Raw genomic sequence first — 461,373 nt, forward strand, 5'->3', positions numbered from 1 at the left:
CGATGAATCAGCTCGCCGGCGAACCGCTGGTGGCACGCAGCACGGGCGGCCGTGGCGGTGGTGGCACCCGTCTCACCGCACGCGGCGCGAAGCTCGTGGCGGCGTTCCGGGCGGTGGAGGTGGCGCAACGGCAATTCCTCGCGCGCGTGGCGACCGATCTGGAACATTTCGACGAGCAGTGGCCCATCATCGCGCGGCTGGGACTGCAGACCAGTGCACGCAATCAGTTGCACGGCACGGTCACCGCGATTCGGCGCTGCGGCGTGAATGACGAAGTGACGCTCACGTTGCCCGGCGGTGAAGCGATCACAGCATCGCTCACGCACCACAGCACGCAGACGCTGGGGCTGGCGACCGGCAGCGATGCGTTCGCACTCATCAAGGCCCCGTGGATCGAAATCGCGCGCGGCGCCGATCTCGCGGGTTTGGCCACCGCGAACCGCCTTGCAGGCACGGTGGACGCCATCGCCGACGACGCGGGACAGGCCGAAGTCATTCTGGCGTTGCCCGGCGGCAGCCGGCTCGCCGCCGTCATGCCGCATGACACGCTGACCGCTCGCGGGTTGACGGTGGGTGTCGGCGCGACGGCCGCGTTCGCGGCCGCCAGTGTGATTCTGGGCGTCATGGCCTGACGCACTCGCGTCGGGCCCGCGTGTGGATCACAACGCGGGCGTTTCGCAGTTGGGCACGACGGATGGCTTTGCGTCGCGACGATCCAGACGCAGGCTCAGCAGCGCCACGCCCACGCCCGCCAGCGGCGCGAGCGCCGCCACCCAGGGCACGGCCGTCAGCCCGGGACCGTGTTCGATAACGAAGCCGCCGAGCCACGCGCCGATGGCGTTGCCGAGGTTGAACGCGGCGATATTGAAGCTCGACGCCAGGCTTTCCCCCGCCCCCGAGGCCTTTTCCATCACCCACAGTTGCAGCGGCGCGACCGTCGCGAAGGCGGTTGCACCGAGCAGGGCCACGAAGACGATGGCCAGCCAGTGCGAGTGCAACGCGAACGTCATCAGCCCCAGCACCCCAGCGAGCGCCAGCAGGCTGCCCAGCACTGTCGGTACCACGCGACGATCCGCAAACCTGCCGCCCAGCAGGTTGCCAACGACCAGACCGCCACCGAAGATCAACAGAATCGGTGAGACCGCGCCCTCGGCAAAACCGGTCACTTCGGTCAACAGCGGGGCGATGTACGTGAACACGCCGAACACGCCCACCCAGCCGAGCACTGTCGTGAGCAATCCGAGCAGCACGGGACGGCGTGCCAGCGCCCGCAGATCCGCCCGCCAGTCACCCGCATCCTTAGGCGCGGCGATCTTCGGCACGAACCCGGCGATCACGAGAAACGCGAGCGCACCGATCAGCGTCACCGCCCAGAAGCTCGCGCGCCAGCCAAAGTGCTGCCCCAGCCAAGTACCGAAGGGCACGCCGAGAATATTGGCGACGGTCAGCCCCGTAAACATCACGGCGATGGCCGACGCACGGCGCTCGCGCGGCACGAGGCCGGTGGCGACCACCGAACCGACGCCGAAGAACGTGCCGTGCGCGAACGACGTCAGTACGCGGGCTGCCATCAGAGCCGCATAGCTCGGCGCCAGTGCACAGGCGGCATTGCCGATGGTGAAGATCGCCATGAGCACCAGCAGAACGGTCTTGCGCGGCCAGCGCGCAGTGACCGTGGTCATGAGCGGGGCGCCGACCACGACACCCAGGGCATAGCCGGAGATCAGCAGGCCGGCGGCCGCGATCGAGACGCCGAAATCGGCGCCGACGTTGAGCAGCAGACCCATGATGACGAATTCCGTCACGCCAATGCCAAAGGCACCGGCGGTCAGGGCATAGAGAGCGATAGGCACGAAAGACTCCTGTCTCGGGATTAAGGAAGGTCAGGCCACTCAGGGAATGGCGATACACCAATGTGCGGAATATAGACGCCCTAGCATTGGTGAAATAGACTGCGCGAAGGAACATGATTTGTGACTTGATGTCACAATGGCCCGCATCCCCTTTCACAGGAACGCCGGAGGACACCGCCGATGGGTCGACAGGACGTCAATCGCTCCGGCGATATGGAAGTTTTCTCGCGTGTAGTCGAGCTCGGCGGCTTCTCGGCGGCGGCGCGCGCGCTGCATATGACGCCGTCCGCCGTGAGCAAGCTGATTGCGCGGCTCGAGGCGCGTCTGGGTGCCCGCTTGTTCAATCGTTCGACGCGCCGCCTGCAACTCACCCCCGAGGGCACGGCCTTTCACGAGCGGGCGATGCGCGTGCTGGCCGACATCGAAGCCGCAGAGCGCGAAGCGGCGGCGGGTGCGGTGCCGCGCGGGCTGCTGCGGGTGAATTCCAGCGTACCGATCGGCTCGCACTATCTGCTGCCGGTCATTCCGGCATTTCTCGCGCAATACCCCGAGATCCGTCTCGATCTGACACTCACCGACACGGTCGTCGATCTGCTGGAGCAACGCGCCGACGTCGCCGTACGGGCCGGCCCGCTGCGCGATTCCCGGCTGGTCGCTCGCAAGCTCGGCGAGAGTCGTGTGCATGTGGTGGCGTCACCGGACTATCTCGCCCGCAACGGCCCATTGCGCACGCCGGCCGACCTGATTCACCACAACGTCATGGCCTTCAATTTCGACCGTCAGGTGCAGGGTTGGCCATTTCTCGACGGCGCCGGCGGCATCACGCACTACCCGCAGGTCGGCAATATGGTCGTGAGCGACGGCGAGATCATGCGCAAGCTCGCGGTCCAGGGGCTGGGGCTGGCCCGCCATTCGCGCTACCACGTCGACGACGATCTGCGCGCCGGCCGGCTCGTCACCGTGCTCGATGACTACAACCCGGGCGATCTGGAGCCCGTGCATGCGGTGTATGTGGGGCAGGGCGGCCATTTGCCCGCACGCGTGCGGGCGTTCCTCGACTTTCTCGTGGCGAACGTGCGTCTGCCGTAGCGGGGCAAGCGTGTGGCACGCGTCGAGCCCATTTCACGCGCTTCCGCCATTGACAGACGCAATGCGCCCGGGGCCTGGCGCCCAGGGCTGCGCGGACGATCAAGCCCGCGCCAGGCCGCGATGCGACCAGACAAAGAGCGGCCATGCCAGCGCGGCACACACGAGCCCGCCGGCCCACACCAGTCCCCAGCCGCCAATCGACAGCAGCAGCGGAATCGCGAGCGGCGTGAGGAACATCGTCATAAACACACCGGTGTTGCCGATACCTAGCGCCGTTCCCGCACGCGACGCCCCGGCAAGCGTGGCCAACTCAGTGAATGCCACCCCATGCCAGGCCGACGCCACCACACCTCCCGCAATCAGCAGCGCGATCATCCACGGCGTGCCATGCGCCAGCCATTCCGGGCGATGCGTCAGCGCCGTCACGAGCAGCGCCAGCGAGGCGAAGACCGCCCCCACCGCCATCGCGCACAGACGCAGATATTGCGGACGGTTGCGGCGCTTGTCGGTGAAGCGCCCGCTCCACACCCGCGTGATGGCGGCCCCCGCCTGTACGGCGCCAAGCGTGAGCGAGATGGTTGCCACGCTGGCGTGCGCCACATCATGCAGAAACACCGTGCCGAACGTGAGCACCGCGATCTGCGGCATCGCAAGGACCGCCATGCCCAGCGCCGTACTCAGCAGGCGGGCATCGCGCAACGGCGAATAGCTTGCGGCCGCGCGTGCGTCGGCGGCCGTCTCCCCGCGTGCCGACTTGCCGGCGTCCTCCTGCAGTGCCTCCGGCGGTTCGAGCAGCCACCGCCATGCTACGACCGCGGCAGCAAACGACGCCGCAGCCAGCCCGGCATAGACCGCTTCGAAGCCGAAGTGCTGCGCCGCGCCGGGCAACACCAGCGCGCCGACCCCGCCGCCGAGCGGCACGGCGCATTGCCGCACACTCATTGCCAGTCCTCGCTCGCGATCGTGAAACCAGCGCATGATGGCGCGCCCGCTCGAGCCATTGACGCTGCCACCGAGGATGCCGATCGCCAGCATCCCCGCCGCAAGCATCGGCATCGACGGGACGAAATGCGCCGTCGGCACACCCCAGATCGCCAGGCCAACAAGCGCGAACGCCGTCACCATCAATCCGACAAGCAGCACGCGCCGGTCGCCCCAGCGGTCGGTGAGCATGCCCCACGGCAGTTCGGAGACGGCGATGCCCAGCCCGATCATGCCGAGCACGATGCCGAGATCGCTATTGGCCAGGGCGTAGGCGCTGCGCATTTGCACTGCGGTGGCGGGAATGCCACCCATCGCAGCGGCAAAGCTGGCATTGGCGGCCACGCCAACACCCAGCACCTTCCAGCGGTGGTTGCGGCCCAAACCGCGGGGGGCCATCGAGGCATTCGATGCCGGGGCCATCCGACGGGCAGTGGCGGGAGCGGTACACAGACGTTCGTTCATGTGTGACGGTGCGCGGCCCGCAGGCACACGGCTCATAGGGGAAGAGGGGGGAGTCGCGGCGTCCGACGCGTGCCGATGCACAGTTCGGGCCACCATGAACCGCATCCTACGGATAGACATTGCATCGGAAAAGCGGGAAAATTCGATGCCGTATATCGTGTTTTCCGGATCATCATCGCAAGGGCCACCATGAACCCCCGCGCCTTCGACCTCACGCAGTTGCGTACGTTTATCGCCATCCACGACGCCGGCAGCATTTCGGCGGCAGCGGAGCAGATCTTCCTGTCGCAATCGACGGTCAGCGAGCAACTTCAGAAGCTCGAAGCGCGCGCCGGCCAGCCGTTGCTGGTGCGATCGCGCAAAGGCATGCGTCCGACCCCGGCGGGCACGCGGTTGCTCACCTATGCACGGCAGATCTCGGCACTGTCCGAGGCAGCGTTCGAGGATCTGCAGGGCGTGCTGCTCGATGGCGAGTTGCGCATCGCCATCACCGACTATTACCGTCCGCACGACGTCGGCCGCGTGCTCAAGCGATTCACGAGCCTTTACCCGCGCCTGCGGCTGCATGTGAGCGCCATGCAAAGCGCGCAGATCGAGCGCACCGCCCTGACCGGCGAACACTTCGACGTAGGGTTGGTGTTGCGTCTGATGAACGAGGATATCGGCCGTGGCGCGAAGGCGCTGGGCTACCGGACGTCGGGCACGCTGGTGCGCCGCGAGCGTCTCGTGTGGGCGATGTCGTCGACGCTGGGCGAGCCGCTGGGCGAGCCGCTGCCGCTGGTGACAATGCCGCCGTCATGCACGCTGCAAAGCCTCGTACTCACCGTACTGGAGCGGCACAACGTGCCCTATCGCATCTCCCACTCGGCGGCGGGCGTGGCCGGCATGCAGTTGGCGCTCGGCGCGGGGCTGGGGATTTCGTGCCTGAATGAATCGGCACTCACCCCCGATCTCGTCGTATGTCCACCGTCGCTTGGCCTGCCCCCGCTGCCGCGCGCGGAATTCCACCTGCTGCCCGGACGCGCCGACGAGACCGACCTGATCCGTCACGCCCGCAATGCGCTGCTGCGCCTGTTCGCGTGATACCTTTGCCCCCTGATCCCGATTTTGTCCGCTCATTGCGGTTGCCGTCATGCCGGAAGCCACGCCGATTCGTCTGAATTTCAACACCCGCCGCGCGCTGCTGTTCGCGCTGACGGCCGAGCGTCTGTCGGCCTTTTACGAACATGGGCAGTGGATGACGGACAAGCAGGGCGCGACGCTCGCGCAACTGTGGCTGTCGCGCTCGAAGCTTCAGCTACCGCTCGAAGAGCGCCGCCTGCTTTCAACGTTGAGCGACGATTTCGCGCGCGAACTGGCCGGCACGCTCTCGCGCGAAGCCGGCCTGTATACGGCGCATGAAATGACGGAATCGCTCGACGCGGACTATGCGTTTGCGTCGGCGGTAGCGCAGGATCTGTTGGAAGACTGCACGCGGCGCCTCATCGAGGCGGGAATTCCGGAATCATGACGGCGTAGCGAATTCGAGGCGTTGACGGGGTTTATCAGCGCGCGCGTCACGCCATCACGCCATCATGCAACGATGCCACGTTCCTGTACGAGCACCCACGGCGCGACAACCACCGCCCAAAGCTCCGGCGTGCGCGCGGAGAAATCGGCGGCTTGCTCGGCCTGCATGCGCTGCACCAAGGCCGACGATAGCCATTGAGACACGGTGGCCTTATCGTCGTTGGCAACCGCCTCGGCGACCGATACGAGGTCGACGCCGGGCGCCACATACAGCAGCACACCGCGCGCGAAGAACGATTCCAGATCCTTCCAGTCGATCTTGGCGGTTTCACCGAGCAGGCGCAAATAGACGTCGCTGGCACCGGACGCGGCGGCTTGGGAAGCTTGAACTGATTGGGCGGACTTGGGCGAATCCATGACAACGGGCTCCAGAGGGCGCGGGTCGACGACAACGACTGCGCCGGGCAAGCGTAAATAACGAAAACCCGCATTGTAATGTGCCCCGGCATGCGCGACGGTGGTAGCATCGGAACCCCACGTAGCGCGCCGGTGCCGCAGCGACATGGCACGACCGCCGCGGGGTGGCTAACGTTTTACCGAGGAACCGCATGTCCAAACAAAAAACCGATCCCAAGCTGGAACAAGCGCTGACGCGCGGCGATCTCGCCATGCGCCAGATCAACTCTGCCCGTGCGACCGCGCTGCTGCGCGCCCTGGGCGAGATGATCGTGGCAGCGTCGGCAACGATCGGCGTCGAAGCGGTGGTCGACGTGCCCAATGGCGACAAGGTCTACGACCCGGAAGAGGGTGTGTGGCCGCAGGCGCTCATGCTGTCGTTCGACGGCCCCATCGAAGAGGCCGACGAAGAAGAGCTGCGCACCGTACGGTTGAGCGCTGAAAAGTATCCGGAAACCTTCGAAGTGGTGTGGCACCGCGCCGATGGCAAGATGGGTCGCCATGAAGCGCGTCCGCTCGCGATGGTCGCGTTTCTGACCGACGTCGAAGTACCTTGGCTCGACGACGAAGCCTGATCCCGAATCGGTCCTGACACTGTCGCTGTCGCTGACGGTACGAGGGGGCGGCATCGCCGCTGTCGCGTGTGCTGCGTGCCGGTAAACCGCCGCCCGAGGCTCACACCTGGGCGGCGGTTTGGTTTGCGCAGGGGCTACACGTCGTAGCGTGCCGACGTTGCGCCATCCCCCGGTCGATCCCAGACTGCAATCACGAGTCCGATGGCGATGAAGCCTGCGCCGAGCAGGCCTTCCTGACTCAGCCGGTCGCCGAAGAGCGCGAATCCGAAAAGCGTCGCGAACAGGGGATCGCTGGTCTCGATGATCTGCACTTTGCTGGCCTGACCGCTCTCCACCGCCCGAGTGGTGAAATAGAAGCCCCCGATCGTTGGAAGCAGCACGAGCGCGCATAGCGTTATCCAGGCCACGCCGCTGGGCATGGCGAATCCCTCGCGCAGCAGGGGTATCGACAGAAAGGCACTGCCGAACCCGAACAGCCAGACGAGCTGCGGCAGTCCCGACCCGATCCTGAACCACTTGGCGAGGAAGATGAACAGCGCGTAGCCGCATCCACCGGCCAGCGCCAGGGCGATGCCCGCCGTGCTGCCGTCGATGCCGCTTTCGAACAGGCCCATCACACCGACGCCGAGGACGATTGCCAGAAAGGCGGCCGTCTTCCGACGCGTTGTCGTCTCCCCGAGAAACCGACCGGACAACGCGAGCGTCGCGCCGCCCGCCGCATACGTGAGGAACGAGACGAGCGGAATCGATGCGTGCGAGAACGCCGTCGTCTCGAAGTGGTAAAGGCTGAAAATGCCGAGAAACGCGAGACATGCAAACTGAGGCCAGCGACGGGCCAGCCGAACGGTCTGCGTGCCGAGATCGTGACGACAGGCACAGAGCAGCGACACCACGACGAAGGCACCGAAGCACTTCCAGAAGGCGATCATCGCGGGCGTGGCCCCTTGATCCAATCCGGTTCGCGTCAACACGCCGATCGTGCCGTTCAGAACGGCGGCGACCAGCGCGCAGACCTCCGGCCCCAAGCCGGCCGTCATCTGCGCGAAGGCACGATGCCCGCGCGTATCAGATCGACGCCAGCGCAAACGTGCGGCCCGTCGCGAGCTTGTCCACCACACCGCCCTGCTTGAAATGCAACGCGTCGAATTCACCGAGCACGGTGGCGTTCTCGCCCTGCACATGCAGCGCCGTACCCTCTGGAATGGCAACGACGCGTTCGTCCGGATTGATCGCCAGATACTCGGCCAGACGCTCCTCGCGCGATTCACCGTTGTGCCCCGTCGGCTTCCCACTGATGAAATGCGGATTCACCTGGAACGGAATCAGGTTGAGCGCTTTGAGCGTCGGCGGCTCGACGATCGGCATGTCGTTGGTCGTGCGAATGGTCGGGCACACCACGTTCGCCCCGGCGCTCCACCCCACGTAAGGCATCCCCGCGTTCACACGCTCGCGCAGCAGGCCCACGATGCCCGCGTTGTACAGGCGATCGAGCAGCACGAACGTATTGCCCCCGCCCACCACGACGGCCTGCGCCTGCTCGACGGCGGCGCGCGGATCCTTGTGATGATGAATCGACTCGAGGGCATAGCCCAGCCGCTCGAACGTCGGCTTCACGCGCGCTTCATACTCGTCGTAGCTGTACGTGATGCCCCCGGCGTACGGCACGAACAACACGTGTTTCGCGCGATCCCTGAGCACCGCATGCACCTGATCGTCGGCATGCGCCAGAAAGCCCTGGCTGCCCTTGCGGGAACTGCTCATCATCAAGATCTGTTTCACGACTCATGCCTCCAGGGCAGATGTTTTCGGGGGAACGGCCCGGCGCGGGCGCGTCGCGCACCTTCGGCGCAAACGGTGAGTGTACCCGTCACCTCAACACAGGCACGACGCACCTCGAACCGCGTAGCGGTCGCCGCCGCGTACGGCGCCCCCATTTCTCATGAAGTGAAATGCCATATCGAATGCTGCAACCGCACCACCCGCTTTCGGTATCCGACGCAAAGCCCCGTGGCGCCGGCCTCATACGCAAATCCTTATGCCGCCTATAAGTTGCGGGAGTATCACGACGCGAAATCCCGGGTTTCCGAGCGCCCGGAGAAGGATTACACTCAGGGTCTTATATAAGACTGCCCCTTATCGTCAACCACCCGGTCGTCATCCTCACGCCAACCGCGTGGGTGTCTCGGCAAGGTCACTGGACGAAATCGCGTCAACCTGGTTTTCAAACTCGAGTACAGCATCATGACTTCCACTTCCCAGCGTGGCGGCCTGACGGTCGCAGACAATCTGATCGCGTTCATCGAAAAGGAAGCCCTGCCGGGCACCGGTGTCGATGTCGATGCGTTCTGGAAAGGCTTCGACGCCATCGTTCATGACCTCGGCCCGAAGAATCGCGCCTTGCTCGCCGAACGCGACCGCCTGCAAAGCGAACTCGACACCTGGCACCGTGCCAACCCGGGTCCCATCGCCGACGCCGCAGCCTATCGCGCGTTCCTCGAAAAGATCGGTTACCTGTTGCCCGCGCCTGCCAGCGTGCAGGCCACCACGGCCAACGTCGACCATGAAATTGCCGAGCAGGCCGGTCCGCAGCTCGTGGTGCCGCTCTCCAACGCCCGCTACGCCCTGAACGCCGCCAACGCGCGCTGGGGCAGCCTGTACGACGCGCTCTACGGCACCGACGCCATCCCCGAAACGGACGGCGCAGAAAAGGGCACCGGCTACAACCCGAAGCGCGGCGAACGCGTGATCGCCTTCGCACGCGGCTTCCTCGATCAGGCCGCACCGCTGGCCGACGGCTCGCACAAGGACGCCACCGGCTACCGTGTCGAGAACGGCAAACTCATCGTCACGACCAAGACCGGCGAGACGGGCCTGGCCACGCCTGCCCTGTTCGTCGGCTATCAAGGCGACGCCGCGACGCCGACGGCCGTGCTGCTCAAGCACCACGGTCTGCACTTCGAGATCCAGTTCGACGCCAGCCACCCGATCGGCAAGACCGACGCGGCGCATATCAAGGACGTGCTCGTCGAAGCCGCCGTCACGACCATCATCGACTGTGAAGACTCGGTCGCCGCCGTGGACGCCGACGACAAGGTCGACCTCTATCGCAACTGGCTCGGCCTGATGCAAGGCACGCTGACGGAAGCCGTGGAAAAGGGCGGCAAGACGTTCACGCGCCGTCTGAACGCCGACCGCGAATACACCGGCGCCAACGGCCAACCGGTGACGCTGCACGGCCGCTCGCTGCTGTTCATCCGTAACGTCGGTCACCTGATGACCAACCCGGCGATCACCGATCGCGAAGGCCGCGAGATTCCGGAAGGCATTCTCGACGGCGTCGTCACCGTGCTCGCCTCGCTGCATGACCGCAAGCATCGCCTGAACTCGCGCACCGGCTCGATCTACATCGTCAAGCCGAAGATGCACGGCCCCGCCGAAGTGGCCTTCGCCGATGAACTTTTCGGCCGCATCGAAGCGCTGTACGACCTGCCGCACAACACGCTCAAGATGGGCATCATGGACGAAGAGCGTCGCACGAGCGTGAACCTCTCGGCCTGTATCGCCGCTGCCGCGTCGCGCGTTGCATTCATCAACACGGGCTTCCTCGATCGCACGGGCGACGAGATGCACACCGCGATGGAAGCCGGTCCGATGATGCGCAAGGGCGACATGAAGTCGTCGGCATGGATCACGGCCTACGAGAAAAGCAACGTGCTCGTGGGTCTGGCCGCCGGCCTGCGGGGCCGCGCGCAGATCGGCAAGGGTATGTGGGCCATGCCGGATCTGATGCAAGCCATGCTCGAGCAGAAGATCGCGCATCCGAAGGCCGGGGCGAACACCGCCTGGGTGCCGTCGCCGACCGCCGCCACGCTGCACGCCCTGCACTATCACATGGTCGACGTGCAGGCCGTCCAGCAGGAACTCGAGAAGATCGACTACGCGAAGGAACGCGACACGCTGCTTACTGGCCTGCTGACGGTGCCGGTCGTGGCGAAAGCCGAATGGTCCGCCGACGAGATCCGCAAGGAGATCGAGAACAACGCGCAGGGCATTCTGGGCTACGTCGTTCGCTGGATCGATCAGGGCGTGGGCTGCTCGAAGGTGCCGGACATCAACGACATCGGCCTGATGGAAGACCGCGCCACGCTGCGCATTTCGAGCCAGCATCTGGCGAACTGGCTGCGTCACGGCGTCATCACGCGCGCACAGGTCGAAGAGACCTTCAAGCGCATGGCCGCCGTGGTCGACAAGCAGAACGCGGGCGACGCGCACTATCGTCCGATGGCGCCGAACTTCGACGACTCGCTGGCGTTCCAGGCGGCAAGCGCCCTGGTGTTCGAAGGGCTGACTCAGCCCAGCGGCTACACCGAGCCGCTGCTGCACAAGTACCGTCTGGAACTGAAGGCAAAGCAACGCGGGTAATCGCACGACGATAAGTCGATCGGTTCGCGGCTTATCATTGGACGCCCGACGGGGTAACCTGTCGGGCGTCTTTGTATTTTAGGAGCCGGCTGCGCATGGACCCCGCCATCGCCCTGCAACGCGCCGAGCGTCGCGCCCTGTGGTTTCTTGTGGCCGCGCTGGTGATCTTCGTCGCCACGCTCTTCATGCCGGAGCACTTCGTCACGGGCTGGATCCGGGCAGCGGCCGAAGCCGCGATGGTCGGCGGACTGGCGGACTGGTTCGCGGTCGAAGCGCTGTTCCGGCGCATTCCGATCCCAGGGCTCGCGCGGCACACTAATATCCTGATTCGCAAGAAAGACGCCCTCGGCGACGGTCTTGCCCGCTTCGTGCGCGAGAAGTTTCTCGACACCCCCTCGGTCGTTCGGCTCATCCGGCAACAGAACCCGGCGGACGCCGTCGCGCACTGGCTCGGCTCGTACGAGAACACGCGTCAGTTGAGCGCGGTGCTGGTGAAAGTGGCCAGCGGTGTGCTCGACGTGATGGACGAGCGCAACGTGCAGGCCTTTATCCGCCGCGCGCTCGACACGATGATCGACCGGCTCGACCTGTCGCAATCGGCGGCCGCCATGCTCGACACGCTCACGCGCGACGGCCGTCATCAAGCGCTGCTCGACGAGACGCTCGACTACCTCGTCGAGCTCCTCAATGAGCCGCAGACGCGCGAATTCATTTCGGCGCGCATCGTCGACTGGCTCAAGAGTGATCATCCGAAGAAGGAGAAGGTGCTGCCGTCAGAGTGGATCGGCAACAAGGGCTCCGACATGATTTCGGCGGCCGTCACCCGCCTGCTGGCGCAAATGGAAGCGGACGAATCGCATCAATTGCGTCAGGCGTTCGATCGCGCGGTCGCGGGACTGATCGAGCGGCTCAAGCACGACGCCGACTTCCAGGCGAAGCTCGACGCTTTCAAGACCCAACTGAAAGGCGACACCGCGTTGAACGCCTATGTCGGCGGTCTGTGGAACGAGTGGCGAAGCTGGGTGAAGCGCGACCTCGCGCGCGACGACTCGGTGATCGGCGCCAAGATCACCGGCGCGGCCGCGTGGATGGGTCAGGAGCTGGCGCGAAGCGACTCGCTGCGCAAAGCGCTCGACGCGCAATTGCTGGATGCCGCCGAGCGCATGGCACCGGGGTTTGCCGACTTCGTGACCGAGCACATCCGCGCCACAGTGCATGGCTGGAATGCCGAACATCTGTCGCAACAAATCCGCCTGAGCGTCGGACAGGACCTGCAGTACATCCGCATCAACGGCACACTCGTCGGTGGACTGATCGGCGCCGTGCTCTATTTGATTGCCCAGGCACCGGTGCTGCTTTCGCGCGGCCACTGACGAGCATCGGCGTCGGACCGGGTAGCAAACGCGCACCGCTCAACCGGACTGAATCTGCCGCCGCCCCCCTTTTGCTGCGTTGCGCCGACCGTTGCACAAATACCGGCCAACCCTAGGGAAAACCCGTGGTTTTTTCGCAACGCAGCGGCGTTGGCACCGCGCGGATTGCCGAATTCCAAAAAACCAATGAAAATCAATCACTTAATACGAGCAATAGGGGTGGATGCCACCGGTCTGACGCGGATCACAGCACGAATTAGAGGGAAATGTCGCGGCGCGCAACAACTTGTTTGATCTGACGGGGTTTATCGCGAAGTGCGACAGCAGTAGAGTGACAACATGATGAAGTCAGTCGACGTCGTGGCTCGCAGGGTGCACCGCACCGCGGACGACGCCGGCTCGTACAGGAGCATTACCATGGCTGCCCTCGGTTCTTTCCTTCTGCTGGCGAGTGCCTCGCTGCTCACCGCGTCGTATCTGCGCAGCCGTGCCGCGCGTACGCGCCGTCAGCAAGCGCGCGTGACGCGTCGCTGAACGCTTCGACGCCAAGCGATACCGGGCGCATCACTGCGGCGCATAGTGTCTGAGCTCGTTGTCCTGCACAACGAATCAGGCTTTTCGACGTTTGATTGTTTCATTTTCAGCAATACTCCCTTCTCCGGGAGCGCATTTTTCTCCTTGCTGCGTGGGCGTAGATTGGCGCCAATGATGGCGCCCATGGTGGACGTCTCGCCAGACAGGAGAAATGAAAATGAAGTCCATTCTGATCGCTTCGGCCTTCGCTGCCGCGCTGTTGAGCGCAGGTGCCGCGAGCGCCGCCGAGAATGCCCAATCGGCTGCCCAACCGCAGCAACCCCAGACGCAAGCGCAAGTTCAAGTGCGAACGCAGGCCCAGCCGGGTGCCGTGGCAGCCACCACGCAAACGACGACCGTCGCCCCGGCCTATGAAGTCCCGGGCCGCGTGAATCGCGCCGGTTCGATCTACTTCGGTCAGTAAGCTGCGCAATAAAACGGCAAGCCGGGGCGCTGCCCACCGGCCTGCCGAATTCCCGATGCTCGGGCACCCCCACACGCCTCCCCGTCCCGTCGTTCCCCCTCAGTAGGTTCGCTTCATCGCTGCCGCACACGCGGCGGACAAGCATCCCACCGCCAGCACATACACCGCGATCCACCATGGTTTGTGACCGCCGTATTCGAGCAGCGTCGCCGCCACCAACGGTGTGATCGAGCTGGAAACGATTCCCGACACTTGATACACGACCGAGATGCCCGTGTAACGAACCCGCGTGTCGAACAGTTCGCAGAACATCGACGCCTCGGGACCATAGACGAACGCATATACAACGCCCAGCGGCACAATCACCGCGAGCGACACCCACCAGACGCTCGTCGCATAGTGCATCACCGCCAATGCCGGAATCGCCGACACGCCACAGGCCAACGCACCCCAGCCGAACACTCGACGGCGTCCCACGCGGTCCGACAGCTTTGCGGCATACGGAATCGTGACGATCAAGACCATGGCCGCGAGCGTGACCGCCAGCAGGATCGGCGTCTTCGGAAAGTGCAGCGTGCCAACGAGATACGAGATGGCGAACACCGCATAGACATTGAACACCACGCCATCGATGTAACGCGCGCCCCAGCCCAGCAGCACGTTACGCCGGTAATCGCGCGCAATCTCCGAGAGCGGCACATGCGCGACGCGCTGACTGTCCTTGATGCGCGCGAACTCGGGCGTCTCCAGCACGCGCAGCCGGATGAACATACCCACCGCCACGAGCACCACGCTGAGCATGAACGCCAGACGCCAGCCCCATGCCATGAACTGTGCATCGGTCAGTGTCGACGAGAGCAGCGCGACCACACCGGTCGACAGGCACAACCCCACGGCGAGCCCGATCTGCGGATACGCCGCGAACCGCCCGCGCCGGTCGCGCGGCGCGTACTCAAACGCCATGAGCACCGCGCCGCCCCATTCGCCGCCCAATCCAATGCCCTGCAACAGACGCAGGAACAGCAGAATCAGCGGGGCCGCCATGCCAATACTGTCGTAGGTCGGCACCAGTCCGATCAGGAACGTCGACACCCCCATGATGGAGAGCGTGACAATGAGCAATGGCTTGCGTCCCAACCGGTCGCCGAAATGGCCGAACAGGATGCCCCCGATCGGCCGCGTGGCGAATCCCACCGCGTAGACCGTATAGGCGAGCGCGGTGGCAATGAAGGCATCGCCGCTGGGAAAGAAGAGCTTGTTGAAGACGAGGCCTGTCACAGTGCCGTACAGGAAGAAGTCATACCATTCGACGGTCGTGCCGATCAGGCTGGCCAGCGCGACCGTGCGCACCGCTTTTTCGGCGGAGACGGCATCGCTGCCGCCCACGCCCGTGAGAACCTGTTCCATTGCGCCTCCTGTTGATGCGCCGCGCCGTGGCGGCGCGCTGCGACGCACCGGTCTGCGCCGGGCGTCTGTCTCCTGGATGTCTCGGTGCCGCCTTTGGATCACGCGGCTATGTTTTGATGATGCGGATTACGGGGACTGCGGGTAAGACGCGAAAACACGCATGCGCGCGAACGCATACGACCGTAGCGGCCACCTGACGATCAGGCGGTGGCGCCGATGAAATTGCGTCCGCGCGGACCGTCGAGCGCGGCGGCGATCATCGCGCTCGATTCCGGCTCGGACACGCCATAGGCCGAAAACTCGGTCGCCACGCCCAAACCGTTGAGAAACGCGGTGAGCTTGTCCGGGGCGCGGCCAATGTCGCCGTCGAACACCTGCGCCAGCACCGCGTCGCGATCGACACGGCGGCCTATCGCCAGACGCATCACCGCCGGCAAGGTGAACGAGCACGCAATGCCGTGCGGGAGTCCATGTCGAATCGTCATGTCGTACGAAATGGAATGCGCCAACGCGGTCTTCGTGTTGGAGAACGCCATGCCCGCTTGCAGTGCCGCGAGCGCCGCCTGAGCGCGCAACGTCTCGTCGTCCAGTGACACCATCAGCTGCGGCAACACGCGCATCATGTCGCGCGCCGCCGTCACGGCGAAGGTGTCGGAAATCGGATTGGCGTTGACATTCCAGATCGCCTCGAGCGCGTGCGAGAGGGCGTCGAGCCCGCTTTGCAGCGTGATGGCGTGCGGCAGCGAGCGCGTCAGTTGCGGATCGACAATCGCCGCCTCCGGCCACGTCTCGGGTAAATGCAGCGAGTACTTCTTGTGCTTCACATGACGATCCCACAGCGTGGCCCACGGGGTGACTTCGCTGCCGGTGCCGGCCGTCGTCGGAACGGTGATGAGACGCTTGGTCCGCGATGGCCGGAAGTCGCCCCCCGCATCAAGCGCATCGACGAGCGTCGCAAAGCGATCATCCTCGCCCGCGACCATCAACAGCTTGGCCGTGTCGAGCGCGCTGCCGCCGCCCAGCGCCACGATCACCTCGCACTGGCCGTACCGCCGCCAGAAATCGCTGTACATCGGGGCGAGTTCGCGCACATCCGGGTTCGGGCTGACACGATCGATCGTCCCCGCCAGCCGTTGCCCGAGCAGCGCTTCGACGCGTCCCGTCATGCCGAGCGCCCGCGCTTCGGGCATGGTGACGAGCACAACCCGCCGCTCGCCGACCAATTCGGGCAACTGAGCAAGGGCACCCGCACCGAAGCGAACATCGACCGGATTATGGAAACGTGAACATGCAGTCATGGTGAGGAGGTGCCGCTGCACCCGCGGGCGCTGCGATCGATTGACGAAGATTGAGCTGGATTATGGTGAGGACCGTTCTATACTTCCAATTCACAATTTTTCGTTAAAGTATTGATAAAACCTATACCTCGTCACGGGAGCGTCATCGATGCGGATTACCCAACTGCGCTCGTTCCATGCGGTGGCGCACCACGGCAGCGTGACGCGCGCGGCCCAGGCGCTGCATGTGAGCCAGCCCACGATGACCACGCAGATTCGTGCGCTGGAGGAGACCTACGGTGTCGAACTGTTCTACCGGCACGGTCGTGGACTGACGCTCACGCCGACCGGAAAATCGTTGTATGCGGTGAGCCTGCGTATCTTCTCCGACGAAGCCGAAGCGCTTGGTCTGCTCAAGGAGCACGGTGAGCTACGCACCGGCGAACTACGCCTGGGTGCCGTCGGACCGCATCACGCGATGGAGATCGTGGCGGCATTCCAGCCGCGTTACCCCGGCATTCGCATTTCCATGCGGCCGGGCAATTCCGAAGAGATGATCGAGAGCCTGCTGGCCTACCGCACGGACGTGGCGGTGCTCGCGCGCTATCACGACGACGCGCGTCTGCATGCCGTGACCTACCGCACCCATCCGGTCGTGCTGTTGGTGCCGCGCGCGCACCGGTTCGCCAAGCGACGCAGCGTGCCGCTCGCGGCGCTGGCTGACGAGCCGATGCTCATGCGCGAGCCGGGAATTACCACGCGGCACGCGCTCGAAGCGGCGTTGCAAGCGGCGGGGGTGACACCGACCGTGGCGATGGAGATCGGCAGTCGCGAAGCGATTCGCGAGGCGGTGATTCTGGGGCTGGGAATCGCTGCGGTGTCAGCGCGTGAGCATACGCCCGACGCGCGACTTGCCACCGTATCGATCAGCGACGCACGCGTGGAGACGACAACGGTCGTTGTGTGCCTGGCGCAGCGGCGAGCGTCGCGAGCGATTGCGGCGTTTCTGGAGGTCGTGGCGGGACTGGTGTAACGCCCGTGGGTATGGCGTAGGCAGCGCCTGGCACGCCGCCCACGCAAGACGTCACCTGACCGACTACAGATATTGGCTCGCCGCCAGCACGACGCCCGAGGCCACGAGGCAGTAGATGCCGAACAGATACCAGCGGCCGTGTTCGAGCCAGCGCGACAACCAGCGCAGCGCCACCAGACCGGCGAGGAAGCTGAACACCATGCCGACGAGGCTCGGCGTGAGCACCGTCATGTAGTGACCGGAGAACGATTGCGCGCCGCCCGACTTGTACAGGCGGTAAGCTTCCTTGACGATCACCGGTGGCGTGAGCACCACGGCCAGCGCGAAGCTGAATTCCTCGACACGGATTTTATCGAGCCCGCGCATCATCCCCGTCGAGATGGTCGATCCCGAGCGCGAGAAACCGCGGAACGGCAGGCACAAGCCCTGCACCGCGCCGATCCAGGCCGAGTCGGCACCGCGCAACGGGCGATCGCCCATCGGCGGACGCTTGCTGCCCGAAATCAGAATCAGGATGCCCGCCATCGCGAGGCCGCCGGAGATGATGTACAGATTGCCGAACAAGTGCTCGATCTCGGCGTGTTGGGAGCCACGCATCAAGACCTTCTCGATAAACAGCATCAAGGCCAGCCCGATCACGCCCGTGAAGCCCGTCGCGATGACGACTTGCTTCGCGTTATGCATGAAATCGTGCTTCGACGAGAAATAGCGCTCGCGCCACGACTTCCAGAAATAGACGATGACGGCGAGCATCGTGCCGGTGTGCAGCATGACGAGCAACAACGTCATGGCGGGCGCCGACGGGTCAAGACCCATCAGTTTCTCGGCCATGATCACGTGTGCCGAACTCGACACGGGAAGCAACTCCGCCACGCCTTGCACAATCGCGAGCACGAGCACTTGCAGATAATCCATGCGAAATCCTTGTGAAATGGGCAAGGAGCCTACGCCGGATACATGACACTTTCGTGACGATCACATGACGGCGGCGCCGGTTCCCTGCCCACCACCGGCTGCCGCGCATGATACTCCAACAGACGTGTCACGAAGTGAGCAAGTGAGCCGTTTCCGACGGACACCTTGGGTCAATGCGGCGCGACTTGCCCACCGGAAATCCACAGCTTGGTCACAGGTGCGCCACAGCTTACCCACAGGGTTATCGACAGATTTGTCCACAGGGCGCGACGCATCGCAAAGGGGGACGCACAAAACAAAATCGGCCACGCGAAGTGGCCGATTTGTGATCGGAGGCGCCGCCCCGGAGTCCCGACGCGCCGCACAGGCGCTGGCTCACGGGAGGTGCCGCCGGTACTGCGGTGGGTGACGCGAATCAGCTACCGAAGTACGTGCTGCCGGCAAGGGCGAGGTTGATGATCGACCCCGGGGTCGCGGCTACCGCTGCAGCGCCCGAGTTGGCGATCGACTTCGGATAAACCGAATCGTGTTGCTGCAGCAGACCGGCTTGCTGGGCTTGCGCCAGCTCCTGACCGACCTGAGCGCGGGTCAGCATGCTGGTTTGCGGCACCCACGAGAATTCCGTCGGGCCGTCGAAGGCATCGCTGGCAAAGGCCGAACCGGCCGACACGGCCAACATTGCGGAAACCAGGGCTGAGGTAATAAGAGCGCGCTTCATGATGTTTTCTCCTGTCTGTTTGAGTCGCGGCGATGTTCAATTCATCGTCGACAATTGCAGTCTATTGGCATCGACATGCGCAATAAAGACGATATTCGTCCATATTAAATTGCTGAATATGAAATAATCGGGTTGACTTTGGGCGATTCTGCCCATCTCGGTGCGCGCACACTTACGCGCCCAATGAAAACGGGACGCCATCAGGCGTCCCGCGTCCCCCAGTTGGGATTCCGGATCGCGAGCCCGTGATCGGCGCGCGATGTGGGTCGGCTATTTCGACGTGGCGGCGGCTTCCGATATCGCTGTCGAGGCCCCCGGCGCCACCGTTTGCGCAAGCACTGGCTTGAGTGCGATGCCGGTGTGGCTCGCCGCGACCTGCGTCAGCGCATCGGGTGACGTCGCGGCGACGACCGTCCCGCCGTTCTTGCCGCCCTCCGGGCCCATATCGACGATCCAGTCGGCTTCGGCAATCACATCGAGGTTGTGCTCGATGACGACGACGGTATGCCCGCCATTCACCAGCCGATGGAGCACATGGATCAGACGCGCCACGTCCGCCATGTGAAGGCCGACCGTGGGCTCGTCGAGCACATACAGCGTGTGCGGCGTCTTTTGTCCGCGGCGCGTGACGTCGTCGCGCACCTTGGTCAACTCCGTCACGAGCTTGATGCGCTGCGCCTCGCCCCCCGACAACGTCGGCGACGGTTGTCCCAGCGTGAGATAGCCGAGCCCGACGTCCTGCATCAGTTGCAGCGGATGCGCAATGCTCGGCATCGACGCGAAGAACTCGACGGCTTCGTCCACTTCCATCGTCAGCACGTCGCCGATGCTCTTGCCGCGCCACGTGACGGCCAGCGTCTCGGCGTTGAACCGCTGCCCGTGACAGACGTCGCACAGCACCTTCACGTCGGCGAGAAAGCTCATGCCGATGGTACGCACGCCCTGCCCCTCGCACGCCGGGCAGCGGCCTTCGCCGGTATTGAATGAGAAGCGTGACGCCGCATAACCACGGGCGCGGGCTTCGAGCGTATCGGCAAACAAGCGGCGAATCGTGTCCCAGAAGCCGATATACGTGGCCGGGCACGAGCGCGGTGTCTTGCCGATGGGCGTCTGATCGACTTCGAGCACGCGATCGATGGCCTCCCAGCCGGTCACCGACGCGCAACCGTGCCACGCGTGCACCACAGGACCGCGAGGCTGCGCCGGTGCCGCCGACGTCGCACGCGGCTTACCGTCCGCCTTCACCGCGTGACGCACCGTTCCCTTGCGGGCACGTCGCTCGGCGGGTGACGACAGCACCGAACGCCCCACCGCGTCGAGCAGGTTCGTCATCAGCACGTCGCGGGCGAGCGTCGATTTTCCCGACCCCGACACGCCGGTAATGGCCGTAAGTCGCGCCAACGGCAACGACGCCGTCACGTCCTTCAGATTGTGGAGCGTGGCGCCATGCACCGTCAGCCAATTCGGCGGCACCGCCTCGACGCCGGTCGCAGGCGCAATGACTTCACGGCGTGGATGAATCGGGTGTTGCAACGGTTGCGCCAGGAACTTGCCGGTCAGCGACTCGGGGTGCGAGGCCAGATCGGCGACGCTGCCCTGCGCGACCAGCATGCCGCCACGTTTGCCCGCACCGGGACCGATGTCGATGATGTGATCCGCGCGGCGAATCGTGTCTTCGTCGTGCTCGACCACCACCAGCGTATTGCCCTGATCGCCCAACTTGCGCAACGCGCCGAGCAGAATGCCGTTATCGCGCGGGTGCAGGCCGATGGTCGGCTCGTCGAGCACGTAGCAAACACCCTGCAGATTGCTGCCAAGTTGCGCCGCGAGCCGAATGCGCTGCGACTCGCCGCCCGAGAGCGTCGGCGCCGCGCGATCGAGAGTGAGGTAGCCGAGCCCGACTTCCTCGAGAAATGCCAGACGTCCCTGAATCTCGCTGATCAGATCGCGCGCGATGCTCGCTTCGCGACCGTGCAATTCGAGGCCTTCGATCCACTCGCGCACATCGGTCACGGTCCACTGCGCAACGCCGGAGATCGCGTGCTCGTCGAACGTCACCGCGCGCGCGACGGTATTGAGCCGCGCCCCGTGGCAATCCGGACACGGCTGATCGCCCACGCCCTCCGGCTCCTGCTCCTCCGACGGCAACGAATGCTCGCGCCCCCGGTTGTCCTGATTGAGCACGGTGTCGTCGAACGCTTCGCGCTGCTCGCGCGTGAGCGCCAGGCCCGTGCCCACGCACGTTTGACACCAGCCATGCTTGCTGTTGAACGAAAACATGCGCGGATCGAGATCCGGATAGCTCGTGCCGCACACCGGGCAGGCGCGCTTGACCGAGAACACCTCGATCTGGCCCACGCCTTCGCCCGGTTGCTCGTTGCCCATCGCGTCGCCGAGACCGTCGAGCGGCGCGAGCAGATGCATCACGCCCTTGCCTTGCTCGAGCGCCGCCGCCAGCAGCGTGCGCAGCAAGCCTTCGGTCTCGGGCGTGACGATCACGTCGCCCACCGGCAGTTCGATGGTGTGCTCGCGGAATCGATCGAGCTTTGGCCACGGGTCGACCGGCAGGAACACCCCATCGACACGCAGATGCGAATGCCCGCGCGCCTTGGCCCACTTCGCGAGATCGGTGTAGATCCCCTTGCGGCCCACGACCAGCGGCGCGAGCAGCCCCACATGCTGGCCGCGCCGATCGCGCATCAGTTGCGCGACGATGGAATCGGGGCTTTGCGCCGTAACGGGCGAACCGTCGTGAATGCAGTGTTGAATGCCGAGCTTGACGTACAGCAGACGCAGGAAGTGCCAGACTTCGGTCGTGGTCGCCACCGTACTCTTGCGTCCGCCGCGCGAGAGGCGCTGCTCGATGGCGACCGTCGGTGGGATGCCATACACCGCATCCACTTCCGGGCGCCCCGCCGGTTGCACGATGGATCGCGCATAGGCGTTGAGCGATTCGAGATAACGGCGTTGCCCTTCGTTGAAGAGGATGTCGAAGGCCAGCGTCGACTTGCCCGACCCCGAGACACCCGTGATCACACTGAACTTGCCGCGCGGAATGGCGACGTCGAGCGCTTTCAGGTTGTGCTCGCGGGCGTTGACGATACGAATGTCATTGCCGCCGGCCGGCTTGCGCTGCGCGCGTGCCGCACGCAAGGCCGTTTGCAGCGGCATACCCGGATCAGCGACGGCATCGGCCGCCGCCGCTGACCGGCCGGGCGCCACGATATTACGTTCATAGTCGGCCAGGGCGCGCCCGGTGTGCGACCCCTCGCACGCCACCACCTGCGCGAGCGTACCCGCGCACAGCACTTCACCGCCGCCCTCGCCGCCTTCCGGCCCAAGGTCGATGATCCAGTCGGCCGCGCGCACCACATCGAGATTGTGTTCGATGACGAGCAGCGAATTGCCGCCGTCGAGCAGCTTGGCGAACGCGCGCATGAGCTTGGCGATGTCGTCGAAATGCAGCCCTGTTGTCGGTTCGTCGAAAATGAAGAGCCGACCGCGATGCGCTACCTTCTGTCCGCTCGCCGTCTTCTTCTGCGCCGCTTCCGCCAGGAAACCCGCAAGCTTCAGGCGCTGGGCTTCGCCGCCGGAGAGCGTGGGCACCGGCTGACCGAGCTTGACGTATTCGAGACCCACGTCGACGATCGGCTGCAAGACGCGCAACACTTCGCGATCCGACGAGAACAACTTCACCGCCTCGTTGACGGTCAACTCGAGCACGTCCGACACGCTCAGCTCGCGCATCGCTTCACCGGGCACGGCGCGCTGAATCTTCACGTCGAGCACTTCGGCGCGATAGCGCTTGCCATCGCAATCGGGGCAACGCAGATACACGTCGCTCAGGAACTGCATCTCCACGTGTTCGAAGCCCGAGCCGCCGCATGTCGGGCAGCGCCCGTTGCCGGAATTGAAGCTGAAGGTACTGGCGTTGTAGCCCCGTTGCAGCGCCGCTGGCACGGCTGCGAACAGTTTGCGAATCTCGTCGAACGCGCCGACATAGCTCGCCGGGTTCGAGCGTGCCGTCTTGCCGATCGGCGACTGATCGACGAACACCACGCCCGACAATTGTTCGGCGCCGATGAGTTCGTCGTGGGCCCCCGGGGCTTCGGTCGGGTCGCCGAAGTGGCGCGCGAGTGCCGGGTTGAGGACGTCCTGCACCAGCGTCGATTTGCCGGATCCGGACACGCCGGTCACGCACACGAGCCGCCCAAGCGGAATCTCGACACTGACCTGCTTGAGGTTGTGTTCGCGCACGCCGGTGAGCGTGAGGCGCGGCGTCGCGGCGTCGACCGGGCGCGCGCGCCAGTTCGACGCGTTCGCCACGTGCTTGCGTCCGCCCAGGTAGCTGCCGGTCAGCGTATCGGCATGGCGCACTTCCTCTGGCGTGCCGTCGAAGACGATCTGGCCGCCGCGCTCCCCGGGTCCCGGCCCCATGTCGATCACGCGGTCGGCGGCCAGCATCACCGCCGGATCGTGCTCGACCACCACCAGCGTATTGCCCGCGTCACGCAGGCGATGCATGGCGGCGACGATGCGGTCCATGTCGCGCGGATGCAGGCCGATACTCGGCTCGTCGAGCACAAATAGCGTATTGACGAGCGACGTGCCGAGCGCCGTCGTCAGATTGATACGCTGCACTTCGCCGCCCGAGAGCGTGCGGCTCTGACGGTCGAGCGTGAGGTAGCCGATGCCCACGTCGCACAGATACTTCAGCCGCGTGCCGACCTCTTCCTGCAACAGCTTGAGGGCGTCGTCGAGCAGGCTCGACGGCAACGTGAGCGAATCGAAGAACTGACGCACACGCGAAATCGGCATGAGCATCAGGTCGTGCATGGTGAGGCCGGGCAGCGCTTCGAGCGACTCGCGCGACCACGCCACGCCACGCGGCATGACGCGCTGGGCGGGCGGCAAAACCGCGTCGGCGTTCTCCTTCGAGCCGAGCCGCCAGAGCAAACCCTCCGTCTTCAGGCGAGCACCGCCGCAGGTTTCGCACGTGGTGTAGCTGCGGTACTTCGAGAGCAGCACGCGAATGTGCATCTTGTACGCCTTCGACTCCAGATAGCCGAAGAAGCGGCGGATGCCATACCACTGCTTGTTCCACTCGCCTTTCCAGTCGGAATCGCCTTCAATGACCCACTCGCGATGCTCGGGCGAGAGTTTCGACCAGGGCGTGTCGCGCGGAATGCTCGCCTTGCCCGCGTATTCGAGCAGGTCGCCCTGAATTTCTTTCCACGCCGGCGTCTGAATGGTCTTGATCGCGCCGCCGCGCAGCGTCTTGCGCTCGTCCGGGATCACCAGACCGAGGTCGACACCGATCACGCGGCCGAACCCGCGACAGGCTTCGCAGGCGCCATAGGCCGAGTTGAACGAGAAGAGCGCCGGTTGCGGATCGGCGTAGTGCAGGTCGCTGTCGGGGCAGTGCAGATCCTGCGAATAGCGCCAGATGTCGGGCTCACCTTCGTCGGCCAGCACGTAGACATTCACACGGCCGCGCCCGCGCTTGAGCGACGCCTCGATGGCTTCCATCGCGCGCGCCTTCTCGGTGTTCTGCAGGCGGAAGCGGTCCGCGACGACATCGAGCACCTTGCGCGCGCCGTCTGCCGATGCGACTTCGCGTTCGGCCTGCACGCGCGTGTAGCCCGATGCCGAGAGCCATTGTTCGACCTCGTCGGCCGTGACACTGCCCGGCAACTCGACGGGGAACGTAACGACCAGACGCGGATCGCCGGGCGCGGTGCGCGCCATCAGGTCAGCGTAGATCGTCTCGGGGGTGTCGTGTCGCACCGGCTGTGCCGTCTCGCGATCGAACAGCGCCGCCGCGCGGGCGAACAGCAGCTTGAGGTGGTCGTTGAGTTCGGTCATCGTGCCGACCGTCGAGCGCGAGCTGCGCACGGGGTTGGTCTGATCGATGGCGATGGCCGGCGGCACGCCTTCCACGTGATCGACCTGCGGACGATCCATGCGGTCGAGGAACTGGCGGGCGTAGGCACTGAAGGTTTCGACGTAGCGGCGCTGGCCTTCGGCAAACAGCGTGTCGAAGACCAGGCTCGACTTGCCGGAACCGGACGGGCCGGTCACGACGGTCATTTCACCGGTCTGGAGATCGACGTCGAGATTCTTGAGGTTGTGCTGGCGGGCACCACGAATACGAATGGCGTGGTTGGACGACGGGTCGGGTTTCGGGGATGAGGTATCCACTGGATCAGGGCCGCTTGGTTGACAATGAACAGCGTGACGTCTGACAGCGCGCGTGCGCGCCTCGGGGGAACTACTGTATCAGGCCGATGCGACAGTCGCTGACAGCATCCACGCGTCGCTCGGCTTGACGTGATTGTACTGTATATTTGTACAGCATTCACACCACCCCCGAAGGCACGGCAGCGCCTCGTTGCATGCCTCGCCGCGCGCTTCAATTTCACGCCTGTGTCGATGGAGTAGCATGACGACATCCGGACTCTCTTTCGCATAACATGGGTGCCCTCCTTGCGGCGCGCGGCGTGATCGTGCGTGCCACGTCTTCCGTCGCGCATGTCATGCACATCACTCGGCGCAACGCCTCGAACGCCCCGCGGCGCCCCGTTACCCGCCTTGCCGGCCTCACGTCGCTGCTGCCGCTCGTCGTGCTCGCGGCGTGCGCAGGCGCACCGCAACCGCCCACGGCGTCTCAGTCGGCGGCGGCTGGCACGGCAACGCACTACAACGTCGGCCGCTTCCCCATCGAGCATTACGATCAGAACGTCGATCACTGGATCCGGCCCGATGCGCCCGACTACGATCGGCCGCTGCTCTCCGCGCAGGAGCAAACGCGTCGGTTCGAGGCCTTCCGCGCGCGCTACTTCGGCATCTCGCCGCGCGACCCATCGCCGTGGAACGGTACGTGGCTGTCGACATCGCTGCTCAACGCCGCCGGTGCGCAGCAGATCGCGGATTCGCAAGCGCGGCGCGCCAGACGTTTCGATAACGGCGTGCCCGGCGTTGCCAAGACCTATGGCGAGAACTTCCATGCGCACACGTCGGCGTGGATCCGCGCCATCGAAACCAACATGGCGCTGGCGCAACTCGACGCCGATCAGGCCGGTGGGCAATACGATCCGCGCCGTCGCGGCATCACTGTCGATAACGCGCTGGTACGACAGCTCCCCACGCACGACCCGGCCTTCTACGATTTTCATCAGGCGGGCGAAGGCTATCCGTTCGATGCCCTGCAGGACTCCGCGCTGCGTCCCGGCACGCCGGTCTACACGCTCGCCCGCAGCGCCGACGGTGCGTGGCTGCTCGTCTATTCGCCGGATCTGATCGGCTGGGTCGATGCCCGCACCGTGGCCTCGGTCGACGAGCATTTCATCGCCACGTGGCGTGACGCGGCACAGCGCCGCCTTGGCGCCATCGTGCGCGCCGACGTGGCCTTGGCCGATACGCCGCCCGGCGCGACCGCGCCCATCTACCGAACGTTTGCACCGATCGGCACCGTGCTGCCTGTGATGCTGCGCGACGGGCAACAGATCGCGATGTTCCCCGTGGCCGATCTTCGGCGTCAGGCACACATTCGCACGACCGCGCTCGACGCCTCGACGCTGGTGCCGATGCCATGGACAATCACGCCGCGTCATATGGCGCAGGTGATGAAGCAACTGATCGGGCGTCCGTACGGGTGGGGCAACACGCTGTTCTACAACGACTGCTCGGCAGAAACGCGCAGTCTCTTCGCTCCGTTCGGCGTGTGGCTGCCGCGCCATTCGTCGGATCAGTTACGGGCGGGCGTACGCACCGACCTGCGCGCCGCCGATATCGACACAAGGTTGCGCACGCTGGCCGAGCGCGGCCGGCCGCTGATGACGCTCATCCATATCAATGGCCACATCATGCTGTACCTGGGCAATGCGCAGCGCGACGGCGAAAGCGTGCCGATGACCTATCAGAACGTGTGGGGCCTGTCGCCGGCGGATAACAGTCGTCGCAATGTCATCGGTGGCTCGGTGATCCTGCCGTTGCTCAAAACTTACCCGGAAGATCCCGAGGCTCGCTCGCTCGCGGGCAAGTCGCTGTTTGAGATCAGCGTGATCGGCAGCGAGACCTCGGCAAACGGGGACGCCGCACGCGTACCGAGCACGGATACTCCGGAGGAGATGCCACAGTAAAACGCTCGCCGGCGCGGTGCCGCAAAGCCTATAAGACGCTTGCGCACCGCCTGCGCCGGCGGATCACTGCCGAATCAGCGCCATCGCGCAGTCGAGCACGGTGCGCTTGAGATCGGCCATGCCTTCGGGCGGCAGGAACGGTCCCATCATGTGGCGATACGACACTGTCTTGCTGATGGCCGACGTCAGCATGAAAAACATCACGTCGGCGTCCTGCCCCGGGCGCTTCTGCGCTTCGAGCCAGTCGGCCACGAGCGGCACCATCGCGTCGCGATACGGGCGCACCAGTCGCTGCATGATGATGTCGAGCCGCTCGCCTTCCTCGGTCGCGGCCGTCGAGAAGAACATACCGATGTCCGGATTCTCGAATACGACTTCCACGAACCCCCGTACCGCCTGCTCGATACGCTCGGCAGGTTCCAGCGGCGCGTGCCGCAGCGCCAGCGTCTGCTCGATCATCGAGCGCGTGAGCGTCGCGATCTGATCGACGACCGCGATCCACAGGGCCTCCTTCGAGCCGAAGTGGTGCGAGATCAGGGCGGCGTCGACCCCGGACGCCTCCGCGATCTGCCGCACGCTGCTCGCATAGAAACCGCGCTGCGCAAAGATACGCCGCGCGTTAAGCAACAACGCGTCGGCCCCATGCGAGCAGTTGCACGTGGGACGCCCACGTGTGCGTTTGCGGGGCGGTTCAGCTTGCGAGACGGCTTTGTTCGGAGTCATGGAGCAATGGGTGGGTCGAGTTCGCGACAGCAATGCGCCAAGTCTACCCGACCCTAACGCCTCTGCCTGCCCAGGCAATTGCCATTTGACACGCCGGGGCCACGCTCGCTATTATGCGCTTATTCATCACTTGTTGAATTTGGCATTTCCCCCAAATGTCTCGTGCAAACCGAATCGTGATTGTCGGTGGCGGTATCGCCGGCCTGAAGCTGGCAACGCGGCTGGGCCGCACGCTCGGGCTGGCCGGCACGACGCATGTGACGCTGGTCGACAGTCACCCCACCCATCTTTGGAAGCCGATGCTGCATACCGTGGCGGCAGGCACGCGCGATGTCACGCATACACAAGTGACGTATCTCGCCCATGCGTGCGGCAATGGCTTTACGTATCAGGCGGGGCGCATGTGCGGGCTGGATAGAACGCGCCGGGAGGTTGTGCTCGGGGAGATGGACGCGCCCGACGGCTCGCGTTTGTTGGGCGAGCGTCGTGTGCCATACGACGCGCTCGTGCTGGCGCTCGGCTCGCAGGCCGACGATGCGTGTCTGCCCGGTGTGCGCGACGTCTGCCATTTCATCGACAGTCAGCCGCAGGCCGAGGCATTTCAAGCGGCATTGCGATGTGAAGCGCTGCGCAGCGCCGTGAACGACGACGCGCTGCGTGTCGTGATCGCCGGTGGCGGCGCCACGGGCGTGGAACTCGCGGCGGAGCTGAGCCGCACGTTCGCGCTGGCGGCCGGCTATGGCGATCCGCGCATTGGCGAGCGGCTGAAGCTCACGCTCGTCGAGAGCGGCCCGCGTTTGCTTGGGGCGTTTCCGCCGGAGGTGTCCGAGTCGACGCAGGCGGGGCTCGAGCGCCTGGGCTTTCGCGTGCTGACGGACACCCGCATTGTGTGCGCCGACCGCGACGGTTTCTATCGTGACGACGGCCAGTTGATTCCTGGCGACCTGCTCGTGTGGGCGGCGGGCGTGAAAGCGCCGGACGTCTTGCAGGGCATTGGCGGGCTCTTGACCAACGATGCCAACCAGATCGTGGTGCGTCCAACGTTGCAGACGGCACAAGACGAGCGAATCTTTGCGCTGGGCGACTGTGCGTCGCTCGTGCCCGCGAAGGGCGAGTGCCCGTTGCCGCCAACGGCCCAGGTCGCCACGCAGCAGGCGGCGCATCTGGGCCGACATCTTGGCGCGTGGTTTGAGGGACGCGCGATTCCGCCGTTCGTCTATCGCGATCCTGGCGCGTCGGTCTCGCTTTCCGGCTACAACGCGTTTGGTGCCCTTGGGCGATTCGGCTTTTTCAAGGGTGGCATCGTGCGCGGACGCTTCGCGCAATGGAGCCACGCCATGTTGTATCGGCGCCATCAGCATGCGCTGCACGGGTTCGCCCGCGCGACGGTGCTGTTGGGCGCCGAAAAACTCGGCGGCCTTCGCGGGCCGCGCACCCGGCTGGCCTGACCATGCGAAGCGACCGAACTCACTGCCCCAAACGAAGCGGTACCCACCGCGATGCCTGCACATCCCCGACGTCCGCGACGTCACGGACTTCGCGCACGTCGCGCGCCGCGCCGCGCGATCAAGGCGTGTGGCAACACACCGTGGCGATGCTCGATGCCGAACCGGTCGTGTGCCGGCCCGTCATTCCCTACACGCGCCGCGCGCCCATCGTGCGTGTGCTGGAGATCTCCAGCGAACTGACGATCACCGTGTCGTGGAACGACGCCATGGGCGGCAACTACGGTGCACAGATCTGGCGAATTCGCCGGGCGAATCATCCTGGTGTTTGCGCGTTGACGGGCGAGACGATCGACGTGGGCGACTTCGTCTATCGGCCGCTGTTCGGCGATGTGCCGCCGCTCAATGTCGACGCGATGATATTGGCCGAGCCCATTCGTGCCATGCGCGAATCCAGCAGCCGGGAACTCGAACCGGCATAACACCGCGACTGACAACCCCGTATGGATCGGCCGCCGGGGTATTTGGTGCGAAGTCCGCGCGCGCCTCAAACACGGTGCGCGCACACGCCACGAGCCCGACACTCGATCCTTGATTCGTCGCGGTCGACAATCTTCCTGTCCCGTTGAACGACGCTCCGCACTCAGCGGAGCTTCGCCGCCCGGCGAAGCGCACAACGCCGTTCGCCCCCCGTTCCGCGCGTCCTCCCCTCATTCCGCCCTTCGTCAACCGAACGCCGCTACCACCGCCGCCTTTCGGGCGACATTGACGACCGACGCGTTCTGACGTCGCGCCCGACGCATCCAGACTCGAAAATTCCCGACCAGAACAAGAAGTCTGTTTTTGACTTAACCATTAGTCTTGCTAACGTTTTTCGTTGAACCACCGCCGCACTACCGCGGTGAAGTCCAACGTCTCAATGCCCCCTCGTCACGTTCAGTGACATCCCACTCCGGCATCGCCGTTATCTCCCCACGCTGCGTAGATCGATTGCGCGTTGGCGCGAGTGGCTGCCGTTGATGACGATCCACACGTCGACCGTAATTCGCTCAATCCGCACTTTGAAATCGCCGCAAAGCCCTGATGCCGATCACCAAAACGAAAGCCGTGCTGCTGGCCTGTTCGCTGTTCGCGATGGCGGCGCAGGCGCAGCAAACGTCCGCACCCACCCCCGCCGACACGGCGGCCGCCGCCCGAACAGGCGTCGAGCAAGACCAGTTGATCCAACAACAGCGAGAGGCACAACAACGCGAGGCGGCGGTCAGCGCGCCATCGGTACGCTCAACACGTGACGATGCGCCTGCCTGGCCTGCGCTACCCAACGAGACCCCATGCTTTCGGGTCGACACATTCGTCTTTGAAATCCCGACGACATCGCAAGAGACCCTCGGGGCAACCGCTGCCGAGACGCAGTCGCTGGGCCGATTTACGTTCGCCCGGGATTGGGTCGGGCGCTATGCCGGCGCCTGCATAGGCAAGCAGGGATTGGACGCGCTTGTCAAAGGCCTGCAAAAGGTCGTCTTAAGTCGCGGCTACCTCACGACGCGCGTGCTACTGCCTGAACAGGACCTCGCGAGCGGTACGCTCCGATTCGCGTTGATCCCCGGCGTCATCCGTCAAGTGCGCTTTGCCGATCCAGCGCTGCGGGGCACGTGGAAGAGCGCCTTCCCGACGCGTGACGGCGAGTTGCTGGATCTGCGTGATCTCGAGCAGGGTCTCGAGCAGATGAAGCGCGCGTCGAATCAGGACGTCTCGATGCAAATCGTGCCGGCGGATCTGCCGGGCCAGAGCGACGTTGTGCTCGATGTAAGGCGCACCAAACCCTGGACCGTCGTGGCGTCTGTGGACAACGCCGGGTCACGCGCAACGGGTCAACTGCAAGGCAGCCTCTCGGCCGGTGTGTACAACCCGCTCGGCCTGAACGACATCTTCAATGTCGGGGTTTCACAGGATCTGCTGTTCAAAGACCACGATCTGGGCTCGCGTGGCTGGCATGGGAGCTACGCGATTCCGTGGGGCTACTGGAGCGCAACGCTCGCGGCCTACACCAGCCGCTACTACCAGCGAATTGCGGGCGTCAACGAGACGTTCATCGCAAGCGGCAACTCGAAGACGCTCGACGCCACGCTCAGCCGCGTGCTCTCCCGCAGCCAGAACCACGTGTTTGGCACCCAGCTCCGGCTGTCGCGCCAGTTCGGTCAAAGTTTCATTGAAGACATCGAGATCACACAACAGCGACGTAACAACACGCTCGTCGAGTGGGGCCTGACGGATCGGCACTATTTCGGTGCCGCGCAACTCGATGCGGCGCTTGCGTACCGGCAAGGAATCGGCGCGCTCGGTGCGCAGGATGACCTTCTCGCGGCCTCGGGAGGCCCGACTTACCGCTATCGCATGGCCGTGCTCGACGCGAACCTCGCCGTCGGCTTTGCCGTGGCGCAGCAGCCGATTCGCTACGTGACGACCTTCCAAGGCCAATACACCGGCAACACGCTTTACTACATCGACAACCTTTCCATCGGCAGCCGCTACACCGTGCGGGGCTTCGACGGCGAGACGATGCTCTCGGCCGCGCGCGGATTCTATTGGCGCAACGAGCTTCAGGTGCCGCTCGGTCAGACCGGACAGTCCGTGTACGCGGGACTCGATTACGGCCGGGTCTGGGGACCGCAACCCGTCGCGCAAGACGGCACACAGCTCGTCGGCGCCGTCATCGGTCTCAAAGGGAGCGTTGCCACCCGCTTTGGCGGCTACGGCTACGACGTGTTCCTGGGCACACCGATCTACAAGCCATCCGGTTTTCCCACAGCGCAAGTCACGGTCGGATTTCAACTGACCGCCCAACTTTGAGGCTTCCAGCGCATCGGGGTGGCAAGCCGATCCGCATCGCGATGACGGTATCCGCATTCCATGACCGCCTGGCGGATCCTCGCCGCGGCATTTCTCTTCAGGTCGTTCACGAAAATGAATAAGAACCTTTTCCGATTGGTGTACAGCCGGCCACGGGGCATGCTGGTGGCGGTAGCTGAAACGGTCAGCGCGGGCGCTCAGGCGGATGCCCGTCAGACACGACGCCTCGGTTCGGCCCGACAGGTTTCGCGGCGCCTCTCGTGCGTCTCGCTTTTCTCGATGCGATGCGTGGCCTTCGTCACCCTCGTGACATTGGGGGCAGTCCCCGCGCGGGTGCTGGCGCAAGTGACGGGCGCGGGTGAGCGAGCTCCTTCCGTTGTGCAGACCCCGAACGGTCTCCCGCAAATCAACATCAACACGCCCAGCGCGGCGGGCGTGTCGCAGAACACCTATTCCCAGTTCGACGTGCCGCGCGGCGGCGCGATCCTGAACAACGCGTCCGTGATGACGCAGACGCAGCAGGCCGGGATGATCAACGGCAACCCGAACCTTGGCCCGGGCCAATCCGCGAGGATTATTCTGAATCAGGTCAACAGCACCGCACCGAGCCAGTTCAGAGGCTACCTGGAGGTCGCAGGCAGCCGGGCCGAAGTCATCGTGGCAAACGGGTCGGGGATCGTGGTCGATGGCGGCGGCTTCATCAACACCACGCGCGGCATTCTTACGACCGGCACACCGATCCTCGATGCCAACGGCGGGCTGCGCGGCTTTCAGGTGACGGGTGGCAGCATTGCCGTTCAGGGCGCGGGGCTGAACGCGAGCAACGTTGACCAAGTCGATCTGATCGCCCGCGCGGTGCAGGCCAATGCCGCGATCTACGGCAATGCATTGAACGTCATCACCGGCACGAACCAGGTCGATCACGACACGCTTTCGGCGAGCGCCATCAGCAGCACTGGCGCCTCCCCGGGGGTCTCGATCGACGTCAGCGCACTCGGCGGCATGTACGCCAACCGCATCATGCTGGTGGGGACGGAGAAGGGCGTCGGTGTGTCGAACGCGGGCGAGATCGCCGCGCAAGCCGGCGACCTCACGCTTACCAGTGCGGGACAGCTTGTGCAGTCCGGCAAGCTGAACGCGAGCGGCAACGTCGGCATCGACGTGGGCAGCGTTGCCAACAGCGGCACGATCTACGCAAAACAGAGCACGAGCCTCCGCGCGTCGGACATCGTCACGAACGACGGGACGCTGGCGGCGCAACGAGATCTGTCTGTCATGGCGAGCCGCCTGACATCGACCGGTACGCTGGGCGCCGGCGTGAACGGCGACGGTTCGGTCGGCAGCGGCGGCGACCTGTCGGTAGCGGCATCGGCACAGCTCAACGTGAGCGGCCTTGGCGTGGCGGGCGGCAACGCGATGTTCACGGGCGGCGGGCTCAATCTCGCGGGCAGCGAAACGTCCACAAACGGTGACCTGACGTTGATAGCCAGCATAGGCGACCTGAACCTCGCTGGCGCGACCACGCGCGCAGCGGGGCAAGTGACGGCTCAGGTCGCGGGAGCGCTGATCAACGATTACGGCACGCTCGCGGGGGCTCAAGGCGTGACGCTCAACGCGGCCTGGCTCTCCAATGCGGCGGGCAAGATTGCGTCACAAGCCATGCTCATTGCGCGGACCTCGGGGCAATTGACGAACCTGGGCGGCGAAATCGTCTCTGCAGGCACCATGCAATTGCGTGGCGGCGCCATCGCAAACGACCGCGGCACCCTGCAGAGCGGCGCTGCGCTGTCCCTTGTGGGAGATTCGCTGGACAATACGGCGGGCCGCATCACCTCCCTGAATGGCGATGGTCTGACGGTCACGGTCACGGGTGCGCTCACGAACACGATCGGCACGACCGCCACCGGTTCGCAGGGGGGCGTAATCGGCGGCAATGGTGCTGTCACGCTCATGGCGGGAAGCGTTGTGAACCAAGGCAGGGTGAGTGGGCAGACGGACCTGCAAGTCGGCACCGGGTCGCTCGATAACAGCGATGGCACGCTGCAAGCGGCGGGGAATACGACGATCGACGCCGGCACGCAACTGACCAACCACCGCGGCAATATCGTCGCCGGTCAGGCCGCGACGGTGAGTGCCGCGACACTCGACAACAGTGCTGGGACTCTGCAGGCGACACAACTGTCGCTGGGTGCCACCAATCTCGTCAATCACGCGGGCACGATCACGCAGACGGGTACCGGGTCGATGCGCGTCGCCGTCCTGGGCTTGCTTGACAATTCGGCGGGCGGCACGCTGCAGACGAATAGCGTGGATCTCACGTTGGCGCCGTCCATGCTCGATAACCACGGCGGCACGATCACGCACGCGGGCGCCGGCGCGCTCACGGTGAATGCCGGTAACGGAACCGGCACGATCTCGAATGCGGGCGGCAAGATCACCAGCAACGGGCAGGTCGTCGCGCGGGCGAGGAGCCTGGACAACGCAGCGGGTCTGATCATGGGGCAGACCGGGCTCACGGCGACGCTTGGCGGCGCGGTCGATAACGCAAACGGCAAGCTGCTGTCGAACACCGACCTGACGCTCACGAGCGACACGCTGACGAACGATGGCGGCGAGATTGGCGCAGGCACGAACGAGACGATCCGCACCGGTTCACTGACAAACAAGGGCGGCGCCATCGTGGCGCCGAACCTGAGCTTGACGACGAACGCCACGCTGAACAACAGCGGCGGCAACGTGAAGGCGAATCAGTTGGCGTTTTCCGCGACCCACCTTCTGAATCACGGGGGAACGATCACGCATTACGGTGCCTCGCCGATGACCATCGACGTCAGGCATACGCTCGACAACTCGGCGGGCGGCACGATCCAGAGTCACGCCCAGGATCTGACGCTTGCGCCTACCCTTCTCAACAACAGCGGTGGCAAGATCCTTGCGTCCGGCACGGGACGGCTGACGATCGCGCCGGGCAACGGTGCGGGGACGCTGCTGAACGCAGGCGGCGAAATCATTGCGGGTGGGCAACTGGCGCTGAACGTCGGCAGCCTGAACAACTTGGCGGGCATGCTTGCCGCACGGGGCAACGCCACGGCGAAAGTGTCGGGTGACGTGAACAACACGCAAGGGGTCGTGCGCTCGCTCGCCTCCCTGTCCGTCATCGGCGGTAGTGCCCTCGACAATACGAACGGCCGGATCCAGTCGGGAGCCGACGGCGACGACAGCACGCTCGCGGTGCAGGTCGCGTCCATCGACAACACTCGCGGTCTCATCGGCAATCTCGGCACGGGCGACGCGACGATTCAGGGCGGCACGCGGGTCGTCAACGGCGCCGGCGCGATCACGGGCAACGGTCGTGTGGCCCTCGGCGCCTCGACAATCTCGAACACGTTGGGCGGTCAACTGAGCGGCGCGACCGTCTCGATCGACGCCGACACGCTCGATAACACGGGCGGCGGGATCGGCAACTTGTCCGGTTCGCGCGGAGACGTGGCCATCAAGACGGCGGGTGCGCTCACGAATACCAGCGGCCAGATCGGTGCGACGAACGACCTGAACGTGACGGCGGCAACGCTTGCGGGCGGCGGCGCCTATGGTGCGGCCCACGACGTAGCGGTGAACGTCGAGGGCGACTTCGCGATGACGCCGACGTTGAAGCTGGCTGCGGGGCACGAACTTGCGATTACGCTGTCCGGCACGTTCACGAACGACACACGGGTCGAAGCGGTCGAGAACCTGAACATCACGGCGGGGGATATCGCCAACAGCGGCGCGATGATGGCTGGCGGGACACTTACGACGCACTCGAACACGCTGCAAAACACGGGCACCCTGGTGGGCGGCGACGTATCGCTCAATGCGACATCGCGACTATCGAACGTCGGTCCAACGGCGCTCATTGGCGCGACAAACAGCGAAGGGACGCTGGAACTGCTGGCGCCGATCATCGAGAACCGCGACGACATGACGGCCACCGATACGCAGGCGACCGCCGCCATTTATGGTCTTGGCCGCGTTGTCCTCGCCGGGGGCAAGGACGCGAGCGGCAACTATACCCAGGCAAAGCTGATCCGCAATCAATCGGCCCTGATCCAGTCCACACGCGAAATGGCGCTGCACGCCAATCAGGTCACGAATACGCGGCGACAGATGCAGACGTCGGGCTTCACGTCGTCGGTCTCGGCGGATCTTCTCGCCAGTCTTGGCATCAGCCTGAGCGGACGTACCGGGAAAATCAATACGCGAGATCCTAACGCGATTGGCGGCGCGTACCCCGAACCGCCCGGGAGTGGGAGATGGAACAGCGACTATATCTACACCAGCTATACCGGCGTGGCGGAAGCCAACACCGTGACGTCGATCAGCCCGAAGGCGAAGATCATCTCCGGCGCCAACCTGAATGCCTCGTCAGTCGATCTGTTTCAGAACTATTGGAGTGCGGTCTCGGCGGCGGGCGACATCGCCGCCCCCGCGGCGCTGGACCAAAATAGCTGGAAAGGCCAGAACGCCCCGGTCATACGCGTCACCTACTCGGGGCACTATCACTACGACAACTACGACAAGAGCATCCGCGACTGGCAATTGCCGTTCGGGGACGCCAACTACCCGACGTATCGTCCGACAGGTTGGAATCGCTCCCCCGCAGATATCCGTACGTACACCTCGCCCGCCTACGAATCGACCTTTGTCGCAAACGGCACGTTGACCGGCTCGGGGGTGAGCATCGACAACACGGCGGGCAACGCAGGCGTGCCATCGATCGGCCTCGTACCCGGCCAGTCGGTAACGGACGTGACTGTCCGCGTTGCGGGCGGCAACGCTAATGGAACAAGGATCGACGGAGCATCGATTCAGACGAGTGTTGTGCGGGTCGATCCGATCATTGCACGTGCCACGGCCGTCAGCGTCATCGCCAACCTGACGATCCCGCAGGGCGGTCTGTTCCGCCCGGCCACGGCGCCGGACGCGGCGTACCTCATCGAATCGAATCCGGCCTTCACTGACGTCAAGCGCTTCATTTCGAGCGACTACTATTTCCGGCAGATAGGGGTCAATCCACAGACGACGGCAAAGCGTCTGGGGGACGGCATGTACGAGCAGCAGTTGGTGCGGGACCAGATCACGGCGCTCACCGGCAAGGCAGTCCTCGGTCCCTTTACCGACATCGAGTCGATGTATCAGGCGTTGATGACGTCAGGCGCGGCACTCGCGAAGTCGCTGAACCTTTCGCCGGGCATGAGCCTGTCGGCGGCGCAGGTCGCCGCGCTCACCAGCAATGTGGTGATCATGCAGACCCAGATCGTGGACGGACAGACCGTGCTGGTGCCGGTGGTCTATCTGGCGCAAACGAGTCAGCAGCCAATGAACGGCCCGCTGATCGCTGCGGGCGACATCGACCTGAAAGACACGCAGACGCTCACGAACAGCGGCACGGTACAGGCAGATCGCACCCTCACGGTTGACGGCAAGTCCATCGACAACGCATTCGGGTCGCTGCAGAGCGGCGGCCTGATGACGTTGACGACGGCGGGCGACATCGACATGAGTTCCGCCACGGTGAATGCCGGGAGTTTGGCACTCATGGCCGGCGGCGATCTTCTGCTGAACACGACGACGAACACACTCAGGCAGGACGGCGACGCGGGAGCCATACGCGTCACGACGACGCTCGGCCCCGTTGCGAATCTGAACGTGACGGGCAATGCCGCGATTGCTACGGGAGGCAACTTCGCGCAGAACGCGGGCAACTTGAACGTGGGCGGGAATCTCGGTATGGCCATTGGTGGCAACTGGGATCTTGGGGCGGTGCAGACGGGCGAGCGGAAGTCGGTGTCGATCGGCAGCGGCGTCTCGGATACCGATCTGAACTCGAAGGCAGGCAGCACGGTGACGGTGGGAGGCGTCGCCCAGATTGGGGTGGGCGGTGATCTGACCGCGACCGGCGCCAGTCTGAACCTGAAAGGAGGCGGCGTACTAGCGGCGAAGGGCGACGTGACGCTGCAGGCGTCGGTAGCAACCTCCACCTACCACAGCAGCGGTGCGGATGATGCCAGTCGCGGCACCGATGCGGAAGCACTGCGTACGTCGGACGACACGGTGATCGGCACCACGGTGCAGAGCGGCGACAGCCTCACGGTTGTCTCCGGCAAAGATATCAGCGTGCTCGGCAGCGGTATCGCGCTCGAGAAGGGAACGGCGACGCTGGTGGCGGCGGGCGACGTGAATATCGGTGAGGTCACTGAGACGCACGAGTTTCACAGCCGCCGGGAAGACAGTAGCGGTGGATTCTTGAGTAGTACGACAACGGTGAGCACGACCGACACGAAAAACACAGTCGCCAACGGCAGCGTGATCTCGGCAGACAGCGTGGCGGTGGCAGCAGGCAAAGACATGAGCGTGCGGGGGAGCACGATTGTCGGCACCCAAGATGTTGCCCTCCAGGCCGGTCACGATCTCCGCGTCGAATCGACGGAGAACGTGAGCGAGAGCCGCACGCTCCGTGACGAGAAGCGATCGGGGTTTGGTTCGTCCGGAGGGGTGGGTATTTCATACGGGAAGAACGAGCAGCGCGACCGCACCAATGACAGCAGCGTGACGCAGACGGGAAGTCTTGTCGGCACCGTGAACGGTAACGTCAGCATGGTGGCGGGCAACGACCTTCTGGTACGAGGCAGCGATGTTGTCGCCGGAGGGAATGTAGCGGGCATCGGGAAAAACGTCACCGTCGAGTCGGCAGTCAATCGCCAGCATCATGACGAGATACACGAGACCAAGAGTTCGGGCTTCACGTTGGCGGTCAAGGCACCGGTGATCGATGCGGTGCAGAACGTCGCGAATCAGACGCGTGCTGCCGCCGACTCCGGCGGCGATGCGCGCGTTTCGGCCTTGCGAGGTTATGCGGCGGCCAGCGGCGCCGTTGGTGCGTTGGGCCAAACAAAGGGTGCACTCGATGCGCTCGCCAACGGCGGCAAGCCTGAGGCGAAGGTTGAATTGAGTTGGGGATCGTCGAGCAGCAAGTCGACGGCTTCGTCCGACAGCGCGCAGAATATTTCGAGCAACATTAAGGCGGGAGGCACTGCGGCGTTCGTCGCGACCGGTGATGCGGCGTCGGGGAACGGCAACGTCAACATCATCGGATCGAACATCGATGCGAAGGACGTTCTCCTGCAAGCCAACAATCAGGTCAACCTGAGTCACAGCACCGACACCGATTCAACGCGTAGCGATACCGAATCGAAGAGCGGCAGCGTTGGGGTGTCTTACGGCACGAGCGGTTGGGGCGTGTCGGCGTCGCTGTCCCGGGCGAACGGCGATGCCAACTCGGATTCCAAATTCCAGAACAACACCCACATCAACGCGAGCCAGACGGCGGTGATCGCGAGCGGTGGCGACACGAATATCGTCGGCGCAAACGTGAATGCCGACAAGGTCATTGCGCGCGTGAGTGGGGATCTGAACATCGCCAGCGTGCAGGATACGAGCGAGAGTTCCGCACATCAGCAGAGCACGGGCGGTGGGCTGAGCGTCAGTATGGGGGGCGCATCCGGCAGCCTCAGTTTCTCCCGTGGAAATGCGAGCGGCAACTATGCGGGCGTGGAGGAGCAATCCGGAATCCAGGCGGGCGGCGGTGGGTTTGACGTCGGCGTGATGGGTAACACCGATCTGAAGGGCGCCTACATTGCGAGCACCGCGGATCCGTCAAAGAATCAACTGACGACAGCCACGTTGACGTTCTCCGACATTGAGAACCATTCGGAATACAGCGCCAATAGTTTTGGTGTCGGTGGCGGCGCCACCGTTGGGAATGGCGGTGCGAACGAGCGTACGACGGGCAATAGCTCCGGCAAGAACACAGGTGGGATTTCTCCGATGTTGCCGCAAATGGAGAGCGGTAGCGAGCGGGCCACGACGCGCACCGGCGTAAGCGAAGGCACGATCACACTGACCGACGAGGCGAATCAGACGCAGGATCTGGCGAGTTTGAATCGCGATACTGCTGACTTGAATGGGACGGTCACTCGCACACCTGATTTACAGGATTTGCTCAACGACCAGTCGCGTCTGATGCAGGCAGCAACGGCAGCGGGTGAAGCCGTCGCGCGCGACATCGGAACTTATGCGGATAAGAAAGCCGATGAGGCGCGAAAGCTGGCGGAGAAGACCAACGATCCCGCGTTGAAGGCTCAGTACTTACAGGAAGCGAAAGACTGGTCTGAAGGCGGCGACTACCGCGCAACGATGCACGCGGCCGGTGGGGCAATCGTGGCGGGTCTCGGAGGGGGCAATGCGCTGGGTGGTGCGTTCGGTGCGGGGCTGACGTCGAAGCTTGGCGGGGTACTGAATGAGTTGAGTAACGAAATCAAGAATGCTAGTCAAACAGGCAACGCAGATATCGATCAAGCATTGGCCCAGATTGTGGTCACGGGTATAGGTACTGCGGTAGGTGCTGTGGCGGGAGGGACTTCGGGGGCGGTTACTGGGTTCAATACTGATCGGTTTAATAGGCAGTTGCATCCGGATGAGAAGCAATGGATTAACGACCGGGAATCGGCGTATGCGAAGAAATATGGATTGACGCCCGAGCAGGCGCGAGACGAACTGACAATGCAGGCCAATTTGCAGGTGCAGAGCGGTACGCCGGGCAGTTGGAACCAACGAGCGAGCGACTTTCTGAGGCAAGCACATGGCATGTTGCCGGCTGATGGTAACAGCGGGCCGGGGTATATGTTTTTTGCGACGCCAGAGCAGAAGGCGAACGTCGAAATGTATGCGAAGCACTACGCAAACGGCACTGGTATGAATGTGCCGGGAGGACAAGCAATCAAAGATTCAATGAGTCGCGAACAAGCGTATCGAGACGCCTATGCGAAGGGGACGATTGGAGCGGCAGCTGGCGCGGCGACGATAGCAATAGGCGGCCCTTTGGTGGCATTGCCCGGAACGCCGATTTTTAGTACGGGCGGGATGCTTGGCTCTAGCGCGGCGGCTTCGGCAAATGGCACGGGTGTCATTAGCGCGGCCATCAATGCGGGTTCGCAGTACGTTCAAAACGGCGACATCAATCCCGTGGACGTGGCTGGAGCGTATGCGACTGGCGTAGCTGGGGCGTCCGGAGGACTACTTCGAAACATGTTGGCCAACGCAATTGGTGGCGCAACAACCACAGGCATCAACAACTATTTGCGTGGCGAAGAAAACAATGTCGCGGGCGCGGCACTCATAAGCGGCGCTCTTTCGGGGTTAGGTTATGGAGCTGGTAAGTTTGCCGAGAATTGGGTAAATAGTCTTCTAAAGCCAGGACTAGATTCATCAAATTGGGCGTCTACCGGGGCATGGGCAGGACGTGACTGGAATCTGTTTGGTGAAAATTCTGCGGCAGTCGCAGTTGGCACATTCGGCGGAGGCGTGGGACAAGAAATTGTCAAGCCCGCCATACAGAATTTTCCAAAATCTAACGGACATAAAAAATGATGCGATGGTTGTTAGCCATTATTTCGGCATGGATTATTTGTGTCGTCGGATTCTATCTTATTTGGATATCTGGATTAACCATAAAATGCATTATTTCATACGACTGCGTGCGATCGATAAGTCTAGAAAATATTATGCTGGCCGTGAACGGAAAGAGCGTTTTAGTAAAAGGAACGATATCGTCCATCGTTGTTTTGTTCATTGCTGCTATAAAAAACAAATCACGCTAACAATCCTAATAATTTGACGATGCACGCAACAGGCTGCCTGATTTGTCAATAGCTAAAATCTCTTCACACCTAACAACACAGTAGTAGTCGACGGAACCTTTCTGGATGGGATGGGGCAACAGGCAACGGAAACTGTCATTCCATCTATGAACTCCGGAAATAGAAATAAATGATCAGATGGATTATTGGATTTCTACTGGCTTGGAGCGTTTGCCTTCTCAGCGCAGCCGCCGCATGGGTAATCAATGAATATATTCACTGCGCATTCATTCCTGGTTGCTTTGCCCTACTTTATTCACACGCTCTTCTTGAGCGCTTGAACACTAGAGGTATTATTGCAAGAGGAACGCTTTTCGCAATTGCAGTCACATTCATTACCTGGTCAAGACGACGATCCCGATAACACATCCAATTGCCTCGGTTTTCGAGGAGTTAAGTTGGTTTACGTTGAGACGGATAGAATCACACGAGACGAAGGAGCTTCGCGCCCTAAAGCGCTAATGGCGGGAATCCAGGTGTTAGAGGCCCGTTGTGCCAATCGCCGAGGCTTGGTTGAAAAGGGATTCAAGACTTAGGCGGTGGGTTCGACGTCGGCGTGATGAGTAACACCGATCTGAAGGGTGCCTACGCTGCGAGCACAGCGGATCCGCCAAAGAATCAACTGGCGACATCTGCATTTGGCTCCTGGCCTTCGCAATTGCTCGGGTCGGAGGAGACTAGGAGGCATCACTTGAGTGAATTTTCTGACCACATTCTGAGAGATGTTCGTGCCGGCGCTTACGAAGACGCCTACCGTATCGGTAGCGAAGTGTTAAGCAAGTCCAGAGAGGATGCTGATGTAATGGCAACCATGCTAGAGCTTTCCGCGCACCTTAGGTCGGAATGCATGTCGCTGGCGACTAAAAAAATAGATTACGGTCAAGAGTATGTATCGCTCGAAAATTTGTTGCGAAAAGTTAACGAACTTACGGGGCAAGATATGTATGGATCATTCAAAACAAAATAGCTCGAACGGCTGTCGAATCCAATTTCTAGAAAACAAGTTCAGGCGTCAACGAAGAACGCAATGAATTCCCTCATATTCGAGAAGGTCAGTTGGTTTAATTTAAGCACTTGAAACTTTAGACTAAGGAGTGCCATAGGTAAACGCGTGAACCATTGGTACAGAGAAGAATGGGTTGATATCTGAATTTCGAAGCACGTTCCGCCAAGCGCAATCCCTTCGGTTGTCGGAACAACGGCAGGTGCAATCGCATCCGAATCGACGAGCGCTGGAGTAAATACTGGTCCCAATTTAATGCCGAAGAGTAAATGAGCACACGTCTTTCGCGAAGCATCAGAGCCCTTGTCAGCTTTCTGCTCGTGTTTCTTATTACCTATTCGCTCTGCGGATTGGCAATCGAACTCATTTGGGTTCCATTTGTTGCATGGATGCACAATTACGACGGTTACCTTTGGCCGTCGAAGTCGCGCATCTACGCTTGGTGTAAGCTGGTTCCCTTCGCGACCATCGTCTCCGGTGTCGGAGTTTGGCTCTACGATCGCAAGCGTATCGGCTGGTAATTGAAACGCACGATATACCTCGTCCATGAAAATTCGAAAGAGAGTTGCTTCTGGAGAAATTTTTATTTTAAGCAAACGGGCACTCGCCAAGTCCCCGTTGATGTCGTCCTAGTGGCCGACAGACAAGTGTAATGACCCAGCGACACCTGCTTAGGTTAAGCGGATAACGCGAATGCTTCAGTTGGGTTTTTTATCTACCGCGTCCATCTCGTCAACGTTGCCGGCATCGTCGATCGGAATAGCGCTTGACGTCAGAAAGGCGACTTTCCGGCCGACGCACCACTCCCGTCCGCCCAGCTTAGCGAGCCCGCCGCTCCTCACGCGCTCCGGTTGCATCCATTACATCGGTTACGTCCGTTACGTCGCTGTACCGCGGATGCACACCGATTTGCGATTACGCTTCCGGGCATGAATCACCGCGCTTTACCATGAGGTTCAACCGGCCTGCTGTGCCTTTGTGCCTCATGCGTCCCAAGCGCCTGCCCACACGGAGACGACCCTCGATGACAAAGCCCTATCTCGCCGTTTTCGCCGCACTTTCGGCGACCGCCGCCATCACCTGTATGACGTTCAGCGCGCGCAGTTACGCCGCAGAGCCGCAAGCACAGGTCCAGACCAATCCTCGGCAAGACGAAATCAAATCGCTCGTCGACAAGACCATCGCCCCGCTCATGGCCCGACAGCAAATCCCCGGCATGGCCGTCGGCATCGTCTTCGACGGGCATACCTACGTCTTCAATTACGGCGTGGCTGACAAGAAGGCCAACACACCCGTCACGGCCGACACGCTTTTCGAATTGGGTTCGGTCAGCAAGACATTCACCGCGACGCTCGCCGCCTATGCGCAAGGCGTCGGTGCCCTCTCGCTCACCGACAAGACCAGCCGCTTTGTCCCCGAACTTGCAGGCACCCCCTTCGGCGACGTGAAACTCGTCAATCTCGGCACGCACACGACCGGCGGCATGCCGCTTCAAGTGCCGGACAACGTTCATGGCACTCACGACGTCCTGCAATACCTCAAGTCGTGGAAGCCGGCGAAACCCACCGGCACGGTGCGCACCTATTCGAACGTGAGTATCGGTGCCCTCGGCTGGATCACCGCACGCGCAATGCACGGCGACTTCGCAACACTCGTGACCGAGCACGTCTTCAAGCCGCTCGACATGAAGCACACCTACCTCCGCGTACCGAAAGACCAACAGGCCAACTATGCGTGGGGATATGGGAAGAATGGCAAACCGATTCGCGTCTCGTCGGGCGTGTTCGATCAGGAAGCCTATGGCGTGAAGACAACGGCGAGCGACCTGCTGCGGTTCGTGCGCGCCAACCTCGGACAGACGGTGCAGGACGACCGGCTGCGTCAAGCGATCAACGCGACCCACACGGGCTATTTCTTCGACAAGCCGATCACGCAGGACCTGATTTGGGAGCAGTACCCGTATCCGGTCAGCGTCGATGCCCTGCTTGACGGCAACTCGGCCCGAATGGCTTACGAGCCGACCGCCGTTCGTGAACTCGCGCCTCCGATGACCCCCACGCCCGTCGCCTGGATTAACAAGACGGGCTCGACGAATGGGTTCGGCGCTTATGTCGCCTTCGTCCCGTCGAAGCAGATCGGCATCGTACTGCTCGCGAACAAGAACTACGCGATGGACGAGCGCATCCGCGCAGCGCACGACATCCTGACCAGCCTCGACGGTGGTGCACACGCCTCCCCCGCTGGGAAGTGACGACGTGCGCGGCTGCGGGCGTCCTCGCCCGCGCCGTCGTCGTGAATTTGACTCGGCGCTGAAGTCCCTGAGGCTTTAGCGCCCAAACACCTGCTCAAGCGCCGCCGCCATATCCTCGATCAGATCCTGCGGGTCTTCCAGACCGATATGTAGACGCACGATCGGGCCGGCGGACGTCCAGTCCTCGCACGTGCGCGTGCCCGCCACGTTCGACACCGTCGCCAGACTCTCGAAGCCGCCCCACGACGCGCCGATGCCAAACAGCTCGAGCGCATCGACGAATCGGTCCGCTTGCGCCGTCGTGGCGTTGGCGAACTCAAACGAAATCAGGCCGTTCGTGCCCACGCAATCGCGTTGCCACAGCGCATGCCCCGGATGCGTCGGCAGCGCCGGGCAGAACACGCGCGCCACGTCCGGCAGACTGCCGAGCCAATGCGCAACTTCCAACGCATGACGCTCATGCATCTGCAGACGCGCCCCCAACGTGCGCGTGCCGCGCAGCACGAGATACGCGTCGTCTGGACTCACGGCCACGCCCTGCGCATCCGCCATCGTGGAGAGCGTGTGCCAGACGTCCTGCGTCGTGGTCGCTGTTCCCATCATGACGTCGGAATGCCCACTCAGATATTTCGTCGCGGCCATCACCGAGACGTTGGCCCCCAACATCAGCGGACGGCACTGCACGCCCGAGCCCCACGTGTTGTCCGCCACGAGCAGCGCCCCATGACGATGCGCCAGATCGGCCAGCGCCGGGATGTCGCACATCTCGTAGACGAGTGAGCCCGGCGTCTCCACGTAGATCATCTTCGTACGGGCCGTCATATGCTCCGCCGCGTCGCTGCCATCGGCGCGGAAGTAGGTGACGTGCACACCCCACGGCTTGAGAAACGTCTCAACGAAGTGACGCAGCGGCTGATACACGCAGTCCGAAATCAGCACATGGTCGCCCGGACGCACGTAAGCCAGAAATACCATCGAAATCGCCGCCAGTCCCGTCGGGAACAGACGCGTGCGATAGCCGCCTTCCAGCTCGGCGACGACATCCTCCAGCGCGAAGCCCGTCGGATTGCCGCGCGCCCCGTAGGTAAACATGCGCTCGGTGCCGCGACGGCGGCGCGCGTCGTTCAGGTCGTCCATCGTATCGAACAGCACGGTGGACGCGCGCACCACCGGCGGATTGACGGCACGACCGCCAACCACGGCGGTGTGCGTGCCGCCCTTGACCAGACGGGTAGCGAGACGTTTGGGGGTCGATTGTCGGGACATGATCGGACGTTGGGGGGATAAGGTTTTGAACGATTCGAACAAATCAGAAGATAACGCATGGCGTGCGCAACGCTTGCGCACGCCAGCGTCTGCATTTACTTCGCGGCGGCAGGCTCACCGATACGGAACGCACCGCGCTCGCGGTCGTCGAGCTGGGCCAGCAAACCCGTCTCCCACGCCAGATACTGGCGCGCCGCCGCCTTGTTGCCGTCGTGACGATCGTGCACGAAGAACAGATAGTCGATGCATTCGGCGTCCGCCGGCACATCGGTCGTGCTCTGCACCGGCTGGCCGGCCACGGCCCAAGCCTTGAAGCCGCCCGCAAGCAGCGAGACCGTGCGCACGTCGTTGGCATGCGCACGCCGCCAGTCGGCCGCGAACAGTTCCGCGATGCCGCGCTCGTCCGCGATCAGCACGATGTTACGCGACGCAGGCAGGCTCGGCAGCCGCGGACGAATCGCCCACTGCGCACCGGACACATGCTCGCGACGGTAGCTCATGCTCGGCCGCAGGTCGACGACGGTTACACGCTCGTCGGCCAGTGCCGCGGCGAGCGCGGCGACATCGATCTCGGGCAGCGTCGTGTCCACGGCTGGTGCACGGCCCGGCAACGACGCGCCGCTGGCGAGTCCGCCGCGCAACACATAGGCGTCGTGCCCCAACTGACGCAGCCAGCTCGCGACGATCGGTGCGCGCACCCCATCGTTGTCGAACAGCACCACCCGGGCATGACGCACGCCCACGTATTGATCCGTCGCCTGAATCAACTGGCCGCCCGGCGTGTGCTGCGCACCGGGCAGCGACCCGGCAGCGAATTCTTCCGGCGTGCGCACGTCGCACAGGAACAGCGTGCGCGTCGTGTCCGTGGCCCATTGCGCAAACGTCGCGGCATCCACCTCGGGCACAGCGAAGCGCTCGGCCAACGCACCGCTCGCTTCACGCATCTGCGCGAGGCTCGACGGCGCAACCGCGTCCGGATAGCGGCGCGTGCTGCCATGCTCCAGCGGCAAATCTTCCAGATACCAGCCCTGCGTGCCGTTCTCCAGCGCCATCACCGGGTTGGGAATGCCGAGGTTGATGAGCGTCTGCGCGCCGATGATGCTGCGCGTACGGCCGGCGCAGTTCACGACGATGGGCGTGGTGGGGTTCGGCACCAGCTCGCGAATGCGATAGCCGAGTTCGCCGTTCGGGCAGCAAATCGACGACGGAATCGTCATCTTCAGGTATTCGCTCACGGGACGTCCGTCGAGAATCACGACGTCGTCGCCGCGCTCGCGCATGGCGGCCAGCTCGCGCGCCGACACACGGGGCGTGTGATACGCCATCTCCACCAACTCACCGAAGGTCTTTGACGGCACGTTCACGCCAGCGAACAGACGAAAGCCGGCTTGTTGCCAAGCCTGTGTGCCGCCTTCGAGCACGTACACGTCGGAATATCCGAGCGCGGCCAAGCGCTGCGCCCCCTGAACGGCGACACTCCCGTCGGTGTCATAGAGCACCACGCGGGCGTCGCGGCGCGGCGCAAGTCGCACGATGTCGAGTTCCAGGCGGCTGTAGGGCAGCGTCACGCCATAGAAGAGATGTGCTTCGCCGTACTCGCCATGCTCGCGCACGTCGAACACGGCGATTTCGGCGCCGTCGTGCAACCATTCCTTGAGGCGGGCGGGCGGCACGAAGTGAGGAGTAAACGAGGTCATAGCGTTGCGTCGGTTGTCAGGTTCCGCCCGGTCATGTCCAAAGCGTAGGGATGAACGGGCCCGCACCGCCCGGCGGGGCGATGTGAATTGGGGGCACGAGGAACGCTCGCGCCGTCAGGGAGTTCGCCGCCGGATTTCGCCGGCGGTCACGGTAGCTTTAGCGGCGGGTCTTCACGCCGATATCCATGACTTGATACGTGCCCTTAGCGAGATCGAACGTGATGCGCTCGGTCAGCGTCTCGAGCGCGCGGCCATACATGTGCAGGTGGCGAATCGGCGCGTCGCCCTGGATCTCGACGGCATGAATGTCGTCCGACGCCAGCGCAATGCCGTGGCCCGGATCGACCACGACAGTGTCGCTCACTTCCAGCGTGCCGACGCCGGGTGTCTTGCCGTCGTCGGTGCGACGGTAGACGTAGTTGTATTCGACGCCTTCGACCGCCGCGATGCAGGCCCACGTCGTATGGTTGTGCGGCGTGATCTTCTTGCCCGGACGCATAACGTTCAGGTACAGCGCGTAGGTCTTGTCCGCGTCTTCGTGAATCAGGTAACGCGCTTGCAGTTCGCCGTCGGCCGGCGGCGGGAAGTCGGCCTCGTTCCACAGCGCGGTGCGCGCGGCGAGCGATTTGACCTGATCGAGTACGGCGGCCAGCGCGGGGCGCGTCTCGCCCTCAGGGGCCAGCGACGCCTTCATGGCTGCAATGGCGTCGCCGACGGCGGCCTGACGTTGTTCGGCTAGGGTGGGCGTGGACATGTGAAGTCTTCTCCGTAGGATCTTGTTCTGCGACGGGTCCCGGCTGGGGCGCGGTCGCGTGTTCGGGTATGGCGTAAGTGTCGTGTGCGTCGTGCTTGTGGGGTCGTTGTCAGGCGGGCACGGCGTCGCGCGGCACGCCGATCATCGGCGACGGGCGCAGCACGTCCTGCAGGAATCGCTGCGCACGCGCGTGCTTCGGCTGGCTGAAAAATTCCGCCGGCGGCGCGTCTTCGAGCAACTGCCCCTGGTCCATGAACCAGACACGGCTCGACACATCGCGCGCAAAACCCATCTCGTGCGTGACGATCATCATTGTCAGCCCCTCCTCCGCCAGCGAGCGCATGACTTGCAAGACCTCCTGCACCATCTCGGGATCGAGGGCGCTCGTCGGTTCGTCGAACAGCATGAGCGGCGGCTTCATGGCGAGCGCGCGGGCAATGGCCACACGTTGCTGCTGACCGCCCGAGAGGTTCGCCGGCATGGCGTCGATCTTGTGGGCGAGGCCAACCTTGGCGAGCAGCGTCTCGGCCTGGGCCGTGGCTTCGTCACGCGACATGCCGAGCACCTTCGTCGGTCCGAGCATCAGGTTCTGGCGCACCGAGAGGTTCTGAAACAGATTGAAGCTCTGAAACACGAAGCCGATGCGGGCGCGCAATTGGTTGAGCTTGACGTCGCGCGCGGTGACGTCCCGGCCTTCGAAAAGGATGCGGCCTTTCTGAATAGCTTCGAGCCGCGTGACGGTACGAATCAACGTCGACTTGCCGGAGCCCGACGGACCGCACACGACCACGACTTCGCCGCGCCCGATGCTGGCGTCGATCCCCTTGAGGACGTGATGTTCGCCGTAATACTTATCGACTTTCTCGAATGCGAGCATGGTCATGATCGCGTTCTCCTTCTTGAATCCTGCACTTAGGCCAATCCCGCACGCTGACGGGCGATACGACGCTCGAGCCAGCCGGCGAAACGCGAAATGGCGAAACACAACACGAAATAGAAAGCTGCGAGCACGAGGAACGTCTGCAGCGGCTTGGTCAGCACGATCGTATTAACCTGCGCGGCCGAGTACGTCAGCTCGGGCACCCCGATCACATAGGCGAGCGACGTCGCCTTGATGATCGACACGAACTGGTTGACGATCGACGGCAACATGTTCGCGAGCGCCTGCGGCAATTGCACGTAACGCATGCTTTGCAGCCACGACAGCCCGTTCGAGCGCGCCGCTTCCATCTGGCCGCGCGGCAGGCCTTCGAGGCCGGCACGCACGATCTGCGACAGGAAGGCGCTCTCGTAGACGATGATCGCGCACACGGCCGTCGTGAATGCCGATACCTCGGCGCCCACGAGCAGCGGCACAGCAAAGTACGCCCAGAAGATGATCATCAGCAGCGGGATGCCGCGCACCAGTCGCGTCCATACACCGGCCGCACGTCGCAGCCAGCGCAGCGGCGAGACTTGCGCCATGCCGATCACCACCGCGATGGGAAACGACATCACCAGCCCGAGCGCCGAGAGAATGAGCGTGATCGCCACGCCGCCAAGCGGGCCGTTGGGCCAGCTCCCAACGAGGAACAGCGCGAGATAGTCATGCAGGATCTCGTACATCGTCTCAAACTCCCGAGGGCGCCGTACGGCGTTTGGCAACGTGCTCGGAGAGCGCCATCAAGGCCAGCGTGCCGATCAGATACAGGATCGTCGCCACCATGAACACATCGAACGTGCGGAACGTCAGGTTGTCGATCTGACGCGTGCGATACATCAGTTCGTGCACGCCAATCGCCATTGCCAGCGAGCTGTTCTTGAAGAGCAACAGCGCCTGATTGAGCAACGCGGGCGTCGCCACACGAATACCCTGCGGCAGCACGACATAACGGAACGACTGCAAGTACGTGAGACCGATCGACCACGCGGCCTCCTGCTGCGTGTGCGGAATCGCGCGCAGCCCCGAGCGCAGGTCTTCGGAGATGAACGCGCCGGCATTGAGCGCCAGGGCCAGCGTTGCGAAGACAAACTCGGTGTTGCCCGCGTTGATCCAGTCGCGCAGGCCTTCAGGCAGCAGTTGCGGCACGCCGAAGTACCATACAAGAATCTGCACCAGCACCGGCACGTTGCGGTGATATTCCACCACCACGATCACGAAGCCCTTGAAGAGCTTGACCGGCAGGGCGCGCAGCGTGGTGAGCACCACGCCCACCACGATCGCCAGGAGTCCCGAGACCACGAACAGTTGGAGCGTGGTCAGCACCCCGTCGCGAAACAGCTTCAGGTAGCCGTCTTCGAGCAGAAACGAAAGATCGAACATTACGCCGCGTCTCGCTTACTGCACCTTGATCGGCTCGACCTTATAGTCGCGCGTGAACTTGTAGACCGACTTGTTGCCGAGCCACTTGTCGAAGCTGTCCTGCAAACCATTCGACTTGTCGTAGTCGACCAGAATCTTGTTCACGGCGGCGAGCAAAGCGGGTTCGTTCTTGTTGGTCACCACGCCCCAACGTTCTTCGAAGACCGACTTGGTGAGCAGTCGGTATTGCTGTCCGCCCTTGGCGGCAGCTTCATTGGCGAAGCGCGCCAGAATCAGTTGGCCCGCCACCAGCCCCTCGACCTTACCTTGCTGCAGCGCGAGGAACGCCGACGAAATGTCGTGGAAGGTGAGCAGGTTCGAATCGGGCAGACGCGTGACCGACACGGCGGCCGAGCTGGACCCCTCGGACGCGGCAATCTTCTTGCCCGCGAGCTGATCGAGCGTCTGCACCGGCGAGTCGGCGCGCACCAGCACGCGAATCGGGGCAACGAAGTACTGGTCGCTGAAGTCGACCTGAGCGGCACGGGCCGGCATCCAGGCAACGGCGGCAGCCAGCACGTCGACGCGATGCGTCTTGAGTTCGGGGATGCGGGCGTCGGTCGACAGCGCACGGTGTTCGAGCTTCACGCCCAATCCCTTCGCGATCGCGTTGCACACGTCAACGTCGAATCCGACGATCTTGCGCGTGGCCGCGTCGGGAAACGCATACGGCTCGCTGGCGTTCTGCGTGCCGCAAACAAGCGTGCCGCGCGCCTTGATGTCGGCCAGTTGGTCAGCGTGTGCGACGCCCGTGATGGCGAGTGTTGCGAACAGCGCGGCTGCAAAGTGTCGTTGCCACATGATCCTGAGTCTCCTTGAGTTCGACCGAAGGGCGAATCGATGATCAGGGGGGCCGGTCAACGCCAGCTTCCGCCCGATTACATAAATATTGCTTGAGTGTCAGGCAGGTTATCGACCAAAATCCCCGAGAACAATTTAATTTTTATCCCTGAAACATTAGCGCGCCTGAAGCATTGGCGCAGAACCGTCATGCGAAATCTGGATATCGACCTGTTGCGCACTTTCGTGGCGATTGCGCAGCACGAGACGTTTGCGGCAGCCGCCACGCGCGTGGGACGCACCCAGTCTGCCATCACCCAGCAGATGCAGCGGCTCGAACAGGAGATGGGGTGCGCGCTGTTCGAAAAGCAGGGCCGGCAGAAGGCGATGACCGCCGATGGCGTGCGGCTCGTGGCCTATGCGAACAAGATCCTGGCGCTCAACGACCAGGCCGTACAGGTCATGCAAACGCGCGGACCGGTGGAAAAGCTGCGCATTGGATCGCCGCACGACGTGGCCGACTCGATTCTGCCGAGCATGTTGCGACGGTTATCGAAACTCTCGGCGGAATTGCAGTTGGAGATCATCGTCGGCCGCAGCCCGCATTTGATGGACGCCCTGCGCGACAAGGAGCTGGATCTGGCGATCTCGACGCGCTACGACGAAGCCTTCCCCGGCATCAAGCTGCGCACTTCGCCGATGGTGTGGATCTGTGCCGACGACTTCATCTTCAATTCGTCCGCGCCTGTGCCGCTGGTGATGGCCGACGAACTGAGCCTGTTTCGCCGCTTGTCCATCGAGCGGCTCAACGCGGCGGGCATCGCCTGGCGCACGAGCTTCATCTCGCCGACACTGACCGGCATCAGGGCGGCGATCAGCGCGGGCCTCGGGGTGACGGCTCGCACCACCGAGCTTCTCGATGCGAACATGCGCGTGCTCTCTGAAGCCGACGGCCTGCCGCGCTTGCCCGACGTCGCGTTCTATCTATACGTGCAGCCGACGTGTACAAGTCAGGTCCTGCGCGAATTGTTCGAGTCGACGGAGCACATCGCCACGCGCTTCGGTCCACCGTTTCTGATCGGCGAGTAATCGGCGGCGCGCCTCCGATCCGCGGGAAGCCGAATCGGGGATATACTGGCCCCTAGTATGTACGTGCTAACATTTTCGGCCATTTGATCGACACAGACAGGAGCGCGACAGACCGTGCACACGATTCGGGAAAAGCACAAGTTGCTGGCACGCGTACGTCGCATTCAGGGCCAGGCACAGGCGTTGGAGCGGCAACTAAACGAAGAGGGCGACTGTATCGAGATTCTCCAGCAGATCGCGGCGATTCGCGGGGCGGTCAACGGCTTGATGGGCGCGGTCATCGAGGGGCATCTCGTCGATCACCTCGTCAACGAGTCCGAGCAGGCACGTCGCGAGGCCGAACTGGCCCCCGTGCTTCATGTCATCAAGGCCTATCTGAAGTAGCCGTCACACGCCCATGCTTCGTTTCGAGAATCTTGCCAAACGCTTCGGCACTTTCACGCTTTTCCAGCACCTGAGCTTCCGCGCCGAGCGCGGATGCTTTGCTCTGCGCGACGAAGGGGGCGGCGGCAAGACCACGCTGCTCGGCATGCTCGCGGGCACGGTCGTGCCGGACGACGGCCAGGTCTGGATCGACGGACATGCCATGCGCGACGCCCCTGCCGAGGCCAAGGCGTCGCTCGCCGTGGTGCCGTTCGACTGCCTGGGCGAGCCGTCGCAAACCGGACGTGGCTTTCTCGAACAGCGCGCCGCCGACAGGCAAACGCACGTGAGTGCCAGCGTGCTCGATCTGGCCGAGCGGTTCGGGCTGATGCCGCATATGGAAAAGCGCTTCGACCAGATGTCGCTCGGCACACGTCGAAAATACTATTTGACCGCCACGCACTTCGGCAGCCCGCGTGTGATTCTCGCGGACGAACCCAGTGGCGGACTCGATGCCGCCTCGCGCGCCGTGCTGATCGACTGGTTCACGACCCTCGGCAAGGATTGCTGCGTCTTCTTCTCGACCCACGACGATGCGCTGGCTGACGGTTGCCACGCGACAACGCTCGGCTTCCCCGATCTCACGCGCCCCAGCACCCGCTGAATTCCCGCTCGCCCTGCCGTGGGCCGCAAGGCGCACTCATGCGCTCATTGATCCGCACTCATTAAAGTTTCGGCCTCCCCCAGCCGTAAGCGCAGAGAGTAATGCTGCAATGTATCAATGCGACGGCGCAGGTGGCACCGCCTAGCCCGTCGCCCCCCCATTCAACGGTCCGCACGCGGGCCTACCGATGAAAGCTCATGAAAGTCACTTCGTTGCGAACCCGGATTCTGCTCATTTCCTGCCTGACGGTGGTGGGCGCGCTGATTCTCTCTGGCATCACGACTTACGTCATCGTGCGTGACAGCATGATGTCGAGCATCGCCGACACGCTGTCGGCCGTGGCCAATGGGAATGCCGGCACCATCGAGCGCTGGTCCGCCGACAAAGCGCAGGCGGTCGTGGCGACGTCGCAAGTCGTCGAGAAAGGAGATCCGGCCGGGCTCGTGAAGCTCATGGGCAAGACCAACGACTTCCCGATCACGAGCATCGGCTGGTCGGACAAGACATTCTTCTCCACCGCGCCCACGCCGCCGGACTACGACCCGACGGCGCGTCCGTGGTACAAGAGCGCCCTGGCGGCAGGCAAGCTCACCGTCACCAAGCCGTATGGCGATTCGTCGACGGGCATTCCGTATGTCGCCTTCACCGCGCCGATCCTGCGTGACGGCCAGACCACCGGCGTGGTCAGCGGCGCCGTGGCGCTCACTGGTGTGCAGGACATCATCAAGGCGGTGCATCCCACGCCGTCGAGCCTCGCGCTGGTGGTGGCGAGCGACGGTCAGGTGATCGCTCACCCGGATAACAAGTTCTCGCTCAAGCCGTCGACGGACGTGGCGCCCGCGCTCACCGCCGACTCGCTGCCGGGCATGGCTGCCGACGGCGCCGCACCGGTCGCGATGGAACTCTCCGGCGCACCCAAGCTGCTCAAGGCCAAGCGCATTCCGGGCACGGACTGGTATCTGGTGGTGGCGCTCGACCGCACGGAAGCCACAGCGGGCCTGACGCATGTGCTGGACGCAACAGGCATCACGCTCGTGATATTGACGTTAATCGCACTGGTCATTGCCTCCATCTTTACGTCGCGCGCGTTCAAGCGTCTGTCGATCGTGCGCGACGCCATGGACACCATCGGCTCGGGTGACGGCGACCTGACGCAGCGTCTCGATGTCATCGGGCAGGACGAGGTGGCGCAAATCTCGAAGTCGTTCAACGCATTCGTCGACAAGATCAGCTCGGTGATGCTCGACGTGCGCTCGGGCGTGTCGTCGATGACATCGGCCACCAGCGAGATCGAGATGGGCAACCGCGATCTGTCGCAACGTACGGAAGCTTCGGCAGGGTCGTTGCAGGAGACGTCGTCGGCGCTCACGGAGATGACGTCCAGCGTCAAGCAGACGGCCGAGACCGCCGAGCATGCCACGCGCCTGGCCAACGATGCGAGCGCCGCCGCCGCGCGTGGCGGTCAGGTCGTCACCGATGCGGTCGGCACGATGGCGGCGATCACGCAGTCGTCGGAACGCATCACGGAGATCATCAGCGTGATCGACGGTATTGCGTTCCAAACCAACATCCTGGCGCTCAACGCGGCGGTGGAGGCGGCACGTGCGGGCGAGCAGGGACGCGGCTTCGCCGTGGTGGCGGGCGAGGTTCGCACGCTGGCCCAACGCAGTGCGGCGGCCGCTCAGGAAATCAAGACGCTGATCGAGACGTCGGTGCAGAATGTCAAGAGCGGTACGGAACGGGTGCAGGCGGCAGGCACCACGATGAACGAAATCGTTGACGGAATTACGCGCGTGCAGCGTCTGGTGAGCGAGATCAACGGCGCCATGACCGAGCAGAGCACGGGCATCAGCCAGATTGACCGCTCGGTCTCGGAGATGGATCAGGCCACACAGCAGAACGCCGCGCTGGTGGAAGAATCGGCGGCCGCGTCGGCCATGCTGAGCGAGCAGGCTCGTATGCTGGCGGAGACGGTGGCGCGCTTCCGTCTGCGCGATGGGCAGCACGCGGCGCCGCACGCGCCGTCGTTGTCGGTCGTGGGGTCGACGAAGCGTCGGGCGGCCTGAGGGGCTATAACGGCCGTTCACAAAACTCGATTTTCCCGTTACAATCGCCGTCCCCTGCCCAGGTGGCGGAATTGGTAGACGCACTATCTTGAGGGGGTAGCGCCGAGAGGCGTGCGGGTTCGAGTCCCGCCCTGGGCACCAGGCATTCAAAAGGCAGATGAACGCGAGTTCGTCTGCCTTTTTGTTTTACGAGCCTGTTTCACTGACGCCCGGAGGCCGTTAGCTGCGCGTGACGGTTCCGGCGTTCCCACGCGCATGGAGCGTCTTCGAGAGGCGATATTCGTGCCACGTCAGTGCAATGATGGCAATGTCGAGTGCCGAGAGGACCAGCAGCCAAGGCGAATGGGTGAACGTGAATCGGTAGAGTTGGTAGGCGACGAACAGGGCGAACGCGACCATCGAAACGGGGAAATACCAGAGCTTGTCGCGCAGCAAGCCAATGATCAGCCATAACTTGATCACGCCGTGCGCGAGCAGGTAAGCCGCCGCGAACTTCTGTGAGCTGACGGAAAGATGCTGCACCGTATGCAGCAAAAAGCGGGCGACGACATCGTGCGGATCTTCCGCAATTTCGTTCCCCGTCACCCAAAGCACGGTCGACAGCAGGAAATGCCGGGGGATAAAGTACGCCACGACGCCGCCGACGATCTCGGCAAGGGCGAAGAGCGCCTTTATCCACAGGCTCGCCTCGAAGACGAAATGGAGCCGCTTCTCGTAGACGTCGGAGAAGCCCATCACGCCCCGCCCCCCTCATGCACATTGGTCGATGCGCCCGGTACGACGACGGTCACGCTCAGGCCCGTTCGCGCGACCTCATCCGCGTAGGCGAGGCGCACATCGGCGCCGGCCTTCTCTGCAATGGCCTTCACGATCGACAACCCTAAGCCCGACCCCACTTCGCTGGTGCCCAGCCCTCGGTAGAAAGCATCGAAAACACGATCGCGCTCCTTCGGCGCGATCCCCGGACCGGTATCCTTGACGCACAAAACCGTCTGTCCCTTGCCCGACGAGAGCATCATGTCCACGCGCCCCCCGGCCGGCGTATAGCGAATGGCGTTGTCGACCAGGTTCTTGATCAGCATGCTCAGGTCCGCCTCGCTCATCGGTAGCGACGCGTCCTCACTCGCCTCGATGCCGAGGTCGATTCCCTTCGCTTCGGCCAGGGGGTACAGCGTTTCCAGCGTTTGACGGAAGACCCGCAGAACGGAGTCGGTGGTGGCATGCCTGTCGCTCTGCGTCGCCTGCACGCTGGACAACGTCAGCAGGTGCTCGAGCATGTGTCGACCGCGCTCGATGCCTTGGCGCAATTCCACCAGGCGCTCCCTGGCCGTCGCGGACATATCCGCCTCGGCAAGGCGCTCTGCCTGAAGCGAAAGCGCCGTCAACGGCGTGCGCAATTCATGCGCGGCGTCGGCCACGAAGCGGTGCTGCGCGTCGACCGACGTCGACACGCGCGACAACAGGTTGTTGATGGCACGCAGAAACGGACGAATCTCGTTCGGCAGATGTTCGGTCGACACCGGATGCAGCTCGCTGTATTGACGCCTGTCGATCTCGCTCGACAGGCTCGCCACCGGCCGGAATATCCTGCGCACCAGCCAACCGACCACCAGCAGCAACACGGGAACGAATGCCACGAGCGGCATGATGGTCCGGATCGCGCTGGTCCGGGCGATCTGGTCGCGCACGTCCGTCTCTTGCGCCACCGCGATACGCGCGCCGGATTGCAGCGTCTTGACCAGCACCCGATACGGCTCTTTGCCCACGGTGACGGTCGACAGGCCGTCGGCCATCGTCACCGGCAGCGACAGCGGCAGCTTGTCGTCGCCGTCGCCCGCGCCCGGACGCGTTGCCACGCCGAGCGGCTGAACAACCACGCGTGCCTCCTCACCGCTCGCCTGGGGCGCCTGAGGCGCCTGGAGATTGCGAAATTCGCTGGTCTGCAGATGGTTGTTATCGACGAGGGCCGCGACCTGACGCAGCACATCGTCCTGCAGTTCGTGGGCTTCGTCGAACGCTGCGGCGAACGAAATGACCCCGGCGATCACGGCAAAGACGAGGATCGCCACCGAGAGCCACAGGCTCAGGCGCAGGCGAATGGAATCGCTCAATCGCCCTTTAATACCATCCATCCCGCTCCCCTCACGTTTTTAATGATGCTCGAGCCGAGCTTCTTGCGAAGCGAGTGAATGAGAAATTCGATGGCGTTGCTCTCGACCTCGTCTCCCCACCCGTAAATCCGGTCTTCCAGATCGCTTCTGGACAGGATGGCACCGGGCCGCGTCAGCAACGCCTGCAGCAACGCGAACTCCCGATTCGACAATTGCACCGGTGCAACGTCCGACGTATGCGCTTGCCGGGTGCCCGGATCGAGGGTGACGATGCCATTCGACATGACCGGCAGCGCCTGTCCCGCCTGACGTCGCATGACGGCCCGGATGCGGGCGAGCAATTCCGCCATCTCGAAAGGCTTCAGCACGTAGTCGTCAGCGCCAGCGTCAAGGCCCTTCAAGCGTTCCGGCAGCGTATCGCGCGCCGTGACAATGATGATGGGAACCTGATGCCCTCGCGATCTCAGGCTTTGCAGCACCACATGACCATCTTTGCCCGGCAGGCCCAGATCCAGCAGTACCAGGTCGTAATGCTGGCAGTCGGCTGCCGCCAGCGCCGCCTGCCCGTCGGTAACCCAATCCACGGCGAATGTCGCATCCTTGAGCGAATCGCGAACGACACTGCCGATCATTGGATCATCTTCGACGAGCAAGATGCGCATGCCATTTCCTTTCTAGCGACGGATCAATGCGCTTTCGCCGCGGCGCGTTGCCGGAACAAGAGCAGACTCGTCAGAATAAATGCAAGCAGGGCAAACGACGCCGAGTACCGGCTCAGGGCAAGCCCACCGGCGCTGATCGGCTTGTCCAGAAAATCGCCGACAACGGCACCCAGCGGACGCGTCAGGATGAACGCTGCCCAGAACAGGAACGTGCGCGACGTGCGTGTCCACAAATACGCACCGACGAGAATCAACAGGAGCGCGCCGAACACCACGGCCGCGCCCGTATAGCCGAGCCCCGCGGTGTCCGCCGTCCAGTCACCCAATGCGGTGCCCAGCGTCTGGGAAAACATGATCGTAACCCAATAAAACGCTTCGGCCTTGGGCGAGTGGATCGAATGCACGGACACGGAGCCCATCGTTCGGTACCAGAGCCACAGAGAGCCAAGCAGCAAGGCGAGCAGGATCGACGAGCCTCCGGCGTAGCCGATGCCAAGCGACCGATCGGCGAAGTCCGCGAGTGTGGTGCCGACCGTCGTCGTGGCAATGATCGTCACCCAGTACAACGCGGGCGAAAATGCCTTGGCACGAATCTGCGCCGAGACGGCAATGGCGAACACCACCGCGAAGATCGCGGTGCCGACAAGGTAGCCGAGATTCATGGACATCGAGACGGCATCGCCTCCGGTCTCGCCCAGGGTCGTGGCGGCGATCTTGATCACCCAGAACAAGAGGGTGACCTCGGGGACCTTGCTAAGTGTTTTCTGTACGGTTGTATTCACGGTTGGAAGTGTCCTAGAGAATTCAGACTTGCTGACGCGCTGCATTGCGCTCGGCAATGGAGAGATACAGGACCAGCGCTATGATTGCCGTAACGAATACGGCGCTCGTGCCGACAACACCCAGGCCCAGACCACCATTGGAAATGGGTTGCGACAGAAGATCACCACACGAGGCGCCGAACGGGCGAGTCAGGATATAGGCGATCCAGAACGTGGTGACAGCGTTTCGCTGAAACACAAATCTCGCAATGGCAGCCAGGCCGATCAGCGCACCGAACATCAAAGCGGAGTTCGCGTACCCAAGATTCAGACCTTCGGCCACCCAGTCGCCCGCTGCCGTGCCGAGTGCGAAGGTGAGCAAAATTGCGGTCCAATAGAAAAGCTCACGTTTCATCGTGTCGATCGAATGAATCGACAAGGTCCGCTCCTTCGCATACCAAATCCCGAATGTCGTGAGCAACGCGGCCGAAAACGCAAGCGTCGACACGGCAAGCGGTACGCCAAGGTTGTCGCTCAAGTTGTCGGTGACGAGCGTTCCGAAAACACTGACAAATACGACGGTGCTCCAATAGCGCCATGGGATGTATCGGCGCGCATTGATTTGCAGTCCCAGGAAGATCGCCAGAAGCAAGCCCATCACGGCAGACGTACCGGTCAATCCGAACCCGAGATTGACGTTCAAGAAGTCGGCCGCCGTCTCTCCGACCGTCGTTGACATCATCTTGATGAGCCAGAACGTCAAGGTCACTTCAGGCACTTTGTTTAACCATGCCGGGCTAGATGCATTGATACGATTCATGCTTGCCTCCGGGTTCATTAGATAACATGTGAAGTGTCCAACAAGACGCTTAGCTCACCCTTAGTCCGTCACACGGCATGTGGCTCATGCCCGAACCCATCCACGTTCGATCAAACGTGCGAAAAGCTTCCGGTGAATCGCCATGGCCAGACGGTAGGCGGCTGTTCGAAGCCAGCGCATTTGCCGCGTGGCAAGCCAAGCGGAAATGCCTGCAACAACTGCCGATCCCGCCATATCCATCGGGTAATGCACGCCGAGGAAGATGCGTGCCCAGGCCACAGGGAGGCCGAGCAGTGCGACGGCAATGCCCGCCGTTCGGGTTCGATTGTCCAGCAGGAGCGCGCAGGCGACGGACCAGATCAGCGTGAGGTGATCGCTCGGAAATGAACTGTCTGCCGCGTGCGCCAGATAAGTGTGTCCGATGCCAACGATAAACGGGCGCGGATGTTGCCACACCCAGCCAATCGCCTGATTGACAGCGAGGCCGATGGCGCCGGCCATGGCGGCGGCAATCAGCGACCGGCGCTGCGCCTCGTCGGCGCGCAGCCACAACAGCCCCATTGCCACAGGCACCGTCAGAATCAAGTACTGCGCAAAGAAAACCGCCATGCCGAATACCGGGGGCGTGGGTAACGCCGATGCATTGAGCATGAGAAACAACGTGTCATTCAGGCGCTCCATGCGGCGTCTTCCTTGAAATGAGCGTGCTACGAAAATGGCGCGGGAAATTGCGCAAACCGAAGCCTATGCCCCCACTCTTAGCCACGCATTAGAAACTGTCGTTATCTGCGCGGTTTCGGGGCGGTGATGGTGGCGGCGCATGAAGGCCCGCTTGTATCGACAAACGAATTCGCCCGCAACCACCGGGAACGGTGGGCGGGCGAATGTGTTTGCTGCGGAAATTCGTGTCGCGCGACGGCGATCAGACAGCGTCGCGCGACAAACCGGCCGTTAGCGGGTCGTGCTGGGTTCCGGCTGGTTCTGCACGGGAAGCATCTTGTGCAAGGTGCCGTCACGCAGCACCCAGTGATGGTAAAGCGCGGCACAGATATGCATCCCGATCGCGCCAAGCAACACGTAGGCAAGGAACGAGTGCACGTCGCCCATCGAGTGGCCGAAAGACGATCCCTGCGTCGACAACGCGGGCAACGGCACCACGCCCAGCAACTTCAGTCCGTAGCCCCGCGCCGACGCGTTGATCCAGCCCAGGACGGGCACGACCACCAACAGCGCATACAAGCCCTTGTGCGCAACCGACGCGAACATGTGCAAGATCGACTTCTTGTCTTTCGTCGGCGTGCTGCGACAGCGCGACCACACCAGTCGAATCGCGGTGAGTCCCAGAATCGTGACGCCCAGCGAGAGATGCCACGCGACAAGTCCGATGGCGGGCGTGTTGCGCGTGATATCGGGCATCGTCAAGGCGACAACGAATTGCGCAGCCAACAAGGCTGCAGTAAGCCAGTGCAGATAGCGGGATGCCGCATCGTAACGGGTAATGGTTTGTTTCATCGAAGCCTCTTCGCCACTGATTGAAAACGTAATCCGGCTGACACGGTCGCCAAGCGCCGTGCCCCATGGATCAGAATTCTGGGGCGCGACACTTAGCGAAGACTTAGCAAGTGCGCATTTCGTGACCGAATCGTCAATGTCGAACGGTCTGACGGCGCATGGCGATTACGGATGCGCATACTGACGCTCGATCGACGTCTCACTCGCGACCTGCATCTTCGGTGTCCACGCCGTGTGTGTGCGGGCCGTCAGGTGAACCACGGGATAGGCGTTACGTGACTGCGTGAGCAAGCCGTGTTGCTCGGCCCGGCTCAGGCTTTGCTCGACGGCAAGCCGCGTGACGTGCATTTGAGGACGATGGAGCATCGCGGTCTCAGGATAGACGGTGTCGCCTTGCTGCATCAGTCCGTGCTTTTCCGCGCTTACGAGTTGCGCGTACACCTGCGCACGTGTGAGTGACGAGGACGGAGCACCGCTGGACATCACGGATTGGCTTTGTGCCGCTTGCGCGTTGATTTGTACTGCACCAAGCAATCCCGCCACGGCAACGAGCGCAGCAACATATGAGGTCTTCATGATCGAACTCCTAAGGGTGACGATGAGTGTGAAGGGGCGATGACTCGGCCATCGCGCAACCTTCACATTGATCGTAGGCGCGCTGCCTTAGCGAACCCTTAGCGCGATCACGCGTTGCCCCTCGGTCATTCATCACACGCGCGTGAGTGAAGTTCAGTGTACGAAACGACGATTTCGCTACCGCTCGACGAGACGGCTGTGCCTGAACACAACGCCTTTGATCGCATCCAGAACGAATGCGAACACGGTCACAGCGACCAGGAGCATGCCGATGAGCGTTATCGGCACAGCCGCCATCAACGTTCCGCTCGCGGCCATGCCACTGACGATGGACACGGCGCTCACGCTCGCCACCACGAGGACCCGGCTGGGCGCCAACGATCCGATTCGCCCGTCGGTGCGCAGCACATAGACGTTGGCCTGCGTTGTAAAGACCAACAGGAGAAATACCAGCGTCTGCATCTGCGCAGGATCCAATCCGAGCCGGCTGCGCGTCGTCGCATAGAGCGACAGTGAGAACACGAGCGACACCGCCGCCAGAACGGCTGCCGCACTGATGAGTTGTCCTACTTGCCAGCGCTGCGGTCGGCTTGCCGGCAGTGTCCTGTCGGCGGCGATACTCATCGTGACAAAGTCATTCGCAAACAGCAGAAGCACGATCAACGGCGACGAGATCACGAAGCCGTGCGTGAACCACAGACCGAGCGTCAGGAACACGACGATTTCCAGCGTCTTGACGACTTTGTTGAGGATGTACGTCAGCATGCGACGATGCACCTCCCGTCCCGCCGCGACCACCGACAATACGCCCTCGAGACCTGGATCGGTCAGCACGACGCCTGCCGCCGCCTTGGCCACGTCGGTCGCGCTGGCGACGGCGATGCCGAGTTCCGCCTGACGCAACGCGGGGGCATCGTTCACGCCATCCCCGGTCATGCCGGTCACGTGTCCTGCCGTTTGTAGCGCGGCAACGATGGCATGCTTCTCTTCAGGCAACACGCGCGCAAAGATGTCGCATTGCTCGGGGTGACGCAGATCCTCGGCATGCGCGGAGCATACGCGCGCACCAAGGCCAAGCCGTTGTCCGATGGCCTTCGCCGTTTCCAGCGCGTCGCCTGTGGCCATGCACACCCGCACCCCAAGGTTGCCCAGCTTGACGATGAGATCGTGGGCATCTTCTCTGGGCGGGTCCGATAGCGCTACGAGGCCGACCATCCGGATAGCGCCAGCGCCCCCTTGCGCAACAGCCAGCACGCGCGCGCCGGCGCCCTCCAACAGCCGCTCCGCTTCGGCAATCGCATCGGGTTGCGCAGGCGACACGCTGCACTGTGCCAGCACGGCACGGGTCGCGCCCTTCAGCGCATACCATTCGGTGCCATCCACGAGATAGACCCCCTCACTGAAGCGCGTCGCGGGATCGAAAGGGCGGAAGGCTTTGCGCACCGGCAGCGCTTGCGCACCGGGTTGGCCACGATGGGCCGCAAGAATAGCGAGGTCCAGGGGGTCTTGCGAAGCATCGTCGCTCGCCAGCGAGGCCGCGCGCAGCACGGCCATGTCATCGAAACCCTCGAAGGCGGTCACTTTCGCGACCGACAACTCGTTCTTCGTCAGCGTGCCAGTCTTATCGGAGAGCAACGTGTCCATCGCCGCAGCCTCTTCAACCGCCGGCAATCGCGTGACCAGCACGCCTTGCTTGGCCAACGTGGCACTCGCCATCGCGGTGGCCAACGTGTAGGTGGCAGGGAGCGCGACCGGCACGGACGCCACGAGCAGCAGCAGCGCGAAGATCGCCGTCTCCGTCATGGGAAGTCCGTGCGTCACAGCGTAGAGAATCACCAGAACGACCAGCACGGCGTCGAACGCGACGAGGCGTTTGACGATCGCGAAAATGGTGCGCTGCATGTGACTCGGTGCATTCGAGGTGCGCACCAGTTCAGCAGTCCGGCCGAAGTAAGTGCGCGCCCCGGTGGCAGTGACCTCGCCACTGCCTTCCCCCTGACGCACGATCGACCCGGTGTAGGCCGGCTGCCCCGGACCGGCGCCAACGGCCAGCGACTCGCCCGTGAGCGCCGATTGATCGAGCGATACGTCGCCGTCGAACAACTTGAGGTCGGCGGGCACGATGTCGCCGGCGCGCACGTGGACGACATCTCCCGGCACGAGTTGGGTGGCCGATAGCCGCATCCATTGCGCGTCGCGCATCACGCGCGCACTGACTTGCAACTGGCGACGCAGCAGTGCCAGCGCGTCCTTGGCGCGACGTTCCTGGACAAATGCGACTGCCGCATTGAAAGCCAACAGAAACAGGATGACGAGGGCCTCCTGAGGTCTGCCCAGCGCCACTTGAAGCACAACGACCGCTTCCAGCATCCACGGCACCGGCCCCCAGAATTTGCCTGCGAACTGACGCCAGGCGGGGAGTTGCACATCCTCGATGACATTGGCGCCGAACCGTTGCAGCCGATCCCGCGCCGCGTGGGCGGTCAGCCCTTTCGTAGGGTCGGTGGGCGGCAGCGGGTCATCCGCTTCGTGATGGACGGCAGATGACGTGACCTGGGAAGGCGTACCCATAGACGTAGTCCTCTCGGTAACCCATCGCCTGCGCGATGGGCCTGCCCGGTCCCCGTCGGGCGACCGGGACGCAATGGGAATCGTACGCCTGATTGCCAGGCCATCATCGGGGGAGCATCAACGTCAGTGCGACGGCGCTTCCAGACGTTACCGCCCGCAGCGCAGCGAATGGTCGAACACCTGGTGGAACGGGCTCGCACTCAATCGTGACTACGCGACGGTATTTCCGGAGCGTCGCACAGTATTGACCGGTTTGAGCGGTATGGCGCGACGTATGATTTCAGTCATAGCCAGCGTGGCTTGCTGCCGGTAGACTTCGAATGCACTTTCGATTGGAGTGATCCATGAAACGCCCTTCAGTGTTGTTAGTTGGGGCCGCGACCGCCGCCCTGTTCGGTGGCGTCGGTTTCTCATCGGTCGCCTTCGCCGACCTCACCGCGCGCCAGGCGACGGTGGCGCAGCACGGGGCGGAGGTGATGCCGTTCTCCTTGGCCGCGACGACCCATGTCTTTACGAAAACGACCACGGGCGGCGTCCAGCAGGTTGTCACAAAGCATCGCGACCCGAAGCAGGTTTCGCTGATCCGCGAGCATATGACCGTCATCGCGCGACAATTCGCGGCGGGCAACTTCGGGGCGCCCGAGACGATTCACGGCAACGACATGCCAGGTCTACAGGTGTTGCAGAACGCCCCGCCGGGCGAACTGAAGGTCAGCTATCGCGACTTGCCGAATGGCGGTGAGATCGTCTATCGCGCGACCGAGCCGCGCGTGGTCGACGCGCTGCATGCATGGTTCGACGCACAGTTGTCCGATCATGGTCATGACGCCATGGCGGGACACGATCCCGGCATGATGCACCACCATCCGATGAACGCTTCGATGGCGAAGTAAGTCGCGCAAACCCACCGGGACACGCATGGCCGACCTCTCCGACGCCCTCACCCCCGGATCGGTGTCCTGTGCGCAAACGTGGCCGGACACACTGCGCGAATCGGCCCGGTTGTGCCGGTACGAAGCGAACACTTATGTGTTCAAGCGCGGACAGCGCGTCGAGTCGGTGTATCTGATTCAAACGGGGCAGGTGCTGTTGCGACGTGACGAAGCGCACGGCGAATCCATCACGCTGCAAACCGGAGGGCCTGGCGATTTCCTGGCCGAGGCGAGCCTCTTCAGCTCTCACTATCACTGTGACGCGTTTAGCGGCAGTGCGAGCGAATTGCTGGCCTTTCCAGCGAAGACCCTGCTGACGTGTCTGCAGCGCGATACCGGATTTGCCATCGATTGGATCCGGCTGCTGTCGCGGCAACTCGTGCGCAGCCGTGCCCGCGCTGAACGTCTGACACTACGCTCGCCTCGCGAGCGTGTGCTGCATTGCCTGCGCCTGGAGTGCGACGACCAGGGACGGTTCAAACCACCCGGAACGCTCATGCAGTGGGCCGCCACGCTCGGCATCGCCCATGAAACGCTCTATCGAACGTTGGCACAACTGGAACACGACGGAACGATTGTGCGTGACGGGGTCGAGATTCGAGAGGTCTCGCGCCGGGGCGACGGCACGACGACATAAGCGGGCGCAGCGCGCCGTGCACTGTGCTCAGCACCGGCGTCTCGTCGACGCCTCCCGCGGCTGCCACGCGTAGACGGGGCACGCACACGCTCGCCCCGCCCACGCAATGGCGAGGCGACGCGTGCGGAATTAAAACGCTGGTACCTGGCAGCGAATTTCCTATACTCGAACAGATTCCCGGAGCCGTCTGCCCGTCGCCCTGTGGGTATGACCGCCCGTCCTCATCGGCAAGGCCGCTTGCAGCGGTATTTCGCGAAAGGACTTTGGTCATGGACGACATCTCTCCGCAAGCCTTCGTAGATGCCTTACTCGGATATCAGAAGACCGCTGCATTGAAAGCCGCCATCGCGCTCGATCTGTTCACCGCGATCGAGCATGAAAAAGGCGAACTTGAGCCGATAGCGAAACGCGTGCAGGCCTCCGAGCGCGGCGTTCGCATTTTGTGCGATTACCTGACCGTGCTGGGGCTGCTGCAGAAGCAGATGGGGCGGTATCTGTTGACGCCGTCGACTGCAGCGTTCCTTACGACTTCATCGCCGGCTTGGATGGGAAGCGTTACTGATTTTCTCGCGGCCCCCGAAATGACGGCGCTGTGGCTGGAGGATCCGGTTGCGTTCGTTCGAAACGGCGGCTCCGTAGGGCTGGGCAACATGTCCCCTGACAACCCCGTCTGGGTGAAATTCGCGCGCGCAATGGTGCCCTTTGTGGCGCCAACCGCGCGGGCGGTGGCCGAACACGTCGGCACATGGCCGGAAGCACCGAAGCGCGTGCTCGACATTGCCGCCGGGCATGGGGTCTTTGGCATTGCGATCGCTCGCGCCTTTCCCGCGGCGGACGTTGTGGCAACCGACTGGCAGGCGGTATTGGAGGTCGCGAAAGAGAACGCTGTCGCGGCCGGTGTAAGCGCGCGCTATCAGACAATCGAGGGCAGCGCGTTTGACGTCGAATGGGGAACGGACTTCGATCTTGTTCTGATCTCGAATTTCCTGCACCACTTCGATCCGCCCACCTGCGTGGGACTGCTCTCGAAAGTGCGCAAGAGCCTCAGGGCCGGAGGGCGAGTGCTCGCGGTGGAGTTCGTGCCTGACGACGATCGCGTCTCGCCGCCCTTCGCCGCGGCATTCTCCTTCATGATGCTCGGATCGACGCCGCGAGGCGATGCATACACCGCGCGTGAGCTCGAGGAGATGGGCCGCGAAGCCGGCTTTTCAAAGATAAGTGTCGCGCCCCTCCCACCGTCGCCCGAGACCCTCGTCGTATTCGAGTAATCGGCGCATCGGCCGCCTTTTCCGACGTCACCGCTCGCCAGGCGGCGGCGCAGCACGGGGCCGAGGCGAGGCCGTTCTCACTGGCGTCGTCCGGCAGAAGATCCGCGCGACGGTAATCGACCGGCAACGGCCCCTACTCGACCCGCAACGTGCCCTTCATCGTTGGGTGAAATCGACAGAAGTAGGGAAAGTTTCCCTTCTTCGTCGGCTTGAACTGCCATGACTCACCGGGCGCGATGCCCTTAGAGTCGAAGTCCCCGGTTTGCGCGGTCACCGTATGGGGGAAAGGGTCGCGGTTGACCCACACGACCGTCTCGCCCACCTTGACGGTCAGAGTCGGCGGTGAGTATTGCATGCTGTCTATCGTGACCGTGTGGACCGCCGGCTCGGCGCAAACGGTCTGCGCCGAGCCCACCGCCATCCCCAGGCTCAATGCCATCAGCAACGCGATCGATGGTCGTCGCATGGTCTAGTAATAGGACTTGCTGGCCAGTTCGCTTTGGATATGTTTCGCGTGGTCCAAATGCGCGACGAAGGCCGGCCGCACCTTGACCAACAGCGCCTTCAACTCGTCGTTCTTGGCGCTCGGAATGAGGGTTTTGTCCATCACGTCGATCACCGCCTCGTGATAGGCAACTTCGTGGTCGATATACGCGTGATCGAATTTCGCCCCCTTGAGTGCCTTCAGCGACTGGATGTTCGTGTCGCCGCCGGTCTTCAGGCTTTGACTGGTGGGGTTGTCTTCAGGCGTGACTTTCAGCTTCTCGACCAGGGCAACGGCCGACTGGTTCACGCCGGTATGATCGACGACCATCCGCTTGGCGAACGCTTTCACGTCTTTGCTTGCCGCCTTGGACTCGGCGAGTTTGCCGGCGTCGATATCGACCTGATTCGCCGTGACGACGATGGATGCGATCTGGGCGTCGTTCGGTGCGGCCCCCTGCGCCATGGCAGCTTGCGCCGCACAGGCGAGCATGCCGGATAAGAGAATGCTTGCAATCTTCATGATATGGAACCTCCGTGTCCTACTCCCAGAAAAGTCCCCAGCGAACCCGGTCAGTGCGATCGGACCATTCCGCGCAGGCGGAGAGCGCCGAGAACGTGATGAACCACCGCGTCACAATCCGCCCCTGCGAAACTGAAAGTACTTTGCAGGTAGGGTTTCACTTGTTCGGCCAGTGACTGACGCAGCATCGTGCGAGCCCGGAGAAACCGTGTCTTCACGACGTCGACGCTGACATCCAGGCAGTAGGCCGTTTCGGCGACGCTCATGTCCTCGACCGCTCGCAGGATGAACACGCACCGGTAAATCGCGGGCAGATTTTCGACCGCCGCCTGCAGGATGTCGCGCACTTGGCTTCGCTCGGCCATGACGTCGGGCGAGTCCCCGCTGGAGGTGCGCAAAGCCATGCTGTTCTCCTGTGAATCGTCGCCGGGCGGATCGTCGTAGTCGAGCGCCAGTTCCCTCCGAGCCATCCGGCCTTGCTTGCGTTGCGCCGTCAGGGCGACGTTGATCGTGATACGCGCCAACCAGGTGCTCAATGCGGCCTCACCGCGAAACGACTCGAGGCGGGTGAAGGCATGCAAGTAAGCTTCCTGCACGACGTCCCGGGCTTCATCATCGTTCGACACCACGCCACGCGCCGTGCGAAACAACAAGCGGTTGTTGCGCCGCATGATGGCTTCGAAGGCGGTGGCGTCGCCGGCGCGAGCGCTTGCGAGCAGATCGGCGTCCGTTCGGGCATCAATGGCCGGTGGCATAGGCAGACTCCGTTGGGAACGCGGTTGACGATGATGTTCGTGTTCGCCTATTAGACGCGCGCCACGGCGAAAAGGTGACAAAGAAAGCGGCGGGGGCGGGGGAGGTCTTCGCCTGTCCCTCTGCTGCTACTGAAACGCTCGCTTACGCAGCACAGGAACGTCTTATATAAGACATAAGACATAAGACGTTTGATCTTATCCGGCATAAGGACTAAAATCACGGGAAACGCAGTCTTGGATAACACCTCGGAGGGCTGAACCCCTCCCCCCGAAACGAATTGCCAGCAGGTCTTCTCATGCTCGAAAACTATCGTGTTCACGTGGCCGCCCGCGCCGCGCTTGGTATTCCGCCCCTGCCGCTGACGGCACAGCAGACCGCTGAACTGGTCGAGCTGCTGACCAATCCGCCGGCGGGTGAAGCGGAAACGCTGCTCGACCTCATCACGAACCGCGTGCCCGCCGGGGTGGACGAAGCCGCGCGCGTGAAGGCCGGTTTTCTCGCCGCCGTCGCCAAGGGTGAGACCGCCTGCTCGCTCATCTCGCGCGCCCGTGCGACCGAACTGCTCGGCACCATGCTGGGCGGCTACAACATCCAGCCGCTCATCGAGCTGCTGTCCGACGCCGAAGTCGGCACCGTGGCTGCCGACGCCCTCAAGAAAACGCTCCTGATGTTCGATCAGTTCCACGATGTCAAGGAATTGGCCGACAAGGGCAACGCCAACGCCCGCGCGGTGCTGCAAAGCTGGGCCGACGCCGAATGGTTCACGAGCCGTCCGGAAGTGCCGCAGAGCCTGACCATCACCGTATTCAAGGTGACGGGCGAAACCAACACCGACGACCTGTCGCCGGCACCGGACGCCACCACCCGCCCGGATATTCCGATGCACGCGCTGGCGATGCTCAAGAACGCGCGCCCCGGCATCACCCCGGAAGAAGACGGCAAGCGCGGCCCGATCAAGTTCATCGAGTCGCTCAAGGAAAAGGGCCATCTCGTCGCCTATGTGGGTGACGTGGTCGGCACCGGCTCCTCGCGCAAGTCGGCCACCAACTCGGTGCTGTGGTTCACGGGCGAAGACATCCCCTTCATCCCGAACAAGCGCTTCGGCGGCGTGTGTCTGGGCAGCAAGATCGCCCCGATCTTCTACAACACGATGGAAGACGCCGGCGCGCTGCCGATCGAACTCGACGTGTCGAAGATGGAAATGGGCGATGTGGTCGAACTGCGCCCGTACGAAGGCAAGGCCCTCAAGAACGGGGAAGTGATCGCCGAATTCCAGGTCAAGTCCGACGTGCTGTTCGACGAAGTGCGCGCCGGCGGCCGTATTCCGCTGATCATCGGCCGCGGCCTCACGGCCAAGGCGCGCGAAGCGCTGGGCCTGCCCGCGTCGACCCTGTTCCGTCTGCCGCAGCAACCGGTCGACAACGGCCGCGGCTTCTCGCTGGCGCAAAAGATGGTCGGCCGCGCCTGCGGTCTGCCCGAAGGCCAGGGGATCCGCCCGGGCACGTACTGCGAACCGAAGATGACCTCGGTCGGCTCGCAGGACACCACCGGTCCGATGACCCGTGACGAACTCAAGGATCTGGCCTGCCTCGGCTTCTCGGCCGATCTCGTCATGCAATCGTTCTGCCACACCGCCGCCTATCCGAAGCCGGTGGACGTCAAGACGCACCAGACCCTGCCGAACTTCATCAGCACGCGCGGCGGCATTGCGCTGCGTCCGGGCGACGGCGTGATTCACTCGTGGCTCAACCGCATGCTGCTGCCGGACACCGTCGGTACCGGCGGCGACTCGCATACGCGCTTCCCGATCGGCATCAGCTTCCCGGCAGGCTCGGGTTTGGTCGCCTTCGCCGCGGCCACCGGCACGATGCCGCTGGACATGCCGGAATCGGTGCTCGTGCGCTTCAAGGGCAAGATGCAGCCGGGCGTCACGCTGCGCGATCTCGTTAACGCGATTCCGCTGTACGCCATCAAGCAAGGCATGCTGACGGTCGCCAAGCAGGGCAAGAAGAACATCTTCTCCGGCCGCGTGCTCGAAATCGAAGGCCTGCCCGATCTGAAGGTCGAGCAAGCGTTCGAACTCTCGGATGCCTCCGCCGAACGTTCGGCCGCCGGTTGCACGGTGCACCTGAACAAGGAACCGATCATCGAGTACCTCAACAGCAACGTCACGCTGCTGAAGTGGATGATTGCGCAGGGCTACCAGGATCCGCGCAGCCTGCAACGCCGCATCGCGGCCATGGAGCAGTGGCTGGCCGATCCGCAACTGCTGTCGCCGGACGCGGATGCCGAGTACGCCGCGGTCATCGAGATCGATCTGGCCGACATCCACGAACCGATCGTGGCCTGCCCGAATGATCCGGACGACGTGAAGACCCTGTCGGACGTGGCCGGCGCGAAGATCGACGAAGTGTTCATCGGGTCGTGCATGACCAACATCGGTCACTTCCGCGCGGCATCGAAGCTGCTCGAAGGCAAGCGCGACATTCCGGTCAAGCTGTGGGTGGCCCCGCCGACGAAGATGGACCAGAAGCAGTTGACCGAAGAAGGTCACTACGGCGTGTTCGGTACGGCGGGTGCGCGTACGGAAATGCCGGGCTGTTCGCTGTGCATGGGTAACCAGGCACAGGTGCGCGAAGGTGCAACGGTCATGTCGACGTCGACCCGCAACTTCCCGAACCGTCTGGGTAAGAACACGAACGTGTATCTCGGCTCGGCGGAACTGGCGGCGATCTGCTCGCGTCTGGGCAAGATTCCGAGCAGGGAAGAGTACATGGCCGACATGGGCGTGCTCGCCACCGACGGCGACAAGATCTACAAGTACATGAACTTCGACCAAATCGAAGACTTCAAGGAAGTCGCCGACACAGTGCAGATGTAAGTTTGATGGCGCGTTACGGTACGTTGGTTGGGCCGTAATGCGGGAAGCACAGTGAAATGGCGCCGCGAACCTTCAGTTCGCGGCGCCATTTTTTATGCTCATCGGTGCGGATGAACCGGCGGCATTCACCAGCCCGCCGACCGGTTCATGGATGAAGCTGTCAGCGGACTAAGGTACGGGCAAAGGCTAACTCAGTGGATCACCGCCCCCCGCGCATGTCGAACTCGGCCAACTCGTCGGAATCAAGCTGTGCGATGAGTCCGGTTTCCCATTCCAGATAGCGCCGCGCCGCCTCTCGGTTACCTTCGTGCCGGTCGTGCACGAAGAACAGAAAGTCGATGCAGGCCTGATCCGACGGCTGATCCGGTGAGCTTTCGCAAGGCAGCCCGGCGGCCACCCACGCGGCGAAGCCGCCCGTCAGCACCGACACACTCGAGACATCGCGACGCGCCAGCAATTCTGCCGCCGCTAGCGCAGCAACGGCATCATCGTCAGCAACGAGCACGACGTCCGAGCGATCGGACGGTAACGCGAGCGTCGCGAGGCGCGGTCGAATCGACCAGATGGCGCCCGCCATGTGCGCGCGCCTGAACGCCATGCTCGAGCGGACATCAATCACGCAGACCTTCGCATCGTATCGACGCGCCGATAGCTCCCGCGCGTCAATGCCTGGCAGAGCCTGCGCTCGCCACCCGTCCGGGCGCGGCAGCGTCAGCCCGCTACGCAAGCCGGCCGACAGAACGTAGGTGTCATGGCCAAGTTGCCGCAGCCAACTAGCGATGACGGGTGCCCGAACGCCGTCGTCGTCAAATACGATCACCTTCGCGCGGCGCACACCGACGTAGCGGTCCGTTGCGTGCACAAGCTGCCCGCCTGGCACGTGGCGTGCGCCAGAAAGACTGCCAGCGGCGTATTCGTCAGCCGTCCGCACGTCGAAGAGAAACACGGAATGTTCGCCTTCCGCCTGCCATCGCACGACCGCGTCAGCATCGACGCTCGGCACCCCGAAGCGCTCCGCGAGCGCCACGCTTGCAACTTGCGCCGCGGCAAGCGCGGCAGGCGACACAGTGTCCGAATAGCGCCGTTCGTCCCCATGTTCAAGCGCGTGGTCGGCCAAATACCAGCCCTGCGTTCCGTTCTCGAGCGCCAGCACGCGGTCCTTGGGCCAGCCCAGATTGATCAAGGTTTGGGCGCCCACAATGCTGCGCGTACGTCCGGCGCAGTGGACGACGAGGATCGCCTCGTTGCTGCCCGGCAAATCATCGACGCGAAGCGCCAATTCGCCGTTTGGCACACAAATTGAACCGGGCACCGACATTTTTCGGTGTTCGTCAATGGGGCGTCCATCGAGCAGCAATACATTGCGCCCACTAGCACGCCAAGCGACGAGCTCGTCGGCGCCGACGCGCGGCGTGTCGTATGCATGCTCGATCAGTTCCCCAAAGACCTTCGACGGAACGTTCACGCCGCTGAACACGTTCAGCCCGGCGTCTCGCCACGCATGCATGCCGTCGTTGAGAACATGCACTTTCGTATATCCGAGCGCGGCCAGCCTCTGCGAGGCCCGCGCAGCGACCGGCGGCGCGCCGTCATCGCTGCTTTCACTGCCGCCGTCGAATACGACGACCCTGACATCTTTTCGTGGCGCAAGCCGTTCGGCATCGATTTCTAGCCGGCTGTACGGTAGCGACACCGCGAAGAGCGGGTGTCCTTCGCCATATTGACCATGTTCGCGAACGTCGAAGAGTGCGATTTCGTCGCCGTCGTGCAGCCATCGCTTCAGCGTGGGCGCGTCGATCGATCTTCCACCCAACCCGAAAGAATGGCCGTCTGCGGCTACTTGCGCAAGCAGATGCTTCTCCCAATCGAGATACGCGCGCATCGCGTCAGCATTACCTTGGCGACGATCATTCGCCCAATACAGCACATCTACACGCGCGTCTTGCGACAATGCGCTTTCGGGAGACGCCTCGATTGGAAGCCCTTCCTCGCGCCAAGCGCGCAGCCCGCCGGCCACAACGGCGATCGCTACGTCTTCACCAGCGATTTCGGCCAGATCGAGCGCGGCCAGATGGGCAGTAGCCGCATCGCTCGAAAAAAGCACGAGCGACCGGCCATCTCGAACGTGCGCCTTGATCTTCTCCAGGCGCGCTCGATTCGCCCACACCGCGCCGGGCGGATGTGCCGCGAGATAGTCCGCACTCGAATCGAACGAAACGGCGAGTGCGCCGGATCGAATTCGCTCCATCGCATCGGCTGGCGCAATTTCGCAGGCACCCCGAACGCCGGCACTCCATTCGCGCTCGACTCGCGCCGCTCGATCTGCCGCGTCGGCGCCGACGGCGTAGCCGTTAACCTGAGCTGCGTCCGAAGACGGCGCATCTATGCCGAACGCGTCCGTCAGCACGTAGACGTCCCAGCCCATATGCTTAAGCCAGTGCGCGGTCATCGTCGCACGCGCGTTGTCCGAATCGATCAGCACGACACGTGCATTCAAAGTGCCGACCCATTGATCGGTCGCCTGAATCAACTGCCCACCCGGCGCCGACCTCGTACCGGGGAGGTGGCCGCATGCAAATTCCTGGGGTGTACGGACGTCGAACGCGTACGTCGTGCGACGCGCCTGCTGTGCTTCGGACATCCAGTCGTCGAACGTCGAGCGATCAATGCGTGCGATGCCGAAGCGGCGAGCGACTCCCGCCGCGCGCTCGGCTGCGCGTGCACCACCCGCCGCGCTCACCGAAGGAAAGCGGCGGTGCATGCCTACCTCCAGCTCGAAGCCCGCGAGGCGCCAACCGTGGTTGCCATCCGCAAGCGCAACGACACGATTTGGCACGCCGGAATTGATCAGCGTCTGGGCGCCGACGATGCCACGCGTGCGTCCGCCACACGCAACGACAACCAGCGTATCAGGCGACGACACGAGATCGTCGAATCGATAGACCAATTCCCCACCCGGGCAAGATACGGCGGACGGCACATGCCGGGCGGCGTGCTCCGCTTCCGTGCGCGGGTCAAGCACGATCACCTCGGCATTGGCATCCAACAATTCCGCCAACTGACCTGCATCGATCGAAGGCGTGCCGAAAGTATGCTCAACCCACTCGCCAAAGGCCTTGCTCGGGACATAAATGCCTTGAAATACCTCGTTGCCCGCCATACGCCACGCTGGTACGCCCCCCCGTACTACACCTACCTGCGTATAGCCGAGCGCATGCAGCCGTTCACGCGCGCGCGATGCGATGCCGTTTCCATGATCGATCAGCAGGACCGGACAGGTGCGGCGCGGCACAAGCGGCGGCACCAGCAGTTCGAGCCGGCTATACGGCACGTTAATCGCCCGCAGCAAATGGCCGAGTCCGAATTCGCCCTCCTCGCCGACGTCGATGAGCGCGAACTCGTCTCTACCCGCCAACCATTGCTTCAATTGCTCGATCGAGACGTCGTCGAGATGCATCATCTACCTTTCTCCAATGTCGATACGGTGGCGCTACGAAGACGCGCTCATGCGCCCGCGGCCGGCTGCAAAACAGGATGGGAATCGGCCAACGGCTGAGGCCGGACCACGTCTGATAGAAATTGGCGCGCACGCGGGTGGCGCGGCGCCGAAAAGAATTGTTGCGGCGTCGTATCTTCGAGGAGCGTGCCGGCATCCATGAACCAGATCCGGTCGGCCACATCGGCCGCGAAGCCCATCTCGTGCGTGACAACCACCATCGTCATGCCGTCCGCCGCGAGTGCTTTCATGACGCCAAGCACCTCGCACACCATCTCGGGATCCAGCGCACTGGTTGGCTCGTCGAACAGGATCAGCGGGGGTTGCAGCGCCAACGCGCGCGCGATTGCAACGCGCTGCTGCTGCCCTCCCGACAACATGCTCGGCATTGCGTCCGCGCGATGGCCGAGTCCAACCCGTTCCAGCAGCGCCGTTGCGCGCTGCTCGGCGCGCTGCCGCGACGTTCCAGCCACCTTCATCTGCGCAAGCATGACGTTCTGGAGTGCCGACAAGTGCGGAAACAAATTGAACTGCTGAAACACGAAGCCAATTCCGGCGCGCAATGCGTTCAGACTCCGTCCTTTGGCGTGGATGTCATTGCCGTCAACGCGGATCGCGCCGCCGCCGATATCCTCCAAACGATTCACGGTGCGGATCAATGTCGACTTGCCGGAGCCCGACGGCCCGCAGACGACGACCACTTCACCTTTGTTCACGCTCCCGCTGACGCCGTTCAGCGCGTGATACTTGCCATACCATTTCTGTACGTTGTCGAACTCGATCATCGCGTCCATTTCCAATCCTTTGCTCATCACTTGCCGAATGCTCATTGCGCCGCTCGTCGCCGCTGGATACGTCTGTCCAGCATTCGCGCAAGCGCTGAAAGCGATGCACAGGCCAGCAGATAAAACCCGGCCAGCACTAGAAAAACCTGCAGCGCATTCGTCGTTTCCATGCTATTGACCTGCTGCGCCGAGAACGTCACTTCCTGCACGCCGATCACATACACGATCGAGGTTGCCTTGATCGTCGACACGAACTGATTGACGAACGAAGGAATCATGTTCACCAGCGCCTGCGGCAACAGCACGTGCCGTAGCGCTTGCAGGTACGACAAACCTGATGCGCGGGCCGCCTCGATTTGCCCGCGCGGCAATGCGAGTAATCCGGCCCGCACGATCTCGCTGAGAAACGCCGCCTCGTAGGCGACGATTGCTGCGAGCGCCGTGTGGAACGCCGAAATGGTCCGCCCAGTGGCAAGCGGAATCACGTAGTAGGCCCAAAACACAATCATCAGGAGCGGGATACCACGCAGCGTGTAAACCCAGGCGAATGCGGGCCAGCGCAGTACTCGCCAAGGACTCATTCTTGCCAGACCGAGCGCAAGTGCGACTGGAAACGCCAGCCCCAAGCCCAGGACCGCAAGGATCAGTGTCAACGCGAAGCCGCCGATCGGCCCTCTCGGCCAGCCTCCCACCAGAAAGACCAGGAGGTATCGATGCAGAATGTCGAACATCGCGCTCACCCCCTCGGCGCCGGCGCATAGCGCCGGGACAACCACGCGCCCAGGCCCATCAGAAGCCAACAGGACATTAGATAAAACACCGTCGATACCGCGAACACTTCGAACGCGCGAAACGTTTGGTTTTCGATCGCATGCACTTGATACGTCATTTCCGCTACCCCGATCACCATCGAAAGGCTCGTGTCCTTGAAAAGGATCAGCGAGCGGTTGAGCAGCGACGGCAGTCCGATACGCAGCGCCTGCGGCAACAACACGTAACGCATCGATCCGCCGGCGCTCAGGCCGATCGAGCGCGCCGCTTCAATTTGCCCGTACGGAACCGAGCGCAGTCCCGAGCGAATGTCCTCCGAAAAGTACGCGGCGGCGTTGAGAGACAATGCAACGGCAGCCAATAGGAACTCGCTGTCGTGGTGGTTGATCCAGAGCTGGATGACACGAGGCAGCATCTGTGGCACCCCGAAATACCAGACCATGATCTGCACGACGGTCGGCACGTTGCGGTGGTAGATGACGAACGCGCTCATCAACGCGGCGATCGGCTTAGCGGGTACTACCCGCAGCACGACGATCACCAGCGCGACGATGAAGCTGCCGACCCACGCACACGCGAACAGGGACAACGTGGTGCGCGCGCCTGAGGCGAGCAGGTCGGCAAAACCGTTCGTCAGGAGGAACGAAAGATTAAATTGCATCGTTCAATTTGGCCAAATCAGGGCTGATCGACGGGTTCGACCTTGAAGGTGCGAGTCAGCTTGTAGATCGACTGCGACCCGAGCCACTTGTCGTAAATCGCACTGAGCGCACCGCTACGATCCATTTGGGTGACCACTTGGTTAATCGCAGCCAAGAGCGCCGCATTGCCCTTCTTCACGACGATTCCCATATGTTCGGTGAATACGGGTTGCGGCAGCAGCACGGTCGGGTCGTCCCCGCTTTTCGTATTGTTCTGAAAGCGGATCAAACCCAATTCACCGCCCACCACGCCGTCAACCTTCTCGTCCTGCAGCGCGAGATAGCATGCGGCGATGTCGCTAAACGTAATGATTTTTGCCTGCTTGAGCACTTGGCCTGCTATTGCGGCCGAGCCGGAGCCGCTGGTCGCGCACACGCGAGCACCCTTGAGCTGCGAGATGTCGGTGACGCCCGACTTCCTTTTGACCAGAACACGGATCGCGTCCTGCAGGTACTGCAGGCTATAGTCGACTTGTTGCGCGCGCTGCGGCAGATAAGTCATTGAGCCTGCGACCACGTCAACCCGACCCATATCCAATTCCGCGATTCTCGCCTCGGTCGACATCGGCTTGTGCTCGAGCGCAACGCCTAGCCCGGCGGCAAGCGCATGACACATATCGACGTCATAACCAACGAAAGTGCGGGTCTTAGGATCCTGATACGCATACGGAGCAGTCGCGTTCTGGGTACCGCAAATCAACTTGCCGCGCGCTTTGATTTCCGCGAGCGTGGCTGCGTGCGCGCCCGTCGTCAGTAGCGACGACGTCAGTACTGCGAACAACGCCGCGATTTTCCAGAAGATGCCTTTACTCATGTTCGTCTCCTTCTCTTTGTTGAAATTGCATGTCAGCACGCGGTCTGCAGCGCGGGCATTGCCTGTTCCAGATCGCCGATCAGATCCGCCACGTCCTCCAAACCGACGTGAAGTCGGATCACGGCCCCCTCCGGCCGCCACGCGTTCACGGTGCGCACCGCTTCGGCGTGGACGACGTTGACCAGGCTTTCGTAGCCACCCCAGCTGGACCCAATCCCGAATAGCCGAAGTGCGTCAACGAAGGCTCGTACGTTTGCGCATTCCTCGCGAAGCACGATGGCGAACAACGACGCCGCCCCACGAAAATCTCGCTGCCATATTGCGTGGCCCGGATCTTCAGGTAGCGCGGGATAAAGCACGCGACTGACTTCGGGGCGCGCCTGCAACCAGCGCGCGACAGCCAGTGCGTTCTCCATTTGCTGCTTCAATCGCACGCCCATCGTGCGCAGTCCTCGCAACGCGAGGTAGCAGTCGTCGGGGCTCACGCCGTAGCCGAAATCGCTCACCGCATCGCGCACTACGCGCCAATAGCGTTCATTGGTTGTGATCACGCCCATCATCAGATCGGAATGACCACCGATATACTTGGTGGCGGCATGGATCGATACGTCGACGCCATGTTCAAATGGCGAGTAGAAGTAGGGCGTAGCCCATGTGTTGTCGGCGACGATCGCACAGCCCGCGGCCCGCGCCGCCTTGGCGATCGCCGGAATGTCCTGCACCTCGAACGTCATCGATCCGGGCGATTCGCAATACACAACTGCAGTCTCCGGACGAATCAACGCTGCGATGCCGGCGCCGATCTTTGGGTCGTAGAACTGCACATCGATGCCGAGCGGCACTAGTCGCCGCATACAGAATTTACGCGCTGGCGCGTACACCGTATCAGGCACCAATACATGGCTACCCGGCGCGGCCAAGGCGAGAAGCGTTGATGCGATAGCCGCCAGACCATTGGGTAGCGCCACAGACCGGTAGCCGCCTTCCAGCTCAGCGACAGCACGTTCGAAAGCAAATGTCGTGGGCGTGCCATGACGACCATAGCGCACGCCATGGTCACCCAGTTCGTGCCGCTTTTCATAAGATGCCAGCGTCGGAAAGATCACCGTCGATGTTCGATATACCGGCGGGTTGACCATCCCCTCCTGGTCGGCGGGGCTACGGCCGGCATGGGTCAATACCGTATCAGCTCGTTTCATGAAATAGTTTGTCCGTTTGCGTTAAGGTTCATCGACGGGCAATGTGCCGCCTCGACGAGATCGGTGGCGCAAGCGCGAGGCGAGCAATCCAAGCGATGCATACGTTCGTTCCTGGCAATGCTCGGCGCACGCCCGCGCTGACCTTGCTTCAACTCAAGTGATGTGCGCTTCGATGCATTCGCGATAGCCAATGCGCTCCTTCAGCGCCGCGCGATAGCGCTCAACCGCGGGCAGTTCGGCGAGTACATCGTCAACGAGCGACAGCCGATGAATGTGTGGCGCGAGTGCGATGTCGCCCATCGTGAGCCCGGCGCCGGCGATGAATGGCCCCTCGCCAAGGCTCGCATCCAGGATCTTCACCGTCGCGACAACGCTGTTGCGCAGCACACGTCGATGGTCAATCGGCGCCGACTGTTTCTGAGCCTCACGCAGCGCCCGCAGCGCCGGGACGAGATTCAACGATGCCCAATCCATCCATTTGTCGCTGGCCGCGCGTGCGCCCGGATCAACCGGCCACAGCGTGCCGTCACCGTAACGCGCGGCAAGATAACGGACGATCGCGTTCGACTCCCACAACACCAACGAGCCGTCACGCAGCGTCGGAATCCGTCCGTTGGGATTGAGCGACAGGTATTCCTCGGAGCGCAGGGAACCGAAGTTTGCACCCGCAAGGTGAAGTTCGAACGGCACATCGAGCTCCCTCAGCGCCCATACCACCTTCGCGACATTGGATGATGTGTTGCGTCCCCATACATCAATCATTGACGACCCCCGTGTGAATATCTGCGTCGCCCGCATATACCGTCGCGCGAGCGCTCCATCGAAATCGCGTGGGTTACGCGAAATCCTTGCCGACGGTCGGCCGCATGAAATTCTGGTTGTAGTTGAGGACCCGACCGGTCTCCAGATCGAAGCCAATCCGCTCATTCAACGTTTCGAGAGCACGGCCGTACAAGTGCAGATGCCGCACAGTGCTGGCGCCGTCAACGTGGATACTGTGGATATCGTCCGGCATGAACTCGATGGGCGCGCCCGGCCGGACCACGTATTCCCGATCCAGTTCGAGCTGCGCGCGCTCCGGGTCGCTGCCGTCGTCGATGCGCCGGTAGATGCGGTTCAGCTCATCTCCCGCCAAGGCGACGATAACGGCCCAAGTGCCGTGGTTATGCGGCGCAGTGCGCTTGCCCGGCACGATCGAATTCACGTACAGCGCGAAGCCATGATCCGGCTGCTCATTCAGCAGATAACGCAGCGAAGTCTGCGGAGCACCGGCCTCCGGCGCGGGAAAATCTTCTAATGGGAATAAGTCCTGCGCGGCGGTGAGGCGTTGCAGAATCCGGCTCACTTCGCTCAGCAACGCGCGATCGGGGGTGCGCTGCCCAACTCGTTCGATGATCTCCGCCATTGTTTCCTGCACAAGGGCGTGGCGTTTGGTCCGACGATCCATGTCTATTTCTCCTGTTTGATGGAGAAACGTTACCAATTCATTTTTTGCAGAGGAAGTAACTCTCTATAATGTGCTATACGATTTTTTTATACATGCAAGGGAAGGTCCACCATGAACGTTCAGCAACTACGCTGCATTTGCGAGGTGGCCCGCCAGGATCTCAATGTTTCCAAAGCAGCCGAGACGTTGAATACGTCGCAACCTGGTGTAAGCACGCAGATCCGACAGTTGGAAGAGGAACTCGGCTTCGCAATCTTCGTCCGGCAGCGCAGCCGCCTGGTTGCGATCAGTAGTGATGGTGCGCTGGTCATCGAGCGAGCCCAGCGCGCGTTGATGGAGATCGACGACATCCGACAACTTGGGCGGGCGCATCGCACCGATGAGAACGGGACGCTCGCCATTGCAGCGAGTCACACTCAGGCGCGCTTTCGTTTGCCCACGGTATTAAGCACATTCACTCGGGAATACCCGAAGGTGCAAATTACCATCCGGCCCGAGAGCGGCAAAGCAATTCTCGACGCGATCATAACCGGGCGCGCGGACATTGGTGTGCTCAGTACGTTCGACTCGCTGCCCGTGGGTCTCGTGGCGCTTCCCTTCCACACCTACCGGCGGGTGTTGCTGGTTCCGATCGGGCATGCACTCCTCGACGTGGAGCGACCTACCCTCGAAGATATTGCACGCTATCCGATCGTGGTTTTCGAGCCGTCGAACTCGCGCACAACACTGCTGCGCGAGCTTGATCGACTGCAGCTCAGATCACCGACGCTGCTGCAAGGCACCAATGCAGACGTCGTCAAAGCGTACGTTGAACATGGACTCGGCGTTACCGTGTTACCCGACATCGCGTTCGATCCGCAGCGTGATTTCGGCTTGCGCGCAATCAACGTCGATCACCTGTTCCCAGAGAGCACCACCTATCTCGTACTGAACAACAAGCATTACCTGCGGCCATACACTTACGCGTTCATCACGATGCTCGCCCCTCAACTGCGCCGCGATATCGTTCAGAAGGCATGTACGCCGTCAAACGTGTAAGTGTCATCAAGCAAGAAGGACAGCGCTCCTTCGCCATGTGATGGCTGGGATATAGATCCTCGACTGGCCTTCGCGTTGCCACATTGATTCCCCTGGGTCGGATCGACGCCTCGATAGCGTGCTGGCCCTCATCGCCGTTGCATTCCTGCATCACTTCCCCCTCAGAGATAAGTGTCGACATGTCGCGCGCTCACGCGTGAACAATTCATCGCACTTATGCAGCATAAGAAAAAATTAATTTCAAATCTCAAATTGACTTGGTAATTTTCGGCACGAGTTACTCAATACCCATCTGGCCAATGGCGATGAAATAGCGTTTGGCATTCGGCAAATCCGGCATTTATGCGTTTCAACGATGCTTGCGGATTCGCGTCGAATACCCTCACATCTACAGGGAATTGAATCTTGAGAAAAGAACTCCTTTTTGCGGGCATTTTGTCCGCAACGACGTCGCTCGCCCATGCGCAAAGTTCAGTGACGCTTTATGGCCTCATCGACACCGGAATTACCTTCGTCAGCAATCAAGGAGGTTCGCACAATGTGCAGACGTCCGCGGGCAGCCTCAACGGAAACCGCTGGGGCTTGAAAGGCGTCGAGGATCTCGGCGGGGGATTGTCCGCGCTGTTCACAATTGAGAGCGGGTACGGCATTCTCGATGGCAAGCTTAAACAGGGTGGCAGGCAATTCGGACGCCAAGCGTTCGTCGGTCTAGCGAGCACGCAATACGGCACCGTAACGGTAGGGAGGCAGACAAGCAACATCGTCGACTACCTCGGTCCGATGTCGCTTCCCGCCGGCTCCTGGTCCAATCACCCATACGACAACGACAATCTCAACAACTCTTTCCGCGTCAATAATTCTGTGAAGTATCAGAGCCCGACGTATGGCGGATTACGATTCGGCGGCATTTATGGCTTCTCGAACCAAGCAGGAGGTTTCAGCGCGAATCGCACATGGAATCTTGGTGTGGATTATGCGTATGGATCGCTGAGATTTGCTACTTCGTATTTGTTCGTCAATCACGGCGGAACCTCCGTCAATCCCAGCGGCGCTGTCAGCGACGATGCTCCTTTTACTGCGGAACGTCAGCGCACCTATGGTGCCGGGCTCAATTACGCGTTCGGCAAGACAACCGTCGGCCTGGTATTTACGCAAACGCGCCTTGACAACCCAGTCTCCATCAGCGGCTCGGCGTCTGGACGTTCCGGCAATCTCGCACTCGCAGGAAGCAGTGCGCGCTTCACGAACTACGAAGTCAACGTGCGTTACAACATAACACCCGCATGGATGCTGCTTAGTTCGTACACGTTCACTGACGCAAATTTCAATGGTGTGTCGCCGAAGTTCAACCAGGTGAATGTCGAGCTGGATCATCTGCTGTCGAAGCGAACCGACGTCTATCTGCAGACCATCTATCAGCATGTCAGCGGAACGGGACGATCTGGCATTACGGCCGACATCGACGGACTGACGGCGTCGTCCACAAACAATCAGACGGCTGTGACCGTCGGCCTTCGTCACCGGTTTTAACTACATCGAAGCGGGTAACCGACGTCATGTCGGTACTAGCGCGCGAAAACAAGAATGGGCAGCCACATAGCGTCCATTAGAAATGCGCGTGGCGGCGCACGCTCGCAGGTCGCGTGCGCCGTTCGCTCTCCGATGGACCGGGCCGCCGCCGAACCAGGCGTTGGGACCTCCGCGCTTGGTCAGCAGATTATCCGTCTCAAGGCAGCGCTTTCGGTCAGGATGCTGCCGCGGACAACGGCAGACGAGGCACATCTCAGCGCATTCATGCATTCAGCTCAGCAATGATGCGCTCCGCGAGAAAATCGCAGGGTTGTCGGTTGGACGTCACACTTCGCGCAAGCACGATCTCGAGCGTGCCAATCTCCGGCAGACCATGCGCCGCCCCGAGCAACGTGAAATCAGACGGCACGGCACATCGCGCCAGCGGAGTAATGGCGAGGCCGGCTCGGGCCATCGTCAGCAGGCCCAGCAGGCTCGGACTCTCATACGACGTTCGATAGGCGATCTTTGCGCGCTCCAGACTCCGAATCGCCTTCTCGCGTGCCACGCTGCCCGGCAAGAACACCGCGATGGGCAGTGGCCGCTCTCGCCAAATGTCTGTCGCGCCCGGGGCGGCGGCCCACACCATCGGCTCGTGCCGCAAGAAATCACCAGTCAGTCCTTTAACCCGCGTTGCGCATACGAGGTCCACCGTGCCGTCGCGCAGCATCGGCGCCAGCGCAACGCTGGGCAGGCCAATCACCTGGATTTCGACCTTGGGGTAGCTGGCCGAGAATTTCTTGAGAATCGGCGGGAAGAGCGACGACGCGTAATCGTCCGGCACACCGATCACCACGCGGCCCGTCACGTCCGGCCGCACAACCGCTGCCCAGGCCTCGTCGCGAAGTGCAATGATCCGCCGCGCGTACGCCAGGAGCACCTCTCCGTCTTGCGTCGGCACCACGCTGCGCGGCTTGCGCACGAAGAGCGCTTTGCCAAGGGCCGATTCCAGCGCCTTGATCTGCATGCTCACCGCCGATTGCGATCGATGCACGAGATCGGCGGCTCGGCTGATCGTGCCCGTATCGGCAACGGCCACGATCATGGTGAGAACGCCAACGTCGAGGGCTTTCATCTCGGTACTCATGGGCATTGGCTCGCGTAGATTCATCAGAAAAACTGAAAGATTGCATCAATATTATGCGATTTTCTTTTCCATTGCATTGGCGCAAAGTTTGGGAAAACGGAGTCTTGACCATGAATGCCCACACGCCCCTGACGACGCTGGCCCTTGCCGGTGTGCAGCCGCAACCCAATTTTGCGGCCATTGCGTCAGGCGCCTCGGTGCCCTACGTGGAAGCCGGAAGCGGCGAGCCGATGGTCTTTGTGCACGGATCGTTGTGCGATTACCGCTACTGGGATCCTCAGCTTGCCGCGTTGTCGGCGCACTTCCACTGCTTCGCGCCGAGCCTGGGTCACTATTGGCCGGAGACGCACGCGTTCGGGCATGGTGACTTCAGTTGGGAAGCGCACGTGGTGGAGATGGCGGAGTTCATCGAGGCGCTGGGCCTTGGCGCCGTGCATCTGGTTGGCCACTCGCGTGGCGGCTGCGTGGCGTTTCATCTGGCCCGCCAATACCCGCATCTGGTGAAGACACTCACGCTGGCCGACCCCGGCGGTCCGTTGCAGATGACGCCGAACGCGGAGACCGGTAAATTGCCGCCCGCTACGCAATTGCTGAGAGCCACGGCCGCCGAGTTGATCGAGCAAGGCAAATTCGACGCTGGCCTGAACCTGTTTGTGGACTCGGTCACCCTGCCGGGCTTCTGGAGCAAGAGCACCCAGAGCTTCCGCAGGATGGCGCTGGACAATGCGGTAACGCTCCCGAAGCAGTTGCGCGATCCGCTGCCCGCCTATACCCCCGAAGCCGCCCGCGACATCCAGTGCCGGACGCTGTTGATCGATGGGCAGAAGAGCCCGCGCATGTTCCGGAACACCGTCGAGCGACTTCAGGCGTGGATCGGACACGCTGAACGTCAAACCATCGCTGGTGCCTCGCACGGCATGAACATCGCTAACCCTGGCGCATTCAATCGGGCGCTTGTGCAATTGGCTGGGTAGTGATCCCAAGCATAGCTATCAGCGGCATGCACCGCTGATAGGCCGGCTTGCTGGGCACCTGGTGTGCATCGTGGCAGGGCTTCCCCGCGCTTAGCAAAGCGCCTTGGGCTAGAGATCTCTGCACATAGATTGTGTGCGTTAATCCGCCCGGAGAGTTCTTTCGCCGTTCCTCGTTATCCTCGCCTCGCGAATCCTCAATCGCGCCGCGGGCATGTCCCCCATTGGCCAGCGGCGCGCTAAAACATACTGAGCTTGTGCACCGGCAGAGGAATTCTCTGGGTCGCGCAGCGCACTCGCGGAGCAACGCGGTCAAACGCGCCTGCCTGATGAATCAGGCGGCGCGTCAACTGTCACGATGCTTGAGCGACGTCATACTGAGATGACAGGTAACGCCGGATATCGTCAGGCGCATTGATGAAGCGTGTTCCGTTGTAGTCCTGAACGGCGACGCCCCCGTCCTTCGGAGCCCGCCCTTCGCCAAGCACGATCACGGGAGCCGACTGGTTGTCTGCGCCGATCAGTTCGATGATCGCCTTGCGCGGGCGCGGCGCATCGATGTACTCCACATCAACCGAGTCGCGAAGCTGGGGGCAGAAACTCAACAAACCCTCGACAGATACCGAGTCGCCGCAATAGAACGGGCCCTCAGCCTCCTTGAAGAAGCCCGGACGAAGAATGAACAGTTTGTCTTTCATGGTTGTCTCGCTGTAGGTGAATGTGAAAAATTGCAGTCATGGGTGAAGCGATGCGCCCGCATGCCGTGTCACAAACGGAAGAATCGATACGCACATTCCACGGCGCCCTAGCGGTATCGCGACCGTTCAGGCTTCCATTTGTGTCAGGGTGGCGACGCGCAGCCTCTCGAATCCGGCCTCTAGGTCGGCAATCATGTCGTCGGGATTTTCGAGGCCCGCGTGAATCCGCAGCAGTGGACCCTTCCACGGCCACGTTGTCGCCGTGCGATAGCTCGACGGGCTGGAACGGAGGATCAGGCTTTCGAAGCCGCCCCAGCTATAGCCCATACCGAAACAGGTCATGCCATCGAGCATCGACCGAATCGATTCATCGGATTGCGGATGCAGCACGACGCCGAACAGGCCACACGCCCCCGTGAAGTCGCGTCGCCATAGGGCATGCCCAGGCGAGCCCGGTCGGGCGGGATAAAGGATCTCGGCGACTTCCGGTTGCTTTGCAAGCCACTCGGTCACCGCGTGCGCGTTGCGCTGGTGCCGCTCGAGCCGGACGGACAACGTGCGCAGGCCGCGCAACGCGAGATATGCGTCATCGCCGCTCACGGTCATGCCGAGCTGCCGGTAGAGATGGTTGATCTTCGGATACAGCGCTTCGGTTGTGAGAATCGCGCCCATCATCACGTCGGAGTGTCCGCTGATGTACTTGGTCGCTGCATGAATAGAGACGTCAACGCCGTGCTCGAACGAGCGGAAATGCAGCGGCGTGGCCCAAGTGTTGTCCATCATCACGATCGCGTCGTGCCGATGCGCGATCTGGCTGATCGCCGGGATGTCCTGTACCTCGAACGTCAGCGAGCCTGGCGACTCGACGAACACCGCACGCGTGTTCGGACGCATCAAGGCCGCAATGCCCGCGCCAATCGCAGGATCGTAGTACGTCGTTTCGATACCAAGGCGGGCGAGCGTCCCCGCACAGAACGAGCGGGTTGGATCATAGACAGAGTCCGTCATCAGCAGATGATCGCCGGGATTGAGCACGGCGAGCAGCGACGTCGTGATTGCGCTGAGTCCGCTCGGCGTGAGCAGGGCGCGGTGCGCCCCTTCGAGGCGGGCGAGCGTGCGCTCGAGCGAACGCGTAGTCGGGCTGCCACCGCGCCCATAAGCGTTCGGCGTACCGCTTGCCACCTTCAGCGCTTCGATGCTCTCAAAGAGCAACGTCGACTGCCGGTAGACGGGCGGATTCACCGGTACGCCGAGTTGGCTGTGCGAGCGGCCTTCGTGGGCCAGGATTGTGTCGGTTGAGTGCTGGGTGTTCAAGGCGCCATCCTCTGTTCATCTGTTCGGTCGGGGAAAACGGCGTGGTGAAAGCGCATCGCCGCCACCGCTGTTCTTGAAGCCATGTTAATTGCGCGCAGACGAAAATTGTTTTTAAAAAATGTCGTCAATATCGCTATGATTGGAAATTATTTCTAGATAGGAGACAACATGGACAAACGCGATGTTCAAATTCTCACGCTGCTTCAGAAAGACGCGACGATTGGTCTGAATGACTTGGCCAAGGCAGTGAGCCTGTCGCCGACGCCATGCTGGCGTCGGCTGCAAAAGCTTCGCGATGAAGGCGTAATTCAGCAGCAGGTCGTGCTGTGCGATCCGGCAAAGCTGAATCTGGGACTGACCGCGTTTGTGACCGTACGCTCCAACCAGCATGGCGACGCGTGGACGAGGCGTTTCGTCGAAGGCGTGTGCTCGATCCCGGAGATCGTCGAGATCTATCGGATGAGCGGCGATGTCGATTACCTGCTGAAGGTTGTCGTGCCGGATATCGCCGGATATGACAGCGTCTACAAGCGGCTGATCAAGTGCGTCGAGATGATGGACGTGAGCTCGGCGTTCGCGATGGAGGTCATTAAACGGACAACCGCGCTTCCGCTCAGTTACGTTCCGGGGGCCTGACGCGAACGCGCCGTCTGTCGATGTATGTCGACAGACGGCGCAACACTCACGATGGCCGTGAGGCTGCGGGGCATACGTCAAGAATACTGCGCGTCAGCCTGCTCGCAACGCGTCGCGATAGGCGAACAGCGCAGGTGCGCCGCCGGTGTGCAGGAACAGCACCGGATCGCTTCCGTCAAAACGGCCGCGCGCGACTCCGTCGATCAGGCCAGCCATCGCCTTGCCAGTGTAGACGGGATCGAGTAGTAGTCCTTCCGTTTCGGCGAGCAGTCTGACCGCGTCGATGCAGGCGTCGTTCGGTTCTCCGTAGCGCGGCGCGAAGTACTCGTCCCATAGATTGATGCGCGTGCCGGGCGGCATCTCGATGTCGAGCAATTCGCTCGTTCGGTCGACGAGATTTTGCACCTTCGGACGCTGTGCTGCGTCCGTGCGCGACACGGTGACACCGACCACAGGTGTCGCCGGAAGCGCATGCGCGAGCGCAACCACGAGGCCCGCGTGCGTGCCGGCACTGCCCGACGCCAGTACGACGCTCGAGAACGTGAGCCCGGTTGCGGTTATCTGCTGCTCGAGTTCGAGACCTGCGCGCACGTAGCCGAGTGCGCCGAGCGCATTCGACCCTCCGATCGGAATCACGTACGGACGGCGACCTTCATCCCGCAGGCGCTGTGCCGTCGCTTCGAGCAGTCGGTCCGCGTCGTCGAGGCCGTCGACGTCGATGACGCGAACGCGAAACAGATCGAGCAGCAGGCGATTGCCGCTGCGCAAATAGTCGTCGCGATCGGTCCCGATCGGATTCTCCAATAGGGCGACGCATTCGAGGCCGAGCTGTGCGGCAAGCGCCGCGGTCTGCCTGACGTGATTCGATTGGATGGCCCCGGCGGTCACCAACACATCGGCCTTCTGCCGGATCGCATCAGCCGCGAGAAACTCAAGCTTGCGCAGTTTGTTGCCGCCCATGGCGAGCGACGTGAAGTCATCGCGCTTGACGTAGATGTCGCGACCCAAGCGGGCTGAGAGACGCGATAACCGCTGGAGAGGTGTTGCCGTTTCGATCAGGTTCAAGCGGGCAAAAGTCTCGAGTCTGGCGGAAAGATTTGTCGTTTTCATACGGGGAACGGCACGGTGTGGGGGTGACGCGGGCTGGCGGCCGACGGCGTTTGGCGGGTCAATGCAGAATCTTGTCCAGAAAGTCCCGCGCCCGCTCGGCACGTGGCGTATTGAAGAACGCATCGCTCGTCGCATCTTCGACGATTACGCCGCGATCCATGAAGAGCACGCGGTGCGCGACCTTGCGGGCGAAACCCATCTCGTGTGTGACGCATATCATCGTCATCCCTTCGCGTGCAAGCTCGACCATCACGTCGAGCACCTCGTTGATCATTTCCGGATCGAGTGCCGACGTCGGTTCATCGAACAGCATCGCCACCGGATTCATCGACAACGCGCGAGCAATTGCCACGCGCTGTTGTTGGCCACCCGACAGTTGGCCCGGGTACTTCTGCGCGTGTGCCTTAAGTCCGACGCGCTCTAGCAGGGATAGTGCAGTGCTGTGGGCCTCATCTCGCGATCGGCGCAGCACCTTGGTCTGGGCGAGCGTGAGATTGTCGAGCACGGACAGGTGCGGAAACAACTCGAAATGCTGAAACACCATGCCGACCCGCGCTCTCAGGGTCGACAGTTTGACCGCCGGATCGTCGAGACGCACACCGTCGACGGTGATGCAGCCCTTCTGGAAAGGTTCGAGGCCATTGATGGTTTTGATGAGCGTTGACTTGCCCGACCCAGACGGGCCGCAGACGACGACAACTTCGCCTTTCGAGACCTCGGCGCTGCAATCTTCGAGGACCTGATGCTTGCCATACCACTTGGATACGCTGTCGAGAGAAATCATGTTCGGACTCTTAGTCATTGGCTGAAGTTACGGATTCAGTGGCTTGAAGGTAGCGCGCAGCGCGCTTCGACCACTCCTTGCAGCCGGGCAAGCACCGTACTCAGTACCCAGTAAATCGCAGCGGCAGTCAAATAGAGCGGCAGCGGCTGGAACGTCGACGCGATGGCTTCCTGGGTCGAACGCAGCAATTCCGTTACCGTGATGACCGAGACGAGCGACGTATCCTTGATCAGGCTGATGAGCGTATTGCCGAGGCTCGGCACGGCAAGGCGTAGCGCCTGCGGGCACACGACGTGGCGCAGCGTCTGCAGGTGGGTCAGGCCGAGGCTGTGCGACGCGGCCCACTGGCCACGGCCGATGCCAAGGATCGCGCCACGCATGCTCTCGGACAGATAGGCGCCGGTATTGAGCGTTAGCGTGAGAATGCCGGCCGTGGTTGGGTCGAGCGAAATTCCGATATCGGGAAGGCCGTAGTACACGACGAAAATCTGCACGAGCAGCGGCGTGCCGCGCATCAAGCTGACGTAGCCTTGTGCGATGCCGGACAAGGTCCGACTGTTACCGATCCGCATGATGGCGACCACGAGTCCTACGATCAATCCCAGCACCATCGAAGCGACGGCGAACTTCAACGTGAGTACTGCGCCCATCGCCATAACGGGGAGCATATGCACGATCAGATGGAAGGCGTCCATGAATTTGTCTCCTGGCCATTGTTAGACGCATCTGCACGGCACGTGCAGATGCGCGTACATATCTGATGGGTTATTGCGGCGTCGGAGTCGTCGTGTCGGTGCCGAACCACTGCATGGAAAGCTTCTTCAGCGTGCCATCCTGACGCATCGTGCCGATTGCGTCGTTGACCGCTTTCGCAAATTTTGGATTGCCCTTGCGGAACGGAATGCCCATCTCGGTCTCGCCTCCGGGAATGCTTTCGCCTGGGCGCAATGGCAGATGAGAATTCTTGATCAGGTATTTGATCATCAGGCGGTCGTTGAGCGCCGCGTCGATTCGGCCGGCAGCCAGATCGCTGAGATTTTCGGGTGTGCCCGGGTAGACCTGCAGATTGACCGCGCGATTGGTCTTCACGAGGTCGACGTAATTGCTACCCATCGTTACGCCGACTTTGAGACCTTTCAGGTCCTCAAGCGATTTGAACTGGCGCGTATCGTTTCGCCGCTGCAGGAGCGTTGCCGCCGAGTAGATGTACGGCTCACTGAAGTCGAGTACCTGCTTGCGAGCCGGGGTAATCCCGACCTGGTTGACAATCACATCGAACTTACCGGCCTGAAGACCGGCGAGTATCCCGCTCCATTCCGTCGTGATGAATTCGGGCTTGACGCCGAGGCGAGCCGCGACGGCCTTCGCCACCTCGACGTCGAATCCCTCAAGTTGCCCATCGTTGTTGCGGTAGTCGAAAGGCGGGTAGGTGCCTTCCATTGCGATCCGCAAGACGCCAGCATGCTTGACGGTGTCGAGCAGATCGGTTGCATGGGCGGAGGTGGCCACGACGCAGCAGAGAAGTGTGGCGGCAAGTACTGGCTTGAACCGCGACTTGAGTCCCTTCATTTTTGTCTCCGTTGATGTAGTTCGTTTAATTGTTCAGCGAGCGGCATCGCGTCAACGCCGGTGTTCGTGGGGAGCAGGGACACAGTCAAGCCGGCGCGGCGGTCAGTCCATTCGGCAATCGCATATGTCGATCGACTGAAGACAAGCTTAATTCTGTCAAAATGGAAAGTGTTTCCAAAAACATGCGAACTTCGCGCGCTTCGTGAGGAATATTTTCTAGCGCCGAACAATGTTGCAAAACCCCTCTGCTGCGGTTGCAACGGAATGACGTCGGGTGTCACCGTTGAGCAGCGCAGTGCGCCTGGCGCGGGGTTCGAGGTAAAGACGAGCGCAATTCGATGCCGGACACTGATGATCGACGGGCAGAAGAGCCTGCCTATGCCAGCGTGAAACTCGAAACACCTCCGAGCAGCTTTCCGGCCTGATCTCGCACCGTTTCAGTCGCTGCAGCGGATTCTCGCGCGAGGGATGCGCTGTGTTGCGTGACAACATCGCTCTGCGACAACGCACGTGACAGCGCTTCGACGCCGTTGCGTTGCTCCTCAGACTCGGACGCGATCTTTCGTAGCACGCCATCAACTTATCGAACGGTATTGCGTATCTCGTCGACGCGCACGCCTGCCACGCCCGCCTGCGTTACTCCCTGCCGAACGTACGCCGACCAGCGTTTCGATGTCCCGCGTCGCGTTGCCGACAGCGCGACATCGTCGTCTCGGCAATATCTGAAGATTAGATATCTGTTTTTCTTTCCGGTGTCTATCGTCGTTGAATCTCGCTTCCTTATATTTTGGGATCGAATATCTCCGGTCCAGCGACGCTATCCGCCATGCGTACTTTCCCGGATGCGCCAGCAAGTCTCTTGCCAATTTAACTAGATATCTAATATAGTTAGCAAAACCTGCTGATGAAGGCGACCTGTCGCCGGGAGACATGACATGCTGACCCACCAAGAGAACGAATTGCTGTGCCGCGTCGAAGGGGATGCCCCGATGGGCCAACTGATGCGCCGACACTGGACGCCGGTTTGCCTGATCGAAGAAGTCGCCGAGCCGGATGGCGCGCCGGTAAAGGCGCGCGTATTTGGCGAGGATCTCGTCGTATTCCGTGACTCGGAAGGCCGCGTTGGGGTGCTGGACGAGTACTGCCCGCACCGTCGCGCATCGCTCGTCTACGGCCGCAATGAAGACGCCGGCCTGCGCTGCCTGTATCACGGCTGGAAGTTCGATGTCGGGGGCAACGTGCTCGAAATGGTGTCCGAGCCGGCGACGAGCTGCATGGCCAACAAGGTCAAGCACAAGGCCTACCCGGTGCGGGAATGGGGCGGCATGGTGTGGGCGTATATGGGCCCGCAAGACGCCATCCCCGACTTCCAGCCGCCGGCCTGGGCACCGACCGCCGACACCCGCGTAAGCATCGCGAAAGCACTGCTGCCGTGCAACTGGGCGCAGATCCTCGAAGGCGCGATCGACTCCGCACACAGCTCCAGCCTGCATTCGTCCGACTTCGTGCCGGCACGCGTCGGCGGCGCCGAAGCGACCGACAAGAACTGGCTGCGCCCCTCCACCGACAAGGCCCCGCGCCTGCAGGTCGAGCGTACCGACTACGGCTTCCGTTATGCCGCGCTGCGCCGCCCGATCTTCAACGCCGGCACGCACGACTACGTGCGCTCGACGGTGTTCGTGGCGCCGGGCACGGTGCTGATTCCCCCGAACAATCTCTACAACGTTGCGAACATCAACGTGCCGATGGACGACACGAACACGGCGTTCTACTTCATCGCCTGGGGCGATCCGGAGACGACACCTGAAACTGAAACCTGGCGCAAGTTCCTGCGCCAGCAGATCGGCATCGATCTCGACCAGCACTATCGCCCGCTGCGCAATCACGACAACCGCTTCTGGCAGGACCGCCAGGCGATGAAGGCCGGCAATTTCACGGGCATTTCGGGCTTCCCCAACCAGGACATCGCCATGTGGGTCACGATGGGTCCGATCGCTGACCGCTCTGACGAGCGTCTCGGGGCAAGCGATCTCGCGATCGTCGAATTCCGGCGCCGCATGCTCGACGCACTCGCGGAATTCGACAAGGACGGCAACGCCATTGGCACCGGTGCGAAGGCGATTCCCCAGGACACATGCTCGTACCAGGCCGTCGTGCCGAAGGAAATCGACTGGCGCACGTATGCCGTGCGTTACGTCAGCAAGCGGAACCCGGAACTCGCCGACCAGCCGGCCGCGCTCGCAACGGACTATCAGGTCAAGCAATAACGGGAGGCACACGGTTATGGAGCAGCGCCGTTTGCGCATCGGGGTCGCAGGACTGGGACGGGCATTCTCGCTGATGCTGCCGACCTTCCTGCGCGACCCCAGAGTCCAGCTCGTCGCTGCGTGCGATCCGCGTGCGGATGCGCGGCGGCAGTTCGCCGCCGACTTCGCGGCGCCCACCTATGCGGACGTGGCGGAGTTGGCGGACGACGATAACGTCGAGATCATCTACGTTGCGAGCCCGCACCAGTTCCACGCGCAGCACACGGAGATTGCCGCGGCAAAAGGCAAACACGTACTGGTCGAGAAACCCATGGCGCTCGGCGCCGCCGATTGCGACCGCATGATCGCCGCATGCCGTGCCGCGGGCGTGCATCTGATCGTCGGCCATTGCCACAGCTTCGATACGCCGTACCTGCGTACGCGCGAATTGATCCGTCTCGGCGAATTCGGCGCGGTGAAGATGATCCAGGCCATCAACTACACCGACTACCTGTACCGCCCACGCCGGCCCGAGGAGCTGGCGACGGCTGAAGGCGGCGGCGCCGTCTTCAGCCAGGCGGCGCACCAGGTTGACATCGTGCGAATGCTGGCCGGCTCACGCGCAATCCGGCTGCGTGCGAGTGTCGGCCGGTGGGATCCGTCGCGCCCCACCGAGGGAGCCTATTCTGCGCTGATCTGGTTCGAAAACGGCGCCTATGCCTCGCTCTCATACAACGGGTACGGCCACTTCAATACCGACGAGTGGAGCGGCTGGATCGGCGAAATGGGCGATCGTACGAGCCCCGACACGTACGGCAGCGCCCGCCGCCGTCTGAGGACGCTTGCGTCCTCGGATGACGAGGCCGACCTCAAAGCGGCCGGCACCTACGGCGGATCGGCATACAAACCGCCCACCGCCGCCGCGGACGAGCCACAACGATTCCATCAGCATTTCGGCCCGATCATCGTGTCCTGCGAGCATGCGGACCTGCGCCCGCTGCCCGATTCGATCGTCATCTACGGCGACGAGCAGCGCCAAACGCTGCCGCTGCCTGTGCCCGTCGTGCCGCGCGCTGAAGTCATCGACGAGTTGTATGGCGCGGTCGTCGACGGACGCAGACCGCTGCACGATGGCGAATGGGCGAAAGGCACGCTGGAAATCTGCATCGCGATTCTGAAGTCGAGCGAAACGGGCGCAGATGTAACCCTTTGATCGCTTCAGGAAAGCGCAAGATCCCTTGTTACCCTCGTTTTGAACTGAGCCAAGTACAGTTAAAACGAGGGATTTTTTATCGGCGCTTGCGGCATTCCGGACAGTTGGAAAACTGGAACGCTGGCAACGGCCCCGACTTCTGCGGGGCGCGTATACGCGCTCGACTGCGCTATCCGGCGAACGCTGCAAAGCGCAACGAAAAATCGGTCGCCGTGACGTGCTTCGTCAGCTTGCCTAACGAAATGCGGTCCACGCCGGTCTCCGCAATGGCGCGCAGGGTGTCCTCCGTAACGCCACCCGACACTTCCAGCTCAGCGCGCCCTGCGGTGACATCCACGGCCTCACGCATCGCGTCGAGCGAGAAATTGTCGAGCAGAATCGCCTTGGCGCCCGCGGCCAACGCTTCGTTTAACTCAGCGAGCGTTTCCACTTCGACCTGCACCGGTACGCCCGCCTCCAGAGCCTGCGCTGCCCGAACCGTCGAGGCAATGCCGCCCCCGGCCGCGATATGGTTTTCCTTGATCAGGATGCCGTCGTACAGGCCACGACGATGGTTTTCGCCACCGCCGATACGCACCGCGTATTTTTGCGCGAGGCGCAAGCCCGGAAGCGTCTTTCTCGTGTCGAGGATGCGCGCCGCCGTGCCCTCGACGATGCGCACCATCGCACTCGTCTCGGTGGCAACACCCGAAAGCAACTGAAGAAAGTTGAGCGCCGTGCGCTCGGCCACGAGCATGCTGCGGGCTGGACCGGTGATCCGGCAAACGATCTGCCCTTCGTGCATTCCTTCGCCTTCGCCGACAAACCACTCAATCGCAATACGCGGGTCCACCTGCCGGAGGGTTTCGTCAAACCACGGCCTGCCACATAGCTGTGCGGGCTCCCGCACGGTCAGGACGGCCTCGGCTGAGGCGTCTGGGTTGATCAGCAGCGACGTCCAGTCGGCGTTGCCGACATCTTCCGCAAGCGCATCGCGGACGTTGCGCAACATCGCCGCGCGGGTCATTTCATCCATTCCAGTATCCGTATTATTGAGCGGGAAAGCAGCATGCAGTGGCCTGCCATCGTGCGTGGGCACGGCCACCAATATTATTAGATCTATAATAATATAGCCAGCTGGGAATGGTCTGAAGTGTCGCGCTGCGCGTCAATCGTGTTCGGACGCTTCGGCGCGTGCCGCGATGAGATTACCTACCTCGCGCGTCGACGGAATGCGACGCGACGGATCGTTAGACTCGGATTCGTCGCGTGCCATGTTCTCGATGATCGTCAGCAGAACCTTGCGCGCGACGTTAATCTCGGTCGCCTTTAAACCGTCAACACTGATCTCATTGACTTCTTCTGCAAGCGGAACGAGCTTTTTCTTGAGGTTACGGCCGCGTGGCGTGAGGTAGACGTGCGTGTTCTTGCGGTTGCCGGGGGCATAACGACGCTCGACATAACCGAGCTTTTCCATCGCCTGCACCGCGCTGAAGGTGGTGGGCGTCGTGGTTCCGGTCTCGTCGCTGAGCTCCTTTTGCGTGAGCCCGTCGTTGACCCAGAGCACGCGCAGGAAAGCCCAGTGGCCAAATGACACCTCATGTTGCGCGAGGCGCATTTGCAGTCCGCGCACCATCGCGCGGGCTGCATCCTTGATCAGGTGGGCGAGACGATCGTCGGGCACCGCCTCGCGCCAGTGCCGGAGAATGGGATCTGTGCTTTGTGCCCCGGATTTGCCAAGGGAGCGTGCTGTTGCCATACCTTCCTCATCCCGTAATAACCAAACATACGGCAATCATATCGCCGAATCCGGCGCATGAGTCACAGCAGACGGGTACGGCGGGAGTTCGCGCGCGGCGGCGACCGAACCCGCGAGGCGGGACCTCAGATCTTGAAGCTCTCCAGACTTGCCGGGTGAAACAGTTCAGCGGGCTGCACACGGCGGCTCGACAACCCTTCCGCATGGTGCTGGGCAAGGAAGCGGTCGATCACTTTCTCGTTCTCCGCGAAGCCGTACGACCAGAAATCGTGGCCCATCAGTCGTCGCGCGTTGCGCAACTGGTCCTCGATGAATGGCAGCGTCACCTTAGTCGCCGAGGTATCGCTCAGGCGTGCGAGCGCGACCTCCTTCGACTTCTCAAATGCCTTGACGATGGCGCCTGGCAGCCACGGATGCTGCTCCGTGAGCGACTTGCGAATGCCGAGCGTGTGCATGATCGGGAACAGCTTGCGCCGCTCATACCATTCCGCGGCGGCCTGCTGCGGATCTTCGAACAGGTATTTCACCTGCGGATGTCCGCGGTCGAAGCACGACGGTGCGCGCGGTCCGATCACGCCGTCGATTTCTCCCTCGGCCAGCAAGTTCGAAATCGTCCGGCCCTCTGGTGCGTTTTCCAGCACCACGCCCTCGGGAAGCTTGAGTGCGATTTTCTCCACGCGCGTGGGATCTTCGTAGCCGCCGCGCACCCAACGGATGTCCGAGGCTTTCACGCCGTACTCTTCCTCCAGGAACATTCGGACCCACACGTTGGCCGTGAGTTGATACTCCGGCACACCAATGCGCTTGCCCTTGAGATCCTCAGGCCGGTTGATGCCGCGATCGGCGCGCACGTAGATCGAGCTGTGTCGGAACGCGCGCGACGGGAAGACCGGCACGGCGATGTACGGCGACGTGCCTGCCGCCGTCTTCACCGAGTAGCTGCTGAGCGATAGCTCGCAAATGTCATAGTCGGCATGGCGGAACGCACGAAAGAAAATCTCCTCCGGATCCTGCAACATAAACACCGGGTCCACGCCGTCGATCTGGACGTCGCCGTCGATCAGCGGACGCATCCGGTCGTAGTTGCCCACGGCGATGGAAAGTTGAAGCTTGCTCATTCCTATTCCCTTCTCACAATGAAAATTCCTGGTGTCGCACCCTGCGTCGGGCGTTACGGTGCTCGCCGCTCGCGCGGAACCCCCAGAAGCACGGCGATGCCGCCTACAAACGTAAACAATGCGACCAGCAGGATGCCCGCTGAAAAGCTGCCGCTCACGCTCTTCACCCAGCCGAGCACGATAGGCGCGAAGAAGGCGCCGACTTGCCCGAGGCTGCTGATCACACCAATACCGCCGGCGGCGGCCGTGCCTTTGAGGTACGTCGGCGGGATAGTCCAAATAATCGCTGCGGCTGCGAAATAACTGATCGAGACGAGACTCAGGCATCCGATCGCAGCGAGCCAGTTATGCGTGACCAGGGTGAGGAGCACAGCGCCTGCCGCGCCTGCTGTCGTCACACTGACGAAGTGCCAGCGGCGCTCGAGGCGCAGGTCCGAGCTGCGCGCGATGAACAACATGGCAACGGCGCCGACGATGTAAGGCAGGGCCGACATGAAGCCGATCTGCAACAGGTTGGAGACGCCTGCCTGTTTGATGATCGTCGGCGTCCAGTAGTTAAGGATGGTCCCGCAAATGGGCACCGTGGCCCAGCCTGCAGCAATCACGTACACGCGCGGGTCGCGCAGTGCGGCGAGCAGATTGCTCGGCGCGTCGTGCGGCTTGCTGCGGCTTTCTTCCTCCAGTGCGCCAATGACGAGACGCTTTTGCTCATCGGTCAGCCACGCGGCCTCCTGCGGCCTGTCGATCAGATAGAAATACGCAACGACGCCTGCAATCACAGCCGGCAATCCTTCGAGAAAGAACAGCCACTGCCAGTTGCGAAAACCCCAGACGTCCATGAAGTTTTGCAGGATGTAGCCGGAAAGCGGTCCGCCGACGATCCCCGCAACCGCAATCGCCAGCAAGAATCGCGACGTGATGCGAGCACGGCGTTTGGCCGGATACCAGTACGAGAGATAGAGGATGATCCCGGGCCAGAAGCCCGCCTCCGCCGCGCCGAGGAGTGTTCGGGCGAGGTAGAACTGCCAGGGAGCGGTCATGAACGCCATCGCAGTGGAGATGCCCCCCCACAACAGCATGATTCGCGTGACGGTCTTGCGGGCGCCGATGCGACGGAGCAAGAGCGTGCTCGGCACTTCTAGCAGGATGTAGCCAATGAAGAACAGACTCACCCCAAGGCCGTAAGCGGCGTCGCTCATACCGAGATCGTGCTTCAGCTGCAATTGCGCGAAGCTGACGTTGACGCGGTCGAGATAGTTAAGGACCCAACAAAAGAAAAGGAAGGTCATCAACCTCAGCGTGATCTTGCGGTAAGTCGCCTCCTCGGCCGCCGAGTCGGCTACGGCAGGCAGGGGTACGTCCCCAGAGTGCAACGTTGAATGTGCCATGTCTCAATGTCTCCGAATTTCATTTGTGATGCCGGCTGGAACAGGCGTTCCCCCATCACATAATTAGATTTCTAATCTTAAGGTTACGGCGGCTTTTTGTCGCTGGCAAGCACGGGTTTATACCGAGAGTAAGGTCGCAAAGCGTCGCGCGTCTTGACTTGATAAATTAGAGATCTAGTAATAATATACGATTCATGTTGAGGCAACGCAGCGCCGGATCGGCCAGAAGGAGACAGATATGACGACACCCCAGGAAGACGGCTTTCTTCGTCTGAAGATTGCGGGCAAGGAGAAGATCGCCCGTGACATCTGGCGCTTTGATCTGACCGACCCGCAGGGCGCGCCGTTGCCGCCGTTCGAGGCGGGCGCGAACTTGACCGTTGTGGCCCCCAACGGTTTGCGACGCAGCTATTCGCTGTGCAACGACTCGCAGGAGCGCAATCGTTACGTCATCGCGGTGAAGCGTGACAGCAACGGACGCGGCGGCTCGATGAGCTTCGTCGACGACACGGCAGAGGGCGACGACGTGGATGTATCTCTGCCCCGCAATGAATTTCCGCTCGACGAACGGGCAAAGTCGTTCATTCTCGTCGCAGGCGGCATCGGGATCACGCCGATGCTGTCGATGGCGCGACAGTTGCGAGCGGAGGGCCTGCGCTCGTTCAAGCTGTACTACCTCGCCCGCGATCAAGAAGGCACGGCGTTCGTCGATGAACTCAGCAGCGACGAGTGGCGCTCGGACGTGACGATTCACCACGATCACGGCGATCCGTCGAAAGCGTTCGACTTCTGGCCTGTGTTCGAGCGGCCAAAGTCAGCGCATGTGTACTGCTGCGGCCCGCAGGCGCTGATGGACACCGTGCGGGACATGACGGGTCACTGGCCGTCGGGCACCGTTCACTTCGAGAGCTTCGGTGCGAGCAACGCGAATACGCGCGAGAACACGCCGTTCACCGTGCGGCTTGCCCGCACCGGTACGTCGTTCGACATTCCCGCCAACCGCTCGATCCTCGACGTGTTACGCGACGCAAACGTTCGCGTGCCGAGTTCGTGCGAAAGCGGCACCTGTGGTTCATGCAGAACTGGGCTGTGCTCAGGCGAGGCGGATCATCGGGATCTCGTGTTGCGCGACGACGAAGAGGAGACGCAGATCATGGTCTGTGTATCGCGCGCGAAATCAGCGGAGTTGGTGCTTGATCTCTGAGCCGCAAGCGAAACCCGTCTCTTGCGCCTCATCGGGGCCGAGGTGATCTGCTCGGCTGAATCCAGACCAGAATGGAAGTGTTTGAGACTTCTCGTTGCTCTGTTGCAATGACGTGACTGGCTGATGCACAGTGATTACTTCGGCCATCGCCAGGTCGGTTCGCTCAGGTGCTCGGCAAAGTAGTCTGACAACGCGCTCACCTTCGCCGGCCGCGCCCTCGCCGACGGCGTGACGAAGTACAGGCCGCCCTTCGTCAGCGACCAGTCGGTGAGGATCGCCTCGAGCCGCCCGTCGCTCAGATATTCGCCCGCGATGAATTCCGGCAGCTCTGCGATGGCGAGCCCTTCCAGCAGCATCGGCAGGAGCGCATCGGAATTGGTCACCCGCAGCGGGCCGGTCGGCATCACCGGTTCCTCGTCGCCAGCGTCGTTGGTGAAGCGCCAGACATCGCTGCGCGCGCGATACGCATAGGACATGCAGGGCCGGCCCACAAGCTCACGCGGATGCACCGGCCGTCCCTCGCGCGCCAGATAGGCGGGCGACGCGACGACATACTGCGTGACCGCACACAGACGCCGCGCGACCAGCGCCGAATCGGGCAGCGCGGCGATTCGCAGTGCGGCATCGAACCCTTCGGCGACCAGATCGACCGTCGAATCGGCCAGATGCAAATCGACTTGCACGTCTGGATAGCGGCGGAAGAATTCCGGCATCAGCGGCGCAACCCGCCTCAGCCCGAACGACATGGGCACCGCCAGTCGCACGAGCCCGCGAGGCTGCACCGACAACTCTCGGGCGGCGCCTTCTGCAGCCTCGGCCTGCCGATAGATCTCGCCAGCCTTCTCGCACAGCGTCCTGCCGAACTCGGTCAGCGCGAGCTGGCGCGACGTGCGATTGAGCAGCCGTGCGCCCAGGCGGTCCTCCAGACGTGCGACGCCGCGCGAAACGGTGGCGACCGACACCCCCATTTCGCGCGCTGCGGCCGCGAACGAGCCTTCCTCGGCCACCTTGGCAAACATCGCGAGTCCCTCGAAATCAGGCAGCTTCGACATGATTCCCCATCATTTCAAATTTGCAACGTTGGTTTGCAATGCATTCTATTTCGAAAAGGTCGAGCCATCGATATTCTCCTTACATCGCAGCAAACAATCCGCCGCGAACGCCGCATACCGGCGCCACCGATCGACCCAACACACCGAAGGAGCAACACCATGGCACGCAAGCTCGACCACAAGATCGCCCTCGTCACCGGCGCCACCAGCGGCATCGGTCTGGCCACCGCGCAACGCTTTGCCGCCGAAGGCGCGCACGTCTATCTGACCGGTCGCCGTCAGGCCGAACTCGATGCGGCCGTCGCATCGATCCGTGACGCCGGCGGCGCGGCCACCGGCCTGCGCGTCGACTCGACGAAGCTGGACGAGCTGGATTCGCTTTACGCGCAGATCAGCGAGGCGCACGGCCGTCTCGATGTGCTGTTCGCGAACGCTGGCGGCGGCTCGATGCTCCCGCTCGGCGAGATTACCGAGGCGCACTTTGACGAAACATTCGATCGCAACGTGAAGGCCGTGTTGTTCACGGTGCAGAAGGCGCTGCCGCTGCTGGCCGACGGTGCGTCGGTGATCCTGACCGGCTCGACGGCTGGCAGCTCGGGTACCGCGGCGTTCAGCGTGTACTCGGCCTCGAAAGCGGCGGTGCGCGCGTTTGCCCGCAGCTGGATTCTTGACCTGAAGCCGCGCCGGATCCGCGTGAATACGATCAGCCCGGGTGCGACCCGCACGCCCGGTCTTCTCGATCTGGCTGGCGACGACGCCGCGCAACGCCAAGGTCTGGCCGATTACCTTGCCGCGCAGATCCCGCTGGCACGCCTCGGCGAGCCGGAGGAAATCGCAAGCGCTGCACTGTTTCTTGCCTCCGACGATGCAAGCTTCGTAAATGGGGCCGAGCTGTTCGTCGATGGCGGTCAACAGCAGATCTGAACGAAACAGGCGTCGAGGCCGACGGCCCACATCGCGTGGCGCAGTCGGCCTCCTTGGGAGGCTGTATCGTGACTGAACATCGGCCCTTTACTTCATTGGGCACACTCTCGCGCGAGTGGCTGAGCGCTCGGTTGCATTTTCGCATCGGCAATCTTGGACAACTCGCGCATCGACCGCTGGGGCCATTGGTCGTCTGGAACGACGACGAAGTCGCGCCGCACTCTGGCTTCGGGCTTCATCCTCATCGCGATATTGAAATTGTCACGTGGGTACGTTCGGGCGCGATCACGCACGAGGACGATGCGGGCAATCGCGCCCGTCTCGTGGTGGACAGCGTGCAAGCCATGCATGCCGGTACGGGCATTCATCACGCCGAGCGCAACGACGAAGATGCACCGGCGCGGATGTTTCAAATCTGGCTGCAGCCGCGTGCGCGAGGCGGGACGCCGCACTGGGCGATGGGGAGTTGTTCGAAGGCGCAACGCGACGGGCGGTTCGTGACCCTCGCGAGCGGTGATCCGGCCGACGTGCGAGCAGGTGCATTGCCGATCGATACCGATGCGCGCGTAAGGATCGCGACGCTGCGCGAAGGGCTATCGATGCGCGTTGCATTGGATTCACCGCAGGCGGCTTATTTCGTAACCGACCACGGTCGGATCGACATTGCGGGGGCACGGCTTGAACCGCGCGATGGCGCTCTTGTGACGGGCGAGTCCGAGGTTTTGATTAACGCGATCAGCGACGCTGACGTCGTGATGGTCGAGCTGCTGGGCTGAGGTGAGTGATCTGGGTTCGCTCGAGCGATTGAATGCTTTCTCGCGTCGGAATCGCAATTGAGCTGCGAACCCGCGAATGGGCAGGTCACGGTCGGATCACCTCTCAGCTTTCGTCCGGCGTGTCCATGCGCATGGGACGAGTGCCGATCTTCGCCCCGGTGACCTCATCCACGGCGACGGCTCTAATTTCGGTGCCCGTTTCCTTGTCGAAGAAACGGATTAGCTTGCCGCCACCCCGGTGTTGGCGCCCCCACTCACCAATCATGAACAGCACCGGCAGAAAGTCGCGACCGGCAGCGGTCAACAAATACTCCTCGCGTGGCGGGTGCTCCGAGTAGCGCCGCTTCTCCAGCAGCCCCTCCTCCGTCAGTGCCGCCAGCCGGCGGGTCAGCATCGTCGGCGCAATGCCCAGACTTTTCCGGAACTGGTCGAAGCGGGTAAGGCCGGCATGGGCGTCCCGCAGGATCAATATGCTCCACGCGTCTCCCGCGACGGCTAGGCTGCGCGCAATCGGGCAGGGGTTATTGCAACAATTTTGCTTGTCCATACTATTTTGATAGTGACTTAGTCTCAAATTGGTAGTATTGTTACTATCAGTTCGATACTAACACTTTAGGGACTAGCAATCCACCCGGCACGGAGATTTCATTGATGAGCAGGAACAATTCAGGCGCCGCTCCGGTAGCCGGAGCATCTTTTCGCATCGGCGCCACCGTGACGGCGCGGCCGATGGGCAACGTGAAATGGAAAGATGTCCCGACCCGCGCGATTGACGTTGGCGGGGTGGCTTTCGCCTATCGGGAACTCGGCCCCGAATCCGGCGTGCCGATGATCCTCCTGCACCACCTGATGGCCGTACTCGACGACTGGGACCCACGTGTTATCGACGGCATCGCCGCTCAGCGTCGGGTGATCGCCTTCGACAATCGCGGGGTCGGCGCCTCGGGAGGATCGGTGCCACACACCATCGACGAAATGGGCCGCGATGCCATCGCGTTCATCCGTGCCCTGGGACTCGGCAAAGTCGATCTGCTCGGGTTCTCGATGGGTGGTGGCGTGGCGCAGACCGTGGCGCTGCAAGCACCCGATCTCGTTCGACGGGTGGTTCTCGCGGGCACAGGCCCACGGGGCGGCGGTGGCATCGACGAGGTCACCAAAGTCGCTGTGCTTGCTTACATCAAGGCGGCGTTGACATGGAGCGATGCGAGGAACTTCCTGTTTTTCCCCCGCACCCCAGCGGGAAAGCGCGCCGCGAGAGACTACGTCACCGGACTGAAGGCGCGGACCAAGGACCGCGATAAGGCGATCTCGCTTCAGGCTCGTCTTGCTCAACTCAAGGCAATTCGTCACTGGGGCTTGAGCACGCCCGACGATCTATCGGCCATCAAACAGCCTGTGTTCGTGGCAAACGGCGACAACGACCTGATGGTCGGCAGCAGCCTGTCGGCCGACTTGGCCCGGCGGCTGCCGAATGCCCGGCTCACGATTTACCCGGATTCCGGGCACGGAGGCGTTTTCCAGCATCACCTGGCCTTTGTGCCCGCGGTGCTGGACTTCCTCGCCGACTGAACCGAACAGATAAGAACGAAACGCCAAGGATGAAAAATCAAACCATGAAAGCACTCACCTTCAAGCGCTATGGCAAATCGCCCGAGATCGGGCTCGCCGAGGTACCCCGGCCCACGCTAAAGAGCGATGAACTGCTGGTACAGGTTCGCGCCGCCGGTCTGAACCCGATTGACAACATGATTCCGACAGGGACGTTCAAACCGGTTCTGCATTTTCAGTTTCCGGCCACACTGGGTAGCGACTTGGCTGGCGTGGTGACTGAAGTTGGCAGCAATGTGACCCGCTTCAAGCCAGGCGACGCCGTCTTCGCCAGCATCTTCGACATTGGTACAGGGTCGATTGCCGAATTCGCCGTCGTGCCGGAGAGCGCTGCCGCGCCGAAGCCGACCAATCTGGACTTCGTGCAAGCCGCGTCGATCCCGATGGTCGGCCTCACTTCGTGGCAAGCGTTGAAGGAACGCGCCAATCTTCAGACCGGCCAGAAGGTGTTCATTCCTGCGGGATCCGGCGGGATTGGCACATTTGCGATCCAGTTGGCGAAGCACCTTGGCGCCAAGGTGGGCACCACCGTCAGCACGGGCAACGTCGAACTGGTGCGTAGCCTCGGTGCAGACGAGGTGGTCGACTACAAGAAGCAGGAATTCGAGAACGTGCTGCGCGGCTATGACGCGGTGCTTGGCACCGTCAGAGGTGACGCGATTGAAAAATCCATCTCCATCCTCAAACCGGGAAGCAGGATCGTCTCGCTCATCGGCCCGCTGGACGCTGCATTCGCTCGTGCCAAGCGCTTGAACTTCGTTCTACGGTTCGTATTCGGAATGATGAGCCGCAAAATCATGCGTCTCACGAAAAGGCGGGACGTCACCTACTCATTTCTCTTCGTGCACCCCGACGGCGCCCAACTCACAGAAATCGGCAAACTTCTCGAAGCTCAGCGCATCAAGCCGGTGATCGATAAGGTGTTTCCATTCGAGCAGGCCAAGCAGGCGCTTGAGTACCTCGCCCGAGGACGATCCAAGGGCAAGGTCGTGGTCAAGATGTGACGGGCGCTGTGTTTCCCTCCCCCACCACCAGCACAATTAATGCAAAGGAAAAATCCGTGACTACACGTCCGACCGTCCTCATCACCGGCGCCTCCAGCGGCATCGGCGCCACCTACGCCGAGCGCTTCGCCCGCCGTGGCCACGACCTCGTCCTTGTTGCGCGCGACAAGTCGCGCCTGGAAAAGCTGGCAATACGCTTGCATGAGGAAAGCAATGTGGCCGTCGAAGTGCTGCAAGCCGACCTTACAAGCCGCGCGGACTTGTCTGTGCTTGAAACTCGGCTGCGGAATGACGCGCGTATCGGCGTCTTGATCAACAACGCGGGCATGGCTCAATCGGGGGGCTTCCTGGAGCAATCCGCTGAGGCCATCGAACACCAGATCACGCTCAACACTACCGCTTTGACGCGGCTCGCTGCTGCGATCGCACCGCGCCTCGCGCAGTCCGGTACTGGTTCAATCGTCAACATTGGCTCCGTGGTTGGTTTCGCGCCCGAGTTCGGCATGTCAATCTACGGAGCGACCAAAGCCTTCGTTCTATTTTTGTCACAGGGTCTGCACCTGGAGCTGTCCCCGAAGGGCGTTTACGTGCAAGCGGTCCTGCCGGCATCGACGCGCACCGAGATTTGGGAGCGTGCCGGCATTGATGTCAACACCCTCCCCGAGGTGATGGAAGTCGGCGAACTGGTCGATGCTGCACTGGTCGGTTTCGACCGTCGCGAGTTGGTCACGATACCTCCGCTTCATGTCGCCGAGCGCTGGGATGCGCTGGATGGTGCGCGTCAAGGGCTGGTGTCGGATATTCGACAGGCCCATGCGGCTGAACGATATCAGCCACAAGCCTGAGCGCCTCATCCAGATAGACTGAACGTGAACCCCACGCCAAGGAAATTTCAATGAACAACATGTTATTCACGCCTACCCAGCTCGGCAGCCTGCCACTGAAGAACCGAATCGTCATGGCGCCGCTGACGCGCAGCCGGGCAATCGGCAACCTGCCCAATGAACTGATGGCGGAGTACTACCGCCTCCGAGCGGATGCCGGACTGATCATTACCGAAGGCACCTCGCCATCGCCCAACGGTCTGGGTTACCCACGCATCCCCGGACTGTTCAACGAAGCGCAGGTACAGGGCTGGCGACCGGTGACTGATGGCGTCCACCAAGCCGGCGGCAGGATTTTTGTTCAATTGATGCACACCGGGCGTGTCAGCCACCCCGCGAACATGCCGGCCGGCGCCGGCGTTTTGGCTCCGTCGCCAATCGCCGTTCCCGGCGAGATGTGGACCGACACCGACGGAATGCAGCCGCATCCCGTACCCCGCGAAATGAGCGAAGCGGATATTGCACAAAGCATCGCCGAATATGCGTCGTCGGCCAAACTGGCCATACAGGCAGGCTTCGATGGCGTCGAGCTGCATGCAGCCAACGGCTACCTGATTGACCAATTCCTCAATACGGCGTCCAATCAGCGCCACGACCGCTGGGGTGGTTCGGTGGAGAACCGCATCCGCTTCGCGGTCGAAGTCGCCAAGGCGACCGTCGCCGCCATTGGTGCAGAGCGCGTTGGCATACGCATCTCGCCGTACGGCGTCTTCAATGCCCAAACGCCGGATGCCGAGATGGATGACGTGTACCTGCGTCTGATCGACGAGTTGAATGCGCTCGGCCTACTCTATATCCACATCGTGGATCACAGCGCCATGGGGGCGCCTGAAGTCAGCCCTGAGTTAAAAGCCAAGCTCCGTGCCGCGTTCAACGGGCAATACATTCTCTCCGGTGGCTACGATGCTGCCCGAGCAGATACGGATCTCGACGCAGAGCGTGGCGATCTGGTGGCTTTTGGTCGCCCGTTTATCTCGAATCCGGATCTGGTAGCCAAGCTGAAGTTGGGGCAGGAATGGGTTGCACCTGATTTCGCTACCTTCTACACACCGGGAGAAAAGGGTTACACCGACTATTGAAAATCCGATTCTGGATAAGTTGACCGCTCTGGCCAACCTGCCCCCCATGGAAAGGGGCAATGACAGACGATTGGGCTGGACGTGACGGCAGGGCGGCTTTGGCACTGGTGGTTCGATCGCCACACGCGAGAACGGCTGGGCGGGCAACCGTCTATGCAACGCACGTGGCACCTTAACGACCGACCGACTCACGCCAGTCGAGGATCCTAGCCATTCCCACGGCAAATGTAGAAAAAGTGTCCAGCTTGCCGCACGTTTCGAACATCACGGCGACAGAAACGAAAAAGGGTTACAGGAAAATCACCTGTAACCCTTTAATTTTATTGATGGAGTGGATGAGAACCAAACTCACTACCTTCGCATTGCGAACGCGGTGGCACCTAGCAGCATCATTTGGCCATGATTCCACTGCGATTCCGGCCCCAAACTTGTTTCCGGAGCAGGCACATCGAGCGGTACCTCCCCTGCCTCGATAGGCCAATTGCAGAAACTCAGTCGCACAGTCGCAAAACTGTGGCGCCAGTCGCACTTACTCTGGCGCCCTACGCTACCGTAGGGTGCCAAAGTATGTGAGACAGAGAATCCCATGAATCAAAAGCTTACATAGGATCGCGTCACACGCGTCATATTTGCGCGACAAAATTGGTGCGACTGACCTACTGACTCGCCAAAGTAGTACTCCTATGTGCCGCATTGACAATGTTTAAGGCATGCTCCACGTGCTTGAACATCAGCACTTAAGCGACCCGATGCGAGGCGGTACCTAAAGATCACAGCACCCCTGCCGATATCAAATACTGAACACCACAACTCGGCTCGAACAAATGAAACGACCAGAACGCTTCCGCAAGCTATGGACCTGGAAATTCGCTGGACTCGCGACTTTTGCGGGACTGCTCATACCGATAGCATCGGCAACCCTAATTCAGAGTACCGCCGCCTCACCTCTTTTGCCCGGTCTTGCAGTGCTAGCCGCTAAAGTTCCGACGGCGCGATTCTGGGACACCATACTTCCCACCAGCGATCTGGGGAATATGCCAATGCGAATGGTGTTGGTCTTCGTTATCGCAACCGCAATGGCTGGGATGCTGACCATTTCACAAAGACACGCACGGATGTTGCAAAAGGAAGATGAGGCGCGCGACCTGCGGGATATCTGAAAGTGCGAGAAGGCGGTTTGTAGTGGTCTAATCTCCCCGGACACCAATTTAGGCGAAAATACTCGCCACGAAGAGGTGTCTGATGAGCAAGCAACGTCGTACGTTTTCCCCTGAGTTCAAGCGCAGTGCTGCGTCTCTGGTCGTCGACCAGAGCTATAGCCACGTCGATGCCAGCCGGTCGGTCGGGGTCGCGGAGTCGGTTCTGCGCCGTTGGGTTCAACAACTGCACCAGGAACGCCGAGGCATCACGCCTCAGGGTCCTGCAATGACGCCAGAGCAGCAGCGGATCCAGGAGCTGGAAGCGCGGGTTGAACGCCTCGAGAGGGAGAAGACCATTTTAAAAAATGTATGGTCTGCCCCGGATTTGCAAGTCGCTGGTTTACTGTTTCGAAAGAACAACGTTTGCGTCAATGTATCCGGCCTGTTCGCGCAGTACGTAACTGCTGGCCATGATGGAATCCGCGCACACCAAACCCAATAAAGCGTCCAGTCATGAAAGACTGTTTTTTTAGCCGGGCTGTTGGCATGCCGGTCAACGGTTCTGTGTCATCAGCTAATCAGGGCTCGCAAAACAGGACGTCAGTACTTCCAAACGCTCAGGCAACTGCTGGGGCTTCTGCGAATGGTCGATATGGCAGTTGGCTGGTCAATACTTTCCAGCATATTCGGACGATCTTATTGGCCAGCGCAATGAGTGCGACGTGGGGATGACTGCGTTGCTCGATTTCCCGGAGCCACAGGCCAATTCGGGATTGATCGCGCTTCATGTGGATCATCAGCGCACGTGCGCCCTGGATGACCATCATCCGCAAATAGGCGTTTCCGCGCTTGCTGATACCACCCAGGTTTGATTTTCCTCCGGTCGAATGCTGCTTGGGCACAAGCCCCAACCAGGCCGACATATCACGAGCACGTTTAAACGCGGTGGCGTTGCCCACAGCGGCGATGAGCGCAGTCGAGACAATGGGGCCGACGCCCGGGACCGTGCTCACATTGCGGCATAGCTCCGACTCGCGGGCGATCTGCGTGATTTCGGCCGAGGCCAGATCTATCTCTTCATCCAGCAATTGCCAACGTTGGCGGAGCCGGGCGAGGAGCTGCCGTAACCGTGGCGACAAGCCGTTCTCTGCATCGATCAACACCGCCGGCATTCGCCGGGCAAACAGCGCACGCCCTACCGGTATTACGATGCCGTGTTCGAGAAGGAGCGCCCTCATCTGGTTGACGACCGCCGTGCGCTCGACAATGTGTCAACGCCGGTTTAAATCTGACCCACCTTCCGGCATAACGCCGAAGTAAATCTGACCCACCCAGGCTCCGTGTCACGCGGCGGCTCTCGCGCTCGCCCGCGTAGTCTGTCCAGCTTTCCGTTTGTCCTTCAGCCGGTAGCTCTCGCCCGCAATCTGCACGATGTGCGCGTGATGGAGCAGCCGGTCGAGCATTGCCGCCGTCAGCGTCTGGTCGTCGGCAAACGCCGTAGCCCACTGCGTAAATGGCAGGTTGCTCGTCAGCACGATGGCGCCACGCTCGTATCGCTTGGCCACCACGTTAAAAAACAGGTTGGCCTCCTCGCGCCCAAATGGCAGGTAGCCGATTTCGTCGATAACCAGCAGCTTCGGGCCGACCACGGCTCGGTTAAAAAACTCTCGCAGCCGGTTCTGCTGCTTGGCCGTCGCCAACTGCATCATCAGGTCGGCGGCGGTCGTGAAGCGCGTCTTGATACCGGCCTGTGTCGCCCGATACGCCAGGGCGCAGGCGATGTGCGTCTTGCCTACGCCGGACGGACCGAGCAGCACCACATTCTCGGCCCGCTCGATAAACGCCAGCCCGGCCAACTCCTGGATTTGGGCTCGCGGAGCGCCACTGGCAAAGCCAAAGTCGTATTGCTCCAGCGTCTTGATGCCCGGTAGCGACGCCATCTTGGTCAGCGTCTGGCGCTTGCGCTCCTCACGGGCATCTCGCTCAGTCAGCAGCAGTTGCTCCAGGAAGTCGGCGTGGCTTGCATCGGCGTTCGCGGCGTTCTGGGCCAGCGCGCCCCAGTCGTTGCTGATACGGTCCAGTTTCAGTTCGTCGCACAGCCCTGCAATGCGTTCATGCTGGAGATTCATGCCGCCACCTCCAGCAAGGCGTCGTAGACCGACAGCGGATGTTGCAGGCTTTCGTTCGGCAGGACTCGTTTGAGCCGCGTCGGCACCGGGGCTTGCGCCGAGGTCGACACCGGCAACGGCAGAAGCGCCGCTTGCTCTATCGGCAGCCGGACCGACGGTTTCTCTTTCGTCGTGGCATGCACTCGCACATTCGCCACCTCGGCCAGCCAGCGGCCGATATGGCCGTTGGCCGCCTCGACATCCAGCTTCAGGCCGGTCTGCTTAAGCGTTGCCGCCAACGGCACCACGAAGCTCTCCTTCAGATATCGGTTGAAGCGCTCAACCTTGCCTTTGGTCTTCGCCCGGTACGGCCTGCATACCTTTGGTGTAAATCCAAACGTTTGGGCCAGCGTCAGCATTTCCCCATTCCAGCGATGGTGGCCATCCCCGTAAGCATCGCGCTCGACGATGACCGACTTGGCGTTGTCGAACAGCACATGCTCAGGCGTGCCGCCGAAATAGATGAAGGCTTCCCGCAAACACTCGCACAGCGTCTTGGCATCCTCGCCGCTCGTGAAGCGCACATACGTCGCCCGGCTGTAGCCAAGCGTAGCAACCAGCGCGAGCAACGGCGACCGCCCGCGCCGAATGGTCGTGAAGTCGGCTTGCATCTGTCGGCCTGGTGCCGTCTCGAAGCGCACGACAGGTTCCGGCTGCGCATTCTTGTATTGTGCGAGGAACACTTTGAGCTGGCTGATGCCGCCGTCGTAGCCTTCATCTCGCAGCTCGCGCAGCAACACCGTCGCTGGAATCCAATGTGGTCGGGCTGCTTCGATTCGCCCGAGCAGGTACGCCTTGAACGGGGCCAGTTTGGTCGGCCGAGGCTCCCGCTCCTTGTACTGGCTCGCCTCTTCGTCGCGTAGATATCGCCGCACCGTGTTCCGCGAGACGCCCATCTGCCTCGCTATCTCCCGCACCGACGCTCCGCGCCTTGCCAATACCTTGATTTCCACTGCTTGCTCCTGAGTCAGCATCGGCGGCAAAAGCCGCCATCCTCTCCCAGGTGGGTCAGGTTTACTTCGGCGGGTGGGTCAGTTTTACATCGGCGCTAACAACAATGAAGCGCTGACGCACCCTATGTAGCGCCTGAAGTTCGAGCTGATCGGTTGTCTTCAATGGTACGCAGCGCATGCTCCCGCGACTCGCGGCTTCGGCAATTGCCTGAGCATCGTTGAAGTCATTCTTGTTCGATTTCAGATAGGGCTTCACAAACTGCGCCGGGATGATGCGCAACTCATGGCCAGCTTCGTGGAAGCGTCTCCCCCAAAATTGAGATCCCGGGCACGCTTCCATCGCAATCACACACCGCGACGCAGTCACCGAGAACTCGGCGAGTTGTGTGCGGTTGAGTTTCTTGCGAAATAGCTCATTGCCACGCTCATCGATTGCAACCACGTGAAACCAGTTCTTGCCGAGATCAATGCCGATGACGTGGATGTGGTGCTCGTTCATGGTCGCGCTCCTTGAGGTGGACGCGCACAGTATCGCGCAGGAGGTGGGGCAGACCATTCCATTAAGCTACTGCGCTACTGATGTCGGAAGGGATAGAACGTACGAAATAATCGACCAGTTCGGCGACGGCGTTCCGGTAGCCATGTTGTGTGAGTTGTTCGATATACCTCGGTCGTGCTTTTACGCATACAGACATCGTCGAGCGCGAGTTGATGCGGCACGAATGGCACTGCGCAGTCGCGTGCACGAGTTGTTTGTCGAGAGCCGAAGCTCAGCAGGCAGCCGCAGCATCATGGGCATGCTGCGCGAGCAAGGCACGACGATTGGGCGCTTTAAGGTCAGCCGTCTGATGGACGAGCTCGGCTTGATTTGCAAGCAACCTGGCAACCACGCATACAAGCGCGCTACGGTGGAGCGCATCGACATTCCGAACGTCTTGAATCGCGAGTTCGATGTGGCGGCAGCGAATCAAGTCTGGTGCGGCGACATCACGTATTTATGGGCACAGGGGCGCTGGCTTTATTTGGCCGTGGTGTTGGACCTGTTCACTCGCCGCGTTGTCGGCTGGTCATTCTCGACGAGCCCCGATGCCGACCTGGTGGTGAAGGCATTAGACATGGCGTTCGAGCAACGCGGTCGGCCTACGGCTTAATGTTCCACAGTGACCAGGGCGGTCAATATGTCAGCCGGAAATTCCGTCAGAGACTATGGCGCTATCGAATCAAGCAGAGCATGAGTCGGCGTGGAAATTGTTGGGATAACAGCCCGATGGAACGCCTGTTCCGAAGCTTGAAAACGGAATGGGTGCCGAGCACTGGATACATGAGTGCTGGAGAAGCGCATCGGGACATCAGCCATTACCTGATGCAGCGGTACAACTGGATTCGACCACATCAATTCAATAACGGTGTGGCGCCGGCAGTCGCAGAAGAAAAACTTAACGCAGTGTCCGGGATTGGTTGACCACTACAAGTAACGCTGACAGAACGATGAAGAGAGGTCCACGCAGCCCATGGAAGACTCGCTACTTCATCGATACCGAGTTTACTGACGTCAAGGACAGCCAGCTCATCAGCGTGGCGATTGTGGGTGAGGATGGGCGCGAGTTCTACGGCGAGCGCTCGGACTTTGAGCGGGCACTGTGCAGTGACTTCGTCCGCGGCGTCGTCCTGCCTCAACTTGGCCAGTTTCCAGGCCGGTCAATGCCGTTCAAAGAGTTGCGCGACGAGCTGCTGGCTTGGCTACTGGCGGTACCACTCAAGCCCAAGCCGGTGCTATGCTACGACTCCGATTGTGATTACGAACTGGTCACACACTTTCTCGGTGGACCTTTGCCAGGCGCATGGAGGCATGAGAACGTGTTTCTAAAGATCGATGCCGAACGCGTGGCGCAATACATCGCTGTGCATGGCGGCGAACATCACGCGCTGCATGATGCCCGCGCGAACGCCTTCGCATTCATGTGAGGCCGCACGAGGCTGGTAGCACGGCGAGCGTCAAGGTCGTCACGATGTCGACGACTGCAGGAAACACGTTGCCCGGTAACTGTGGTCGGAGCGGTAAAGCGTCCCCTTACCATTCTTCATTTGTAGGTCCACTCGTCGTGTTTGGGAGTCGAACTGGACCACTACACACCGCCTCGCTGATCCGCAGGATCGCCTAACCTCGCGTTGCACGCGGCGTCGGACGACGAGAAAAGCTGATTGATGAGGTCGCATACGATATCGAAAGTGCGTAGTACCGTTGGATGTAGCATCGAGGAACCATGCGCATACTCGTTGCGAATTCTTGGTAGGCCATCGATAAATGCACTAATCCAGTCATGCGTCAGGTCCTCATCCGTCGGCTGCGCTGTGGCGTGGTCAACCGATATGGCGGTGACTCCCAGCTTGGACATTTTTTGTATTTGATTAACCTCAGAACGCACTCGAGCCCGTTCACGGGCCAACTGATCTCCGATTCGCAGCCTACTGTTGGCGATTAGACCAAGCCTCTGAGCCTCTCTTAACCAATCGCGCAGGCCTGTAAATTTCTTACTTCTTCGCGCTATTGGACTGTCACTTTTTGATTCAAGGCGACTCCGAAGTGCAAATTCTAGGGAACTCAACGCCTGTTGCTCGGCCACCGCGTAAAAGCGATAGACGAACCACGCGTAGGCGTAGAGGTTCTTGGCGGTCTCAAAGTGAATCCTGACTGATTCGGATACGGTACTCTCCAGCACGTACGGTTGGATGGCCTCAAGATGATCACTCAATTCCTGCTGCCTGACCTGACCAACGCTATCGACAAGTCCAAAGAAGGTGTTGCGCGGATCGGGATCCGTTATGCCATCCTCATCGCGCAAGGCGTCGCTTGGATCAATCATCTTGGCGGCTCATCGTCAGTAGTCATCTATTGAGGCATATTGTGACAAAACCATCATGCGCGTCATCCAGCGATGCGCCCGGTGCGGCGCGTTGCCCTGCTCTCCTTGGCGCTGCAGCCGAATTGTGCGTGGTACCAGCGCGAGAACGCGCTCGGCGCGGAAAAACCGAGCAGGGTTGCCACCTCTGTCAACGGACGATCGCTCTCGATGACGTGACGCGTGGCGAGTTCCTTGCGGATGTCGTTCATGATCGACGAGAAACTCTTCCCTTCTTCCGCCAAACGGCGTTGGACAGTCCGGCACACCACGCCCAAATGCTCGGCTACCTGCTCGATGCCGCAACGCCCACTGGGTAACAACAGCACGATTGCGCGCCGCACGTCCTCAAGCATGCTTGCCTGCTGCGACATGGCTGAGGCGTCCAGCAATTGTTGTGCGTACCGCACCATCGCCGGATCGGCGGACGGGTTGCGAGCATCAAGGTCGGATTTCGGGAAGATGATGCAGTTGAAGTCGTAGTCGAATTCGACGCAATGGCCGAAAAACCGTTGGTGAATACTGAGGTCGCGCGGCGCCGGATGCTCGAAGCATACGCGTCGCGGTCGCCAGTCTGGCTTGAGGATCTGACGTATCAACCGAACCATCACCCCCAGCGCCAATTCAACACGTTGACGCGTGGGCTGACGAGGGTTACCGGCTATCACCACCTCGCGAATGATGACAAAGTCGTTGCACTCCTCCATGGCCAGCGACAGCGCACCATTGAGCAACATCTGGTAGCGCATCAGCACCTCAAGCGAGCCGCGCAGCGTCGCCTGATCGCGGATCAGCAATCCGACCGCCCCGAGATTGGACAAGAGGCGCGACTCAGCCATGCACAGTCCGAAACTCTCGTTGCCCGACAGCGTCGCGGACGCCTGGAGCAATTGCCCGACGCGTTCGACCGGAATCATGAGGTCCGGCTCGCGCAATATGCTCGGACTTAACCCCGCCTCATACAACATTCGCACAGGGTCCAGTCCGGCGGCACGAGCGACCTCACTGTAGTTGGTCAGACTCGCAGCGCGGACAAGTGGCGACATCGGGAAAGTGAATAGAAGGCTGGCAGCGAATGATAATTCCGTGTCATGTAATGTCAAGCGGGAGAAACCCGTCTCACCCACACTGCGCAGCATCGATTGATCCGAGAGGTTCGCCAACCTATGAAGCTTTCCTTCGTCCAGAAGCTCTGGCTGCCGCTGATCTTGAGCCTGCTGTGTCTCGCCGGGATATCAATCTTCAACGCTTACCAGACAAGAGCGATGCGGCTCGACGAGCGCAAGGCGGACTTGAAACATGCCTCGGATCTCGCTTTGAGTGTCACCAAGGCCTTTGCCGACCAGGCTGCCGCTGGCGCGATATCCGTCGAGCAAGCGCAGCAGCGCGCCATGGACAGCATCCGGCACATGCGATACGGCAAGGATGGATTTTTTCTGATCCTCAATTCGCGCTCGACCATCCTGATGCACCCGACGAAAGTGGAGCTCAACGGCGCGGAAGTCGAGAACTACAAGGATCCGAACGGCGTGTATCTTTTCAAGGATATTGCCGCGGTCATCAAGCGTGACGGCAAGGGCTTTACTTCCTATAGCGCCGCAAAGCCTGGAGCCAGCGGATTCTTTCCGAAAATCTCCTATAACTTGCGCTATCCGCCATGGGACTGGGTTTTCACGACCGGGCTCTATGTCGACGATGTTGATGCGGCATTTCGTGCGTCCCTGTATCAGAGTCTCGGCATTCTGGCGGTATTGGCGGGCTTTTTGTCGGCGGTCGTGGTACTGCTCAACCGCGGGATCCTCCATTCGTTGGGTGGAGAGCCGTCTTATGCTGCCGAGATTGCCAACCAGATTGCCAATAGCGATCTGACGGCCGTTGTGAAGACAGCACCGGGCGACCGCTCAAGCTTGCTGTTTTCGATGAAGCGAATGCAAGCGCAACTTACGCAAACAATCGGCAGCATCAAGACTTCGGCCGACTTGATTGCCACGGCCACTCATCAGATTGCTGCCGGCAACCGGGACCTGTCGCAACGCACCGAAGCGCAGGCCGCGTCGCTTGAGGAAACGGCGTCCAGCATGGAGCAACTGACCTCGACCGTTACCCAGAATGCCGACAACGCGAGCAATGCCAACCAGCTCGCGGCACAAGCCGCCCAAGTGGCGGAGCAGGGCGGCGTCGTGGTGTTTCGCGTAGTGGAAACCATGGAAGACATCAACGCCAGTTCAGACAAGATCGCCAATATTGTCGGCCTCATCGAAGGTATCGCTTTTCAGACCAATATCCTCGCGCTCAATGCAGCGGTCGAAGCGGCGCGTGCGGGCGTGCAAGGTCGGGGGTTTGCGGTGGTAGCCTCCGAAGTTCGTACGCTCGCACAACGTTCGTCTGACGCGGCCAAGGAAATCAAGGACCTGATTCACGAATCCGTGAAGCGCGTGCGAACCGGTGCCGGCCGAGTGCAGGAAGCCGGAACCAAGATGCGTGAGATCACCCATGAAATTCGGCGCGTGACCAGCATCATGGGTGAAATCACCGCCGCGTCGCGGGAGCAGAGCAGGGGCATTAGCCAGGTCAATCAGGCGGTCACCCAGATGGATACTGTCACGCAGCAAAACGCGGCCTTGGTTGAAGAGGCTGCCGCAGCGGCCAGCTCGCTTGAGTCGCAGGCGGGCGATCTGAAGGCCGCCGTTTCCATGTTCAGGCTGGACGTTTCGCGTAACGCCGACGCAGACGCCGAGCGCTATTTTCCTTGCGCGTAAGTCGAAACGGTGTGCCAGTCCATCCAGTCGAAGTGTTCACAACTCACGGTCCAGGCCCAATTGGTTTTTGGCGCGACTGCGGCCGGTTTTTCGGCGTTGCGCGCGGGGCGTTCGCGATCGTTGCCGGCAATCGGCAGGAGACTTGTCTTGCTTGCAGGGCGGGCCGTCGTGTCGCTTCGATGATCGGGTAATTTGATGTTCATCGCAATGCACCTTTAGATAGCTTGTCAAACTAGATGAAATAGACTGAGGAGTCAGTGTCCCGTTCCGTGCCTAGTTTTTCGCCCGCTGGAAATGGACTTCGGCGACGACCTCGCTATCGGTCACCCGCACCGGGAACCTCGTCAGGCACAAGCCTCCAGGCTCGCGCACACAACCCGTCTTCAGATCGAAACGTAAGCCGTGTGCCGGGCACTGCAACAGGTGGCCGTCGAGTTGACCGCTTGCCAGCGACGCACCGTCATGAGGGCAGGCATTGTCGATGGCGTAAACGGTCCCTTCGATATTGAAGAGGACGATGCTGCGACCCTCGACGAACATGATTTTTCGTTTCCCGGGAGGCAGTTCATTGATAGGATCAATCGGGATGCACTGTGACATCGCATTCTCCATTACGCCGCGATCGACGCGAGCATGATCTTCACAATGGCGTCGACTGGATACGCCCCCGAAAGGGCGTACCTGCCGTTGAAACTCAGGTAGGGAACGCCGCCGACAGCATGGTTTTCAAACGCGAGCGACCCTGCGCCCGGTCCGGCGGAATTGCCCGTGGCGGGAAAGTGCTCGCTCATGCCGTCGGCACAGAGCCCGCACGCGAGGCCGAGCCGCGTCAGCACGTCCCGGTCGCCGATATTCTCGCAGCCGACGAAGTAGGCCGTCAGAATCCGGTCCACCAATGCGGCCTGCTTTGTTTCGGTTTCATGCGCGCACGCGTATGCCAACAGTTGATGGGCCGCCGCTGTGTTTGCGAGCAGCGAGATATCCTCGAACGCGAATGCAATACCAGTGGGGCGCCCCACTTGTCGCAACAGCTCCCGTCTCGCCTTGACTGCTTCGGTATTGCCACGGCGCGCGAGATAGAAGGCCTGATAAGACTCGCCGGCGAGAGGTGTGTCGGGCAGAAGCTGGACCGAGCGCCACACCAGGCGTCGCGTGATCTCCGGTCTCAGTTCGGCGAGACGTGCCAGGGCGGCACGGAGATGCCGTGTGCCAATCAGGCACCACGGGCAGATGAAATCCAGGAAAACCTCGATTTCCAGCAACGGCGCCTGGCCGTCTGCGGCACGACGGCTTGCCGTCTGCCGGAGATCAGTGTCCTTGAAGGTGCTCGCCGTCGCTTCGCGCTCGCAAGAGTCGGCGCGAATGTTCTGACTGACCACGTTAGCGCCTCACATGAGTTCGTTGACGAAATCCACAGCGCGCGGCCAGTCGCCAAACCCGGCCGCGGGGTTCAGATGACCGACGGCGCCGACGTCAACCAGACGGCTGCCCCAGGCGCTCGCCAGTTCCGTGACCTTCTCGAAGCGTGCGAGCGGGTCATTGGTGCTTGCTGCCACTATGCTCGGGAACGGTAACCGCGTTCGCGGCGCAGGCAACCAGCCGTTCTCGCCCAAGACATCGATCGTCGGATAGCCTTGCGGCAGCGGCGATTCGAAATCTGGCGGCGCGGCGAGCAGCGCGCCCTGAATTTCGCGCTTGTGATGCTGCGCCCAATGCACAGTGATCATCACCCCGGCACTGTGCGTCACAAGTACCACCGGACCGGTGATGCTGGCGAGTGCCCGATCGAGTGCCTCGACTCTGGCCGCACAACTGAGTTTGTCGTGCTCCAGCGGCGGAATCACGCGCGTGCTGGGTAGTTTGCGTGCAAGAATCGTTTGCCAGTGATCCTCGACATGGTCCCGCAAGCCGGGGACGATCAATATCGTGGGGGGCGAAGTGGATGTCATCGGTGATGGATCCTTGAAATATATCAATGGGGACGATGCAGATTCCGGAGTCGCCGCTGGGAAGTGCGTTGCCGGCAGCGGATCCCTGACAACCTGATCCGCTGTGTTGATTGACTGGGTGACCCATGGCAGGTCACACGAGCTGCATGGCCCGTGTTTCCCAGTCAATTGAATACTTACATCACGAAAACGGACGAGCCCGTGGTTTTTCGAGCCTCAAGATCCCGATGTGCCCGGACCGCGTCGTGCAGTTCATACCGCTGATTGATCTCAATGCTGATGCGGCCTGCAGCCACATGGCCGAACAGTTCATCGACCAGTTCCGCCTTTTCGACGGGGTCGGCAATATAGTCGGCCAGGCCGGGGCGGGTCAGGTACAGCGAACCCTTGCGGGCCAGAATTTGCGGATCGAACGGCGGGATCGTGCCGGAGGCAGTACCGACGCAGACCATCAGGCCGCGGCGCTTGAGGGAGTCCAGCGAGGACATGAAGGTGTCCTTGCCCACGCTGTCAAAGACGACGGACACGCCCACGCCGTTGGTTAGCTCGCGCACACGCTTGGCCACGTCCTCATGACTGTAGTTGATCGTGTGATCGCAGCCGTGAGCACGTGCGACCTCAGCCTTGGCATCTGTCGAAACCGTGCCGATCACCGTCAACCCTTGCAATTTGGCCCACTGGGAAACGATCAAACCGACGCCGCCTGCAGCGGCATGAAGCAGCACCGCGTCCCCCGCCTTGAACGGGTAGATTTTGCGCACCAGGTAGGCAGCGGACAAACCGCGCATCGTCATGGCCGCCGCGGTCTCGCAACTGATGGCTTCCGGCAGCTTGATCAATAGGGCAGCAGAAATCAGCCGCTCGGTGCTGTAGGCACCCAGCGTGTTGGTGAAGCCCGTGTAGGTCACGCGATCGCCGACCACGAGATCGGTCACGCCGGCACCAACGGCCTCGACCACACCGGATGCCTCGTTACCCAGGCCGCTCGGGAGCGGAACCTTATACGTACCCCCACGGAAATAGGTATCGGCAAAGTTCAGGCCCACAGCCACGTGGCGCACGCGCACCTCTCCCGGCCCCGGTTCGCCAACGTCAACGTCCTCAAAACGAAGGACCTCGGGGCCGCCGGTTTCGTAGAATTTAACGACTTTCGCCATGTTGTCTCCTGATATGTGTCAACTGTCACAGTTCGCCGGCGATTCGCCAGCCCTTACGTCCCACCTGAACTCGCCAAAAAGCGAACCAATGGGGGGAGGGCGGCGGGTCCGGCTATAGCGCGTCGTCAAGGAAATGCATATCGATCTCCTCCACGCCATCGATTTCCGAGCGCCCGATGTGATGATCAGATCATCGAGCCAGGTGCCGCTTCCCGCTTTACCTCGCATGCCTTGCGCTTGACCTTCTGCGACATGCTCACGATCTCACGGTGCAATGTCTTGAAGGATTGGCATCACGATGCCCGCCATGCACGCGTAGCAAAGCGCTTCGTGCGTCAAAGACGTGTGTTGCGCCGTTAACACAGGTACAAACACAGAGGCCATCCACGCCGCAATCCGTCGGGCGACGCGCCCCCTCTTCATCAATGTCTTCTCCATCGGCGGTGTCGACAGCATTGGATCCCCTCCATTCATTGACTTCACATCGGCCGCAGCATCAACGAAACCATCGGTTTTTCCAGTGTAGCCGCATATTTAATTAATGTCGACAACAATAAAAATGCGAGAACTTTCCATGATCACGCATGACGGACTCAGTATAAATATTAATGTCGACATCAAAATTTTTCGAGCATGATGGATTTGTCACCGCTTGCGAGGGCAACAAACGGCCGTCGTACGCCGTGGCACACGTGATTCGCCAAGTGGCCCCGGTACTGCTTGTTGGAGCACTGACTGCCATCGCACTGAATACCGATGCATCAAGGCTTCGGGGGGCTACCGGTTTCGTCAGGCTCGACCGTTTTGGGTCAGCAGGGGCGTCGCTGCCTCTTGGTGTAGGGGATTACGAGCATCCTTTAAGCCTTTTAACGATAGGCATTGACTCAGGACTGGAGGAGATAGCATGAAGAAAGCGGGATTGGCGTTGTCACTGGCGGCCACCATCGTGTCTGCGCCGGCACTTGCGCAGAGCAACGTCACTTTGTACGGCATCGTGGATACCGGCATCGAGTTCATGACTCATGCCACACCGACGGGCGGTACCGTTGTACGGATGCCCGTAATCGGCGGCGGGGATGTGCCCTCTCGATGGGGGTTCAAAGGCAGTGAAGACCTGGGCGGAGGTCTGAATGCCATCTTCACTTTGGAAAGTGGCATTTCCGTCTCGAACGGGGCGTCGCAGCAATCCAATCGATTGTTTGGCCGACAGGCCTACGTCGGTCTGAGCAGCAATTCGTGGGGGAAAATCACGTTGGGCCGCCAGTACAGCATGATGACGTGGGGGATGGTAGACGCGAACATCCTTGGAGCGACGGGGATGGGTGGCGTCGGGTCGTTCGACGGTGCACTGCTGGCGGATCGCTTCGACAACGCTGTGGCCTATATGGGAACCTTTTCAGGGCTCACCGTAGGGGCGACTTATTCGTTTGGCCGGGACACCGCGGCCGCCGGGAACTGCGCCGGTGGGAACGGCAACGATTCCATCGCCTGTCGCGGGTTGTCTGCGATGCTGAAGTATGACGGGAATCACTGGGGCGTCGCCACGACGTACGAAGAGTTGCGAGGTGGCGCGGGCGCTGTGCCGGTCCCGATCGTCCCGGGCGGGACGGGGGGCGCGTTTACAAAGTCGGGAGACACCGACCGCCGTTACCAACTCAACGGCTACTTTGTGACTGGTCAGGTAAAGTACGGCGCGGGCTGGATTCACCGGGTCCTTCGCGGCGATGTCCAATCGCTCACGACAGATATCGAATACGTGGGTGCCTCCTGGCGGCCCAGCGTGTGGCAGTTTGATGCTCAGGTGACGCATGTCAGCAATAACAGCATGAGAGCAAATGGCTTGATGGCGGGGCTCAGAGCGAACTATTACCTCAGCAAACGTACGTCGGTGTATGGGGTGGCTGCATACATAAAGAACAGTGGCAAGGGCGGCACATACTCTGTCTCGGCGGGCACCGTTGTTCCCCCGGTGCCGGCAATCGGAGCGAACCAGATCGGCTTCGAGGTGGGGATGCGCCACACGTTCTGATCCGCCATTCCATCGGCCCGTCAACTTTGCGGCACCGGCGCTGTGGACGAGCATGCGAGCAGAATCGCATTTCACCGTGCGTTCCGTCTCGGCAGAAACCGTCGTTTCGCTCCGCCGATATCAGGAGAAGTTACGGCGGTTTCTGCGCATCGCGCCGACCCTCGTCGGCAGCGTGAAATGGGGATTTACGCTGATCGGCAGTTCACCTCGTGAGGAGCCTGTCATGAAGGTCATCTCGCACCTCGACAAGATACGCCGCATGGGTGCGCTTCGAAAGCGTCTGGACCCGTTAGCTGATTTTGAATTGTGGTTCTGGACTACGTTGACAGCCAGCACCAACGTGTTCAACGCAACGCTTCATCTTATGGGCATCACTCGCGACGACCCTGTGTTCTCGACCATTCCCGGCGTGCACGTCGTGAAACAACCCGATGGCACCTATGCGCGCGAGTTGCGCGGGCTCGGCGATGTTAGTCATGTGGGGTGGCCGAAAATCGAGGGAGACGTGCCTGAGATCATTCGGCAAATCGAGCGCGCGGTGTGCGCCATCGAGCATTACCGGGATCCCTGTATTCGAGGGGATCGCGCTCCCACAAAAGCGACCGTCGACGAGTGCGAGCAGGCGTTTGGGCAAATCATGCACAGATTCGAGCAGGCATTGAAGGGGATGGTGTATGAAATCTGAAAATCATCAGTGCAAAGCCGAGAGGATAGAGAAGTCGCTGAAGCGTCTCGGCGACGATGACTGGGAAATGAAAATCGAGGCAGCCATGCTGGCCGGGACGCATTGGGCGAACTACGCGCTGCATCGCCGCGGCGTCACGCCGGACAACGAGGACATCGTTCACAATTCGATGCTGGTCGTGAACATGCTGCGTAAATACTCCCTCGCCGAAGGCGAACTACTGAGTGCGCTAACCGAAATCGAGGAGCTCCGCCCTCTCTACGTCCGGGGGGATGTGCCGGCCGGATCTCGCGCCGCAGCGCGTGCGCTGGAACTGCTTGGCTCGATCGGCGCGCTTGCCAGACGCGGAGCATGACTGCTTGCGCCCGAAGCGCCGCAATCATCAGTCTGGCTTTCAGTGCCATACCCAATACCCTTCATCGAATTTAGCTATCAGTCGAGGTTGCGAATTATTCAATTAATGTCGACATAAATAAATATGCCTGCTATCTTGTTAACACTCACGAAGGGCAACAAAAATCACGGTTTCGTTGGGCTGCGGTGTTTGTCGGTGTTTGGCGGCGATCGCAGTAGATCGATGAATGCCCGCCAAAGACTAGGAGATTTCATTCATGATGAAAGTAGAAAGACTGACCGCCTCCATTGGTGCCGAGGTGTCCGGCGTAAGTCTGGGAGATGCATCCCGGGATGCATCGTTGTTCGCAGAAATCAAGGCGCTGTTGCTTAAGCATCGAGTCCTCTTCTTTCGGGACCAAGAATTCACGCGCGCAGAGCACGTCGCCTTTGCGAAGCGGTTCGGTGAGCTGGAAGACCATCCGGTTGCCGGATGCGACCCGGAACACCCTGGCCTTGTGCAGATCTATCGATCGGAAGTCAAGAACCCGTACGAGAATAACTATCACTCCGACGGGCTCTGGCGCCCGAATCCGTCGATGGGTGCCGTGCTGCGATGCGTCGAGTGCCCGGAAGTTGGGGGCGACACGATTTGGGTCAATATGGTCGAGGCCTATAAGCAACTGCCTGACGATATCAAGCGCCGCATCGATGGCTTGAGGGCGAAAAGCAGCATCGAGCACTCGTTCGGTGCAGCGATGGATCCGGAGGAGCGAGCCAAGCTGGCAGCGCAGAATCCCGAGGTGGAGCACCCGGTGGTCCGGACGCATCCGGAGACTGGCGAAAAGATTCTCTACGTATCCAGCTTCACAACGCATTTCGCGAACTATCACACCGCTGACAATGTGCGTTACGGTTTGGACAAGACGCCGGGCGCGAGCCTCTTGCTGAGCTATCTGCAGAGCCAGGCTTCGATCCCTGAGTATCAGGTGCGATTCAAGTGGAAACCGAATAGTGTTGCCATCTGGGATAACCGGTCAACGCAGCACTACGCGGTGATGGACTATTGGCCTGCGCCGCGCAAGATGGAGCGAGCCGGCATCCAGGGCGACAAGCCGTTCTGACAGTTTGCGCGTCGGTGCAATAGTTTTCTGATGGGGTAGATGTAGGAGCCTCGGTGGCCGCAGGCGAATCGCCCCGGATTTCAAGGAGGCGGTTCGACTTCGGTCAGGTCGGGCGCGGAAATTCTTGCTGGGCAGCGAGCGTCCGGAAGCCCAAGTTCAATCCTAATAAACCGATCCCGCGTTTTTGTCGACACTACAATATCGGTGACTATAATGTCTGCAGGTTAAATTCGACATAAATTGATTCCGCTAACGCCATGGCACGAAATAGGACGCAAAACCTCCCGGATCTTTCCTCTCTACTTGCTCCCAAGAATTCATTGATGCTGGCGGTTGAGCGGGCGGTGTTGCGCGGGCAGGACTGGGCATCTGCCTCGGCGCCGATTGCCGAGCAGATTGCTGCACGACTGGCCGGGGTCATTACGCTTGACTTGGTGAAATCAGGGCAGCGCCTCCTGGAGACGGATATCAGCGAGGTACTGCACGTCAGTCGCTCTCCCGTGCGCGAAGCGATGCGTATATTGGAACGCGACCGTCTGGTCGAATTTCAGGCCAGACGTGGGGCGATCGTAACGTCGCCCGACGAGCATGAGCTTCGCGACATATTTCACGTGCGAAGCGTACTTTACGTCACGATGCTGGAACAGGTGGCGCGTGAAAATCCATCCGAGCTCGAGGCGTTGCTGACCGCGCACATGCCCAAACTGATAAAGGCAGCGGACGAGTCTGCCGATGCCTATGCCGTGGAGAGCTTCCTCCTGAATTTCAGCATGGTCGGTCTGTGCAGCAATCGGCTTTTGGTCGATCTCCTGCACTCAATCTCGTTGCGAACGCTGCGTTATGTCCGGCTGGGTTTCGTCGCTGAGCCCCGAGCGATTCGAGCGTCGCTAAGGGACTGGCGGGCACTGCAGAAGGCCGCGAACCAACGCGACAGCAAACTGCTGCTTTCCCTTGCCATCGGGCGCCTCGACGAAGCCAGGGATACTGCTGTTCGCGCCATCGCTGAAAAGTCGACATCCGGTCGGCGCTCGCGTGCCTCCAAGGCGAGTCCATCGAAAGCAGAGACTATCGCTGCAAAGTAACCGTTTCCCGTGCGCAAGGGACCGTTGAGGCCTGAATGCGCGCGGCATCATCTACCTGACGCTCCCAGCCGAGTTTTCATGACTGTCGGGCCGTCTGCGCGGCCCCGATATCGCCCAAATCGTGCGTGATGCGCCCTACGCAAGCGGGGCATCACGCCGCCCTCCCTTCGTCGCCGACTTCACCTTCCCGCCCGGCAAACCTCTTTTCGTCATCGGGGATTCCCCGCATCTGACGTCGCAAACGGCACCTCGTTCTTGGAAAAATCCAGGCGGGGCGGTAGGAGCAGAGGAGGGGGGCATGTCGTCCCCCAAGCTAACTGCCGTATACGCCGGACGGCGCCTGATCAGGCGGCGCGCCTTCTTGTCATGAAGAGTCAAGTTCAAGACACCCAATGTAAAGCGGGAAGTGGTGCGAGGCCAGATGATTCAATCGTGGTTCCGGACACTTGTTCAACGAAATGCTGGATCGCCTGGGTACTGTCGCCCGGACGATGGTGTTTCAAATGGATGTCCAGGCTTTCTCATCGGTTCGACTATCACACCACTTACGTTTGAAATTGGAGATCCATCCATCATGAACTTCCTTGACGGCCACCTGTATCCCGAAAACCAGCAGCCCCTGATCATCACGGCGGCACCCTACGCGCCGGGTTGGATTCCCTCTGACTTCCCGGAAGATATCCCCATTACGATGGAGGAGCAGATCCAGAAGGCGGTGGATTGTTACGAAGCCGGTGCTACCGTGCTGCACCTGCATGTGCGCGAACTCGACGGCAAGGGCAGCAAGCGCCTATCCATGTTCAATGAGCTGATCGCCGGAGTGCGCGCCCGCGTGCCGGAGATGATCATCCAGGTGGGCGGCTCCATCAGCTTCGCACCGGAGTCCGATGGCCAAGCCGCCAAATGGCTCAGCGATGACACGCGCCATATGCTGGCCGAGCTCGATCCGAAGCCCGACCAAGTGACGGTGACCGTCAACACGACGCAGATGAATGTGACGGAGCATGCGGGTGAGGATGATTTTCGCGGCGTTTCTCGCGGATTCCCGCACCTCTATGCAACCTACAAGGACATGATCGTTCCTTCGAATCCCAGCTGGGTCGAAGAGCACATCCGGCGCCTGACGGCCGCTGGAATCCAAAGCGAGTTTCAGTGCTACAACATCAACAGCTTTGAAACGATCGAGCGCATGATTCGCCGCGGCGTCTACAAGGGGCCGCTGGTGTTGAACTGGGTGGCGATCAGCGGCGGCATGGATCAGGCGAACATCTACAACCTGGCCCACTTCCTGCGTGCCGTGCCGGACGGTGCGGTGGTCACAGTGGAGAGTTCGGTACTCAACGTGCTGCCCGTGAACATGATTGGCATCGCCTTGGGCCTGCATGTGCGTTGCGGCATTGAGGATGTCCTCTGGAACCAGACCCGCACGGGGAAGATGAGCTCGGTCGAGCAGGTCAAGCAATTGGTGCGTATCTCCGGCGAATTCGGTCGCCCCATCGCGACCGCGGCACAGGCACGGGAGATCATGAAGATCGGGATCTTCTACGAGACCGCGGACGAGACGCTCCACGCAAATGGCTTTGCGCCCAATCGCAAGGGCGGCAACCAGGGATTCCTGCGCAAGCCTGACTAAAGCCTCCGGGGGAGGGGCATCGTCGGCGGTATGAGGGCATCCGGCGTTGTTCGGAGACAAACCAAAGCGACGTTGACTCTCCTTCTTCCAAGCCCATACATCGACTGAATGCCTTGAATCAATCAAGGCACCCGGCATACGAACAATACCTCTCGGTGGTTGGCTTATTCTGCCATCAAAATGGAAATGCCCATTGCTCCGGGTTTACGCCAGCGCAGAACACACCGTCGACACACTCGAGCAGGTTTTTTGAGCAATATTTAATTAATGTAGACAAAAATAAATTGAGTGCTATTCTGCAATCAATGTTTGTCGTTTGATCAACGGGGGTGTTGGCCAGATATCCCGCGCTGCAGGAATCACCCGGTGAGTTGGCGATAAGTCGCCCTCCGGCGGGGCAGCAGCAACATCGATTTTCCTGCGAGCATCAGGCGTTGAACAAGAAGGGAATCGAGCTGATGTACCGTCATCAAAAACGTAGTCGAGATGCTTGAAAAATTGTCGAGATCAGAAACCCGTACGGCGCACAAAGAATGCGACCGGCGATTTTTCTGACCATCGGGAAGAACCATTGCCGGTCATGGTGAGGAGCACTTGCGTCACGCGTGCCAGCAACACCAGGCGGCAGGACTCAATATGATTTTCGAGAATCATTCGAGGAGACAGAAGTGAACGTATACACGAACAGCGTGATGCCGGCCGATCCGGCCGCAGCGCCGAGTGGCACCCGCGCCTACGCGTGGGTGGTATTTGCATTGATGTTTTGTCTCTTGCTTTCGGACTACATGTCGCGCCAGGCGATCAATGCGTTGTTCCCCATCTTGAAAGTAGAGTGGCAACTCAACGATACCCACCTCGGCTCGATCAGCGGTATCGTGCCGTTGACGGTCGGCTTGCTGACCCTCCCGTTTTCCATCATCGCGGACCGCTGGGGGCGTGTCAAAAGCATTGCTCTGATGGTAGCCCTGTGGAGTTTTGCCACGCTCGGGTGTGCCTTGGCCGCCAACTACAACGAAATGTTCATCGCACGTTTGTTCGTTGGCGTCGGTGAGGCGGCTTACGGAAGTGTTGGATTCGCGATGCTTGTGGGAATTTTTCCAAAGCACCTGCGCTCTACCATCGCCGGCGGCTTTACGTCCGCCGCCGCCTTTGGGTCCGTGCTCGGCGTTTCGCTTTCCGGCCTCGTCGCGACGCACTATAGCTGGCGCTGGTCGCTGGGGCTGATGGCGATCATTGGTTTCGTGTTGACGATCATCTACTATTTCGTCGTGACGGAGACGCGTCTCGCAAATGTGCGGCCGGCCGACGAGCGCGGAACCCCGGCGCCCACGCGTGTGAAACTGACGCCCGGTATGCTGTTCACGGGCCTGTTTCCGTCCTGGTCTGTTCTTTGCGCATACCTTGGTTCTGCCTCGCAGATTTTCGTTCAAGGGACGCTTTTCGTGTGGCTGCCCAGCTATCTGAATCGCTACTGGGGCATGCCTGTCGGCAAGGCTGCCATGGTGGCCGCCGGTCTTGTCCTTGTCAGCGGAGCAGGCCAACTTCTGTGCGGCGTATTGACGGACCGGCTCAGCGGCGCCTCGTCGCTCAAGCGATGGAACGTGGCCATTGGTTATTGTCTTGTTCTGGCTTTGCTGCTGACGGCTGCGTTCCGCTTGCCGCCTGGCAATCTGCAGCTTGCGTTCCTGATTCCCGCAGTGTTCTTCCTGGCCAGTTCATTCGGCACATGTGGCGCGATCATTGCAGAGGCCACGCCGTCGTCTATCCACGGCTCGGCATTCGCGACGTTGACGTTGTTCAACAATATCCTGGGCCTCGCAGCCGGCCCGTTCGTCACAGGCATGCTCGCGGATGCCTTTAGCCTTCAGGCTGCCTTGCGCCTGCTTCCGATCGCGGCATTGCTGCCTCTCTCGGTGTACATCATTGGTCGGTGGCGTCACGTGGCGGAGACTCGGCGTCGCGGCGGGTGATGCCGATGTGGCATCCCTCATCATTCTTATATTCGGGGGGCCGTATCTCGAGTCGCCCGCTTCGGCACGATCCGCGAAGCGGGCAAATTTTTTAACCTTCGTTGCGCCGTTTAACGCAGGAAAGCAAACATGAAACGTGAAGTGGTAATCGTCAGCGGTGTACGGACGGCGATCGGTGATTTTGGCGGAAGCCTGAAAGACATTGCGCCGACAGTGTTGGGTGCGCAAGTCGTTCGCGAGGTGCTCTCGCGTGGCGCCGTCGACGGGGCCGAGGTCGGTCATGTCGTCTTCGGTAATGTCGTTCACACCGAACCGAAGGATATGTATCTGGCGCGCGTGGCTGCCATGAATGGGGGCATATCCGAACACGCACCGGCCTTCACACTGAACCGCCTCTGCGGTTCTGGATTGCAGGCCGTGATCTCCGCATCGCAGAGCATTCTGCTGGGCGATGCGGACATCGCTGTGGCAGGGGGGCGGAGAACATGAGCCGCGCACCCCATATCGCACCCCAGGCGCGTTTTGGTGTACGCATGGGCGACGCGACGCTGGTCGACATGATGGTCGGTGCGCTGACAGATCCGTTTCACCGCGTCCATATGGGGGTGACTGCGGAAAACGTTGCCCGGCAATTCGGCATCTCGCGCGAACAGCAGGACGCGTTGGCGCTGGAGTCCCATCGTCGTGCCGCACACGCCATTGCACAAGGCTATTTCAAAGATCAAATTCTGCCCGTCACGCTCAATGGTAAGCGAGGGGAGACGGTTTTCGATACGGACGAACACGTGCGCTTGAACGCCACGCTTGATGAATTCACGCGACTCAAGCCCGTGTTCGATCGCGACGCGGGTACGGTGACTGCCGGTAACGCGTCGGGCATCAACGACGCCGCGGCGGCGTTGTTGGTCATGGAGCGCGGGGCCGCCGAGCGACGCGGTGTACGGCCGATGGCTCGTCTGGTGTCGTACGCGCACGCCGGCGTGGACCCCAAGATCATGGGCATAGGCCCCGTGCCGGCGACCCGAGCTGCACTGGCGCGCGCGGGGCTCACTGTTGACGATCTCGACGTGATCGAGGCAAACGAAGCGTTCGCGGCGCAGGCATGTGCGGTGTCAGGCGAGTTAAAGCTCGATCCGGCCAAGGTGAACCCGAACGGTTCCGGCATTTCGCTCGGTCATCCGATCGGTGCGACGGGGGCATTGATGACTGTCAAGGCCATCTATGAGTTGCAACGCGTGGGCGGACGCTATGCGCTGGTCACGATGTGCATTGGGGGTGGGCAGGGCATCGCCGCGGTGTTCGAGCGGTTGTGAGGGCGCACCGGGTTGACGGCGTTGAACCGAACTGGTTTGGCAGCGGCGTCAACCCATCATGACGAGATCGTGACTTGCAAGGGTCACGATCTCCGTCACGTTCGGTAGTGTTTTCCGCAAAGGGCTTACGCGGCCGCCAGATGGGAGGCCTGCATTGTCGCGTTTGCGCCGGCAGGCGCAAGATCGAACCGCTCGCTGAACTGCTTGACGAGATGCGCACCGATCGGCAGTGCGGAGGTGGCCGCCGGCGAAGGCGCGTTGCATACATGCAAGCTGCGTTTCGACGAGCGGATCAGGAAGTCATGCACCATGCTGCCGTCTGCCATGACAGCCTGAGCACGTACGCCGGACGGGTACGGCTCAAGGTCTGACAACTCGAGTTCCGGACAGTATCGGCGGCACAGTTCGAGATAACCCCGCTTCCACAGCGAGTTGCGCATCTCGGCGAGTCCCGATGCGCCGTGCTTGCTGAGCATCTTCCAGAAGCCCGGGAACGTAGTCATACCGGCGAGATCCTTCAGGCTTGCGTCGCGCCAGCGATAGCCCTCGCGCGCCAGCGCCAGCACCGCGTTGGGGCCTACAGTGACATACCCGCCGATCATGCGCGTCAGATGCACGCCGAGAAACGGCAGCGCGGGATCCGGCACCGGATAGATCAGATGGTTCACGATGTCGTTCTTCGATGCCGGCAAGCGATAGTATTCGCCGCGAAACGGCACGATCCGGAAATCGAGATCGACCTTGCACATCTTCGCCAGGCGATCCGCCATCAGTCCTGCGCAGACGATCGCGTGCTTTGCCCGGAAGCGGCCGCTCGAGGTCTCCGCGGTGATGCCGTTATCGTCCTCGTGAAGCGCGTCGACACGCCGGTTCAGCAGAATCTGTGCGCCCTGCGCCTGGGCAAGTCGCGCCATCGTCGCGGTCATGCCGGGATAGTCCGCGATACCGCTGGATGCCACGCGGATCGCTGCACGCCCCGCAATGCGTGGCTCGAGCGCCTTTAGCGCCTTCTCGCCGAGCATCTCCGGATCGAGCCGGTTCTGCTGGCAGCGCGTGTACAGCGCATTCAGGCGTTCGATTTCGACGTCTTCGGTCGCGACGATCAGCTTGCCGCATTGCTCAACGCGTACGTTGTGGCGGCGCGCGAACGCATAAGTCGCGGCCGCGCCTTGCCTGCAGAACTCGGCCTTGAGGCTGCCCGGAGCATAGTACACGCCGGCGTGGATCACCCCGCTGTTGTGCCCGGACTGATGGGCGGCGAGTGATGCCTCCTTTTCCAGCACCAACACGCTCAGGCCTGGGTGGCGCTCGATCAGTTGCATGGCCGTCGATACGCCTACGATGCCACCGCCTATGATCAAGACATCCGCGTCATATCCGCGGTGATTCAGTGCTGTTGTCATTTCGAGAACACTCCACGTTGGCGCATCAACTCACGATGCAGTGCCGGATGCTTCTGGAACGGCGCCCGGCCGTGCAGCCAGAAATAGTTGTTGAGGACCACGAGATCGCCGACGGGCAGCGGGACTTCGCGCGTCGCGGCAGCAGATTCCATCGATGCCGACAAATCGTGTAGATAAGTCGCTTCGGCGGCTGAACGGGGTTGTACGAACTGATCGATGAAGGACATCGACAGCCCGTATTCGCTCTGGAAGAAAACCGGCCGCTCGATTTGCGCGTTGACGTTTTTCGAGCCGGGGGCCTTGTAGAGAAACGGCCGGGTGGCGAACGGATCGTTGAGGAAAGTGTCTCGCTCGCTCCAGTCATCGATATGCATGAAGCGCGACTCGCCGCCGACGGCGTTCTCTTCCGCGAACTTCATCATGAGCAGCCATTCGGTCGGCTCGTCGACGAAGGTGCCGTCCGTGTGGAGCGTAAACAAGCGGTATGCCTGGCGCAGATAGGAGTCGCTGTTGTCGGTGTCTTTGACGAGGAAGCGAGCGTAGTAGGTGCCCGACATGGCATCGTGATTCGCCGGTCCGAGCAGGTAGCCGACGGCTGTGCCGAAGCGCACGAAATCGCGATGATCATCGGTGACGTCGTGAACACCCAGTGTGAAGCCTCCGGTGGAGCGGTCCTCCACGAGCTTGCGAAGCGCGGGGGCAAAACCGTCGCCTACGGCACGCTCGAACGCCTGCGCCAGCATAAAGCGCATGAAGGGAACGTATTCGAGGTTCTGGACGTCGACGTCCTTGACTGAGGCGAAGAATTCCTGCAACGCATCAGGGCGTACGGTGACATGACGCAAGCGCTCATGATGCGGATGGCGTTCGATCGAGAACTTCAGTTGTGATTCGGCCGGCGGGGTCTTCGGTAGTGCTGTGACGGAGCTCATGATCGTGTCCTTGCGAGGTAAGTTACGCTATTTGACTTCGTATCTGTAATTTCTTAAACACGTATAGAATGAATTTTTATGCGTGAATAAAGATTAAAAATGATCGATAGTCGGCAACTTAAGCTATTCGTGGCGTTGGCCGAAGATCTGCACTTCGCTCGTGCAGCGGACCGGCTCGACATCGCACAATCGGTACTCAGCCAGCAGATCAAGCGGCTGGAAACCGATCTCGGTGTTCGACTTCTCAACCGCAACAAACGCGCGGCTATCACGCTAACCAATGCGGGCGACGTTTTTCTGGTCGAAGCCAAGGCCGCACTGCGTCAACTGGAGCGCGCCGAGCGGATTGGGCGTTTGGCGGCAAGAGGAGAAGCCGGTCGGGTTGCGCTCGGCTACATCGGATCGGCCGTAACGACCGGACTGCTGCCCGATACGCTCAAGGCCTTCAGGCTGGCGAGCCCGGACGTCCGTATGCACGTTGTGGTGATGGAAACACCGATGCAGCTGGAGCGCTTGTCGGACGGGAGCATTGATGTTGGTTTCATTCGGCCTCGGGCGAACTATCCCGACGGGGTCACAGCCCATGTGGTTCAGCGCGAACGCTTGTTGATTGCGCTTCCGGCGGACAGCCCGCTCGCGCGAATGAAAGCCGTAAAGGCTGCCCAGTTGCGCGGGGTGTCATTCATCGCGCCGCAGTTCAACGAGGCGGCCGGCTTCGCGGAAGGCCTCGCTAGGCTCGGTCGCGTGGGAGGGTTCGATGCGCAACCGGAGTATCGGGTCAACGATTTCGTTACGGCGGTCAGCATGGCGTCCGCGGGCTACGGAGTCGCCCTTGTGCCGCAATCCATCGGAGGATTCACCCAACCGGGCGTGGTGTTCAAGCCGCTAAGCGACTTCGAGGAGCAAGTCGAACTCGCGGTGGCCTATCGTGTTCGCGAGCATTCACCCTGCGTGCGGAGGTTCATCGATGCAGCGCTGTCATATGGCAGTCCATCTAGGCCCTGTGTTGGGAAACGCTAAGCGCACGGCGGGAATCGTCAAGCCTGGCACGCAAATGCGACCCGAAAGTGTATGCGTCCATCGACGGGTGGCGCAGGAGTGACATTGATTCGAACGCACCCTCTTCATCGGAAGTGCGGCGCTGCGACCAGCACAGCGTGCGTACTTGTTAGACGGCGTGTAGTGATGAGTTCGATGAATAAGCAACCGGTGTCGAATCGACACTGCGACCTGTCCGGTCTGACGGCGGTTGTCACAGGTGACGCATCAAATTTCCAGCGGCGAGCAGCTTGCCGGTAAGCGGGCGTTTCGTTGAAACCAAGATGTCGTCGAGAACACCGAACACAAACGCCGCGACGAACGCTGCTGACCTCGTTTGGACAGATTTTGGACAAAAAACCGGAATCCGGAAAGACAAAGGGGTTAACCGAAGCTAACCCCTTGTTTTATTTAGTGGCGAATCAGGGACTCGAACCCCGGACCTGCGGATTATGATTCCGCGCCTGGAGTCCCCCAGAGATAACATGGTACGGTAGGTCAGTCGTAGGGCGCCAGAGACCATGAAACTGTAGGCCCAGATAAATCAACGAGTTACCGTCGTGATCGCCAATTGGCGCATATGACAACACCGCAGTTCTCGCGACTGACCTATGGCAGCGCCAGAGTAGTTGCACTCGGCCGGCAGACGGCGTGCGCACACGGTAACGGCAAGGCGCGGTCGTCACCCGGTCAGCTGCCACGCACGCAGGTCAATGCGCGCGTACGGCATTCGTGATGGCGCCCGCGCATTCGCGCACCATTGCCCCCAACTTGCCTGTCACGTCCTCACGCGTCCAGCGACTGCTGGGGGCAACGACGTGTACCGCGGCGATAGCTCGGCCGTGCTTGTTGTACACGGGCGCGCCCACGTTCATGTGCCCCAGCATGTACTCCTCGAAGTTCATCGAGAAGCCGCGCGCGCGGCTTTCGACAACATGCGTGAAGATCGTTTCCGGGTCGAGCAGCGTCGCCGGGGTGAGCGCCTTGATTTCCGATTCGCGCAGCAGTGCGCGAGCGTCCTCATCGGGTAAACCGGCGAGATAGGCCCGGCCCGCCGAGGTGCAATACATCGGCATGCGGCTGCCGATCGCCATGTGCGCGACGATGGGCTTGCGACTTGTAAACGACGCGACGTAGACCATGTTCGTACCGCACGGCTCCGTGAGCGCCACGGTTTCGTCGCACGTGCTGTTCATCGCGGAGAGAAACGGATTGGCGCTTTCGATCAGCGGGTTCGCAGCAACGTAATTGCAGCCGATCTCCATCACCTTGTTGGCCAGTTCGTACCGTCGCGTGTACGGATCCTTGGTCACATACCCCAGCGTCTCGAGTGTGAACACGATGCGCTGTGCCGAGCTGCGTGTGATGCCAACCGCCTCCGCGATTTGCGCGAGGCTCATCTGGCGATTGCGCGCGCCAAACGCCGCAAGAATCGCCAATCCCTTGTCCACAGACTGGTTGAACATCGGTGAATCCTTGCCCATTGCATCGCTCCTTTTTGTTACAAATAAATCGACTATCGATTATTGATAGGCGTTTACCGAAACATGATGTGTGAATACACTAAAACAAACCGCTTTATGAAATCATTGTATCGCATATCGATTATCAATGTGTGTTTTAGCGGCCATCGAGTCGGCGTCTTCCCGTATCGATTGACGGGGGCGTTGTTCATCATCGAAAGCCGTCCCGAGGTCGGGACGAAGGGAACGCCAATGAAAGTCGGAGTTGAAGTGGGGGGGACGTTCACGGATCTGGTCGCACATGACAATGGCCGGATTCGCGTCATCAAGGTACCCAGCACGCCGGCCTCGCCGGATATCGGGGTGCTCGACGCCCTTCGGACGGCGGGCATCGATTTCGCCACGATCGAGGACTTCGCGCACGGTTCGACCGTCGCCACCAATGCCGTGCTCGAACGTAAAGGCGGCAAGGTCGCCTTCGTCGCGACGCAGGGGTTTCGCGACATCCTGTTCCTGCAACGTCATGATCGAAAGCATATCTACGACCTGTTCTACAAGAAGCCATCGCCGCCGGTGCAGCGTCGCGCCTGCTTCGAAGCCAAAGAGCGAATCCTGACCGACGGAAGCGTCGACACGGCACTCGACGAAGCGCGCTTTCGCTGCGAAGTGCTGCCGCAACTGGAGCGGGGCGCCTACGACGCCGTCGCCATCTGCCTGCTCAATGCATATCGCAATCCGGCCCACGAGCTGCGTCTGGCCCAACTGATTCGCGCCGCGCTGCCGAATGTGACGGTAACCTGCTCACATCAGGTGGCTTGCGAGTTCCGCGAATACGAGCGTGCCAGCACGGCCACGCTCTCCGCCTTCGTGCAGCCGGTCATTGCCGGCTATCTGGGCCGACTGACGCAGGCGCTGGAGCGCGAGGGTTTTCGCGGCCGCTTCTCCGTGATGCAGTCGAACGGCGGCCGTTTGCCTGCCGACGCCATGCGAGAGAACGCCATCAGCGCACTGTTCTCGGGGCCGGCCGCCGGCGTAGTTGGCGCCGTGCGCCAGGTCGTGCGCTCCGGTTATCGCAACGTCATCACCTTCGACATGGGCGGCACCAGCTCCGATGTATGTCTCGTGCAGGACAGCAAGCCTACGCTCGCGTCCGAAACCGAGATCGACGGCCTGCCTGTGCGTACGCCTGTCCTCGACATCGTCACGGTCGGCGCCGGCGGTGGCAGCCTGATCTGGGTCGACGACGGCGGCATGTTGCGTGTTGGTCCGAAGAGCGCCGGCGCTCAACCGGGGCCGGCCTGTTACGGTCGCGGCGGCACCGAACCGACCATTACGGATGCTCACGTGGTGCTCGGCACGGTGCGGGCAGAAGCGTTTCTCGGCGGTCAGATGGCCCTCGATGTGGCCGCCGCGCATCGCGCCTTCGATCAACTGGCAGCGCACTTTGGCCTGTCGGTCGAGGCTGTTGCCCACAATGCCGTGCGCCTGGCCAACGCCAACATCGTTCGCGCCATCCAGCTTGTGTCGACCGAACGAGGCCGGGACCCACGTGACTACGTACTCGTGCCTTTCGGCGGTGCGGGTCCGATGCAGGCCGCTCAGATTGCCGAAGACCTCGGCATCGGTACGGTAGTGGCGCCACCGAACCCCGGGGTGACGTCGGCCCACGGCCTGCTGGCGTCGGATTTCATCAAGTACGAAACGCAGACATACCGCGTGCAGGTCGCGGACGACACCTGCGACCAGTTGCGCGAGCGCTTCGCCGGGATGAAAGCCGATCTGGAAGCGCAGTTCGTACAGATGGCGTTCGACCAGCCGCTGGAATTCAGCTTCACGCTTGAAATGCGCTACGTAGGGCAAGCCTTCGAAGTGCCGCTCGAACTCGACGCCGCGACGCTTGCCGCACTTGAGCACAAGTCGCTGAGCGAGGGCTTCACCGAGGCACACGAGCGTATCTACTTCCATTCGGACAAGACGGGGCGTCCGATCGAGGTCGTGGCGCTGCGCGTCGGCGCCACGCTCGTCACGCCTCACGTCAGCGCGACGGCAAGCGTCACGGGCAGTCTGGACGCCGCGCCGGGCGAACCCGCGCTGTACGACGGCCGAAACTGGATGCCATGCCGCCGTCGCACGGTCGCAGCGCTGGGTGCGGACGGCGCAGCGTTGAGCGGTCCGGCGGTGCTGGAGGACTACACCACCACCGTACTCGTGCCGGCGGGCTGGCTGGCCAGCGTGGACACGCAATCCAACCTGATTCTCTCCAAGGAGGTTTGACGATGCCTGTCAATCCGTTCGACAACGCCATCATCAGCCAGAGCATGCTGGCCGCCGCCCGCGAGATGGGCGTGAAGCTGATCCGCTCCGCTTACTCGACCATTCTGCGCGAGGCGAGCGACGGCTCGGCCGCCATCAGCAACCTGAAAGGCGATATCGTTGCACAAGCCGAATTGATCCCGATCCAACTCGGCCCGATCGGCATCACGCTGAAGCAGTGTCTGGCGCGTTTTCCCATGGAGACGATTACGCCGGACGATTTCATGATCACCAACGATCCGTACTCCGGCGGCCAACACCTTCCGGATGTCTACATCTTCTGCCCAATTTTCTACGGCGAGCGCCTGATCGGATTTTCGGCGAGCGTCGCCCATCAGATCGACTTCGGCGGCGGTGCGCCGGGCCTCGATCCTGGGGCCACGGACATTTATCAGGAAGGCTTGCGCCTGCCGCCGACCAAGTGGTCGCAGAGCCGCGACTGGAACGGCGGACCGCTCGAACAACTGGTGCGGGCCAATATCCGTGTGCCGGATCTGACCATCGGCGACATGAATGCCATGTTCGCCGCCAACGCGATCGCCGCCGCGCGCGTGGCCCAGCTTTGCGACAAATACGGCGCGGACGCCGTGACCGAAGTGATGGCCGAAATGGTGAACTACTCGGAACGACGATTCCGAGCTGCCATCACGCAACTGCCCGACGGCGTGTACTACGGGGAAGACGTGATCGACGACGACGGTGTGACCGACGAGCCGCTGCTCATCAAGGTCAAGGTCGAAGTGCGCGGAGACGCCATCGACATCGACTTCACCGGCAGCAGCCCGCAGGTGCGGCGCAACCTGAACTCGCCATTCTCCTGCACGGTGTCGGCGGCGGTCACGTGCGTCAAATCGGTGCTGACGTCGCCGGATATTCCCTTCAACGACGGCATTCTGCGCGCGGTACGAATCAGCGCGCCGTACGGCTCGATCCTCAATCCGGCGCCGCCTTCGCCGGTGCGCGCACGGCTGGAGGCCAACTACCGGATCTATAACGCCATCATGCGCGCGCTCGCACCGGTCGCACCGGAGAAGGTGATTGCGACGGGCTTCGATACGCTGACCGCCGCCTGCTTCTCGTTACAGCGTGACGAAAGTTACAGCGTCTATCTGGAAATCTTCGGTGGCGGATACGGCGGCTCCCAACACGGCGATGGCTGCGATGCGGTCGACTCGCCGCTGTCGAACTGCGCCAATACGCCGGTCGAAGCGCTGGATATGGAATACGACTTCTTCCGCCTGGAACGCTACACGCTGGAGCCCGACTCGTTCGGTATCGGGAAATATCGGGGCGGCGCGGGGTTCAGCCGGGAGTACAGCGTGCTCAAGGACGGCGTGGTCTTTGCGATCTATGCCGACCGTCACCGGTACGCGCCGCAGGGACTGTTCGGCGGCGAGGCCGGTGAGCGGGGCTACTGCGAACTCACACGCAACGGCGTGACAGAGCGCATTGCGTCGAAATCAATGGTCACGCTCAATCGCGGCGACCGCGTCAAGGTCTACATGGGCGGCGGCGGCGGCTATGGCGATGCTGCCGAGCGTCCGCGAGCGCTGCGCGAAGCCGATATCGAAGACGGTATGGTCACTCAGTGAGTCCACACACAATGGAGGGCATGACAATGAAAAAGCATTTGACCGGGAGACTTCGCCTGAGCAGCCTGTGCATCGCCAAGGTGACGGCCATGGCGGCAATGATCGCGTCGGGCGCCGCCCATGCCGGAATCGAGGGCAATACCGTCAAGATCGGCCTGCTCACCGACATGAGCGGTGCCTTCTCGCAGTTCTCCGGGCAAGGCTCGGTCGTTGCCGCGCAAATGGCCATCGACGACTGCCTCGCCAAGGAATGCAAGGGCCTGAAGATCCAGCTTCTCACGGCGGATCATCAGAACAAGACCGATATTGCGCTTTCCAAGGCGCGTGAGTGGGCAGACGTCGAACACGTGGACGCCTACGCTGACATGGTCAACTCGGCGGTTGCGCTGGCCATGGAGAATCTGGCGGTGCAAAAGAAGAAGATCGCCCTGTTTGTCGGTGGTCCCCTGAGCATCACCAACGAGAACTGTCAGCCCGAGTACGCGGTGCAGTGGATGTGGGATACCTACTCGCAGACTGCGGCGGCGATCAAGGGGCTGGCCAAGCCCAAGCAGGGCTGGTACTTCGTGACGGTCGATTACGCCTACGGTCTTGCCGCCACGGCAGAGGCGCGCAAGCAGCTCGACGCGATCGGCGCACAGACAGTCGGCGAGTCCAAGCATCCGCTCAACACCAGCGACATGTCTTCGCAGATCATCGCGGCCCAGCAGTCGAAGGCCGATGTCGTAGCGTTCGCGAACTCGGGCGCCGACGCAGCCAATGCGATCAAGACCGCCAGTGAGTTCCAGCTCAGCGCCAAGAAACAACTGGCCGCGTTTTTCCCGACCGTTTACGAAATCAAGGGCATCGGGCTCGCGCAGGCACAGGGTCTCCAGTTCCCGGAGAGCTTCTATTGGGACCTGGATGACGGCACCCGCCGCTTCAGCAAGCGCTTCATGGAGCTGTACAAGAAGGGGCCGCCGTCGCTCACGCACGCTGGCGTGTATTCGTCCGTCTACCACTATCTCAAGGCAGTCGTTGCCGCCGACTCGAAAGACCCGGCGCTCGTCATGCGCAAGATGCATGAGCTTCCGATCCAGGACGACGTGGTGCGCAACGCGACCTTGCGGGCCGATGGCCGCATGATCCACGACTACTACTACTTCAAGGTGAAGTCGCCGAAGGAGTCGAAGGGGCCGTGGGATCTGTACACCCTGCAAAAGGTGCTGCCGGGCGAGCAGGTGTTCCTGCCGGCATCGCAAAGCCAATGCCGGACGCTCAGGAAGAGCACGGCGTCGCGCTGATCGAATCCAGTCCGGTATAAGCCGCTCGCGCACGGCGCGGGCCACCTTGCGCGTTTGGCGTGAGGGGCCCGCGCTCGGCCCGGGCTTTGGCAACCGACTGTCACGCAATCCTTTTTCCGGCGAGCGGTATGTCTCACGAAGACCTGATTCTGCGAACGCACGCGCTGACCAAATCCTTCAAGGGATTTACGGCGGTGACGGACGTCAACCTCAAAGTCCGTCGCGGCTCCATCCACGCGCTTATCGGCCCGAACGGCGCGGGCAAGACGACCTGCTTCAATCTGCTGACCAAGTTCCTGACGCCGAGCGCCGGCAGCATCGTCTTCAACGGCATCGATATCACACGCGAGAAGCCCGCCCAGATTGCGCGCCGGGGCGTGATCCGTTCCTTCCAGATCTCGGCGGTCTTCCCGCATCTCACCGCGCGCCAGAACGTACGTGTCGCGTTGCAACGCCGCTCTGGCATGAGCTGGCACTTCTGGCGCAGTGCACGCGCCCTCGACGCCCTCGACGCGCGTGCGCTGGCCTTGCTGGGTGAAGTCGGCCTGTCCGATTTCGCCGACACCCTGACGCTGAATCTGCCATATGGGCACAAGCGGGCACTCGAAATTGCCACCACGCTCGCGATGGAACCCGAGTTGATGCTGCTCGACGAGCCGACGCAGGGCATGGGGCACGAGGACGTTGCAAGCGTCACGGCGTTGATCCGGCGGGTAAGCGCCGGACGCACGATCCTGATGGTCGAACACAACATGAACGTGATCTCGTCCATTGCCGACCGGGTCACGGTGCTGCAACGCGGGGCGATTCTCGCGCAAGGCACCTATGCCGAGGTTTCGCAGGACTCACGCGTGCTGGAGGCGTACATGGGAACGGCCGACCCGGCAACCGTCAACTGATGGGGACGACAACACGATGACAACCACGCTATCTCCCCCTGCGCTGCGCATCGAAGGCCTGCATGGCTGGTACGGCGAATCGCACATCCTGCACGGCGTCGATCTGAGCGTCGGTCGCGGGGAAGTGGTCACGTTGCTGGGCCGCAACGGGGCAGGGCGCACGACGACGTTGCGCGCCATCATGGGACTGATCGGCACGCGCCGCGGCTCGATCCGCATCGACGGGAGCGAGACGATCGGTTTGCCGACCCACCATATCGCGGGATTCGGCGTTGGCTACTGTCCCGAGGAACGCGCCATCTTCGCAAGCCTGTCATGCGAGGAGAATCTACGCCTTCCACCACAACTCCGCGCCAGACGGGGTGGCAACGCCCTCCCAGGCATGAGCGAAGACGCGATCTACGAACTGTTCCCGAATCTCCGGGAGCGGCGTCACAGCCAGGGCACACGGCTCTCGGGCGGTGAACAGCAGATGCTGGCGATGGCGCGAATTCTGCGCACCGGTGCGAATCTGCTGTTGCTCGACGAGATCTCCGAAGGGCTCGCACCCGTCATCGTGCAAAGCCTTTCGCGCATGATCCGCTCACTTAAGCAAAGGGGTTACACGATCGTCATGGTCGAACAGAACTTCCGCTTCGCCGCGCCGCTGGCCGACCGATTCTATGTGATGGAGCACGGCCGCATCGTCGAGCACTTTGCCGCCAGCGAGTTGTCGCAACGCACTCAGGCCCTCCACCAATTGCTCGGCGTTTGAGGTCTTCCATGCACCTGCTCGAGATTCCCTTGCCCGCGCTCCTGTCCCAGCTATTGCTCGGACTCGTCAACGGTTCGTTCTACGCCATGCTCAGTCTAGGCCTGGCGATCATCTTCGGTTTGCTGGGCGTGATCAATTTCGCGCACGGTGCGCTGTTCATGTTGGGCGCCGTGCTGACGTGGATGGGCATGGAGTACCTGGGACTGGGGTACTGGACCATGCTGCTGCTCGCGCCGCTCATCGTCGCCGGACTCGGTGTCGTGATGGAGCTTGTGCTGCTTCGCTGGATATACAAACTCGATCACCTTTACGGTCTGCTGCTCACGCTCGGCATCACGCTCTTGCTCGAAGGCACTTTGCGCGCAGGGTATGGCGTTTCGGGATTGCCGTACGCGACACCCGACGCACTGGCCGGCGCGACCGACGTCGGCTTCATGGTGTTGCCGAACTATCGCGCCTGGGTGGTCGCGGCGTCGCTTTCCGTCTGTCTGGGGACCTGGCTGCTGATCGAGAAGACGCCGCTCGGTGCACGCCTGCGGGCCGGTACGGAGAACCCGAAGATCGTCGCGTCGTTCGGTGTCAACGTGCCGCTGATGATTACGCTGACCTATGCCTTCGGTGTCGCGCTCGCGGCACTCGGAGGCGTGCTCGCCGCGCCAGTCATCCAGGTGTCACCGCTCATGGGGCAAAACCTGATCATCGTCGTGTTTGCCGTAGTCGTGATCGGCGGAATGGGATCGATTCTCGGAGCCGTCGCCACCGGGCTCGGGCTCGGCGTGATCGAAGGACTGACCAAGGTCGTCTATCCCGAGGCGTCCTCGACGGTCGTCTTCGTGGTCATGGTGCTGGTGCTGCTCGTGCGCCCGGCGGGATTGTTTGGCAAGGAATCGTAGGAGTTCGGTATGGAAAAACGATGGCTACCCTGGCTGGTTCTCCTGGCCCTGCTGGCCGCACCGTTTGCGGGGGCGTATCCGGTGTTCGTCATGAAAGTCCTCTGCTTCGCGCTGTTCGCCTGTGCGTTCGATCTGCTGCTCGGGCATGCGGGGCTGCTGTCGTTCGGGCATGCCGCCCTTTTCGGCGGCGCCGGTTACGTGGCTGGCTATGCGATGAAGGCGTGGGACGTATCGCCGGAAGCTGGCCTGTTGCTCGGCGCACTGACCGGTGCGGGGCTCGGCGCCGTCATGGGCGGACTGGCGATTCGACGCAAGGGCATCTATTTCGCGATGGTCACGCTCGCCCTCGCGCAAATCGTCTATTTCGTGTTGTTGCAGGCGCCGTTCACCGGCGGCGAAGACGGCTTGCAGGCAGTGCCGCGCGGTCGACTGTTCGGGATGTTGCCACTCGATGACGATCACACGTTGTACTACGTCGTACTCGCCATCGTGGCGGCGGCGTTCCTGCTGATCGGCCGCATTGTCGCGTCGCCTTACGGTGCGGTGCTCACGGCCATCAAGGAGAACGAGCCGCGCGCCGTGTCGCTCGGCTACGACGTCGATCGCTTCAAGTGGCTCGCCTTCGTGCTGTCGGCTGCGCTGGCCGGCCTGGCGGGGGCGCTCAAGGTGCTGGTGCTCGGCTTCGAGACGCTGACCGACATGCACTGGTCGATGTCCGGGGCCGTCATCCTGATGACGCTGGTCGGCGGGATGGCAACGCGCTGGGGGCCCGTCGTCGGCGCTGTGGTCATCACGGGGCTGGAGACCAAGCTCGGCGACATCGGCGATGTGCTCGCGGCACTCACCCGTATAGACGCATTCGCTCGTCTGGGCGAATCCGTCACCATCGTGACCGGACTGCTGTTCATCGTCACGGTGCTGTTCCTGCGCGACGGCGTTGTCGGCAGCGTTGCCGCACTCTGGCAGCGCGTGCGCACACGAGTGCTGCCGAACCCGAACCATGAAGCAATGCGACCCGCGGCAGGCACCGCCACTTCACAATCAGGAGAAAGCGAATGACGACACGCGAGCATGCCCGTCTGGCCGCTCATGACGCGATGACTTCCACCACCGGCGTGCGCAGCGATACCGCAGGCAATGGCGCGCGGCGCGGCGACGCCGGTCCGACCGGCGCGTTCCCGTCGCTCTGGTCGGCCACCGCGACGCCTGCGTTGGCGACTCCCGCGCTCCACGCGTCGCAACGCGTGGACGTGGCGGTGATCGGCGGCGGGTTCACGGGGGTTTCCGCTGCGCTGCATTTGGCAGAAGCCGGCGTCGACGTTTGTGTGCTTGACACCGGTGAGCCCGGATGGGGCGCGTCGGGGCGCAATGGCGGTCAAGTGATTCCGGGACTCAAGCACGATCCGGATGCGCTGATGAAGCGCTTTCCTGGGGAGCAGGGCGTCGCGCTCGTCGACATGATTGGCGGGGCGGCCGACGTCGTCTTCGACCTTATTGCGCGCTACGGCATCGACTGCGATGCGCGGCGCGAAGGCTGGATACAGCCGGCGCATTCTGCCGCGATGCTGGCGGCCCAACGCATGCGAGTCGCGCAATGGCGCACGCGAGGGGCACCCGTCGAGATGCTCGATCGCGATGCTGTGACATCACGCATCGGCAGCCCCATTTACCAGGGTGGCTGGATCGACCGGCGTGCGGGCAGCCTGCATCCGCTGAGTTATCTACGAGGCCTGGTGCGGGCAGCGACCGGGCAGGGTGCGAGGATTCACGGCAACACACGGGTGACCGGTCTGCGAGCGGTGCCGGGGCGCTGGCAGGTGAGCACAGCGTCAGGCCATACGATCGACGCGGCGCGTGTGCTGATCGCGACCAACGGCTATACCGACGACCTATGGCCCGGGCTGCGCCGTACCCTCATCGCCGCGAACAGCTTCATCGTCGCTACGGCGCCGTTACCGGAGCACATTGCGGCCACCGTGCTGCCAGGCGGCGAAATCGCCTCGGACGCACGCCGCCTGTTGCTGTACTTTCGCAAGGACGCCGCTGGCCGATTGCTGCTCGGCGGCCGCGGCTCGTTTTCAGACCCGGGCTCGGCGAGCGCATGGCGGCATCTCGAGCGCGCGCTGGTTCGCCTGTTTCCGCAGACGCAGGGCGTACCCATCGAGTATCGCTGGGCGGGGCGCGTGGCGGTGACGCCGGACGCGATGCCGCACGTTCACGCGCCGGCCCCCGGTCTGACGATCTCGCTCGGCTACAACGGTCGCGGTATCGCCATGGCGACGACCCTCGGGCGTGAACTGGCCGGGCACCTCACCGGACACTCGTCATTGCGTTTCCCGGTCACGCCCATCCGGCCGATTCCCTTCCACGGCTTGCAGCGTCTGTATTTCTCGGCTGCGGTGAACTGGTATCGCGTGCTCGATCAGTTGAGTTGAATGACGTTGACGTGACGTTACCGGACGGGCTCCGGTGGCGTTTCTTTTGCTCAACTGTCCGTTGAAGTTGAATCGCCCCGGCTTTCGAGGACGCCGGTTGGTTTAAGTGATGACTGATTCGGCGGCCTCCCAGGCGAGTTGCCGCCAGTAGTTTGACCATGCCTCGAAACGACATGCAATAGATGTCAGATAATCTGTTGAGCGGGAGTATTGACGGGCTAGAAAAACGTACCGAATCGTCGCGCTACTCAAATCGGGGGAGACGTCGTTCGAGCTATCAAAGAAAAAGACCCATAAATTTCTCAACTCATGGGTCCCAGATTCTCAGGTTATGCGTTCAGCTACCGTAGGGCGCCAGAGACGACGCGACTACGAGTTCAATAAAAACAATGAGTTATCGCCGCCAGCGCCAATAGGTATCCAGCAGACGACCCAAACTTTTTGCGACTGGCCTACCGGACCGCCACAGTAGTCGCGCGTCCAGTGCCCAACTATCATCGAGTTTCGCAACGCCCACTTCAGGTCGCACACCCCGCAACGCCTCATAACGTTGGTGTCATCCTGCTCCAGCTTCACAGGTCCGCCGCGGCTGTCCCTATCGCGCAGGCTCTCAATCGCACGGATTACGGGGACACGGCACCGTCTGAGTGAGGCAGGTCGTCAACAACTGGCGGGGGCGGCGCAAACGGCACCCTCCCATCGGTTTCGCTGATGCCGACCGTCATGTCGATCTTGATCTCAGCATCGTCAACGGCGGCTTCGATCGGTGCAGATGAAGTGCTGGAGGCATAGTTGAGCGGAGCAAGATCGATCATCAGTTTGCGCCTAACTTCTTCGATGCCGTCCTCGTCAAATTCGCGAACCAACAGGTTTTCCAGCAACTCCTGCTGGCGAGGCTGCCCAAACGCCAACCGATACAACGAGAGGATCTTCAACATCTCGGTAAGACGCGCTTCCTCGCGGCTCATGGGCATGAACGGCACTAGACGTTCGATGCGAGCCTTGCCTGTAGGCATGTGCCAGAACGGCACGAGGTCGCTCGAGCGTGCATCACCTGCGAGGCTCCGGGCAGACTTCGCTTGTTCGAACCATGCTGCCCACGTGTCCCCGCCATCGGTTAGCGCCCAGGTATCGCCCACGTACTCAGCCACGCGGCGACGTACCAGCAGCGACTTATAGCGATTAACGCGCCCTTCACGCTGCTCCAGATCAATGGGGTTCGAGGGCAAGCTCCAGTGCACAACGCGCGAGCAATACCAGTGGAAGTCCAAGCCTTCCTGCCCTATCGACGTTGAATTAAGCATGAACGGCCAAAAAGGCGAATTGAACGCATCGCGTACATTGCTGATCCGGTCGATGGCATCCTGATCGGAAGTGTTCTGGTTGCTGATCGCAACCGCAAAATGGCAACGCAATCGAAGGGCATTACCATTGCTGCGCTGAACTTGTGCCGTCACGCTCCCCGCTCGCAGCCGAGACGCGTCTTTGATTCGGGCCATAACGTCGTCAATGACGAGGCCCCCAGATTGCAGCATGTGCAGATACTCATCAAACATCGCCTGCAAATTGCCTGCGACGCAGTAATCTAGCGCGGCCTTCCAGTATGGGGCACGTGTCTCACGTCCCGTCACTTTCAGAATGCGCTTACCTTCGGGGTTGTTGAAAAGCTGAATGAAATCGATGGCGCCTTGGCTTGCGCGGCGGGCCAAGGTGCGATCGTTTTTGCCCCACACGCGCTCCAGGCTAGACATCAAACTGGTGCCCGGACCAGCAATGGCGAGTTTGGCGAGAAACTCGGGAAGTTCGTCGGGCATCGGGCCGAGATCGAGATCGACGTTATTCAACTGCTCACGAAGTTCGACGCACCCGCACTCATCCAACCACCTTCGACAGGCGTCGCGAGGCGACAGAGCGTCGCCGCTCCCTCCGTCAGTGGATTGGTCAGTCAGATCGAGAAGCATCGGCGCCAACGCATACCAGAGATCCTTCTGCGTTCGCCCGGACCTGCTGAAACTTTGCAACCGCTTAAGATCGCTGGTAAGCCGCTGCTTCGTTGCAGCCACGAGATCGGCAGAGCTGGCTTCCGCTCCCAGGTTGCGCAACGAAGTCAGTTTTCGCAGCGTCGTCGACGGATAGACGAGTGCCCACGGCGCGAGCCGTTTGAAATCGTCGAAGCGGATTATCGCGGCATCCCGGGCGTCGCCGAAATACGTTGCCTGACTGTCTTTCGCCGCCCGTACGAGACGCCGTTCCACCTCATACGAAATCAGCCCGCTGAGCGCACGCGGCGCCAGCAGGAGGCCCGAAAACAACAGCGTCTTCGAGAACTGTGGATTAAGAGCGAACGGTCCCTCCAGCGCATAGTAAGGTCGGCTCGGCGGAACCCAGAGCAACATTTCGGCACCGTTGCCGAGCACCGTCCGGGTCAGTTCGCGCACCTTGGCGTTCGGCGCCTTCGTGGCCACCATCAGCTTGTATTGCTTCAGTGCGTCGGCCGGGATCCATGCCGCCGTCGCCTTGCTTAGCGCAGCCTTGACGTTGGGCATATCCCGCAAAGCATCGATATGGGCCCGCATCTTGTAGTCACCGAGAAACGACAACGGCCAGGGCGCGGCCTTGTAGAATTCCATGACGGGCATGTGGCTGATCGCAGGTTGTGCGACGCGTAGCGCCTGGCCTACCTTGTCGAACGCGATAAACGCATCGATTTCTGCACGGTTGAAAGTCTGCGTGCACGCCAGATGATTGGCATCCGTGACGTTCTCAACGCCACTGCCGATCGACGCACGCTCCGTTCGGCAGATATAGCGGCGCAGCACCGCTTCGACGTTGTCCTTTGGCTGCGTACTCAGGTCCGCAGGCTGTAGCGATTCATCGCGCAGGCGCAGAATTTCCTTGAGCAAAGTCTCGCGTGCCTGTTCATAAGCGTCGAGGCGAGACTCGTCGCCATTGACGATAAAGCGCAGCAGAAAGCGTAGTTGCTCGGCATGCGCGTTCTCTTCGTCATCGATATGCGTCAGTGCTTTGAACGGCGTGGCCGAAAGCAGCAACACCTTGCCGGCGCCTGGCCTCGCATTCTCGAAAACCTTGTGCGCAATTATGCCTTCCTCACTTTCGCTTTCGCGCCCGAGCAATTCCTTAAAGCGCTGGAATTCGTCGAGGATGAACAGATCGGCTTCCAGATTGCCTGCGCAAGCGCGAACGAAACGGCTACGCAGCTCGGTACGAATCCGGTTGAAGGCCGCCATGCAAGCGTCTTGGTCGCGTGCGTGGAAGGCCGCACTGTCGCGTAACAAATCAATCCAGTTATCGCATCCGATTCGCTGTTGATGCAAGGCGTCTTGCACCACCTGCGGCAACGTCACAGGTTGCTCAAGCGACGCATGAAACGCATCCAGAACGCTCGGTACGATGCCGCCGCGGCCGGGCCAGCCGTCGGCCCCCGGCCACCATCCTTTGACCCTTTTCTGGAAAAACGCCTCCAGTGCGACCAGATCCGTGCCGGCGAGCAGTGGGTGTTCCGCGAGGGCGCGGAAAAGAATGTAGCGCTCATGTGCGTTGCCCTCGCCCCGCCGCTTTCCGCCAAATGACGTTGCCGGTGTCAGCGTGCAGATCTCGATCAGCTTACCGCTCTGCGCCTGGTCGCGCCTCACACCGAGTTCCGCAAGCCGCCAGAAGGTGGGCGCCTGCACGAAGTCATCCGCGGCCCTCCCTGAGAAAATCGCCAACTTGCGCCGGTTTTCTTCTGCCAACGTCTGATTGGAACAGATATAGGTCACGCGTAGCGGCTTGGCTGGCGTATCGCCGTGCGTCGCCAGATACCGCAGTAACATTTGCGCGATCACGCCACGCGCAACGACCGTCTTTCCGAGCCCTACTTCGTCAGCCACGAGCACGCGGGGCTGCTGATCTTCTTCGAAACGTTGCACCACCGCTTTCACGGTCGCTTTCTGAAAATCCGTCAGCCTGTCGAACGACTCGATGATCAATTCCTGTTTGCTGCTCATCGGCTATCCTTAGCGACGTGCTCGAAATGTTTCCAAAGAGCCGAAAAATCCTTTGGCACAACAACGTTCAGCTTATCGAGGCGCCTTACGAGTTGCTCGACCCGCAGCAAATGTCCAGGATTACGCGCCGCTGCCAGCATTAGCTGCTCGAACATCGCCTGGTTGCCGTCAAAGCCAAACAGATCGGAAACCTCGCCGCCATGTCCGTCCCTCCCCAGCAACTTGCGTTTGTCAGGTGTGGGGTCAAGCAGCATACGCACGTAGCCGAGAAATTTTTCCTGCGTGTCGACGAGCTCCCGGATCACCGCGTCGGTGCGATTAACGCCGGACGGCAGGACCAGGTCTGCCTGGACCACAAGCGTTTGCCTCACCTTGCCGGCGTGATCGCTGATCTGCACCGGCAAGAGCGCGCTCAGATCCGTGAGCCGCAGACCGCTCCATTCGATCGCGCCTTGCAGCGCCCGCCACCCTCCCGGCCCGCTTAGCAGGCCGACCTTCACCTCGAACTGGGCAACGCTATCGGGTGCGTTTAGGCCGTCGACGAAGCTCGTCGACAAGACGAGACGGTAACGATCGTCATCTCCTGCGTGCGCAATCAGCTTCCACCTGGCCGCAATCAACCGATGCACAAGAATACGCAACTGCTGACGGTCCGCGTCTTGTTCCCCAGTATCGAGTGGCTCGAACTCGTGCAGCACCGCGAAATGGTTGCTCGCCTCGCCGGTCCATTGCCGCAGCAAGGTCTCGATTCCAACTTTGCTGTGCGCGCCGCTCAGACGTAGCATGAACTCGGTGTTCCGCGGCACGTCGTCGAGCGACTCACCGAGTGCGGCAAGCGTCGCGTTCGCCGAGCCGAGATGCCAATGCGCCGTCTGCCCGCTGCGGCTCACAATCAACTTGGCGTGAAGATCCTGAGTACGCGCGTTGTCCTCCTCCTGCCGCTCCTCTCCACTGACAATCCGCTCGTTCAGCGCATAGCAGTTCCAGCCTGAGAGCGCCCGCGCGCCAAGCGCGTTCAGCGTCTCGCTACGGCTGAACAGATACCGGGGTCCTGTCACGCGCTCACCCAGCCAATTAAGCGCCTTCTTATCCGAAGTATCGAGAAACGGCGACACGACTAGCAGTTCGTCGACAGCGCCACCAAAGTTGAGCGGACTTTTAAAGCGTTCGGCGGCCTTCTTGATATGGGCGCCACCGCCGGGCAGCATGCGCGGATCACGAAACGGCTGCGGCGTTTTCCACTGCACGCGCGGCAGATCACGGATCATCGACTTCATCGGTTGGAAGTCGGGCGCGTGCGATTCTAGCGACGTGATAAAGTCGGCGAGCGCATCGTATTCACGCGCCGGGTCATCCGAGAGCTCGCCATCGAGGGTCGCGGTAATATCCCAACTGCGGTCGAAAGTCAGATTGCGACTCATCACGAGCAGGCGATATTTGCGTACCGAGTCCAGCGTCTTCGCCCCACGCCGATCACGCCTGACGTAACGCAACAGCCACAGCTTGGGATGAAACGACGAGAACGCCGCGCTGCGCTCTCGCTCCCCCTCAGCCGGGACAATAGGCACAAGCATCGGTTCTAGCAGACCGAACAGCCGGTTGAACTGCAACGGCACGTGAATGTTGCCACGCTGATAAAAGACCTTGAGTCGATCGCCCAGTCTCGAGATGGCATCGAGTAGCGGCAACTTCTCTCCCGCCAAATCGCCGTCCAGGGTATTGCCGAGCACCAGCGACACCGGCAGTACAAGCAATGCGTTGAGATCCAACGAATACGTGGTGGCAATCGCAGCATCGAGTTCGAATACTTCACCGCCGGCATCAACGGGTGCGGGCGGACACAGCAATTGACCGTAATCGCAACGGTTAGAGGCGGGGTTCAGCATGCGAGTCCTTCTCTGATATCGATGAGAATCTGCCGCGCCTGCGGCCAGCGGTATTGCAGCATCTTGATGCCGACCCAGTCGGTATCGTGGCGCAGCGAGCGTCGAAGCAGCGAGCGGTTCCCTTTATTGTCGATTGCCTGCTGGCGCACCAGCGAGTCGAGCTTGCTGGTCGGCGCACCAGCACTCATGGCTTCGTGCCAGGCACCGATGAACCGGCGAGTATTGAATGCCGGCCGGATGCCTTGCGCGACACAGGGCGCAAACCATTCATCGATGGCGTCCGGGTGAAAAAGCGCGCTGTCGTTCGCCGCGCCGCGCCATTCTTCAAACTGTTCGCTCAGTTCTTGTGCCCGCTGCGTCTGCTGAAGATTGTTGGCGATCAGATAGTTAAAACGCAGATGCGCACCAAGCATCGCTTTGCTGAAGCGCGCGGCATTGCGCGCCGTCGTTCGACAAACCTCGGAAATCTGCGGCAGATTGCAGAGTGCTTCGCTCAGCATTTCAAATGAATCGATTGTCAGCAGCACCTCATCGTTGAGCAGATCAGCGTTGATCAACTGCGCGGGAATGCTGTGCTTGAGTGACTCGGAAAAGCTGATTTTCTTGTGAAGCAGTTCGGCTTCGGCACGTGACAGATCAATGCGAATGTCCTCGCGCCACGTCGCGCTTAACCGCGACACGGTTGCGACGAGTCGCCTGCGCTTCACAATGTCGTCGTCATCGCTGTCGATCTCAGCGCTTTCCGCCAGCAGGTGACCCGTGGACCGTGACTTGGCTGCGCTGCGGCAGAATTCAGCAAGCGACAACTCGGTGTTGATCAGACCGAACTTGCGCAAGCCGGTCCAGTAGGTCGACGAAGGCCGGCGTGCGGCACCGCCCCTGCCGATACGTTCCCGGCCGATGATGCCGTTCGGATTTGGGGCGCCATGCTCGCGGGTATCCGACTCGTGGTTACGCACCAACAACTCAGCCAAACTGTCCTCGGCATCCTTGAGATACGTCTCCAGTGTGCGGCCCGCGCACGCTCCGGGCGTAAGCGCCCAGTAGTCGGCGAAGAGTTGCGGAACCGTGACGAAATATTTCGCACGCGTCTGAATCGTCGAAAAGCCGGGGAATAGACTATCGGAGAAGGCATCCCGCAATTGCGCAATGCCCAGCTCGTCCAGCGTACCGGCCTCGCTCAACAAGGCGAGCACCCCTGTCACGCGCTCCCGATCAGTCGAAGAAAAATCAATCCACCCAATACTGCTCAACTGGCCTCCTGCAAGCGCCTGCAAGGCGCCTAATTGAATTATTTCGCGATGTAGCGGATCACAACGACGGCCGACAGTGGCTGCCTCGTTTCATCAAACCGCGTCTGCCCGGCCCCGCCGATTCCGTTGGTTATCGCCGCAGCGATGCCCGCGCTCTTCGTCGAAATTCATATGGACTATTATTGAGAAATCATCCCAGAAGCGCTGGTGGCTTTGAAACTCTGTTGGAGCAAATGTTTGACGGATGCGGCGTGCCGGCCGATTTCGATTGCTGCGTCATGTGCTTTCTGAAGACAGCTCGTTTTGTGGTCAACCTCTCTTCCCTCGGCCGTGAGATAAAGGACGTTCTGGACATTTCCCCAGAACATGTTCATCTCTCCGTAGAGCTTTTCACAGACCGCAGACGCATCAGGAGTGTAGAAATCGACAATCATTTGTAGCTCGTCGAATCGTTCGCACAACGCCATGTATTTGATGTTGAAATCATCCACTGACATCGACGCAGTCCATACGATATTGAACCCAGTCACCGAAAACTCTCGCTCGATGTGACTTAGAAGTCGATGAGCGATGGATAACTGTATGGCGGCAGTTTCTCTGGACTTAACCATAAGATCGCTTCTCGTTTTTTCTTGAGCAAGCGTCAACTGAAATTGGTTGCTAAAGTGCTGATTGCGCGTTTGGGTACGAGCAGTTATGGCAACGCAAATGCACGTTGATATCGCGCCCACCAAACCGGCGAACGCAGTCACATAAATGGGATCCATAGATCAAGGAATTGAATATGCCGAAGTCTGCCCTAATATGAGCCCACCCGAAGCTTGATGTCGAAACGCCGTCACTCCAACGTCCATAGGCTCCATCCTTCTTTCGGGTCCACCTGCTCGATCGGAGCAACCAAGCGACCGAGAGTCACCGTTCAGGCAGAAGCCTGTACAGACTGCTTTCGCCAGTTGTCTACGGCCACGGCGTGCGTTTTATGCTCGTCCCCGCCGCCCCAGCGCTCCCAAAAATCAATGGTGCCGCTATTAGGTCGACGTGTCGGCTCGGTGATCCGAATTCGCGTTGGCAACAGGCTGGCGTCGCCGACCACCAACGCCTCGCCTGTATCGAGGATCGGCAGCAGATCCCCGAACCCTCCCAGGCTGTCAGGTAGTAGCCGCCGAACAACGTTCTGATCGTCGCCATTAGTTAAACGCATTGCAACGAGGTTGTTGCACTGACTCAATACGGTGCGATTCACTTCCGAAGGACGTTGGCTTATAACTACTAGACCGACCCCGTACTTTCGTCCCTCCTTCGCGATTCTTTCGAAGATTTCAACCGATATCTCTCCTGCGCCGCCCGAAGACGCCCTCTCAGGAATGTAAAGGTGGGCTTCGTCGCAGAAAAGGGCAATGGGGTGCCGTTGCGAAGTCTCTGTCCACTGTTGTACGGCGAACGCGAGGCGTGCAACTAGGCTCACCATAACCGGAAGAATGTCCGATGGCACCTCGGAGAAATCGATGATCTTGACACCGCCTTTGCCATCAGCTTGATCTTTGGTTCCTGCCGTCAATGCGACTACAAGTCTATCCAACCACTGCAGCTCCAAGGTTTCCGCGCCCCCTTGGAACAAGAACCCAAGGCGTCGATCGCTTGCCTTCGCTGACAAGCGTTGAATCAACCGGCTCAGCTTCCCATGGAACTCGCCCTGCTTCTCTCTAGATGAGCCGGCGACCATCTCAGCATTGAGCTGTTCAAGCCGGGACAACACGAAATTTAGATCAAACGGGATAGGGCTATCAATGGTGAAGTTGGCCAAGATAGCGTCCTGACTTAGTGCTTGCAAATACGCTTGTTTGGCCTCGACAATGGTTCTGGAAATGACCATTGCTTGGTTTGGCGCGTTCTGGTCAGAACGGTCGACGAACATTGCGGTCAATGCTTCGTAGCCGAGCAACCAGTAAGGAAGGAAGATCACCCCCTCAGAGAGAGTCGCTCCGCGCTCAAGATCGCGCGTGCCCGCGATTCGGAAATGTCGCACCCCGTCTCCGGCGATCGGCGTGTATTCACCGTGGACGTCAAAGACGATCGCATTTGCGTTCTGTAAGTCTGCTGTCTGCTCAAGGATACGCGCCGTGGTCCAAGATTTGCCGGATCCAGTGCTTCCGACGATGATTGCGTGCCGTTGGAAGAATTTGTTGCCATTGAGATACGCCTCAGCATTCTTGTCCAAGGTGTAATTCCCAATCGACAACTTCTGCGCGTCCCCAGAAATGTTGGCGATGACGCGCATGAATTCCGTCAATCGCGCGTCCTCCAAAGCGAAACAATTCGCGTCAATTTCGGGCACTGTCTCCAGTGTTCGTAGAAATACGTTCTCCCGATCCCCAATTCTGCTAGCTAAGGTCCCAATAAGAGAGATACGTACGATGTTCTGCTCCGTGGGACTCACTTCTCCCAGCTCATCGCGCTCATGCACGTCATCCAACGCTGTTCGTGTGATCTTTTGAATTATTCCAACCAAGTGCTCTCCCGGGCGGCTGCTTTGCAGTACGGCGAGTCGATTTACCTGAAGCTTCCGCAAGCGTTCGACATCATCCACGGCAACGACCACGGTCGCTGTGTCTACCGCGCGCACTCGTCCAAACGCCTCTTGGTCCTCGTAATCCAGAATTCCCATTTCGCTTCCTCACATGAACAAAGAGAGAAATTCGTCAAACTGCCAAATGTTGTGCCCCGCCAGTTCCAATCCGCCAGGAAACAGATCGGAATATGCTCTCGTTCCCAGAGCCGATTCTTCGAGCGCCAGATACCGTTTACACATTCCGCTCTGAAAAAACTCATGAGCCTTCTCGCTAATTTCCTTGGTTAGCAAAATCATCGGAGCCTCGTGATCCTTGCACCGCTCGACGATTCGAGGCTGGATATGCTCGTCATTGAACCCATACCCGACGAAAAGGAATGACGACGCAGCACCAATTGCCTTATCCGCGTTGGAAATGATGGTCCGGAACGGCTCCTTATGAGTTCGACGGTACTTATCAAACCCTGGGGTGACAATAACCGGCTCCATTCCTACTGGTGGCGGCTCGGATGGAGGAAGTGAAATAACAACCCCGTGCGAATCTTCGAACCAGCTAAATGATCCATGCACCTTCCAGATGTTTACCGTCCTCGCAGGCAATTTTCCGTCCATCAGAACTGGGGCCGCACCGCTAACACGATGCCCAATCATTCCTGAAGTGAATCCAAGATACGTGTTGAATCCGGCTATCTCTGCTGCGTACTCAGCGACCCGGTCATAGTTGGTCGTTACGACGGACAATGTTCGCGCTGTGCTTCGGAACAGATGACGGTATAGCCGCGTTAATGGCAACGCGTCGGGATTGGCCAGCGCCTCGCGAAGGACCGCTACGTCGTGGGTGACGAGATAATGCCAAGTTGACGTGACAACATGTCTAGTTAAATCCTGGCCCAGCGCGACTTTCGTAAGCGCAGACTCGAGGTCGGTGTTGGGTAGGATCGAACAAAAATCGCCCCATCCGGCAAGCTCGTCTGTCGTAGAAGTGGGAGGCGGAGCTGTCTTGGACAAATGATGTCCAAGTGCTCCCATCCCCGGAATTCCGTGCGCCGCTGATGCACCACTGCCAAGCACGATGACGGGGACATTTGCGATAGCCTCCTGCACCATTCGATATATTTCTTTTTCTGGATCCATTCGCGCGACCTTACGAATTGTCTCGGAAATCGTTCAAAATTGGAGTGATGCTAATCGTGTAGACAGCCACGGGCAATAAGGATACCTCACGACAACGCACGAATCGATAGTACGTTGTTCGCTGAATGGCATGGGAGCGGGCTGGATATTTGCGGATAAATGTGGGGACTTAATTGCACCGGCAGTATTCCCCAATGAGGAGAGCCAATTGACAGAGGGAATTCATGCAATCTTGGGTGATCCACTTTCCCGCGCGGAACTGTACGAACTAGTGTGGCGAGAGCCAATGCTTCGAATAGCGGCGAGATTCGAAGTCTCTTCGAGTTACATGGCCCGAGTGTGTACAGAGCTACGTGTGCCACGACCGCCTCGCGGTTATTGGGCGAAGCTGGAGGTGGGAAAGGCTCCTCTGCGACCAGCACTCCCTGAAGCCAGGCCCGGCGATGTCACGGAATGGAAGCCTGGCAGTGGAATTGGCACCACCGAGCGGGCCACCAAGAGAGCAGCTCAAACACCTCATGTGCTCAATGACGCCCAACCAGCAACTGGACCAGTCATACGTCGCAAATCCCGCCGCCCGGTCCCTTCAAAGTCCGTCCACCCGCTGGTCGTCGGCATCAAACCATTCTTCGACAAAACTAGGGACAGCGAAACAGGCATATTGCGGCCATTCGAACGGTTGATGGCCGACCTAATTTCGTCGAGGGAGCTGCTGGATACCAGCATCGATACCGCCGACAAGCTCTTCAACTCACTGACTTCCCGCGGTCACCGAGTGACAATCGCACCGGCCAGCGAGCGCCTTCGGCGCGCTGAGGTCGATTTGCGCGAGGTACCAAGAAATGATCATTACCTGCAAGACCCGTGGTCGCCTGAGCGTCCAACGGTCGTGTACATATATGACGTTCCAATCGGCCTGACGCTCTTCGAGATGAGTGAAGTCGTTGAAATGCAGTACGTCGGCAATAGCCAGTACGTTCCCCTTAGCGGCGTCACGCCGACTCAACGCGAGAGGTACAAGAGGCAAGGGTATTGGACAACGATGAAGGATGTGGCATCGGGTCGCCTTTGCCTGCAAGCATATTGTCCGTCGTGGCTAGTCAAGTGGACCAAGCACTGGCGCGAAGAAAAGCCAGGACAACTCTCATCGATTCTGCCCAATATCGTTTCCGCATTGGAGGCTGCAGGTCCCGCTTTGAGTTCGGAGCTTGACATCGCGAGACTTCAAGCCGAGGAGAAACGCAGGCAGTGGGACGAAGAGATGCAGCGCCAACGGGAGGCGCAAGCACATGCCAGACAAGAGAAATGCCGTCAGGACGCGCGAGCTGACCTGCTGACCGTCATCGCAGGCTGGGACGAAGCCCGACGAATTGAAGCGTTTTTCAGCGAGGTTGAGAACGCAATTGATAGCCTGGACGAGGGCGAACGGCAAAAGCTAATTGACCGCGTTTCACTGGCTAAAGAACTGTTGGGTGAACCCCGTCCTCTCGAAAGGCTACTGAGATGGAAGGCCCCGCATGAGAGAAATTGACTCGCACTTCGCTGAAAGTCACCAAAACACACGGCCGGTATGGAATCGAGGAATGCGGGGCGCGGATCTCCAAAACATCCGATGCTGTACTGGCCTCTGAACGCCTGTAGGCCAAGCTTCAGGTCGGTATTTGACGAACAGGCAAGAACATTGCTGAGAATTATCTTGCCTGGCACCGATCTTCGCGCTTCGTCTGTCCGCGATGTTAGCTAAATAAGCCAGCATCGCCGGAAAGTTACATGCCCCAGTCGCGGACATTGGTCTCGCCCGTCTGGTAAAACTTTCTGACCAGCTTGATGTATTCCACAAAGTCCCGATTCTCTTCCGCGAGCCGATTACACGTGTCCCAATCGACGTTTGGTCGTTCTCTCGCAGGAATTAGCACTTGGCTTGCGGAAACATCTGTCACATCCAACTGAATGACACCGATTCCGTGCGCAGTCGCCAGAAGCCGCAACTCCTTCATGATGTCAGGCCCTTCAATTTCGGCTGCAACCAAGTAACTGAAGTTTGCCCAAGAGGCATTGGAGACTGTTTGGAAGAAGCTCCGGCGAACATTTGACCTGTTGAGCAGCAGCTTTACCTCGAACGCCCAGAGCTTCGTTCTGGTATCCGCATGTTCTCGCACGCAGGCTCGAATCTCGGGAGCCCATTCGGTGGAGAGATCCTCCATTCCAACCACATCCGGATGCAACCATTCATTGGCGCCAGACCCAACTCGGTTACTAGATCGCTTCTCATCGATCCGCATGGAATGTACGTTGTGCTCGGTCCAGAGATACTCTGAGAGAAGGGGATACAGCGAATGCTCGGTCCGCTTTGCCCCCTGCACCGGGCTAACCGCCCCCTCCGCTTCGGCGACCTCCGTTTCGTCGTCTTTGGTCGACCAGAAGAAGCGGCGAGGCCGCCCCTCTGTGGTCTTCAACGAAGGATCTTGCCGTTGCCAGCTTCGCTGTGATCCATAGATCTCTGCGCGAAGCTGCGTCAGAAGCTGATCGTCAGTCTCCATCACGGTGCTGTTCGCAAGCTTTAGGGCGCACTCTTCAGGGTAGTTCGCCATGATCCAGCGGCCAATCTCTGACGCCGTCAGCTTTTCGCCATGAGCGGATTGCAGGCACTCCAAAACACGCTTTCGCAACTCGAGCTTCAAAATTCCCCCGTCGGTCATTGGTTCTGCTTGCCTGATTTTATCTCGACCATCTAGCACGGTGAAAGCCGTGTACGTCTCGTTGCAGTCAATCCCATACGAAAAGTCCTCCGCGCCCCCTTGCAGATCTCCCACTACAACTCGACGATTAAGCCGGGATCGAACTGCGGATTCAGGTGTCGCGGCGAGTACCCTCGCGGATTACAAATGACGCGCGTCCCGCGTGCGGCGGCATCATGCTTTGGAGGCTCGATGTAATCGAAGCTCGTATGCATATGCCCGTGAATCCATAGGTCGACGGCAGGGCCCATCAGATCGGACAGATTCGAAGCGTATGCAGGTGTCAGCGAATCTCCGTCGTACTCAGGATCAACCGACTGAATCGACGGTGCGTGGTGGCTAATGACGACAGTCTTGCCGTCAAACGGTTCGGCTAGTTTATTGCGCAGCCATGCGCGCGAGACCTCATGGCGACGGACAGTGTCTATCGGATAGAGCTTTCGAAACGAGGAGGTCGCTCGAATCAAGCGGAAGTCGCTCATCGAACTTTGAGCGTCTCGCATGCTTACCCCGGGAGACACTTCGCCCTCGTACAGCTTGAAGTCGGTCCACAGCGTGCAACCAAGGAACCTGACGCCATCCAACACCAGTTCGTCATTTTCCATGAACGTCACATTCGTTCCAGCCGCTGCCGCACGTAGTTTTTCTAGGGCACCATCAAAATGCCCTCCATAAAACTCGTGATTCCCAGCCACCAAGAGGACTGGCTTCTGGGAAGCACTGGCCAGTTCACGAGCCCATTCCACGCTTCGAACCTTCGTGTGAATATCGCCAGCCAGAACGACAACATCGGCTCGGGCTAGCGCCTCCGCATCGACTGCAAATGGCTCGAATTCGTTGTGCAAATCAGAAAGTATCAGCAATTTCATGGCTGCATTTCCCAATATTCGGTTCTGTATCGCTAAAAGCCGGAGAAGCATTCGATCGTGTGTGACCAGCTTCGCGCGCTCACGAACTGTTAGTTCGAATCCAGTACTGCCGTCCACCGTCAACCAATGGTCCGGAAACGACATCGATACCGTTCGCGCGAGCCCAACACAACGCGGAGCGCGACGAGACGCCATGCGCTCGAGCGACGTGGACTAGTGGTTGAAAGCGATGTCTGAATCGCGCAAGCTCCGTGAGACTAATCGTGCGCGCGGAACGCGTTCGTAGTCTCCCAGACTGACAGCGCACTAGACCCACATTAACGAGGTGATACATCACCTCCTGTTTTACTCCAATGCGCCGAGCTGCCTCAACAATGGATACCTGATCACATACCGTCACGGTACCAAGAGAACTTTCGAGCACGTCGCTCCGCTCAACAGCGAAGTCGCCCAGAACGGTGCCCGCATCAACGAGCCGAATAGCGCCGGAGGTCAGTTTCGCAAAAAAAACTTCGGACGCATGTGTGGGGACGTATCGTCGAAGCGCTTCTCCCAAACGTACGGGATCGACAAGCTCCTTGTTCTCGGTGCTTACGGATGCGACACGACCCACCATGCGATCTAGTGAGTCCTTGCGTATGCGACCTTCTACGCCATCGATCAGCCCCAACCTCACCAGCTCGCGAATGCGCGTCGAGGAAAGTCCAATGTATCGAGCCGCAGTCTTTGCAGAAAGCAAAGAACGCTGTACTTCCCGCAGCCGTTGAAGGCTGACGTCAGCGACGACAAACTTGCGTCGCCCAGCTTTGGTTCGTCTCACCGGTACCACCTCTCCCGTTTGCCTAATAATTCGGGCAATCGAGGAGCTGCGCGGCATCTCCCCGCAACGCGGGTCCGACGACGATATTCTGTCTTTCCTCTCCCACAGCAATACGTCTCCGTTGGAAACCGCGTATTCGACATAGTCGTTCAGCAACTCCAACAGCCAGCGTCTCGCCCCGACGGCCAATTGCTTACGCAACATTGCGAGCAGGTGGGGAAACGCGTCCGACAAAAGTGGAACGCACATTGAAGCTGCCTGCGGCACTCGTAAGCGATCCATCAGCTCAAAGCAAGCTTTGCGATCTATGACGAGTGGTGCCCCCGCCGTTACGACGTTTTTTTCCATATCCTCAGACCTACGTGACGCTCGCTTTTGCGGTTTCCCCCGCAGCCCGAATAGACACAATGCGCCGAGAAAGCGCGCGAGCTCCCACCGGTCTGCCACGGATAGATCGCGAGCGTCGCCTTCGGATAAGGCATCGATCAGACACCCCACGTCCTGTGAAAACCACTCAAATTTCGCGAGCGTTAGTGACGCGCCGCAAATGCACGTCGATAGTCGCGCCTGCTTCCAGCGCAAGGCACGATGACATCCCGTGCAGATCGACGTTAGCCAACAACGATGCTCAAAGCACGCAGCTGGCCCGGAAATCCAATCCTCCTTCCAGTATCCGTTGGCAGCAGCTAAGCAAAGAGGGCACCATCGTGCAGCGCCGTGCATCTTCGGCAATCTACTTTCGACTGGCAACATCCAACCAGGGTCAGATAGCCCGTTGGACGCCGCCGCTCTCAATCGATAGCCAAGATAGCTCTCGTCCAGACGGGCGCACGGGCGGACCAGGAAGCGGCCGTGAAACAACCGCATCCCCAGCGCTCGCCAGTCGGTAACATAGGTAGAAGATGACTTCATTGCGGTAGCAAGGAAAGCTGGCCATGAGTAATGTGCCGCTTGCGCGCTCGCCCGCCCTCGACTCGCCGCAGTTCGCGCAACCGTCTTACCGCAGTTTCGTCGACGAAGTACGCCGACAATCCGGGGCAATCCAGTTTCCGGTAGACAGGGAGATCCCCGTTGAACACTTCCCTCACGATTTTCAGCGATAACGCCCTGGTACCTCCACGCCACGCCATCCAATCTCCGAACAGGGAGTATGTGGGCTCAGCATCGCCCGGATGCGGACGCGCTATCTCCTCCAAGCGCTGGCAGACGCTGACCAGATCGGCCTTCCGGAAGTACGTGGAGCTCTCCACCACAATAGGTCGCAGGATGTCCATACTTCTAAGCGCCACGTACGCTCGATGGTCGACATTAAGCTCTCGAGGAACCTTGCCTGGCGTGACGAGAGACGCGTACCAACGACGGCACTCTTGTGCCGCGGCCCTTGGCAAATAGGTATACCGTCGAATTCCATTGAGGACGGTGCGCGAACCCTGACAAACGTTATGGTGAATTAGATGCCGCAACATCTCAGATGAGCATCCGATGAGGGCTACAGCGGATTCGAAACTGATATAGCCGTCTGGAATGTCGCGAGCAGGATGGAGTGCGGTACGCGTGGGAGTGCGAGGCGCTAGGTACCCGACCATGAAGAATTCTTGCCGCAACTCTGCGATGGGCAGCGTAGATAGGCAAGTGGGGCGCATAGCTTCGTCAAGAAGCATCCGGCGTAGTCTCGCAAGCACCGCGTTTCGGTGCGAGGGCCGTTCAATATGGATCAAGAATTGCCGAAGACCTTCTTGGTTTGGCTCTATCGGAAGCTGAAAGCGATCCGCGAGCTCCGCGATCTGAGCCGACCGAGGAGCGTGAAACGTCTCCGATCTAGCCTCCTCGCACGTCGTCGCGATCGCATCCAGCATAGCTTCCAAAAACAGGATGTAGACGAGTTCGTCAAACGCTGCGGCGTTATTGCCACCATTGAGCAATTGCTCGAACCCGGACCACAGCCGCTGTGCGTGACGCATTTCGCAGGGCATCGGACACAGCGCCCCCTCCCACAGCTGTTCGTCCGTTACCTCAGTGATGAAGTGCTTGTCCGGCTGCCGGTATCCTTTGGTCATCACCGGTTCGGCCAAGTCATCCTTTAGGCGAACTCCATGCAGGGTGCATACATCGAGTCGGGTCAACCGCCATCGTGCGCGAATGTATCGGGACTCGACCATACATTGCGGGCAATATCGAATCGGATTGACCCGAGTAACCACGCTCCAGCGCGGTAACGTCGTCTCCGTCCAAACCGGGTAGCCGTCTGATCTGCTTGAAGCTGTTGTGCTCAGCGTGGGCCGGAGGCGCTCAATGTCGCTCATGCGAGGACGATAGATGCCGTTCGCGCGCGCTACTCGAAATAGATATGTCTCGGACCATTCATCGTAATGTGGGCTCGGACGGCAAAGCGGTAAGCCGATGTGATTCGCAGCGCTCATATCATCGCTCCACTGGAGAAAAGGGCTCATCAAGCTTCACGAGCGGCATCATGTTGAACGCCTTTAGGAATGGATTTCGATCGTCCGGCGATCCTGGGTAAATGACTGCGCGGAAAGCTTCTGCCAAGACCAAGTCGGTCAATCTAGGACTCTGCTGCTCGTACGCTAGCTCGACAGCACGAACAAGCAATCGACGGATGTCGCGAAGACGACCATCGGTGGCGAAGGCCATGAGTTGCGCAAATGCGCCGCTCGCGATGTCCACCGTCGGGAGTTGCCGGAGATACCCTTTGTAGACTTTCAGTACACTTCGGAACTCACGTTCGGTGAACTGCGTGGCCACGGAAAACCGATCTATCTCTACGACCTCGCGAAATCGGTCTCGCAACTGATCGTTCGTCGCAAGCAGACGCCGAACACGTGGGATGCCTGCGATCACGTACGACACGCGCGTTGCATCAACTAACCGCTTGAGCCAATCAGCTGCGGTGTGGAGGGTCTTCTCGCCGCCTCGGTCAACCAGGTGATTCGCTTCGTCGATGATGACGACTCTCACGCGGCACTGTTTGATGAGAAAGACTAGACGTGCCGTCAGCTCGATCTCGCGCCCCAAATTCCACTTCGGATCCCCCAATCGTTGCAGGATGGTACTGGCCAAGATCCGCGGGGTTGGCGACTGTCCCAGCGGCACATAGAGGACGGGAACTTCCGTGAACTCCTCATGCTGAATAGGAGGGTGCTTCGTCACGTATTTTTCGAGCAGCGTCGACTTGCCCACGCCGGACTCCCCGACCACCATCAGGTGGTCGGCTTCGTCGCTAGAACATTGGTACTCGTACATGCGCTCCAGCCTGGCGAGCAAGTGTTTAACGTGGTGGAAGTAGATGAAGTTCGACCGTATATCCGTGACTGTAGGCTTCAGGGACGTGTTAGCTGTCATTACGGCCTCCTTCGCCGGAGACGTCTACGGCAAATTCGTAAAGCTCGTCGTCGCCCACCAGCGAATTCGGAGTTTGGATCGGTGCCGGTTCCGGCGCGGGAAGTTGAGGACGGTTGATGCTCTTAGACGTGATGTGTGCCTGACGCGCGCCACGCTTGCGAGTCTTCAGCTCCTTGGCCCGCATCGCATCGCCACTCTGCTCACGAATTCGTTCCTCAGCGCTCGCACGCGTGCGTTGGTGCGGGTCCAGGGGCTGCGACTGTTTAGTTAGCGCCTTGGCCTGCTCAATCGTGAGGCCGACGTACCTATCGTCTTTGTTGTGGGCTGCGAAATAGCGCGATTCAATAGGATTCCACACCCAGATCTGCCCCGCATTTTCAAACGGTGCCTTGACATGCACCTTCTGATTGACGGGCAACATCCTGCGAAGCGCGAGCAGCTCGGAAGAACTGTAAACAAACGTGTTGAGATCAATACCGTAATGCTGGACGGCACGTTCCGTGTAACCGCCGAACTCGATGCTGAGATCTTCTGCGTTGCATTTCAACTGAGGAGGGAATACGGCCGCACTCTCCTTCCAGACATCAAGCGGCGTGCGTCCGTTCAGTCCTCTGTGCGGTCTGACGTGATACACGGAAGTAATCCACGTGTGCGCCATTTCGTTGAGCTTTTCCAACGTCAGACTAGCCTCATCCTCAGCTTTGAAGCCAATGCGATCGCCAATCTTTGCCAGTGTTGTACCGGGAAGCGTGTGAATGAAGGAGTAGTTGAACGTCTTGATAAAACGCTCGACGAATGGTTTATCGTTTGGGGATCGAGATGCCGCGTACTCGCAAATTACGCCGAGGTTTGTCAATGCATCAATAACAGCATACGCATGCATTTCCCGACCGTTGTCCATCAGTAGACGCTCCGGCCATCCATAACACGGCCACTCCAGATCCAACTCTGGGAATGCATCGCCCAGGTAACTCTTCGGCAGCATCGCGTGCCGCAACGCCTCGAACACTGCATGAACGCCATGCCCGGCTAGGCTGAAGCAGAAGCCAAGGACACACCGAGAAAAGCGGTCGATAACGACGGTAAACATCGGTCGACCGATGCAAACGCCGTGTTCGTCAGTGACCATCAGATCGACTGGCGTATGATCGAGCTCAACGATTTCCAGGATCCGGGATACACCACGTGCGCGGTATTGATTTGCATACCGGCGCATAGCTTCGCGAACACCATAGCGTGCTATAGCCCGATCGTAGCCGTCGATCGCCTGTATCCGCCGTTCAATGGTTCGAAGACTGGGGACCTCGAACCACTCGGATTCGATACGCGTCGTGTTTTGGCGCTGTATTTCCAGAAAAACTGCGTTATGTACCTCTTCTGGTTTGCCGCGCCTGCTATTGAGGAATGCGGTTTCAATCTTCTCGTGAATAATGCCTTCCACAATTGGATCTAGCCTTGAATTTCCTCTTCCGCCACGATGCTCGGTTTGACCAAGTAAAGCGCGGACATCGCGGTGAGCGAGGCGGTATTTGCGCCGCCAACGATATACTGTGGTTTCATGCGGCGGGGTAGCATCAGCAAGTTCCACCGCGACTGCTCGAATCGCCTTACGAAGTGCTGATCTCGTGCTTTCGAACGCCCCCATTCGATCGAGCATAACCAGGTAATTAACCCTGCGACGAGTCTCAAAATCTCCCCGTACATCATCACCCTCGGCTGCTCGAGCAAGGTCATTTATTGAATTTGGCTTTGGAGCTCGCTGATACTCCTTAGTGTTGACCGTTCTGAGATACCCCTTTACGTACTCCTCTAACAAATCGGCTTCGTCGTGGCTGGAAAATTCCCCCGTCACCGTGTTCTCGATCTGAGCCACATTGTTCTGAATTCGGACGATGCGGAACTTCGCGCCGCCACGGAAAATCGTTTGGTCTTTCGTGAAGTTTGCCATGATGGACACCCCGATCAACGAGCTTGCAGCGGTAGAAGGCCGTCCGGATCGCGCTTCATGATCCGACGGAGCAAAGCGTCACACTCTTGCTTCGCGCTCTCCCACTGTTCATGGATGTCGACCGGCGGAGTTGTCCCGCCTTCCGGGTCCCAGAGACTCGTGTCGATACCCGGCCGATGCCTCCGCCGAATTGGCCTCATTCTGAGTATTCGTGTAAGCCGACGATGAAGGTCGTTTTCGATTAGGTCACTTCTCAGCACGATGAACAGGCGCTCACCGCGTTCCTTCAGATGCGTCAGCGCCGCTCTCAATCTCTCGACATTTCTTGAGCCCTCAACTAGCGAGGCCTCGTCCTTGACCTCCACGTAGAACGCTCCTACCGTGGTATCGAGCGCCAAATCCGGTGTATAGCGGCGCATGCGGTCGCCATTCGAGTATTGGAAAACGCAGGGCTGCGTTGTGATCGCCTTCACTATCGGTGCGACTTCGGCAACGAGCAGCATCATCTCTTCAACGAGGCTTTCGAACTGCGGAGGTTTTTGGGACTTTCGGCTGGGGAATCGCCCTCGAACGCCTCGGCCCGAGACCGTAACGATCCGACGCGGACGGCGTGTTAAAGGAGGGGAAATAGCAGTCTTCGATTTTCTAGGCACGAGCTCTCTCCGTCGCGTCTCTTTCGAGCGCTAGTTACTTGGAATTCCGCCTCGACAGCAATATGCTGTTGAATATTTCGCCGCCAAAAGACGAGCGGCGTCAGAGACTCGACTAAAACTAGTCGAATCTCAACGAGGCGAAAATCACAGGGAAAACGAAGGACTTGACGCTGAGGTCAGAGAGGTAGAGACTCAATCTTGTCTAGAGAGGAATCTTTACCGGTTCTGATCCAAAAGCGCTGCAGGCCTTCTGGTTTGTGGCGCTTTTGCTTTTACATGGTCTCCCCGCTCTCAATGCCGGCGGCTCCTGCCGTGGCGCTTCGAATTTGAACGATCGCAGCATGTACCTTTGCGATCGTCTCCATATCCGACTCCGTCAGTGACGAATCCCTGACTAGAGCCGCGATGACCTGGTACTTGTACAGCGGCAGAGGGTTAGACAAACGAAGCAAGCGCTTTGAGCTTTCCGCGACTGCTTCCAATTCGCTCTGACCACTCGCGTCGAGGTCTAGGGCTCGCCCGAGTTGCTCAATGAATACAACGTCACTAGGTGTGCGCACGCCGCGCTCGATCGCACTGACGTATGCGTCATCAACGCCTAGCCGACGCGCCAACTCCGTTTGAGTGAGCTTGAGCGCCTTACGACGATTACGAGTGAATTTCCCAAAATCCGTCATGTGAAGATCGACATCAATAGTTTCTTTACATTTCGCACAATAAATTCTCAAAGGACTGTGGTCAACAAACTATTTCAAGGATAATTATTAAAATCAAAATAATGTATTTTTTTGATTCGCCAATAATAAAAATTAAAACATGTATTTCTTCAATCCGAATAGTTTTTCCATAAACTCTGATCGTTACGCCGATCAAGTGTGGAATTTCATTGATGCAAAGCAGGCGCTCTGCCTATTACGTCGCGTCGTCGAAAGGAAAAATCCATTGCAGCATCTGCACGACGAGGACGGCTTCCTTGGGCTTTCCGCGAATTGCTCAAGTGGGCGATTGGGAAATGGGGAAGTGCCATCACTCGGCTGCCCGCCAAACCAGACGAGACCGTGTGTTTGAGCGCCCGCCTTATTTCCGCAGCAACCGTCATCCACGGCGCTACGGCAGTCATGTCGGACAAAAGTCTTGAGACAACATCGAGGCGGGGATGACCGGCCCGGGAAATTTCGTGCCAAAGGAACCTGAAGATGATGGCTCCTCAGCTCAGATGAGGAGTTGGTATGAAGAAGAACCGGTACAGTGATAAGTAGATGGAGCGAATTCTGCGCGAAGCAGATCGACATACGATCCCCGAGGTGGCCAAGCGCAATGGCGTGAGCGAAGCGTCGATTTACGTCTGGCGCAAACGGTTCGGCGAGATGGTCAGCGATGACATCAAGCGACTCAAGACGCTTGAGGCCGAGAACGCGCGGTTAAAGAAGATGGTGGCTGAGCGCGATCTTGAGATTGAGATCATGAGGGAGATCGGCGGAAAAAAGGTGGTGAGCGCACAGCCCGGTTCACGTTGACACGGGGTTTGAGTCAAAGACGAGCGTGTGCGCTGATGCAGGTCAGCCGTTCAAGCTGGAGCGATGCATTGAAGATGCCAAGCAAGAATGCGCCGATGATCGAGGCTATGCGGACGTTGTCGCGACATCACCCGCGCTTCGGCTCTCGTCGCGTCCGCGTGCTGCTTCGGCGCAAAGGCGTCGACATCGGCCGCGATCAGTGTACCTGGCTTTGGGCCAAGGCGGGCCTGCAAGTGCCGAAGAAGCGCCGCATCGCCGGCAGTCGACCAAGGCCGTATGCGCCGGCGGCGCGCAACTCGGTGTGGTGCTACGACTTCGTGTTCGATGCCTGTGCGAATGACGGCTCGCCCCCTTTTGTTCAGTGGAACTGTTCGCGCGGTATCGTTTTTGATATCCAGCAACCTGATAACCCGTCGTGCCAGGTCAATCTCCGACCGTCGGATCTCGTCGCATCCGCGTGCTGTTACTAGCAGATGCCATTACTGGGCGCAGCGATGGAAAGACCCGGCGGGTGAACAGCAAGACCGAATTCCTCCGACGCTTGGGACTTCGGCGGCGAGCTACCCTGCGCCATACGGAACCGAGGAAATTCAGACGCGTGCGACCTCTGATTTTCGCTGCGGAACATTGCCGCCGCATCCTCGCAATGCCAGCCCGAGAGCGACGGAAATTGCGGCCACTGCCGCCATGTACAGGCCTGGCGTCGCAGTGTTGTTGGTGAGCTTAATGACGTTAGTGATTAGGAGCGGCGTGATTCCCGCGAACGCAATGTTCGACAGATTCAACGAGAGAGCGACACCGCTGAAACGGACTTTGGTCGGAAAAAGGTCGGCAACCAGATATGCATACGTCCCGTTGAAGGTTCCGGCGACGGCGCCGACGAGTGCGAAGGCCAGCGCTAGGTTTATCTCATGACCTACCAGCTTCAAATACAGGGGATAGCTGATGACGCACATCGCAAGTGTGCCGATGCGATGAATGATAGCGGGCCGCATTGTCTGTCCGAGCCACGCAAATATGATGAGCGACAATGCCATACACGCGATGCCAATATTCTGCCCAACGCTAACCGTATCACCTCGGTATCCCAGAACGCCGGTCAGGTATGACGGAAGTACCACGAAGAGAATCGTGTTCGATGCGTTTGCAATCGATGTTATGCCTACACCTGCCAGAACGTGCTTTGGATAATGCTTGAGCACCTCGCGGAATGGCTGACGCGTAATACTGCCTTTGATGCTTTTATACTCTGCCGACTCCTCGAGGGACTGCCGAAGGAAATAGGAAAGGAATCCGAGCAACCCTCCCAGCACGAACGCGATTCGCCAGCCGAAGGCGCTAATGTTGGCAGGTTGCAGAAACGTATGAATGCCGAGGCTAATCATAGCAGCGACAAGCACGCCCGAAGTCAGACAGAAGATGACCAAGCCGGTCAGTATGCTTGCGCGCTCGGGCACCTCTTCAACAACATACGTAATCGAGCACGCCACCTCTCCACCAAGGAAAAACCCTTGCACAAGACGAAAAATCATCAACATTAGCGGTGCAAGAATGCCGATTGTCGCGTAGCTTGGCAGCAGCCCAATGCACATCGTAGATGTTGACATCGCTAAGATCGAGACGATGAAAATAGCGCGTCGCCCATAGCGGTCCCCAAGGCTGCCCAACAGGATGCCTCCGAGGGGACGCGAAAGGTATCCGATGGCGAAAACTCCGAACGCACTAATCAGTGAAACAAGTGGGTCTGCAGACGGGAAGAACTGAGACGCAATCTCCTTCGCAAAGATGCCGTAGATGATGAAATCGTAGATTTCCAGCGCGCCACCAAGACTCGCAAGAATGACGGTTTTCCATTGCTTCCCTACGCTCCGCTTGCCCTTCTTAGCAATCGGCGGGTTCAGTGTCTGCATTTTTTCGTCTCCGGAGTTCTTTTGTCTTTTGGTCAAGCCGTGCCTGACTGTGGAAGGGGCGGAATCTCGTCTCGTGGGCGCGTGGAAAGCATGGCCTCAAGTTCAACCCTGACCTTCCTTGCGGAAGGGTTGTCAAAAAGATTTACTTGTTCGAACGGGTCTTCCTGAAAGTCGTAGAGTTCGCCAGCGCCGGAGTTTCGCTCCACGGTCATGCGATACCTTCCCGTGCGGACGGTTCGCAGGTTGAGCGCAACACCGCATCGTCCTGCGCGTAAGTCCCACTCGTTGAGCGCGAACTGTCTTGACGCGCTCCCGTCAATAAGCGGCCGCAGACTCCTCCCGTGTGTATGCGGAACATAGGGGGCCCCCGCATAGTCAAGGAAAGTTGCTCCCAGGTCGATTGTCGACACAGGGCTGGCAATCACGTTCCCTGTCGGAATTCCAGGGCCACGCATGATCAGCCCAACGCGCAGAACACCGTCATACATCATCGGTCCCTTGAGAACCAGGCCGTGGTCACCGAGCCACTCTCCATGGTCACTGGTGAAGACCACGATAGTGTTGTCTGCGAGGCCCTGTTGCTGCAGCGTATCGAGTATTCGACCAACGTTGTCGTCGACAAGGGAAATCATTCCATAGTAGTTCGCTATGAGTTCTCGTAGCTGCTGGTCAGACACTTCCCCAATGCGGGAATACTCCTCCCGAATCCGACGGATATGCTCTGGCGCCTGAGGAGTAGACTCGACGCTCGCGCGATGCCACCACGGTCGGTTCTCGAAGTCGCGTTGTCGATGGGGAGGAAGGTCTACGTCGTCGGGATGATGAAGACGGCTGAATGGCAGCGGCGCATCGAAAGGGTGGTGAGGGTCCGGGAACGATACCCAGGCGCAGAAGGGCTGCTCGTCCGACGCGCTTTTAGAGCGCAAATATTCAATCGTTCTGTCACCAACCCAGGTGGAGTTGTGCCACTCCAGCGGAAGCCCTGAATTAAATGTTTGTGGTGCGGTGACTTGCGGCGGCAGCCGCTCGAGGTATTGAGCGTTCCTTAATTCTCCTGCACCGTCGCGGTGGTACCAACGCTCGTAATGCAAACCTCGCGGGGGTGTCTCGGGAAGGAAATAGTTGTGCCCGATTAGCATCAGCTCGACATGCTTAAAGCCCATGTACGGTCCGTTCCAATCATCGGGATAGTCCGCCGAGCTCTCAATGCATTCCGGCGACCCGGTTGGCTTGAAGGTTGAGTAGCTGCTGAAGTGGGCCTTCCCGATGAAACTCGTATGGTAGCCAGAGTTTGATAGCTGCTCGGCAAAGCCTAATGCGGCCGCTTCAGCAGGCAAGTCGATGCCATTGTCCGAGACGCCGTGCGTCAATGGCAGCAATCCTGTAAGTATGGACGCTCGAGCTGGTTGGCACACGACATTCGGGGTGATACATGTCGAGAAGCGCGAGCCCGCGGCGGCAAGTCTGTCGAGATTGGGCGTCTTCACCTTGCGCCCCTCGAACCCAAATGCATCACCACGGTGTTGGTCCGACGTAATCAGAAGAATATTTGGGCGCCGTCCTGCAGAAGTCTCGCCAGCCATTTGCATCTCCTATTTTGTTTCTCCAGTCTACGTATGACATCCATCAACGTAAAATAACAATTTTCGCATTATCCATCACAAAACAATATGACCTCCACCGATGAAAATGCCCTGCCTCGAGATGATTTCGACTGGGCGGCGTTGAGCAGACTGAAGCTGAGACACCTGCTGCTGTATCGCAATCTTTGCGATACAGCAGCAATTAGCCGTGCCGCCGAACTGAGTCACATGACGCAACCAGGCGCCACGAAGCTCGTTCAGGAAATGGAAGAGATGTTCAAAGCCCGTCTTTTCGAGCGGGGCAAGATGGGCACAGAGCCGACCGCGTACGGACAGGCGCTGCTCAGGTATGTACGTCTTGTTCTGGCGGACCTTGCTGAAGCGAAAGCTCACGTGGAGTCGCTGACACGCGGAGAGTCGGGAATGGTACGACTCGGCCACATTCCGTCGGTACCGGCAGAGATTTGCGCCCAAGCCTGCACCGCGTTGCGGGATGTCTACCCGAACGTGTGCATTTCAGTTGTTGAGGCACGCTCGGACGCGCTAATCGACGCGCTGCGACGAGGGGAACTCGACATGGCGCTCGCCCGGGTCACATCTGATGCGGACATCGACGGCCTATCTGCAAAGGCAATCTATAACGAACCATTCTCTGCTGTCGTGCAGGCCGGAGCCAACGTACCGCCTAAGCGCCCGATGCCTTGGGTTGAGCTCGCTCGGCAGCAATGGGTACTGCCGCCACGCGGGTCGCTGTCGCGGCTTGCTGTTGACCTGGCGTTCGTGCGCAACAAGTTGACCGGGCCGCGTGCGGCTGTCGAATGCCAGACACTCGAACAATCGCGGTATTACGTCATTACTGGAGGACTTTTTGGCGTACTTCCGGCAACGGACGCGCTGAGGTTGCAGGAACAGAACGTAATTGAAGTCGTCCGAAGCAACCTAGCTCCTCCGCTCGCACCGGTCAGCCTCCTCTTGCGTCAAGGCCGGGAAAGCGCTCCTTCGATTGAAAAGTTGGCTTCTCTGGTTGAAGAAAGCGCATCCCGACACACAAAACAGGGTGTTCGCTGAACCATTGGAATCCAGCTCAGCGCTGAGGCGCTACTGCATTTTCGAGACGCTCGTCGGGCGATAGCTGAAATCGACTCACGAAATAATATGACCCAATGCTACAACCCCGCGCAGAAATACTTGTCACCGCTCAACGCAACTTCGAAAATTTTGTTGGGCGATAAATAGCGTTTTCCTGCGATAGCAGATATCCGGCCGACGCGGCTGCGCGCAGAAATTCCCGCCAGTGCTCGTCCTTGCCCAACTCGTCCCGTCGAGCCTCGCGGTCCGCAAAGCTGTCGAATCGCCACAGATGCACCACTTCGTTTAGGGGCCCAACGTCGCTGACGAAAAATCCAATAGGCTCGCCAAGGTATTGGACCTGCAGCGGCAGGCCCTCCCGTTCATACGAGTCGAGGAATGCTGCAACCGTGCCAACTTTGCACTTGTAGGTACGAATTTCGAGAATCATCGCGTCGATGCTCTTTCAATTGAGGTTGGGGGAATTACGCCTCACCGACTACTTAGAACGTTTCTCGAACGCCAACCATCATGCCCGTTTGGCCACGACCGGCGATAGGCGCTGCCGGGGTAGGAGAGCTGGAGGACACCGAAAACGTGGACACGCTTCCGTTGAACACATGCGCTGCGACCGCGTATACCGCAGTGCGCTTTGAGAATGAATAGGTAACGCGCGCGATCGCAAGATTTCCGCTCACGCCATTGACGGAGCTGCGGAATGCCACCCATTGACCATCGAGCATGGTCGAGGCTGTTACCGTGTAGCGCGCACCAACGAAAAAGAGGTTCGTTTGAAGCGATTGCCTATCCGCTCGGAGCCGGCGATAGAGCCATCCTGCTCCTAAGCGAAGATCACCAAATTTTGCGAAACCATCGAAAAGCAGGCGAGAATCCTTATCGGAGGCGGACGTGAACGCTATCGCCGATTGGCTCGGAATAAGCGTGACGTTCGACGTCTCCCCGCCTCGTTGTTCGTCGTATGCAACGGATGTCCCCCAGTCCTGGCCGTTGTACTGAAGCATTCCAGACCAGGCATGGCAGGACACACCTTGGCCGGCTGCCTGCCCGCTACAGCCAGCAAGCGCGTCACGTCCAAGACTGAACGTTGCGCCCACCTTGAAATCGCCGATCCTATTGACGTAAGCGATTGAACTGTCTTCCCGTGCCGCAGACAGAAACGGGTCGAATGACACGAGGGAAAAAGCGGCGGCCCCGATATTGTCGGCTTGGAGCAATGCAGTCCATACCATCTCCGGCTGACGTCCGATGGTGAGTGTGCCCAATTGACTACTCAACCCGACATACGCTGCTCGTCCAAACATGCGCCCGCCCTGTCCGAGTTGGCCATTCGTCACGGAAAATCCGTTCTCGAGTCGAAAGACCGCCTTAGTCCCGCCGCCAAGATCCTCACTTCCAGTTAACCCCCACCGGGAAGGCATTTGTCCGGTCAACTGACTTGTTCGGACAAGACTTTTACCAGACACGCCTACGTTAGTCAGATATTCGACGCCTGTATCCACAATGCCGTAGAGCTGAACTGAGCTCTGGGCGAGCGCAATGTGGGATGCACCGCAAAGCGCGGCGGCGAGAGCGAGCTTTTTCATGCTGATGTCTCCGCTTTTTTAATTCTTGCACTGCGCTATTCCCCGTCCACCGAGAGTTCCGAGGTGCGCTTGTGCCGCTAAGTGCGAAAGACTATGATTTTTTTTGCAATAACTGAAAATTGACAAAATTTTGCAGATTCATAACCGGATGGTCATGTCATGAATATCCCCGCTGGTAATGCCTCCCAACCGACTGCGATTGATCGCTTCTTCCGGGCGGGCCTCAAGTTGCAACAACTGCGCATCCTCGTGAGATTGTCGCAAGTGGGACAGGTGCGAAAAGTGGCGGAGGCCTTTCACGTGACTCAGCCTGCCATATCAAAGCAGATCGCCGAGATGGAGGCCGCATTGGAAATGCCGCTCGTGCAAAGGGTTGGCAGACGTCTACGATTCACGGCTGCAGGTGAATCACTGGTCACGCATGGACGGGAGATTCTTCATCATTTGGAACAGGCAAGAACTGAGTTGGATGCCCTGGCTTCGGGTGTCGCGGGCCGGGTGATGGTGGGCGCGGTCGGAACAACGACGGCCGTGCTGGCACCTGCGGCGATCTCATCGTTCCAACGACATGCGCCAAACGCAGAAGTCGCATTAATCGAGAGTACGACGGACCGCATGTTTCCCATGCTGCTCGACGGTGAACTTGATCTGGTAGTGTCCAGGACACCTCCTCCAGATCAACAAGAGTTTGAGCAAGTGCGGATTTGCAAGGACCCCATCGTTGTCGTGGTCAGTCGGGAGCATCCATTGGCATTTCGGCGGAGTTTGGACTGGAAGGACTTGTCGGACATGCCGTGGATACTCGCACCAGCCGGCTCGGCATTGGACAAGGGGCTTGCCCAAACGCTCACTCGGCACAAACTGTCGTTGCCTCAAGGGTGTGTCCGCTCTACGTCCCTGCTTGCGTACACCAGCCTGCTCGAGGGCGGGGCGCTGCTTGGATTGCTTCCGGAGTCCCATGCTCGGAGAAGCGTCGAGGCAGGAAGTCTTGCTGTACTGCCGCTTTTAATGTCGAACCTGCCGTCTCAAGTATTGTTGACCAGGCGGCGAAATCGATTGAGCCCGGTCATTGAACTGATGCAGCGATGCTTTGAGGAAGCGGGAGCGCTTACGCAAGCGAGCCCCCGATAAATAACCATGGAGTTATGGAAATTTAAAAAAACGTAACTTGCACGAATCGCTCTCAAGAACCAACCTGTGCGTGTGGGCCTGTGCCCTTCTCCACAACGAACTAAGTGATCTTGATGAAGCGATCTAACGTGTTGTTCATCCTGTCCGATGAACATCAATTTGGCATGATGGGGTGTGCTGGCCACCCCAATGTCCAGACGCCGAACATAGACAAGCTGGCGCGACGAGGAACGCGTTTCGGCAATGCGTATACCCCGTCGCCGATTTGCGTCCCGGCTCGCGCGAGTTTGGCCACTGGCCGCTCCGTTCACGAAATCCGGTCTTGGGACAATGCGATAGCCTACGACGGTCGCCCCGAGGGGTGGGCGCATCGGCTAACCCAGGCAGGTTTGGTAGCTGACGCTATCGGAAAGCTCCATTACCGCAGCGAAACCAGCCCCGCAGGATTTCGCCGTCAGATCTCCCCTGCACACATCATGGCTGGGATCGGCCAGGTTTGGGGTTCTGTCCGCGATCCGTTGCCTGAATCGATGGGGCGATCGCCGCTATACGATCAAATTGGGGCGGGCTATTCCCCCTACAACGCCTTTGACGAGCGCGTGGCCGAGCATGCTATGCGATGGCTTGGGGAAAATGGTCGCACCGAAGCGCCTTGGGCCCTATTCATTGGGTTCGTTGCACCGCATTTTCCGCTTATCGTCCCGCAACGCTATCTGGACCTGTACCCCACAAACGCCATAGACCTGCCGGCATTACACCCCGACCGCGGATACACGCGGCATCCTTGGGTCGAGCGCCAAGCACGGTACATGGATCACGACCTTGCTTTCGGAACCGATGAGAAACGTCGTTTAGCGATTGCTTCCTACCTGGGGTTGGTGACGTTCCTCGATGATAACGTCGGGAAGGTGCTCGACGCGCTGCAACGGCTTGGTTTAGATGAAACGACAACGGTCATCTACAGTAGTGACCACGGAGAGAACCTAGGCTCACGGGGCATGTGGAACAAGTGCCTCATGTACCGGGAGTCCACCGGTATTCCGATGATCATCTCTGGTCCAGGCATTCCCGAGAATCGAATCTGTGATACGCCCGTGTCACTCATTGACGTTCAGAACACCGTACTCGATCTGGTGGGGCTTCCGAGTGACAGTGAGTCGCGCGGTAAGTCTATTGCAGAGATGGCCAAGGCGCCGGATGAGCCGGATAGGTGTGTACTGAGCGAATACCACGCTGTTGGGTCTGAGTCCGCGGCATATATGTTGGCGACCAGCAAACACAAGTATCACTACTACGTTGGGCACGAGCCCGAACTATTTGACCTGGCGCTTGACCCCGCTGAAGCGAACAACGTGGCAGATCTCCCAGCGTACCTGCCAATCGTAGCGAGCTACGAGGCTCAGCTAAAGGCGCTGGTTGATCCAGAGGCAGTCGATGCAGATGCCAAGCGCGACCAAAATGCGTTGATCGAGAAATTCGGTGGACGAGAAGCCGCATTGAAAACCGGCACCCCGGGCGCAACCCCGGTCCCGCGCCACTAGAAGGTTCCCATGGCGCCGGCGACAACGACGGCGTTGTAGCGCCACAATAAAATTACAGGAGACAGAGTAATGCTTACTACAAGCACCGCTCCACAGCGGGTCGCATTTTCGCTTCGAAAGTGGAAGACCGTACTTTTGGCAAGCCTCGGCAGTTCCCTGGAGATGTATGACTTCATCGTATATGGGGTCTTTGCCCGAGAAATTGCCTCTCAGTTTTTCCCCGCATTCGACCCCGTTGTCGCGTTAATCAGCTCATTTGGCGTTTTTGCAGTCGGGTACCTTTCCCGGCCTGTTGGGGCTATTGTCCTGAGCAGCTTGGGAGATCGGCACGGGCGTAAGCACGTGTTCTTGGTGTCGGTGCTAGCGATGTCCGCGTCGACCATAGGAATTGGCCTGCTACCCAGCTACGCGGCGATTGGTATCGCTGCGCCCATCCTGCTGGTGCTGTTGAGACTTGCGCAGGGATTCTTCCTTGCTGGCGAGCTGCCATGTGCAATCACTTACGTGGTCGAAGAGGCACCGCGACGTGCGGGATTCGTCAGTGGGCTGGTGCTTTTCTTCCTCAACAGCGGAATCTTCGTCGCAACGATGACCAACCTGGCTATTCAATCGTCACTGAGCACCGAAGACGTCTATTCGTACGGATGGCGACTGGCCTTTTGCCTGGGCGGACTAATCGGCTTGCTCAGTTATTTTTTGCGCCGATCGCTCGAGGAAACCAAAGAATTCGCTTGCATGCGCACCCACGTTTCCAAGATGCCATTTCGCGAACTGATTACTGGCCATGGCAAAGCGCTGCTTGTTGGTGTCGGCATCTCGAGTGTGGTGAATGCGTCCAACATCATGCTGTTCGTATTCTTCCCAAACTTTGCAGTTAATACGTTGCATTACGCTCCCAGCGTCGTTGGTGCAGCGCAGAACCTCGGTATTGCCTGTCTTTCCGTGTCGATATTGCTTTCGGGTTGGGCGTGTGACCACGTACCTCGACGAATCGTCCACCGGGTAGGTACAAGTATTCTGGTCGCCGGGAGTTACCCGCTTTATCTGGGCTTGGTCTCGGGTGTCGTCGACATTTGGCTTGCGGTTGTTCTCATGGGACTTTGCGGAGGCATCGCAGTCGGTGCATACGCCTGCATCCTTGCAGATCTGTTTCCGACCCGCGTTCGGTTCAGCGGCATCGCGCTGTCACTCAACCTGAGTACGGTGATCTTTACCGGCCTGACGCCCGTGGCCATCACCGGTCTCATGAAGGCTACGAGTAACGCCGCTGCTCCAGGGCTTTACCTCACGATTATCGCGGTTCTCGCATTCATTTTCGGTCTGCAACTCAAGAACACAGGTGGTCAACTCGACCGTCCAGAACGATAACAGTCCCCCCGCACGTTGACGGTGGTCTGCGAATAGAAAGTGCAGATCACCAGCTCAGCGTAGCCCTGGTTGCAGCCCCCTCGCTCTAGAACTCTCCTGTGGATTCCGAAGCTCGTCGTCTAGGCGTACCGATCCTTCTTTTGTGCGCGGCAGCGGTCGGCGCGGCTGGCGCTTGCGCGACGTATGCCTTTCGCGAGGCAATCGGGTACTTGGAGACGATGCTCGGCGGTCGCAATGTCGATGTGGTCGAGTTGGCTATCGGCATGGCTTGGCCAATGAGAGTCTTAACACCAGCACTGGGTGGACTTATTGCGGGCGTTCTTCTGCTCATTGCCAAACGTCGCGCAAAACAAGTCGCGGTCAGTGACTATATGGAGGTCATCTCGGTCGGAGGCGGAATGGTGCCCGTCGAACAAAGCTTATGGAGGAGTACGTCCTCGCTCGTATCCATCGCGACCGGCAGCTCCATAGGCCGCGAAGGAGCCATGGTGCAACTATCTGCACTTTTTGCCTCAATGTTTGGCCGACTTCTGCGGATCACGTCGACACAGTTGTCGTTGCTTGCCGCCTGTGGTGCGGCCGCAGGCGTTTCGTCGGCATACGGCGCCCCAATTGCAGGCACGTTGTTTGTCACGGAATTGTTGTTTGGAACTTTGGCAATGGAGATTTTGGGCCCGCTTCTCGTGGCGGCGGTCGTCGCAAACATCGTCATGCGGGAACTGCCTGGCTATGAGCCTGCCTACGAAATGCCGATGTTCCCCAATATCTCGGGCCCCGAGCTACTGTGGTTTCTCCTATTGGGGGCGATTTCCGGAGTCCTCTCACCACTATTCTTACGGGCGCTGGAGTTGTCAAAGCGCGGCTTCAAGCGTCTGAACCTTCCGCTGCCGATACGATTGGCTCTCGGCGGCCTTGGGGTTGGGGTGCTTTCTATCTGGGTGCCCCAAGTTTGGGGTAACGGATATAGCGTGGTTAACGGGCTGCTACATAGTCATTGGGCATGCAGCACTGTCCTGATGATTCTCTTGTTCAAGGTAATAGCCACTGCCCTTAGCACGGGATCCGGTGCTGTCGGCGGAGTCTTCACGCCAACATTGTTCATGGGCGCTGCTTTCGGATATCTCTTCAGCTCACTGGCCCATACGATATGGCCGGATGTCATATCGGCGCCCGCCGCATACGTAATGGTAGGCATGGGGGCCTTCCTCGCGGCCTCGACACATGCTCCGCTCATGGCGATCCTGATCATCTTCGAAATGACGCTGAACTATGCGGTGGTCTTGCCGCTCATGCTGGCGTGTGTCGTTGCGTACTTCGTAGCTCGCTCAAGCGCCCAGATGCCGATGTATGAAGTAGTCGCCAAGCGGCGCCTTGATGCCGACCGCCGGCTTCGTCTGCGTTCCGCGCGCATGCTCGAATTGATCCGTCCGACTGAAACAGTTTTAACTCTCGACGCAACGTTCGAAGACACATCGAAAGTGTTTCTCGCGCATCCGGTGAAGTACATCTACGTCTTGGACGAAGCGAAGGCGTATGTTGGAGTCGTGACGTTTCAGGACATCGCTTCCGCGCTAAAGAATGACCCAGAGTCGCACGGACAGGCCGTGGCGACTTTGGTCCGTACTCGGGAGCTTGGCATCATCACGCCGGACATGTCGCTGCCAGATGCACTCCAGCACTTCGCTCAGCATCCAGGCGAGCGGCTTCCCGCCGTTGACCCCACAACGCGAAAGCTCCTTGGTGTGGTGCACAAATCAACACTTCTTGAGGCGTGCATGCAGCTTACGGACCTTGGGGCATTCAAGCCCCCCTCCCCCTTGTAGGTCGGCAAACCGGAAGCTAGCGATATTGACCTTCAACCGATTTCGTAGGCGGGATCGGACCGATGCACGAATGAGCCGGAGTCCGTCTCGCCTTCGATGCGGCGGGCCGATGCCAGTTTTTGACGCCCCACGCCCGGAGCAAGGACGAAAAAAAAGCACCAACGCTTTCGCGTAAGTGCTTGATTTCCAACCACAGGAATCTCTGGTGGGGCGTGAGTGACTCGAACACTCGATCTACGGACTAAGAGTCCATAAACCTGACAATTGACCTCGCAACGACAAACCTAGGGCAGTCGCGACAATTTCGTCGCTTAGTCGCAAAACTGTGGCGCCAGTCGCACATACTCTGGCGCCCTACGGCTACAACACCATCAAACATCAATATTCCCAGCCCGCAACGCATTCGACTCAATAAACGCGCGACGCGGTTCAACATCATCACCCATCAACGTGGTGAAGATCCCATCCGCAGCGATCGCGTCTTCGATCTGCACGCGCAGCAAGCGGCGGACGGTCGGGTCCATCGTGGTGTCCCACAGTTGCGCCGCGTTCATCTCGCCCAGCCCCTTGTAGCGCTGCTTCGAGACGTTGCGCTCCGCATCCGCCATCAGCCACTTCATCGCCGCCTTGAAGTTCGACACCGACTGTGACTTCTCGCCACGTCGAATCGTCGCCCCTTCACCGATCAAGCCCTTGAACGTTTCCGCCGTCTTCTGCAACTGCGCATAGTCCGCCGTTTGCAGGAAGCCCTGGTCGATCACGCTCAGCTTCACGTTGCCATGATGACGACGCTCCACGCGCAATGCCGCCACCGGTTCCGCATTCTCGACGTCTTCCATCACCGCCGTAATCGTGATCTCCGGTGCCAACGGATCGTCGCTCAGCGCCGCCTGCAACGCCGCAGCCGTGCGCTTCGCCGCTTCCTCGTTGTCCAGCTGGATCTCCACGCCTTCCGTCACCGCGGTGAGCACCGACGCCTCGTAAATCCGGCTCAGACGATCGATCACGCCATCGGCCAACTGGTAGCTGCGCGTCAACTCGCCCAGCGCATCGCCAGCAATCGGCGCTGCCCCCGTCGACGGCGTCAGCTCGGCATTGTTCATCGCCAGCTTCAACATGTACTGCGCCAGCTCGCCTTCGTCCTTGATATAACGCTCGTCCTTGTTGTGCTTGACCTTGTACAGCGGCGGTTGCGCGATATACACATACCCACGCTCAATCAGCTCCGGCACCTGACGGTAGAAGAACGTCAGCAACAACGTGCGGATGTGCGCGCCGTCCACGTCAGCATCGGTCATGATGATGATGCGGTGATAACGCAGCTTGTCGATGTTGTAATCGTCCTTGCCGATGCCGCAACCCAACGCGGTAATCAGCGTCACGATCTGCTCGCTCGAAATCAGCTTGTCGAAACGCGCCTTCTCAACGTTCAGCACCTTGCCGCGCAACGGCAAAATCGCCTGGAACTTACGGTCGCGCCCCTGCTTCGCCGATCCGCCCGCCGAGTCGCCCTCGACCACGTAGATCTCGCACAGCGCCGGATCCTTCTCCTGACAGTCCGCCAGCTTGCCAGGCAGACCCACACCGTCGAGTACGCCCTTGCGACGCGTCATCTCGCGTGCCTTGCGCGCCGCATCGCGCGCCCGCGCCGCTTCAACGATCTTCGAGCAAATGATCTTCGCGTCGTTCGGCGTCTCCTGCAGGAATTCGTCGAGCGCCTTCGCCACGTACTCTTCCACCGGCGCACGCACTTCCGACGACACCAGCTTGTCCTTCGTCTGCGACGAGAACTTCGGCTCCGGCACCTTCACCGACAACACGCACGTCAAACCCTCGCGCATGTCGTCGCCAGTCGTCTCGACCTTGGCCTTCTTCGCCAGCTCGTTCTCGTCGATGTACTTGTTGATCACGCGCGTCATCGCCGCACGCAAACCGGTCAAGTGCGCGCCGCCATCTCGCTGCGGAATATTGTTCGTGAAGCACAGCACCGTCTCGTTGTAGCTGTCGTTCCACTGCATCGCAACTTCCACGCCGATACCGTCGCGCTCGCCCGTCACGTGGAAGATCGTCGGATGCAAGACGGTCTTTGTCTTGTTGATGTACTCGACGAAGCCCTTCACGCCACCGCCAAACGCGAAATCGTCTTCCTTGCCCGTGCGCAGATCCGTCAGGCGAATACGCACACCGTTGTTCAGGAAGGACAGCTCGCGCATACGCTTGGCGAGAATGTCGTAATGAAATTCGACCTTGCCGAAGATCGTTTCGTCCGCGAGGAAGTGCACCTCGGTGCCACGCTTGTCGGTGTCGCCCAGCAGCTTCAGCGGCGACGTCTCAACGCCGTCAATCACCTCAAGCTCGCGGTTCTGCGGCACGCCCTGGTGGAACTCCATGAAGTGCTTCTTGCCGTCGCGACGCACGGTGAGCTTCAGGTATGTGGACAATGCGTTCACACACGACACGCCCACACCGTGCAAACCGCCCGACACCTTGTAGCTGTTCTGGTCGAACTTGCCGCCCGCGTGCAGTTCCGTCATCACGATTTCCGCCGCGCTGCGCTTCGGCTCGTGCTTGTCGTCGAACTTGATCCCCGTGGGAATGCCGCGACCGTTGTCCGTCACGGAAATCGAATTGTCCGCGTGAATGATCACGTGGATGTCGTCGCAGTAACCGGCAAGCGCCTCGTCGATCGAGTTGTCCAACACCTCGAATACCAGGTGATGCAGGCCCGTGCCGTCCGACGTGTCGCCAATGTACATGCCGGGACGCTTGCGCACAGCCTCCAGACCTTCAAGGATCTGGATGGAGGCTGCACCATAGCCGCTATCGGCCTGCTTTTGCTGTTCGCTCATGACAATCTTCCGGTTACTGCGTCATTGACTGACGAATTACTGCTTCATGACCTGCCCCCTCCGCGCGCCATCGGCGCCGCAAAGGCGGCTTATCCCGCAAAAGGATAATTCTCTAGAAACGCCAAAGGGGCGCTCGGCCCCTTCGCGCATGTGACGGCGCGTACGGCGGAATATCCGCTCAAATGCGCATCGGCATCACGACATACTTGAATTCGTCGTTGTCCGGCAAGGTGATCAACGCGCTCGAATTGGCGTCGCCCAGACTCACCTTCACCTGTTCGACCTTGAGGTTCGACAACACGTCGAGCAGGTACGTCACGTTAAAGCCGATATCCACCGACTCGCCCGTGAAATCGATCTCGATCTCTTCCTGCGCTTCCTCGTTTTCCGTGTTGTTCGCGCTGATCTTCAACAGGTTGTCGCTGACCAGGAAACGCACACCCTTGAATTTGTCGGACGTGACGATCGCCGCACGCTGCAACGAACGATGCAACTCTTCACGGCTGATGACGAAGCTCTTGTTATACCCCTTCGGGATCACGCGATTGAAATCGGGGAACTTGCCCTCGACCAGCTTCGATACCAATTCGACGTTCGCAAAGCAGAACTTGACCTGGCTCGGCGCCACGTCGATCTTCACCGGATCGTCGATGTCCTCGAGCAAACGCTGCAATTCGAGAATCGTCTTGCGCGGAATGATGACTTCCTGACGCGCGAACTTTTCGCCGGCAATCGTCGTGTTGCAGTACGCCAGACGGTGACCGTCCGTTGCGACCGCTTCGATCTTCTCGCCCTCGACCACGAGCAGCATGCCGTTCAGGTAGTAACGGATGTCCTGCTGCGCCATCGCGAAGTGCACCATGCCCAACAGTTGGCGGAACGCACGCTGCGGCAGCGAGAAGCTCGCGGCGTAGTCCTTGGCCTCGGCCACCGTCGGGAAATCTTCCGCCGCCAACGTCTGCAACTGGAAACGGCTCTTGCCCGCCTGCACCGTCAGACGCTTGTCCGAGAGCGACAGCGCCACTTCGGCGTCGGGCATGTTGCGCAGAATGTCGAGCAGCTTGCGTGCCGCCACGGTCGTCGCCACGTCATCGGCGCCGGCACCGCAGTCGGCGGTGGTCGTGATCTGCAACTCAAGGTCGGTCGACAGGAAGGAAATGTCCTGTCCGTGCTTGCGAATGAGCAAATTGGCCAGGATCGGCAACGTGTGGCGACGCTCGACGATGCCACTCACAATTTGCAGCGGCCGCAGCAGATTGTCTCGTTGAGTTTTGACCAATTGCATATTTATCCTTCGTAGTAACTGTTAACGGGTGCCAGTTTCTGCTGAAAACCCGAAGATTCCCTTATCGATCAAGTGCTTGCAGAAGGGATAACAGGGCGGAAAACGCTGTGGACGAACCGGGGACGCTTTGTGCGCCGACCCGCTATTGTGCCCGAAAACGCCAGTTTCCCCCAAACCGCCCCCCGCTTATCCACAGGGATGCCGGCGACCCCGCCCGCCACCCCGCGCATCCGCCCGGCTTTACCCCTTGAGCGTCTGCTCCAGCACGTGCAACTCATGATTGAGCTGCGCATCCTTGCTGCGCTCTTCTGCGATCTTGCGTACCGCGTGCAGCACCGTCGTATGGTCGCGCCCGCCAAACAGTTCGCCGATTTCCGGCAGACTCTTCTGCGTCAGCTCCTTCGCCAGATACATGGCGATCTGCCGCGGTCGTGCAATATTGGCCGGGCGCTTTTTCGAATACATGTCCGCGACCTTGATATTGTAAAAATCGGCCACGGTCTTTTGGATGTTTTCGACAGAAATCTGACGATTCTGAACCGTCAGCAGATCTTTCAGCGCTTCCTTCGTCAGTTCGATGGTGATCTCGCGACCGTGGAACTTCGAGTAAGCCAGGATCTTGCGCAGCGCGCCTTCCAGCTCACGCACGTTCGAGCGCAGATGCTTGCCGACGAAGAACGCCACGTCCTCCGACAGCCCCACGCCCTCGACCTGCGCCTTCTTGATGAGAATGGCCACACGCATTTCTAGCTCGGGGGGCTCGATGGCCACCGTCAACCCGGAATCGAAGCGCGAAATCAACCGGTCGTCAATGCCGGTGATCTCCTTCGGATACGTGTCGCTCGTGATGATCACCTGCGCACGGTTCGCGATAAGCGCCTCGAAGGCGTAGAAGAATTCTTCCTGCGTACGACTCTTGCCCGAGAAGAACTGAATATCGTCGATCAGCAACAGATCGAGCGAGTGGTAGTAGCGCTTGAATTCGTCGAATGCCTTGCGCTGGTAGGCCTTGACCACGTCGGACACGTACTGCTCGGCATGGATGTACCGGATGCGCGGATTCTGCTTCTCGGCCAGCAACTGGTTGCCGATGGCGTGGATTAAGTGGGTCTTACCCAGGCCGACGCCGCCGTAAAGGAACAACGGGTTGTACGACGTGCCGGGATTGTTCGCGACCTGGATCGCCGCGGCGCGCGCGAGCTGATTCGACTTACCGGTCACGAAATTGTCGAAGGTCAGCACGGGATTGAGCTTCGAGCGCTCGTAGATCGACTCGACTTCTCCCAATTGCACCGGCTCTTGCGGCGTCACCCGCCAATTGCGGCGCACCGCGTCGGCCTCGCTCGCTTCCAGATCGGGGCGCTCACCGTCGAGCGACGCCGAATCGGCGCCACGACCGCCGTTCGCGGGAGCCTGCGACGCGGCCACGGCCGGATTCGCACGCGCGCCGCCAACGGGCGCCGGGGCAGGCGCCGCGCTCGGCGCAGGCGGGGGGGCGGGGGTCGACGAAGGCACGCGCATGCCAGCCTTCGGATCGAGCACAAACGTTACTTCGATCGGCGCATTCCAGAAGTCCGACGCCATGCTCTGGATTCGCCCGGAGAACTGGCTCTTCACCCAATCGAGCTTGAAGCGATTGGGTGCGCCGATCTTGAGCGTGCGCGCCTGTTCATCGAAGTCGAGCGGCGCCAGCGGTTTGATCCAGGTACGGAATTGCTGGGGCGTCAGCTCTTGTTCGAGACGTGTCGCGCAGTGTTGCCAGAAGTCATTCATGCAGGGCGTATCCAGGTGGCGCGGGCGCTCGTCCGACTCGTTCGGCCGACGCTCATGCCACCCACTATCCGATACATCAGACATGGGGGCAGAACGTCGCAAACCAAGCCGGCGATCCCGTTCCAGAGCAACGCTCGGACGGGCACGACCGGCCGGGGTCGAGTCAGACCGGCGGCGCATTGCAGGCACCCGGCAAACCACGAACCATGGCGCTGCGTTCGGGTTTTGCCTCGCGCGTACGGCCGGTGTCGGCGCGCGCAGACGACAAAACCCGGCGCGCTGTCCACATGGCGGCGTCACCGGTACTCTGCTGGGAAAAAAAATGATGGGGGATTTTACCGCCAAAGCGTTGGCAAAGCGAGTTATCCACAGGAATGCCCACAGCGCCGGCGTCTCCGGGCGGGCGGGCCGCGTTAACCCGCCTGACTTCGCGCCATCCCTGCATAAATGCCCAGCAAATACGACGATTTGCCGCGACCGCCGGGATATCTTCGTCGTCAGGTGTTTCCCTATCGGCAGAAATCAGCGATTCAAGCGATTTCAGCCATCATCGACCGCCGGAAGGCCGCTGGCTGGCGGATCTCCGCCGGCGACGGTGCCGGTCGCGTACCGGCGTATCGCGTGTCATGGCTAACCTATTGACACACAACGGAAAAGCCGATTAAATAGCGGGTTCGTTAGAAAGATAACCGGATTCTATCCAACTCCCGACGGCTGGGTCGCGCGTGAAAGTCCTTGAATTTGCAGGTTTTCACGGTGTCCATGTGGCGTTTCACGATGCTGCTGCGCGGGAATTTTTTCACACAGTGAGTGCATCATGAAACGTACATTTCAGCCTTCCGTGACGCGCCGCAAGCGCACCCATGGCTTCCTGGTTCGCATGAAGACCCGTGGCGGCCGCAAGGTCATCGCCGCTCGTCGCGCCAAGGGCCGTAAGCGCCTGGCCGTCTAATCGCGGTTCTCGGTCGTACCGCGGTTTGCGCGTCAAATCCGCAAGGCGCGAAGTCCCGGCAATGGGGTTTCCCAAAGCTGCGCGACTTCTCAAAACGGATGAGTTTTCATCCGTTTTTAGTTTGCGTCCTTTGCGCCGCAGCGCGCACTTCGTGTTGTATATGCGTTGGCGCGAGTCTGCGCCGGACGCCCTTGTCGATATCGATGCCACGCCTCATGAGGGCCGCATCGGTATTGTCGTCGGTAAGAAGCACGCGCCCCGCGCGGTCACTCGCAACCTGATCAAGCGTCAGGCGCGCGAGATGTTTCGCCAGCGCCGCACCGCGCTGGCCGGCTGGGACTTCGTGCTGCGACTGACCCGGCGCTTCGACAAGGGAACGTACACGGCGGCGGCCGCGCCAGTGTTGAATACACTGTGCCAGGCCGAATTCGCGCAGCTCTTCGACGCGGCAGAGAAAGCCGCCCGCAAGCGCCGCACGACCGACGCCAAGACAGAAGGTAGTGAGTCCTACACGGTAGCGCCCGACCCCGGGCATGCGCCGCCCAACCGGCCACTTCGGCCGGACTGACAGGCGGAATCGAGATGCGAAGCGTGCTGTTGTTGCTCCTGCGCGGTTACAAGCTGGTGATCAGTCCCTGGCTGGGAAACCGTTGCCGCTTCCATCCGAGCTGCTCCGACTACGCACGCGAGGCCATCGTCGAACACGGTGCCGGTTACGGCACTTATCTCGCGGCCCGGCGTCTATGTCGCTGTCATCCGTTTCACCCCGGCGGCTTCGATCCTGTACCGCCGGCTCGACACGTCTGTCACGCTCCCGATAACACCGACCAAGGCGCCGCCGATACGGCCGCCGGAAGCGGTACGTCGAGAGCCAGACAGACGGTCTCGTCCGGGCCTGCGGCCGCATCGGCAGTTACGCGCCGCGCGCCGGGCCATTCCTGAGTTTCGTCCACCACGAGTTACCGCATGGACATCAAACGCACCGTTCTCTGGGTCATTTTCGCGCTGTCTGTCGTGATGCTTTTCGACAACTGGCAACGCGCCAATGGCCATTCGTCGCTGTTCTTCCCGACGCCCGAGGTCTCCGCCCCGGCCGCCAAGGGCGGAAGTCCGACGCCGGCCAACGACCTGCCACAAGGTGCCAACGCGGCGCCCGCGGCGGGGAGTGCCCCGGGCAACGCACCGGCCGCTGCCGCTGCGCAGAATGTCCGCATCACGACCGACGTCTATGACGCCGACATCAGCGCGCAAGGCGGCACCGTGTCGTTCCTGGCGCTCAAGCAATGGCCCGACGCCACCGAGGCCGACAAGCACGTGGTGTTGTTCGACAACACGCCGAGCCAGCAGTATTACGCTCGCACGGGTCTGATCGGCGGCGACTTCCCGAACCACAACGACATCTTCACGCAGGTGCCGGGCCCGACCACGATGACGGGCGACACACTGACCGTGAAGTTCGAATCGCCGGTCAAGGGCGGCCTGCAGTTGGTGCGTGCTTACACGTTCCATCGCGGCAGCTACGTGATCGACGTGTCGAACACGATCGTCAACAAGTCCGACGCCGCCATTCAGCCGACGCTGTACATGGAACTGGTGCGCGACGGCCGTGAGATCAGCGGCGCGAAGTTCTCGCACACGTTCACGGGCCCGACGGTCTACAGCAGCGACGAGAAGTTCCAGAAGATCACGTTCAGCGACATCGACAAGGACAAGGCGAAGTACGTCAAGCAGTCGAGCGATGGCTGGATCGGCATGGTGCAGCATTACTTCGCCACGGCCTGGATTCCGAAGGAAGGCGCCAAGCGCGACAACTACATCGGCAAGCTGGACAACGGCCTGTATCGCGTGGGCGTGAAAGAACCGCTCGCGAGCATTCCGGCCGGTGGCAGCGAGACGGTCGATGCGCGCTTGTTCGCCGGTCCGCAGGAAGAGCACATGCTCGAGCAGATTGCGCCCGGCCTGGAGCTGACGAAGGACTACGGTTACTTCACGATCCTCGCCAAGCCGCTGTTCTGGCTGCTCTCGAAGCTGCATGGGCTGATCGGCAACTGGGGTTGGGCGATCATTGCCGTGACCGTGATCATCAAGCTGGTGTTCTTCCCGCTGTCGGCCGCGAGCTACAAGTCGATGGCGCGCATGAAGGAAATCACGCCGCGGATGCAGGCACTGCGCGAACGCTACAAGAGCGATCCGCAGAAGATGAACGCGGCCCTGATGGAGCTGTACAAGACCGAGAAGGTCAATCCGTTCGGCGGCTGTATTCCGATCGTGATCCAGATTCCGGTGTTCATTGCCTTGTACTGGGTGCTGCTCTCGTCGGTGGAAATGCGCGGTGCGCCGTGGTTGGGCTGGATTCATGACCTCTCGACGCAGGATCCGTATTACATCCTGCCGGTGCTGATGGCCGTGTCGATGTTCATCCAGACGCGTTTGAACCCGACGCCGCCGGATCCGATGCAAGCCAAGATGATGATGTTCATGCCGCTCATCTTCTCGTTCATGTTCCTCTTCCTGCCCTCGGGCCTGGTGCTGTACTACGTGGTCAACAACTCGTTGTCCATTGCGCAGCAATGGTCGATCAACCGAATGCTCGGCAACAAGAAGGAAAAGAAGGCGGCCTGACGTATTCCGGTCCGACCGTCTGACTGACACAGCCGCCCGCGAGTCTCTCGCGGGCGGTTTTGTTTGGTACATGTCAAAATTAGCCTCTGATTTTCAAAGAACCGTGCCATGAGCGCCACTGTCTCCGCCGTCCCGATTGCTGCCATTGCCACCGCCCCCGGACGCGGCGGAATCGGCGTGGTGCGGGTGTCCTTCGGCAAGCATCGCGGCGACGCCGTGCAGCGTGTGATCGCGCGTCTGGTCGGGCAGCCGCTCAAGCCGCGTCATGCGTCGTATCTGCCGTTTCTCGATGCCACCGGCGAGGCGCTCGATCGCGGCATCGCGCTGTACTTCCCCGGCCCGAATTCATACACGGGCGAGGACGTGCTGGAGTTGCAGGGTCACGGCGGACCGATCGTGCTGCAGCTGCTGTTGCAGCGGTGTCTCGATGAAGGGGCAGAACTGGGCGTACGCCTGGCGACGCCGGGCGAATTTACGCATCGCGCGTTTCTGAACGACAAGCTCGATCTCGCGCAAGCGGAGGCCGTGGCCGATCTGATCGAAGCGAGCACCGAGGCTGCGGCGCGCTCGGCGAGCCGGTCGCTCGACGGCGCGTTCTCGCGTGAAATTCATTCCCTGGTGGATCTGGTGATTCATCTGCGCATGCTGGTCGAGGCTACGCTCGACTTCCCGGAAGAGGAAATCGACTTTCTGGAGGCAGCCGATGCCTTTGGGCAGCTCGAGCGGATTCGCGCGCAACTGGCGCGGGTGCTGTCGCAAGCGCGGCAGGGCGCGTTGCTGCGCGAGGGGATCAATGTGGTACTGGCGGGGCAGCCGAATGTGGGCAAGTCGTCGTTGCTCAACGCGCTGGCCGGTGCGGAGCTGGCCATCGTCACGCCGATCGCCGGGACCACACGCGACAAGGTGCAGCAAACGATTCAGATCGACGGCATTCCGCTGCACATCATCGACACGGCGGGTTTGCGCGAAACGGAGGATGAAGTCGAGCGCATCGGCATTGCGCGTAGCTGGAGCGAGATCGCGAAGGCGGACGCCGTGCTGCATTTGCTCGACACGCGCACCGGCATGACGCCGGAAGACCAGATCATCGCGAAGCAATTGCCGAAGCATGTGCCCATCGTGCGTGTGTACAACAAGACGGATCTGGCGGGCGAGCCGGCGACGGTGTTGCCGAAAGAGGGCGCGGCGCCGCTCGGCGTGCGGCTATCGGCAAAGGGCGGGCAGGGGATCGATCTGCTGCGCGCGGAGCTGCTCAAGATTGCCGGTTGGCAGGCGGGCAACGAGGGGGTGTTTCTCGCGCGCGAACGACATCTGTCGGCACTGCGCGCGGCCCGCGACCATATCGAGATGGCGGACGCACATGCGCGCCGCAATGCGAGCGCGCTCGATCTCTTCGCCGAGGAGTTGCGCCTCGCGCAGGAGCAACTCAGCACGATCACCGGCGAGTTCACGTCGGACGATCTGCTCGGGGTGATTTTCAGCCGGTTTTGTATTGGGAAGTGATGGGGGCTTTGGGCGAGTTTTGTAAACAGGGCAATCGAATGACACAAACGGGGGAATCGCCAATTCAATACCCCCTTTCATCGGTTCATTGCGGAAAGCTGCGAGGGTTTCGCGGCAATGGATAAACTGACGCCGATATGGATGGAGTGGGGAGAATGACTTCATTCATGACCCTCACCGATGATCTCGTGCTGCAACCGCACCTTAATACGTATCGCTATGTGCCCCTGCCGGGTGGAGGCTTGGCAGCGACCAGCATCGCCACCATCGAGCGTCAGATGGATCCCATCGTTGTGCCGTCCCATAGAAAACGTAATGCTTTGAAACACTTCTCACAGGCGTCGTAATTGCTCCGTCGGGGCGACGGGCCTAGACTGGAAATCATCAACTCCCGGGCGGCGTTGCGTCTCGTCGGGTCACATTCCCCTCGTTGACGACACGCGTACGCGAGGCGGAATCCACCGCGCCCGGCGTTCGTATTTCGAGGTCAGTGTCGTGAAACGTCTTCCTGTTGTCCTCGGCTTTGGCGTCGTCGCCGTGGCCGCTGCCATGGCCAGCAGCAGCGCGCTCGCCTGGCATGGCGGTGGTGTGCGTGTCTGGGTCGGCCCCGGCTACTACCCGTACGGCTATCCCTACTATCCACCTGCGCCGTATTACGCCCCCCCCGTTGTCGTCGTTCCCAGCCAGCCGCAGCAGTACATCGAACAACCGCAACCCGGCGCCCAAGGCGACCCGTCCGGCGCGAACAGCGACACCTGGTACTACTGCGACAAGGCCGGCGCCTACTACCCCTACGTGAAAACGTGTCCGGCCGGATGGCGCGAAGTGCCCGCGCAACCGGCGTCGAACTGATCGGGAGACGCACCATGTCATTCGAATCGTCAGTCTCCCGAGCGCGTCATCGGTCGGTTGCCTCGCCTCAATCGCCCCAAGCAACGCCCGCCACCGGACGCAAGCGGCGCGCGCAACGTCTCACCGCGCCGCTGGCCATCGTCATCTCCGCCGCGACGCTCGCAGGATGCGCCGTGGTGCCCACCGGCCCAAGTCTCATGGCGTTACCCGGCACCGGTAAATCGTTCGACCAGTTCCGTCGCGACGATTTCAACTGCCGTCAATACGCCTCCGGCCAGAACGGCGGACTCGATACCGCCACCGCCGCCAACAACAGCGCCATCGGCAGCGCCGTCCTCGGCACGGCCATCGGCGCGGCCGCCGGCGCAGCCTTCGGCGGCAGCTCTGGCGCCGCCATCGGTGCCGGGGCGGGCCTGCTCACCGGGAGTGCCGTCGGCATGGGCAACGCGCAATCGTCTGCATACGTCACCCAAAGCCGCTATGATCAGGCCTACGTTCAGTGCATGTATGCGGCCGGCAATCGTGTCCCGGTTCGCGGCGACATGATGATGCCGCCCCAACCGGTGCAGCGCTATGCGCCACCGCCGCCACCGCCCCCGGGCTGGAAGCCCCCGCCCGGCAGCTACTGATTCCATAAAAATGACGTGATCCCGACGTCGCCCCGGCATGTGCTGTCGGCGACGTTGCATCGCTCTGCCCGAGACACTTGATGACCCACGATTCCACCGGCCAACGTACGCTCAACACGCCCGTGCTGCAAACCTCCCGCCGGGTGATTCTGCCCGCCATCATCGTCTCCGTCTGCGCCACGTTCATGCTGACGACGCACGCTCACGCACAGAACACCCCCTCAGCAGCCAACCCAGGCAATGCAACGACGTCGGCCGGCGCCAGCGGTGCCACGGGATCGGGCGTCTTCAATCCGAGCGCCGACATCTCGCGCGCCATCTCCCACGACACCGCCGATACCGCCATCCAGAACAACTGGAACAGCATCATGCATCCGCCCGTGCAGGCCAAACCCCAAGAGAAACCGGCGGAGTCGCCCCGCCGCGGCCGTCGCGGCATCACCCCCACCATCTCGACCAATTGACGGAACGAGCACCGCGCCAGCCTCACGCTTTTGCTGCCAACGAGCGCTCGTCGTCAAAGCGTCGGGTGCCGCTCGCCCGCCCCCGGCCCAACTGGCGTTCGACCGGTAGCCCGTCTACTATGAGAATCATCAGCAGGATCCAACCTGTGGTGTTCTCATGCGACTCTTCCTTGCCCTGTGGCCTGGGTCAGGTGTACGTGCGCAGCTTCACGAGTGGGCCGCTTCAGCTCACGCGGAATGCGGCGGACGTGTACTGCGTGCCCAAACGCTGCACCTGACGCTGGCCTTTCTCGACGAAGTCGATCCCACCCGTCTGCCGGTACTGCTCGCGCTCATGCAACGCACGCCGCTCACGCCGTTCACGCTCACCTTCGACCATCTGGGCTATTGGGCCGATCGCAAGGTTGTCTGGGCTGGCGCGACCGGTGTGCCCGAGAGCCTCACCGCCACACGCGATGCACTCCTCTCGCAATGGCGCGCAACCGGCGCGCCCGTCGTCACGCAATCGTTTCGCCCGCATGTGACGCTGCTGCGCCATGCGCGGCGCGCGCCGTCCGATCTGAATCCCCGTCCGATCGTGTGGCATTGCGAGGGATATGCGCTCGTCCACTCGGTGCGCACGCCACGTGGCCCGCACTACCGCGTGCTCGCGCAACACCACGGCGGAGCGTCCGACGGCTTTACCACGACCGCTCCCGAGAAATCGGCGATGCCAATAACGCAATACGGTATAGTCGGATGACGATGCATTGGCCGACCGGTTGGTGCATCGGTTTTTCGTCATTCGCAGGAGGCTCAAGTGCAAGTCGGATCGATCGTCAAATCCAATCACATCGCAGTGCCGCAGGGTGCCATGGGCATCGTCACCCGCGTGCTGGGCGACATGGCAATGGTGTGCTGGTATTCCGGCCAGCCCGGTGCATCGAAACAACTCAACACCGAACCGTTCTTCATCGCCGACCTGATCGAAACAGGCGATGTCATGCCTGTCGGAGGCAGCCCCATCCTGCACTGAACCGTGCGCGGCGCCGAAGGGCGCTCGCCCATCAATACGCCGGCCCGTCTTTTCGACGGGCCGGCGTTTCGCATTTCAGACGCATGCCACTGCGAGGTCAGACAGGTCCCGCGTGCTGACGCATGAGGGCGTCGAGGCGCGCCGCCATGCGCTCGCGCCGACGACGCGACGTACGATACAGCAGCACCGCCATCGCGAGCAGGACCACGCAGGCGATCAGGAACACGCCATACGGCAGCATGTCGCCATGCAGCCGCATGCTGATCTGCGCAGGCGTGGACGACGTGCAGATGATCGTGCCGGCGCGCATGCCCGTGTAGTGCATCCCGCAAACGGCCACCGCCATCACCAGCGACGCCAGCGCTCGTTGCAGACTCGTCTCGAGATGGAACGCCAGCCAGAGCGCCACGCTCGCCGCCACGATCGCAATGACCACCGACAGGGCGACGATGGCCGTATTCCATTCGAAATACGCCTGCGTGCGCACGGCGTTCATCCCCAGGTAGTGCATGCCCGCGACGCCCAAGCCGCCCGCCACGCCACCGATCACGCAGCGCACGGCATTGCGATAGGGCGCGCGCGCAACGTACCAGAGCGCCGCCCCCGAGACCACCACCGCCAACAGCAGACTGCCGAGCGTCGGCCATAGCGAATACGACACGGGAAATGGCATGCGCTGCGCGGCCATACCGATGAAATGCATGCCCCAGATGCCAATGCCCCCCAAGGCCAGGGCCGATACCACGAGATAGCCGACACTGATGCGGCCGTCGTCGTCGCGAATACGGGACGCGGCCACCAACGCCACATAGGCCCCCAGCGCCGAGATCACGAAGGAGAGCAGAACGAGGAATTCACTGTACTGAAGCGGAACGACGCTACCTGGCTGCATGGGCTGATCCTGTGATTTCGCAGTCGCCGGGGTGCCAAAAGCGCGGACGAGCGAACGGTAGTTGAGCCTGCACGACGACGCCCAGGGGGCCGCGACGTGGCTTCGCACACGTCGGACGTCAGCGGCGATTCAATCTCGACGGCCCGGCGACGTCAAGGGGCAAAAACGTCTTGCGTTCGCCAAACGAAGATCATTTGCCGCACGTCGATTACACCCAACGAAACAGTCTCGTCCCAAACCCTTACCGGGCGCGTGATCCGCGCAAACGCCCTCCGGTTGATCGGCCAATCGGCGCACATCCTGACGATTTAGAGCGCGAATTCCAAACCCTCGTCGCACACCATCGCCGTTCTGCGGCACCATCCGGGAATCACATTGGCCCGAGTCGCTGCGACCCGGCCAGCATTCCACGGAGACACTTCACATGGCCGACGCAGCCACCGCAAACGCCACCGCAGCGCCGCAGGGCGCGCCGTTGACCGGTACGCGACTGGCGATTCTCACGGTAGGCCTCGCGCTGGGTACCTTCATGGAGGTGCTCGACACGTCCATCGCGAACGTTGCGGTGCCCACCATTGCAGGCAGCGTCGGGGTATCGAACAGCCAGGGCACATGGGTCATCAGCTCTTACGCGGTGGCGGCGGCCATCGCGGTGCCTCTCACCGGGTGGCTGGCACGTCGCGTTGGGGAGGCGAAGCTGTTCGTGTCGTCGGTCGCGGCGTTCACCGTGGCGTCGATGTTGTGCGGTCTGGCGCCCAATATGGAGACGCTCGTCCTCTTCCGGCTGCTGCAGGGGCTCGTATCCGGCCCGATGGTGCCGCTCTCGCAAACCATCCTACTGCGCAGCTTCCCGGAAAAAAAACGCGGTCTTGCACTCGGCCTGTGGGCCATGACCGTGATCGTCGCGCCGATCTTCGGTCCCGTGGTGGGCGGATGGATCACCGACAACTACACCTGGCCATGGATCTTCTACATCAACGTGCCGGTCGGGATCTTCTCCGCCGTGTCCTGCTTCGTCCTGCTGCGCGGGCATGAGACGAAGACCCAGAAGCTGCCCATCGACCTGATCGGTCTCGCGCTGCTTGCTATCGGCGTGGGTTCGTTGCAGATGATGCTCGACCTCGGCAAGGACCGCGACTGGTTCAACAGCGGCTTGATCGTCACGCTCGCGCTCGCCGCGGCCATCTGCCTGTCGTTCCTGATTATCTGGGAGCTGACGTCCGACAAGCCCATCGTCGACCTCACGCTGTTCAAGGATCGCAACTTCGCGTTGGGCGTCGTGGTGATCTCGTTCGGCTTCATGACATTCTTCGCCTCGGTGGTCATCTTCCCGCTGTGGTTGCAAACGGTGATGGACTACACGGCAGGCAAGGCCGGGTTGGCAACGGCCCCCGTGGGCCTGCTGGCGCTGGTGCTCTCGCCGATCATCGGCCAGAACATGAACCGGCTGAACCTGCGCGCGGTGGCCTCGTTCGCGTTTGTCGTGTTCGCCGGCGTGTCGTTCTGGAATTCGCACTTCGCGTTGAATCTGTCGTTCGCGAAGGTGATCGAGCCCCGGCTCGTCCAGGGCATCGGCATTGCGTGCTTCTTCGTGCCGATGACGACCATCACGCTCTCGAGCATGTCCGACGAACGCCTGGCGGCGGCGGCCGGCCTGTCGAACTTCTTCCGCACGCTCTCGGGCGCTATCGGCACAGCCGTGAGCACCACCCTGTGGGAGGACCGGGCGATCTACCATCACGCCCGGCTCGCCGAGAACCTCACGCCGTATTCCAACGCGACGACGAGCTATCTCGACCAACTGCGCCAAGGGCTGGGACTCGGGAACGGGACCGACTTCGGCGTGCTCAACGATCTCGTGACACGTCAATCGTTCATGCTGGCGACGAACGACATCTTTCATCTGTCGGGATATGTCTTTCTCGCCATGGCGGTGCTCGTCTGGCTGACTCGACCGAAGCGCGGGGCCCAGGCGGCGGTCGGGCACTGACGCGGGCGCCCCGTGACGACCCCGAACCCCACCCGTCGCAACGCGACACCGCAATCGTTCCAGAAAAGCAACACTACGTCTCCGCTTCGCGGCTTCTGGCTGTGACCGCCGGACGCTACCATGCGGTATTGCGACTATTTGCCGACAGGGATCCTGCATGCTGTTCGATCTGATCGCCCGCTACGGGCTCTGGCTGGTCTTTCTGAATATCTTCGGACAGGCATTGGGGCTGCCGTTGCCGGCCTATCCCACACTCATTGTCACGGCGTCGACATCGCTGTTCCCGGCGCCGCTGATCGTCGCGCTGGCGATCGGCGCCGCGCTGCTGGGCGACGCGCTCTGGTTTCTCGCCGGACGCCGCTATGGTCACCATATCTTGCGGCTGATGTGTCGCCTGTCGATCTCGCCCGATACGTGTGTGAGCCGCACGGAGGGTGCGATGGGCCGCCACGGCGTGCGCGTCTTGATGTTTGCCCGCTTCGTGCCGGGACTCTCGGCGCTGTCGGTGCCGATGGCCGGTGCGCTGGGGGTGTCGTGGCGCACGTTCTTGATGTACGACGCAATCGGCGCTTTGGTCTGGTCGGGTGTCGCCGTGGCGCTCGGCGTGGGCTTCGCCTCGCACATCGTCGCCCTGCTCGACACCTTCGACACGCTCGGCCGCGGCGTGCTGTGGCTGATCGTGCTCGTTTTCGCGCTGTATCTGCTCAACCGCTGGCTCAATCGATACCGTCTGCTGCGCTCGCTACGCATGGCGCGCATTGGCGTTCAGACGTTGGAAAGCTGGATGAAAGACGACGTCACGCCCGTTGTGATCGACGTGCGCTCCGCCGCACTTCGGGCGGTCGATCCGTTCACGATCCCCGGAGCGCTGGCCATCGCCCCGAGCGAAATCGAGGAAAAGTTGCGAGATGTACCGCGCGATCGCCGTATCGTGGTGTTTTGCGCGTGTCCGAACGAGGTCTCGGCCGCTCGGCTGGCCCAGCAACTGCGTCGACAGGGCTTCGCGGAAGTTCGTCCGTTGCTGGGTGGACTCGACGCCTGGCGCAATGCCGGCTACACCGTCGACAAGATCGATGGCATTGAATCGCTCGTCCCAGCCAACTGATCTTTCCCCGTTCGCGCGAACCATTGCGCACAATTGAATGACGCGCGCTTACCCAAAGGGAAGCGCGCGTTTCGCTTGAGATCAAGCGTCGTTCAGGGTGTCTTTGAGCTGAAGAAGCAGCGTGCGCAAGGTCTTTTGCGCGGCATCGGACTGGCCCGTAGCCGCCTGTATTTGCGCGGGCACCTGACGCGCGTCACGACGCAGATTCACCCCTCGTGGCGTAAGATCGATGAACACCTGACGTTCATCCACTTCGCCTCGTCGACGCGTCAAAAGCCCCATGGATTCGAGTCGTTTCAGCAGCGGCGTCAGCGTGCCGGAGTCGAGTCCGAGGCGCGCACCAAGCTGATTGACGGCAATGTCGTCCTGCTCCCAAAGCACGAGCATCGCCAGGTATTGCGAATACGTTAGGCCCAGTCTATCGAGCACCGGCTTATAGGCTTTCGTCATGGCAAGCGATGCCGAGTACAGCGCGAAACCCAACTGATCTTCCAGGCGCACGGGTGTTTTTTGTGCGGCTTTTTTGTTCACTGCCATTCGTAGACGACTTTTCAAATCCAATTCAATTGCGCGCCATTCTATTTCACCGCGTGGAATGTGGCCAGGTGCAATGACACGTCGCCTTACGTGCCGCACCAGGCGTTTCGGTGGAACGGCACCGGCCCCACCGTTGCGAGTGAAGGTGCGACGACAGGGTAGGTATATCGAGCGGCGGGCGGCCGCGCCGACCGTTTGTCGCGCGGCGCCGCCTTCGGACGATGTCGTTGTCGGCGGCAACCGTCACGGGAAACGGTCACGCGCATCCGTTCAAATGCGTTTGCAGCCTCGAAATTTACCTTTATCTGAATAACGCTCAGATAATCTCCGCGTCGGTCGCGGCCTCTACTCGCGATCGCTTTGAAAAAGTCGAAATCGGCAAATCGATGCGCGCGACACTGACATTCGATTCGGATGATCAATTCTCCGTCATCAACGCCCAAAACCCCATTTCCTGAGCATTACTCAGTTTTGTTGCGTTAACCCGCCGTCCAGCGGCGCGCTTTCAAAAATGAGCGTCGCTCGATACCATGAGACCCAATTCCGATCTCGACTGTCTTTTATCCGTGTCAGCAGTATCTGCCTGGGCGAAATCGCCCATTGTTGTATGGGTGCGGCGTCAGTTCGCCCCGAATACCCTGCAAATCACGTTGCTGCTTGCCGGCATCGTCGGTCTGCTGGGGGCGTTGGCCACCGTGGCGTTTCGCGAAGCGCTCTCGGGATTGCAATTTCTCCTCGCCGGCCATCGCAGCGGCATGGTCGAGCTGGCGCAAGGCCTGAACTGGTGGCAACGCCTGCTGCTGCCGACCACCGGCGGCCTGATCGCCGGGCTGATCCTGCAGTTCGCCACGTTGTGGGTGCCGAAAAAGGGCTCCGACGACTACATGGAAGCAATTGCCATCGGCACCGGCGTGCTGAGCCTGCGCCAGACCCTGGTCAAAAGCTTGTCGTCGCTGTGCTCGGTGGCCTCGGGCGCGTCGATCGGCCGGGAAGGGCCGATGGTGCAACTCGCCGCAATGTTCGCGTCGCTCGTCGGCCGCATGCTCGCCTTCCCGCCCGAGCGCTTGCGCCTGCTCGTCGCTTGCGGGGCGACGGCCGGTATCACGTCGGCGTATAACGCGCCGATCGCGGGCGCGCTGTTCATCTCCGAAATCGTCTACGGCTCGATTTCAACCGCAACGCTCGGCCCGCTGGTCGTCGCCTCAGTCATCGCGAACATCGTCATCCGTCAGTTTCTCGGCTACGAAGCGGTCTACCGGATGCCGCGCTTCGATTTCGTTTCCGGCTGGGAAGTCTTTTTCTACGTCGGCCTCGGCATTCTCGCCGGCGTACTCGCGCCGCTGTTCCTGCGCCTGCTCGACACCGCCAAGCATCGTTTCAGCGCGCTACCCGTGCCGCTGTTCCTGCGCCTCACACTTGGCGGCTTCATCGTGGGGATACTGTCGCTGAAGGTGCCGCACGTCTGGGGTAACGGCTACAGCGTGGTCAACTCGATCCTGCACACGCATTGGGCATGGCAAGCGCTCGCAATGGTGCTGGTGTTCAAGGTGCTGGCGACCGCATCGTCGGCGGGCTCCGGCGCCGTGGGTGGCGTGTTCACGCCAACGCTCTTCGTCGGTGCCGCGCTCGGCAGCCTCTATGGCATCGCGATGAATGCGCTCGCGCCTGCCGCCGCCTCGGTGGCGAGCAGCTACGCCGTGGTCGGCATGGGAGCGTTCCTTGCGGCAACGACCTATGCGCCGCTGATGTCGATTCTGATGATCTTCGAGATGACGCTGAGTTATCAGGTCGTGCTGCCGCTGATGTTGGCGTGCGTGACGGCCTACATCACAGCTCACACATTACGCGCGGATTCCGTCTACGCAAAATCGCTGCGCCGCAATCAGGTGGCAGGCCGATGGCTGTCGATGACCGGCGAGGGCAGCGAGATGCGCCTGTCGTCGCTGGCGACGGACAACGACGCCGTCGTCAACGACGCCATGACCTCGGAAGCCCTCGGCGAGCGCTTTATCGCCACCGGCTATCGCAACCTCGTCGTCCGCGACCAGGACGGCCGTCTTGTCGGAACACTCGACGCCGCACGCTGGTGGCGGCGGCAGGCCACCGGCGAACCCGCTGTCTGGACGGAGGTGATCGTGCCGTGCAAAGCGCTCGATGGCGAGATGACGCTGGTCGGCGCGCTGCGCGCCGTCGGCAAGCTGCACGTCGACTGGGTACCCGTGGCGAACGAGGCGGGCGAATGGTTGGGCGTGGTGTCGCTACCGGGACTCATCGAGATCGTGACAGAAGAGCGGGGCGGCGAATGAAGCGTCGCGCAGGCGCCAGTCCCATCATGCCGGCAGAACCGGCGACCGGCGCGGACGGCACCCCCTGTTCGGCAGTCTTCGACGAGGCCTATCACCGCACTGACGACGCGCTCGGTCAGGTGCGACATACCTTTCTGGGCGGCAACCGTCTGCCCGAACGCTGGCGCGGTCGCGAGGCTTTCGTGATCGTCGAGACCGGCTTCGGCCTGGGTCTGAATTTCCTGGCAACGTGGGCCGCCTGGCGGGACGATCCGCAACGGCCCGCGCGGCTGCATTTCGTGTCGGTGGAGAAGTTTCCGTTCCGGGTGCAGGATTTACGGCATTGTCTCGAGGCGATGCTCGTTCTGCCCGGCATGACGCAACTCGCGCCTCTGGTACAGAAGCTGTGCGACGTCTGGCCAGGCCCCGTGGCAGGCTGGCACCGGCTGGAGCCGGCGCCCGGCGTGGTCCTGAGCGTCGGTTTCGGCGACTTCTTCGATCTGATGCCGTCGCTGCGAGCCGGCGCGGACGCGTTTTATCTCGACGGTTTCACGCCTGAAAAAAACGCCGATCTGTGGACGCCTAACGTCTTCAAGACGCTTGGCCGTCTGGCACGTGACGGGGCCACGCTGGCGACGCATACCGCCGTCGAAGCGGTACGACGTGATCTCATCGGCGCGGGTTTCCAAGTCGCCCCGCGTGCCGGACACGGCGGCAAGCCGGACGTGCTTGCGGGCGATTACGCGCCGCCTTATCGCATGCGGCGTTACGATCCGCCCACCGTGCCCCCGCAGCGCGCCCGTGAGGCGATTGTGGTCGGCGCGGGAATGGCGGGGGCGGCGATGGTGCGGCGTCTTGTCGCCCGCGGCTGGCGGGTGCGCCTGTTCGAACGGGCACAAGCGCCTGGCACGGCGGCGTCGGGCAACCCGGCGGGGGTCTTTCATCCGCAACTCTCGGTTGACGATAACGTGCTGTCTCGCTTGACGCGGGCGGGCTTTCTGTACTCACTCTCGCAGTGGAGAACGCTGCCGGGTGGACTGCCCGGGCATGCCGACGGCTTGCTCCAGGTTGCCACGGACGACGATCAGGCGCACGCGTTGCAGCAACTCATAGCGGCGCACCGGTATCCGCAGACGTACGCGAAGTGGGTTGATGCGGCGCAAGCATCGGCGCTTGCCGGCGAAACGCTCGCGCGCGGCGGCGTCTGGTTTCCGGAAGGCGGCTGGCTGGCGCCGGCGATGCTCTGCCGGGCCGAATTGGTTGCTGCCGGGCCGTTGCTCGATGCCCGCTACGGCGTGAACGTGGAACGGCTCGAACGCTGCAATGGCCGCTGGACCGCGATCGACGAAGCGGGTCACGTGTTGGCCGAGGCCGACGCCATCGTTGTGACGGCCGCAGACATCTCCCAGAAACTGCTCGCGCCGTACCTCGCGCCCGAGTTTTTGCCCGTCAAACGGGTGCGCGGGCAATTGACGTTCCTGCCCCCCGACATGTTGACCGACCTGCGCGTGCCGGTCTGCGGAGACGGTTACGTAACGCCGTCGTCGCTGGGGGGCACTGGGCCCATCACAGGTGCGACCTACGGCTTCGACGACCCGGCCGAGGCCATACGCGTCACCGATCACCAGGCCAATCTGCGTCGGCTTGCCGCGCTGTTGCCAGCCCATGCGAGCACGCTCGGCGATGGTGGGCTGGCGAGCGAGCACGCCGCCGCCGAATTGGGCGGGCGCACGGCGTTTCGCTCCATGGTGCCCGACCGCCTGCCGATGGCGGGGCAACTGCCTGACATGGCCATTCTCGACACGCAACGTCAACAGCTGGGCGGCGGGCATCTCCGAGATCTGCCGCGCCTTGACGGCCTGTATGCCAGCTTCGCGTTCGGCTCTCGGGGCCTGGTGTTCGCGTCGTTGTGCGCGGAGCTGGTCGCCAGTCAGATCGAGGGCGAACCGTGGCCGGTCGGCAGCGATCTGGCCGACGCCATCGACCCGGCGCGATACCTGATGCACTGGCTGCGCAAAGGCTGACAACGCGCGTGCCCCAACAGGCACGCCGGCTTCGCGCGCCGTCGGGCTTGGCCGGATCCTTCGCTCGCCGCCCCCGCGACCCGCGACCTCGCTATCTCCCATCGACGTTTCCCACGTTCCTTCATGACGCGCGGCCCACGCCCGCCTGCCGTCGTTCTCCGAAAATACACGGGGATTCAATAAATTGAATCTGACCCTATAGCGACGGTAACCCCGCCCCATGCGGGGGCGGCGCCCCTTCGGGGCTTGCCCCCGTAACTCCCGGCTGAAGGGCCATATCCCGCCTCCAAGGTGCGCCGTCCCCACCGTTCGGCATCGGGATGAAATGGGTTTGTGCCAGGTCAAACCTCCTGCCATCGAGACGCCCGTTTGGAAGCGTCGGAAACCGAGTGTGGCAAAATGGGCCCAACCCTTCGGGTTCGTCGTGCATTTGTTCTTAATCTGCAACCCCGCGCGCGACTTTCTTTCCTTTCCACCACTTGATGCGCCGTCAAGCGGCGCAAAGCGAGCATTAATGACGTCGGAACTGTCCCTCTTTCCGGGCTGGCCGCCGACGCCCGATCCCGTTTTCTTCGCTGGGCTGGCATTGGTTTTTGCCGGACTCGCGGGGGAAATCTGTTTCCGGAGACTGCGCCTGCCGCGGATCACCGGTTACGCCGTGGTCGGGCTGGTCGGCGGTACCCTGGGTCTTTCCTCGATGCTGGACGCGCAGACGAGCGCGGCCATCCGGCTGCTGATCGATCTGGCGCTGGGTTTGTTGCTGTTCGAACTGGGCAGCCGCCTCAACCTGAAATGGATGCGGGCCAACCCTTGGATCATCGTTACCAGCGCGCTCGAAGCTTTGCTCACCTTCGTGGCGGTCTATGCCGTGCTGTGGGTGTTCGGGGTGGCGCCGCTGAGCGCAGTGCTCATCGCCGCCATCAGCATGGCGACCTCGCCGGCCGTGGTGATCCAGCTCAAGAACGAGCTGCGTGCCGAGGGGCAGGTCACGGAGCGTTTGCTGGCCCTGGCGGCGCTTAACAGCGTGTACGCGGTCGTCGCGGTGAAGCTTGTCTACGGATGGATGCACCAGGCGTATCACTCGAGCGTGTGGGTCGTCCTGTTTCATCCTTTGTACCTGCTCATTGGCTCGATCGTGCTGGCGTTCGTACTGGCCAAGGCGTGCAATCTGATCTTTCGCAAGTTCGGTAGCCAGGACCAGCATGCTTTCGTGATTCTCATCGGCCTGATCATGCTGATGGTCGCGCTGGTGCATATGCTCAAGTTACCGAACTCGCTCACATTGCTGCTTGCCGGGATCATTTTCCGAAATCTGGATGAGCGTCCGCAGCTTTGGCCCGCGTACTTCGGCACGGCCGGCTGGTTGCTTGCGGTGGTGCTCTTCGTGCTGACGTCGCTGGCGTTCCGGTGGGAATACGTTGTGATCGGCGGTCTGGCCGCGGCAGCCATCATCGTGGTGCGCGGCATCGCCAAGGTGGTGGGCACGGTCGCTGTCGCCCATCAGGCGGGGATCAGTTACAAGCAGGCCGTCGCGCTCGGGTTGTCGTTGTGCCCGATGGCCAGTCTCGCGTTCGTACTCGTTGCCGACACGTACGACATTTACCCGCAGTTCGACCCGACGCTCAAGGCGGTAGTGATGTGCACGGTCGCAGCACTGCAACTGGTCGCGCCGCTGGTGGTTTATTGGGCGTTGGCCCTGGTCGGTGAACGAAAGGATTAAACCATGTCATTAGAAGCATTCATTCCCTCGAAGCCGTGCACTTTCGGTGTGGAGCTGGAGATGCAGATCGTCAATCGCCACGATTACGATCTGACCAAAGCCGCCGCCGATCTGATGCGGCTCGTGGCCAAGGAGACACACCCGGGCGAGATCAAGCCGGAAATGACGGAAAGCATGATCGAGCTGTCGACGGACATCTGCCATCGACATAGCGATGCCGTCGCGCAGCTGGGCCGGGTTCGAGACGTGCTGGTGGCGGCGAGCGAGCAGCTCAACGTCGGCCTGTGCGGCGGCGGCACCCATGCCTTTCAGCGCTGGAGCGAACGTACGATCTACGATTCGCCACGCTTTCACTTCCTGTCCGAGTTATACGGCTACCTGGCCAAGCAGTTCACGGTCTTTGGCCAGCACGTGCACATCGGCTGCCCGGATCCGGACAGTGCCTTGTACCTGCTGCACGCCATGTCGCGCTATATCCCGCACTTCATCGCGCTATCGGCCTCATCGCCCTATGTGCAAGGTGTCGACACGGGCTTCCACTCGGCGCGTCTGAACTCGGTGTTCGCGTTCCCACTCTCGGGCCGCGCGCCATTCGTGCTGAAGTGGGAAGACTTCGAGACGTACTTCGACAAGATGGTGAAAACCGGCGTCGTCGAGAGCATGAAGGACTTCTACTGGGATATTCGGCCGAAACCGGGTTTTGGGACGATCGAAGTGCGAGTCATGGATACCCCCTTATCGGTCGGCCGCGCGGCCGCTATCGCCTGTTACATCCAGTCCCTGGCCCGTTATCTGCTCGAGGAGCGTCCGTTCGTGCTGAGCGAGGACGACTACCTCGTCTACACGTTCAATCGCTTCGAAGCTTGCCGCTTTGGGCTGGAAGGGGCTTACGTCGATCCTCAGACCGGCGAGCGCACCACATTGGGGCATCACATCATGCGGACGCTGGAGATCATCAAGCCGCACGCGGCGGTGCTGGAGGCCGAAGCAGCCTGCGAAGAAGTCCGTCAGCTTGTCGCATCCGGCAAGAACGACGCTGTTTGGCTGCGCGACGTCCACGGGGAAGCCAAGTCACTCAACGAAATGGTTCGCCAACAATGCTTGCGATGGGCCGCATGAACTGAGGCCTTGGCCGACGGGCCGGACTGGGTACCGTCGGTCTCTGGACGCGATCGTTGTTATGCGATCGGTGTGAGGAACCCCGCCTTGGCGGGGTTTTTTCTTGCCCGTACGTTTTGCAACCGTCCAGCACGCGCTACCGGGCAGCAAACGTTTCCGCTTAGTCCCACCCACGACGCGCCGTGTGCCGGCGCCGTTGGCCGAATTGTGCATCGCAAGCGATGCGTTTTCCACGATTCAGGCTGAGCGCGTTTTGCCGATTTTGCGTCGCCCATAGCAAGGTTTTAAGGTTTTAATAGGTTTACTGTATGTATACATAGTAGTAGTTAACAAAGGCGGCCCACTCCTGTGGATAACCACAGTTAACGTTGAGTAAACAGAAAGTTGCCCGAATGAGAACTGGATGGAAAAACAGCGGGTATCCCAAGAACAACTCGGAACAGTTTTTGGCCTTGTGGAAAGATTCGCGAGTTATCCCGAACCCATGCACAACCAGTCCGACAGGTTATCCAGAAAGTTATCCACAGGTGCCTAAATATTGTGCAGAACACCCTCGAAAACGGGGTTTTGTGGATAATTTTGACGTTCCTGCGTTAGCCGAACGGTTCGCGGATACAATCTCGCCACTTTGAAATGTGACTTGGCGTGCGTGGTGCAAGAAGTGAAAGATGCTGGTTTTGCAGAATGTAACGAGCGAGATCGCTGGTACTGTCAAATTCTTCAATTCGCGTGTCCGGAAGGGGCCTCCTGCGGACACGTTGCCCCGCACTTCCCTCCAGTTTCCTGCGCAGCACCTCCCTCGCCGATTGGCGATTTACGGTCGCGTTTCAAATGATTCGCATGTCGTTGGACGTTTGCTACGAAACGCAGGGCATCGGGTACGCTCACGCCGCATGTCGGATGGCGCCGAAATGTCTCGAAAATCGAGTGGATTTTCACAAGATCGTTGTCCGCGATGGTGGCCCGTGGGTGGGATCGCTAAGGTCTGCGAGCCATGTCTGGCGAGGCTTTGCCGATGTGCGCGGAGATCGTGCGGGATGCGAGGCGGTTCCCAACGGCCGCTGCGGGCGACGCCTGTTCGATCTGCCGCGTAATTGGCATGGGATGCGAAATGTTTTTCCCAATTTGATCCTTCGCAAAGCGAGTGCGCAGGACACCAATATTTTGTAAACATCTTGAGTAGGATTTGGGAGATCAGTACAAGAACTGATACGCCAAAATCAAACTCAGAACACACAATGGAATCGTGGTGGGGCGGTGGGTTCAACAGCGACTTGCCGTCGCGTATCGACACGGAAGTGGCTTAGGGTTTCCCCCGGGCGGGGCGCCGACATGGATGCAAGGCAATGACGAGACGTGTGATGCACCGCCCGTAAGTTCATTTGACAAGCTGTTTTACTGACGTATAGTTTTTAGAAATCCTAACGAAAATCATGGCTACTCCGACCCCACTAGATGAAGCGCTGCCCAAGCGCGTGACAGCCGGTTTGTTGCGCATGGGAACCGCGTTACGGAGCCACGCCTGGGAGGGCGCGGCAATGGCTGGATTGACGCCGACGCAGGGCGAGATTCTGACGCTCTTGCTCTCGCGTGGCGTGCCGATGCGATTGGGCGAGATTGCGGAGGATGCCGCACTCACATCGGCCACGGTCAGCGAGGCCGTAAGCACGTTGGAAAACAAGGGTCTGGTCGAGAAGCGTCGCGATGCGAACGACGGTCGTGCCCTGGCGCTGCGTCTGACCGCGCGCGGCAAGACGGCAGCCAAAAAGGCGTCGCAATGGCCGAACTTCCTGACCACGGCGTCGGAATCGCTGGGCGAGAAGGAATGTGCCCAACTCTACCGAACGCTCGTCAAGCTGATCTTCACGATGCAGGAGCGGGGCGACGTACCATCGCAACGCATGTGCCTGACGTGCAGCCACTTCGAAGTCTCGGCGCGCGGCAAAGGCCAATACCACTGCGATCACTTCAATGTGACGTACGACGATTCGCGCCTGCCGCTGGACTGCAACGCGCATGAGGACGCCGACATCGCCATGCAGCGCAAAGTCTGGAAGCTGTATAGCAAAACCTGAGCGGCTGACCGGCATTCGTCACGCGCAGGCGGCGCGAGCCAGGGGGAGAACGTCATTCGGTACCGGGTGACGTTTTTTTTCGTCGACGCTTGTCACGCACATGAGTGTCGCCTGCCTGTACACTGCGCTTTTTTGCATCCACGAAACCTCATCGCACAGAGATGGCAGCCAAGCGCAGAATCGAAGTCAGGAAGTCCGGCGTCCACGGTAAGGGGGTGTACGCGCTCAAGCGTCTCAAGAAAGGGGATCGCGTGATCGAGTACAAGGGCGAGATCATTTCGTGGCGTGAGGCCTTGCGCCGCCATCCTCACGATCCGGCCCACCCGACGCACACCTTCTACTTCAGTCTGGAAGACGGACGGTGCATCGACGGCAAGGTCGACGGCAACAACGCCCGCTGGATCAACCACGCCTGCTCGCCCAACTGCGAAGCGCGTGAAGAGGGCGAACATGTCTATATCTATGCCGTGCGCGACATCGAGCCTGGCGAAGAGTTGTTTTACGACTACGGTCTGGTGATCGACGCGCGCTACACGGCAAAACTGAAACGCGAATACGCTTGCCACTGCGGTACCAAGGCGTGCCGTGGCACGCTGCTCGCACCGAAGCGCTGAACGCGTCGGGCGTTACCCGCGGCAGCAAGCGCGCAGCGGCAGGTCAGTTGGAGGCGCGATCGCCTGCGAACTGGTCGATGGCCACGGCCAGATCGACATCGCGTTGGGTCAGGCCGTCGGCGTCGTGCGTCGAGAGGGTGATGTCTACCCGGTTATAGACGTTGAACCACTCTGGATGGTGGTTCATCTTCTCGGCCTTGAGCGCGACCTGCGCCATGAAGCCGAAGGCCTCATTGAAGTCGTGGAATGTGAAGCTGCGCTGGATGGCGTCGCGTCCGACCACCTGGTGCCACTCTGGCAGCACTTCGGTCAGGCTGGCGCGTGCCTCGGAGGAGAGTCGTGTTGTCATGGCATTCCTTTCAAAGCGTTCAGTGCAAATCGGGCCAACGGGCATGCACCGACGCCGGCATGGCGTCAGTGATGGCTGCGTACGGTTGTCAGGAGGGTTGTCGGCTGGGCCGCACGCAGCGCCCACGAAGCGGCAGGGTTGCCGGTTCATGCGACCTATTGTTTCACAGGCGAGCTGGGCGTGTGCGTGAGCCCTGTCCTATAACGCGAAGGGTCGGGACATAAGACCGGGCGCCAGGAGGCGTCGAACGACAGGCCGCGGCGCGACCCGGGGCCTGCCAGACCGTGCATCATGCCGGCAACAGGATAGGCGTGTCGTCGGGATGACGGGCGTTGGCCTCGAATGCCGGCTGGTCGGCAAACGTCTTGAACAGCGTGGGCAGGTCAGCACGCATGGCGTCGAACAGTTGGGCGAAGTCGTCGATCACGAAGTACGTCTGCTGGAATGTGTCGATGCGGTATTGCGTGCGCAGTACCCGCTCGAGCGAAAATCCGAGCCGATTCGGCGCGCGCGAGGTCAGCGAGAAGTCGGTTTCGCCGCGGCTCGAGACAATTCCGGCGCCATAGATGCGCAGGCCGTCGCCGTCGCGCATCAGGCCGAATTCGACGGTGTACCAGTACAGACGGGCGAGCAACGGGAGTGCCCCCAGCGATTGCGCGACCTTGCCGGCTTTGCCGTAGGCTTGCATGAAATCGGCGAACACCGGATTGGCGAGCAGCGGCACGTGACCGAAGACGTCGTGAAAGCAGTCGGGCTCTTGCAGGTAGTCGAGCTGGTCGGGACGGCGCATCCACCACGTCGCCGGGAAGCGGCGGTTTGCGAGATGCTCGAAAAAGACATCGTCCGGCACGAGTCCGGGTACGGCAACGACCTGCCAGCCGGTCGCCGCCATCAGTTTTTCGTTCAGGTGTTCGAACTCCGGCACGCGACGCGCGTCCATGTCGAGGGCGCGAATGCCGTCCATGAACGCATCGCAGACCCGGCCCGGCAGCATCGCCGTTTGACGTTCGTAGAGTTGCTGCCACACCGCGTGATCGACCGCGCCGTATTGATCGACGGGTTGTTCAATGGTGAAGTCGGGCCGGGTCGTGAGACCGGCATCGAATTGCTCTCGGAGCATGGCAGTAAGGGACATGATGCGAACGACTCAATCAGGCAGTGACAGTGATTGAAAGTGTAGTGCGCATGGCATGCGAAATGGGCGCATAATGCGCCTGTGGTGAAAGTCGTTTGCATAAATTTCGCATAAAAATGTGAATTATTGCGGAGAATCGTCATGCTTGTTCTGGATCACTTCGATTTGGCTCTTCTGGACGCGTTGCAGAAGGAGGGGCGTGCCACGCACCATCAGTTAGCGGAGCACGTGGCGCTTTCCGCGTCGCAGATAGGCCGCCGCCTGCAGCGGCTCGAGGCTGAAGGCGTTATCGAGGGATATCGTGTGGTGCTGCGACCCGAAGCGTTGGGTCTGGCCGTGACGGCATTCACGACGTTGCGTCTGCAACATCATGGCGATCAGGTCATCGAACGTTTTCAGGCGGAAATCGATCTGTTGCCCGAAGTGCTCGAGTGTCACGCGGTGGTTGGCGAGGCGGATTACCTGCTGCGCATCGTGGTGCCGGATCTGAATGCCCTGTCGGCCTTCGTCATGAAGCGGCTGATGCAGGTGCCGGGCGTGGAGAACGTGCGCTCGAACATCGTGCTCAGCGCTTTCAAGCGCAGCAATGCGCTGCCGCTGCACTATCTGGCGAACCGACAATCGTCTCGCTGAGCGGGCGCGGCGCCACGCCGCCTCGCATCGCTATTTTCCCGCCCTTTGCCGGATGTCCCGGCATGTCCCTGCGCGCTTGGGGCAGGCGTTCGCTTGTCCGATCGATGGATCGGACGGCAAGCCGTTTGCGCGGCCTTATGTTCGACGGCTCAGTCAGTGGGCATCAACCAGGGCTTCACGTAGCGCCCATAGATTAGCGACTGAATGAGCGCGACAGTGGAGCCGATCAGCACTTCGATCACGCGCAACATGGCGAGGCTGAGCTCCTGATGCAGCCCTTGCCCCTGTCCGCTCAACGCTGCCGACATCAGAATGACCACGGTGGCCGGGCCCAGACGCCAATTGGCCGGATAGTTCTGCACCAGCATTGCAGCCAGCGTGGCCAGCGTGATGCCCACAAGCATGGCCGCCAGCCCGGGCCCGAAGACGAGTAAGACGATGCAAGCGATGACGGCCCCGGTGATCGTGTTGATCGAGCGCGCCTTGAAGTTGCTGCGCGCCTGCATCGGGTCCGGTTCGGTCACGATGATGAGCGAGATCATTGCCCAATAAGGCTCTGGAAAGCCTGCCGCCCGCAGGCCGAACCAGACGATCAGCGAGCCGCTAAGAATCTTCACCAGATAGACCAGTGCGTTCTTCTTGGGGTGGAGAATGGCTAGAGACATGACGCGCCCACGTTGCGAACATGGAAAGGTGCCAGTGTGACATAGGCGAATCCTGGAACCCAACCCAGAAGATTCCGCCTCGGTCGAGCGGCCGATCCGAAATGCGGTTTCCCGATGTGCATGGGAAGGGAAACGGTTCGAAATGCCAACGACTGCGGGGTAGAATCGCCTGACCAGAACTCGGGAGGAGACCGGCATGCAAAGCCGAACGCAACGCGTCTGGCCGGCCGCGCCGTGGGTGTGGGCGGTGCTGTGTCTTGGTGGGTTCGCCGCGTCGCCCGTGCAGGCGGCGCGCGTCACGAGCGTCAGTCCGCAAGGCGAGGTCGCGAGTGTGGACCAGGTCGTCGTGAAGTTCGACGAAGCCATGGTGCCGGCGGGCGATCCGCGCGCGCAGGCGCCAGCCGCCGTGAAGTGCACCGACACGTCGCTCGCAGGCGAGGGCCATTGGCTCGAACCGAAGATCTGGGTCTACGATTTCAAGTCGTCGCTGCCGCCGGGTGCGAAATGCTCGGTGGAGCTGCGCGGCGGGTTGTCCGCCGTCTCGGGCGCCGCGCTGTCGGGCACCACGCGTTACGCGTTCAACACGGGCGGCCCGGCCGTCACGTCCATCCGTCCGTCGTACGGTCCCATCGACGAAAACCAGATCTTCATCCTTACGCTCAATGGCGCGGCGCAGCCCGCCAGTGTGATTCAACACGCCTGGTGCGAGACGGAAGGGGTTGGGGAACGCATCGGCGTGAAGGGAATCGAGGGCGGCACGCGTTCGGCGTTGCTCAAGCGTTTCAGTCTGGAGAAGCAGGCAGCGCGTGTCGTCATGCTGCAATGCAACCGAACGCTTGCGGCGGGCGCCAAGATGCATCTGGTGTGGGGCGCGGGTATCACCACGCCATCGGGCGTGCCAACGAAGCAGGCGCGACGTTTTGAATACGATGTGCGTGAACCGTTCACGGCCAGTTTCAGTTGCGAGCGCGAGAATGCGAACGCGCCCTGCACGCCGTTGAGGCCACTGCGTCTGACGTTCAACTCGCCCGTTGCGCGCGACATGGCGGCCAAGATTCGTCTGCATGGCGCGGGTGCCGAACGGTCGCCGACGTTCAGCGATTCGGATCGCACGTCCAGTGTGAGCGATGTCACGTTCAACGCGCCGTTCCCCGAGAAGGCCGAGCTGACGATCTCGCTGCCGAAAGGATTTACGGACGACAGTGGCCGAGCGCTCGACAACGCCGGCGAATTCCCGTTGAAGACGAAGACGGCGACGATGCCGCCGCTGGCCAAGTTCGCGGCCGCGCCGTTCGGCATTGTGGAGCGCTTTGCCGAGCCCGGCATGCCGCCGATGCTGCCGGTCACGCTGCGCAAGGTCGAGCCCGCGCTGCAAATCAACGGGCTGGGGGTGGCTGGCGAGGCCGCGAAGCCCGGCGGGGGCGGCGAGAGCGGACGCACCCTGCAACTGCGGGTCGACGACGACGCCGAGGTCATGAACTGGATGTCGCGCGTGCGCCGATTCGACGAAACGACGATGACCCGCAAGCAGATTGCGCAGGCGATGCCGTCGATTCTTACGGCCCCAGCGGCCAATGTGGCGTTCGGGCCGAATGCCGCGGTGATCGTCGAGGACAAGATCACGCGTTATGACACGCGCAGCCTGTCGTTGCTGTCCGGATGGCCTGGCGTCCAGGCGTTGACCCTGCCCGTGCCCAAGGAGAAAGATCCGCGCCCGTTCGAAGTGGTCGGCATTCCATTCCAGAAGCCCGGCTTTTATGTCGTGGAGTTGGCCTCGCCATCGCTCGGGGCGGCCCTGTTGGGCAAGTCGTTGCCGATGTACGTACGCACGACGGTGCTCGTCACCAATCTTGGGGTGCATTTCAAGATGGGCCGCGAGAATGCCATTGCGTGGGTGACGACGCTGGACAAAGGCCAGCCGGTGGCCAATGCGAAGGTGCGAGTGCTCGATTGCGATGGCAGCGAAGTGGCGAGCGCCGTGACCGACAAGACGGGCGTGGCGAAGATCGACAAGTCGCTCGAGCGATACCGGTACTGCGAGAAGACGATGCGCTCGGGGTACTTCGTGGTCGCCCGCACGCAGGGTAACGATCCCGACATGGCGTTCGTGTCTTCCGACTGGGATCGCGGCATCGAGCCCTGGCGGTTTCATGTGCCGACCGACGGTGGCAGCAGTCCCACCGTGCGCGCGCAAACGGTATTCGACCGCGTGCTGTTCCGCGTTGGCGAAACGGTGTCGATGAAGCACTTCATCCGTCAGGAAACGATGCAGGGGCTGGTGTTGCCCGCGAGTCTGCCGTCGCAATTGACGATCACCCATGAGGGTTCCGGACAAACCTACACGCAGCCCATCAAGTGGCGCAACGGACGGCTCGCCGAAAACACTTTCCAGATTCCGCAGGGCGCGAAGCTTGGCGAGTACGCGGTGACGCTCGACTACACGGAGGCGGATTCGCGTCCGAAGTCGTATCCATCATCGCTCGACGCGGGGCATTTCCGCGTGGAGGCTTTCCGTCTGCCGGTGCTGGCCGGATCGATTGGTGTGCGCGATGCCGCGAAGTCACCGCTCATCAACAAGACCGAAGCCCCGGTAAATGTGCAGGTGAACTACGTGGCGGGTGGCCCGGCGGGCAACTTGCCGGTGCGCGTCTCGGCGTTGTTGCGCGTGCGAGACATGACCTTCGACGGGTATGACGATTTCAGCTTCACGCCGTACCGTCCGCCGTCGGCGCAGTCGGAGGCCGATGACGGGGATCAGGGCAATGACGAGAGTGCGGGAGCGAGCGATCAGAAGCTGGTCGCCGACAAGCAACGGCTTGTGCTCGACAGAAACGGTGCAGGTAATCTGACGCTCAAGGACTTGCCCAAGGTCGACCGTCCAAGCGATCTCGTGCTCGAGGCGAGCTTCGCGGATCCGAACGGCGAAATTCAGACGCTTCGGGGCAATGCCACGTTGTGGCCCGCGAATCTCATCACAGGCGTGCGCAGCGAGAGCTGGGTGTCGGTGACCCACAAGCTTCCGGTGAAGGCGCTCGCGCTTGATTTGCAGGGCAAGCCGAAGGCCGGGGTGGCGATGGACGTGCGCGCCGAGGCGCGGATGACCACCAGCAGTCGCAAGCGCATGGTGGGGGGGTTCTATGCGTACGACAACCACACCGAGGTCAAGGATCTCGGCACGGTGTGCAGCGGCAAGACGGACGAGCGCGGTTTGCTGGCGTGCGACGTTTCGCTCTCGCAGCCGGGCGAAATTACGCTCGTGGCACAGGCCAAGGACGACAAGGGCAATCTGAGTACGTCGACAACGAGCGTGTGGGTGACGGGACGCGGCGAGGTCTGGTTCGGCGGTGACAATACCGACCGGATGGATGTGCTGCCGGAGCGCCGGGCTTACGAGCCGGGCGAGACGGCCAAGCTTCAGGTGCGCATGCCGTTCCGCTCGGCAACGGCGCTCGTCGCGATCGAGCGCGAAGGCGTGATCCAGACGCGCACGATGGAGATCTCCGGCAAGGACCCCAGCATTTCGCTCAAGGTCGAACCCACCTGGGGCCCCAACGTTTACGTGTCGGTGCTGGCGGTGCGCGGTCGAATCCATGAAGTGCCCTGGTACTCGTTCTTCCAATGGGGCTGGAAGCAGCCGCTGGAATGGTTCCGGGCGTTTTGGTACGAGGGCCGGGAGTATCAGGCCCCGACGGGGCTGGTGGATCTGGGCAAACCGGCCTATCGCTTCGGCTTGACCGAGTTGCGTGTGGGCACGGCGGGGCAGCGTCTGGGCGTGGAAGTAAAGCCGGACGCGGCGACGTACCCGGTGCGCGGTCATGCCAAGGTGCGCATCAAAGTCACGCAGCCGGACGGCAAGCCGGTCGTGGCCGGCACCGAGGTTGCCGTTGCGGCCGTCGACGAGGCGCTGCTGGAGCTGGCGCCGAATACCAGCTGGAATCTGCTCGATGCCATGTGGCAGCGTCGCAGCTACGGCGTGACGACGGCCACCGCGCAGATGGAGATCATCGGACGCCGCCACTACGGTCGCAAGGCCGTACCGGCGGGCGGCGGCGGCGGCAAGAGTCCGACGCGCGAGCTGTTCGACACGCTGCTGCTCTGGCAACCGCGCGTCGTGCTCGACGACAAGGGCGAGGCGAGTGTGGACGTGCCGCTGGGCGACGCGCTGTCCAGTTTCCGCATCGTGGCCGTGGCCGATGATGGCAGGCCCGGTGCGCAGGCGCTTGGCTGGTTCGGCACCGGGACTGCGACCATTCGCACCACGCAGGACCTGCAATTGATCTCGGGTTTGCCGCCGCTGGTGCGCGAGGGCGACATGTATCGTGCCCAATTCACCGTGCGCAATACCACGCAACATGCAATGCAGGTGCAGTTGATCGCACGCGCCACGCAACTGACCCTGGCACCGCAACGGGTTGACGTGCCGGCCGGCGAATCGCGTGAAGTGACGTGGGACGTGACGGCGCCTGCCGGACTGGCGGACACGCGTGCCCAACGCGTGTTGTGGGAAGTCAGCGCACAGGCACCGGCGACGGGCACGGCGCCCGCCGCGAGCGATGCCATCAAGGTCGGGCAGGACATTCAGCCGTCGTTGCCTGCGAGCGTCCAGCAGTCGGTGCTCACGCAGGTGGAAGGCAGTCTGACGCTGCCCATGGCACCGCCAGCGGGCGCGGTGGCAGACAGCACCGGAAAGTTGCGCGGCGGGGTTCGCATCAGCCTGCAACCGCGTCTGTCGCAGGGATTGCCGGGAGTGAAGCGCTGGTTCGAGGTCTATCCGTACGGTTGCCTGGAGCAACTGGCGTCGAAGGCGATCGGCATGCGCGACACTGCGCAGTGGAAACGGGTGATGGGCACGCTGCCGTCGTATCTCGACGACGACGGGCTGGCGAGCTACTTCCCGCCGCAAGAGGGTTTTGCGAATCAGGGCAGCGATACGCTCACTGCCTATCTGCTGGCCGTAAGCAGCGAAGCGAAGGCGCTCGACCCAGGCTATGCGTTGCCGGACGACGCGCTGGCACGCATGGAGGACGGACTGACGGCGTTCGTCGAAGGGCGTCTCACGCGCCGCTTCTGGGCCCCGCGTGACGACCTGACGTTGCGCAAGCTGAGCGCCATCGAAGCGTTGTCCCGGTACGGTCGGGCAAGCGCACGCATGCTGAGTTCGCTCACCCTCGCGCCGAACGACTGGCCGACGTCTGCGGTCATCGACTGGTACGCGATCCTGCAGCGCCTGCCCGACGCGCCACAGCGTGCCGAGCGCATGGCGCAGGCCGAGCAGATCCTGCGGGCGCGTCTGTCGTATCAGGGAACACGTGTGGGCTTCTCCACGCAGGCAAGCGACGGGCTCTGGTGGCTGATGGTCGGCCCCGAGACCAACGCGGCGCGGCTGGCGTTGCTGATGAACGCGAATCCGGCATGGAAGGACGAGATGCCGCGTCTCGTGATCGGCCTGCTGGGACTGCAGTCGCGCGGGGCCTGGTCGACGACCACGGCGAACGTCTGGGGCGGTTTGGCCGTGGATCGATTCTCGGCACGATTCGAGCGCGACACGCCGACGGGACACACGGCCATTCAGTGGCAGCGCGACAACCAGACGAGCGGCAGCGTGCAAACCGTCGACTGGGACAAGCTCAAGGCAGGCACCGTGCCGCCGGCCGTCTCGTTGCCATGGTTGAGCAACGCGGCAGCCGGAAAGGACAGCGCGCGCGATGTATTGCGCCTGGATCAGACGGGCGCCGGCAAGCCTTGGGCAACGATCCAGAGCCTGGCCGCCGTTCCGCTCAAGGCGCCGTTCTCCGCCGGCTATCGCGTGACGCGCAGTGTTCAAGTGCAGGACGTCGCCGATCGTTCGGGAGATCGCTTCGTGCGTGGTGCGGTATTGCGCGTGCGTCTGGATATCGACGCGCAGGCCGACATGCGCTGGGTCGTGGTGAGCGATCCGCTGCCTGGCGGGGCGACAGTGCTGGGTGGCGGGCTTGGACGCGATTCGGTCATCGCCACGCAAGGCGAGAAGAGCGAAGGCGCCACGCCCGCTTTCGAGGAGCGCGCGCAGGACACCTACCGTGCCTACTACGATTACCTGCCGAAGGGGCAGCATCGGATCGAGTACACGGTGCGTCTGAACAACGTCGGCACGTTCGCGACACCGCCAACGCGGGTCGAGGCGATGTACGAACCGGCGATGTACGGCGAGACGCCTAACGCGCCGGTGCAAGTGGTGCCGGCGAAGTAATGACGAATGGGGGCGCACTGTCATGACGTCGAACTTCTTTGACCCGGCGGCGGCGCTGCCACGAGAGGCGCGCCGCTTCTGGTGGCTGGCCGCGATTGCGGGCGCCGCCTATGCGTTGGCGTTGCGCGGCGCACCTTATGCCGACCAGGGCATTGCAAAGGTGCTGTTGTGTGCATTGTTGTTGTTCGCGGCGCTTTACCACCGGGTGCCGCGCGAGCGGGTGTGGCTTTGCGCGGCGCTGATCCTGTCGGGCGCGGGTGACGTGCTGCTCGCCTCGCCGACCTTGGCGCAAGGTTTCATTCTGGGCCTTGGCGCATTCCTGCTGGCCCATCTCGCGTATTTCGTGTTGTTCTGGCGCTTGCGGCGCCCTTGGGCGAAGGTGCCCGGTTGGCATCGCGTCGCCATCGTGCTGGTGTGGGCGGCGGCGGCGCTGGCGTACGCGATGTACTGGCCGGGAATGGGGGAACTCAAGGCACCAGTGGCGTGCTACGTGATCGTGCTGGCGATGATGGCCTCGGCGGCGCTGCTGGCCGACCTGCCGAGCGAATGGGCCGCCGTCGGCGCGCTGCTTTTCACGGTCTCGGACGCGCTCATCGGCACCACGCGCTTCGTGGGCCCCATCATGGCGCAGGAGTACGCCATCTGGATTCTTTACGCACTCGCGCAACTGATGCTCGCGGCCGGCATCCTGGCAGTGCGTCCCGCGGATTTGTCGCAACCGGGTGAGACGCATGTGCGCCGTGATTGAACATCGGGGCTGGGGCGTTGGCCGTCAGGTCGTGTTGAGCGTTGCGCTGATGCTCGGGGCATTTCTGTCCCCGGCACCCGCGCGCGCCGTCCCGTCGTTTGACGAGGTGCATCGTGACTGGCGCGCGTCGGACTGGATCCTGCTGGATCGTCGCGGCGAACCCTTGCAGCGCCTGCGGGCCGACATGCAGGCGCAACGCGGCGACTGGGTAACGCTCGCCGATGTCTCGCCCGCTTTTCGCGAGGCGTTGATCGTTTCCGAGGACAAGCGCTTTTACGAGCACAGTGGCGTCGATTGGCGCGGCGTGGCCGCCGCCGCGTGGGGCAACCTCTGGCACACGCGCACGCGCGGCGCCTCCACGCTGACGATGCAGTTGGCGGGGCTGCTCGACGACGATCTGCGACCGAGTACCCGCAATCGATCCGTTTCGCAGAAGATCGGTCAGGCGGCAACGGCGTTGTGGCTGGAGCAGCGCTGGCGTAAGGATCAGATTCTCGAGGCCTATCTGAACCTCGTGCCGTTTCGGGGCGAGCTCGTCGGCATCTCGGCCGTCTCGCAAACGCTGTTCGGCAAGTTCCCCAGCGGACTCGACGCGCGCGAATCGGCGTTGGCCGTTGCGCTGCTGCGCGCGCCGAACGCGCCCGCCGCGCGCGTGGCGCAGCGCGCCTGCGGCATTCTGCGTGACATGAGGCAGGCGTCTGACTGCAACGGCCTCGATGGCTACGCGCAACTCGTGTTTTCGCGACCGGCAAGCGTCATGACGACGCGCGATGCCGTTGGCCTTGCACCGCATTTCGCGCGTCGAGTGTTCAGCGCGAGTCGTCCGCCCGCGGGCACGCGAATTGTCAGCACGCTGGACGCAAATCTCCAGCGCATGGCGGTGACCACCTTGCAGCAGACGCTGCGCGAGCTGGGCACGCCGGGACGTTCGCGCAACGTGCAGGACGGGGCCATTGTCGTCATCGATAACGCAAGCGGCGACATTCTCGCGTGGGTTGGTTCCTCCGGGCCATTGTCGTCGGCGGCGCAGGTCGATGGCGTCACGTCGCTGCGACAGGCCGGCTCGACACTCAAGCCATTTCTCTACGCCCAGGCGATTGCGGAGCATCGCCTGACGGCAGCGTCGCTCCTCGACGATTCTCCCATCGATCTGCCCACGGGGGGCGGCCTGTACATTCCGCAGAACTACGATCATCACTTCAAGGGGTGGATCAGCGCGCGCACGGCGCTGGCCTCGTCGCTGAACGTGCCGGCCGTGCGCACGCTCGTGATGGTCACACCGCGCAGGTTCGCCCAGACGCTCGTGTCACTCGGCTTGCCGCTCACGCAAAGCGGCGACTTCTACGGCTACAGTCTCGCGCTTGGCAGCGCCGACGTGACACTGCTCACGCTCGCGAATGCCTATCGCGCGCTCGCCAACGGAGGCACCGCCAGCGGCGTGAACGAGCGCATGCCGGCGTCGGTACGCCCGCGCGCGGGTGACGTCACGAAAGCGCGCGCCAGAGAGGTAACGCCCACGACCGTCTTTTCGCCGCAGGTGAGTTTCATCGTCTCTGACATGATCGCCGACCGGCAGGCGCGCACCCGCACGTTCGGGCTCGACAGCCCGCTCTCGACGCGCTACTGGACCGCCGTGAAGACGGGCACCAGCAAGGACATGCGCGACAACTGGGCCGTCGGGTACTCGCGACACTATACGGTCGGGGTGTGGGTGGGCAATGCCGACGGTGCGCCGATGTGGGACGTCTCCGGGGTGTCGGGAGCCGCACCGATCTGGCATCGCCTCATGGACTATCTGCATCGACGCACGGCGAGCCTGCCGCCCACGCCGCCGCCCGGACTTGAGCATGTTGCGGTGCAGTACGCCGAGCGCGTTGAACCTGCACGCGACGAGTGGTTCCTTCGCGGAACGTCGCAGCGCACAATCGTGCTTTCCTCGCTCGCGACCAAAGCGCCCGGCGGACCGCTCTGGCGAATTGCCGGGCCGCCCGACGGCACGATCGTGGCGCTCGACCCGGATATTCCGCCGGCGAACCAGCGTCTGTGGTTCCAGGTGGCGGCCGCCTGGCCGAAGGGGGCGGCATGGCGGCTCGACGGCAAGCCGCTTGCGGGCCGTGCGCGTGTGGGGTGGCTGCCGTGGCCGGGGCGTCACACGCTCGAACTCGTCGATGCTGCCGGAGCAATGCGTGACCGCGTGCACTTCGAAGTGCGCGGTGCGACGCTCGACGATGGCAAGCGCATGCGCAATGCGAGTCGCTGAGCGCATGTGCGCTGCATCGCGAATAATTTTTGATGCGGCAGACGCGTTCACGCGATGCAGGCTACACTCGAATCAGACCTGCCAATGCGTGACGCAATGTGACGGCGACGAGCGCGCCGCCGCCCGACAATGACGCACGCCCCGGCGCGGAGACCCATCGATGATCACGCTGGACGCGCATCAAACCGCACAGTTGTTGCCGTACCCTCAGTTGGCCGACGGCATCGAGGCCATGCTCATGGAGATGCGCGCGGGCACCGCGCGCGCGCCCGCGCGTCTGCATTTCGCGTTGACCGAACCGGAGCGCGGCCGCCGTGGCGGTGTGCTGCTGGTGATGCCCGCCGCCAATCGCGATGTCGCGATGACCAAGCACATCACCGTGCATCCGGAGAATTGCCGTGCGGGAAAGCCTTCCATCATCGGTGAGGTGATGGTGTTCGATCCGCATACCGGAGAGCGATTAATGTTGCTCGACGGGCCCACCATCACCGGTCGACGCACGGCCGCCGTGACGCTGTTCGCCGCCCGCAAGTTCGCGCCGCGCCCCAAGGGACCGGTGTTGATCGTCGGGGCCGGCGTGCAGGCGAGGGCGCACCTGGAAGCGTTTGCCGCAGGCATGGGCACGCGGCACTTCATGATCTTTTCACGCAGCGCGGAGCGCGCCCACGCGCTCGCGGAACATGCCGCTACGCTTGGTGTGGAAGCGACCGTGGTCGACGCGGTGGAGCCTGTGCTGAACACCGTGAGCATCGTGATTGCCGCGACCACCAGCAGCGAGCCTGTGCTGCCCGATAGCGACGTGCTGCGCTGGCGCGACGACATCTTCGTCGCGGGCGTCGGTGCGTTCCGTCCGGACATGCGCGAGTTGCCGCCGCAGCTGTGTCGCGACGCCGCCGTGCGCGGCACGCTCGTCGTCGATACCTGGGAGGTCAAGCACGAAGCCGGCGATCTGCTGCATGCGGCCATCGACTGGGGACGTGCCGCACCGTTGCTCGACGCCATCATCACCCCTGATCGCTTCCGTTCGAGCGGGCCGGTGATTTTCAAGAGCGTGGGCTACGCCCTGTGGGATCTCGCCGCCGTCTTGTGCGCACGCGCGAATCTCGCAAAGGACGGCGTGCCCGCTGCCTGAGCGGTCTGACGCCGTTGGGATGAACGGGGTTGGGCCCAGGTCGCGCCGACGCGTGAACCGCGTGGCGTGTTCACGCGGGCAATGCGAAGGGCACGCCTGCGGATGCGTCTTTGAGCCTTGGATAGCCGGGCAATGTCTCAGGCGTCATCACGTGCACCGGCAAGCCGAGCGTTGCCTCGATGAGGTCGGCGCGCATCACGTCGCGAGGTATCCCTTCTGCAAGAATGCGTCCGTTGGCAAGCAACGCCATACGGTCCGCGTGACGCGCCGCGAGGTTGACGTCGTGCACGATGGCCATCGCACCGAATCCCCACGTTGCGGCAAGTTCGCGCGTGAGCGAGAGCAGGTGATGCTGATGCGCCAGGTCGAGCGCCGCCGTCGGTTCGTCCAGCAGCAGATAGCGCGGCACCGACGGGGCCGAAGCCTCGTCGTCGGGCCATAGCTGCGCAAGGACTCGTGCAAACTGCACTCGCGCCCATTCCCCGCCAGACAAGGTCATCACGTCACGCTGCCGTAGCGGCAGCGCCCCCGCGCGTTCCAGCGCGAGCGTCGCGATTTCCGTATCGCTCGCGACGGTCTTGCCGGAGGCGTCCCGTCTGTGCGATTTCGGGTAGGGCAGACGCCCCATCGCCACGATATCAAGCGCACTGAACGGAAACGCCAACTGCGCCGTTTGCGGCAGCACGGCACGCAAGCGAGCCAACGCCGCCGGGGCGTATTGCGCGAGCGGCGCACCGTTGAGCGTGATGTCGCCGCGCATGTGCGTGCGCGTGGGCAGCGGATCGCCGGCCATCGCCTTGAGCAGCGTGCTCTTGCCCGCGCCGTTGCGGCCAAGCAGCACCAGCAGTTCGCCGGGACGGATGTCGAGCGACAGGCCGTCGAGCACGGGCGAATCGGTGTGGGCAATCGTGAGGTCGTGTGCACTGAGCATGGCGATGTCCTGTTCTATCAGACCGGATCGATGAGCGTCATAGCCCAAACTGTCCGCGGCGTCGCCACAGCAGCATCAGGAAGAACGGCGCGCCGAGCAGTGCCGTGAGAATGCCCAACGGTAACTCGGCCGGCGAAACCCAGGTGCGCGCGACCAGATCGGCAAGCAACGTCAGGATCGCACCGAAGAGCGCGGCTGCCGGGAGCACGGCGCGCGGGTCGGGCCCGACGACCAGCCGCACGATATGCGGTGCGATCAGGCCGATGAATCCGATCATGCCGCTCGACGCGACCAGCGCACCGATGCACAGCGCGCATGCCACCATCACTCGACGCTTGACCGACTGCACGGCGACGCCCAGATGCAACGCCTCCGCTTCGCCCAGCAACAAGGCGTTCAGCGAGCGGCACTGTGTGGCGAGCGCGACGATCCCCAGCGCGACCGGCCATACGATTACGCCGAGCATCGGCCATTGCGCGCCGCCGAGACTGCCGAGCGTCCAGAAGGTGAGCGTGCGCAACTGCGTATCGTCGGCGAGGTAGGTGAGCAAACCGATGGCCGCCCCCGAGACGGCATTGATCGCAATGCCGGCGAGCAACAGCAACGGCAGGGCGAGGCGACCGCGTCCCGCGGCCAGACGGTAGACGAGCGTGGTGACGCCAAGCGCGCCGACGAACGCCGCCACCGGCAGCAACCACAGGCCGAGCGACGCCGCGAACGCCGCCGGAAGCAGAACACCGCCGAGGACGATCACCCCTGCCGCGCCCAACGCCGCACCGCTGGCCACGCCGATCAGTCCGGGGTCGGCGAGCGGGTTGCGGAAGAGGGCCTGCAACGCGGCGCCGGCGGCGCCGAAGCCCGCGCCGACCAGGATACCGAGCACGATGCGCGGCAGGCGAATCTGCAACATGACGTTGCGTGCCTGGTCCTGCGCGAAGTCCCCTGTGGCGCCCCGGAACAGCACAGCAATCGCTTCTCCGGGCGCGATGCGATAGGCCCCGCCGCATAGCGCAGCGAGCACCGCGACGGCGAGCAAGGCGGCCAGTGCCGTCATGACGCACCATCGTGGCGGGCGGCGTCGCACCGTGCCGGTGTGATGCAGTGTGGCGGCAACGGTCGTGGGCCGTCCCGCTTCAGAGGGGCGTGATGGCAACGACTTTGGTAGCGCAGGCGCGGCTGGCATAGTTTCGTTTACGGGCGAATGGCGGATTTCGGGATAGCCTTGGCGCATGGTCAAACGGTGTGCACGCGCAGCGCGAGATCGGCAACCGCCAGCGGCAGTCGCGGACCGAAGCCGAGCAGATACAGCGCATCGAAGCTCACCACGCGTTTGGCGCGTCCGGCGGGTGTGTTCGCGAGCCCCGGTTGTGCGAGCAGCGTTACCGCGGGATCGGCGGGCGATGGCCCGGTCGTGGTCGTGAGCAGCACGTCGGGCTGGGCCGCGACGGCCGCTTCCGCCGTCAGCGGCCGATAGCCGGTGAAGCCACGCAACGCATTCTCCGCACCGGCGTAGGCGAGCATGGCGTGCGCCGCCGTGTCTTGCCCCGCCACCATCACCTGGTTGCCCATGTGGCCGAGGATGAACAGCACGCGTGGGCGGCGCGCGATGCCATACCGTTGTTCGACGTCGTCGCGAACGCGCAGCCAGTCGGCGGTAAAGCGGTCCGCCACACGTGCGCCGTCCTTGGGCACGCGCAGAGCGGTGGCAACGGCGCGAATGTTGTCGATCACTCGCTCGGCGGTATAGCCGTGTACGAAGCGCTCGACAGGCACGCCCGCCGCCGCGATCTGCGACAGCACGTTGGGCGGACCCGCTTCCGCGCCCGCGAGCAGCAGGTCGGGACGCAGCGAGAGCACGCCTTCCGCCGACAAGGTGCGCAGGTACCCGATCTTGGGCAGCCGGGTGGCCGCTTCCGGATACAGGCTCGTCAGATCGTTGGCGATCACGCGATCCTGCGCACCGAGCGCGTAGACGATTTCGGTGAGTGCGCCGCCTGCGACCACGACGCGCTTCGGCCCGCCTCGCCCAGGCGCCTCAGGCGTCGTTGCGTTGGCCTGCGTCGTCATGACGCGCGCGCCCAGCCACGCGCCGGCTGCCAGCGCAGCGCTGCTGGTCAACAGCGCGCGCCGCGAGGCCCCGCGTGTGTCGATCGGGCGGTTCACGTCGAAGTCTCCGTGACGCCTTGTGCGTCTTCCGCGTGCGACGCATGCCTCACTCGAACGAGCGTCTCGCGCCAGTCGTCGCGCTCGGCCTGCCCGGGCTTGCGCTCACCAAAGAACATGGCGATCACCATGCCCGAGGCATCGAGCAGTTCCAGCGAGGTGACGATGCCATCTGCCGTCGGCTTGCGCACGATCCAGGCCGAGTCGACGAGGTCTTCACGCAGATGCAGGTTGAAGCCCGGATCGAGCACATTGACCCACGGACCCATGACGCGAATCGTCGTGACCGGCCCCGTGTGGATCTGGATCATGCCCGCGTTGCCGACGAACACCATGATCGGCAGGGCGGTGCCGGCGGCATCGTCGAGCAACGCGCGCACCGATGCCGCCCTCACGCGCTGCGCATGACCTTCGGGGGCGAGACGCAAAGCTTGGGCGCGCGACACTCGGTGCCGCTTGAGCAGTTCGAAGAACTGATGGGTGTCGGTCATGGCCAGCCAGTCGCGCTGGAAGGCGGCGGCGTCGATGTCGGCGTCGGGCGTCTCGGCCTTCGGGGCGTCGGCAGCGACGACGTGCTGACCCGGCGTCTGGTCGCTCGCGCGAAAGCGGGCGACGAGGGCGTCATACGCAAGCGCGTCGCTGTGATCGCGCAGGAACATCTTGTGCACGGCAGTGCCGGTCTTGTCGAAGAACTGCAACGAGCGGCGGGGGCCGTTCTCCGTCGGCGTTTCGACGGCATACCCGAACGCCCATTGGTGATAGAAGACGCGCAGGTCGAGGTCTTTGCCGAGCCCCAGGCCAATGGTGCCCGTGTGCGAGAGCTTCTCGTACTGACCGTCCTTTTCGTGAACCGCGGCGTTGTTGCGCGTGAGCGCCATCACGCGCCCCAGCGCGGGCAACGCTTTGACGATCTCGATGAACTCGGGACGCAGCCTCACGACGTGCTCGCCGACGAACGCCGCGACCGTCTCGCCTTCGGAGACGCCCAGGGCGGCGGCGGCGTCGCGATCGCGCAGGTTCCGTTCGGTCTTGACGCGGTGGAAGTCGCTGCGCAGACGGGTGACGTCGGCGAGCGCGGGGAACGCCGGGCGGGCGGCGGGAGTAGCGGTTTGCGTGTTCATCATGGCGATTCCTTGGTGGCGGGGGTTGCGTTCGTTGCGTGATGGCGGGTGCGGCGTTGCGAGTCTCGAGCCGTCGAATCAGTACTGAAGCTTCAGGCTCACGGCCACGCTGCGGCCCGGTGCCGAATACGCGTCCTTGAGCGTTGAGCTATCGGCGAGGCCGCGCACGTCCGACCAGTTCCAGGCCTTGCGGTCGAACACGTTGTAGATGCCGGCGTAGAGCGTCGCGGACTTGTTGAGGCGATAGCCGCCCGACAGGTCGAGTACGACCGACGACGGCGGCGCCCAGCAGGTCTGGTTCTGCTGCGTGCCCGAGGTGCAGGTTTTCGCGATCTGGCTTTGTGCCTTCGCGGCCTGAAAGAGCAGGTCGGCTTGCGCGAACCACGTCGTGTTCGGCTCGTAGCGCACGCCGAGCACCATCGAGAACGGATTGACGGTGTTGAGCGGCTGGGTGGCGGCGCCGTTGTTTTGCGTCGTGCCGTGTGTGTAGGCCATCGCCGTGCGCAGCGTCACGCCGCCCTGGAGCGCCCACGTGGCGCGGCCCTCCCAGCCCTGGATGCGGGCACGGCTGTAGTTCACGTACTGATAGATGAGCGGATCGCTCGGGCGGCCCGAGCCGCTGATGTTCTGCTGCGAGATGAAATTGCGGTAGTTGCCGGCGAAGACGGCGGTGCTGTAGGTGACGGGGCCGAGCGTGGTGGCGAGGCGTCCGCGCAACCCCAGCTCTAACGTGTCGCTCGTCTCGGGCTTGAGGTTCGGGTTCGCGATCGACATGTAACCGAAGATCGGATTCGAGAAGCCGTTGTTGACCTGATCGGGCGTTGGCGTGCGGAAGCCGCGTGCGTACTGCACGTACGGAATCAGCGAAGGGGCGATCTCGTACATGACCGCCAGGCGCGGCGAGAACGCGCCATCGTTCGACGAAGTCGGTTGAACGCGTGCGCCGGAGGCCGTCTGCGATACGTACAGCGGATCGTTCTGCTTCGGCGAGAGCCAGTAGGCGTCGTAGCGAATGCCCGGCGTGACGCTCAGCGCGCCGTAGCGGATCTCGTCCTGCGCGAAGGCGCCGAACAGTGTGTAGTCGGTGTCCGGGAACGCCTTGTTGGGGAACGACTCGCCCATGCCGGGCACGGTGCCGTTGCGATAGCTGGTGATGTACGCGAGGCTCGCGTCGGCGCCGTACACGAACTTGTGCGCGAGCGGGCCGGTCGTGAAGTGGCTTTCCGCCTGCACGGCGCCGCCGACGGTGCGCTCCTTGTACGTGTTGTCGCGCGTGCGATCGCCCGCCGTGCGTTGCTCGTACGCGAACTGGCTGTTTTTCGCGTCCTGGAAGTACAGCAGCGCGTGCGCGTTCTGGACATAGGCCTGCGACGCGTCGTTGAAGTCGTAATCGAGGCTGACGCGGTTGCGTTCTAGACGATCGCTCGTGGTCAGACCCAGCGTCGTGGGCGGATTGATGGACGACAGAACGCTCGCGTCCACCCGACGGCGCACGGTCTCGCCCGTGAGCTTGAACGTCGAGCGGGGCGTGGCCTTGAAGACCAGTTTGCCGAGCACAGAGTCGCCGTTGCTGTCCTGCGGGTTGGCCGTTGTGCGCGACGTGCTGGCCGAGTTGTTGGTGCCCTTGCCGTCGAGTTCGTGGCCCTTGTTGCCGTCGACGATCACCATGCCCTGCCACTGCTCGCCGCCCCACGCGGCCTGGGCGGTCGTGCCGAAACTGCGGTCTATCGAGTTGTAGTAGGGACGCAGAGAGAAGTAGGTCGACTTGCCGAAGACATCAAGCAGGTCTTGCGGATCCTTGGTGAGGAAGTTGACGACGCCGGTGAGCCCGTCGCTGCCGTAGAGCGAAGAGGCGGGGCCGCGCAGGATTTCGATGCGGCGCAGCACGTCCATGCTCATGTAATCACCGCGACCCGCTTCGAGCGGACCGAACGCATAGCCGGACGGCATGCGGATGCCGTCTTCGAAGAGCGCCACGCGGTTGCCTTCGAGGCCACGAATGTTGATGCTCGAATTGCCGTCGCGACCGCCGCCGGCGGCCGCCGATGCGGGACGATACGGCGCGCGGCGCACGGTGACGCCTGGCTCGTAGCGCAGGGCCTCCTTGATGTCTTGCGCTTGTTGTTCTTCGAGATCCTGATCGGTAATGACCGAAATCGACGCCGGGGTTCGATCCGCTTCGGTCGGCGTGCGCGTCGCCGTGACGTTCACCTCCCGCAAATTGGCTTCAGCGAGCTGCAAGGGCGTGTTGGGCGAGGCTTGCGCGAGTTGAAGCGTCTCAACCGACTGGGCCGAGCCCGTGCTCGAGGCCGGTTGCGCGAAGACCGCGGGCGACCAGAACGCAGCAAGCACCGCCCCTGCGAGCGGGCGAAGACGCCATCGACGCGCACGATCGCGTTGCGAATCTTCGGATCGGATCGAGCCGTGGGTGCCGAATTTCCGGCCACCCCGGCGCGTTGACATGACAATAGCGCGGCCCCCGCCGCTTGACGACTGCTTCACTGCTGGCTCCCAGAGCAAGAAAACCCCGTTGCTGGCTGGCAAGCGCTCGTGGCAATCGTCGTGTTCCGCGTGTCGTTATCAAGGCTCGGGAACACGCCGGCAGGCGCGGCTGGCGAAAGATCTCACGTCCTGCGGCCGGATAGGTTCGGCCTTGAGACGAAAATGTTAATAAGAATCATTTGCATTGTTGACGAAGAACGACCGACGCGTCAAGGGGCGAGGTGACGCGATGTCAATGAATGGGAAGGGGATGAAAGCCGCGCGTCAGATCGGCAGGCTCGTATCGAACTTGATTTCACGCAGCACGACGCTGGTCTTGACGTTGGCCACCGCGGGCAGACGGAAGATGTGTTCGTGCAGGAACGCGTCGTAGGCCTTGATGTCGGGCGCCACGATTTTGAGGATGTAGTCGGCTTCGCCCGTGGTGCTGTAGCACTCCGTCACTTCCGGGCAGGTGCGGATTTCGCGCTCGAACTGCTCCGTGCCGCCCTCCGTATGGCGGGTGAGTTGTACGTGGGCCAGGGCGCATACGTGCAGGCCGAGCTTTTCCCGATCGAGCAGCACCGTGTAGCGCTGGATCACGCCGCTTTGCTCCATGTCCTTGATGCGCCGCCAGCACGGAGTTGCCGACAACCCCACGTTATCCGACAGCTCCTGCGCCGAGCGGCGCGAGTCGATCTGCAACAGTCGCAGAATCTGGCGCGCAAAATTATCGAGTAATTCCATTTCTCAAAACCGCCGTTTACGAAATGAACGTTTCTTATTGTGCGCCAAACGGAGTGAAATAGTAAAAATCTTTCTCGTGCCTCCCCATACACTGCTTGCATACCGATGCGTGGCCGCTCGATGCGGTCGGAACGTCGAGACGAACAGAACAATTGCCCCCGAAACACGGCCGATGTCGCCGTCAGATCGATCTGACGCAGGCCGCGGGGGATCAGGAGAGACACAATGAATGCCCCCATGCGCGCCGCCCTCGCGACGCCGACGGCCAATCCCCTGGCCCATCCCGATTACCAGCTCTCCGACGCGCTCGCGGCCAGTCGCGGTCAGATTTTCCTCACCGGCACGCAGGCGCTCGTGCGCATCCTGCTGATGCAGCATCAGCTCGACGCCGCGCGCGGCCTGAACACCGCGGGATTCATCAGCGGCTATCGCGGCTCGCCGCTCGGCGGCGTGGATCAGCAGTTGTGGAAGGCGAAGAAGCTGCTCGATGCGGCCAACGTCAAGTTCCTGCCGGCGATCAACGAAGAGTTGGGCGGTACCGCCGTCATGGGCACGCAACGCGTGGAAGCCGACCCGGAGCGCACCGTCGAGGGTGTGTTTGGCATGTGGTACGGCAAGGGGCCGGGCGTGGATCGCGCGGGCGATGCACTCAAGCACGGTAACGCTTACGGGGCGTCGCGCCACGGTGGCGTGGTTGTGGTGGCGGGCGACGACCACGGTTGCGTGTCGTCGTCGATGCCGCATCAGAGCGACTTTACGATGATGTCGTGGAGCATGCCCGTGCTCAACCCGGCCGACATCGGCGAACTCGTCGAATTCGGTCTCTACGGTTATGCGCTGTCGCGCTTCTCGGGCGCCTGGGCTGGCTTGAAGGCCATCTCCGAGACGGTCGAATCGCGCGGCACCGTCGATCTCGACAAGATCCGCACCGACTGGGTCGAGCCGTCGGACTACGTTGCGCCTGCGGGTGGCCTGCACAACCGCTGGCCCGATCTGCCGAGCCTGGCGCTCGAAGCGCGTCTGGCGGACAAGCTCGACGCCGTGCGCGCCTTTTCGCGCGTGAACAGCATCGACAAGTGGATTGCCCCGTCCCCGGACGCCGACATCGGTATCGTGACGTGCGGCAAGGCACATCTCGACCTGATGGAGACGCTGCGCCGCCTGGACATCACCGTCGACGATCTTGCCGCGGCCGGTGTGCGCATCTACAAGGTCGGCCTGTCGTTCCCGCTCGACATGTCGCGCCTGGACACCTTTGTCGCTGGCCTGAAGGAAATCCTCGTGATCGAGGAGAAGGGCCCAGTCGTTGAACAGCAGATCAAGCAATACCTGTACAACCGCACGACGGGCACGCGCCCGAGCGTGCTCGGCAAGACCGACGCCGAGGGCCGCGTGCTGCTCTCCGCGCTGGGCGAGTTGCGGCCGTCGCGCGTGTTGCCGGTGTTCGCCGAGTGGCTGGCGAAGCATCGTCCGGCGCTGGATCGTCGTGAGCGTGTGGTCGATCTCGTGGCGCACGACATCCTGTCGAATGCGGCCGACGGCGTGCGCCGCGTGCCGTATTTCTGCTCGGGTTGCCCGCACAATACGTCGACGAAGGTGCCCGAAGGCTCCATCGCGCAGGCCGGCATCGGGTGTCACTTCATGGCGTCGTGGATGGATCGCGACACCACGGGGTTGATCCAGATGGGCGGCGAGGGCGTGGACTGGGCCGCGCACTCGCACTTCACCAAGCGTGCGCACGTCTTCCAGAATCTGGGCGACGGCACGTACTTCCACTCCGGTCTGCTCGCGATTCGCCAGGCCGTGGCCTCGAAGGCGAACATCACCTACAAGATTCTCTATAACGACGCCGTGGCGATGACGGGTGGCCAGCCGGTCGACGGTTCGATTTCGGTGCCGCAGATCGCGCGTCAGGTCGAAGCGGAGGGCATTGCGAAACTCGTCGTGGTGAGCGACGAGCCGGAGAAGTACATCGGCCACGAAGGCCAGTTCCCGAAGGGCACGACGTTCCATCACCGCAGCGAACTCGACGCCGTGCAACGCGAGTTGCGCGAGATCGCCGGCACGACCGTGCTCATCTACGATCAGACGTGCGCGGCCGAGAAGCGTCGTCGTCGGAAGAAAAACGAATTCCCGAATCCGGATCGGCGTCTGTTCATCAACGAGGCCGTTTGCGAGGGCTGCGGCGATTGCGGCGTGGCATCGAATTGTCTGTCGGTCGAGCCGGTGGAAACGGCACTGGGGCGCAAGCGTCGCATCGATCAGTCGTCGTGCAACAAGGACTTCTCCTGCGTGAACGGTTTCTGCCCGAGCTTCGTGTCGGTCAAGGGCGCGCAGTTGAAGAAGGCGCTCGCCGCCGCCTTCGATCAGGCGGCCTTCGAAGGGCGTCTGAACGCGCTGCCGCAGCCGAGCGCGCTCGCCGGCGATGCACCGTTCGACATCATGGTCACGGGCGTGGGCGGCACCGGTGTGGTGACGATTGGCGCGCTCATCACGATGGCAGCGCACCTCGAAGGCAAGAGCGCGTCGGTGCTCGACTTCATGGGTTTCGCGCAGAAGGGCGGCGCGGTGCTGTCGTTCGTGCGCTTCGCCAACACGCCGCAAGCACTCAACCAGGTGCGTATCGACACGCAGCAGGCCGACGTGCTGCTCGCGTGCGACATGGTGGTGGGCGCCAGTGCGGATGCGCTGCAAACCGTGCGACGCGACCGCACGCGCGTGGTGGTCAACACGCATGCGATTCCGAACGCGACGTTCGTGCAGAACCCCGACGCGAATCTTCATGCCGACGCGCTGCTCGAGAAGATGCGTCATGCGGCAGGTAGCGACAAGCTCGATGCGTGCGACGCTCAGGCGCTCGCCCAGCGTTTCCTCGGCGACACGATGGGCGCGAACATCATCATGCTCGGCTTTGCGTGGCAACTGGGGCTGGTACCGGTGTCGCTGCATGCACTGCAACGTGCGATCGAACTGAACAACGTGGCGGTGCCGATGAACCAGCTGGCGCTGGCGATCGGTCGGTTGGCGGCGGGGGATCCGACGGCGCTGACGCAGACGACGGCCAAGGCCACGCCGGTGCCGGTGCATGCCCCGGTCGCCGACGACATGACGTTCGACGAGCTCGTTGCGCATCGCGTGACGTTGCTGACGCAGTACCAGAGTGCAGCGTATGCGGCGCAGTTCGCTGCCTTCGTGAAGCAGGTGGCCGATGCGGAAACGCGTGTGGCGGGGGCGCCTGGCCGCTTGTCGCGCGCCGTGGCGCAGCAGCTCTCGCGCCTGATGGCGTACAAGGACGAGTACGAAGTGGCGCGACTGTATGCGCAAACGGCGTTCGCCGACGCGTTGGGCGAGACCTTCGAGGGCAAGCCGGGGCGCGACTTCCGTGTCGAGTTCCATATGGCGCCGCCGCTGATTGCACGCGGCAAGGACGGTGCGGTGCCCAAGAAGGTGACCATCGGGCCGTGGCTGTGGCCAGTGTTGCGCGGCATGGCGAAGCTGCGCGGTTTGCGCGGCGGTGCGCTCGACGTCTTCGGTTACACGCTGGAGCGCCGCATGGAGCGTCAGTTGATCGCGGACTATCGCACGACGTTGGAGCGCGCGTTGGCGGGCCTGTCGGCCGACACGTTGGCTGACGTGATCGCGCTGGCCGAAGCGCCGGCGAAGATTCGCGGCTATGGTCATGTGAAGCTGGCGAACCTGGCGATGGTCAAGCGCGTCGAGGCCACGATTGCGGCACGGCTGAACGTGACGCCCGCCACGAGCGATGCCGTCGAGCAGGCGCTGGCGCATGCTCGCAGCAGCGGCAAGTCGCTCAAGGGCATTCCGGTGGTGACGGCGCGCTAATCGAGACGTACCGGTTTGCACCGACGTTGACGTATCCAAGCGGGGGCTTCGGCCCCCGTTTTTTTCTGGGGGCGGCAAACGTAGTTGCGCCTTGCGGCGGGTGTGTTTCTGTACCGCCATCCCGCCGACGCGCTACCATTCGGGGGTTACGGTTGACGCAACGGGGTGAGCCGGATGCCGGCGGTGGCGTTGCGACGGGAGGCCGTCCATCGCGCACGGAGCATCGGGGCTCGCCATAAGCGCTTGAATACGGAGAGGAAAATGAGTGTTTCGAAGGCACCTGCGGATCGCAAGGTGATCCTCACGGGTGACCGCCCGACGGGGCCGCTGCATCTGGGCCACTATGTCGGCAGTCTGAAGAACCGCGTGGCGTATCAGCACGAATACAAACAGTTCATCCTGGTCGCCGACGCGCAGGCGTTGACGGACAACACCGACGATCGTGGCAAGGTACACCGCAACGTCTCGGAAGTGGCGCTCGACTATTTGGCCGTCGGCATCGACCCCAGCGTGACGACCATCTGCGTGCAGACGTGGCTACCCGAACTGACCGAACTCACGTTCTACTACCTGAACCTCGTGACCGTGGCGCGCCTGGAGCGCAATCCGACCGTCAAGCAGGAGATCGGGCTGCGTAACTTCGAGCGCGATATTCCGGCGGGCTTCCTCACGTATCCGGTGAGTCAGGCGGCCGACATCACGGCGTTTCGGGCAACGCTCGTGCCGGTCGGCGAAGACCAGTTGCCGATGATCGAGCAGACCAACGAAATCGTGCGCCGCCTGAACCGTCTGGCCGATCGCGAGATCCTGGTCGAAGCGAAGGCACTGGTGCCGCCGATCGGGCGTCTGCCGGGCATCGACGGCAAGGCCAAGATGAGCAAGTCGCTGGGCAACGTGATCAACATTTCGTCGACGCCCGACGAGATCCGCGCTGCCGTCAAGAAGTGCTACACGGATCCGCTGCACCTGAAGGTGGAGGATCCGGGGCACCTGGAAGGCAACGTGGCATTCGCCTATCTCGATGCCTTCGACGAAGACAAGGAAGGCTTGCAGGCGCTCAAGGATCACTACGTGCGCGGCGGTCTGGCCGACTCGAAGGTGAAGGCGCGGCTGGAAGAGCGGTTGCAGGAGATGCTGCGCCCGATGCGTGAGCGTCGCGAGGAATTCGCCAGGAACCCGGAGTTCGTGTGGGACATGCTGCGCGCCGGTACGGAGCGTGCGCGTGAGACGGTCTCGCAAACGCTTGAGGATGTGCGCTCGGTGTTCGTCACGCCGGGGTGGAAGAAATAAGGTCGTGCCGAGCGCCGCGTCGGCGTCTTGCTTGAAGAGAAAAGCAGCCCGATGAACTGCACCCCAAAAGTTGGACGTAAATCCAATCTTTGGGGTGTTTTTCATGGGCGCGGCAGCGGGCGAGCCGTTGTAGAGGAGGGCGTCTGTACGGCAGTTCTGGTGACACGGGCGGTCTCGCCGTTGGGGCTCGATCCACACTGTGCCATGTCGTTCCTGAACGACTCTGCGCTGAGCAGGGGTTGCGCCTCGCCGGCGGATGCATCGTGCGCCGCAGCGCCCGCGTTCGCCTGACGGACGAGGCGCTCGACGCGGGCCAGCGCCGCATTCTGCAGGCTCAGCAGTTCCGCGAGGCCGTTTTCCGCGTCCGTCAGGGCGTCCCTGATCTGCCCTTGCGCGGCGAGTGTCCGATAGCGTTGCGCCAAATCGACGGTGGGCGCGGCAGATACGTACTTGATTGGACGCATGGTGATTTTGTCTCCTCGTGTTGAATGAACCCTCGCCGAGCCAATGGCTCGCCGTCAAAGCTTCGTATTCCAAAACGTGTGATCAAGATGCTCGAGATTCTCATTGAGCACGCTTTGATTGCGTGTGGTGCGCGCAATGTCATAACGGAGCTCGTTGAGACGGGCCTGTATCTCGGTAGTCGCGCCCGATTGATGCGCACTGTGTCTCGCTTCCAGCCCGCGATTGACGGCGTCGTTCAGGTTCTTGATGGCCGTGATCTCGTTCGATAGCTTGCCCCAGCCGCGATTGCGGGCATAACCGAAGACGTTGAATATCCCGTTGCAGGCCGTCAACACACCGGCCGCCGTTGAGGCGAGCTTCAACCCCAGCGCGAGACCGACGATTGCGGGCAGCAACCCGGGAAGCACCGCCGACGCGACCCCTAACGAGACCGTGATGACCAGGAACGAGACGAGAATCAGGATTCTTGTCTTCCATCTCCGCTTCTCTCCCGGGATGGCGGCCTGGGCCTCGGTCAGATAGTGGTTGATCAGCGGCTCGGACTTGCTCAACAGATCGCCCGTCACCACGAATGCCGCGTATAGCTCTGCCTTGGCTTGTCGAAGCGCTGCCGGCGTCATCTCCGCGTTCTCCAGGGCTCGCTGCTGGTCCTCCAGAACCCGTCGCGCCGATGTCGTGCCCACCATCGTGTCGAGCGCGGCTTTCAAATGACGGAGCGCGTCGAACGCCGCCTTCGCTTTCGGCGTCAGTTGTGCCGTGTCGGAGATCGATTGTTGCGCGTCGACGCGCTTGGACGACGTGAACGACAGATCGCGTGCCTTGCCGATTTTCACGATGGCCTTCTCGAACTGGTCGATCAGTGCATCGATGCCGAGAATATCGGACGCCGCGTGCGTCGAGATGGTTTCCGACAGTCGCGCGATGGCGTCGTACTCGCCGGACAGTTTTCCCCGGACCGCTGCGGGGCTGACCGTTTGCGCCGCTGCATCCCAGTCGCGCTTGATCGCGGCCAGGTTGGCGACAATGTCGGCCCGGAGCGTTTCGATCGTGGGTAAGGTATCGGCGCCAGCGGTGGCCGACGAGGCCGATCCAGGGGCTGGCGCATGCTGCCGAACCCCGATCTGTTTCCACTCGGACCGGGTCGTTGGCAATGACTGCTTGGCGACGCGGCCGCTAACGGCGGTATCGAAGCCTAATGACAGGTAGGATGGCGGAGCGAGCTTCATGGGTAGACACCTTCTGCGCGACATTGCGAGGAGTCTATGCAGCGGTGCCCGGCCGCGCTTTTCATTCGCGCGTCGAATTGTCGGAAACGGGGTATCGAGGTACCACCGGCAACGACTGCTTACGCAACAAAAAAACGCCGCGATGTGCGAGACATCGCGGCGCTTCGCTTTCCGCTCACCGCGAACGCGCTTGCGCGGGTTGCCGGACGGCGGCTCCGGTGATTGCGGTTATTCCGGCTGCTTGGCGACCTTGCCGTCCTTGAAGACCCAGCGGATGTTTTCGCCCTGGCCGGTCAGCACCTCGATGGATTCGAGCGGATTCCCCTCGACGACCAGCACGTCGGCCAGCGCGCCCGGTGCGATCACACCCAGCTCGCCCGCGCGATTCAGAATCTCCGCACCGATGACCGTCGCCGAGCGAAGCGCTTCGGCGGCCCCCAGCACGTCGGCACGGATCGTCAGCTCGTCGGACTGGTACTTGTGCATGTCGCCGAGCAGGTCGGAGCCGAAGCCCATCTTCACGCCGGCGTCGCGATAGATCGTAAGCGATTCGCGACCGGCGCGCTGCACACTCTCCACCTTGGCCACCGACTCCGGCGGCAGGCCCAGCGACGCGCCGTCCTTGGCCAGCGCGTCGTAGGTGACCAGCGTCGGCACCACATAAGCCCCTTTCTCCGCCATGAGCTTTGCCGTCTCGGCGTCGCACAGATTGCCGTGCTCGATGGTACGCACGCCACAGCGCACAGCGCGGGCAATCGCCCGCGGGGTGTAGGCGTGGGCCATCACATAGGTTTGCGCCGCCTCCGCTTCCGCGACCGCTGCGCGGATCTCGTCTTCCGAGTATTGCGTGTTGGCAATGGGATCGACCGGCGACGCCACGCCCCCCGAGGCCATCAGCTTGATCTGCGTGGCGCCTTTCTGAATCTCCTCGCGCACGGCGAGGCGGATCGGATCGACGCCATCGACGACGCGCCCGATCGCCCCCGCGCGAAACGCGCACGAGCACGGCTCCAGCGTGTCGCTGCGGGGCCGGAAGTCGCCATGCCCGCCCGTCTGCGAGAGCGCCTTGCCCGACGGGAAAATGCGCGGCCCGGGAATCACGCCCTGCTCGATGGCCTGTTGCAACGCCCAATCGGCGCCGCCGGCGTCACGCACGGTTGTGAAGCCGCGATTGAGCATGCCCTGCATGATCGGCAGTGACTTGAGCACGGTGAGCACGTTCGGCTGGCTGGCGTTCGTGCCGAGGTTGGGATGCGACGCGAGCACGTGCACGTGGCAGTCGATCATGCCGGGCATGACGGTCTTGCCGGTGACGTCGATCACCGTCGCGCCGTCGATGTCGAGCGGCGTGGCGCTGAGCGCCGCAATGCGATTGCCCTCGATAACTACGTCGTGACGCTCGAGCAGACGGCCGGCGGCTGCATCGAGCACATTGCCGCCGCGAAGCAGGGTAACGGACATGGGGGGATTCCTTGAAAAAATGCATAAGGCGCGCCGGTGAGGGCGCGCCCGGACGACAGGGGACTCAGGCCTTGGGCAGCGGCTTCACGAAGCACGTGCCGACGAGGCTGATGGCCGCCGCGACGATCACGTAGATGGCCGGCGCCATGTTGCTGCCCGTGCGGGCAATCAGCCACGTGATGATGAGCGCGGCGAAGCCGCCAAAGATCGTCACCGCGAAGTTATAGGCTACCGACAGACCCGTCGAGAGCACCTTCGCGGGGAACATCTCGGAGAACGCCGCGAGAATCGGGCCGGTATAGCAAGCGATGAGCAGGCCGAACACGATCTGGAACATCAGCAGCGAGTGCAGGCCAGGGGCCACGTTCAGGTATGTGAACATCGGCCATGCCAGCAGCAGGATCAGCAGGGCCGATCCCGACAGGAACGGACGGCGTCCGTAGCGATCCGCCAGACGTCCCACCACCGGCGCGAACACGAGAATCATCGCGCCGCCGACCATGCCCGCCGTGAAGCCATCGGAGGCCTGCAGCTTGAGCACGCGCTGGGCATACGTCGGCATGTAGAACAGCAGCACGTAGGTGCAGATCGTCCACAGCACAACCATGGAGAAGCTGGCGAGTGTCTCGCGCGGATACTGCGAGAGCACGTCGCGCAACGGCGTATCGGACTTCTCGGCGTGCTGGAACGTCGGCGTCTCGTCGATCTTGTGACGGATGTAGAAGCCGACCGGGCCGATGAGCATGCCCACGAGGAACGGCACGCGCCAGCCCCAGGACACGAGCGAGGCGTGATCGAGTTCCGTTGTCACGAACGTGCCCACGGCCGCGCCGAGCAGCACGGCGAAGCCAATGCTCGACTGAATCCAGGCCGAGTAATAGGCGCGCTGATTGGCGGGTGCGTACTCGGTCAGGAAGGCCGTTGCGCCGCCCATTTCGCCGCCGGCCGAGAAGCCTTGCAGCAAACGCGCCAGCACGATGATGAGGGGCGCGCCCAGGCCGATCTGATCGTAGGTCGGGGCCAGGCCGATCATCGCGGTGCCGGCGGCCATGAGCAGAATGGTGAGCGACAGGGCCGCCTTGCGGCCCACGCGGTCGGAATAGATGCCGAGCACGATGCCGCCGACCGGGCGCATGAAGAAGCCCACGCCGAACGTGGCCACGGCCAGCAGAAACGACGACAGATCGTCGCCGGTGGGGAAGAATTGCTTCGCGATGATGGCCGCGAAGAAACTGTACACGGTGAAGTCGAACCACTCGAGACCGTTGCCGATCACCGTCGCCACGATCGCGTGACGGCGCTGACGGGCCAGGTTCTGTTGAGGCACTGCCAAAGTCGCCTGCATCTGAGTCTCCCGAAAGATGGGTGGCGTCCGTTGCGTGCCTTGCGACTACGTCATACCGGTAATACGCCTGCTTTTTATGTCGGATCACGTCTGCGCTCCCATCGGGATCGGCACACGTGCGCGGATAAGACACAAAGTAGTGCAGACAAAATGACAGGCCAAACGAAAATTCTGCATGTTGCCATGCGTGTGGCGCATGGCAACGGTCCGAAAGATGGCGTAACCCCTATGATGGGGAACAATATTCCGTGTAGATCCAGTTGCGGAAAATTCGCGCCGCAGCATGCTCGTGGCGCTCGGCAGGCCATACGAGATAGTAGCCGCCGCCCAGGCTGGCGGTCGCATGGCACGCCTGCACGAGCAGGCCTGCGTCGAGGCACGGATCGATCATGTGGCGCCATCCCATGACCAAACCGCCACCCTCGATCGCCATCTGCACGAGTAGCGGGTAGTAGTTCGCGCTCACCATGCGCGGAAACTTCGGGGCGTTCACCCCCTGCAGCTCGAACCAGTCGGTCCATGACATCCACTTGCGCTGGCCGTCTTCGATGAAGAGCAGCGTCTCGCCGACGAGATCGGCCGGCGTGAGCTGGCGCCCGCGCAAATAAGTGGGCGAGCAGACGGGAAACACTTCCTCGTCGAAGAGCCGCCGACCGGCGAAGTCCGGGGGCAGGTCGTTACGCACGTAATAGACGCCCAGATCGAACTCCGACGCGGACAGCGACGTCATGCCGTCTTTCACGATCACGCGAATCTTGATGTCGGGGTGCGCGGCGCGAAATCGCATGAGTTGGGGCGTCATCCACAACACCGCCACGCCCGACGAGCAGGCCACGGTGAGTTCCAGATCGCCGCGCCGCTTCATCAGGTCGGCGGTGGCTTCGGCGCACTCGCCGAGCAGGCGCTGGATCTGTTCGGCGTAGCGTTGCCCGGCCACCGTCAGGCGCAGCGTGCGATGCTCGCGCGTGAACAGCGCGCGCCCGAGGAATTCCTCGAGCTGCGCGATTTGCCGGCTCACGGCGCTTTGCGTGAGATTGAGTTCGACGGCGGCCCGCGTGAAGCTCGCGTGCCGCACGGCTGCATCGAAAGCAATCAGGCAATGCAGCGGCGGCAACGGCGAGATGGGCATGCGTGGTGACGAAGTGACGGGTGAGGGCGCGCGCGAAATCAGCGCTTGCCGACCATTTGCTCGGGGCGAACCCAGGCGTCGAACTGCTCGGCCGTGACGTGGCCCAGCGCGAGGGCGGCCGCCTTGAGCGTGGTGCCTTCCTTGTGCGCCTTCTTGGCGATCTGCGCAGCCTTGTCGTACCCGATGTGCGGGTTGAGCGCGGTCACGAGCATGAGCGACTCTTCGAGCAGCGTGCCGATGCGCGCACGGTTCGGTTCGATGCCGATGGCGCAGTTGTCGTCGAAGCTCACCGCACCGTCGGCCAGCACGCGCACGCTTTGCAGGAAGTTGTGGATGAGCATCGGCTTGAACACATTCAGCTCGAAGTTGCCCATCGAGCCGCCGATGTTGATCGCCACGTCGTTGCCGAGCACCTGGGCGCACAGCATCGTCATCGCTTCGCATTGGGTCGGATTGACCTTGCCCGGCATGATCGAGCTGCCCGGTTCGTTTTCCGGAATCATCAGCTCGCCAATGCCGCAGCGCGGGCCGCTGGCCAGCCAGCGCACGTCGTTGGCGATCTTCATCAGGCTGGCGGCGAGCGTCTTGAGCGTGCCGTGCGCGTTGACGATGGCGTCGTTGGCGGCCAGCGCTTCGAACTTGTTCGGCGCGGTGACGAACGGCAGGCCGGTGTCGCGCGCGAGCGTGGCGGCTACTTGCCTGGCGAATTCCGGATGCGCGTTCAGGCCCGTGCCCACGGCCGTGCCGCCGAGCGCGAGTTCCGCCACGTGGGGCAGGGCGTCGTCGACGTGCTTCAGGCCGTGGTCGATCTGCGCGACCCACCCCGAGATTTCCTGGCCGAGCGTGAGCGGCGTGGCGTCCTGGAGGTGGGTGCGGCCGATCTTGACGATATCGTCATAAGCGCGGGCCTTGGCGGCGAGCGTGTCGCGCAGTTGGCCGACCCCGGGCTTCAGGTGATTGACGAGGGCGTCGAGGGCGGCCACGCTCATGGCCGTCGGGAATACGTCGTTCGACGACTGGCCTTTGTTCACGTCGTCGTTGGGGTGCACGAGACGCGTTTCGCCGCGCACGCCGCCGAGCAGTTCGCTGGCGCGGTTCGCAAGCACTTCGTTCATGTTCATGTTCGACTGCGTGCCCGAGCCGGTTTGCCACACGGCCAGCGGGAATTCGTCGTCATGCTGACCGGCGATGACTTCGTCGGCGGCCTGGATGATGGCGTCGGCTTTCTTCGCGTCGAGCACGCCCAGGCCCTTGTTGACCTCGGCAGCGGCGCGCTTCACGCGAGCGAGCGCGCGCACGAGCTCGCGCGGCATCTTCTCGGTGGAAATCTTGAAGTTCTGCAGCGAGCGCTGCGTTTGCGCACCCCAGAGACGATCGGCGGGTACCGCAATTTCGCCGAAGGTATCGCGTTCCATTCTCACAGACATGATCGACTCCTCGAAGACAGAGTTAAATTCTAGAGCTTTCACCGGGATCCGGCATGGCAGCGTCTTCCGGGATGCACCACGACGTGGGCGTGAATCGCGGGACAGGGGGGCTTTTCGACGGTTTGGAACCCGATGGCCCGAGCCACGAATTATGCGCCCCAACCGGGGGTAGAGGGCGCGGGGCGTCGGGCGTTGGGCGAGGGCGTGCCGTAGCCGTTGCTCGCGCGCTCAGGCCCAGACCGCCGTCACCAATTGCAAGGCGGCGGCGATGGCGGGTTCGTCGCGTCGCGAGGCCAGCGTGACGAACGTGAGTTCCGTCGGCACGCTCACGCCGTCAGCGATCACCAGACCATGGGCGTGCGCCTCGCGCAACGCGATCGAGTCGCGCACGAGCGACAGCCCGACGCCCGACTTCACCAGATCGAGCATCGACGGCTCCTGATCCACTTCCGCCACCTTCGTGGGCGACACGCCCAGAGCGCCGAAGCGTTCAGAGAGCAGGCGGTTGTGGGCCGATTCGGGGGGCGTCCAGATCCACGGCAACGCGGCGAGTTCGCGCCATCCGCGCCGGGCCACGCGCTCGCGCCAGCCGGCGGGTGCCAGCACCTGATACGAGAACGGCGTGAGCGTGATGGCGTGAAAGCGCTCGGGGTCAGGCAGGCCGAGATAGAAGCCGACGTCGAGTTCGCCGCGCCCCAGTTGTTGCAACACCGATCCGGACATCCCCTGACGCAGCGCCGTCTCGATCTGCGGATATGACTCGACCAGCCGTTTGAGAAAGGCGCCCAGCCGGGTGAATTCGGGGTCGAGAATCGTGCCAATGCGCAGCCGTCCGCGCACCGTGTCGCGCATCGCACCGGCCGCCTGCTGCAGATCGGCCAGCGCGGCGAGCATGCGCTCGGCCAGCGGCAACAGGGCCTGTGCGTCGCGCGTGAGCGCCAACCCCTGCGCCGTGCGTGTGAAGAGCGTGAGCCGCAGCGCCTCCTGGAGCGCCTTCGCCTGCAGGCTGACCGCCGGTTGCGTCAGATGCAGGCGTTGCGCGGCGCGCGTGAGGTTGCCCTCGTGGGCGATGGCGACAAACGCGCGAAGATGGGCGAGTTCCATGGAGGACATTCACGGGCGGCGCCCGAGGCGTGGATTATCGAGAAAGGGAGAGCAACATAAGTGAATCTTATATTGCTTTTGATAATTTCTCATTGGATTGTGTCGGTGCGCAGCAGTACGCTTGGGGCTTGATGTGGCGTGAGCCGTGGGGCGAGCGTCTGGCGAAACAGGCGGGGACCGTGTCACGGACCGGGCCGGATTGGGGAAAGACGAACATGAGCAATGCTGATATTCCGACGGTGCAACACTTCATCGGCGGTCGCCGCGTAGCGGGCGATGGCGAGCGTTTTGGCGACGTTTTCGATCCGGCGCAAGGCACCGTGAGTGCGCGCGTGGCGCTGGCGGGTGTCAACGACGTGAACGCCGCGGTGGCGGCGGCCAAGGCTGCGCTGCCATCGTGGGCGGACACGGCGCCGCTCAAGCGCGCCCGGGTGCTCTTCAAGTTCAAGGCGTTGCTCGACGAGCATCAGGACGAACTGGCACGCATTATCACGCGCGAGCACGGCAAGGTGTTCTCCGACGCGCGCGGCGAAGTCACGCGCGGTATCGAAGTCGTGGAATACGCCTGCGGTGCGCCGAGCCTGCTCATGGGCAAGCACAGCGACAATATCGGCGGCGGTATCGACAACTGGCATCTGCGTCAGCCCGTTGGCGTATGTGCGGGCATTACGCCGTTCAACTTCCCCGTGATGGTGCCGATGTGGATGTTCCCGATGGCGCTGGCGTGTGGCAATACGTTCGTGCTCAAGCCGTCCGAGCGCGACCCGTCGGCCAGCTTGCTGATCGCCGAGTTGCTGCGCGAAGCGGGGTTGCCCGATGGCGTTTTCAACGTGGTGCAAGGGGACAAGGTCGCGGTCGACGCGCTGTTGGCGCATCCTGACGTCGACGCCCTGTCGTTCGTCGGTTCGACGCCGATTGCCGAGTACATCTATACCGAAGGCACGCGTCACGGCAAGCGAGTGCAGGCGCTCGGCGGCGCGAAGAATCACCTGGTGGTGATGCCCGACGCGAATCTCGATCAGGCGGTCGACGCGCTGATCGGTGCGGCCTACGGGTCGGCGGGCGAGCGCTGCATGGCGATTTCGGTCGCGGTGGCCGTGGGCCAGGTGGCGGATCGTCTGGTCGATGCGTTGGTGCCTCGTGTGAAGGCGTTGCGCGTGGGGCCGGGGGCGGACGAAGCCTCGGAAATGGGGCCGGTCGTCACGGGGGCTCACAAGGCGAAGATCGAGGGCTATATTGCCGATGGGGTGAGCGCGGGGGCCAAGCTGCTGGTCGACGGCCGCGGATTGCAGGTGCCGGGCCACGCGCAGGGGTTTTTCCTCGGCGGGACGCTGTTCGATCACGTCACGCCCGAAATGACGATCTATCGGGAAGAGATCTTCGGGCCAGTGCTGGCGGTGGTGCGTGTGCCGGATCTTGCGGCGGCCATCGACCTGGTCAATGGGCACGAATATGGCAATGGCGTTTCGTGCTTCACCAGCGACGGTGGCGTGGCGCGTGCGTTCTCGCGTCAGGTGAAGGTCGGCATGGTGGGCATCAATGTGCCGATTCCGGTGCCGATGGCGTGGCAGTCGTTCGGCGGCTGGAAGCGTTCGCTGTTTGGCGATCATCATGCGTATGGCGAGGAGGGCATTCGTTTCTACACGCGCTTCAAGAGTGTGATGCAGCGCTGGCCGGACAGCATCGCCAAGGGGGCGGAATTCACGATGCCGGTGGCGAAATAATCGAGTGCCGTGCGTATCGGCGCGCACCGGGGTGTCGCGCCGGATGTCGGACCTGACGACAAAAATGAACCCGGTGCGGGTGGCGACAGTCCATCCCACTCGGGTGCCGCACCAGTGTTGGCACCGCACCATGGCGAGTGCTGCGCCATCGACGGAGACAGGCGGGAATGAACAAGCAGGCAGCGAAGCCGGATCGCTTCGATTACATCATTGTGGGGGCCGGCTCGGCCGGTTGCGTGCTGGCCAATCGCCTCACGCAGGACCCCGACGTCACCGTGCTGTTGCTCGAAGCGGGCGGCAAGGATGACTATCACTGGATTCACATCCCCGTCGGCTATCTCTACTGCATCGGCAATCCGCGCACCGACTGGCTGTATCGCACGCAGGCCGAGGCAGGGCTGAACGGGCGTTCGCTCGCGTATCCGCGTGGGCGGGTGCTGGGCGGCAGCTCGTCGATCAACGGCATGATCTACATGCGCGGACAGCGTGAGGATTACGACGTGTGGGCCGACGCCACCGGTGACGATGGCTGGCGGTGGGACAACGTGCTGCCGCTCTTCAAGCGCAGCGAGGATCACTACAAGGGCGGTACGGCGTTTCACGGCAGCGGGGGCGAGTGGCGTGTCGAGAAGCAGCGCCTGTCGTGGCGCGTGCTCGATTCGTTTGCGGACGCCGCCGAGCAGGTGGGTATCCCCAAGACGGACGACTTCAATCAGGGCGACAACTTCGGCATTGGCTATTTCGAAGTGAATCAGCGGCGCGGTGTGCGCTGGAGTGCGGCCAAGGGGTTCTTGCGTCCGGCGTCGCAGCGGCCGAACCTGACGATCATCACGGGCGCGAGTGTGAGTCGCTTGCTGTTCGACGGCACACGCTGTACAGGCGTGGCGTATCGCGGCGGCAATGAAGACTTCACGGCGCTGGCGGGTGCCGAAGTGATTCTTGCGGCAGGGGCGGTGAATTCGCCGCATCTGCTGGAGGTTTCGGGCATTGGCGATGGCGAGCGTCTGCGCGGTTTCGGGATCGATGTCGTCTCGGACCTGCCGGGCGTGGGCGAGAACCTGCAAGACCATCTGCAATTGCGCACCGTGTACAAGTTGCGCGGGGTGCCGACCCTCAATCTCACCGCCAACAGTTGGTTCGGCAAGCTGAAGATCGGCATGCAATATGCGTTTGCGCAGCGCGGACCGATGAGCATGGCGCCGTCGCAATTGGGGGCGTTCGCTCGCAGTCGCGAGGATATGGCGCGCCCCGATCTCGAATACCACGTACAGCCGTTGTCGCTGGAACGCTTTGGCGAACCGTTGCACAAGTTCAATGCGTTCACGGCGTCGGTGTGCAATCTGCGGCCGACGTCGCGCGGCCATGTCCATCTGAGCTCACCTGATGCGCGCGTTGCACCGAGCATCGCGCCGAATTATCTGTCGACGGAAGCGGATTTGCGCGTGGCGGCGGATGCCATCAAATTGACGCGCCGCATCGTGGGCGCACCGGCGTTCGCGCGCTATGAACCGCGCGAATATTTGCCGGGGCCATCGGTCCAGACCGACGCGGAGTTGAAGCGCGCGGCGGGCGACATCGGCACGACGATCTTTCATCCGGTGGGGACCTGCCGCATGGGCCGAGCGAACGATCCGGAGGCGGTCGTCGATGCGCAGTTGCGCGTGCGCGGCGTGCAGAACCTGCGCGTGGTCGATGCGTCGGTCATGCCGGTCATCACGTCGGGCAACACGAACTCGCCGACGATCATGATTGCCGAGCGCGCGAGCGACATGATTCGCGCGGCGCGCAAAGCAGGGCGGTGAGCGAGCACGTGATCAGCAGGCTGGCGAGTATCGCGAGTCGCGGCGGATCGACGGCCGTGATGACGAGCGTCAGGGTGCCCGCCATCGTGAAGCGGATGGCCCCTATCATGGCCGCAGCCGTGCCGGCGTGCGTCTCGAAGCGGGCCATCGCAAGCGTTGTGCTGGCGGGACGCACTGCGGACGCGCCGAACGTGACGATCAGCATGGGGATGAGTACGGTGACGACATGTATTCCAATCAGGACTCCCAGCAATGCCATCAGTCCACCCGCCATCGCCAGCAGCATGAATCCCGTGCGGATTTGATCGCGCGCGTCACGCACGCGGGCCATGCGTCCTGCCGCGAAGCCAGCCGCCACGTAGGTCAATCCGTAGATGGCGAGCATCTTCCCATAGGCGCTCGCTGAATACCCGAGGTCGTCGATGAAGATCGCAGGGGAGAGCATGATGAACGAGAAGTGGCAGACGAAGGCCATCGCGGCCTGGCTGGCGTAGATCATGAACTGGCGATGCCGCAGCATTTGTGCGTACAGCCGAACGTATTGCGCGAGGCCGGAATTCGTTTGCGGCATAGATGCCGGGAATCGAACCGCTGTGACAAAGCCCGTCAGGGCGCCCAGTCCTGCGAAGGACCAGAAAATGGCACGCCAGCCGGCGGCCTGCGTCAATGCCACGCCCACAAGTGGGGCGAGCGCGAGGCAGACACCCGCGAACGTGAGGGTGAAAATGCGCGCGCGCCATCCGGTCTCGCTGGGGAAGGCGTCTTGCAGAATAGCCTGGCAAAGCGCGAAGCCCGCGCAGCCTGCGCCCTGAACGATGCGAAAGGCGAAATGGATCTCGTACGTCGTGGCGCATGCGCTTCCGACGGCACCCATGCTCGCAAGCGTCAGGCTGCCGAGCAGCACGCGCTTTCGACCGAAGCGATCGGACATCGGGCCGACGATCAATTGCAGTCCTGAGAGTGTCAGCACCACATGGCCGACGATGGCGGCGATGGCGCGGACGTCGATCCGAAAGTCGAGCGCCATGGCTCCGAACGCGGGCAATGTGGCATCGAGCAGCAGCGCGCTGATCGCCGTGAGTGAACTGGTGAGCCAAAGGACTTCCGCGCTGCGCATATCGAATCGCTTCCGGGGAGAGCGTTCGATGCTGTCACGAAGCGACGCGGCGTAGTTTGGTGAAAATCCGATGATGACGGCGCCAGGCGCACTTTCCGGATTTCCGGATATTTACCTTAAAACTTACGTAGTAATACCTAATGTCGGTTGCGCGACCCATGGCGGGGCATCGTCAAACGGGGCCGGACGCTTTTTTGCGGGCGCGGTAAAAGCCTTATGCCATAAGGGGTTTGGGACGTGTTCGCGCCGTGATCGAAGGGTCTCGAAAGCGTGTGCGCACGCGCGTTTCGGTAGACGCGAAGCCTAGTGCAAATCCCAATGATCGCGTTGCAGCAAACCACACACAATATCGGTTCCCAGTGTGCGACCGGACCAAGAATTCGGCGACACACCCCGGGACGCGGGGCACCTCGCCGACGACGCCACCCACAGCGATGTCCGCCTGCCTCGCGGTTGTCACAGACGATGGTGCCGAGGCGGTCATTTGCCTCGCACCGCCAACCAGGAATGTGGCAGGAGACATGGCGAACAACGATTACATTCTCGAGACCCGCGGACTCACAAAAGAGTTTCGTGGCTTCACCGCCGTGAACGGGGTCGACCTGCGCGTCGCGCGCGGTACCATTCACGCACTCATCGGGCCTAACGGCGCCGGCAAGACGACCTGCTTCAACCTGCTCACCAAGTTTCTCGTGCCCAGCGCCGGCACCATCACGTTCAACGGTGAGGACATCACACGCGAAGCGCCCGCGCAGATCGCGCGACGCGGCATCATCCGGTCGTTCCAGATCTCCGCCGTCTTCCCGCACCTCACCGTGCTCGAGAACGTGCGCATCGGCCTGCAACGCAACCTCGGCACCGCGTTCCACTTCTGGCGCAGCAGCCGTTCGCTGCATCAGCTCGATGCCCGTGCCATGGAATTGCTCGCGGAAGTCAGCCTGACCGAATTCGCCGATACGCTGACCGTGGAGCTGCCCTACGGGCGCAAGCGCGCTCTCGAGATCGCCACGACGCTTGCCATGGAACCCGAACTAATGCTGCTCGACGAGCCGACGCAAGGCATGGGCCACGAAGACGTGGATCGTGTCACCGCGCTCATCAAAAAAGTGTCGGCCGGTCGCACGATCCTGATGGTCGAGCACAACATGAACGTGATCGCCGGCATTTCCGACACCATCACCGTGCTTCAGCGCGGCGAGGTGCTCGCCGAAGGGCCGTATCACGAAGTCTCGAAGAATCCGCAGGTGATGGAAGCCTATATGGGCACCGCGGACGGCGAATTGCAGGGAGCGCACGGGTGAGGACGTCTATGTACGGTAACGGCGGCGGTAATGGTGGCGCGAATGTGCCCGCACTCGAAGTCGAAGGACTGCAGGCCTGGTACGGCGAATCGCACATCCTGCACGGGGTGGATCTGGCGGTCGGCCGCGGCGAGGTCGTGACGCTGCTCGGACGCAACGGCGCCGGGCGCACCACCACGCTGCGCGCCATCATGGGCCTGACTGGCCAGCGTCAGGGCTCGATCCGGATCGGCGGCGAGGAGACCATTCACCTGCCGACCTACAAGGTTGCGCACCATGGCGTGGGCTACTGCCCCGAGGAGCGGGGCATTTTCGCGAGCCTGTCGTGCGAGGAAAACCTGTTGCTGCCCCCTTATATCGGTGTGCGAGGCGATCGTCGCGACGACGGCGGGCGCGGAATGTCGCTCGACGAAATCTATGACATGTTCCCCAACCTGAAGGAGCGTCGCCACAGTCCCGGCACGCGCCTGTCGGGCGGCGAGCAGCAGATGCTGGCGGTGGCGCGCATTCTTCGCACCGGTGCGAATCTGCTGTTGCTCGATGAGATCTCCGAAGGGCTCGCGCCCGTGATCGTGCAGACGTTGGCACGCATGATCACCACGCTCAAGGCGCGGGGCTACACCATCGTGATGGTGGAACAGAATTTCCGTTTTGCGGCTCCGCTGGCCGATCGCTTCTATGTGATGGAGCACGGCAAGATCGTGGAGCGCTTCGGCGCTCCGGAGCTGGAGGCGAAGATGCCGGTGTTGCACGAGTTGTTAGGGGTATGAGGTGACTTGCCCGGCGCGCAGGCGTTCCGGGCGATGAAACCAGGCAATCCAATCCACGAAGGAGACAAAGATGACGATGCGGATGAAGGCGTTGGCGGTTGCGGCTGCGTTCGGTTTTGCGGCGATGGCCTCACAGGCCCATGCCGACGGCAATGCGGTGAAGATCGGTTTCATTACCGATATGTCGGGCCTGTATACCGACATCGACGGGCCGGGCGGGGCGGAAGCCATCAAGATGGCCATCGCCGACTTCGGCGGCAAGGTCCTCGGCAAGCCGATCGAGCTGGTCACCGCCGATCACCAGAACAAGGCGGACGTCGCGGCGTCCAAGGCGCGCGAATGGTTCGACCGTGATGGCGTGGACATGCTGATCGGCGGCACGAACTCGGCGACTGGCCTCGCGATGAACAAGGTCTCGGCCGAGAAGAAGCGCGTCTACATCAACGTGGGCGCCGGCTCGGATGCCCTGACCAACGATCAGTGCCAGCCGTACGGCGTGCACTATGCCTATGACACCGTCGCACTGGCGCGTGGCACCGGCTCGGCCGTCGTGAAGGCCGGCGGCAAGTCGTGGTTCTTCCTGACGGCCGACTATGCGTTCGGCCACGCGCTGGAGAAGGCCACGGCCGATGTGGTCAAGGCCAACGGCGGCACGGTGAAGGGCGAGGTGCGGCATCCGCTCTCGGCCTCGGACTTCTCGTCGTATCTGCTCCAGGCGCAGGCGTCGGGCGCCCAGGTGCTGGGTCTGGCCAATGCCGGCGGCGACACGGTCAACGCCATCAAGGCCGCGAAGGAGTTCGGCATCAAGGGCAAGATGCAGATCGCCGGTCTGCTCGTGTTCATCAACGACATTCACTCGCTGGGGCTGGATAACACCGGCGGCATGTACTTGACCGATAGCTGGTACTGGGACAAGAACGACAAGACGCGTGCCTTCTCCAAGCGTTACTTCGACAAGATGAAGAAGATGCCGTCGAGCCTGCAGGCCGGCGACTATTCGGCCACGATGACCTATCTGAAGGCGGTTCAGGCCGCGGGCTCGACCGACGCCGACAAGGTGATGGACGAACTGCACAAGATCAAGATCGACGACATGTTCAGCAAGGGTTACATCCGCAAGGACGGCTCGATGATCCACGACATGTACCTGATGCAGGTCAAGACCAAGCAGGAATCGAAAGCGCCGTGGGATTACTACAAGATTGTCGCCACGATTCCGGGTGACAAGGCATTCACTACGCCGCAAGAGTCGACCTGTCCGGTCTGGAAGAAGTAAGCGCCGTTAGCACGATGCTCCGAAAGCGGCGGGACGCGTGTCCCGTCGCGACCTTTCTCGCAGAGAATCGATTTCGATGGAATTACTAGGCATCCCCCTGCCGGCGCTGTTGAGCCAACTGCTGCTGGGACTGGTGAACGGCTCGTTCTACGCCATGCTGAGCCTCGGCCTGGCGGTGATTTTCGGCCTGCTCAACGTGATCAACTTCGCTCACGGCGCGTTGTTCATGCTGGGGGCCATGCTCGCCTGGATGGGCGGCAACTATCTCGGCCTCAATTACTGGGTCATGTTGATTCTCGCCCCCGTTGTGGTGGGCATCATCGGTATCGTCATCGAGCGCACCATGCTGCGCTGGATCTACAAGCTCGATCACCTGTACGGCCTGCTGCTGACGTTCGGCATCACGCTTGTGCTCGAGGGTGTCTTCCGTTCGATCTACGGCGTGTCGGGGCAGCCCTTCGACGCCCCCGACATGCTCTCCGGCGCGACCAATCTCGGCTTCATGTTCATGCCGAACTATCGCGCGTGGGTGGTGGTGGCTTCGCTCGTGGTGTGCTTCGCAACGTGGTTCGTGATCGAGAAGACCAAGATCGGTGCGTATCTGCGCGCGGGGACCGAAAACCCGAAGCTGGTGGAAGCGTTTGGTGTGAACGTGCCGCTCATGATTACGCTGACGTATGGCTTCGGGGTGGCGCTCGCCGCGTTTGCGGGCGTGCTCGCCGCGCCCGTTATCCAGATCTCGCCGCTCATGGGGCAGTCGATGATCATCACCGTGTTCGCGGTGGTCGTGATCGGTGGTATGGGCTCCATCATGGGTTCCATCCTGACCGGTCTGATGCTCGGGATCATCGAAGGCTTTACCAAGGTGTTCTACCCGCAAGGGTCTGCGACCGTGGTGTTCGTCATCATGGTGATCGTGTTGCTGCTGCGCCCGGCAGGGTTGTTCGGCAAACAAAAGTAAGGGGCGGAACCATGCAACAAGAGACGCAACAACGGGTGCTTTATTCCCTCTTGCTACTGGCGCTGATCGTCGCGCCGTTCGCCGGTGCGTATCCGGTATTCATCATGAAGGTGCTGTGCTTCACGCTGTTCGCTTGTGCGTTCAACCTGCTGCTCGGCTTTACGGGTCTGCTGTCGTTCGGCCATGCCGCGTTCTTTGGCAGCGCAGGCTACGTCACCGGTTATGTGGTGCGCAATCTGGGGTTCACGCCGGAAGTCGGCATCATTGCGGGCGTGGCGGCCGGGGCGTTGCTTGGCCTCGTCATGGGGGTGCTGGCGATCCGGCGGCAGGGCATCTACTTCGCGATGATTACGCTGGCGTTGGCGCAAATGCTGTACTTCCTCTGCCTGCAAGCGCCGTTCACCGGTGGCGAGGACGGCCTGCAAGGCGTGCCGCGCGGTAGCCTCTTTGGCCTGCTGCCGCTCGATTCCGACCTCACGCTGTATTACGTGGTGCTGGCCATTTGCGCGTTGGGCTTCCTGCTCATCATGCGTGTCGTGCATTCGCCCTTCGGTCAGGTGCTCAAGGCGATCAAGGAGAACGAGCCGCGCGCCATCTCGCTCGGTTACGACGTCGATCGCTTCAAGCTGCTCGCGTTCGTGCTGTCGGCCACGCTTGCCGCGCTGGCCGGTTCGACCAAGACGCTGGTGCTGGGCTTCGCGACGCTGACGGACGTGCATTGGACGATGTCGGGCATGGTGATCCTGATGACGCTGGTGGGTGGGCTGGGTACGATGTTTGGGCCGGTGGTGGGCGCGGTGGTGATCGTCGTGCTGGAGAACAAGCTCGGCGACATCGGCGACTGGCTCGCGACGGCCACGGGCGTGACCTGGTTCCAGACGCTCGGCGAGTCGGTGACGATCGTCATCGGGGCGATCTTCATCATCTGCGTGCTGGCCTTCCGCCGCGGTCTGGTGGGCGAGCTGGTGGCGCGGAGCCGGTTGTTCCGCCCTACGCGCACCACGGCGCAACCTTCTTGACGGAGGCGCGGGCGCACCGGCTTGGGGCGCCCGCTCTTCACCCTGGCGCACGCGTTTCGGAAAAAACCTAATCCGTAGGGGTAAATGCTGACTTGTGGTGCATCGGGTGCTCCTTTATTCTCTCCTTCAGTTCGCGTCACGGCAGGATATAGGGGCGAGGATCGAGGAGACAATAAGCGCGATAACGCGCACCGCCAAAAAGGAAGCGCTGTTGGAGAAAACTCCAACAGCGCTTTTTATATTGGGCTTCGCCGCAGTGCGAAGCCGTCATCCGCAGAAGCCCGATTCTCGTCCCCCGACAGTCCTGGTCGCATGCCCCGCCCCCCTCACGTTCCTCCATCAGCACTTTTGCGCGCCCATGTCCGGCGTGTCCTTGCTGCGATCGGAGCACGTCCCGAAAAACACCTGTTTGCCGATAGGGGGGACGGATGTTGACGAGTGGGGCGCTGACCGATTGGCTGATGCTCGCGGTCGGGGCGTTTGTGGCCGGTCTGGTCGATGCGGTGGTCGGAGGTGGCGGGCTGATCTCCGTACCGACGCTTTTCGCCGTTTTCCCGAACGCGGCGCCGCCGTTGCTGTTCGGTACCAACAAGCTGGCCGGTATCTGGGGCACGGCATCGGCTGCGCTGCGCTACGCGCGCGGCATTCAACTGCGCTGGGCCATTCTGTTGCCGGCCACCGTCGCCGCCTTCTTGTTTTCGTTTTGCGGTGCGTACGCCGTCTCCCATGTGCCGGCCGACGTGCTTCGCAAGCTGCTGCCGTTCGTGCTGACCGGCGTGGCAATCTACACCCTGCGCAAGAAGGATTTCGGGACGGTTCACGCCCCTGTGACAGGTGGGGCGGGGGTGACCCTCATGGCGATCGCCGTGGGCGGCGCCATCGGCTTCTACGACGGTTTCTTCGGCCCCGGCACGGGCAGCTTCCTCGTCTTCCTGTTTGTCCGCCTGTTTGGTCAGGATTTCGTCAACGCCTCGGCGTCGGCGAAGATCGTGAACGTGGCGACCAACCTGGCCGCGCTGTGGCTGTTTGGCATGGGCGGGCACGTTGCGTGGCAGGTTGGCCTCGGCATGGCGGTCATGAACGTGCTGGGCAGTCAGGTGGGCAGCCGGCTCGCGCTCAAGCGCGGCGTGGGTTTCGTGCGACGCATGTTCCTGTGTGTGCTCGCCGTGCTGATCGTGAAGACCGGCTATGACGCATTGCTTCGCGGCTGACGGGAGACCGGACAGCATCGCGCGTGCGCAAGTGCGGCATCGGTGGTGAAGGCGGCGCCCGGCGCCGTTCGGACGTAAGCCTTTGCGGTTGAAGCCACAGGTGGGGAAACCGCACTTTACGAGAAGGCGCCGGTGCCCGTAAGATGAGCGACAATTTGCCGACTGCGCGGTCGGTTAATATCGGGCCGGCGGGTTCAACAATGGTCAGAACAACGAATTCAAAATTTTTGCGAGGAGACCCAAATGAAACTGAAGTTGCTGTGCGTGGCGTCGGCGATGATGCTGGCTACGGGCGTTGCGAGCGCCCAGGTGAAGATTGGCGTGTCGCTGTCGGCGACCGGTCCGGCGGCTTCGCTGGGCATTCCCGAGAAGAACACCATTTCGCTGCTGCCCAAGACGATCGGCGGCCAGTCGGTGCAGTACATCCTGCTCGACGACGCGACCGACACCACGACGGCCGTCAAGAACATGCGCAAGCTGATCAGCGAAGACCACGTTGACGCCGTGCTCGGCTCGACGGTCACGCCGAACTCCCTGGCGATGGTCGACGTGGCGGCAGAGACGCAGACCCCGATGATCTCGATGGCCGCGGGCGCTGCCATTGTCGAACCGGTGGACGCCAAGCGCGCCTGGTCGTTCAAGACCCCGCAGAACGACATTCTGATGGCCACCGCCATTGCCAAGCACATGGCCGACAACGGCGTGAAGACGGTCGCGTTCATCGGCTTCTCCGACGCCTACGGCGAAGGCTGGCACAAGGAGTTCCAGAAGGCTGCCGATCTGAACAAGATCAAGGTCGTGGCCAATGAGCGCTTCAATCGTGCCGACACGTCGGTCACGGGCCAGGTCCTCAAGATCATGGCGGCCAATCCGGATGCCGTGCTGATCGCTGGTTCAGGTACGCCGGCAGCGCTGCCGCAGCGCACGCTCAAGGAGCGCGGCTACAAGGGCAAGCTGTATCAGACCCACGGTGTCGCCAACAACGACTTCCTGCGCGTTTGCGGCAAGGATTGCGACGGCACGTACCTGCCGGCGGGCCCGCTGCTCGTCGTCGACCAACTGCCTGCCGACAATCCGGTGAAGAAGTCGGCCGCTGCCTACAAGGTCGTGTATGAAAAGGCATACGGCGCGGGCTCCATCTCGACCTTCGGCGGTCACGCCTGGGACGCCGGTCTGTTGCTGCAGCGGGCCATTCCCGTTGCGCTGAAGAAGGCCAAGCCGGGCACGGCCGAGTTCCGCGCGGCATTGCGCGAGGCCCTGGAGAACGTCAAGGACATGCCGGGCACCGCGGGCATCTTCAACATGAGCGCGAAGGACCACAACGGCCTGGACCAGCGCTCGCGCGTGATGGTGGAAATCGTCAACGGCAAGTGGAAATTGGCGAACTGATGGGCGCCGGGGCTGCCTATAGCTCACAGGCATGCCCCGCTGTCACCTCCGATGGATCTGCGGTATCGGCGCCCGGTTGGACCGACCGGGCCAGAAGAACGGGCGTTCGCGCCCGTTTTTTTTGAGCGTGGTAGTTTCGCGCTTCGCAAAGAGACGGCAGGACATGCGTTTGCGAGCGGCACCTGAGAGGCCGCATTGTCCCAACCTGATCGCCGCCGCCGGGGGGCTGGCCGGCCGATCCTTTCGAGCGTAAATCCATGACGGGTGAATTCGAACACCGCAACCTATCGTTGGTGTTGTTACAGACACGGGAAGCGGCAATGGGGCTGTTCCGACCCTTGCTCAATCGTTATGACATCACGGAACAACAATGGCGTGTGATAAGGGCCGTCAACGATAGCCAATCCGGGGAAATGGAAATCGGGCAGGTCGCACGGGAGTGCTGCATCCTCAGCCCGAGCCTGTCCGGCATGCTGGAGCGCATGGAGGCGTCGGGCCTCATCATTCGCCGTCGGATGGCAGTCGATCAGCGTCGCGTGATGGTGTCGCTTACGCCATCGAGCCGCGCCCTATGCAAAAAGCTCGGTCCGCTGGTCGAGGCGCGCTATCGCTATCTGGAAGACAAGGTCGGGCGAGACACGCTCGCCGAGATCTACCGGCTGCTCGACGTCGTGCGCGAGGCCCTGCCGCCGGAGGTGCTGGCCGCTGCGCCATCGCTGCCGGACAAGCCGCGTCGCCGCCGGAAGGTGGCGGAATGACCGTTTTCGGGACGCCTGGCATTGCGAGGATGGCCGGTGCATGCCCGGCGCGGGTGGCGAGGACGACATGGCAGGCAGCGACGTCACTCGAAAGACGTCGATGACTCAGTAGTCGCCCGAGTTTTACCAATGCATAATGATTTATACAATACATAATTCTGTGCGCTGTCACACGGGGACCGTGGGGGCGTAGGGATATGAAGGGGAACGGGGTGGCAGCGCGCTGCGCCGTGCATCACACCGGCTGTCTCGCCAGTCGGCTCAAGAAGTACTCAAACGAAGTGAGAGGAGCATGGATCTTTCGATTGCAGCCATCCTGGCGCAGGACGGCATCACCACGGGTGCGATTTATGCCTTGCTGGCATTGGCACTGGTGCTGGTGTTCTCCGTCACTCGCGTCATCTTCATTCCGCAGGGCGAGTTCGTGTCGTATGGCGCGCTTACGCTGGCGGCACTGCAAACCCAGAAGTTTCCGCTGACGAGCTGGATGCTTGTGGCGATGGGCGTATGTACGTTCGTCGTGGAGACGGCGGGCGTCTTGCGTCACAGCGAGCGTCGCAAGCTGGCGGGGCGCTTGGTGCCGACGCTTGCGGGCAAGTACCTGGTGTTTCCGATTGCCGCGTTCTTCGTCGTCAGGGCGTTGGCACCGATGAATCTGCCGATGCTCGTCCAAATCGCGCTCACGATGTTGCTCGTCGTGCCGATGGGGCCGATGCTCTATCGTCTCGCGTACCAGCCGCTGGCGGAGGCGAGCACGCTGTTGCTGCTGATCGTCTCCGTGGGCGTGCACTTCGCGCTGACGGGGCTGGGGCTCGTGATGTTCGGGGCGGAAGGCTCGCGCACGCAGGCGTTCTCCGACGCCAACTTCAACATCGGCTCCGTCATGGTGTCTGGCCAGAGCCTGTGGGTGTTGGGCGTCTCGGTCGTGATGATCCTGGCGTTGTACTTCTACTTCGACCGTTCGCTCTCGGGCAAGGCGTTGCGTGCGACGGCCGTGAACCGGCTGGGCGCGCGGCTCGTGGGCATCGGCACGGTGCAGGCGGGGCGTCTGGCGTTCACGCTGGCGGCCGTGCTGGGCGTGCTGTGCGGCATCCTGATCGCACCGATCACGACGATCTATTACGAGTCGGGCTTCCTGATCGGCCTCAAGGGCTTCGTGGGCGCGATCATCGGCGGTCTGGTGAGTTATCCGGTTGCGGCGCTGGGCGCCATTCTGGTCGGCCTGTTGGAGTCGTACTCGTCGTTCTGGGCGAGTGCGTACAAAGAGGTCATCGTCTTCACGCTGATCCTTCCCGTGCTGCTGTGGCTGTCGCTCACAAGCAAGCATGTGGAAGAAGACGAGGAATAAGCCGGGGCGGACCACAGAATGAAAAACAAATACTTCCTGATTTTCCTGGTGGTGCTGGCCGTGTTGCCGGTGCTGCCTGCACCCGTGCGTTTGCCTGAGTACTGGGTAACGCTGCTCAACTACATCGGTCTATACAGCATTGTGGCCATTGGTCTCGTGCTGTTGACGGGCGTGGCGGGCATGACGTCGTTCGGACAGGCGGCATTCGTCGGTCTGGGCGCCTATGCGACCGCCTACCTGACGACTGCCTATGGCGCGTCGCCGTGGCTCGGCCTGATCGTCGGGGTGATCATCACCGCGGCGGCAGCGCTCGTCATTGGCGCGATCACCATGCGCCTGTCGGGCCACTTCCTGCCGCTGGGCACGATTGCATGGGGCCTGGCGCTGTACTACCTGTTCGGCAACCTGGAGTTCCTGGGCAAGTACGACGGTCTGAACGATATCCCGACGATCAGCCTCTTCGGCAAGGAATTGGCGAGCGGGCGTCAGATGTACTACCTGATCTGGATCGTTGTGGTGCTGGCGGTGGTATCGGTCAAGAACCTGCTTGATTCGCGTCCTGGCCGCGCCATTCGTGCGCTCAAGGGCGGTGGCGTGATGGCCGAGGCGATGGGCGTGAACACTGCGTGGATGAAAGTGGTCGTGTTCGTGTACGCCGCCGTGCTCGCCGCCATCTCGGGCTGGTTGTACGCGCATTTGCAACGCGCCGTGAACCCGACGCCGTTCAACCTGAACCACGGCATCGAATACCTGTTCATGGCCGTGGTGGGGGGCGTCTCGCATGTGTGGGGCGCGGTGCTCGGCGCCGCGATCCTGACCGTGCTCAAGGACTACCTCCAGAACATCCTGCCGATGCTGTTGGGTGCGAACGGCAACTTCGAGACCATCGTCTTTGGTGTGTTGCTGGTGCTGCTGCTGCAATATGCGCGCGACGGCGTGTGGCCCTTCTTCGGCAAGATCTTCCCGGCGCGTCGTGTCGCGAAGGCGCCGGAGCAAGCGGATCCGCTGGGTCATCGTGCCAAGCCGGCGGTCGGCGAAGTGGTGCTGACGCTGGACAAGGCGCGCAAGGAGTTCGGCGGCCTCGTAGCGGTCAACGACGTCTCCTTCCAGGTCAAAGCAGGCGAGATCGTGGGGCTGATCGGGCCGAACGGCGCGGGCAAGTCGACCACGTTCAACCTCGTGACCGGCGTGCTGCAGGCCACCCGCGGCGAGATCTCCTTCCTCGGCGAGCGAATCGACCGGCTGCCGTCGCGCGAGATCGTCAAGCGCGGTATTGGCCGTACATTCCAGCACGTGCGCTTGATGCCGCAGATGAGCGTGCTCGAGAACGTTGCGATTGGCGCCTATCTGCGAGACAAGAACGGGCTGCGTCGACGTCCCCAGGGCGGCGTGTGGTCCAGCGTGCTGCGTCTTGATCGTCAGGAAGAAGCCATGTTGCTGTACGAAGCCAAGCGGCAGATCGAGCGTGTGGGTCTCGGCGCGCACATGTATGACGAGGCGGGCAGTCTCGCGTTGGGCCAGCAGCGTATTCTGGAAATTGCACGCGCATTGGCGTGCGATCCCACATTGCTGTTGCTCGACGAGCCGGCAGCCGGCCTGCGCTACAAAGAGAAGCAGGCGCTGGCCGATTTGCTCAAGAAGCTCAAGGACGAAGGGATGAGCGTGCTGCTGGTCGAGCACGACATGGACTTCGTGATGAACCTGACCGATCACCTCGTCGTGATGGAGTTCGGTACCAAGATCGCCGAAGGCCTGCCCGAAGACGTGCAGAAGAACCCGGCAGTGCTCGAAGCGTACCTGGGAGGAGTGGAGTGATGGCAGACGCGATTCTGGAGGTCAAGGACCTCGCCGTGGCGTACGGCAAAGTCGAAGCGGTGCACGGTGCGCATCTGCGGGTGGGGGCGGGCCAGATCGTCACCGTGATCGGTCCGAACGGAGCGGGCAAGTCGTCCATGCTCAACGCCATCATGGGGGCATTGCCGCACAACGGCTCCAGCCGTGGGAGCGTCGCGTATCTCGGTCACGAGATGTCGGCGCTGGGCATCGAAGCCCGCGTGGCCCGCGGCATGTGCCTGGTTCCGGAAAAGCGGGAGTTGTTCTCGACGATGACCGTCGAGGACAACCTGTTGCTGGGGGCGTACCGTCGCAAGCGGGCGGGGGAGAAGAACTTCCTGGACCAGATGGAAGTCGTCTACGCCCTGTTTCCGCGTCTCAAAGAGCGCCAGAAGCAGCAAGCGGGGACCTTGTCAGGCGGTGAGCGCCAAATGCTCGCGGTGGGCCGTGCATTGATGGCCAAGCCGCAATTGCTGATGCTTGACGAGCCCAGCCTCGGGCTGGCGCCACTGATCGTCAAGGAAATCTTCCACATCATCAGTGACTTGCGTAACACCGGTGTGGCCACGCTGCTGATCGAACAGAACGCTCGCGCGGCGTTGCAGGTGGCCGATTACGGCTACGTCATCGAGACGGGCGAACTCGCGTTGGAAGGCCCGGCGCAAGAACTGGCCAACAATCCTAAAGTCATCGAAACGTATCTGGGGCTGGCGAAGAAGGCTGCCTGAAGGGCGTCGCTTGTCGCGTTGGTACCCCCGGAGAGCCCGCCACTTTGGCGGGCTTTTTCATTTTCGGAGGTTGACCGGCACCCGTCGGTGACTGTTATCTGCCCCTATTTTTTTGAAGAAATGAGGGGCGCCATACACTGCACCGGTGGACTCAGTTATTCACAGTTGCTTGTGGATATTTGCAGCGCTGCAAAATCCATGGCGCACTGCCGCAATAAGGGGTTTGGCGATATTTTCGAGAATCTCAAGGAAATGACATTTGAGGTTATCCACAGAAAAGCAAACTCCCGAAAGCGATTTGCGGGGTAAGAGGGCACCTGTGGATATGCGGGTTTCAAAGTGCAATGCCAGGAGGCGCTTTCGATTTTGTAGCGTCGCTTTTGCTTCCGAGGTTTTCACGTAGAGCGTGAGGGAAAATAAGAAAGCAGAAACGCCGCGTCCCCGCAATCAGGTGACGTGCTCTCATCCGTCCGGGCAGTGGTCATTGATTGTTGGCACACTGATTGTGCTCCACCTCAAAGTTACTCCGTCAGGGCTCCGCCAATCTCACTACTATTGCGTTCGATCTCTCAACCGCGTCCTCCATTGAAGTCCGCTGGCGCCGCCGAGATGAAAAAGGGGGGCGGTGGAATTTGAGAGTGAGGTGGTGGAGTCATGCCTTCACGTCGCGATAACGTCAAAGCAACCGCCGAATCCACCCGACCAGGTTTCACGTGAAACACCGAGTGACGATCCTGCGATGGTTGTCCTGGGGCAATGGATTGGCGGAGATTGCCGGTGCCCTGACGGAGCGACTTTCAAGTGGAGCGCAGTCGGGGTGCCGGCGATCTCCGCTGCCCGGAGGCAGGTGAGGGTGGGGGCGGAATTCAAGGGTGGGGTGTTGCAGTGTTGCGTTCACGTCGCGGTAGCGTCAAAGTAACCGCCGAATCCACCCGACCAGGTTTCACGTGAAACACCGAGTGACGATCCGGTGATGGTTGTCCTGGGGCAATGGATTGGCGGAGATTGCCGGTGCCCTGACGGAGCGACTTTCAAGTGGAGCGCAGTCGGGGCGCCGGTGATCTCCGCTGCCCGGAGGCAGGTGAAGGTTGGGGCGGAATTCAAGGGTGGGGTGTTGCAGTGTTGCGTTCACGTCGCGGTAAAGTTAAAGCAACCGCCGAATCCGCTCAACGACGTTTCACGTGAAACATCGAGTGACGATCTGGCGATGGTTGTCCTGGGGCAATGGATTGGCGGAGATTGCCGGTGCCCTGACGGAGCGACTTTCAAGTGGAGCGCAGTCGGGGTGCCGGTGATCTCCGCTGCCCGGAGGCAGGCGAGAGCGAGGGATGGAATTCAACGGTGGGGTGGTGCAGGAAGGCCCTCGCCACGCTTCATAACCTAAGCGTTCCCCCATCCAACCCAACGATGTTTCACGTGAAACCGTCCCCAATACCGTCGTTTTGCCAACGTTCCACGTGAAACACCTCAGCCGTTACAAATGATGCACCGCAATACCGCTATAATTCCGCCATTACCGAATCCAGAGAGTTTGCCGTCCGCGGCAAGATGACGATGCTTTATCCGACCGAGTTCGACGTGATCGTAGTGGGTGGCGGCCATGCCGGCACAGAGGCTGCGCTCGCCTCGGCCCGCATGGGCTGTAAGACGCTTCTGCTCACCCACAACATCGAGACCCTCGGTCAGATGAGCTGCAATCCCTCCATCGGCGGGATCGGCAAAGGCCATCTCGTCAAAGAGGTCGATGCACTGGGCGGGGCCATGGCCGCCGCGACCGACGAGAGCGGTATCCAGTTTCGCATCCTGAATTCGTCCAAAGGGCCGGCCGTGCGCGCCACCCGTGCCCAAGCTGACCGAATTGTCTACAAGCAGGCTATCCGCCATCGCCTCGAGAATCAGCCTAACCTTTGGCTCTTCCAGCAAGCCGTCGAAGACCTCATCGTCGAAGGCGAACGTGTCGTAGGCGCCATCACCCAAGTGGGGCTGCGTTTCCGCGCCCGCGCCGTGGTTCTCACCGCCGGCACCTTCCTCGACGGCAAAATCCACGTCGGGCTGAACAACTACGTTGGCGGGCGCGCCGGAGACCCGGCCGCCATCAGCCTGTCCGCTCGCCTCAAAGAGTTGAAACTACCGCAAGGTCGGTTGAAAACCGGTACGCCGCCGCGCATCGACGGCCGTTCCATCGACTTCTCCGTTCTCGAAGAACAGCCCGGTGACCTCGATCCCGTTCCCGTGTTCTCGTTTCTCGGCCGCCCCGAACAGCATCCGCGCCAAGTGCCGTGCTGGGTCACCCACACCAACGAACGCACCCACGATATCATCCGCGGCGGACTCGACCGGTCGCCCATGTACACCGGCGTTATCGAAGGCGTCGGTCCGCGCTATTGTCCGTCCATCGAAGACAAGATTCACCGCTTCGCCGACAAGACGTCGCACCAGATCTACCTCGAACCCGAAGGCCTCACGACCAACGAGTTCTACCCCAACGGCATCTCCACCAGCCTGCCGTTCGACGTACAACTCGAACTCGTCCGCTCGATGAAAGGCATGGAGAATGCCTACATCCTGCGCCCAGGCTATGCCATCGAATACGACTACTTCGATCCCCGTGGGCTGCGCAGCTCGCTCGAAACCCGCGTCATCTCCGGGCTCTTCTTCGCGGGGCAGATCAACGGAACGACGGGCTACGAAGAGGCCGCCGCCCAAGGGCTGCTCGCCGGCATCAACGCCGCGTTGCAAGTACAAGGCCGCGATGCCTGGTGCCCGCGCCGCGATCAGGCGTACCTTGGCGTGCTCGTCGACGACCTGATTACGCGTGGCGTCTCCGAACCCTACCGCATGTTCACCAGCCGCGCCGAGTATCGCCTGTCGCTGCGTGAAGACAATGCCGACATGCGTCTGACCGAAGTCGGCCGCGAACTCGGTGTCGTCGACGATACGCGCTGGGAATCGTTCTGCCGCAAACGCGACGCTGTTTCACGTGAAACAGAACGTCTCAAATCGACGTGGGTGACACCGAAAACCTTCCCGGCCGAAGATGCCGTGCCGCTGCTCGGCAAAGCCATCGACCATGAATACTCGCTGGCCGATTTGCTGCGTCGCCCGGAAGTTGGCTACGACGCCCTCATGGCCGTGCAGGGCGGTCGTCTTGCCGCCGAAACACCGCTCTCCGACGATCCACTGCAAGCGAACCAGATTCGTGAGCAGATCGAGATCGCCGCCAAGTATCAGGGCTACATCGACCGTCAGGCCGACGAGATCGTGCGCAAGGAAGCCAACGAAAACACCGTGCTGCCGGCCAACATCGACTACAACGACGTACGCGGACTATCGATCGAAGTGCGCCAGAAGCTGGGGGCACAGCGGCCTGAGACATTGGGCCAGGCATCGCGTATCTCCGGCGTGACGCCCGCCGCGATCTCGCTGCTGATGATCCACCTCAAGAAAGGGCTCGGACGCCGTCGCGCGTCAGGGGAAGCGACCGCTGCCGCCGATGACGGCGACGCACACGCAGCCTGACGCGGAGCCCTCATGACCGATCCGCGACGTTCCGCCGCCAACGGCGGCAATGACCTGGCTGTGCTTTTGGCCGACGGCATCCGGCAACTCGGCCTGTCCATCAGCGAAGAACAACAGCGGTGCCTGCTCGACTACCAGGCGTTGCTGGCGAAATGGAATGCCTCGTTGCAGATGACCTCCATCCGCGAACCCCGCCAAATGGTCGTCAAGCACCTGCTCGATTCGCTCTCCATTCTGCCGCGCCTTGACCGTGAGCCGATTTCACGTGTGCTTGACGTGGGCTCAGGCGGTGGGCTGCCCGGCGTGGTGCTCGCGATTGTGCGTCCCGACTGGCAAGTGACGGTCAACGACATCGTGCACAAAAAAACAGCATTCCTCACCCAGGCCCGCGCGACATTCAAGTTGACCAATCTGACGGTCGTGACCGGCCGGGTCGAGTCACTCGCTGTTGGCAAAGAAGTGAGCGCACCTTTCGACGCCATCGTGTCGCGCGCCTTTGCTGAGCTGACCGATTTCGTCACCCTCGCGGGAGCCTTGCTGGCTCCCGATGGCAGCTTCTGGGCCATGAAAGGCGTGGCGTCAGAAAGCGAACTCGCGCTGCCCACCGGCTACACACTGGTTGAGCGCCTGGCGCTGAACGTCCCATTTCTCGACGCCGAGCGTCATTTGCTTCGCGTGAAGGTAACAGCATGAATAAGATGACCCGCTGGGCAGGGGCCGTCATGGTCAGTTTTTCGGTGGTTGCCGCGGTCGCCTGGGGGCAATCCGGACAAGAATCGCTGACGACACGCGTGCGGCCGGTACAGAAGATCGACAAAGCGCGCTACGTCGGCACCTGGTACGAAATAGCACGCTATCCGAATTTCTTCGAGCGAAAATGTGTGTCGGACGTGACGGCGCAGTATGCCGCGCGACCGGACGGGCGGATCGAAGTCACCAACCGATGCCGCAAGGACGATGGTACGTGGGTCAGCGATACCGGTCTGGCACGCACCGATGGGCAGGGCACCGGCACGGCCCGCTTCAAGGTGACGTTCGCGCCGCAATGGTTGCACTGGATTCCCTGGCTTTGGGCGAACTACTGGGTTATCGTGCTCGACGACGACTATCAGTTTGCCGCTGTCGGAGAGCCCAGTCGCGAGTACCTCTGGGTCCTCTCGCGAACGCCGACGATGGACGACAACGCACTGAATCAAATGCGTGCCCAGTTGCGCAAGCAGGGCTACGACACTGACAAACTGGTGTTGACGCCCCAAAAGGCGAGCGCCTCGGCAGTACCGCCCGCCGGCGCGTCTGACGCCGGTCAGCGAAAGTAATAACTGAGCTTTACTCAGGTAATCGAATTTGCGGGACGGAGCGAATCGCGCACGCCGGGCCTCAGCCAGTCGGCGGTCGCTGGCGGCGCGGCGCATTGGCCCCGGTTTCAGCCCGGCATGATCTGCACCCATCGCATCAACACGGCAGCATTCGGAGGACTACATCGGCATGGCGAAAATTTTCTGCGTGGCCAATCAGAAGGGCGGCGTCGGCAAGACGACCACCACGGTGAACCTCGCTGCCGGACTGGCGTCGCACGGGCAGCGTGTCCTGTTGGTCGACCTCGATCCGCAGGGCAATGCGACGATGGGCAGCGGCATCGACAAAGCCGCTCTCGAATCAAGCGTGTACGAAGTGCTGGTGGACGGTGCCGATGTGGTCGCGAGTTGCCAGCGCTCGGAGTCGGGGAGTTACGATGTGCTGCCCGCGAACCGTGAACTCGCGGGTGCGGACGTGGAACTCGTCTCGCTCGAGAATCGCGACACCCGATTGAAGCTGGCGCTCGCCAAAGTCGACGACGCGTACGATTTCGTCCTCATCGACTGCCCGCCCACGCTCTCGCTGCTTACCCTCAACGGGTTGTGCGCGGCGCACGGCGTGATCATTCCGATGCAGTGCGAATATTTCGCGCTCGAAGGGTTGTCGGATCTCGTCAATACGATCAAGCAAGTGCACGCGAATCTGAACCGCGACCTGCAGGTGATCGGCCTGCTGCGCGTGATGTTCGATCCGCGCATCACGCTGCAGCAACAAGTCTCGGACCAGCTCAAGGAGCACTTCGGAGACAAGGTATTCAACGCGATCATTCCGCGCAATGTGCGACTCGCTGAAGCGCCGAGCTACGGCATGCCAGGCGTCGTTTTCGATCCTGCATCGCGTGGCGCGAAGGCGTATCTGCAATTCGGCGCGGAAATGATCGCGCGTATTCAAACTATGTAAGGCGCATTCGCGCAGGAACGCATTCACATGGCGACCAAGACCACCGCACTGAAGAAAAAGGGCCTGGGCCGCGGCCTCGAAGCCCTGCTCGGCGCCCACGCCGATAATCACAACGGCGCGACCGACGCGCGCGCCGACGGCGCACCGTCGGTCATGGCGCTCGAGCGCCTTCAGGCCGGCAAGTATCAGCCTCGCACTCGCATGGATGAGGGCGCACTGCAGGAACTTGCCGCGAGCATTCGCGCGCAGGGCCTGATGCAGCCGATTCTGGTGCGTCCCGTCGATGGTGAGAAGTACGAAATTATTGCGGGCGAGCGACGTTTTCGTGCCGCACGTATCGCCGGACTGGCCGAAGTGCCGGTGCTCGTGCGCGACGTGCCCGACGAAGCCGCCGCCGCGATGGCGCTCATCGAGAATATTCAGCGCGAAGACTTGAATCCGCTTGAAGAAGCGCAAGGCATTCAGCGGCTGCTCGGTGAGTTCAACTACACGCACGAGCAAGCCGCCGAATCGCTTGGCCGCTCGCGCAGCGCGGTGTCGAACCTGTTGCGCCTGCTCAATCTCGCGCATCCCGTGCAGACGATGCTGCTCGCGGGCGATCTCGACATGGGGCACGCGCGTGCGCTGCTCTCCGTCGACGCCGCCACGCAGATCACGCTCGCCAATCAAGTGGTGAACAAGCGTCTTTCGGTGCGCGACACGGAGCGCATCGTCAATGCATCGCTCAAGCCGCAGGGAGACGGGATTCGTCGTCGCTCGGCGGAAGAGGGCGGTCGCGACGTGACGCGTCTCGAAGAAGAGTTGTCGGATTTGCTCGCGTCGAACGTCAAGATCAAGGTCGGCCGCAAAGGCGCCGGACAACTCACGATTGAATTCGGCAGCCTCGACGCGCTCGACGGCATTCTCGCGCGCATTCGTGCCGAATGACGTCGGTGTGTTGAGCGTCCTCTCGTGAGCGATCCCGCAGGCAAGTCCGTGGAGCCGACGAAGGCGAGCCCGTCGCAGACATCGGCCGTGCCAGCTTCATCGTCATCGGCAGCGTCATCGCCATCGTCACAGCACGGCACCGCAGCGACGCGTGCATTGCGCGCCCTGCGCGCAACCTACGAGCGCGTGCGCGACGATCGCGTGCTGGTCATCCTGCTCGTGGGATTCGTCGCCTTGCAGATAGCCCGGCCGGCGAGCCTTGGGGACCTGTTCGCACGCATCGATCAGCACACGATTCTCACGCTCGCCGGATTGCTGATGCTCACGCGCGCGATCGATCAGAGCGGCTTCCTCGATTGGCTTGCCCAGCGCTTGCTGCGGGCGTTTCGCACCGAGCGACGTCTCGCGCTGTTGATGGTGGCGTTCGCCGCAGCCCTCTCCACGCTGCTCACCAACGACGTCGCCCTCTTTGCCGTCGTGCCGCTCGCGCAGTCGCTCGCACGCATTGCGCCGGTGCGGATTGAACGGCTGATCATCTTCCTCGCGTTGGCGGTCAATGCCGGCTCGAGCCTCACGCCGCTCGGCAATCCGCAGAATCTCTTCCTGTGGCAACACAGTGGCATGGGCTTCGGAGCTTACGTCGTCATGATGACGCCTCTGACGTTGGCGCTTATGGCCGTGTTGCTCGTGACGTGTGCGATGGCGTTCGATTCCCGTGTGCTGCATTTTCAGCGGCGTGGCCCCGCGCATGACGTGCGCTGGCCGTTGCTGTGGGTCGCCCTGGCGCTGTTCGTGGCGTTCGTGGTGCTGGCGGATCACGGCGCTGCCACCTGGGCCTGCGCGGGGGTGGCGGCGGTCCTGCTCGTCGCGCGGCGCAATGCGGTGTTCGGTATCGACTGGTTGCTGCTCGCCATCTTCGTGCTGATGTTCGTGGTGCTGCGCGGTGTGGCCGGGTTACCCGAGGTGCGCGCGACCCTCGGTCAGGTGGATTTGTCCGGATCCGGCATGGCCTATTTGGGGGCCGCGGTGCTGTCGCAGGTCATCAGCAACGTTCCCGCCGCGATCCTGCTCGCGGAGTACAGCCACAACTGGCCGGCGCTTGCGCATGGCGCGGCGGTCGGTGGCTTCGGCCTTGCAATCGGTTCGTTAGCCAACCTGATCGCATTGCGCATGGCGAAATCTGACAAGATCTGGTGGCGCTTTCATTGGCTCTCTCTCCCGTTTTATCTGGTGGCACTGTGTGTCGGATATGTTGCCCTCAAATGGGGATAATCGCGCATCGAATGACGTCAAGTCGCAGCGATTGCGCAGCGTTTGGGGCATTTGCCGCGCTGCACCATGAGGAAAATCGGGCTCCTTGAGAGTTGGCGCCAAATCGGAGCATGCACTGCACAATTTCGGCGAATTTGTTGCGTGTTTCGATTGACTGGGGTTCGTAATTTCCCGTAAAATCTCGCGGATTTATCTGCTTGAAGAGCCCATTCGTTTTGCACGAGTCGGGCGGGGAGGCTACGAGATGACCGACGAAAAACGGTCGAACTTGGAACCGAAACCGCAAGCGCCGGCACGTGCAGCATCAGAGGTCTGGGACGACGAGCAGGCGCAAGAAACCATCGTTCCGCTCACACGTGCGCAGGCTGAGCGCCTGTTCGGTCCCGATGTGGGGCGTGTGTCCCGTGTGACTCCATTCAGGGTGGTGGGAGCCCAGGTACTGCTGTCGCTGGTAGCGGCGCTGGCCTGGTGGTTACTCTCGGCATCGCCACGAGACGCGGCGGTGTCCGCATGGCTGGGTGGAATGGTCGGTTGGTTGCCGGGCGCATTGTTTGCGCTGCGGCTAAGAATGTCAGGTGATCGCCTCTCCGTCGGTTCGTTGATGGTGGGAGAGGCGGTCAAGGTAGCAACGACGATTGCGTTGTTTGTGGCCATAGCCTTCGGCTACCCAGGCGTGCACTGGATAGCGTTGCTGGTCACCTTCGTGCTCACGCTCAAAGTCTATTGGCTTGCGATGGCATTGAAGTAGCGGTGAAAACCCGCTCGCGCGTCGACACGCTACCGTGTGCGGATTTTCATAATTGGGTGTTTGATCGCTATGTCATTAGAAGCCGGCCACGCTCCGAGCCCGTCGGAGTACATTTCGCACCACCTGCAAAACCTTGCGAGTTCGACGCAAACCAAGATCGTCGATTTCTCGATCATCAACTGGGACACGATGTTCTGGTCGATCGCAATGGGCGTTCTGGGCTGTTTCGTGCTTTGGTTGGCTGCCCGTAAAGCGTCCTCGGGCGTGCCGAGCCGTTTCCAGGGGGCGGTTGAAATGCTCGTCGAAATGGTGGAAGACCAGTCGAAGAGCATCGTGCACGGCAATCGTGCGTTCATCGCACCGCTGGCGTTGACCGTGTTCGTCTGGGTCGCCCTCATGAACTCGCTGGACTTGCTGCCCGTCGATCTGCCGTCAAAGGTGATCGGGTGGGTCGGCCTGGGCGACATCATTACCCATCACCGCATCGTGCCGACGGCCGATCTGAACGGTACGCTGGGTATTTCCGTCGGCGTGCTGATCCTGATGCTGTACTACAGCTTCAAGATCAAGGGCGCGGGTGGTTTCATGCACGAGTTGTTCACGGCACCGTTCGGTAACCACTTCCTGCTGTGGATCCCGAACCTGCTGCTCAACCTGATCGAATTCTGTGCCAAGACCGTGTCGCTCGGTATGCGACTGTTCGGCAATATGTACGCCGGCGAACTGTTGTTCCTGCTGATCGCTCTGTTGGGCGGCATCTGGAGCTTTGGCGCGGATGCGTCGGTGCTGGGTTTTGTCGGTCACATCATTGCCGGCACCGCATGGGCGATTTTCCACATCCTGATCGTGTTGCTCCAGGCGTTCATCATGATGATGCTCACGCTGGTGTATATCGGCCAGGCGCACGACCATCATTGATGGGTCGTTGCAGGCAGTGACGTGTTTCCCGGTTTCACAGTTTTTCAAATTTAAAGTTTCGAGTCTCTAACCAAAAGGAGTAATCATGCAAGCTTTCATCGCCAACATCCAGGGTCTGACCGCCATCGCTATCGGCATTATCATCGGTCTGGGTGCTATCGGCGCCTGCCTGGGTATCGCGCTGATGGGCGGTAAGTACATCGAAGCGTGCGCCCGTCAGCCCGAGCTGATGAACCCGCTGCAAACGAAGATGTTCCTGCTGGCCGGCCTGATCGATGCGGCATTCCTGATCGGCGTGGGCGTTGCCATGCTGTTCGCGTTCGCGAACCCGCTGCTGTCGAAGCTCGCTTAAGTTTCTTTCGGCCGGTCGCGCAATGATCCGCGCGGCCAACTGGACATGAACGGCGCGCCCAAGCCAGCTGGCACCATGGGGCGCGCTGTTTTGCCAATCGACTCGCATCACCGAAAGGAAACACCGTGAACATAAACGCAACTCTGTTCGCGCAAACCGTCGTGTTTCTGATCCTGGCATGGTTCACGATGAAGTTCGTGTGGCCGCCGCTGATCAAGGCAATCGACGAACGCGCGAAGAAAATCGCTGACGGTCTGGCTGCCGCCGACAAGGGCAAGGCCGAACTGGACGCCGCCAACAAGCGCTCCACGCAAGCCCTCGCGGAAGCCCGCGACGAAGGCGCGAAGCGTATTGCCGACGCCGAGAAGCGTGCTCAGGCCGTGGCCGACGAAATCAAGGCCCAGGCGCAAGCCGAAGCCGCCCGAATCATCGCCAACGCCAAAGCCGAAGCCGAGAATCAGGCCGTCAAGGTCCGTGAATCGCTGCGCGAAGACGTTGCCGGTCTGGCTGTCAAGGGCGCCGAGCAGATCCTGAAGCGTGAAGTTGACGCCAAGGCCCATGCCGACCTGCTGAACCAACTCAAGGCAGAGCTCTGATCATGGCCGAACTCGCAACCATCGCTCGTCCGTACGCCGAAGCGCTGTTCCGCGTGGCCAAGACCGGCGACCTGAATCGCTGGTCGGGGCTGGTGCGCGAACTGGCGCAAGTGGCAGCGCTGTCCGAAGTGGCCAATCTGGCCGACGATCCGAAAATCACGCCGGCGCAAGTGGTCGATGTGCTGACCGCGGCCGTGAAATCGACCGACGCCGAAGTGCGCAACTTCGTCGCCGCTGTGGTCGAGAACGGCCGTCTGGCCGCCATGCCGGAGATCGCCGAACAGTTTGAAGCGTTGAAGAACGCTGCCTCCGGTTCGGCGGATGCCACGATCGAAAGCGCCTTCCCGCTCGAAGGCGAGCAACTGACCTCTCTGGTCAAGGGCCTCGAGCACAAGTTCGGCTGCAAGCTCAACGCGAGCGTGACGGTAGACCCGTCGCTCATCGGTGGCGTGCGTGTGGTGGTTGGCGACGAGGTGCTGGACACTTCGGTGCGCGCCCGCCTGGCAGCTATGCGGACGTCGCTGACGGCCTGAGGCCGGCGCGATACGACTGCGACGGCAAGAATTGAATATCAGGAGCACATATGCAACTCAATCCCTCTGAAATCAGCGAACTGATCAAGAGCCGGATTCAAGGTCTCGAGAGCGGCGCCGAAGTCCGTAACGAAGGCACCGTGATCTCGGTGACTGACGGTATCTGCCGCATCCATGGCCTGTCGGACGTGATGCAGGGCGAAATGCTGGAATTCCCGGGCAATACGTTCGGTCTGGCACTGAACCTCGAGCGCGACTCCGTCGGCGCCGTGATTTTGGGCGAATACGAGCACATCTCGGAAGGCGACACCGTCAAGTGCACGGGCCGCATTCTGGAAGTGCCGGTCGGCCCGGAACTGAAGGGCCGCGTCGTTGACGCACTGGGCCAGCCGATCGACGGCAAGGGTCCGATCAACGCCAAGCTCACCGACGCCATCGAAAAAATCGCCCCGGGCGTGATCTGGCGTAAGTCGGTGTCGCAACCGGTGCAGACCGGTATCAAGGCAATCGACGCCATGGTGCCGATCGGCCGCGGCCAGCGTGAGCTGATCATTGGTGACCGTCAGACGGGTAAGACCGCTGTGGCCATCGACGCGATCATCTCGCAGAAGGGCAAGGGCATGACCTGCGTGTACGTCGCCATCGGTCAGAAGGCCTCGTCGATCATGAACGTGGTGCGCAAGCTCGAAGAGCACGGCGCGATGGAATACACGATCATCGTGACGGCAACGGCGTCGGACTCGGCTGCCATGCAGTTCATCGCACCGTACGCCGGCTGCACGATGGGCGAGTACTTCCGCGATCGCGGCGAAGACGCGCTGATCATTTATGACGACTTGACCAAGCAAGCCTGGGCCTATCGTCAGATTTCGCTGCTGCTGCGCCGTCCGCCGGGCCGTGAAGCCTACCCGGGCGACGTGTTCTATCTCCACTCGCGTCTGCTCGAGCGTGCGGCGCGTGTCTCGGAAGAGTACGTCGAGAAGTTCACCAACGGCCAAATCAAGGGCCAGAGCGGTTCGCTGACCGCCCTGCCGGTGATTGAAACGCAAGCCGGCGACGTGACCGCCTTCGTTCCGACGAACGTGATTTCGATTACCGACGGCCAGATCTTCCTGGAAACCGACCTCTTCAACGCGGGTATCCGTCCGGCAATCAACGCCGGTATCTCGGTGTCGCGTGTGGGTGGTGCGGCGCAGACCAAGGTCATCAAGAAGCTGTCGGGCGGTATCCGTACCGACCTCGCACAGTACCGTGAGCTGGCTGCGTTCGCGCAGTTCGCCTCCGACCTGGACGAAGCGACCCGCAAGCAGCTCGAGCGCGGCCGCCGCGTGACGGAACTGCTCAAGCAGCCGCAGTACCAGCCGCTGCAGGTCTGGGAACTGGCCACGTCGCTGTTTGCCGCCAACAACGGCTATCTGGACGACCTCGAAGTCTCCCAGGTCCTGTCGTTCGAAAAGGGTCTGCGCGAAGTTCTGAAGACCAGCCACGGCGCGCTCATCGGCCGTATCGAAGAGACCAAAGATCTCTCGAAGGACGACGAAGCCGCCCTGCACGCTGCGATCAAGGACTTCAAGCAGACCGGCGCTTACTAATCCGGTTGAATCGGTAACTATTCAACGGACCCGGGAAGGCGCGATGTTCAGCCAACAGCGAACGTCGCGCCGAGACAAGGAGTAAGCAATGGCTGGAATGAAGGAAATTCGCGGCAAGATCAAAAGCGTGCAAAACACGCGCAAGATCACCAAGGCCATGGAAATGGTGGCCGCGTCGAAGATGCGCCGCGCGCAGGAACGCATGCGTCATGCCCGGCCGTACGCTGACAAGGTGCGCCAGATCGCCGCGCATATGGGCCAGGCGAATCCGGAATACCACCACCCGTTCATGGTGAAGCATGCCGACGCGAAAGCGGCCGGCTTCATCGTGGTGACGACGGACAAGGGTCTGTGCGGCGGCTTGAACACCAACGTGCTGCGTGCCGTGGTGGCCAAGATGAAGGACATCGAAGCGCAAGGCCTGAAGATCGAGGCCACTGCCATCGGCAGCAAGGGCTTCGGTTTCCTGAACCGTATCGGCGCGAAGGTGGTATCGCATGTCGTGCAACTGGGCGACACGCCACATCTGGACAAGTTGATCGGCGCAGTGAAGCTGCAGCTCGATGCGTACGCCGAAGGCAAGCTCGACGCCGTGTATCTGGCCTACAACCGCTTCGTCAACACGATGAAGCAGGAAGCCGTGGTCGAACAACTGCTGCCGCTGCCCGAGAAGTTCGAGGGTGCGTCGGACGACGCGAGCGCAGTGCCGGCACAGCATTCGTGGGACTACATCTACGAACCGGATGCGAAGACGGTCGTCGATGCCCTGTTGGTGCGTTACGTCGAAGCTGTCGTGTACCAGGCTGTCGCAGAGAACATGGCGTCGGAACAGTCCGCCCGTATGGTGGCCATGAAGGCCGCATCGGACAACGCGAAGACCGTGATCGGTGAATTGCAGATGATCTACAACAAGGGTCGTCAAGCCGCGATTACGAAGGAACTGTCCGAAATCGTGGGTGGCGCCGCCGCAGTCTAAGCGGTGGCACGGGCCGATGCGCCGCAAGGCGAAATGAATTTGAGTATCTAAAGGAAAAGCGATGAGTACTGCTTTGATTGAAGGCAAAATCGTACAGTGCATCGGCGCCGTTATCGACGTGGAATTCCCGCGCGAAAGCATGCCGAAGATCTACGACGCGCTCACCATGGAAGGGTCGGAACTGACGCTCGAAGTCCAGCAACAGCTGGGCGACGGCGTGGTTCGTACCATCTGTCTGGGTTCCTCCGAAGGCCTGCGCCGCGGCATGACGGTGCAAAACACCGGTCTGCCGATCACGGTGCCGGTCGGCAAGCCGACGCTGGGTCGCATCATGGACGTGCTGGGCCGTCCGATCGACGAAGCCGGTCCGATCGCCAAGGAACACACCCGTTCGATTCACCAGAAGGCACCGGCGTTCGACGAACTGTCGCCGTCGACCGAACTGCTCGAAACCGGCATCAAGGTGATCGACCTGATCTGCCCGTTCGCCAAGGGCGGTAAGGTGGGTCTGTTCGGTGGCGCCGGTGTGGGCAAGACCGTGAACATGATGGAACTCATCAATAACATCGCCAAGGAACACGGCGGTTATTCGGTGTTTGCCGGCGTGGGCGAGCGTACCCGTGAAGGGAACGACTTCTACCACGAAATGAAGGACTCGAACGTTCTGGACAAGGTCGCACTGGTGTACGGCCAGATGAACGAGCCGCCGGGCAACCGTCTGCGCGTGGCGCTGACCGGTCTGACGATGGCCGAGCACTTCCGTGACGAAGGTCGCGACGTGCTGTTCTTCGTGGACAACATCTACCGTTTCACGCTGGCCGGTACCGAAGTCTCGGCACTGCTCGGTCGTATGCCGTCCGCCGTGGGCTATCAGCCGACGCTGGCGGAAGAAATGGGTAAGCTGCAAGAGCGTATTACGTCGACCAAGACCGGCTCGATCACGTCGGTGCAAGCCGTGTACGTGCCTGCCGATGACTTGACCGACCCGTCGCCGGCCACCACCTTCGGTCACTTGGACGCCACCGTCGTTCTGTCGCGTGACATCGCCTCGCTGGGTATCTACCCGGCCGTCGATCCGCTCGACTCGACCTCGCGTCAGATCGACCCGAACGTGATTGGCGACGAGCACTACACGGTGACCCGTCGCGTGCAATCGACGCTGCAGCGTTACAAGGAACTGCGCGACATTATCGCGATTCTGGGCATGGACGAACTGTCGCCGGACGACAAGCTCGCCGTGGCCCGTGCGCGTAAGATTCAGCGTTTCCTGTCGCAGCCGTTCCACGTGGCCGAAGTGTTCACGGGTTCGCCGGGCAAGTACGTTCCGCTCAAGGAAACGATCCGCGGCTTCAAGATGATCGTCGATGGCGAGTGCGACCACCTGCCGGAACAGGCGTTCTACATGGTTGGCACGATCGACGAAGCGTTCGAAAAAGCCAAGAAGATGCAGTAAACGGTTGAGTGCCGGGCGACGGCGGGGTCTCGCGAGAGACGCCACCGCTCGCCGGCAGGTGACTGTTGCGGGGCGGGGTAGCGAAGCGAGGGCGGCAATGTCCGGACTGGCGCGCCTGCCGCTTCATCACACTCAACGGGAGCGATTATGGCAACCATTCAAGTAGACGTCGTCAGCGCCGAAGCGCAGATCTTCTCCGGTCCGGCGCGCTTTGTGGCGCTGCCTGGCGAAGCCGGCGAACTGGGCATTTTGCCCGGCCACACGCCGCTGATCACGCGCATCAAGCCGGGCGCGGTGCGTATCGAGGACGAGGCAGGGAACGAGGACTTCGTCTTCGTGGCCGGCGGCATTCTCGAAGTGCAACCGGGTACGGTGACCGTGCTCGCGGATACCGCAATTCGCGGCAAGGATTTGGACGAGGCCAAGGCTGCCGAAGCCAAGCGCCGTGCCGAAGAAGCGCTGTCGAACAAGGATTCGAACATCGAGTATGCGACTGCCCAAGCCGAACTGGCCGAAGCCATCGCCCAACTCGCTGCGATCCAGAAGTTCCGCAAGGTGAAGTAACGCCGCATGGCTGCGGCGACGGCCTCATGGTCGGCGCTGTACGCCATGCTCGCCGTAGTGCAACGAAGGTCATCTTTGCAACGACCATCGCCACGCCGCGGCCAAAAGCCCCATGCATGCAAGTGCGTGGGGCTTTTGTTTTGTCCGCGCATGTCCGCCGCCCGGGGGCACCGCGTGCCCACCGCCCCGCGTATTCTTCGCCCAACTCAGGGCCATCCCCACTCGTGCCGTTGCCAGAATTCCGTTAACGTAAACGTCAAGTCAGCATCGCGCGCTATTGTTATGACTAGCGCCCCCGTCGCTCGATGAGACGACAACAGGCGGGCCATTCACGCGGGCGAGCGCCGGACATCAGCATTTCACCCCTTCAGCATTGCTTCAGGAGACAAGCGCATGGAAAGCCGGGAAGATTCGGGCGTTGTACCTCGTAATGGACTGTCGTATGTGAAGGGTGACACCACCATTCCGCTATCGACGTTGACGGTGTTCGGTCTGCTCGCCGAGACAGCGGCGAAGTATCCAGAGCGGCAGGCCGTCGTGTTCCGTGAGCAGGGCGTGGATTGGACGTGGCGGGAATTCATCGCGCATGTGGATACGTTTGCCTCCGGGCTGATGTCGTTGGGCCTGAAGCAGGGCGATCGCGTGGGCATCTGGTCGCCGAACCGTGTGGAGTGGCTGGTCACGCAGTTCGCCACGGCACGGATCGGTTTGATTCTGGTGAACATCAATCCGGCGTACCGGCTGGCCGAACTCGAATACGCGATCAACAAGGTCGGATGTAAAGCGCTCATCGCGGCGGAGTCCTTCAAGACGTCGCGGTATCTCGACATGCTCAACACGCTCGCGCCCGAGCTGGCAGAGAGTTCTCCCGGTCAACTGCACTCGGCGAAGCTGCCGACGCTGCGCACCGTCATTCGCATGGGCTCGGGCGTGACGCCGGGCATGATGAATTACAGCGACGTGGTCACGCTCGGTGCGGATGCCGATCTCGACGCGCTGCGCGAGATCACCGATGGGCTCGATTGCTTCGACGCCATCAATATCCAGTTCACGAGCGGTACCACCGGCAACCCGAAGGGCGCCACGCTCACGCATCACAACATCGTCAACAACGGCCGTTACATCGCCATGGCGATGCGCTTCTCGGAGCATGACAGCCTGTGCATTCCGGTGCCGTTCTACCACTGCTTTGGCATGGTCCTGGCAGTGCTCGCCTGCGTGTCGACCGGGGCGACGATGGTGTTCCCGGGCGAGGCGTTCGACCCGAAGGCGACGATGGCCGCGGTGTCGGAAGAGCGCTGCACCGCGTTGCACGGCGTGCCGACAATGTTCATCGCCCAGCTCGATCATCCGGACTTCGACATCTACCGGTTCGATACCTTGCGCACGGGCATCATGGCTGGCTCGCCGTGCCCGATCGAGACGATGAAGCGCGTGATCAGCCAAATGCACATGCACGAAGTTACGATTGCCTACGGCATGACGGAAACGAGTCCCGTGTCGTTCCAGACCACGACCACCGATCCGCTCGAGAAGCGCGTGACGACCGTCGGGCGCGTGCAGCCGCACCTCGAAGTGAAACTCGTGGATGCTGCCGGGGAGATCGTGCCGGTGGGCGAAAAGGGCGAACTTTGCACGAAGGGCTACTCGGTGATGCAGGGCTATTGGGACGACGAGCCGCGCACGCGTGAGGCGATCCGCGACGGCTGGATGCACACGGGCGATCTGGCCACGATCGACGAGGAAGGCTATTGCAATATCGTCGGCCGCGTAAAGGACATGCTCATTCGCGGGGGAGAGAACATCTACCCGCGCGAGATCGAGGAGTTCCTGTTCCGTCACCCGAAGGTGCAGGCGGTGCAGGTGTTCGGCGTGCCGGATGCGAAGTATGGCGAGGAAGTGTGCGCCTGGATCATTCTCAAACCGGGACAGAGCGCGACGGAAGACGATATCCGCGCCTTCTGCCAGGATCAGATCGCGCATTACAAGATTCCACGCTACATCCGCTTCGTGACCGAGATGCCGATGACGATCACGGGCAAGGTGCAGAAGTTCGTCATGCGCGAGCAGATGGTCGAATCGCTGGGACTGTCGGAAGCGAAGACAGCCTGACCGCCGCCGGGTCGGGGCCCGCGTGAATGGCGGGCCCTTGCTTATTTCTTGAGCGCGCCCGGGGGCAATGCCGTATGATTCGGGATTACCCTAGGTTTCGCGCCATGCCTGCCCACACCTTCCGCACGGTTTTCGTTCTCGGCATTCTGTCGGCCATCGGCTCGCTGTCGATCGACATGTATCTGCCCGCGCTGCCGAGCATTGCACGCGAATTGAATACGACGGACGCGGCAGCGCAATTCTCGCTGGCGTCGTTCTTTATTGGTCTCGGGCTGGGCCAGTTGCTGCACGGGCCGCTGGCCGACCGTTACGGGCGCAAGCGGCCGCTCTACGCCGGTCTGGCGCTCTATACCATCGCGTCGGCCGGTTGTGCGCTCGCCACGAATATCGAGACGCTGATTGTCTGTCGCTTCATTCAGGCGGTGGGCGGCTGCGCATGCTTTGTGATCGCCCGTGCGATGGCGCGCGACCTGTTTGACACGAGCACCGTGGCGCGTGTGCTGTCGCGCATGACGCTCATCATGGGCGCGGCCCCGATCCTCGCACCGCTGATCGGCGGGCAAGTCCTGCTGGTCGTCGGCTGGCGCTGGATCTTCTGGGGCCTGACGGTGTTCGGCGCGCTGTGTTTCGCGATGTCCGTCTATTGGCTGCCGGAGACGCGCGCGGCTGCAAAACAGGCTCGCCATTGGCTCGCTACGGCGTGGCACAACTACGGCGCACTCGTGCGCGACCGCGAATTCATGGGCAATGCGCTTGCGGGGGGCATCTCCCAGGCGGGGATGTTCGCCTACATCACCGGCTCGCCCTTCGTGTTCATCAATCTGTACGGCGTCGACCCTGCGCACTACGGCTGGCTTTTCGGGCTGAACGCGTGCGGCATCATTGCCGGCTCGCAGGTCAACGCCCACCTGTTGCGCAAGCGCCGTCCGGCCGATGTGCTGCGTCGAACCAACAATCTGGTCGCCGTGCTGGGATTGTTGATGCTGGCGGTGGCGGCGCTCAAGCTCGGTGGACTGGTCGGGTTGATGGTGCCGCTGTTCGCCTATGTCACGAGCCTCGGCTTTTCCCAGCCGAATGCGGTGGCCGAAGCGCTGAACCGGCAGCATCAACGCGCCGGGGCCGCATCGGCCCTGCTGGGCGCGCTGCAATTCCTCGCCGCCGCGAGCGCGGGGGCCGCGGTCGGTCTGATGCACGCCCGCTCGGCGGTGCCGATGGCGGCCGTTATGGCCGTGTGCGGTGTGCTGTCTTGGTGTCTCCACACGGTACTGATCCGCCGCGCGGCCCGGGCGTTGCCCCCCGCTGCCGGACCGGCTTGATCCCGCGCTACTTCGCCGCAAGTCGCGAACGCCGCCGCACCCGGCATCATCGAGTGTTGGAATCCCGCCACACTGGGAAGGGCGCGAAAGACACTCGAGCGCCAATGCCGAAGATTTTCGGGGAACCGATGCGCGAAATTGTCTTCCAATCCTGACATTCGATACGCGTCATGCCCACCTGTAACAGTTTGTAATTGGACTGTTCGTGCGCCGGCGCGATAGGCAAAGTGCGATGCATAGCCCTCCTGCAAAGCCCCCGGAAATTTTTTGCAAGAATGGCTAAAGTTCGGCACCCGCTTGCCGAAATACAGTCGAGTAGTAAAGCGCAGCTTCATGACGTCTTCGTGACGCTGACATGATTTCGCCACGATCGCTATCCCCAGGCGTATCGAAGGGGCCGCTTGCGCCCCGTCTGTAGGAAAAATTCCTACAAATAACTTCCGCTTTTCTCACCGCCCCACGTAGTTTTTCTCCGATTTCTTTATCTTTCGCCCTTGTCCACAATGCGAGGGACTAGGCAGTCGTACGCCAGATCCATCCATTGCGCCGGGGGGCCGCATGCGAAACAGCGAAACACTCAATGAGATTCGTGAATTGAATCTCTCTTATCTCGTCCTGGCTCAGCGCCTGATCCGTGAGGATCGTGCCGCGGCAATGTTCCGCATGGGGATCAGCGACCAACTGGCCGACGTGCTCGGCCGTCTCACATTGGCTCAACTCGTCAAATTCGCGGGGTCGAACCAGCTTCTGTGTCGATTTCGCTTCGACGACCACGTAATGCTGTCGAGTCTTACGCACAGTGCGAAAGACGTGGGTATGCAGCAGTCGCACGCTTCGATTCTGTTGGCGGGGCAACCCGTCGAGCAGATCGGCTAAGCACGCCACGCACGCTACGCCGCCCGGTGGGCGGCGCTTCGCGTGACTTGCCAGGAAGTTTGCCCATGCGTACCAAAAGCGTCGTTCTCGAGGCCCGTGAAATTCAGTTGGCCATCGAGCTGATTGAACTCGGCGCCCGCCTCCAGTTGTTGGAAGCTGAAACGAGCCTGAGCCGTGACCGGCTCATCAAACTCTACAAAGAACTCAAGGGGGCATCGCCGCCCAAGGGCATGCTGCCGTTCTCGACCGATTGGTTCGTGACGTGGTTGCCGAACATCCATTCGTCGCTTTTCCACAATATCTATCGCCACCTCGTGCAGCACGGCGGGTGCCAGGGCATCGAAGCCATCGTCAAGGCGTACCGCCTGTACATGGAGCACGTGGAGATGCATGACTGGGAAGCGGTGCTCGGGTTTACACGCGCGTGGACGCTCGTTCGCTTCTTCGACAGCAAGATGTTGCAAATGACGCCGTGCACGCGCTGCGGCGGACATTTCGTCACGCACGCCCATGAGCCGCATGGCCAGTACGTTTGCGGACTTTGCCAGCCCCCGTCGCGCGCCGGCAAGACCCGCAAGGCGAAGCATGCGCCCGCGGCCGATCTGGCGCCGGTCACTGAAACTTCTCCATTGGCCGCCTAGGCAAGCCTACGTCACGAGGTCGCACCCCCTACAGTTTCCCTGCGTGTCTGCCGTTAAGCCCTCTGAACAGGACGGACAATTTTCCGTAGACGTATTTTTGCGAGAGGTATCCGGCAGTGCTTGTCGTCATTGGTTACATCATCGTTCTGGCATCGGTCTTTGGCGGTTTCGTCATGGGCGGAGGCCACTTGGGCGCGCTGTTTCAGCCGACCGAGCTGCTGATCATCGGTGGCGCGGGCATCGGCTCGTTCGTGGTGGGCAACAACAGCAAGGCGATCAAGGCGACGATGAAGGCGCTGCCGATGCTGTTCAAGGGCTCGAAATACACCAAGGATCTGTACATGGAGCTGATGGCGCTCCTGTACGTGCTGCTCGCGAAAGCGCGCAAGGACGGCATGCTCGCCATCGAAGGCGACGTGGAAGACCCGGCATCGAGCCCGGTGTTCTCGCAATATCCGCGCATTCTCGGCGAGCCGCGCATCATGGAATTCCTCACCGACTACCTGCGCCTGATGGTCAGCGGCAACATGAACGCGTTCGAGATCGAGAACCTGATGGATCACGAAATCGAAACGTACCGTCATGAAGGCGAAGTCCCCGCGCACTGTCTGCAGAAGACGGGCGACGCCATGCCCGCTTTCGGTATCGTGGCGGCCGTGATGGGCGTGGTGCACACGATGGCGTCGGCCGACCAGCCGCCGGCGGTGTTGGGCGCGCTGATCGCCCAGGCCCTCGTGGGCACGTTCCTCGGCATTTTGCTCGCCTACGGCTTCATCTCGCCGCTGGCGCAGCTCATCGAACACCGCATCAACGAATCCGTGAAGCTCTACGAGTGCATCAAGGTCACGCTGCTCGCCAGCCTGAACGGTTACGCGCCGGCACTCTCGGTCGAGTTCGGCCGCAAGGTGCTGTATTCCACCGTCCGTCCGTCGTTCGCCGAGCTCGAAGAGCACGTGCGACAGGTCAAGGCACGCTGACGGGCCGCAGCAATGAGCGAGAAAGAAGAGCGGCCCATCATCGTCAAGCGCCGCGCGCGCAGCGCGCACGGCCATCACGGCGGCGCGTGGAAGATTGCGTACGCCGACTTCATGACGGCGATGATGGCGTTCTTCTTGCTGATGTGGCTGCTCAGTTCGGCGACGAGCAAGGAGCTGACGGGGATTGCCGAATACTTCCGCACGCCGCTCATGGTCGCGCTCTCCGGCGGACATAACGCGGCCGACAATAGCGGTGTCATTCCCGGTGGCGGCCCCGACACGACCCGCACCGACGGCCAGAAATCGCGCGGCGATCAAGCCAGATCGCGTCAGGCGATGTCGGCCGAGCTGGCCGAGCGGGCCGAAGCGCAGCGTTTGCGCGAACTCAAGGCGCGCATCGAGAAGGCAATCGAGAACAATCCTACGCTCAAGCAGTTCCGCAAGCAGTTGCTCATCGACGTGACGACCGAGGGCTTGCGCATTCAGATCGTGGACGACCAGAACCGGCCGATGTTCGCCAACGCGAGCGCGCAGGTGCAGCCGTATATGCGTGACATCCTGCGCGAGATCGGCAAGTCGCTCAACGACATGCCGAACCGCATCAGCCTGTCGGGCCACACCGATGCCACCGCCTACGCACAGGGCGACAAGAGCTACAGCAACTGGGAGTTGTCGGCCGATCGCGCGAACGCGTCGCGTCGCGAACTGATTGCCGGCGGTCTCGACGGCGAAAAGGTGCTGCGCGTGGTGGGCCTGGCGTCCACCGTGCCGCTCGATCGCGACAACGCGTACAACCCGATCAATCGCCGCATCAGCATCATCGTGCTCAATCGACGCGCAGAGCAGTCGGTCAAGCGCGAGGCCGACCAACCGACGATCGACGCAGCGAACGCCCGCGGCGCCGGCAGCGATGCCGTGAACGCCCTCATCAACGGCGAGCTGCCGGCACCGCCTGCTCCCCCGGCGGCACCCGACGCCGCTCTGCGATAACGGACAAGAGGAGACGCATGCAGGCCCTTCGCAACACGATTCTCGCCGTCGACGATTCTGCGTCGATGCGTCAGATACTGGCGGCCACGCTTGACGAGGCCGGCTACGCCGTGACGACTGCCCGCGACGGGCAGGAGGCCCTGGCGCTGGCGTCGAACGCGGCGTTCGATCTGGTGCTGACCGACCAGCACATGCCTGGCATGGACGGCCTGTCGCTCATTCGCGCGCTGCGCGAACTCGACACGTTTGCGCAAACGCCGATTCTGGTGCTCACCACCGAAGTCGACGGCGCGTACAAAGCCGCGGCGCGCGAAGCGGGCGCCAGCGGCTGGCTGATCAAACCGGTCGACCCCGAGGCATTGGTCGACGTAGTGGGCTCGCTCGTCGGCGAAGGCGCATGACGATGTCGTCGATGGCACAACCAAGTTAGGACGAGGAAATCGGTGGATATCACCCAGTTCTACCAGACCTTTTTCGATGAAGCGGAAGAGTTGCTCGCCGAGATGGAGCATCTTCTGCTCGCGCTCGATATCAATGCACCCGATAACGAGCAGCTCAATGCGATCTTCCGTGCGGCCCACTCGATCAAGGGCGGCGCCGCGACGTTCGGCTTCACCGCGCTCACCGAGACCACTCACCTGCTGGAAAACCTGCTGGACCGCGCGCGCCGCGGCGAATTGCAGTTGCGCACCGAGATGGTCGACACCTTCCTGGAAACCAAAGACGTGTTGCATCAACAGTTGAATGCCTACCGCGCCTCCAGTGAGCCCGATGCCGAGGCGATGAAGCGCATCTGCGCAGTGCTCCAGCAGCTCGCCGCGGAGGAAAGCGGCGCGCCTGCCCCTGCGGCCGCACCGGCTGCGCCGGTAGCCTCCGCAGCGCCAGCCGCGCCAGCCGCCCCCGAAGCCGCTGCCGGGCCGGCGACGGACGCGAGCGGCGCGCCCGCAAGCGCTGTCCCGCCGGGCCAGACGCGTCTGAAGGTCACGCTCACCGGCGTGGGCGAGAAGGACCAGACGTTGCTCGCGGAAGAACTGGGCAACCTGGGCGACGTGGCTGGCCGCCAGTCGAGCGGCGACACGCTGCACCTGTGGCTCGATACCACGTGCGGCGCCGACGACATTCTCGCGGTGTGCTGCTTCGTGATCGAGCCGTCGCAGATCGACGTGCAGGACGCGGCGACGGCGGCCGCGGCGATGGCCGCCGCGGCACCGGTCGAGCCGACGGTGGCCGCCCCGGTCCAGACCTCGGAAATCTTTGCTCCGGCGCCGGTCGTCGCGACACCGATCGAAGTGCCGGTCGCCGCCCCGGTGGCGGCGGCGGCCCAGGAGGCACCGGTGCCGCCGCCTGCGGCCGAGCCGATCATCGTGCCGCCTGAGGCGCCCGCCGCGCATGCCGGCGCTGGCGGTGGTGGCAATGGGGCGCATCCTCCGGCAGAGAAGCGCGTGGCCGCACCGGCAGGCGGCGCGGCCGGACACGAGAACAGTTCGATTCGCGTGGGCGTGGAGAAGGTCGATCAGCTCATCAACCTGGTGGGCGAGCTGGTGATTACGCAGGCGATGCTCGCGCAAACGGCGAGCAGCCTCGATCCGATGCTTCACGATCGCCTGTTCAACGGCATGGGCCAGCTCGAGCGCAATGCGCGCGACCTGCAAGAGGCCGTGATGTCCATCCGCATGATGCCGATGGATTACGTGTTCTCGCGCTTCCCGCGCCTGGTGCGCGACCTCGCGACCAAGCTGGGCAAGCAGATCGAACTCGTCACGTTCGGTCAGGCGACCGAACTCGACAAGAGCCTGATCGAGCGCATCATCGATCCGCTCACGCACCTCGTGCGCAACAGCCTCGATCACGGCATCGAGACGACGGAGCTGCGCCTGGCCTCGGGCAAGGACCCGGTCGGTCAGCTCGTGCTGTCCGCGGCGCATCAGGGCGGCAACATCGTGATCGAAGTGAGCGACGACGGCGCGGGCCTGCGTCGCGAAAAGATCCTTGCCAAGGCCCAGCAGCAGGGGCTGCCGGTCTCGGACTCGATGTCCGACGAAGACGTGTGGCAACTGATCTTCATGCCGGGCTTCTCCACCGCCGAGGCGATCACCGACGTGTCGGGCCGCGGCGTGGGCATGGACGTCGTCAAGCGCAACATCCAGCAGATGGGCGGGCACGTGGAGATTCTGTCCACGCGCGGCAAGGGCACCACGATCCGCATCGTGCTGCCGCTCACGCTCGCGATTCTCGACGGCATGTCCGTCAAGGTCGGACCGGAGATCTTCATTCTGCCGCTGAACTTCGTGATGGAGTCGCTGCAGCCGCGTCGCGACGACATTCGCGCCGTGACCGGCGAAGGTCAGGTCGTGCTGGTGCGCGGCGAGTACCTGCCGCTCGTCGAGCTTTACCGCGCGTTCGACGTGCCGGAGGCGCGCGCCGATCCCACGCAGGGCATCATCGTGATCCTTCAGGCCGAAGGCCGCCGCTTTGCGCTGCTCGTCGACGAACTGGTCGGTCAGCAGCAAGTCGTGGTGAAGAATCTCGAAACCAATTACCGCCGTATTCACGGTATTTCCGCCGCCACCATCATGGGTGACGGCAGTGTGGCATTGATCGTCGACGTGGCGGCGCTTCAGCGCGGCCAGCGCTCGGCGGCCGCCACCATCTTCAACTGAAGTCGGAGACGCGTCAGATGGACAACCTTTCGCAAGAACATGCCGTGTCGCGCCAGGGCGGCGCCATGCAGACCGATGGCGACGGTCAGGAGTTTCTGGTCTTCACGCTCGGTGACGAGGAATACGGCATCGACATTCTGAAGGTGCAGGAGATTCGCGGCTACGACGCGGTCACGCGCATCGCCAATGCGCCGGACTTCATCAAGGGCGTGATCAATCTGCGCGGCATCATCGTGCCGATCGTGGACATGCGGATCAAATTCCGTCTGGGCCGCGTCGAGTACAACACGCAAACGGTCGTGATCATTCTGAACGTGGCGGGCCGCGTGGTCGGCATGGTGGTCGACGGGGTCTCCGACGTGCTCACGCTCGCCCGTGGCGAAATCAAGCCGGCGCCGGAATTCGGCGCGCAACTGGCCACCGAGTACATCACCGGACTGGGCACCGTCGAAGGCCGCATGCTGATCCTGATGGACATCGAGAAGCTCATGACCAGCAGCGACATGGCGCTCATCGAGCGCCTGGCGAGCTGAGACCCGGCGCGCCACCCGACACGCCTGACACACCCGAGCCCCCCCGACCTGTCATTCACGGAGACCGAGCACGTGCGCAATAACCAGCCCGTCACCCAAAACGAATTCGTCATCGGCGAGCATCAGTACCTGATCTCACGGACGGATCTGAAGGGGCGGATCACGTATGCCAATCCCGCCTTCGTGGAGGTGAGCGGCTATTCGCGTGAAGAACTGCTGGGCGCACCGCACAACATCGTTCGCCATCCGGACATGCCGCCGGAAGCTTTCGGCGATCTGTGGGAGACGGTCAAGCGCGGCGATACGTGGACCGGGTTGGTCAAGAACCGCCGCAAGAACGGCGATTTCTACTGGGTGCTCGCAACGGTAACGCCGACGCTGGAAAACGGTGCCGTGGTGGGCTTCACGTCGGTGCGCGTGCGGCCGGCGGCAGGCACGACAGCGCAGGCCGAGACGGTCTACGCGCGCTTTCGCAGCGGGCAGGCCGGCAACTTGCGCATTCGCGGCGGTCAGGTCGAGCGCGGCGGATTCGCGGCGGTGGCGCGCAAGATCCGTCTGGACACGCTGCGCGCGCGGCTGACCGGGATCATCGTGCTCGGTGCGACGCTGTTGGCCGTGGTCGGCGGTCTGGGCCTCTGGGGGATGTCGAGCAGCAACGGAAAACTGCTGCGCGTCTATCAGCACGGCATGGTGCCGGTAAGTACACTGGCCGTCATCGGCCAGAAGCTCGACCGCGACGTCTTGCTCGTGGCCGAAGCGGTGGGCAGCCCCAACCTCGACGCGATGAAACGCGCGGGCGATGAGATCACGAGCAGCCTCGACGACATCAATCGCGAGTGGACCGAATACATGGCGTCGGTCGACCCGGACACGCGCGCACAAGCCGAGCGCTTCAACACGATTCGCCAGCGCTTTACGACCGACGGCCTGCAACAGACGGTCGAGATGCTCAAGGCCGGTTCGGCCGAAGGCGCCCAGCAGACGTATCTCGAAAAGGTGAAGCCGGCCTATGGCCCGATGCGTGACGAGCTCAATGTGCTCACGCGCCTTGAACTCACCCAGGCGACCGACCTGTATCAGCAATCGCAGAAAGCCCACACCTTCGTGCGTGCGGCCACCGTGATCGCGGTGATCGGCGGCATCATCCTCTTGTTCGTTCTCGGCAGCGTGCTACGTCGCGCGATCAATCACCCATTGCGCGTGGCGCTCTCGATGTCGAAGCAGATCGCGGCGGGCGACTTGACCGTCAAGGCGGAAGGCACGGGGCGCGACGAGATCGGCCAGTTGCTTTTCGGCCTCACCGTCATGAAGAACAGCCTGCTGTCCATCGTGTCGGACGTGCGCGAAGGCATCGAATCGATCAACGTGGCCTCGCACGAAATCGCGGCGGGCAACACCGATCTGTCGGCGCGTACGGAGCAGCAGGCGGCCTCGCTGGAAGAGACGGCGTCGTCGATGGAGCAGCTCACGGCCACGGTCAAACAGAACGCCGACAACGCCAAGCAGGCGAGCGTGCTGGCCGTGAACGCCTCTGAGATTGCCGCCCGCGGCGGCCGCGTGGTCGGCAACGTGGTCGACACGATGCACGGGATTTCGTCGAGTTCGCACAAGATTGTCGACATCATCAGCGTGATCGAAGGCATCGCGTTCCAGACCAACATCCTTGCGTTGAACGCGGCGGTGGAAGCGGCACGCGCGGGCGAACAGGGCCGCGGCTTTGCCGTGGTGGCCGGCGAAGTGCGCACGCTGGCGCAGCGCAGCGCGGCGGCGGCCAAGGAAATCAAGGTGCTGATCGAAGACTCGGTCGGGCGCGTGGAGAGCGGCTCGACGCTGGTGGCGCAGGCCGGTCAGACGATGGAGGAAATCGTGCAGGCGGTGCAGCGCGTGACCGACATCATGGGCGAGATCTCGGCGGCATCGAGCGAACAGTCGAGCGGCATCGAGCAGGTCAATCGCGCCGTGACGCAGATGGACGAAGTCACGCAGCAGAACGCGGCGCTCGTGGAAGAAGCGGCGGCGGCCGCCGGCTCGCTCGAAGATCAGGCGGGTCGCTTGCGCGACGCCGTGGCTGTATTCCGTGTCGGCGACGCCTTCAAGGCGGCAGCGGCGCACAGTACCACCGTGCATCACAGCGCCTCCGTGCAAGGCCAGCCGGAGGCCGCTACGTCGGTGGCCCCGGCGGTCTCGGCGGCCCGCGCGGCACCGGCACGGGCCAGCGCAGGCGGTGCTACGCGCACCGTCACGCGACGCCCGCAGTCACCGGCGCCGACGGCGCCCGCCGCCGCCGGCACGCCGGAGGACGCGCAGGTGCTGCAAATGGCCGCGCGTCGAGGCAAGGCGCCGGCGGGCGGATCGACCGGATCGACGTCGAGCGCAAACGCGAGCGATTCGGGCGAGTGGGAAGAATTCTGACGGGTCGGTAATTCGGATAGTTGAGATGGATACACCGGCCGCAGGCCGGTCTTCACGAGGTAGAGATCGTTATGTTTAAGAATGTCACCATCCGGGCACGGCTGACGCTGGCGCTGGGACTCTTCATGGTGCTGCTGGTCGTCGGCGCCGCGGCGGGTCTCCTCTCGCTGCAACAAAGCAATGCGTCGCTGCGCGATATCTACAGGAACGACATGGCGTCGTCGCGCTCCCTCGCACAGACGACGATTTCCACCCTGTCGGCTCGCGTGACGCTCTCGCGCATCGAGTTCATTGCCGATCCGACCGAGATCAAGACGGCAATCGAGCGCGTCCGTCAGAACCTCAAGGCGGCAGACGACGCGTGGGGCGCTTACGCGGCGAAGCCCATGTCCGACAGCGAAAAGCCGTTGGCCGATGCAGTGATCTCCGCCCGTGGCAAGGTGGTCAACGAGGGCATCGTGCCCGCACTCAAGGCCATTGAGTCGGGCGATATCCCGGACTTCCACGCCAAGACGGTCATGGACGTGCCGCGCCTCTTCTCCGATTACACCAAGGCGATGGTGGCGTTGGCCGACTTGCAGAACAAGACTGCCGAGAACCGCTACCTGGCCGCCCAGGCGCGTTACACGCTGGTGATGTGGCTGGTCGGCATCGGCCTGGTCATCGGCCTGCTCGTGGGCATCATCACGCAGATCACGCTCACGCGCGCCGTCGTCGGCCCCATCGACGACGCCATCAAGCATTTCGAGAGGATCGCGGGCGGCGACCTGACGCAGCGCATCGAAGTGTGGAACGACACCGAAACCGGGCGTCTATTCAAGGGCGTGAAGCATATGCAGGACAGCCTCGTGCGCACGGTGACGGAGGTCCGCTCGGGCACCGAGTCGATCACCTCGGCCGCGCAGCAGATTGCCGCGGGCAACACCGATCTGTCGGCACGCACCGAACAGCAGGCCGCGTCGCTCGAAGAGACGGCGTCGTCGATGGAGCAGCTCACCGCGACCGTCAAGCAGAACGCGGACAACGCGCGCCAGGCGAGCCAGCTTGCCGTGAACGCGTCGGACATCGCCGCACGCGGCGGCGAAGTGGTGGGCCGCGTGGTCGGCACGATGCAGGGCATCTCGACCAGCTCGAGCAAGATCGTCGACATCATCAGCGTAATCGACGGGATTGCCTTTCAGACCAACATTCTGGCGCTGAATGCGGCGGTGGAAGCCGCGCGCGCCGGTGAACAGGGCCGTGGTTTCGCGGTGGTGGCGGGCGAAGTGCGCACGCTGGCGCAGCGCAGTGCGGCGGCGGCCAAGGAAATCAAGGAACTGATCGAAGACTCCTCCCACAAGGTCCAGGACGGCTCCTCGCTCGTCGAACAAGCCGGTCAGACGATGGAAGAGATCGTGCAGGCGGTCAAGCGCGTGACCGACATCATGGGCGAGATCTCGGCGGCATCGAGCGAGCAATCGGGCGGCATCGAACAGGTCAATCGCGCCGTCACGCAGATGGACGAAGTCACGCAGCAGAACGCGGCGCTTGTGGAAGAAGCCGCGGCCGCGGCCGGCTCGCTCGAAGAGCAGGCCAATCGTCTGAAGACGGTCGTCTCGGTGTTCCGTCTGGACGCCAGTCAGGCGGCGTCCAGCCACACGGCGCCGACGCTCGCGGCCGCACCGGTGGTCCGCCCCGTTGCAAAGAAGGTGAAGGCGACGGCGCCCGCTGCGTCCGCACCGACGTCAGCGGTGGCCCCGAAGGCCGCGCCCGCCGCGCCGCGCAGACCGGCACCGGCGGCGGCTGCCCCTGCGGCAAGCGCCCGCACCGGCACGGATGACGCCAGCGGCGACTGGGAGACCTTCTGATCGCGCGTCGCGCGCGCTCTGGCAGCAATCGGCAAGACGAAAACCGTCGCGCGCATCGCGCACGCGACGTGCAGGCAGTGGAGGGTCACATCATGAAGCAATTGAGTCTCAAGGCAAAACTCTGGTCCGCGCTTGCGCTGATGTGGCTGGGTCTTTTGATTTTCGGCGGCTGGGCCGCCTGGCATGAACGCAGCACGATGGTGTCGGAGCGGCGTGCGGCGGTGCAAAGCGTCGTCACGAGTGCCGACGGTATCGTGCGCGACTACGCGGCACAAGCGGCGGCGGGCAAGATCAGCGTCGACGAAGCGAAGCAACAGGCCATGGCTCGCCTGAAGACGATGCGCTATGGCGACAGCGGCTACCTGGTCGTGTTCGACTCGAAGCCGGTCGTGCTCATGCATCCGACGCTGGCCGATCTGGTGAACAAGGACGTCTCGAACTATAAGGATTCGAACGGCAAGCTGCTGTTCGTCGAGATGGCTCGTGTCGCCAAGGAGAAGGGCTCGGGCTTCGTCGAATACCACGGTCGTGTCGCGGGCAGCGACAAGCGCCTGGAAAAGCTCTCGTTCGTGAAGTACTTCGCGCCGTGGGACTGGAGTGTGATGAGCGGCATGTACATGCAGGACGTCGACGAAGCGTTCTACAGTGCGTTGATTCGCTACGGCATTGCCCTGTTGCTCATCGGCGCCATCGTGACGGCCGCGATGATCGCGATCATTCGCAACGTGCAGCGCAGCCTCGGCGGCGAGCCGGAATACGCGGCCGACATCGCCCATCGCATCGCGAGTGGCGATCTGCAAAGCCACGTGATGCTGGCGCCAGGCGACAACAGCAGCCTGCTCTACGCGATGCAACGCATGCAGCGCACGTTGGCCGAGACCATCGGGCAGATCCGCGAGGGCACCGAATCGATCACGACGGCGGCGCAGGAAATTGCGGCGGGCAACACCGATCTGTCGGCACGCACCGAACAGCAGGCCGCGTCGCTCGAAGAAACGGCGTCGTCGATGGAGCAACTCACCGCCACCGTCAAGCAGAACGCGGACAACGCGCGCCAGGCGAGCCAGCTTGCCGTGAACGCGTCGGAGATCGCGACCCGTGGCGGTCAGGTCTCCGGAAAGGTGGGCGAGACGATGGACGGCATCTCGACCAGCTCGAGCAAGATCGTCGACATCATCGGTGTGATCGACGGGATCGCATTCCAGACCAACATTCTGGCGCTGAACGCCGCCGTGGAAGCCGCCCGTGCGGGCGAGCAGGGCCGTGGCTTTGCCGTGGTGGCGGGCGAAGTGCGCACGCTGGCGCAGCGCAGTGCGGCAGCGGCGAAGGAAATCAAGGCGCTGATCGAAGAGTCGGCGCGCCGCGTGCAGGACGGTACGGCGCTCGTCGCTCAGCAGCGGCAGACCATGGGTGAGATCGTGCAGGCGGTCAAGCGCGTGACGGACATCATGGGGGAGATCTCGGCGGCATCGAACGAGCAGTCGAGCGGTATCGAGCAGGTCAACCGCGCCGTGACGCAGATGGATGAGGTGACGCAGCAGAACGCGGCGCTCGTGGAAGAAGCGGCCGCCGCTGCGGGATCGCTGGAATCGCAGGCGCACGATCTGCGCGCGGCGGTGGCGGTGTTCCAGACGAGCGGTGCCGGCGGGGCCGTTCACGCGATGGGCGCGCCGCGTCGCGGGCCGGCGCCGCAACCCCTGGCTCGCGCGGCATAGCGCGAACAATTGCCGCGGTGGCAAAGTGAGACGACATGACTGATTCGCGCACGATATCACCTACGACACGTCGAGGCGCCGCGGGCATCGACGGCGACGTCGGCTCGCGCAGCGCGGATTTTGCGCGCGCCAGCGGTGCTGCCCTCTCCGGCGAGCGCGACTTCACCTTCTCGCTGACCGATTTCGGCCGCATCCGTCATCTGATCTATCAGCGCGCCGGGATCGCCCTGGCGGAGCACAAGCGCGAAATGGTGTACAGCCGCATCGCGCGGCGTCTGCGCGCGCTCGGGATGACGAGCTTCACCGAATACCTCGACATGCTCGAGGCTGACACCGGCGAGACCGAATGGGAGTCGTTCACCAACGCGTTGACGACCAACCTGACGTCGTTCTTCCGCGAGTCGCATCATTTCCCGCTGCTCGCCGACTTCGTGCGTCAGCGGGCCAAACCGATCTCGATCTGGTGCTGCGCGGCGTCGACCGGCGAAGAGCCGTATTCGATTGCGATGACGCTCGTCGACACGCTCGGCACGCGGCCCAGCGCGAGCGTGCTCGCCACCGATCTCGACACGCAGGTGCTCGCGCGGGCATCGAGCGCGGTCTACAGCGGAGAGCAGACCGGCAAGCTCTCGCAAGAGCAGTTGCGCCGCCACTTCCTGCGGGGCACGGGCGCCAACGAGGGCAAGATCAAGGTGCGTCCGGAGCTGCAGCAGCTCGTGACGTTCGCGCCGCTCAACCTGCTCGCGCCGTCGTGGCAGATCGGCGGTCCGTTCGACGTCATTTTCTGCCGCAACGTGATGATCTATTTCGACAAGGCCACGCAAGCGCGCATTCTCGAGCGCTTCGTGCCCTTGCTCAAGCCGGATGGTTTGCTTTTCGCCGGGCACTCCGAGAACTTCACCTACGTGAGCCAGGCGTTCCGGCTGCGCGGGCAGACGGTGTACGAGCTGGCCGGCTCGACCGCGCGAGGGGCCTGACATGACGCAGCCACTGGCCGAGGCGCTCGCCACCAACCACTACTTCGACAATGCGTTCGACACGCAGGCGGTGAAGCTGCTGCCGTCCGAGTACTACGTCACGACCGAGGACATCATGCTCGTGACGGTGCTCGGGTCGTGCGTGGCCGCGTGTGTGCGCGATACCGTCACGGGTATCGGCGGCATGAATCATTTCATGCTGCCCGACGATGGCGAGAGCGAGCGCAACCGTATACTCTCGGCGTCGATGCGCTACGGCGCTTACGCCATGGAAATGCTTATCAACGAGCTGATCAAGCTCGGCGCACGGCGCGAACGGCTCGAGGCGAAGGTCTTCGGCGGCGGCGCGGTGCTCGCGGGCATGACCACGCTGAACATCGGCGATCGCAATGCGAACTTCGTGTTGCGCTATCTGGAGATGGAGCAGATTCGCGTCACGGCGCAGGATCTTCTCGGACCGCATCCGCGCAAGGTATGCTTTTTGCCGCGCACCGGGCGGGTGATGGTCAGAAAGCTGGGCGACCGGGGCGACCCGGCCATTGCCCAGCGCGAACAGGCGTACGCGCAGCGACTGCGTGCACGCGAAGTCCGGGGTTCCGTAGAACTCTTTGCGCCACCGGCCAGAAACGCCAAGCCTCGGCCGGGGCCTGACAACCGACAAATGGAGGAGGCTTGAGCGAACCTATCAAAGTCCTGTGCGTGGACGATTCCGCACTCGTGCGCAGCCTGATGACCGAGATCATCAATGCGCAACCGGACATGACCGTTGTGGCGACCGCCCCCGATCCGCTCGTGGCGCGCGACCTGATCAAGCAGCACAACCCGGACGTGCTCACGCTCGACGTCGAAATGCCGCGCATGGACGGGCTCGACTTCCTTGAGAAGCTCATGCGTTTGCGTCCGATGCCGGTGCTCATGGTGTCGTCGCTGACCGAGCGCGGCTCGGAAGTCACGCTGCGCGCACTAGAACTCGGCGCCGTGGATTTCGTGACCAAGCCTCGCCTGGGCATTCGCGACGGCATGCTCGAGTACGGCGAGATGATTGCCGACAAGATTCGTGGCGCCGCGCGCGCCCGCGTGCGCAGCGCCCCGCCCAAGAGCGCGACGCCCGTGCCGGTCGAAGCGGCGCCGCTGCTGCGTAACCCGCTGGTGTCGACGGAGAAGCTGATCATCATCGGCGCGTCGACGGGCGGCACGGAGGCGATCCGTGAGGTGCTCGTGCCGATGCCGCCGGACGCCCCGGCGATTTTGATTACCCAGCATATGCCGGCGGGCTTCACCAAGTCGTTCGCGCAGCGCCTGAACGGCCTGTGCCGCATTACGGTGAAGGAAGCCGAGCATGGCGAGCGGGTGCTGCCGGGCCACGCGTACATCGCGCCGGGCGGCGACACCCACCTGCAGCTCTCGCGCAGCGGCGCGAACTATGTGGCTTTGCTCGATGCGGCGCCGCCGGTGAATCGACATCGTCCGTCGGTCGATGTATTGTTCCGCTCCGCGGCGGTTCACGCCGGACGCAATGCGATCGGCGTGATTCTCACGGGCATGGGCCGCGACGGCGCGGCCGGACTCGTGGAAATGCGCCGGGCCGGCGCGCACACCTTCGCGCAGGACGAGGCGAGTTGCATCGTGTTCGGCATGCCGCGCGAGGCCATTGCGATGGGCGGGGCGGAAGAAGTGGTGCCGTTGCACGAAATGGCCCGCAAAGTGCTGCATCAGGTTGCGAAATTTGGCGATCGCACCCAGCGGGTATAGTAGGGCGCTTTTTTGGCGTTTTTTCGCCGTATGCGTCGCGTCGATTTGCGGACACACTTGGGGCACCAAGTGGTGGCGAAATCTGCCCATGAATATCGCCGGCCCCCGCGGGGCGCCGGCTGAATTGGAGTAATGATGGTAGACAAGAACTTGAAATTCCTGGTCGTCGACGATTTTCCGACGATGCGCCGGATTGTGAGAAACCTGCTCAAGGAGCTGGGCTTCTCCAATGTCGACGAAGCGGAAGACGGTGCGGCGGCGCTGGCCAAGCTGCGTGGCGGCAGCTTCGAATTCGTGGTCTCGGATTGGAACATGCCGAACATGGATGGCCTGACGATGCTTCAGCAGATCCGAGCCGATCCGAACCTCGCAAAGCTGCCGGTGCTTATGGTCACGGCCGAAGCGAAGAAGGAAAACATTATCGCGGCTGCCCAGGCCGGGGCGAGCGGGTATGTGGTCAAGCCGTTTACGGCCGCGACGCTCGATGAAAAGCTGGGCAAGATCTTCGAGAAAATGGTTAAGACAGGGGCGTGAGCGTGACCCACGAGGCGAGCACTGAATGGCCGGGTGAGCCCAACGGCGCTTACGTGACCGGCGAAGCGGACCCGTCCGCGCGCATGCTCATGCGCGTTGGGCAGCTGACGCGCATGCTGCGTGACAACCTGCGCGAACTCGGGCTGGACAAGCAACTCGAGCAGGCGGCCGAAGCGATTCCCGACGCGCGCGACCGCCTGAACTATGTCGCCACCCTGACCGAGCAGGCGGCGGTGCGGGCGCTCACGGCCATCGAACTGGCCAAGCCCCTTCAGGATCGTCTCGAAGCGGACGCCAACGCACTCGACGAACGCTGGGCCAAGTGGTTCGACGAGCCGCTCGAACTCGACGATGCCCGCAAGCTGGTCGTGGAGACGCGCACGTATCTGCGTCGCGTGCCGGACGACACGCGCGCGACCAACCACCATCTGATGGAAATCATGATGGCGCAGGACTTCCAGGATCTGACCGGACAGGTCATCAAGAAGATCATGGATGTCGTGCAGGAGATCGAGAAGCACCTGTTGCAGACGCTGCTCGAAAACATGCCGCCCGAGAAGCGCAAGGAAGCCGAAGATTCGCTGCTCAACGGGCCGCAGGTCAAGACCGATGGCCGCACCGACATCGTGTCCGATCAAGGGCAGGTCGACGATCTGCTCGCCAGCCTCGGCTTCTGAGGATTCGCCCCGCCGGCCCGTCGACGGGCTGCCGGGGCGCCGCTTTTTGACGGCGTTTCCGACCTTTGCCGCACGCCGGCGCGAAATACCGCCCAATCCCGCCTCTATTCCCCCCTTTGTGACTTGACGGTTACGGCCATAATCGGTCGCGATAGGGTGGCTTCGTCCACCCGCAGTGGATAAGGCATGGCTGAGGATAGCGATCTCGAAAAGACGGAACCTGCGTCTCCCCGGCGCCTTGAAAAGGCGCGCGAGGAAGGACAGGTTGCGCGTTCGCGGGAACTGTCCACGTTCGCCTTGCTGGCGGCCGGAGTGGCCGGCTTGTGGATGACGGCTGACCGCATTTCGCAAGGCTTCGCCCAACTGATGCGCCACGGGATGCAGTTCGAGCCGGGCACCGCCCTCGACACCCACCGCATGCTCTCCTATGCCGCACGCTCGGGCGCCGACGCGCTCATCGCCATTGCCCCGCTGCTCGGTGTGCTGGTGCTCGCGGCGATTGTCGCCCCGATGGCGCTGGGCGGTTGGCTCTTCACCACCCAGTCGCTCGCGCCCAACTTCGGCCGCCTGAACCCACTCAAGGGGCTGGGCCGCATGTTTTCCGTGCAGGGGCTGGTCGAACTCGTCAAGGCGGTGGCCAAGACGCTGCTCGTCGGCGCCGTGGCCTACTGGGCGATTGCGCGCGACCGCGACGCGGTCATGGGGCTGATGACGCAGTCGCCCCGCGCGGCCTTGCCGTATGTGGGCGAGTTGATCGCGGTGTGCTGTGCGTTCATCGTGGCATCGCTGATGCTGGTGGCGGCCATCGACGTCCCCTTCCAGCTCTGGCAGCACTACAAGAAGCTGCGCATGACCAAAGAGGAAGTGCGGCAGGAAAACAAGGAAAGCGAAGGCGATCCGCATCTCAAGGCGCACATCCGCCAGTTGCAGCGCCAGACGGCGCGCCGTCGCATGATGCAGGACGTGCCCAAGGCCGACGTGATCGTGACCAACCCGACGCACTTTGCCGTTGCGCTCGAATACAAGGAAAACATGACGGCACCGCGCGTGCTGGCCAAGGGCACGGATCTCGTTGCGCTGCGCATCCGCGAGATGGGCGCCGAGCACCACATTCCGATTCTCGAAGCCCCGCCGCTGGCACGGGCACTGCACGCGCACGTGGACATCGGTCACGAAATTCCGGCCACGCTCTACACGGCCGTGGCCGAAGTGCTGGCGTGGGTCTTCCAGCTTCGCCGCTGGCGCACCGAGGGGGGCGCCGCGCCCGTTACCCCGTCGGATCTGCCGGTGCCGGCCGAACTCGACGCGCCGCGGCGCGCCGGGTCGAAACGAGTGTAACGAATGAACCTCAACCCTCGCGCGAACCAGCTACTGCGCTCGTCGCAACTGCTCCTCGGCGGCAATCTGAAGTCGCTCGCCGCGCCGGTGCTGATCATCATGATTCTGGGCATGATGATCCTGCCGTTGCCGCCGTTCATCCTGGATCTGCTCTTCACCTTCAACATCGCATTGGCGGTGATGGTGCTGCTCGTGAGCATGTACACGCAAAAGCCGCTAGACTTCGCGGCGTTCCCGAGCGTGCTGCTGTTCTCCACCTTGTTGCGCCTGTCGCTGAACGTGGCATCCACCCGCGTGGTGCTGCTCGAAGGCCATACCGGCCCGGACGCCGCCGGCAAGGTGATCGAGGCGTTCGGCCACTTCCTGGTGGGCGGCAACTACGCCGTCGGTATCGTGGTGTTCATCATCCTCGTGGTCATCAACTTCATGGTGATCACGAAGGGCGCCGGGCGCATCGCCGAAGTCGGCGCGCGCTTCACCCTCGACGCGATGCCGGGCAAGCAAATGGCCATCGACGCCGACCTGAACGCCGGACTGATCGGCGAAGAGGAGGCGCGCAAGCGTCGCTCGGTGATCGCCCAGGAAGCCGACTTCTACGGCTCGATGGACGGCGCATCGAAGTTCGTGCGCGGCGATGCGGTCGCCGGTCTGCTCATCATGATCATCAACATCGTCGGCGGGCTGATCGTCGGCGTGGCCCAGCACGGCCTGGATATCGGCATGGCGGCGAAGAACTACACGCTGCTGACCATTGGCGACGGTCTCGTCGCGCAGATCCCCGCGCTAGTGATCTCCACGGCCGCCGGTGTGGTCGTCTCGCGCGTGGCGACCGATGAAGACATTGGCCAGCAGGTCGTCTCGCAACTGTTCAGTAATCCGCGCGTGCTGGGGATCACGGCGGCGATCCTCGGTCTGATGGGCTTGATTCCGGGCATGCCGCACTTCGCCTTTCTGCTGCTGGCCTTGGGGCTGGGGGCGCTCGCTCGTTATCAGTTCCGGCGCGCCGAGGCCGAGAAGCAACAGGCCGCGCGCCCGACCCCCGTGGCGTCCAGCGCGCCGGCCGAAGTGGCCGAAGCGTCGTGGGACGACGTGGCGCTTGTCGACCCGCTCGGACTGGAGGTCGGCTATCGGCTGATTCCGCTCGTCGACCGCAATCAGGACGGCGAATTGCTCAAGCGCATCAAGGGCATCCGCAAGAAATTCGCCCAGGAAATCGGTTTTCTCGCACCGGTGGTGCACATTCGCGACAACCTGGAGCTGCGTCCGAACCAGTACCGCATCACGCTCAAGGGCGTGGTCATCGGCGAAGGCGAAGCGTATCCGGGACAACTGCTCGCCATCGATCCGGGGCAGGTCAGCGCACCGCTGCAGGGCACGCCCACGCGCGATCCGGCCTTCGGCTTGCCGGCGACGTGGATCGATGTCGGTCAGCGCGATCAGGCGCAGGCGTATGGCTACACGGTGGTCGATGCCGGGACGGTGGTCGCCACCCATCTGAACCACCTGATCAACGCCCACGCGCACGAGTTGCTGGGCCGTCAGGAAGTGCAGCAGCTCATCGAGCGCATCGGCAAGGACGCGCCCAAGCTCATCGAAGATCTGGTGCCGAAGACGATCGCGCTCACCACGTTGCAGAAAGTCTTGCAGAACCTGCTCGAGGAGCAGGTGCCGATTCGCGACATGCGCACGATCATCGATACGCTCGCCGAACACGGTACGCGCGTACAGGACGCCCACGACCTCACGGCGCTGGTGCGCCTGGCGCTCGGCCGCGCGATCACGCAAAGCGTGTTCCCGGGAAGTGGCGATCTCGAGGTGGTGGGGCTCGATGCCAATCTCGAAAGAATTCTCACGCAGGCGTTGTCGGCAGGCGGTGGCACGGGGCTGGAGCCGGGTCTCGCGGACACGCTGCTGCGCGAGACGCAGGCCGCGGTGGCGCGCCAGGAGCGTCAGGGCTTGCCGTCGGTACTGCTGGTCCAACATCCGCTGCGTTCGCTGCTCTCGCGCTTCTTGCGCCGCAGCTTGCCGCAGCTCAAGGTTTTGTCGTATGCGGAAGTGCCTGACACACGGAATGTGAAAATGACGGCACTCATCGGAGGTCAAGGGTGAAGATTCGGAAATTCTTTGCGGGCACGTGCCGCGATGCACTGCGCCAGATTCGCGAGGAAATCGGACCCGATGCGGTCGTGTTGTCCAATCGCTCGGTCGCCAATGGCGTGGAAATCGTCGCATTGGCGGAAGAGGATCTTGACGCGCTCGCGGGCGGCGACATGCCGACCCACCGGCCGCGTCCACGCCCGGCGGTGCCTGTCGCCCCGGTCGCTGCCGTCACTGGCGCGCCGATCGCGGCGGCCCATGATGCCGGGGCAACGAGCGCGTTTGCCCAAACCATGATGGATGAACTTCAGAGCATGCGCGGCTTGCTCGAAGAGCAGGTCGCCGGGCTGGTCTGGAACGACAAGCAACGTCGTTCCCCGGCGCAGGGCGAGATTCTGCGCACGCTGCTCGCCGCAGGGTTCTCGGCGCAACTGGGTCGGGCGCTGCTCGAACATCTGCCGGAGGGCGGCGATCTGGAGAGTGGGTTGGCATGGGTGAAGCGCGCGCTGACGCGCAATCTGCCCGTCATGCCGAACGAAGACGAACTGATGGACCGCGGCGGCGTGTATGCGCTGATGGGGCCGACCGGGGTGGGCAAGACCACCACGACGGCCAAGCTCGCGGCGCGCTGCGTGATGCGGCACGGCGCGGAGAAGCTCGCGCTGCTCACCACCGACAGCTATCGTATCGGCGGGCACGAGCAACTGCGCATTTACGGCAAGATTCTCGGCGTGACGGTGCATGCGGTAAAAGATGCCACGGACCTGCGTCTGGCGCTGACCGAATTGCGCAACAAGCACATGGTGCTGATCGACACGGTGGGCATGAGCCAGCGAGACCGTACGGTGCCGGAGCAGGTCGCGATGTTGTGCGGCGCCGAGACGCCGGTGCAGCGTCTGTTGCTGCTCAACGCCACGAGTCATGGCGATACGCTCAACGAGGTGGTACACGCCTACCGCAGCGCGAGCGCGCAAGGCGGCGGCGATCTGGCGGGGTGCATTCTCACGAAACTCGACGAATCGACCAATCTCGGGTCGGTGCTCGATACGGTGATTCGTCATCGCTTGCCGGTGCATTATGTGTCCACGGGACAGCGTGTGCCGGAGAACCTGCACGTGGCCGACAAACCATTCCTGATCGACACCGCACTTTCCGCGCCGGTCACGGGCTCGCCATTCGTGCCGGCCGAGGAAGACCTGCCGGCTGTGGTGCGCGGCGTCGACCCCCAATACAGCGGGCTGTTCGCGCCCGCACAACCCTCAGGCGAGGCTTGCTTTGGTTAAGCTCGTACTCGATCAAGCGGAAGGTCTGCGCCGGCTCGTGGCGCGTCACACCACGCGAATCGTCGCGGTGGTAGGGAGTGCGCCTGAAGCGGGTCAGACGAGTACCGCGCTGAATCTGGCCAGCGCCCTGGCGCATCACGGTCAGGATGTCGTGCTGGCCGACGAGAGCGGCCATGCGGCACCGGCGCTCGGTCTGCCGCTGCGCGGCGACATTCACGACGTGCTGGCCGGACGCGTGTCGCCCGAGGCGATTCGCGTGCACACGCGCGACAACGTGGTGGTGGTGCCCGTGGCGCATCGGCATCCCGAACGCATTGACCCGTTGCGCGCGCTGCCGCTGTTGACGACCAGCGAGCCCGACGTCGTGGTGATCGATTGCACGCACGCGGGGGCGGTGCTCAGCCCGCTCGCGGCGCACGCGCACGACGTGCTGGTGGTGCTGGGGTGCGAGCCGGCGTCGATCACGGGGGCGTATTCGTGGATTAAGCAGGCGCATTTCGAGTATGCGTTGGCGCAGTTCCGGGTGTTGGTGAATCGGTCGGAGGACGTGGAGGCGCGCGTGGTGTGCCGCAATCTGGCCACGACGGCGAGCCGTTATCTGGCGGTGTCGCTGGAGCTGGCGGGCCATGTGCCGATGGATCGGCAGGTTGTGCGTGCGCGGCAATTGACGCGCACCGTGGTCGATGCGTTCCCGATGGCGCCGGCGGCGGTGGCGTATCGGCAACTGGCGGCGCAGGTGATGCATTGGCCATTGGCCGTGCGAGAGACGGGGCTGGCCGCGTTGGGCGCCGGGGTGGGTGACATCGGTGGCGAGCGCGGCAACGACATAACGCTTGGCGTGGGCGCGGTGAGCGCGCACACGGCTTGAGCGACACGGCACGCGTCGAGAGGAAGCGGAGGGAAACATGTATACCGCGAGCGGGAAGGTCGACACGAACGACACGCTGACGCAATACGCGCCGTTGGTGCGTCGTCTGGCGCTGCAACTGATGGCGAAGCTGCCGGCGAGCGTGGAATTGGAAGATCTGATTCAGGCGGGCATGCTCGGGCTGCTCGATGCGGCGAACCGCTATCAGGAGACGCAGGGCGCGCAGTTTGAAACGTACGCGAGCCAGCGCATTCGCGGCGCGATGCTCGACGAGTTGCGCGAGCTGGATTGGGCGTCGCGCGGCATTCGCAAGACGGCGCGTCAGATCGAGAAGGCGGTGCAGCGCCTGGAGCAACGGTTGGGCCGGGGGCCGTCGGAGAGCGAGATCGCGGGCGAGCTGTCGATCGGTCTGGCCGAATATCAGCAGATGCTGCAGGACGTGCACGGTTGCCAACTGGTCTATTACGAGGATTTCGATTCGGCGGACGAAGAGCCGTTTATTGACCGGATCTGTGCGAATCCGGGCGCCGATCCGCTGACGATGTTGCTCGACGAAGGCTTGCGCGGCGGCGTGATCGATGCGATCGATCGGCTGCCGGAGCGCGAGAAGTTGCTCATGAGCCTGTATTACGACCAGGGCCTGAATCTGCGCGAGATCGGCGCGGTGCTGGAAGTGAGCGAATCGCGCGTCTGCCAGTTGCATAGCCAGGCGATCTCGCGCCTGCGCACAACGTTGCGTGAGAAGGCTTGGACCTCGGCGAGTTAAGGTGTCCGAGCGGGTGACTGATGGACGGAAGGGGTGCGCTCGACGGACTCGGCTGTGGCTCAATGGCTTCTCGCTTAGCTATTGCGGTGGGCTCGAAGGGCTCGTCGGCGTGCTTTCAATGACTTGAGCAAGCCATAAAGGCTGATCGAGACCCAGAAGGCCTCGATGAGCAGCGAGGCCGGATTCGGGTTATACGCGAGCGAGTAGACGATCATCGCCGATCCGCACAGATTCAAGACGGAATAGCGATAATCGTTGGTGGTGAGCGTTCCGCGAAGATTCAGGAAATAGGCGACGACGACTAGGAGCGCGCCTGCGACCCCGACCACATCCGCCATGGCTGCTGTCGTCATGTCAGGTCGGCACCGCGATTTTGTTCCTGCTGAATTTGTTGCCCACGTTCATTGAAACTCCCCGTCGGACGTCATGCATTGCCAAGACGGGGAAGTGTGCCCCGATGCGTCCCGACGTATGGGGCGGCGACGATGCTGTTTTCCGCACCGATGAGTGCGAAAGCGTTTGGCGCGAGGCTTTTCGCGCTGTGTGAGGCGATCGGATAGCGCGCCGTCTTTCGGATGAGGCCCAGGAAACCTTACCGTTGCGTGAGACGACGCAGACGTCGGCAAGTTAAGTCTCACGCCTATTGAACCAAGCCCTCGGACGTTCGTCTCCGAGGGCTTTTTGCATCTGGGTGCGGCAATCCCCCAACTTTTCGGACAAATCGGCCTTGAACAAATGGCGCCACTATTGGCACCATTTCGGCATGCCGTCTTCCCCAAAATCGCACGCTAGGATAGCTCTCGAACCGGATCTGGAATGCCATTTGAAAATTCGAGGGCCGAGAGCATGAACATTGATCATTACATCTACCGTCTGACCTGGTCGCCGGAAGATGGCGAGCACGTCGGGCTTTGTGCCGAATTCCCATCGCTGTCCTGGCTGGATGTGACGCCGGAAGGAGCGTTGGACGGTATTCGGAAGGTGGTGACGGACGTGGTCGCCGATATGCAGGCGAACGGGGAAATGGTGCCGGAACCGCTGGCCGAGCATCGTTACAGCGGTGAATTTCGCGTGCGGATTCCCCCAACGCTATATCGCGCGTTGGTCATCGAAGCGGCGGAACTGGGAGTCAGTCTGAATCGACTGGCGAGCCTCAAGCTTGCGGCGAACTAAGCCGCGTCAAGCCGTAGTCAAGCCGTAATGCTGCCGCCGCTCGATCGCGGGGCGGTGCGGCCATCGGGGCCGTAGAGCGGGGCGTTCTGCTGCGGGCCGTACAACACGTTCAGCGCCTGCTGCGTGTAGGTCAGACGCGTGCGAATCAGTACGCCATTCGTTTCATTGGCACGCTTGGCTTCGATCGCCGCGTCCAGCAGCGCCTTCCACGCGGCGTCGATGCCGGTGTCGGCGGCGGCCGCCGCCGTTGCGCCCGACTCGTCCGGACGATAGCCCAGGGCTTCCAGCTGGGTGTCGCGTTCGCGCCCAAGGGCTGCGAGGTCGGTCACGGCTTGCGTCTTGCGCTCGGTCAGCTCCGGCAATGCGTCGAGCATGCCATTGACCAACGCCTGCTGTTCCTCGAGAAGCAGCGCCGAAAACGCGCGAATGGCGTTCGTTTCGGCGGCGAGAGTTTTCAGCAGGGCGTCAGTGGTCATGACTTCGATTGCGTGGAGAGCAGATCGCGCGCGGTCGCAATGAGACCGTCCGCAATCTTGCTGGGATCAATGACGAGCTTTCCTTCGGAGATGGCCTGCTTGATCGCGGCCACCTTGGCCACGTCAATATCGGCAGATCCCGTCTTCGCCAGCGCTGCCTGCAAGGCGCGCATCTCCGACGACAGCGCGCTCGCGCTCACATTCGCGCCGCTGCCCGTGCTGGCGACAGACGCGTTCGTGCCTTCGGCGCTCGCCGTGGCGGCAGTCGTCCGGTCGGTCGGCGCCTTGCCCGGACCGACACCAGTCAACGGATTGGCGGGTGGTTCGATTTTCATATGCTTTCCCCTGAAACCTGCCTGTGTAACGGCATCGTCGGGCGCAACTTTAGGTAAGTTACATCCTGTTACCCGATCCCGCGACCGACCGATTTCAGTGAATTCTAACCCGTAGTGAGTGTTTGCTTACAGGGCAACTTCCACTTCAACGCTCCCATTCTTACCGGTCTTGACGGTCCCACTGACGAGCTGACCGGCGCGGGTGCGCACCTGAACGGGATCGCCGGCGCTGGCACGCGACAGCACCTGTCCTTCGGTACTCACCTCGAAGCCCGAGCCGCGCGAGACGACGCGCACGGTTTGTCCCTGCTGGACGGCAATCGCGCTGCGCAGCAGATCGGAACGGATCGGCAGGCCAGACGTGATCCGGTTCACCGCCACTGTGCCGATGATCTGACCGGCATCGGTCGCCACCGTGCGCGGCAACAAGGTGAGATCGCCCTGGCGCGGTGACAGATCGTTCGGCCCGATGGCTTCGCCCGGGTTGATCTGACGCGCGGCAACGAAATACGTGGCGGTGATGCTCACTCGGGCCTGAAGGTAGAGCGTCCAGGGACGCTCGCCCGCGCAGCGCACGCCGACGGTCGTCGACCCCCACAGGCGCGCGCCCGGCGGCAGAAAGGGTTCGAGGGCGGCGCAGGCCGGCATCCGATCGGAGACCGCGTCGCCCACCGTCAAGCTCACACGTCCCGGCAACCCGGTCGTCTGCTCGCGCAGGAAACGTTCGGCCGTCTGACGGATGACTTCGGTGTTCTGGAACTGGGACTGAACGGCGGCGCCGGCGGCCTGGGGGGCTTGCACCGCGGCCGCCACCCCGACATTCGAATTGGCATTCGCCGTGGTGACCGTCGCCGCCACATTCCGCGCCGCGCTCGACACGTTCGACACGTTCGAGGCGATACCGCCGGCTGCGGCATTGTTGCCGGGAATGACAACGGCGCCGGGGCCGAGCGTGCTCCCCAGATGCTGCGCGGCCGGGTCGGTGGCAACACCCGCGGCAGGCGAGGCGGCCCGCGCAAGACCCGGTAAAGCGAGACTCGTCAGGCTCAGGACGACGGCAAGCAGACTGGATCGCACGCATGTGCGAACGCCCTGCCGCAGCGCGCTGCGCGCGCGGGGGGCACTGGCGAGAACGCCGCCGAATTTGCCTGCCATGCTCACTCTCCTTCGTACACGGCACCCGAGCGGTGTGCCGGGTGGCTGGCGCACGCCCTGCGCCGCGCCGTGAAGCCGACGGCACCGGGCAGCGTTCCGATGCCTGGGGGGCGAACCCCGCCCGATGCCGTCAGGAAGCCATTCTAGAGATGTCGCCAACCGGGGCATGGCCCGAAATGGCGGTCAATCTCGTGCCTATTCCCCCGATTGAATCCCGAGGGGTACGCATACGATGCAAAGCATGCCAAAAGGTCCGTACTTTTCCCGGGCCCTGGCAGGACATGCCGTCTGCGTGCCGCTGTGAGACCCGCCTTCAGTGCTGAGCGGACGTCCCCGGTGCCGAGACGGTCAGGCTTCTTGTGCACTACCCGCATCAAGGCAAGCATCGGGCGAGACGAGATCATGGACAAACTGGACGCGGCATTGCGATTTTCTCAGCAGGCGCTGGCCATGCGCGCCTACCGCCAGGAGGTGATCTCGTCGAACATCGCCAACGCGGATACGCCGGGATACAAGGCGCGTGATGTCGATTTCAACAATGCGTTGAGCCAGGCGGTCGAGCGCGGCGCGCAGCAACAGCTTGCTACCGAATCGAGTGTTTCGCTCTCGCGCACCTCGTCGCGCCACATCGCCGGGCGCGGCGTGAGCATGGCGCCGCCGATGGGCGGTCCCGAGCTGCTGTATCGCGTGCCGTACCAACAAAGTATCGACGGCAACACCGTCGAACTCGATGCCGAGCGTGTGAACTTCGCCGACAACGCCGTGCATTACCAAACGGGCCTCACGGTCCTGTCCAGCCAGATCAAGACGATGCTGGCCGCCATTACAAGTCAAGGGTAAGCGCCATGCCGCTGATGAGCATCTTCGATGTCGCCGGATCGGCCATGACTGCGCAGTCGCAGCGCATGAACGTGACGGCGAGCAACCTCGCCAACGCCGAGTCGGTAACGGGACCGGACGGTCAGCCGTATCGCGCCAAGCAGGTCGTGTTCCAGGTCAACCCGGTCGAGGGCAGCAACGTCGGCGGCGTGAAGGTGGCCGGCGTGGTCGAGGATTCGTCGCCGCTCAAGACGGTGTACGACCCGAAGAACCCAGCGGCCAATGCCCAGGGCTACGTCACCATGCCCAACGTGAATCCGGTGGAGGAGATGGTCAACATGATCTCCGCTTCCCGCTCTTATCAGGCCAACGTCGAGGCGCTCAACACCGCCAAGACGCTGATGCTCAAAACCCTCACGGTCGGCCAGTAAGGGGCCGCGCGGAGACCAGAAGATGGCAAGTATCAATACGTCGAACGCCGCGAACTTATCCCAGACGTTCCTCGACTCGGTCAACGGCACCGCAAGCAGCAGCTCCAGTTCGTCTGCCGGCAGCGCAAACGACCTGCAAGGCAGTTTCCTGAAGCTGCTCGTCGCGCAGATGAACAATCAGGATCCGCTCAATCCGATGGACAACTCGCAGGTGACCTCGCAGCTCGCGCAGATCAGCACGGTCTCGGGCATCACCCAGTTGAACACGACGCTCTCGTCGGTGACCTCGCAGCTCAATTCGACGCAAAGCCTGCAAGCCTCGGCGCTCGTGGGCAAGGGCGTGCTGATTCCGGGCAGCAGCGTCGGGGTAGGCAGCACCACGGCCACGGACGGCACGGTCACGAAGACCGCCACCCCGTTCGGCTTCGAACTGCCGAGCGACGCCGACACGGTGACGATCCAGATCAAGGACAGCACGGGCAAGGTCGTACGCACGGTCAACGCGGGCGCGCTCGACGCTGGCGTGCAGGCCCTTACGTGGGATGCCAAAGATGACGCGGGCACCGCCGTGGCCGATGGCAAGTACACGGTCGCGGTGACTGCCGCGGCTAACGGCAAGGCCGTGACGCCGACGCTGCTCTCGTACGCGCAGGTGCAAAGCGTGGTGGCCAGCACGACCGGCGCGCCGCTGCTCAACGTGGGGACGGGCTCGAACGTCAAGCTCTCCGATGTGCGCGAAATCCTGTAACCGGCCCTATCGACCCCGCACGGCGTAAGCCCTTAACCCTTTCCATTGCGACAGACGTCGTCGACCACCGAATTTCAGGAGTATCCACATGGCCTTTTCGACCGGACTGAGCGGCCTGAACGCCGCCTCCAAAGACCTGGACGTCATCGGCAACAACGTTGCCAACGCGGCCACCGTCGGTTTCAAGCAAGGTGAGGCACAGTTTGCCGACATCTACGCCAACTCGCTGTACGGCGCGGGCAACAACACGGTGGGCATCGGCACGCGCGTGGCGGGCATTGCCCAGCAGTTCACGCAGGGCGACATCACCGTCACGAATCGTCAGCTCGATCTGGCGGTGTCGGGTAACGGCTTCTTCCGCATGTCGAACAATGGCGCCATTGCCTACACGCGCAACGGTCAGTTTTCGCTCGACAAGAACGGCTACATCGTCGACACCAACGGCGACCGCTTGACCGGCTATCTGGCGGGCCCGACCGGCATCATCAACAGCGTCTCGCCGGTCGATCTGCGCATCCCGACGGGCGACCTGTCGCCGACGGCCACATCCAAGATCACCGCTCAGTTCAACCTCGACTCGCGCAGCGCGGTCAATACGACGGCATTCTCGATTACCGATCCGAACTCGTACACGAACGCCACGTCGCTCAAGGTCTACGACTCGCTGGGCAATTCGCACGACGTGAACCTGTACTTCGTGAAGTCGAGCGTCAACGCCGTGACCAACAACGCCACCTGGTCGGTGTACGCCTCGACCGACGGCACGACCCAGGTGGGCGCCGGTCCGATCGGCACGCTGACGTTCAACTCGGCCGGCAGCCTCGTGTCGCAGACCGACTCGACCGGCGCCGCCGTGACGGGCCCGATCACGCTGCCGACGATCAACTACGGTAACGGTGCGTCGAGCGCCAGCTTGACGCTCGACATGTCGGGCACCACGCAATACGGAAACACCTACTCGCCGAACAACCTGACGCAGAACGGCTACACGTCGGGCCGACTGACCGGGTTCACGTTCAGTGCCGACGGCACGATCGTCGGCACGTACTCGAATACCCAATCGATGGCGCTGGGCCAGGTGGCGTTGGCGAACTTCAACAACGTGCAGGGCCTGATCCCGCAGGGCAACAACCTCTGGCAAGAGTCGGCCGCGTCGGGCATTCCGATCGTCGGCGTGCCGGGCGGCACGAACCTCGGCAAGCTGCAGTCGGGCGCCGTCGAAGCCTCGAACGTCGACCTGACGGCGGAACTGGTTCACATGATCACCGCGCAGCGCAACTACCAGGCCAGCGCGCAGACGATCAAGACGGAAGACCAGTTGATGCAGACCATGGTCAACCTGTAAGGCGGATCCGAGGACATGCATAACTTGCACGGGGGCCGTCGATGGATCGTCTGATCTATATCGCCATGACTGGCGCGAAGCAGGCGATGGAGCAGCAGTCGACCACCGCCAACAATCTCGCGAACGTCTCGACGCCGGGCTTTCGCGCCCAGCTCGCGGCGTTCCGTCAGGCGCCGGTGCGCGCGCCAGACGGCACGACCGGCACGCGGACCTTTGTCGCCACGTCCACGCCGGGTACCGACTTCACCCCCGGCGCGATGCAGCAGACGGGCCGCCCGCTCGACGTGGCCATCCAGGGTCAGGGCTGGCTTGCCGTGCGCGATGCGCAGGGCCGCGAAGCCTACACGCGCGGCGGCAACCTCGAGATGACGGCCGACGGGCAACTCACGCTGCACGGGCTGCCGGTCATGACCGATGCCGGGCCGGCCGCCGTGCCGCCGGGCGCGGCCGTGAGCATCGGCACCGACGGCACGATCTCGGCGCTGGGGCAGGGCGATCCGCCCAACTCCATTGCCGTGATGGGCCAACTGAAGTTGGTCAATCCGCCCGAGACCAATTTGGTGCGAGGCGACGACGGGCTGTTCCGCACGGCGAACAATGCGCCGGCGCAGGTTGACCCGAACGTCGTCGTCGTGGCGGGGGCGATCGAGAACAGCAACGTCAATCCGGTCACTGGCCTGGTGAACATGATCTCGCAGTCGCGGGCCTTCGAGATGCAGATGAAGATGCTGCAGACGGCCGACACCAACGAACAATCCGCCAACCAGTTGCTGAACTTCAGCTAACGGGCGTGTGGCGCGTCGGATCCGAGGGGACCCGCGCGCCGCGACCGTACACGGGGAGAAACACCACATGATCCGTTCGCTCTACATCGCTGCTACCGGCATGAACGCCCAGCAGACGAACATGGACGTGATTTCGAACAACCTCGCCAACACCAGCACGAACGGCTTCAAGAAGGGTCGTGCGGTGTTCGAGGATCTGCTGTACCAGACGCTGCGCCAGCCCGGCGCCCAGTCGTCGCAGCAGACGTTGCTGCCTTCGGGCCTGCAATTGGGCACGGGTGTGCGCCCGGCGGCGACCGAGCGCATCTTCACGCAGGGCAACCTGACGCAGACGAGCAACGCCAAGGACGTCGCGATCAACGGCGACGGTTTCTTCCAGGTGCTCATGCCGGACGGCACGACCGCTTACACGCGCGACGGCTCGTTCCAGGTCGACAACAACGGCCAGCTCGTGACGGCGTCGGGCTATCCGGTCCAGCCGGCCATCACGATTCCGGCGAACGCGCTCTCCCTGACCATCGCGCGCGACGGTACGGTCTCGGTCACGCAGCCGGGCAACACGGCCAACGTGCAGATCGGTACGTTCCAGCTCGCCACGTTCATCAACAACGCCGGTTTGCAAAGCCTGGGCGAGAACCTGTACGCCGAGACGGCCGCCTCGGGAGCGCCGAACGTCGCACAGCCGGGTACCAACGGCGCGGGCGTGCTCAACCAGAACTACGTCGAAACGTCGAACGTGAATGTGGTCGAAGAGCTGGTGAACATGATTCAGGCGCAGCGCGCCTACGAAATCAATTCGAAGGCGGTCACGGCATCCGACCAGATGCTGCAGCGCCTGACGCAGATGTAAGCGGTGCGCCGCGGAAAGCCCCAAAGAATGAACGTCGAAATGTCAGCTCAAACGACCGTAAAGCATCGCGGCGCAGGCCTCGCGCGGTTCCTGGCGCTGGCGGCCGTCGCCGCGTTGAGCGGTCTGGCGGGCTGCGCTTACATCCCACAGGAACCGGTGGTGAACGGGCCGACGACCACGCGCCCGCCGCCCCCGCCGATGTCGGCCGATCCGGAAGGCTCGATCTACCGCCCGCTTTACTCGAACCGTCCGCTGTTCGAAGACCGCCGTCCGCGCAACGTTGGCGACATTCTCACGATCGTCATCAACGAAAACACGGCGGCGAGCAAGAACTCGGCGGCCAACACCACGCGTGCGGGCAGCGGCACGCTGAAGCTGAATCAGACCCCGGGCGTGATCGGCGGCGTGCTCAACAATCAGGGCCTGGACGTGAGCGGCGGCAACAAGTTCGACGCCAAGGGCGCGGCGAATGCGAACAACGTGTTCTCGGGCCAGATCACCGTGACCGTGATGGAAGTGCTCTCGAACGGCAACTTGGCGGTGGCCGGCGAGAAGCAGATCGCGATCAACCAGGGCACGGAATACATCAAGTTCTCGGGCGTGGTCAGCCCACAGACGATCTCGGGCGCGAATACCGTGCCTTCGACGCAGGTGGCCGATGCGCGCATCGAATACCGTGGCAAGGGCTATATCAACGAAGCCGAAACCATGGGCTGGCTGCAGCGCTTCTTCCTTAATATTTCGCCATTCTGATGTCGATCATGCCGTTCCCGTCGCGCCTTGCGCCGTCCTTGCATCACCTTCGCCAGGGCCTTCACCGCTTTGTCACCACGCTGGCCGTGGCGGGCGCGGCCGCGATGCTGCTGTGTCCGGGCGTGGCTCGCGCCGAACGTCTCAAGGAGCTGGCGTCGATTCAAGGGGTGCGCGACAACCAGTTGATCGGCTACGGCCTGGTGGCGGGCCTCGACAACTCGGGCGACCAGACCACGCAGACGCCGTTTACCGTGCAGAGCATGACCAACATGCTCTCGCAGCTGGGCATTACCGTCGCGCCCGGCACCAACATGCAGTTGAAGAACGTGGCCGCTGTGATGGTGACGGCGACACTGCCGGCGTTCACGCGCCCCGGTCAGGCCATCGACGTGGTGGTCTCCTCGATGGGCAATGCCAAGAGCCTGCGGGGCGGCACGTTGCTTATGACCCCCCTCAAGGGGCCGGACGGGCAGGTCTACGCGCTGGCGCAGGGCAACCTGCTCGTGGGCGGCGCTGGCGCGTCGGCCAATGGGTCGAGCGTGACCGTCAACCAGTTGGCCTCGGGCCGTATTCCGAGCGGCGCCATCGTCGAGCGTGCCGTGCCGACCGCGATGGGCGGTCAACAGGGCACGGTGCAGATGGAACTGAACGTGACCGATTTCTCGACCGCGCAGCGTGTGGTCGATGCCGTGAACCGCCGCTTCGGCTACGGCACCGCGCAGGCGCTGGACGGCCGCGTGATCCTGTTGCGCACGCCGAGCGATCCGTCGGGCCGTGTGCAGTTCCTCGCCCAGCTCGAAAGTGTGGACGTGCACCCCGACAACACGGCCGCGCGCGTGATCATCAACGCGCGCACCGGTTCCGTCGTGATGAACCAGAACGTGACGATCCAGCAGTGCGCGGTCGCCCACGGCAATCTGTCGGTCGTCATCGACACGCAAAACAACGTGAGCCAGCCCGCGCCATTCTCGGGCGGTCAGACGGTGGTGGCGCCGAATTCGCAAATCTCCGTTCAACAGGAGAACAACGCGCTCAGGATGATCAAGGCGGGCGCGAACCTGGCCGACGTCGTCAAGGCGCTCAACTCGCTCGGTGCCAGCCCGGCCGATCTGATGTCGATTCTGCAGGCCATGAAGGCCTCGGGCGCGCTGCGCGCCGATCTGGAGATCATCTGATATGGCCGACGGCTCCCGACTGAGCGGTGCGGGCAAGTCCTTGCCCGACCTGACGCAACGCGCTACCTACGACATGCAGGGCCTCACAGCCTTGCGCGCGGCGGCCCACCAGCAAACGCCGCAGGCCACGCAGCAGGCGGCCAAGCAGTTCGAGGCCGTTTTCACGCAGATGATGATGAAGAGCATGCGCGACGCCACGATGTCTGGCGGCCTGCTCGGCAGCGATCAGGAAAAGATGTTCAACGGCATGCTCGACGACCAGCTCGCGCAGCAGCTCGCGTCGAACAAGGGCATCGGTCTGGCCGACATGATGCTCAAGCAGCTCGCCCAGACCGGCACCACCCTGCCGCCGGCGGCGATGGGGCGCCAGCAACCGTTGCAGGGCCGCGCCTACAACGCGGCGGATGCCATCGGCGTGGCCGAGGGCGCCCCGGCCGCCGCAGGCGATTTCGTCGAGCGCATGGCCACGGCGGCCCAGAACGCCAGCGCCAACAGCGGCATTCCGGCGCGCTTCATGCTCAGTCAGGCGGCGCTTGAATCCGGCTGGGGCAAGCACGAAATCCGTCGGCGCGATGGCAGCACGAGCTTCAACGTCTTCGGCATCAAGGCGGGCAAGCACTGGACCGGTCCGACGGTGGAGGTCGCCACGACCGAGTACGTGAACGGCCAGCCGCACAAGGTGATGGCCAAGTTCCGCGCCTATCGCTCGTATGACGAGGCGTTCGCCGATTATGCGAACCTGATTTCGAGCAATCCGCGCTACGCGTCGGTCGTGGCGAGCGCCAACGACGCCGCGAGCTTCGCCACCAATCTCCAGCGCGCCGGGTATGCGACCGATCCGCAGTACGCCAGCAAGCTGATGAAGATCATGAAGCACTTCGCCTGACCGGCACGGGCGTCGACAGGGCATCCTCCGGCGCGTCGGCCTCAATTTTGCCGGCGGGCTGCCGTAAACACATGGGTAACGGTGCGCGAACGGGCTTTCCGCTGTGGGGCGCACCCTCCATTCAAGCCGCGAGATCATGAGCCTAATCAATATTGGCATGAGCGGGCTGAACGCCTCCCAGTTCGCCCTGAACACCACCGGCAACAACATCTCCAACTCGGGGACGGCCGGATACAACCGCCAGGTTGTCGACTACACCCAGGCGGACAGCCAGTTCGCCGGTGTGGGCTACGTCGGCCAGGGCGTGCTGGTGAGCGATGTGTCGCGCGTGTACGACCAGTTCCTGTCGAACCAGGTCAACCAGGCGCAGACACAGTACAGCCAGCTCAACACCTACTACCAGCAGATCTCGCAGATCAACAATGCGCTGGGTAGCTCCACGACCGGCCTGTCGGCCTCGATGTCCACGTTCTTCACGAACCTGCAGACGATCGTGACCGCGCCGAACAACTCGGCCACGCGGGCGACGGTGATTTCGTCGGCGCAGACCCTCACGAGCATGTTCCAGTCGCTCTCGGGCACGCTGTCGTCGCTGCGCACCAGCGTGAACGGCAACATTACCCAGGCGACCACGCAGATCAACACGTACGCGAAGCAGATCGCCAGCCTTAACGACGCGATTCTGCAGGCGCAGGGCAACGGCACCCATACCATGCCGAACGACCTGCTCGACCAGCGCGATCAGGCCGTCGCAAGCCTGAACGCCATCGTACAGACGAACATCGTCAAGGACACCAACGGGTCGTACAACGTCTTCGTCGGCAATGGCCAGTCGCTGGTATCGGGCAACTCGGCCTATCAGATGACGACGGTGCCTTCGACCAGCGATCCGTCGCAAATGACCGTGGCCTACGTCACCGGCAACGGCACGAAGGTCGCGATCCCGGAGTCGTCGATCACCGGCGGCTCGCTCGCCGGCCTGTTGTCGTTCCGCAGCGGCGCGCTCACGCAGGCGCAGAACTCGCTCGGCCAGATCGCCATGTCGCTGGCCGGCACGTTCAACGCGCAGAACCAGTTGGGGATGGACCTCTACGGTCAGATGGGCGGTAACTTCTTCACGGTGCCCAATCCGACGATCATCGCGAATACCGGCAATTCGAACGCGGCCACGCTCAACGCCAGCATCACCGACGCCTCGAAGGTGACCGCAAGCGACTACTCGGTGAGCTTCGACGGAACCACCTACACACTCACGCGCCAGAGCGACGGCGCCAAGTGGACGGCGGGGGCGCCCGCCACGCCGAGCACCCCGCTGAACTTCCAGGACACCAGCGGCGCGGCATTCGGCGACGGCTTCTCGGTGACCACCACCGGCATGGTCGCCGGCGACAGCTTCGCGATCCAGCCCACGCGCAACGCCGCGCAGAACATCGGTGTGGCCATCACCGATCCGGGCAAGATCGCCCTGGCCGCGCCGATCCTCGCCTCGACCCCCAGCACCAATAGCGGCTCGCTCAAAGTCGATCAGGGCAGCGTGGACGCCAACTATCTGTCGAACGTACTGAGCGCACCGGTCAACTTCACGTTCACCAAGGACCCTGTGACCGGCGCACTGACGCTCGTCGCCCCGTCGCCGATGACGGTCTCGGTCAATGGCGTGACGACCTCGTATGCCGCCGGCGCCACCGTGCCGTACAACGCCGCAACGGGGGCGAAGATCACGATGAGCGGCATGACGGTCAACCTGAGCGGCACGCCGTCCAATGGCGACACGTTCACCATTTCGCCGAATACGTCTGGCGCGGTGACCGACAACCGCAACGGTCTGGCGTTGTCGGCTCTGCAGAACGACACGACCAAGGTGGGGGGCGCGCAGAGCTATGCGACCGCCTACGCGAGCCTGGTCTCGTTTGTCGGTTCGACCACGAATACGTACAAGTCGACCAGCGCGGCGCAGCAGACCCTGTTGCAACAGACGCAAACGGCACAGCAGTCCAATTCTGGCGTGAACCTCGACGAAGAGGCGGCGAACCTGATCAAGTACCAACAGCTCTATCAGGCCAATTCGAAGGTAATTCAGACCGCGTCGACGTTGTTCAGCACCATCCTCCAGATCGTCAATTAAGCGCAGGGGCATCGCGATGCGGATCAGCACCAACATGATTTACGATCAGGGGATGCGCTCGATGAGCCAGAACACCTCCGATCTGCTCAACGTTCAGGCGCAACTCTCGTCGGGCAAGCGCGTGACCACGCCGAGCGACGACCCGATTGCGTCAGCCCAGGCGGTGGCCGTGTCGCAGGACAACGCCATGAACACGCAGTACGCGGCGAACCGGCAGTCCGCGACCACCCAGTTGCAGCTCGAGGACTCGACCTTCGGCAGCGTCATCAACGCGTTGCAGCACGTGATGTCGCAAGTCGTGTCGGCGGGCGACGCCTCGCTCAACGACAAGGACCGATCGACCATCGCGAGCGACCTGCAATCGAGCTTTCAGCAATTGCTTTCGCTGGCGAACACCACCGATGCCAACGGCCAGTATCTGTTCTCGGGCTTCAAGGGCAACACCGCGGCGTATATGACATCGGCCACGGGGGCGTCATACACGGGCGACTCGGGCGTGCGTTACGTGCAGGTGAGTCCGAACCGTCAGATCGCAATCAACGACGTTGGATCGAGCGTCTTCGAAAGCGTGCAGAGCGGCACGTCGGGCACGCTGATCAGCGGAAACGCCGCCAATCAGGGCACCGCCACGTATTCCACTGTCTCCACGACCAACGTGGCGGCGGCGGGCGCAAACCATCAGTACCAGATCAGCTTCGCGATCGACAACACGACCACGCCGCCCACGACCAACTACACGGTCAAGGATCAGACGGATACGACCGTGCCGGACGTGACGGGCGTCTACACCGCCGGCCAGCCGATCTCGTTCGGCGGCAAGGCGGTCACGTTCTCCGGCGCGCCGGCCACGGGCGACACCTACACCGTGCAACCGGCCACCATGGGCAGCACGAACATGTTCGACAACCTGCAGGCGCTGATCAACACGCTCAAGACGCCGGTCAGCAGCACGAACGGCACGGGCCAGGCCAACCTGGACAACGCGCTGACCACGTTCGGCCAGATGTTCAGCAACACCTACGACAACGTCACGACGATTCGCACGACCACGGGCTCCCGCATGAACGAACTCTCGGCGCTCAACAACATCGGCGACACCAATTCGCTGAATTATCAGTCGCAGTTGGGCGATCTGCTCGACGTGGACTGGAACTCGTCGGTGACCAAGTTCTCGCAGTTGCAGGCCGCGTTGCAGGCATCGCAGCAGAGCTTCCTGCAGACGCAGAAGCTGTCGCTGTTCAGTCTGCTCTGACCGGTTGCGCGGGACATTGCCCGCGCCGGACAAGGCAGGACCGCAGCAAAGACATTGGGCCGCCCGGGATTGCCGGGCGGCCCAATGTCATTTGTGGGGGCATTGCGACATCGCTCGCGCCCGGTGTTCAGGGTTTTGGGACGAAGGCCGCGGTCGTGCGGATCATCATGTCGATGCCGATCGCGATGAAGTGGTCCATCACCGGCGCAATACGCGGCATCATCAGCTCGATCACCACCAGCCCCACGCCCAGCGTGAGCGGAAAGCCGACGGCGAAGATGTTGAGTTGCGGCGCCGCGCGATTCAGAATGCCCAGCGCCAGGTTGCAGATGAGCAGCGCGGCCACGAGCGGCAGCGACAGCATGAGCGCGAGCATGAAGAGCTGGCCGCCCAGCATGGCGAGATAGTGCCAGCCCACGCTGGAGAGCGGTACGGCGGAGACTGGCAATACCGTGAAGCTTTGCACCAGCGTGGCGAACATCACCAGATGTCCATTGGTGGCGAGGAACACGAGCATGGCCACGACATTGAGCAGCATGCCGAGCACGGCGGTGCTGCCGTCGCTGTTCGGCGTGAGCAGCGTGGCGAACGACAGCCCCATCTGCAAGCCGACGAAGTCGCCCGCCATGCTGATGGCGGAGAACACGATCTGCATGCACCACCCCAGCGCCGCGCCGATCATCACCTGCTGCACGAGAATCCAGAGTCCCTCCCACGAAAACGGCGAGGCGGCGGGCATGGGGCCGAGCACCGGGGCGAGCGCCAGCGCGACAATGCCCGCGAGGCCGATCTTGACCGTGCCGGGCACGGCGGCGTCGCCGAACAGGGGGGCGCTCATCGAGAGCGCCAGCAGGCGCACGAATGGAAACAGGAACGCCGCAATGACGCCCGAGAGTTGTTCGTAAGTGAAGCTGATCAACGCGGGCGCGGCTTACCCGACGAGGCCGGGAATGCCCGTGAGCAACTGGCGCATGTAGTCGACCATCAGGTTGAGCATCCAGGGGCCGGCGATCACCAGGGTGGCGAACACGGCCAGCAGCTTCGGGATGAACGACAGCGTCATTTCATTGATCTGGGTGGCGGCCTGAAACAGGCTCACGAGCAGACCCGAGACGAGCGCGACGAGCAGCAGCGGCGCGGCGAGCAGCAGGGTGACCTGCATTGCCTGATGGGCCAGCGCCATGACGGTTTCCGGAGTCATCTCGCGTTCCTGCGCTACATGGTGAAGCTCTGGGCGAGCGAGCCCAGCAGCAGTTGCCAGCCATCGACCACCACGAACAGCATCAGCTTGAACGGCAGCGATACCGTGGAGGGCGACACCATCATCATGCCCATCGACATCAACACGCTCGCAACCACCAGATCGATGATCAGGAACGGAATGAAGATCGTGAAGCCGATCTGAAACGCTGTCTTCAGTTCGCTCGTGGCGAAGGCGGGAACGAGAATGCGCATCGGCACGTCTTCGGGGCCGTTCATCGGCGGGGTCTTGGCGAGCTTGGCGAAGAGTGCGAGGTCGGCTTCACGCGTCTGCTTGAGCATGAACGCGTGGAACGGCTTGGCGCCGGTGTCGATGGCCTGCTCGAAGCTGATCTTGTTCGCGGCGAACGGCTGGTAGGCGTCGGTGTAAGCCTTGTCGAACACCGGCGACATGACGAAGAAGGTCAGAAACAGCGCCAGGCCGATCAGAATCTGGTTCGGCGGCGACGTGGTGACGCCGATGGCATGGCGCAGCAGCGAGAGCACGATGATGATGCGTGTGAAGGCGGTCATCATCAGCAGCATCGCGGGCAGGAAGCCCAGCGATGTGAGCAGCAACATCGTCTGCACGGACAGCGAATAGGTCTGTCCGCCGCCGGGCGCCGGGGTCGTGGTGAACGCGGGCAGCGTGGCCTGCGCCAGGGCGGTGCCCGGCAGGGCGAGGCAGGCGAGCGCCAGTCCCAGCGTGATACCGAGTGCCCAACCCGCTTGGCGAGGCGATGGCCCGGTCAACCGCAAACCGCGCGCCATCAGGAATCCTTTTTCATCGTTTCGCGCAATTTCTGCGCAAACGCTTGTGCGGCGCGGTTGGCCTGCGCGCCCGGATGGGCAACGGTGGGCGCGGCGGGCATATCGGCGACACGATCCGCATCGATCACATGCAGGCTGCGCACCTGACCGGGCGCAACCCCCAGCACGATCCAGTCGCCCGCGACCTCGACCACGACCACGCGTTCACGTTGGCCCACGGCGGCGCTGCCGACCACGCGCACGTTGCCGCCCCCCAACGGGCGTTGCAGCCCGAAACGCTTGGCCAGCCACGCCAACCCGAAGAGCAGCGCCAGCACCAGCACGAGGCCCAGCCCCGTCTGCACGATGCCCGCGCCGCCAAGGCTCGGTACGGCCGCAGCCTGCGAGGCCGTGCCCTGGGCGTGCGCGGTGGCGATCGTCAGGCAGGCCAACAGGGCGGCCGCTGCCGCGGCACGCCCCACGGGGGCGCCGCGGACTTTTGTTGCATTCATCGGTTGAGCTTTCGGATGCGTTCGGATGGCGTGATGATATCAGTCAGGCGAATGCCGAACTTGTCGTTCACAACCACGACTTCGCCCTGGGCGATGAGGCAACCGTTGACCAGCACGTCCATCGGCTCACCGGCCATGCCGTCGAGTTCCACCACGGAGCCCTGCGCCAGTTGCAGCAGGTTCTTGATGGCGATCTTCGTGCGGCCCAGCTCCACGGTCATCTGGACCGGGATGTCGAGAATCAGGTCGATGTCGTTGTGCGTCGCGTTCGGCGGATTGCCGGCCGTGGCCGCCAGGGGCTGAAACACGGGGGCGGCGGCCGGTGGCGCCGCGGCTTCGGTCGCCGTCTGCTCCGCCATGGCACTGGCCCACTCGTCCGCCATGGCCTGGGCGTCGTCACCAAGCGTTTGAGGGGTATCGCTCATCACTCGTTGTCCTTCGTGTAATCGCTGTGCGAATGGTTGATCATCTGGTTCACGCGCAGCGCATATTGACCGTTGAACACGCCGTAATTGCATTGCATCACGGGCACGCCGTCGACCTTGGCCTCGAGCACCTCGGGCACGTCGAGCGGAATCACGTCGCCCACGCGCATGTTGAGCAACTGCGAGAGCGTCATGTCGAACTGCGCGAGGTTGGTCACGATTTCGACGTCGGCCGCTTGCACCTGTTGCGAGAGCAGACGCACCCAGCGCTTGTCGACTTCGAGCGTCTCGCCTTGCAGGGGGCTCGAGAGCTGGTCGCGCATCGGCTCGATCATCGAGTACGGCATGCAGATATGGAATTCGCCGCCGACCGAGCCGAACTCGATGTCGAACGTGGTCGTGACCACGACCTCGTTAGGCGTGGCGACGTTGGCGAACTGAGTGTGCATTTCGGCGCGCACGTACTCGAACTCGACCGGATACACCGGTTTCCACGACGCCCCGTAGTTCTCGAACACCAGGTCGAGCAGGCGCGCGATGATGCGCTGCTCGGTCTGCGTGAAGTCGCGCCCTTCGACGCGCGTGTGGAACCGGCCGTCGCCGCCGAACAGGTTGTCCACCACGAGGAACACGAGGTTCGGGTCGAACACGAACAGCGCCGTGCCGCGCAGCGGCTTGATGTGGACCAGATTGAGGTTGGTCGGGACAGGCAGGTTGCGAATGAACTCGCTGTACTTCTGCACGCGTACCGGGCTGACCGAGATTTCGGCGCTGCGGCGCATGAAATTGAACAGGGCAATGCGGAACAAGCGCGAGAAGCGGTCGTTGATGATCTCGAGTGTAGGCATGCGCCCACGCACGATACGCTCTTGCGTCGCGATGTTGTATGGCCGGATGCCGGAATGCTCTTCCGACTCCGACCGGTCATCCTGTTCGCCGGTGACACCCTTCAGAAGGGCATCGACCTCTTCCTGCGACAGGAACTCCTCATGCGCCATGTATCACTCACTGAATTACAAACGCGGTGAACAGCACTTCGCCCACGGCCTGCTGCGGCATGTTGGCCGCGAACGGCTGCGCGACCAGTGTGCGGATCTCGCTCGCCAGACGGCGCTTGCCGTCGATCGTGGCGAGATCCTGCGGCTGCTTGGACGACAACAGCAGCAACACACGGCTGCGCACTTCGGGCATGTGCTGCGTGATGCGGGCTTGCGTCTCGGCGTCTGCCACCTTGAGCGAGAGGCCGATATGCAGATAGCGCTCGCCGTCTTCGCCCGTCAGGTTCACCGTGAACGGGTCCATGCTGACGAACACGGGGGGCGGCGGGGGCGGTGGCGCTTTCGCGGCTTCCTGGCGTCCGGTCAGCAAATACACGGCCGTTGCCGCGCCGGCAGCGGCCATAAGGGCTACCGCAACGATCAACAGAATCCATTTGCGCATGCTCCCTCCGGAGGGAGCCGCGGCTTGCGTCGATGCGGGATTTGCCATGTGTTCGCCTGCTATTGGGTAATGATTGTCGGCCAACCCGCCAACGGGTGATCGGCCGAAAAGAAGGGACAATCGCGTCTAACTCGCGTCTTTGTCTTAACGGCAGAAAAACCGGCTGGCTTTAGGGCGGTGCGACGCCCGGTCGCGCCGCTCGTGCGGATCCCGGGGGGAGATCAGGCGAACGTGTCGACGAGACCGTTGCTCACGCGTACCGGAACGCTCACGGTCGTGGCGAGCGTCGCGTCGTCGCTCTGGCCGAAGCCCGGGGTGCCGCGTGCGTTGCCGTTGCCGCTTCCATTACCGCTTCCGTTGCCATTCGCCCCTTGCTGGGCAAAGGCCTGTTGCTGCGAACTGTCGCTGCTCACGGTAGCGTTACCCAGCGCAATGCCATTGTTGGCCAGGCTTTCGCGCAGTTGCGGCAAGGCCGCCTGCACGGCGTCGCGCACGGCGGCGTGTTGCGAGACGAACATCGCCTGCGCCGAGTCGTTCGCCACGTTCAGCACCACGTGCAGCGGACCGAGATCGGGCGGATTCAGGCTCAATTGCGCCGTTTGTGCATGGGCGGACGAGAGCCAGACCACTTGCTGCGAGAGCTGGTTGTTCCAGTCCTGCGTCCCCACGCGCGCGTTCAGGGCGAGCGCGGCGGGCAGATTGGCCTGGACCGGCAACTGCGGTTGGGCGTCCAGCGCTGGCGTGGCCGTTTGCGCGATCTGTGCGGCCGCCTGCGTGGCGGTGGCTGTCGCCGCTTGCGCGGCGGTGTCGCGATGTCCCTGCGCTTGCGCCAGCGCGTCGGCCATGCGTTGGGCCTGGGCGTCCGCACTGACCGGTGTCGCTGCGGTCTTGGCATCCGCCGCCGCTGGTTGTGCGGACGTATTGGTCTGCGTTGTCGTACCGTTCCTGGCCAGGGCGTCGAGCGGGAGGCCGCCAGTCTTGTCGGCGTTCGATGCCGCTGCGCCATTGACCGGTGCGCCCGCGTTGGTGGTCGTGGTCGCGGCCTTGGCGTCGGCCGGCGCCTGGCCGGTCAGTTGCGCGGCGCCGGTGGCCTGCAGCGCGCCGTTCACTGCGGCGGCGATGGCTGCGCCGGTGCCGGACTTTGCGTCGGCCGAACCCGCGTCGGCCGGGGTGGCCGGGGCAGGGGTCTGGGGCGGCAGCGGCGCGTTGTTCATGGCGGCAAGGGCGACGGCAAGAGCGGCTGCCGGATCGCCGGGCGCCGCTGTGGCCGCCGCGTCGTCGGCGGTAGCGTCATTCTTGTCGCTGTCGGCCGTCGTCGATTTCGAGGATTTCGTCGAAGCGTTCGTTTGGTTTGCCTGGCCCGCCTGCCCGGTCTGGTTCGCCTGATCGGCTCGCGAGCTGTTGTCGGCGGTGTTCTGCGTCGGCGTTGCGCTGCCGCCCGAGGCGTTCCCGGACGACGCATTCGTCTGACTCGCTTGCGCGGCCGTATTGTTCGCGCTGCTCGCGGCGGGCTGAACCGTCTGGCGGGTCTGCTGCGAGAGCACGGCGGAGAAGGGCAGCGCGTTGCTGTCGTCGGTGTTCGACGATCCGGCGCGGTGGCCCGTCACGGCTTGCAGGGCCGCGCCTGCGGAATCGGTCAGGAAGCTAAGAATCGACATAGTGGGCGCCTTGGGTCCTTCAAATCGGGGAGTCGGCACGACGGCGCAGGCTGCGCGCGGCGTACTCGTCGTTTTCTTTCTGCTCGCGGCGCGCGACACGCAGCGCCGTGCGGGCTTGCTCACGCGAAGCGAGCGTACCGAAGGAATTCAGGCGGCGCTGCTGCGCTTGCCATTCGCGGCGTGCGGCCGCGAGACGCTCGTCGGCTTGCTCGAGCAGCATGGCTTGCTGTCCGATGGCCGTGTCGAGCGTATCGATGAATTGCTGGAAGTTGCGCCAGTCGCAGCCGGCCATGCCCTGAATCGTCGCCGTCTGCATGCGCGTGCGGTATTCGTGGCGATACTGGCGCAGTGCTTCGAGCTGACGCTCGACCTCGGCGCGCTGCGTCTGGCGTTCGCCGAGCAGGCGCGCGGCTTCGTCCACGTCCTTCTGGGCGAGTTCGATGAGCAGCTTGAGGGGCAGGGTGGAATTCATGGCCGCCGCCGGTTAGTGGAACAGACCGTGCATCTGGTGCACGGCGTCCGGATAACTGGCCCGCTCGCGCATTCCCTGTTGCAGGAAGTTTTCGAGTCGGGGATACAGCTCGATCGCCTGATCGAGCATCGGATCGCTGCCCGGCGCGTACGCGCCCACATTGATGAGGTCGCGGTTGCGCTGATAGCGCGAGAGCATCTGCTTGAAGCGCCGTACCTTGTCGAACTGCCCATCGTCGATGAGCGCGGTCATCGCACGGCTGATCGACTGTTCGATGTCGATCGCCGGATAGTGCCCCGACTCCGCCAATTGACGCGAGAGCACGATATGGCCATCGAGAATGGCGCGGGCCGAATCGGCGATCGGATCCTGCTGGTCGTCGCCCTCGGTGAGCACGGTATAGAACGCGGTGATCGAGCCGCCACCGTCCGGACCGTTACCGGCACGCTCGACCAGCGCCGGAAGCTTGGCGAACACGGAAGGCGGATAGCCCTTCGTGGCCGGCGGCTCGCCGATCGCCAGTGCGATTTCGCGCTGGGCCATGGCGTACCGGGTGAGCGAGTCCATGATCAGCAGCACATCCTTGCCCTGATCGCGGAAGTACTCGGCCAGCGTGGTGGCGTACGCCGCGCCTTGCAGGCGCAGCAGCGGCGAGACGTCGGCGGGCGCCGCCACGACGACGGAGCGCGCCAGGCCGTCCGGCCCGAGAATGTTTTCGATGAAGTCCTTCACTTCGCGGCCGCGCTCGCCGATCAGGCCCACGACGATGACTTCGGCCTGCGTGAAGCGGGCCATCATCCCCAGCAGCACGCTCTTGCCGACGCCCGACCCGGCGAAGAGGCCCATGCGTTGGCCGCGCCCGACGGTGAGCAACGCATTGATGGCGCGCACCCCCACGTCGAGCACCGAGTCGATGGGTGCGCGACCCAGCGGATTGACCGGCACCGACGCGAGCGAGGCGCTGTCGGTCATGCCCAGCGGGCCGAAATCGTCGAGCGGACGGCCGGCGGCGTCGACCACCCGGCCGAGCAGCGCTTCGCCCACGGGCAGACGCTTGCCGTTGTGACGTTGATTCGGCAGCGGACCGTCGGCGGCGGGCTCCATCGGGTACACGCGAGCGCCCGGCAGCAGGCCGGCGACCTCCGTCTGCGGCATGAGAAACAGACGGTCGCCACCGAAGCCGACGACTTCCGCTTCGGCCGTGGCCGGTTCGCGCGAGGCGTCGTGCACCGGCAGCTCGATCAGGCAGCCCGCGCCGACCGGCAGGCGCAGACCGACGGCTTCGAGCACGAGACCGGCGGCGCGGGTGAGGCGGCCGCAGCGGCGCGTCGGTTCGACGGCGTGAACGTGCGCGATGCGCTCGCGCAGCGTGTTCTGCCAGCGGCGAAGATGCGAGTCGCGGGCGATCTCGCGAGCGTCCAGGACGTGCGTGGCGGCTTTCGGCGCGGCGGATTCGATGGCAGCGCTCGGATCGGGACTGCCGGGTTCGGCGTCGGCGCTTGGCCATTGAGCCGGACGGTCGCTGTGATCGGCGTGATCGTTTGGGTCGTCGGGTTGCAGCGCGCCGGCCTGCGCGGTCGGTGGGGTCGTATCGAAGCCCGAGCCGACGCCCGTATCGATTTCATCCCACAGGCGCACCGAGGGCTTCGTGCCGTCGTTCGCCGGGGCGGGCGCGGAGGGCGTGGAGGGCGCGGAGGGCGTGGCGGCATCGTGCGTGTTCTCGGTGCTGGGCAGCACCGGCGCATGCGCGGTAAGTGGGGTGAGGTCGGCGTTCACCACGGCAGATCCTTGCCCAGCGCGGCCATCACACGCTGCCAGCGCGTGGCGACGGTGGCATCGACTTCGCCACTCGCGGCTTCGGCCTTGCAGCCGCCGCGTTCGATGGTGGAATCGGCGCGCACGGTCCAGCCCGCAGCGCGCAGTTCCGCGCCCACATGCGCGTCGACGAGCGCGACGTCTTCCGGATGCAGGAGCAGACGCGGCGAGCCGGTCAGCGGATCGTTGGAGAGCAGGTCGCGCACGAGCGGCAGCAGCGTTTCGGGGCGAATCGTGAGGGTCTGGCCCAGTGCCTGGCGTGCGATGTCGAGCGCCAGTCCGAGCAGCGGCTCGGCCACTTCGCGATCGATGGCGTTCACCGCGTTGCCGAACCCATGCGCGATATCGGCGAGTTGTGCGGCACGCGTGTCGACTTCCTGTTGTCCGGCAGCCTGCCCGGCGGCGTAGCCCTCGGCGTGACCGGTGGCGTAGCCTTGCGCATGGCCCTCGGCGCGCGCCGCCTCACGCCACGCAGCGATCTGTTCCGCGAGCGCGGGATCGTCGAGCGGGTTGGGCGGCAACGGTTGCGGCGGGGACGGCGGCGGCGGCGGGTCGAACGACGCCATCTCCCAGCGCTGCCAGGCGGAAAGGCGTTCTTTCGGAATGATGGTCGACATGCGCGCGCGGTCCCTGGTCGGTTACACGTAAGCGTCTTCGCCGCGGCCGCCCACCATGATGGCGCCCTGATCGGCGAGGCGCCGCACCACTTGCAGCACCTTCTTCTGTTCGGCTTCGACTTCCGAAACGCGCACCGGACCGCGAGATTCGAGATCTTCGCGCAGCAGCTCGGCCGCGCGCGCGGACATGTTCTTGAAGAACTTCTCGCGCAGCTCGACCGGCGCGCCCTTGAGCGCGATGATGAGCGACTCCGACTCGATCTCCTTGAGCAGCACCTGGATGCTGCGGTCTTCCACGTCGAGCAGGTTCTCGAACACGAACATCTCTTCGACGATCTTCGCCGCGAGGTCCGAGTCGTAGTTGCGCACGGCTTCGATGACCGACTCTTCGTGCACCCCGCCCAGGTAATTGAGAATTTCCGCTGCGGTGCGTACACCGCCCATCGGGCTGCGCTTGATGTTCTCGCTGCCCGAAAGCAGTTTCGTCAACACGTCGTTCAGCTCACGTAGCGCGGCAGGCTGAATGCCGTCGAGCGTGGCAATGCGCAAGACGACGTCGTTGCGCAGACGCTCTGTGAACAGCGCGAGCACTTCCGAGGCCTGGTCGCGGTCGAGGTGTACGAGGATCGTGGCGATGATCTGCGGATGCTCATGGCGGATCAGCTCGGCGACGGCCGTCGAGTCCATCCACTTCAGACCCTCGATGCCGCTGGTGTCGCCGCCTTGAAGAATGCGCTCGATCAGGCCCGCGGCCTTGTCGTTGCCCAGCGCCTTGTTGAGCACCGAGCGGATGTATTCGGAAGAATCGAGCGAAAGCGCCGAGTGCTGTTCGGCTTCGAGCACGAAGTCCTGCAACACGTCGGCGATCTGGTCGCGCGTGACCTGCCGCAGCGAGGCCATGGCCGCGCCGAGCTTTTGCACTTCGCGCGGCGCGAGGTACTTGAAGACCTCCGCCGCTTCGTCTTCACCCAGCGACATCAGGAGGATGGCACTGCGTTCGAGTCCCTCAGCCGCGCTCATCGCCACCACCCACCCATGATTTGACTACCGTTGCCACGATCTTCGGATCCTGTCGCGCGACTTGGCGCGCGTACTGCAAATTGCGCTCGTAGGCGCTGACTTCGGCCCGCTTGCCGGCCTCGCCGTCGGCATTCTCGCCCTCGACGCCTTCTCCCCCGGCGGCACCGGCCGCACCGGCCAGCGTGGGCTCGGCCGGCGGCGGCGGGGTCAGATGCTTGCGAATGGCCGGACGAATGACGCCGAACCACAGATAGAGGCCGACCAGGCCGATCAAGACCCACTTGCCGACTTGCTTGGCCAATTCGATGTTCTGGCGCTGACGCCACCACGGCAGGTTGGCTTCCGGATCGGCCTCGACCGTGAACGGGCTGTTGACGATGTTGAGCGTGTCGCCGCGCTGGGTCGAGTAGCCGATGGCTTCCTTCGCCAGGTTCTGTATCTGGTCGAGCTGCGCTTGCGTGAGCGCCACCATCGCGGCCTTGCCCTTCGCGTCGGTGCCCGGGTGATAGTTCACCACCACGGCGGCCGACAGACGCTTCAGACCGCCCGTCGCTTGCTGAACATGGCGAATCGTGCGGTCGACTTCGTAGTTGACCGTGGCGTCCTTGCGGTCGCTGCGCGGGCCCTGCGGCGCGCTGGCGGCGCTTGCCGCGTTTGCGGCGTTTTGCTGGGCGAACTGCTGCTGCGTTTGCGTGATGGGCGCGGTGGCTTGACCCGGCGGCTGGTTCGACAACGCGCCGGGCACCCCGCCGGCGGGCGTGATGCCGATTTGCGAGGCTTCGCTGTTCTGCTGACTGCGCACCGCCTGCTCGCCCGAATTCGGCTTGTAATTCTCCGACGTCTGCTCGACCTGGTTGAAGTCGACGTCCGCCGTCACCTGAGCGTGCACGTTGCCCGGCCCGACGATCGGGTTCAGGATGGCCTCGATACGGCGCGCATACGATTGTTCGAGTTCGCGAACGTACTTGAGCTGGCTGGCGTCCAGACCCAGCGCATTGGCGCTCTGCGCGGAGAGCAGATTGCCGTTCTGATCGAGCACCGTCACGTTCTTGACCGGCAGCTCGGGCACACCCGATGCGACCATGTGGACAATGGCGCTGACCTGGCCGTCGTCGAGCACGCGGCCCGGATACAGCGTGACGAGCACCGAGGCGCTGGGCTTTTGCTGCTCACGCACGAAGACCGACGGCTTGGGGATCGCGAGATGCACGCGCGCGGCCTGCACCGCCGACAGCGATTCGATCGAGCGGGCGAGTTCGCCTTCGAGGGCGCGTTGGTAATTGACCTGCTCGGCAAACTGGCTGATGCCGAACTTCTGGTTGTCCATCAATTCGAAGCCGACCAGACCGCCCTTGGGCAGCCCTTGCGAGGCCAGACGCAGCCGCACCTCGTGCACCTGCTCGGCCGGCACCAGAATGGCACCGCCGCCCTCGGCGAACTTGTACGGCACGTTCATCTGCTGCAGCGAGGTGATGATGGCGCCCCCGTCGCGATCGCCCAGGTTGCTGTACAACACCTTGTAGTCGGGGGCACGGCTCCACAGGAAAACGGCGATCAGCAAGGCGATGAGGGCCGCGCCACCGATGAGCAGCGGCAGGCGCTCGCGCGAGCGCAACTGCGCCAGCAGGGGCGACTTGGCGGCGACGTCCGCCGACTGGGTGGCGGCGTTCATGCGCGGCTCCACGCCAGCGGCGTTAACACGACGTTCTTCGCGGTGGAAGTGCTCACTAACATGCGACAGAATTCTCCGGGGGTACGCTTGGCATCGCGCTCACGTGCGACGGGCGCTAAGGATTGGAAAGGTCCGTTACCCGGTGCGCACGATGCCGATGGTCCTGATTATTCGTTGCCGAATGTGGAATCGTTTCAAGGATTAGGCGGGTGTTTTGCCGCCAATTAGGGTCTTGGGGGCTTGCCAGGCGGTGGTAAGCTCCGACGTAACTGATAAAAGGCAAACCGGTGAGCGCGACGCGGTGTCGCGGCGCTGCCGGTGCCAATCGAAGACAAGCGAGGACGAGCATCATGGCCATTCCGGGGATCGAGTCGGTATTGCAGAAGCTGGGCAGTGTGGCGTCGCAGGCGGCGGGCTCGATCCTGGGCACCTCGACCGCTGGCACCGGCGCGGCCTCGGCGACGGGTGGTTTCGCGTCCGAACTGGAAAACTCGCTCAAGCGCGTTTCGTCGGCGCAGAACGGCGCGGAGTCACAGGCTCGCGCGTTCGAAATGGGGCAGCCGGGCGTGGCGCTCAACGACGTCATGGTCGATCTGCAGAAAGCCAACATCGGCTTCCAGATGAGCTTGCAAGTGCGCAACAAACTCGTGTCGGCCTATACGACCGTGATGAACATGCAGGTGTAATGCCCACGTAGGGCATGGGAGGGCGCGCCGAAGCACGTCGTCCGCACCGAAAAGGCCTCGTCGACCTTGGACGGGGCTTTTTTATTGTCGGCGGGCGCGTGCTCGCGAGAGGGGCGATGCGCTGCCGGCCGATGACGTGCCCGGGCCGGCAGGCCGCGCACCGGTCATGCCGCACCCGCGCATGCGGGTTGCGGCGGCATGATGCGCTTCAGAAATGCGTGAAAGCGCGGCACGGTGAATGCCGCATCGTCCAGCGGGGTGCTGTAGAGCATGCCCTTGTTGACGAGTGCCTGTCGAACCGGTTCAAGCGCTTCGGCAGGTTTGCCAAATTCCGCGGCGACGGCGTGCAGATCGTGCGGACCTTCTCCCAACTCTGCCATCGCCCGCAGGTAGTGCTTTTCCGTCGGGGTCAGCCGCTCGAAGCGGAGGCGGTAAAAGTTGTTATCCAGCGCATCGATGGCCGCCCTCGACGCAAGTCTGACGTGTTCCGAAGTGATGGGACTTTCGTGCGCCACCTTCCAGACGAGCTTCCCCCATTGTTGGAGAAAATATGGGTAGGCGCCCGTGCGCTCGACGATCTCGTCAAGCGCATCCGGCGTGATGGCGACGCCGGCTTGTGCGGCGGGGACGGCGATCGCATCGCGTGCCCCGGCATTCGAGAGCGGTCCGATCGTGGCGATTTCGAACATTCGCTCCGCATAGGACTTGGCGTCACCCACCTGCCGGATCAGTGGCGGCAAGCCTGCGCCGATCAGAATGACGGGCAGCTGGTATTGCGCGCATCGGTGAAGGGCGTAAAGCAACGCGGACAACTCCCGCTTCGGCATGCCCTGAAGTTCGTCGATAAAAATGGCGAGCACGGTGTGCGCCGATCGGGCCGCGCGCCCCACCTCAACGAGCAGTGCACAAAGATCCAGGTCGAGAATGCCGCAATCCGCCAGACCTGGCTCGGGCGCGTAATCCAGACCGACTTCGATGCCGTCATAGGTGACTTTCAATCCGGAGACGAAGCCGGCGAGCGCGCGCAATCCTCGAACGACGGTGTCCTTCGCCGACTGTGTTCGACTCATGCGCAATAACGCGACACGCAACGCCGGGGCGATCGAGGCCGGCAGCGACTTCACTTCCGGGGCTTCGAGATGCACGGTGATCGCGCCTTGCTGTTCGGTGTCGTAAAGGAGACGTTCGAGCAGCACCGTCTTGCCGACACCACGCAGGCCGATCAGCAGTTGACCATTGGCGTGGCGTCCGATGCGAAGGCGTTCGATGCAGACACGCACTTCCTCGCGAATATCATCGCGTCCGGACAAGGCGGGCGGCGGTGTTCCCGCGCCGGGATTGAAAGGATTCTGAATGGCTTCCATGGCAGACACGCAAGGTTGGGTTGGCGAGCAAATGCCCATGCCCGGCACGCGGTGCCGCGACATACGGAGAGAATCCTAGTGAGATCGCTTGTGCTGCGCGGATGGCAAAACGTCTGCCCATCGCGAGGAAGCCGGGGAAGCCTTTGCCCGCAGCGGTGCGCCGCTCGTCAGCGGTTACGGGGCAGGGCAGGAATTCAGACACTTCACCGCACGCTCGCCCGATGTGCGAACGGCATGACTTAGCGCGTGCGGTGGTCGGCGGATGGATTGTCGAATGCGTTGGACGGTGACGTGGCTGCGGCGGCCGGCAAGTCGGCCGAGGACGCCGGGGCGGCGACGCCCGGCGGCAGCGGCGGCGGGTGGCCACCCCGTCCCGCTTCGAGTTTGTAGAGCCACGCCAGCAACTCCGCGACCGCCTGATAGAGCTGCGCCGGAATCCGCTGATCGAGGTCGACCTGCATGAGCAGGCTTACCAGCTCCGGCGATTCATGCACATACAGGCCATGCTCGTGCGCGGTGCGCACGATCGTTTCGGCGAGCAGGCCGTAGCCCTTCGCCACCACGCGAGGTGCCGTGTCGTTCGCCCCGTAGGCGAGCGCGATCGCCGTGCGACGCTCCGGTGGCAGCGTCATGCCGCACCTCCGGTCTCTGCGTCTGGCGGCACATCGCCCGCCGAGGGCCCTCGCTGCCCGGTGGCATTGGTCGGGGCGGCAGCGTGCACTGGGCGCGCAGGGTCGGCCGGGTTGGCACCTGCCGATGACCCGCCGACGCTTGCCCCCGCGTCCGTCAGCGCGCCGAACGACAATTGGCTCGCGATGAGTCCGACGGCCGCGAGTCGCTGGCGCAATACCTCACCCTCTTGCGACAGTACATCGGCCGACACGGACGAATCGGTCAGCAGGCGCGCCTGTAACTGCTGCCCGGACAACCCGAGCGTGACGTCGACCGTGCCCAGCAACGGCAGCGTGAGACGCAGATGGGTATGCCATGTCGAGGGCGTGGCCGCCTCGCCGGGCATCGGTTGCCCGGCCCGTTCCTCGACCTGCCATGTCATCGGCGCTCCCGGCCACGCCATGCCGTTCCATTGGAATTGCGGATTCACCAGCATGTCCAGCTGCTGACGCACCAGCGTGACACTTTCCGCGGGCGCATTCGCCACGGCGGCCATCACCCCGGCCGGGCCGTGCGGCGCAGCATTGGGCGGTGAGCCGTTGCTCAGCGCAGCGAGGGTGGCGTCGGCCCCCTGCGCGCCTGGCAATACGCTGCTCGTTGTGTGCGCCACGCTTGCGGCATGCGCCAACGCGTTGGCCGTGTTGGGCAGATTGGCGCTCGCATGCAGACCGCTATCGGCTGCCTCGCCCGTTGCCGGTGGCGCAACGACGCCGGGCGACGCGGCACCGGAGGCGGCCGCCACGGGCGGGGTCGACGGGCTGAGCGTCGGCCAACCGGTGGCCAGCACGGCGTCGGCGCCCGCAGGGCCGAGCAACCGGGTGAGGGGGCCGGGACCGGGCAGCGTGGCGTCGGCACCGGCCGCGCGCAACTGCGCGGCCAGATTCGCCGAAGCGGGCCAGCGCAATTGCGGCTCGGCCTGTAGTTGCTCGAACGAGCGGCTGCCCGAGGCCCACTGCGACAGATGCGATTCGTAAAAGAGCCCGCTCGCGGACAACGCCTCCTTCAACGCCGCCGCGAGCAGTGGCGCGAGCGCGGGCGCGCCGGTGCCGGGGGCGGCCGGCCATACGGGCGTGCTCGCCTGCACGGGGCCAGGCGAGTCGGGCGCCAGCCGCAGAATCGTGTCGATGGTGCGCGCGGCGGCCGAGAGCGTCGCCTGTTGAACGGGGGAGGCAAGCCGGGCACCGGCTTGCGGCGGCGCGTTACCGAGTCCGACGGCCGTCGTCGACGGGCGGGTGGCGAGGTCGACGAGGGCGGACGTGGCGTCGCCGGTGGGCTGCAGGCCCGATACGGCACCTGGCGCAGTCGTCGAGGCCGCGCCTTGCCCGGCACCCAGCAATGTGTCGAGCCGTCGTGCGAGCGTTGTGGCCAGCACCGAATCGAGACCGGCCATACCTGACTGACTCCGAAGAATGGGCGACGCGACGCGCTGGCGCGTCAGGCGCCCAGGTTCAAGCCGTAGACTTCGTGCAGGGCACGTTGACGGCGTGTGCTGTTGATCATGGCATCCAGATGCGCCAGGCGCGGTACCACGAGATCGCGGATCGCGGCGTCGTCGGCCAGAATGCGACGGATGACGGCGTGCTTTCGCGCCCGCTCGTCCTCGCTGAGCGGTAGCGACGCGTCGAGCTGCTTGATCGAATCGACCTGCGCACGATACTGCATCTCGAGGTCGATGAGGGCATCCCAATCGCCATCGCGCGCCACGCCGAGCATGCGCTCCGTGAGGCCGGCAATGCTCTCGTAGCAGTTCAGCAACGACTTGGCTTCATTCATAGCGCACTCCGGTGCCCGCCTGTGCGGCGGGGGCCCCCGTGCCGGCCGCCGGCGTGATCGCTCGCCAGGCCGATGCAATCGTATCGAGCAGGGTGTCGACTTCCTGCACCTTGACCACGTCGTTCTCGAGATTCGCCTCGAGCAGGCGTTGGCCCATGTAGTCGTAAAGATCGCGCAGGTTGCGAGACAGTTCTCCGCCGGCGTCCATGTCCAGGCCGTCGCGCAGACCGCCAATAATGCCGATGGCTTTCGAGAGCGCGAGTCCGCGATCCGCGATGCGGCCGTCTTCGAAATGGACGCGGGCCTTCGTGAGGGCTGCCTTGGCGCCGTCGAACAGCATCATGATGAGCTGGTGCGGACTCGCGGCGATGACGCCCGTCTCGAGTCCGACTTTGCGATAAGCGTTGGCGGCGTTTTGACCGTACATGACTTTCTCCGAAGCGCGCGGCGTGAGTGCGTCGCGCGCTTACTTCGAGGACGACGACGAAGACGACGACCCGCCAAGCACCTGCTTGAGGTAGTCGCTCGTGTTCTGCAACTTGGCCATCGTCGCGTCCAGCGCCGTGAACTGGGCGAGGTAGCGGTTCTGCATCTGCGTCATCTGGTCTTGCCAGTCGCTTTCCTGTTGCTGCACGTGCTTGATGCTGGCATTCAGGTTCGACGTGGCCGTGCTGATGGCGCCCTTGGCACTCAGGAAGTTGCTGACCTGGTTCGACAGCAGCGACGCATAGCCTTGCGAGAAATTGATGGTGCCGCGATTGCCGAGGTTGGTGCCGGTGACCTGGATCTTGAGGCCGTCGGTCAGCGAACCCGCGGCGCCGGTCAGCGACTGGCCGCTGCCCGTGGCGATCACGCCGCCGATCGAGCCGCCGACATCCACGCCATCGGTGCTGGGCGACACCCCCGTGCCGAACAGCGTGGTCTGGGCATTGCCCGACGTCACGCGGATGTTCGAGGCGGAGCCGTAACGGTTCGACGTAATCGACAGCACCCCGGCCGTCTGCTTGACGGTCACTGTCGAGCCGTTGGCGACGAATTGCGAGTTGCCATTGATCGCGGCCTGCAAGGCGGCGGCCATCTTGTCGGGCGTGTAGGTGCCGTTCGGGATGGTGATGGTCGTGCTCGTGCCGTCGACCTGCACCGTCAGCGTATTGTTGGTGCCGTTGATGACGGTGTTCGCGCCAAGCGTGGCGTTCGACGTGAGCGTGCCTTGCGTCGCCAGTCGCGTGACGACGACGTCGTACTGGCCCGGCTGGGTATTGGTGGTCGAGCTCTGGTAGTTGATCAGGCTGTCGCTGGTCGTGCCGTTGGTGGCAAGCAACGACGCGAGTTGGGCGAAGCCGCCCGAGGCGATGGCCTTCTGCAGCTTGGTCGAATCGACCGCCAGCTGGCCCGATGTATCGGTGGCACTGCCGGAGCCGTCGCCGGCCTGGAACGTCACGCCGATGTCCGCGAGCGAGGTCAGCACCGATCCCGAGACCCCTGGCAGCTTGCCGTTCAGGATCTGCTGGATCTGCGTTGTGATCATCTGCGTGGTCGTGTCGCCGATCAGCGGACCGTTGTTGTTCGAGGTGCTGCCGGGCGAGGCGCTCGACTTGTCGAAGTACGTCAGTTGGCCGATCGCGGAGTGCAGCGTGTTGTACGCGGTGACGAAATCGCTGACGGACTTGGTGACGCCGTCGCTGTTGTTGCTGACGCTGACGGTGGTCGAGCCGGTCTTGAGCAGGGTCATCGACAGACCCTGCACGGCGCTCTTGACCGTGTTGGTCTGGCTCGACACGGCCAGGCCATTGATGGTCAGGTTCGCGTTCTGGCCCGCGGCCGTCTGCGTCAGGTTCTGGGTGGCGGTGGGGTCGTACGCCAGCATGTTGGTGAGCGTGGCGTCGCCGCCGGCGGCGACGTCCACCTTCATGCTCATCGCCTGGCCGGTCTGCGTCGAGGTCAGCACCAGGCGGTTCGGCGTGGCGCTGCCGTCGTTGACGATCGTGGCCGTCACCCCGCCCTTGGCGGCGTTGATGGCGTCGCGAATGCCTTGCAGCGAGTTGTTGCTGTTCGTGATCGTGATGCTGAACGGTGCCTGCTGCGCATTCGGCGAGAAGCTGGCGCCGGTGTACGTGCCGTTCGCGAGCGTGCCGCCCGATATCGTGCCGAAGCTGAACGTCAACTGGGTGGACGCGCCCGTGCCGATCGAGGCGGCAGGATCGGACACGCCGGACGTCGACAGGCTTTGCGCCTGCGCCAGTTGCGTCGTGTTGATCGTATAACTGCCCGCCTTCGCCGTGGTGTCCGCCGACGTCGTCAGGAAGGTCGCGTCGCCCGGTGTGGCGGTCATCTGCAGGAACGACGACGCCGACGACAGGGCCGACAGCGACGACTGGAACGAACTCAGCGCCGATTGCAGGCTGCCGAGTGCGGAGACCTTGGTCTGATAGCTGGCTTCTTGTGATTTGAGCAAGCTGAGCTTTTGCGTGGCCGGCTGCATCAGACTGGTCACGAGCGCGTTCACGTCCAGCCCGGAGCCGATGCCCGGTGACGAAATGGAGCCCGTAGTGCTACTGCCGGTAGTCGCCATAAATTGCTCGCTCTCTAAAATGGTTGCTCAACTCACAAAACGCCGGCACAAAAAGTCTGCCTTTGTAATGTTTGCGGCGGCACCCCCCGTGAAGGTGGCGCCGCCGGCGGCCCGACCACGTTGCCGCCGGGCGTCAAACCCAACCCAACAGGCGCTTACTGGAGAAGCTTCAGCACTTGTTGCGGCAGTTGGTTGGCCTGGGCCAGCATCGAGATACCGGCTTGTTGCAGGATCTGCGATTTGGTCAGGTTGGCCGTTTCCGAAGCGTAGTCGGTGTCTTGCACGCCCGAACGCGCCGTGGTCAAGTTCTGCGTCGTGGTCGACAGGCTCGAAATCGTCGACTGGAAGCGGTTTTGAATAGCGCCCAGGGTCGATTGCAGCGTGTCGACGGTGCCGATGGCCGAGTCGATCTGCGACAGCATCAGCGTGGCGTTGTTGACCGACTTCACGTCGGCTTGTGCCAGGCTACCGCTCGTGGCGTAGGTCGTGGCTGCCGTCGGCAGGCCCAGCTTGGTCAGGATGGCCGGCGTGCCGCCGCTGATCTGGAATGCCTGACCCGAGCTGAGGTGCATTGCGCCGTTGTTGTCCACGTACGCGTTCACACCGCTGTTCGACGAGTTGATCGCGTTGGCCAAATCGGAGGCGCTGTTCATCTTGCCAGTGATGTTGGTCGCCTTGCCGTTGACGGTCAGCACCAAGTCGCCCGCCGCCAGGGTCTGCGAATACGTTGCGGCAACGTTGCTCGACGTGATGGTGGCACCAGCTGCGACGGCCGTCGTGGGGATGTTCAGGTTCGCCGCGATGGTGTCGACAGCGCCGCTGAACGTCATCGTCTTGGCAGCGTCCGTGTTGGTCAGGGCGAGTTCTCCGGCCGCGTTGACCGAAGCGACGTTACCCGTGAAACCGGCTTGCTGTGCGGCGGCGTTGATCGCCGTGGCCAGATCCGCTGCGCTGTTGTACGTACCGGCCTTGACGGCCTTGGTAACGTTGGCGCCGGCAGCGTCGAACGTGACCGCCAAGTCCGAAACCGTGTAGCTCAGCGGATTCTTTACCGTCGTCGTTTGCGCAACCGAACCGATGTCGGCAATTTTCATGCTTTGTTGCAGGTTGACCGAGATGGTCTGACCTGCGTTGGCGCCGACCTGGAAGTTCGCCGTGCCCATCGAGCCGTCGAGCACGTTCAGGCCGTTGAACGACGTTTGCGTGGCCAGACGGTTCACTTCCGCCAGACGCTGTTGAACTTCCTGATCGAGCGCGGCACGGTCCGAAGCCGAGTTCGTCGAGTTGGTCGACTGAACGGCCAGCGTGCGGATGCGTTGCAGGTTGTCGGTGATCGCCGACAGGGCGCCCGCGGCGGTTTGCACCAGCGAGATACCGTCGTTGGCGTTGCGCTGCGCTTGCTGCGTGCCGTTGATCTGGGCCGACATGCGGTCCGTGATCGCCAGACCGGCGGCATCGTCGGCGGCGCTGTTGATGCGCATACCCGAGGACAGGCGCGTGATCGAGGTTTGCAGGCCCGACTGCGACGTGCTCAGGTTACGTTGTGCAACCAGCGAGAAGATATTGGTATTGATGACAGATGACATTTAGCCACTCCTTTCCCAAAATTTTTGGCTCCGGCTTAAGCGCCGTAACTTCGGCTCTACAGCCATTCGCCGAAAGCCGCCGTTGTAGGGGATATCGGACGGCCATTGGGAAAATTTAGGGTGATTTCACAAAATGATGTGTCACCCCCCATCGACGGGCCCTGTCGATGTAGGAAAAACGCTAGCGGACCAGTCTACAAAATTCTTCCCCGATCGATCCCGCAAGGAAAGGGGCAATCTGCCGCTTATTCAATCCCTGTAAGGCTTGGAGAGGCGCAGGCGACTGCCTGGCCCCTGTCGCGCGACCGCCAATTCTCGGCAGGTGGCAACGCTTTGAAGGTGCACGAGAAAATTTCTCGCCCGGGTGAGAAAGCGTTGCCGGACGCAACGCTGTCGACGACCGAGGTCGGTTCGGCGGTCCGAAATGCACGTGGCCCGCGTTCTCGGGCCACATAGTGATCGCTTACTTCTGATTGGGTGGTGCCGGAGCGCTCAGGCGCAGAGCGGTCCCATCTCGGCGCTGACCAGGCCGTGTTGCATCACGTAATAGGTGAGTTCGGCGTTGTTGTTCAGGCGCATCTTTTCCAGCAGGCGCGTGCGATACACGCTCACCGTCTTGACCGAGAGCGAAAGCGCATTGGCGATGTCGGTCAGGCGCTTGCCCGAGCCGATCATGCAAAGCGTCTGATATTCCCGGTCGGACAGGCGCTCGTGCGGCGGTTGGTCGGCGTCCGGGCCGAGGTAGTCGGCGAGCGTCTCGGCGACCATCGGGCTGACATACTTGCGGCCCGCGGCGACCTGCCGCACGGCGGAGACCAACTGCTGGGCGTTCGAGCGCTTGCTCAGATAACCGGCCGCGCCGGCCTTGAGCGCCCGAAGCGCGAACTGGCCTTCACCGTACATGCTGAAGATCATGATCGGCAGACGCGGATGTTTGCGTCGCAGGGTCTTGAGAATTTCGAGCCCGTTCGTGTCGGGCAGCGAAATGTCGAGCAGGACGATGTCCCACTGGGCGGCGTCGGTCATCTCCAGCGCTTCCGCGCCGCAGTCGGCTTCGCCGACGACCGAGATGCTCCCGCTGTCGGAGAGCAACTGTCGCACGCCCTGACGCACGATGGCGTGGTCGTCGACGATGAGCACTCTGAGCGTCATGATGCGTATCCGTGAAGAGCAAGCGATTCCGGGGCATGATGGCCGGTCGCGGGTGCCGCGGCCGGGGACGACAGAATCTGGTGCCAGGGAAGACGCGCGCTCACGAGCGTCCCCGATCCTTGCGCACTGCCAATACGTATCGTGCCGCCAAGCGCCGTGCAGCGCTCGCGCATCCCAACCAATCCGAAATGTCCCTGCTTGCGACGCGCGCCGCGGACCAAGCCGCAACCGTCGTCGGAAATCGTGAGTTTGAGTGAACGATGACCGCCGTCGAGCGCCACCACTACGCGAGAGGCGTGTGCGTGTCGGGCAACGTTGGTCAAGGCTTCCTGCGCAATTCGATATAACGCCAGCACCGCGTCGGGCGTGAGCTTGGCGACGCGCTCACGCGTCACGTCGTCGCAGCGCCAAATGCAGGTGAGACCGCTTTGTTCGCCAAAGCGACGCAGCCAGGCGCGCAACGACGCGACGAGACCGGCGTCGAGCGCGGGGGGGCGTTGGCGGCAGACGAGGTCATCCGCCGCGTCTTGCGCCGCGTTTGCTGCCTGCTGAATCTGGGTGCAGAGGGACTGCCACTCGGCGGCGTCGGCCGGGGCGCGCGTGGCAAGACGCGCTACCACCAATTGCAATGCCGTGAGGTGCGCCCCAAGTCCGTCGTGTATCTCCCTGGCCAGGCGCGTGCGCTCGGCTTCGCGAGCGGCGTCAATTGCGTGTGCCTCGGACTGTGCCGGCGCGCGCGAGGCGGACTCGGCGGGCAACGCCGTGTCGCACGCGGCCGCCAGACCCGATGTCGGCGTCACGGCGCGCGTGTGCAACGCGTCGTCAAGTGACACGCGACGTCTCGCAGCCTGTGCGGCACGATCGACGAGAAACGGCATGGAGGCAAATTCCTGAGAGAAAAAGTCCCGTGCCGCAACTTGCGCGCCGAGACCCCACCGAATTTAACAAACTTTACATTTCGTCACAATTACACGTGGCAAACAAGCACGTGACGGACGTCGAAGCATAACTCTTTGATTTGGATCAAAAAGTATTGGCTTGCTTAAGGGGAATTCTGCGAAGACCCCAAAATATATCAGGGTTTGTCCTAGCGCATGGAGTCGAGCCAGTGTTTCAAACGATTTTTTCAATCTAACCAACGGTAAAGCCTGAGTTTTTCTTGCGACTTCATACGGCTGCGAGTTTCTATCAGGCGGCGGTGCAGGCTTGCGGTGTGCGGTATCGGAGACGTGACGCCGGCAACGTCTTCTAAAGGGCGTTGCGTTCAGCCTCTATCGCGAGCGGTAGCGTCACGGTCACCATCAGACCGCGACCGTCGTCGCCCGACGCCAGCGTCACGGTGCCGTAACTGGCCGCCACGATTTCCTTGACGATGGCCAGCCCCAGCCCGGTGCCGGGCTGACCCGGCGGCGCATTGCGATAGAAGCGCTCGAACACACGCTGCCGCGCCTCGGCCTGGATGCCCGGCCCATCGTCGATCACGCGCAGGCGGGCCATGTCCTGAGGACTGTCGATGGCGACGGTCACGCGACCACCCTCGTGGATATAGCGGATCGCATTGTCGACAAGATTCATGACCATGGCGTGAAACAGCTCGCCATTGCCCTCGACCCACACGTGCGCTTCGGTCGTCTCCAATCCCAGATCGATATGGCGTCGTTGCGCAAGGGCGACGAGTTCCTCGAGCACGGCGGCGGCCACGGCCACCAGATCGACACGCGAGCGCGAGAACGCCGGCGTGTCGGCCGCCTCCGCCTGCGAGAGCAGCAACAGCTTGTTGGTGAGATCGGCCAGCCCTCGACTGCTCGTCTGCATGGCGGCTAGTACGTCGGCCAGCGCAGCGCGATCATCGAGCTGCGCCGCGAACTGCAACTGGGTATCGAGCAGCGTGAGCGGGGTGCGTAGCTGGTGCGCGGCGTCGGCCACGAAGCGCCGCTGTTGCTGCGCCTGTGCCGAGAGCCGCTGGATGCACAGGTTGATGGCGTCGACGATAGGTCGCAGTTCGGTTTGGAGTTGTCCGGCGCGAATGGGCACCAGTTCCTGCGGCGCGCGCCCGGCGACCTCGTCCTTAAGGCGAATGAGCGGATGCAGCTCGACCGTCAGCCCGATGAGCACCAGCAAGGCGGCCAGCGCGGCCATGGCGATCTGGCGGTGCAGCGACGGTTCCCACAACTGCGAGAGCATCGCGTCGTGCGCGTGCATCGTCTCGGCCACCACGACCGCGACCTGATAGGGTGTGCCGGCGTTGTACATCGTGCGCACATAATTGACGGCCCGAAGCGGTTCGCCATTCACGGTGACGCTGAAGTACGCCGGGGTCGTGCCGGAAAAGAGCGGCGGGCGCGGGAAATCCGGCGGGCCGGCGAGCAATTGGCCGTCTTCGGTGACGACCTGATAGAGCACCCGGTCCCGCGCCGGCGACGCGAACAGTTCGAGTGCGGAGGGCGGCACGCTCGCGCGCAGGGCCCCATCGACCCAGGTGAGTTCCCCGGCGATCACTTGCGCCGACGTGAGCAAGGCCCGGTCCTGCACGAGCGCGGCGGTGTCGCGCGCACTGCGATAGGCCTGCCACCCACTCGCGCCGATGTAGAGCGTGAGAGGCAGCATCAGCCACATCAGCAGCCGTACGCGAAGGCTAAGCATCTTTGGCGCGCAGCAGATAGCCCAGGCCGCGCAGCGTCATGATGGCTGCGTGGCTCGTCTCGAGTTTCTTGCGCAGACGATGGATATAGATCTCGATGGCATCGGCGCTCGGTTCGTCGTCGAGACCGAAGACGCCGTCGACGAGGGCGCTTTTGGCAACGGTCTTTCCCTGCTTGCGCATGAGGATTTCGAGCACGGCATGCTCGCGCGACGGCAGCGCGAGCGGCGCACCCGCGATCGTAAACTGTCGCGTGCCCGCGTGATAGGCCAGATCGGCACACACCAGATCCGCGCTCTGCTCGGGCGCATGCCGGCGGGCGAGCGCCTTGACGCGCGCGATTAGCTCGCGCACTTCGAAGGGTTTGACCAGATAGTCGTCGGCCCCCGCGCCGAGACAGTCGACCTTCTCGTCGACGGAACCGCTGGCCGTGAGAATGATCACCGGCACATTATTGCGACGCTCACGCAGCCGTCGCAGCACATGCTTGCCGCCGAGCTTTGGCAGCATGAGATCGAGCAGCACCACGTCGTACGTCTCGGTTTGCAGTAGACGGTCGGCGGCGTCGCCGTCGCGCGCGGCGTCGACCGTGAAGTTGTCGTCGCGCAGCATGCGGGCGAGCCAGTGGGCGAGGGTGTCGTTGTCTTCGATCAGCAGCAGTTTCATGACGGCAAAGGCGTAGGGCGACGCAGACAGCGGCGCAGACAGCGACGGCGAGTGTGCCCGCCGAACCGGCGCAAGCCAACAGCGGGTAAACACCCATCGGTTGCGCAAGAAAACCTGCATGGGACGAAAGCTCGATGAAAGCTTCGGTTTTCTACAATTCGCATCAAGGCAAAGGAAACGATTCAGAGGACCGCTGCCTGGGCCCTGTGGCAAACCACAGCGGTCGGCCGGCGCCGCAACGCGACGCTTGAGCCATTATCCCTAAAAACGATGGAGACACCATAATGCGAGCAAGCCATGGCGTGCGTACGCCGAAAGCCTTCGTGAAACCCGTTCTGGCCGCCGTGTTCGGCGCATCGCTGGCGCTGGCCGCCGTGCCGAGTTTCGCCGCCGACAGCGGCAAGATCACGATCATGGTGGGCGGCATCACCAAGATGATCTACCTGCCGGCCAAACTCGCCGAGCAACTCGGATACTTCAAGGACGAAGGGCTGAACGTCGAGCTGCTCTCGCAGCCGGCCGGTGTCGACGCCGAAAACGAATTGCTCGCCGGTGCCGTGCAGGCCGTGGTTGGCTTCTACGATCACTCCATCGACCTGCAAAGCAAGGGCAAGGAAATCGAGGCCATCACGGTCTTCGGTCAGGTGCCCGGCGAAGTCGAACTGGTCAATGCCAAGAGCCGCGACACCATCAAGAGCATGGCCGACGTCAAGGGCAAGACCCTGGGTGTGACGGGCCTGGGTGCGTCGACCAACTTCCTCACGCAGTACCTCGCGGCCAAGCACGGCATCACGTCGTCGCAATTCTCGGTGCTGCCCGTCGGCGCGGACAACACGTTCATCGCCGCCATCAAGCAGAACCGGATCGACGCCGGCATGACGACCGAGCCGACCGCCTCGCGTCTGATCAACACGGGCGACGCGGCAGTGCTCGTCGACATGCGCACGATGAAGGGCACGGTCGACGCGTTGGGCGGCGCTTACCCGGCGTCGAGCCTGTACGTGCAGCGCGCGTGGGCCGACACGCACAAGGAAGAGGCGACCAAGCTGGCCCGCGCGTTCGTGAAGACACTCAAGTACATCAACACCCACTCGGCCGCAGAGATCACCGAGAAGATGCCGAAGGACTACTACGCCAACAACAAGGCGCTGTACCTGCAGGCGCTGCAGAACTCGCTGCCGATGTACTCGCCGGACGGCCGCATGCCGAAGGATGGTCCGGAGACGGTGCTCAAGGTGCTCGCCGCGTTCAACCCGAACGTCAAGGGCAAGCACATCGACCTTTCGAAGACCTACACCAACGCGTTTGTCGACGCCGCGAACGTGCCGAAGTAAGCGTTCGATCTCGCGTCACCCTTTGATCCTGTAGTTCCGGCGCGCGCGTCGCTCGACGCGCCGCCACCCGAGCCGCCCGCACCCGACGACCGTCCGGTGTGTGGGCAGACTCACCCCTGAAAAACCGCAACGACACCGTTTGCCCTTCGACGTCACTGAGGAACCGGGCATGACCCAGACCATCACCCCCACTGCGCCGGCGCGCGCTGCGAGCCCTGTCTCGCGCGATACCCCGGCCATCGAATTCGACAACGTGTCGTGCCGCTTCATCTCGGCGGACGGCCACGCCACCATCGCGCTGCGCAACTTCAGCATGTCGGTCGCCCGCGGCGAGTTCGTCGCCATTGTCGGGCCGACCGGCTGCGGCAAATCGACCACGCTGTCGATGATCACCGGCCTGCTGCGCCCGACTGCCGGCAGCGTGCGCGTGATGGGGCAGCCGGTCAACGGCATCGACCCGCGCATTGGCTTCGTGTTCCAGAACGACGCGGTATTCCCGTGGCGCAGCGTGCGCGAGAACGTGGCCGCCGGCCCGCTGTTTCGCGGTCAGTCCAAAGACGCCGCTTACGCACTGGCCGACCAATGGATCAAGCGCGTGGGCCTGGACAAGTTCGGCGACCACTACCCGCACCAGCTCTCGGGCGGCATGCGCAAGCGCGTGGCGCTGGCACAGACCTTCATCAACAACCCCGAAATCCTGTTGATGGACGAGCCGTTCTCCGCGCTGGACATGCAAACGCGCACGCTCATGCAGGACGAGTTGCTGCAACTGTGGTCGTCAACCTCCGGCTCGGTGGTGTTCGTCACCCACGATCTGGAAGAGGCGATTGCGCTGGCCGATCGCGTGTTCGTGCTCACGGCGCGTCCGGCCACGCTGAAGAATGTGTACACGATCGATTTGCCGCGTCCGCGCGTGATGTCGGAAGTTCGCTACGAGCAGCGCTTCATCGACATTTCGCGCGAGATCTGGGCGGATCTGCGTGAGGAAGTGAAGATCGGTTGAAGACGACGCCCCCGCCGGGGCATCGACAATGCATTTGCGGGCCGCGCATCGACGCGCGTGCCCACGCCGTCTGGAGGAGGGCATGAACATGAGTGAACAGGCCATGGTGGCAGGATTCAGTGACGCCGATCTCGCGCGCGAGGAAGCCAGCGCGCAGCGTCGCATCAAACAGCGTCGCGCGCTGGTGATTTTTCTGCGCGTGGCCATTCTGGTGATCGGATTGGGCGGCTGGGAAGTGGGCGCGCGCGTGGGGTGGATCGACCCGTTCTTCTTCTCGCAACCGACTCAAATCGTTGCGCAGATCTATGAATGGTGTGTGGAAGGCACCTCGCAGGGCCCGCTCTGGACGCAGGTGTTCGTCACGCTCGAAGAGACCGTGCTGGGCTTTCTGATCGGCGGCGTGGCGGGTGTGATCTGCGGCATCGTGCTCGGCCGCAACAAGCTGCTCTCGGATGTCTTTAGTCTCTACATTCAGATCGCCAACTCGATTCCGCGCGTCGTGCTCGGGTCGATCTTCGTGATCTCGCTGGGTCTGGGCATGGCCTCGAAGGTGGCGCTTGCCGTGGTGATGGTGTTCTTCGTCGTGTTCGCCAATGCCTTCCAGGGCGTGCGTGAAGCCGACCGCTACATGATCGCGAATGCGCAGATCCTGGGCGCGTCGCGCCGTCAGGTGACGATGTCGGTGGTGATTCCGTCGGCGTTGTCGTGGATTCTCGCCAGCCTGCACGTCAGCTTCGGCTTTGCCCTGGTGGGTGCGGTGGTCGGTGAGTTCCTCGGCTCGAAGCAGGGCATCGGCCTGCTCATCTCGACCGCGCAGGGCGCGTTCAATGCGAGTGGCGTGTTTGCCGCGATGATCGTGCTTGCCGTGGTGGCGCTGGCGGCGGATTACCTGCTGACGTCGCTCGAGAAACGTTTGCTGAAGTGGCGTCCGGCGGCGTTCAGCACCGAGTAATGCCGACGGTCATCGTCTGCGCATAAAACAACGGCGCCATCCATTGCGGATGGCGCCGTTGTCGTTTGGCGTGGGACGTGGGACGCGAGGTCGCCAGATTCCTGAATGCCTCGCGGTCTCCGGGCGTCGTCAGATGTTGAGCTTGCTGACCTTTGTGCCTTCGACGTTCAGGTTGGCCATGAGACCGGCGTTGGTCATCACGATCACTTCGACCGGCGAAGTCGCGGTGTTCAGATCGACCGCGCCGTTCGCGCCGATCTTGACCAGGGCCACGGAGGCGTCGGCCCCCGCCGTCCAGCCGTCGGTGCGCTGGAATTTGTCGAGGGCGTCCTGCGTCATGAACAGGAAGATAATGGCCTTCGACTGCGCACCGATCTGCAGACCGAACGACGCCGTCACCGTGTTGTAGTAGCCCTTCGTGGCGCCGCCCACGCGCAGCGCGCCTTCGCCGTATTGGCCGCCCACGACGAAACCGGCTTGCAGCACCGACGGGAACACGAGCATGCCGCGCGACTTGTTCACCAGTTCGCGCGAGCCCGGTACGGACGCATACATCTTGTCGAGCGCGCCATTCACGGAAGCATCGATCTCACGGCGCTTGTTCGCGTTGGCGCCGGGTGAGCTGTCGCTCTTGCTGGCCTGCGACGGGGTGGTCGTGGTGCAGCCCGACAGCGCGAATGCAGCGGCGGCAACAGCGACGGAAGTCTTCATCAGGAATTCGCGTTTTTGCATTTTCTCCCTCCAGGTAGCGTGTGCCCCGTGCTGAGCACGGCGGCATGGATCCGGATAAAACGTCGGGCCGATGACGCATTCCACGCGGCACGCGTCGTGTCGGCCATGAAGCGGATGATGAGAACGATAATTCGGCATCCGACGGATGTGTCTGCGTGAAATCGTGGCAGACAACCCATCGGCGTGACGACGATTATGCGGTCTCTGACGTTATTGTCAAGGAAATGGGGCAACAAGTTCCGTTAACTTGCAGACATCTCTCGTCAACTTGTAGGTGTCCGCCTACGTGCACTTGCGCATGTACTCTTCCTTGAGCGCTTTGCGCGGGCGGGTGCGTGTAGGAATGTCGACGCGATCGCCGGCGGGCGACTCGACCCGGCGTCCGCGCTGGTAGACCGGCTTGTCCGGCGTGTTGGCGATCTTGTCGGCGAGCGCGCGACACTCGTCGCGCAGTGAGGGCGATCTCGCGCCGGACGCAGTCGCCTGCGATGCGGCCTGATCGCGCGCGGCTTGCGAGCATTGCTCTGGCGGCAGGGCGTGGCCGACGCTATCGAAACACACGGGCGTCTGCGCCCACGCGCCGCCGCTCACACCGAGCAGTGCGACGACGGTGGAAGCTTGCAGAAAACGTTTGATCGGCGCGTAAGACCGCGCAAGATCGGCAATGCCAAGCATCGACGCTGCGACGCCGTTTGGCGTGAATGACGCGGATGAGGTGAAGGCTGTGAGGGCAGTGGACATCGGGGACAACGTAGCGGCGCGGCGTGGCATCGTCGATCTCCTCAAGGGAACCGCGCTGCGGCGCGGGTGCGCCTATTCTGGCATCGCCCCGGCGGGATTGTCGATACCCGCGACGCCATGCCGCGCGGCGCCCATGCCCGGGCGGTCCGTGCGCAATTCGAGCCGATAGCCGACGCCATAGATCGAGCGCACGATTTCCTCGTCGGGCCGGATCGCCTGCAACTTGCGACGCAGGTTCTTGATATGGCTATCGACCGTGCGATCGGCCACCACGCGGTGATCGTCGTACATGCGATCGAGCAGGTGGGCACGAGGGAAGGTCTTGTCGGGATGGCTGGCGAGCGTCGCCAGCAACCGCAACTCCACCGGCGTGAGCGGCAGTTCGTGTCCGTCGAGCCGTGCGTGATGACGCATCGCGTCGATGACGAGCGCGCGCGGCGGTGCCGCGTTTGCAAGACTGGCGGTTCCCTGGGGGCCGAAGGTGGTACTGGCGGTACTGGCGCCTCTCACCCGGCGCAGAATCGCCTTGACGCGTGCCACGACTTCGCGCGGACTGAAGGGCTTGCAGATGTAGTCGTCGGCGCCGAGTTCGAGGCCCAGCAGCCGGTCCGTCTCTGCCGCGCGCGCCGTCAGCATGACGACCGGCACCTCGGAGAACTCGCGCACGGCGCGGCAGACTTCGAGGCCGTCCATGCCCGGGAGCATGAGATCGAGCAGCACCAGGCGCGGTTGTGTCGCGCGCACGGCCGGCACCACGTCGCGGCCGTCCGAGAGAATGCGGCAAGGCATGCCCGCCACCCGCAGGTATTCCGCGAGCAACGCGGCGAGCTTGGGCTCGTCTTCGACGATCAGAATCGGGGCGGTGTTGGAGAGGGTCATCGCGTCGGTCGGTGAACGTGGGGCGGAAAGCGGCGCCGGGGTCAATGCGTGCGAAGCGCCCGGCGACGGGTTCGGCGAGGTCGAAGGCATGGGCGAAGGGTTCATCACGAGCTCGCAAGGGCGGGGTCATCGAGCCGCGCGGGCCCGGGGCGGCTCGTCCCGCCGGGTGACCGGTCGCATCCGCCGCCGCACGCCCCCCCTGCGGCCGCAGGCGCAGGGCGGTGACGCGGCAGAGTGATCGTGAGTCCGAGACCCCCCAGTGGGGAATGCCGCGCGGCGATCTGACCGCCGTGCGCTTCGACGATATGTTTGCAAAGCGTCAGCCCCAGACCGGCGCCACCGCTTCGCCGGCTGCGGGATGCCTCCACGCGGAACAGGCGCTCGAACAGACGCGGCAGCGCGTCGTCCGGCACGCCCGGCGCAGAATCCTCGATCTCCAGACGCAATTGCGTGGCCGTGGCCGACAGGTACACGCGCACGGCGCCGCCGCCGTCGGTGTAGCGCAGCGAGTTTTCGAGCAGATTGCCCAGCAGTTGCGTCACGCGGTGGAGATCGCCGTTGATGATGAGCGTGTCGTCGGGCAGGTGCACGTTCAGCGCGATGCCCTTGGCGTCGAACCAGTCGCCGAACGCGGCCACGGACGTGGCGACGCGCTCGGTCATGTCGACGGGGGCGAACGTGTAGGTGAGTGCGCCGACGTCCGAGAGCGAGAGTTCGTACAGATCGTCGATCAGTTTGGAGAGCTGCGAGATTTCAACGCGCAGCGAGGCGAGGGCGTCTTGCGTGAGCGGGCGTACGCCGTCTTCCAACGCTTCGATTTCCCCGCGCAGGATCGACAGCGGCGTGCGCAGCTCGTGGGAAATGTCCGCGAGCAGGTCGCGGCGCGAGCGGTCGTTGCGGGCGAGCGTGTCGGCCAGGCGGTTCAGATCGACGGCGAGACGGGCGAGCTCGTCGGCACCGGCTGTCGGCGCGCGTACGCTGTAATCGCCCATCGCCATGCGGTGGGTGGCCTCCAGCAACGGGGTGACGGGCACGAGCAGACGCCGGGCGAGATGCAGCGCCACGACACCGAGCAGCGCGACGCCGAGGACCGTCAGATACATCAGGTTGTCGCCGCACAGCCAGCGATGCCCGCCGAGCGCGGCGCGCACGGCGAGTGCCGTGGCCGTCATGGTGATCAGGCCTGTCGCGAAGAGCGCGAGGAAAAGCTTGCGGGTGATGCCGGAGTTCATGCGCTGCGTGGTTGGGCGAACGGTGATGGCGGGAAAGCGCGCCTGACGGGGCGAACCCATGGAGCTCTGCCGACGTTGGCGCGCCATTTTCTCAGCATCGGTGTGGCGCGCGGCGGGCCTCCACAAATTTTCCTCTATTTGTGCTTAGTGCCTGCACCTGCACTCCTTACTATTCCTCTCGACGCTGGCCGCCGTGTCGGCTGCGCCATCGATCAACCGTTCACACTATTCCAAGACGACCGGATCCGGCATCCGGGATCGGCGCGGGGGCGCCTCACCATGTCGAAGCTGTCGATGCTACCGCGCGTTGCGGCGCGCGGTGTTCTCCGGACGCTTGCGCTGCTGGCCGCCACGGGCGCCATGTTGGGGGCCTGCTCCAGCTCGTCGCCGGCGCCCACGCCGATGGGCATGATGCCCATGCCGCGCGTGGCGAACGTGCAGACGGGCGGATCCATCTACCAATCGACCACCGCCACGAACTGGTTCGAGACACCGGTCGCGCATCGCATCGGTGATCTGCTTACGATTGCGGTGTCCGAAAACTCGTCCGGTGGAAACAAGTCGCAGAGCGACATCTCGCGCAACGCGAGCGTGACGGCCAAGAGCGCCAAGGCCAATGGGGCCGATTCCGTGCTGGAGCGCTGGTTCAACATCGGTCAATCGGCCAGTGCCTTCAAGGGCAACGGCAACAACAGTTCGAGCACGGCGCTGGCCGGCACGATTGCGGTGGCGATCGTGGACGTATTGCCGAACGGCGCATATGTCGTGGGCGGGGAAAAGCAGGTCCTGCAAGGGCGCAATATGGAGACGTTCCGCTTTACCGGCGTCGTCAACAAATTCGACATCTCACCGGGCAATGTGGTCGCGTCGAGCAAGGTGGGGCACGTCAAGGTGGCGCGCGTGGAGGAGGGGCAGGTCGCCGACGGGAGCAGTGGTGGCTGGCTGCAGGGCATTCTGCTCGGCGTGTCGCCGTTCTGATGAAACGACTGGCGATCGTGCTGATGCTGGCGGCGGCCGCCAGCGCCACCCTGGGCGGGTGCCTCTTCACGACACCGGTGCCGGTGCTCGCCGCGCAGGTGGCCTCCAGCATGGTGTCGACGGGCGTGATGCTGTCGGATCAACTGCCGTCCATCGTGCCGCCGACGACGCCCGCCGCGCCGGAGCTGCTCTCGCACAATGTGTGTATCGAGCTGGCGCCCGACGGCATTTCCGATCTGCTGCCGGCGATACAGGGTCGCCTACGCGCTTATGGCATCGTGAGCACGATCTACAGCCCGGGCACCTGGCCGACGGGCTGCGTGGTGCTCAATTACTCGGTGCGCCGCGCCTGGCGCGATGCTCTGTGGGGCAACACGCCGAGCGAATACCTGGCCTATGCAACGCTGACGCTCAGCCGCAACGGATCAGTGATCAATACCGTGTACTTCGACGGTCGATCGCGTACGGTCGAATCGTGGTCGGCGTCAAACTCGCGCATCGCGCAACTGGTTGATCGGCTGGTGGTGTTTTGAGCGAACAAGGGGCGGCGACAAGCGTCATCCGCGCAAGGGCGTTCAGAACCGGTAACTCACCTTCAGACTCCCCGCCTGCGACGATGCGCGTGCCGTATTGACGAGCGCATCGTAGGCGAGCGAGATATCCAGGTGCTTGGCCAGTGTCACGCCGACGCTGGCGCCGAGCGTCAGGAAGCCGCGCGGCAAATCCGCACCCGATGCGACGAAGGCCGTACCGTCCTGCGAGGCCACGGTGATCACCCGGGCGACATCGAGCAGTTCGTGCGCGTACGCCACGCGGAACTGGACGTTCACGGGGCGCGTTGCGTCGCCGAACGCCTTGTCGAGCGTCACACCGACAAACGGTTGCAGGCTCCGCGTGTTGTCCGTGCCAACGCGCAGATTCTGTCCGCCCGCACCGCTTTCGTCGAAGCCGTTCGCGTGGAAGTAGGCGTAGCGCAGGCCGGCTCGAGGCGTCACGACAATGCCCGCGATCGCCATCGGTGCACTCGCCTGTGCCGCCGCCGTCAATTCCTGCCCGATATGATCGCCCTCGGCCGTGCCGATGCCCGCGAACGGGCGTTTCTGCGACAGGAAGTGAAGGCCGTACCCGACAGTGGCGGCAACATCGACCGCGCCCATCTCACGGCTTGCATACGCGGCAAGGCGCAGCGTGTCCCGTGTGCCTGAGCTCGCCGTGCCCTGTTCCGAAAGATCGGCATGGGAATAGCCGCCCGCCAGCCCAAACATGACGCGTTCTTCGTGCCGTTCCGCGCCAGCAAGGAAGCCGTATTGATTCTCCTGAAAGCCAGACTGAGCGCCCGAGCCATTCACACGTGCGTGCAATCCGGTGGCCGTGGCCCAGACGGGCGAGGTACGCGGCGCCGCGTCGCCGGTGGCAAGCCCTGTATCCACGGCGCGTCGCGTAGCTTGATCGAGAAGCGCCGCGGCCGTCGACTGCGCATTCGCCAGCGCCGCCGTGCCCAGCGCGGTGTAGACGCTCGTGTTTTTCGGCGCAATCACGATTGCGCCCGAGCTCCCGGGATCGCTGACGGACGGATCGACCAGCGACAGGATGACATCGTTCGCACCATAGGCGACCGACGATTGCAGGCTGCCAAGATTGGCGCCTGCCGCCTGCGCGCCGGTGACCGAAGAGAAGCGACCGTTGACGCCATTCGCCGCGGTCACCACCGTATAGCGTGTTGCCTGGTACGTGCCTGGATCGTACGTAATCGCCAGCACCCCGTTCAGCGTCGCGCTTCCCGATACCTTGAGCTGCGACGCCGCCGTCGGACTCACCTCGATCGCCAACGTTGCATTGGACGCCTGTGTGTAGTTTCCACTGATGCGCAACGTGCCGATGGAGCCTCCCGGCGCCACGATGCCGCCGTTGGTCACGCTGCCGATAATCGTGCCGTGCCCGCGCAACGTCCCTTGTGCGCCGACGGCCACGTCGCCGCCCAGTGAGGCGGTGTCGTGGTTGGCGTCGCCGACTTCGAGCGTGCCCGCCGCAACGCTCGTCGTCCCCGTGAAGGCCGTGCTCGCGCCATTGAGAACGAGCATGCCGCTGCCGAGCTTGGTGAAGGTCCCGCTGCCCGCAAGGTCGCCGGCATACGTACTGTTGCCTGAGGCATCGACGCTCAGCGAATTCGCCCCCATGAGCACACGCGTGCCTGCCACGCCGCTTAATCCGGAGACCGCTTGCGTACCCGCAGCAGACATATCGAACGTCGCGCCGCTGCCCAGCATCGCAAGGCTCGTCACCGAAGACAATTGGCCGGCGCCTGTCAATGCCAGTGTGCCTCCATTGATCGTGGTCGCGCCGGTGTAGACGTTCGCGGCCGAGAGCGTCTGTGTGCCGCCATTCAATGTCAGCCCACCGGAGCCGCCGATGCTGCCGGAGAAGACGCCCGAGGCGTTCGTGAGCGTAAGGGTGCGGGCCCCGAGCGCGACCGACCCACTGCCGGCGATGCCCGTGAGCGACGCGCCGTTTGTCGTTGCCGAAATGTCGAGCGCGCCGTTACTGGTCACGCCACTCGATGCTGCGACACTGCCGCCGCCGCTGAGCTTGAGCGTGGCCCCGCTGTCGACCACGGTCGCGCCGGTGTAGGTGCTGGTGCCTGTCAGCGTCTGGGTGCCGGCGGCCACCCGAACGCCGCCCGTGCCGTCGATGACGCCGTCGAACGTGCCGGCCGCGTTGGTGAGCGACAGTGACTGTGCGCCAAGCCGCACCGTACCCGCGCCTGAAAGCGCCTTGATCGACGTCCCCGACGTGACGGCGGATATATCGAGCACCGAATTCAGCACGACGCCGGACGAAGCCGCGATGCTGCCGCTTCCCGCCAGGGCGAGTGTGCCATTGCTGATCGTGGTCGCCCCCGTATACGTGTTGATGCCCGAAATCGTCAACGTGTTGCCGCCCACGACACTGAGCGAGCCAGCCCCGGAAATCACGCCCGACATCGTCAAGCCGGTCGACGCCGTGGAGACGGTCGCGCGCGACGCCGCGTCGCTCAGAATGACATCGTTGTTCAGTGTCAGCCCTGTGTTGCTTGCGGCAATGGTGGCCGTCGCCCCCGCGTCGAAGAGCAGCGTTCCGAGGATCGAGGAGCCCGTCAGCAGATTCAGCGAATTGTCCGTGCCGCCAAACTCGATCGCCGCCGCTCGGGTCCCACCTGCGCCGGTCAACGCACCCATGATGAGACCTGCGTTCGTGATCGAATCCATGCCACGCGTCACCACGCCGACACCGCCTCCGATGCCCATACCGCCCGAGATCGTTCCGATATTGGCGAGGGAATTGTGGGTTTGGGCAAGATCGACCCCAGTGCCCCCGGCGCCGCCTGCCGCGGACCCCGAGGCGCCCGCGCCCGCGGCCCCGCCTGCGCCGCCCGTGATCGTGCCGGTGTTTACGATGGACGCACTGCCGCCGAGCGAGAGCAGGCCGTCGCCGCCAGCGCCGCCGCCGCCGCTGAACCCACCGGAACCCCCGGTGCCGCCGACGCCCCCGGTAATCGTCCCGTTGTTGGTGATCGTCGCTGCGACCCCGGCCGAGGTGAGTCCGCTACCCCCGCCGCCCCCGCCCCCGCCGTTGCCGCTCACGCCGTTGGTGGTATTTCCCCCGTTGCCCCCAGCCCCGCCCGTGACCGCTGCCGCGCCTGCGACGGTGATGTTGCTGCCAAGGTAATAAAGGCCGGTGTTGCCGCCGTTCCCGCCGCTTCCGAAGTTGGTTCCGTCCGGTCCCGTGTTGCCGGCGTCGCCCGTCACGGGGGCGTTGATAACGATGTTGCTGGAGGCGATCACTTGCGCGGGACCGTTGGCTGTCGCGGCAGCGACGTCTCCGGTTGCGCCCGCGCCGCCGGTACCGAGGGCCCCCCAGCTTCCCGGGTCCTGTACGGTCACGGTGCTGGCGTCGAGGTGGCTGGAGCCGCCGCCCTGGCCATTTCCGGCGCCGCCCGCGCCGCTTCGACCCGGGAAACCGTCGCCGCCCGGTGCACCGCAGCCGCTGGTGTCGCTGGGCGTGCAGGCCGCGGCCCAGACAGGGGCTGCAGCCCCGGCGAGGGCCAGCGCAATGGCCGTGCTCCCGACCGTTCGAATGAACCCCTGACCCGTCGGTCCTCGGGCTGGACGTCGCGCCGGCACAAAGCCGAAATGTGGAGCCGAAGACGTCACCGACGTCGTAGCGGCGAGCTGCGCCTGACGGGCTGCGCGCCCGAGTTTGCCTTGGACCACGAATAATCTCTCGTATCGCGCCGTGCATGGCGACCGGTGACCGAGAAGCTACGGCCTTTCCCCCGCACTACGGCAGACATGGGACGCCAATGCTCAGGAAGACCGCGCCTATTTCGATGGATGAGCATCGGTGCGTGCGCTATTTGAGTGCGCATAGGACACCGAATGTAATACAAAGGAAGGTAACTCGCTATAAGGGTGACGTTTCCCTGCGACGGTGTCCCGCGGTGAAGTGGGCGGTGAGGCTTCAGGCGGCCAGATGGCGGTTCGCGCCTATTTTGGCCATCATTGTTTGAACATGAAGCTTCCAATGCCTTCCATTCTGATGCCGGACGGCATTTCTGATCGGTTGCCGGCGATACAGGGACGCTTGGGCGCCTATGGCATCGCGAGACGGGTCTACCGCCCGGGCACTTGGCCGACGGGCTGCATGGCGCTCAATGACTCGGTGCCACGCGCCTGGCGCAACGGGTAGACCGGCGGGTGGTGTTTTGAACGCGGTGGGGCGAAGGCCGACAGTTCCTAGCAGAAACCCTGATCAGCAAGTGGCTTGACAGCGAAAATTTGTTCATCGATGGTATACAGAATACTGAAACGGCTTTTCCATCATGACGAATCCAACAGTCGAATGCCCGGACGACCAGACCGCATCACGACACTCGCCCGGCGCTCCCCAATGGCATTGGGTAACGGCGACAGCGGTGCAGGAGGCATTGCGGCGTCGCGACGTTACGTCGGAGGCGCTCGTCGCCGCGTGTGAAGCGGCCGTGCGCCGTTCGAATCCGACGCTCAACGCGGTGGTGGTCAGCGACTTCGAGCGAGCGTACGCGGTCGCAAGTCAGCGGGATAAGGAGTTGAGCGCTGGTCTGGTCCGGGGGCCTTTGCACGGCGTCCCGTTCACGATCAAGGAGTCGTTTGACGTCAAGGGGTGGCCGACCACTGTCGGCGATCCGGCATTCACGAATAATATTGCGGCGCAACATGCGAGCGTCGTTCAACGGCTGACGGATGCCGGTGCGATCTTGCTGGGCAAGACCAATGTGCCGATCTTCCTGCGCGATTGGCAGAGCTACAACGACGTCTACGGTACCACGCGCAATCCTCACGATTTACGACGCACGCCGGGCGGTTCGTCGGGCGGCAGCGCCGCCGCGGTCTCTACGGGCATGTCTTTCTTCGATGTCGGCTCCGACATCGGCTCGTCGATTCGCAACCCTGCCCACTACTGCGGCATCTTCTCGCACAAGAGCACGCACGGTCTCGTGCCCCTCGACGGGCATGGCTTGCCGGGTGGTGTGGCGTTCCCGGATATTAACGTGGCAGGCCCGCTGGCACGCAGCGCGGACGACCTTGAAGTGGTGCTGTCAGCCATCGCCGGGCCGCCGGCAGAGGCGGCCTGCGCCGTACGCTTCGAACTACCCCGCTGTCACGCCACCGACCTGCGCCAGATTCGCTTCGGTGTTCTGTCGAATCACCCGATTGCCGACGTCGACGCCGAGGTGGAGCAGGCCATTGTGCGCCTCGGACAAGATCTTGAGCACCGTGGCGCGCAGGTGCTGTGGAATGCCCGCCCATCGTTGGATGCGGCCGAACTGATGCGTGTGTATACATTGATGCTGCGGGCATCGACGTGCGGCTATCTGGGCGACGAGGCATTCGAAGCCGCCGTGACGGCGGCCGGTCAGGCTCCGGCGGACGACATGGGTTATGCGTCTCTTCAGTACGTGGGGGCGGCCATGCGGCATCGCGACTGGCTCAGATTGCAGCCGCTACGCGAGCGTTTCGCGGCCGCGTGGCGCGAATTGTTCGAGCGTGTGGACGTGCTGCTGTGCCCCGTGGCGGCCACGCCCGCGTTCGTGCTGAACGAGGAGGGCGCGCCTTGGCAACGCACGCTGGACGTCAACGGGCGCGCGCAGCCGCTCACGACGCAACTTTTCTGGGCCGGGTATTCCGGCTTGTGCGGCTTGCCCTCGACCGTGGCGCCCGCAGGGCGCACGGCACAAGGGCTGCCTGTGGGCGTACAGATCGTGGCGCCGCTGTATCACGACCTGCGCTCGATCCATGTAGCCAGATTGCTTGAGGCCGCCGGCTACGCCTTCGTACCACCTGCCTGACCTTCCCTACGAAACCCACGACCCTCCAAGGAGGACACCTTCATGTCCTGGCTCAGTTCACTATCGAGAAACGAGAAGCGCGCCCTTGCGGGCACGTTCATCGGCCATACGGTCGATGTCTACGACTTCATGATCTATTCCTTCCTCATCCCCGTGCTGCTCACAACGTGGGGCATGAGCAAGGCAACGGCAGGCAGCATCGTCACCTATACGTTGATCGCCTCGCTCGTGGGCGCAATCGGTGCGGGCCTACTGGCGGATCGCTATGGTCGCGTGCGTATCCTGCGCTGGACCATCGCGATTTTCGCGCTGGCGTGCTTTGGCTGCGGTCTGACCCACTCGCCGACGCAACTGACCATCATGCGCGTCGTCCAGGGCCTGGGTTTCGGCGGCGAATCGTCGCTGTGCATGGTGCTGGTCATGGAGACGATCCGCAATCCGGCCCATCGCGGCAAGTTCTCGGGCTTCACGGCGAGCAGCTATTCGTTCGGCTGGGCCTTGGCGGCACTCGCTTACAGCGCGATCTTCAACTGGCTCCCGCCAGAGACCGCCTGGCGTGTGTGCCTGTTCATCGGCGTGGCACCGGCCGTGATGGTGTTTTGGCTGCGCCGGAATCTGGAAGAGCCGGAGGCCTTTACCCGCTCGATGGCCGAGCGCCGTCAGACCAGCCCGCTCAAGACGATCCGCGGCGTGTTCAGCGGCGGCCTTGCGGCTCGCACGCTCTGGTGCAGTCTGCTCTCGGGCGGCATGCTCGGCTCGTACTACGCGATCGCCACCTGGATGCCGACCTGGCTCAAGACTGAACGCGGACTGTCGGTGACGGGCACGGGCTTGTGGCTGGCCATCACCATCGGCGGCTCCATCGTGGGCTATGCCGTGGGCGCCTGGGCGACCGACAGGCTGGGGCGTCGCCCGACCTACATCCTGTTCGCCGTCGGTGCGTTCGTGATGAGCATCGCTTACATGCTGATTCCGGCGCCGGTGCCCGTGATGATGGTGCTGGGCTTCCTGATGGGTGTGTTGATGCAAGGAACGTTCGCCGGGGTAGCGGCAACGATCTCGGAGACATATCCCCATGAGATTCGCGCCACCGGCTATGGCGTGGCATACAACGCAGGGCGCGTCATCGGCTCGGTATTCCCGTTCATCGCCGGTTGGCTCGCCAGCGGTCACACGACGCTCACGCTCGCCATCCCCATTGTGGCCGCTGTCGGCTATGGACTCGTCATCATTGCGGCCATCATGCTGCCCGAGACCAACGGCATCAAGCTCGACGCCATCGAACCGGTGAACGCAAGCAACGACGATTCGCGCACCATTCACGCCGCCGTATCGGGCGCCATCGGCCGCGCAGCCGACTGACCGCTTTCCTGTTTCTGCGGTCGTCCCGCACATGCAATTTGTTGTATTGGCATTTCCGTTGAAACGGTATACAGTGTACCGAAATTACAAATCGCCCTCGCTTCTTCCCATCACAAAATCGGGGGGCGGGGGATCCACCTGGAACCAAGGAGTCAGACATGGCCGAACTGATGGACCGCGAAACCTTCCGCGCGGCACTCGAAGAAGCAATCAAGGGCAAGAGCGCGAACAAGGCACCGTTCAGCATCGCGTGGGCAAGCGGCAAACTATCGCGGGCGCACCTTGCTCGCTGGGCGGAGAACCACTATCACTATGTCGGGCCGTTCGCCGATTACCTCGGCTATCTGTACGCCCGTACGCCAGATCACATGACCGAGGCGAAGGACTTCCTGCTCGCGAACATGTACGAAGAGGAGATTGGCGGTGATCGCCACACCGACCTGTTGATCCGCTTCGCCGAAGCGTGCGGCACGACGCGCGAGCGCGTCGTCGACCCGGACAACATGTCGCCGACGACGCGCGGACTGCAAAGCTGGTGTTACGCGGTCGCCATGCGTGAAGATCCGGTGGTGGCGGTGGCCGGGCTGGTCGTCGGTCTGGAGTCACAAGTGCCGTCGATTTATCGCAAACAGACGCCCACGCTGCGCGATACGTACAAGTTCACGGACGAGGAAGTCGAGTTCTTCGATTTGCACATCGTCTCCGACGAGATTCATGGCGAGCGTGGTTACCAGATCGTGCTGGAGAACGCGAACACGCCCGAATTGCAGCAGCGCTGCCTGAAGATCTGCGAGATCGGTGCGCAGATGCGCCTGCTGTATACGACCGCGCTGTACTACGACTACGTCGAGAAGGAAGTGTCGCTGCCTGAGCTGGGATTGGCCGCCTGAACGACGTTCTGCCGCGCCGCCGCCCTCGACAGCAAGTCGCCAAACGGATCTTGCGGTGGCGCGGGTGTTGAAGACCTCTTGCAGGACGCAGCTTTCATGACGACCGTTCCGACTTTTCTGAACTATATCGACGGCGAATGGTGCGCGAGCCGCTCGGGCGCCACGTTCCAGAACCTGAACCCGGCCGACACGCGCGACGTCGTCGGCCATTTCCAGGCGTCGGGCGAAGCCGATGCGCAAGCCGCCGTGCGCGCCGCCGCCTCGGCATTCCCTTCCTGGAAGCGTCTGTCGGCGGGCGCTCGCGCCAGGATACTGCTCGACGCCGCCGGCTATCTCGAACGCCACGCCGAGCGCTTCGGCGAAGAACTCACGCGCGAGGAGGGCAAGCAGAAGGCGCTTGCCAAGGACGAGTTTCTGCGCGCGGCGCAGACGCTGCGCTACTACGCCATCGAGGCGCAATCCTACGGCGGCGAAACGTTTCCCAACGACGACAATGACATGACGGTATACACGGTGCGCGAACCGCTGGGTGTCGTTACTGTGATCTCGCCCTGGAATTTCCCTGTCTCGATCCCCGCACGAAAGATCGCCCCGGCGCTGGTGTGCGGCAACACGGTGGTGTTCAAGCCGGCATCCGATGCACCGTTAAGCGGATTGCGTCTGGCCGAAGCGTTTGTGGAAGCCGGCATCCCGAAGGGCGTGTTGAATTTCGTGACGGGCAGCGCTTCGGCCGTCGGTCCGACGCTGGTCGGCGCGCGCGAAGTACGAGCCATTTCCTTCACCGGCTCGACATCGGCCGGCGAGCAGATTCACCGAGCCGCGTCGCTGTCCACCCGCACCCAGATGGAGCTTGGGGGGAAGAACCCGCTGATCGTGCTCGACGTCGGCGATATCGATCGTGCCGTCGATCTGACCATCAAGGGCGGCTTCTCCCTCACGGGGCAAGCATGTACCGGCACCAGCCGGGTACTCGTCGCCCGCGCGATTCGCGCGATGTTCGTCGAGCGGCTCGCCGCCAGGACGGCGACACTCAAGATTGGCAACGGCATGCAACCGGGTATCGATATCGGACCGCTTGCCACAAAGAAGCAGTTGAGCACGGTGCTCGACTACATTGCGATCGGCAAACAGGAGGCCACGCTGGTGTGCGGCGGCGAGCCACTCACGCATGACGCCTATGCCCACGGATATTTCATCACCCCGGCGATCTTCGCAGACGTGCCGCGCGACGCGCGAATTGCACGAGAAGAGATTTTCGGCCCGGTCATTGCGGTGATCGACGTCGATGGTTATGAAGACGCCATCGCTGTGGCCAACGACAGCGACTACGGATTGGCTGCGTCGCTCGTGACGCAGAACGCCCGACTGATGCATCGGTTCGCCAGCGACATCGAAGCCGGCACCGTCAAGATCAACCGCACGACCACGGGCAATCTCATCAACGCGCCGTTCGGCGGTCTCAAGCAGTCGAGTACCGCGACGTTCCGGGAGTCCGGGCGCGATGGCCTCGAGTTCTATCTCCAGATCAAGACCGTGTATCGCGGTGCTTAATGCAAGCCGCGCACGTGTTCTCGTCAACTTATTCCCTCTGACATGAAACCCTTCTTCAAACTTGAACTTGCCGAAGCCCGCCACATGATCGCCGCGGCCATCGGGCGCTCGCAGGAAATCGGTGTCCTCGAATCCGTCTGCGTGGTCGACGAAGGCGGCTTCCCGCTCGCGCTCGAACGCATGGACGGCGGGCGCATCACCGGACCGCAAATTGCCTGGAACAAGGCATTCACGGCGGCCGGGCACAAGCGCTCAACGCATCTGTTCACCACGCCGCCGAATGGCCCGGCACTGCCCGGCAATGAAGCTTTCGGTATTCAGTGGAGCTTCGAGGGGCGCTTCGCGGCGTTTGTCGGGGGCTTTCCCATCGTGGTCGACAAGCAAGTGGTCGGTGGCATCGGCTTGTCGGGCGGCAACGGCGAACAAGATACGCAGGCCGGGCTGGCCGGGCTCGCGGCACTGCAGGCGCTGCTGCGCGAGAGCGGTAGAGAAGTGCTCGTGCAACCCGACATCAAGCTTTGACGGAGACGCGCGCCGTGAGCTATCGAATCACATGGATAGAGGCTCAGTGCAGCTTCGAGGCGACGTCCGACGAAACTGTCCTCGAGGCAGCCCGGCGCGCGGGTGTCGTGCTGCCGTCCGAGTGTGAGTTCGGGGGGTGCGGGACCTGCCGGGTCAAGCTCGCGCAGGGGCGGGTGGAATATGACGAGATGCCGGACGCCCTTTCGCAGGACGAGGCCGACGCGGGCTACGCACTGCTGTGTCAGGCCCGCGCGTGCGCCGATCTGACGATCAGCACCGAGAGATTGCTTGATGCGCCTGCACCGGCGCAGCGGCGTCAGGTGAGCGTCGTGCGCACGGAGCCGCTCGGGCCGGACGTTACGCGGCTGGTGCTGGCGTCGCGCGAGCGGGCGCCTTGGGTGTTCCGTCCCGGTCAGTATCTGAACGTGTTGCTCGGCGACACAGGGCCGCGCAGCTTCTCCATGGCGTGTGCGCCCGAAGCGGGTGACAGGCCAGGGGAAGTCGAGTTCCACATCCGCAGCATCGAGGGCGGATATTTCACCCAGACGCGTTTGAGCAAACTCCGTCCCGGCGACACGCTCGACGTGGAAGTGCCGCTAGGCGGGTTCGGTTATCACAAAGACGACTATCGGCCCATCGTGATGGTCGCCACGGGTACGGGCATCGCGCCGCTGCGCAGCATGCTGGCACAGATGCTAGCAAGTGGTGCGCCACCCATCGACCTGTATTGGGGTGGACGTACGCAAGCGGCGCTCTACCTCCACGACGAGCTGACCGCGCTCGAGAATCAGCACGACGACTTCCGCTACGTCCCGGTGTTGTCGCGTGCGGATGATAACTGGGCGGGGGCGCGAGGTTATGTGCAGGACGCCGTGCTCGCCGATCATCCCGACCTTTCCGAGCACTCGGTGTATCTGTGCGGCTCACCGGTGATGATTGCCGAGGCGAAAACGGCGTTCGTTGCCAACGGGGCCAGCGTACGCTACGTGTATGCAGACAGCTTCACGTTCCAGCATCCCGCGCGGGAAGACGTGGCCGCCTGAGTCGATTGGAGCGATTGGAGAGGGCGCGACGGGGCGGGGGGGCCGTCTGCCCTCCTGTCATTTGATGCGTCAGGCGCCGCGCTCGATGAATGTCTTGTAGGCGAGGGCAGCGAGTGCCACGTCCTGCAGACCGAAGCCAACGGCCTTGTAGACGACGATCTCGTCATCACGTTGGCGTCCAGGCGTCAGGCCTTCAAGAACATCACCCAGCTCGACCACACCGTTCCAGTCCACCAGTCCCGGAGCAGCCAGCATCAGGTCACCGGCTTCTTCTCGCGCCTGTTCTCGCAGTTCCACAACGATTCGGGCTGCGCGGGCGAGCGTGTTGTCATCGGTCTCGCGCGTGTGCGGCAGACTCGAACCGATGGCGGCGACGAACGCACCGGGGCAGAGCGCGTGGCCGTCGAAGAGCGGTGTGCTCGAGCGGGTGGCCGTGATGACGACGTCGGCACCGTCGAGCGCTTCGTCGGTCGTCACGGCGCTGGCCGTCACACCTTGCGCACCATAGGTCGCATCAAGCGATGCCGCAAGCGCCGCATCGCCCTCGATCCCGACGATGCGCAACGTCTTGATATCGGTGAACTGTGCCAATGCGTGCGCGTGTGCCGCGCCCTGAACGCCGGTCCCGAAAATGGCCGCAGTGTGTGCACCGCGACGCGCCAGCGCACGTACGGCGAGCATCGTGGTCGCGGCGGTGCGCAGTCGGGTGATGGCATTGGCGTCCAGCGTGGCAAGACACGCGCCGTCAGAGGCGCGGAACAATACGATCACGAAATTGAACTGCCCGCGAAGGGTAGTGTAGACCTTGGCCCCGGCAACGTCGGCGCCGGGAAGCACCGCGCCGAGTATGGAGAGTTTGGTGCCACGGACTTCGGTGCGCACACGGCGTTGCACTGCCGCGGCCCCGCGAGCCAGCTCACGAAAAGCGCTCTCCAGTGCGGGAATGGCTTGTGCGAAGCCGATCAGCTTGTCGATCTGTGCGTCGGTCAAATGGATCATCAGGCGAGGTCCAGAGGGTTGATAAACATTTACGGTATACGGTATACTATTTGCAAGGAATGCTCAAACATCTTCGCCGAGCATTCCGTGGAAGCCGCCAATCAACGATCGATCGACAACATCGGGATTGGTTTTATTTTGATGTCGGTATACAGTATCCATTAATGCGCCGCACGACGGTGAATCCCGCCGGTACAAGGTGCGCGGCAGGGGGGAGGAGGATGCATGCCAGTCGTCGTATTTCGTAGGAACGGGCAGACGTACCAGGACGAGGTAAAAGCCAATACCAACTTGGTGGTCCGGGCGGGCATCAAGCAGTTCCCGTTCCCCCATTTGCGTTATGAGTGCGGTATGGGCAAGTGCGCGCGCTGCGCCTGCCGGGTGCTGTCGGGCAGCGAACATTTGCCTGCACCGAACTGGAAAGAGAAGAAGCAACTGGGCAATCGGCTCGACGAGGGCTTCCGTCTCGCCTGTCAGTTGTGGATAGCGCAGGACATCGAACTGGCGCAGGACGATGAGCCGCCGGCGGCGCTCTGATCGCCGCGCATTGCCAAGCAGCGCGTAACGAGGAAAGCGAATGTACATCGTACTTACCAGCCGTCCGGGCCAATACCGCAGCGAGCCGACCCCCGGCATCACGCCGGTCGAGACTCACGATTACTTCTATGGTGCACGGCACGTCGCGGCATTTGTCATCGCCAGACTTGACGGACAGTCGCGCGTGAAGATCGTTGACGAGACGGACTCGAGCGGCACAAACCTGGTGCCCACGAAGTTCTTCGACAAGTACGAGAGCGCACACGAGGCGGTAGCTTCACTCGAATCGCTGGTCCGGCACGATCACGCTAAGTCGCGGCTCAGCCGCCGAGATCCAGAGACACCGGCAAACGATAGGGTTCAGATCACGTTCATCACGAATGGCGGGAAGACAGTCGAGGCGCCGCCCAACAGCAATCTGCTGCGTGTCTCGCTTCGGGAAAAGGGCGGGATTCCGTTCAAATGCGGCGGTGGCCTGTGCGGCACTTGCCGTTGTCGTGTGGAGGCGGGGCGTGAGCATACCGATGACGTCAAGCAAAAGGAGCGGCGGCATTTGAGTCCCGAGGAGCTTGCCAACGGTTACCGCATGGCCTGTCAGACGTTCATCAACGGCAACGTGAGCGTCTCATGGTAATCGCGCTCAACCACGCCGATCCCATGATCGAGCCCTTCTCCGCCCTGCCGGCCGGGCAGCGGCGGCTAATGCTCGATCTCGGTCCACGCTGGAACGATGACATCGTGGCGCATCGACAGGCGGTGATCGACTGCTACACGCCGATTCTGGCCACGGCGCCCAAGAGTCCGCACGTCGAGCGGAACGTGGCGTACGGCGAGCATTCGCGTCAGGTGATGGACATTTTTGCGCCCGTGGCGGCGCCCGGGGAAAGCGGGTCGGCGCTGCGTGAGGCGGTGCTGTTCATTCATGGTGGCGCCTTCGTGCGGGGCAACAAGAGCGTGAATGGCGAGGTGTACGACAATGTCTGCCATTGGTTCGCCCGGCAGGGCAAGGTCGCGATCAACGTCGAGTACCGGCTGGCCGACGAGGCGCCTTGGCCGGGCGGCGCGCAGGATGTCGCGCAAGCCATCGCTTGGGTGCATGCCAAAGCGGCGCAGTTGAGAATCGACCCGTCGCGCATCTTCCTGATCGGTCACTCTGCGGGTGGCACGCATGCCGCAAGTTGCCTTTTCGATCCGGCACTGACCGGATCGACCCCCGGGCTGAACGAGAAGGTCGCGGGGCTGGTATTGGTCAGCGCGCGACTGTTCGCTGATGCCAACCCGCGCAATCCGAACGCGGGTCCCGTGCGGGCGTACTTCGGCGCCGATGAAAGCCTTTATGCCGAACGGTCACCGCTGACTCACGGTGCGCGCAATACCGTACCGACGATGATTGCCATCGCCGAATACGAAAACAGGTTTCTCGACGACTACGGCGCGGCGTTTTTCCAGACACTGCTGCGTGCGCGAGGCGTGGCACCGCGATTTGTTCAGATGCGCTGCCACAATCACACATCGATCGTCGCGCATTTCAACTCGGGCGAGGACTGGCTCGGGCGGGAGATGCTCGCGTTCATCGCATCTGTGCCCAATGCGCCGCATAGCGCTTGAGCGGGGCAGGCCGTTGACCCTGCGCAACGATAACGTCTCCGGGTTCGTGTACAGTCTACAAAAAGCCGTCGCTGCTATAGAATGCGGCGGTCATTGAGGCGTCGTGGAACGGGGAAATGCTTGTCCACTGGCGCGGAACGGTCGCTTAGTGGAGATTGGAATTATGGTGCGAGGAGCCACAGGGGCAAACGGTCGCGAGCCGATCATGCACCAGCAGTTGTCGGATCTGGTGATTGCCCGTTTGCGCGAGTCCATCACTTCGGGCGCCTACAGGCCCGGCGACCGCCTCGTCGAAGGCCGGATCGCACAGGAGCTCGATGTGTCGCGGGTACCGGTACGCGAAGCGCTGCGGGCGCTGGCGGTTGAGGGACTGGTGGAAGTTCGCCCTCGTCATGGTGCTGTCGTCGCATCGTTCGATCCGGCTGCGGCGCGCGAACTGGTACAGATTCGGGCCACGCTCGAAGGGCTGAATGCGCGTCTTGCGGCGGAGCACTGTACGCCCGAGCTCGTCAAGCGCATCGAGAAAGTGCTTCAGGCGGGCAACGCCAAGGTTGCCGCTGGCGAAACATCAGGCTTGCTCGAACTGAACGCGCAATTCCATGACTTGCTATATTCCGCGGGTGCCAACGCCATGCTCGCCGAGTTGATGCGCTCGATGCGCGACCGCTCGCGCATGCTGTTCGTGAATGCCAGTGACGAAGAAGTGCGCGTCACATGGGAAGAGCACGCCGCCATTCTGCGCGCCGTGCAGGCCGGCGATGCGGCATTTGCCGCGCTGCTCGCCGAGCGTCACGTCACACGCGCGGCTCAGTATTATCTCGATAACATCGCTCGCTGATCTGCGAGCGCGCGCCTGCACCAGTAACGCCGCCTCGCGCTCAGCCTACTGGCAACGTCGGCAATCACCCGGGCGCATTGTTCAGTTTGGCGATGTCCACTCTGCACATGCGCAGAATCCGGCGCCGTGTGGAGCGTCGTCGGAAAACGCTCGTATGTGCGTGTGCTTATTGGCCCGGCTGGGATCGAAAAAATTGGGGGAGGTCAGCGCTTGGCGCCGCTCGGCGTAGAGATGACTGCGGTGGCGGTCTAGCAATGCGAGAAGGGGCGAAAGCCCCCTCGAAGTCAGTTGCATCGAATCAACGGAACTTCATCGCAAGCGGAAGCTAGTCATGGTCGTCGTCTGAGCAGAGTTTTTTAACAGAATCGGCCGATAAGCGACGCTGGCGGCTGATCGCATTCGGCCCGCAAACTACATTCACGTCCTCGACTCACAACCGTCTGCTTTCAGCTGGGGAGCAGACAGCCGGCAAAGCCGCGCCGAGGACTGCAGCTCGGCCTTTGCAGACACCGGGGGAAGGTCTGTGGGCAGCGCCAGTTGGATACGGAGCGGACATTGCCGAACGGCCCGCGCGTATCGCACCGGGTACACGGTGCGTTAGGTATCACCTTGTTGGTCTTCCACCGCTTACAGTGCGGTCGCTCCGCCAAATCCTTTCAACGGCTTGGCCCAGCTGTGCTTACCCTCCGCCTGTGCCAAGTGCAGTGCATAGCTGAAGGTGTCTTGCACGTCCTCTGCAGGCACCGAGACGATGGCTGCCGAAGCCCCCCACTCTGATAGACTTGACGCGATTTCAGATGACTCTGATTCTTTACGCTTGAGCGCCAATACGATGAATATCGAACCTTGGGTCACCGCTAGCGAAGTCGCCTAGCATTTGGGCGTCGCGGAAGACACCATCTACCGTTGGCGTGAGCGTAAAGGCCTACCGGCGCACGAAATCGGGCGGCTGTGGAAATTCCAGCTGTCCGAGGTCGATGAATAGGTGCGTGTGGGTGGCGCGGATGAGGAAACGGAAAATAAACGCGCTGAATGCGAGGAGCGCCACACATGACGCCAGAAACCAAAGCACGCCTGCAGATTGATCAAAAGCTCGAACAGGCCGGCTGGGTCATTCAGGACGTGAAGCAGCTCAACTTATCTGCTGGTGTGGGCGTGGCCGTGCGCGAATACCCCACCGACACCGGCCCGGCTGACTATGTGCTGTTCGTAAACCGCAATGCGGTGGGCCTCATCGAAGCAAAAAAGGACAGTGCGGGCGAAAATCTCACCGTTACCGAAAGCCAAACCGAGCGCTACGCCACCGCAAACCTCAAATGGCGCAAAGACGACACCCCGCTGCGTTTTCTATTTGAAGCCACCGGCCAGATCATTCGCTTCACCGATAACGCCGACACGGCACCGCGTTCGCGCGAAATCTTCCACTTCTTCAAACCCGAAACGCTGGCGCAATGGCAAGTGCAACCCGACACGTTGCGCTGCCGCTTGGCCGAACAGATGCCCGCCTTGCCCGGAAGAAATCTGCGCGACTGCCAGATCAGCGCCGTCACCGGCCTGGAAAAATCGTTGGCACTGAACAAGCCCCGCGCCCTGGTGCACATGGCCACCGGCGCGGGTAAAACCTTTACTGCCATCACTTCGGTCTATCGCCTGCTCAAGTTCGGCGGTGCCGAACGCATTCTTTTTTTGGTCGATACGCGCAACCTCGGCAAACAAGCCCATCAGGAATTCATGGCCTACACGCCGCCGGACGATGGCCGTAAGTTCACCGAGCTTTACAACGTGCAGCGGCTGGCTTCGCCCAACATCGACCCACATTCCCAGGTGTGTATCAGCACCATTCAGCGCATGTATTCCATCCTGAGCGGCGAGCCGATTGATGAGTCGGCTGAAGACGTCTCGCTCAACGAAGTCCAGCAAACGGCCAAGCAGGAAAAATTCGTCCGCTACAACCCGTCTGTGCCGGTGGAAAGCTTCGATTTCATCATCATCGACGAGTGCCACCGTAGCATCTACAACCTGTGGAAGCAGGTGCTCGACTACTTCGACGCAAGCCTGATTGGCCTCACCGCCACGCCCGACAAGCGCACCTTCGGCTTCTTCAACGAAAACATCGTGGCCGAATACACCTACGAGGAATCGGTGGCCGATGGCGTGAACGTCGGCTACGACGTGTACGAAATCGAAACCGAAATAACCCAGAAGGGCGCTGAGCTCAAGGCCAAGGAATGGGTGGACCATCGCGACCGGCAAACCCGCAAAAAGCGCTGGAGCGAGACTGAGGAAGACACCGCCTACACCGGCAAAGAGCTCGACCGCTCTGTGGTAAATAGCAGCCAGATCCGCCAAGTGATCCAGGCCATGAAAACCGCCGTGGAAACGCAGATTTTCCCAGCCCGCAAGGAAACGCCAAAAACGCTGATCTTCGCCAAGACCGACAGCCACGCTGACGACATCATCAACATCGTTCGCGAGGTCTACGGGCAAGGCAACGCCTTCTGCAAAAAGGTCACCTACCGCGTCGAAGAAGATGCCGACAGCATCCTCAGTAGCTTTCGTAACGACTACAACCCGCGAATTGCCGTCACCGTGGACATGATCGCCACCGGCACCGACGTGAAGCCGCTTGAAGTGCTGCTGTTCATGCGCGATGTACGCAGCAAGGGCTATTATGAACAAATGAAAGGCCGTGGCGTGCGTTCGCTGGATGGCGACGGCCTCAGGCGCGTCAGCAACAGCGCTGACGGCGCCAAAACCCGCTTTGTGCTCATCGACGCCGTGGGCGTGGAAAAGTCACTGAAAACCGAAAGCCGTCCGCTGGAAAAGAAGCCTGGCGTGGCATTGAAAGACTTGCTGCAAGGCGTAGCCACGGGTAGCCGTGACGACGACACCGTGCTCTCGCTGGCCAACCGCCTGGTGCGCCTTGGCAAACAGCTAGACGAAAAAGCCCAGGCGCGTATCGAAAAAATCAGCGGCGGTATCCCGGTGGCGGAGCTCGGCAAAGGCCTGATCGCCGCACTGGACCGTGACGCCATCGTGCAAACCGCGCTTGGCACAGCCAAGGCCAAGGGCATCACCCGCTCCGAGGACACCCTGCTGCCTGAAGAGATTGAAGCCGCCCGCACCGAGCGCGTGGCCGCTGCCTGTGCACCATTTGATAAACCTGACCTGCGCGACGAAATCGAAAACGCCCGCCGTGAACGCGAGCAACTCATCGACCACATCAATCTGGATCAGGTCACCTTCTCGGGCTTTTCCGAACAGGCCGAAACGCAGGCCAAGGCTGTGATTCAGTCCTTTGCCGACTACCTGCGCCAGCACAAAGCCGAAATCGCCGCTCTGGACTTTTTCTACCAGCAGCCATACCAGCGCCGGCAGCTCACCTTCGACATGATCGAAGAGCTGCACGAACACTTGAGCAAACCGCCACTCATGCTTACCACCGAGCGCTTGTGGAGCGCCTATGCACGTGTGCAAGCCACCCGAGTAAAGGGCAGCGACCGCAAACGCCGCCTCACCGATCTGGTCTCACTGGTGCGTTTCGCCCTCGGAATGGATTCGGAACTCAAGCCTTTCAGCGAACAGGTGGACAAACGCTTTCAGGAATGGATCTTTCGCCATAACGCCCAGCGCGGCACCGCGTTTACGCAAGAACAGACCGAATGGCTGCGCCTGATGAAAGACCATATCGCCACCAGTTGCAGCATCAGCCGCGACGACTTCGATTACGCCGAGCTGGCCGACAAGGGCGGCTTGCAGAAAGTGTGGCAACTGTTCGGCAGGGAACTAGATACACTGATGGGTGAGATGAATGAGGAGTTGGTGGCGTAATGAGTGAATTTAGCGACGAAGCAATGCAGAGCTACCCATTTGCGGAAATGCCGATTCCGGCAAACTGGGAGCGGGTAGCGCTAGCGGATATTTCGGTGAATGTAAGCCCTGGCTTTGCCAGCGGAAAACACAACTCCGATGGCTCTGGCGTACCTCATCTTCGTCCTATGAACGTAGACCGTGATGGGCAAATTGACCTCAGTGTTGTCAAGTCGGTCGCATCTAGCGGTGGTATTGAGCTCAAGGAAGGTGACGTCCTCTTTAATAATACAAATTCGGCCGAGCTCGTTGGAAAGACTGCGGTTGTGTCCCACCGCGAGTCCGGCTTTGCGTTCTCCAATCACATGACTCGTGTACGCCCCGAAAATGGGGTGACCTCTGCCTTTGTCGCAAGACAACTGCACGTTCTCTGGATGTCTGGGTACATGAAGCACCGGTGTACCAACCACGTAAATCAGGCAAGCATTTCGTCCAAGACTTTGGCGAATACGATTCCGATTCTCTTGCCACCGCCTGTCGAACAAAGCCGCATCGTCGAAAAGCTCGAAGAACTGCTCGCTGACCTCTATGCCGGTGTGGCGGAACTCAAGCTCGCGCAGAAAAAACTCGCCCAATACCGCCAATCGCTGCTGAAAGCCGCTGTTGAAGGCGCGCTTACTGCCGAATGGAGAACGCAGAACACTCCCGTAGAAACCGGCGCGCAACTGCTGGAGCGCATCCTCACCGAACGTCAGGCCCGCTGGGAAACCAAGCAACTGGCCAAGTTTGCCGAGCAAGGCAAGGCCCCGCCCAAAGACTGGCAAAACAAATACCCCGAGCCGCTACAGCCGGATACTACCGATCTGCCGGCACTGCCGGAGGGGTGGGTGTGGGCGACGATAGATCAGCTTACCCTGGAGCAACGGTATGGCTCGTCCGCAAAGGCGAATGAGGACAGTTCAGGGGTTCCAGTGCTGCGAATGGGCAACATTCAGGACGGGCAATTGGACTTCGCAAGCCTGAAATATTTGCCCCGGAATCACGAGGAATTTCCAGCTCTATTCCTAGAGGACGGAGATCTTCTTTTTAATCGCACGAATAGCCCTGAACTTGTAGGCAAGACCGCCGTATATCGGTCTGAGATAGCCCCATGTTCATACGCTTCATACCTGATTGCAGTCAGGTTTACGGAAGGCTTGGTTCCAGAGCTTGCCTCGGCCTATATCAACTCCGCTTATGGCCGTCATTGGGTCAAGTCAGTAGCCGTCCAGCAGGTGGGACAAGCAAACGTCAATGGGAGCAAACTCGCGGCTTTGGCCGTACCGGTCCCCCCGTTGGCTGAACAAGAGCAACTTGTCAGACTAATTGTGGAGCAGATTGCGATCATATTTGAGCAAGAAAAAAACGTTGAGCACTCACTCAAACAGTCGAACGCACAACGCCAAAACATCCTGCGCGCAGCCTTCGCCGGCCAACTGGTGCCGCAAGACCTGACCGCCGAACCGGCAAGCCAACTGCTAGAACGCATCCGCACCGAGCGGGCAGTACGCGCGAAACAGCCCAAGGTGCGCAAAACTAAACAGCAGAAGGAGATCGCCGTCGTGGTGAGCAAACTGATCGATGTGCTCGCCGAGGCGGGCGACTGGGTGTCGGCGCAAGAGGCCTTCCGCCGCTCTGGCGTGGCCGATGGTGCGCAGACAGAGCAAATTGAAGCGCTCTACGCCGAGCTGCGCGTGCTGGACAAGGCTGGTCGCTTGGCGGTAGAGGCTGTGAGCGACACACAGGGCCGCAAGCTGTACGACCGCCTGAAACTCTTGGCAACCTGACCGTGCGCCTCGACAAACTCACCATCGGCAGCGCCAAGAACAGCCCGACACACCAATTTAAGAACCTGAAGAACGTCACCATCGACTTCGATCAGGACCATTGGGTGACGGTGGTGATCGGCTGGAACGGCACCGGCAAATCCAATGTGCTGGAAGCGCTGGCCATCATCTTTCGCGATCTGATCGCCAAGAAGCGTACGCCTGCGTACGCCTTTCAGCTTAGTTATCGCATGGGGGTAGGCGATTCCCTTCGCCACATTCACATCGATGCCGACCCGGACCGCGAGAAGGATGCCTTTCTCATTCGCGTCGCTCACGCTCGGCAGATCAAGCAAAACGACCTGATTCATAATATATTGGACTTCGGGGAAGATGCTGACACATCGCCTCAGGGTGAACCGATCAAGCTCACCGCGTTCTTGAGCGCGGATACCGAGTATCTGCCTCGTTACGTATTCAGCTACTACTCGGGCGAGAGCCCGCGAATGCACGAGGTGTTTCGCCCCTATCTGGAAAGCTACGACAGCAAGTTGCGCAACGGCGAAGACCCCGGCTTGAAGCGGCTGTTCTATGCCATGCCGGTGCACAGCCAATTCGTGTTGCTGGCCTTCCTGATCCAACAGTCCGAGGTGGTGCGATCGTTTCTTGACGACCACTTGGGGCTTGATCCCGATGAGGGAATTGAGTCGGTGCTGTTCGTTCTGCGACAACCGCCATGGAAGTCGAAGGCCGTCGATGGTGACCCGCGCTTTTGGAATGCGCGCGGGGTGGTACGCGATTTCTTGTCGCGCCTTTATGACATCGCCTTGGCGCCTATCGAGATCAGCCGCCAGGTATCCACATCAATCTGGAACAAGACAACGCTCCAGTTCAAATACCTGTACGTGAAGGACATTGCTGCGCTGCGGCGCTTGGTCGGCAAGCAAGCACCAGCGCAGTTCTTCCGCGACTTGGAGAGCACCTACGTCTCTGAACTGATAGAAGAGGTGCGCATCCGCGTGCGCCTTAAGAAGAACGACGGCAGCGTGACATTCAGGGAGTTGAGCGAGGGCGAACAGCAGCTGCTAACGGTTCTGGGCCTGTTGCGCTTTACCGCAGAGGACGAAAGCTTGTTCTTGCTGGATGAGCCGGACACGCACCTGAACCCACGCTGGTGTGTGGACTACCTGAACTACCTGAAATCATTTGTGGGGCAAAACAGCGATGGCCAGGACAACAGCCATATCGTGCTAACGACCCACAACCCCTTGGCCATAGCAGAGTTGGTCAAGGAGCAGGTACAGATCATGTACCGTCATCCCGGCACGCGCACGGTACGCGCTGAGAACCCGGCTGTAGATCCGAGAGGCATGGGCTTCGCTGGCATCGTGACCAGCGATATGTTTGGCTTGGGCTCAAGTCTGGATAAGGCCACGAATGAAGACTTACTGGCGTTGCACCAGCTCTCCACACAGCAGGAACCTCTGAGCGACGCTGATCGCGAAAGGTTAGTGAAAATCCGTCAACGCCTCGAAAGCTTGGACTTCAATTTCGCGTCACGAGATAGGCTGGAGCAGGAATACCTGCGTGCCAGATTTGATCTGGCTGCAGATGCGTCCATCGATGGGGCCGTCGTCACCCCGGAGAATAAACGAAAGGCTCTCGACGCCCTGGTGCAAAGCCTGCTCCGCAGCTTGCCGGAGGGACAGGCTTGAGATTCGTCCTAATTCCATTACCGCCTCATTTGCCCCCTCGCTGGCCCAAGATTTACACCGGCAGGATCACGAAGATTGGCGCGTTAGCGACGTACGACCTTCGGTCCGCTTACATCAAGAAGAACGGTAGTTGGGGATTGCTCAAAAAGTGGCTCGCAGATGCCAGTGCGCACAAATGCTGGTACTGCGAAGCGAAGAGTACCCGAGCCCCTTTTGACGTTGACCACTTTCGGCCCAAACTGAGTGTCACCGTAGATGGCGTCAAGCTGGTCGGTCATACCGGGTACTACTGGTTGGCGTATGAATGGTGGAACTTTCGTCTTTCGTGCCAGCGGTGCAATCGTCCAGAAAAAGACAATAGCGACACCTTACACGGCAAGGCCAGTGAGTTTCCGATTCAGTATGAGGCACAGCGTTGCCAGCTGCCTGCAGGTTCATTGACCGCTGAGTTGCCTAGGCTCTTGGACCCTTGCGTACAGGCCGATTGCGGATTGCTGGCCCACGGTATTGATGGGGAGGTCAAATCGGCAGCTCCGGCTGGTACTTGGGAACACCAGCGGGCGCGTTACACGATTGATCGGCTTGGGTTCAACGAATGGAACACGCCGGAAACCAAGAAAAATTCTTGGCGACTGTTGGACGATCTGATTCGCCTCGCCGGCAATCAGCCCGCTGTCGTCACGCATCTGCAAGAACACTTATCTAACGATCACGAATATTCGAGCTTTTTCCGATCCGCCATTGGCACGCATCGCGACAAGGCTTGGGTGGAGGCACTTTTATGAACGCAAGCACCCTGGTCCAGAAGGTCTGGAATTTCTGCAACACCCTGCGCGATGACGGCGTGGGCTACGGCGACTACTTGGAACAACTCACCTACCTGCTGTTCCTGAAGCTGGCCCACGAATACGCGCAGGAGCCGTACAACCGCGACACCCACATCCCCAAGGGTTTTGACTGGGCCAGCCTGACCTCCAAGGTGGGCGAGCCGCTGGAGTCGCATTACCTGGCCACCTTGCACAAGCTGGGGCAAGAGTCGGGCATGTTGGGAGCCATCTTCTTCAAGGCCCAGAACAAGATCCAGGACCCTGCGAAGCTCTCGCGCCTGGTGCAGCTGATCGACGCGGAGAGTTGGATCAGCCTCGATGCCGACACCAAAGGTGACTTGTATGAAGGCCTGCTGCAGAAGAACGCTGAGGACACCAAGAGCGGCGCGGGTCAATACTTCACACCGCGTGCACTGATCGAAGCGATGGTGACCTGCGTGCAGCCCGAGCCGATGAAGACCATTGCAGACCCGGCCTGCGGCACGGGTGGCTTTTTCCTGGGCGCTTACAACTGGTTGACTCGGCCCGGCGCCAAGCTGAACAAGCGCCAGAAAGAGTTCCTGCGAGACAAGACCTTTCACGGCAACGAGATCGTGCCGAACACGCGCCGCATGTGCTTGATGAACCTGTTCTTGCACAACATCGGTGAGCTGGATGGCGAGCCCTCGGTCGATCGCTCTGATGCCTTGATCACCGAGCCCAAGCACAAGGTGGATTACGTGCTGGCCAATCCGCCCTTCGGCAAGAAGAGCAGCATGACCATCACCAATGAAGAGGGTGAGGAAGACAAAGAGGCGCTGACCTACGAGCGACAGGACTTTTGGGAAACCACGTCGAACAAGCAGCTCAACTTCTTGCAGCACATCGTCAGCATGTTGAAGGTTGACGGCAAAGCCGCGGTGGTGCTGCCGGATAACGTGTTGTTTGAAGGGGGCGCCGGCGAGAAGATTCGCCGCAAGCTGCTTGAGAACTGCGATGTGCACACAGTGCTGCGGCTGCCGACGGGCATCTTCTACGCGCAAGGCGTGAAAGCCAATGCAGTGTTCTTCGACGCCAAGCCCAAGGACGGACAGACCCACACCAAGGGCGTGTGGTTTTATGACCTGCGCACCAACAAGCATTTCACGTTGAAGACTCGCACACTAAAGCTGGAAGATTTGCAGGACTTCGTTACCTGCTACAACGCGGAGAACCGCCACAAGCGCGTCGCCACCGAACGTTTCAAGTTCTTCAGCTACGAAGACTTGATGGCCCGTGACAAAGCCAGTCTCGACATCTTCTGGCTGAAAGACGATAGTTTGGACAACCTGGACGACCTGCCGCCGCCGGATGTGCTTCAGCAGGAGATCATCGAGCATCTTGAAGCGGCCTTGGCGTCATTTCGGGACGTGGCGGCTAGTCTGGCGCAGCGAGCCTGACTCGATAGCGACGGCCAAAAGCGGATCCGCAACAGCGCCACCGGATTTTTGATCTTCACTGGTCAGGGACTCGGTGTGTCCAAGGTGGCGGTTTGAGAGATTTAGGTAGGCGGAAAAAATTGAAGTCCAACGCTCTGATAAAGCACGCCGGCAAGCTACCTCAGGAGCTTTACAGATCATTGACATGCGATCGCGGAAAGGAGATGCCGATCCGAAATCCACCGTCGTCGTGGCGGTGCGACAATGACTCGTACCAAAGGGGCGCGGACTTTTGCGCGGAAGTCATCGGTCAGGGGAAACGGATATCCGATCCCTTACCGCGACGCAGCGCCGCATCGGTGTCGTTTGACTAACTGACTCTCTACGATGACCATTCCTGATTTTCAGACGTTGATGCTGCCCGTCCTGCGCTCGTCCGAAATGGGCGAGGTGAAAATTTCTGATGTCGTTCAGTCATTGGCTGACAAACTGCAACTGACAGGGGACGAACGGTCCGAACTATTGCCATCCGGAAAGCAGACTACCTTCGCCAACCGTGTGCATTGGGCCAAAAGCTATCTGGGCAAGGCAGGACTAGTCGAGTTGACCAAACGAGCACACTTTCAGATATCTGACCGAGGGCGTGAGGTATTGGCCAATCCGCCTGAAAAAATCGACATTCCCTTTCTGGAACAATTTCCGGAATTCGTACTATTCCGGGAGGTCAGCAACGGTACCGACAACTCCGGGAAGGCCTCCCCGGCGGTCGAAGCAGTCCAGGCGAGCGGCATGACGCCGGACGAAGTCATTCGAAAAGCTCATGCAGAGCTGGACGGTGAACTCAGTCTTGATCTGCTCGCACGTGTTATTGCGGCCTCGCCGGAATTTTTTGAGCGCCTCGTAGTCCAGTTGCTGCTGGCCATGGGTTACGGGGGATCTACAAGCGATGCCGGCCGAGCACTCGGCAAGAGCGGCGATGGCGGTGTTGATGGCGTTGTCGACCAAGACGCCTTGGGCTTGGATCGTATCTACGTGCAGGCCAAGCGCTACTCGGACGGCAATAATGTCGGCTCGGGCGCGATCCGTGATTTTTTCGGATCACTGGATCGCTTCAAGGCGGCGAAGGGACTTTTTGTTACCACCTCGGCCTTTTCGCCTTCCGCCAGAGAGACGGCTGATTTCCTCAGCAAGCGTATCGTCCTAATTGACGGTCGCCAACTGGCCAAGCTGATGATCCGGTACAACGTTGGCTGTCGTGTTGAAGAAACCATTCAGCTAAAGAAGGTCGACGAAGAATTCTTCGAGTAATCGTCGAAGGGCCGCTTTACGGAGCGAAAGCGACGCCTGAACGTCCGTGCAATGGCGGACGCGAACGACGGTTCATGGCTGCGGATTCCCGATGCTGCTTCGGATGCGAGGCAGGTTACCTAGTGCCAATTGTAACTATTGGCTTTTTTGAGGAAGAATCTATACAACCCAGTGCAAGGCGCCCCGTACCCCTGACTCGGATGGTCCCCTTGGGGTGGTCCTCTGGGGAAAAGAATTCTTTCGATATCGGGGGGGGGGGCGACGGTGACGATGGGCGCTCGCATTAGCATCACTTTGCCAAAAGGCGAACAGTCGGGGAGGCCGGGTGGAGCGGAAAATTGCGTGTGCTGTTGCGCTTGATGCCGGTTTGACGAAAGGGTAGCGGTCCTGCGGAGGCATCCCGTTGATGGAGAAAACCTACACAGCACCTACATGCCGACCGATTGGATGAATGGTTTAACCGGGTGGGTGTACTAACCCATTGATTTGATTGGCGCGCCCGACTGGAATCGAACCAGTGACCCTCGGCTTCGGAGGCCGATACTCTATCCCCTGAGCTACGGGCGCTATGCTGACCACCGGGGGAGAAGGCGCGAACGCGCGACCGGTAGGCAAAGAGGTAGAAGCATAGCGGTTTTGCCGCGCGCCGTCCATGCCCCGTGCATCGTCTCGCCACACAATGCGGCAATTCGTTGCCAAGCGCCGCGTGCGCGCGGATTTACTGTGCATGCAATGCCTCCGCACTTCGCGCACGAAGCACGCGGAACACCGCTTTGGCTTTCGCGTAAGCTAGGGAAAACACGGGACTTTTGCGGCGTCTGCGCACCGCCTTGGCGTGTCATCGGTCAAGGGTTTGTTGCTACAATGGCTCGATATTTTGACCGGATGGCGCCAGCCGCCCGGGGTGATGCACTCGGTTTCCACAAAAATACTATTGAGAGATCCCGCATGAGTGAAGCACATAACGAGCATGAGTCTCTGATCAAAACACCCAAGCAGCTCATCGCCGCCGTCGTTGCGGGTTTCCTGGTTCCGATCGTCATCATCGTCCTGCTGGTCAATTACGTCGGCAATAACGCCCTGACCGGCGCCGGCAGTTCCGCCATGACCGAACAGGCCATCGCCGAGCGCATCGCGCCTGTCGCCAAGGTCGATATCAAGGACGCCAACGCACCACGCGTCTATCAGACTGGCGAACAACTCTACAAAGCCGTCTGCGCCGCCTGCCACGCCTCGGGTGCGGCTGGGGCGCCGAAGGTCGGCACCGCCGACTGGGCACCGCGCATTGCGCAAGGCTACGACGGCATGCTCAAGATCGCCCTCGCCGGCAAGGGCGCCATGCCGGCGCGCGGCGGCACCAGCCCCGACGACGTGACGGACTACGAAATCGGCCGGGCGATCGTCTACATGGCCAACGCCTCCGGCGGCAAGCTGCAGGAACCGGCGGCCCCGGCACAGCCCGCGTCGGGCGCCGCAGCTGCCCCGGCATCGGGCGCTCCCGCCGCGGCCTCGGGGGCCGACGCCAGTGCCGCCGCCGCCGCTGCTGCAGCGATGGCCTCGCTCAAGACCGCCGCCCCGGCCGCTGCCAGCACGGGCAGCAATCTCGAAGCCGGCAAAAAGCTCTACAACACGGTTTGCATGGCCTGCCACGCGAGCGGCGTGATGAACGCCCCGAAGTTCGGCGACAAGGCCGCATGGGCCCCGCGCATCGCCACCGGCATCGATACGCTGCACAACGCGGCCCTCCATGGCCTGAACGCCATGCCGCCGAAGGGCGGTGCGGCCAACGCGTCGGACGACGACGTCAAGGCCGCCGTTGATTACATGGTGAGCGCGGCCAAATAAATCGCCAAGTCAGCGGCCAGGTAAGCGCTCAAGCGCCAAGTCTGGCGTGAATCGCTCGGCACCCACAAGAATCCCCGCTTCGGCGGGGATTCTTGTTTCTCGCGTCCAACGAGCAGCGTCCATCGACCAATGGCGAGGGAGGGTGGATTACACCCGCACCGTTAGCGTCGGATCGAACGCCGTGTTCTCGACGCGTCCCTCGAAGCAATAGCCGCGCGGATTGCACAGCACCCGGGTCGCGCCGACGCGGTAGTCAAACGAATCGTGCGTATGGCCGTGAATCCACAACGCCGCATCGGAGGCTTCGACGAATGAGGTCAAATCCGAAATAAACGCCGGATTGACGAGCGACCCTGCGAAACGGGGATGGATGCTCTGCGGCGTTGGCGCATGATGTGTGACCACGACGGTCGGGCCGTCGTGCGGTGCGGCGAGCACGCGCGCAAGCCAGGCGACGTTTTCACGGCACAGCGCCGCGCAGTCGTCCGGCGAGAAGAACGGCAGATCCGCCCACGGCACCGCCGGATCGCCCACGCGAATGCGTGTGAAGTCGCGTACGAATTTGCGTGACTCCTCTACGACGTCGTCGTGCTTGCCGTCGGCATCGTACAACGCGAAGTCCGTCCATAACGTCGTGCCGACAAAGCGCACGCCGCCAATCACCTCCGATCGTCGCTCAAGCAGATGCACGTTCGTGCCCGCGCTCAGGTGCCGCAAGTCGGCCAGCGTGCCCGCCAGTGTCGCGCCGTAGAACTCGTGATTTCCGGGAACGTAGATGACGGGGCGCCCCAACGCTTTCGCCCACTCGATGGCTTGCGCCGGTCGGCCGATGTCGCCGGCGAGAATCGTGACGTCGGCGTCCACCTCGGGAATGGCCAACGGCGCCACGGACAAATGCAGGTCGGACAGGATATGCAGTTTCACGCACCAGCTCCACAAAGTCTTGGGATCGGTGCCGCACACGCGCCGCCGCCGTGTGCGCCGAGCGCATCACGTGAGCGCGGGCGGTGTGGGCATTGGGTCGAAATCAAGGCAATTCACGTTTTGTTTCGCCCGTTTTCTACCGACTATCGCCCGCGTCACGCCGATGGTCAAGATGTCTTTGTCATCGGCAGGATGCGCTTCTATAGTGAAACTTCACCTGACGAGTGGAGGCGAGCCTATGCGGAAACTGTTGGTTGCTGTTCTGCTTTGTTTGACCGGTCTGGTCGGGATGGTCGTGGCGTCGAGCCCGGCAGCCGCTTGCGATCAGACGTCTTCGGGTAGTGGCAAATAGCAGCAAGCATTGACTTTACGGTACGCCGTGCCGCCGCCGACAGCCCCGGTACGATGTCGCCGTTCCTCAAGCCAGCCCCCGCTCGCGGGGGCTATTCATAGGTAGGGCGTGGTCGGCGCGCGTCGAGTCAGGCGCCCGAGGAGGATGGGGTCTTGTTCGCCCCGCCCGCGAGCATGGCCTTGAGGCTGGCGAGCCGGTCCTTCGGCGACATGGGCGCGTCTTCGGGGGGCGGGGGCGGCGCTTCGTCGAGTTGCATCTCGGGCACGAAGCGCGAGACCTCGCACGAATAGGTTTCGCGTGCCCGCTTGCGCTTCTTGCACCATGACAGTTGCAGCGAGCGCTGCGCACGCGTGATGCCGACATACATCAACCGGCGCTCTTCCTCGATCTTTTCGGCGGTAACTTCTTCGTCCTCGCGAAGGTGCGGCAGGATGCCCTCTTCCACGCCGACGAGAAACACGTGGGGATACTCCAGCCCCTTCGAGGCGTGCAGCGTCGACAGGCGCACGGCGTCGGGATCGTCGCCGTCGCGGCCTTCGAGCATCGACATCAGCGCAATGGTCTGCGTGAGTTCCATCAGGCTCTTGCCGTCGTCGTCGAGGCCGTCGGCCTTGTCGAAGCCGGTGGGCTGCGCCTCGTCGCCCCGCGTGCCCTTGCGCTTCATCCATTCGAGGAATTCGAGCACGGTGGTCCAGCGCGATTGCGCCTGACGCTCGTCGAATGTGTCGTACAGATAGGCCTCGTAGTGAATCCCTTCCATCAGGTCGTCGATGACTTCATTGGCCGGGTCGCGCGCCGCGCGCGCTGCAATGCGCTGGATGAAGTCGCAAAACGCACGCAGCGGTTCGAGCTGGCGCGGCGGCAGCCGCGCCTCGACCGCCCCCATGTAGACGGCCTCGAACAGCGACACCTTGGCCTGTCCCGCGAAGCTGCCGAGCACTTCGAGCGTGGTGCTGCCGACCCCCCGGCGCGGCGTGGTCACGGCGCGAATGAAGGCGGGATCGTCGTCGGGGTTTGCCAACAGCCGCAAGTACGCGCACAGATCCTTGATTTCCGCCTTGTCGAAAAACGACTGGCCGCCGGAGAGCACGTACGGAATGCGTTCGCGCCGCAGCACCTGCTCGAAGATACGCGCCTGATGGTTGCCGCGATAGAGAATGGCGTAGTCGCGAAACTCGGCGCGCCGCTCGAACTTGTGTGCCGACAAGCGAAATACGACCGACTCGGCTTCATGCTCTTCGTCGTTCATCGCCGTGACCGTGATCGGATCGCCCAGGCCGTGCTCACTCCACAGCTTCTTCTCGAAGAGTTTCGGATTCTTCGCGATGACGTTGTTCGCCGCCGTCAGAATGCGCGACGTCGAACGGTAATTCTGTTCCAGCTTGACGACCTTGAGCGTCGGGAAGTCGACCTGCAACTGCTTGAGGTTCTCCAGCGTGGCGCCGCGCCAGCCGTAGATCGCCTGATCGTCGTCGCCCACGGCGGTGAACGCCGCGCGTGGACCCGCGAGCAGCTTGAGCAGCAGGTATTGGCAGGTGTTGGTGTCCTGGTACTCGTCGATGAGCAGGTAGCGCAGCTTGTTCTGCCAACGCTCGCGCACTTCCTCGTCGCGTTCAAAGAGTTGGGCGGGTAGCCGGATCAGGTCGTCGAAGTCGACGGCCTGATAGGCCTGCAACGTGGCCATGTAATTGCGATAGACGAGGGCGGCCTGATGTTCGTCGGCGGTTTCGGCGGCGGCCAGCGCTGTCTCGGGGGTGACCAGTCCGTTCTTCCAGAGCGAGATGGCGGTCTGAACGCCGCGAATCATCGCCTTGTCGGTCGTGCCCAACTGCTCCTGAATCAGCCCGAAGCAGTCGTCGGCGTCGAGAATCGAGAACTGCGGCTTCAACCCGACGTTCGCCGCCTCGCGCCGCAGGATTTGCACGCCCAGCGAGTGGAACGTACAAATGGTGAGCTGGTTGACAGGCACCTTACGGCCTTCCTTGCCCGGCGTGGTCAGCAGCTTGCCTTCGAGCTGCTTGGCCACGCGCTCGCGCATTTCGGCGGCGGCCTTGTTCGTGAAGGTCACGGCGGCGATGTGCTTCGGCTCGAACCCCTTCGTCTCGATCAGCCAGGCGATCTTTTGCGTGATGACGCGCGTCTTGCCGCTGCCCGCCCCGGCCAGCACGAGACATGGGCCGTCGAAATAGCGCGTGGCTTCGTTCTGAGCGGGATTGAGCGGGAAGGAGGACATGGTGTGACGCGAAGGAGATGAAGACGGCGGCCGGCAAGGGTGCGCGCACGGCGAGGGCTGTGACGGCGATGCGCGGCCGCCCGCCGGGGCGATGCATCGGCAAGCGCCGGGCGGTGGGCAAGTCTATCATGCGAGCGCCACTCGGCTGTGCGCGCCCGACAGGCGTTGTGCGAACGCCAACTGTGGGGCGGGCGCGACGCCGGAGGCTGGCGTCGACGCAGACCGGATGCCTATAATGGGCAACGTTGCCATCGTGGTGAGGTCGCCGTGCAATGTCCAACCTGTGGGACGAACAATGCGCCGCGTGCGCGGCACTGTGCGCAGTGTGGCGCAAGACTCGCGCACGCCGAATCTTCCGGCTGGGTCACCGGCGCGCTCGTGTTCGGCACAGCGGTTTTCGCTGCCATCGCGCTGCTCGGCATCTGGTGGAATCTGCGCGCCCCCTACGTCGACCCGGTGCCCAAGTCATCCGACGCAATGACCGTCACCCCTTTCAACTCCGGTAACGAAGCACCGCCAGCCGTCGCGTCGGCCGCGCTGGCGGCTGCGGGTGCCGACCCTGCGTCAGGCGAGGCATCTGCCGCGTTGGCCCGGGCGCAGGCGTTGGCGGCGGTCGATGCGGCCGCGTCCGGTGCGGCGGCCGACGTCGCTTCGGCCAACCAGCCCGCGCCGCTCACCGCCTCGGCGGCCACCGCAGCGTTGACTGCCGCTGTCACGGCGCCCACATCGCCCCCGACCCGCAACAACGCGCCGGACGACATGATGCAACTGCTCAGCCGCCGCGCAGGGGCAGGTGCGGTCGGCAATACGGCGCGTCCGCCGGCCAATGTCGATCTTCCCGCGCATTTCGACAACAACGATATTGGCTCGATCGCCGCCGAAGCCCAGCCGGGCGCGGCACCGGTGGCATCACCGGCAGTGGCGCCGTCGACGGCCAGTGCCGTGGCCGCAGCGCTTGCGCAGTGCGACCGCTATCGCTGGTATGAGGTAATACCGAAGCAGCGCTGTGTGTGGACGGTGTGTAACGGACGCTGGGGCAAGAATGGCTGTCCGGCGGGCACGAATCCAGGCGAGTCACGCTGACCGGCGCACGCGCCCGGCGCGATCAAAAAAGCGCCCATTTCCCCGTGCGCGACGAAGGACTGGGAAAGCCCGTCCGACGGTGTTCAACGCCGATTGGCGCTCAGGTAATCCGCATCAAATTGACAGCCTTCGTCTTTCGCCGTAAAGTGCGCGAGCGTGGTCGGGAGAGCGCACCGGGAAGCACATGCCGGGGCCGCCGAAGGGGTAATACCCACAAACTCTCAGGCATCAAGGACCGTCCGCGCCGAAGGCATCGCCTTCGATCTCTGGAGAGCGGTTGCAGCGTGCGTGGCACGCGGACAACCCACCGAAGGGGCCGGCACGAGCGGCATGGCGCACAGCGCGCCGCACGCACCGGGCAATCTCTCAGGTACCAAGGACAGAGGGGTCATCTCGCCAACTGGCATTGCGCCGGGCTCGTGCACATGCACGCGCCGGACGCGGAAAGTGCCGGTCGTCGAGATGACCCCTTTTTGCATTGTCGGACGCCGTATTCCGACATGCCTGACCCTTGATGCCTTGATGCCCCGATGACCGAACTCAAACGCACTCCGCTCAACGATACGCACCGCGCCGCAGGCGCCCGCATGGTCGACTTCGGCGGCTGGGACATGCCCGTGAACTACGGCTCCCAGATCGAAGAGCACAACGCCGTGCGCACCGATGCCGGCATGTTCGACGTCTCGCACATGTGCGTGGTCGATCTGCATGGCCCGAGCTGCCGCGAATTCCTGCGCTACGCTGTCGCCAACAACGTCGACAAGCTGCAAACCCCGGGCAAGGCGCTCTACACCTGCATGCTCAACCCGAGCGGCGGCGTGATCGACGACCTCATCATCTATTTCATCGCCGAAGACTGGTTCCGCGTGGTGGTCAACGCCGGCACCGCCGACAAGGATCTCGCCTGGATCGGTCAGCTCAACGCGCACGGCGATTACAGCCTGACGATCATTCCGCGCCGCGATCTGTCGATCGTGGCGGTCCAGGGCCCGAACGCCCGCGCCAAGGTGTGGCAAGCGGTACCGGGCAGCCAGGCCGCGAGCGAAGCGCTCAAGCCGTTCAATGCCGCTTTCGCCAAGGACACGGCGTTCGGCGAGTTGATGATCGCGCGCACCGGCTATACCGGCGAAGACGGCTTCGAAGTGATCGTGAACGCCGATCACGTGGCCGCGCTGTGGAACGCGCTGGTCGCGGCGGGCGTGCGTCCGGCCGGGCTGGGCGCGCGCGACACGTTGCGTCTCGAAGCCGGCATGAACCTGTACGGCCAGGACATGGACGACGACGTGTCGCCGCTGGACGCCGGCCTGGGCTGGACCGTCGAGAAGGAAAGCGATCGCACGTTCGTCGGCAAGGACTCCCTGCTCTCGCGCGGCCAGACGTGGCGCTTCGCGGGCCTCGTGCTCGACGGCAAGGGCGGTGTGCTGCGCGCGCACCAGGTCGTGGTGACCGAGGCGGGCGACGGCGAAATCACCAGCGGCACGTTCAGTCCGAGCCTGCAGCAATCGATCGCGTTCGCCCGTTTGCCGAAGGGCGTGCCGGACGGCGCGACGGTCCAAGTGCAAATTCGTGACAAGCAATTGCCCGCACGTGTGGTCAAATTACCGTTCGTGCGTCACGGCAAGGCCGTGGTGGCCTGAGCAACACGGCGCCACGGTGCGGCGACACGAATTACCGATAACCGAATACCCCAAACACTGAATCCCGGAGCGTCAACATGGCGAATATCCCCGATAACCTGAAGTACACCGAGTCCGACGAATGGGCCCGCCTCGAAGCCGACGGCACCGTGACCGTGGGCATTACCGATTTCGCGCAGGAATCCCTGGGCGACATCGTGTTCGTCGAACTGCCTGACACCGGCCGCACCGTGGCGGCGGACGAAGCCTCGGCCGTGATCGAATCGGTCAAGGCAGCGGCCGACGTGCACTCGCCGGTCAGCGGCGAGATCCTCGAGACCAACACCGAAGTGTCCGGCTCGCCCGATCTGGTCAACACCGACGCTTACGGCAACTGGCTGTTCCGTCTGAAGCCGTCGAACACGGCCGAGCTGGACAAGCTGCTGGGCGCTGAACAATACGCCAAGAAAATCGGCGGCTGATGCCCCGGGCGGTGCCGCGAGACCTTCGGTTCGCGCGGCACCGTCCCGGCTGCCGCCCCCGCCGTCACTTGCCGTGATCGAACGAGAGATCTGACCCATGAATGCTTTGACTGACCTGCAAGCGCCGCGCCGCTCGCTCTCCGAGCTGGAGCAGCGCGACAACTTCTCCGCGCGCCACATCGGCCCGGACACCCCCGAACAACAGGCGATGCTCGCCGAGCTGGGCTACGCGTCGCGTGCCGCATTGATCGACGCCGTGGTCCCCGCGTCGATCCGTCGCGACGGCGCGCGCTTCGCCCAGTCGCTCGGCCCGTTCGCCGCCGCGCAAACCGAATCGCAGGCGCTGGCGCAACTGCGCGCGCTGGCCAGCCAGAACCAGGTGTTCAGGTCGTTCATCGGTCAGGGCTACGCCAACACGTTCACGCCGGGCGTGATCCTGCGCAACGTGCTGGAAAATCCGGCCTGGTACACGGCCTATACGCCGTATCAGCCGGAAATCTCGCAAGGCCGTCTCGAAGCGCTGCTCAACTATCAGCAGATGATCATCGACATGACGGGGCTGGCGATCGCCAACGCGTCGATGCTCGACGAAGCGACTGCCGCCGCCGAGGCGATGACGCTGGTCAAGCGTACCGGCAAGTCGAAGTCGAACACGTTCTTCGTCGCCGATGACGTGTTGCCGCAAACCATCGAAGTCGTGCAAACGCGCGCCAAGCCGCTGGGCTTCGAAGTGCAGGTCGGCCCGGTGGCCGCCGCGGCCGATGTCGATGCGTTCGGCGTGCTCGTGCAATACCCCGGCGTGGGCGGCGACGTGCGCGACTATCGCGCGCTGGCCGACGCGATCCACGCCAAGGGCGGCATGCTGATCGCCGCCGCCGATCTGCTCTCGCTCACGCTGCTCACGCCGCCGGGCGAGTGGGGCGCTGACGTCGCCGTTGGCAACAGCCAGCGCTTTGGCGTGCCGATGGGCTTTGGTGGCCCGCACGCCGCCTACCTGGCCACGCGCGACGAACTCAAGCGCTCGATGCCGGGCCGTCTGGTCGGCGTGTCGGTCGATTCGCAAGGCAAGCCGGCGCTGCGTCTGGCGCTGCAAACGCGCGAACAACACATCCGCCGCGAGAAGGCGACATCGAATATCTGTACTGCGCAGGCGCTGCTCGCCATCATGGCCAGCATGTACGCGGCGTACCACGGCCCGCAGGGGCTGCGCATCATCGCCGAGCGCACGCATCGTCTGACGGCCGTGCTGGCCGCCGGCCTCGCCGCACTGGGCGCCGCGCCGCGCAACGCCACGTTCTTCGACACGCTGACCGTGCCCGTGGCCGGCCGTGCCGATGCCGTGCACACGGTGGCCGCTGCACGCCGCTTCAATCTGCGTCGCGAAGACGCCGACACTGTCGGTATCTCGCTCGACGAGACGAGCACGCGCGACGACGTGATCGCCCTGTGGGAAGTGGTGGCCGAGGGCCTCGGCAAGAGCGCCGTCTCGCTGGACTTCGACGCCATCGAGGCCACCGTCTCGAACGGCTACCCGGTGGCACTGGCGCGCCAAAGCGCGTATCTCACGCACCCAGTGTTCAACCGCTACCACTCCGAACATGAAATGCTGCGCTATCTGCGCAGCCTGTCCGACAAGGATCTGGCGCTCGACCGCACGATGATCCCGCTGGGCTCGTGCACGATGAAGCTCAACGCCACCTCGGAAATGCTGCCGGTGACGTGGCCCGAATTCGGTCAGATTCACCCGTTCGCGCCGACGGAACAAACGGTCGGCTACCGCGCGATGATCGACCAGCTCGAACAGATGTTGGTGGCCGCGACTGGCTACGCCGCCGTCTCGCTGCAGCCGAACGCTGGCTCGCAGGGCGAGTACGCCGGTTTGCTCATCATTCAGGCGTATCACGCATCGCGCGGTGAAGCGCATCGCGACATCTGCCTGATTCCCGCGTCGGCGCACGGCACGAACCCGGCGTCGGCCCAGATGGCCGGCATGCAGGTCGTGGTGGTCGCTTGCGACGCCAACGGCAACGTCGATCTGGCCGATCTGCAGGCGAAGGCCGAGCAGCATCGCGACCGTCTTGCCGCGATCATGATGACGTACCCGTCCACGCACGGCGTGTTCGAAGCCGGCGCGCGCCAGATCTGCGAGATCGTGCATGCGAACGGCGGTCAGGTGTATGTCGACGGCGCGAACATGAACGCCATGGTCGGCCTGTGCGCACCGGGCGAATTTGGCGGCGACGTTTCGCACTTGAACCTGCACAAGACGTTCTGCATTCCGCACGGCGGCGGCGGCCCGGGCGTGGGTCCGGTCGCGGTGGGCGCGCATCTGGCGCAGTTCCTGCCGAACCAGCACTCGACGGGCTACTCGCGCGACGCCAACGGCATCGGTGCCGTGTCGGCCGCGCCGTATGGTTCCGCCTCGATTCTGCCGATCTCGTGGATGTACGTTGCCATGATGGGCGCGCAGGGCCTGACGGCCGCCACCGAGACGGCTATCCTGAACGCGAACTACGTCGCGAAGAAGCTCGCGCCGCACTACCCGGTGCTGTACAGCGGCCCGGCCGGGCTGATCGCGCACGAGTGCATTCTGGATCTGCGTCCGCTCAAGGACACCAGCGGCATCACGGTTGACGACGTGGCGAAGCGCCTGATGGACTTCGGCTTCCACGCCCCGACGATGAGCTTCCCGGTGCCGGGTACGCTGATGGTCGAGCCGACGGAATCGGAATCGAAGCACGAACTCGACCGCTTCATCGAGGCGATGATCGCGATTCGCGAGGAAATCCGTGCCGTGGAAGAGGGCCGTGCCGATCGCGAGGACAACCCGCTCAAGCACGCGCCGCACACGGCGGACGTGGTGACGGCGGACGAATGGCCGCACGCCTACGCCCGCAGTCAGGCGGCGTACCCGGTGAAGTCGCTGCGCGAGCGCAAGTACTGGCCGCCGGTCGGACGTGCTGATAACGTCTACGGCGACCGGAATCTGTTCTGCGCCTGCGTGCCGATGAGCGACTACGAATAAGCGTCGCGAAAGCTTGGCAATCAGGGGCTGGCAGACACGTTGCCGGCCCCTTTTTTGTCTTTATGGATGTCACGCGAATGCGCCGGATGGGTGGCATTCGTCGCGTCTCCGCTACGTTTCAGAACTTCAGGAAAGCCCCATGGCCGTTTCAGTTTTCGATTTGTTCAAGATCGGTATCGGACCGTCGAGTTCGCATACCGTGGGGCCGATGCGCGCGGCGCTGATGTTCGTGCAAGGTCTGGAGCGCGACGGCCTGCTGCCGCAGGTGGCGACGCTGCGTGCCGAGCTGTATGGTTCGCTCGGCGCCACGGGCAAGGGCCACGGCACCGACAAGGGGGTGCTGCTCGGCTTCATGGGCGAGGCGCCCGACACGGTCGATCCGGCGACGATTGCGGGGCGTTTGACCACGCTGCGTCAGGCGAAGGTGCTGTCGATTCTTGGCAAGCACGAGGTGCCGTTCGTCGAGAAGGAACACATGGTGTTCTACCGTCGCGAGGCGATGGCCGAGCATCCGAACGGCATGAAATTCCACGCGTTCGATGCCGAGGGCAACAAACTGCGCGAAGGGCGTTATCTGTCGGTCGGCGGCGGGTTCGTCGTGACGGCCGGCGCGTCGAACGCGCAGGTGCTCGCCGCGCACGACCAACTGCCGTATCCGTTCCGCACGGGCAAGGAACTGCTCGAGATGTGCCGCGCAAGCGGCAAGACCATCGCGGAACTGATGTGGGAGAACGAGAAGGTCTGGCACCACGGCGACGCGGCAACGGCGGAAGCAGATATTCGTCGCGGGTTGCTCAACATCTGGGATGTGATGCAGTCGTGCGTGACGCGCGGTTGCGGCATTGGGAACGACGATGCCGACGGCGAACTGCCGGGGCCGTTGCATGTGCGACGTCGCGCGCCGGAGTTGTATCGTCAGCTCACACAACGCGCCGAGCGTACGCTGTCCGATCCGCTGTCGGTGATGGACTGGGTGAACCTCTACGCAATTGCCGTCAATGAAGAGAACGCTGCGGGCGGCCGCGTGGTGACAGCGCCGACGAACGGCGCGGCGGGCATCATTCCGTCGGTGCTGCATTACTACGACCGCTTTGTGCACGGCGCGAACGAGCAGGGCGTGATCGACTTCCTGCTCACTGCCGGGGCCATCGGCATTCTGTACAAGCTCAACGCGTCGATTTCCGGGGCGGAAGTGGGATGCCAAGGTGAAGTCGGGGTGGCGTGTTCGATGGCTGCGGGGGCACTGGCTGCGGTACAGGGCGGCACGGTCGAGCAAGTGGAGAACGCGGCCGAGATCGGCATGGAGCACAACCTCGGCCTGACGTGCGACCCGGTCGGCGGGCTGGTGCAGATTCCGTGCATCGAGCGCAATGCGATGGCGTCCGTGAAGGCGGTGAATGCGGCGCGCATGGCGTTGCGCGGCGACGGTGCGCACTACGTGTCGCTCGACTCCGTCATCAAGACGATGCGCGAGACCGGTGCCGACATGAAGACCAAGTACAAGGAAACGGCACGCGGTGGTTTGGCGGTGAATATCGTGGAGTGCTGACACTTCTCTAAACGGTGCAGCGGATGGTCAACGAGCCGGGTTCAATGGGTAGGCATGAAGAAGGCAATGAGCCACGCGGCTTTTCTATTCCTGGTCGGCCCTTCCGGATTCGCACCTTCTGCCGGAATTTAACGGAAGAATCCCAAACACACTGCGAGTGACGTCGCAGACAATGCTCCATCTCAACGATCCCGCAATCGCTGACACGCGATGTCGCGCCTTTGCCGGACGATTCGAAAGGGGCATATCAATGCGAAGAAATCAGTCGGGGATCTTTCTCGTCTCCGCAGCGATCGCGATCACCATCGTGGGGATGCTGATTACGTTTTGGGGCGTGAATCAGATGCGGCAGATGCGGATCGAGCGGGCAGAGCGCGCCGGGCACGGGCTGAGGATCATTGGCAACGCGGCAGATACCATCGTCGCAAAGTACTACAAGGACATTGAATCGCTGCTGTCGACGCCTGGTAAAACTTTTGCGATCAAGGGCCATACGTTCACCCATGAGCCTGCTTCGTCGTCGTTCGATTATTCGTACATAGGTCGGCTGGACGCGGCAGCGCTGTTGGCGGTGTTGGATATTTCCGGGGTGGGAAGCAAGCCGCCGCATGGCCTGGGCGATTACGGTATCCGGATTTATCGGAAGTGCGATCGCGAGAAGCCACCGAACTGCCAGATCAATTCGCTGACGTATCTCACTGAACCGGCAAAGCGTGCTTATTCGTCGGAGCCGGATTACGCTTTCGCGGCGATTGTCGCGAAGACGGTCGGTGTCTTCGGTGGGACATCCACGATGGATAAGCCGCAGGAATTCCGATTTGTCGACGAGAGTATGAAGCCCATTCCCGATACTGTTCCGAATCCATTGGGAAAGCCGGGATTGGTCGCCATGCGGGGCGGTTACCTGACGCACAGTCTGGACGTCAATGTTCGACGCGACGGATCGCGCAACATTACGGGTGATCTGGACTTCGAGAACGGCAATTCGCATCAAAGCATCAAAGGGATCAAGAACATCGTCGGCGTGGGAAAGCTCAGCATGATGGAGCTTGAGATCGCGGGCCAGGCCACGATGAAAGGTCCACTGCATCTGAGTGACAAAGGCAAGAACCGGCAGGACATCGTCGGGGCGCGAAATATCGAAGGCGACGGCATGCTGACGATGAAAGGCCTTGAGGTGCAGGGCGCAACGGTGAAGGGTGACGCGACCATTCTCGGCAGCCTGGACGCGAAACGCGGGGCCACCGTCGGCGGTACGCTGAAAATGGAACGCCACAATATCGAGCGCGCGGGGCGGGTGACCGCACAGAGTCTTCAATCCGACTCGGGCGTCATCCGCCTGGATCGATCCAACCGACAAAATGCGTCGTGCCAGGCTGGCGAAATTGGGAGAGACGCCGACGGCAAAATGCTCTCGTGCCAGAGCTCTGGTGGCAGTTGGACGTGGCAACTCGCTCGTACCACCGAGTACGTCACCAGGATCGTGCATAAAGAGGTCGAGCGAATCGTCGAGAAGGACAGGCCTATCGTCATGGCGACTTGGGATTACTACTACAACAGGTGCAACGATTATCGAATGTCGGGCGGATGGAAGACGGGATACTACGGAAAAATAGAGGGCGCGCTTTTTTGCAGCATTGTCGCGAAAGGTTGGTGTGACAGGAGTGCGTTCGGTTCAAACGAAAGGGCGACCGTCTATAACGCGGACAACAACGGGCGGCAAGTGACAACTGGCGGCACGCCATACGTCTTTTTTGGCAACACCTACGGCGTTATTGCCTGCGGGTTTTCCTCGGAACGTGATGCCAAGGCAGCTGGGTTCACCGTTTGCGATAGCCGGACCAATAACTGCCGTATGGCAAAGGACTTGTGAGCGCGAAAGTCACCGCGGCTTCGTACCCACTTTCGTGCCCGCTTTCGTGACTGTCACGCAACCGACACAAGCGCTTGTTAACCTACTTTTCGATGTCTCCTTGCCTTGTCTTTGAGCCGCGCGGCGTTTGCCGGGCGGCTTTTTTCTTGTCGCGCTGTTGCGTATAGGAATTGGCGGAAAGATTTGCCGGTTTCTATCGCGCAGGGTCAAACCTTGAGATTCTTCGTCGCTTGCCCCCTGGCATTGCGGGGCCAACAAGTGGTTGCGACAGGAGACACGTGACATGGAGAGCTGGCTCAAGCCGTTGGTCGATACCCTCGGCGGGGTGCTGTCGGGATACCCGCTTGTGATCACCTTGTTGGGGGCGGGGCTTTACTTCACCGTCCGATTCGGTGGAATCCAGGTCCGGGCGCTCTGGCACAGCATCTGTTTGCTGCGTACCTCCGGGAGTACCTCCGGCATCTCACCCTTTCAAGCGTTTGCCACCGGGCTGGCGAGCCGTGTCGGCACCGGCAATATCGCGGGTGTCGCCGTCGCGCTCACGATCGGCGGGCCGGGTGCCATCTTCTGGATGTGGATGACCGCTCTGCTCGGCATGGCGTCCGCCTTCGTCGAATCCACGCTGGCGCAAATCTTCAAGGTGCCGCGCCACGACAACACCTTTCGCGGCGGCCCGGCGTATTACATACAGATCGGCCTTGGGTCGCGCAAATTCGGTGTCCTGTTTGCGCTGGCGCTACTGTTCACCTTCGGGTTCGCGCTCAACTCCGTGCAGTCGCACTCGATTGCCGAGGCGCTGGAAGCGTCGTTCGGCTGGGAGCGGATCTGGATCGGCGTTGCGCTGGTGCTGATGACGGCACCGATCATCTACGGCGGCGTGCGACGCGTCGCACGCTTTGCGCAATGGATCGTGCCGGTCATGGCGCTCGCCTATGTCGGGCTGGCCATCTATGTTTGTGTCGTCAACCTCGATCAGATCCCCGGCATGATCGCGATGATCCTGCGGCACGCGTTCGGGCTTGAGCCGGCCGCCGGCGGTATCGCCGGACATGCCGTCAGCCAGGCCGTCATGATGGGCGTGAAGCGTGGCCTCTTCTCCAACGAAGCGGGCATGGGCAGCGCGCCCAATGCCGCCGCCGTGGCCACGACCAAACACCCGGTACAGCAAGGCCTGATGCAGATGCTCGGCGTGTTCTTCGACACCATCGTCGTGTGTTCGGCCACGGCATTCATGATCCTGCTCTCGGGCGAGTTCATGCCGGGTGCCGCACCCGAAGGGGCCGTGCTCACCCAGCGCGCCCTGGCCGCTCACGTGGGAAATTGGGCGGTGATCTTCACCGGCATCACGGTGTTCTTCCTCGCTTACTCAAGCGTGCTCGGCAATTACGCCTATGCCGAGGTCAACATGGACTACCTGACGCAGCGTCTGTGGTTGCTCAACATTTTCCGCGCGTTGGTGCTGCTGGCCGTCATGCTGGGGTCGGTCGCCAGCCTGCCGTTGGTGTGGAGCTTCGCGGATGTCGGTACCGCGTTGATGGCGTTCATCAATCTGGTCGCCATCGGCTTGTTGATGAAGTACGCGTTGCTCGCGTGGCGCGACTATCAGGCCCAGCGCCGTGCGGGTGTCGCCGAGCCGGTTTTCACGCGCGACGCATTGCCGCCGGAGATGCGTGAGCGTTTGCCCAAGGATGTCTGGTGACGGGGGCGTGCCGTCGGTCATGGCGAAACGCCGTTGCGCGCTAACGCGGTGAAGCGGTATGGCGGGAAAGCCCTAACGCCCCAACGCCCCAACGCTGTATCGCTGTAACGGCGTCATGCCACGGCGGCACACATCAAGCACGAGGGCCGGTGAGTCATCCTCACCGGCCCTCGTCGTTACCGCTATCGGCCCATCGCCAGGCGCTTACTTGCCGCCGATGGTCTCCAGCACGGTCCACTTGCCACCGACCACCTTGTAGAGCGTGATCGAACCGTACTTCAGATCGCCCGATTTGTCGTACGCCAGCTCACGCGTGGTCACGCCGGGCATGCTGGTCTTCGCGAGCGTCGGCAGGTACTTCGCCGGATCGGTCGAGTTGGCCTTCTTCATGGCCGACATCATGGCCATGGCACCATCGTAGGCGTACGGCGAGTACGTCTCCGGCGCGCTGCCGAACTTGGCCTTGTAGCGCGACTCGTACGCGGCGCCGCCGGGCATCTTGTCGAGCGGCAGGCCGGCGAGCGACACCACCGAGCCGTTGGCGGCGTCGCCAGCGATCTTCAGGAACGCGTCGGACTTGACCATTTCACCGGCCATCAGCGTGCTCTTCATGCCCAGTTCGCGCAATTGCTTGGCGAGCGGGCCAGCTTGTGCGTCGGCACCGCCATAGAAGATCATGTCCGGATTGGCGCGCTTGAGGTTAGTCAGGATGGCGCGGAAGTCCACGGCCTTGTCGTTGGCGAACTCGCGACGCACGATCTTGCCGCCGGCGGCCTTCACCGCCTTCTCGAACTCGTCGGCCAAGCCCTGACCGTAAGCCGTGCGATCGTCAACGATGGCGATGTTCTTGAAGCCCAGCTTCTTGACGGCGAACGTACCGACGACCGACCCTTGCTGAATGTCTGAGGTCATCATGCGGAACGTCGTCTTGAAGCCCTGCTTCGTGTATTCCGGGGCCGTCGCCATGGCGATTTCCGGAATGCCTGCCTGCGCATAGATGCGCGAAGCGGGAATCGTCGTGCCGGAGTTGAAGTGGCCGAGCATGCCCTTGATGCCCGAATCGACCAGCTTCTGCGCGACCAGCGAACCCTGACGCGGGTCGGCCTGATCGTCTTCCGACTGCAACACGAACTTCACCGGCTTGCCTTCGATAGTCGGCTTCGTGGCGTTGTACTCGTCAATGGCGAGCTGGATGCCGTTCTGCATGTCTTTGCCGTAGTGCGCCTGGGCGCCCGTGAGCGGTGCGGCAAAACCCAGCTTCACTTCCTGCGCCTGTTGCGCGTTGGCCGTACCGAACGCGAGCAGTCCCGCGACGGCGACCGCGCTGAGCGTAAGCTTCGATTGCATCAACCCTCTCCTTGCATGTGTATGTCGTTGAGTGGCATGCCTGCGGGATCGCCGCGGCACGCCTTTCTTGGATCGCCGTCTGCACAAGGCCGGTCGGCCCGGGACGGCTTCAATCGCAATCAAACGCAATATGCGTCCGACGCGGCAGTATTGGATGGCTGCGCGCGCCGGTCAAGAGGGAGAAGTTCCGATGGAAGGTGCTACCCGCTTATGGCGAGGGTTGCGCCGTCGGAGCGCCGGTGCTACCCGAATCGCCCTTTGCGCCTTGCTGGATCGCGCGCAGCGTCGCTTCGGCGCTGGCGTAGCGGGCGAGCACGTCGGCGCTTGGGGCCTTGTCAAAGCGACTCACCACGATGAGCGCCAGGCCGCCCAGCACAAAGCCCGGCAGGATTTCGTACAGGTCGAACCAGCCGAACTGCTTCCAGATCAGGACCGTGGCCGCCCCCACGACAATGCCCGCGAGCGCCCCGTTACGGGTGACGCGCGGCCATAGCAGCGTGGCCAGCACCAGCGGACCGAAGGCCGCCCCGAAACCCGCCCAGGCGTAACTCACCATGCCGAGCACGCGGCTCTGCGGATCGAGGGCCAACACCACGGCGATCACTGCCACGCTCAACACCATCGCCCGGCCGATCCACACGAGGCGGCCCTGGCTGACCGGCCCGCGCGCAAACGTTTTGTAGAGGTCTTCCGTCAGTGCACTGGCGCACACGAGCAGCTGGCACGACAAGGTGCTCATCACGGCTGCGAGAATCGCCGCCAGCAGCACGCCCGTGAGCCACGGGGTGAAGAGTTGGGTCGTGAGCGCCATGAAGATGGTCTCCGGGTTTGCCGCCACACCGGCACCGAGATCGGGCCGCGCGCTATAGAACGCCAGTCCGAAGAAGCCCACGGCGACCGCACCGGTCAGGCACAGCACCATCCAGGTCATGCAGATGCGACGCGCCTGCGGAATCGCCGCCGCTGAGCGCGCGGCCATGAACCGCACGAGAATATGCGGCTGGCCGAAATAGCCCAGACCCCAGGCGAGCATCGAGATGACGCCGATAGGCGCGAGATCGCCGAACCAATCGGTATGGGCGGGGTGCACGGCGGTGACCGCGTCCACGGCCGCCGCAGGGCTGCCGTCGAGCGCAATCACGGCGATCGGGGTGACGACCAGTGCGGCGAACATCAGCGAGGCCTGGACCGTATCGGTCCAGCTCACCGCAAGGAATCCGCCGATGAAGACGTAGGCAATGGTCGCCACAGCGCCGATCCACAGCGCCGTGCGGTATTCCAGGCCGAACATCGTTTCGAACAGCCGGGCGCCGGCAACGACCCCCGACGCGCAATAAATCGTGAAGAAGATGAGGATCACGAGCGCCGTGACGATGCGCAGCACGTGGCTGCGGTCACCGAAGCGCTGTGTGAGGTACTCGGGCAGGGTCAGCGCGTTGCCGCACACCTCCGTATGCACACGCAAGCGCGCGGCCACGAGATGCCAGTTGGCCCACGCGCCGATCGCCAGGCCGATGGCGATCCAGACACCCGACAGGCCGCCCATGTAGATCGCCCCAGGCAGGCCGAGCAAGAGCCAGCCGCTCATGTCGGAAGCCCCGGCGGAAAGCGCGGTGACGAAGCTGCCGAGGCGACGTCCGCCGAGAATGTAGTCGGAAAGATCGTGGGTGGCGCGATAGCCGAGCCATCCGATCACCAGCATCAATAGCAAATACACGGTGAATGACACCGCAGTGGGATTCCAAAGGGACATGTAGCCTCCTCGAGCGTCGGTGTCACGTGCGTTGCGCGCCTCTGCCGGCATGACGAAAGAGGCGGCGACGCGGGACGACGAACGCTATGGCCAGCGATACGTGTCGCTGGCACGGGTTGACCGCGCAATGGCGGTGAGACGCGTGATATGTCGGGGGCGGGCGCGAAGATACCGCGAATGCGCGCGGCGTGCGTGAGTACGGGAGGTGCGGCGGGGCGTGATAAGCGTTGGGCTGATCGGGGAGATGGGCGGGGAGGCGCGAGAAAAGCGCAGGAAGGCGCTGGAATGAGGCGGGCGGTTGACCCGTTAACCCATCGCGGCCGCCATTGTCCCGGAAGGCAGGACGCTGGCAGCCGCTGAGGACAACGCGATCGGGACGACGGCGCGTCCGGGGAGGGGGGCGAAATCGGCAGTCGGAACCTGCGAATCCTGCGGATTCAGCCATCAGATTTCGGACGAATCCGACGGGATTCGTCGCGAAACCTGACGGTCCGCCGCGATCAGCCGATGGTCATGAGGTTGGCATTGCCACCTGCGGCAGCCGTGTTGACCGACACCGAGCGTTCGCACAGCAGTCGCTCCAGTGCGTAGTCGTCACCGGCGGCCAGCGCCTCGGGCGCGAGGCCCTGCATCGACAGGATCGGACCGTTGCGGGTTGCGATGCGACGGTTCAGGGCGCGCAACTCGTCGCTGTCGCCTTCGAACAGCACCGCGGCGAGCGATGGCTCGGCGGCGGCGTCCGCCCCTGCCGCCAACACTGACGCGCGTCCCTTGAGGGCGGCCGGCAGGGCGCTCACCAGTTCGCGGGCGGCAATGCTCTCCGTGAAGACGGCGTCGTTGCCCGTCGCCAGCGCGGCAGCCAGTTGCGTGCGCGCGCCGAGCGGCGTGGCAGCCACGCACAGGACCGGGCCGCGTGGCTCCAGACCATAGGTGTTGCGCTCACCGGTCGGTCCCGGCAGCACGGCGGTGGCGTCGAGTGCCGACGTGGCCAGATAACGGTCGACGCGATGAATCGCGGCGGCGCTATCGGCCGAGTTGTCCTGCGCGCGCAGCCAGTCGCGGTAGCTCACCAACGGCGAGAGCGCGGCTTCGTTGCGGTTCAGCTCGGCGGGCAGCGAAGCCGGACGCGTCGCCAGCAGACGCGGCAGATACATCGGACCGCCGGCTTTCGGACCCGTCCCAGACAAGCCTTCGCCGCCGAACGGCTGCACGCCGACCACGGCGCCAATCACGTTCCGGTTCACGTAGACGTTGCCGACATGGGCGCGCTCGGTCACATAGGCAATGGTTTCGTCGATACGCGTATGCACGCCGAACGTCAGGCCGTAGCCAGTGCCGTTGATCTGATCGAGCAGCTTGTCGAGTTGCGCGCGCTTGAAGCGGATCACGTGCAGCACCGGGCCGAAGACTTCGCGTTGCAGCGCCGTGAGATCGGTCAGCTCGATGAGTGTCGGCGGCACGAACGTGCCGTGGCGGGCGGCGTCGGGCAGCGGCAGTTGTTCGACCGGGAAGCCCTTGTCGCGCATCTGCTCGATGTGGCGGTTGATGCCGTTTTGCGCTTCGGCGTCGATCACCGGACCGACGTCGATGGACAGGCGATCCGGATTGCCGATGGCCAGTTCCTGCATCGCGCCCTTGAGCATATGCAACGTCTTGTCGGCGATGTCGTCCTGCAGGCACAGCACACGCAGCGCCGAGCAGCGCTGACCGGCCGAATCGAAAGCCGATGCGAGTACGTCGTACACGACCTGTTCGGGCAGCGCCGACGAATCGACGATCATCGCGTTCTGACCGCCGGTCTCGGCGATCAGTGGGATCGGACGGCCATTGGCGTCGAGGCGCTCGGCCAGCGTGCGCGCGATGATGCGCGCCACTTCGGTCGAGCCGGTGAACATGACGGCCTTCGTGCGGGCGTCGGCCACGAGCGCGGCGCCGACTGTTTCCCCTGTGCCCGGCAGCAATTGCAGCGCGCCGGCCGGAACGCCGGCGGCGTGCATCAGGCGAACCGCTTCGGCGGCGATGAGTGGCGTCTGCTCGGCCGGCTTGGCGATGACCGGGTTACCGGCGGCCAGCGCGGCGGCGACCTGACCAACGAAGATCGCGAGCGGGAAGTTCCACGGGCTGATGCACAGCACCGGGCCCAACGGGCGGTGCGTGTCGTTGGAGAAGCCCTGACGGATCTGCGCGGCGTAGTAGCGCAGGAAGTCGACGGCCTCACGCACTTCGGCCACGGCGTTGGGCAGCGACTTCCCCGCTTCGCGCACGCACAGGCCCATGAGCGTGGGCATGTGGGCCTCAAGCAGATCGGCCGAGCGCATCAGGCTGTCGGCGCGTTCCTCGACCGGCGTGGCTTGCCAGATCGGGGCAGCGGCTACGGCGTTGACGAGCGCGGCATCCACATCGGCCGAGGTGGCCTCGATGACCTGACCCACGGTGTCGCGCAGATCGGCCGGATTGCGCACAGCACGTGGCGTGCCCGTGGTGCGCTCACCGTCGGCCAGCATTGGCGCGGCGCGCCACGGCGTGCCCGCGCTGGCGAGCAGGGCCGACGACAGCGACGCGAGACGGTGCTCGTTCGACAGGTCGAAGCCCGAGGAGTTGGCGCGCGCTACACCATACAGTTCACGCGGCAGCGGAATCTTGGCATGCGGTGCGCCGAGCGGTTGCACCTTCTCCGATTCCGAGATCGGATCGGCGATCAGTTCGTCGACGCTGACGGTCTCATCCGCAATCCGGTTCACGAACGAGGTGTTCGCGCCATTTTCGAGCAGACGGCGCACGAGGTAGGCGAGCAGCGTTTCGTGCGTACCGACCGGCGCATACACGCGGCAGGGCCGCGCGAGCTTGCCCGAGGCGATCGGGCCGACGACCTCTTCGTAGAGCGGCTCGCCCATGCCGTGCAGGCACTGGAATTCGTACTGGCCGGGGTAGTAGTTATTGCCCGCCAGGTGATAGATGGCAGAAAGCGTGTAGGCGTTGTGCGTGGCGAACTGCGGGTAGATGGCGTCCGGCACGGCGAGCAGCTTCTTCGCGCAGGCAAGGTACGACACGTCCGTGTAGATCTTGCGGGTATAGACCGGATAGCCTTCGAGCCCGTCGACCTGCGCGCGCTTGATTTCCGTATCCCAGTACGCACCCTTGACCAGGCGCACCATGATGCGGTGACGGCTGCGACGCGCCAGATCGATGATGAAGTCGATCACGAACGGGCAACGCTTCTGATAGGCCTGCACCACGAAACCGATGCCGTTCCAGCCGGCCAGCTCGGGATCGAAGCACAGCGCTTCGAGCAGGTCGAGCGAGATTTCGAGGCGATCGGCTTCTTCGGCATCGATATTCAGGCCGATGTCATAAGAGCGTGCCAACTTGGCGAGCGCCTGCACGCGCGGCAGCAGTTCCGCGACCGTACGCTCATGTTGGCTGCGCGAGTAGCGCGGATGCAGGGCCGATAGTTTGATCGAGATGCCAGGGCCTTCATAGATGCCGCGGCCGGCCGAAGCCTTGCCGATGGCCTGAATGGCTTGCTCGTAACTCGCGTAGTAGCGCTGGGCATCCTCTTCGGTCGTCGCGGCTTCGCCGAGCATGTCGTACGAATAGCGGAAGCCCTGGGCTTCGTATTTGCGGCTGTTGGCGAGTGCTTCGGAGATGGTTTCCCCGGTCACGAACTGCTCGCCCATCAGGCGCATGGCCATGTCCACGCCCTTGCGGATGAGCGGCTCGCCGCCGCGGCCGATCAGGCGCGTGAGGGCCTTGGTGAGACCGGCTTCGCTGGTGGTGGTCACAAGCTTGCCGGTGATCATCAGGCCCCAGGTGGCGGCGTTGACGAACATCGACGGCGAATTGCCCATGTGGGCGTGCCAGTCGCCCTTGCTGATCTTGTCGCGGATGAGCGCGTCGCGCGTGGCCTTGTCGGGAATGCGCAGCAGGGCTTCGGCCAGGCACATCAGCGCCACGCCTTCCTGGCTGGACAACGAGAATTCGTGGATCAGACCTTCCACGCCGCCGCCGGTGCTCTTGCCGCGCAGCGCGACGACGAGCTTGCGGGCGAGGTCGGAGGCCGACGTCGCGGTCGCCGGGGCCAGTTTGGCCTGACCGACGAGCACGGGCACGCATTCCGGCTCGGGGCGGCGGTAGGCCGCCGTGATTGCCGCCCGCAGCACCGATTGCGGTTGCACGTTCTGGGCGAATTCGAGGAACGGATGCGGCACGGTATCGTCGCCTGCGTGGCCGTCGATCACCTCGGTGCCCGATTGGGTCGCGCCGCTTAATTCGGGCGGCAGCGCGCCGCTCTCAATGCGCTCCAGGTAAGCGAAGATGGCCTGTTTGATGAGCCAGTGCGGGGTGCGCTCGATTTGCTGGGCGGCGCTTTTGAGCCGGGTACGCAGTACGTCGTCGACCTTGACGCCGAGGGTGGTGTTAGCCATGGAAGGGTTACCTGATGACGCGAAAACGTGACACCCATAGCGGGTGAATTTCGGCATCGTAACCGGGTTTCAAAAGAGGTGCAACCTGAGTCGATATTAGGGTTGCACCTAGGTGTGAGGCCGACACGCGAAACGTCGTGTGGCGCCCCGGCCCGCGGGCCGGGGCGAGAGGCGTTACTTCTGGTCGGTGCCGTACGTTTTTCCCAAATACTCCGAAATCAGCTTGACCTGATCTTCCGGGATGGGCGCGCCATACACTTTCACCATCTTGGTGACTTCCGCGCTCCAGAAGGCCGCCGACATAGGCGGTTGGGTGTTGACGTAGTCGAGCGAGTGGCACATGACGCACCACGAGTTCGCCGATTGATAACCGGCCAGCGTCGAGGCCTTCAACTGCGATGTCTCCTGCGGCAGCTTGATCTCGAGTGCATGGACGGGGGCGGCGAAGACGCCGAACAGACCCAACAGGCCGGACAGCAGGGCCGCGCGGCGCGCAATCTTCGAAAGGTTCATGATCGTCCCCCGTCTCAAGCCGCGATCACACGCACGGTTTCCACCCCGTTGCGCAGATAGCCGGCCGGATTCCACAGCGATTGCAGCGGTTGCGACACCCCTGCACGATTCGTCGCCCGCACTTGGAGCGCGTACTCGCCGGGCTTGGGGGGCGTGAACGACGCCGTCCATTCGCGGAACGAGTACTTCGACAGTTCGTGGCCGAGCTGAGCCGCCTGCCAGGTCTGGCCGCCGTCGGCCGAGAACTGTACGTCGCGAATCCCTTCGCCGCCGTCGAACGCGATGCCGCGCACGCGCACCGCCTTGCCCGCCGCCACGTGCTCGCCGTCGGCAAGACTCGTGACGAACGAGCGCACGGTGAAGCGTTCGATCGGTTTTGTCTTCTCGGGCGCCTTGCCGGGCGTGACGCAATTGCAGTCGTTATCGGGAATGCGATACGCCGTGGCCATCCAGAAGCCGTCGAACACCTTGTCGATAACGTTGATGTCCGCCAGATGCTTCACCCAATACGTGCCGTAGTAGCCCGGCACGACCAGCCGCACCGGAAAGCCGTTGAGCATCGGCAGATCCTTGCCGTTCATGGCGAACGCGATCATCACTTCGCCATCCATCGCGTGATCGAGGTCGAGCGCCTTCACGAACTCGGGCGTCGTGGGGACGATCGGCCGGTCAAGCCCTTCGAACGTCACTTGCTTTGCGCTGGCCGACACGCCCGCCCGTTCGAGAATCCGCTTGAGCGGAATGCCGCGCCAGCGCGCGTTGCCCATCGCACCATTGGCAATCTGTCCGCCGGCGACGCGCGGCTCGAAAAAGCCACGGCTATTGCCCGAGCATTGGTGGACGGCCACGATCTCGACTGGGGCGCCGTAGTCCTTCTTGAGCGACGCGAGCGAGATATCGAGCGGTTTGGCGACGCTGCCGCGCACGTGAATCCGATGCTTCGCCGGATCGATGTCGGTCGGAATGCCCGCGAGGTGGTAGCGCACGAAGAACGCATCGTTCGGCGTGATGAGCCCGTCGTTGAAAATCGCGAACGGCGTTTCCAGTTGCGGGGGGCGCGCCGTCAAGCGGATCAGCGGGCGCTTCTGCGGATACGCGACGAGTTCGCGTTCCCCATTGGCAAACGGCAGCGTCACCATCTGCGGTGCGGTGGTGGCGGCGAGGACGTCAAGTGCGCGCCCCGCGAGGCTGGCGCCAACGCCCAGTGCACCCGCGCGTCGCAAGAAGCGGCGCCGGGAAGCCTCGGCCAAAGGCGATTCGGTGGGCGGGAGGGGCGGTGTGGCGATGTGCGGCGCCGTAGGGGCGGCGCGCCGGTCGTGCGATTTCATCGGGATGTCTCCTGTAGGACTTCTTATCGTGCAGATGACGTGAACCGTTCGGCGTGCGGTGATCGACTACTGTCTGCATCGTCGGGGATTCGGGCGATGTTGTCAAATTTCCGGAACGCTATATACCGATTTATATTTCGAGAGGATCGACTTCGAGGTGCCAACGCACGGGCGCCTTGAGTGCGCGCAGCTCGCTCATCCAGTGCGTGAGGAAGCGTTGGAGCGCGCCGCGATGCGGGCTCTCGACCACGAGCTGGGCGCGTTCGGTGCCCGCGATCCGGACCATCGTCATCGGCACCGGATCCCACAGGGAGATGCGCGCGTCGTGCAGCGCGGGCGTGGCGGCGATCTCGCGGGCCTGTTTGAGAAACGTCATGGCGTCGTCCAGGCGCCGGGCTTCGGCGCGCAGGAGCGCTTGATGCGTGAACGGCGGCAGCAGGGCGACGCGCCGCTCCTCCAGTTGCTGCGCCGCGAAGCCCGCGTAGTCGTGACGCATGAGCGACGCGAACAACGGGTGCGACGCGTAGCGCGTCTGAATCAGCACGTCGCCGGGGCCGTCGGCGCGGGCGGCGCGCCCGGCGCGCCCGGCCACCTGCATCAGTTGTGCAAACAGACGCTCGGCCGCTCGGAAGTCGTGGGAGAAGAGGGCGCTGTCGGCGTTGACCACGCCCACGAGCGTGACGTTACGGAAGTCGTGGCCCTTGGCGACCATCTGCGTGCCGATCAGGATGTCGACTTCGCCCGCATGGACCTGCGCGAACAGCGCCTGCGCGCTGCCTTTGCGGCGTGTGCTGTCAGCATCGATGCGCGCGAGCCGGGCGTCCGGGAACTGTTCAGCCAGCGCCTCCTCGATGCGCTGCGTGCCGCGCCCCAGCGGCGCGAGATCGAGATTGCCGCAATCGGGGCAGGCATGCGGAATGCGCGACTCGGCGCCGCAGTGATGGCAGCGCAGCCGCCGCTCGGGCTTGTGCAACACCATGTGGGCGCTGCACCGGCGGCAGTCGCTGATCCAGCCGCAGGCATCGCAGTTGAGCACCGGGGCGTAACCGCGGCGGTTCAGGAACAGCAGGCTTTGCTCGCCCGCTTCGAGCCGGGCGCGAATGGCGGCGAGCAGCGATTGCGACAAGCCCTCGTGCACCGTGCGCTGAAGTTTGCGCTCGATGTCCATGTCGATGAGCGAGACGCGCGGCAACACGGCATCGGGCGTGGCGCGCTCGGGCATCGCGAGGCGCACGTAGCGGCCCTGCTCGGCGCGCCGCCAGCTATCGAGCGACGGCGTCGCCGAGCCGAGGACGACGGGGATGCGCAACCGGTTCGCCCGCCAGATGGCGAGGTCGCGCGCCGAGTAGCGCAACCCTTCCTGTTGCTTGTAGGACGGATCGTGCTCTTCGTCGACGACGATGAGGCGCAGGTGCGGCAGCGACGCCATCACCGCGAGTCGGGTGCCGAGCACGATGCGCGCCTCGCCGCGATGGGCGGCCAGCCAGTGCCGGGCTCGCTCGCCTTCGGCCAGTCCGCTGTGCAGTGTGACGAGCGTCTCGCCGGGGAATCGCGCACGGAAGACGCCTTCGAGTTGGGGCGTCAGATTGATTTCCGGCACGAGCACGAGGACCTGGGCGTCGCGCTCGCGAAGCGCCTCGGCCACGGCGCGCAAATAGACTTCTGTCTTGCCGCTGCCGGTCACGCCATAGAGCAGGAAGGGGGGGCAGGCGGGGAGGTCCCCCGTGTCGCCCGCATTGCCGGCGTCGAGCTTGCCCAATGGCGCTGTGGCGTCGAGGCGTTGGGCGCCGGCGACTTCGAGCGCGTCGTGAATGGCCGCGACGGCGTCGGCTTGCCCGACAGTCAACGTTCTGGTGGCGCGCGGCGTGTCCTGCGTGCCGAGGTCGATATTGGCCAAAGCGTCGGCGAGTGCGCAATCGGTGGGAGCGTTGGCGTCAGCGGCGCTCGATTCGCCATCCTCATCGTCAGCTTCATCGGCATGGCGTACCGCTTCGTGGAACGGCACGGTGTCGACGACGACCCAGCCGGCGGCGGCCCACTGTTTGAGCACGTCGGCGGCCTTTGCGCACAGGGCGCGCGCCTCGTCCGCATCGAGCGTGCCGGCTTGCGCCAGACCCTCGGCCAAACGGCGCTGGGCGCGCAGCCGGGCGGGCACGTTCTCCAGGAGCGCGGCCAGGGCGCCGTCGGCCAGCCGGTAACGTTGCACGCCACGCTGGGCGAGTAGCCGCGGCCAGCGCATCGGCGTGCGCAGATGCGCCGGGACGCCCGGCAGGGCCACCTCACCGATACCGCGTTGGTAATAGCGCGAGGCGAACTGCATCAGCTCACGCCAATCCTCGCCGAGCGGCGGTAATTCATGCCAGACGGCGGTGACGTCACGCAGCTTGCCCGGTGCGATTTCGCTGCGGTGCGTCAATTCCCAGACGACGCCTACGACCTGTCGGCGTCCGAACGGTACCTGCACCAGTTGCCCAGGGCTCGCGGCCTGGTCGAGCCGATAGTCGAACAGCGTGAGCAGGGGCGTATCGAGCGCCACGCGGGCGATAGCGGGCGCACCGAGGCGCGGCTGGGCGACCGGGGGCAGGGCATCCGCAGTCGATGCAAGAGACGGGGCGGGCAGGTCGTCGGCGCAGGTCAAACTTAAAGTGAATCCTGAGAAGTGTCGGTAAACCCCGGATTTAAGTCGGGTTTCCGGTGGACTTGAAGTGCTTGTGGATAACTATGTTGAGAACTGTGGGGATTATCTCTCGTCAGCCTCACCAGGCGGCCCTCACGCGGTGCCGTGCTTAGACTTTGCCTGAATCAAAAATGCTTTTTGATCAATGGCTTATGAGCGGCGTCGAAGCTTACCCCCCGTTACCTCTCACTTGCGGCGGCGCAGCGAGAATTTGTGCATAAGTCTTCGGGACAACTCCGTAAATTGGAGGGGTTACTCGACAGGTTTACGCTTGACATTCGGTGCTTGAAACGGCGGTTGGGTCTGCAAGGCAAATGGCCTCGCGAGCCGCACCGCCGCTGGTGCGTGTCGCCAATTACGCCGTTTGGCGCAGCTTTCGGCTGTAGCGGTGGACTTCGTCAACGAGTGCCGCAACGTGATCGGGTTGCGTGAACTGCGAAATACCATGCCCCAGGTTGAATACGTGGCCTGGTGCGTTGCCATAAGCGTCGAGCAGGCGGCGAACCTCGGCGCGAATGGCCTCGGGCGCTGCAAAGAGGGCGGTGGGATCGAAGTTGCCTTGCAGCGCACAACGATCGCCGACGCGACGGCGCGCGGCCGCGAGATCCACGGTCCAATCGAGTCCGATGGCGTCGGGTCCGGTGTCGGCGATGGCTTCGAGCCACTGACCGCCGCCCTTGGTGAAGACGATGTGGGGAATGCGTGCGCCATTCCACTCGCGATGCACGCCCGCGAGCGCCTTTTGCATGTAGGCGAGCGAGAACCGTTGGTAGAGACCGTCGGCCAACGCCCCGCCCCACGTGTCGAACACCATGACCGCCTGCGCGCCCGCTTCGATCTGGGCGTTCAGGTAGGCCGAAACGGCGCGCGCATTGGTCTCCAGAATATGCGTCATCAAGTCGGGACGCTCGTACATCATCGTCTTGACGGTGCGGAAGTCGGCCGACCCGGCCCCTTCGACCATGTAGCAAGCGAGCGTCCACGGGCTGCCGGAGAAGCCGATGAGCGGTACGCGTCCGTTCAGGGCGCGACGGATCTCGGCGACGGCGTCGAAGACGTAGCGCAGACTGTCGAGGTCCGGCGCCCGCAGGCGGCGCACATCGTCCTCGGTGCGCAGCGGGTGGGCGAAACGCGGCCCTTCACCCGCCTCAAACGACAGGCCGAGGCCCATGGCGTCGGGAATGGTGAGGATGTCCGAGAACAGGATGGCGGCATCGAGCGGGAAGCGCTCGAGCGGCTGCAGCGTGACCTCGGTGGCGTAGGCGGGGTTCTTGGCGAGCGCCAGAAAGCTACCGGCTTTGGCGCGTGTGGCGTTGTATTCGGGCAGGTACCGGCCCGCCTGGCGCATCAGCCAGATCGGCGTGTACTCGGTCGGCTGGCGCAGCAGTGCGCGCAGGAAAGTATCGTTTTGCAGAGCTTGGGACACGTCGCGGCGGTGGGTAGGAGGGTTGGGGCAAGCGATCATTTTACTCGCGTATCCTCGGCCCGGACGCATGGCGGGCTGTTATGCCGCACATCAGCCATCGGCGACGCGTCGGCGTGGCGCGCGCGGAACAGTGGCGTCATTCCGATTGGCGTGGGCCGGGAGTGTCTTTAGTATTGAGCCCCACGCGCTGCGTCAGACAGTTCGGGAGCGCAGTGCGCCAACACGTCAAACCTCAGGAGACAAGCATGAAAGTCATGTTGACGGCCGCCAGCGCGGCCTTCGTGGCCGGGGCGGTGCTCGCCGGCGCTGCGGCCCACGCGCAATCGGCCGCTGTCGTGAGCCCTTCCGCGACCCCCGCCATCCACTCCCGGCTCGACGACATCGTCAAATCGGGCACGCTGCGCGCCTGCGCGACGGGTGACTACAAGCCTTACTCGTATCGACGCCCGGATGGCCAGGTCGAGGGCATCGACGTGGATCTGGTCGCCTCGCTGGCGAAGTCGCTCGGCGTGAAGCCGGTGATCGTTCCGACGACCTGGAAGGGGCTGATGGACGACTTCACCGCCGGCAAATGCGATATCGCCGTCGGCGGTGTGTCGGTTACGCTGGATCGGGCGGCGCGCGCCTATTACAGCAACGTGGTCATGGTCGACGGCAAATCGCCGATCGTGCGCTGCGCCGACGTGGCGAAGTACCAGACGCTCGCCGATCTGAACAAACCGAGTACGCGCGTCATCGCCAACCCGGGCGGCACGAACGAACGTTTCGCCCGCCAGTACCTGCCGAACGCCACGCTCACGATCTATCCGGACAATGTCACGATCTTCAAGCAGATCGTCGACGGCAAAGCCGACGTGATGGTCACGGACGCCTCGGAAACGCTGTTGCAGCACAAGCTCAATCCGTCACTGTGCCCGGTCAACCCCGACAAGCCGTTGCAGTTCGGTGAGAAGGCCTACCTGCTGCCGCGCGGCGACGACATCTTCAAGCAATACGTCGACCAGTGGCTGAATCTTGCGCAGAAGACCGGGGAATATCAGAAGGTCGTCGACAAGTGGCTGAAGTGACGGCGTGAGTCCCGCGCGGGTCATCCCAGCCAGTCACGCAGACGCTGCGCCGCGTCGTGCATGACCAGCCTCGCCTGCGGCACGAACGGTTGTAACCTCGCGAAACTATGCGTCAGGCCGGGCGCCTCGATGACCTCCGCCCGGCCACCTGAACTCGCCACGAATTGGGCGTACGACACCGCTTCGTCGTGCAACGGATCGTATTCCGCCGCAATCACCAAGGCGTGCGGCAAGGCGTGACGCGGCGCTTGCGCGGTGAGATTGACCCGCACGTCGTCTGCCGACGGTGCCACGTTGCCCAGAAATTCCTTCCAGTACCAGCGCATTTCGTCGCGTGTCAGGCCCACGCCGTTCGCCAGACGCTCGTAACTCGGCGTATCGAACCGGTACTGCACCACCGGATAGATCAGCAACTGCGCCCCCACAATCCCCGGATGTCGATCGTTGAACCACGCCGCCGCCTGCGCCGCCAAGTGGCCGCCGGCGCTGTCGCCCGCCACGGCCAGACGGTCGACGCGCACGCCGAGCCGCGCGCGCTGCTCGGCCGCCCAGGCCAAGGCGTCGCGCGCGTCGTCGATCGGCGCCGGGAACGGATGCTCGGGCGCCAACCGGTAATCGACGCTCAACACCGCCACGTCGCCGTCCTGCGCCAGGAAGGCAGCCAACGTCCCATGGGTGTCGACATCTCCCACGACCCAGCCGCCGCCGTGGAAGAACACCACCAGCGGCACTTCGCGTTCGACCGGGCGATAGAGCCTTGCGCGCAGGGTGCGGCCCGGCAGCGCAATGTCGAAGGTCTCGCTGCGCAATCCCGCCGGCAACGGGCGCAAGGCCTCGTTGGCGACGGCGGCGAACCGGGCACGCACGTCTTGCGCGCTTGGCGCGCCGTTGTCGGCAGTGGCGGGGTACTTGCGCGCCATTTGGTCGTAATAGGCGAGTAGATCGGCGTCAATGGTCATGTCAGCGGGTCTTTGGCGGCGTTGGAGGTCGGCGGTTCAGCGTTTCGGAAGCGGCTGTCCCGGCGGGCGGGCGTCCGCGCCGGCGGGGTGGCCCGCTTGCATCTGCCAGCGCTGGTGTTCGATCTTGACGCATCGGTCCATCACGACGTCCAGCCCTGCCGCCAGCGCGACGGCTGCGGCGTCGTCGTTTTCGATGCCCAACTGCATCCATAGGCTGGTCGCGCCAATGGCGACGGCTTCATCCGCGATGGGCGGAATGTCGCCGCTGCGACGGAAACAGTCGACCATCTGGATCCGCAGGCCCTCGGCGCGCAAGGCGTCGGCCGCCTCGGCCAGGCTCGCATAAACGGGCTCGCCCAGAATCGTCGCGCCGGCCGCTTGCGGGTTGATGGGGACGATCCGGTATCCGTGCTGTTGCATGTAGCGCGATGTGGTGTAGCTCGGCCGGTCCGGCCGCGGCGACAGGCCCACCACCCCGATGACGCGGTCGCGCGCCAGTATCTGCCCCAAACGTTCCATGGTTTGCATGCGAATGCGGCCCGACGGGGCCGGTGCGGTCGTTGACGGAATTGCTGCTCTCGGTGCGCTGCCGATCCGCGGCGTTGACGTGTCTTCGGATGTCAGATGCCCACTTTGTTGCCACGCACAAGGAATGAACTTAGCACATTGACGGCGCGCACGTGAAACGCGGCGGCGGCGCCGATGCTGCGACCGATGTGATGGGCCGGCTCGGGCGGGCATCGTCCGTGTCGATGCTTCGCCGGGCGAGTTACTCAGGATCACGAACCAAATGGAGCATCCGTCAATACGCCGGAAACCCATGCCGGAGAAGGCGAAGCGGCAGCATGAAGGGTCGCGCGAAGGTCTCAGGTGTTACAACCTGAAACACTTTGTTACCCCTCCCCCCATACGTTTCCACCAAAATGCTTTTCAACGCTGATGTGCTTATCCCCCGGTAACACCGCAGCGCGACTGTATCGGCGGAACGCGTCCCCCGGCGCGATCTGCAGGGTGGTTCGATGCAGTGCTCTGAATCTGGTCTCCTCGCGCTAACCCCGTAGCGTGTGGTTTTGGCGGGCCTACGTGTCCCGCCATTTTTTTTGCCTGCGCACACCTACATCTTTCCTACGCCTTTCGTCGTCATCCCAACGATTATTTCGCTCTCCGATTTACTTTTCGGAAATCGATTTATCCCTGCGTAAATGGGTAAGCGACATGCCGACCGGTGGTCGGCATGGTCGTCGCGGCGACTCAACAGCTTATCGGGTGGCCCTGAGCCACGGTTTGAGCCAGCCGAGTCCGGCGCGCGTCGCACCCTGCGGGCGATATTCGCACCCGACCCATCCCGCGTAGCCGAGTTCGTCAAGCAGACGGAAGAGAAACGGATAGTTGACTTCCCCGGTGTCGGGTTCGTGACGCGCAGGCACGCCTGCCACCTGCACGTGGCCGATATTGTCGATGTGCTGGCGTAGCTTGACCGCCAGGTCACCCTCGACGATCTGACAGTGATATACGTCGAACTGCACCTTGAGATGGCTCGCGCCGACCGCCTGGCGAATGGCCTGAGCCTGATCCTGTCGTGTCAGGAAATAGCGCGGAAAGTCACGCGGATTGATCGGTTCGATGAGAATCGTGACGCCATGCGCGGCAGCCTGTCCGGCCGCGTAGGCGAGATTGTCGAGATAAACGTCGCGGCAGCGCTCAAGCGACGCGGCGGGGTCGGGGCATCCGGCCATCACGTGCAGTTGGCGGCAGCCCAGCGTATCGGCGTAGTCGAGCGCGCGTTCGAGGCCGTCCCGAAACTGCGCTTCGCGCCCTGGCAGCGCTGCCAGCCCGCGCTCGCCGTTGGCCCAGTCACCGGCGGGGGTGTTGAACAGCACCTGCGTGAGCCCCGCGTCGTCCAGACGCGCCCGCACCTCTTGTGCGGGATGATCGTAAGGGAACAGGCATTCCACGCCCCGGAAGCCGTCGCTTGCGGCCTCGCGGAAACGCTCCAGAAACGGCACTTCCTGATAGAGCAGGGTCAGGTTCGCGGCAAATCGCGGCATGAGCATCTCCGTCGCCCGGCGCGGGCCGGGCAGGGTGGATCGATGCCTGTCACGATATCACTGCCCGTCGATCTGAGGCGCGGCCACGCTGCGCAACTGAAAGCGCCCGTCATCGTTGAAGAGCCAGGTTTCGACGGCGCGTACGCGGCCGCTGCTGTCGACCAGCGCACGGCTCGGCATCGGCAGCGGGCTGGCCCGTCGCAGGCTCGCCACCGCGATGCGCTCCGCTTCCTGGTCGCCATTGCTGCGATACAGCGCCACGCTCGTGATGTTCCCGCTGCGGTCTACCCAGTACTCGAGCGACACCACCGAGCGCAGCATCGGCTGGGGATTGCCCGGCGTGATCTGGCGGGCGTTGACCGCCGTCACGCGTTGCGCCGCGGCGATCTTGTACTGATCGAGCGCCGTGTATGGGACCCGGGCGGGCGTCATGTTGAGGATGAGCGGCTGTTTGGGCTCGAAATCCGGATTGGCGCAGCCCGACACCGCCAGAACACAGGCGATGACGGTGAAGCCTCCGGCGGCATGCGGCGTCCGCCGGCATTGAGAAGGTTGCGCATACATACATCGTCTCCCGCAACATTCGCGACACGGGTCTTCTTGTTCATCTACCGGGCGGGAGCGGTCTCGCAGATCGCGAATTCGTCCGCGCGAAGCGCCTCTCGACACAACGCGAAGCCCTCATTGCCTATGTTAGATGGCCCACGCGCGCCGCGCAGCGCGGTTAACACGTAGGTGTCGATGTGGACCCGGATGTCGGCGAGTGGCGGTATCCGGCGATACCATGCATACTCGCCAGCGCCTGTTTCAGGCGCGCACGACGCCGTCGCGACTGACGCCTTTTGAACGTATTGGAGGGATCATGATTACCGTGTATCACAACCCGCGCTGCTCGAAGTCGCGCGAAGCGCTGGCTCTGGTGGAGGGGTCGCCGGCGGTGGGCGGGGGCGATCTGCAGGTCATCGAGTATCTGAAGACCCCGCCGACGCTCGCCGATCTCAAGCGTTTGCACAACCTACTCGGCGTGCCGGTGCGCGAGATGATCCGAAGCAACGAAACCGAGTACACCGAGCTGGGCTTGGCCGACGCGGCGATGACCGACGACGCGTTGCTCGCCGCCGTGGCGGCGCATCCGAAGTTGTTGCAGCGACCCATCGTGGTCAACGGCGACAAGGCCGTGATTGCGCGTCCGCCCGACTTGGCGAGCCAGGTGCTGTAATCGACCGACGGCGGAAGCGGTCCCCGCGCCATGCGCGTCGAGCCCCTCGCGCATGGCACCGCGAGGTCCTGGCTCAGCCGTGCGCCGCGCTGTCCTTGCCGGGGCCGGTGTCTGGCGATTCGGCGTGCGCTACCGCCTCGGCCGCCGCTTGTGCTGCGGGCGACCTGAACACCGGCGCGTCGGCATTCGCCGTGAGTCCGGCGCCGCGCCAACCGGGGAGTTCGGTCAACGTCTTCTGCTGCTCGCGCAGCTCGGCGAGCATGTTGCAAAAGAGCGCACCTTGTTCGAGCGCGTCGTCGAGTGCCACGTGCGTGTGCGGCAGCGGGTCGAGCCAGACGGACGGCAGCCGCGGCTTGATGCACTTGCGGTAGGGCATGCCGGTCATGGCGAACGCGAGCGTCTTGATGTCGAGCGCCGACCATGAAAACGGACAACGACCGACGAAGCGCATCATGTACCAGAACATGAACGTGAAATCGAACCCTGCCGGATAGGCGACGAACACCGGCTTGCCCGGCAGCTTCTCCACCCACTTCACATACGCCTTGAGCGCCTTGGTCGGGTCTTCCTGATCGACGCGGCAGGCCGCCCACGCGTCTGGCTCGGTCTTCCACCATTTCATCGTCAGCGGATGCCCCTTCGCGTCGGGCAGGCACTCGAGATTGGCGCTGAACGTGCCGATCAGCTCCTTGTCGGCCGTGTAGGCCGCCGACGCGAAACTGAGCATCGAATGCGGGCCGGGGATCGGGCCGTCGGCCTCGACGTCGGTGCTGACGAAAATTTCCTCGTCGGCGGGGATGATGCGCGAGGGGGTACGCGACACGGCCTCGCTCATGCGGCGCTCCCGGCGAGCACGGTATCGGCCACGTACGGATTGGTCTGACGTTCCTGACCGAAGGTGGAGACAGGGCCGTGTCCGGGAATGAAGGTCACGTCGTTGCCGAGCGGCCAGAGTTTGTTGCGGATCGACGCGATCAGGTCGGCGTGGTTGCCGCGCGGAAAATCGGTGCGGCCAATGGAGCCGGCGAAGAGCACGTCGCCCACGCTGGCCAGACGCTCGTCCGCCGAGAAGAACACGACATGACCCGGCGTATGCCCCGGGCAATGCAGCACGTCGAGGGTGACCTCGCCGAACGTGACCGTGTCGCCGTCACCCAGCCAGCGGTCGGGCGTGAACGGCTGTGGTTCGGGAAAGCCGAAGCGCGCGCTTTGTGTCTGAAGCTGGTCGATCCAGAACGCGTCGTCGGGATGCGGGCCTTCGATGGGGACGTCGTATTTTTCGGCAAGTGCGCCCGCGCCGCCGCAATGGTCAAGGTGGCCGTGCGTCAGGAAGATTTTCTCGAGCGTCACGCCCTGGCGTTCGATCTCGCCGACGATCCGGTCGATGTCGCCACCGGGGTCGACCACGGCGGCGCGCTTCGTCGCATCGCAGACGAGCAGGGTGCAGTTTTGCTGGAAAGGCGTGACAGGAATCAGAGTGACGTTCATGGGATATCGGGGACGCAGTTTTCGCCTATTGTAATTCGGACGCGAGGGGACCCGCCGGGCGCGTCGCAATCGACGACACGCCTGAGCGCTGCTCGCCAAGCGGGTCGGAGCGCTTGAGCGAGCCGTGTCCGATGAGACTGACCAAGCCTGTGCGATGCTGATTAAGCGAGTCTCGGCGCGTAAGTGAACGCTCGCTGATAGGTTGCATTTTGCGTCGTGTTAAACTTGCGCGCTATGCGAACACGCGAGATCCTCACACGGTTCGCGGTCGGCTGCGCCCTCGCCCTGACGTTGACAGCCTGCACAACGCCGCTCGAACCCCTCAGCCCCACGGCTGCCGCCGCTTCGGCGACAGGCGCGCGCGCCCGTGCGCGCGAAGCCAACGCGCCCGTCGGGTCGAACTTCGATCTGCAGTGGCCCGGCAAGTCGTATCGTACCGAAGGTCTCAGTCCGGGCGATCCCGAAGCGCCGGATCGCGACGGCGAAGCGCATCTGCGCGCCGACGCCGGCACGTTTTACCAGACTGGCATGGCATCCTGGTATGGCAAGAAGTTTCATGGACGTCGCACGGCCACCGGCGAAACGTTCGACATGAACGAACCGACCGCCGCGCATCCGACCTTGCCGCTGGGCAGCTTTGCGCTCGTGCGCAATATCGCCAACAACAAGACTGTCGTCGTCAAAATCAACGATCGCGGCCCCTACGCGCACAATCGCATCATCGACCTTTCCTACGGGGCGGCCAAGCAGCTCGGCTTTATTCGCGCCGGCCACGCCAAGGTCGAAATCCGCCGCCTCTCCCGCACCGAAGTCGCTGCCCTCGGCCTGGACGACAGCAAGAACGCGCCCTGACGCCACGCGGCGTACGCGCGTCGTCGCGGCGCCTCGTTTCCCGACGGCCAATTCTGAAATCGCGTTGATGGCTTCCCAAGCCGGGGGATGCTCGCCGCACATTTGTTGTGCAAAATCCATCTATTCTGTGTAAAAAATCGCGCATTATTCCGATTTTTGCTGCATCTGATAGGGCGAATGCCACGCACGAATGTGCGCACATCGGAAATTTGACGACCAAATCGACTAATTTTTTTCCGATTGCCGCATCAATCTGCCAGCGATTCGGCGCAGCCCGATATTCCACGGGCCTTTCAGGCGGTTGCGTTGGCAACCGTTGTTCGCTCAGGGGGATGTGGGTAGACTGTGCCCCACGCGCCGGTGCACGTTTTGTGTGCATCCGAATGAGACCCGGCGAGACACGGGCTCAGCGCACCTATCAAAGAGCATTCCTGGAGGAGTTTTGATGTCGACGATGGGCAAATTCGCCAAGCGCACCCTGCTGTGCGCCGTGGCCGCAACGTTGTTGGGCACGACCGGCGCGGCCTTCGCGCAGGGGACAAAATCGGTGGCCGTGTTGGCGATCGTGGAGCACCCGGCGCTGGACGCCATCCGCGATGGCGCACGCGACGAACTCAAGGCGGAAGGGTACGAGGTCGGCAAGAACCTCAAGTGGGAATACCAGAGCGCACAGGGCAACGTCGGTACGGCCGCGCAGATCGCCCGCAAGTTCGTGGGCGACCAGCCGGACGTGATTATCGGCATTGCCACGCCCACGGCGCAGGCCGTGGCGGCCGCGACCAAGTCGGTGCCGCTGGTCTACTCGGCCGTGACCGATCCCGTCGCGGCGCAATTGGTCAAGAATTGGGCGCCGTCGGGCACCAATGTGACCGGCGTGTCCGACAAGCTGCCGCTGGACAAGCAGGTCGCCCTGATCAAGCGTGTCGTGCCGAACGCCAAGCGTGTCGGCATGGTGTACAACCCGGGTGAAGCGAACTCGGTCGTGGTCGTCAACGAGCTGAAGAAGTTGCTGCCCGCTGCCGGACTGACGCTGGTCGAAGCGGCCGCGCCCCGCACCGTCGACATCAGTTCGGCGGCCAACAGCCTGGTCGGCAAGGTCGACGTGATCTACACGAACACGGACAACAACGTCGTGTCGGCGTATGAATCGCTGGTGAAGGTGGCCAACGACCGCAAGATCCCGTTGGTCGCGTCGGATACCGATAGCGTGAAGCGCGGCGCCATTGCGGCACTGGGCGTGAACTATTACGACCTGGGCCGTCAGACCGGGAAGGTGGTCGGGCGCATCTTGAAGGGAGAGAAGCCGGGGGCGATTGCCTCGCAGACCAGCTCGAATCTGGAACTGTTCGTCAACACGGCGGCGGCCGCCAAGCAAGGCGTGACGCTGTCGGACGATCTGGTGAAGGAAGCCAAGACGGTCATCAGGCAGTAAAGCGTGCGTGAGCGCGGTAAGGCGGGGTGTACCTCCCCGGCTCACCGCAGCGCGACAGGGCGGCGCCCGGACACCCTCTGTCCCCGCCGCTCTTTTCCTATCGAATGGGTGGGACGGCTCCCCCCGACAGCGGTCGCACAACGACCGGCGATGCCCCGAACTGGCCGACGTCGGCCGTGTGAGCGCTGATGCCGAGACCCGGCATGGGCCGTCTTGCGCAGTGGAATTACGACAATGTCTCTTTTTTCTATGATGGGCGCCCTGGAGATCGGTCTGATCTTCAGTCTCGTGGCGCTCGGGGTGCTGATTTCCTTCCGCATCCTCAATTTCCCTGATTTGACCGTCGACGGCAGCTTCGCCCTGGGCGGCGCGGTCGCGGCTACGCTGATCGCCGGCGGCACCAATCCCTTCGCCGCGACCGTGGCGGCGATGGCGGCGGGCGCGCTGGCGGGCTTCATCACCGGCTGGCTCAATGTGCGCCTGAAGATCATGGATCTGCTCGCCAGTATCCTGATGATGATCGCGCTCTATTCCGTGAACCTGCGGGTGATGGGGGCACCGAACGTGCCGCTGATTACCTCGCCGACCGTCTTTACGATGCTCCTGCCGGACAACGTGTCCTGGTTGCCGGACTATGTGACGCGTCCGTTGTTGCTGCTGGGCGTGGTCATCGTGGTGAAGCTTGGGCTGGATTACTTCTTCCTTTCGCAACAGGGCTTGGCGATGCGCTCGACAGGCGCGAATTCGCGCATGGCGCGGGCGCAAGGCGTGAATACCGGTCACGAGATTCTGGCGGGCATGGCGCTCTCGAATGCGCTGGTGGCGCTTGCGGGCGCGTTGTTCGCGCAATCGCAGGGCGGCGCGGACATCTCGATGGGGATCGGTACCATCGTGATCGGCTTGGCGGCGGTCATCATTGGCGAGACGATTCTGCCGGCCCGACGCCTCATTCTCACAACGTTGGCAGTGGTCGTCGGTGCGGTGCTTTACCGCTTCTTCATCGCGCTCGCGCTCAACAGCGATTTCATCGGTCTGAAGGCGCAGGATCTGAATTTGGTGACGGCATTGCTCGTGGCGGTGGCATTGGTGCTGCCGGCAACGCGCCGCAAGCTGTTCCCCCGCAAGAACGGAGGTGCCTGATCATGTTGAGCGCAAAAGACCTCAAGATCACTTTCAATCCGGGCACGCCCATCGAGAACCGTGCGCTGCGCGGCATGTCGCTGGACATCCCGACGGGCCAGTTCGTCACCGTGATCGGTTCGAACGGTGCGGGCAAGTCCACGTTCCTGAATGCCATCAGCGGCGACTTGCGGGTCGATTCGGGCACGATTTCGATCGACGGTAACGACGTCACGAAGAAGACGGCGTGGCAGCGGGCGAGTCAGGTGGCGCGCGTGTTCCAGGATCCGATGGCCGGCACCTGCGAGGCGCTGACCATCGAGGAAAACATGGCATTGGCGGTCAAGCGGGGCGAACGCCGGAGCTTCGGGTTCGCGCTGAATCGGGAGCTGCGTGAGCGGTTCCGCGAGAAGCTGAGCCTGCTCAACCTTGGGCTGGAGAACCGGCTCTCGGACCGTATCGGGCTGCTCTCCGGCGGTCAGCGTCAGGCGGTGAGCCTGTTGATGGCGTCGTTGCAGCCGTCGCGGATCTTGCTGCTCGACGAGCATACGGCCGCGCTGGACCCCAAGACGGCGGCGTTTGTGCTGGAACTGACGGCACGCATCGTGCAAGAGAGCAAGCTGACGGCGATGATGGTCACGCACAGCATGCGTCAGGCACTGGACTACGGCGACCGCACCGTGATGCTGCATCAGGGCAAGGTCGTGCTGGACGTGTCGGGTGAGGAACGCAAGGGCCTGGACGTTCCCGATCTGCTGCAGATGTTCGAACGCACCCGCGGCGAACAGCTCGATGATGACGCGCTGCTGCTGAGCTAACGCGTTGGAATGTCAGGACACAAGCCCGCTTCGGCGGGCTTGTTCTTTTTGAAGTGCGCATGGGAGGAAGGAGCCCCATTTGTCGGACGCGTCCGATTTCTCAACCTCCAGGAAGTGCCTGTCGCACAGCGCGATCAAGTGTTCTTGAGGGCCAGTGCCCGCTCGTAGAGCGCGTTCTTGGGTGCGCCGGTAATCGCGGCGGCGAGCTTCGCGGCGCTTTTCGTCGGCAGTTCGGCCACCAGCAACGCGAGCACGCGCTGCGCTTTGGCGTCGACACCATCTTCGCTAGCGCTTGCTGCCGCGCCCGATACCGCCAGCACGAATTCGCCACGTTGACGGTTCGCGTCCGCCTTCAGCCAGGCCACGCCTTCGCTCAGCGCACATTCGTGAATCTCCTCGAAGCGCTTGGTCAACTCACGTCCGATCAACAGTCGGCGCGCACCGCCCAATCCATCGGCGAGTGCCGCGACCGTCTCTACGATCCGATGCGGCGCTTCGTAGAAGACCTGCGCCGAGGTCGCCCCTGCAAGCGCAGCAATCGCCTGGGCCCGTTGCTGCGCCTTCGATGGCAGGAAACCCACGAACGTGAACGTCTCCACCCAGGCGCCGGCCGCCGAGAGCAGCGTAATCACCGCGCTCGCGCCTGGTACCGGCACCACGCCGAGCCCGGTCGCACGCACCGCATCGACCAGTCGCGCGCCTGGATCCGAGATGCCCGGGGTGCCTGCGTCTGAAATGTAGGCGATGCGCTCGCCACCCCGCAGACGCTCGACCAACCGCGTCGCCACTTCGTTTTCGTTGTGCTGGTGGGCCGCAATCAACGGCTTGTCGATGCCATACCGCTGGAGCAACTGCGCGCTATTGCGCGTATCTTCACAGGCGATAGCGTCAACCATCCCGAGGATGTACAGCGCTCGCACCGTGATGTCGGCGGTATTGCCCAACGGCGTGGCGACGACGTACAGCGTGCCCACCGGGTAATGCTGGCCCTCGGCCAGGGACATCAGGCGCTCATCCATGGCGTCGCACTCCCGCAAACGGCGTCGTTGCCGTGCGGGGCACACAGGCGTTGGTAACACCGGCAGCGCCGGCAACGGTAAACATCGGAACAACCATGTCGAATCAGTTAGGAGAATCGTTCGAGGACCACGCTCAGACGTTGCTGGAGCGACGCGGCTGGCGGCTCGTCGCGCGCAATTATCGGTGTCGCGGCGGCGAAATCGACCTCATTATGCGGGATTGCGCGGGTGTACTGGTATTCGTCGAGGTGCGCGCCCGCGCGCGCAGCGACTTCGGCGGGGCCGCCGAGAGCATTACGCGCGCCAAACGCCGCCGCCTGGCCTTGGCCGCGCGTCACTATCTGCTGCGGCGTCCCGCGGGGCGTTGTCGTTTCGACGTGGTGACGTTCGACGGACGTCCGCCGGTGGTGCGCTGGCTGCCCGACGCTTTCCGAGCCGACGATCTCTGACGAAACCCGTGTCCGCCGGCCTGTTACACTTGCGAACGCGCCGTTTTCAAGATTTTCAAGACTGATACGGCCTTTGAACGCCGGCCGATGCAGGCGAGTGCCCTCGGGCACCCATGCAAGGCCGGCCGCTTTTGCGACACCCTGGCAAACGACCATGTCGATCGAACGAATTCAGCAACACTTCACGGATAGCGTCGAGACCAAGCTGGCGGCGCGCGACGCACTGCCCGAATATATCGCCGCCGCCGCGGACGTCATGTTCGAAGCGCTGTCCAACGGCAACAAGATTCTCGCTTGCGGTAACGGCGGCTCGGCCGCCGACTGCCAGCACTTCGCGGCCGAACTCGTCGGCCGCTTCGAGCGCGAGCGCCCCGAATTGCCGGCCATCGCGCTGACCACGGACTCGTCGATCCTGACGGCCATCGGCAACGACTACAACTTCGACGCCATCTTCTCGAAGCAGGTGCGTGCGCTCGGGCACGAGGGCGATGTCCTGCTCGCCATCACCACGTCGGGTAATTCCGGCAACGTGCTCGCCGCCATTGAAGCGGCGCACGAACGCGGCATGCACGTGATCGCGCTGACCGGCAAGGGCGGGGGCAAGGTCAATGCGGCGCTGGGTGAGCTGGACGTGCACATCTGCGTCCCGGCTGATCGTACCGCGCGCATTCAGGAAGTTCACCTGCTCACGATTCACTGCCTGTGCGACCTGGTCGACGCGATGCTGTTCGGCGAAGCGTGAACCTATTGCCGTCATTCGGCGTCAAGAGCATGACAGGTACTGCGCCGCGGGGGCGGGCGGTGCCGGCTGGGCGCGGCGGGGGCCGTCCCGTTCGATCATCCAACAAGGAGAATGCCCGATGAATTTCCAACGCGTGGTCAAGCCGCTCGCCGCGGCGGCGTTGATTGCTGCAACCCTGGCCGGTTGTGCCCCCATCATTCTCGGCGGTGCCGCGACCGGCGCACTCGTCGCCACCGACCGCCGTTCCGTCGGCGCGCAGACGGAAGACCGTGAAATTCAGATCAAGGCCGAAGCCAATACCGCGAATAACTTGCCAGACGCCGCCCACGTCAACGTAACGGTCTTCAACCGTCGCGTGTTGCTCACCGGCGAAGTTCCGAACGACGCCAGCAAGCAGCGCGCCGTCGAAATCGTCAAGCAGATCAGCAACGTGCGCGGCATCGTCGACGAACTTGCCATCGGACCGGCCAGCTCCTTTGGTTCGCGCTCGAACGACGCGTGGATCACCAGCAAGGTCAAGGCCAACCTGATCAACACGAAGGAAATCTCGGCCAACGTCTTCAAAGTGGTCACCGAGCGTGGCGACGTGTATCTGCTGGGCCTCGTGTCGGAAGAGGAGGGCCGCATCGCCGCCAACGTGACCAGCCGTATCGACGGGGTGCAGAAGGTCATCAAGCTGTACGAATACATCAAGCCGGAAGAGGCGCAGCGCCTCTCGACCGAGGCCTCGAAGAACCCGGCCCCGGTGACTGACGATTCGAGCGCCGCGGCGGTCACGACCACGCCGATCGACACCGAAACGGTCACGGCCAAGCCGCTGTCCTCGCCTGCGCCGATCAGCGACGCACCGATCAAGCCCGGTCCGTCGAACAAGACCGGTAACTGACGCGCGCTACCCGAGCGCCTCGGACACTGCGCGTGCGCACCCGTGCCGTTACCGGCTCAGCCGCCGACTGCCGCGATCGTCTGCCTCGTCCATCTGCGCGATGGGTGACGCCGGCCATCGCGGCGGCGCTCGTTCTGACGATCGGAACCGGGGTTGTCGCCACCGCGACGGCATGGGCGGCACCGGTATCCGGCGTGCGCGCCGCCTCCCCGGTCTACGTCGAGCCGGCGGCGCCGCAGGCGCCCCAGCCCGACTGGCAAGCCCGCGACTGGGCGATGGCGTGCATGACATGTCATAACGCGTCGGCGCCAGTGAGCACGGGCAAGGCAACGCTGCCCGCGCTGGACGGGCGCCCGGCGACGGAACTCATGTCGGCGTTGCAAGCCATGCGCGATGGGCAGCGTACCGCCACGCTGATGCCCCAACTGCTCAAAGGCTATCGCGACGACGAGTTGCGTCGCATCGCCGCGTACTTCGCCTCGCAGCCGGCGGGCAAGGGCGCGTCAGCGTCGCCGCGCACGCCTCAAACGTCTCAAACGCCTCGATAGGGCCGACACGATGCGCCGCCGCAACTTTCTTCTTGGCATGGGCTCGACGGTCGCACTGGCCGGTGTCACCCGCGCATGGGCGGCGCCGCTCTGGCCGACACCGCTCAAGACGCGTGCCCGTGTCGTTGTGATCGGCGGCGGATTCGGTGGCGCGACGGCGGCCAAGGCGTTGCGCATGCTCTCGGGCAACACGATAGACGTCACCTTGGTCGAACCGAATCCCGCCTTTGTCTCGGCCCCGTTGTCGAACCTCGTAGTGGGCGGCCACTTGCGGGTAAGCGACCTGACAGTGCCCTACGACAGGCTCGTCGAACGGCACGGCGTGGTCTGGCGACGCACACGCGCCCAGGCCATCGACGCCGCCAACCAACAGGTGCGGCTCGCCGATGGCGGTCGCCTTTCCTACGACAAGCTCATCGTCGCCCCAGGGGTGTCGCTGCGTAGGGAGGCCATTGCCGGACTCTCCGATCCCGCGGTGCGCGACGCCTTGCCGGTGGGATGGACCGACGCCCGCGAAAGCGCCGCGTTGCACGCGCGTTTGCGGGCGATGCCCGACGGTGGGGTCGTCGCCATCACGATCCCCGAGGCGCCGTTTCGCTGTCCGCCCGCGCCGTATGAGCGCGCGTGTCAGGTCGCCGCCTGGCTCAAACGTCACAAGCCGCGTGCCAAAGTGCTCGTCTTTGACACCAACGATCAGGTGCTCGCGGAAGCCGAGCAGTTTCAGGCGATTTGGGGCACCCAATATGCCGGAATCGTTGAGTATCACCCGCAGTTCAATTGCACGGAAGTCGCGGCCGATGGTGCGAAGTGGCTGGCGCGCTTCGAGCTGGGTGAGGAAATCAAGTCCGACGTGCTCAATGTCATCCCGCCGATGCGGGCGGGCGATATCGCGGTGGACAGTGGGCTGGCGACGGCCAACGGCCGTTGGTGCGACGTCGACTTTCTGACGTTTGCGTCGACCGCGCAACCCGACATCCATGTGCTGGGGGACGCCATTCAGATCGCCCCGCAGATGCCCAAGTCCGGCCATATGGCCAACCAGCACGGCAAGGTTTGCGCCGCAGCCATCGTGGCGGCCCTGTCAGGGCGCGCGGTCAACCCGGAGCCGCTTTACAGCAACACCTGTTACACGTTCGTCTCGGCGACCGAAGCGATGCACGTGGCCAGCGTTCACCGATACGACGCCGCGCAGCGCACCATGCTCCCGGTGCCGGGCACAGGTGGCGCGTCGTCGCGCGCCACACCGGACGAATTCGCCCTGGGACTCGCATGGGCACAGGGCATCTGGGCCGACACGCTGGCGTGAGTTTGTTGGAAATCAGCCTGACGTCGTCTCTTGAGACTTTTCGCGATCAGGCGCTGTGACGATCGCCGCCAGAATTGCCACGATGACGACGTAGGTAGACACGGTCGATTTCAGGTTGAATGTCTCTACCGTCAATCCGAAAATCCAGAATGCCACCACGAAGCACAATCCCAACAATGCGGCGCGTCGTCTTACCGATGAGGCACTGCGCATGGCGCAATGGAAGAGGCCGATCGGGCCAAGATAGACCAGCATTAGGGAAACCCACCCGAAAACGCCGTAATCGACCGCATACGCGATCATCTGGTTGTGCATTTCTCCTTCCCCGGCCTGTGCAGCACGGGACGACAGTTCTCCCGCTGCCTGCAAACGCGGCATGGCGAGCTTATAGCCGTTGGCACCCAGGCCCGTCCACGGCTTGCGGGCGAATTCCCGAAGACCTGTTTCCCACAATTGGAGGCGGATGCCGATCGACGTGTCCCGGTTTCCCATCTCGTAATTACGAATGTCGAACTGGGCCTGAACAATGCGCTCCTGCACGAGCGAGGACGTAAAGTACGACGCAGTGGCCGCCGCTGCGAGCAGGACGAACGCGCCGACCTTCCACTTCAGGGGGGCTGACTTGAATCTGTAGCCTAGCACGATGAGAAGCATTACCGGCAGGGCGATCCAGCCGCCGCGCGAACCCGTGAGTAACGACGCAAAAAGTCCGGCCCCCGTGCCGAGCAGCTTGAGCGCGACGATGGCGAGGGAGTCGCGGCGATGCCAGTGAAGCGACATTAAGGACATGACGCCGAAGATGAGCGCAATGTCGCCGAAATGGATGGGGTTCAGAAAGTAGCTGCCGAAACGGTCAGTGCCCCATTCGCTCGCATAGGGAAGGGTAACGAGGGTCGCAGCTAGTCCACCCAAGGCAAACGATAGATCGCTCCAGCGGAGCTTGTCACTCTGCGAGCTACGCAACGCTAGGAAGATGGGAATGGCTGCGACGAATCGCGAAGGCGAGTCGAGCGTGTCCCACGCGACTTGCCCATGAATGAGTTCGATAAGTAATGCGCAAAGTAGCGGTGCGGCCATCGACAGACATAGCACGATCTCCATTCTGGAGAGCTGGCCCACCGAAGCTAGCAGGAGCCGACGCCCCTCTTTGAACGACAGCGAGATCAGCGACAGTGCTGTGGCAAGAATCAACAGCGTGCTCGCACCACCGCGAGCGCTCAGGGAGAATGCGGGAAAAGCCAGGACGAGGCCTGCGACGGCGAGTGTGTAGATCACGGCGCCGTACGACTTGGGCCAAGGGCCAACTGGGGTACTTTTCATATGGGGGCAAAGCATGAGGCGCAACAAACACGTTGACTCGCCGGTTCTGCGGCGGCAACACCAACCCTTGCATCGCCCGTGACATTTCGTGCGCAGCGAGGTGTTGCCGGGTCCCAGAGCCATTGCGTCGCAGTTGTGCCTGTTGGCGCACAGAAGCGGTAAAGCGCAGCGGATTATATCCCATGGCGCGCAGCAGGACCTCGTCCGGCGCCTCGTGCCCCCTTACGATGCCTACCCATGCGTTTGCGGCGCGTTGATACCTCGTACGTTTGGAGTGGTTCTTCTCTAAGCGGTCCAGACCCTGTCTGGTAGTGTTCTGGTCCGAATGTTGTATAACCGCCGCATTTCACCCTGTTTCCCCTGTTGACGGGGCCTCACGCCTCTCGGTTACACTGGCCGCACGAAAAAATAAGCATTCAAGGGGCATAGGGATGGCGCATCGCCAGGGAGGAGCCCGTCTTGCGCTACGCGTTGTGCGTGGTAATTCGGTCAAGACGGCGCAAAGCCGCAGGGTCGTTCGAGTCGTCGCCGTATCGTTGTACTCCATTGGCCTGCTAAGCGTGCACAACGCCTTGGCCGACGGCAGCCCCGTGCGTGGCGACCCGCTGCAAAGCATTCCAAAAATCGAGGTGCCCAAGGCGCCCGCCGCCACCTTTCGCATTCAGCCACCGACGCAGGAAGACGCGCTCAAATCGCTGCTCGCGCGCAAGATGACCCCACAGCGTTTCGGTATCGAAGGCGTCAAGTCGTTGCCGTTCGCCGACGTGGCCGGGGTCTTCGCGCCGCTGGCGGGCAAGGAAGTGACCATTGGCGATCTGGTCGAAAAGGCCAATCAGGTCACGAAGATGTACCAGGACGCGGGCTATCTGCTGTCCTTCGCCTTCGTCCCCGCGCAAGACTTCAAAGACGGCTTCGTGCGCGTGACGATCGTTGAAGGCTACATCTCGAGCACGAAAATCACGGGCAAGCCGGGGCCGTCGGAACAGCGGTTGCGCGACATCGCTGCGCACATCGAGGCGGAACGTCCGCTCAAGCGCGCCACGTTCGAGCGCTATCTGAACCTGCTCACGCTCGTGCCCGGCATGAAGATCAAGGCCGACGTGCAACCGCCCACGCAGACCGACGGCGCGACCGAACTCTCGCTCGACGTTACGCGTCAACCCGTAGCGCTGGGCACGTCGCTCACCTATAACAACCCCGGTATTCGCGGTGTGTTCACGGTGACAAGCAACGCGCTCACCCCGCTCGGCGAACAGATTCAGCTCACGGCCATCGCCCCGAAGGGGCATAACGACGAAGAGTTCTATGCGGGGTCGTACATCCAGCCGCTCGGGTCGAACGGATTGCAGGCGCGCGTGGACGCGTCGCACTATCGCGGACAGCCAGACGATCAGGCGCTGGCCGGTCTGACGCGACACCTCGACACCAAGCGTGTCGCCGTGACCGTGTCGTACCCGATCCTGCTCAACAATCAGCGCAACCTGACGGTCAGCGGCGGCATGTACGGCGTGAATTCGCGCGATCGCTACGAAGTACCGAATTCGCCGAACAACATCAATTCGCAGACGAACGTGCGGGCCGCGCAGGTTCAGCTCTCGTACAACGAGGTCACCGAGAAGCAGACCCGCAGCGCCACGCTCGGCGTGTTCAAGGGCTTTACCGGGATGGGGGCGAGCCAGTCGTACACGACGCAGCCGGCGGGCGTCGCGCAAATACTCGGCCCCTACGATCTCGGCTTCTGGCGCTTCACGCTCGACGGCAAACAGGGGCTCGTGCTGCCGTGGGAATTCGGTGTCGTCGTCGCGGCGGGCGCGCAGTACAGTGCCAACACGTTGCCGACGTCCGAGCAGGCGACGTTCGGCGGTCAGCGCTTCGGCCTCGGCTATCCGGCCGGCGAAATCGCCGGGGACAGGGGGTGGGGGGCGTCGATCGAACTCAATCGGATGTTCCGCACCGACTTCCGCTTCCTCAAGACGATTCAGCCGTACCTGATGCTCGATACGGCGCGCGTCTATCTGAGTTCGGGGCCGTTGTTCCACAACCAGCTCGCCTCCGTGGGCCTGGGCGTGCGGGTCTCCGACAGCAAGTACTACTCGCTCGACCTGTCGGTCGCCAAGCCGATGGCCGACGCGCCGACCAACTCGCAGAGCCGTCCGCTGCGGTTCAATGCGAACTGGTCATATCAATTCGAGTAAGACGGGATGGCGATTCGTCGCCATTCCGCCATCGCTCACGGACGACGTCCGCAAAATGTCGTGCTCTGGCACGCTGTCTCCCGCCACTTTCTTATCGGGTTTTTCCCTGATGCGCCAATCCGTCGGGTCGTCGCGCATGCGGCTGCACCTGACGGTAGGCTCGGCGTTGCATGTCGCGCAAACGCATATGAGGTGGAGCGCTATATCCCTGGATATACACGGCAGCGCGTCTGACCGACGCCCAATGCGCGCCCTCCGCAACGAGACATCGGTCGCCAACGTGTTGCAGTGCAGCTTGCGTCCGACGCGCATTGTTTTGATTATCCGTATATGCGTCATTAGGCATATACGAAATTCCTTGTGCCAGCATACGAACTCAAAGACTGACCGTCATGGAAGAACTCGATCGCGTATTCGAAAAGGTGTCGCACTACTTCAGCCTGCTCTCCGAGCCAACGCGGTTGCGGATTCTGCATGCGCTGTGCGGTGGCGAACGCTCGGTGAGCGAGGTGGTGACGCAGGTGGGATCGTCGCAGACGAATGTATCGCGGCATCTCGGGGCAATGTATCAGGCGGGCGTGTTGGCACGGCGTCGCGACGGGAATCAGGTGTATTACACGATCGCGGATACCGGGGTGGTCGAGATCTGCCGCGCGGTGTGCGTGCAGGTCGCCGGCCGACTCGAGGAGGAGGCGCTGCCGGAGCGTGCCGTCGATGGCTTCATGCCACGCGCCAACTGAAGCACGCAGCAGACCGTGGCAATACCGTAGTACTGCGGCACGGCAATACCCGTAGGTCAGTGCGGCAACCAGACCGCACATATCGATTCGAACGCAAGCGGTAAGCCGTCCGTGTCCTCGCGACGCTGGCGGACGCCACAAAACGCGAGGAGACAGGGTGAGCAAGACCAGCGATAGCGCATCGCGAGCCGGCCGTTTGCGCCGGGCTCCGGAGAACTTCGTCGACAGCACGCTTGCCGACGACATTGCCCGCGACGGGTTGAATCCCACCCGGCGCAATTTCCTGCAGCGCAGCTTCCTGGCCGCCGGTGCCGCGCTCGCGGGCGGTGCGGCCTTTGCCGCCGACGCGCCCAAGACCGCCGGGGATCCGATGATTCTCGAACCGCGTCCGTGGGCCACGTCGCTCGGCCAGCCGGTCGCGGCACGTCCGTACGGCATGCCGTCGAAATTCGAAGCGAACCTGCAACGCCGTCAGTCGCCGGGACTGACGCAAACGGCGCAGGCGTCGGTGGCCTTCACGCCGCTGCAAGGTCTGTTCGGCATCATCACGCCCAGCGGGCTGCACTTCGAGCGCCATCATCAGGGCTGGCAGGAGATCGATCCAACGCAGCATCGCCTGATGGTGCATGGCCTCGTGCGCGAAGCGAAGGTGTACACGATGGACGACATCATGCGCCTGCCGTCCGTGTCGCGTATGCACTTCATCGAATGCGGCGCGAACACCGGCATGGAGTGGGGCAATGCCGCCGTGCCGACCGTCCAGTACACGCACGGCATGCTGTCGTGCTGCGAATTCACGGGCGTGCCGCTGTCGGTTCTGCTCGACGAGGTGGGCGCCGATACCAAGCGCGGCCAATACGTGCTCGCCGAAGGCGGCGACGGCTCCGGTATGACCCGAACGATCTCGATGGAGGCGGCGCTCTCCGACGTGCTCGTCGCCTGGGGTATGAACGGCGAAATGCTGCGTCCCGAAAACGGTTATCCGCTGCGGCTGGTCGTGCCCGGCGTGCAGGGTGTGTCGTGGGTGAAATGGCTGCGTCGCATCAAGGTCGGCGACGCGCCGTGGAACACCAAGGATGAAACGAGCCATTACGTCGACTTGATGCCGGACGGCCAGCATCGCCAGTACACGTCGATCCAGGAGTGCAAGTCGGTCATCACGTCGCCCTCCGGGGGACAGGCGTTGCTCGATCGCGGCTATTTCAACGTGACGGGTCTTGCGTGGTCGGGGCGGGGCCGCATCAAACGGGTCGACGTGTCGACCGATGGCGGCAAGACCTGGCGCGCGGCGCGGCTCGAATCGCCTGTGCTGCCGAAGTGCCTCACGCGCTTCAATTTCGATTGGCAATGGGATGGCTCGCCGGCGCTCCTGCAAAGCCGGGCCATGGACGAGACGGGCTTCGTGCAACCGCGTTATCGGCAACTGCGGGAAGTGCGCGGCACGAAGTCGATCTATCACAACAACGCAATCCAGACGTGGCAAGTGGCGACGAACGGGGAGGTGACCAATGTCCACGTCGATTGAACTTAAGTTGCAGCGCCCCATGCGTCGGCGCGCGCAGTCGGTGGTCCTGGCCGTGCTCTGGGTGGCCGCATTGACGCTCGCGGGCCTGACCGTCGCGGCCTGGTTCTCGGCCCCGGCGCAGGCGGCGCCGGTCCAGCCCGCCATCAAGGCGCCACCTGGGATCGGACGCGATGCCACGCCGGCGGAATTGAGCGCGTGGGACATCGACGTGCGCCCCGACTTCAAAGGGTTGCCCAAAGGACAGGGATCTGTCGCCGACGGCCAGAAGGTGTACGACGCGCGCTGCGCATCGTGTCACGGCACGTTTGGCGAGAGCAACGAGGTGTTCAATCCGCTGGTGGGGGGCACCACCGCCGACGACATCAAGACGGGGCACGTGGCATCGCTGCGCGCGAACAATCAGCCGGTGCGCACCACCTTCATGAAGGTCGATACGATCTCGACGATCTGGGATTACATCCGTCGCGCCATGCCGTGGAACGCGCCGCGTTCGCTCAAGCCCGACGAGGTATACGCGGTCACCGCCTATCTCCTGAATCTTGCGGAGATCGTGCCGTCGGACTTCGTGCTGTCGGACAAGACCATTGGCGACGTGCAGAAACTGATGCCCAATCGCAACGGGATGACGCGCGCGCATGGCATGTGGCGCGTGGGCGACAAACCGGATACTCATAACAAGGCGTGTATGCAGGATTGTCCTGAGGCTGGTATCGTGACGTCCGCACTCCCTGCGTACGCCCGCGACGCGCATGGGGATCTGGCCGCGCAAAACCGGATCATCGGTCCGGTGCGCGGAGTCGATACGAAGCTGCCGCCGCTGTCGGGCACTGCCGCGCAAAACGCGTCGGTGCGCAAGACGGCGGCCCTCGCCACGCTCGGCATGGCGAGTTCGGACGCGCCGGCCCATTCCGCCGCTGCGACGTCATCGGCAGCAACGCTTGCGGACAAGAACGGTTGTCTGGCGTGTCACGGCGTGACCGACAAAAAGATCGGACCCGCCTTCTCGGAGGTCGCCACCAAGTACCATGGGCAGCCGGATGCGGCTGAAAAACTGGTGGCGAAGATACGTGCCGGAGGCGCCGGCAATTGGGGCAGCATGCCAATGCCGCCGCAATCGCAGGTCGCCGAAACCGATATCCGTACGATGGTCGACTGGATTCTCCGTGGTGCACATTGAGCGGGCAGGAGGTTCGACGGACGCGCCGAGGGTTTCGGGCCGCCGCAGGACCCCCGTCCCCTACACAAATCGAAGGAGATACGATGAAAAAGATGCTGATCGCCGCGGCCATGCTGGCCGGCACCTCGCTGGCCCATGCCGGTGTCGATGTCGCAGCGGCGACCAAGCTCGCGGGTGCCAACGCCTGTATGGGTTGCCACGCCGTCGACAAGAAGCTGGTGGGCCCGGCCTATCAGGAAGTGGCTGCCAAGTACAAGGGTGACAAGGACGCGGTGGCCAAGCTGGTCAAGAAAGTGAAGGGCGGTGGCTCGGGGGTCTGGGGTCCGATCCCGATGCCGGCGCACCCGAACCTGTCGGATGCCGACGCCAAGATCCTCGTTGAGTGGGTTCTGGCCGGCGCCCCGGCGAAGTAACACCGGGGCAGGGGGCTCGCCGGCAGGCTGCCCGGCAGGATCGGGCGGCGGGTCAGGCGAGCGAACGGCGGCCGGTACGTGGCGGATCGATGGTCCACTTCGTATCGGCGGCCCTCAGAGAAGGAAACACACAGAGATGAACCAACAGCGACGCGACATGCTGCGGTTTTCCGCGGTAATGGGACTGGCGGTAGCCGCCGGGCTGATCAAGCCCGAAGAGGCGCGCGCGGCAGAGGCGCATTGGAACAAGGCGGCGTTCTCGACCCGGAGCGTGGCCGACACGGTCAAGGCCCTGGGTGGCACGGGCACCAGCCCGAGCGATTTGGTGGTGCTGACCGCGCCCGACATCGCCGAGAACGGAGCGGTTGTGCCGGTGGCGGTGGCGAGCAAGGCGCCGAATACGCAGATGATCGCGATTCTGATCGAGAAGAATCCGAATACGCTTGCGGCGTCGTTCGAGATTCCCGACGGTACCGAGCCGGCGGTGACCACGCGTGTGAAGATGGGCCAGACCTCGAAGGTCTATGCGCTCGTCAAGGCGGACAACAAGTACCTCGTGGCCGAGAAGGAAATCAAGGTCACGCTGGGCGGCTGCGGCGGTTAAGCGACGCATCGTAGAACAGAGGAGCCACAACATGGGTAATCCGATGCGCATTCGCGCAACCGAGGCCGGCGGTGTCGTCGAGGTCAAGGTGCTGATGAGTCACATCATGGAAACCGGCCAGCGCAAGGACGCTTCCGGTAATATCGTCCCGGCACACTTCATCCAGAACGTCACGGTGACTTGCAACGGGAAGACGGTGCTGTCGGCCGAATGGGGCCCGGCGGTGTCGAAAGATCCGTTCATGGCGTTCAAGTTCAAGGGCGCCAAGAAGGGCGACAAGGTCACGGTCATGTGGGTCGACAACAAGGGCGACTCGCGGACCGACGAGACGGCCATCGCCTGACGGGCGAACGTCGGCAGACGTGCGGCGGCGCGTCATAGGCGCTGCCACGCGAATCCGGCCGGGTGGGACGGCGTGAAGCGAAATCCGCGCCGTGCAGTGTGCAAGCACGAGCGCTCTCGGGAGATTCCCCGTTGCGCGGACCAACCCCACGAAGAGGAGATCGAGATGAACGAGGCGCAACATAGCGCACGGGCGAGCCAACGAAAGAGCACGGCAGGAGACGCAGCGTGGCTGCGACGGACTGTGCTCGGCGGCGTGCTCGTCATCGCGGGCGTCAGTGCCCCCGCATTCGCTGCAGAAAGTTCGACGGCCGACGCCATCGCGCAATATCGCGAGATGCTCGCCGACGGCAATCCAGCAGAACTCGTCGAGATGCGCGGCGAGGAACTCTGGAAGACACCACGCGGCCCGAACAACGTATCGATGGCGCAGTGCGACCTGGGGCTTGGCGCGGGTGTCGTCAAGAACGCCTACGCGCAACTGCCGCGCTACTTCCCCGACACGAAACGCGTGCTCGATGCCGAGTCGCGCATCGTCGAGTGCATGGTGCATCTGCAGGGCTTCAAGCGCGCGGACGTCATCAAGCAACCGTTCTCCAAGGAAGGGCAGGATCCGACCGATCTCGAAGCGCTCACCGCCTATGTGGCGGGTCAGTCGCGCGGCGCCGTCATTCACGTGTCGCAGGCGCACAAGGAAGAGAAGGACGCCTACGCGCGCGGTCAGAAGATCTTCTACTACCGTTCCGGTCCGTACGATTTCTCATGCGCGTCGTGCCACGGGGCGGATGACAAGCGTATCCGTCTTCAGGATCTGCCGAACCTGACCAAGCCCGCGGCGGCGCGACAGGCGTTTGCGACGTGGCCGGGCTATCGTGTCTCGCAGGGTGCGCTGCGCACGATGCAGTGGCGGATGAACGATTGCTTCCGCCAGCAGCGCATGCCGGTGCTGAATTACGGCTCGCAGGCGTCCATTGACCTGATTACCTTCCTCGGCGTGATGGCCAATGGCGGCAAGATGGACGCCCCTGGCCTGAAGCGCTGACCGATTGCGAGGCACACCCATGAAATCATTCGCATTGCGCGCGACGGGCGTCGCGCTGGCAGCGGCCGGGGCACTCGTCGTCGGCACGGCCTTCGCGCAGGACGAGAGTCCGAAGCTGGTGAGCGGCACGACCGATGCGGCCGTTGTGCAGGAATTGCGCGATTCGTTCCGCGCCTCGGGCATCGCGCAGCTTGACCGCATCGATCAGAGCGAGCTGCAGAAGCTGTGCACGCAGTACGCGACCAAGCCGATGCCGGCGAAGGTGGCTGAACGGCTGCAAAAAGCCGAGCTGGCGAAGGTCAAGGCACCGGCCGACGGTCAATATCTTGGTGACTGGAAGGAAGGCGAGAAGGTTGCCCAGAACGGTCGAGGCCTGCAGTTCACCGACAAGGCCGATACCGTCAATGGCGGCAACTGTTACGCGTGCCACCAGTTGACCAAGAGTGAGATCTCGTTCGGCAACATCGGTCCGTCGTTGTATCACTACGGCAAGCTGCGCGGCGATTCGCCCGAAGTGGTCAAGTACACGTGGGCGAAGGTCTACGACTCGCATAGCTACGCGGCTTGCTCGAACATGCCGAGGTTTGGCGCGGCGGGCATTCTGACCGAGAAACAGTTGAAGGACGTCATGGCGTTGCTGCTCGACCCCGCGTCTCCCGTCAATCAATAAGCCACCGTCGTTCCGGCGGGCGACCCGAGATCGTTGATCGACGGTCGCCGCCGGTTTCCGGAGCGCTGCATGACATCCCTGGAATATACGAATCAAGTCGCTGATCGTCGCCGACCGTCGCGATGGCCGCGCTCGCGTGCGGACTGGCGAGGTGGGTGTGGGTTTGCGTCTGTTTCGGATTCACGTCTTGCGCGAATGACCGTCTGGCAGATGGGGGCGCACTCGATGCTGGGTTGGGTGGGTGCTGTTTTTGGGGCCTGCGGGGTACGTCGACCGAGCTACGTTGCACGACGAAGTGGCATGGGCGTGTTCGGGCGTTTGAAAGCGACGATCATTGCGGCGTTCGTCGTGGGAGCGATGACCCTTGGCGCACCGGCGCACGCGCTGGAGGTCGGCGACACGGTCACGCTGCCGTCGCTCACGCTGCTCGATGGCAAGACGCTGCCCGCGAGCGCGTTCAAGGACCGGACAGTCATCGTCGAGTACTGGGCGTCGTGGTGTCCGTTCTGTGCGCAGCAGAATCCGCATGTGCAGAAGCTTTACGAGGCCACCCGCGGCAAGCCGATCCAGATCGTCACGCTATCGATCGACAAGAAACCGCAGGAAGCCATCGACTACCTCAAGACGCATGGCTACACGTTTCCTGCGGGTATGGAAACGGACGCCTGGCGGGCGGTGCTGGGCAAGCGTCGCGGGCTGCCGGAGTTGTATGTGATTGGACGTAACGGCAAAGTGCTGCGCAAGGAAGTCGGCGAGATGTTCGGCGAGGACGTGGCGGCGCTGGCGGACTACGCGGGGAAGTGACCAGATGACCAAGTGACACGGTGACACGGTGACCAAGTGCCATCGGTGTTTCGGTGATTTGGCAACCCGATGAATCAGGGTTTGAATCAGAGATCCGGTGATTCGGTGAATCGACAACTCAGTGATTTGAAGACTCAGTGAATTGGCGGGACGAGACGGAAGATGATCGTTGCCGTATCACTGCGGGACGTTCGCTGCGGCATCGCGTCGATGGTGTACTGGCGCGGTACGAGCTGACGGGTACGGATGCATTAGCTAACGACAAAGCAGGCGCGCCGCACGACGTGTGCGTTACGGAGACGAAATGAATCGACGCGAGTTCATGCAGGTGTTGGCGGTGGCGGCGGCGGGCGGGATGGCGTTGTCGCACCAGGAGATGGCAGCGGCCAAGGCGGCAGACGTGTTCTACGATCTGCCGACGTTCGGCAATGTGCATCTGCTGCATTTCACCGACTGCCATGCGCAGTTGCTGCCGATGTATTTCCGGGAGCCGAGCGTCAATCTGGGGATTGGCGAGCAGGCGAACAAGCCGCCGCATCTGGTGGGCGAGGCGTTCTTGAAGGCATATGGCCTGCGTCCCGGCACGCCTGACGCGTATGCGTTCACGTACCTCGACTTTGCCGCGGCGGCGCGCACGTACGGCAAGGTCGGCGGGTTTGCGCACCTTGCGACGCTGGTCAAGCGCATGAAGGCGTCGCGCCCCGGCGCGCTGCTGCTGGACGGCGGCGACACATGGCAAGGGTCCGGCACGTCGATGTGGACGAAGGGCCAGGACATGGTCGACGCCACGCTGGCGCTTGGCGTCGACGTGATGACGGCGCACTGGGAATTTACGTACGGGGCGGATCGCGTGAAGTCCGTCGTCGAGGAGCAGCTCAAGGGCAAGATCGACTTCGTCGCCCAGAATGTACAGACGAACGATTTCGGCGACCCGGTCTTCGCGCCATACACGATCAAGACGATGAACGGGGTGCCGGTGGCGATCATCGGGCAGGCGTTCCCCTACACGCCGATTGCGAACCCGCGTTACTTCGTGCCGGACTGGACATTCGGCATTCAGGAGGAGCGTCTGCAGTCGATGGTCGACGAGGTGCGCGGCAAGGGGGCGCAGGTCGTGGTCTTGTTGTCGCACAACGGGATGGACGTCGATCTGAAGCTGGCGTCGCGCGTGCGGGGTATCGATGCGATTCTGGGCGGTCATACGCACGACGGGGTGCCGAAGCCTGTCACCGTGGAAAACGCTGGCGGCAAGACGCTTGTGACGAATGCCGGGTCGAACGGCAAGTTTCTGGCGGTGCTGGACTTCGACGTGAAGGGCGGCAAGCCGGCGGACTTCCGTTACAAGCTGCTGCCGGTGTTCTCCAATCTGCTCCCGGCCGACGCGCCGATGCAGGCGCTCATCGAGCGCGTGCGCGCACCATTTGCGTCGAAGCTGGCGGAACCGCTGGCGGTGACGGAAGGCGTGCTGTATCGGCGGGGGAACTTCAACGGGACGTTCGATCAGCTGCTGCTTGATGCGGTCATGGCGGAGAAAGATGCCGAGATTGGGTTTTCGCCGGGATTCCGTTGGGGGACGTCGCTGCTGCCGGGGCAAACGATCACGATGGAGCAGTTGCTTGATCAGACGGCGATCACGTATCCCTACACGACGCTGACACCGATGACCGGCGAGACGATCAAGACGGTGCTCGAGGATGTGGCCGACAACCTGTTCAACCCCGATCCGTACTACCAGCAGGGCGGAGACATGGTGCGCGTGGGCGGGATGGACTACACGATCGACCCGAAGGCACCGATGGGGCAGCGCATCACCGAAATGCGTCTGAACGGCAAATTGATCGAAGCGAGCAAGACGTACAAGGTCGCCGGATGGGCGCCGGTGGCGGAAGGGGTCCAGGGCGAGCCGGTATGGGATGTGGTGGCGCGGTATCTGCGCGCACAGAAGACGGTGGTGGCGAAAGCGCCGAAAGTGCCGTCCATCAAGGGGATGAAGGGGAATTTGGGGGCGAATTAAGGGGGCAGGGCGCTGCTGTAGAAGCGCGTATTCCGATGGAAATGTGGAAAATTTTCCAATTCCCGAGCAATTTGGTCGGTTCCTCGCCGCGCAGAGAAAAATCGCTATAATTGTGGCTTCGTGTGGGGCGGTAGCTCAGCTGGGAGAGCGTCGCGTTCGCAATGCGAAGGTCGGGAGTTCGATCCTCCTCCGCTCCACCAACGATTCTCTTTCTTGTCGGCGCCCGCCGGAATTCTCATGAGTACGTCTGAATCGCTCACCATTCGTCCGATGCGTTCGGCGGATCTCGGTGCCGTGCTCGCCTGGCGAAATCGTCCGGAAGTGCGCCACTGCATGTTCACCGATCACGAGATCAGCCTCGAAGAACACACGAAATGGTTCTCGAAAATGTCGAACGATGCGTCGCGCCGTCTACTGATAGTGGAGGACGGGGAGGTACCGCTAGGCTTCGTGAATTATTCGAACGTTACGCCCGGTGCGATTTCCGATTGGGGCTTCTATGCAGCAGCCGACGCGCCGCGCGGCTCCGGCAAGCGTTTAGGTGCGGTCGCGATTGCATTCGCTTTCGAGTCGCTCAAGTTGCACAAAATTTGTGGCCAGGCGCTTGACTTCAATGAAAAGTCCATTCGCATGCACTTGAGTCTGGGTTTCACCCGCGAAGGTGTGCTGCGCGACCAGCATCTCAAGAACGGGTTTTACCATGATCTGATTTGCTTCGGCCTGTTACGTAGCGAGTATCACATAGCCAATACCCCGCCTTATCGCTACGAAGCCTGAAGTCGGGGCGACCTGAGCGAAGCGTGCCTGGCGGCGGCTACCCGTAGTGCTTCCGCACGCCGCCAGCCACCTGCGAATTACTTGTCGTTGACGCGATGGACGGAAATTACCTTCGCCTGTCTCAGTTCAGTTGCTGTAGCCGCAGCCGCAGCCGTTGCGGCGGAAGGCGTAGTGAAGAGCAGGTCGCGAATTTCGCTGTCCGGACGGAAACCCGACACACATTGGCGCAGTACGTTGAGAATCGTCTGGTGATCACCACGCTCACATGCCGAACGGAGTCGACCGAGCGCAGCTTCGAGCTCGGGCAATGGCAGGAGGTGCTCGTTGGCCATCATGATCTTCGGATGCACCGTGCTCAGCACGTCGCCGCCGATCAGCAGCTCTTCATAGAGCTTTTCACCGGGACGCAGCCCCGAGAACGAAATCTCGATGTCGCCGTCGGGATTTTGTGCGTCGCGAACCGAGAAGCCGCTCAGGTGAACCATCCGGCGGGCGAGATCCACGATCTTGACCGGCTGCCCCATATCCAGGACGAACACTTCGCCATTTCCGCCCAATGCACCAGCGGAAATCACGAGCTGTGCAGCTTCGGGAATTGTCATGAAGTAGCGAATGATATCCGGGTGCGTCACCGTGACCGGGCCGCCGACATCGATCTGACGCCGGAACAGCGGTACGACCGAACCTGACGAGCCCAGCACATTACCGAACCGCACCATGCAGAATCGCGTACAACTCGTCTTGCTGTGCGCGAGTCCCTGTAACACCAACTCTGCAAAACGCTTGCTGGCGCCCATGACATTGGTCGGCCGCACAGCCTTGTCGGTTGAGATCAGAACGAAGGTTTCGACACCGGATGCAATGGCGGCTTTCGCCGTCTCCCAAGTGCCAAAGGTGTTGTTGAGCACTCCTTCAACGACATTCAGTTCAACCAGAGGCACATGCTTGTATGCCGCCGCATGGTAGACCGTCTGCACCTGATAGCGCGTCATGACTTCTCGTACCCGCTCGCCGTCACGTACGGAGCCGAGCGCAGGCAGGATCGGCACGTCAAGCCGGTGACGGCGCGCCATCTGCGAGAGTTCCTGCTCGATGGAGTACAGCGCGAATTCGGAGATCTCGTAAAGAATCAGGGACTTCGGCTTTTGCAGCAATATTTGACGGCATAGCTCCGAGCCGATCGACCCGCCGGCGCCACTGACCATCACGCTCTTGCCGCGGATGTTGGCACTGAGCAGTTGCTCACTGGGCGGAACGGTTTCGCGGCCGAGCAGTTCGTCGATGTCGATTTCGCGAATATCGGCCACATCGACCTCACCATTGACCAGATTGGCCATGCCGGGAATTGCGCGGACTTCGACTCGCAGCGATTCCAGCCCGTTGATGATTTCGAGGCGACGGCTACGGCTGGCCGAGGGCAAGGCGAGAAGCACCTGACGGACGTTGAATCGCGAAATAACGCGAGGCAGTTCTTTGGGAGAGTATACGTGCAGGCCCATCATGACGAGCCCCTGAAGCTCGCGGTTGTCGTCGACGAACGCGACTGGACGATACTCTCGGCCGGTACGTAGTGCGCCGGCTAACTGACACCCGGCGCTACCAGCGCCGTAAATAATGACCCCGCGACGGGGGAAGATGTCTTCCTGTAGCAAGCGACGCAATGCCGCGCGGGCGAGGAAGCGGCTGCACCCGATGTAAAGAATGGCGATTAGCCAATAGATGAGCAATGCGCCGCGTGGTACCGGTGGTTGCGAGAGCAGCGATAACAACCCGGCCAACAACCACACCGAGATGGTGACGCCGAGCCCGATGGTGAGCATGGCTCGGCCTTCCATGTACCGAACGACGGCACGATACAATCCAAGACGAATGAAAATCGGGATCGCGGTTGCCGGAGGCAGCAGATAGACCCACCAAGCGTGGATTTGCGGCAGCGACCAGACATCGAGGCGCAAACCGATGGCCGTCCAGAAGGACAGCGGAAGAAGAATGGCATCTGCCGATAGCACTACGGCGCTCTTCGTCGAGCGCGGCCATTGGGTGATACGTCGCATCGTTACACTCTCTTGAACCCGGTGGTTTTGTGGTTATTGTAGCCGGGGCAAATGCGCAACCGGACGCTGTTGCCTTTCACCCGAAAACGGCAGCGAAAGTCCGGAAAATAATGCGTAAGTCCAGCATAAAAGAGCGATTTCGCACATATTTGACGCAAAACGCCAGTTTCGCGGGCATGACTTCTTCGATGTAGGTTCGCTCGGCATCGTCACTCTTCCCCAAGAGTGCGTTTTCGTCTCGATACTCGATCGACGCGAGATCCGTGATGCCCGGTCGAACACTCAGCACAATACGTTTGATGTCCTCCGGATAAAGTGCCACGTACTTAGGCACTTCCGGACGCGGCCCCACGAGACTCATGGTGCCGCGAAACACGTCGATCAATTGCGCCAGTTCGTCGAGCTTCAGCCGCCGCAGCAAAGCACCGCTGCGCGTGATGCGACGGTCGGCACCGATCGTAATCAGCGGGCCGTCGCTGGACAGGCGCATCGTCCGGAACTTGTGAATCAGAAACGGGCAGCCGTGAAGGCCCACGCGTTCCTGGCGGAAAAACACCGGTCCCGGCGACTCTCTCTTGATGGCGATGGCAATCACGAGGAACACGGGGGATAGCACGATCAGCCCCACCGCACTCGCGAGCACATCGAAGACGCGTTTAGCAAACATCAGCTCAGCGCGCCTCGTACAACGCTCACCACGCGCTCGACGTCTTCATCGGTCATCTTCGTGTACAGCGGCAGTGTGAGGGTGCGCGTATAGATGTCATGACTGACAGGGAACATTTCAGGCGAGAGACGGTACCGGTCACGCCAGTATGGTTGGAGGTGCAGCGGGATATAGTGCACGCTGCACCCGATGCCTTGCTTGAACAGATGCTCGATGAGCGCGTCGCGGTTCAACGGCGAAGCATCCGTCAGACGGACGACATAAAGGTGCCACGAGTGAACATCGCCCTTGGCCGCAAGCGGAGGAAGCACCATCGGCAGATCGGCGAATGCCTCGTTGTAACGGGTCGCGATCGCTTCGCGGCGTTCGTGGAACGCATGCGCTTTCTTCAATTGATGCAGGCCGATGGCTGAGGCCACGTCCGTCATGTTGTACTTGAAGCCCGGGGCCACGATCTCGTAGTACCAGCTCGGTGCGGTCGACGTGAAGCGGTCGAAAGCGTCTCGGCTAATGCCGTGCAAACGCATTATCTTCGCACGCTTGGCCACTTCCGGATGACGCGTAACGACCATGCCGCCTTCGCCGGTGGTAATGGTCTTGTTCGCGTAGAAACTGAACACGGTTGCGTCGGTATCCATCGCGCCGATCAGTTCGCCGTTGCTCGTGGCGGGCAGCGCATGAGCGGCATCGTCGACAACGCGCAGGTTGTGGTGCTTGGCAATCGCAATAATACGTTGCATGTCGGCGGCACGGCCACCGAAGTGCACGGGCAGGATTGCTTTGGTCGCCGGCGTGATCGCGCGCTCCATGCCATCGATATCAATGCAGAGCGTGTTCGGGTCGACGTCAACGAAGACGGGATCGGCGCCCAGGTAACGGATGACTTCCGCGGTCGCCGTAAACGTGTGCGTCGTGGTAATGACCTGATCGCCGGGACCGACGCCAACCGCCTCGAGCGCCAGATGCAGTCCGGCCGTTGCCGAGTTCACCGCAATGGCTTCCACGCCGCCGCCCAGGAAGGCAGCAAAATCCGCTTCGAATTGCTTGGTCTTGGGGCCGGTAGTGACCCAGCCGGAACGCAGCGTGTCCACGACTTCGGCGATTTCCGCCTCTCCGATTTCCGGCTGGGCGAAGGGAAGGAATTTGGCCGTCATGAGCGAAGTCCTTGTTTTGCGAGAAGGTGTCTGAGTGCCCGGATGACCGGGGGTCTTGTCTTAGTGACTTTGCGTGGGTGCTGCGTTGGCCGTATCGGTCGTACCAGCCTTCAACTCTGCCAATCGCGCCGAATCGAAGAATGTGGCGTCGACGGCGCCGCTGCGCACGAATTCAGCGTCGTATTTGTCCGTCGTGCCGATGATGCGGCCAGGATTGCCGACGACAACCGAATGATCCGGAATATGTCCACGGATCAGGCTGCCGGCGCCGATGACACAACCCTTGCCAATCTGCGTTCCGGGCAAGATGATCGCGCCGCTCCCGACGAATGTAAAGTCGCCGATCACTACAGGCGATTTGATGAATCCCAGCCGTTGCGGCGTCGGCGTCGTGATGAATTGCTTGCCCAGAAGGCGCACCGACACGTGACTGCTGTGCGAGAGCACGGCGTTGAGCGAACTGATCTGTACGCCTTCGCCGATCTCCACCCCACCGCTCGCGTCGATCAGGCAGTGCGGGCCGACCCAGCAGTGATCGCCGATCTTGAGATTTGCGGCGTCCAGAATCTTGGCATTCGAGCTCACGCGCGTGAAACGCAGAAATCGCCCATCTTTGCGCGATACATAGCCGTAGACCATGAACGGCCGAGAAACCGCGCCGAGCACGTTCAGCACCAGCGAGATCAGATAGCCGAGCGGTGAGAGGTAGAGTTTGCGGAACATGGTTGGAACCTATTTCAGACCTTCGGCGAAGCGTACGAACGCGTCGTGCTGGAGGTACTGGTCGAAGCGCGGGCCGAGTCTAGCGGCATTCGCTTTGCAGCGCGCCAGACGCTCGGAGTCCGAGGCCAGTGTGGCGATTGCCTTTGCGAGCGAATCGCCGTCGCCGGGCGTGTACTGCATGCCGAGTTCGTGATCCGCAATCAGACGTTTGATTTCGCGGTCGAGCGAGTTTATTGTGGCGACGCCGGCGGCCAGGTAGTCGTAGAACTTGATTGGCATAGAGACCGTCGAGTGCGCCAGATACGTGCTCAGGCCGATGTCGCAATACTTGTACAAAAGGTTGAGATCGTTGGGGTCAAGACGTCCCAGATAGACGACATTGGTGCCTGTCTTGGCACCCGCGGCTTCGAGCAGCGGGCGTTGCGGGCCGTCACCCGCGAACAGGAACTTGACGGGCTTGCCCGCCAGTCGCGGCGATTCGGCCGCGGCCAGAATCGACGCCATATCGTACCCGGCACCCAGCGTGCCCGCGTAGATCACCCAGACTTCGCCCGGTGCTTTCGGCGGCAGTCCGAGTTTCTCGTGGACTTCACCGTTTTCGCGCTGCATCGCTTCGCGCATCATCGCGACATCGACACCCCAGTATGAAACGTCAGACGGCATCGATGGCGCTGCACGATGACCGACGAGGCGGTAGTCCTCGGAAACGCCGACGATCCCGTCGCATGCCTTTAGGATCGATGCGCGCCGACGGTAGAGCGGTGCTAGCAGGAGGCGCTCGAGCGGTCGCACGGCCTTCGGCAGAATCATCGCGAAGACTTCCGGCCAGATGTCGATGATGTCGGCGACGAGCTTGGCACCGAACTGCTTTGCCATCTTGACGATGGGCTTGCCATAAAAGACCGACGGCTCGGCGAGCACTACGATGTCGGGCTTGTTTTCCGGAGTTTGTGCGGCGATCTTGGCGACGTTGCATGCGAACGTGCGCTCGCTGCGAATTCTGTCGACAGACACATGGCTGCGGTAGGTGGTCGTCGGCACAATGCGGACTTTTACACCGGAGTCGAGCGCTCGCTCGCTATAACCTTCGCAGCGGAACTTCTTGGAGCGGTGTTCGAAGTTCGAAATCCACCAAGTGACTTCGTGCCCTGCACGGGCAAACGCGTCCGCCAGCATTGCGCTGCGATACTCGCGCCATGCTTCTCCGGGAAGGCTACCGTAGGGATTGACGATCCAGACTTTCATGTTGCTTCTGCTGAGTTGACTTCGGCGAGCGATGGGCTGCGGGCGAGACCGATCACGATCATCAGAAAGATGAACATCATCGGGAAATAATCCAGGATTCGGTTCACGAAGAAGTTGATCATGAAGATGACCAACGCGTTACGCAAGAACTGGAGTTGGGGTGTTTGCAGTACTCGGGCGGAGCCCGCACGCAGATAGATCCGCAAATTCACGAAGACGAACAATACGCTCAGCGGAATACCGAACGACGCCAGGTAGCTGACGTATTGACTGTCCGCGGGCAGATATGCCGTGGAGTCGATGTGACCCCAGAGCATCGTCCTGGGATTATCGATGTAGCCCAGCACGAGATTGATGTGATCGGCAATCCGGCCGCCCGTGATGCCAGCGGTCACCTCATAATCGACCAGTCCGACGAAATTGAGCACGGCGAGGATCTTGTGTACCAGGAACGATGGCGCCCCCGACGCCTCTGCGCGCATTATCAGCCATGAGGCAACGACGATTGTCGGGATAAAGGCGAGCAGGATGAAGAACAGCCGGCGGTTGCGTGCCTCGACCAGAAGCACGATGGCGCCAATCGTGAGCAGCGAAAACACTGAGTTCGTCGCCACGGCGCCAAGTGCCAGAATGGCCTTCTGCGGCAACTCGAAACGCGCCTGGGTGCTGAACGTATCCACATACAGATAGGACACGCAGCACAGCAGCCCGAACGAACTCGGGTTGCCCACGCCGCCGGAGACGGCTCCCCCCGTCCAGAGATCGATGCCGACTGCGCGCAGCGCAAACCCCAGCACACACTGCACGAGAATGATGTTCTTGACGAGACGGAACGTATCATTAAGCCCCGTTTCCGTCATGCGCGCCGAGAATAAGACCGGCAGGAAAATGAGTGTATTGAGGAACAGCGCGGTCGGATTCTCCAATCCCATCGCGATTGCCCCAATGTAGCTCAGACCGCACATCGCGAAGAGAGGGACGTACAGAATGTCATCGCGGTAGCGCGTTGAAATCCGGAACGGCAGCAGGCTGACCAGAAACACGGCGAAGACCGCATACTTGGCCAGCGCGATGTATGGCGGTAACTGCGTCACTTCGCCATCTTTGAAGTCGGTCAGGTAATAAAGGTAGTAAATCGAGAAAATCCCGGTGACCGCACCGGTGCGAATCAGGTCAGCCAGCCGTCTGAGCAATGCTGTGTTCATGCGCCCCTCTTTGCCTTGACAACGGCCGGCGAACCGACCGCGATGGAATACGGGGGCAGCGACTTCGTGACGACCGAGTTGGCACCGATGACACAGCCGGTGCCGATGGTGACGCCGGGCATGATGGCGACGTTCACGCCGATCCAGCAATCGTCGCCGATCGTGACAGGCTTGTCCTCGAAGCCGGCGGGACGCTGGTCGGGGGCTAGGGCTGCGTAACGAGCTTCCTGTTCGCGAATGGGCAACTCGGGCCAGGCAGAAAATATGTGCGAGCCGGAGGAAATGAAGACGTTCGGCGCGAAGAGGCACCCGCGTCCGATCGAGACGGTGCCGTTGAACGAACCGCGGCGTTGAATGGTCGTGCCTTCGCCAATGTCGACACGCGTCGTCGATTCGATTTCGATGCCATGGGACAACCATACGCCGACCCCGGCCGAGAATTGCCCACCGTCCGGCAGGTTGATCAGCACTTCGCGGGCGATCCGAGTGCCGCGCGCAAATCGTACTTGCGACAGGCTGGCGCGTACGAATGCCCGCGGATGGATGCGCACCCCGAGTGGCAAATGACGAAGGGTGACCCACCATCGCCAAAGGAACGTCAGTTTGAATAATCTCGACATAAGTTATTTTTGTGCGAGCCGTGTGGCACCGAATCCGAACACGAAGGAAAGGCCGGATAGCGAGAGCGGCAAAATCGAAAGCCGCATCAGCATCGGAATGCCGGGGAGCAACCACGCGGTCACCGAGATTAGCGCCGTAATGGCAAGCACCGCTGCCTGGCACAGGAACAGTACACGGGTCTTGCCCGCGATCACGAAAAAGTTACTCCAAAAATCCGAGGATCTGAACGCGGCGGCAGCGAGGAACAATGGCAGATAAGCGGTAACGCTCGCGTACCGGGAGAAGTAGGTCGAAATGCCCCACTTGAGAATCCAGTAGCCGGGGATGGCGAGCACTGCCAGCACCGCGAAAAACGCGACGGAAATTTGGCGCGTTCGACGCGCCACGGCTTGAGGGCCGTCATGATACAGCTGAGCCGCGAGACTGGGGAACAGATTGGCGTTGATCGTCGTTTGCAGCGTCGAAGCCATAGCCAGGAGCGTCCATATGAATGCGAACGCCGCAAAGTCATGCTTGTCGAGCAGCGAGGACGCTGTCCAGCGATCGGCATTCTGGACAAGGAACGCCAGTAAAGTCGTGGTGAACAGCGCGGCTGCCGTGCGCCATTCCACTTTCGGCAGATGCCGAATTGCCAGCCGGCAAAGTCCGAGCACCGGCCGGCCATATCGGGTACTGGCACGCACGGCCGCTACCACGACCATCAACAGCGTCGCACAGATCTCCGCCATCAGAATGGCTTCCGCCCGGTCGGTCCACCAGGCCGCCAGAATACCCGCCACCGAGACGGCGATGCTTCGCAGAAACAGGGTGCCGGAGAATTCCGTCTGCAACAGGCGGCTCTTGCTTTCCGTCGAGACGATGCCGAACAATTGATTGCTCAACCCGTGGATCGTGGCCAGCGCCAGCAACCCGCCGCCTGCGCTTGCGAGCGTGATGCCGGTCATGCCCATCAACAACATCGGTATCGCGCAGGCGACGGTCGCGATCGTGACCTCGATCATCATTATCATGCCGCGCGTGACGCGTCCGGACGCGAACAACTGCGGCAGGTCGCGTTGCATGAGCAGGAAGAAGCCAAACGCGCTGATCATCGTCAGCGATGCGGAAATCAGGATGCCGACGCTCAGCGTACCGAACTCACCGATCGGCAGGGTTTTCGCATACGCAAGCATGCGCGCCATCATCACGACGGCGGCACACCCGTTCAGGAAAATGGTGCCAAAGTTGCGTTTGTAGCTCATCAGGCACCATGACCGACGAAAATGCGGACGCCTGTGATGCACCCGCAGAGATAAAACGTTGATACGAACATCATCACGTTAGACGATCAGATGCAGATCACTTTCGTCACGGTTGTCATGCATGACACCGTAGTCGAATAACGCAAATTGCAGTTGAAGTAGCAGGCGAGCCTGACGCACTGGCGTGCGACCCTTGTGGATGCATAGCGTATTTTCAGCGAAGCCGGTGCCGGCCGGGCCACAGATTTCCCGGATATCGTCCGGGGCATAGGCGCTATCGATTTCTTCGTCGGCGTAACGGCGAACCTTGATCGCATCAAAACGCTGCAAGGTTGGCGGACGATGATGGGAGCCCGCGACGGCCACGTGAGCGCCGTCACCCGGCAGGACATCGGTCAGGTAGAAGAAGAACTTGAAGAACCGGAAGCAATCGACGTCGCGATGGTAGAGGTGGGCGTGCTTGAAACGATCCTCTTCGCGCGCCTTTACGGCATACGTCCACCACAGGTTGGCGCCGACGAACGACGGCACCGAACCGATGTAGCGAGCGGCGATCCATTCGATCAACGGATCGTGTCGAAGCTTGTCGATGGTTGGACAGTTGCGTTGCGTATTGAAGTACTGTGCCAGCAAAATCGGCTTGCCGAGCACCTTTTCTGCAGCCTCGCGTTGATCAGGGCGAAATCCGTACGCCGGCTCGCGATCGGCATAGCAATTGGCCTGAGCGGCGTACGCCTTGATTTCCTCGACCATGTGAACGGGAATCTTGAGACCGAAGGCCAGTCCGTCGGTCTCAAGCGTCTGGACGAATTCCGGACCGCTCACACCGGCGAAGACGCTCTTGTGCATGCGTGCTTCGCATTCTGCGAGAAACTGCTGGAGGCGGGCGTTCTGCAACAGGCTGCGTGAACGGCTGACAGCATTACGCGCGAGACGGAACCGGGCCGGCACGCGCATGAGCGTGTAGCCAGGTTGCGTCATCAGACTGCGCGTCAAATTTCGAACACGGCTCATGTTGGCAAACTCCCCAGAGATAACTTGAATGAACGTAACGGGCTGACACGTTCTAACGGTCGCCGATCGGCATGCGATCGCGAACCTCGTCGATCCAGCGAAATACGCCACGACGATTGACGGGATGATAATTTGTCGGGATCGGACGCTGAGCTTCGCGGAGTTCGGCCCAGTTGCGCGCGGTCAACAACGCGAGCACACGATCTTCACCGACAGTGTCGTTGGCGACAACGTCGTCGTCAGCGCTCACGCGACGATTTTGAATGAGGCGTTCGAGCCGTTCACCGTCGACGTTCGGATCGTAAAGGTAATGCGTGGTCGTTTTCGCGCGAACGGCGGAGACGTACTGGTTAAAACGAAAGTTGAACGCATACGCAAAGCGCAGTACTTTACGGGCGATTTCGTCTGGCGACTGCTTTCCGATTTGCGCCAGATTCGGAGCGTCGTCCGGACCGTAGTACTGAATCTGGAACCCGGCGCGCTGATAGATCGAGGTGCCGAGCGCGATGATCTGTTTGCCTAGGGCGCCGCCTTCGAAGGCGGCGCTACCGCCATTCACGACGATGGCATCGGTTTGCGCGATCAATCCAAGCGTGCTGGTGCGGTCTTTGCTGCCGATGACGTGCACGCCGCGTCTCTGCGCCCATTCTGTGTACATGCGCTCAGCCAGTCCGCCGTCGCGCAGGCCGATAGTCTCCCCCCAGTTCGGGTGGCAGCGCAGGATACAACTGGCCGGGTTCACCTCGAGTTGCGTTAGCAGGCTGTCGAGCGCCGCAATCTGATTCGGCCACTGTGTCTTCCAGTCAGGATGGCCGTCAAACTCGTTCAGGCTGCTGGGCGTGATCAACAGTCGCATGCCATTGCTGGCGGCGGGCCATTCCCGATCTTCTGCGTTGCGGTTGTAGGCGCGCCATTCGAGCGTATTGTCTCGCAGGAATCGGCCGGCCAGCAGACTGGCCACGACGCGCGCCTGCTGCTCGGTGAGTGGCTTGTTGCTGTACTCCGCGACGACTTTGCCCACGGCATCGAGACCCAGGCAGTTCTGGTCGGGAATCAGGAGGAGTCCGTCGCCGAACCATGTTCGTTCGACGGAAATGAACGGAATGCCCTTGGCGCGCGCAGCTTCCATCAGGCCACGCGGACCTTCCATACGGCCATTGAAGCAGACGATTGCGTCGAGATTGCGCGATTCGATCCAACGTGTGGCCGCTGCGAATGCCTCCGCCGCGCCGATGGTCAGGCGTGCGTGCAACTGCTTGAACGTGTCGGTCAGCTTATCTTCAGGACTTTCCGTGCGCAGGATGGTGCAAGCGCCGGAGAAACCCCAGCGCTTTGCGCCCTCGGCGACGGCGGCTGCGCCGACGGGATTTCGGAGGTTGCGCATCGAGTCGACCGACTTGCCCGTAAACGAGCGAATACCGCCCAGCGTGCATTTGAAGCACTCTCGCAAGCCCTGGTCCTGATCGCGCAGCGCTCGCGTGTAGCAGTGCGTGAGCGCGCCGTCGCAGCTCAGGTAGGAGACGTCGTGCCCGCGCCCACGCATCATTTCACCTAACCAGTAGATGTGTTCGACATGGGGCCTATAGGCGTAAATACTTGCGAAACCGATGCGCATAACTTCCAGATGTGAAGGTAGGCTTGCTGCTCAGGCCAGCAAATCCCAGGACAGCGGCGTACCGCGTGGAATGTCCTGCTTGACGGTGCGGCCCAAGATGTCGTGCAGGTGGCGCGGTGCCAGACCGAATCCCGGTCGAATCGCACGCACGCTTGTGCCGTCGAGCGTTTCGCCGGCACGCAGATCGCGCGTGATGTATAAGGAACGACGGAACACCAGCGACTTCTTCTCGGCGGCTGTCGGGCCGTAAGCGACCTTGCCCAGGCCTTGCCAGGCGCGCTTGGTTTCAACGACCAGCGACGCGAGCTCATGTGGCTCGAGCGAGAAAGTGGAGTCGACCCCCCCATCGGCGCGGTCGAGCGTGAAATGTTTTTCGATGACGGTCGCACCCAGCGCTACGCTCGCGACGGAAACACCCACCCCCATCGTGTGATCAGAGAGGCCGACTTCGCAATCGAACAGATCCCGCATGTGCGGAATGGTGCGGATGTTCGTGTTCTCAGGCGTGGCAGGATAGGTGCTGGTGCACTTGAGCAGAATCAGATCGCGGCAGCCGGCTTCACGCGCGGCGCGCACCGACAGGTCCAGTTCGGCCACCGTTGCCATCCCGATCGATATAATCATCGGCTTGCCGGTGCGTGCGACCTTCTGAATCAGCGGAATGTCCGTGTTCTCGAACGACGCGATCTTGTAAAGCGCGACATCCAGTTTCTCCAGAAAGTCCACTGCCGTGTCGTCGAACGGCGTGCTGAACGGAATCATGCCGTGGCTGCGCGCGCGCTCGAAGATCGCCATGTGCCATTCCCATGGGGTATGGGCCTCGTGGTACAGCTCGTAGAGCGATTTGCCGTGCCAGAGACTCTTCGGATCCGAGATGAAGAACTCGCGCTCGCGGATATCGAGCGTCATTGTGTCGGCGGTATACGTCTGGATCTTCAGCGCGTGGGCCCCCGATGAAGCCGCTGCATCGACAATTTCCAACGCGCGATCGAGCGACTGGTTATGGTTCCCGGACATCTCCGCGATAATGAACGGCTCGTGTTCCTGACCGACGAGGCGGCCACCGATATTGATCGTCATAGTGCTACTCCGTGCAACGAACCGGCGGGCACAGGCCGCGCCGTCTTGCCGCAATGAGGCAAGTTGTGGTGTTTGGCAGCGCAGGTATCTTCTGCGTGCATTCGGGCGACATTCCGATCACTGATGCCAAAATCGTGAGTTGTGTCAGTGCTGAGCATGCCCGGACCATTCAAAAATCAGCGATGCGGGGTCTTGCCGGTCGTCATGCATCAGCGCCATTGACGCGCGCGAGAGCTTGTCCCGGCGCGTGCTGTCGTGTGCGAGTGCCACGACTTCGCGTGCGATGACGTCCGGCGCGAGATCGGTAGCGTCTCCCAGATTGCAGACGAACCCGGCGGTAGCCAGATCGTTGGCAGAGGGGCGTTGATTGTCCGCGAGCACGATGACCACCGTCGGCAGGCCTAGTGCGCATCGTTCCCAGGTCGCGGATCCGCAAGCGCCGATCGCCAGATCGGCGCCCGCCATGAGTTCCGCCATATTGTCGATCTGGACATGCAGGCGGATCTGCGGCATCGCAGCACAATGTTCGCGCACGTTTGCCAGATGCGGAGCGTTCGCGCCGAGCACCACGTCAGTCGGGACGTCGCGTAGCGGCGAGAGCTCGAGTGCGTCGAGCACCTTGCCCGTCACGTTGTCGGCATCCACGCCACCCATGAACACGAGCAGTCGCCGTATTTTATCCGGGATCGTGCGTGGCGGGTGGGGTCCGAGAAACGCCGGCCGCAGCAACGCGTTGGCAGGCCCCAGAAGCTTGACGCAGTCGACCGGCACGCGTCCTTCGTATCGACGGCGCGGATCCAAATGAAAATTCTGGTCGAGCAGGATGTCGCAGTCGTGACCGCGATCGGCGAGATCGTCGATCACCATGATGCGCGGTGCCGACGTCCGGGCAAGGCGTTCCCAGCGCTCGTCGAGGGCATAGTGGTCGACGACGAGCCAGTCGGGCTTCACTAGCGCAAGCACCTGCTGCGTCTCGATCAGGTCGGTTTGCCAGGGCACACCCAGCCAGCGAGCATGGGCGAGCGGCGTGTCCGGCGAGTCTTGCACGACGGGGGCTGCTGTCGTCGCGGACGATGCCGTTAACGCAAGCCAAGCATATCCGCGCGCGGCAATCACATCGCCGGCGTGCCCCGGGTGAGGGCGGCCGACGAAGGTCACATCCGCGCCACGCGTGCGCAAACGATCCGCCAGCGTCAGGCATCGCATGACGTGGCCGGAGCCGATTTGGATCGACGCGTCCGCGCGAATGACGACCTTCATCGACTTACCGGACTTTGAACAGCGGTTCGAGCGGCTTGCACTTGAGCATGGACTCGATGCCGCCCTCGCGCACCGCCCTCACCAGCATCGGCAGAGTGTGATCGTACGCCCGGAAGAGCGCATCAATGTCGGCGTCTGAGTGGCTGTAGCTCAGGTTGTGTGTGCCGAACGTGAGAATGCCATTCTCAAGCATTTCCTGCATGAACAGGGTCTTCAGATACCACGTCGAATAACGGTCCGTATCCTTGATCAGCAGGAAGCTCCACGTCGGGTGGCCCGAGACCGACAGGAAGTCCTCGGCACCGAGCGCTGCAATGCGGCTGCGCAGACCGTCGATGATCTTCAGGCCTTGCGATGTGAGCGTTGCCGTAACCGGCTCGCGCTCGAGCTTGCGCATGGTCGCAAGTGCGGCAGCCAGCGAGAGCGTTTCGCCACCGAACGTGAAGGAGAAGAAGACTTCTTCCATCAGTTGCATGACGTCGGCACGACCAGCGACGGCCGAGACCGGGTATCCGTTTGCAAGGCCTTTGCCGAAGGTCGCCAGATCGGGTGTGACATCGAACAATTCCTGCGCGCCGCCGTTGGCGTAGCGGAAGCCCGTGATCGTTTCATCGAACACGAGCAGTGCACCGTGCTTGTGCGCCAGGGCCTTGACCGCAGCGAGGAAGCCGGGCATCGGCTCGACGACATTCATCGGCTCCATGATGACGGCGGCGACCTGATCCGGATGCGCTTTGAAAATCGCTTCGAGGCTATCGATGTCGTTGTACGCCCACGAGTGCGAAAGGGCGCGTGTCGCTTCGGGTACGCCGCGATTACGCAGCGTGGTGCCGATGTACCAGTCCTGCCAGCCGTGGTAGCCGCACACGGCGACATGATCGCGTCCCGTGAAAGCGCGCGCAACGCGAACCGCGCCGGCCGTTGCGTCGGAGCCGTTCTTGCCGAAGCGCACGCGTTCCGCGCACGGGACCATCTTCACAATCTGCTCGGCCACTTCCATCTCGAGACGGTGAGGTAGCGAGAAAATCACACCGCTGTCTAGCTGCGCGCGCACGGCAGCATCCACATCGGGGTCGCGATGTCCGAGCGTGACGGCAGCGAGGCTACCGATCATGTCGACGTATTCGTTACCGTCCACATCCCACAGGTGCGAGCCCTGACCGCGCTCGATGAAGTATGGGGAGACGCCGAACGGATACTGCGTGCGACTCTTGCTGAAGGTTTGCGAGCCGAGTGGAATCGTGTTCAAGGCTCGCTCAAGCAGCGTTTCGGACTGTTGATAGCGTTGGGACATAGATCACCCCTTGGGGGTAGTGAGCGCGTCTTGGGAAAGGGACGCCAAATAGCCCGCGTTCCGGGCCTGTTCGGTATTGAGCAACTGCAATTCAGGGCTACGGGCGAGCAGCGCCAGCACGTCGGCATAATCGAACGCCGGATTCTCGGCGTATAGCGCTTCGTACACCGCCTCGGCGAAAAGGAAATCTGCGGGGGTATCCACGGTCCAGCGCAGCGAGGACAGGTCGCGATCGTTGGTCAGATTGCCGAGTCGGAAGCGTTCCGGGTGCTTGTAGATGAACGAGGTGACGTGCTCGCGCTCAGACGGCTGCGACGCTTCGCGCCAGATCGTGCGCAGCACTTCGGCCTGGAAAATCTCGGCGTCCAGACCATCGGGATACGTCGGCGGTAGCGTGTTGCTGGCGTAATCGAATCCGCCCTTGAGATAGAGATCGATGACGGCGTCGACAGTTGCCGGGTCGGTCAACGGGCAATCGGCGGTTAGGCGGACCACGTGGTCGACCGTCTTCGATTCGATCGCGCGATAGAAGCGATCGAGCACATCGTTCAGACTGCCGCGAAACACAGGCACACCGGCGTTGTGGCAAACCCCGGCAAGTTCGTCGTCGGACGATTCTTCGCTGGTCACCACCACCAGTTCATCGATACGGCGCACCCGACGCAGCCGCTCGATCTGCCTCAGGATCATCGGTTGACCGAGCAAAGGCTTTAGCACTTTTCCCGGCAGACGGCTCGAACTGCAACGTGCTTGAAGCAACGCGATGATGGTCATGTCGACTCCTTGAGCATTCGCGCCCAGTTCGCCGGATTGACGGCAGGCGAGGTTGCCATGTTGCAGGCGGCAAAGCCATCGACATTCAGTGTCTGGACTCGCTGCCAGGCGGCAACGATTTCGTCGAGTTGCGCCACGTTCTGCACGCCCGTGACGATGTGGTCGATCGGCAAGGTGCGCAGGAAAGACAGTGCGCCTTCCAGCGGGCTCAGGCCTGCTTCCCGGCAGATGTCCCGAAAGCGTTCGAACCCTGGCGTCAGCGATTTGAGGAAGGATGGCAGTACGTCGGCCATCAACAATCCTTGCAGGAATGCCGATCGTGTGTGGACTTCGATATTGCGTTCGCGCAGCCACGCCAACGTTCCCGATGTGGCAAACGATTGATCGAGCACGTTGATCGGCACCTGAATCAGGTCGATCGCGAAGTCCTGCGCAATCGCGCGGGCTTCTTCCGGTGTGTAAACCGACGTGCCGAGCTGGGCAATTGCGCCGTTGCCGCGCAGCCTTTGAAGGGCACTGTACAGTGCCTTGCCGTGCGAACCGAGAAGGTCGCTCGCGTGATGGACGAGGAGCCCGTCGAGCTGCGTAACGCGCAGGCGCGCGAGCGATTCGCCGACACGTGCGACGACCTGACCCACCGGATCGCTTTCGCCGGCGGATGCCAGCGGGAGCGTCTTGCTGATAATGCGAAAGCCGCGCGTTTCGCTGTGCGCGCGGCCGAGTACTATTTCACTTTCACCGTAGGCTGCGGCGGTGTCGAGGACCTCGACACCGGCGTCCTTTGCGCGTAGAAGAATGTCGCGCGCCGTGCTTTCGGAGACCTGACCGCTGGCGTTGGTGATGCCGTAAGCCAGTCCGAACTGGACCGTTCCCAGCGCCAGTTTCATTGCAGCGACTCTCCGAGGGTCTTTGCGACGTAGTCCTGCTGCGCTTCCGTGAGCGTCGGGAACATCGGCAGACTGATCGCGCGGGCGTAATAGCCTTCCGCCGTCGGGAAGTCGCCTGCCTTGAAGCCCATCTGTGCGTAGTACGGCTGGAGGTGCACCGGAATATAGTGCACGTTGACATGCACACCGGCCGCACGCATCCGGTCGAACGTCTCGCGGCGACGGCTCGCATCGTCGACCATGATCGGATACAGGTGGAGTCCGGAATAGCCGTCGGGCGACTGGAATGGCGTGGTCAGCGGCAGGTCGGCCAACAACGCGTCGTAGCGCTTGGCCAGCGCGTGACGGCGCGCGACAAACGAATCGATGCGCGTCATCTGACTCACGCCCAACGCAGCCTGCATCTCGGTCATCCGATAGTTGTAGCCCAGATCAAGTTGCTGGTAATACCAGTCACCTTCGGACTTCGCTGTCATCTGCGCCGGATCTCGCGTGATGCCGTGCGAGCGCGCACGGCGCATCGCGTCGGCCAGTGCGGCCGAGTGCGTAATACAAAGGCCGCCTTCGGCTGTCGTGACAATCTTGACAGGGTGGAAGCTGAAAACGGTGATGTCCGCAAATTCGCTGCCGCCGATCGGGTGATCAAGATAAAGTCCGCCGATCGCATGCGATGCGTCTTCGATGATCGCGAAGCCATATTCGTTCGCCAACTCGCGCATACGACGCATGTCACTGGACTGACCGGCGAAGGCGACGGGAATGACGACCTTGGGCAGCTTGCCGCAAGTCGACGCTTCCTTGAGCTTGCGCTCCAGTTGCTCGGCGCACATCGAATACGTGCGCACATCGATGTCGACGAAATCGACATCGGCACCGCAGTATCGCGCGCAGTTCGCTGAAGCGACGAACGTGTTCGGGCTGGTCCAGACGGTGTCACCCGGACCCACGCCAAGCGCCATGCACGCGATGTGAAGGGCAGACGTCGCGCTGTTGACCGCCACACCGTGAGGTGCGCCGACATAGGTGGCGACGGCTTGCTCGAAGGCTGGCACGGCCGGACCCTGCGTCAGAAAATCCGACTGGAGTACCGCGGTGACGGCGTCAATGTCTTCCTGAGAAATATCCTGCCGGCCGTACGGAATCATGCCATCGCCTTCACATTGAATTCGCGGATTTCGGCTGGCGAAAGGAAGTGCGGGTTGTTGCCCGAGTTGTATTCGAAGCCTTGCTTGACCGGCGTACTTTGCTCGCTGAGCATGTTCGTCGTGTAGTCGAAGTCGGCATGATTGAACTTGATCGTCGGGCGCAGCACGTAGTGATCGCCGAATTCGAGCGTCAGGTGCGAGTCGTCGGCCGGGCACATGATTTCATGAAGCTTCTCGCCCGGGCGGATACCAACTTCGTCCATGTCGATGCCGGGGGCCATGGCTTCCACGAGATCCGTAATACGGATCGAAGGAATCTTCGGCACGAAAATTTCGCCGCCGTGCATGCGCTCGAAATTCTTCAGCACGAAATCCACGCCGTCTTGCAAGCTGATCCAGAAGCGCGTCATTTCGCGATGCGTGACCGGCAGCTTCTTGTTGCCTTCGTCGAGCAGCTTCTGGAAGAACGGAACCACCGAGCCACGCGAGCCGACCACGTTGCCATAGCGCACAACGGCGAACGACGTTTGATTCGCGCCGACCATGTTGTTGGCTGCGACGAACAGCTTGTCCGAAGCGAGCTTGGTTGCGCCGTAAAGGTTGATCGGATTGGCGGCCTTGTCCGTCGACAGCGCGATGACCTTGTGGACGTTATTCGCGATGGAGGCGTTGATGACGTTTTCCGCGCCGTGAATATTCGTCTTGATGCATTCGAGCGGATTGTATTCTGCCGCAGGCACTTGCTTGAGCGCAGCTGCGTGAATGACGTAGTCAACGCCGCGCATGGCTTGCGATAGTCGTTCGCCATCGCGAACGTCGCCGATGAAGTAGCGCATGCACGGATCGTTGAACTCCTGCGCCATTTCGAACTGCTTGAGTTCGTCGCGCGAGTAAATCACCAAGCGCTTTGGCTTGTAGCGAGCGAGGATGGTGCGGACGTATTTTTTGCCGAACGACCCGGTGCCGCCCGTGATCAAAATCGATTTATCGTTGAACATTGCGAATCTATTCCGAACTGCGAGAAGTGCACTAAGTGCGATTACTGGGCGTTAGACGAATGCGCGAAAGTACTGAACGGTCTGCTGCAGACCTTCACGCAATGCCACGGTCGGTTTCCACCCGATAACCGACTCGGCAAGTCGCGTATCCGGTTGGCGTTGCGTCGGGTCATCGGCGGGTAACGGCTTGAATGCGATTTCGGACTTTGATCCCGTGAGTTCGATGATGGTCGATGCCAACTCAAGCATGGTTATCTCATGGGGATTGCCGAGATTCATCGGTCCGGTGAAGCCCTTTGGGGTCTCCATCAGCGCGATGATACCGCTGATCAGATCGTCAACGTAGCAGAATGACCGGGTCTGACGGCCTTCGCCGAAGATGGTGATCGGCTCGCCGCACAGCGCTTGCATGATGAAGTTCGACACGACACGTCCGTCGTTCTGATGCATGCGCGGGCCGTACGTGTTGAAAATGCGCGCGACCTTGATATCCAACGCGTGCTGACGGTGGTAGTCGAAGAACAGGGTTTCGGCGCAGCGCTTGCCTTCGTCGTAGCACGAGCGGATACCGATCGGGTTCACATTGCCCCAGTAGCTCTCCGGCTGCGGATGCACCACCGGGTCGCCATAGACTTCGCTGGTCGATGCCTGGAAGATGCGGGCGCCGACGCGCTTGGCCAGACCAAGCATATTGATCGCACCATGCACGGACGTCTTGGTCGTCTGCACCGGATCGTGCTGGTAGTGCACCGGCGATGCCGGGCACGCCATGTTGTAAATCTGATCGACTTCGAGGTAGAGCGGGAACGTCACGTCATGACGAATGAACTCGAACCGGGGGTTAGCGAGCAGATGTTCGATGTTTTGCTTAGCGCCGGTAAACAGATTGTCGACGCACAGGACTTCATGCCCCTGACCGAGCAGTCGTTCACAGAGATGCGAGCCGAGAAAGCCGGCGCCGCCGGTCACCAAGATACGCTGGCGAGAGTTGTAGTTGCGCATAACCAGTTGCTTCAGGAGCGGCCGATGCCGTAATACTCAAACCCCCGCACCGTAATACCCGCGGGGGACGAAAACGTCTTGTCCGTCCGGGACAGCCCCCGGACATTTTTCGGAATTCGGCACGATGCGAGCCGATCCCGATCGCTCGGGCCTGACACCCGGTCCGTCGATCCTGGTAGATGCCGGGCGGCACATGTTCTATCTGTGCCCTTAAAGGGCCGGAGCATTTCGACAGGGAAATCCACGCGATTAACATCGCGTCGGTAGCGCATCAAGCCTATGGCAGGGCACGCTGCCCGATCGCCCAGTCTTGCGAGATGAATGCGGGTCATGAGACCGACATCGCTCGTGTCGGCAGTAATGATTCTTATTTGCATTAAACGGGTGCGCTACAAATACCAATTGTGGCAGAGCCCCCACCCGTCGGGCTACAACGCTTACGTTTTGATGCAACGAGTGTTGTTCTCATCTAACAATGAAACGAACCTTCGCCGGCCTTGACCGATCTGGCCCGAGGGGCGTGGATCTGCTGATTTGTTATCTTGGTGCCACGAGAACCGCGGCGTCAGGTAACTCCGAGTGCGTGCCCGAAACCGCGCGGCCTGCATTGTACCGGAATACACACCTTTCTCCGCCTTTCGAGCCGTTGCATTCTCGAAAAGAATCCACGATGTCAGACTTCATGGTCATTTTCAGAGGAATTTAGGCAGAGGCCATGGGGTCGCAACGGGAAGATGCACGAATCGAGATTTCGTTGTGGTAGACAAAACCGAAACTTGTGATTTTGATGAATCTTGGGAAGATTCACTCCTATATAATTGCGCGCTAGTTATTCGATTTCCCCTCTGATATCACAATCTTATGCCCACGGTAAAGGTTTCATCGAGTGACGAAATGTCGCTCGCGCAGTTCTTCAGGTCCTATTTGTGGCTCATTGTTGGAAGTTGCATGGCCGGTGCTGTGATTGGCCTCGTGGTTTCCCTGATCGTTCAGCCGAACTGGACTGCGCGAATGACGATCCAGGTGGGTCAGATTCAGGCGGCAGAAGGAAAGGGGCCGGCAATCCCGATTGGAACGGCGCTGTCGGGGGTGGAGCGTCTGAGCGAGCCGAGCTTCAAGCTGGCTGTGCTCAAGCGTCTGGGGATTAAACTCGCGGAAGACGCCCGACCGGAATCGCAACTTGCATTCTCTTCGTTGCGCGCATCGCCGGCGAAGGCGCTCGACATGATCAATGTGCAGGTTTCGCGGCGCTCGCCGGAAGAGGCCGAGAAAACCCTCAATGCGGTGTGGCAAGAGTATTCGATGCGCGATCAGGCGTTGTTCGATACGACGATGGCGCGTCTCAAGACAGCGCTTGCGGACACGCAGTCGGACATTGCGGCGATCAAGAAGCGTCTCGCCGAAGGCAATCAGGCGCTCGATACTGGAGCGGCGCAGGGTGACATGAGCACCCGTGGCTTGCTGCTTGGCAATATTGCCTCGTTGTCGACGGGACAGCTTGTGGCGTTGCAAGAGCGCGAGCTTGGCCTTGAGAGTGCGCTGGACCCACTGCGCTCTTATCCGACGCGTCTTGTTGGGGAAGTCTACACGCCGCTCAAACCAAGTTCACCCGTCAAGTCGCTTTATGTGGCGGGTGGTTTCGCTCTGGGCCTGTTGTTGAGCCTGTTGGTCGCGTTGGCTCGTGCCACGTTCTCCGGCGGCAACGTTGGCGCGCAACGCCAATAAGTCTTGCTTGACACACAACCGTCCATCCACCTAAATCTATCAAATCTCCGGGATGGATCAGATCTTGGTCCGATCCATCTTCGCTCTGCAGCCCGCGCCATCCTACGGGCCTTGACTCCTCACATCGACCAACTAGCCTAAGAAAGGTGGAGCCATCAGGCCTTCGTGCGCACAGGTGTCCCGGCAGGCTGCCAAGCGGTGTTCAGCATTCGATCCAGCTGCCGGGTCAAAGGCTGCACCTGCAGACGTGATACGAGCGGTCGGCAGAAAATCGGATGGGGAGGACGGCAACGTGCAGATAATCTTGTACGGCGATTGTGGCGCGAGCGCGCATCCGGGCGCTCGCACAGCCCGGTAGCACGGCGCGCCATGGCCCTCCCCGTCCTCCTAACCGCCTTGGTCGCCGCCGCCCTGGCCTTCCATTTCTGGAGCCCGTGGTGGCAGACGCCGCTGGCGTCTAACTGGCGCCAGATGGACGACACCCTCACGATCACGCTGGTGATCACCGGCGTGGCCTTTGCCGCCGTCAATCTCTTCGTTGCCTGGGCGATCTACCGTTACCGCCATCGCGACGGGCACCGCGCGGCCTACGAGCCCCACAACCGGCGTCTCGAAGCTTGGCTCATCGGTATCACAACCGTTGGCATAGCCGCCATGCTCGCACCGGGCCTATTCGTCTATGCCAAACTCATCAATCCCCCCGCCAATGCTCATGTCGTCGAAGTCGTCGGCCAGCAGTGGCAATGGCGTTTCCGCCTGCCGGGCCCCGACGGGCGGCTCGGCAGTTCCGACCCGAGCTATGTCACCGCGGACAACCCGCTCGGCCTGAATCCCAAGGATCCCGCGAATCAGGACAACCGTATCGTCGACGCCCCCGAACTGCATTTGCTCGTCGGCCAGCCAGTGAAATTGCTGCTGCGCGCCAAAGATGTCCTTCATGACTTCTACGTCCCGCCCTTCCGCACGCGCATGAACATGGTGCCGGGCATGGTCACGCAGATGTGGCTCACTCCCACGCGAATCGGGCGCTTCGACATCCTCTGCGCACAGCTTTGTGGCGTCGGCCACGCCAACATGCGCGGCGTTGTTGTGGTCGACGACAAGCCCGCCTACGACGCCTGGGTGGCCACACTCCCCACCTTTGCTGCACTGCAAGCGCAACATGCCGGGGCGGCGACGTCTGACCCGCTCGCGGCGAAAGGCAAATTGCTGGCGCAGGCGAAGGGCTGTGCCGCGTGCCACACGGTCGACGGCTCGCCCGGCGTCGGGCCGACCTGGAAAGGTCTGTACGGCACGACGCAGACGTTTCAGGATGGCAGTTCGGCGCACGTCGACGACGCGTACCTGGCGACCTTCATCCGCAATCCGACCGCACGAGTGCCCAAGGGCTTCGCGCCAATCATGCCCAAGCTCGATCTCACTGACGACGAGCTAAAGGCGCTCATCACGTACATCCGGACGCTGGGTTCCGCGCCGCCCCCGGAGGCCGCCCCTTCACAGCCGGCAACGCCTGCGCCCGCCGCTGCCATGCACGCGCCTCTCCAACCGGTAGCGTTGGGCCTGACGACCCAATCGGCTCGCGCTCAGCCCGCCGTACAACTCGCCCAAAACTCACTGCTGACACCGCGTCCGCCCGCACAGTACGCGCCGCTGACGCCATCCGGTCCGTCAAGCTCAAGCTCGCAGCCGCCGTCTCAGCCGGCACGCCGGCCGGGGCAAGCGCCGGGGCTACCGTTGCAGAACGACCCGAACACGACGTTGCCGCCACTGGCTATCCCGCCGGCACAGCCCGTCAATCCGCCGTCGGGGCCCGCGCAGCCGCGCGTGCCGATGATTCGCCCCGCGCCTTAGCGCGACCTCGGATTTTGTAGACGCATCCTCGCAGACGCATCACCACGGAAACATCGGAAGAATGCACCGCAAGGTCAGCGCCGCGACGCAAGACGGGACAGCAGGGGACAACACGACACGAGACAGCACGAGATCGCACGAGACAGCACGAGACGACACGACATACCTAGACATGGTGCGGCACCGTGCGACATAGCACCACGCAGAACGACATAGCGCGAGACGCCACAAGACAACACAACACGAGACAACACAACTCGAATCAGCGACAGATCCCACAGGGAGACAAGTCATGACCGGCGACTCCGACAGTTCCGACAGTGCAGCCCACGCCGGTGGGTACCACGGCGCTCCGCACAGCTTCTGGACGAAATATGTCTGGAGCCAGGACCACAAGGTGATTGCAGTGCAATACGCGTGCACGGCCATCGCCGTGGGACTCGTCGGGCTCGTCCTCTCGAACCTCATGCGCATGCAACTGGGGTTCCCGGGCAAGTTCTCCTTCATCGACGCCAACCACTACTACCAGTACGTCACCATGCACGGCATGATCATGGTGATCTACCTGCTCACGGCACTGTTCCTCGGCGGCTTCGGTAACTACCTCATCCCGCTGATGGTCGGGGCGCGCGACATGGTCTTCCCGTTCCTGAACATGCTCAGTTACTGGGTCTACCTGCTCGCCGTCATCGTGCTGATGGTGAGCTTCTTCGTGCCCGGCGGCCCGACCGGCGCGGGCTGGACACTCTACCCCCCGCAAGCGATTCTCCCCGGCACGCCGGGCACCGAGTGGGGCATCGTGCTGATGCTCGTCTCGCTGGCCATCTTCATCGTGGCCGCCACGATGGGCGGCCTCAATTACGTCACCACCGTGCTGCAAGCACGCGCCGAAGGCATGACATTGCTGCGCATGCCGCTCACGGTCTGGGGCATCGTGATGGCCACGGTGCTCGCGTTGCTGGCCTTCCCGGCATTGTTTGTCTCCGCCGTCATGATGCTGCTCGACAAGACCCTGCACACGAGCTTCTTCATGCCGGCCATCGTGTCGATGGGCCAACCGCTCGACTATCGCGGCGGCAGCCCGCTGCTGTTTCAGCACCTGTTCTGGTTCTTCGGCCACCCCGAGGTGTACATCGTCGCGCTGCCCGCCTTCGGCATCGTCTCGGATCTCATCAGCGTGCACGCAC

General features: G+C 62.4%; 384 protein-coding genes, 4 tRNA genes, 7 pseudogenes and 2 riboswitches (2 of these 397 running past the window's edge). Of the genes and pseudogenes, 215 read left to right on the plus strand and 180 right to left on the minus strand.

Translation table 11 applies throughout. From position 1 onward, the window contains the following. Positions 1-632, plus strand: partial view of a TOBE domain-containing protein gene (locus tag PanNE5_RS06355; protein WP_261939434.1) — the 3' portion only. 220 nt of this gene lie to the left of the window's left edge; 632 of the gene's 852 nt are visible here — the last part of the coding sequence; its start codon lies off the left edge, out of view; the stop codon is at positions 630-632. A 27-nt stretch (positions 633-659) separates the two neighbouring features. Here the strand turns inward: PanNE5_RS06355 and PanNE5_RS06360 are convergent, their stop codons facing one another. Beyond that, positions 660-1,853, minus strand: coding sequence for an MFS transporter (locus PanNE5_RS06360; protein WP_150561975.1), 1,194 nt, complete (start codon positions 1,851-1,853; stop codon positions 660-662). A 180-nt stretch (positions 1,854-2,033) separates the two neighbouring features. Between PanNE5_RS06360 and PanNE5_RS06365 the strand changes: the two genes are divergently transcribed. Beyond that, positions 2,034-2,942 carry a LysR family transcriptional regulator gene (locus tag PanNE5_RS06365; protein WP_017233695.1) on the plus strand — a complete coding sequence of 303 codons (909 nt, stop codon included), beginning with the start codon at positions 2,034-2,036 and terminating at the stop codon, positions 2,940-2,942. Positions 2,943-3,041: 99 nt separating this feature from the next. On the opposite strand, the gene PanNE5_RS06370 is transcribed toward PanNE5_RS06365, so the two are convergent. Then, positions 3,042-4,322: an MFS transporter gene (locus tag PanNE5_RS06370; protein ID WP_017233696.1), complete on the minus strand. Its 1,281-nt coding sequence runs from the start codon at positions 4,320-4,322 to the stop codon at positions 3,042-3,044. A 255-nt stretch (positions 4,323-4,577) separates the two neighbouring features. Between PanNE5_RS06370 and PanNE5_RS06375 the strand changes: the two genes are divergently transcribed. Beyond that, positions 4,578-5,471: a LysR family transcriptional regulator gene (locus PanNE5_RS06375; RefSeq protein WP_017233697.1), complete on the plus strand. Its 894-nt coding sequence runs from the start codon at positions 4,578-4,580 to the stop codon at positions 5,469-5,471. Between the two features lie 49 nt (positions 5,472-5,520). After that, positions 5,521-5,898, plus strand: coding sequence for a hypothetical protein (locus tag PanNE5_RS06380; RefSeq protein WP_017233698.1), 378 nt, complete (start codon positions 5,521-5,523; stop codon positions 5,896-5,898). A 62-nt stretch (positions 5,899-5,960) separates the two neighbouring features. On the opposite strand, the gene PanNE5_RS06385 is transcribed toward PanNE5_RS06380, so the two are convergent. After that, a complete protein-coding gene (locus tag PanNE5_RS06385) occupies positions 5,961-6,314 on the minus strand; it encodes a DUF2288 domain-containing protein (protein WP_017233699.1) in 354 nt (117 codons plus the stop codon). A gap of 191 nt (positions 6,315-6,505) precedes the next feature. Between PanNE5_RS06385 and PanNE5_RS06390 the strand changes: the two genes are divergently transcribed. Next, on the plus strand, positions 6,506-6,928 hold the full coding sequence (locus PanNE5_RS06390) for a hypothetical protein (RefSeq protein ID WP_017233700.1): 423 nt from the start codon (positions 6,506-6,508) through the stop codon (positions 6,926-6,928). Positions 6,929-7,062: 134 nt separating this feature from the next. On the opposite strand, the gene PanNE5_RS06395 is transcribed toward PanNE5_RS06390, so the two are convergent. Both PanNE5_RS06395 and pepE read right to left on the minus strand, forming a co-directional pair. Further along, a complete protein-coding gene (locus PanNE5_RS06395; protein WP_261939435.1) occupies positions 7,063-7,965 on the minus strand; it encodes a DMT family transporter in 903 nt (300 codons plus the stop codon). 28 nt (positions 7,966-7,993) lie between these two features. Beyond that, positions 7,994-8,707, minus strand: coding sequence for a dipeptidase PepE (gene pepE / locus PanNE5_RS06400; RefSeq protein ID WP_261939436.1), 714 nt, complete (start codon positions 8,705-8,707; stop codon positions 7,994-7,996). Positions 8,708-9,169: 462 nt separating this feature from the next. Between pepE and PanNE5_RS06405 the strand changes: the two genes are divergently transcribed. From PanNE5_RS06405 to PanNE5_RS06415, 3 genes are all read left to right on the plus strand, one after another. Next, entirely contained in the window at positions 9,170-11,350 is a 2,181-nt protein-coding gene (locus PanNE5_RS06405) for a malate synthase G (protein ID WP_261939437.1), read from the plus strand. A 95-nt stretch (positions 11,351-11,445) separates the two neighbouring features. Then, positions 11,446-12,723: a DUF445 domain-containing protein gene (locus tag PanNE5_RS06410; protein WP_017233705.1), complete on the plus strand. Its 1,278-nt coding sequence runs from the start codon at positions 11,446-11,448 to the stop codon at positions 12,721-12,723. A 751-nt stretch (positions 12,724-13,474) separates the two neighbouring features. Further along, on the plus strand, positions 13,475-13,720 hold the full coding sequence (locus tag PanNE5_RS06415) for a hypothetical protein (protein WP_017233708.1): 246 nt from the start codon (positions 13,475-13,477) through the stop codon (positions 13,718-13,720). Between the two features lie 99 nt (positions 13,721-13,819). On the opposite strand, the gene PanNE5_RS06420 is transcribed toward PanNE5_RS06415, so the two are convergent. Beyond that, the gene (locus tag PanNE5_RS06420) at positions 13,820-15,127 is read right to left on the minus strand and encodes an MFS transporter (protein WP_150551197.1); all 1,308 of its coding nucleotides are present in this window, start codon (positions 15,125-15,127) and stop codon (positions 13,820-13,822) included. 200 nt (positions 15,128-15,327) lie between these two features. Next, positions 15,328-16,425, minus strand: a complete 1,098-nt coding sequence (gene psrA / locus PanNE5_RS06425) for an iron-containing alcohol dehydrogenase PsrA (protein WP_026131907.1) — start codon at positions 16,423-16,425, stop codon at positions 15,328-15,330. Between the two features lie 148 nt (positions 16,426-16,573). On the opposite strand from psrA, the gene PanNE5_RS06430 reads away from it, so the two are divergent. Then, the gene (locus tag PanNE5_RS06430) at positions 16,574-17,437 is read left to right on the plus strand and encodes a LysR substrate-binding domain-containing protein (protein WP_261939438.1); all 864 of its coding nucleotides are present in this window, start codon (positions 16,574-16,576) and stop codon (positions 17,435-17,437) included. A gap of 63 nt (positions 17,438-17,500) precedes the next feature. Here PanNE5_RS06430 and PanNE5_RS06435 read toward each other — a convergent pair whose 3' ends face one another. The 3 genes from PanNE5_RS06435 to uvrA form a co-directional block, all read right to left on the minus strand. Then, positions 17,501-18,352, minus strand: a complete 852-nt coding sequence (locus PanNE5_RS06435) for an undecaprenyl-diphosphate phosphatase (protein ID WP_261939439.1) — start codon at positions 18,350-18,352, stop codon at positions 17,501-17,503. 415 nt (positions 18,353-18,767) lie between these two features. Then, entirely contained in the window at positions 18,768-19,070 is a 303-nt protein-coding gene (locus PanNE5_RS06440; RefSeq protein WP_017233713.1) for a DUF4148 domain-containing protein, read from the minus strand. 270 nt (positions 19,071-19,340) lie between these two features. Further along, on the minus strand, positions 19,341-25,271 hold the full coding sequence (uvrA, locus tag PanNE5_RS06445) for an excinuclease ABC subunit UvrA (protein WP_261939440.1): 5,931 nt from the start codon (positions 25,269-25,271) through the stop codon (positions 19,341-19,343). A gap of 272 nt (positions 25,272-25,543) precedes the next feature. On the opposite strand from uvrA, the gene PanNE5_RS06450 reads away from it, so the two are divergent. Continuing rightward, positions 25,544-27,211: an SH3 domain-containing C40 family peptidase gene (locus PanNE5_RS06450; protein ID WP_261939441.1), complete on the plus strand. Its 1,668-nt coding sequence runs from the start codon at positions 25,544-25,546 to the stop codon at positions 27,209-27,211. 63 nt (positions 27,212-27,274) lie between these two features. Here the strand turns inward: PanNE5_RS06450 and PanNE5_RS06455 are convergent, their stop codons facing one another. After that, positions 27,275-27,934 (minus strand): TetR/AcrR family transcriptional regulator, encoded by a 660-nt coding sequence (locus PanNE5_RS06455; RefSeq protein ID WP_017233716.1) that lies wholly within the window; start codon positions 27,932-27,934, stop codon positions 27,275-27,277. Between the two features lie 155 nt (positions 27,935-28,089). On the opposite strand from PanNE5_RS06455, the gene PanNE5_RS06460 reads away from it, so the two are divergent. The 5 genes from PanNE5_RS06460 to PanNE5_RS06480 all read left to right on the plus strand — a co-directional run bounded on the left by PanNE5_RS06460 (position 28,090) and on the right by PanNE5_RS06480 (position 42,933). Then, positions 28,090-29,382, plus strand: coding sequence for an NAD(P)/FAD-dependent oxidoreductase (locus tag PanNE5_RS06460; RefSeq protein ID WP_261939442.1), 1,293 nt, complete (start codon positions 28,090-28,092; stop codon positions 29,380-29,382). Between the two features lie 125 nt (positions 29,383-29,507). Further along, positions 29,508-29,861 carry a DUF3331 domain-containing protein gene (locus PanNE5_RS06465; protein ID WP_174974907.1) on the plus strand — a complete coding sequence of 118 codons (354 nt, stop codon included), beginning with the start codon at positions 29,508-29,510 and terminating at the stop codon, positions 29,859-29,861. A 601-nt stretch (positions 29,862-30,462) separates the two neighbouring features. After that, a complete protein-coding gene (locus tag PanNE5_RS06470; RefSeq protein WP_410007562.1) occupies positions 30,463-32,229 on the plus strand; it encodes a ShlB/FhaC/HecB family hemolysin secretion/activation protein in 1,767 nt (588 codons plus the stop codon). A 114-nt stretch (positions 32,230-32,343) separates the two neighbouring features. Next, positions 32,344-41,697: a hemagglutinin repeat-containing protein gene (locus PanNE5_RS06475; protein ID WP_261939443.1), complete on the plus strand. Its 9,354-nt coding sequence runs from the start codon at positions 32,344-32,346 to the stop codon at positions 41,695-41,697. A gap of 960 nt (positions 41,698-42,657) precedes the next feature. Then, complete coding sequence (locus PanNE5_RS06480; protein ID WP_261939444.1) at positions 42,658-42,933, plus strand: hypothetical protein; 276 nt, start codon at positions 42,658-42,660, stop codon at positions 42,931-42,933. A 38-nt stretch (positions 42,934-42,971) separates the two neighbouring features. Here PanNE5_RS06480 and PanNE5_RS06485 read toward each other — a convergent pair whose 3' ends face one another. After that, positions 42,972-43,517: a hypothetical protein gene (locus PanNE5_RS06485; RefSeq protein ID WP_261939445.1), complete on the minus strand. Its 546-nt coding sequence runs from the start codon at positions 43,515-43,517 to the stop codon at positions 42,972-42,974. A gap of 476 nt (positions 43,518-43,993) precedes the next feature. On the opposite strand from PanNE5_RS06485, the gene blaPNC reads away from it, so the two are divergent. After that, complete coding sequence (gene blaPNC, locus PanNE5_RS06490; RefSeq protein ID WP_261939446.1) at positions 43,994-45,220, plus strand: PNC family class C beta-lactamase; 1,227 nt, start codon at positions 43,994-43,996, stop codon at positions 45,218-45,220. Between the two features lie 75 nt (positions 45,221-45,295). Here the strand turns inward: blaPNC and metC (PanNE5_RS06495) are convergent, their stop codons facing one another. The 7 genes from metC (PanNE5_RS06495) to PanNE5_RS06525 form a co-directional block, all read right to left on the minus strand. Beyond that, positions 45,296-46,486: a cystathionine beta-lyase gene (gene metC / locus PanNE5_RS06495; RefSeq protein ID WP_261939447.1), complete on the minus strand. Its 1,191-nt coding sequence runs from the start codon at positions 46,484-46,486 to the stop codon at positions 45,296-45,298. 95 nt (positions 46,487-46,581) lie between these two features. Then, positions 46,582-48,183 carry a rhodanese-like domain-containing protein gene (locus PanNE5_RS06500; protein WP_261939448.1) on the minus strand — a complete coding sequence of 534 codons (1,602 nt, stop codon included), beginning with the start codon at positions 48,181-48,183 and terminating at the stop codon, positions 46,582-46,584. A gap of 157 nt (positions 48,184-48,340) precedes the next feature. Next, positions 48,341-48,937 carry a cysteine dioxygenase family protein gene (locus PanNE5_RS06505; RefSeq protein ID WP_017231485.1) on the minus strand — a complete coding sequence of 199 codons (597 nt, stop codon included), beginning with the start codon at positions 48,935-48,937 and terminating at the stop codon, positions 48,341-48,343. 109 nt (positions 48,938-49,046) lie between these two features. Continuing rightward, positions 49,047-49,814 (minus strand): amino acid ABC transporter ATP-binding protein, encoded by a 768-nt coding sequence (locus PanNE5_RS06510; protein WP_261939815.1) that lies wholly within the window; start codon positions 49,812-49,814, stop codon positions 49,047-49,049. 35 nt (positions 49,815-49,849) lie between these two features. After that, entirely contained in the window at positions 49,850-50,542 is a 693-nt protein-coding gene (locus tag PanNE5_RS06515) for an amino acid ABC transporter permease (protein ID WP_017231483.1), read from the minus strand. A 4-nt stretch (positions 50,543-50,546) separates the two neighbouring features. Continuing rightward, on the minus strand, positions 50,547-51,239 hold the full coding sequence (locus tag PanNE5_RS06520) for an amino acid ABC transporter permease (RefSeq protein WP_017231482.1): 693 nt from the start codon (positions 51,237-51,239) through the stop codon (positions 50,547-50,549). Positions 51,240-51,254: 15 nt separating this feature from the next. Continuing rightward, on the minus strand, positions 51,255-52,079 hold the full coding sequence (locus PanNE5_RS06525) for a transporter substrate-binding domain-containing protein (protein WP_017231481.1): 825 nt from the start codon (positions 52,077-52,079) through the stop codon (positions 51,255-51,257). 189 nt (positions 52,080-52,268) lie between these two features. Between PanNE5_RS06525 and PanNE5_RS06530 the strand changes: the two genes are divergently transcribed. From PanNE5_RS06530 to PanNE5_RS06550, 5 genes are all read left to right on the plus strand, one after another. Next, entirely contained in the window at positions 52,269-53,147 is an 879-nt protein-coding gene (locus PanNE5_RS06530) for a LysR substrate-binding domain-containing protein (protein ID WP_017231480.1), read from the plus strand. 114 nt (positions 53,148-53,261) lie between these two features. Next, positions 53,262-53,531 carry a metal/formaldehyde-sensitive transcriptional repressor gene (locus tag PanNE5_RS06535; RefSeq protein WP_261939449.1) on the plus strand — a complete coding sequence of 90 codons (270 nt, stop codon included), beginning with the start codon at positions 53,262-53,264 and terminating at the stop codon, positions 53,529-53,531. A 13-nt stretch (positions 53,532-53,544) separates the two neighbouring features. Then, on the plus strand, positions 53,545-54,174 hold the full coding sequence (locus tag PanNE5_RS06540) for an ATP-binding cassette domain-containing protein (RefSeq protein ID WP_017231478.1): 630 nt from the start codon (positions 53,545-53,547) through the stop codon (positions 54,172-54,174). A gap of 197 nt (positions 54,175-54,371) precedes the next feature. Next, positions 54,372-56,240, plus strand: coding sequence for a methyl-accepting chemotaxis protein (locus tag PanNE5_RS06545; RefSeq protein ID WP_017231477.1), 1,869 nt, complete (start codon positions 54,372-54,374; stop codon positions 56,238-56,240). Positions 56,241-56,296: 56 nt separating this feature from the next. Then, positions 56,297-56,381, plus strand: a tRNA-Leu gene (locus PanNE5_RS06550). Positions 56,382-56,459: 78 nt separating this feature from the next. Here PanNE5_RS06550 and PanNE5_RS06555 read toward each other — a convergent pair. The 9 genes from PanNE5_RS06555 to PanNE5_RS06595 all read right to left on the minus strand — a co-directional run bounded on the left by PanNE5_RS06555 (position 56,460) and on the right by PanNE5_RS06595 (position 65,253). Beyond that, positions 56,460-56,975, minus strand: a complete 516-nt coding sequence (locus tag PanNE5_RS06555) for a DUF2127 domain-containing protein (protein ID WP_017231476.1) — start codon at positions 56,973-56,975, stop codon at positions 56,460-56,462. Beyond that, positions 56,975-58,372 carry an ATP-binding protein gene (locus PanNE5_RS06560; RefSeq protein WP_261939450.1) on the minus strand — a complete coding sequence of 466 codons (1,398 nt, stop codon included), beginning with the start codon at positions 58,370-58,372 and terminating at the stop codon, positions 56,975-56,977. Before PanNE5_RS06560 ends, PanNE5_RS06555 begins: the two co-directional genes overlap by 1 nt. After that, positions 58,348-59,013, minus strand: coding sequence for a response regulator transcription factor (locus PanNE5_RS06565; RefSeq protein WP_261939451.1), 666 nt, complete (start codon positions 59,011-59,013; stop codon positions 58,348-58,350). The genes PanNE5_RS06560 and PanNE5_RS06565 overlap by 25 nt, the downstream gene beginning before the upstream one ends. A 23-nt stretch (positions 59,014-59,036) precedes the next feature. Then, the gene (locus PanNE5_RS06570) at positions 59,037-59,795 is read right to left on the minus strand and encodes a hypothetical protein (RefSeq protein WP_261939452.1); all 759 of its coding nucleotides are present in this window, start codon (positions 59,793-59,795) and stop codon (positions 59,037-59,039) included. A 22-nt stretch (positions 59,796-59,817) separates the two neighbouring features. Continuing rightward, a complete protein-coding gene (locus PanNE5_RS06575; protein WP_026131501.1) occupies positions 59,818-60,612 on the minus strand; it encodes a membrane protein in 795 nt (264 codons plus the stop codon). Positions 60,613-60,678: 66 nt separating this feature from the next. After that, complete coding sequence (locus PanNE5_RS06580) at positions 60,679-61,275, minus strand: undecaprenyl-diphosphatase (protein WP_261939453.1); 597 nt, start codon at positions 61,273-61,275, stop codon at positions 60,679-60,681. A gap of 270 nt (positions 61,276-61,545) precedes the next feature. Continuing rightward, complete coding sequence (locus PanNE5_RS06585; RefSeq protein WP_150553183.1) at positions 61,546-62,106, minus strand: cytochrome b; 561 nt, start codon at positions 62,104-62,106, stop codon at positions 61,546-61,548. Between the two features lie 165 nt (positions 62,107-62,271). Further along, entirely contained in the window at positions 62,272-62,682 is a 411-nt protein-coding gene (locus tag PanNE5_RS06590; RefSeq protein WP_261939454.1) for a DUF4148 domain-containing protein, read from the minus strand. Positions 62,683-62,859: 177 nt separating this feature from the next. Continuing rightward, positions 62,860-65,253 carry a plasma-membrane proton-efflux P-type ATPase gene (locus PanNE5_RS06595; protein ID WP_261939455.1) on the minus strand — a complete coding sequence of 798 codons (2,394 nt, stop codon included), beginning with the start codon at positions 65,251-65,253 and terminating at the stop codon, positions 62,860-62,862. 344 nt (positions 65,254-65,597) lie between these two features. Here PanNE5_RS06595 and PanNE5_RS06600 point away from each other — a divergent pair, with 344 nt between their 5' ends. The 3 genes from PanNE5_RS06600 to PanNE5_RS06610 all read left to right on the plus strand — a co-directional run bounded on the left by PanNE5_RS06600 (position 65,598) and on the right by PanNE5_RS06610 (position 68,090). Next, positions 65,598-66,146, plus strand: coding sequence for an aspartate carbamoyltransferase (locus PanNE5_RS06600; RefSeq protein WP_261939456.1), 549 nt, complete (start codon positions 65,598-65,600; stop codon positions 66,144-66,146). 25 nt (positions 66,147-66,171) lie between these two features. Beyond that, the gene (locus PanNE5_RS06605; RefSeq protein ID WP_261939457.1) at positions 66,172-66,822 is read left to right on the plus strand and encodes a Crp/Fnr family transcriptional regulator; all 651 of its coding nucleotides are present in this window, start codon (positions 66,172-66,174) and stop codon (positions 66,820-66,822) included. 269 nt (positions 66,823-67,091) lie between these two features. After that, a complete protein-coding gene (locus PanNE5_RS06610; RefSeq protein WP_261939458.1) occupies positions 67,092-68,090 on the plus strand; it encodes a methyltransferase in 999 nt (332 codons plus the stop codon). A 133-nt stretch (positions 68,091-68,223) separates the two neighbouring features. Here the strand turns inward: PanNE5_RS06610 and PanNE5_RS06615 are convergent, their stop codons facing one another. From PanNE5_RS06615 to PanNE5_RS06625, 3 genes are read right to left on the minus strand one after another with little or no spacing between them, the layout of a single operon-like run. Then, positions 68,224-68,529, minus strand: coding sequence for a cupredoxin family copper-binding protein (locus PanNE5_RS06615; protein WP_017231460.1), 306 nt, complete (start codon positions 68,527-68,529; stop codon positions 68,224-68,226). A 30-nt stretch (positions 68,530-68,559) separates the two neighbouring features. Then, positions 68,560-69,096, minus strand: a complete 537-nt coding sequence (locus PanNE5_RS06620) for a DUF4142 domain-containing protein (protein ID WP_017231459.1) — start codon at positions 69,094-69,096, stop codon at positions 68,560-68,562. 50 nt (positions 69,097-69,146) lie between these two features. Continuing rightward, the gene (locus PanNE5_RS06625; protein WP_017231458.1) at positions 69,147-69,851 is read right to left on the minus strand and encodes an RNA polymerase sigma factor; all 705 of its coding nucleotides are present in this window, start codon (positions 69,849-69,851) and stop codon (positions 69,147-69,149) included. 296 nt (positions 69,852-70,147) lie between these two features. On the opposite strand from PanNE5_RS06625, the gene acnB reads away from it, so the two are divergent. Further along, positions 70,148-72,733, plus strand: coding sequence for a bifunctional aconitate hydratase 2/2-methylisocitrate dehydratase (acnB, locus tag PanNE5_RS06630; protein ID WP_261939459.1), 2,586 nt, complete (start codon positions 70,148-70,150; stop codon positions 72,731-72,733). 199 nt (positions 72,734-72,932) lie between these two features. On the opposite strand, the gene PanNE5_RS23015 is transcribed toward acnB, so the two are convergent. The 9 genes and pseudogenes from PanNE5_RS23015 to PanNE5_RS06670 form a co-directional block, all read right to left on the minus strand. Next, positions 72,933-74,615, minus strand: coding sequence for a rhodanese-like domain-containing protein (locus tag PanNE5_RS23015; RefSeq protein WP_410007582.1), 1,683 nt, complete (start codon positions 74,613-74,615; stop codon positions 72,933-72,935). A 576-nt stretch (positions 74,616-75,191) separates the two neighbouring features. Continuing rightward, positions 75,192-76,193, minus strand: a pseudogene (locus tag PanNE5_RS23020) (rhodanese-like domain-containing protein); the annotation flags it as partial. Between the two features lie 44 nt (positions 76,194-76,237). Next, on the minus strand, positions 76,238-77,014 hold the full coding sequence (locus PanNE5_RS06640) for an amino acid ABC transporter ATP-binding protein (RefSeq protein ID WP_261939816.1): 777 nt from the start codon (positions 77,012-77,014) through the stop codon (positions 76,238-76,240). Between the two features lie 41 nt (positions 77,015-77,055). After that, positions 77,056-77,745 (minus strand): amino acid ABC transporter permease, encoded by a 690-nt coding sequence (locus PanNE5_RS06645; protein ID WP_150563943.1) that lies wholly within the window; start codon positions 77,743-77,745, stop codon positions 77,056-77,058. A 5-nt stretch (positions 77,746-77,750) separates the two neighbouring features. Next, positions 77,751-78,446 (minus strand): amino acid ABC transporter permease, encoded by a 696-nt coding sequence (locus tag PanNE5_RS06650; RefSeq protein ID WP_261939461.1) that lies wholly within the window; start codon positions 78,444-78,446, stop codon positions 77,751-77,753. Between the two features lie 17 nt (positions 78,447-78,463). After that, complete coding sequence (locus PanNE5_RS06655) at positions 78,464-79,300, minus strand: transporter substrate-binding domain-containing protein (protein WP_261939462.1); 837 nt, start codon at positions 79,298-79,300, stop codon at positions 78,464-78,466. Between the two features lie 32 nt (positions 79,301-79,332). Then, complete coding sequence (gene metC / locus PanNE5_RS06660; protein WP_261939463.1) at positions 79,333-80,439, minus strand: cystathionine beta-lyase; 1,107 nt, start codon at positions 80,437-80,439, stop codon at positions 79,333-79,335. Between the two features lie 213 nt (positions 80,440-80,652). Continuing rightward, positions 80,653-81,297 (minus strand): glutathione S-transferase family protein, encoded by a 645-nt coding sequence (locus PanNE5_RS06665; protein WP_261939464.1) that lies wholly within the window; start codon positions 81,295-81,297, stop codon positions 80,653-80,655. A 37-nt stretch (positions 81,298-81,334) separates the two neighbouring features. After that, the gene (locus PanNE5_RS06670; protein ID WP_150563948.1) at positions 81,335-81,946 is read right to left on the minus strand and encodes a cysteine dioxygenase family protein; all 612 of its coding nucleotides are present in this window, start codon (positions 81,944-81,946) and stop codon (positions 81,335-81,337) included. Between the two features lie 111 nt (positions 81,947-82,057). Here PanNE5_RS06670 and PanNE5_RS06675 point away from each other — a divergent pair, with 111 nt between their 5' ends. Both PanNE5_RS06675 and PanNE5_RS06680 read left to right on the plus strand, forming a co-directional pair. Next, positions 82,058-82,984 carry a LysR substrate-binding domain-containing protein gene (locus PanNE5_RS06675; RefSeq protein ID WP_150563949.1) on the plus strand — a complete coding sequence of 309 codons (927 nt, stop codon included), beginning with the start codon at positions 82,058-82,060 and terminating at the stop codon, positions 82,982-82,984. A 405-nt stretch (positions 82,985-83,389) separates the two neighbouring features. Continuing rightward, positions 83,390-84,514 carry a porin gene (locus PanNE5_RS06680; RefSeq protein ID WP_261939465.1) on the plus strand — a complete coding sequence of 375 codons (1,125 nt, stop codon included), beginning with the start codon at positions 83,390-83,392 and terminating at the stop codon, positions 84,512-84,514. 262 nt (positions 84,515-84,776) lie between these two features. On the opposite strand, the gene PanNE5_RS06685 is transcribed toward PanNE5_RS06680, so the two are convergent. Continuing rightward, positions 84,777-85,628, minus strand: a complete 852-nt coding sequence (locus PanNE5_RS06685; protein WP_017231454.1) for a LysR substrate-binding domain-containing protein — start codon at positions 85,626-85,628, stop codon at positions 84,777-84,779. 122 nt (positions 85,629-85,750) lie between these two features. On the opposite strand from PanNE5_RS06685, the gene PanNE5_RS06690 reads away from it, so the two are divergent. Further along, positions 85,751-86,614, plus strand: a complete 864-nt coding sequence (locus PanNE5_RS06690; RefSeq protein ID WP_017231453.1) for an alpha/beta fold hydrolase — start codon at positions 85,751-85,753, stop codon at positions 86,612-86,614. A 350-nt stretch (positions 86,615-86,964) separates the two neighbouring features. Here PanNE5_RS06690 and PanNE5_RS06695 read toward each other — a convergent pair whose 3' ends face one another. Next, positions 86,965-87,309 (minus strand): DUF3088 domain-containing protein, encoded by a 345-nt coding sequence (locus PanNE5_RS06695; RefSeq protein ID WP_017231452.1) that lies wholly within the window; start codon positions 87,307-87,309, stop codon positions 86,965-86,967. Positions 87,310-87,435: 126 nt separating this feature from the next. Continuing rightward, complete coding sequence (gene metC / locus PanNE5_RS06700) at positions 87,436-88,623, minus strand: cystathionine beta-lyase (protein ID WP_261939466.1); 1,188 nt, start codon at positions 88,621-88,623, stop codon at positions 87,436-87,438. A 168-nt stretch (positions 88,624-88,791) separates the two neighbouring features. Here metC (PanNE5_RS06700) and PanNE5_RS06705 point away from each other — a divergent pair, with 168 nt between their 5' ends. After that, positions 88,792-89,259, plus strand: a complete 468-nt coding sequence (locus tag PanNE5_RS06705) for an Lrp/AsnC family transcriptional regulator (protein ID WP_017231450.1) — start codon at positions 88,792-88,794, stop codon at positions 89,257-89,259. 93 nt (positions 89,260-89,352) lie between these two features. Here the strand turns inward: PanNE5_RS06705 and PanNE5_RS06710 are convergent, their stop codons facing one another. The 4 genes from PanNE5_RS06710 to PanNE5_RS06725 form a co-directional block, all read right to left on the minus strand. Then, on the minus strand, positions 89,353-90,369 hold the full coding sequence (locus PanNE5_RS06710) for a D-cysteine desulfhydrase (protein ID WP_026131496.1): 1,017 nt from the start codon (positions 90,367-90,369) through the stop codon (positions 89,353-89,355). A 58-nt stretch (positions 90,370-90,427) separates the two neighbouring features. Next, positions 90,428-91,153, minus strand: a complete 726-nt coding sequence (locus tag PanNE5_RS06715; protein ID WP_261939467.1) for an amino acid ABC transporter ATP-binding protein — start codon at positions 91,151-91,153, stop codon at positions 90,428-90,430. Positions 91,154-91,188: 35 nt separating this feature from the next. Further along, positions 91,189-91,848, minus strand: a complete 660-nt coding sequence (locus tag PanNE5_RS06720) for an amino acid ABC transporter permease (protein WP_017231447.1) — start codon at positions 91,846-91,848, stop codon at positions 91,189-91,191. 70 nt (positions 91,849-91,918) lie between these two features. Further along, positions 91,919-92,722, minus strand: a complete 804-nt coding sequence (locus PanNE5_RS06725) for a transporter substrate-binding domain-containing protein (protein ID WP_017231446.1) — start codon at positions 92,720-92,722, stop codon at positions 91,919-91,921. 935 nt (positions 92,723-93,657) lie between these two features. On the opposite strand from PanNE5_RS06725, the gene PanNE5_RS06730 reads away from it, so the two are divergent. After that, a complete protein-coding gene (locus tag PanNE5_RS06730) occupies positions 93,658-94,989 on the plus strand; it encodes a Rieske 2Fe-2S domain-containing protein (RefSeq protein ID WP_261939468.1) in 1,332 nt (443 codons plus the stop codon). Positions 94,990-95,005: 16 nt separating this feature from the next. Beyond that, on the plus strand, positions 95,006-96,181 hold the full coding sequence (locus PanNE5_RS06735) for a Gfo/Idh/MocA family protein (RefSeq protein WP_261939469.1): 1,176 nt from the start codon (positions 95,006-95,008) through the stop codon (positions 96,179-96,181). 169 nt (positions 96,182-96,350) lie between these two features. Here the strand turns inward: PanNE5_RS06735 and nadC are convergent, their stop codons facing one another. The 4 genes from nadC to PanNE5_RS06755 all read right to left on the minus strand — a co-directional run bounded on the left by nadC (position 96,351) and on the right by PanNE5_RS06755 (position 100,425). Beyond that, positions 96,351-97,196 (minus strand): carboxylating nicotinate-nucleotide diphosphorylase, encoded by an 846-nt coding sequence (gene nadC / locus PanNE5_RS06740; RefSeq protein WP_261939817.1) that lies wholly within the window; start codon positions 97,194-97,196, stop codon positions 96,351-96,353. 132 nt (positions 97,197-97,328) lie between these two features. Continuing rightward, on the minus strand, positions 97,329-97,919 hold the full coding sequence (locus PanNE5_RS06745) for a MarR family winged helix-turn-helix transcriptional regulator (protein WP_026131495.1): 591 nt from the start codon (positions 97,917-97,919) through the stop codon (positions 97,329-97,331). A gap of 125 nt (positions 97,920-98,044) precedes the next feature. After that, positions 98,045-99,037, minus strand: a complete 993-nt coding sequence (locus PanNE5_RS06750; protein ID WP_261939470.1) for a PhnD/SsuA/transferrin family substrate-binding protein — start codon at positions 99,035-99,037, stop codon at positions 98,045-98,047. Between the two features lie 53 nt (positions 99,038-99,090). Beyond that, positions 99,091-100,425, minus strand: coding sequence for an MFS transporter (locus tag PanNE5_RS06755; RefSeq protein WP_017231440.1), 1,335 nt, complete (start codon positions 100,423-100,425; stop codon positions 99,091-99,093). A 238-nt stretch (positions 100,426-100,663) separates the two neighbouring features. Here PanNE5_RS06755 and PanNE5_RS06760 point away from each other — a divergent pair, with 238 nt between their 5' ends. Continuing rightward, positions 100,664-101,629, plus strand: coding sequence for a PDR/VanB family oxidoreductase (locus tag PanNE5_RS06760; RefSeq protein WP_017231439.1), 966 nt, complete (start codon positions 100,664-100,666; stop codon positions 101,627-101,629). Positions 101,630-101,763: 134 nt separating this feature from the next. Here PanNE5_RS06760 and PanNE5_RS06765 read toward each other — a convergent pair whose 3' ends face one another. Continuing rightward, positions 101,764-102,681, minus strand: a complete 918-nt coding sequence (locus tag PanNE5_RS06765) for a LysR family transcriptional regulator (protein WP_261939471.1) — start codon at positions 102,679-102,681, stop codon at positions 101,764-101,766. A 159-nt stretch (positions 102,682-102,840) separates the two neighbouring features. Between PanNE5_RS06765 and PanNE5_RS06770 the strand changes: the two genes are divergently transcribed. Both PanNE5_RS06770 and PanNE5_RS06775 read left to right on the plus strand, forming a co-directional pair. After that, positions 102,841-103,605: an SDR family NAD(P)-dependent oxidoreductase gene (locus PanNE5_RS06770; RefSeq protein WP_261939472.1), complete on the plus strand. Its 765-nt coding sequence runs from the start codon at positions 102,841-102,843 to the stop codon at positions 103,603-103,605. Between the two features lie 68 nt (positions 103,606-103,673). Continuing rightward, positions 103,674-104,381 carry a pirin family protein gene (locus PanNE5_RS06775; RefSeq protein WP_261939473.1) on the plus strand — a complete coding sequence of 236 codons (708 nt, stop codon included), beginning with the start codon at positions 103,674-103,676 and terminating at the stop codon, positions 104,379-104,381. A gap of 103 nt (positions 104,382-104,484) precedes the next feature. Here PanNE5_RS06775 and PanNE5_RS06780 read toward each other — a convergent pair whose 3' ends face one another. Further along, positions 104,485-104,928, minus strand: a complete 444-nt coding sequence (locus PanNE5_RS06780) for a winged helix-turn-helix transcriptional regulator (RefSeq protein WP_261939474.1) — start codon at positions 104,926-104,928, stop codon at positions 104,485-104,487. A 104-nt stretch (positions 104,929-105,032) separates the two neighbouring features. On the opposite strand from PanNE5_RS06780, the gene PanNE5_RS06785 reads away from it, so the two are divergent. The 6 genes and pseudogenes from PanNE5_RS06785 to PanNE5_RS06810 all read left to right on the plus strand — a co-directional run. Beyond that, positions 105,033-105,950: an alpha/beta fold hydrolase gene (locus PanNE5_RS06785; protein ID WP_315973468.1), complete on the plus strand. Its 918-nt coding sequence runs from the start codon at positions 105,033-105,035 to the stop codon at positions 105,948-105,950. Between the two features lie 44 nt (positions 105,951-105,994). Beyond that, on the plus strand, positions 105,995-106,993 hold the full coding sequence (locus PanNE5_RS06790; protein WP_261939475.1) for an NADP-dependent oxidoreductase: 999 nt from the start codon (positions 105,995-105,997) through the stop codon (positions 106,991-106,993). A gap of 56 nt (positions 106,994-107,049) precedes the next feature. Then, on the plus strand, positions 107,050-107,838 hold the full coding sequence (locus PanNE5_RS06795) for an SDR family NAD(P)-dependent oxidoreductase (protein ID WP_017231432.1): 789 nt from the start codon (positions 107,050-107,052) through the stop codon (positions 107,836-107,838). A gap of 59 nt (positions 107,839-107,897) precedes the next feature. Further along, the gene (locus PanNE5_RS06800) at positions 107,898-108,956 is read left to right on the plus strand and encodes an alkene reductase (RefSeq protein ID WP_198288630.1); all 1,059 of its coding nucleotides are present in this window, start codon (positions 107,898-107,900) and stop codon (positions 108,954-108,956) included. Positions 108,957-109,780: 824 nt separating this feature from the next. Continuing rightward, on the plus strand, positions 109,781-110,116 hold the full coding sequence (locus tag PanNE5_RS06805; RefSeq protein ID WP_261939476.1) for a hypothetical protein: 336 nt from the start codon (positions 109,781-109,783) through the stop codon (positions 110,114-110,116). 82 nt (positions 110,117-110,198) lie between these two features. Next, positions 110,199-110,480, plus strand: a pseudogene (locus tag PanNE5_RS06810) (transposase); the annotation flags it as partial. 232 nt (positions 110,481-110,712) lie between these two features. On the opposite strand, the gene PanNE5_RS06815 reads toward PanNE5_RS06810, so the two are convergent. The 4 genes from PanNE5_RS06815 to PanNE5_RS06830 all read right to left on the minus strand — a co-directional run bounded on the left by PanNE5_RS06815 (position 110,713) and on the right by PanNE5_RS06830 (position 113,715). Then, positions 110,713-111,333: an IS110 family transposase gene (locus PanNE5_RS06815; protein WP_261939477.1), complete on the minus strand. Its 621-nt coding sequence runs from the start codon at positions 111,331-111,333 to the stop codon at positions 110,713-110,715. Between the two features lie 105 nt (positions 111,334-111,438). Next, entirely contained in the window at positions 111,439-112,224 is a 786-nt protein-coding gene (istB, locus tag PanNE5_RS06820) for an IS21-like element helper ATPase IstB (RefSeq protein WP_261939478.1), read from the minus strand. After that, positions 112,221-113,237, minus strand: a complete 1,017-nt coding sequence (gene istA / locus PanNE5_RS06825) for an IS21 family transposase (protein WP_261939479.1) — start codon at positions 113,235-113,237, stop codon at positions 112,221-112,223. Before istA ends, istB begins: the two co-directional genes overlap by 4 nt. A 40-nt stretch (positions 113,238-113,277) precedes the next feature. Then, on the minus strand, positions 113,278-113,715 hold the full coding sequence (locus tag PanNE5_RS06830) for an IS110 family transposase (protein ID WP_261939480.1): 438 nt from the start codon (positions 113,713-113,715) through the stop codon (positions 113,278-113,280). Positions 113,716-113,782: 67 nt separating this feature from the next. On the opposite strand from PanNE5_RS06830, the pseudogene PanNE5_RS06835 reads away from it, so the two are divergent. After that, a pseudogene (locus PanNE5_RS06835) lies at positions 113,783-114,678 on the plus strand (IS3 family transposase); the annotation flags it as partial. 26 nt (positions 114,679-114,704) lie between these two features. Continuing rightward, positions 114,705-115,181, plus strand: coding sequence for a 3'-5' exoribonuclease (locus PanNE5_RS06840; protein ID WP_261939481.1), 477 nt, complete (start codon positions 114,705-114,707; stop codon positions 115,179-115,181). Between the two features lie 161 nt (positions 115,182-115,342). On the opposite strand, the gene PanNE5_RS06845 is transcribed toward PanNE5_RS06840, so the two are convergent. Then, positions 115,343-116,080: a hypothetical protein gene (locus PanNE5_RS06845; RefSeq protein ID WP_261939482.1), complete on the minus strand. Its 738-nt coding sequence runs from the start codon at positions 116,078-116,080 to the stop codon at positions 115,343-115,345. A gap of 62 nt (positions 116,081-116,142) precedes the next feature. After that, the gene (locus tag PanNE5_RS06850) at positions 116,143-117,162 is read right to left on the minus strand and encodes an AraC family transcriptional regulator (RefSeq protein ID WP_261939819.1); all 1,020 of its coding nucleotides are present in this window, start codon (positions 117,160-117,162) and stop codon (positions 116,143-116,145) included. A 120-nt stretch (positions 117,163-117,282) separates the two neighbouring features. Here PanNE5_RS06850 and PanNE5_RS06855 point away from each other — a divergent pair, with 120 nt between their 5' ends. After that, complete coding sequence (locus PanNE5_RS06855; RefSeq protein ID WP_261939483.1) at positions 117,283-118,875, plus strand: methyl-accepting chemotaxis protein; 1,593 nt, start codon at positions 117,283-117,285, stop codon at positions 118,873-118,875. Here PanNE5_RS06855 and PanNE5_RS06860 read toward each other — a convergent pair. The 5 genes from PanNE5_RS06860 to PanNE5_RS06880 form a co-directional block, all read right to left on the minus strand. Next, entirely contained in the window at positions 118,857-119,078 is a 222-nt protein-coding gene (locus PanNE5_RS06860) for a hypothetical protein (protein WP_261939484.1), read from the minus strand. The two genes, PanNE5_RS06855 and PanNE5_RS06860, sit on opposite strands and share 19 nt — an antisense overlap. A gap of 70 nt (positions 119,079-119,148) precedes the next feature. Continuing rightward, a complete protein-coding gene (locus PanNE5_RS06865) occupies positions 119,149-119,475 on the minus strand; it encodes a Rieske (2Fe-2S) protein (RefSeq protein WP_261939485.1) in 327 nt (108 codons plus the stop codon). A gap of 11 nt (positions 119,476-119,486) precedes the next feature. Beyond that, positions 119,487-120,137 carry a DsbA family protein gene (locus PanNE5_RS06870; protein ID WP_261939486.1) on the minus strand — a complete coding sequence of 217 codons (651 nt, stop codon included), beginning with the start codon at positions 120,135-120,137 and terminating at the stop codon, positions 119,487-119,489. Positions 120,138-120,263: 126 nt separating this feature from the next. Next, positions 120,264-120,824 carry an RBBP9/YdeN family alpha/beta hydrolase gene (locus PanNE5_RS06875; RefSeq protein ID WP_261939487.1) on the minus strand — a complete coding sequence of 187 codons (561 nt, stop codon included), beginning with the start codon at positions 120,822-120,824 and terminating at the stop codon, positions 120,264-120,266. A gap of 176 nt (positions 120,825-121,000) precedes the next feature. Next, on the minus strand, positions 121,001-121,981 hold the full coding sequence (locus PanNE5_RS06880) for a quinone oxidoreductase family protein (protein WP_261939488.1): 981 nt from the start codon (positions 121,979-121,981) through the stop codon (positions 121,001-121,003). Between the two features lie 904 nt (positions 121,982-122,885). On the opposite strand from PanNE5_RS06880, the gene PanNE5_RS06885 reads away from it, so the two are divergent. From PanNE5_RS06885 to bktB, 8 genes and pseudogenes are all read left to right on the plus strand, one after another. Beyond that, entirely contained in the window at positions 122,886-124,010 is a 1,125-nt protein-coding gene (locus tag PanNE5_RS06885; RefSeq protein WP_261939489.1) for a porin, read from the plus strand. Between the two features lie 52 nt (positions 124,011-124,062). After that, entirely contained in the window at positions 124,063-124,695 is a 633-nt protein-coding gene (locus PanNE5_RS06890; RefSeq protein WP_261939490.1) for a hypothetical protein, read from the plus strand. Beyond that, positions 124,685-125,050, plus strand: coding sequence for a hypothetical protein (locus PanNE5_RS06895; RefSeq protein ID WP_261939491.1), 366 nt, complete (start codon positions 124,685-124,687; stop codon positions 125,048-125,050). Before PanNE5_RS06890 ends, PanNE5_RS06895 begins: the two co-directional genes overlap by 11 nt. Positions 125,051-125,309: 259 nt before the next feature. Then, on the plus strand, positions 125,310-126,152 hold the full coding sequence (locus PanNE5_RS06900) for a TauD/TfdA dioxygenase family protein (protein ID WP_261939820.1): 843 nt from the start codon (positions 125,310-125,312) through the stop codon (positions 126,150-126,152). A gap of 323 nt (positions 126,153-126,475) precedes the next feature. Continuing rightward, a complete protein-coding gene (locus PanNE5_RS06905; protein WP_261939492.1) occupies positions 126,476-127,234 on the plus strand; it encodes a GntR family transcriptional regulator in 759 nt (252 codons plus the stop codon). 574 nt (positions 127,235-127,808) lie between these two features. Then, a complete protein-coding gene (locus PanNE5_RS06910; protein WP_261939493.1) occupies positions 127,809-128,867 on the plus strand; it encodes a 3-keto-5-aminohexanoate cleavage protein in 1,059 nt (352 codons plus the stop codon). A gap of 692 nt (positions 128,868-129,559) precedes the next feature. Beyond that, complete coding sequence (locus PanNE5_RS06915; protein WP_315973490.1) at positions 129,560-130,837, plus strand: MFS transporter; 1,278 nt, start codon at positions 129,560-129,562, stop codon at positions 130,835-130,837. 129 nt (positions 130,838-130,966) lie between these two features. Then, positions 130,967-132,150 (plus strand): annotated as a pseudogene (bktB, locus tag PanNE5_RS06920) (beta-ketothiolase BktB). A gap of 125 nt (positions 132,151-132,275) precedes the next feature. Here the strand turns inward: bktB and lhgO are convergent. Together lhgO and glaH are read right to left on the minus strand one after the other, a co-directional pair. Further along, a complete protein-coding gene (gene lhgO / locus PanNE5_RS06925; protein ID WP_261939495.1) occupies positions 132,276-133,553 on the minus strand; it encodes an L-2-hydroxyglutarate oxidase in 1,278 nt (425 codons plus the stop codon). Then, positions 133,550-134,485 (minus strand): glutarate dioxygenase GlaH, encoded by a 936-nt coding sequence (gene glaH, locus PanNE5_RS06930; RefSeq protein WP_261939496.1) that lies wholly within the window; start codon positions 134,483-134,485, stop codon positions 133,550-133,552. Before glaH ends, lhgO begins: the two co-directional genes overlap by 4 nt. A 99-nt stretch (positions 134,486-134,584) precedes the next feature. Here glaH and PanNE5_RS06935 point away from each other — a divergent pair, with 99 nt between their 5' ends. Next, complete coding sequence (locus tag PanNE5_RS06935; RefSeq protein WP_261939497.1) at positions 134,585-135,505, plus strand: LysR substrate-binding domain-containing protein; 921 nt, start codon at positions 134,585-134,587, stop codon at positions 135,503-135,505. A gap of 433 nt (positions 135,506-135,938) precedes the next feature. Here the strand turns inward: PanNE5_RS06935 and PanNE5_RS06940 are convergent. Further along, positions 135,939-136,007 (minus strand) — tRNA-Met (locus tag PanNE5_RS06940). A gap of 226 nt (positions 136,008-136,233) precedes the next feature. Next, positions 136,234-137,007: an IclR family transcriptional regulator gene (locus PanNE5_RS06945; protein ID WP_261939498.1), complete on the minus strand. Its 774-nt coding sequence runs from the start codon at positions 137,005-137,007 to the stop codon at positions 136,234-136,236. A gap of 231 nt (positions 137,008-137,238) precedes the next feature. Between PanNE5_RS06945 and PanNE5_RS06950 the strand changes: the two genes are divergently transcribed. The 8 genes from PanNE5_RS06950 (at position 137,239) to PanNE5_RS06985 (ending at position 147,155) form a co-directional block, all read left to right on the plus strand. Further along, positions 137,239-139,260, plus strand: coding sequence for a hydantoinase/oxoprolinase family protein (locus tag PanNE5_RS06950; RefSeq protein ID WP_261939499.1), 2,022 nt, complete (start codon positions 137,239-137,241; stop codon positions 139,258-139,260). A 2-nt stretch (positions 139,261-139,262) separates the two neighbouring features. Next, the gene (locus PanNE5_RS06955) at positions 139,263-140,891 is read left to right on the plus strand and encodes a hydantoinase B/oxoprolinase family protein (RefSeq protein ID WP_261939500.1); all 1,629 of its coding nucleotides are present in this window, start codon (positions 139,263-139,265) and stop codon (positions 140,889-140,891) included. Positions 140,892-140,917: 26 nt separating this feature from the next. Further along, entirely contained in the window at positions 140,918-142,174 is a 1,257-nt protein-coding gene (locus PanNE5_RS06960; RefSeq protein WP_261939501.1) for an ABC transporter substrate-binding protein, read from the plus strand. 128 nt (positions 142,175-142,302) lie between these two features. After that, on the plus strand, positions 142,303-143,073 hold the full coding sequence (locus PanNE5_RS06965) for an ABC transporter ATP-binding protein (protein ID WP_261939502.1): 771 nt from the start codon (positions 142,303-142,305) through the stop codon (positions 143,071-143,073). A gap of 16 nt (positions 143,074-143,089) precedes the next feature. After that, the gene (locus PanNE5_RS06970; protein ID WP_261939503.1) at positions 143,090-143,827 is read left to right on the plus strand and encodes an ABC transporter ATP-binding protein; all 738 of its coding nucleotides are present in this window, start codon (positions 143,090-143,092) and stop codon (positions 143,825-143,827) included. A gap of 8 nt (positions 143,828-143,835) precedes the next feature. Then, positions 143,836-144,720 (plus strand): branched-chain amino acid ABC transporter permease, encoded by an 885-nt coding sequence (locus tag PanNE5_RS06975; RefSeq protein ID WP_261939504.1) that lies wholly within the window; start codon positions 143,836-143,838, stop codon positions 144,718-144,720. 9 nt (positions 144,721-144,729) lie between these two features. After that, complete coding sequence (locus PanNE5_RS06980; RefSeq protein ID WP_261939505.1) at positions 144,730-145,779, plus strand: branched-chain amino acid ABC transporter permease; 1,050 nt, start codon at positions 144,730-144,732, stop codon at positions 145,777-145,779. Then, positions 145,776-147,155 (plus strand): NAD(P)/FAD-dependent oxidoreductase, encoded by a 1,380-nt coding sequence (locus PanNE5_RS06985; protein WP_261939506.1) that lies wholly within the window; start codon positions 145,776-145,778, stop codon positions 147,153-147,155. The genes PanNE5_RS06980 and PanNE5_RS06985 overlap by 4 nt, the downstream gene beginning before the upstream one ends. A gap of 623 nt (positions 147,156-147,778) precedes the next feature. Here the strand turns inward: PanNE5_RS06985 and PanNE5_RS06990 are convergent. The 6 genes from PanNE5_RS06990 to PanNE5_RS07015 form a co-directional block, all read right to left on the minus strand. After that, positions 147,779-151,162 (minus strand): DEAD/DEAH box helicase, encoded by a 3,384-nt coding sequence (locus PanNE5_RS06990; RefSeq protein WP_261939507.1) that lies wholly within the window; start codon positions 151,160-151,162, stop codon positions 147,779-147,781. After that, on the minus strand, positions 151,159-153,048 hold the full coding sequence (locus PanNE5_RS06995) for a phospholipase D family protein (RefSeq protein ID WP_261939508.1): 1,890 nt from the start codon (positions 153,046-153,048) through the stop codon (positions 151,159-151,161). The genes PanNE5_RS06990 and PanNE5_RS06995 overlap by 4 nt, the downstream gene beginning before the upstream one ends. Then, positions 153,042-154,301, minus strand: coding sequence for a DUF6361 family protein (locus PanNE5_RS07000; protein WP_261939509.1), 1,260 nt, complete (start codon positions 154,299-154,301; stop codon positions 153,042-153,044). Before PanNE5_RS07000 ends, PanNE5_RS06995 begins: the two co-directional genes overlap by 7 nt. A 179-nt stretch (positions 154,302-154,480) precedes the next feature. After that, on the minus strand, positions 154,481-155,068 hold the full coding sequence (locus PanNE5_RS07005) for a hypothetical protein (protein ID WP_261939510.1): 588 nt from the start codon (positions 155,066-155,068) through the stop codon (positions 154,481-154,483). Between the two features lie 152 nt (positions 155,069-155,220). Next, positions 155,221-156,966 (minus strand): ATP-binding protein, encoded by a 1,746-nt coding sequence (locus tag PanNE5_RS07010; RefSeq protein WP_261939511.1) that lies wholly within the window; start codon positions 156,964-156,966, stop codon positions 155,221-155,223. A 9-nt stretch (positions 156,967-156,975) separates the two neighbouring features. Then, positions 156,976-158,004: an SIR2 family protein gene (locus PanNE5_RS07015; protein ID WP_261939512.1), complete on the minus strand. Its 1,029-nt coding sequence runs from the start codon at positions 158,002-158,004 to the stop codon at positions 156,976-156,978. 682 nt (positions 158,005-158,686) lie between these two features. Here PanNE5_RS07015 and PanNE5_RS07020 point away from each other — a divergent pair. Next, positions 158,687-159,535 carry a hypothetical protein gene (locus tag PanNE5_RS07020; protein WP_261939513.1) on the plus strand — a complete coding sequence of 283 codons (849 nt, stop codon included), beginning with the start codon at positions 158,687-158,689 and terminating at the stop codon, positions 159,533-159,535. Between the two features lie 235 nt (positions 159,536-159,770). Here the strand turns inward: PanNE5_RS07020 and PanNE5_RS07025 are convergent, their stop codons facing one another. From PanNE5_RS07025 to PanNE5_RS07055, 8 genes and pseudogenes are all read right to left on the minus strand, one after another. Then, positions 159,771-160,685: a COG2958 family protein gene (locus tag PanNE5_RS07025; protein WP_036664681.1), complete on the minus strand. Its 915-nt coding sequence runs from the start codon at positions 160,683-160,685 to the stop codon at positions 159,771-159,773. Between the two features lie 131 nt (positions 160,686-160,816). Then, positions 160,817-161,611, minus strand: a complete 795-nt coding sequence (locus PanNE5_RS07030; protein WP_261939514.1) for a metallophosphoesterase — start codon at positions 161,609-161,611, stop codon at positions 160,817-160,819. 1,728 nt (positions 161,612-163,339) lie between these two features. Continuing rightward, positions 163,340-164,488 carry a hypothetical protein gene (locus PanNE5_RS07035; RefSeq protein ID WP_261939515.1) on the minus strand — a complete coding sequence of 383 codons (1,149 nt, stop codon included), beginning with the start codon at positions 164,486-164,488 and terminating at the stop codon, positions 163,340-163,342. 84 nt (positions 164,489-164,572) lie between these two features. Continuing rightward, positions 164,573-164,881, minus strand: a pseudogene (locus PanNE5_RS23025) (hypothetical protein); the annotation flags it as partial. Then, positions 164,853-165,791, minus strand: a complete 939-nt coding sequence (locus PanNE5_RS07040; protein ID WP_261939516.1) for a TniB family NTP-binding protein — start codon at positions 165,789-165,791, stop codon at positions 164,853-164,855. The pseudogene PanNE5_RS23025 and the gene PanNE5_RS07040, both read right to left, overlap by 29 nt. After that, the gene (locus tag PanNE5_RS07045) at positions 165,781-167,739 is read right to left on the minus strand and encodes a Mu transposase C-terminal domain-containing protein (RefSeq protein WP_261939517.1); all 1,959 of its coding nucleotides are present in this window, start codon (positions 167,737-167,739) and stop codon (positions 165,781-165,783) included. The genes PanNE5_RS07040 and PanNE5_RS07045 overlap by 11 nt, the downstream gene beginning before the upstream one ends. A 14-nt stretch (positions 167,740-167,753) precedes the next feature. Beyond that, a complete protein-coding gene (locus PanNE5_RS07050; RefSeq protein WP_261939518.1) occupies positions 167,754-168,245 on the minus strand; it encodes a Tn7 transposase TnsA N-terminal domain-containing protein in 492 nt (163 codons plus the stop codon). Positions 168,246-168,664: 419 nt separating this feature from the next. Beyond that, positions 168,665-169,069: a helix-turn-helix domain-containing protein gene (locus PanNE5_RS07055; protein WP_261939519.1), complete on the minus strand. Its 405-nt coding sequence runs from the start codon at positions 169,067-169,069 to the stop codon at positions 168,665-168,667. 582 nt (positions 169,070-169,651) lie between these two features. Here PanNE5_RS07055 and PanNE5_RS07060 point away from each other — a divergent pair. Together PanNE5_RS07060 and PanNE5_RS07065 are read left to right on the plus strand one after the other, a co-directional pair. Continuing rightward, positions 169,652-169,909 carry a transposase gene (locus PanNE5_RS07060; RefSeq protein ID WP_261939520.1) on the plus strand — a complete coding sequence of 86 codons (258 nt, stop codon included), beginning with the start codon at positions 169,652-169,654 and terminating at the stop codon, positions 169,907-169,909. 35 nt (positions 169,910-169,944) lie between these two features. After that, positions 169,945-170,379 carry a hypothetical protein gene (locus PanNE5_RS07065; RefSeq protein ID WP_261939521.1) on the plus strand — a complete coding sequence of 145 codons (435 nt, stop codon included), beginning with the start codon at positions 169,945-169,947 and terminating at the stop codon, positions 170,377-170,379. A gap of 120 nt (positions 170,380-170,499) precedes the next feature. Here PanNE5_RS07065 and PanNE5_RS07070 read toward each other — a convergent pair whose 3' ends face one another. Next, positions 170,500-171,819: an MFS transporter gene (locus PanNE5_RS07070; RefSeq protein WP_261939522.1), complete on the minus strand. Its 1,320-nt coding sequence runs from the start codon at positions 171,817-171,819 to the stop codon at positions 170,500-170,502. Between the two features lie 32 nt (positions 171,820-171,851). Then, on the minus strand, positions 171,852-173,402 hold the full coding sequence (locus tag PanNE5_RS07075; protein ID WP_261939523.1) for a sulfatase: 1,551 nt from the start codon (positions 173,400-173,402) through the stop codon (positions 171,852-171,854). Between the two features lie 87 nt (positions 173,403-173,489). Between PanNE5_RS07075 and PanNE5_RS07080 the strand changes: the two genes are divergently transcribed. Next, entirely contained in the window at positions 173,490-174,470 is a 981-nt protein-coding gene (locus PanNE5_RS07080) for a LysR substrate-binding domain-containing protein (RefSeq protein WP_261939524.1), read from the plus strand. Between the two features lie 130 nt (positions 174,471-174,600). Here PanNE5_RS07080 and PanNE5_RS07085 read toward each other — a convergent pair whose 3' ends face one another. Then, complete coding sequence (locus PanNE5_RS07085) at positions 174,601-174,921, minus strand: NIPSNAP family protein (protein ID WP_261939525.1); 321 nt, start codon at positions 174,919-174,921, stop codon at positions 174,601-174,603. A gap of 52 nt (positions 174,922-174,973) precedes the next feature. Beyond that, on the minus strand, positions 174,974-176,074 hold the full coding sequence (locus PanNE5_RS07090) for a porin (protein WP_261939526.1): 1,101 nt from the start codon (positions 176,072-176,074) through the stop codon (positions 174,974-174,976). A gap of 159 nt (positions 176,075-176,233) precedes the next feature. Here PanNE5_RS07090 and PanNE5_RS07095 point away from each other — a divergent pair, with 159 nt between their 5' ends. The 4 genes from PanNE5_RS07095 to PanNE5_RS07110 all read left to right on the plus strand — a co-directional run bounded on the left by PanNE5_RS07095 (position 176,234) and on the right by PanNE5_RS07110 (position 181,937). Beyond that, complete coding sequence (locus tag PanNE5_RS07095) at positions 176,234-177,205, plus strand: LysR family transcriptional regulator (RefSeq protein ID WP_261939527.1); 972 nt, start codon at positions 176,234-176,236, stop codon at positions 177,203-177,205. A 128-nt stretch (positions 177,206-177,333) separates the two neighbouring features. Next, the gene (locus PanNE5_RS07100; RefSeq protein WP_261939528.1) at positions 177,334-178,746 is read left to right on the plus strand and encodes a sulfatase-like hydrolase/transferase; all 1,413 of its coding nucleotides are present in this window, start codon (positions 177,334-177,336) and stop codon (positions 178,744-178,746) included. 69 nt (positions 178,747-178,815) lie between these two features. Continuing rightward, entirely contained in the window at positions 178,816-180,114 is a 1,299-nt protein-coding gene (locus PanNE5_RS07105; protein WP_261939529.1) for an MFS transporter, read from the plus strand. A gap of 98 nt (positions 180,115-180,212) precedes the next feature. After that, the gene (locus PanNE5_RS07110) at positions 180,213-181,937 is read left to right on the plus strand and encodes a ClcB-like voltage-gated chloride channel protein (RefSeq protein ID WP_410007563.1); all 1,725 of its coding nucleotides are present in this window, start codon (positions 180,213-180,215) and stop codon (positions 181,935-181,937) included. Positions 181,938-182,308: 371 nt separating this feature from the next. Here the strand turns inward: PanNE5_RS07110 and gyrB are convergent, their stop codons facing one another. The 3 genes from gyrB to dnaA all read right to left on the minus strand — a co-directional run bounded on the left by gyrB (position 182,309) and on the right by dnaA (position 187,844). Then, on the minus strand, positions 182,309-184,786 hold the full coding sequence (gene gyrB, locus PanNE5_RS07115) for a DNA topoisomerase (ATP-hydrolyzing) subunit B (protein WP_017232946.1): 2,478 nt from the start codon (positions 184,784-184,786) through the stop codon (positions 182,309-182,311). A 178-nt stretch (positions 184,787-184,964) separates the two neighbouring features. Continuing rightward, entirely contained in the window at positions 184,965-186,071 is a 1,107-nt protein-coding gene (gene dnaN / locus PanNE5_RS07120; protein ID WP_017232945.1) for a DNA polymerase III subunit beta, read from the minus strand. Between the two features lie 240 nt (positions 186,072-186,311). After that, on the minus strand, positions 186,312-187,844 hold the full coding sequence (dnaA, locus tag PanNE5_RS07125; protein WP_261939530.1) for a chromosomal replication initiator protein DnaA: 1,533 nt from the start codon (positions 187,842-187,844) through the stop codon (positions 186,312-186,314). Between the two features lie 817 nt (positions 187,845-188,661). Here dnaA and rpmH point away from each other — a divergent pair. The 11 genes and pseudogenes from rpmH (at position 188,662) to PanNE5_RS07180 (ending at position 195,881) form a co-directional block, all read left to right on the plus strand. Next, the gene (rpmH, locus tag PanNE5_RS07130) at positions 188,662-188,796 is read left to right on the plus strand and encodes a 50S ribosomal protein L34 (protein ID WP_010806664.1); all 135 of its coding nucleotides are present in this window, start codon (positions 188,662-188,664) and stop codon (positions 188,794-188,796) included. A 61-nt stretch (positions 188,797-188,857) separates the two neighbouring features. Next, a complete protein-coding gene (gene rnpA, locus PanNE5_RS07135) occupies positions 188,858-189,364 on the plus strand; it encodes a ribonuclease P protein component (RefSeq protein WP_083902298.1) in 507 nt (168 codons plus the stop codon). Positions 189,365-189,378: 14 nt separating this feature from the next. Next, positions 189,379-189,588, plus strand: a pseudogene (gene yidD / locus PanNE5_RS22930) (membrane protein insertion efficiency factor YidD); the annotation flags it as partial. Between the two features lie 174 nt (positions 189,589-189,762). After that, positions 189,763-191,418, plus strand: a complete 1,656-nt coding sequence (gene yidC / locus PanNE5_RS07145) for a membrane protein insertase YidC (RefSeq protein WP_017233885.1) — start codon at positions 189,763-189,765, stop codon at positions 191,416-191,418. Between the two features lie 108 nt (positions 191,419-191,526). Next, the gene (gene mnmE / locus PanNE5_RS07150) at positions 191,527-192,921 is read left to right on the plus strand and encodes a tRNA uridine-5-carboxymethylaminomethyl(34) synthesis GTPase MnmE (protein WP_261939531.1); all 1,395 of its coding nucleotides are present in this window, start codon (positions 191,527-191,529) and stop codon (positions 192,919-192,921) included. Between the two features lie 167 nt (positions 192,922-193,088). Beyond that, positions 193,089-193,268 (plus strand): hypothetical protein, encoded by a 180-nt coding sequence (locus tag PanNE5_RS07155; protein WP_026131941.1) that lies wholly within the window; start codon positions 193,089-193,091, stop codon positions 193,266-193,268. Between the two features lie 148 nt (positions 193,269-193,416). After that, positions 193,417-193,773 (plus strand): hypothetical protein, encoded by a 357-nt coding sequence (locus PanNE5_RS07160; protein ID WP_017233882.1) that lies wholly within the window; start codon positions 193,417-193,419, stop codon positions 193,771-193,773. A gap of 14 nt (positions 193,774-193,787) precedes the next feature. Further along, complete coding sequence (locus tag PanNE5_RS07165) at positions 193,788-194,402, plus strand: YMGG-like glycine zipper-containing protein (protein ID WP_261939532.1); 615 nt, start codon at positions 193,788-193,790, stop codon at positions 194,400-194,402. Between the two features lie 80 nt (positions 194,403-194,482). Then, positions 194,483-194,866 (plus strand): hypothetical protein, encoded by a 384-nt coding sequence (locus tag PanNE5_RS07170; protein WP_261939533.1) that lies wholly within the window; start codon positions 194,483-194,485, stop codon positions 194,864-194,866. Between the two features lie 157 nt (positions 194,867-195,023). Next, positions 195,024-195,608 carry an RNA 2',3'-cyclic phosphodiesterase gene (gene thpR / locus PanNE5_RS07175; protein ID WP_261939534.1) on the plus strand — a complete coding sequence of 195 codons (585 nt, stop codon included), beginning with the start codon at positions 195,024-195,026 and terminating at the stop codon, positions 195,606-195,608. Between the two features lie 57 nt (positions 195,609-195,665). Then, positions 195,666-195,881, plus strand: a complete 216-nt coding sequence (locus tag PanNE5_RS07180) for a hypothetical protein (RefSeq protein WP_017233878.1) — start codon at positions 195,666-195,668, stop codon at positions 195,879-195,881. Positions 195,882-195,978: 97 nt separating this feature from the next. Here PanNE5_RS07180 and PanNE5_RS07185 read toward each other — a convergent pair whose 3' ends face one another. Continuing rightward, a complete protein-coding gene (locus PanNE5_RS07185; protein WP_017233877.1) occupies positions 195,979-196,773 on the minus strand; it encodes an MHYT domain-containing protein in 795 nt (264 codons plus the stop codon). A gap of 424 nt (positions 196,774-197,197) precedes the next feature. On the opposite strand from PanNE5_RS07185, the gene PanNE5_RS07190 reads away from it, so the two are divergent. Then, a complete protein-coding gene (locus tag PanNE5_RS07190; protein WP_261939535.1) occupies positions 197,198-198,763 on the plus strand; it encodes a DHA2 family efflux MFS transporter permease subunit in 1,566 nt (521 codons plus the stop codon). Between the two features lie 157 nt (positions 198,764-198,920). Beyond that, complete coding sequence (locus PanNE5_RS07195; RefSeq protein WP_261939536.1) at positions 198,921-199,868, plus strand: DedA family protein/thiosulfate sulfurtransferase GlpE; 948 nt, start codon at positions 198,921-198,923, stop codon at positions 199,866-199,868. Positions 199,869-199,949: 81 nt separating this feature from the next. Here the strand turns inward: PanNE5_RS07195 and PanNE5_RS07200 are convergent, their stop codons facing one another. Then, positions 199,950-200,405, minus strand: a complete 456-nt coding sequence (locus PanNE5_RS07200; RefSeq protein WP_261939822.1) for a MarR family winged helix-turn-helix transcriptional regulator — start codon at positions 200,403-200,405, stop codon at positions 199,950-199,952. A 530-nt stretch (positions 200,406-200,935) separates the two neighbouring features. Between PanNE5_RS07200 and PanNE5_RS07205 the strand changes: the two genes are divergently transcribed. The 6 genes from PanNE5_RS07205 to PanNE5_RS07230 all read left to right on the plus strand — a co-directional run bounded on the left by PanNE5_RS07205 (position 200,936) and on the right by PanNE5_RS07230 (position 210,242). Continuing rightward, positions 200,936-202,711 (plus strand): ClcB-like voltage-gated chloride channel protein, encoded by a 1,776-nt coding sequence (locus tag PanNE5_RS07205; protein WP_410007564.1) that lies wholly within the window; start codon positions 200,936-200,938, stop codon positions 202,709-202,711. A 26-nt stretch (positions 202,712-202,737) separates the two neighbouring features. After that, positions 202,738-204,714, plus strand: a complete 1,977-nt coding sequence (gene mnmC / locus PanNE5_RS07210) for a bifunctional tRNA (5-methylaminomethyl-2-thiouridine)(34)-methyltransferase MnmD/FAD-dependent 5-carboxymethylaminomethyl-2-thiouridine(34) oxidoreductase MnmC (protein WP_261939537.1) — start codon at positions 202,738-202,740, stop codon at positions 204,712-204,714. 514 nt (positions 204,715-205,228) lie between these two features. After that, positions 205,229-206,434, plus strand: coding sequence for a cation:proton antiporter (locus PanNE5_RS07215; protein ID WP_017233869.1), 1,206 nt, complete (start codon positions 205,229-205,231; stop codon positions 206,432-206,434). Positions 206,435-206,437: 3 nt separating this feature from the next. Further along, positions 206,438-207,553, plus strand: coding sequence for a YbdK family carboxylate-amine ligase (locus PanNE5_RS07220; protein WP_261939538.1), 1,116 nt, complete (start codon positions 206,438-206,440; stop codon positions 207,551-207,553). Positions 207,554-208,986: 1,433 nt separating this feature from the next. Then, positions 208,987-209,628, plus strand: coding sequence for a MarR family winged helix-turn-helix transcriptional regulator (locus PanNE5_RS07225; protein ID WP_261939539.1), 642 nt, complete (start codon positions 208,987-208,989; stop codon positions 209,626-209,628). A gap of 161 nt (positions 209,629-209,789) precedes the next feature. Further along, positions 209,790-210,242 carry an SET domain-containing protein gene (locus PanNE5_RS07230; protein WP_017233866.1) on the plus strand — a complete coding sequence of 151 codons (453 nt, stop codon included), beginning with the start codon at positions 209,790-209,792 and terminating at the stop codon, positions 210,240-210,242. Between the two features lie 43 nt (positions 210,243-210,285). Here the strand turns inward: PanNE5_RS07230 and PanNE5_RS07235 are convergent, their stop codons facing one another. Together PanNE5_RS07235 and phhA are read right to left on the minus strand one after the other, a co-directional pair. Continuing rightward, positions 210,286-210,591 (minus strand): 4a-hydroxytetrahydrobiopterin dehydratase, encoded by a 306-nt coding sequence (locus PanNE5_RS07235; RefSeq protein ID WP_017233865.1) that lies wholly within the window; start codon positions 210,589-210,591, stop codon positions 210,286-210,288. Positions 210,592-210,880: 289 nt separating this feature from the next. Beyond that, positions 210,881-211,726, minus strand: coding sequence for a phenylalanine 4-monooxygenase (phhA, locus tag PanNE5_RS07240; RefSeq protein ID WP_261939540.1), 846 nt, complete (start codon positions 211,724-211,726; stop codon positions 210,881-210,883). Between the two features lie 141 nt (positions 211,727-211,867). Here phhA and PanNE5_RS07245 point away from each other — a divergent pair, with 141 nt between their 5' ends. Next, positions 211,868-212,359: an Lrp/AsnC family transcriptional regulator gene (locus PanNE5_RS07245; RefSeq protein ID WP_017233863.1), complete on the plus strand. Its 492-nt coding sequence runs from the start codon at positions 211,868-211,870 to the stop codon at positions 212,357-212,359. 149 nt (positions 212,360-212,508) lie between these two features. On the opposite strand, the gene PanNE5_RS07250 is transcribed toward PanNE5_RS07245, so the two are convergent. Beyond that, complete coding sequence (locus PanNE5_RS07250; RefSeq protein WP_017233862.1) at positions 212,509-213,024, minus strand: FUSC family protein; 516 nt, start codon at positions 213,022-213,024, stop codon at positions 212,509-212,511. Between the two features lie 196 nt (positions 213,025-213,220). Between PanNE5_RS07250 and PanNE5_RS07255 the strand changes: the two genes are divergently transcribed. The 4 genes from PanNE5_RS07255 (at position 213,221) to PanNE5_RS07270 (ending at position 223,393) form a co-directional block, all read left to right on the plus strand. After that, positions 213,221-219,253, plus strand: coding sequence for an alpha-2-macroglobulin family protein (locus PanNE5_RS07255; RefSeq protein WP_261939541.1), 6,033 nt, complete (start codon positions 213,221-213,223; stop codon positions 219,251-219,253). A 22-nt stretch (positions 219,254-219,275) separates the two neighbouring features. Beyond that, positions 219,276-220,001 carry a lysoplasmalogenase gene (locus PanNE5_RS07260; RefSeq protein ID WP_017233860.1) on the plus strand — a complete coding sequence of 242 codons (726 nt, stop codon included), beginning with the start codon at positions 219,276-219,278 and terminating at the stop codon, positions 219,999-220,001. After that, a complete protein-coding gene (pbpC, locus tag PanNE5_RS07265; protein WP_261939542.1) occupies positions 219,985-222,261 on the plus strand; it encodes a penicillin-binding protein 1C in 2,277 nt (758 codons plus the stop codon). The genes PanNE5_RS07260 and pbpC overlap by 17 nt, the downstream gene beginning before the upstream one ends. A gap of 160 nt (positions 222,262-222,421) precedes the next feature. Then, on the plus strand, positions 222,422-223,393 hold the full coding sequence (locus PanNE5_RS07270) for a delta(1)-pyrroline-2-carboxylate reductase family protein (protein ID WP_150563992.1): 972 nt from the start codon (positions 222,422-222,424) through the stop codon (positions 223,391-223,393). Positions 223,394-223,463: 70 nt separating this feature from the next. Here the strand turns inward: PanNE5_RS07270 and PanNE5_RS07275 are convergent, their stop codons facing one another. From PanNE5_RS07275 to PanNE5_RS07300, 6 genes are all read right to left on the minus strand, one after another. Then, on the minus strand, positions 223,464-224,324 hold the full coding sequence (locus PanNE5_RS07275; RefSeq protein ID WP_261939543.1) for a heme ABC transporter ATP-binding protein: 861 nt from the start codon (positions 224,322-224,324) through the stop codon (positions 223,464-223,466). Between the two features lie 37 nt (positions 224,325-224,361). Beyond that, positions 224,362-225,507: a FecCD family ABC transporter permease gene (locus PanNE5_RS07280; RefSeq protein ID WP_261939544.1), complete on the minus strand. Its 1,146-nt coding sequence runs from the start codon at positions 225,505-225,507 to the stop codon at positions 224,362-224,364. 50 nt (positions 225,508-225,557) lie between these two features. Then, positions 225,558-226,391 carry a hemin ABC transporter substrate-binding protein gene (locus PanNE5_RS07285; RefSeq protein WP_410007583.1) on the minus strand — a complete coding sequence of 278 codons (834 nt, stop codon included), beginning with the start codon at positions 226,389-226,391 and terminating at the stop codon, positions 225,558-225,560. A gap of 92 nt (positions 226,392-226,483) precedes the next feature. After that, positions 226,484-227,611: a hemin-degrading factor gene (locus PanNE5_RS07290; protein ID WP_261939546.1), complete on the minus strand. Its 1,128-nt coding sequence runs from the start codon at positions 227,609-227,611 to the stop codon at positions 226,484-226,486. A 75-nt stretch (positions 227,612-227,686) separates the two neighbouring features. Next, the gene (locus tag PanNE5_RS07295; RefSeq protein WP_261939547.1) at positions 227,687-230,071 is read right to left on the minus strand and encodes a TonB-dependent hemoglobin/transferrin/lactoferrin family receptor; all 2,385 of its coding nucleotides are present in this window, start codon (positions 230,069-230,071) and stop codon (positions 227,687-227,689) included. A 303-nt stretch (positions 230,072-230,374) separates the two neighbouring features. Further along, complete coding sequence (locus PanNE5_RS07300; RefSeq protein WP_130027606.1) at positions 230,375-230,836, minus strand: Lrp/AsnC family transcriptional regulator; 462 nt, start codon at positions 230,834-230,836, stop codon at positions 230,375-230,377. A gap of 225 nt (positions 230,837-231,061) precedes the next feature. Between PanNE5_RS07300 and PanNE5_RS07305 the strand changes: the two genes are divergently transcribed. Next, the gene (locus PanNE5_RS07305) at positions 231,062-234,679 is read left to right on the plus strand and encodes an indolepyruvate ferredoxin oxidoreductase family protein (protein WP_261939548.1); all 3,618 of its coding nucleotides are present in this window, start codon (positions 231,062-231,064) and stop codon (positions 234,677-234,679) included. Between the two features lie 261 nt (positions 234,680-234,940). After that, entirely contained in the window at positions 234,941-235,969 is a 1,029-nt protein-coding gene (trpS, locus tag PanNE5_RS07310) for a tryptophan--tRNA ligase (protein ID WP_150591548.1), read from the plus strand. Positions 235,970-236,070: 101 nt separating this feature from the next. On the opposite strand, the gene PanNE5_RS07315 is transcribed toward trpS, so the two are convergent. From PanNE5_RS07315 to PanNE5_RS07345, 7 genes are all read right to left on the minus strand, one after another. After that, the gene (locus PanNE5_RS07315) at positions 236,071-236,433 is read right to left on the minus strand and encodes a hypothetical protein (protein WP_261939549.1); all 363 of its coding nucleotides are present in this window, start codon (positions 236,431-236,433) and stop codon (positions 236,071-236,073) included. Between the two features lie 54 nt (positions 236,434-236,487). Continuing rightward, entirely contained in the window at positions 236,488-237,660 is a 1,173-nt protein-coding gene (locus tag PanNE5_RS07320) for a hypothetical protein (protein WP_261939550.1), read from the minus strand. Positions 237,661-237,888: 228 nt separating this feature from the next. Beyond that, positions 237,889-239,121 carry a metal-dependent hydrolase family protein gene (locus PanNE5_RS07325; RefSeq protein ID WP_017233847.1) on the minus strand — a complete coding sequence of 411 codons (1,233 nt, stop codon included), beginning with the start codon at positions 239,119-239,121 and terminating at the stop codon, positions 237,889-237,891. Between the two features lie 64 nt (positions 239,122-239,185). Beyond that, complete coding sequence (locus tag PanNE5_RS07330; RefSeq protein ID WP_017233846.1) at positions 239,186-240,466, minus strand: MFS transporter; 1,281 nt, start codon at positions 240,464-240,466, stop codon at positions 239,186-239,188. Between the two features lie 226 nt (positions 240,467-240,692). Beyond that, on the minus strand, positions 240,693-241,595 hold the full coding sequence (locus PanNE5_RS07335; RefSeq protein WP_017233845.1) for a LysR substrate-binding domain-containing protein: 903 nt from the start codon (positions 241,593-241,595) through the stop codon (positions 240,693-240,695). A gap of 38 nt (positions 241,596-241,633) precedes the next feature. Beyond that, positions 241,634-243,022, minus strand: a complete 1,389-nt coding sequence (gene fumC, locus PanNE5_RS07340) for a class II fumarate hydratase (RefSeq protein WP_254441097.1) — start codon at positions 243,020-243,022, stop codon at positions 241,634-241,636. 228 nt (positions 243,023-243,250) lie between these two features. Then, positions 243,251-244,126 (minus strand): LysR family transcriptional regulator, encoded by an 876-nt coding sequence (locus PanNE5_RS07345; RefSeq protein ID WP_017233843.1) that lies wholly within the window; start codon positions 244,124-244,126, stop codon positions 243,251-243,253. Positions 244,127-244,341: 215 nt separating this feature from the next. On the opposite strand from PanNE5_RS07345, the gene PanNE5_RS07350 reads away from it, so the two are divergent. Then, positions 244,342-245,850: a CoA-acylating methylmalonate-semialdehyde dehydrogenase gene (locus tag PanNE5_RS07350; protein WP_017233842.1), complete on the plus strand. Its 1,509-nt coding sequence runs from the start codon at positions 244,342-244,344 to the stop codon at positions 245,848-245,850. Between the two features lie 167 nt (positions 245,851-246,017). Beyond that, complete coding sequence (locus PanNE5_RS07355) at positions 246,018-247,652, plus strand: GMC family oxidoreductase (protein ID WP_017233841.1); 1,635 nt, start codon at positions 246,018-246,020, stop codon at positions 247,650-247,652. On the opposite strand, the gene PanNE5_RS07360 is transcribed toward PanNE5_RS07355, so the two are convergent. Next, positions 247,594-248,769, minus strand: coding sequence for an MFS transporter (locus PanNE5_RS07360; RefSeq protein ID WP_261939551.1), 1,176 nt, complete (start codon positions 248,767-248,769; stop codon positions 247,594-247,596). The two genes, PanNE5_RS07355 and PanNE5_RS07360, sit on opposite strands and share 59 nt — an antisense overlap. 521 nt (positions 248,770-249,290) lie before the next feature. Between PanNE5_RS07360 and PanNE5_RS07365 the strand changes: the two genes are divergently transcribed. The 48 genes from PanNE5_RS07365 to PanNE5_RS07610 all read left to right on the plus strand — a co-directional run bounded on the left by PanNE5_RS07365 (position 249,291) and on the right by PanNE5_RS07610 (position 303,440). Then, complete coding sequence (locus PanNE5_RS07365) at positions 249,291-250,070, plus strand: ABC transporter ATP-binding protein (RefSeq protein ID WP_017233839.1); 780 nt, start codon at positions 249,291-249,293, stop codon at positions 250,068-250,070. 8 nt (positions 250,071-250,078) lie between these two features. Beyond that, the gene (locus PanNE5_RS07370; protein ID WP_017233838.1) at positions 250,079-250,840 is read left to right on the plus strand and encodes an ABC transporter ATP-binding protein; all 762 of its coding nucleotides are present in this window, start codon (positions 250,079-250,081) and stop codon (positions 250,838-250,840) included. Between the two features lie 76 nt (positions 250,841-250,916). Beyond that, complete coding sequence (locus PanNE5_RS07375; protein WP_026131933.1) at positions 250,917-252,116, plus strand: ABC transporter substrate-binding protein; 1,200 nt, start codon at positions 250,917-250,919, stop codon at positions 252,114-252,116. A gap of 76 nt (positions 252,117-252,192) precedes the next feature. Then, positions 252,193-253,077, plus strand: a complete 885-nt coding sequence (locus PanNE5_RS07380) for a branched-chain amino acid ABC transporter permease (RefSeq protein ID WP_017233836.1) — start codon at positions 252,193-252,195, stop codon at positions 253,075-253,077. An 11-nt stretch (positions 253,078-253,088) separates the two neighbouring features. Continuing rightward, positions 253,089-254,096: a branched-chain amino acid ABC transporter permease gene (locus PanNE5_RS07385; protein ID WP_017233835.1), complete on the plus strand. Its 1,008-nt coding sequence runs from the start codon at positions 253,089-253,091 to the stop codon at positions 254,094-254,096. A 428-nt stretch (positions 254,097-254,524) separates the two neighbouring features. After that, a complete protein-coding gene (locus PanNE5_RS07390) occupies positions 254,525-255,307 on the plus strand; it encodes a sulfite exporter TauE/SafE family protein (RefSeq protein WP_261939552.1) in 783 nt (260 codons plus the stop codon). Between the two features lie 243 nt (positions 255,308-255,550). Next, a complete protein-coding gene (locus PanNE5_RS07395; protein ID WP_017233833.1) occupies positions 255,551-256,696 on the plus strand; it encodes an ABC transporter substrate-binding protein in 1,146 nt (381 codons plus the stop codon). Between the two features lie 257 nt (positions 256,697-256,953). Beyond that, on the plus strand, positions 256,954-257,454 hold the full coding sequence (hpaR, locus tag PanNE5_RS07400; protein ID WP_017233832.1) for a homoprotocatechuate degradation operon regulator HpaR: 501 nt from the start codon (positions 256,954-256,956) through the stop codon (positions 257,452-257,454). A gap of 292 nt (positions 257,455-257,746) precedes the next feature. Beyond that, positions 257,747-258,802 (plus strand): branched-chain amino acid ABC transporter permease, encoded by a 1,056-nt coding sequence (locus PanNE5_RS07405; RefSeq protein ID WP_017233831.1) that lies wholly within the window; start codon positions 257,747-257,749, stop codon positions 258,800-258,802. A gap of 18 nt (positions 258,803-258,820) precedes the next feature. After that, positions 258,821-260,617 (plus strand): ABC transporter permease subunit, encoded by a 1,797-nt coding sequence (locus PanNE5_RS07410; protein WP_017233830.1) that lies wholly within the window; start codon positions 258,821-258,823, stop codon positions 260,615-260,617. Then, positions 260,617-261,363, plus strand: a complete 747-nt coding sequence (locus tag PanNE5_RS07415; RefSeq protein ID WP_017233829.1) for an ABC transporter ATP-binding protein — start codon at positions 260,617-260,619, stop codon at positions 261,361-261,363. Before PanNE5_RS07410 ends, PanNE5_RS07415 begins: the two co-directional genes overlap by 1 nt. 1,554 nt (positions 261,364-262,917) lie before the next feature. Continuing rightward, complete coding sequence (mnmG, locus tag PanNE5_RS07420) at positions 262,918-264,882, plus strand: tRNA uridine-5-carboxymethylaminomethyl(34) synthesis enzyme MnmG (RefSeq protein ID WP_261939553.1); 1,965 nt, start codon at positions 262,918-262,920, stop codon at positions 264,880-264,882. A gap of 12 nt (positions 264,883-264,894) precedes the next feature. Continuing rightward, a complete protein-coding gene (rsmG, locus tag PanNE5_RS07425) occupies positions 264,895-265,575 on the plus strand; it encodes a 16S rRNA (guanine(527)-N(7))-methyltransferase RsmG (protein ID WP_017233827.1) in 681 nt (226 codons plus the stop codon). Continuing rightward, entirely contained in the window at positions 265,572-266,198 is a 627-nt protein-coding gene (locus PanNE5_RS07430; protein ID WP_017233826.1) for a lipocalin family protein, read from the plus strand. Before rsmG ends, PanNE5_RS07430 begins: the two co-directional genes overlap by 4 nt. A 169-nt stretch (positions 266,199-266,367) precedes the next feature. Then, the gene (locus PanNE5_RS07435) at positions 266,368-267,138 is read left to right on the plus strand and encodes a ParA family protein (RefSeq protein ID WP_150564373.1); all 771 of its coding nucleotides are present in this window, start codon (positions 266,368-266,370) and stop codon (positions 267,136-267,138) included. 27 nt (positions 267,139-267,165) lie between these two features. After that, positions 267,166-268,065, plus strand: a complete 900-nt coding sequence (locus PanNE5_RS07440) for a ParB/RepB/Spo0J family partition protein (protein WP_017233824.1) — start codon at positions 267,166-267,168, stop codon at positions 268,063-268,065. 156 nt (positions 268,066-268,221) lie between these two features. Next, positions 268,222-269,337 (plus strand): SLC13 family permease, encoded by a 1,116-nt coding sequence (locus PanNE5_RS07445; protein ID WP_315973492.1) that lies wholly within the window; start codon positions 268,222-268,224, stop codon positions 269,335-269,337. Positions 269,338-269,581: 244 nt separating this feature from the next. Then, positions 269,582-270,085 (plus strand): ATP synthase subunit I, encoded by a 504-nt coding sequence (locus PanNE5_RS07450; protein WP_150564374.1) that lies wholly within the window; start codon positions 269,582-269,584, stop codon positions 270,083-270,085. A gap of 69 nt (positions 270,086-270,154) precedes the next feature. Continuing rightward, on the plus strand, positions 270,155-271,003 hold the full coding sequence (gene atpB, locus PanNE5_RS07455; RefSeq protein ID WP_017233821.1) for a F0F1 ATP synthase subunit A: 849 nt from the start codon (positions 270,155-270,157) through the stop codon (positions 271,001-271,003). Positions 271,004-271,088: 85 nt separating this feature from the next. Next, positions 271,089-271,355, plus strand: a complete 267-nt coding sequence (gene atpE, locus PanNE5_RS07460; protein ID WP_017233820.1) for a F0F1 ATP synthase subunit C — start codon at positions 271,089-271,091, stop codon at positions 271,353-271,355. A gap of 125 nt (positions 271,356-271,480) precedes the next feature. After that, positions 271,481-271,951 (plus strand): F0F1 ATP synthase subunit B, encoded by a 471-nt coding sequence (locus tag PanNE5_RS07465; protein WP_017233819.1) that lies wholly within the window; start codon positions 271,481-271,483, stop codon positions 271,949-271,951. Between the two features lie 2 nt (positions 271,952-271,953). After that, positions 271,954-272,484 (plus strand): F0F1 ATP synthase subunit delta, encoded by a 531-nt coding sequence (locus PanNE5_RS07470; RefSeq protein ID WP_017233818.1) that lies wholly within the window; start codon positions 271,954-271,956, stop codon positions 272,482-272,484. A gap of 50 nt (positions 272,485-272,534) precedes the next feature. Further along, entirely contained in the window at positions 272,535-274,076 is a 1,542-nt protein-coding gene (gene atpA, locus PanNE5_RS07475; protein WP_017233817.1) for a F0F1 ATP synthase subunit alpha, read from the plus strand. An 88-nt stretch (positions 274,077-274,164) separates the two neighbouring features. Then, positions 274,165-275,052, plus strand: coding sequence for a F0F1 ATP synthase subunit gamma (gene atpG, locus PanNE5_RS07480; protein ID WP_026131929.1), 888 nt, complete (start codon positions 274,165-274,167; stop codon positions 275,050-275,052). Positions 275,053-275,113: 61 nt separating this feature from the next. Next, positions 275,114-276,505, plus strand: a complete 1,392-nt coding sequence (gene atpD, locus PanNE5_RS07485) for a F0F1 ATP synthase subunit beta (RefSeq protein WP_261939555.1) — start codon at positions 275,114-275,116, stop codon at positions 276,503-276,505. A gap of 147 nt (positions 276,506-276,652) precedes the next feature. Continuing rightward, complete coding sequence (locus PanNE5_RS07490; protein WP_017233814.1) at positions 276,653-277,069, plus strand: F0F1 ATP synthase subunit epsilon; 417 nt, start codon at positions 276,653-276,655, stop codon at positions 277,067-277,069. Positions 277,070-277,462: 393 nt separating this feature from the next. Further along, entirely contained in the window at positions 277,463-279,181 is a 1,719-nt protein-coding gene (locus PanNE5_RS07495) for an AMP-binding protein (protein WP_261939556.1), read from the plus strand. A gap of 104 nt (positions 279,182-279,285) precedes the next feature. Further along, positions 279,286-280,497 carry a Bcr/CflA family multidrug efflux MFS transporter gene (locus tag PanNE5_RS07500; protein ID WP_017233812.1) on the plus strand — a complete coding sequence of 404 codons (1,212 nt, stop codon included), beginning with the start codon at positions 279,286-279,288 and terminating at the stop codon, positions 280,495-280,497. 558 nt (positions 280,498-281,055) lie between these two features. Beyond that, entirely contained in the window at positions 281,056-281,373 is a 318-nt protein-coding gene (gene flhD, locus PanNE5_RS07505) for a flagellar transcriptional regulator FlhD (protein ID WP_017233811.1), read from the plus strand. 65 nt (positions 281,374-281,438) lie between these two features. Then, positions 281,439-282,014, plus strand: a complete 576-nt coding sequence (gene flhC / locus PanNE5_RS07510; protein ID WP_017233810.1) for a flagellar transcriptional regulator FlhC — start codon at positions 281,439-281,441, stop codon at positions 282,012-282,014. Between the two features lie 173 nt (positions 282,015-282,187). Then, positions 282,188-282,991 (plus strand): flagellar motor stator protein MotA, encoded by an 804-nt coding sequence (gene motA / locus PanNE5_RS07515; protein ID WP_370364046.1) that lies wholly within the window; start codon positions 282,188-282,190, stop codon positions 282,989-282,991. 12 nt (positions 282,992-283,003) lie between these two features. Beyond that, positions 283,004-283,981: a flagellar motor protein MotB gene (gene motB, locus PanNE5_RS07520; RefSeq protein WP_017233808.1), complete on the plus strand. Its 978-nt coding sequence runs from the start codon at positions 283,004-283,006 to the stop codon at positions 283,979-283,981. A 17-nt stretch (positions 283,982-283,998) separates the two neighbouring features. Then, positions 283,999-284,382: a response regulator gene (locus PanNE5_RS07525; protein ID WP_017233807.1), complete on the plus strand. Its 384-nt coding sequence runs from the start codon at positions 283,999-284,001 to the stop codon at positions 284,380-284,382. Positions 284,383-284,424: 42 nt separating this feature from the next. After that, on the plus strand, positions 284,425-286,641 hold the full coding sequence (gene cheA, locus PanNE5_RS07530; RefSeq protein ID WP_261939557.1) for a chemotaxis protein CheA: 2,217 nt from the start codon (positions 284,425-284,427) through the stop codon (positions 286,639-286,641). 17 nt (positions 286,642-286,658) lie between these two features. After that, positions 286,659-287,174 carry a chemotaxis protein CheW gene (locus PanNE5_RS07535; RefSeq protein WP_017231684.1) on the plus strand — a complete coding sequence of 172 codons (516 nt, stop codon included), beginning with the start codon at positions 286,659-286,661 and terminating at the stop codon, positions 287,172-287,174. A 72-nt stretch (positions 287,175-287,246) separates the two neighbouring features. Continuing rightward, positions 287,247-289,586 carry a PAS domain-containing methyl-accepting chemotaxis protein gene (locus PanNE5_RS22935; RefSeq protein ID WP_315973469.1) on the plus strand — a complete coding sequence of 780 codons (2,340 nt, stop codon included), beginning with the start codon at positions 287,247-287,249 and terminating at the stop codon, positions 289,584-289,586. Between the two features lie 71 nt (positions 289,587-289,657). Next, positions 289,658-291,433: a methyl-accepting chemotaxis protein gene (locus tag PanNE5_RS22940; protein ID WP_315973470.1), complete on the plus strand. Its 1,776-nt coding sequence runs from the start codon at positions 289,658-289,660 to the stop codon at positions 291,431-291,433. Between the two features lie 92 nt (positions 291,434-291,525). Next, on the plus strand, positions 291,526-293,148 hold the full coding sequence (locus PanNE5_RS07560) for a methyl-accepting chemotaxis protein (RefSeq protein ID WP_039830256.1): 1,623 nt from the start codon (positions 291,526-291,528) through the stop codon (positions 293,146-293,148). A gap of 35 nt (positions 293,149-293,183) precedes the next feature. Further along, the gene (locus tag PanNE5_RS07565) at positions 293,184-294,125 is read left to right on the plus strand and encodes a CheR family methyltransferase (protein WP_261939558.1); all 942 of its coding nucleotides are present in this window, start codon (positions 293,184-293,186) and stop codon (positions 294,123-294,125) included. Between the two features lies 1 nt (position 294,126). Next, positions 294,127-294,801, plus strand: coding sequence for a chemoreceptor glutamine deamidase CheD (cheD, locus tag PanNE5_RS07570; RefSeq protein WP_017233618.1), 675 nt, complete (start codon positions 294,127-294,129; stop codon positions 294,799-294,801). Between the two features lie 53 nt (positions 294,802-294,854). After that, complete coding sequence (locus PanNE5_RS07575) at positions 294,855-295,877, plus strand: chemotaxis response regulator protein-glutamate methylesterase (protein ID WP_051060151.1); 1,023 nt, start codon at positions 294,855-294,857, stop codon at positions 295,875-295,877. Between the two features lie 135 nt (positions 295,878-296,012). Then, positions 296,013-296,411 carry a chemotaxis response regulator CheY gene (gene cheY / locus PanNE5_RS07580; RefSeq protein WP_017233620.1) on the plus strand — a complete coding sequence of 133 codons (399 nt, stop codon included), beginning with the start codon at positions 296,013-296,015 and terminating at the stop codon, positions 296,409-296,411. Positions 296,412-296,494: 83 nt separating this feature from the next. Further along, positions 296,495-297,088, plus strand: a complete 594-nt coding sequence (gene cheZ, locus PanNE5_RS07585) for a protein phosphatase CheZ (RefSeq protein ID WP_051060153.1) — start codon at positions 296,495-296,497, stop codon at positions 297,086-297,088. 186 nt (positions 297,089-297,274) lie between these two features. Continuing rightward, the gene (gene flhB / locus PanNE5_RS07590; RefSeq protein WP_017233622.1) at positions 297,275-298,426 is read left to right on the plus strand and encodes a flagellar biosynthesis protein FlhB; all 1,152 of its coding nucleotides are present in this window, start codon (positions 297,275-297,277) and stop codon (positions 298,424-298,426) included. 3 nt (positions 298,427-298,429) lie between these two features. After that, the gene (flhA, locus tag PanNE5_RS07595; protein ID WP_017233623.1) at positions 298,430-300,535 is read left to right on the plus strand and encodes a flagellar biosynthesis protein FlhA; all 2,106 of its coding nucleotides are present in this window, start codon (positions 298,430-298,432) and stop codon (positions 300,533-300,535) included. Further along, on the plus strand, positions 300,532-301,806 hold the full coding sequence (flhF, locus tag PanNE5_RS07600; protein ID WP_017233624.1) for a flagellar biosynthesis protein FlhF: 1,275 nt from the start codon (positions 300,532-300,534) through the stop codon (positions 301,804-301,806). The genes flhA and flhF overlap by 4 nt, the downstream gene beginning before the upstream one ends. After that, complete coding sequence (locus PanNE5_RS07605) at positions 301,799-302,674, plus strand: MinD/ParA family protein (protein ID WP_017233625.1); 876 nt, start codon at positions 301,799-301,801, stop codon at positions 302,672-302,674. The genes flhF and PanNE5_RS07605 overlap by 8 nt, the downstream gene beginning before the upstream one ends. 37 nt (positions 302,675-302,711) lie before the next feature. Next, positions 302,712-303,440 (plus strand): RNA polymerase sigma factor FliA, encoded by a 729-nt coding sequence (locus PanNE5_RS07610; RefSeq protein WP_017233626.1) that lies wholly within the window; start codon positions 302,712-302,714, stop codon positions 303,438-303,440. Between the two features lie 74 nt (positions 303,441-303,514). Here PanNE5_RS07610 and PanNE5_RS07615 read toward each other — a convergent pair whose 3' ends face one another. Beyond that, the gene (locus PanNE5_RS07615) at positions 303,515-303,793 is read right to left on the minus strand and encodes a CBU_0592 family membrane protein (RefSeq protein WP_261939559.1); all 279 of its coding nucleotides are present in this window, start codon (positions 303,791-303,793) and stop codon (positions 303,515-303,517) included. 493 nt (positions 303,794-304,286) lie between these two features. Here PanNE5_RS07615 and PanNE5_RS07620 point away from each other — a divergent pair, with 493 nt between their 5' ends. Continuing rightward, the gene (locus PanNE5_RS07620; protein ID WP_261939560.1) at positions 304,287-304,613 is read left to right on the plus strand and encodes a type II toxin-antitoxin system HicB family antitoxin; all 327 of its coding nucleotides are present in this window, start codon (positions 304,287-304,289) and stop codon (positions 304,611-304,613) included. A gap of 17 nt (positions 304,614-304,630) precedes the next feature. On the opposite strand, the gene PanNE5_RS07625 is transcribed toward PanNE5_RS07620, so the two are convergent. The 3 genes from PanNE5_RS07625 to flgA all read right to left on the minus strand — a co-directional run bounded on the left by PanNE5_RS07625 (position 304,631) and on the right by flgA (position 306,579). Further along, positions 304,631-305,089 (minus strand): flagella synthesis protein FlgN, encoded by a 459-nt coding sequence (locus PanNE5_RS07625; protein ID WP_261939561.1) that lies wholly within the window; start codon positions 305,087-305,089, stop codon positions 304,631-304,633. Then, positions 305,086-305,424: a flagellar biosynthesis anti-sigma factor FlgM gene (flgM, locus tag PanNE5_RS07630; RefSeq protein WP_017233630.1), complete on the minus strand. Its 339-nt coding sequence runs from the start codon at positions 305,422-305,424 to the stop codon at positions 305,086-305,088. The genes PanNE5_RS07625 and flgM overlap by 4 nt, the downstream gene beginning before the upstream one ends. Positions 305,425-305,550: 126 nt before the next feature. Further along, positions 305,551-306,579, minus strand: coding sequence for a flagellar basal body P-ring formation chaperone FlgA (gene flgA, locus PanNE5_RS07635; protein ID WP_017233631.1), 1,029 nt, complete (start codon positions 306,577-306,579; stop codon positions 305,551-305,553). A gap of 399 nt (positions 306,580-306,978) precedes the next feature. On the opposite strand from flgA, the gene flgB reads away from it, so the two are divergent. From flgB to flgL, 11 genes are all read left to right on the plus strand, one after another. Then, on the plus strand, positions 306,979-307,419 hold the full coding sequence (gene flgB, locus PanNE5_RS07640) for a flagellar basal body rod protein FlgB (RefSeq protein ID WP_026131887.1): 441 nt from the start codon (positions 306,979-306,981) through the stop codon (positions 307,417-307,419). A 5-nt stretch (positions 307,420-307,424) separates the two neighbouring features. Next, complete coding sequence (flgC, locus tag PanNE5_RS07645) at positions 307,425-307,829, plus strand: flagellar basal body rod protein FlgC (protein ID WP_017233633.1); 405 nt, start codon at positions 307,425-307,427, stop codon at positions 307,827-307,829. A gap of 22 nt (positions 307,830-307,851) precedes the next feature. After that, entirely contained in the window at positions 307,852-308,577 is a 726-nt protein-coding gene (gene flgD / locus PanNE5_RS07650) for a flagellar hook assembly protein FlgD (protein WP_017233634.1), read from the plus strand. An 88-nt stretch (positions 308,578-308,665) separates the two neighbouring features. Continuing rightward, positions 308,666-309,922, plus strand: coding sequence for a flagellar hook protein FlgE (flgE, locus tag PanNE5_RS07655; protein WP_017233635.1), 1,257 nt, complete (start codon positions 308,666-308,668; stop codon positions 309,920-309,922). Positions 309,923-309,963: 41 nt separating this feature from the next. Next, complete coding sequence (locus tag PanNE5_RS07660; RefSeq protein ID WP_017233636.1) at positions 309,964-310,707, plus strand: flagellar basal body rod protein FlgF; 744 nt, start codon at positions 309,964-309,966, stop codon at positions 310,705-310,707. Positions 310,708-310,774: 67 nt separating this feature from the next. Next, positions 310,775-311,557 carry a flagellar basal-body rod protein FlgG gene (flgG, locus tag PanNE5_RS07665; RefSeq protein ID WP_017233637.1) on the plus strand — a complete coding sequence of 261 codons (783 nt, stop codon included), beginning with the start codon at positions 310,775-310,777 and terminating at the stop codon, positions 311,555-311,557. 39 nt (positions 311,558-311,596) lie between these two features. After that, complete coding sequence (locus PanNE5_RS07670; RefSeq protein WP_026131889.1) at positions 311,597-312,310, plus strand: flagellar basal body L-ring protein FlgH; 714 nt, start codon at positions 311,597-311,599, stop codon at positions 312,308-312,310. Further along, entirely contained in the window at positions 312,310-313,485 is a 1,176-nt protein-coding gene (locus PanNE5_RS07675; protein WP_017233639.1) for a flagellar basal body P-ring protein FlgI, read from the plus strand. The genes PanNE5_RS07670 and PanNE5_RS07675 overlap by 1 nt, the downstream gene beginning before the upstream one ends. A 1-nt stretch (position 313,486) precedes the next feature. Next, the gene (flgJ, locus tag PanNE5_RS07680) at positions 313,487-314,371 is read left to right on the plus strand and encodes a flagellar assembly peptidoglycan hydrolase FlgJ (protein WP_017233640.1); all 885 of its coding nucleotides are present in this window, start codon (positions 313,487-313,489) and stop codon (positions 314,369-314,371) included. Positions 314,372-314,507: 136 nt separating this feature from the next. Further along, positions 314,508-316,496 (plus strand): flagellar hook-associated protein FlgK, encoded by a 1,989-nt coding sequence (gene flgK / locus PanNE5_RS07685; RefSeq protein WP_039830255.1) that lies wholly within the window; start codon positions 314,508-314,510, stop codon positions 316,494-316,496. Between the two features lie 16 nt (positions 316,497-316,512). Next, the gene (gene flgL, locus PanNE5_RS07690) at positions 316,513-317,748 is read left to right on the plus strand and encodes a flagellar hook-associated protein FlgL (RefSeq protein ID WP_017233642.1); all 1,236 of its coding nucleotides are present in this window, start codon (positions 316,513-316,515) and stop codon (positions 317,746-317,748) included. 127 nt (positions 317,749-317,875) lie between these two features. On the opposite strand, the gene fliR is transcribed toward flgL, so the two are convergent. The 13 genes from fliR to fliF form a co-directional block, all read right to left on the minus strand. Beyond that, positions 317,876-318,667, minus strand: coding sequence for a flagellar biosynthetic protein FliR (gene fliR / locus PanNE5_RS07695; RefSeq protein WP_017233643.1), 792 nt, complete (start codon positions 318,665-318,667; stop codon positions 317,876-317,878). 12 nt (positions 318,668-318,679) lie between these two features. Continuing rightward, a complete protein-coding gene (fliQ, locus tag PanNE5_RS07700) occupies positions 318,680-318,949 on the minus strand; it encodes a flagellar biosynthesis protein FliQ (RefSeq protein ID WP_026131892.1) in 270 nt (89 codons plus the stop codon). Between the two features lie 14 nt (positions 318,950-318,963). Continuing rightward, positions 318,964-319,758 (minus strand): flagellar type III secretion system pore protein FliP, encoded by a 795-nt coding sequence (gene fliP, locus PanNE5_RS07705; protein WP_017233645.1) that lies wholly within the window; start codon positions 319,756-319,758, stop codon positions 318,964-318,966. Further along, on the minus strand, positions 319,758-320,249 hold the full coding sequence (gene fliO / locus PanNE5_RS07710; protein WP_261939562.1) for a flagellar biosynthetic protein FliO: 492 nt from the start codon (positions 320,247-320,249) through the stop codon (positions 319,758-319,760). The genes fliP and fliO overlap by 1 nt, the downstream gene beginning before the upstream one ends. Beyond that, the gene (fliN, locus tag PanNE5_RS07715) at positions 320,246-320,674 is read right to left on the minus strand and encodes a flagellar motor switch protein FliN (protein WP_017233646.1); all 429 of its coding nucleotides are present in this window, start codon (positions 320,672-320,674) and stop codon (positions 320,246-320,248) included. Before fliN ends, fliO begins: the two co-directional genes overlap by 4 nt. Continuing rightward, positions 320,674-321,672, minus strand: a complete 999-nt coding sequence (fliM, locus tag PanNE5_RS07720; protein ID WP_017233647.1) for a flagellar motor switch protein FliM — start codon at positions 321,670-321,672, stop codon at positions 320,674-320,676. Before fliM ends, fliN begins: the two co-directional genes overlap by 1 nt. A 7-nt stretch (positions 321,673-321,679) precedes the next feature. Beyond that, positions 321,680-322,114, minus strand: coding sequence for a flagellar basal body-associated protein FliL (gene fliL / locus PanNE5_RS07725; protein ID WP_017233648.1), 435 nt, complete (start codon positions 322,112-322,114; stop codon positions 321,680-321,682). A 221-nt stretch (positions 322,115-322,335) separates the two neighbouring features. Next, complete coding sequence (locus tag PanNE5_RS07730; RefSeq protein WP_261939563.1) at positions 322,336-323,772, minus strand: flagellar hook-length control protein FliK; 1,437 nt, start codon at positions 323,770-323,772, stop codon at positions 322,336-322,338. A 19-nt stretch (positions 323,773-323,791) separates the two neighbouring features. Beyond that, the gene (fliJ, locus tag PanNE5_RS07735) at positions 323,792-324,244 is read right to left on the minus strand and encodes a flagellar export protein FliJ (protein WP_017231687.1); all 453 of its coding nucleotides are present in this window, start codon (positions 324,242-324,244) and stop codon (positions 323,792-323,794) included. Between the two features lie 12 nt (positions 324,245-324,256). Further along, positions 324,257-325,804 (minus strand): flagellar protein export ATPase FliI, encoded by a 1,548-nt coding sequence (gene fliI / locus PanNE5_RS07740; RefSeq protein WP_410007584.1) that lies wholly within the window; start codon positions 325,802-325,804, stop codon positions 324,257-324,259. A gap of 212 nt (positions 325,805-326,016) precedes the next feature. After that, a complete protein-coding gene (fliH, locus tag PanNE5_RS07745) occupies positions 326,017-326,676 on the minus strand; it encodes a flagellar assembly protein FliH (RefSeq protein ID WP_261939564.1) in 660 nt (219 codons plus the stop codon). Positions 326,677-326,697: 21 nt separating this feature from the next. Continuing rightward, entirely contained in the window at positions 326,698-327,696 is a 999-nt protein-coding gene (gene fliG / locus PanNE5_RS07750; protein ID WP_130027558.1) for a flagellar motor switch protein FliG, read from the minus strand. After that, positions 327,683-329,368 carry a flagellar basal-body MS-ring/collar protein FliF gene (fliF, locus tag PanNE5_RS07755; protein ID WP_017235189.1) on the minus strand — a complete coding sequence of 562 codons (1,686 nt, stop codon included), beginning with the start codon at positions 329,366-329,368 and terminating at the stop codon, positions 327,683-327,685. Before fliF ends, fliG begins: the two co-directional genes overlap by 14 nt. 350 nt (positions 329,369-329,718) lie before the next feature. Between fliF and fliE the strand changes: the two genes are divergently transcribed. After that, positions 329,719-330,054, plus strand: coding sequence for a flagellar hook-basal body complex protein FliE (gene fliE, locus PanNE5_RS07760; RefSeq protein ID WP_017235190.1), 336 nt, complete (start codon positions 329,719-329,721; stop codon positions 330,052-330,054). 164 nt (positions 330,055-330,218) lie between these two features. Here the strand turns inward: fliE and PanNE5_RS07765 are convergent, their stop codons facing one another. The 11 genes from PanNE5_RS07765 to PanNE5_RS07815 all read right to left on the minus strand — a co-directional run bounded on the left by PanNE5_RS07765 (position 330,219) and on the right by PanNE5_RS07815 (position 342,480). Further along, positions 330,219-331,418 (minus strand): ATP-binding protein, encoded by a 1,200-nt coding sequence (locus PanNE5_RS07765; RefSeq protein WP_261939565.1) that lies wholly within the window; start codon positions 331,416-331,418, stop codon positions 330,219-330,221. Between the two features lie 239 nt (positions 331,419-331,657). Further along, positions 331,658-332,050 carry an EscU/YscU/HrcU family type III secretion system export apparatus switch protein gene (locus PanNE5_RS07770; RefSeq protein WP_150564401.1) on the minus strand — a complete coding sequence of 131 codons (393 nt, stop codon included), beginning with the start codon at positions 332,048-332,050 and terminating at the stop codon, positions 331,658-331,660. Next, the gene (locus tag PanNE5_RS07775) at positions 332,047-333,480 is read right to left on the minus strand and encodes a flagellar hook-length control protein FliK (RefSeq protein ID WP_261939566.1); all 1,434 of its coding nucleotides are present in this window, start codon (positions 333,478-333,480) and stop codon (positions 332,047-332,049) included. The genes PanNE5_RS07770 and PanNE5_RS07775 overlap by 4 nt, the downstream gene beginning before the upstream one ends. 44 nt (positions 333,481-333,524) lie before the next feature. Then, positions 333,525-333,863, minus strand: a complete 339-nt coding sequence (locus PanNE5_RS07780) for a flagellar protein FliT (RefSeq protein WP_017231579.1) — start codon at positions 333,861-333,863, stop codon at positions 333,525-333,527. Next, positions 333,856-334,290 (minus strand): flagellar export chaperone FliS, encoded by a 435-nt coding sequence (gene fliS, locus PanNE5_RS07785; RefSeq protein WP_017231580.1) that lies wholly within the window; start codon positions 334,288-334,290, stop codon positions 333,856-333,858. The genes PanNE5_RS07780 and fliS overlap by 8 nt, the downstream gene beginning before the upstream one ends. Positions 334,291-334,329: 39 nt before the next feature. Next, positions 334,330-336,435, minus strand: a complete 2,106-nt coding sequence (gene fliD, locus PanNE5_RS07790) for a flagellar filament capping protein FliD (protein WP_017231581.1) — start codon at positions 336,433-336,435, stop codon at positions 334,330-334,332. Between the two features lie 155 nt (positions 336,436-336,590). Next, the gene (locus tag PanNE5_RS07795) at positions 336,591-338,021 is read right to left on the minus strand and encodes a flagellin (protein WP_017231582.1); all 1,431 of its coding nucleotides are present in this window, start codon (positions 338,019-338,021) and stop codon (positions 336,591-336,593) included. Between the two features lie 492 nt (positions 338,022-338,513). Next, complete coding sequence (locus PanNE5_RS07800) at positions 338,514-339,173, minus strand: response regulator transcription factor (protein WP_017231583.1); 660 nt, start codon at positions 339,171-339,173, stop codon at positions 338,514-338,516. Continuing rightward, on the minus strand, positions 339,170-340,051 hold the full coding sequence (locus tag PanNE5_RS07805) for a sensor histidine kinase (protein ID WP_017231584.1): 882 nt from the start codon (positions 340,049-340,051) through the stop codon (positions 339,170-339,172). Before PanNE5_RS07805 ends, PanNE5_RS07800 begins: the two co-directional genes overlap by 4 nt. 370 nt (positions 340,052-340,421) lie before the next feature. After that, on the minus strand, positions 340,422-341,816 hold the full coding sequence (locus PanNE5_RS07810) for a sensor histidine kinase (protein WP_039829658.1): 1,395 nt from the start codon (positions 341,814-341,816) through the stop codon (positions 340,422-340,424). Then, positions 341,809-342,480, minus strand: coding sequence for a response regulator (locus PanNE5_RS07815; protein WP_026131524.1), 672 nt, complete (start codon positions 342,478-342,480; stop codon positions 341,809-341,811). Before PanNE5_RS07815 ends, PanNE5_RS07810 begins: the two co-directional genes overlap by 8 nt. Before the next feature lie 284 nt (positions 342,481-342,764). On the opposite strand from PanNE5_RS07815, the gene PanNE5_RS07820 reads away from it, so the two are divergent. The 3 genes from PanNE5_RS07820 (at position 342,765) to PanNE5_RS07830 (ending at position 345,769) form a co-directional block, all read left to right on the plus strand. Next, positions 342,765-343,814: an ABC transporter substrate-binding protein gene (locus PanNE5_RS07820; protein WP_017231587.1), complete on the plus strand. Its 1,050-nt coding sequence runs from the start codon at positions 342,765-342,767 to the stop codon at positions 343,812-343,814. Between the two features lie 169 nt (positions 343,815-343,983). Next, positions 343,984-344,817 carry an ABC transporter ATP-binding protein gene (locus PanNE5_RS07825; protein WP_017231588.1) on the plus strand — a complete coding sequence of 278 codons (834 nt, stop codon included), beginning with the start codon at positions 343,984-343,986 and terminating at the stop codon, positions 344,815-344,817. 82 nt (positions 344,818-344,899) lie between these two features. Further along, a complete protein-coding gene (locus PanNE5_RS07830) occupies positions 344,900-345,769 on the plus strand; it encodes an ABC transporter permease (protein ID WP_017231589.1) in 870 nt (289 codons plus the stop codon). A gap of 129 nt (positions 345,770-345,898) precedes the next feature. On the opposite strand, the gene PanNE5_RS07835 is transcribed toward PanNE5_RS07830, so the two are convergent. The 4 genes from PanNE5_RS07835 to PanNE5_RS07850 all read right to left on the minus strand — a co-directional run bounded on the left by PanNE5_RS07835 (position 345,899) and on the right by PanNE5_RS07850 (position 349,413). Beyond that, on the minus strand, positions 345,899-346,501 hold the full coding sequence (locus PanNE5_RS07835; RefSeq protein ID WP_017231590.1) for a YSC84-related protein: 603 nt from the start codon (positions 346,499-346,501) through the stop codon (positions 345,899-345,901). 282 nt (positions 346,502-346,783) lie between these two features. Further along, a complete protein-coding gene (locus tag PanNE5_RS07840; protein WP_017231591.1) occupies positions 346,784-347,272 on the minus strand; it encodes a hypothetical protein in 489 nt (162 codons plus the stop codon). A gap of 42 nt (positions 347,273-347,314) precedes the next feature. After that, positions 347,315-348,121, minus strand: coding sequence for a response regulator (locus PanNE5_RS07845; RefSeq protein ID WP_039829662.1), 807 nt, complete (start codon positions 348,119-348,121; stop codon positions 347,315-347,317). A gap of 104 nt (positions 348,122-348,225) precedes the next feature. Next, a complete protein-coding gene (locus PanNE5_RS07850) occupies positions 348,226-349,413 on the minus strand; it encodes an ATP-binding protein (protein WP_261939567.1) in 1,188 nt (395 codons plus the stop codon). A gap of 219 nt (positions 349,414-349,632) precedes the next feature. Between PanNE5_RS07850 and PanNE5_RS07855 the strand changes: the two genes are divergently transcribed. After that, on the plus strand, positions 349,633-350,331 hold the full coding sequence (locus PanNE5_RS07855) for a flagellar basal body L-ring protein FlgH (protein ID WP_017231594.1): 699 nt from the start codon (positions 349,633-349,635) through the stop codon (positions 350,329-350,331). After that, complete coding sequence (locus PanNE5_RS07860) at positions 350,331-350,864, plus strand: hypothetical protein (RefSeq protein WP_017231595.1); 534 nt, start codon at positions 350,331-350,333, stop codon at positions 350,862-350,864. Before PanNE5_RS07855 ends, PanNE5_RS07860 begins: the two co-directional genes overlap by 1 nt. 42 nt (positions 350,865-350,906) lie before the next feature. On the opposite strand, the gene PanNE5_RS07865 is transcribed toward PanNE5_RS07860, so the two are convergent. Beyond that, positions 350,907-354,581, minus strand: a complete 3,675-nt coding sequence (locus PanNE5_RS07865) for an autotransporter domain-containing protein (protein ID WP_261939568.1) — start codon at positions 354,579-354,581, stop codon at positions 350,907-350,909. A 608-nt stretch (positions 354,582-355,189) separates the two neighbouring features. Between PanNE5_RS07865 and PanNE5_RS07870 the strand changes: the two genes are divergently transcribed. From PanNE5_RS07870 to PanNE5_RS07895, 6 genes are all read left to right on the plus strand, one after another. Beyond that, positions 355,190-356,695, plus strand: a complete 1,506-nt coding sequence (locus PanNE5_RS07870; RefSeq protein WP_261939569.1) for an amidase — start codon at positions 355,190-355,192, stop codon at positions 356,693-356,695. Between the two features lie 42 nt (positions 356,696-356,737). Continuing rightward, the gene (locus PanNE5_RS07875) at positions 356,738-358,057 is read left to right on the plus strand and encodes an MFS transporter (RefSeq protein WP_261939570.1); all 1,320 of its coding nucleotides are present in this window, start codon (positions 356,738-356,740) and stop codon (positions 358,055-358,057) included. A gap of 158 nt (positions 358,058-358,215) precedes the next feature. Then, the gene (locus PanNE5_RS07880) at positions 358,216-358,947 is read left to right on the plus strand and encodes a TenA family transcriptional regulator (RefSeq protein WP_261939571.1); all 732 of its coding nucleotides are present in this window, start codon (positions 358,216-358,218) and stop codon (positions 358,945-358,947) included. A 96-nt stretch (positions 358,948-359,043) separates the two neighbouring features. Then, on the plus strand, positions 359,044-360,498 hold the full coding sequence (locus tag PanNE5_RS07885; RefSeq protein WP_150564415.1) for an aldehyde dehydrogenase family protein: 1,455 nt from the start codon (positions 359,044-359,046) through the stop codon (positions 360,496-360,498). 42 nt (positions 360,499-360,540) lie between these two features. Further along, a complete protein-coding gene (locus PanNE5_RS07890; RefSeq protein WP_150564416.1) occupies positions 360,541-361,020 on the plus strand; it encodes a GlcG/HbpS family heme-binding protein in 480 nt (159 codons plus the stop codon). A 14-nt stretch (positions 361,021-361,034) separates the two neighbouring features. Then, a complete protein-coding gene (locus PanNE5_RS07895) occupies positions 361,035-362,063 on the plus strand; it encodes a 2Fe-2S iron-sulfur cluster-binding protein (protein WP_261939572.1) in 1,029 nt (342 codons plus the stop codon). Positions 362,064-362,132: 69 nt separating this feature from the next. Here the strand turns inward: PanNE5_RS07895 and PanNE5_RS07900 are convergent, their stop codons facing one another. Next, positions 362,133-363,062: an ornithine cyclodeaminase family protein gene (locus tag PanNE5_RS07900; protein WP_261939573.1), complete on the minus strand. Its 930-nt coding sequence runs from the start codon at positions 363,060-363,062 to the stop codon at positions 362,133-362,135. A gap of 225 nt (positions 363,063-363,287) precedes the next feature. On the opposite strand from PanNE5_RS07900, the gene PanNE5_RS07905 reads away from it, so the two are divergent. From PanNE5_RS07905 to PanNE5_RS07920, 4 genes are all read left to right on the plus strand, one after another. Next, a complete protein-coding gene (locus tag PanNE5_RS07905; RefSeq protein WP_261939574.1) occupies positions 363,288-363,599 on the plus strand; it encodes a (2Fe-2S)-binding protein in 312 nt (103 codons plus the stop codon). A gap of 364 nt (positions 363,600-363,963) precedes the next feature. Then, positions 363,964-364,233, plus strand: a complete 270-nt coding sequence (locus PanNE5_RS07910) for a 2Fe-2S iron-sulfur cluster-binding protein (RefSeq protein WP_254441199.1) — start codon at positions 363,964-363,966, stop codon at positions 364,231-364,233. Beyond that, positions 364,227-365,207 carry an alpha/beta hydrolase gene (locus PanNE5_RS07915; RefSeq protein ID WP_261939575.1) on the plus strand — a complete coding sequence of 327 codons (981 nt, stop codon included), beginning with the start codon at positions 364,227-364,229 and terminating at the stop codon, positions 365,205-365,207. Before PanNE5_RS07910 ends, PanNE5_RS07915 begins: the two co-directional genes overlap by 7 nt. Positions 365,208-365,370: 163 nt before the next feature. Continuing rightward, complete coding sequence (locus tag PanNE5_RS07920; protein ID WP_150564420.1) at positions 365,371-366,045, plus strand: GntR family transcriptional regulator; 675 nt, start codon at positions 365,371-365,373, stop codon at positions 366,043-366,045. A 627-nt stretch (positions 366,046-366,672) separates the two neighbouring features. Here the strand turns inward: PanNE5_RS07920 and PanNE5_RS07925 are convergent. Next, positions 366,673-366,900 carry a hypothetical protein gene (locus PanNE5_RS07925; protein ID WP_261939909.1) on the minus strand — a complete coding sequence of 76 codons (228 nt, stop codon included), beginning with the start codon at positions 366,898-366,900 and terminating at the stop codon, positions 366,673-366,675. A gap of 22 nt (positions 366,901-366,922) precedes the next feature. On the opposite strand from PanNE5_RS07925, the gene PanNE5_RS07930 reads away from it, so the two are divergent. The 7 genes from PanNE5_RS07930 to PanNE5_RS07965 all read left to right on the plus strand — a co-directional run bounded on the left by PanNE5_RS07930 (position 366,923) and on the right by PanNE5_RS07965 (position 376,907). Continuing rightward, positions 366,923-367,030, plus strand: a complete 108-nt coding sequence (locus PanNE5_RS07930) for a helix-turn-helix domain-containing protein (protein ID WP_410007565.1) — start codon at positions 366,923-366,925, stop codon at positions 367,028-367,030. A gap of 65 nt (positions 367,031-367,095) precedes the next feature. Next, the gene (locus PanNE5_RS07935) at positions 367,096-369,876 is read left to right on the plus strand and encodes a type I restriction-modification enzyme R subunit C-terminal domain-containing protein (protein ID WP_261939576.1); all 2,781 of its coding nucleotides are present in this window, start codon (positions 367,096-367,098) and stop codon (positions 369,874-369,876) included. Continuing rightward, positions 369,876-371,681 (plus strand): restriction endonuclease subunit S, encoded by a 1,806-nt coding sequence (locus PanNE5_RS07940; protein ID WP_261939577.1) that lies wholly within the window; start codon positions 369,876-369,878, stop codon positions 371,679-371,681. Before PanNE5_RS07935 ends, PanNE5_RS07940 begins: the two co-directional genes overlap by 1 nt. 2 nt (positions 371,682-371,683) lie before the next feature. Next, positions 371,684-373,375 carry an AAA family ATPase gene (locus tag PanNE5_RS07945; RefSeq protein ID WP_261939578.1) on the plus strand — a complete coding sequence of 564 codons (1,692 nt, stop codon included), beginning with the start codon at positions 371,684-371,686 and terminating at the stop codon, positions 373,373-373,375. After that, complete coding sequence (locus PanNE5_RS07950; protein WP_261939579.1) at positions 373,372-374,160, plus strand: HNH endonuclease signature motif containing protein; 789 nt, start codon at positions 373,372-373,374, stop codon at positions 374,158-374,160. Before PanNE5_RS07945 ends, PanNE5_RS07950 begins: the two co-directional genes overlap by 4 nt. Further along, the gene (locus PanNE5_RS07955) at positions 374,157-375,620 is read left to right on the plus strand and encodes a class I SAM-dependent DNA methyltransferase (protein WP_261939580.1); all 1,464 of its coding nucleotides are present in this window, start codon (positions 374,157-374,159) and stop codon (positions 375,618-375,620) included. The genes PanNE5_RS07950 and PanNE5_RS07955 overlap by 4 nt, the downstream gene beginning before the upstream one ends. Before the next feature lie 366 nt (positions 375,621-375,986). Next, positions 375,987-376,907: a restriction endonuclease gene (locus tag PanNE5_RS07965; protein ID WP_261939581.1), complete on the plus strand. Its 921-nt coding sequence runs from the start codon at positions 375,987-375,989 to the stop codon at positions 376,905-376,907. Between the two features lie 491 nt (positions 376,908-377,398). Here the strand turns inward: PanNE5_RS07965 and PanNE5_RS07970 are convergent. Continuing rightward, positions 377,399-377,474 (minus strand) — tRNA-Arg (locus tag PanNE5_RS07970). Positions 377,475-377,855: 381 nt separating this feature from the next. On the opposite strand from PanNE5_RS07970, the gene PanNE5_RS07975 reads away from it, so the two are divergent. Then, positions 377,856-378,752, plus strand: a complete 897-nt coding sequence (locus tag PanNE5_RS07975; RefSeq protein WP_261939582.1) for a c-type cytochrome — start codon at positions 377,856-377,858, stop codon at positions 378,750-378,752. Positions 378,753-378,899: 147 nt separating this feature from the next. Here PanNE5_RS07975 and PanNE5_RS07980 read toward each other — a convergent pair whose 3' ends face one another. Continuing rightward, positions 378,900-379,676 carry a metallophosphoesterase gene (locus PanNE5_RS07980; protein ID WP_261939583.1) on the minus strand — a complete coding sequence of 259 codons (777 nt, stop codon included), beginning with the start codon at positions 379,674-379,676 and terminating at the stop codon, positions 378,900-378,902. Positions 379,677-380,155: 479 nt separating this feature from the next. Continuing rightward, positions 380,156-382,261: a UvrD-helicase domain-containing protein gene (locus PanNE5_RS07985; RefSeq protein WP_017231709.1), complete on the minus strand. Its 2,106-nt coding sequence runs from the start codon at positions 382,259-382,261 to the stop codon at positions 380,156-380,158. A gap of 378 nt (positions 382,262-382,639) precedes the next feature. On the opposite strand from PanNE5_RS07985, the gene PanNE5_RS07990 reads away from it, so the two are divergent. The 7 genes from PanNE5_RS07990 (at position 382,640) to PanNE5_RS08020 (ending at position 393,588) form a co-directional block, all read left to right on the plus strand. Beyond that, entirely contained in the window at positions 382,640-383,344 is a 705-nt protein-coding gene (locus PanNE5_RS07990; RefSeq protein WP_261939584.1) for a hypothetical protein, read from the plus strand. Between the two features lie 151 nt (positions 383,345-383,495). Further along, a riboswitch (glycine riboswitch) is annotated at positions 383,496-383,592 on the plus strand. A gap of 8 nt (positions 383,593-383,600) precedes the next feature. Next, positions 383,601-383,737: riboswitch (glycine riboswitch) on the plus strand. Between the two features lie 137 nt (positions 383,738-383,874). Beyond that, a complete protein-coding gene (gene gcvT, locus PanNE5_RS07995; RefSeq protein WP_017233614.1) occupies positions 383,875-384,981 on the plus strand; it encodes a glycine cleavage system aminomethyltransferase GcvT in 1,107 nt (368 codons plus the stop codon). A 77-nt stretch (positions 384,982-385,058) separates the two neighbouring features. Beyond that, the gene (gene gcvH, locus PanNE5_RS08000) at positions 385,059-385,442 is read left to right on the plus strand and encodes a glycine cleavage system protein GcvH (protein WP_150564425.1); all 384 of its coding nucleotides are present in this window, start codon (positions 385,059-385,061) and stop codon (positions 385,440-385,442) included. 97 nt (positions 385,443-385,539) lie between these two features. Beyond that, entirely contained in the window at positions 385,540-388,467 is a 2,928-nt protein-coding gene (gene gcvP, locus PanNE5_RS08005) for an aminomethyl-transferring glycine dehydrogenase (protein WP_261939585.1), read from the plus strand. Positions 388,468-388,606: 139 nt separating this feature from the next. Continuing rightward, positions 388,607-390,016 (plus strand): L-serine ammonia-lyase, encoded by a 1,410-nt coding sequence (locus PanNE5_RS08010; protein WP_017233612.1) that lies wholly within the window; start codon positions 388,607-388,609, stop codon positions 390,014-390,016. Between the two features lie 250 nt (positions 390,017-390,266). After that, a complete protein-coding gene (locus PanNE5_RS08015) occupies positions 390,267-391,889 on the plus strand; it encodes a shufflon system plasmid conjugative transfer pilus tip adhesin PilV (RefSeq protein ID WP_261939586.1) in 1,623 nt (540 codons plus the stop codon). A 283-nt stretch (positions 391,890-392,172) separates the two neighbouring features. Then, on the plus strand, positions 392,173-393,588 hold the full coding sequence (locus PanNE5_RS08020; RefSeq protein WP_261939587.1) for an alanine/glycine:cation symporter family protein: 1,416 nt from the start codon (positions 392,173-392,175) through the stop codon (positions 393,586-393,588). A 204-nt stretch (positions 393,589-393,792) separates the two neighbouring features. On the opposite strand, the gene PanNE5_RS08025 is transcribed toward PanNE5_RS08020, so the two are convergent. The 7 genes from PanNE5_RS08025 to hemE form a co-directional block, all read right to left on the minus strand. Continuing rightward, complete coding sequence (locus PanNE5_RS08025) at positions 393,793-394,935, minus strand: branched-chain amino acid ABC transporter substrate-binding protein (RefSeq protein WP_017233609.1); 1,143 nt, start codon at positions 394,933-394,935, stop codon at positions 393,793-393,795. Positions 394,936-395,143: 208 nt separating this feature from the next. Further along, positions 395,144-396,688, minus strand: coding sequence for a sodium/proline symporter PutP (gene putP, locus PanNE5_RS08030; protein ID WP_039830227.1), 1,545 nt, complete (start codon positions 396,686-396,688; stop codon positions 395,144-395,146). Positions 396,689-397,188: 500 nt separating this feature from the next. Continuing rightward, positions 397,189-401,169, minus strand: a complete 3,981-nt coding sequence (gene putA, locus PanNE5_RS08035; RefSeq protein ID WP_410007566.1) for a trifunctional transcriptional regulator/proline dehydrogenase/L-glutamate gamma-semialdehyde dehydrogenase — start codon at positions 401,167-401,169, stop codon at positions 397,189-397,191. Positions 401,170-401,286: 117 nt separating this feature from the next. Further along, positions 401,287-401,625 carry a hypothetical protein gene (locus PanNE5_RS08040; protein WP_017233606.1) on the minus strand — a complete coding sequence of 113 codons (339 nt, stop codon included), beginning with the start codon at positions 401,623-401,625 and terminating at the stop codon, positions 401,287-401,289. A 14-nt stretch (positions 401,626-401,639) separates the two neighbouring features. Beyond that, on the minus strand, positions 401,640-402,953 hold the full coding sequence (locus PanNE5_RS08045) for a molybdopterin-dependent oxidoreductase (RefSeq protein WP_017233605.1): 1,314 nt from the start codon (positions 402,951-402,953) through the stop codon (positions 401,640-401,642). 130 nt (positions 402,954-403,083) lie between these two features. Then, on the minus strand, positions 403,084-405,591 hold the full coding sequence (locus PanNE5_RS08050; protein ID WP_261939588.1) for a primosomal protein N': 2,508 nt from the start codon (positions 405,589-405,591) through the stop codon (positions 403,084-403,086). A 394-nt stretch (positions 405,592-405,985) separates the two neighbouring features. After that, a complete protein-coding gene (hemE, locus tag PanNE5_RS08055; protein ID WP_026131880.1) occupies positions 405,986-407,056 on the minus strand; it encodes a uroporphyrinogen decarboxylase in 1,071 nt (356 codons plus the stop codon). Between the two features lie 245 nt (positions 407,057-407,301). Between hemE and PanNE5_RS08060 the strand changes: the two genes are divergently transcribed. Then, a complete protein-coding gene (locus tag PanNE5_RS08060; protein WP_017233602.1) occupies positions 407,302-408,123 on the plus strand; it encodes a transporter substrate-binding domain-containing protein in 822 nt (273 codons plus the stop codon). Positions 408,124-408,143: 20 nt separating this feature from the next. Here PanNE5_RS08060 and PanNE5_RS08065 read toward each other — a convergent pair whose 3' ends face one another. The 4 genes from PanNE5_RS08065 to PanNE5_RS08080 form a co-directional block, all read right to left on the minus strand. Then, entirely contained in the window at positions 408,144-409,082 is a 939-nt protein-coding gene (locus PanNE5_RS08065; RefSeq protein ID WP_261939589.1) for an alpha/beta hydrolase, read from the minus strand. Positions 409,083-409,118: 36 nt separating this feature from the next. Continuing rightward, positions 409,119-409,610, minus strand: a complete 492-nt coding sequence (locus PanNE5_RS08070; protein WP_261939590.1) for a CoA-binding protein — start codon at positions 409,608-409,610, stop codon at positions 409,119-409,121. A 731-nt stretch (positions 409,611-410,341) separates the two neighbouring features. Beyond that, positions 410,342-411,130 carry a 2-oxo-tetronate isomerase gene (otnI, locus tag PanNE5_RS08075; protein ID WP_017233599.1) on the minus strand — a complete coding sequence of 263 codons (789 nt, stop codon included), beginning with the start codon at positions 411,128-411,130 and terminating at the stop codon, positions 410,342-410,344. 57 nt (positions 411,131-411,187) lie between these two features. Beyond that, positions 411,188-411,694, minus strand: coding sequence for an energy transducer TonB (locus tag PanNE5_RS08080; protein WP_017233598.1), 507 nt, complete (start codon positions 411,692-411,694; stop codon positions 411,188-411,190). Between the two features lie 298 nt (positions 411,695-411,992). Here PanNE5_RS08080 and arsC point away from each other — a divergent pair, with 298 nt between their 5' ends. Then, positions 411,993-412,349, plus strand: coding sequence for an arsenate reductase (glutaredoxin) (arsC, locus tag PanNE5_RS08085; RefSeq protein ID WP_261939824.1), 357 nt, complete (start codon positions 411,993-411,995; stop codon positions 412,347-412,349). A 73-nt stretch (positions 412,350-412,422) separates the two neighbouring features. Here the strand turns inward: arsC and PanNE5_RS08090 are convergent, their stop codons facing one another. Next, positions 412,423-413,184: an exonuclease gene (locus PanNE5_RS08090; RefSeq protein ID WP_261939591.1), complete on the minus strand. Its 762-nt coding sequence runs from the start codon at positions 413,182-413,184 to the stop codon at positions 412,423-412,425. After that, positions 413,181-413,837 carry an MBL fold metallo-hydrolase gene (locus tag PanNE5_RS08095; protein WP_017233595.1) on the minus strand — a complete coding sequence of 219 codons (657 nt, stop codon included), beginning with the start codon at positions 413,835-413,837 and terminating at the stop codon, positions 413,181-413,183. Before PanNE5_RS08095 ends, PanNE5_RS08090 begins: the two co-directional genes overlap by 4 nt. A gap of 234 nt (positions 413,838-414,071) precedes the next feature. Between PanNE5_RS08095 and PanNE5_RS08100 the strand changes: the two genes are divergently transcribed. The 4 genes from PanNE5_RS08100 (at position 414,072) to PanNE5_RS08115 (ending at position 418,058) form a co-directional block, all read left to right on the plus strand. Next, positions 414,072-414,689: a septal ring lytic transglycosylase RlpA family protein gene (locus tag PanNE5_RS08100; RefSeq protein WP_017233594.1), complete on the plus strand. Its 618-nt coding sequence runs from the start codon at positions 414,072-414,074 to the stop codon at positions 414,687-414,689. A gap of 445 nt (positions 414,690-415,134) precedes the next feature. Then, the gene (locus PanNE5_RS08105; protein WP_017233593.1) at positions 415,135-416,121 is read left to right on the plus strand and encodes an ABC transporter substrate-binding protein; all 987 of its coding nucleotides are present in this window, start codon (positions 415,135-415,137) and stop codon (positions 416,119-416,121) included. 234 nt (positions 416,122-416,355) lie between these two features. Further along, positions 416,356-417,261 (plus strand): ABC transporter permease, encoded by a 906-nt coding sequence (locus PanNE5_RS08110; RefSeq protein WP_150564763.1) that lies wholly within the window; start codon positions 416,356-416,358, stop codon positions 417,259-417,261. 2 nt (positions 417,262-417,263) lie between these two features. Continuing rightward, positions 417,264-418,058 carry an ABC transporter ATP-binding protein gene (locus tag PanNE5_RS08115; protein ID WP_017233591.1) on the plus strand — a complete coding sequence of 265 codons (795 nt, stop codon included), beginning with the start codon at positions 417,264-417,266 and terminating at the stop codon, positions 418,056-418,058. Between the two features lie 134 nt (positions 418,059-418,192). On the opposite strand, the gene rsmI is transcribed toward PanNE5_RS08115, so the two are convergent. Continuing rightward, positions 418,193-419,077, minus strand: coding sequence for a 16S rRNA (cytidine(1402)-2'-O)-methyltransferase (gene rsmI / locus PanNE5_RS08120; protein WP_261939592.1), 885 nt, complete (start codon positions 419,075-419,077; stop codon positions 418,193-418,195). Between the two features lie 95 nt (positions 419,078-419,172). Between rsmI and PanNE5_RS08125 the strand changes: the two genes are divergently transcribed. The 5 genes from PanNE5_RS08125 (at position 419,173) to PanNE5_RS08145 (ending at position 423,008) form a co-directional block, all read left to right on the plus strand. Continuing rightward, entirely contained in the window at positions 419,173-419,526 is a 354-nt protein-coding gene (locus tag PanNE5_RS08125; protein WP_017233587.1) for a YraN family protein, read from the plus strand. A 154-nt stretch (positions 419,527-419,680) separates the two neighbouring features. After that, positions 419,681-420,268, plus strand: a complete 588-nt coding sequence (locus tag PanNE5_RS08130; protein WP_017233586.1) for a phosphoheptose isomerase — start codon at positions 419,681-419,683, stop codon at positions 420,266-420,268. A 118-nt stretch (positions 420,269-420,386) separates the two neighbouring features. Then, entirely contained in the window at positions 420,387-421,154 is a 768-nt protein-coding gene (locus PanNE5_RS08135; RefSeq protein WP_017233585.1) for a BON domain-containing protein, read from the plus strand. A gap of 32 nt (positions 421,155-421,186) precedes the next feature. Then, positions 421,187-421,702, plus strand: a complete 516-nt coding sequence (locus PanNE5_RS08140) for a c-type cytochrome (protein WP_261939593.1) — start codon at positions 421,187-421,189, stop codon at positions 421,700-421,702. A 10-nt stretch (positions 421,703-421,712) separates the two neighbouring features. After that, positions 421,713-423,008: an NAD(P)/FAD-dependent oxidoreductase gene (locus PanNE5_RS08145; RefSeq protein ID WP_261939594.1), complete on the plus strand. Its 1,296-nt coding sequence runs from the start codon at positions 421,713-421,715 to the stop codon at positions 423,006-423,008. 12 nt (positions 423,009-423,020) lie between these two features. Here PanNE5_RS08145 and PanNE5_RS08150 read toward each other — a convergent pair whose 3' ends face one another. Further along, positions 423,021-424,283: an O-antigen ligase family protein gene (locus PanNE5_RS08150; protein WP_157211435.1), complete on the minus strand. Its 1,263-nt coding sequence runs from the start codon at positions 424,281-424,283 to the stop codon at positions 423,021-423,023. Between the two features lie 605 nt (positions 424,284-424,888). Here PanNE5_RS08150 and PanNE5_RS08155 point away from each other — a divergent pair. From PanNE5_RS08155 to pseH, 13 genes are all read left to right on the plus strand, one after another. Beyond that, positions 424,889-426,523, plus strand: a complete 1,635-nt coding sequence (locus PanNE5_RS08155; RefSeq protein ID WP_261939595.1) for a ShlB/FhaC/HecB family hemolysin secretion/activation protein — start codon at positions 424,889-424,891, stop codon at positions 426,521-426,523. Between the two features lie 392 nt (positions 426,524-426,915). After that, positions 426,916-427,263 (plus strand): ArsR/SmtB family transcription factor, encoded by a 348-nt coding sequence (locus tag PanNE5_RS08160; protein WP_017233580.1) that lies wholly within the window; start codon positions 426,916-426,918, stop codon positions 427,261-427,263. A gap of 157 nt (positions 427,264-427,420) precedes the next feature. Further along, positions 427,421-428,788 carry a sulfite dehydrogenase gene (gene soxC, locus PanNE5_RS08165; RefSeq protein ID WP_017233579.1) on the plus strand — a complete coding sequence of 456 codons (1,368 nt, stop codon included), beginning with the start codon at positions 427,421-427,423 and terminating at the stop codon, positions 428,786-428,788. Next, positions 428,772-429,965 carry a c-type cytochrome gene (locus tag PanNE5_RS08170; RefSeq protein WP_017233578.1) on the plus strand — a complete coding sequence of 398 codons (1,194 nt, stop codon included), beginning with the start codon at positions 428,772-428,774 and terminating at the stop codon, positions 429,963-429,965. Before soxC ends, PanNE5_RS08170 begins: the two co-directional genes overlap by 17 nt. A gap of 83 nt (positions 429,966-430,048) precedes the next feature. After that, positions 430,049-430,378 (plus strand): c-type cytochrome, encoded by a 330-nt coding sequence (locus PanNE5_RS08175; protein ID WP_017233577.1) that lies wholly within the window; start codon positions 430,049-430,051, stop codon positions 430,376-430,378. A 136-nt stretch (positions 430,379-430,514) separates the two neighbouring features. Continuing rightward, a complete protein-coding gene (gene soxY, locus PanNE5_RS08180) occupies positions 430,515-430,982 on the plus strand; it encodes a thiosulfate oxidation carrier protein SoxY (RefSeq protein WP_017233576.1) in 468 nt (155 codons plus the stop codon). A gap of 31 nt (positions 430,983-431,013) precedes the next feature. Continuing rightward, positions 431,014-431,325 carry a thiosulfate oxidation carrier complex protein SoxZ gene (gene soxZ, locus PanNE5_RS08185; protein ID WP_017233575.1) on the plus strand — a complete coding sequence of 104 codons (312 nt, stop codon included), beginning with the start codon at positions 431,014-431,016 and terminating at the stop codon, positions 431,323-431,325. A 165-nt stretch (positions 431,326-431,490) separates the two neighbouring features. After that, positions 431,491-432,366 carry a sulfur oxidation c-type cytochrome SoxA gene (gene soxA / locus PanNE5_RS08190; RefSeq protein WP_083902279.1) on the plus strand — a complete coding sequence of 292 codons (876 nt, stop codon included), beginning with the start codon at positions 431,491-431,493 and terminating at the stop codon, positions 432,364-432,366. A gap of 19 nt (positions 432,367-432,385) precedes the next feature. Then, positions 432,386-433,036: a sulfur oxidation c-type cytochrome SoxX gene (soxX, locus tag PanNE5_RS08195; RefSeq protein WP_017233573.1), complete on the plus strand. Its 651-nt coding sequence runs from the start codon at positions 432,386-432,388 to the stop codon at positions 433,034-433,036. Positions 433,037-433,336: 300 nt separating this feature from the next. After that, on the plus strand, positions 433,337-433,840 hold the full coding sequence (locus PanNE5_RS08200; RefSeq protein ID WP_017233572.1) for a TlpA family protein disulfide reductase: 504 nt from the start codon (positions 433,337-433,339) through the stop codon (positions 433,838-433,840). A 304-nt stretch (positions 433,841-434,144) separates the two neighbouring features. Further along, on the plus strand, positions 434,145-435,854 hold the full coding sequence (gene soxB / locus PanNE5_RS08205) for a thiosulfohydrolase SoxB (RefSeq protein ID WP_261939596.1): 1,710 nt from the start codon (positions 434,145-434,147) through the stop codon (positions 435,852-435,854). A 124-nt stretch (positions 435,855-435,978) separates the two neighbouring features. Next, positions 435,979-436,054, plus strand: a tRNA-Ala gene (locus PanNE5_RS08210). Positions 436,055-436,091: 37 nt separating this feature from the next. After that, on the plus strand, positions 436,092-436,631 hold the full coding sequence (gene pseH, locus PanNE5_RS08215) for a UDP-4-amino-4,6-dideoxy-N-acetyl-beta-L-altrosamine N-acetyltransferase (protein ID WP_261939597.1): 540 nt from the start codon (positions 436,092-436,094) through the stop codon (positions 436,629-436,631). On the opposite strand, the gene PanNE5_RS23030 is transcribed toward pseH, so the two are convergent. The 9 genes from PanNE5_RS23030 to PanNE5_RS08255 all read right to left on the minus strand — a co-directional run bounded on the left by PanNE5_RS23030 (position 436,578) and on the right by PanNE5_RS08255 (position 445,244). Beyond that, positions 436,578-436,709 carry a hypothetical protein gene (locus PanNE5_RS23030; protein ID WP_157211439.1) on the minus strand — a complete coding sequence of 44 codons (132 nt, stop codon included), beginning with the start codon at positions 436,707-436,709 and terminating at the stop codon, positions 436,578-436,580. The genes pseH and PanNE5_RS23030 overlap by 54 nt on opposite strands. Beyond that, the gene (locus PanNE5_RS08220) at positions 436,709-438,586 is read right to left on the minus strand and encodes a polysaccharide biosynthesis protein (RefSeq protein WP_232424601.1); all 1,878 of its coding nucleotides are present in this window, start codon (positions 438,584-438,586) and stop codon (positions 436,709-436,711) included. Before PanNE5_RS08220 ends, PanNE5_RS23030 begins: the two co-directional genes overlap by 1 nt. A 175-nt stretch (positions 438,587-438,761) precedes the next feature. Next, positions 438,762-439,352 (minus strand): sugar transferase, encoded by a 591-nt coding sequence (locus PanNE5_RS08225; protein WP_017233568.1) that lies wholly within the window; start codon positions 439,350-439,352, stop codon positions 438,762-438,764. Then, complete coding sequence (locus PanNE5_RS08230) at positions 439,352-440,506, minus strand: DegT/DnrJ/EryC1/StrS family aminotransferase (protein WP_261939598.1); 1,155 nt, start codon at positions 440,504-440,506, stop codon at positions 439,352-439,354. Before PanNE5_RS08230 ends, PanNE5_RS08225 begins: the two co-directional genes overlap by 1 nt. 60 nt (positions 440,507-440,566) lie before the next feature. Then, on the minus strand, positions 440,567-441,229 hold the full coding sequence (locus PanNE5_RS08235) for an acyltransferase (RefSeq protein WP_017233566.1): 663 nt from the start codon (positions 441,227-441,229) through the stop codon (positions 440,567-440,569). Between the two features lie 9 nt (positions 441,230-441,238). Beyond that, entirely contained in the window at positions 441,239-442,474 is a 1,236-nt protein-coding gene (locus tag PanNE5_RS08240) for a glycosyltransferase family 4 protein (protein WP_261939599.1), read from the minus strand. Next, positions 442,471-443,679, minus strand: coding sequence for a hypothetical protein (locus PanNE5_RS08245; RefSeq protein ID WP_261939600.1), 1,209 nt, complete (start codon positions 443,677-443,679; stop codon positions 442,471-442,473). The genes PanNE5_RS08240 and PanNE5_RS08245 overlap by 4 nt, the downstream gene beginning before the upstream one ends. Further along, the gene (locus tag PanNE5_RS08250; RefSeq protein ID WP_026131873.1) at positions 443,676-444,299 is read right to left on the minus strand and encodes an acyltransferase; all 624 of its coding nucleotides are present in this window, start codon (positions 444,297-444,299) and stop codon (positions 443,676-443,678) included. Before PanNE5_RS08250 ends, PanNE5_RS08245 begins: the two co-directional genes overlap by 4 nt. A gap of 3 nt (positions 444,300-444,302) precedes the next feature. After that, positions 444,303-445,244: a lipopolysaccharide biosynthesis protein gene (locus PanNE5_RS08255; RefSeq protein WP_232424600.1), complete on the minus strand. Its 942-nt coding sequence runs from the start codon at positions 445,242-445,244 to the stop codon at positions 444,303-444,305. Between PanNE5_RS08255 and PanNE5_RS08260 the strand changes: the two genes are divergently transcribed. Further along, positions 445,243-445,536 carry a hypothetical protein gene (locus PanNE5_RS08260; RefSeq protein ID WP_232424599.1) on the plus strand — a complete coding sequence of 98 codons (294 nt, stop codon included), beginning with the start codon at positions 445,243-445,245 and terminating at the stop codon, positions 445,534-445,536. The two genes, PanNE5_RS08255 and PanNE5_RS08260, sit on opposite strands and share 2 nt — an antisense overlap. A gap of 83 nt (positions 445,537-445,619) precedes the next feature. Here the strand turns inward: PanNE5_RS08260 and PanNE5_RS08265 are convergent, their stop codons facing one another. From PanNE5_RS08265 to PanNE5_RS08310, 10 genes are all read right to left on the minus strand, one after another. Continuing rightward, complete coding sequence (locus PanNE5_RS08265; RefSeq protein ID WP_026131872.1) at positions 445,620-446,555, minus strand: hypothetical protein; 936 nt, start codon at positions 446,553-446,555, stop codon at positions 445,620-445,622. A 52-nt stretch (positions 446,556-446,607) separates the two neighbouring features. Next, the gene (locus PanNE5_RS08270) at positions 446,608-448,101 is read right to left on the minus strand and encodes a hypothetical protein (protein ID WP_017233560.1); all 1,494 of its coding nucleotides are present in this window, start codon (positions 448,099-448,101) and stop codon (positions 446,608-446,610) included. Positions 448,102-448,200: 99 nt separating this feature from the next. Further along, positions 448,201-449,250: a pseudaminic acid synthase gene (gene pseI / locus PanNE5_RS08275; protein WP_017233559.1), complete on the minus strand. Its 1,050-nt coding sequence runs from the start codon at positions 449,248-449,250 to the stop codon at positions 448,201-448,203. Positions 449,251-449,394: 144 nt separating this feature from the next. Further along, positions 449,395-450,510: a UDP-2,4-diacetamido-2,4,6-trideoxy-beta-L-altropyranose hydrolase gene (gene pseG, locus PanNE5_RS08280; protein WP_017233558.1), complete on the minus strand. Its 1,116-nt coding sequence runs from the start codon at positions 450,508-450,510 to the stop codon at positions 449,395-449,397. Positions 450,511-450,514: 4 nt separating this feature from the next. Then, positions 450,515-451,804: an aminotransferase class III-fold pyridoxal phosphate-dependent enzyme gene (locus PanNE5_RS08285; protein WP_017233557.1), complete on the minus strand. Its 1,290-nt coding sequence runs from the start codon at positions 451,802-451,804 to the stop codon at positions 450,515-450,517. Positions 451,805-451,807: 3 nt separating this feature from the next. Next, a complete protein-coding gene (locus PanNE5_RS08290; protein WP_017233556.1) occupies positions 451,808-452,578 on the minus strand; it encodes a cytidylyltransferase domain-containing protein in 771 nt (256 codons plus the stop codon). Further along, positions 452,575-453,465: an aldo/keto reductase gene (locus PanNE5_RS08295; protein WP_017233555.1), complete on the minus strand. Its 891-nt coding sequence runs from the start codon at positions 453,463-453,465 to the stop codon at positions 452,575-452,577. The genes PanNE5_RS08290 and PanNE5_RS08295 overlap by 4 nt, the downstream gene beginning before the upstream one ends. Continuing rightward, positions 453,462-454,610: a UDP-4-amino-4,6-dideoxy-N-acetyl-beta-L-altrosamine transaminase gene (gene pseC / locus PanNE5_RS08300; RefSeq protein ID WP_261939601.1), complete on the minus strand. Its 1,149-nt coding sequence runs from the start codon at positions 454,608-454,610 to the stop codon at positions 453,462-453,464. The genes PanNE5_RS08295 and pseC overlap by 4 nt, the downstream gene beginning before the upstream one ends. Further along, a complete protein-coding gene (pseB, locus tag PanNE5_RS08305; RefSeq protein ID WP_261939602.1) occupies positions 454,607-455,608 on the minus strand; it encodes a UDP-N-acetylglucosamine 4,6-dehydratase (inverting) in 1,002 nt (333 codons plus the stop codon). The genes pseC and pseB overlap by 4 nt, the downstream gene beginning before the upstream one ends. 51 nt (positions 455,609-455,659) lie before the next feature. Next, a complete protein-coding gene (locus tag PanNE5_RS08310) occupies positions 455,660-456,610 on the minus strand; it encodes a UDP-glucuronic acid decarboxylase family protein (protein ID WP_017233552.1) in 951 nt (316 codons plus the stop codon). 948 nt (positions 456,611-457,558) lie between these two features. Here PanNE5_RS08310 and PanNE5_RS08315 point away from each other — a divergent pair. The 3 genes and pseudogenes from PanNE5_RS08315 to ctaD all read left to right on the plus strand — a co-directional run. After that, positions 457,559-458,335: a hypothetical protein gene (locus PanNE5_RS08315; protein WP_157211434.1), complete on the plus strand. Its 777-nt coding sequence runs from the start codon at positions 457,559-457,561 to the stop codon at positions 458,333-458,335. Between the two features lie 369 nt (positions 458,336-458,704). After that, positions 458,705-459,826 (plus strand): annotated as a pseudogene (locus PanNE5_RS08320) (c-type cytochrome); the annotation flags it as partial. Positions 459,827-460,478: 652 nt separating this feature from the next. Continuing rightward, positions 460,479-461,373 carry the start of a cytochrome c oxidase subunit I gene (gene ctaD, locus PanNE5_RS08325; RefSeq protein ID WP_261939603.1) on the plus strand. Its footprint extends 953 nt past the window's final position, so the window shows 895 of its 1,848 coding nt (coding positions 1-895); the start codon lies at positions 460,479-460,481; its stop codon lies beyond the right edge, outside the window.

The sequence above is a fragment of the Pandoraea sp. NE5 genome (genome assembly GCF_024363545.1).
GTDB classification, from domain to species: domain Bacteria; phylum Pseudomonadota; class Gammaproteobacteria; order Burkholderiales; family Burkholderiaceae; genus Pandoraea; species Pandoraea cepalis.

What these genes read in the sequence shown, in the direction of transcription:
- PanNE5_RS08265 (WP_026131872.1), bottom strand. Translation starts at nt 446,555, where the DNA reads ATGAGCCGTGTTCGAAATTTGACGCGCAGTCTGATGACGCAACCTGGC.
- PanNE5_RS06690 (WP_017231453.1), top strand. Translation starts at nt 85,751, where the DNA reads ATGAATGCCCACACGCCCCTGACGACGCTGGCCCTTGCCGGTGTGCAG.
- PanNE5_RS06995 (WP_261939508.1), bottom strand. Translation starts at nt 153,048, where the DNA reads ATGCTGAACCCCGCCTCTAACCGTTGCGATTACGGTCAATTGCTGTGT.
- PanNE5_RS07525 (WP_017233807.1), top strand. Translation starts at nt 283,999, where the DNA reads ATGCAGGCCCTTCGCAACACGATTCTCGCCGTCGACGATTCTGCGTCG.
- PanNE5_RS08105 (WP_017233593.1), top strand. Translation starts at nt 415,135, where the DNA reads ATGTCGACGATGGGCAAATTCGCCAAGCGCACCCTGCTGTGCGCCGTG.
- PanNE5_RS07345 (WP_017233843.1), bottom strand. Translation starts at nt 244,126, where the DNA reads ATGGAACTCGCCCATCTTCGCGCGTTTGTCGCCATCGCCCACGAGGGC.
- acnB (WP_261939459.1), top strand. Translation starts at nt 70,148, where the DNA reads ATGCTCGAAAACTATCGTGTTCACGTGGCCGCCCGCGCCGCGCTTGGT.
- PanNE5_RS07220 (WP_261939538.1), top strand. Translation starts at nt 206,438, where the DNA reads ATGTCATTAGAAGCATTCATTCCCTCGAAGCCGTGCACTTTCGGTGTG.
- PanNE5_RS07330 (WP_017233846.1), bottom strand. Translation starts at nt 240,466, where the DNA reads ATGCAGGCGACTTTGGCAGTGCCTCAACAGAACCTGGCCCGTCAGCGC.
- PanNE5_RS06705 (WP_017231450.1), top strand. Translation starts at nt 88,792, where the DNA reads ATGGACAAACGCGATGTTCAAATTCTCACGCTGCTTCAGAAAGACGCG.
- PanNE5_RS07045 (WP_261939517.1), bottom strand. Translation starts at nt 167,739, where the DNA reads ATGGCAAACTTCACGAAAGACCAAACGATTTTCCGTGGCGGCGCGAAG.
- PanNE5_RS08255 (WP_232424600.1), bottom strand. Translation starts at nt 445,244, where the DNA reads ATGACCGGCATCACGCTCGCAAGCGCAGGCGGCGGGTTGCTGGCGCTG.
- PanNE5_RS07800 (WP_017231583.1), bottom strand. Translation starts at nt 339,173, where the DNA reads ATGACGCTCAGAGTGCTCATCGTCGACGACCACGCCATCGTGCGTCAG.
- PanNE5_RS06615 (WP_017231460.1), bottom strand. Translation starts at nt 68,529, where the DNA reads ATGGCATTGAGCCTGGGGATGGCGGTGGGCTCGGCGCAGACCGTTTGC.
- PanNE5_RS07880 (WP_261939571.1), top strand. Translation starts at nt 358,216, where the DNA reads ATGGCCGAACTGATGGACCGCGAAACCTTCCGCGCGGCACTCGAAGAA.
- PanNE5_RS07270 (WP_150563992.1), top strand. Translation starts at nt 222,422, where the DNA reads ATGATCACGCTGGACGCGCATCAAACCGCACAGTTGTTGCCGTACCCT.
- atpA (WP_017233817.1), top strand. Translation starts at nt 272,535, where the DNA reads ATGCAACTCAATCCCTCTGAAATCAGCGAACTGATCAAGAGCCGGATT.
- PanNE5_RS06685 (WP_017231454.1), bottom strand. Translation starts at nt 85,628, where the DNA reads ATGAAAGCCCTCGACGTTGGCGTTCTCACCATGATCGTGGCCGTTGCC.
- PanNE5_RS08160 (WP_017233580.1), top strand. Translation starts at nt 426,916, where the DNA reads ATGGAAGAACTCGATCGCGTATTCGAAAAGGTGTCGCACTACTTCAGC.
- PanNE5_RS06650 (WP_261939461.1), bottom strand. Translation starts at nt 78,446, where the DNA reads ATGCAATTTAATCTTTCGTTCCTCCTGACGAACGGTTTTGCCGACCTG.
- PanNE5_RS06525 (WP_017231481.1), bottom strand. Translation starts at nt 52,079, where the DNA reads ATGTGGCAACGACACTTTGCAGCCGCGCTGTTCGCAACACTCGCCATC.
- PanNE5_RS07335 (WP_017233845.1), bottom strand. Translation starts at nt 241,595, where the DNA reads ATGCCCATCTCGCCGTTGCCGCCGCTGCATTGCCTGATTGCTTTCGAT.
- PanNE5_RS06745 (WP_026131495.1), bottom strand. Translation starts at nt 97,919, where the DNA reads ATGGCAACAGCACGCTCCCTTGGCAAATCCGGGGCACAAAGCACAGAT.
- PanNE5_RS08010 (WP_017233612.1), top strand. Translation starts at nt 388,607, where the DNA reads ATGGCCGTTTCAGTTTTCGATTTGTTCAAGATCGGTATCGGACCGTCG.
- PanNE5_RS08285 (WP_017233557.1), bottom strand. Translation starts at nt 451,804, where the DNA reads ATGTCCCAACGCTATCAACAGTCCGAAACGCTGCTTGAGCGAGCCTTG.
- PanNE5_RS07195 (WP_261939536.1), top strand. Translation starts at nt 198,921, where the DNA reads ATGCTGTTCGATCTGATCGCCCGCTACGGGCTCTGGCTGGTCTTTCTG.
- PanNE5_RS07440 (WP_017233824.1), top strand. Translation starts at nt 267,166, where the DNA reads ATGGCGACCAAGACCACCGCACTGAAGAAAAAGGGCCTGGGCCGCGGC.
- PanNE5_RS06455 (WP_017233716.1), bottom strand. Translation starts at nt 27,934, where the DNA reads ATGACTCCGAACAAAGCCGTCTCGCAAGCTGAACCGCCCCGCAAACGC.
- fliH (WP_261939564.1), bottom strand. Translation starts at nt 326,676, where the DNA reads ATGTCGACCATCATTCCGAAAGAACGCCTTTCCGCCTGGCAGCGCTGG.
- PanNE5_RS07845 (WP_039829662.1), bottom strand. Translation starts at nt 348,121, where the DNA reads ATGACCCTCTCCAACACCGCCCCGATTCTGATCGTCGAAGACGAGCCC.
- PanNE5_RS06510 (WP_261939815.1), bottom strand. Translation starts at nt 49,814, where the DNA reads ATGCTCGCATTCGAGAAAGTCGATAAGTATTACGGCGAACATCACGTC.
- PanNE5_RS07260 (WP_017233860.1), top strand. Translation starts at nt 219,276, where the DNA reads ATGACGTCGAACTTCTTTGACCCGGCGGCGGCGCTGCCACGAGAGGCG.
- PanNE5_RS07030 (WP_261939514.1), bottom strand. Translation starts at nt 161,611, where the DNA reads ATGAAATTGCTGATACTTTCTGATTTGCACAACGAATTCGAGCCATTT.
- PanNE5_RS07375 (WP_026131933.1), top strand. Translation starts at nt 250,917, where the DNA reads ATGCGGATGAAGGCGTTGGCGGTTGCGGCTGCGTTCGGTTTTGCGGCG.
- gcvH (WP_150564425.1), top strand. Translation starts at nt 385,059, where the DNA reads ATGGCGAATATCCCCGATAACCTGAAGTACACCGAGTCCGACGAATGG.
- PanNE5_RS07245 (WP_017233863.1), top strand. Translation starts at nt 211,868, where the DNA reads ATGCTTGTTCTGGATCACTTCGATTTGGCTCTTCTGGACGCGTTGCAG.
- PanNE5_RS07065 (WP_261939521.1), top strand. Translation starts at nt 169,945, where the DNA reads ATGCAGGTCAGCCGTTCAAGCTGGAGCGATGCATTGAAGATGCCAAGC.
- PanNE5_RS07825 (WP_017231588.1), top strand. Translation starts at nt 343,984, where the DNA reads ATGACCCAGACCATCACCCCCACTGCGCCGGCGCGCGCTGCGAGCCCT.
- fliM (WP_017233647.1), bottom strand. Translation starts at nt 321,672, where the DNA reads ATGGCGCATGAGGAGTTCCTGTCGCAGGAAGAGGTCGATGCCCTTCTG.
- PanNE5_RS06970 (WP_261939503.1), top strand. Translation starts at nt 143,090, where the DNA reads ATGACAACCACGCTATCTCCCCCTGCGCTGCGCATCGAAGGCCTGCAT.
- PanNE5_RS08095 (WP_017233595.1), bottom strand. Translation starts at nt 413,837, where the DNA reads ATGAACGTCACTCTGATTCCTGTCACGCCTTTCCAGCAAAACTGCACC.
- PanNE5_RS06405 (WP_261939437.1), top strand. Translation starts at nt 9,170, where the DNA reads ATGACTTCCACTTCCCAGCGTGGCGGCCTGACGGTCGCAGACAATCTG.
- PanNE5_RS06760 (WP_017231439.1), top strand. Translation starts at nt 100,664, where the DNA reads ATGACGACACCCCAGGAAGACGGCTTTCTTCGTCTGAAGATTGCGGGC.
- PanNE5_RS07415 (WP_017233829.1), top strand. Translation starts at nt 260,617, where the DNA reads ATGGCAGACGCGATTCTGGAGGTCAAGGACCTCGCCGTGGCGTACGGC.
- PanNE5_RS06850 (WP_261939819.1), bottom strand. Translation starts at nt 117,162, where the DNA reads ATGTCGCCACTTGTCCGCGCTGCGAGTCTGACCAACTACAGTGAGGTC.
- PanNE5_RS06415 (WP_017233708.1), top strand. Translation starts at nt 13,475, where the DNA reads ATGAAGTCCATTCTGATCGCTTCGGCCTTCGCTGCCGCGCTGTTGAGC.
- PanNE5_RS07625 (WP_261939561.1), bottom strand. Translation starts at nt 305,089, where the DNA reads ATGACCACTGACGCCCTGCTGAAAACTCTCGCCGCCGAAACGAACGCC.
- PanNE5_RS06640 (WP_261939816.1), bottom strand. Translation starts at nt 77,014, where the DNA reads ATGATCGAGTTCGACAACGTACAGAAATGGTATGGCAAGTATCACGCG.
- PanNE5_RS07915 (WP_261939575.1), top strand. Translation starts at nt 364,227, where the DNA reads ATGGTAATCGCGCTCAACCACGCCGATCCCATGATCGAGCCCTTCTCC.
- pseH (WP_261939597.1), top strand. Translation starts at nt 436,092, where the DNA reads ATGAGTACGTCTGAATCGCTCACCATTCGTCCGATGCGTTCGGCGGAT.
- PanNE5_RS07055 (WP_261939519.1), bottom strand. Translation starts at nt 169,069, where the DNA reads ATGACGGATTTTGGGAAATTCACTCGTAATCGTCGTAAGGCGCTCAAG.
- PanNE5_RS06670 (WP_150563948.1), bottom strand. Translation starts at nt 81,946, where the DNA reads ATGGATCGTCGGACCAAACGCCACGCCCTTGTGCAGGAAACAATGGCG.
- fliF (WP_017235189.1), bottom strand. Translation starts at nt 329,368, where the DNA reads ATGAACGCCGCCACCCAGTCGGCGGACGTCGCCGCCAAGTCGCCCCTG.
- PanNE5_RS07885 (WP_150564415.1), top strand. Translation starts at nt 359,044, where the DNA reads ATGACGACCGTTCCGACTTTTCTGAACTATATCGACGGCGAATGGTGC.
- soxA (WP_083902279.1), top strand. Translation starts at nt 431,491, where the DNA reads ATGAACGAGGCGCAACATAGCGCACGGGCGAGCCAACGAAAGAGCACG.
- PanNE5_RS06860 (WP_261939484.1), bottom strand. Translation starts at nt 119,078, where the DNA reads ATGAACATCAAATTACCCGATCATCGAAGCGACACGACGGCCCGCCCT.
- PanNE5_RS06620 (WP_017231459.1), bottom strand. Translation starts at nt 69,096, where the DNA reads ATGAAGATTGCAAGCATTCTCTTATCCGGCATGCTCGCCTGTGCGGCG.
- flgM (WP_017233630.1), bottom strand. Translation starts at nt 305,424, where the DNA reads ATGAAAATCGAACCACCCGCCAATCCGTTGACTGGTGTCGGTCCGGGC.
- PanNE5_RS08125 (WP_017233587.1), top strand. Translation starts at nt 419,173, where the DNA reads ATGTCGAATCAGTTAGGAGAATCGTTCGAGGACCACGCTCAGACGTTG.
- PanNE5_RS06985 (WP_261939506.1), top strand. Translation starts at nt 145,776, where the DNA reads ATGACGACACGCGAGCATGCCCGTCTGGCCGCTCATGACGCGATGACT.
- PanNE5_RS22940 (WP_315973470.1), top strand. Translation starts at nt 289,658, where the DNA reads ATGTTTAAGAATGTCACCATCCGGGCACGGCTGACGCTGGCGCTGGGA.
- putA (WP_410007566.1), bottom strand. Translation starts at nt 401,169, where the DNA reads ATGCCGAAATTCACCCGCTATGGGTGTCACGTTTTCGCGTCATCAGGT.
- PanNE5_RS06500 (WP_261939448.1), bottom strand. Translation starts at nt 48,183, where the DNA reads ATGACCTCGTTTACTCCTCACTTCGTGCCGCCCGCCCGCCTCAAGGAA.
- putP (WP_039830227.1), bottom strand. Translation starts at nt 396,688, where the DNA reads ATGTCCCTTTGGAATCCCACTGCGGTGTCATTCACCGTGTATTTGCTA.
- pseG (WP_017233558.1), bottom strand. Translation starts at nt 450,510, where the DNA reads ATGAAGGTCGTCATTCGCGCGGACGCGTCGATCCAAATCGGCTCCGGC.
- PanNE5_RS06730 (WP_261939468.1), top strand. Translation starts at nt 93,658, where the DNA reads ATGCTGACCCACCAAGAGAACGAATTGCTGTGCCGCGTCGAAGGGGAT.
- PanNE5_RS07255 (WP_261939541.1), top strand. Translation starts at nt 213,221, where the DNA reads ATGCAAAGCCGAACGCAACGCGTCTGGCCGGCCGCGCCGTGGGTGTGG.
- PanNE5_RS06950 (WP_261939499.1), top strand. Translation starts at nt 137,239, where the DNA reads ATGAAAGTCGGAGTTGAAGTGGGGGGGACGTTCACGGATCTGGTCGCA.
- flgC (WP_017233633.1), top strand. Translation starts at nt 307,425, where the DNA reads ATGCCGCTGATGAGCATCTTCGATGTCGCCGGATCGGCCATGACTGCG.
- istB (WP_261939478.1), bottom strand. Translation starts at nt 112,224, where the DNA reads ATGAATCTCCAGCATGAACGCATTGCAGGGCTGTGCGACGAACTGAAA.
- PanNE5_RS07085 (WP_261939525.1), bottom strand. Translation starts at nt 174,921, where the DNA reads ATGATTCTCGAAATTCGTACCTACAAGTGCAAAGTTGGCACGGTTGCA.
- PanNE5_RS07830 (WP_017231589.1), top strand. Translation starts at nt 344,900, where the DNA reads ATGAACATGAGTGAACAGGCCATGGTGGCAGGATTCAGTGACGCCGAT.
- PanNE5_RS07105 (WP_261939529.1), top strand. Translation starts at nt 178,816, where the DNA reads ATGCTTACTACAAGCACCGCTCCACAGCGGGTCGCATTTTCGCTTCGA.
- PanNE5_RS06430 (WP_261939438.1), top strand. Translation starts at nt 16,574, where the DNA reads ATGCGGATTACCCAACTGCGCTCGTTCCATGCGGTGGCGCACCACGGC.
- PanNE5_RS06895 (WP_261939491.1), top strand. Translation starts at nt 124,685, where the DNA reads ATGAAATCTGAAAATCATCAGTGCAAAGCCGAGAGGATAGAGAAGTCG.
- PanNE5_RS06505 (WP_017231485.1), bottom strand. Translation starts at nt 48,937, where the DNA reads ATGTCCACGCCCACCCTAGCCGAACAACGTCAGGCCGCCGTCGGCGAC.
- atpE (WP_017233820.1), top strand. Translation starts at nt 271,089, where the DNA reads ATGCAAGCTTTCATCGCCAACATCCAGGGTCTGACCGCCATCGCTATC.
- fliJ (WP_017231687.1), bottom strand. Translation starts at nt 324,244, where the DNA reads ATGAATTCCACCCTGCCCCTCAAGCTGCTCATCGAACTCGCCCAGAAG.
- PanNE5_RS07365 (WP_017233839.1), top strand. Translation starts at nt 249,291, where the DNA reads ATGGCGAACAACGATTACATTCTCGAGACCCGCGGACTCACAAAAGAG.
- PanNE5_RS07675 (WP_017233639.1), top strand. Translation starts at nt 312,310, where the DNA reads ATGTCGATCATGCCGTTCCCGTCGCGCCTTGCGCCGTCCTTGCATCAC.
- rsmI (WP_261939592.1), bottom strand. Translation starts at nt 419,077, where the DNA reads ATGGATGAGCGCCTGATGTCCCTGGCCGAGGGCCAGCATTACCCGGTG.
- PanNE5_RS06915 (WP_315973490.1), top strand. Translation starts at nt 129,560, where the DNA reads ATGCCGGCCGATCCGGCCGCAGCGCCGAGTGGCACCCGCGCCTACGCG.
- PanNE5_RS07200 (WP_261939822.1), bottom strand. Translation starts at nt 200,405, where the DNA reads ATGGCAGTGAACAAAAAAGCCGCACAAAAAACACCCGTGCGCCTGGAA.
- PanNE5_RS07765 (WP_261939565.1), bottom strand. Translation starts at nt 331,418, where the DNA reads ATGGAAGCCATTCAGAATCCTTTCAATCCCGGCGCGGGAACACCGCCG.
- PanNE5_RS07155 (WP_026131941.1), top strand. Translation starts at nt 193,089, where the DNA reads ATGACCCTCACCGATGATCTCGTGCTGCAACCGCACCTTAATACGTAT.
- PanNE5_RS07470 (WP_017233818.1), top strand. Translation starts at nt 271,954, where the DNA reads ATGGCCGAACTCGCAACCATCGCTCGTCCGTACGCCGAAGCGCTGTTC.
- PanNE5_RS07070 (WP_261939522.1), bottom strand. Translation starts at nt 171,819, where the DNA reads ATGCAGACACTGAACCCGCCGATTGCTAAGAAGGGCAAGCGGAGCGTA.
- PanNE5_RS07350 (WP_017233842.1), top strand. Translation starts at nt 244,342, where the DNA reads ATGAGCAATGCTGATATTCCGACGGTGCAACACTTCATCGGCGGTCGC.
- PanNE5_RS06485 (WP_261939445.1), bottom strand. Translation starts at nt 43,517, where the DNA reads ATGGACGAGGTATATCGTGCGTTTCAATTACCAGCCGATACGCTTGCG.
- PanNE5_RS06710 (WP_026131496.1), bottom strand. Translation starts at nt 90,369, where the DNA reads ATGAAAACGACAAATCTTTCCGCCAGACTCGAGACTTTTGCCCGCTTG.
- PanNE5_RS06385 (WP_017233699.1), bottom strand. Translation starts at nt 6,314, where the DNA reads ATGGATTCGCCCAAGTCCGCCCAATCAGTTCAAGCTTCCCAAGCCGCC.
- fliD (WP_017231581.1), bottom strand. Translation starts at nt 336,435, where the DNA reads ATGGCGACTACCGGCAGTAGCACTACGGGCTCCATTTCGTCACCGGGC.
- PanNE5_RS06720 (WP_017231447.1), bottom strand. Translation starts at nt 91,848, where the DNA reads ATGGACGCCTTCCATCTGATCGTGCATATGCTCCCCGTTATGGCGATG.
- gyrB (WP_017232946.1), bottom strand. Translation starts at nt 184,786, where the DNA reads ATGAGCGAACAGCAAAAGCAGGCCGATAGCGGCTATGGTGCAGCCTCC.
- PanNE5_RS07870 (WP_261939569.1), top strand. Translation starts at nt 355,190, where the DNA reads ATGACGAATCCAACAGTCGAATGCCCGGACGACCAGACCGCATCACGA.
- cheZ (WP_051060153.1), top strand. Translation starts at nt 296,495, where the DNA reads ATGCTCATGCGCGTTGGGCAGCTGACGCGCATGCTGCGTGACAACCTG.
- PanNE5_RS07385 (WP_017233835.1), top strand. Translation starts at nt 253,089, where the DNA reads ATGCAACAAGAGACGCAACAACGGGTGCTTTATTCCCTCTTGCTACTG.
- trpS (WP_150591548.1), top strand. Translation starts at nt 234,941, where the DNA reads ATGAGTGTTTCGAAGGCACCTGCGGATCGCAAGGTGATCCTCACGGGT.
- PanNE5_RS08230 (WP_261939598.1), bottom strand. Translation starts at nt 440,506, where the DNA reads ATGACGGCCAAATTCCTTCCCTTCGCCCAGCCGGAAATCGGAGAGGCG.
- PanNE5_RS06545 (WP_017231477.1), top strand. Translation starts at nt 54,372, where the DNA reads ATGAAAGTCACTTCGTTGCGAACCCGGATTCTGCTCATTTCCTGCCTG.
- PanNE5_RS08065 (WP_261939589.1), bottom strand. Translation starts at nt 409,082, where the DNA reads ATGACCATTGACGCCGATCTACTCGCCTATTACGACCAAATGGCGCGC.
- PanNE5_RS07290 (WP_261939546.1), bottom strand. Translation starts at nt 227,611, where the DNA reads ATGATGAACACGCAAACCGCTACTCCCGCCGCCCGCCCGGCGTTCCCC.
- PanNE5_RS08115 (WP_017233591.1), top strand. Translation starts at nt 417,264, where the DNA reads ATGTTGAGCGCAAAAGACCTCAAGATCACTTTCAATCCGGGCACGCCC.
- PanNE5_RS08025 (WP_017233609.1), bottom strand. Translation starts at nt 394,935, where the DNA reads ATGCAATCGAAGCTTACGCTCAGCGCGGTCGCCGTCGCGGGACTGCTC.
- gcvP (WP_261939585.1), top strand. Translation starts at nt 385,540, where the DNA reads ATGAATGCTTTGACTGACCTGCAAGCGCCGCGCCGCTCGCTCTCCGAG.
- pseB (WP_261939602.1), bottom strand. Translation starts at nt 455,608, where the DNA reads ATGTTCAACGATAAATCGATTTTGATCACGGGCGGCACCGGGTCGTTC.
- PanNE5_RS07770 (WP_150564401.1), bottom strand. Translation starts at nt 332,050, where the DNA reads ATGACGCTGCCACCGGAGCGTCGCACGGCGATCGCGCTCGCCTACGGG.
- PanNE5_RS07370 (WP_017233838.1), top strand. Translation starts at nt 250,079, where the DNA reads ATGTACGGTAACGGCGGCGGTAATGGTGGCGCGAATGTGCCCGCACTC.
- PanNE5_RS06715 (WP_261939467.1), bottom strand. Translation starts at nt 91,153, where the DNA reads ATGATTTCTCTCGACAGCGTATCCAAGTGGTATGGCAAGCATCAGGTC.
- PanNE5_RS08060 (WP_017233602.1), top strand. Translation starts at nt 407,302, where the DNA reads ATGAAAGTCATGTTGACGGCCGCCAGCGCGGCCTTCGTGGCCGGGGCG.
- PanNE5_RS07610 (WP_017233626.1), top strand. Translation starts at nt 302,712, where the DNA reads ATGTATACCGCGAGCGGGAAGGTCGACACGAACGACACGCTGACGCAA.
- PanNE5_RS07040 (WP_261939516.1), bottom strand. Translation starts at nt 165,791, where the DNA reads ATGACAGCTAACACGTCCCTGAAGCCTACAGTCACGGATATACGGTCG.
- motA (WP_370364046.1), top strand. Translation starts at nt 282,188, where the DNA reads ATGGGCGGAGGCCACTTGGGCGCGCTGTTTCAGCCGACCGAGCTGCTG.
- PanNE5_RS08270 (WP_017233560.1), bottom strand. Translation starts at nt 448,101, where the DNA reads ATGATGCGTGGGCGCGGGCACGACGTCTCCTACCTGAGCTGCGACGGC.
- PanNE5_RS07250 (WP_017233862.1), bottom strand. Translation starts at nt 213,024, where the DNA reads ATGTCTCTAGCCATTCTCCACCCCAAGAAGAACGCACTGGTCTATCTG.
- PanNE5_RS07905 (WP_261939574.1), top strand. Translation starts at nt 363,288, where the DNA reads ATGCCAGTCGTCGTATTTCGTAGGAACGGGCAGACGTACCAGGACGAG.
- PanNE5_RS08315 (WP_157211434.1), top strand. Translation starts at nt 457,559, where the DNA reads ATGGCCGGTGCTGTGATTGGCCTCGTGGTTTCCCTGATCGTTCAGCCG.
- PanNE5_RS07075 (WP_261939523.1), bottom strand. Translation starts at nt 173,402, where the DNA reads ATGGCTGGCGAGACTTCTGCAGGACGGCGCCCAAATATTCTTCTGATT.
- PanNE5_RS06790 (WP_261939475.1), top strand. Translation starts at nt 105,995, where the DNA reads ATGAAAGCACTCACCTTCAAGCGCTATGGCAAATCGCCCGAGATCGGG.
- PanNE5_RS08080 (WP_017233598.1), bottom strand. Translation starts at nt 411,694, where the DNA reads ATGTATGCGCAACCTTCTCAATGCCGGCGGACGCCGCATGCCGCCGGA.
- PanNE5_RS07490 (WP_017233814.1), top strand. Translation starts at nt 276,653, where the DNA reads ATGGCAACCATTCAAGTAGACGTCGTCAGCGCCGAAGCGCAGATCTTC.
- fumC (WP_254441097.1), bottom strand. Translation starts at nt 243,022, where the DNA reads ATGTCTGTGAGAATGGAACGCGATACCTTCGGCGAAATTGCGGTACCC.
- PanNE5_RS06965 (WP_261939502.1), top strand. Translation starts at nt 142,303, where the DNA reads ATGTCTCACGAAGACCTGATTCTGCGAACGCACGCGCTGACCAAATCC.
- PanNE5_RS06890 (WP_261939490.1), top strand. Translation starts at nt 124,063, where the DNA reads ATGCGAGCAGAATCGCATTTCACCGTGCGTTCCGTCTCGGCAGAAACC.
- PanNE5_RS07615 (WP_261939559.1), bottom strand. Translation starts at nt 303,793, where the DNA reads ATGACGACAGCAGCCATGGCGGATGTGGTCGGGGTCGCAGGCGCGCTC.
- PanNE5_RS08245 (WP_261939600.1), bottom strand. Translation starts at nt 443,679, where the DNA reads ATGAACACAGCATTGCTCAGACGGCTGGCTGACCTGATTCGCACCGGT.
- PanNE5_RS07390 (WP_261939552.1), top strand. Translation starts at nt 254,525, where the DNA reads ATGTTGACGAGTGGGGCGCTGACCGATTGGCTGATGCTCGCGGTCGGG.
- PanNE5_RS08110 (WP_150564763.1), top strand. Translation starts at nt 416,356, where the DNA reads ATGTCTCTTTTTTCTATGATGGGCGCCCTGGAGATCGGTCTGATCTTC.
- flgA (WP_017233631.1), bottom strand. Translation starts at nt 306,579, where the DNA reads ATGGCAGGCAAATTCGGCGGCGTTCTCGCCAGTGCCCCCCGCGCGCGC.
- mnmE (WP_261939531.1), top strand. Translation starts at nt 191,527, where the DNA reads ATGAGCGCCACTGTCTCCGCCGTCCCGATTGCTGCCATTGCCACCGCC.
- PanNE5_RS07835 (WP_017231590.1), bottom strand. Translation starts at nt 346,501, where the DNA reads ATGCAAAAACGCGAATTCCTGATGAAGACTTCCGTCGCTGTTGCCGCC.
- PanNE5_RS07920 (WP_150564420.1), top strand. Translation starts at nt 365,371, where the DNA reads ATGGTGCGAGGAGCCACAGGGGCAAACGGTCGCGAGCCGATCATGCAC.
- arsC (WP_261939824.1), top strand. Translation starts at nt 411,993, where the DNA reads ATGATTACCGTGTATCACAACCCGCGCTGCTCGAAGTCGCGCGAAGCG.
- PanNE5_RS06695 (WP_017231452.1), bottom strand. Translation starts at nt 87,309, where the DNA reads ATGAAAGACAAACTGTTCATTCTTCGTCCGGGCTTCTTCAAGGAGGCT.
- pseI (WP_017233559.1), bottom strand. Translation starts at nt 449,250, where the DNA reads ATGACGATCAATATCGGTGGCCGCCTCGTCGGTCAGGAACACGAGCCG.
- PanNE5_RS06750 (WP_261939470.1), bottom strand. Translation starts at nt 99,037, where the DNA reads ATGAGCAAGCTTCAACTTTCCATCGCCGTGGGCAACTACGACCGGATG.
- PanNE5_RS07190 (WP_261939535.1), top strand. Translation starts at nt 197,198, where the DNA reads ATGGCCGACGCAGCCACCGCAAACGCCACCGCAGCGCCGCAGGGCGCG.
- nadC (WP_261939817.1), bottom strand. Translation starts at nt 97,196, where the DNA reads ATGGATGAAATGACCCGCGCGGCGATGTTGCGCAACGTCCGCGATGCG.
- PanNE5_RS06440 (WP_017233713.1), bottom strand. Translation starts at nt 19,070, where the DNA reads ATGAAGCGCGCTCTTATTACCTCAGCCCTGGTTTCCGCAATGTTGGCC.
- fliG (WP_130027558.1), bottom strand. Translation starts at nt 327,696, where the DNA reads ATGAGCGCGGCTGAGGGACTCGAACGCAGTGCCATCCTCCTGATGTCG.
- PanNE5_RS08070 (WP_261939590.1), bottom strand. Translation starts at nt 409,610, where the DNA reads ATGCAAACCATGGAACGTTTGGGGCAGATACTGGCGCGCGACCGCGTC.
- metC (WP_261939463.1), bottom strand. Translation starts at nt 80,439, where the DNA reads ATGGTCAACCCGCCGGTATATCGAACATCGACGGTGATCTTTCCGACG.
- PanNE5_RS07850 (WP_261939567.1), bottom strand. Translation starts at nt 349,413, where the DNA reads ATGGGTTCGCCCCGTCAGGCGCGCTTTCCCGCCATCACCGTTCGCCCA.
- PanNE5_RS06900 (WP_261939820.1), top strand. Translation starts at nt 125,310, where the DNA reads ATGAAAGTAGAAAGACTGACCGCCTCCATTGGTGCCGAGGTGTCCGGC.
- PanNE5_RS07205 (WP_410007564.1), top strand. Translation starts at nt 200,936, where the DNA reads ATGAGACCCAATTCCGATCTCGACTGTCTTTTATCCGTGTCAGCAGTA.
- PanNE5_RS06390 (WP_017233700.1), top strand. Translation starts at nt 6,506, where the DNA reads ATGTCCAAACAAAAAACCGATCCCAAGCTGGAACAAGCGCTGACGCGC.
- dnaA (WP_261939530.1), bottom strand. Translation starts at nt 187,844, where the DNA reads ATGAATGACTTCTGGCAACACTGCGCGACACGTCTCGAACAAGAGCTG.
- PanNE5_RS07860 (WP_017231595.1), top strand. Translation starts at nt 350,331, where the DNA reads ATGAAACGACTGGCGATCGTGCTGATGCTGGCGGCGGCCGCCAGCGCC.
- flhA (WP_017233623.1), top strand. Translation starts at nt 298,430, where the DNA reads ATGAACCTCAACCCTCGCGCGAACCAGCTACTGCGCTCGTCGCAACTG.
- fliP (WP_017233645.1), bottom strand. Translation starts at nt 319,758, where the DNA reads ATGGCGCGCGGTTTGCGGTTGACCGGGCCATCGCCTCGCCAAGCGGGT.
- PanNE5_RS07295 (WP_261939547.1), bottom strand. Translation starts at nt 230,071, where the DNA reads ATGTCAACGCGCCGGGGTGGCCGGAAATTCGGCACCCACGGCTCGATC.
- PanNE5_RS06815 (WP_261939477.1), bottom strand. Translation starts at nt 111,333, where the DNA reads ATGAGGGCGCTCCTTCTCGAACACGGCATCGTAATACCGGTAGGGCGT.
- PanNE5_RS07035 (WP_261939515.1), bottom strand. Translation starts at nt 164,488, where the DNA reads ATGACCAAAGGATACCGGCAGCCGGACAAGCACTTCATCACTGAGGTA.
- PanNE5_RS06765 (WP_261939471.1), bottom strand. Translation starts at nt 102,681, where the DNA reads ATGTCGAAGCTGCCTGATTTCGAGGGACTCGCGATGTTTGCCAAGGTG.
- PanNE5_RS08225 (WP_017233568.1), bottom strand. Translation starts at nt 439,352, where the DNA reads ATGTTTGCTAAACGCGTCTTCGATGTGCTCGCGAGTGCGGTGGGGCTG.
- PanNE5_RS08290 (WP_017233556.1), bottom strand. Translation starts at nt 452,578, where the DNA reads ATGACCATCATCGCGTTGCTTCAAGCACGTTGCAGTTCGAGCCGTCTG.
- PanNE5_RS07495 (WP_261939556.1), top strand. Translation starts at nt 277,463, where the DNA reads ATGGAAAGCCGGGAAGATTCGGGCGTTGTACCTCGTAATGGACTGTCG.
- PanNE5_RS06955 (WP_261939500.1), top strand. Translation starts at nt 139,263, where the DNA reads ATGCCTGTCAATCCGTTCGACAACGCCATCATCAGCCAGAGCATGCTG.
- PanNE5_RS07060 (WP_261939520.1), top strand. Translation starts at nt 169,652, where the DNA reads ATGGAGCGAATTCTGCGCGAAGCAGATCGACATACGATCCCCGAGGTG.
- PanNE5_RS07955 (WP_261939580.1), top strand. Translation starts at nt 374,157, where the DNA reads ATGAACGCAAGCACCCTGGTCCAGAAGGTCTGGAATTTCTGCAACACC.
- blaPNC (WP_261939446.1), top strand. Translation starts at nt 43,994, where the DNA reads ATGACAAAGCCCTATCTCGCCGTTTTCGCCGCACTTTCGGCGACCGCC.
- PanNE5_RS08250 (WP_026131873.1), bottom strand. Translation starts at nt 444,299, where the DNA reads ATGTCGAGATTATTCAAACTGACGTTCCTTTGGCGATGGTGGGTCACC.
- PanNE5_RS07320 (WP_261939550.1), bottom strand. Translation starts at nt 237,660, where the DNA reads ATGAAGCTCGCTCCGCCATCCTACCTGTCATTAGGCTTCGATACCGCC.
- gcvT (WP_017233614.1), top strand. Translation starts at nt 383,875, where the DNA reads ATGACCGAACTCAAACGCACTCCGCTCAACGATACGCACCGCGCCGCA.
- PanNE5_RS07430 (WP_017233826.1), top strand. Translation starts at nt 265,572, where the DNA reads ATGAATAAGATGACCCGCTGGGCAGGGGCCGTCATGGTCAGTTTTTCG.
- PanNE5_RS07450 (WP_150564374.1), top strand. Translation starts at nt 269,582, where the DNA reads ATGACCGACGAAAAACGGTCGAACTTGGAACCGAAACCGCAAGCGCCG.
- flhC (WP_017233810.1), top strand. Translation starts at nt 281,439, where the DNA reads ATGCGTACCAAAAGCGTCGTTCTCGAGGCCCGTGAAATTCAGTTGGCC.
- PanNE5_RS07305 (WP_261939548.1), top strand. Translation starts at nt 231,062, where the DNA reads ATGAATGCCCCCATGCGCGCCGCCCTCGCGACGCCGACGGCCAATCCC.
- PanNE5_RS08015 (WP_261939586.1), top strand. Translation starts at nt 390,267, where the DNA reads ATGCGAAGAAATCAGTCGGGGATCTTTCTCGTCTCCGCAGCGATCGCG.
- PanNE5_RS06855 (WP_261939483.1), top strand. Translation starts at nt 117,283, where the DNA reads ATGAAGCTTTCCTTCGTCCAGAAGCTCTGGCTGCCGCTGATCTTGAGC.
- cheY (WP_017233620.1), top strand. Translation starts at nt 296,013, where the DNA reads ATGGTAGACAAGAACTTGAAATTCCTGGTCGTCGACGATTTTCCGACG.
- PanNE5_RS06555 (WP_017231476.1), bottom strand. Translation starts at nt 56,975, where the DNA reads ATGGGCTTCTCCGACGTCTACGAGAAGCGGCTCCATTTCGTCTTCGAG.
- PanNE5_RS06595 (WP_261939455.1), bottom strand. Translation starts at nt 65,253, where the DNA reads ATGGGTACGCCTTCCCAGGTCACGTCATCTGCCGTCCATCACGAAGCG.
- PanNE5_RS07215 (WP_017233869.1), top strand. Translation starts at nt 205,229, where the DNA reads ATGACGTCGGAACTGTCCCTCTTTCCGGGCTGGCCGCCGACGCCCGAT.
- PanNE5_RS06370 (WP_017233696.1), bottom strand. Translation starts at nt 4,322, where the DNA reads ATGGCCCCCCGCGGTTTGGGCCGCAACCACCGCTGGAAGGTGCTGGGT.
- PanNE5_RS08260 (WP_232424599.1), top strand. Translation starts at nt 445,243, where the DNA reads ATGCCCATCAACAACATCGGTATCGCGCAGGCGACGGTCGCGATCGTG.
- lhgO (WP_261939495.1), bottom strand. Translation starts at nt 133,553, where the DNA reads ATGACAACAGCACTGAATCACCGCGGATATGACGCGGATGTCTTGATC.
- rpmH (WP_010806664.1), top strand. Translation starts at nt 188,662, where the DNA reads ATGAAACGTACATTTCAGCCTTCCGTGACGCGCCGCAAGCGCACCCAT.
- PanNE5_RS07285 (WP_410007583.1), bottom strand. Translation starts at nt 226,391, where the DNA reads ATGACGACGCAGGCCAACGCAACGACGCCTGAGGCGCCTGGGCGAGGC.
- PanNE5_RS06725 (WP_017231446.1), bottom strand. Translation starts at nt 92,722, where the DNA reads ATGAAGGGACTCAAGTCGCGGTTCAAGCCAGTACTTGCCGCCACACTT.
- PanNE5_RS06625 (WP_017231458.1), bottom strand. Translation starts at nt 69,851, where the DNA reads ATGCCACCGGCCATTGATGCCCGAACGGACGCCGATCTGCTCGCAAGC.
- PanNE5_RS06450 (WP_261939441.1), top strand. Translation starts at nt 25,544, where the DNA reads ATGGGTGCCCTCCTTGCGGCGCGCGGCGTGATCGTGCGTGCCACGTCT.
- PanNE5_RS07090 (WP_261939526.1), bottom strand. Translation starts at nt 176,074, where the DNA reads ATGAAAAAGCTCGCTCTCGCCGCCGCGCTTTGCGGTGCATCCCACATT.
- PanNE5_RS07500 (WP_017233812.1), top strand. Translation starts at nt 279,286, where the DNA reads ATGCCTGCCCACACCTTCCGCACGGTTTTCGTTCTCGGCATTCTGTCG.
- PanNE5_RS07300 (WP_130027606.1), bottom strand. Translation starts at nt 230,836, where the DNA reads ATGGAATTACTCGATAATTTTGCGCGCCAGATTCTGCGACTGTTGCAG.
- PanNE5_RS08020 (WP_261939587.1), top strand. Translation starts at nt 392,173, where the DNA reads ATGGAGAGCTGGCTCAAGCCGTTGGTCGATACCCTCGGCGGGGTGCTG.
- motB (WP_017233808.1), top strand. Translation starts at nt 283,004, where the DNA reads ATGAGCGAGAAAGAAGAGCGGCCCATCATCGTCAAGCGCCGCGCGCGC.
- PanNE5_RS07170 (WP_261939533.1), top strand. Translation starts at nt 194,483, where the DNA reads ATGACCCACGATTCCACCGGCCAACGTACGCTCAACACGCCCGTGCTG.
- flgE (WP_017233635.1), top strand. Translation starts at nt 308,666, where the DNA reads ATGGCCTTTTCGACCGGACTGAGCGGCCTGAACGCCGCCTCCAAAGAC.
- yidC (WP_017233885.1), top strand. Translation starts at nt 189,763, where the DNA reads ATGGACATCAAACGCACCGTTCTCTGGGTCATTTTCGCGCTGTCTGTC.
- PanNE5_RS07535 (WP_017231684.1), top strand. Translation starts at nt 286,659, where the DNA reads ATGGACAACCTTTCGCAAGAACATGCCGTGTCGCGCCAGGGCGGCGCC.
- PanNE5_RS08295 (WP_017233555.1), bottom strand. Translation starts at nt 453,465, where the DNA reads ATGAAACTGGCGCTGGGAACGGTCCAGTTCGGACTGGCTTACGGCATC.
- PanNE5_RS07185 (WP_017233877.1), bottom strand. Translation starts at nt 196,773, where the DNA reads ATGCAGCCAGGTAGCGTCGTTCCGCTTCAGTACAGTGAATTCCTCGTT.
- PanNE5_RS06840 (WP_261939481.1), top strand. Translation starts at nt 114,705, where the DNA reads ATGAAGAGAGGTCCACGCAGCCCATGGAAGACTCGCTACTTCATCGAT.
- pseC (WP_261939601.1), bottom strand. Translation starts at nt 454,610, where the DNA reads ATGATTCCGTACGGCCGGCAGGATATTTCTCAGGAAGACATTGACGCC.
- PanNE5_RS07410 (WP_017233830.1), top strand. Translation starts at nt 258,821, where the DNA reads ATGAAAAACAAATACTTCCTGATTTTCCTGGTGGTGCTGGCCGTGTTG.
- PanNE5_RS06885 (WP_261939489.1), top strand. Translation starts at nt 122,886, where the DNA reads ATGAAGAAAGCGGGATTGGCGTTGTCACTGGCGGCCACCATCGTGTCT.
- PanNE5_RS06755 (WP_017231440.1), bottom strand. Translation starts at nt 100,425, where the DNA reads ATGGCACATTCAACGTTGCACTCTGGGGACGTACCCCTGCCTGCCGTA.
- PanNE5_RS08145 (WP_261939594.1), top strand. Translation starts at nt 421,713, where the DNA reads ATGCGCCGCCGCAACTTTCTTCTTGGCATGGGCTCGACGGTCGCACTG.
- PanNE5_RS08135 (WP_017233585.1), top strand. Translation starts at nt 420,387, where the DNA reads ATGAATTTCCAACGCGTGGTCAAGCCGCTCGCCGCGGCGGCGTTGATT.
- PanNE5_RS06610 (WP_261939458.1), top strand. Translation starts at nt 67,092, where the DNA reads ATGGACGACATCTCTCCGCAAGCCTTCGTAGATGCCTTACTCGGATAT.
- thpR (WP_261939534.1), top strand. Translation starts at nt 195,024, where the DNA reads ATGCGACTCTTCCTTGCCCTGTGGCCTGGGTCAGGTGTACGTGCGCAG.
- PanNE5_RS06935 (WP_261939497.1), top strand. Translation starts at nt 134,585, where the DNA reads ATGATCGATAGTCGGCAACTTAAGCTATTCGTGGCGTTGGCCGAAGAT.
- soxY (WP_017233576.1), top strand. Translation starts at nt 430,515, where the DNA reads ATGAACCAACAGCGACGCGACATGCTGCGGTTTTCCGCGGTAATGGGA.
- PanNE5_RS07875 (WP_261939570.1), top strand. Translation starts at nt 356,738, where the DNA reads ATGTCCTGGCTCAGTTCACTATCGAGAAACGAGAAGCGCGCCCTTGCG.
- atpD (WP_261939555.1), top strand. Translation starts at nt 275,114, where the DNA reads ATGAGTACTGCTTTGATTGAAGGCAAAATCGTACAGTGCATCGGCGCC.
- PanNE5_RS06675 (WP_150563949.1), top strand. Translation starts at nt 82,058, where the DNA reads ATGAACGTTCAGCAACTACGCTGCATTTGCGAGGTGGCCCGCCAGGAT.
- PanNE5_RS06590 (WP_261939454.1), bottom strand. Translation starts at nt 62,682, where the DNA reads ATGAAGACCTCATATGTTGCTGCGCTCGTTGCCGTGGCGGGATTGCTT.
- flgJ (WP_017233640.1), top strand. Translation starts at nt 313,487, where the DNA reads ATGGCCGACGGCTCCCGACTGAGCGGTGCGGGCAAGTCCTTGCCCGAC.
- PanNE5_RS08235 (WP_017233566.1), bottom strand. Translation starts at nt 441,229, where the DNA reads ATGTTCCGCAAACTCTACCTCTCACCGCTCGGCTATCTGATCTCGCTG.
- PanNE5_RS06655 (WP_261939462.1), bottom strand. Translation starts at nt 79,300, where the DNA reads ATGAGTAAAGGCATCTTCTGGAAAATCGCGGCGTTGTTCGCAGTACTG.
- flhB (WP_017233622.1), top strand. Translation starts at nt 297,275, where the DNA reads ATGGCTGAGGATAGCGATCTCGAAAAGACGGAACCTGCGTCTCCCCGG.
- atpG (WP_026131929.1), top strand. Translation starts at nt 274,165, where the DNA reads ATGGCTGGAATGAAGGAAATTCGCGGCAAGATCAAAAGCGTGCAAAAC.
- psrA (WP_026131907.1), bottom strand. Translation starts at nt 16,425, where the DNA reads ATGACTGCATGTTCACGTTTCCATAATCCGGTCGATGTTCGCTTCGGT.
- PanNE5_RS07810 (WP_039829658.1), bottom strand. Translation starts at nt 341,816, where the DNA reads ATGCTTAGCCTTCGCGTACGGCTGCTGATGTGGCTGATGCTGCCTCTC.
- PanNE5_RS07565 (WP_261939558.1), top strand. Translation starts at nt 293,184, where the DNA reads ATGACTGATTCGCGCACGATATCACCTACGACACGTCGAGGCGCCGCG.
- PanNE5_RS06600 (WP_261939456.1), top strand. Translation starts at nt 65,598, where the DNA reads ATGAAACGCCCTTCAGTGTTGTTAGTTGGGGCCGCGACCGCCGCCCTG.
- PanNE5_RS07315 (WP_261939549.1), bottom strand. Translation starts at nt 236,433, where the DNA reads ATGCGTCCAATCAAGTACGTATCTGCCGCGCCCACCGTCGATTTGGCG.
- fliO (WP_261939562.1), bottom strand. Translation starts at nt 320,249, where the DNA reads ATGAATGCAACAAAAGTCCGCGGCGCCCCCGTGGGGCGTGCCGCGGCA.
- PanNE5_RS06665 (WP_261939464.1), bottom strand. Translation starts at nt 81,297, where the DNA reads ATGCGGGCGACGCAGATATTCACACGGGGGTCGTCAATGATTGATGTA.
- soxB (WP_261939596.1), top strand. Translation starts at nt 434,145, where the DNA reads ATGAATCGACGCGAGTTCATGCAGGTGTTGGCGGTGGCGGCGGCGGGC.
- flgK (WP_039830255.1), top strand. Translation starts at nt 314,508, where the DNA reads ATGAGCCTAATCAATATTGGCATGAGCGGGCTGAACGCCTCCCAGTTC.
- PanNE5_RS07095 (WP_261939527.1), top strand. Translation starts at nt 176,234, where the DNA reads ATGAATATCCCCGCTGGTAATGCCTCCCAACCGACTGCGATTGATCGC.
- PanNE5_RS06460 (WP_261939442.1), top strand. Translation starts at nt 28,090, where the DNA reads ATGTCTCGTGCAAACCGAATCGTGATTGTCGGTGGCGGTATCGCCGGC.
- PanNE5_RS06420 (WP_150551197.1), bottom strand. Translation starts at nt 15,127, where the DNA reads ATGGAACAGGTTCTCACGGGCGTGGGCGGCAGCGATGCCGTCTCCGCC.
- PanNE5_RS07840 (WP_017231591.1), bottom strand. Translation starts at nt 347,272, where the DNA reads ATGCCACGCCGCGCCGCTACGTTGTCCCCGATGTCCACTGCCCTCACA.
- PanNE5_RS07575 (WP_051060151.1), top strand. Translation starts at nt 294,855, where the DNA reads ATGACCGAGATCATCAATGCGCAACCGGACATGACCGTTGTGGCGACC.
- PanNE5_RS07230 (WP_017233866.1), top strand. Translation starts at nt 209,790, where the DNA reads ATGGCAGCCAAGCGCAGAATCGAAGTCAGGAAGTCCGGCGTCCACGGT.
- PanNE5_RS06945 (WP_261939498.1), bottom strand. Translation starts at nt 137,007, where the DNA reads ATGGGCAAGGATTCACCGATGTTCAACCAGTCTGTGGACAAGGGATTG.
- PanNE5_RS08175 (WP_017233577.1), top strand. Translation starts at nt 430,049, where the DNA reads ATGAAAAAGATGCTGATCGCCGCGGCCATGCTGGCCGGCACCTCGCTG.
- PanNE5_RS07435 (WP_150564373.1), top strand. Translation starts at nt 266,368, where the DNA reads ATGGCGAAAATTTTCTGCGTGGCCAATCAGAAGGGCGGCGTCGGCAAG.
- PanNE5_RS08240 (WP_261939599.1), bottom strand. Translation starts at nt 442,474, where the DNA reads ATGAAAGTCTGGATCGTCAATCCCTACGGTAGCCTTCCCGGAGAAGCA.
- PanNE5_RS06800 (WP_198288630.1), top strand. Translation starts at nt 107,898, where the DNA reads ATGTTATTCACGCCTACCCAGCTCGGCAGCCTGCCACTGAAGAACCGA.
- hpaR (WP_017233832.1), top strand. Translation starts at nt 256,954, where the DNA reads ATGACGGGTGAATTCGAACACCGCAACCTATCGTTGGTGTTGTTACAG.
- PanNE5_RS06560 (WP_261939450.1), bottom strand. Translation starts at nt 58,372, where the DNA reads ATGGATGGTATTAAAGGGCGATTGAGCGATTCCATTCGCCTGCGCCTG.
- dnaN (WP_017232945.1), bottom strand. Translation starts at nt 186,071, where the DNA reads ATGCAATTGGTCAAAACTCAACGAGACAATCTGCTGCGGCCGCTGCAA.
- PanNE5_RS07795 (WP_017231582.1), bottom strand. Translation starts at nt 338,021, where the DNA reads ATGTCATCTGTCATCAATACCAATATCTTCTCGCTGGTTGCACAACGT.
- PanNE5_RS08200 (WP_017233572.1), top strand. Translation starts at nt 433,337, where the DNA reads ATGGGCGTGTTCGGGCGTTTGAAAGCGACGATCATTGCGGCGTTCGTC.
- PanNE5_RS06470 (WP_410007562.1), top strand. Translation starts at nt 30,463, where the DNA reads ATGCCGATCACCAAAACGAAAGCCGTGCTGCTGGCCTGTTCGCTGTTC.
- PanNE5_RS07820 (WP_017231587.1), top strand. Translation starts at nt 342,765, where the DNA reads ATGCGAGCAAGCCATGGCGTGCGTACGCCGAAAGCCTTCGTGAAACCC.
- PanNE5_RS07050 (WP_261939518.1), bottom strand. Translation starts at nt 168,245, where the DNA reads ATGATGCTGCTCGTTGCCGAAGTCGCACCGATAGTGAAGGCGATCACA.
- PanNE5_RS06575 (WP_026131501.1), bottom strand. Translation starts at nt 60,612, where the DNA reads ATGAACCCGGAGGCAAGCATGAATCGTATCAATGCATCTAGCCCGGCA.
- PanNE5_RS06515 (WP_017231483.1), bottom strand. Translation starts at nt 50,542, where the DNA reads ATGTACGAGATCCTGCATGACTATCTCGCGCTGTTCCTCGTTGGGAGC.
- PanNE5_RS07900 (WP_261939573.1), bottom strand. Translation starts at nt 363,062, where the DNA reads ATGATCCATTTGACCGACGCACAGATCGACAAGCTGATCGGCTTCGCA.
- PanNE5_RS07965 (WP_261939581.1), top strand. Translation starts at nt 375,987, where the DNA reads ATGACCATTCCTGATTTTCAGACGTTGATGCTGCCCGTCCTGCGCTCG.
- rsmG (WP_017233827.1), top strand. Translation starts at nt 264,895, where the DNA reads ATGACCGATCCGCGACGTTCCGCCGCCAACGGCGGCAATGACCTGGCT.
- PanNE5_RS07165 (WP_261939532.1), top strand. Translation starts at nt 193,788, where the DNA reads ATGTCATTCGAATCGTCAGTCTCCCGAGCGCGTCATCGGTCGGTTGCC.
- PanNE5_RS07020 (WP_261939513.1), top strand. Translation starts at nt 158,687, where the DNA reads ATGGCCGACCTAATTTCGTCGAGGGAGCTGCTGGATACCAGCATCGAT.
- PanNE5_RS08170 (WP_017233578.1), top strand. Translation starts at nt 428,772, where the DNA reads ATGTCCACGTCGATTGAACTTAAGTTGCAGCGCCCCATGCGTCGGCGC.
- PanNE5_RS07780 (WP_017231579.1), bottom strand. Translation starts at nt 333,863, where the DNA reads ATGAATGAAGCCAAGTCGTTGCTGAACTGCTACGAGAGCATTGCCGGC.
- PanNE5_RS07560 (WP_039830256.1), top strand. Translation starts at nt 291,526, where the DNA reads ATGAAGCAATTGAGTCTCAAGGCAAAACTCTGGTCCGCGCTTGCGCTG.
- pbpC (WP_261939542.1), top strand. Translation starts at nt 219,985, where the DNA reads ATGTGCGCCGTGATTGAACATCGGGGCTGGGGCGTTGGCCGTCAGGTC.
- PanNE5_RS07670 (WP_026131889.1), top strand. Translation starts at nt 311,597, where the DNA reads ATGTCAGCTCAAACGACCGTAAAGCATCGCGGCGCAGGCCTCGCGCGG.
- PanNE5_RS07805 (WP_017231584.1), bottom strand. Translation starts at nt 340,051, where the DNA reads ATGCCGTTTCTCGTCGATCGTGCCGCACAGGCTGCGAGACGTCGCGTG.
- PanNE5_RS06975 (WP_261939504.1), top strand. Translation starts at nt 143,836, where the DNA reads ATGCACCTGCTCGAGATTCCCTTGCCCGCGCTCCTGTCCCAGCTATTG.
- cheD (WP_017233618.1), top strand. Translation starts at nt 294,127, where the DNA reads ATGACGCAGCCACTGGCCGAGGCGCTCGCCACCAACCACTACTTCGAC.
- phhA (WP_261939540.1), bottom strand. Translation starts at nt 211,726, where the DNA reads ATGTCCCTTACTGCCATGCTCCGAGAGCAATTCGATGCCGGTCTCACG.
- PanNE5_RS06880 (WP_261939488.1), bottom strand. Translation starts at nt 121,981, where the DNA reads ATGGCGAAAGTCGTTAAATTCTACGAAACCGGCGGCCCCGAGGTCCTT.
- PanNE5_RS06380 (WP_017233698.1), top strand. Translation starts at nt 5,521, where the DNA reads ATGCCGGAAGCCACGCCGATTCGTCTGAATTTCAACACCCGCCGCGCG.
- PanNE5_RS08130 (WP_017233586.1), top strand. Translation starts at nt 419,681, where the DNA reads ATGTCGATCGAACGAATTCAGCAACACTTCACGGATAGCGTCGAGACC.
- fliE (WP_017235190.1), top strand. Translation starts at nt 329,719, where the DNA reads ATGGCCATTCCGGGGATCGAGTCGGTATTGCAGAAGCTGGGCAGTGTG.
- flhD (WP_017233811.1), top strand. Translation starts at nt 281,056, where the DNA reads ATGCGAAACAGCGAAACACTCAATGAGATTCGTGAATTGAATCTCTCT.
- PanNE5_RS06605 (WP_261939457.1), top strand. Translation starts at nt 66,172, where the DNA reads ATGGCCGACCTCTCCGACGCCCTCACCCCCGGATCGGTGTCCTGTGCG.
- PanNE5_RS06980 (WP_261939505.1), top strand. Translation starts at nt 144,730, where the DNA reads ATGGAAAAACGATGGCTACCCTGGCTGGTTCTCCTGGCCCTGCTGGCC.
- PanNE5_RS06845 (WP_261939482.1), bottom strand. Translation starts at nt 116,080, where the DNA reads ATGATTGATCCAAGCGACGCCTTGCGCGATGAGGATGGCATAACGGAT.
- PanNE5_RS07360 (WP_261939551.1), bottom strand. Translation starts at nt 248,769, where the DNA reads ATGCGCAGCGCGGAAGTCCTTTGGCTCACCAGTTCACTCACGGCGATC.
- PanNE5_RS07405 (WP_017233831.1), top strand. Translation starts at nt 257,747, where the DNA reads ATGGATCTTTCGATTGCAGCCATCCTGGCGCAGGACGGCATCACCACG.
- PanNE5_RS06410 (WP_017233705.1), top strand. Translation starts at nt 11,446, where the DNA reads ATGGACCCCGCCATCGCCCTGCAACGCGCCGAGCGTCGCGCCCTGTGG.
- PanNE5_RS07005 (WP_261939510.1), bottom strand. Translation starts at nt 155,068, where the DNA reads ATGGATCCCATTTATGTGACTGCGTTCGCCGGTTTGGTGGGCGCGATA.
- PanNE5_RS07235 (WP_017233865.1), bottom strand. Translation starts at nt 210,591, where the DNA reads ATGACAACACGACTCTCCTCCGAGGCACGCGCCAGCCTGACCGAAGTG.
- PanNE5_RS06910 (WP_261939493.1), top strand. Translation starts at nt 127,809, where the DNA reads ATGAACTTCCTTGACGGCCACCTGTATCCCGAAAACCAGCAGCCCCTG.
- PanNE5_RS07395 (WP_017233833.1), top strand. Translation starts at nt 255,551, where the DNA reads ATGAAACTGAAGTTGCTGTGCGTGGCGTCGGCGATGATGCTGGCTACG.
- mnmG (WP_261939553.1), top strand. Translation starts at nt 262,918, where the DNA reads ATGCTTTATCCGACCGAGTTCGACGTGATCGTAGTGGGTGGCGGCCAT.
- mnmC (WP_261939537.1), top strand. Translation starts at nt 202,738, where the DNA reads ATGCCGGCAGAACCGGCGACCGGCGCGGACGGCACCCCCTGTTCGGCA.
- PanNE5_RS06365 (WP_017233695.1), top strand. Translation starts at nt 2,034, where the DNA reads ATGGGTCGACAGGACGTCAATCGCTCCGGCGATATGGAAGTTTTCTCG.
- PanNE5_RS07355 (WP_017233841.1), top strand. Translation starts at nt 246,018, where the DNA reads ATGAACAAGCAGGCAGCGAAGCCGGATCGCTTCGATTACATCATTGTG.
- PanNE5_RS07855 (WP_017231594.1), top strand. Translation starts at nt 349,633, where the DNA reads ATGTCGAAGCTGTCGATGCTACCGCGCGTTGCGGCGCGCGGTGTTCTC.
- PanNE5_RS07890 (WP_150564416.1), top strand. Translation starts at nt 360,541, where the DNA reads ATGAAACCCTTCTTCAAACTTGAACTTGCCGAAGCCCGCCACATGATC.
- metC (WP_261939447.1), bottom strand. Translation starts at nt 46,486, where the DNA reads ATGTCCCGACAATCGACCCCCAAACGTCTCGCTACCCGTCTGGTCAAG.
- PanNE5_RS06960 (WP_261939501.1), top strand. Translation starts at nt 140,918, where the DNA reads ATGAAAAAGCATTTGACCGGGAGACTTCGCCTGAGCAGCCTGTGCATC.
- PanNE5_RS06540 (WP_017231478.1), top strand. Translation starts at nt 53,545, where the DNA reads ATGCTTCGTTTCGAGAATCTTGCCAAACGCTTCGGCACTTTCACGCTT.
- PanNE5_RS06375 (WP_017233697.1), top strand. Translation starts at nt 4,578, where the DNA reads ATGAACCCCCGCGCCTTCGACCTCACGCAGTTGCGTACGTTTATCGCC.
- PanNE5_RS07660 (WP_017233636.1), top strand. Translation starts at nt 309,964, where the DNA reads ATGGATCGTCTGATCTATATCGCCATGACTGGCGCGAAGCAGGCGATG.
- PanNE5_RS06865 (WP_261939485.1), bottom strand. Translation starts at nt 119,475, where the DNA reads ATGTCACAGTGCATCCCGATTGATCCTATCAATGAACTGCCTCCCGGG.
- PanNE5_RS07380 (WP_017233836.1), top strand. Translation starts at nt 252,193, where the DNA reads ATGGAATTACTAGGCATCCCCCTGCCGGCGCTGTTGAGCCAACTGCTG.
- fliL (WP_017233648.1), bottom strand. Translation starts at nt 322,114, where the DNA reads ATGCGCAAATGGATTCTGTTGATCGTTGCGGTAGCCCTTATGGCCGCT.
- PanNE5_RS06395 (WP_261939435.1), bottom strand. Translation starts at nt 7,965, where the DNA reads ATGACGGCCGGCTTGGGGCCGGAGGTCTGCGCGCTGGTCGCCGCCGTT.
- PanNE5_RS07940 (WP_261939577.1), top strand. Translation starts at nt 369,876, where the DNA reads ATGAGTGAATTTAGCGACGAAGCAATGCAGAGCTACCCATTTGCGGAA.
- PanNE5_RS07225 (WP_261939539.1), top strand. Translation starts at nt 208,987, where the DNA reads ATGGCTACTCCGACCCCACTAGATGAAGCGCTGCCCAAGCGCGTGACA.
- fliS (WP_017231580.1), bottom strand. Translation starts at nt 334,290, where the DNA reads ATGTACGGTCAAAACGCCGCCAACGCTTATCGCAAAGTCGGACTCGAG.
- fliQ (WP_026131892.1), bottom strand. Translation starts at nt 318,949, where the DNA reads ATGACTCCGGAAACCGTCATGGCGCTGGCCCATCAGGCAATGCAGGTC.
- glaH (WP_261939496.1), bottom strand. Translation starts at nt 134,485, where the DNA reads ATGAGCTCCGTCACAGCACTACCGAAGACCCCGCCGGCCGAATCACAA.
- PanNE5_RS07975 (WP_261939582.1), top strand. Translation starts at nt 377,856, where the DNA reads ATGAGTGAAGCACATAACGAGCATGAGTCTCTGATCAAAACACCCAAG.
- atpB (WP_017233821.1), top strand. Translation starts at nt 270,155, where the DNA reads ATGTCATTAGAAGCCGGCCACGCTCCGAGCCCGTCGGAGTACATTTCG.
- PanNE5_RS06530 (WP_017231480.1), top strand. Translation starts at nt 52,269, where the DNA reads ATGCGAAATCTGGATATCGACCTGTTGCGCACTTTCGTGGCGATTGCG.
- PanNE5_RS06905 (WP_261939492.1), top strand. Translation starts at nt 126,476, where the DNA reads ATGCTGGCGGTTGAGCGGGCGGTGTTGCGCGGGCAGGACTGGGCATCT.
- PanNE5_RS06435 (WP_261939439.1), bottom strand. Translation starts at nt 18,352, where the DNA reads ATGGATTATCTGCAAGTGCTCGTGCTCGCGATTGTGCAAGGCGTGGCG.
- PanNE5_RS07280 (WP_261939544.1), bottom strand. Translation starts at nt 225,507, where the DNA reads ATGCCAGCCGCGCCTGCGCTACCAAAGTCGTTGCCATCACGCCCCTCT.
- PanNE5_RS06990 (WP_261939507.1), bottom strand. Translation starts at nt 151,162, where the DNA reads ATGAGCAGCAAACAGGAATTGATCATCGAGTCGTTCGACAGGCTGACG.
- PanNE5_RS07935 (WP_261939576.1), top strand. Translation starts at nt 367,096, where the DNA reads ATGACGCCAGAAACCAAAGCACGCCTGCAGATTGATCAAAAGCTCGAA.
- PanNE5_RS06830 (WP_261939480.1), bottom strand. Translation starts at nt 113,715, where the DNA reads ATGAACGAGCACCACATCCACGTCATCGGCATTGATCTCGGCAAGAAC.
- PanNE5_RS06770 (WP_261939472.1), top strand. Translation starts at nt 102,841, where the DNA reads ATGGCACGCAAGCTCGACCACAAGATCGCCCTCGTCACCGGCGCCACC.
- PanNE5_RS06645 (WP_150563943.1), bottom strand. Translation starts at nt 77,745, where the DNA reads ATGTTCGACATTCTGCATCGATACCTCCTGGTCTTTCTGGTGGGAGGC.
- rnpA (WP_083902298.1), top strand. Translation starts at nt 188,858, where the DNA reads ATGGGGTTTCCCAAAGCTGCGCGACTTCTCAAAACGGATGAGTTTTCA.
- PanNE5_RS07080 (WP_261939524.1), top strand. Translation starts at nt 173,490, where the DNA reads ATGACCTCCACCGATGAAAATGCCCTGCCTCGAGATGATTTCGACTGG.
- PanNE5_RS06520 (WP_017231482.1), bottom strand. Translation starts at nt 51,239, where the DNA reads ATGTTCGATCTTTCGTTTCTGCTCGAAGACGGCTACCTGAAGCTGTTT.
- PanNE5_RS08040 (WP_017233606.1), bottom strand. Translation starts at nt 401,625, where the DNA reads ATGAACCTTTCGAAGATTGCGCGCCGCGCGGCCCTGCTGTCCGGCCTG.
- PanNE5_RS23015 (WP_410007582.1), bottom strand. Translation starts at nt 74,615, where the DNA reads ATGCGCGCGTATCTCGATTGGGAGAAGCATCTGCTTGCGCAAGTAGCC.
- PanNE5_RS07730 (WP_261939563.1), bottom strand. Translation starts at nt 323,772, where the DNA reads ATGTCGATTCTTAGCTTCCTGACCGATTCCGCAGGCGCGGCCCTGCAA.
- PanNE5_RS06475 (WP_261939443.1), top strand. Translation starts at nt 32,344, where the DNA reads ATGAATAAGAACCTTTTCCGATTGGTGTACAGCCGGCCACGGGGCATG.
- flgL (WP_017233642.1), top strand. Translation starts at nt 316,513, where the DNA reads ATGCGGATCAGCACCAACATGATTTACGATCAGGGGATGCGCTCGATG.
- soxX (WP_017233573.1), top strand. Translation starts at nt 432,386, where the DNA reads ATGAAATCATTCGCATTGCGCGCGACGGGCGTCGCGCTGGCAGCGGCC.
- PanNE5_RS08100 (WP_017233594.1), top strand. Translation starts at nt 414,072, where the DNA reads ATGCGAACACGCGAGATCCTCACACGGTTCGCGGTCGGCTGCGCCCTC.
- PanNE5_RS07010 (WP_261939511.1), bottom strand. Translation starts at nt 156,966, where the DNA reads ATGGGAATTCTGGATTACGAGGACCAAGAGGCGTTTGGACGAGTGCGC.
- PanNE5_RS06580 (WP_261939453.1), bottom strand. Translation starts at nt 61,275, where the DNA reads ATGGAGCGCCTGAATGACACGTTGTTTCTCATGCTCAATGCATCGGCG.
- PanNE5_RS08045 (WP_017233605.1), bottom strand. Translation starts at nt 402,953, where the DNA reads ATGAAATCGCACGACCGGCGCGCCGCCCCTACGGCGCCGCACATCGCC.
- PanNE5_RS06785 (WP_315973468.1), top strand. Translation starts at nt 105,033, where the DNA reads ATGAGCAGGAACAATTCAGGCGCCGCTCCGGTAGCCGGAGCATCTTTT.
- PanNE5_RS07620 (WP_261939560.1), top strand. Translation starts at nt 304,287, where the DNA reads ATGAACATTGATCATTACATCTACCGTCTGACCTGGTCGCCGGAAGAT.
- flgD (WP_017233634.1), top strand. Translation starts at nt 307,852, where the DNA reads ATGGCAAGTATCAATACGTCGAACGCCGCGAACTTATCCCAGACGTTC.
- PanNE5_RS07985 (WP_017231709.1), bottom strand. Translation starts at nt 382,261, where the DNA reads ATGTCCTCCTTCCCGCTCAATCCCGCTCAGAACGAAGCCACGCGCTAT.
- PanNE5_RS07275 (WP_261939543.1), bottom strand. Translation starts at nt 224,324, where the DNA reads ATGCTCAGTGCACACGACCTCACGATTGCCCACACCGATTCGCCCGTG.
- PanNE5_RS06805 (WP_261939476.1), top strand. Translation starts at nt 109,781, where the DNA reads ATGAAACGACCAGAACGCTTCCGCAAGCTATGGACCTGGAAATTCGCT.
- PanNE5_RS06585 (WP_150553183.1), bottom strand. Translation starts at nt 62,106, where the DNA reads ATGAAACAAACCATTACCCGTTACGATGCGGCATCCCGCTATCTGCAC.
- PanNE5_RS07815 (WP_026131524.1), bottom strand. Translation starts at nt 342,480, where the DNA reads ATGAAACTGCTGCTGATCGAAGACAACGACACCCTCGCCCACTGGCTC.
- PanNE5_RS06565 (WP_261939451.1), bottom strand. Translation starts at nt 59,013, where the DNA reads ATGCGCATCTTGCTCGTCGAAGATGATCCAATGATCGGCAGTGTCGTT.
- PanNE5_RS06780 (WP_261939474.1), bottom strand. Translation starts at nt 104,928, where the DNA reads ATGGACAAGCAAAATTGTTGCAATAACCCCTGCCCGATTGCGCGCAGC.
- PanNE5_RS08090 (WP_261939591.1), bottom strand. Translation starts at nt 413,184, where the DNA reads ATGAGCGAGGCCGTGTCGCGTACCCCCTCGCGCATCATCCCCGCCGAC.
- istA (WP_261939479.1), bottom strand. Translation starts at nt 113,237, where the DNA reads ATGCTGACTCAGGAGCAAGCAGTGGAAATCAAGGTATTGGCAAGGCGC.
- PanNE5_RS07775 (WP_261939566.1), bottom strand. Translation starts at nt 333,480, where the DNA reads ATGGCCGGTCTCGATTCGGTGCTGGCCACAACGCTCGCACGACGGCTC.
- PanNE5_RS06875 (WP_261939487.1), bottom strand. Translation starts at nt 120,824, where the DNA reads ATGACATCCACTTCGCCCCCCACGATATTGATCGTCCCCGGCTTGCGG.
- PanNE5_RS06735 (WP_261939469.1), top strand. Translation starts at nt 95,006, where the DNA reads ATGGAGCAGCGCCGTTTGCGCATCGGGGTCGCAGGACTGGGACGGGCA.
- PanNE5_RS07015 (WP_261939512.1), bottom strand. Translation starts at nt 158,004, where the DNA reads ATGGATCCAGAAAAAGAAATATATCGAATGGTGCAGGAGGCTATCGCA.
- flgG (WP_017233637.1), top strand. Translation starts at nt 310,775, where the DNA reads ATGATCCGTTCGCTCTACATCGCTGCTACCGGCATGAACGCCCAGCAG.
- PanNE5_RS07325 (WP_017233847.1), bottom strand. Translation starts at nt 239,121, where the DNA reads ATGTCCGTTACCCTGCTTCGCGGCGGCAATGTGCTCGATGCAGCCGCC.
- fliN (WP_017233646.1), bottom strand. Translation starts at nt 320,674, where the DNA reads ATGAGCGATACCCCTCAAACGCTTGGTGACGACGCCCAGGCCATGGCG.
- soxZ (WP_017233575.1), top strand. Translation starts at nt 431,014, where the DNA reads ATGGGTAATCCGATGCGCATTCGCGCAACCGAGGCCGGCGGTGTCGTC.
- otnI (WP_017233599.1), bottom strand. Translation starts at nt 411,130, where the DNA reads ATGCCGCGATTTGCCGCGAACCTGACCCTGCTCTATCAGGAAGTGCCG.
- PanNE5_RS08310 (WP_017233552.1), bottom strand. Translation starts at nt 456,610, where the DNA reads ATGCGCAACTACAACTCTCGCCAGCGTATCTTGGTGACCGGCGGCGCC.